A 461,373-nucleotide genomic window follows, 5' to 3' on the forward strand; every position below is an offset into this window, starting at 1 on the left:
GATATGTCGACGGGAATTACCGGTGATATTATTTATGTTGATAAGGGAGTTCATTTAATTTAATGTTCGATGTGATTATTAAAACACTTGATTTGGAAAAGGTTGAAATACCAGAGCTTCATTTTAATTTAAATCAACAATCATTTGCTAAAAAATATCAAAATGCGGGTTTAGATCGGAAAAAGCAGTTATGGGCAAGTAGGTATTTGTTAGCAGAGATATTAAATACTTCATTTCAGGCCGTCATAACGGATGGCTTTTTGGGTTATGATCAGTTTCATCGACCGTACATTAGTGAACAAAGCCATTATTCTTTTAATATAAGTCATACTGAAAATACAGTTGTAGTGGTCGTTGGAATGGATGAAGTAGGGGTTGATATTGAGTCGTGGGATCGTGAGATTAATTTAAATAATCCGCGCAAAGTATTTTCACCTGCCGAATTAAATTACGCTAATGATGATAGTAGAATTATTTTAAAACTGTGGACGGTTAAAGAGGCCGTTTTAAAGGCTGCTGGGGTCGGGCTAAGAGTTTCGCCTAATCAGGTTTTGGTAGATTTACAAGCGCACAGTGCTCTATTTCAAGATCAGTGTTTTAATTTGATTGATTTTCAAATTGGAAACCAAATTTGCGGGACAATCGCGCAAAAATTAGGAGATTAAAATGGGTGAAAGAAGTAAGGGAACACAATTATTAATGCAGTCAGCTCTAATGCTGACTATTATTATTGTTCTAGGATTTATTCCACCAATTAGTTTAGGGTTTATTCCAGTTCCGGTAGTTCTGCAGAATTTAGGGATCATGTTGGCCGGAGTTTTGTTGCCATTTAGTTACTCACTACTTACAGTTGGTGGATTTTTGGCATTGGGATTAGTTGGTGTACCAGTACTTGCAGGGATGCGGGGTGGTTTTCCGATTTTTATGGGGCCAACTGGTGGATTCTTAGTAGGATATCTTGCTGCCGCTATCATTTTGCCCTTGGTGTTTAAAAATCAACAGAAGTCCTTGATAATAAATATTATTAAAATGTTTCTAGCGGGCATAATTCCAATGTATGCTTTTGGAATTATCGGTATGGCGCTTAATATGCATATCACATTAATCCACGCGTTCGAGTTAAACATGGTATTTTTACCGGTTGATTTGTGTAAGTCATTGCTCGCAGTTCTAGTGTATGAACGGATTAGGATTGGAAGTTTTGTTAAATCAATATAGATGATGAAAGTAATGGTTATATCATGGTTTATGTTGGTATTGAACTTTTGTATATATTTAAAACAAGGTGTGTGGTAAGGCAGGTATCCAAATGGATGCCTGCTTTTTGATTTGAATTTTTTTAAAATGTTATGGGTGCGCAAAAAATATAAATGATTTAGACACTTAGGTAAAAATGAACTATCATGAAATCGGTTGCAAAAGAATGGTGACGGTACTCATACCTTGATTAGCTGCTGCTTTGGCTGGCGTTGATGATATTGTAAATGTTTCAGCATTAAAATATTTGGATATCTTTCATAAATAAAAATAGAGATACAAAAAATAAAATTGGTGTTTTGGGGTGCAGGTGTTGGAGCCGTGGTTTTGGAATATCGTATAACTAATTAAATTAATTTTTAAGATTGAAGAAGATAGTATCGTCACGGAGGGGAAACTTGAAACTATCAATCATTGTTACAGCTTTCAACGAAGAAAAATATATCAATCGTTGTTTAGAATCTTTATTAACTCAAAAAACTAATTACGAATACGAGGTGATCGTTGTTAATGATGGTAGTACTGATGGCACACAGAAAATTATTAATAAGTATACGGAGTTGGATGGTAATAAATTTAGAGCATTTTATAAATCAAATAGTGGTCAGAGACCATCTAGAAACTATGGTATCAAAAAGTCGATTGGAGATTATATATCGTTTGCAGATGCAGATGATTGGGTAGATTCTTCGTTTGTGGAATATATGTGTAAATCAGCTGACGAATATAATTCTGATGTGGTAACTTGCGATGTTCATAAAATTTTTGTATCAAAAAAATACAGAAAATGATGTTACAAGTGTTAAAAATGCAAGTGGTCTAATTGATATAGCCTTCTATATAAGGGACGGACAAAATAATTCATATTCTTGGAATAAGATATTTAAAAGAGATATTTGGGAACACTTTTCCTTTAAAAAAATGGTGTACGAAGACCTAGATATAATCATTCCAATTTTAAGTTCTTGTAAAATTCTTAGTTATGTACCACATCCTTTGTATATATATTATAAACATGATGGGACAACAACTTATTCGTACACCAATCCAAGATTATTTGATATTTTTAAAGCATATACCGATATATTAAATGACACTTCAATTCAGTACATAAAAGAAGCAGAATATTGTGTCGCGAAAAGGATGCTAATTAATTTTGATACGCCTGGATTTGTTTATTATTTGAAATATTTTATCGAATATTCACAAAAATTCCACTCAAAATTTAAAGACAATAAATATATAAAAGAGGATCCTTATACAAGAGGTATTCTGTATTTGGCGAAGGTACCTATTTAGATGGAACAGTGTTTGTAAACAAAAAGAATTATGAAAACATAAATCAATTTCGCTTTTCAGAAAAATTAAAAATTGTGAATGACACCTTGAATTATGATGATGTTCAACCGGGAGGTATTATTTTCAATAGTAATATTGATCTGCAATCACCGTTTGGATATTTAGGTGCACTTGGAAACTTTATTTTAACTGATAAGACAAAGCGTGTATTGGCAATTGGTTTTATGGAGAATAATCCGATAGTTCAGAGAATATTTATCCAAAAGAAGAAGGTTAGTATAGAAGAACTTTTGATTTCTTTTGCAACTGAAGTAATTATCGGTGCAAATGCAGCTTTTGATGTGCGTTTGATCGACATATCAAATGTAAAAGGCAAAAAAATAGCTGCAGTAAAAAGAAAATAAAAGTACGATGCTAAAGTTAGACCGATCATCTTTAATTGCTAAAGCTTAATTAATACTTTGAAAAATATAGAATAAATTATAAAGTTCTGATTACTTAGTAGTCGGAACTTTTTTGCTTTTAATACGCTATAAAAAGTGTGAATTATATGTTAATCTAATATTAAGTTTTTCTAAACGATGAGCTAAATAATAGACTATGGAGGAAGTTATGTATTGTCCAGAATGTGGAACCAAGAATGACATCAATGCCAAATTTTGTAAAAAGTGTGGACATAAATTAGCTGTTGAAAAGAAGAAAAATGATACTAGTCAATCAAACGCTAAACAAAGTCTTGATGGTAATAAAAATATTTCTAATATAAAAACCCAACCGGTGATAAGTGAAAAACGGTCTAAAAAGAAAAATCACGGTTGGCTTTGGATAATACTAATCCTTCTGGTAGTGCTGATTGCTGGTGTTGTAGGTTGGATATACATATTCGATAGCCCTACTTCATCATCTTCTAGCTCTGATAAGACAACTTACCATAGTAGTAAAACAAGCAAGGCACAGGACGGGACTAGTAGTGTTTCTGCATCTCCGTATAAGGATTTTTCGTCTAGTAGTGCTAAAGGACTGATTGCTAGTTCGTTTGACGGTGTTAGTGGAAAGAACTCTTTCTATATTGGACCTACAGATACAAAAATTTCACCCTATAGTCAAAACAATGCTCCCCAACGAGCGGCTAGTGACATTAAAATTTATGTTATGGCGACGGTTTTCAGCCAAATGAAGCAGAATAAATTTGATATGAATGATACATACACTTTAAAAGACTCTGATAAAGTTGGCGGAACCGGGAAAGTTCAAAACATGGGTGATGGTACTAAACTTTCAATGCAAGAATTGATGGATTATATGATGCAGGACAGTGATAACACTGCAGCTAATATTATTATCAGAAAATTGGGTGGACTCAATGTTGTAAATGATGAAATCACGCATTTAGGGTTTAAAGATACTAAATTAGAGAGATATTTAATGGATACAGATGCTCTTAAAGAGGGTAAAGATAATATGACTTCGGTTAATGATTTAGGGACAATTTTAACCGATATTTATAATAAGAAACTCATATCCAGTAGTTATGATGAACAAATGTTGCAAATATTGAATCAGGATGAGGACCATTCTAAACTTCTAGAAGAGATCCCAGGATCTGTTTCAACATATAATAAAACTGGGGATTATCCCGATTATGGGGTTCAAAATGATGCTGCGATTTTAAGTGAAAATGGTCGTTCTTACGTTGTGGTTGCCATGTTGGAGAATGGTAGTAAAGATGATCAGACCAGCGCATTGAATGATTTAGGGAAGCAAGTTTACGAAAAATATTTGGAGGATTAGAATATGAAATTCTGTACTAACTGTGGAGCAAAATTAGAAGCGGGTGCAAAGTTCTGTACAAGTTGCGGACAACCAGTTGAGCAAGTAGCAACTGAGAATGCTAATACGGTTGAGGAAAAAGTTGAACCCGCAAAGGTTGAAGTTTTAATGCCTAGCAAAGATAAAGTTAGTAAAAGTGATGAAGCAAATGAGCCTGATAACAAAAAGAAGGCAACAAATAACTCACAAATTGTAATTGATAAGGATAGTTTAAATGAAGGTGTTGCTAAGACTAAGAATTACGCTCAAAGTTATTGGAATTGGGTTCGCCAGTCACTAAAAACACCGTTTGACTCTGACGAGGAAGCTCATAATTACTACGGAATAACAACTTTTGCAATCATGTCATTCTTATTGTCAGCAATGGTGGTTATTCCATTTCATACGATTATCGAAAAAGTAAATAGTGAGGCAAGTACCAAAATTGTTGATCCGTTTGGTTTTGGTGGATTTATCAAGTATGCAATTCTATTTTTTGTGATTTATGCAGTGTATGTTGGAGTTTCATATGCTTGTTTACAGTATTTCAGTGTTAATGACAAAGTTAATTTTTTTGAGTTTGTTAATCGTTTTGCACACCGTTTTAACTATACAGCTTTCGCACTGGTTGTGATGATACTAATAGAGCTACTAACAATTGGTTCATTTATAGATGGCCATCCAAGTAAATTTATAATGTATGTAACGGGGATACTGATCGCAGCTTCCAGTGCAGGTTTCAGCATCGCCTTTTTCTCAATGTTTTTTGATCAAAAACTTAAACTTAAAATTGACCGAATTTTTATCGCACTATTAGCCTTTGTAATATTGTCAATTATCCTACTAGTTATTATGAATGAATTCATAATTCCAAATATTGAAAATACAATTATTACAATTGCGGGATCCGCACTGGGAAATATTGAGTCTGTTGTGCAGAATCTATTTTCAAATATTTAACTGACTGGAGTGAAAAATATGGATGCGCAGAAAGAGCCAATTTTTTGTCCGAATTGTGGTACAAAGTTAAATAAGAAAGAGGGATTTTGCCCAAATTGTGGCTTCAATTTGACGGAGTACTTTGAAAAACAAACTAATAAAACAAATGAAAAAGTTGCCGTCCCTCAAAATGATCAGATCATGACAGCGACTCATAAGAAAAGAGTCCCTAAGTGGATAAAAATATTAATTGGAATAATAATTGTGTTGATGGCTGGCGGATACTGGTTTGGAAATAATTACTACGGAAAAAGTCAGCAACTTAATAGAATGATTTCTTCAATTAAGCATGATAAGAATGTTGGCAGTTATTTTTATTCCAACGATCCTAGCTTAAAAATAACTAATAATAAGATGGAACCGTTTGTTAACATGATGAAAAATAAAGAACGGCTTTCTAATTTTGAGAATGGGCTGAGGACAAGTGGTAGCGCGGAAAATGGCTTTACTTTGAAACAACATGGTAAATTTTGGTTGCTATTTCCTAAGTATCAAGTTTTAGTAACTTCTGTGTACGCCAATATATCAACTAATCACGCTGGAGTTGATATGTTTGTCAATGATTCTAAAGTTTTTACTTCGACTAGTTCAAAACAAAGTAAAAAAATTGGTCCACTCGTTCCGGGCACCTACGATTTAAAAGCAGCTGGGACGGTAGGAAGTCATAAAATAACTAATGAAAATAGCCATGATATTGTATATTCTGATCAAAGCTATGATTTATCGTTAAAAACGGTATCTTTTAATGTAGTCGGGTATCCTGAGTCGGATATTTATATTAATGGCAAGAAGGCTGGACATATGGGAACGTCTGGAAAGTACAAATTTGATGAATATCCTTGGTCCGATGGTATGAAGGTTCAGCTTCGTTATTCATTGAAAGGAAGCACGATTACATCCAAAGAGACTCCCATTTCAGAAGACGAAGACGGTGAAGATGTTACAACAGAGTTTCCGGATATGATTACAAAAGACGATGCAGACCAAGAAATTAGTAACATATTCAGCGATGTTGACTCGATTTCTTCATCCGGTGATAAAAGTGATGATTTGTCAGATTATTTTGTGAATGGTGATTCCAATGATGACTATGATCAGCTTACAGAAATGGCAAAGGGATATTACAAAGATGATGATATTAATTCTGTCAGCTATGATACGAAAGTTATTAACGTAAAGCCTAGTGGTCATGATAAGTCGGATGTTACTTATCAAGTTAAATATACTTTTGATAATTCTGATGACGACAGCGATGATGCGGGTGAACATATTCAGGTGTTTGAATATGTTGCAACCTTCAATAAGGTGGCTGCAGAAGATGATTCTGATAATTCAGGGTTTAAGATTTCTTCAATTACGCCTGGAGTTAAAGTTAGTGATCGACATGAAGATTAGAATTTTAAATTAATTTAAATAGTTGTGAGATTTGGCGAAAAAGTCAAGTCTCATTTTTATGTATGTGTATGGTTCTGGCAGTGTCTTAGCGGTATACTAAAAAGTGCGAAATAACTAAATAAGGGGTAAAAAAATGTCTAATATTGATGAATTACTTTCAGAATTTCCGGTTATAAAAGAAATGCAGGATTACCAACCAATTTTTTGGAAGAATCCGGATTATCAAACCGTTGAAAATTTACCAGTTGGAATCGAACATGTTTTTGATGCTGAGGCACGTTTTCAGCGATTTGCACCCTATTTTGAAGTTGCTTTTCCAGAAACACTTCCTATGCATGGTATTTTAGAATCACCATTGATTGAATTAAAGAGTATGAAGGAAGTATTGAATGCACAATTTGAGCATCAGATAGAAGGAGATCTATATTTAAAAGCCGATAACTATCTTCCAATTTCTGGTTCAATCAAGTCTCGCGGTGGAATTTATGAAGTACTAAAATTTGCTGAAAAAGTTGCAATCGAACATGGTGGTTTAGTCTACGGTGACAACTATGCTGTTTTAAATGAAGAAAAATATCATAAATTATTCTCTGGTTATGGAATTGCAGTTGGTTCAACCGGTAATTTAGGATTATCAATTGGGATTGTTGCTAGTAAATTAGGATTTAATACAACTGTACATATGTCAGCTGACGCGGCTCAATGGAAGAAAGATATGTTGCGTAGTAAAGGGGTAAATGTTGTTGAGTATAATGATAATTTTACACACGCGATTACTGAAGGTCGTAAACAGGCTGAACAGGAACCAACAACATATTTTATTGATGATGAAGGTTCATATGACCTGTTCCTTGGGTATGCGGTTGCAGCCTTGCGTCTGCAAACACAATTGAAAGCACAAAAAATTAAGGTTGATGAAAAACACCCACTCTTTGTCTATCTTCCAGCTGGTGTTGGTGGAAGCCCAAGTGGTGTGGCGTTTGGGTTAAAAATGGTTCTTGGCAAGAATGTACATCCAGTCTTTGCTGAGCCAACCCATATTCCATCAGTTGTGTTAGGTATGATGACGGGATTGAATGATAAGATTTCGGTTTACGATGCGGGTATCGACGGGATTACTAAAGCAGATGGATTGGCTGTTGGTCGTCCTTCAAGAATTGCTGGTAAAATCATGAAAACTTTGCTGTACGGAATTCAAACATTTGAAGACCAAGATATGATGAAAAATGTTGTTCAATTACATGATAGTGAACGAATTGATTTGGAACCATCCGCGGCTTCTGGATTTACTATTCTTGATAGTGTGCTAGGGCAGTTGAAAGAGGACGGTTACCCACTTACTAATGCTAGTCATATTGTTTGGGCAACTGGTGGTAGCATGGTGCCTGAAGAGGATATGGAGAGTTATTTGGCAGACGGGCGAAATATATGATCTGAATAATAAAAGGAGGATTACACCTAAATTTTTTGGTGTAAGCCTCCTTTTTCACTGTTTTTGTGTAACAAAGCATTCTATAAAAGCTAACCGGGTTGTTTCACTCTCTTTTTTTCTATACTTCAAATTTTTCAAACAGAGTATCTACCGTGGCGGCAGCCTTTTCATCTCCGCGTAGGTCGTCTGTAATTTGTCCATCGTGCAACACTAATAATCGGTTACCATATTTGATCGCATCTTCCAAGTGATGAGTAATCATTAATGCTGTTAAATTATCTTCAGTAATTCGTTCTTCAGTAGCAGCCATTAATTCACGACTAGTTTTTGGATCCAATGCTGCGGTATGTTCGTCAAGCAATACAATGTCTGGTCTTTTGATAGTTGCCATTAGAAAACTCAGGGCTTGTCGTTGCCCACCTGATAAATTGCCTGTTGGTGTTTTTAGTCGCTGATCTAAATTGTTTGGCATACTTGATGTTAGTTTTTTAAATAAATCCATTTGGCTGTTGAGGTTACGAAGATGTAACCCTCTTGTTTTACCCCTTTTTTGGGCTAGTAATAGGTTTTCAGCAACTGTCATACGTGGTGCCGTTCCGAGCTTAGGATCTTGGAAAACGCGACTAATGTACTTAGTGCGTTTTTCTTCAGAGAGATGAGCGATATTTTTACCATTTAAAAGAACTAAGCCCTCGTCGGCGGTAAGGTTACCGGCAATCACATTGAATAAGGTTGATTTTCCGGCCCCGTTTGATCCCAATAATGTTATGAAGTCTCCAGCATAGATTTTTAGATTAATATCATTTAAGATACGCATTTCTTCAGACGTGTGTTTATTTACAATTGTTGAAACGTGTTGGAGTTCAAGAATTGGCTGTTCACTCATATTATTAGTCCTTCCTTTCTGGAGTTTTTAGTCCGTGTTCAAGCGTCCGTTTAAAATGGAAACGGCTACGGAATGTTGGCAACATTAAACAAAGAGCTAGGACAATGGATGAAATTAGGTTTAGATCGTTTGTACCAAATCCGGCTTTTAAAACAAGCAATAGAACAAAACGATAAATGATACTTCCACAAACAACAGCAATTAAGCGTTGATTCATCGTTAATTCTCCGAATACAACTTCACCGATAATAATTGATGCAAGACCGATAACAATGATTCCGATGCCCATATTAACGTCTGAGTAACCATTGCTTTGGGCGATTAGAGCACCAGCTATAGCAATCAGTCCATTTGAAATCATCAATCCCATGTTTTTCATTAAGTCAGTACTGATACCGAGAGATTTTGCCATTTTTTCATTATCTCCGGTTGCGATAAATGCCTGTCCTAAATCGGTTTGTAAAAATAAAGCAAGAAGCGCGATAACTATAGCAATAATAATAAATCCTAAGAAAACACTGTCAAAATATTGTGGTAGTGACTCCAAAAAATGGTTTGTAAATAAAGATTGTTTCCCTAATAAGGAAATATTTGAGGTACCCATGATTCGTAAATTTACAGAATAACAAGCGGTCATAACTAAAATTCCTGCTAGTAAGATAGGAATTCGACCCTTGGTGTAAAGTAGTCCGGTTATTAGACCGGCAACCATGCCGATTAAGAAGGCAAGCAGTGTTGCAAGAAACGGATTCATACCATGTGTGACAGCCGTAACGCTGACAGCGGCGCCAAGCGGAAATGTGCCTTCTACAGTCATATCAGGAAAATCAAGAATTCGGAAAGTTAAAAATAGACCGATACCAAGTAATCCCCAAAGTAAACCTTGTCCAATTGCAGATGTAATTAAATTCATTTGATTAACTCTCCTTTCGATTGTGCCTGTTGAATTAAGCTGTCAGGAATATGAACACCCATTTTTTTAGCTTGTGGCAGGTTGATGGTTAGATCACCATAACGGATAAATTCAACGGGAGTTTTGGAAATCTTTTGACCCTTGAGCAATTTACCTGCCATTTTTCCAGTCATAACACCAAGTTTGTACTGATTAACACTGTAAGTGGCAACTCCCCCATCTTTTACCATTGAATCAACAGCAGGGAAAACGGGAACTTTTGCAGCATCGGAGTTTTTAATTAGAGTCGACATTGCTCCAGCAATAGTATTATCAGTTGGCACATAAACAGCATCTACCGAAGACATCATTGTTTGTGAGACTTGATTTAGATCGTTTGAATTTGAGATTGAGTACACTTTTAACTTAATGTGCCGTTCTTCACAAAGTTGTTTGAATTTTTTATACTGAGTGACCGCAGAATTGTCGCTGGAGGTATAAATAATACCGAGCGTTTTCATATTAGGCATTAGCCGTTGGATAAGATCTAATTGTTCTCCAAGGGGGGCTTGGTCAGACACACCAGTAATATTTTTTTCAGGCTTTTTTAAATTTTTAACGAGACCGGCACCTTGCGGGTCAGTCACAGCGCCCATAACAAGTGGAGTTTTGTTCATAACGTCGGCTAATGAAATTGCAGAGGGTGTCGTAATACCAATTGCTAGATCGGCATTTTCATTGGCAAACTTTTCACTCATTGTCTTTAAATTACTTTGATTACCTTGGGCATTTTGATAATCAATATTTATATTTTTACCGTTATGAAAACCTTCATCCTTCAGCCCCGTATATATACCGGACTGAATTTGCGCGAGAGCGGGTTGGTTCATGAGCTGAAGTAGTCCTACGGTAGGTTTCTTACTGGTAACTGGTCCATTAGTGCTTTCGTGAAAAAATGCAAAACCTAAAAAAATAAACATTGCAGCGATGAATCCTAACATTCTTTTCATTAGTATCTCCTCCTGAGTGCGCACGGTAGTTGCCATATTTAAAATAAAAAGGACAACCCCCGTGGGATTGTCCTTAATAAACTAAAAACAAAGCCCGCATAGACTATTTAATCCATGCGGGCTTTGTCATCACAAATGAGCCGGCACAGATACGATCTGTTAAGTCAGATTGTATCTTGCCTAAACAATTACAACCTGATTACCGGCTTTGCCAACGAATATTCAGTTGTGTTTGATAATTACTCATGTGATTTCCAACTTTCAACTTATTAATTAATATTGAGTATAAACAATTGGCAAACGAGTTGTCAATGCTTTTTATTGATAATGTTAGTAATGTCCGTATTGATAGTGAACCAAAAGTCCATTTAAAATCCAATAAATGGCTATCCCGGCACTAACAACGAATGCTAATAATGGAACAAAAAAACTAATAATGCAGCAGAAAACCGCTAGAATAATGTTATAACGAGTTTTTCCTTGAATGGCAGAATAAGTTGCCTGAGTTTTTTCGTTAAAATTTTCGATATGCCGTACATGATTAGATAGTGCACGAATCATCAACATATTACATAAAGAATTTAGGCTAAATAAAAATTCTGGAAGTGGGTACGTGATATAATGTCCTACCCAGGCGGTTGAAAGTGGCGCAAATGATAAGAAGAGCAAGAAAAAAGCGTTAATCCATAACAAAGGAGTATCGGGAGAGTGTAAATTTAGCATAATACGATGGTGACTGATCCATACCGAGAAAATTAAAATAAATGAAATTACATAAACTAGGGCATTTTGACCGATTCCAGCAAGTGATTGCCAAGTTGGTTTGGCAGGGACTTTGATATCTAATACCATTATGGTAATGATGACGGCAATAACACCATCGGTAAATGCTTCAAAACGGGTTTTGGACATAGGTTAATATTAACTCGTAGTATTGGTGTTTTGATGACTATTTTTATTATAAGATAACGTTAAAATAAATAGAAGTGGGCAGGAGGACATAAGAATGGAACTTTTATTTAAAATTGCTAAAATAGAAAATTTGCCACAAATTGTAGAAATTTATAACCAATCTATCCCAGGACGGTTGGCAACGGCTGATTTAAAATCTGTAACTGTCGAAGATCGTAGGGAATGGTTTTTGGAACACCGAAACAATCGACCAATTTGGATCATTATGGACAAAAATCGAGTTATTGGCTGGATTAGTCTGAGTGATTTTTACGGGCGTGAAGCATACCGATCAACAGCAGAAGTAAGCATTTATCTGGCGGATACAGCTCATGGTAAGGGAGTTGGTACGAAGGCGTTAAAATTTACTGAGGAGAAGGCACCCCATTTAGGGATAAATCGGTTGGTTGCTTTTATTTTTGCACATAATGAAGCCAGCAAACATATTTTCAGCAAGGCTGGTTTTGAATTGTGGGGTGAGATGCCAGAAGTAGCCAATATGGATGGTCAATTACGTTCTCTAGACATTTTTGGCAAAAAAATAGTTAACTTACGCAAATAAAAATGGTAGGTTTGGTACAATGGTGAATAGTACAAATTAATTTAAAGTGTAAGGGTTTGAAAATCAGTTATGGTGAATAACATCAAAAAGGGATGGCTCTCTTTTTCTGAAATCATAAGTCGTTATTTCTCACCCGCTAGCATCGCTGTGTTAGTGGGCTTTTTTGTGGTCAGTTATATATTGTTTTACGGACAAGGACACGGATATGCGGATAATGGAGATTTCGCGCGTTTGATAAATCAAAATGGGTTATATCAATTACACCCACAAAGGGCATATACTGAATATTTTCAAAATCAATTTGGAATTAAACAATATTATGTTGATGGGATTATGCCGATTTTTAGTACAAGTAATTGGTTCATTCAAACGGCACTAGTTCTGAATCGCTTGTTTTATAGCAAAATTATTTTTGATATTCGTTTTTTGGGACTAGTGTATTTAGTATTTTATCTTGGTGCCATTTATATGTTTGTGCGAGCTATTAGTGGAGGAGAGCGAAAGGTCAGGCATTATATTTTGGGATTGGTAACGGTACTGATCGCTTGCGACTCTGCAATCACCATGTATTTTAATTCTTTTTATACCTATCCAGCAACGTTTATATTACTCTTATATGCGATTGCATTAATTCTTTTAGTACCGTCATTAAACGATATATTGCAATTAGTGCATATTTTCTAGTATCAATTTTATTAGTATTGAATAATTATGCAAACGCACCGTTAGCAATTGTATTATTCATTGGCGGTATTGGTTTTTATTTTTTGCCACATGTCCAATATAAAGGGCTTTATTTGGGAGTCGGATTGTTATTAATTGCAGTGGCTGGCATTGCTACGACTAAATTGATTTCACCTGCAGAACATAATGTTAATAAGTATCAGTCCCTTTCAAAGGGAGTATTAGCAGATGATAGTAATGTCAATCACAAGTTGATTTCGGGGGAAATTAGTCAACAATTTACCCTGATGAAAGATGAAGATTATTATCCTGTTGATTACACGACGCTACGACCGGATTCTAAGTGGGTAAAAAATAATTTATTAGATAAATATGATATTTTCTGGCTAACCTCCTACTACGGGCATTCACTTTCACAGTTTGGAGCATTATTGGATGATGCCGCAAAAAACATAATGGTTGTTCAAAATAGATCAGTGGGTAATTATCCAAAAGAATCGCATAAACCGGTCGGACAAGTTCGTTATTTTACCGCTACCAGCCAACTTACACAGACATTTTACCCCAAAACATATGCTTTTAATTTTATGCTGTTAATTGCTTTGGTGATTATTTATTCTGTGGGAATGTTCCGTGATTTCAGATCTAATCGGTTTAATTCTACATTGAAATACTTTTTGATGATGGGGTTAATGATAGGGGTGTGCGTTTTTCCGATAACATCCATAATGACTTTTGGCAAAACTAATTTGGCTCAGCACATGCTACCAGTTTCGTTTATTCTGGACATGGTTTTAATGATTTTCTTGGCCGATAACGTTAACCATACTTTGTGGGGAGGCGGTAAAGAAGATGAGGATTAAAACTGGATTGATTACTATACTAGTTTTTTTGGCATGTGTTGGGCTGACAATGGTGCAAACGGTCCATGCTTCAACCCAAAAGGTGCTAGTGGTATATGATTCACAAAACGTTTCTCAAGATGGAAACCGAAGACTTGATACATTACAGCGATTGATGGCAAGCTACCATTTTAAAGTAACAACTATTAAACTGAATAGTTATAAACAAGGTGAAATAAAAAAAGAAGATTATCAGGGTGTGATTTCACTGATTAACTGGCCCGAAGCCCATATAAATAATCAACAGTACGACCATGACTTGCAGTTGTATTCAGGAATAAAACTCCATATCGGACAAAACATATCTGATAGTGAGCAAACTGGATTAAAAGTGAAATTAAAGCAACTGTATCATCAACAGCTAACTATTAGTGGAAAATCAGGAACGAGCCAGCTGCTACCGTTCACTGACTCTATGCAGGTGGTGCCACAATCAGATTCCAAGCACGGACAAAGTTTTGGTACCCTGATTTCTCAGGGGGATAACAGCAAAAGATACGCTTACGGTTGGGTTGAAGAAAAATCAGGGTACCTTCCCTTTATTGCAAATGATGGACTGAGCATGTTGCTGGCAGCACAAACAATTGGAAATTTGTTTGATTGTGCAAAACAACAGCACCCTCTTTTAACGATAACTGACGTGACTCCATACAGTGATTTAAACCAACTTAGCCATTTAACTTCGCAATTATTTGGGATGGGAATTCCATTTGCGGTGAGTGTTAGATCAGTTGCAGATAATACGAATTTAAAAGCTTTTGATCGTTTTACAGCGGTTTTACGAAAAATTGAAAATCAGAATGGTGTAGTGTTTTTGCAAACACCAGAAACGATTGATCCCAGTACTAGTAGCGGAAATGAGTTAAAGCAGTTAATGCAGGACTATTTTATTAGTTTAGGCCGGAAGCAGGTTTTACCCGTTGGGATTAGCGCCACCAATGAATGGAATCAAAATGAGATGTTGCGAACTAATGGATTGGAGCAAGCAAATCGTGTTTTATTATTACCAAATTCGAGTAAGTTCCAAGATGACGGTAATAAACTAACGGCGGGAATTGCGGATACTAATTATTTTGCGATGTCTCTTAAAAACTTTCAAACGGTTCATAAATTAACTGATGAAAGTTGGACAATACCAACATCAGTTACAGTTAAAACACCAAGTGGTACTCAACAGACTAAAGATACACTTGATAGGATTGATAGACTAAAGATTGATTTCCTTGATCCTGCATCTTCAGATCAATCAATGGAAATATCAGCGGGAGCGCTTCGTATTAATTATTTGCACGGTAACTATACTTTGAATGGAGAGCCCGTCACGATTTCACAGCAAAACGAATTTAGTGTTGCACCTAATAAGACAAAGACGACGGTATCAGCGGTCAATCGATTCTTTAAATTCCAATCCAACATAATGTTAATTTTCTTTGGCTTTGTATTAATTATTTTAGTTGTTTTTATTGTTTTGGGTCGCAGGATTTATCGTGGCATGTTTACGCGTAGACAAGGAGGTAAGCACCATTAATTTATTAGATTTTTCACTGTTAATAGCGATTATTTCAATCTGGCTTATTTTAATCGTCAATTTAATTTTGACGATTGCTGGTTATGCGTACTACCTTAAATGGACAAGAACGCCAACTCCAAAGTTACCAGAGAAACCACCTTTTGTTTCAATTATGGTGCCTGCTCATAATGAGGGAATCGTGATTGTTAAAACTGTTCAAGCATTATTGAATTTTGATTATCCCAGTGACCGTTATGAGGTGATTGTCATTAATGACAATTCCGACGATGATTCAGCTGAACTTTTAGCAAATTTACAGCAATTATATGATGGTCGAAATTTGAAAGTAATTAATACTGACAAGACAAATGGCGGCAAGGGTAAATCAAATGCACTTAATATTGGATTAAAACAAGCAGTTGGAAGCATTATCTCGATTTATGATGCAGATAATACTCCTGAATCTGGAGCACTTCGAATATTAGTAGCAGAATTACTACAGGACGACAAAGCGGGAGCCGTAATTGGTAAGTTTAGAACTCGCAATAAAAATGCATCAATTCTTACTAGGTTTATTAATGTCGAAACTTTGTCGTTTCAATGGATGGCACAGGCAGGTCGTCAGCAATTATTTGGTCTTTGCACAATTCCGGGAACTAACTATGTTATTCGCCGTTCCGTGTTGGAAGAGGTTGGAGGTTGGGATGTAAAGGCCCTGGCCGAAGATACGGAAATCAGCTTTCAACTATATCGAAGTGGATACCATATAAAGTTTCAACCAAGAGCGGTTACATGGGAACAAGAACCACAAACGATTGATGTCTGGTTTCGGCAAAGAACCCGCTGGGTGAAAGGTAACATCTACGTTATCTTAAAGAATACTAAACTGTTATTTGACCGAAAGGCGCGGAAGATTCGCTTTGATTTATTATATTTTATGGCAGTTTACTTTTTATTAATGACATCACTAATTTTATCGGATTCTGTTTTTGTATTTTCAGTTTCAGGTGTTGTTCATTCAAATTTACAGGGGTTCAGTAATTCGGTTTGGATATTTGCGGTGCTCTTGTTTGTGTTAAGTACGTTTGTGACGGTTACAACTGAAAAAGGTGAAATGACGTTCACAAACGTGTTAGTAATTATTTTTATGTACTTAGTTTATAGTCAACTGTGGCTGGCGGTCGCAGTTTACGGAATGGTGGGGTATATTCGTGAACAAGTCTTTCATCAACAAGCAAAATGGTATAAAACAAAACGCTATAAATAAATTAATAATTGGAATTATTACATTCTTAGGAATTTTATTGTTTTTAAATATTCCAATGGCAAAGGCTGATTCAACCTATACACAACCCTTACAGAATCAGACAACGACTTTGTCTGGAAATGCTGTTCAGTCGAACATGTATTTTATTAAAACCGATTATTGGGATGTTAAAAAGGTTTCACTTAATTTAGATTTTCAAATATCCCAGTTAAGCAATGATAAACAATCGAATATAACTATTTCGATTAATGGACAAAAATTTTATTCGTTTAAACCTAAAAATGAATCTGGTATGCAAACTAAAAAAATTGATATTCCAACCAAATTGGTAGAATCGACCAATAATTTGCAAATCACGGGTCAAATCGTCACTTCGGATGGAAATAAGCAGTCTGCTACACCAACACCGGCGGATTGGTTAACGATTTATAACGGCGCCAACGTTAACTTTGAGTATTCGCTTGAGAACTCTAATAATAGTATTAAATCCTTTTATGATCATTTTACGGGACCAGATACAATTGTGAATCATGATACGGTAATCGCTACCCCTAAAACACCTACCAATTCAGAGTTGTCAGCAAGCACCTACGTTTTATCAGGCCAATCACGAATTATTACTAATGAAAATGAAGAAATTCCGGTAACTCAACTAGATAGTGATGATTATAATCATGCTACATATCGTTTAATTGTTGCTAAATATCAAGATTTGCCATCTGATATTAAAAAAGAGGTTTCCGAAAAACAAGTCGATAATCAAGCCGTGATTCAGAGAATAGGACACAAACATTATGATGAACTAATAGTAACTGCTAAAACAGATGAACTATTAAAAAAAGCGGCACAGTTTGCGGCTAATCAAGAATTAATGCAAGAAACGGATTCTGATACTAAAGAGATAACGACCGAAACGGATACTGATACATCCGTATTACAGTATCAAGGCCATAAGCAGTTATCTCAGACAGATACTAAGTTGGTGGGCGAACACCATCAAGAGCAGGCATATTTTATTAATTTACCCGTTGGACGTACTAACGCTGATGGTTCAACGATTAATTTACACTTTAAATATGCAAAGAACTTAAACTTTAAGAAATCGTTGGTGACGGTATATGTCAATGATCAACCGATTGGGAGCCAAAAGTTATCAGCAGCTAATGCTGATAACGATAGCATGACGGTCAGTTTGCCAAAGGGGCAGAGTTTGAGTAATAACTTTACTATACGCGTGGCATTTGATTTGGAAATGGATGGTGCGGATGTCAATAATAGTCAAACCCCATGGGCAGTTATTGATTCTGACTCTGAAGCAAATATCAAGTCACGTCAACTAGAAGACATATTATTTAAAAATTATCCAAGTACGTTCGTTCAAAATGGGACTTTTAATAATATTGCCGTTATTCGGCCTAAATCAATGACTGAAGATGATTTTGCCACAATGACCAATATTTTTAATTTGATTGGAAATTACGCACAAAGTAATGTTGGAAAGATTAAGTTTTATAGTAAGAAACCGGCTGCTGATGTTTTGAAGAACAGTAGTGTGATTGTTTTTGGAACCCCATCAGAAAATAACATGGTAAAAGATTTAAACTCAAAATTGTATTTTAAATTTGACTCTAAATTCGATCATTTTGTTTCAAATGAGAAACTTAGTATTGAATCACAGTACGGACATAACGTTGGGACAGCGCAGTTATTACGATCACCGTATAATGAGCAACGTGGCTTGTTAGTAGTGACAGCCGCGCAACCTGCAGATGCATATCTTGCATCAACACAAATTAATTTTCAAAAAAATATTCAACAATATCAAAATGTTGATGCCATTTTAGTGGATCAAGATAATAATCACTACAGTTATCGGTTCAAGAAAAATGCCGGACCAGACCAAGAAAGTACAGTTAAACAATCCATTAGTAAAAACTCTAAATTATTGATTTTTGTTGGATTAGCCCTATTTATCCTGATAGTCTTGGGCACGGTGGTCTTTATGTTGCTGAAGAAGAATAATCTCCTCAAGTATGGGAGGGTAAAAAATGAGTCAAGATAGTCGAAATAATTTATATTCAGATATTTATCTTTTAATATTTATAGCATTGATGTGTTTTACGGGAATTCTGATGAGTGTGACAGGTCATTTGTACATTAATATTATCTACATGGGATTAACCATATTATCGATATTGATCACATATTTCTATGGAATTTTTGCAGGATTGATTGAAAATCTATTTTTTGTTTTTGTACAAATAATCGTAATGATCTACCTAAATGGTGCCATGTCACACCGAGTTCCTTTGGAATTATCTTTTTGGTTAGTTATGCCAACTCTTTTATCCGTTGTGATTTATTTTATGACAACTAAACAGCGTGAATTACAAACAACTAATAATGAACTACGGAACGCATTGATTGAGCAAGGTGCGTTTGACACTGAAACAAAATTACGAACAATGGTTGCTTACGTTGAGGATGCACAAGTTTTTATTGAAACAAATCGGCGTTTTAATCTACCGGTGACAACTATTATTATTCGAATCCGATATTACAATGAATTAAAGCGCATGATGAGTCAGTCTCAAATGAAAGAGTTACTGAAGGTGACTTCTGATATTATCACCAATACAACCCGAGATAACGATATTACTTATTACTTAGATGATGCATTACCAACATGGGGAAGTTTATTATACGCGGATGACGTAGGAGCAAAAATCGCTGCTGAACGGATTAAAAAAAGTTTTGCGATGGGTATTAACACAGTTCCGACCTTGAAATCTTTAAAAATATCACTTGTTGTTGGGGTCTCATCATGGGATGCGGAAACAATGAAAACACCGTATGATTTAATCGATGGTGCGGTTAAAGAGACGGAATATGATGTACCAGAATCATAGGAGGTCTTTATGAAGAAAAACAAAATAACCACATATATAGTGCTAGTACTGTTATCGGTTGGAATAGCAGGATGCAAGAAGTCGGCGGTGCTCCCTAAACAGCCGGTACCGACGATTGAATCGGGTGCTAAAGTGCTGCAAAATTCAACGATCAACGTTGGCAGTCAGTTTAAAACCCAACGCCAAAATTTGGTGAAATTTATTCAAAATAATTTGTTAAAAAAACAAGGTATTTATACGAATTATCGACGAACCAAATATCAAGCAAGCCATGCAACTGGTCATGAGATGTTAAGTGAGTCTTCCGGCATGTGGCTTGAATACTTGGCACGAAGCGGTAAAAAGAAAGAATTTTCACAATTTTATCAACAGACAAAAAAAACATTTGATTTGGGAGATCAATTTAGCTATCGATATAATCCGCAGACTAAGCGGAAATACCCGGTTAATGCTACTTTGGATGATTTAAGAATTATAAAAGCACTAGTTGTTTTTGACACAATAAACCATACAGAAAAATATCAAAAAGAGGCTTCAGAAAGATTTGCTAAGCTTAGTGTAAATTGTATTAAAAATGGTCAATTAGTTGATTTTTATGATCAGAGGTCAAAACAGGGATCGACACAAGGATCATTAGCATATTTTGATTTACAAACCCTAAAATATTTTGAAGATCAAACGAAGCAGGGCAAAAAAGAATATCAAAAACAATTGCGAGTAATACAGGATGGTTATCAAGGAGATGTTTTTCCTTTGTATGCGGCTAGTTACAATTGGAAAACGGAACAATACTCCACAGCAGACCTAAACACTTCAGAGGCATTGGAAACCTTGGTGCACTTAGCACAAGTTGGAAAATTAAAGGAAGCTAGTCGACAGTGGTTGATTCAGCAAATAGAACATAAAACATTGTATAACGCATATTCAATTAATGGGACCGTGCAAGACAATGGGCAATCTCCTGCTAATTATGCATTAGCTGCGATGGTGTTTGCGGCGAGTGATGATAACGTAAATTATAAGCGGGCCATGCAGTTAGTTTGGAATGGACAGCTTCAAAACGGAAAATATGAAGGCGGAATAGGAGAAAGTAAGTTACAAGACTTTTATTCATATAATAATCTGGTAGCCCTACAGGCGGCAACCTGTGGTAATTACTAAAAATAAAATGACACTGGTTTAATCTGTATTTAAGAAATCATAGTTGGTTTCTTGAACGGGTAAAATCAGTGTTTTTTGAATAAACTAAATAAAAACTTGAGAATTAAATACTTCAAATTTTTTGACAACGTTTTGATGGCGAATGTTTTCGCGCACGAGGAGAGTTACCCCCGAACCCATACTGGCATTTTGGAGGAAAGTTAGTGCTAATGTATGCAAAATACAGTTGTAGGTAATATTTTGGCGATCGGTTACTTCAAACCGCACTAGAATAGGGGATGAGTTAATAAGTTTAATCTCCGACGTGATGATGCCACTAATTCTTTTCATAACAAAACCTCCAATTAAGTAAATATATTATACAAACGTATGTTCGTAAATGTCAAATACAAATTGAATTAAATTTTATAAAAAGAATCCGCTGATTAGTTACTATCCTGGTTAAATGAGTGAAAGTAGAAGCTTAGATCGGGATATACATAAATTGTGTATGAAAAGTTAAAAAGTATATCATTTTTACGAAAATTTGATTGCTGTAGGGCTAAAACAGAAGCTCTTTCTGTCATATCTAAGAGACTTGCTTCCTCTTCCGAAAGGGTTTCTAAACTTAAATATTGGTTACTACTATTAACGCGAATATTGTACTCATCATCAATGAAATCAAGTAGAGAGTCATGAGCGGCTTCGACGGGAATGTAAGGAATTTCATCTTTTTCATAATATGCATATTCCAAGCAATACTCCTTACCTTCTAAATATCGTAAACGTATAATTCGATGTAATTCATCTCCAACTTGAGCACCAAACTGCTCTGCAAGGGCGTCATCCGCGACTATTCGATCGAAGGTAATCACTTTCGAAGTTAACTTGTTACGGTGCTCTTTACTGGAAATTCCCATTGTAAGATTAACGACTCGTTTGCTAGACCTATCAATATTATTGATGTAGTAGCCACTTCCTTGGACTCGACGTGCTAATCCTCTTTGACATACAATATCTAAAGACTTGCGAATAGTATTGCGACTCACATTATAGCGGCTCATTAATTTTTGCTCAGTTGGAAGTTTCTCTTTAAAAAGTTGATGTTGAATTGAGCGAATCAGATCATCAGCGATCTCGTGATACATAAAAATCACCCCTAAAAATAAAAAATAATGAAAGGTACTTGTAAAATTTGTACCTACGATTTATAATTCAATTGTAACGTAAGCGGTTACATAGTCAACCGCAAAACAAAATTAAATTATAGGAGTGTTCAATTATGGCTGAAAAAACAATTATGTTAGTATGTGCAGCAGGTATGTCAACGAGTTTATTGGTTTCAAAGATGCAAAAGGCAGCAGAAGCAGAAGGCGTAGATGCAGATATCTTTGCAACAGCAGCCTCAGATGCTGATAATAAGTTGTCAGAAAAGAAACCAGATATTCTAATGCTTGGACCTCAAGTTCGTTATCTTGAAAGTAACTTTAAGAGCAAATTAAGTATTCCAGTTGAAGTTATTAACATGCAAGATTACGGAATGATGAACGGCGAAAAAGTTCTTGCTGAAGCTTTGACCTCAATGGGTGCAAAATAGTCTATTTATATAAAATTGGCAGCGCTATCAATTTTGACAACGCTAGCCATGTACATAACTTATAAAACAAAGGATAGGTAATTGGAGAATGGCTGAAGAAGAACAAAACATGGAAGCAATTATGGGATTAATTATCAATGGAGGTAATGCTAAAAGTTCAGCGTTTGAAGCAATTAACGCTGCAAAAGAAGGCGATTTTACCAAAGCTGATGAGAAATTAAAAGAATCTGATGGCTTTTTGACAGAAGCACATAATGCGCAAACTGGCATGTTGACCGATGAAGCAAATGGCGATCACGCTAAAGTTACTTTGCTTACAGTTCATTCACAAGACCACATTATGAATGCCATAACATTCCGTGATCTAGCTGGTGAAATTGTTGATCTATACAAGAGGTTAGATAATAAATAAAACGTTAAATAAGACAGAGAGCTTGTAACGTTATGCATATATTGAGGGGAGTCTGTGATGAAACAATTGTTTTGTCTCAGACTCTTCACAACTTAAAGAGTAAATTTAGGAGTGAAGATATGACTGAACAATACAAAATGCCCGAAGGATTTCTTTGGGGTGGAGCAGTAGCAGCACACCAGTTGGAAGGCGGCTGGCAGGAAGGCGGTAAAGGAGTTAGCATTGCTGATGTAATGACATCTGGTGATAAAGACCACCCACGCCGTGTAACTGATGGAGTAAAGCAAGGAGAAGTATACCCTAACCATTGGGGAATTGACTTCTATCACCGTTATCCTGGTGATGTTGAACTGTTTGCGGAACTTGGCTTTAAATGTTTCAGAACTTCAATTGCATGGACACGAATTTTTCCAAATGGCGATGAGGATGAACCAAACGAAGCCGGCTTAAAATTCTATGATGACTTGTTTGATGATTTGTTGAAGCATGATATTCAACCAGTTATTACTCTGTCACACTTTGAAATGCCATATCATTTAGTAACTGAGTATGGTGGCTGGACAAACAAAAAGTTGATTGGCTTCTTTACTAAGTTTGCCGAAACAGTGTTTAAGCGATACAAAGGTAAAGTTAAATACTGGATGACCTTCAATGAAATTAATAACCAAACAACATGGGATAGCCCACATCATTTGCTACAGGATTCGGCTATTAAGGTCGAAGAAGGTACCCCAGGAATGGAAGAAATGATGTACCAAGCAGCCCATAACGAAGTAGTCGCGAGTGCCAAGGTGGTTCAACTGGGACATCAAATTGATCCTGAATATCAAATTGGTGCAATGATTGCAATGTGTCCTATTTATCCTTTAACAGCTAATCCAAAGGATATTATGATGGCAGAACGCGCTATGCAAACTCGGTACTGGTTTGGAGATGTTCAGGCAAATGGTGAATACCCAAGTTGGTTACCAAAGTATTGGGAACGCAATAATATTCATGTCGATGTAACTGATGAAGATCGTAAAACTTTGATGGATGGACGAGTTGATTACGTTGGATTTAGTTACTATATGTCTTTTACAACTAAGGCAACTGATGATAACCCGGATTATGTTTATACAGAGTCGAAGGATTTAGTTGATAATCCATATGTTGAGAAATCAGACTGGGGCTGGCAGATTGATCCAGTTGGATTACGTTACTCTATGAACTGGATGAATGATCGTTGGCATAAGCCATTATTTATTGTTGAAAATGGCTTTGGCGCTTACGATAAAAAAGAGAATGACGGTAGCGTTCATGATGATTACCGTGTTAAATATTTCCATGATCACATTTTAGAAATGGAAAAAGCTGTTGCCCTCGATGGAGTTGACTTAATCGGATACACACCTTGGGGATGCATTGATTTAGTTTCAGCAAGTACTGGGGAAATGGCCAAGCGCTACGGTTTTATCTATGTCGATGAAGATGATTTAGGACATGGAAGTTTGGAACGATCAAAGAAAGATTCATTTGCGTGGTATCAAAATGTTATTAAAACAAACGGTGCAGAACTATAGCATACTAATAATATAATTAATTCATGGGGAAGGAACGCGGTTGATGTTTGATTACGAAAAAGTACAAACCTTAAATCAACTTGAACTTTGTGTGTATAAATACATTATTGCGCATATTAATGAAGTTCAGGGCATGACAATTCGTGAACTTTCAAACGAAAGTCACGTTTCATCAACTACGATTTTACGTTTTTTGAAAAAAATGGGGTTTGATGGTTTTTCAGATTTTAAATATGCGTTGCGACATAACCATGAAGAACGTGAAACCACGGTTATTGATCAAGATCTAGAACCAATTAATTTATTTTTAGATCAGGCTATTCAGGAACCATATGTTGCAATGCTTGAGCAGGCGGCACGTAAGTTAGCTTCAGCTGATATATGTTTGCTTTTTGGACTTGGAACTAGTGGAAGTTTAGCGCAGTATGGTGCAAGAATGCTTGCTAATTATGGAATATATACGTTAACCATCAATGATCCTTTCCAACCAAAGCCGATTGCTAAGCGTGATTATTCCGATACTTTGATAATATTTTTATCAGTATCAGGAGAAACATCCCAGGTTTTGGATCAGGCTCGTTTTTATCAAGAAAGTAATGCACAAACAATGGTTATCACGTCTGATGTTTCTTCCACATTGGCTCAACTAGCGGATACGACAATAACATATGATATTCCTGAGGTTAAAACTGATGATCTAAATTTAACATCTCAGGTTCCAGTTGTTTATATTTTGGAACGAATTGGGAAGATGACCCATGATTTATTGATAGAAAAAAATAGTGATTAATAATTAGCTGGACTAGTTTAGAAACTCCTTTGAGTTTGTAGACTAGTTTTTTTATTGTTTGATGATTTATATTTTATTGTTTCAAATATGAATATAATAAGAAAATAAAGTGAATATACTTAGATCTTATAAAACATAAATTAGACTTATTTGAAACTAACTTCCTGATCCTTTGTTATACGGTGGTTTTAGCAGTATAAGTTAACGGTGTTTACTAAAAGTAAGTATAATCATATTGTTATGGATACTATTCGTTACTATGATAGAATTAAGCTGTAATTTTGGAGGGGTAACTTTTATAACTGAAGGAGATGAAACCATGAGTAATAAGTACCTGGTAATAATCTATCGAATTATAATTGTTGCTTTTATAGGAACGCAGGTTGTGCAAGTTGATGCGTTCAATTCTGTGACACGTGCCGATGATACAGTTACAGAATTTGAACTGGTTGATGATGAACAACTTAAAATTTCTGCGAAGGCTCGTGTTGATATGGAAAAGAAACAGATCATATGGGATGTTGACGCAGAAAAGAAAACGGATGAAGATCAGCTGGGATTGGAATTTGATGATTCAGACGCAAATTTAAAGAAAATGTCCGGATTGAAAATTAATGGCATTTCAAAGGAAATTGCGGCTAATAATCAATATATCTTAGACTCAGAATCAGAGCGTAAACTGGATATGACTTTTGTAACGTATTTGAACGATGAAAATGCAGAAAAAGCGACGTTAAAATTGAAACCGCTTTTAATGGATAAAAGTCGTAAAATTAATCAGCAAAAGGAATATGATATGACGGTGATGATTCCTAAAGCAGCTGATACAACAAATAATACTACTAACAAACAATCTTCAAGTAGTAGTAGGGAGCACAAGACTTCATCTAGTAGTTCGGCAGCTAAGTCGTCATCTTCGCTTGAAGATGACGATGCGGACGCCGATTCGGATAAACAGCAATCTTCAAAGGAAGAGTCCAAGAAAAACGATTCTGAGGAAGATGCGGATAAAGACTCAGAGAAAGATTCAGACAAAAAAGACGATGAAGATTTAGAAAAAGCTGGTCCTACTACTTATACGGTACCACGGATTGGCGGAACTAAATCAATCAGTGCATTGGCTGGAAACATTGGAAGTTGGACTGACCCAACTAAAGATGGGTATACAACTGATGATTCTGGAAAATATCCTACAAAATATTGGAATGAAGTAGATACTGATGATAGTAGTAAAGCTGATAAAGACGCTAATTATCGAAACTACATTGGAAATACAAAGGTTGAGGAAAATAATGAAGTTGAAGGGGCAACTCCATTTAATTACTTAGGATATGGTATGAATGGTGATCAAGGTAATGAAAAGGCATTTTGGTTAAAGAAGTATCTTGAACCAACAGATAAGGAAGATACTTATAAAGTTAATCTAAATGTGCGTGGTAATGATTACGCTCCGTTGCCTAAAATTGAGGTTGTATTAGTACTTGATGTATCTACAAGTATGAATACAACTAAAATTAGACAATTAAAAGATGCTGCTAATAAATTTATTGATACTGTTTGGAAAGACCAAGATGCACGTGAGGCAGTTAAAATTGGACTTGTGAAGTATGGAACAACTGCATCGTCAATGGGGTCTTTGACATCCTATTCAAGTGGTAATTTAGAGACTTTAAGAGAGTCAATAAGCTCACTATCTTACGCTGGCGGGCAATATACTTTTACTCAAGATGGAATGCGAAAGGCTTATACCATGTTAGGGGAAGGTGACAACGATGCTCAAAAAAACATGATTGTGATGAGTGACGGTGAGCCAACTCGTAGTCTTAAAACAACAGAAACTGTTCCAAATGGTGGCGCAATCCAATCATATGGACATAATGTAGAAGAATTTAAACCTGCAAATAACAATACTCAGCGGCGTGGTGTTGCATGGGGAGATCAACCAACATTTAATACGTCTGGAAATAACACTGTTAGCGATACCAATTTAACACCATATACAACAAATGATGATTCTAAATATAAAGTATCAACGAATTCATTTTCAACAGTTTCCCAGGCTATTCAAATGCAGACTGATACAAACATGTATAGTGTAATGTTTGATACGAATGCAGCTGAAGCAGAATATACGATGCGCAATATAGCTAGTGGAGATAACTTTTATAAGGCCGCAGATGCAACTGCTATGAACGAAGCATTTGCCAATATCGCTCGTGGATTAGTTCGAACAGTTTCAAACGCCACAATTACCGATCCAATGGGAAAAGGTATAACTGCTGTGGAAGGTTCGGGTAGTGTAAAGGTTATTTCGCATAGCGGTCAAACTGAAAGTGAAATTAAGGAACCAATCAACGCAAGTGTTAACAACAACCATGTTAGTGTTAGTGGAATTACCCTTGGAAAAGGTGAAGAAGTTCAGATTTCCTATGAGATCAAAATTAACGATGATGCTCCAAATGGTGAGTTTATTCAAGCTAACGGAGAAACCACGTTAGATCCTGCTGGAGATAATAAACAATCTGCTAACTTTGGAATTCCATCTGTTCGAATTGGGAAAACTAGTCCTAAAGATGCAGAAATTCCGCTTTGGAAAATTGATGAAGATAATGACTTAATTCATAATACTGCTAAGTTTGAAATCTTCAAGAGTGATGAAAATGGTAACCCAGGTTCTTCAATTGCCACAGTTACAACCAAAGATGGTAAATTGAAATTTACAGATCTTGATGAAGGTTACTATCTCATTAAAGAAGCAGATCCACCAGAAGGATTTGAAAAAGTTGATAAAGAAATTCTGGTGAAGACGGAATGGGACGGCAGAAAAGGCGAATGGACAATTACCAATGTAACTGATAAAGAGACAGTTACAGATACTGACCCAATTAAAGTTAAAAATACACTGAAAGATTTTGAATTGAGCTTTACCAAAGTTGATAAAAAAGAAGAGGATCTCGAGGGTGCTAAATTTGAATTGAAGAATTCAGATGATAAACAACCAGTTGACTTAACGGTTAATGGTGCAACGTTCTCGGCTAAAGAACTTAAACCGGGCAAATACACTTTATCCGAAACTAAAAAGCCAAACGAAGACCTTCATACGATTGCACCAATCAATATCGAAATTAATAAAGACGGTGAAATTACAGTTGAATACTCTGATACAAGTGAAGGAGCATTTAATCCGGTTATTAATTATAACCAAGAAGACCAGAAAATTAGTTTTGATATCATGAATACTGAAAAAGAAAAAGTTGATGTATCAGGTGAAAAAATTTGGAAAGACAACAATAACCAAAGTGATGAACGGCCTGAATCAATTGAAGTTCAATTACAAAGAAGAGCTTCAGACTCAGAAGATTGGGAAAATGTTGAAAATGAACGTAAAGAAACGTCTGAAAAAGAAAACTGGGAATACTACTTTGTAGGGCTTCCGCAATATACCGATGAAACCCACAAAACAGAATGGATGTATCGAGTTGTTGAAGTAGATACACCAGAAGGATATGACGCTAGTGAGGGTGAAAAGGAATACGACATTGTTAATACGATTAAAGATTACAACTATGAAGTTAATAAAGTCGATTCCAATGGTAATGCATTAGAAGGTGCAGAATTTATTTTAGTTGATAATGACGATAATGAAGTTAAATTAAGTGACGACAGCACAAACGTTAAGTTTATCTGGAATAACTTAGCACCTGGCAAGTACACCCTTGAGGAAACAAAATCACCAGACCAACATCATGGTAAGAATAATAAGTATGAAGTAGTTGTTCATAATGATGGAACCATTAATACAACTCCAATAACTAAAGATGCTGAAGTTAAGGAAGCAAAAGATGGTTCAGCACAAATTATTAATGATGTGAATGACTTTAAATTGAACTTTGCTAAAGTTGATGAAGATGGGGAAACACCATTAAGTGGTGCTAAATTTACAATTCGCGATGTTGATGGAGATTACACTGAAGACCTTGAAGGATTTGGAGAGGTTGGAAGTGAATTTGAAGCTACGAATTTGGAAGCGGGTAAAACCTATGAGTTAACTGAAACGAAAGCACCATCCGGACATTCAGTGTTACGTGACCCAATTCGAATCCAAATTGGAGCTGATGGTAAAGTTACGGTGAAAGATGCTGAAAATGTTACGGTAACTGATAAAGATAAAACCTCAACGATTAACTTTAATGTAAAGAATAAAAACGTTGATACGATTGATTTTGAAGGTTCTAAAAAGTGGGTTGATGACAGTGATAAATATGGTGATCGCCCTGATAAGCTAACAATCCAATTGCAACAAAGAGTTGTTGGAAGTGAGACTTGGAATGATTATAGAACACAAGAAATTGACGTTGAAAATGAAGACTTAGATGAAAATGTTTGGAATTTCAAGTTTACTGGAGTACCTACTGAAAATACAGAAGGTCAAAAATATGAATATCGAGTAAAAGAAACAAGTATTCCAGATAATTACGATGAAATTCTACTTGATAACTCAACAATCGAAAATCGTCACATCCATTTCGATTATGAAGTTAACAAGGTGGATGTAAATGGTGAAGCATTAAAAGGTGCCGAATTCGAGTTAACTGATAGCAGCGGTAAAATGGTTGAGCTTGATTCATCTAGCACAGGTTCTAAGTTTATCTGGAAAGGTCTCAAGGTTGGCACATATACCTTAGAAGAAACTAAGTCACCAGACCAACATCATGGTGTGAATAGTAAATTCAAAGTAACGGTTAACAAGGATGGTTCTGTTAATACCGAAGCGATTACCAAGAATGTTGATTTTAAAGAAAATACAGAAAACGCGGTTAATGTCGTCAATAACGTTAACGACTTTGAATTAAACTTCACGAAGAAGGATGAGAACGGCAAAGAAACCCTTAAAGGAGCAGAATTTGAACTAAAAGATTCAGAAGGTAATGCAGTTGAGCTGAAAGAATCAGATGGAAACTTCCAGGCCACAGGATTGAAAGCCGATTCATCATACGTGTTAACAGAAACTAAAGCACCAGACGGTTACAGCCTGTTACGCGACCCAGTAGATATTAAGGTTGATGCAAATGGTAAAGTAACGGTTGATAAGGCTGAGAATGTAAAGATTACTGATAATAAAGACGTTACTAACATTAGTTTTGATGTATACAACCAGTTAGTTGAAAACATCACGTTTAAGGGAACTAAGCAATGGGACGATGATAATAATAAGTATGGAGAACGTCCTGAGGACCTAGAGGTTCAATTACAACGTCGACTTTCAGATGACGCTGATTGGGAAAACTACAAGACACAAGACATTGATGCTGAAAATGTAGATTTAGATGAACATATCTGGGAATTTGAATTTACAGATCTACCAAAAGAAAATAATGCCGGACAAACTTATCAATACCGTGTCATTGAAAATGATGTTCCAAATAATTACGCGGAAACGTTAGTTGATAATCACACGATTATAAATAAACATGTCCAACATCACTTTGACTACGAAGTTAACAAAGTAGACGCTAAAGGTGAATCATTAGCCGGTGCCGAATTTAAGTTAACGGATAGTGAGGGTAAAACAATCGAAAAGGATGGTTCAAGTACAGATTCTAAGTTTGTCTGGAAAGAACTTGATGTCGGTGAATATACTTTAGAAGAAACTAAAGCACCAGACCGACATCATGGTGTGAATAGTAAATTCAAAGTAACTGTTAACGAAGATGGTTCTGTTAATACCGAAGCGATTACCAAGAATGTTGATTTTAAGGAAAACACAGAAAACTCGGTTAACATCGTTAACGACGTTAACGACTTTGAATTAAACTTCACGAAGAAGGATGAGAATGGCAAAGAAACTCTTAAAGGAGCGGAATTTGAACTAAAAGATTCAGAAGGTAATGCAGTTGAGCTGAAAGAATCAGATGGAAACTTCCAGGCTTCAGGATTGAAAGCCGATTCATCATACGTGTTAACAGAAACTAAAGCACCAGACGGTTACAGCCTGTTACGTGACCCAGTCAATATTAAAGTTGATGCAAAGGGTAAAGTAACGGTTGATAAGGCCGAAAATGTAAAGATTACTGATAATAACGACGTTACTAACATTAGTTTTGATGTATACAATCAGTTAGCTAAAAACATCAAGTTAAATAAATTTGACGCTAACGGTAAAGAAACAACAGATGCTTCATTCCAGTTGAAACATGCTGAATCTGGAAAAGTTGTAGATTCTAAAGAAAAATTTGTTTGGGATAATGTGGTTGCTGGCGATTATATCCTGTTAGAAACAAGCACTGGCGATGGTATGACGGTAAACCACAAACCATATCAAGTGACCGTAGACAATGATGGAAAAGTTACCATTAAAAACGGTGATGATGCAATCAAGGTTAATGGTGATAACGAAATTGATTATCGAAATTGGTTAAGCGCTGTTTCTAAAAAAGCTCAACAGAGCCATGCTCAGATCGGTGATACAATTTCCTGGGATATCCAAACAACATTACCAAGTTCATTTGCAAGTTTTAAAGAATTTAATATAAGTGACCAATTAAATTCTAATCTTAGACATGCCGGATCAGATGTTAGCCTGACAATTCAGAAGGCTGATGGAAGTACAAGTGAAGTTAAGCTAGATAATAGCGATTACCAACTTTTGGAAGACAAAAACAAGGTAACAGTTAACTTACTCAGCGCGGATTTCACTGGTGGAAAGGATGTATTGGTCAATGCAATCAAGAGTGCTGGATTTAAAGGCACTGTAACAGTTAATTGGGAAATCAAGACTAAAGTAGTTGCTCTTGATGGAGATAAACCTTTGAGGAATGAAGCTAAGATCGACTGGACCGATGGCGGAGGGCATCCTGATCCAACAGTAAGTGACGATGATGAAGTTAAGCCAGTTAAAAATCCTTCTATTCCAACAACTGGTAGTCCTTGGATGATGATCATTACACTGCTGGGTGGCGCGTTAGTGCTACTTGGAATTTGGTTACTAAAGAAGAGGGGTAGACTCTAATGAAAGGCTATAAGATCTTGATTAGCATGATGATTGCGATCGGAATACTGTTAATGTCGAGCACGATGATATTTAGATATATTAAGGACCGACAAATGGATGATTTAATCAGGCAAGCTGAACAGGGTCATTATAGTCGGAGAAGCCGTGACACACGTAAAAAGGATGAACAAGAAAAAGATAAATCCAAGAATTCTACTTCTGATATAGCTGTTCAAAGTAATGCGTCACAATCAAAAATCATTGACGATATTTTTACAACAGACGTTGAATCGGATGACGACGCTACTAATAAAAAAACAGAGCACTCAGAAAGAAAGGAAACGGCTGAAAACCTTGAGACAACTCCGTTAGATTTTATATCTAAAGCCAAATCGCCATTAAATAGTTCTAATCACAATTTGGCAGGTAAAATTATGATTCCGAAGATAAACATTAATTTGCCACTGTTTGATGACACAAGCGCTAATAGCTTAAGCAATGGTGCAGGAATTCTCCCCGATACAAGTGCCCCAGGTGATGGGATCGGAACATTATCTATCATTGCAGGTCATCGCGGATACTATGGAGCATTCATGTTTCAAAAAATTAATCAGTTGGAATCTGGTGATCGCTTTACGATTAACTATCGTGGTGGAACATACAACTACCGTGTTAATGGGCAAAGGATTGTTAAACCGACTGATCCAAACATCGGGGAAATTAAACCAGATAAAGAAGTTGTTACTCTTCTAACATGTCATCCATTGAACAGTAGTAAATATCGTCTCCTTGTATCAGGAGAAAGAGTTTAGAAAAAGGCTTGTAAATCCGCGTAAAATGGATTTACAAGCCTTTTTTAGTTGCTTCAAAAATTAAATTCAAAAATGAAAATATTTTAAATTAATTGTTGGTATTTAAACATGTAACAGATCTCGTTTAACCAATTCTTCAGCAATCTGAACTGCGTTCCAGGCGGCCCCTTTTAATAGATTATCTGAGACAACCCACAGATTGTAACTACCAGGATTTTCAGTATCCTCTCGAATTCTACCAACGAAGGTATCACGTTTACCAACCGCGTTTATTGGTTGCGGATAGAGCTGTTTTCTAGGGTTATCTTCTAAAACAACTCCTTCGGCGGATTCCAGTACAGATTGAACATTAGAAACAGAAGGATTTTTTTCTAATTCAATATAAATGGATTCACCATGACCAACTGGAACAGGAACTCGTACGCAGGTTGCAGTGACTTTTAAATCTGAATTATCCATATCATGGCGCAAGATTTTTTTCGTTTCATGAATCATTTTCCATTCCTCATGGGTATAGCCGTCGTCTTCAAAAACGTCAATTTGAGGGAGCAAGTTAAAGGCTAAGGGATAATGCCTTTTTTCGCCGCTAACTGGTAAGATGCTTGCTGTTTCTTTTTCGCCATTTAAGTGCTGTTGAGCTTCATTCAAAAGCTCATTCCATGCCATTTGTCCGGCACCAGAAGCAGCTTGGTATGTTGATACGATAACTTGTTTTAACCCAAAGGTCCGATCGAGAGGGGCGAGTGCTACAAGCATTTGAATTGTACTGCAATTTGGATTGGCTATAATTCCATGATGCCAGCTAAGATCTTCGGGATTTACCTCTGGAACAACTAGAGGTACGTTGGGATCCATTCTGAAATAGCTAGTATTATCAACACAAACCGCACCAGATTCGACAGCAGCCGGTAATAACTCTTTGGAAACGGAACCACCAGCAGATGATAGGACGAGATCTATGCCATGGAAGGAATCTTTAGTTGCTTCTTCGATTGTGACGGGATTATCGTGAAAAATTAGCTGCTTTCCTGCTGAACGAGCAGATGCTAGCAGCTTTAAATTGGCTACCTCAATATTCGATTGTTCCAGTTGTTCTAGCATACGAGTGCCCACGGCTCCGGTGGTACCTAGAATTGCAACATTAATTGCTTTCATTATTTTTCCTCCAGTTATTAAGATAAGTGTGCATGCGGCTAACAGCTTCTTTTAGGTGATCCATTGAAGCAGCGTAAGAGAGACGTACGTATCCTTCCCCTCCTGGTCCAAAAACCACTCCCGGTACCAGAGCAAGTTTCCCGTTTTGTGCTAAATCAACAGCAAATGTTCGTGAATTTTGTGGAAAGCCATCCGGAATTTTAGCAAAAAGGTAAAAAGCTCCTTGTGGACTGGCCAGGCTAAATCCCATCTTTTTAAATTCCGTGACAATATAATCACGACGCTTTGAATAAATTTGTTTCATTCTAATGATATCAGCATCTCCGTGTTCAATTGCTTCAGTGGCCGCAACCATAATTGTTGTAGGAACAGTCGTAACTGCAAATCCATGTAATTTTAAAATGTTAGTAACAACTTGCTTAGGGGCTGCTAGGTAACCAACGCGATAACCAGTCATTGCGTAAGATTTCGAAACACCATTAATTAGAATAGTTTGATCAGGTATAAATTCTGTAATTGAAGCATGTTCGGCACCAAAGTTTAATTCACAATATATTTCGTCAACTAAGACAAAGACGCTGTATTTTTTCAAAACTTTTGCAAGTGCTGCAAGTTGTTGCCTAGAGTAAGTTACGCCTGTTGGGTTAGTAGGATAGTTAAGCACCACCATTTTCGTATTAGGATTATGCTGAAGAGCGTCTTCTAACACATCTGGTGTTAATACAAAGTCGGTATTTGAAGTGTCAACCTCGATGGGTACTGCGTCGTTGACAATGGCTACTGCCGAATATAAAGGAAATGCAGGAGTAGGAATAATAACACCATCACCAGATTCTAAGAGAGATGTCATACTGCTATAAATTGCTTCAGTCGCTCCAACTGTAACGATAATTTCAGAGTTAGGATTATATTTTATCTTATTCACTTTTTTAAGATAATTACTTATGGCGGTTCGAAGTTCAATATTGCCAGCGGCTGCAGCATAATGTGACTGATTTTGTTGGACTGCAGAGATTAGAGCATCTTTGATATGGTCGGGTGTATCCAGGTCTGGTTCTCCAAGTGTCAATTTTAGGATTCCTGGAATTGAGGAGACCTCTTGATCAAATTGGCGAATGGCAGAACGTCCGATTTGTGATAAAGATTTTCGAGTTTTACTATGTAATGATTTTTTTAATTCAGGCATTAATCCACGTCCTAATCTAGAATATTTTCAAGTCCGACTACTAATTCAGATAATTGAGTTACTTTTTTACATGCAAGTGCTACGCCGGACATGAATGATTTCCTATCAAAAGAGTCTTGGCGGATGGTTAACGCTTCACCCTCTCCACCAAATAAAACTTGTTCATGGGCAACGTATCCGGGCAATCGGACTGCATGTACAGGCACACCATCTACGATAAGACCACGAGCAAATTTGGCATTGGAATTCTCCATTGATTCTGTGGCTTTTTGTGAGCGAGCCTTGGAAATCTTTTTAGCGGTATTAATTGCTGTACCTGAGGGGGCGTCTTTTTTTCCTTGATGATGCATTTCAATGATTTCTGCATCTGGGAAGTACCTGGCAGCCTGTTGAGCGAATTGCATTAAAAGGACAGCAGATAAACCAAAGTTAGGTGCAATCAGTCCACCAAGCGATTGCTCTTTAGCTAGCACGTGTAGTTTATCAACCTGTGAATCTTGTAGTCCGGTAGTCCCAACAACCGGATGATAGCCATGTTTAATTGCAAATTTTACGTTTTCAAATACGGAACTTGGCACGCTGAAATCTATCCAAATATCAGCTTTAGGTAATTGAGTGGCCTCGTTAGCCACAATAATATTCTTTTCAAGTCCGAAGGTTGTTGGATCAGTGGAAGACAGATGGGGGGAATAGACACCGACTAATTCAAGATCAGGATTGTTTCGAACCATCTGGACTGTATACTGTCCCATTGCTCCCTTAAATCCCGAAACTACAACTGAGTATTTTATATTTTCTGACATGATAATCTCCTATAATTCACTTAAATTTGAGACGTTTAGTGCCGTTGATAATTTTGCTTCCTCATCTGCATTTAAGGGAAGAATTGGAAGGCGTGTGCCACCTACTTTAAATCCAGTTGCATTTAAGACTGCCTTGACTGGAGAAGGTGAGGGATACATAAATAAAGCTGACATCTTTGGGATTAGTTCGCGTTGTATTTTGGCAGCAACATCATGATTACCAGCATAAAAATTAGTAAGCATTTCACGCATTTTATTTCCGTAGATATGACTAGCGACCGAGATAGTTCCTGTTGCGCCAAGAGCTTGTGCACTAATAGTTTGGGCATCTTCTCCTGTATAAACCAAAAAATCGTCGGAAGTATTTTCAACTAGGTATGCAATGTCATTAAGATTTGTGCATTGTTTAATACCAATAATATTAGCATCCTTTGAAAGTTCAACAACCGTTTCATTTTCCATTACCACGCCGGTTCGTCCGGGAATATTATAGATGAGGATTGGCAAGGATGAAGCAGCAGCTACAGCCTTAAAATGAGCAATCATGCCTCGTTGGTTAGGCTTACTGTAATAGGGAACAACCACCAAAGCGGCATTAATCCCCTTTATTTTAGCTACTTCACTCGTGAATTTAATTGTCTCAGCTGTATTGTTTGAACCAGTTCCAGCAATAATGGGAACTCTGTCGTTGATAAATTCGCTGAATTTGGTGTACAGCGCTAATTTTTCATCATGGTTTAAAGTGGGAGTCTCTCCAGTTGTTCCTCCAATTAAAAAACCAGTGGAACCAGTATTTAGCAAGTGGTCCGATAAACGCTCTAAACTATTAAAATTAATTTTTCCTTGCTCATCAAATGGGGTTATGAGCGCCGTTATTAAGTCAGCGGTGTTAAACATTTTGAGTCATCCTTTCATTTAAAAATCCTGTAATTGCTTGAATACCTGTCCAAATGGCACTTTCGTTTGGATCAAATAAATCTGAATGGAGTGGGGCAAGAGAATCTACCCCCAACCAAAACATAGTGCCGGGGATCTTGCTTAGTAAGTACCCAAAGTCTTCACCAGTCATTGCGGGTTCTGTTTTAATAAATTGAACATTATTCGCATTCTGCATGTAACTAATGAAATTAGTTGTTAGTGTTGGATCGTTTTCAACTGGAAGATAACCACCCTGGTTTAGTTCGACATTAACGTCACAATCAAAAGAGAGCGATATTCCAATACATACTTCGCGAACTCTTTTTTGGATATGAAGAATCATCTTTTGGGTAAGACCACGAATAGTTCCTTCTATTCGAGCGGTTCCAGCAATAACGTTTCGGATGGTTCCGGCGGTTATTTTTCCTAGCGTGAGAACTCCACCTTCAATAGGGTCAACGTTACGTGAAACGATTGTTTGAAGTTGTGTAATTAGGTACGCCGCAGCGACGACCATGTCATTGGAGTTTTGTGGATATGCAGCGTGCCCACTTTTGCCGGTTAGAGTGATATTAACTTCAGTTGTTCCTGCGAATAGTGTTCCATTTCGACAACCAATTGCTCCAGAGGGAAGGTCAGGATTATCATGGAGACCGTAGAATTCATCAACATTCCATTCACCATTAAAAATTCCTAATTCATATGCAAATTTCCCACCATTGTCACTCTCTTCAGCTGGTTGGAAAAAGAATATTAAGTTATCAATTGGTTGATGATTTGCAAAATAGTCGAGAAGCCCCAAGGCAACGGTCATATGTAAATCATGTCCACAAGCATGCATCACACCTTCATGCTTTGAACGAAAGTCAGTATCGGTCTGTTCGGAAACTGGAAGGGCATCAATGTCTGCACGGTAGCCAATGTTACGTTTGGGATGACTTCCACCTATTTTCACCAAAAGTGCCGTTGGCAATTCACCAATTTCACGGATCGTTAAAAATTGTTGAGGCATTTTTTTGATTTTCTTTTCGAGTAGACGATGTGTTTCAAATTCATGAAGAGCTAATTCTGGAATTTGGTGGAATTCACGACGGATACTAATTAAATCTGATTCGTTTAACATGATTACTCCTTATGTTATAAGTTACGTAGTCCTTCTTCTAAAGCAGTTTTTTGGGATGTTTGTTCATCAACCATTTTAACCACACGAGCGGGCACTCCGGCAACAACTGAATGTGCAGGAACATCTTTAGTGACGATTGATCCAGCGGCAACGACGGCTCCTTCACCAACGTGAACCCCTTCAATAACTACAGCATTAGCACCAACTAAAACATTATCATCAATTTGTACTGGTGTAGCTGAAGCAGGCTCAACCACACCAGCTAGTACTGCGCCTGCACCAATGTGGCAATTTTTACCGACAAGTGCGCGTCCACCAAGAACAACTCCCATGTCAATCATGGTGTTGTCCCCAATCTCAGCACCAATGTTAATGATTGCTCCCATCATAATGACGGCGTTATCGCCAATTAAGACTTGGTTGCGAATGATTGCTCCGGGTTCGATGCGAGCGTTTATTTCCTTTAAATCAAGCAGGGGTACAGCTGAATTGCGGGCAGTATTTTCTATGTGATAGTGTTCAATTAATGGGTTTTTTAGGAATGCTTTCACGTCATTCCAATCACCAAATATTACACCAGAATGTTGTTCAATGAATGCCTCAATTGAAGATGGTATCTCTAATTGGTATAGCTTTGATCCGGACAAAAATGCTTTGACTGGAGTTTGCTTTTTAGAAGTTGCAATTTGATTGATAATTGATTCTGCATCGAGTTGGCTCATGAATATTCTCCTTTTTAACTGTAAATTTAATAATCCAAATCATTTTGAATTAAATCTCCGTAAGTTTCACGTTTAACCACTAGTTTAGAGTTTCCTTTTTCTGTAAAGACTACGGCTGGCCGCGGATTACGATTATAGTTGCTAGCCATTGAGTAACCATAAGCTCCTGTTGCAAGCATGACAACTACATCGCCTGAATGCGTTTGGGGTAAAGACAAATCATTAATAAGAATATCTCCTGACTCGCAGTATTTACCTGCCAAATGGACATGCTCTACGGGCTCCAGAGTAGGCGCTTTTGCTAATACTGCAGTGTAGTCTGCTTGATAAAGAGCAGGCCTAATGTTATCACCCATACCCCCATCAACAGCAAGATAAGAAGTTAAACCCGGGACGTCCTTGCGTGATCCAATTGAGTATAAACTATAGCCAGCTGGTCCTACAATTGCCCTACCAGGTTCAATCCAAACTTCAGGTAATGGGAGCTGTAAGTTATCTGTTTCGGTTTTAACAGTTTCTAGAATTGTTGCCAACATATCTTCAGGTTTTTGTGGATTATCTTCATTGGTATACCTAATTCCAAATCCACCTCCAATGTTTAAAATTGAAGCTTTAAATCCTAAATTGATTTGCCATTTTTTTAAAATGCTTAGCAACTTTTTAGTTTCAAAAATAAAACCGTTAACATCAAAGATTTGAGAACCAATGTGGGCATGGATACCACGCACGTTCATTCTGTCATTCCGAGTAGCGAGTTGGAGTGCTTTTTCAGCCTGACCGGATTCAAGATCGAAGCCAAATTTACTATCAGTTTGTCCAGTCTGAATATATTCATGTGTATGTGCTGAAATCCCAGGTGTAACTCGTAATAAAATATTAACACTAGCATTCTGTTCAGTTAGTACCTGATCCAATAGTTCAAGCTCGTGAAAGTTATCTACAACGATGGTGCCAACGCCGTATTTAATCGCTAAATTCAATTCATCAAGTGATTTATTATTGCCATGAAAGCTCAAATTAGCGGCAGGAAAATTTGCTGCAATAGCAGTCATTAGTTCACCAGCGGAGACGATATCAGCGTGAGCTCCAAGGGTTGCAATGACTTGGTAGATTGCTTTAACACTAAAAGCTTTTGAGGCGTAACTAACAACGCCTTTCACGTTTGCATCGGTAAAAGTTTGTTGGAATTTTTGAATTTGTTTTTTGACGTAAGAAATATCATAGGCAACTAGCGGAGTGCCAAAGTCTCGTGCTAAATTAATGCTATCGACACCGCCAATTGTTAGGTGTCCCATTTCATTTACGGGTAGGTTAGACATGGTATCAACTCTCAATCTAATTAAATTGTCATAAACTTATACTACGTAGAAAGATTCGTCAAGGAGCTAAGACTTAAAAATTGAACGAGTTTCAGGCGCTATAATAGAACAAAATAAATTTAAAAAAAGTTTTTTGCATTGAAGAAAAAGATGTGTATAATTATCTATAAATTAAAAAAGAGGTTGCGGAGATTAAAAGTAACTTAGACGAGAACGACGTATTTGATGACTCTAAGCGAAAGGATGATTCGCCGAAATGCTAGTGTAACGTCAATCATTAGTGTTGGGACTTGGAATAACATTTCAAGAACTGTCGCGATTTATTTTGCGGAGCGCTTTTCAATAACTGAATGAATAATGCCTTTTTTGGCATTCTTTGGGCGCTTATTGTTACCTCACTGGTGATAATGGGCGTTTTTTTATTGGTTTGATGGGAAAGCTGGCCTCATGAAGGAGTCTAGCGGTATGAAAGTTGTAAAGTTTGGTGGAAGTTCGTTAGCAGATGCGGAACACTATCAGGAGGTTATTGCTATTTTAAATGCTGATCATGAACGACGTATTGTTGTGGTGTCAGCTCCTGGTAAGCGTTCTGAAAAAGATACTAAAGTAACCGATTTGTTGATTAAATATGCAACAGGAACATTTATGGAGGCAAGAAAAGCCCTAAATAGTGTGATCGAACGATATCGAGCTATCGCTAATGATTTTGAGGTAGATGAAGAAGCTTTTCGGCCTATTAAACAATATTTAGTTGATTTGCCAGATTTTGAATATTCTTCACCGGAAGCCCAATTAGCTCGTTTTAAGGCTGCGGGAGAACGTCTGAATGCAGAACTACTAGCTGTAGTGCTTAGCAAGGTTGGGTTAACATCTAGGTTCATTGATCCAAGTGAGTTAGGAATTATTGTTGATGGTGATTACAATAATGCAGTGGTTAATAGGGGAACCTACCAAAATATTGCTAAGAAACGCGATCAGTTGCTAGAAACAAGGGATTTGTTAGTTGTTCCTGGATTCTATGGCTACAACAAGAATAATGAAGTAGCAACTTTTTCAAGGGGTGGTTCAGACATTACCGGTGCAATTTTAGCTAATGGATTTGCAGCAGAGTATTACGAGAATTTTACTGATGTAGATTCAATATATTCCGCGAATCCTAAGGTAATTAAAAATCCTCATCCAATTGATGAAATGACTTATCGTGAAATGCGGGAACTTTCGTACGCAGGCTTCTCAGTATTTCATGATGAAGCAATCATTCCGGCAATTGAGGGCCGTGTGCCCATCGTTGTGAAGAATACTAATCATCCAGAAGCGGTTGGAACGAGTATTGTTCCAGAGGATGAATTTAATGCTAAGGGCCCTGTGACAGGAGTTGCGAGTTCCAAGCGATTCGCAGCACTATATTTACATCGATATTTATTAAACCGTGAAGTTGGATTTACGCTAAAATTGCTTCAAATACTATATAAATACAATATTAGTTATGAACATATGCCTTCAGGAATTGATGATCTAACGGTGATATTTGATCGAAACCAAATTGATTATACAATTTTGCCAAGTTTATTAACTGATATTCATGATGAATTACAGACGGATCAACTTGAATGGATTGATGACTACGCAATTATTATGGTGGTCGGAGAAGGGATGCGGAATAAGGTTGGAACGGTTGACCGTATTGTTTCCGCACTTGCACAAAATAAAATTGGGGTTCAAATGATTAATCAGGGAGCATCCCGAATTTCAATAATGCTAGGCGTACGTCAATCACAGGTTGATGACGCAGTTCAATATATATATGAAGAATTCTTTAAAAAAGACGGGGTAGAAAGCAATGACTAAATTACTTCGAGTACACGGATCTGAAAATAGTTTTTTTCTATTAGATCAAACAAACTTACAGCAAAAAATGACACAAAATGAATTAATTGAGTTAACTAAGGACATTACTCATGGCACAAATGAACTACTCGGCGGAACAGATGGGGTATTAGTCGTTGATGACAGTACACATAGTGGAGTCTTAGGTAGTATGGAAGTAATTAACAGTGATGGAAGTATTGCTAGTATGTGTGGAAATGGGCTACGAACAGTAACACGTTATCTTGGAGAGAAATACGCACAAGATGAGTTTGTTATAGAAACACAACAATCTGACTTGCAAGTAGGTCGAGCCACTGATTTTGCACCTGACGTTCAAGGATTTCATGTTGAAATTTCGCCCGTTAATTTCGAATTATCCAGTTTGCCAATGAATTTAGAAGGAAAATCTGAATTATTTAATGAAGTGATAGAGGGACTGTCCAACACCCTAAAGTTTTCGGCAGTTTCAGTACCTAATCCCCATCTGATAAGTATTGAACATGATGAAAATAATTTTTCGAGAGAACTGTTAGGTCAAATTGGAGAATGTTTAAATGGTGATAACCCTTGGTTTAAAGATGGTGTTAATGTTAGTTTTGGGACTGTCTGGGGGCCACATGAAATATTTGTACAAACTTTTGAACGGGGTGTAGGGTTTACTAATGCTTGTGGTACAGGCATGTCGGCAGCTAGTTTGGTCTGGACAATGATGCAGGACGGGATGACGAATTTTGGTGAATTAAACACGGTTTATAATCCTGGTGGGATGGTACAAACACGAATTAATAGGCAGGGCGATGGATACACGATTGATTTAATCGGTAATGCAACTTTTACACACGAAATTGAAATTAGTGAGTTGGATTTAAGACAACACTCCTTTAATAGAAGTAAAATTTTTGAAACTGGTGAAGAAGACACATATAAGCAGTTTGTAGATGAACTATATATAAGACGTTAGTGAATTTTTGCAATGTGATGTGCTTTGGAACCTATATTAGTTTTTTTGAAAATCAGAGCGACTTGAAAACATTTATTATGAAGCAGTTAAGAGACTGCAAAATAATAAATGCTTTTTAATTTGAAAGAAATTTATGATAACTAAGCACATGTTAATTGTTTAAAGTTTAAAAATCAAAAAGTAGATAGTGAAAACAAAATCATTAGGAATAAATAACGATATCTTGATGATTTGATTCTTAGTCCACTAACTTAGGAGCTATTCATGAAACGTGATTTAGAGGCTTTTTTAGTGTTATCAATTCTTTTATGGCGCTTTGTTTTGAAAAAGTATCACACACTTACTTTAGATATACCAATTTTGATACTTTATTAGCTGAAGGACGCGTTACCATATAAGTCCATGGATTAGTAAGGAGGAAGAAACCGTGAAAAATGCATTAAAAAACAAATGGTTTCAGTTATCGATTGCCTTGTGGATTATCTTGTTTATTAAGATGTGGATTGACAGTGTTTAAGCAGTTAATTATGGGAGGAAGAGATGGAATTATTTATTACGGCAGTAATACCTGCTCACAATGAATCAGTAGGTATTTCCAAAGCAATAAAGTCGTTAAAAAAACAGGTTAATCAGGTTTTAGTGGCCTGTGATAATTGTACTGATGATACTTTTGAACAAGCAATCAAGGCAGGAGCTACTGCTTTTAAAACTGAGGACAATCAAAATAGGAAAGCTGGCGCACTAAATCAAGCACTTGAGCACTATATAAATTGGGACAAAGTTAATGAATGTGATTTTTATTTGTTCATTTGTGATGCCGATACAATTATCGTGGATGATTGGGTAGACAGAGCCAAAAAAGAAATTTACTTAGGATCCAGAGATGGATATGATGCGGTTGGATCGGTATTTTATGGTAATGCTAATAGAAAAAGTATGGTTGAATTTTGTCAACAAGTCGAATGGTATCGTTACACTAATCAAATTGAACGAACTAAGAAGGTGTTTGTACTGACAGGAACCGCTTCGCTTATTAGCGCAAAAATGTTGCTTAAAGTTAAGAAAAGCAGGGGACATTTTTATGATGAAAACTCGATAACGGAAGATTTTACACTGACGGTTGAATTAAAAGAAGAAGGAGCAAGATTGATTTCACCTGTTTCGTGTAAATGTACAACGGAAATTATGCCAAGTTGGAAGATGTTGTTTCTACAGAGGCGACGATGGTATTTAGGTGCACTGCATGAGGTGTTAAATCATAGGTGGTCCAAGAGCTTGTTACCTTACGTTTTTCAGCAGATGATGCTTATACTTTCTGTTTTTTCGTTTTTTGGATCTATTATCTTTTCCGCATTTTTAATGATTGAAAACAAATTTATATTTAATTGGTTCTGGATACTTATCGGAATTCTATTTGTTTTTGAAAGGGTAATCACAGTTGCTAACCAAGATAAAGAAACAAAACTTTTTGCCGCGTTACTGTTTCCAGAACTAATTTATAGTGCCTTTTTGCAGTTAGCGTTTATTGGGGCACTAATACAATATTTAACAGGTTCAAAAGGAACATGGGATCACGTATAAGAAGGAGGAAAGTAAAATGTATTTACAAATTCATAAATCAAGTGTGCTGGGAGGTGTTGGTGCATTAAGCATTGGTTGGTATGGACTTTATCATTTTTTACAAATAACAACATTATCCTTTGCATTTTTAGCGTTTTGTACGATAGTGCGTTGTTTTTATATTAAAAATCACAAAAATAAACATTGGAGTTAATTGATGAAAAAACTTAAAAATTTAGTCATAGTATGCCTACTGACACTTGTAACAGTGGCAGTTTCAGGAAAAAAAGTTAATGCCGATACAAATGATGATTTTGTGCAAGAGGTTTCCCTGACAAACGATAACGGCGTGAAAACTGATAAGTTTGACCTATATGATAGAGTACAAATTAATTGGCATTTTGTCTTTAAGAACCATGAAAAAGAAAATAAGTTGATAGAGCTAAAGATACCCTCTATATTGCAGCCTGTTAGAACCGAAATTTTAGATTTAAAAACTGAGAGTGGAAAAGCAATTGGTAAAATACACGTTGATGCAAACAGCCAGTTAATTCAAATAAAGTTGGATACTAATGTTGAAAAGGCAACAGAAGGAACCGTTAAAGTATGGACACAGTTTATACCAAGTAAAATTAAGATTAGTGGTATATACAAACTTGACTGGGGAAATAGCAAGCACAACAATGTTAATATTACGGGGGTAGACCAACGCCCCAATCCGAATGAAATGTTGAGTACATGGTATTGGTTTGATAAAAAAAGACCTGATATAATTCATTGGAGGAATCGAATTGACTTTTCGAAAAAATCTGCGGGGAATTTTACTTTTAAAGTTAATTTAGGTAAAGTTCAGCGAATAGTTAAACCATCATTGAATTTAGCAGAGGTTGAATATACAGACAAAAAAAGTCGTAAGTTTAAAATGATTGAACCAATGGTTAAACGTACTATTACTGATAAGAATAATAATGTAATAATAAATTTTGAGAGTAAAAAACCAGAAGTGTTTATATTAGATTATGAAACCCAGATGATTGCAGATAATAAAGGCTCATATAAGAGCGTAGAACAATTAGCAGTAAATAAAACACAAGTAGCTTCTAATACTAGGGTAGTGGAAAAGCATGTGAATAGTGGTGTTGGAAAGATTTGGTCATTAAAAGATAGCAGAGGACATATGAAAAAATGGATGTTAGTGACTTTGATATCTGGATTAGCGGTGCTGTTTATCGGATTTGGGTGGTTAATTTTCAGATCATAAGACTGGAGGAATCATGGACGCAATAAATCTATTGGATAGTGATTTTAAAAGGTATGTTTTAATTTTAAGGGAGTTATTTCAAAGCCAAAAAGGATGTAGTAATAAACAATTACTATCGGTTTTAAAGATTAATTCGGCACGCCACCTGCACGAAATATTATCTGAAATGAAAGAGACGAAGATCATTAGAGATAATGGTATTAAGTTATCATGGGATTCCGACAGAATCTTTCTGTCACTGGAGCAACAAGTAACGTTTGGTAAGCTTTTCGGGATTTTTTTGGAACAATCCGCACTTTTTAACATTTTGCATGAGGCACTAACCAAAAGTAGTTTTTCAGAAATGGAGATTTGCCTTCGTCTGAACATTAGCCATGCGTCGTATTATCGGTACATCAAACGATTGAATAAAATTTTAGAAGAATATGGGTTAGTAATTAAAAAGGGAGAACTGCGTGGGTATTTAATACAAAAATATGCCCTATATTATGGGCTATATTGGAGTACGCAGCAGGGGAAAATTTTTTCACAGCCGGATTTATTAATTGCTAAACATTGGAAACAAACAAAATTTTTATGTGAATTAATAAAACAGGAAAAATCTACAGATACCCTTATTAAGACTAGTTTTGCTTTAGAAATTCTTGGAAAAGTTGTGGCAACACACCATAAAGGTGAATCTATTGCAAAACATTCTATTAAAACCAAAAATCCTTATATTCTTGGTATTTTAGAAGAATTTCGAAAATTCGTAAAACAGCAAAAGCTACCTGAAGGAAGTGAATTAATTCTATTTATTTTCTTTATTTGTTATGTTGCGGACAATGATACTGAAATAGTTGAGGCTTGGGAACAAGATTGCAAGGCCAATAACTCAATTATTTACCAGGTGAGTATTAAAGTTTATCAAGCTGTTTTGCAATGTAAACCAAAGGAGCAATTTGATACAGATTTAAACCATTTAATTTTAATTCATACGTTGTTTTTCTTTAAAGAAGGGACCATTGACCCTATTGAAGGAAAAGCAATTGGTGCTAAAGATTATATTTGGATGGGATTGGACATTGATTCATTAATTAAAAGTAGATTGAGTTTGGTTTTAAACGATAATAAATTTAAGGAAGATTTTTTTTATGATAGTTTAGATCAAATTGTTCGTTACTATTCGTTATTGTTTTTTGCTAAGCTCCCAGTTGCAGCTGTTAAAATTCGAATTGGGGTGTACTCAGGGGATTCTACACTGCTAACTAACTATATTAAAACAATGATAACCAAAACATTTGGGGAACAAGTAATTGTCGAAAATTATGATTTTAGAACAAGTGGTGATGATTTTGACTTGATCATATCTGATGTTGTTAACTTCTGGCCGAAGGCTAATGCAATTCCTAAATATCAAATAGCAATGTTAGGATCCGAAAGAGATCAAATAAATATTCTTGAAGTAATCAATGATCTGCTTTTTGATAAATTAGTTAAAAATTAGGTTGAAAAAAAGCGTTGAAAGAATGACCTGTATCCCAGAAATTAATATTTTCAATTTCTGGGATACAGTCAAAAATCCACGCTTTTTATTTTGGCCTAATATAATATCAATTTGTCTCTTTAGAAGTAGTCTGCAAGTACAGGCTTTTGACCGATTGCAAAGCGATCAATTTGTTCTAAAGTGGCAGAATCAAAGCTATGGCTAATTTTCGCATGCTTTGCCAAAGAAGATAGTTTTCTATAGCCAAACAATGTTTTGGTTAATTCTTGGATGGTTAGCAACGTGTCATTATCTTTTTGAGTAGAAACTTTTTCAAATGAGACAACTCCTTCAACTGCACTTAAGCGCCACGTACCTTCATTTTCCTTGATGACATCATCTTCTACGCTAAATGTTACTGGTTTTACAATTTTAAGTTTTGAAATTGGATATTTACTTACAAAGTCCTTAAGGTTAACAATTCTTGCCATCATATATGGATGAATTGAAGCCGTTACGTCCCACGGATCCTCAACCATGTCTAAATGATTTTCAGGGTTGGCTGATTGATATTCAAATGTTTTAACTGAAGATCTGTGTTTAGCAACGAAATTCCATAGTGATTGTCTTGCTTCTGGAACAGAAGCGTATACTTCATGAACGATAAATTTATCGACCGTTCGTTCGTAGATAAGGTAACCAACAAGTCGTCCGTTATGCTGTGCAACAGCGATTTGACGTTGTGGGGCTTTTTTGGTTAGATATTCCCACCACCATTGTTCACGTACTAATCCGCCACGATGGTTTTCTGCGCTTTTTTGATACAGGGGAGCAATTGCTTCAATAAATTCGGAAAGTGGGCCTCTTTTGATTTCAAAGTTATCATTACCGATAACTTTTGGTAATTGATTGCTAGGAATTGTGTAGGTTATGTGGTCGAAGGTCTGTTCATAGCCAAAACGACGGTAATATCTGAAAGAAAATGGGGCTAAATAGGAAAGAGTTATTCCATCGTTATACATATCATGAAGTGCATCTTGAAGTAACAGTCCTGCTCCGCCTTTTCCAGAGGCCTCAGGTGCACTCATTACGTCACAAATTCCGTTCATTTTCATTACAACGCCGAAGAAATTGACGGTAAATGGGATACTTAAGAGTCCACTTTGAATTTTTGAATGGTCTTGAATGCCGTAAGGAATAGCATGTTCGAAGCGATCTGACCAGAAAGATTGACGTTGTTCGCTATCGAGCGCATTAAAAGCATATAAATAAAGTTGGTACATTTGTTCACGTTCGTTTGGACCTAATTTAAATTGAGTCATAATGGGGCTCCTTTACAAATTTAGTTGGTCTAATTATATCATTTTTGAAACCGCTATCACAAAAAATGATTTTACTACTAAGATAAATTTTGATAGACTGATAAATGTAAATCGTAATCATTACTATTTAGAGAATGGAGAATATTAATGCGCAAAATAGGTCTAGCTTTATTAATGTTGATTTCTGTTGCTATAATGGCTGGATGTACAAACCGGACTACTAGTAACAAGAAGGTCGAAGTAGTTAGTACTCTTAATTTTTATGGGGAAGTTGCTTCAAAAGTTGGTGGCAAATACGTTTCAGTACATAGTGTTATCAAAAATCCAGATGTAGATCCACATGATTTCGAACCCACTGCACAAACAGCAAAATTGGTATCTAAAGCGAATGTAATTGTTGAAAATGGTGTTGGGTATGATAGTTGGATTAATCGGTTAAGTTCTCAAGAAAAGCATGTTATGAAGATTAATATGGGAAATGAAGAACACAAAAAAGAGGGTGATAATCCTCATCTATGGTACCGTCCGGAAACAATGCAAAAATTGGCGCAAAAATTAGCGGATGATTTAAGCAAAAAGGACCCTAAACACAGTAAGTATTATCAACGAAATGCTCAAAAGTATTTGGATGAGATTAAGCCTTTGGATACAAAATACAAGAAATTAAAGGTTAAAAAACAAGAATTAGTTGATGTGACAGAGCCGGTATTTGATTATACCCTAGAAAGTCTTGGATATAAGGTCAACAATGTTAAGTTCGCGCTTGCTATTGAAAATGAAACTGATCCTACCCCAGCAGTAATTAGTAAGATGCAAAATGATATTCGCAAACATAAAATTGCATTTTTGGTAAATAACACGCAAACTAGCAGTTCTGTAATTAAAGGCTTGACCAATTTGGCTAAAGAACATAAGGTCCCAATTGTGAATGTTACAGAAACAATGCCATATGGTAAAAATTACCAAGAGTGGATGATGGATCAATTGGATCAGGTGGAAAAAATTCAGGAGGCAGGTAAATGACGGAGACTTTAGTTCAAGTACATGACATTTCGGTTAATTTTCCAGACAAAAAATTATTTCAAAATTTAAGTTTCGATATAGACCGACGGGAATTTTTGAGTGTGATCGGAAGTAATGGTGTAGGAAAAACAACATTGATTCGCGCTATGTTAGGACAAATCACCCCAACTAGTGGTGAAATCAAGTTTCGAGAAGGACTAAAAATCGGATATGTTCCGCAATTTAGAAATATTGATGCGGATTATCCATTGTCAATTCGTGATTTTGTTGCTTTAAATTTACAAGATGGAAATTTTCCATGGCTAAACAAGCAAGAACGAGCACAATTGGATCAAATCTTGGATGAAACAGATTTAAAGAGCATTCAAAACACTAGAATGGGTCGTGCTTCTGGTGGACAACTTCAAAAGGCCTACCTGGCACAAGCATTAGTTGATGATCCAGATTTGCTTGTGTTAGATGAATCAACGGCAAGCCTTGATAATGAGAGAAAGTACGAGCTTCTGAATTTGGTGCAACATTTTAACGAACAACATAATCTAACAGTCATATCAATTACCCATGATTATGCATTGTTAAAAAAATATTCAACACGATATTTAGAGCTTAGACCAGATGGATACCAGCTTGGTATGGTGGATGACATTAAAAGTAGGGAGGATTTTGCAAGTGTTTAGTTTTGAATTCATGCAAAATGCCTATATTGCCGGAACGTTTATTGCAATTGTTTGTGGGATTATGGGTGTGTACGTTGTTGGACGAAATATGTCGTTTCTATCACATATGTTATCTGAAATTGGGTTCTCGGGAGCCTCTTTTGGAATCTTTATGGGATGGCCGGCTTTGAATGGAATGTTATTATTTACCATTGTTAGTTCAGTTTTAATAGGACGAATGAGTGTACAGGCTTCAAGAAGAGAGGCAGCTATTTCGGCAATTTCTAGTCTGTTTTTGGGATTAGGTATTTTGTTTTTAGCAATTTCTAGTAAAAATGTCAGTTATGCAACTAATATTTTGTTTGGTAGTGTGATTGGAATTAGCCGTCAAGAAGTGTGGCAAGTTTTAGTACTTACAATAGTAGCTTTATTATTTATTTTCTTCATGTATCGATCTCTTAAGTTTGATTCATTTGACCATATTGGAGCATCGGTTAAGGGAATTCATACTAATTTGGTTTCAATTATTTTCTTAGTTGTTTTAGCTTTGAGTGTTAGTACAGCAGCCCAGGTTGTGGGATCACTTTTAATTTTTGTTCTACTAACATTACCAGCTTCTGCTGCCAAATTTGTATCAAAAACAGTCAGTGGGATGATGTTATTCGCTGTTATTGCAGCGTTGATTGGGGTCTGGCTTGGACTGTATCTTGGTTATGTGACAAATTGGCCGGTTAGTTTCTTCATTGCAACAATTGAGTGTGCTATTTATTTTGGGGCGTTGTTGTTTAATAAAAATAAATAGAGATGTAATAGTTTGATTTCCGTTCTCAATATTAGTTAGTGCCTAAAAATTAATCTTATTTATTGCGTGGAACGTGGTGCGCACAACTTTGAGCCTTGGAAATTCACCAAGCCTCAAAGCTTGACGTTATTGTAACTAGGAGGAACAAATTTTCAAAATCCGAAAATTTGCTATTCGGCTTAACCCGCCTCAGTCGCACTGACGCATAAATAAGATTATTTTTTTCATTTTTATTGGTTTGTATTGCAATTCATTGATATATTGAGAGCGATAATTCTGGAGAGGCAAAACAGATTGAATTGTATGAATATGGATCATATGTATTAAGCGGAGTGAACACTCCATTTTAGGCCTCTGGTTTGTTTTAGTAGAAATGGCGGTAGTGATTTTATGTTAAATTCGGTTTGTGTTTTGTCAAACTATTAAAAAATGCAGAAAAAGGGCTTTGAAATATGCGTCAATGGCTAAATTATCCTTATGGACGGAGTCCGTTAGGATAACGTCAAGCTGTAAGACTTTTTGGGTTTGGAAAAGGCTTAGAGTTGGCGAGCCATGTTCCACGCAATATTTCAAAGTCCTTTTTCAAGAACAAACAAAGCTAGAGGAATGGGTAAATAGTGCAACGCAAATCTGAAAGTTAAGATAGAAGGGTAAATTTAATTAATGCTCTAAGCCTACCCAGTCATTTCCACACTTCCGGTCATAACGTGCTCCAAAGACCAGCCTTCTGCGCTTAACTGCAAATCAAAAACGATGACCAAAGTGCGTTCATCATTTTTGATTCACTGTTAATGCTCTAAGCCTACCCAGTCATTTCCACACTTCCGGTCATAACGTGCTCCAAAGACCAGCCTTCTGCGCTTAACTGCAAATCAAAAACGATGACCAAAGTGCGTTCATCATTTTTGATTCACTGTTAATGCTCTAAGCCTACCCAGTCATTTCCACACTTCCGGTCATAACGTGCTCCAAAGACCAGCCTTCTGCGCTTAACTGCAAATCAAAAACGATGACCAAAGAGCGTTCATCATTTTTGATTCGCTGTTAATGCTCTAAGCCTACCCAGTCTTTTCCACACTTCCGGTCATAACGTGCTCCAAAGACCAGCCTTCTGTGCTTAACCGCAAATCAAAAACGATGACCAAAGAGCGTTCATCATTTTTGATTCACTGTTAATGCTCTAAGCCTACCCAGTCTTTTCCACACTTCCCTCATATATGCTATTATTACATTAATTATAAAAACGAGGTAAGTAAATTGAAATTTAAACGAAGCGAGCGTTTAATTGATATGACCAACTACTTAATGACCCATCCTCGCACCCTTATTTCTGCGGGATTTTTTATTAAGCGTTATGATTCTGCTAAATCCTCTATTAGTGAAGATTTAGGAATTATGAAAGCCACCCTTGAAACGCAAAAAATTGGTTCAATTGAAATAACCAATGGTCCCACTGGCGGAGTTCGGTTTATTCCTAGTATTGGTGCTGAAGAAGCGAAAACAGTTACTGAAGCTTTAATTAAAGAACTTTCTGAGCCAACTCGGCGCTTACCCGGGGGATACGTCTATATGTCGGACATACTGGGAGATCCCCAAATGATTCGTAATATTGGACGTATTTTGGCTAGCGAATATGTGCATTCTGCTGTGGATGTTGTGATGACAGTTGAAACAAAAGGAATTCCATTGGCACAAGCCGTTGCCGAGCAATTAAATGTACCATTTATCATTGTTCGACACGATGCTAAAATTACAGAAGGTTCCACCATTTCAGTTAATTATGTATCGAAATCGTCAGAACAGATAAAAAAAATGGAATTATCCAAGCGCAGTCTGCCTGTTCAATCTAAGGTACTGGTAGTGGATGATTTTCTAAAGGGTGGCGGAACAATTGCTGCTATGACAAACTTGATTCAAGAATTTGATGCTGAATTAATTGGAGTTTCGGTTTTTGCAGAGGGAAGTTATAATGGAACGCGCAGTATTTCTGAATATACATCAGTGTTAAAAGTTGATACATCAGCTGATGATACAATCAAGATAACTAGTGGGAATTATCAGAAACGAATTTTTAAAGGAGAGAAATAATGGAGAAGAAGTTCACGATTATTTTAGCAGCAGGTCAAGGAACTAGAATGAAGTCTAAGTTGTACAAAGTTTTACATAAAGTGAGTGGTAAAGCAATGGTTGACCATGTGTTGACACAAGTTGAAAAAACTCACATGGATAAAGTGGTTACCGTGATTGGACATGGTGCAGAACAGGTTCGCGAATTGCTTGGAGACCGAACAGAGTACGCTTTACAAAGTGAACAACTTGGAACAGGACATGCTGTTCTCCAAACTGAAAGTTTGTTAGGCGGTGAAGAAGGAATGACCATGGTAGTTAGTGGTGATACCCCGTTATTCCGTGCTGAAACTTTCGAAGAATTGTTTGAATACCACAAGCAAAAGGGTGCGGCAGTTACAATTTTGACAGCCAACGCAGATAACCCATTTTCATATGGACGGATTGTCCGTAATAATGTTGGCGTGGTTTCAAAAATTGTGGAACAAAAGGATGCTACACGAGAAGAAACTGAAATTACTGAAATTAATACTGGTGTCTACTGTTTTGATAATAAAAAATTATTTGCGGCTCTTCACCAAGTTAAGAACAATAATGCTCAGGGTGAATATTATCTTCCAGATGTTATTGGAATAATGAAAAATCAGGGCGAAATTGTGGCTGCGTATCAAATGGATGATTTTTCAGAGTCAATGGGAGTAAACGATCGTCTTGCTTTATCTAAAGCAACAAAGGTAATGCAAAAACGTATTAATGAAGAACACATGCTTAACGGTGTGACAATTATTGATCCAGAAAACACATATATCGATTATGGGATCAAAATTGGATCAGACACGGTTATTGAACCAGGTGTCCAGCTACAAGGTAATACAAAGATTGGTGAGGATTGTGTAATTGGGGCCCATTCTAAGATTGTTGATTCAACGATTGAAGATCGTGTAACTATCACTGCCTCAACAGTCGAATCTTCTATTATGCATTCGGATAGTAATGTAGGTCCAAATAGTCATTTGCGTCCTAAGAGTGAATTAGGAGAATTTGTTCATGTGGGTAATTTCTGTGAGGTTAAAAATGCTACATTGGGTGCCCGTACTAAAATGGGTCATTTGAGTTATGTTGGCGATGCTACTCTTGGAACAGATATTAATATTGGCTGTGGTGTCGTATTCGTCAATTACGACGGTGTTAGCAAATATCATAGTAACGTTGGCGACTATTCCTTTATTGGAAGTAACTCCAATGTAGTGGCTCCAATTGAACTGGCTGATCATAGTTACGTAGCGGCAGGATCTACAATCACGAAGGATGTAGAACAGTATGGAATGGGTATTGCACGTGCCCGCCAGGTTAATAAGCCTGACTATTTTAAAAAATTACCAGTTTACGAAGCTGCAATTGAAGCAGAAAAAAATCAAAAGAACTAAGTTAACTTGATTTCAGGTTGTAAAATGCATTATTATGTTATGTGGGATTAATTTAATAACTTTATGTCTAGTAACTTTCTGGAGGAAAAAATGTCTGAACATTATTCAGATCCAAAGCTGAAGATTTTTGCTTTGAATTCAAACAAGCCTTTGGCTGAAAAAATTGCCGAAGCAGTTGGTGTTGAACTTGGAAAGACGTCGGTTGATCGTTTTAGCGATGGCGAAATCCGCATTAACATTGAAGAAAGTATTCGTGGGGACGAAGTTTACATTATTCAGTCAACATCTGCCCCAGTTAACGATAACTTGATGGAATTGTTAATCATGGTTGATGCCTTACGTCGCGCCAGCGCAAGTACCATCAATATTGTTATTCCTTACTACGGTTATGCTCGTCAAGATCGTAAGGCTCGTTCACGCGAACCAATCACAGCTAAATTAGTTGCAAATATGATTGAACGTGCTGGTGCTACAAGAATTATTGCGTTAGACTTACACGCTGCTCAGATTCAAGGATTCTTCGATATTCCTTTGGATCATTTGATGGGTGCACCTTTGTTGGCTGACCATTTTATCGAACGTGGGTTATATAAAGATGCCGTAGTTGTTTCTCCAGATCATGGTGGTGTAACTCGTGCTCGTAAGTTAGCAGAGTTTCTAAAAGCCCCAATTGCAATTATTGATAAACGTCGTCCTCGTGCCAATGTTGCTGAAGTTATGAACATTATTGGTGAAGTTAAGGGTAAACGTTGTATCATGATTGATGATATGATCGATACGGCTGGCACAATTACTTTAGGAGCACAGGCGTTGATGGATGCCGGTGCTACAGAAGTATACGCAAGTTGTACTCACCCAGTTCTTTCTGGTCCGGCTATTGAACGAATTGCGAACTCTCCAATCAAGGAGTTAATTGTAACTGATTCAATTAGTCTTCCAGAAGAAAAGAAGATTGATAAGATTAAACAAATTTCAGTTGGCCCGCTTATTGGTGAAGCAATTCGCTTGATCCATGAAAACAAGCCGGTCAGTCCGTTGTTTAATAACCGTTTTAGCAAAGAAAAAGAATAAGATATAGTAGAAACGTCCTTAAAATTATAAGGGCGTTTTTTAATTTAATTAAAATGTGGATTTAAAATTTGTCGCTGGCAATAATCACTCGATTTATATTTTATGTGCATTTTAAAATACTTATTGAACTTGTAGTAATACCAAATAATAAAATTTTAGGTCAATTTAAACTTAATAAGACTATCAACTGCATTCAAAACTGCCTGTTCAGCAGTGAATTGTGGCGTGAAATTAAGTAATTCTTTTGACTTCTCACCGCTGACGTTGCGATTCATATACATTAATAATTTTCCTTCACGAGCTTGAGCGTTGCCAAAGAATGCACCTAGGTTAATAACTAGTTTCGATAGTGATTTATCAGTGATTTTATGACTGATTTCGGGACGTTGATTTGTAATTAAATTAGCAATTTCTTGGAATGAAATTTGGCCAGGTGCCGTTGCAATAAAGCGCTGATTGTATGCCTTAGAATTTTTAATGGCTAGAACATGCAGTCGAGCAACGTCTGAAACATCAATAACGTTTAATTCAATTGGCGGAATTCGTTTTGTTTTGCCTGAGATTATGTCTTGTAATAAATTAAAGCTGCCTGAAACATGATTATTAAATGATGATCCCAAAATTGCAACAGGGTTGATGGTGGTGAGCTTTATATGGATGTTAGGCTGTTCGATGTATTGCCATGCCGCTTTTTCTGCAAGTAACTTTGATTTTTCATAGATTGATAGACCAATAGCATGTTCATCAGTCCAATCTGACTCTTTTGTGACACTATTGGATCCGACAACTTTACTAAAGCCCACAGCGCCAAAGTTGGAGGTCATAATTACTTGTGGGACTTTGGCAAGATTTGCAAATTTTAGAATACGCTGAATACCATTTACGGCGGGTTTGAGTGCATCAGATTCGTTAGTGATTTTTCCAAAGAAAACTGGAGACGCAACACTCATCACGACGTCACATGAATTCATGGCTTCAAACCAATTATGATCATCCATAAGGTTGGCTTCGACGAATGAAAGATTTTTGAGATCAGGAGTATGTTGGTCAGTCAATGTTTTTAAAACTTCTGCTTGTTTGTCTAAATTTCGAAGGGTGGTAATCACCTGATATTTATTTTTTAAAAGTTGATCTATGATATGCAATCCAAGAAATCCTGAACCGCCTGTTACTAGAATACGTTCCACACTAAATCCTCCATTTTTAGATTGAATTTGATTGCTTTTTAAATTATTATGAATTCTAAACTATCAACCTAAGTTTATAGCAAATAATGATGGAGATAATTATGGCAAAAACGTATTCAGTAAAAAGAGTAGCAGAAATTTTTGGGTTATCTGTTTCGGCATTGCACTTTTATGATAAAAAAGGATTGTTGCCTTTTGTTTCTAAAAATGAGATGGGGTATCGTATTTTTACTGATTCTGATTTAAATTTTATTCATACAATCTGTTGTTTAAAGGATACTGGGATGAAAATTGACAATATAAGAAGTTATATTGAATTTTGTATGGAAGGGCCCACAACGATTAACAAGAGACGGCAGTTATTGGAAGAACACCGAAGGAAGATTGAGGAACAACAGCGAGTATTAGCGGAAAGAAAACAAGAGGTTGATGAGAAACTGTCAATTTACCGTTCAAAAGATGCAGCAGAGATCATTAACCATGAAATTAACTATGTGTCTGCAGAAAAAAGTAGTGTTAACTTAAAAAATCCGTTTGCAAAGTTGCAGAACGGACGGCAATAATTTAATTGAGAGAAATTAGTATTCGCCAGCACTAATTTTCTTTGAGTCGATAACGTTTGAATTTAAAAACCAATACTGGTGATAGTCACCCTTTAGTGCTGAAAATGAAACAGGTTCAGCACCATTTTTTTTGATCTGTTCGTTTAAATATTCCTTAACTATCCAAGGATCTTCCAAGGCTTGCTGTTCCAGAGACATAATCCTATTGAACTTATCAGTTGTAATATTTAAATCAGCAGCAACTTTTTCGCCTTTTAAGTTAGAACGTAGTAGGGCTTCATTTAGTTCCTTACGTGTGTTGCGTCTTTGTAAAGGATTTAGTGACATATTATTATCTTCTTTCTAAAATAGATGTTGGTATTAAAAAACCTTCCAAATTGTAAATCGGAAAAGACCGACTTGCAACTTGAAAGGTTATGAAAGTTAATATTATTCTTCGCTACCTAGGAATTTAGCAGTATAAGCGGCGATTGCTGAACCAACCAATGGTGCTAATAAGTAAACCCAGTAGTGCGATAATGCCTTGCCACCAACAAAGATAGCAGGTCCAAAACTACGAGCAGGGTTCAATGAACCACCAGTTAAGTTTAGCGCTACGATAATCATAAAGCCTAATGTTAAACCAATGATTAATCCTGCAAAGTTTGCATTACCATATTTGTTACTTGTAACTAGTAAAATAACAAATACAAATAGGAATGTAATCAATGTTTCAACGAAAAATGCGGCACCAGCTGAGATGATGGGAAAATCTGTTTGTCCCAAGTTGTTAGTTGGAGCATTCATTGAACTAAGCAAGAATTTGACAACCGCTGAGGCAAGAATTGCACCAATAAATTGCGAAACCACGTAATAAATTGCGTCACTAGCTGAAATTCGCTTGTTAATAAACATTCCGAGTGTAACAGCGGGATTAAAATGACCTCCCGAAATAGCACCAACTGAGTAAGCCATGATGGTTACTGCTAAACCAAATGCTAAACCAATAGCTAAAACGTCGCCTTTTGCAATGGTGACGGTTGCAGTACCAACGAAAACTAGTACAAATGTACCAATAATTTCTGAAATATACTTGCGCATAAAAAATTCTCCTTTTCCTTAAAATAAAGCTGTACGTAAAATTATATACTAAATTTAAATATTTTCATAATGTAACTCATTATTTCAATTCAATTTCTCTTATGCAAAATAGTAAGTTACGTTTATGTTACAATAGATGTATACAGATGAACGGGGGCAATTATTATGAGTAAAGTTGATATCACTTTAATTGATCAGGCTACCGCTAAGGTTATGCTGCAAGAATTTAAGAGTCAAAAGAAAGACAATGTTCCAGTTCTTAAAAACCCGGGACATTATATTTTGCCTGACTACAAAATTACCAGACAGCGAAAAGCATTCAAGATTCGGAAACACACGTACCTAACTCGCAAATTTCGTTCATACGTTGCCCTCGATTCCGATAATGGGCATACATTGTGGATTAGAAATTTTGGTAGTTTGACAGAAGCAATCTTTTGGCTTGAATCAGGTTTGAAGCTTGAAGATACTGATACAGATACACGTTTCTCATATGGTGAGTGGAAGCAGAAGCATCAAGAGGAAATTGAAGATTTAAAAAATCAATTGCGAATTGCTAAGGAAAAAAAGAATAATGCATTACGTCAAATCTTATAAATAGCGGTTTTAAATTTAGTATAATTTACATAATAAAGTTGTGACAAACAATGTTTTGTTGCAACTTTATTTTTATTTCAGTTAGGTTGAAATGAGCAAAACACACGCTATGGATTGATAATACCAAAGGAGTTAATTTTTGATGAATAAACCAGTCGGCTAATTTTACTTAGTTCTCTTTGGTATGTCATAATGTCAAAAAAGGGGGAATTGTAGTGTCTACTGAAAATAAATTACTCAGTTCAGTCGCTTATCTTAGTGTGTTCTTTCTACCAGTTATTATGCCAATTATTATTTTGGTGATTGCTAGTAAACCGGAATACAGCGAATCACGTTCTAATGCAATTCAGGCATTATGGTTACATATTGCTCCGTGGCTGATGGGAGTTGTTGCGGCGATCTTACTAATTGCTGGAGGCACGGGTGTAGCTTCGAATGGACATGTACCTGCTTGGCCGATCATACTCTTTGTCCTCGTTGGAATAATCGGAATAGCAGTTATTTTCTTGCTTTGCTACAATATTTATCGTGGAATTAAAGTGCTAGTTGACTGATATATCAAGGCCTATAGACTACGACAAGCTATTTTTAAAAAAATAGAGCTTTTATATTGCAAGCGCTTACGGATGGTGTTATTATAATCATGAGGAAAGGGATAAAGCTTCGATTCTACTAAGTTTTTTCTCAAATGTCCCAGTCCAGTGGTTGTGGGATTGTGAAGGGACATAATATTAGTTCTTCGTGAACCACTTCAATCATGAGCGTTTAAGTTAAAAGTTGTGATGTTTAAAGACATTGGTTTCTAAATTTTGTACGTGCGATTGATTTTGGTGAAAAGCTAATGAGGCAACCGTTTAAGAATTTTATGTAATGTTCAAGTCATTAATAGCATTGAGGAAAGTGATGTTAATCCAATGACAGTGTTAATTGTCTAGTTGCAAGACATTAAATTGCAGGATTTAAGTAAAGAAACACAAATTTAGTTCTGGGGGTTCTGTTATTTCAAAGAACAGATTATTTGGCTTCCAAGACCGTCTATATCACCGTTAGCCTGAAATTGTGCATTTACTCACCAAGGGTAGTTGATTGGTTGAACATGCAAAAGCAGACGTGAATACAGTTTTTCAATCAGGTAGGTTAGAAGCACGACGGCGTGAACAATTTAATAAGGTATTTGAAGGTGTAGCTAATTAAGAAACTTGTAAAAGAGATTACAGTTGGACCGAAGAATAACCTTTCCTCATAGAAGATCCTAGCACGGTTTAGAGTGTTAGGGTCTTTTTGTATGGTAAAATCTTCAAGTAGGATATCAAGAACAGAAGAGTTGTGATAACCTATATAGGGAGATTTTGAGTAGGAAAGGGATTTAAAATGAAGCTAAGTAGGCATATTATAATTACGCTGTTTACTTTTTTATTGGGATTTGGGGTAATCTCAGCTGTACATGCTAGTGAGCCAGCATACCAAATTGTAAAAACTGAAAAAATTAAGAATCAACAGTATCATGTAAAGGATACAAGTGGATTTGGATATGATAATAGTCATCGGGAAAAAATTATTAGTCTAAAGGATTATGATCACTCCACTTTACAGGCCTCACAGGTTCGAACTTATCAGTTTAAACAAGGGAAAAAGAATGTGCGAGTTACTTTTTATTACGTAACAGTTGGTGGTAAATCTGCCTGGGTTTGGAATGGGTACTTGGCGAGTGGTCGAGCATCCTTTGATATCAAAGCTCCTGATGCAATTGCAATGGACGATCAGAATGGTAAAGTCTTATACAGTAAAAACGGGAATACCAATGTACCGGTAGCGTCAATGATTAAAATCTTAACGGTTTATATGACTTTTCAAAAAATAGCCAATCATAAGGGAAGTTGGAATAATACAATCAAAGTGCCAGAAAATTTGGCAAAGATGTCTGTTGATCAGACTTGTGGAGGCTTTGAGTTAAAAGCTGGTAATAGTTATAAAATTAGTGATTTATACCAAGCAGCGATGATTGATTCATCAAATGCGGCAACGACTTTATTGGGAATATGGGTTTCTGGTAGTAACACTAACCACATTAAAGCAATGCGAAGTCTAGTTGCAAGCTGGGGAATTAAAGATTCATATTTAATCTCAGCGTCGGGATTAGATAATACTGATTTATCAAAATTTTCAACTGTATTTCCAGGGTCCGGAAGCCATGACCAAAACTTGGTTTCAGTTAATGGCATTGCAGTGATTGCGCGACATTTGATCAATGAATATCCTCAGGTTCTACAAGTTTCTTCAAAAAATTCTGCCAAGGTAGCAGGACAAACGATTGATAATGTAAATACGACTTTGCCAGGCAGACGATTTAATAATCCTTCATTACATATTGACGGTTTGAAAAATGGATATACTGATCGTGCCGGTTATTGTTTTGTTGGTACAGGGCATGTACCTGGTAAGCATCGATTGATTACTGTAGTTGTAAATGATGAAAGTATGAGCACTGATACTAATGCTCTGATGAAACATGTTTACTCGGAAAATATTATGAAGTAACTTTTGGCATAAGATGGTGTAAAGGGCGTGTGATATAACTGGTTTTACATTGCTAAAATGTTAGAATAACAGTATCGAAAATAATTTGGAGGAATTAAAAATGATTCAAGTACCTGGAGATATGACTGAAATGCGTGTCATGATTGAACAATTAAAAGATTTGGGTAAAGAAACTAATGAGGACGAGTTAATTGACCAAGCGGTTGAAGATAATGCACAGGCTATGCTTGATGAAGCGCTTGAAGGACACTACTACTCCGCTAAGCTGAAAGATAATTTGATTACAATCTATGATGTTTTGAACGAACCTGTTGGAACGATTAAACCAATGGAGACAGGCTTTAGTCAGGACTTTAGAGAGAATTCAGATGGACTATGGCTTTATATGGCAACCGAGTTAAAACGAATTTTAGGTGGAAGATAGGGGGATTTATGACAGTTCGATTAATTGCTAGCGATATTGACGGAACATTTTTAAACGATAAGCACACGTTCGATCATGATCGTTTCCAACAACAATTGAATCAAATCATGGATCGTGATATGAAGTTTGTGGTAGCAAGTGGCAATCAACTAGCTCATTGTCAGGAAGTTTTTAGCAAAATTCATGGTGATATTACGTTTGTAGCTGAAGATGGAGCAGTGATTGCCGAGCAAGGCAAGATACTGGATGAAAGTCCAATTCCTGCGAATATGTTAAATGATTTGCTAGACTACCTGATTGGAACTCCTGAGTATGGGGGAGCAACCTTAATTTTATCGGGGCGCGATCACGTTCTGACAAACTTAACAAAGGAAAGTCCAGAATGGGATTTGACCAACTATTTTTATCAAAACATTGTTCCTAACTCAGATTTTAAAAAGATTAATACTCCAATTTATAAAGTTGATATTCATTGGGCTGACATGCGTGATGTTAGGGATAAGGCAGATAAATTACGTAAAGATCTTGGAACTGAGCTGGGAAGTGTGATGAGTGGATTTAGTGGAATTGATATAACGATGCCACACGTTACTAAATCATATGGTTTACAACAATTACAACATATTTGGAGCGTTTCAATGGATGAAACCATGGCTTTTGGTGATAACCAAAATGATTCTGCAATGCTACAGCACGCTCGATTGGGTTACGCGATGAAAAATGCCGCCGAAGAGGCTCTGGAAGCAGCAGAATTTGTTACGCCACTTGATAACAATCAAAGCGGAGTGATGGATGTAATTGATCAGGTGTTGGATGGAAGATTAAAATAGAAAGAATAAAATGCCCCGTAATTGTTAGATTGTTTCATCTGACAATTACGGGGTTTTCTGAAAATAAACATTCTAAAAATTAAGCAATTTTAGAGCAACCACTGAGAAATGAGAGTAAAAGATAGCTTAATGCCGATACAGGCTGTTATTCAAAAAATAAATTTATTTAATGTTATTGCACTTGATTTTATCTTGGCCCTTTTTATACAATCTTCGTAATCAATTCCATCATAATAGGCACCATTATCAGTGAAAGAAGCGTGGTTTCTGTAACCATGATAGAAGCAAAGTCAGAATCCGCATTATATAGTTTAGCAACAACCGGAGCATTAGTCATAACGGGCATGCACGATTGTAGTATGAAGACTTCTTTCATGAGTAAAGGCATTGGTGCCCAGATTACTAGTAATGACATAATAATGGGTGCAAAGATAAAGCGGCCTGATAAGACACCGAGGCTGTCCTTGTTGATGCGCATGTTGCGTAAGCCAGCATCATAAACTGAAATACCAATAAATAGCATGGAAAGTGGAATCGTTAAACCGCCCAAGTAGTTGAAGCTTTGCATGAGAAATACTGGTAATTTTACGTTTAACATAATTAAAGCGATTCCGATCATAAATCCCAAAAGTGGAGCTGAGAACACCTTCTTAATGCCATCAACAAGGTTAATTTTTTGGGTATTATCTGGATTATCACGTTGAATGAAATAAACACCAATTGTCCAAAAAATGGTGGTATTAGCCATATAATATACCAAAACATAAGGTAAACTTTTTGTCCCGAAAATTGCAAGATTAATTGGTAATCCCACGAAAACTGTGTTGGAATTAAAAAACATAGACATAAAAAGACCGCGCCGACTTAGATCGATCCTTAATAATCGCATCACAACCCATGATAGACCCATTAGTATGAACATAGAAACTACGGGAAAAATAAGGTTGGGCAAAAGCGTGATTAATTGATGTTTATTGAAATCCTTCATGATCGAAACAATCATGTAGGGTGGGAGCGCAACTTGTGTTACTAGTTTGGCAACTAATTTTTTTGAATTTTCAGTAAACCAGTGCTGACTAGCAAGGTAATATCCGACTGCAACCATTAAAATGATAACGAGAACGCCTTGAATGCTTTGTAAAAAAATAATAAACACCTCTAAAGTTTAGATTTCAAATTCCATTGTACATTAAATTTAAATAATTAGATAAATGGACTTGTCAAAATGGTTTTGATTGGATTAAAATTGAATAGTATAAGGCGCGGGTAGTGTAACGGATAGCACATGAGATTTCGGTCCTCATGATGAGGGTTCGACTCCCCCCCTGCGCATAGGTATAGAAAGTGAAATAAGGCGTTAGCTTGTGAGGATTTGCTAGCACGTCAGTAAGGAAACTATGACGGTTTTGAAGTCATGGTTTCCTTTTTTTTTTAATTAACCGGAGGAAGTTGCTTGGTGTTGCTCATTTTAGAATAGAGAGAAAAACTAGTACGGCTCGCCAAGTAAGGAATGTTTTGTTACACAAAGCCGAGATACTCGTATGTTGACCATTTCTATGGGCTTGTTGCAGATTAATTCAAATTGTCATACTGAATAATGTACTGAAAATATTGAGAGTGTCAGCGTTAAGCTTAGAATGAGCCTTCAATATCTGAACTAATAAAATGAAGAATTGAAAAACACCATCTATAATTAAGCGTAACATTTAAAGTTAGGATGGTTTGCATTTTATGAAGAAGATCGATTATCAAAAACAGGGGGAGTGGATTCAGGGACATGGGATGTTGCAGTCACCAATATTGCTTGATCCAAGTAACTCTTCAAAAAGTTCACAAGAAATTATTGAATATACTTCTCCATTGATTGGCCAAAAACTAATTGATAAGAAGAATAACCTTGGTATTGAGTCGGATGGAACAATAAAGGCTAATGGTAGAATGTTTAGTTTAAATGAAGTTCATTTTCACCTTAATGCTGAACATCAATTGAAGTATGAATCGCGGCCTAGAGCGTTGGAGATGCATTTTGTATTTCAAGACATGCTTGAAGAAAAATTGGTGGTCGGTGTGACTTTTATAATTGGAAATACCAACGAAACAATCGAAAGATTATTAAGTGGAATGGATTCAGAATTTAAACTGGAGCGAAATGTTAATTTGAGCAGCTTGGTTCCGATGGATGGAAATTATTATTGGTACTCCGGTTCTCTAACGACACCCCCGTTAACTGAGGGCGTTGAGTGGATAGTATATGATCAGCCCTTAACAATTAGCAACGGACAACTGGAACATTATCGTCGATTCTATTTCGAAAAAAATGCTCGTTCAACACAACCAACGAATGGTCGTAAGATTTATTTGATATAAATAGCAGATGACTCGTAGTGATCACCTGGTCTTTTATGGTTAAAAAAAGAAAGGCGTCCGTTATGCATAATTGGAACAAAAGCCATGGAGTAAAGATGAAGAATAATTAATGGAAGCCAGATTAGAGCAGCAATAATGTATGATACCAAAATCCATCTTTTCAATTTACTCACCTCAATTTTTATATCCATTTTAACAGTGGTTGAGCTTAAAAATGGGTTGATAAAGTATGTGGTATATTAGAAAGTTGCTTAACGAGTATATCGTTTTCAATATTAAAGTTTTGTTGAATCCATTCATATATGATGTTATTAACTGCGTATGCGTAGAATTTTAAAGCTAATTGAAATTCAGATGAAATTTTTTCGCCGTTATCTTTTGTGAAAAAACTGGTTAATGTTTCTACGGATAGTTGGCAGTATATTTGTTTGAATATATATTCGTTTTGGGGACTTAGTAGGTCTTTAAAGAAAATTGGATATTTTTTGATAGTTGTTAGCAAGGTTAAGTTTGCATCAGCGATAGAGTTATTATTGAGCTTATCTAAATATGGGGTAAATAAAATAAATCTAAGGGTTTCTTCAATTAAGGTCTCTTTGCTATCAAAATAGTAATAAAAAGTTTCTCTTTTAAGGTTTGATCTTTGCATCAGTTCTGAAATGGTTATTTTCTGAACTGTTTTTTGTGAGGTTATGTCTAAGAATGTGGTGATGATTTTTTTGTAGCTATTTGAAATCAATGTAAAAGCTCCTTCTAACAAATCGATTAAATTGTATGTTTTCATTTTATTTTGGACGGGTTATGATACGACAATGATAAATTACAAAAAGTAAGTAAAGATATTTTATCATCATATTTTTTATTTATCATTTGTAAGGGTTTGAAAAGGAGAAAAAATGGAAACAAGAGAAGCAATTTATAAAAGACAATCCATTCGTCATTTTAAGGATCAAGCAATTCAACAAACAGTATTGGAAGAGATTGTAAAGGATGCACAACGAGCACCTTCGTGGGCAAATTCGCAACCAGGGCATGTCTATGTTGCAATTGGTTCAACACTTAAGGAGATAAAAAAGCGTCATTTAGAGAAGAGTCAGCAAGGAGCTTCAGGAAATTCTGATTTAGAAACAACACATCGAAATACTTGGTCCGTTGAAGCTCAGACGAATATGGAAAATTGGAGTCGGTTTGTTTCACAACGTTTACAAGAAGAACATAGTCCAGTCTTTGCATTTCAAGATGCCCAATTTAATCTATTTAATTCTGCAGCAATCGCTTATTTAACTCTACCTCAGAACGCAAATGGATGGTCATTATATGATTTGGGAGCATTTGGACAAACTTTGATGTTGAGTGCAATTGACCGTGGCATACAGTCAATGCCAGCGTATGAATTAGTGAAGTATCCAAAGGATCTGCGTGAGACAATGGGAATACCTAGTTCCGAGATGATTGTAATGGGAATTGGATTGGGATTTCCGGATGGCAGTGGAATTAATCAGATTTATACAAAGCGCAATGAAATAGATAAAATTTTAACAATAAAAAAATAGAGGATTTTGCAGTGCTTAAGTCTTTGAATTTCTAAAATTGCTGTATAATGGTTCTTAATATATATTAGGAGCTGTTGATATGACTTTAGAAAATTTTAACGTGGCGGTGCCTACCGCTTTTAATGAAAATAATGAGGAATTAGATACAAAGGCGACTTTGCAACACATTAATAATTTAGCACAACAAGGAGTCAAGTCAGTGGTAGTTAGTGGCTCAACAGGTGAACAACACAGTATGTCAACTGATGAAAGGCTTGAGTTAATTAACGCTTTAGAAAATAATAACGAATTGCCTAATGGGTTAGAAATAATTTTTGGGATTGCAAGCACTCGTTTGGCTAACGCCGTTAAATTGGCGCGTGGTGTTGCAAATTCTAAGCGAATTAAAGCCGTCTTGTTAGGATTTCCACCATATATTTTACCGACTCAAGAGGAAGCTATTCAGTATGTTAAAACTGTGCTGGGCGAATTAGGCGACAAACAAGTTATTTTATATAATAATCCACATCGTACCGGCTTTGATTTAAAAGTCGAAAGCATTGTTGAATTGGCTAAAGAACCACAAATTGTTGGTTTGAAAGAATCTGGTAATCCAGAAAAAGTTATTACTTTAAAGGAACAATTACCCGCGGACTTTAGTTTCATGATTGGTGGAGATGCCAACTTATTTGCTAAGAAGTCATTAGGGTTTAACAGTTTATCATCGATTTTAGGGAACTTAGATCCAGAACTTATGGAAACTTATTTCAATGAATTGGAAGCTGAACCAACCGACGAGGATCAAGCACGCGAATTACAACAAAGATTTAATCGTGTGGCAACGGCAGTTTCGGTTTCAAAGCTTAAGAACCTGTTATCAGAAGACATTAGTCTTAATATGGGTGTGGGAAGAGCACCACTTGGAATGTAGAACTTCACTAATTAAAACGGGTCATGCAGATGTTTTATCTGTGTGACCCGTTTTTTGACGAAAATAGAATTTAATAGATGAAACTAACTGTCTTGTTACACTCTCTATCTAAAATGAGTTACACAAGGCAACTTCCTGCGGATAACCAGAAACCTCTGCTCGACGAACAAGTTCGTCAATCCGACGTTTCCTGTTATTCCTCAAAAGTTAATCACCTTGTTACACTCTCTATCTTAATTGCAATTCATAAGCTCGTCGAAGACCGTTTTTTCCTGGAGAAACAGATATTATGCCACGATATTCAAAGCCTTGTTTAGCGATCAGATGTTGCATCCGTTTGTTCAGTTGGTGAGTGTCAATGCGAATATCACGAAACCCATTTGAAAATGCTAAAGATATTAAATTGCTCATAAAAAAGTCACTTAAATGTTGTCCGCGAAAATCACTTGAGAGCGCAATTCGATGAATAGTAGCATACGGCACATTGGCTGCCCAGTTTCCATCGATTTTAGTGTAATGGGGGTCATTTTCTTGTAATAATGTTGCCGTACCAGCAATTTTGTCATTAAAAATTAGAAGATAACAATTTCCATTCTTAATATCTTGTTTAAAAGTATCTTGGCTGGGCTGCCCATCTTGCCATTGAGGGCTTCCATCCTGTTTTAAAAGAAGCTTTGCTGTATCAATAATTTTCATTATGACTGACAGATCGGTTAGTTGGGCCTTGCAAATATAAATTGTTGCCATTGTAAACATCATCCTTAAATTAAATAGATTTGCTGTGCCAGTTGTTCAGGTAATTGGATAAATACCTGCCGAGTGCGGCGGGCTCTTCTTCAAATCCGTTATGAATCCAAGCGATCGCAACGCTAACCATGCCACTGGATAAGAATTCATTCCAATATCTAAAATTATAAGAAGCTTCGTCATCTATGATTTTTTGGGCTGACAACTTTTGTGTAACTTTTTCTGAAATTTCAACAAGTAAATATTCATGATTAGTATTGATTAGAACAGACCAGGCATTGCTGTGATGCTTAATCATTTTAAAAAATTCAGTGAATAGGGTAACTGAATTGACTTGTTCATATTTTAAAGAAGCTCGCATGTATTGGGTTGCTTGGATGGTTAGGTTATGAAAAATAACATCCTCTAGTGAATAAAAGTTTTTATAATAGAAAGTTCTTGAAACGCCAGCATCTGTGCATAATTTACTGATGGAAATATCATCAATTGCAACGGTGGTCATCTCCTGAATTAATGCGTTAAAAAGTTTTTGTAGGGATCTTTTAGAGCGTAGATTATCTTCCATGTTAACAAAACTCCTGTTTTTGTAATCGAAGGATTCTCTTTGATTATAGCGCAAGTTAGAATACTGGTCATGCATAAGAGATAGGAGGAGACAGAAGGTTATGAATACTAAAGCAAAATTAACAATTGCTGCAATGGCAATTAGTATCTTCCTTTGTATGTTGGATACAACGGTAATGAATATTGCATTACCCGCAATCCAAAGCGGGTTAAACATTAGTTTGGAAAATTTATCTTGGGCGATTAACGTATATACAATAGTTTTTGCCGTGTTTACAATTCCTTTGGGAAGAATTGCTGATATTTTTGGAAGAAATAAAGTTTACGTGTTGGGATTAGTTCTATTTGGACTTGGATCACTATTTTCGGGTTTCTCAAACTCGGCCGAATTATTAGTTGCAGGTAGAGGAATTCAAAGTTTGGGTGCTGCAGTAATTTTTCCAACAAGCATGACAATTGGAATTTCGATGACCAATATGGCAAATCGTAGGAATGTTATTGCTGCGCTTGGAATTACTCAAGGATTATCGTCGGCGTTAGGACCTACAATTGGCGGAATTGTGACGCAGTACATGGGATGGCGTTGGATCTTTTTCGTAAATGTTCCATTGATCTTAATTGACTTGGTTCTTTGCTTAGCACTATTACAATTTAAAAATGAGAACCGCTCTAATTCAAAAATTGATTGGCTTGGGATGTTGCTGTCAATGGGGGCTCTTCTTTCAATTACCTTAGCGTTAGTTAAGGGAAATGATTGGGGTTGGACAAGTAGTTCTACGATTGGTCTGATTATTGCGTTCGTATTTTTCTTCGTGTTATTTATTTTAGCGGAGCGCAAAGTTAAAGATCCTATGGTTCGCTTGGACTTATTCAAAAATCGTCAGTTTGATGGCGCAGCACTGGGAATTGTAATGACGGGAGTATTACTAGTTGCAATCATGGTTATCATGCCGTCATTCTTTACCAAGGTTCTGGACAAGTCTGAGTTAATGGCTGCGTTGATGATTACTCCAACGTCCGTAATGATTTTCATTTGGGCGCCGATCGCAGGTTCAGTTTTGGAAAAGATTGGGCCAAGATTATTAATCTTTATTGGGATGTTATTAATGGCATGTGGATATAGTTCATTTCTTTGGATTGATCCAACCCAGTATATGCAAATTTTGATTGCACTATTGTTCGTCGGTGCAGGATTTGGAATGATTGCTGGCCCAGTCATGATACTGGGTGCTGCTGATTTTACAGGAGAAATGTTGACCGCATCACAGAGCGTTATGGGGGTTTTACGACAAATCGGTACTGTTCTTGCGGTGGCAATCTTTGTATCAGCGTTATCAGCCAATATTAGTTCAGCTAAGAGTACAGCTTTAAATGATGCAGATTACTATATTCAAAAGATGGATGTTAGCCAGCAAGTTAAAGATTCAATGCGTAAAAAAACACATGAACAGTTTAAGAATAGTGGTGACGCAGATAGCGTTCAAACTAAACAATCAAGTAGCTTTGTTTCAAAAAAACAACGCCAGCAAATTATTGAAGAAACATATCAAAAAGTCATGAGTAAAGAGCCAAAAAACTTGCCAATACAAGTAAAACAGGTGATTTACACAAGGGTTACCGTTCAGGTTGATAAGAAAATCAAAGACACAAATTCAAAAGTCACGAATGTTGTTAGCAAAATTAAAAGTAATACTAAGAATTTAATTGTTGAGGCGTTTATCAGGCCATATAAGATTACGTTTCCTTTTACAGTTCTGGCAATGTTAATTGCTTTGTTATTTGAGGAAAAAAGATCATATTTGAAAGTTAAACAACAACAGTTGAAACAAGATATAAAATAATATGTGAAGTAAAATCCCGATATAAGTTGCAAGTTTTCTAGACAGGTATATATGACTTAATAAAAAATAACGGCTCCCATATCAATTGAGTTTGCATTAAATGCGTGCCACTCGATATGGGAGCCGTTATTTTTATTTAGCTGAATTTAATGTTGCACTGCGACGCCAACGCACGATTGCAATAACATCTGCAATTGCTAATAGAACTGCTGAAATTAAAAATGCAATTCTCATACCATCAATGAATAAACCGCTTTGATGATAAGGGTAGCTGGAGATAGTACGGTGTGAAATAGCGCTCATTACTAAGAATAAAGAAGATGTGGACAAACTTACACCTAAAATCATACCTAAGTTTCGTGCTAAAGCATTAACACTACCGGCGATTCCCAAGCGGCTAAAGGGGACAGCAGACATGACGACCGCATTATTTGGTGATTGGAATAGTCCGGTTCCGATCCCTGCTAATATTGTACCGATGATAAAGAACCAGATGGGAGTTTGTAAGTTATAGAACATAATTAAGATTTGTGAAATAAGTAAGGTACTCAAGCCTAAAACTGTAATACGAGGGCCACCAAATTTGTCAGATAGAACACCACCAAGTGGTCCGAAAATAACCATGGTTAATGGAACAATTGACATCAATAATCCAGAATAACCGGATGAATAGCCACGCGCATTAACTAGGTAGTAGGGAATTAAAACGTTGAAGAAAAAACCATTAATGAACACGAATAGGGCTGCTAAAAGGCCTAAGCTATAGTCTGCAATTTTAAAAATAGACAAATCTAGTAGAGGGTTTTTAGTGTGAGTTTCAACGTAGATAAACATTGCAATTGCAAATAAAGAAATAACAAATGTAGAGATAACCACGGGGCTAGTGTAACCAACAACAGGGCCTTGAAGTAATGAATAGAAGAAGGTTGCAATAAAAATCATAAACAATAGGGTTCCGATCCAGTCAAGGTTATCACTTTTCTGTGTTGTTTCAGATTTGGGGAGTGCAATAGCGCCGGCAATGATTGCAATAATTCCAATTGGAACGTTAATCCAAAAGATATAGTTCCATGGCAGGTAATTGAGAATTAATCCTCCGATAGCGGGACCAGCAACTGACCCAAGGGCAACAAAGGTTCCAATAACTCCCATAGCACGCCCACGCTGCTCCATTGGGAAGGTGCTGGTTGTGATTCCAAAGCTATTAGACATGGTCATTGCAGCCCCAATAGCTTGAATAACACGTGCACCAAGGAGAAATGCAAGTCCGAGGTTAACCCCGGCTAAAAATGAGCCAAGAAGGAAAACAGCTGTTCCAATTCGGAATATGACAGTTTTTCCAACTGTGTCCCCCAGTCTGCCAAAAAACATAAGCAAAGAACTGATGGTCATCAAATAGATTGAAACAACCCATTCAATTTGACTGATTGATACATGGAGTGATCTTGACATGACTGGCATGGCGATGTTGACGATTGATCCGTCTAGTGTAGACATAAATGTGAACATGCCAAGCGCAATTAAAATCAAAATTCGTTTTTTTGAATTATTTTCATTCATAAATTAAAATCCCTTCTTCAAAAACAAGTAGTAATAATAAATATTCCACTTTCTGCAGTATATTTCAACTAATCTTTCTGATCTAGGAAGTATGTGAGTATTAATTTACACTTTGTACGATGCCAGCAGCACGGAGAAACATCATGGTAACAATTGGTCCGACAAAGGTAAAACCACGTCTTTTAAGATCTTTTACAATGTTTTGAATGAATGATTGGTTATTTGCAAGTTGATCTTCAAGTGCGCCATCAACTAATTTAGGTTGGTTATCGGTAAAGCTCCATAGGTACTTGGAAAATGACCCAAATTCTGATTGAACTTTGAGGACAGCCCGAGCATCAATAATAACAGCTTTTATTTTACGATTATTGTGAATCATATCAGGGTTGTTCATAGGAATAGAAAGATCTTCAGGATTTAGTGCTGCAACTTTTTTAATATCAAAGTTAAAGAAAACTTGGCGAAATACAGGTAATTTGCTAGCCGAAGCCTTCCAACTGAGACCTGCTTGAAAAATGCCAACAGTTAATAACTCAAATAATTCTGTATCGTTATGGGTTGGATGCCCAAAACGCTTGTGATATTCTTGCACGCCATCTGATTCGACCATGTGACTTCTCCTTTTGTTATAAATAAAAAATCAACCACTACATGGGTTGATTAAATAGTTACTGGATTATTTACTAATGATTTAGCGTATAAATTCTTTAATGCGCCTCAAATCATCATCTGTAGGTGTATACGAATTGTTTTTAATGCGATGAATCTTCTCTACTGATAAATGTGTGCCAAATGCCACATCAGCATCTGTCAAATCATTTTCGCGTTGATATTTAATGATTTCTTCTGCCAAATTTGTTACATCATCCATAAACTTAACCCTCCGTTTACTTGTTACTTAGAATCCTACCATAAGTGAGAGGGTGCAACAAGCCGTTTAGTTCCTAAGCATTAACGGAAAATGGTAATTATGAAGTTTTAGGTCTTGGTTACCATTTGGAGTTAAGCGAAAGAAAACTGGATCGTTAAGCTTGTCTCAACTACAAACAGAAGATTAACACAACTAAATGCTAATCTCCATTGAAAATGGTATTGCGTACAATAGTATACCCAACTTTTCTAATAGCTTCTAAGTTGCGACCGCCGGAATATGAAATTGATGATTGTAAGTCTTCTTTCATTTCACTAAGTGTGTCAAGGATACTATTTTTTGCTGGGACCCAAAGCTTTTTGCCCTCGACGTTTTTATGAATACCTTTTTGATACTCTGAGGCGCTCCCAAAGTATTCTTTAAATGTTTTTCCGTCCTCAACTTTAGTCTTACCAGGAGATTCAATGTGGCCGGCCATTAAAGATCCAATCATTACCATACTGGCACCAAAGCGGATTGATTTAGCTATATCACCATTTGTTCGGATTCCACCATCGGCAATGATGGGTTTACGAGCCGCAGAAGCGCATGCCTTAATAGCAGAAAGTTGCCAGCCACCAGTACCAAATCCTGTTTTAACCTTGGTGATGCAGGCTCTACCGGGACCGATTCCAACTTTGGTAGCATCTGCACCGGCTTCTTCGAGGTCAATTACGGCTTGCGGAGTGCCAACGTTACCAGCAATCACGAAACTTGCTGGAAGGTGCTTTTTTAGATATTTAATCATATTAATAACGGATAGAGAATGACCATGCGCTATATCGATGGTGATGTAATCAGGAGTGAGGCGTTTTTCTACGAGAGAATCAATAAAGCGATATTCATCAGCTTTAACGCCAACGCTAATAGAACTAAATAGTTCGGCCTTTTTCATCTCTTTGATGAAATCGATTCGACTTTCAGGATTAAATCTGTGCATAACATAAAAATAACCATTCTTTGCTAATAATGTTGCAATTTTTTCATTGATAACAGTTTGCATGTTTGCTGGAATTACTGGAATTTTAAAAGTCCTATTTCCGAACTTTACTGTTGTATCACATTCAGATCGGCTATTGACGACACACATTTCAGGGATGAGCTGAATATCTTCATAATCGAATGATTCCATGACATTAAATCTCCTTAGTTTTAAAAATAACATTAAACAACCATTTAATAATATACGAAATATATAATTAAATCAACCTTAAATAGTTCGTATATAATCAAAAATAAACAAAAAAAGTAACTATCACTACGTCATACGTAGGATAATTACTTTTGAAATTATGCGAATTATTTTTTAGCCTCGGCTATTAATTTATCCATGGCTTTAGCTTGAAATTCTGCCCCATATTTAGCAGCGGCCTCTTTAGAAGTTTGCTGAATAAGAGCTTGCTTTGATTTTGGACTTAATTGTGGGTCCTTCATCATGGCCTTCATAACAGTTTCCTTAACTGTTGCTTCAACCTTAGGCTTAACGTAAGCTTCGCCCTCGCTCTTCATCTTTCCTTGGTTGGCCTTTACAAGTTTTTGTAGCTTAGCAGCTTGTGTAGTTGAAAAATTTTGCCAATCCTTTGGTATATAAAAGATATTGTGACGTTTAATTAATTTGTGATTATTATCAGCGATTCCAAACCAGAATTTGTAGGCACCGTTCTTGTAAACCCAACGAGTTGTTTTTGTAACTAACTTTGCATCTTCGTTGTTAGAATCTTTTACTACATTACTGGTTTTATCAACTGGAGTATGACCAGGTTTCTTTTGATCTTCGGTTTTTTTATAAATGTAAACTTGTTCAGTTCCCTTTGTGCCAATGTTTTGATATAAAAGCATTGGCATCTGCTTAGAAGGAGATGGTGAGTATATTTTACTAGAAGTTTCTTCCGTAACTTTTTTCATACCAAAATGCTCACGATCATTTAATACCATTGCAGTCATACTTCCAATAATAATAATTGCAAATAGAAATGATGTAATGATACGTGGCAAGGATTTTGAAATTAATGCCATGGAAATAAATAGACAGAGTACTGCCAATATTAGAAGGTAAATAATCATTATTTTTCGCCTCCCTTTGTTGATACAACTTGTGCTTGGCTACCAGCTTTATTGCTGATGAAGAATGAAATTACTAAACCAATTACACAGAATAGGATGGCAACCCAGAATGTTGCGTGATATCCAGAAATAGTAGCATTAAGTGCTTGATCCTTGTACGCAAGTGGCGTTTCTTTAAGGATATGTTTTGCAGGCATATCGGTTTTAGTTACATTAGTTAAAATACTGATTAAAATAGCAGTACCAACAGAACTAGCAACTTGACGAAGGGTATTATTAACGGCAGTTCCGTGACCCATCATGTTAAATGGAAGAGCGTTCATACCAGCAGTTGTAACAGGCATCATGGTCATAGCAATACCTGCCATCCGTGTGGCGTAAAGTACAATCAAATAAATCATTGGCGTTGTACGGGTAATAAATGCAAACGGAATTGTTCCAGCAGTTAATAGGAACATACCAGTAATAGCTAAGCGGCGAGCACCAATACGGTCAAACAGACGACCAGTAATTGGACTTAAAATACCCATCATAAGAGCACCAGGTAAAAGGGTTAATCCAGAATGAAAAGCCGATTCACCACGTACAATTTGAATATATAATGGCATAACCATTTCAACACCAACCATTGCCATCATCGAAAATGAACTAAGAAGTGCCGATACAGAAAACTCAGGATTCTTAAGAACACGTAACTCAAGGAATGGCTTATCGATTGTAAGCTGACGCCAACCGAATAGAACAATGAAAATGACACCAGCGATTAAGGTTGAAATAACAATTGCGCTTCCCCAACCCTTATCCCCAACTTCTGAGAATCCGTATAGTAAACTACCAAAACCGACTGTAGATAGAATTGCTGAAAGCCAGTCCAGCTTAGTTTTTGATGTGTCAAGAACATCGCGCATGAAAAATGCACCAGCGAGAAGAACTAATATAACGATTGGAATAATCATTCCAAATAATGTACGCCATTGGTAATTATCAATAACCCATCCAGAAAGAGTAGGTCCAATAGCGGGTGCTACACCGATAACTAATCCGGCCATACCCATGGCAGCCCCACGAGCATTAGCAGGGAAGATTGATAACATCAAGGTTTGTAAAAGTGGCATTGAGATACCAACACCAATTGCTTGAATCAAACGTCCAGTCAGTAAGAAACTAAAATTAGGTGCGGTGTAACACATAATAGTACCAATTAAAAACACCGACATGGCCGACAAATAAAGACGTTTTGATGGAACCCGTCCGGTTAGCCAAGCACTAATTGGAATCATAATTCCGTTAACCATCAAAAATCCAGTGGTTAACCACTGTACAGTCGAGGTACTAATATCAAACGCCTTCATTAAAGTTGGAAAAGCAGTACTTAAAATAGTTTGATTCAGCACCGTACAGAAGGTACCAATAAGCAAAACGGCAACCAAGAGTCCACGTCGGTATGGTTTGCCATGCGCATCAATTGCTTGATTCATAAATTTACATCTTCTTTCATAAAAAATAAGTCTAGAATAATATAGCCCCTTAATTAATCTTTGTCAACTTATTTGACAAACGTGTCAAAAAATATACAATGGTTGTTGTAATTGTTTACAAGGGTATTTGATTTAAATAAAATATAGGTGATAATTATGGATATGGAAAGTGCAACAGAACGTTTTAAAAGGGTCAAATTTCTTTTAAACCAAGAAGCTCTCCTATTAAGTATTGGGGATGTTGCAAAAGCAATTGGCTCAACAACACGTCAACTTAGGTATTGGAAAAAGAAAGGATACATTAATGGTATTCAATCTGGAACTGGTCAACGTAAATTTAATTATCCTGAAGTAATTAGAGCGGGTGTTATTCAGGGGCTAATTGAAGATGGATATACCTTATCAGGGGCGGTAAAACGCTCTAAAGAAAATGATTTTGTGTTTAAAGAATTAAGGGAATTACTGTCAGAGCGCTTTAATAATGTATATGAAAGAGACGACGGAGTCGAATTTGATTTGGGGGAAATTGAGGATTGTGAGCCTAATCAACATTTATTCGTTGTTTTAAGAAATAATGGAAAAAACGGATTCCGAATTGGTTCACACGATTAAAATTAATTGACTAGAAGCTAGTAAGTATTATAGAATCAGAATGTAATTAAATAGCAGGTTCATCTTCAAGGGGCAGGGTGTAATTCCCGACCGGTGGTACAGTCCATGACCCGTCGTTTTGGCGGTTGATTCGGTGTAATTCCGAAACCGATAGTTAAAGTCTAGATAAAGGAAGATTGAATTTATTTGCGTATTTAGTCTTTTTCAATTTTTTTGATAAAAACTAAAGCCATTGCCCCTTTTTTTGAGCAATGGCTTTTTTGCGTAAATAGACCAAGAAGGTGCTCCTACAATTAGGAGGAATTTTTGATGGGCGTTTCTAGTATTAAACGATTAGTAGCAGTTGCTATGTTAGCTGCAATTTCGTTTGTTTTGCTATTTATAGGTTTTCCGGTTTTACCTGGTTTTAGTTTTTTAAAGGTGGATTTTGCTAACTTACCAATTCTAATTGGTGCCGTGGCATTTGGACCAGTATGGGGTGCAGTTACGGCTGTTTTAGGTGGATTATTAGATGTTATGCTTAAAGATGGTGGTCCTGTGGGGATGCTGGGTGTAGCAGCTAATTTATTAGCTACGTTATCATATGTACTACCGATTTATTATTGGACCAAAAATAGTGCCAAGGAATCTGGAAAGATACGTGTGCGAAAGCTCATGATTGGGATTGGTGTTGGAACAATTCTGATGACGGCTATTATGTCATTAGCTAATCTGTTCGTGTTGCTGCCTATTTATATGAAGTTAGCAAGTTTTCAAGTTAGCGTTTCAACTCTTAACATGGTTGTTTATGGGGTAATACCTTTCAACTTAATTAAAGGAATATTAGTCGGCTTGGTAATTGCTATTTTGTTTTACCGATTACTACCAATTGTTAAACGAGGTTAATAAGAGGTTCAAAAACGGGATGTCCCTAAAATGGTTTGTATTACAACAAATCTTTTTAGGAATATCCCGTTTTTTTTGCAAGTACAATCTTACTTTTTAATATGTATTTTTACTTGCTAATGGGTATAATATTATGCTAAGGAGGGCATATATGGAAAAACAAACTATTTTAGCTGAAAAGCAAATCATTAAAACTAAACGTCTTCTACTTCGTCCAGTTCGACTTGATGACGCTAAAGATATGTACGAATATACATCGAATCCAGATGTGGTTAGATACACAACGATGACCACAGCCACTTCCGTTAAACAAACGTATGACGGGATTGCCGAATTTTTTATTGCTAATCCAGTTGGAAAATGGGGTATTGAGAGTCTTGCCGAGGAGCGTCTGATTGGCACTATTGATTTGCGATTAGACAGCAACAATAATGCAGCTGAAATTGGATACGCATTAAATGAAAAGTTTTGGGGTAACGGTTTTATGCCCGAGGCAGCAAGTGTAGTATTAAAACTTGGTTTTGAGGAGCTTAAACTACATCGAATCTATGCTGTTCACGATATTGATAATCCAAATTCTGGACGAGTTATGAAGAAGATTGGAATGCAAAAAGAAGGGGTTTTGAGAGAAGCTGCGTATATAAAAAATAGATACATAAACCATTGCGTTCATTCAATTTTAAGTACGGAATATTTTGGAAAAAATGTTTAAGAATTAAACAAAAATAAAATATTGTTCTTTTTTACTGGACAATTGCAGTATAGTATTCCCCATACGCAATAAATTGTTACGTTTCCTTTACAAATCCCACGATTAATGGGAATATACAATAGGTATTATTTTAAATTTAAGGGGGGAGTTGTGATGCAAAACTTTTTTAGTTCTGTTTGGCAACACGGTTCTGTTAGATTTATCACAAAAACTGTATTCTACTTCGCTGTTATGCTGGTTTTAATATACTTATACGGATATAGCGGTATGACCGGTGGAACGTTTATTTACAATGAATTCTAAATAGGGGGATTTAGTTATTTATGAAAGTTTCAGACGTAATAAAAAAGATTGACCAAATTGCTGTTGAATCGCCAGAAAAGATTGCTTATGACTATTTGGGGGAAACCAATACATATGGTGAATTGAAGACAATGTCTGATGGATTAGCTTCTGAAATTTCAGGAATGAATCTATCAGATGCACCTATCATGGTGTATGGTGCCCAGACCTTTGAAATGATTGCTACATTCTTGGGAATTGTCAAGAGTGGTCGTGCTTATATTCCAGTTGATCAACATTCACCAGCTGAACGTTTGACAATGATTAATGAAATTGCACATCCAGCCGCTTGTGTGGCAGTTGAGGATTTACCAATTTCGTTGGGTGAGGAATTGCCAGTGATCGAAAATTCACAGCTTACTAATGCATTTAAGAATGGTAATACGGTAAACGAAGATAATTTTGTTAGTGGTGATGATGATTTTTACATTATTTTCACATCCGGAACGACTGGACTCCCTAAAGGTGTTGAGATCAGCCATGATAATCTTTTAAGCTTTGTTAATTGGGAAGTATCTGATTTTTCACTTCCTGAAAACCCAGTTACACTTTCCCAACCACCATATTCATTTGATTTATCAGTTATGGATCTTTATCCAACGCTTGTCATGGGTGGGACACTCAAAGCAGTTCCTAAGCAAGTTACTGATAATTTCAAACAACTATTTGAAGTGTTACCAACTCTTAACCTGAATGTCTGGGTTTCAACTCCGTCATTTATGGATATTTGTTTGTTACAGCCAACTTTTGATGCTGAACACATGCCTTCACTAACATCGTTCTTATTCTGTGGAGAAGAGTTGACACATAGTACGGCAGCAACACTAAAAAAACGTTTTCCTAATGCTAAAATTTTTAACACTTATGGACCAACTGAAGCAACAGTTGCGGTTACAAGTATTGAAATCACAGATCAAGTTCTCGAAAAATATGATCGATTACCAATTGGACATGCTAAAAGCGATACACTTGTTTACGTCATTGATGATGGTGGTTCGCCAGTTGAGGCAGGAACTGAGGGCGAATTAATTATTTCTGGTCCTAGTGTTTCTAAGGGTTATCTTAATAATCCTGAAAAGACTGCCAATGCATTCTTTGATCATGATGGCCATGCAGCCTACCATACTGGTGATTTAGTGGTAATGGATGAAGACGAGATGGTATTCTACCGTGGCAGAACTGATTTTCAAATTAAGTTGCACGGATATCGAATTGAGCTTGAAGAAGTTAATCATCATTTAAGTAACGCTAAGTTGATCAAGCAAGGTGTTGCGGTTCCTAAATATGATAAGGATCATAAGGTTTCACAATTAATTGCTTACGTGGTTCCAGAAGAAAACGACTTTGAATCTCAGATCAAGTTAACTGTTGCGATTAAAGAGGGACTCAAAGAAGATATGATGGAATACATGATTCCAAATCGTTTCATTTTTGTTGACAGTTTACCGCAAACTGCAAACGGAAAGATTGATATTAAAACCGTTATTAGTGAGGCTAATAAGTAATGTTGTCAATGACACCTTACGAAGACCCAACTTACTTCTTAATGTTGGCAGTTGCCTTCATTCCAATTGTTGTTTTGATGTTAATGGGGAAAAGAGCTCACTGGTATGAATTACTGGTATCGTTCTTCTTCTTATTACTAACATTTGGGGGACCTAAGTGGGGACAAGGAGTTGCCTTAATTGGTTATCTTCTTTTTGAAGTGGTTCTCACTTCTATTTATAATAAATATCGTAAGCAACATAATGACACTTGGGTGTTTGTTATTGAGGTGTTACTTGCGATCGTACCACTAGTTGTGGTAAAAGTTACACCATTGCTGGCGGGAGGAGCCGATTCAATTATTGGCTTCCTTGGAATTAGTTATTTAACATTTAAATCGGTTCAAACGGTTATGGAGATGCGTGATGGGACCCTTAAAGATTATAGTCCCTGGTTCTTCTTACAGTTCTTAGCATTCTTTCCAACCATTTCGTCTGGTCCAATCGATCGTTATAGACGTTACAGAAAAGATTATGATACGGTTCCCGATCGGGATAAGTATCTAGGAATGCTTGAAAAAGCTGTACATTACATTTTTCTTGGCTTTGTTTACAAGTTCATGCTGTCATACTTCTTTGGTACGTTCTTACTACCAAGAATTGAGCGAATGGCATTGGTACACGGTGGATTCTCTTGGCCTTTAGTTGGTGTGATGTATGTATATAGTATGTACTTGTTCTTTGATTTTGCTGGTTACAGTTTATTCGCGGTTGCAACTAGTTATTTTATGGGGATTGAGACGCCGATGAACTTTAATCGTCCGTTTAGATCTCGTAATATCAAGGAATTCTGGAATCGTTGGCACATGACCTTATCGTTCTGGTTCCGTGATTTCGTTTATATGCGAATGGTGTTCTTTTTCATGAAGCACAAAACGTTTAAGAATCCCAAGACGGCTGCCAATGTTACTTATATTTTGGACATGGGGCTAATGGGATTCTGGCATGGCCTAACATGGTACTATATTTTATATGGATTCATTCATGGTTTTGCTTTAGTTATTAATGATTGGTGGCTCTCGGTTAAGAAAAAACATCCCGGTCGTTTACCAAGCAATAAATTCACTGAATACTTTGCGGTATTCATCACATTTAATTTTGTTTGTTTCACTTTTCTGATTTTCTCAGGATTTTTAGATACTTTGTTATTTCATAGATAAGATAATTTAGGGGGAATATTATTATGGATACAAAAGAAACAGTATTAAGCATTTTGGCAGATTTAACAGGTAACGATGTAAGCGGTGATTTAGACAGCAATTTATTTGATTCAGGACTTCTTGATTCAATGGGAACAGTTCAATTATTATTGCAATTACAAGCACAATTAGGAATTGAAGTACCAGTTTCAGAATTTGAAAGAACTGAATGGGATACACCAAATAAAATTATCGCTAAAGTTGAGAGTATGCAGTAGTCGTGGCAAAACGACTTTGGATGATTTTTGGGCCAATCGTGGTTGCTGCACTTGTCTTAGCAGCGCTCCTATTTTCCCCATTCAAAATAGATGGTATTAGCTCGAAAACCGAGAGACAGGCGGCAACATCGCTATCACCAAATGTGTTTAAGGGTCAAGAAATTAAGCAGCGCTCACTTAGTAGTGGCTATTATGTTCCTTTCTTTGGTTCTTCCGAATTATCACGTTTTGATCTAGCACATCCGTCTGTTTTAGCAGAAAAATATAACAGGAATTACAGACCTTTTCTATTAGGAGCACCTGGTACGCAGTCTCTTACTCAGTATTTCCAAATGCAATCAATTAGTTCTGATATGAAAAATCGAAAAGCAGTTTTTGTGATTTCTCCTCAGTGGTTTGTTAAACAAGGAACTAATCCTAAATATTTCCAATTCTATTTTTCTGCGATGCAAGCAACTAGTTTTATTTATCAAAATCATAAATCAACACCAGCTTCGCGTTATGCGGCAAAGCGTTTGGTAGCACTTGAGGGTCCAACTTTAAATGCGCGTTTGAAAGATGCACTTATTAAGATGGGTCAAGGAAAGCCAATTTCTAGTGAAGATAAAACATACTTTGAGTATTATTCTCGCTTATTGAGACATGAGGATCAGTTATTCTCTGGTATTAGATTGGGTAACAATGTCGGTACTATTGATAAGCAAGAAGCTAAATTACCAAATAATGATAATTCCAAGGAAGTTCAAGAGGCTGTCAATAAAGAGGCTAAGGCAGAAACGACTAATAATCCATTTAAGATTAAAAACAGTTTCTACAGCAAGCGTTTAAAGAATAATATTGGACGTAAGATAAAGCCTGGCTTTGAAAAGAATTATGATTATACTGAATCACCAGAATTTGCAGATTTTCAATTGGTATTAGATCAGTTTAACAGGCAGAACACTAATGTTATGTTTATTATTCCGCCTATTAACGAACGTTGGGCTAAATATGCTGGCTTATCAATGAACATGATAAGAGAATTTGATAAAAAGATTAATTATCAATTGAAGGAACAGGGCTTTACAAATGTGGTTGATTTAACGAAGGATGGTTCAAAACCATACTTTATGGAAGATACGATTCACATTGGTTGGAACGGTTGGTTAGCTGTTGATAAGAAAGTTAAACCATTCCTTGAAAAGAAGCAGAAGGAGCCTAAGTACCATATTGAAGATCGATTCTTGTCTAAGGATTGGCAATATTTAAATCCGAACGATATTAGTTCATTCAAAAAGTAATAAAAAAACAGAGAGTAAAACAAGCTGATTAGCTTGTGAGGATTACTTTGTTTCACAAAGTCACTCATAATGTCGGCCATTCCTATGGGCGAAGAGCGCCTCGTAACTAGCAAAGACAAAAGACGAACGATGAATGGGCTATTCATCGTTCGTCTTTTTGTATTTAAGCGGAATGATTTGACTTATTTCTCGCATTTTTGCTATTTAGTTTGAAAAATAAATTCAGCTTTTAATTATGTCACGCTTCGATTTTTTAGTTAAAATGATAAAAATTAGAAAATTACTTGATGTTTTGGTACCTAAATAATATAATAATCAATGTTAATTAGGTACCTAATATAAATGAGGTGATTACGATGATGGAACTAACAGATTTTGAATCGGGGGAAAAACATACAAACGGTGAAGATCCTTTTTTATTACAAAATGAAGTATTGAAGCTAGTTGAAAAACTTTTTAAAAAAGTAGACTATTATAAATTTAGTGATTTATATCTAAATGATTTCTTCGATGTTGATCCTGAAATGACAATCGATGGCGAAAATTTTGAAGGGGTTCAAACAGTTACAAGTAGGTTGGCACGGGAATTTGAAGAGTATTCTGAAAGCGATTATGAATATTCAAATATACAAGTTCATTGTGATCCTGATTTAGTTGTTAATTTTTCAATGAATTTTAATGGTAATCATCAAACAATGATGGACAGCAACATAACTGCAATTAAAAGCTCAGGAACAATTTCGGGACAAATTTCTGTTGAAGAAAAGCTTAAAATTATGACATTAGAAATCGAAAAACGTTAAACCTTTTGTAAGGAGTTGTGTCGATGTATAATTAGTAAAATTATACTCGGAGGTTATTGCAATGTTAACGGTATTTGATGCGATTCGGATTTTACGAGTGAATCATCGCGGAATTAATAGTCAACAGATTGTTGTGACTGATTTAGGCGGGAAGCCCAATGCAATTTTAACAGCACTTAATCAGGATGTGTTGGAAAAGATTAATATTTTTATGTCGATTGAGTACGATACAACAATCGACGATGTATTGTTCATGCTTTCAGCTAACACGCCATTACCGGAGGATGTTTTATCAGAATATGAAAAGATTTTGACTGAAAATGTTATTGAAGTTAATTTCGCTACTCGTAAGAACCTAATTGAAATTGTAGTTGGAAATTAGCTTTTTTCTGTACAATGTCTTCATTGATATGACACAATGATACATAGGTAAATACAATGGAGGTAGCATGGGAAGAAAAATAATTCGGTGGGGTTTTGAATTAATTATAATTATGATTGCCCTTGAGATCCTTGCAGTGAGTATTAATATGTTTTATGCACCGCATAATGTTGCGGCAGGGGGAGCCACTGGTATTTCAATTTTGCTATACGATGCATTTAAGTGGAATCGTGCAATCGTTGTTTTGAGTATTAATATTGTAATGTTAATACTTTCTTGGATAACGTTAGGTAGGACGACAACGGCGCGCATTACAATTGGTAGTTTTTTATTACCATTTTTCTTGGCCGTGACGCCTAATATTAGTCTGGTTAGTGATCGGACACTAGCAGTTATTGTTGGTGGTGCCTTATATGCAATTGGAATAGCAATTCTGTATCAGATTGACGCATCCAGTGGAGGGACTACTGTTCCCCCGTTAATTTTAAAAAAATATTTCAACGTCAAGCCGGCATTGAGTTTATTGGTAATTGATACGATGGTTTGTGTGTTGAATATTTGGAGCTCTGGAATTGAAGCCTTTATTCTGGCTTTATTTTCATCAGTGATAACCTTACTGATCATGAATTATGTTGAAACTGGAATGGACCGTAAGAAGACGGTTTACATAATAAGTAACCAGTTGGATCGAATTCAGCAGGAAGTTCTTAAGGATAACGAACAAAGTTTTACAAGTATTGAGGTTCGCGGTGGCTTTTCCGGTAATAATCGAGAGATGTTAATGGTTGTAGTCGAAAATTCTGAATATCAGCGTTTAATTAATCGAATCCATGTGATCGATCATGATGCTTTTATTTTGGCGAACAACGTTGCAGAGGTCCATGGTGGTGGGTTTTAAAACAAATAATGAATTAATCAAACCCATGAATAAATAACAAAATCCAGGGTAGGATATGGTCTCATTTAACCAAATCCTACCCTGGATTTTTGCGCGGATTGAGGAGTATAACTTCAATGTTTTAAGCTTAACAATTACTTCCAATTTAGATTTGACTTAATTAATTCAAATTGGCTATCAATTTTTTGCTCGGTAATACCGCCCGTTAGCGCTAGGACGCTAAGACCTTCAATTAAAAACATAATTTGCTCTGAAATAACGTCTAAATGGTCACTCTGCAGGGCGTTACTAGACACACCATACTGTAATATTAAAAGAATGGTTTGCTGAATTACGTTAAATTGTTCCTGTTGAAATTGACGATCGGATGTTTCTTTGTGGGTGAAATAATATTCATAAACAGCGCGTAGTAAACTACTGTCGACACGATTTAATAAACGATCCTTTTGACCATCAAAATATTTATTTAAAAGTTTACTAAAAGAAATATTGGACTCAATGTCAGTCCTAATATTATCTAATGAATGATCATTGCGCTGTTTGAGAACAGCAATGAAGATTTCGTCAACCGATTTAAAGTATAAATAAATACCACCACGACTAATATTGGCTTTCTCAATAATGTCTCTCATGGTGACATCTAAAAAGCCTTTTTCTTGAAAGATGATTTTAGCGCTATCTAAAATCACTTTTTCTTTTATTTGTTTTCTCTGTTCATTTGTTATTTTTGACATAAATACCTCTAAAAAAATAATGACATTGGTGTCATTTTGTAGTATAGTACATTTAATGACATAAGTGTCATCAAATGGAGGGAAGAACATGGATTCAAAAGAACGTACTCAAAGATTAGTTACAAGGGCCATTTTTATTGCTATTATTGCATTACAAACCATGGTTCCAGCACTAGGTTATATTCCGTTAGGATTTGTATCTTTAACGATTATTCATATCACAGTTATTGTAGCAGCAATTATGATGGGACCTGTTGACGGTATGCTAATTGGTTTTGTTTGGGGGGCGCTTACTGTTGTTCGCGCGTTTATGACACCAACCAGTCCGCTGGATACCATCATTTTTACTAACCCAATTGTGTCCGTAATACCTCGTGTACTTGTTGGACTAGTTGCTGGTTTAGTATTCCGGACATTGTATCGCAAGTTTGAAAACTTAACGGTCGCAAGTATTGTAGCAGCAATATTCGGAACTTTAACAAATACTTTTTTGGTTGTTACCCTCATGGGTACATTATACACATCTACGCTCACAAAAAGTTACAATGTTTCAAGCGCAGGCTTAGTAAAAGTATTAATGGGAATAATCGGATCAAATGGAGTTGTTGAAGTGGGAGCTGCAGTTGTTATCACGCCCTTGATTATCCAAGCTTTGTCGAAAACAAGAAAAGAATTCTCAAATATGTATACTAAGTAAAGCGTAGGAATGGACCGTTTAGTTTTGAGGGATAATGAAGGACGATACTTGATGTTTTTTCAAGGCTCCGTCCTTGGTTATTCGCAGAAAATTGGCTTTCACTCATTCTATTTTGTCAGCCCAATAATGCTTAAAAAGAGTAGAACAAGCTCAGCTTGTTCTACTCTTTTTAAATACATATTTTAAATAGCTTGGTTAAGTAAAGCTGCTACTTGTGATCCGATTTTATCCGCCATACGTAATCGAATGTCATTCACACCTGGAATTGGCGAGCCGTTGGTTAACCAATGACGCTGTTCGGTTGACAGTCCCCAAACAAAAAAATTCTTTACAGGCAAGCCGTTAGTACTAATTAGTTCAGCTGTATCAGCTGTTGTATCAATGGCTCCAGTTTGGAAGGTGGTACCGTTTGATAGCTCTAATTGGTAGATTCGACCTAAACCGCTCTTGATAAGGTTTTGGATCAAAGAATTTGTAGTACGTCTTGCATCGGGTGCGGGTAAGCGGCCTTCAATTAAAGCAGTTGCGTGGTAAACTTTATCGTTCAGTAGTCCAGACTTAATAGCAAACTGATTTTCCTCAGTGAAAACTTCCATATCTGGTCCGACCAGAGTTAAAACAGACGCTTTTATTAAAGCAAGAACTTGTTCAATCCTAAAAATAGGAGGCCCAACTGATAAGAAACTATTGGCATTATTGAATTCACGAAGGAAAATATTTAGAAAGTCATCATTACTAATTAAATTATATGAAACTACTTTTCTAATGTTCGTGCGAAGTTCTCGCAGTTTTTCAAATGCACTAGAGATTGGATCCGTTTTATTGCCACGTTTGGCGTTCTCAATGTCTTGTTTGAGGTAGGTCTTTACGAATTCTGTAAATGAATTACTATCCTTAATATTATTAGGAAGTGGATTAACAAGTTTGTCCCAACTAAATCGGTTCTGACTAATATCATACTTATCTAAAACTGAAGCAAACTTTTCGTTGCTTGCGAGCAAGTCTTTTTTAAAATCATCAAGTTTTACTCGTGGATAGTCATTTTTAACCAAATGAACGTAATAAGAGTATGACATTTCCAGCTGAATTAGGTGCATAAATTGTTTTCCAGAAATTTGACTATCAGAATCAATTAATTGAGTTATGAATTGATCACTAAGAAAATGACGGGGAGATGTTTCACCGACTATTTTTTGGTCAAGCGCTCGAGCGTGATAAGGTAATCCACGCCTAGAACTTGCATAGATTGTGGGTTCGTCTCCCGAACGGTGATAAATCATGTCGCCATTATCATCACGATCAAAAACACCACCACGGCGTTCGGTTAGATCAGAAAGATAATCCACGAAACTTAATCCAAGTCCTCTGATGATAACAGAATCGTTTGGTGCGATATCATCAATATCAACTTCATTAATATAAGCCGCTGGAACATAAGTTAGGTCATGCTCTTTTGCAAATTCGGAGAGTTGTTCTTCTTCTTGACTGAGATAATCAGTTCCTTCACCAAGTGCTGCGGAAACTGCCGAAACTTCATAGGCGGAAGAATCCGAGATAACCACGAAAAGATCATCGTCTTTTCTATGAACGTTTGAAACTTGCTCTAAATGTTTTTGAATGTGAATGTTTGCAGGCAAGTGGGCGATTAACTGGTCATAGTACCACCATTGGTATACGCCAAAAAGCGCTCGTGACGAATACGAAAGCTGATCTAACTCAGAGACTTCTTGAAGAAGCCCTGATTCGCGAGCAAAATCATGTTGTTCAATGTATGCGGCAGCTGATTGTTTTGCCCATTGGTATAAGGTGGGTCCCTCAACAATTGGTCCGTCTATTTCAACGGAAGAGTCATTATAGAGAGTGATTTTACTGGCAAGTGAATTCATCTTGTATTCTAGATTCTGACTAGGTGTCCACACCCGACCAGCGATGTTGTAAGGGTCAAAGATGTGAACAGTTAAATCAGTTTGTGCGGCACTGACGTTTGACTACGAAATAATTCGTTCCAAAGCCATTAGGTTTCTGGGGCCAGCACCAATTAAAGCGATTTCCATAATACGATTTCCAGTCCTTTATTTTTCTACACATTATCATATCATATATAATGGACTAGATAGGTATTAAATAGTCAGAAAAGGGAGAGGCAAACTTTTATGAGTAAGTATCAGGTAGTAATGTTTGATTTGGATAATACATTGTTGAAAACGGAGCAAGCTTCAATTGCAGCTTTAACACAGGCGTTAAATGAAGATGGCGTAAAGGTAAAGGCTAGCGCGATTCGCAAATTGATGGGGATTCCTGGATTAGAAATGGCAAAAAGGTTAGGTTCGTTTGAACCAACAAAAACGATCAACCGGTTTAACCAGTTGATCGGTAAAAAAGTAGATTTGATTGAAACATATGATGGTATAAAACAGATGATTACTGCCTTGGGAGATTCCTCGTTGGAGTTTGGAATCGTTACTTCGAAATTAAAAGAGGTTTACGATGCAGAAATGCCACATTTTCCTGAAATTAATGCCATTAAAAAAGTGGTTTACTCGGATGATACCAAGGAACATAAACCTAATCCTGAACCAATTGAATTCGCCCTAGAAAACAAGTTTGATCATATCAGTGTTAATAACGCATTGTACGTTGGTGATTCTTTATTTGATATGCAGGCGGCACATGCAGCACACGTAGATTTTGCAAATGCACACTGGGGTGCTCTGCCCAATGACGATTTTTCAGACGCGGAGTATATCTTGAACCATCCAAGTGAATTGTTAAAAATAGTTAATGACTAATTAGCTTCTACTAACCAGTCATTAGGTAATAATTGGTGAAAACTTTTAGTAATAGGAAGCCATAGTTTATTATTGATAATATCAACAAGCGATTTCCAAAATAGTGGATCAGTCGCTTGTTCTTGTGTGGGATAAACGAACACGTATGTATCCTTGCTGGTTTTAGCCATGATTTTGTGTTCGGACTTTCCGATTAATTGAACTTCGAGATAGTCACTTGATTTATCATTAATAATCATAAGTAAAGTTCCTTTCTTTTAGCATAAGTTAAGCATAGTAAAAAAGTTTGAATAGGTATTGGACATTTTCTTAAACTTGACTAAAGAAGTAAAAAAAGAATCTAGGGTTCTAAGGTACAAGCTACGATTTAAAGTGTAAAATGACAATAAATTACGAATTTGGGCGGTAATCTTCATGCAAAAAAGGTTGATAACCATTAGCAAGAATATTTTGATTCTATTGGGAACTTTTGTGGTTTATCAGGTTGCAATGCTCCCGCAAATTATAGCTGAATATGTTGCTAATATTGAAATTGTAAAAGTTATTTTGGCGGTAATGTATATTGCTGCAGCGGGTGCTACGATACTCTTGCTATGGCAAATATACCAATATCTACTCCAACGTAATCGTTCACAAGCTGGAATCGAACCTTTTACCAAGAAAACGCTTTATTTTATGGTTTTGATTTTAGCACTTTGGGCGCTATTTATGTTCTGCAGTGCTTGGTATTCTAAATGGATTGGTGGAGGGCAAACTCCTGAAAATCAACAGATTATTAATGATCTGATTCGTAAATTACCAGTATGGACATTTTTTGATGTAGTAATTTTTGGACCAATTTCTGAGGAATTAATTTTCAGAGGCATATTTTTTGAATTATTTTTTAAAAGCGAGAAAAATTGGGTTCAAGCTTTAGGAATTCTGGTAAACGGAATTTTATTTGGAAGTTTGCATGATACAGGATCGGCCTTTCCTATCTACGCAATAATGGGTTGTTTACTTGCATTTACGTACGTAAAAACAAAGGACATTCGTTGTAGCATGTTTGTTCATATATTGAATAATTTTATTTCGTATATTTAAAATGAAGGCGGGTGGATAAATGAATAGTGTTTTAACAAAGGGAAATCCAATACGTGGAATAATTATTTTTAGCATTCCATTGTTATTAGGAAATATATTTCAGCAAATTTATACGATTTCAGATACATTAATTGTTGGACGGGTAGTCGGTGTATCGGCGTTGGCATCGGTTGGAGCAACTAATGGGCTAACTTTTTTAATTATTGGGTTTGCACAAGGAATGACAACAGGATTATCAATCATTACAGCACAGCATTATGGGGCTGGTGATGGTCGCGGGGTGAAGAAGAGTTTTGCAAGTAGTATCTGGATTTGTATATTTACGACTATCATATTAACAACATTAAGTGTCATATTTGCACGACCGTTGTTAATACTGATGCAAACACCAAAACCACTATTAGACGGTGCTTCAACATTTTTAACCATCATATGTGGAGGATTGGGAGCGACAATGTTCTTCAATTTATTTTCTAATATGCTACGAGCCTTAGGAAATAGTAGAGCACCGCTTTTCTTTTTAATCATCGCATGTATAATTAACGTAGTTTTAGATATTATTTTAATTGTCTTCTTGCATATGGGAATTGCTGGTGCTGGTATCGCTACGGTGTCAGCTCAGTTAGTTTCTGTTTTCCTATGTTGGTTTTATATTCGTAAAAATGTTCCATTTTTAACCGTGGAAAAAAATGAGATGAACATTGACTGGAATGGGATTCGAAAACAAATCAATATTGGATTACCGATGGGATTCCAAGCATCAATCATCGCAATTGGTTCAATTATTTTACAAGTTTCCTTAAACGAATTAGGGCCACAAGCAATTGCAGCGTATACCGCCGCCGGAAAAGTGGATCAGTTGGCTGTTCAGCCCATGATGTCACTAGGGATAACAATGGCAACTTTTACAGCACAAAACTATGGCGCTGGATATTTTAAAAGAATTTTAGTTGGAATTAGGCAATGTTTAGTAACCTCAATTGGATATAGTGTGGTAGTTGGTGGATTAATAATTTTAAATAGCCATTTTTTAGTTAATTTATTTATTGGGAATTCTGAACAGCATATCACTGATTTAGCGCACCAATATTTTGTGATTGTTAGTTCTAGTTATTTTTTACTAGCTATCTTATTTGTGATTAGGTATACATTACAGGGACTCGGTAAGAGTTTTGCTCCAACCATGGCTGGAATTGCCGAACTAATTTCACGGGTGATTGTTGGTATTGCGGTTGTACCAGTTTTTGGCTTTTTTGGGGCATGTTTTGCGAACCCCCTAGCATGGATTGGGTCAAACTTGGTATTGGGATGGTCGTACATTCAAACGGTACGTTCTATTCGTAAGCGCATTTAATGCTAAGTAATTTAGAATAACATATAATGACTGGAATAAGAGGAATTTTAATGTTCGATTTGATAATAGAAATGTGTTGCATGAGGCACCTCCTTCCGTCTAGCTAAGTAAGCCATCGTGACCAAAAGCGTCATAATGGTTCACTCTGCTGCCAGTTTCCATGAGTCGGTTTTTGACCATGGAAATGGACAACGTATGAGTATAAAAAGTTTTGTGAAACAAAACTCACATTACTAGACGAGCTAGTATACTCAGGAGTTAATCGCCTCATTACACACTCTTATTTGGAGGGTATACCATGATTTTTAAATATGATCCGACTTTAAAAAAAGTTATTGAAACAGGAATTACAGTTCAAATTAACTCGGAAAATAAAATAGAAAAGTTGGCTAATATAGAAACTGGAATCAAATACGTGTCTGATAAGGAAGTTAACGGTGACTACTATAGTTTTATGTCCTTTGATGATGGTCGCGGAATTGTTTTTTACAGTGATGGCGATTTATTTGACGGTTTTACTGTTTTTGAAACTCCACTCGATGATTTTTATTTTGAAGTCAATATGAATAAGGATATGTTAGATCTCGATGATGGTGTTGGAAATGAGACGGATTTTCCGGATTTACTGACAGGAAACGAAATTGGTGACCTAGTAAGAGATTATTCAATTAAAGATGATGAAGCGTTGAAGAAGTGTCCGGCTTATTTAGAAATTAGTAAATATGTTGGAAAGTATTTGGGATACGGTGAGGAAGAAGAACAACAAATTAATTTAGAATTTACAAAGTTTGTGATGGCAATTTATATTGATCAAAATCATGTAACAAACTAGTAAAATACGAATGGTTGCCTTTTACCAAGTTAGTAGTATAATTTCTAATGTTTTAAAGATCATTGGAAATATTTGGAGGGTATCATGATTTTTAAGTATGATTGTTTAAGTGGGGTTTGCTCATCCGGAAAAGCAATTCAAATTAATGAAGATAGTTCAATTAAAAAAATTGACGGATTAGTTGGCGTTGACTACGTTACCAAGAAGGACCATCGCCATGATTATTATGTGTTTGTTCAAGTTGACGATGAGAACGGAGTAGTTATCAACACGGATAACCATACCGATATGGGTTATTTCATGTTTCACACGCCACTTAGTGAATTTTACTTTGAAGTAAATACCAAGGCAAGTTTGCTTGATTATTATGATGGCCCCGGCGAGGAAATCGACTTTCCTGACATTATGGAGAAGGAAGATATTCCATCGTTATATGAGAAATACCATGAGGCAACGGATGATGAGTTAATGAAAACAAACGCGTATCGTGATCTGGATATCTATGTAAGTAAGTATTTGCGTCTAAGTGAACAAACTGAAAAGAAGATTAATTTAACCATTATTCGCTTAGCATTTGTGGCTTATCGGGATTCACAATTGGTAAAAGCATAAATATAAGTCATAACAGTTTACTTTTTGTAAGTAAGCTGTTATTTTATTAGTTACTATATAACTCAGACAATTGTAAAAGACTAATAAGGAGAAAATATGGCAAAAAAATCAAAAATTGCAAAAGCAAATAAAATTCAAGCAACTGTTGATCGTTACGCTGAAGTACGTACAGAGTTGAAAGCAGCTCGAGATTATACAGCATTGAGTCGTTTACCACGAAATGCATCGCCAACAAGAATTCATCGTCGTGATGGATTTGACGGACGACCTCGTGGATATATGCGAAAGTTCAATATGTCACGATTAACTTTTAGAAAATTAGCTTTGGCTGGACAAATTCCTGGCGTAAAAAAAGCAAGCTGGTAGGTGATATTATGGAAAAAACAGATTTAAGTACAGCACGTCGTATGTTAAAAAGTACTAATATCAAAACAAAGAAACGTGGTCTGAGAGTGATTAAGGCCGTGAAAAAGCAAACTGTTCGCGTTAAATAACGTGAGTTCTAATTTTGTTAATGTGGATTTGTAAAGAGATATAAGACGGAAGACAATAAGTATTATTAATTTGTAAAAATTAAATCCTGAATGATGGTGTTTTAATCATCTTCGGGATTTTTTTATTAACCAAGAAATCTTTTCCCTTGACTTTTATTTAGGTGCCTATATAATAAATAAATATAAGGTACCTAAATAATACATGTGTTAATTTTAAATCAAACAAAAAGAGGATAATAATTATGGATGAAAGTAAAGATACAAGATTGTTTTTTAACTTGGTTGGAATAATGAAAATGGCACGGCGAACACCAATGAGTGGGTTTGATCCTATGCATCATCACGAGGGTGGACCACATGGCTATGGTAAGCAACGTGTATTGAAAGTTTTGCATGATAAAGATAATATTACTCAATCAGAAATCGCTGAAATCTTAGACGTAAGACCTTCATCAGTTTCTGAAATGCTAGGTAAACTTGAGAAGAACGACTTGATTGTTCGCAAACAGGATGAGAATGACAAGAGAATTACACGTGTTCAATTGACGGACAGGGGTCGCAAATTCTTTGAAGAGCAACACGCACATTTTAATAGTCAAAATAGTCCTTTTGGCGAGTTGTTCGATGTTTTGGATGAAGATGAAAAGGATCAATTATTAAGTTTAACCGATAAAGTGATTGGCAGTCTCAAGGACAAGGGTGAAGACCAATTTAACGGTATGGGTGATCCGAGAAATATTATGAATCGTCATCATCGTCATGGAGATGATCGCCGCGGATTTGGGTTTAAGTGGTAAAAGATGATATAGAATTAGGTTTAACTAAATATAGGCTTTAATTACGATATATTGCGTAAAATCCGTGTCAAAAGAAATCCGAATGATTATTCATTGTTCGGTTTTTTTTTGTTAAATGAGGTATATATTGCTTCATGGTATAATGTGGTAATTAAAAAATGAGGAGCGAGTAGAATGATAATGTTTCGGAAACTTGCTTTAAGTGTTTTTACAATCACGATAATGTTTTTATTAACTGCATGTGGAGGATTTACCAGTCAAAAAAGGACACCAAGGTCAAGCAGTAATGATCAGGTAGCAACGACGACTTCTGTGGTAAAAAAAGCGAAATCACTAATTAAAGAGGGACGACTGGATGATGCCCATCAAATTTTAAAAAATGAACAAAAAAAGGCAGCAAAAAATACAGAGGTAAATCAGTTATTAACCAGTGTTGATAAACTGACTATTGTGAGTGATGCTTTAAAAGATGGAAACAGTAGCACTGCAAAAGCCGAATTAACCAAAGCCCGTGCTAGTTCTAACAGTCAGGAAGTAGCAACAAGAATAGCTAGTTTTCAGCAACAAGCTAGTCAGTTAGAAAAAGCCAATACGTTATTTTCAACAATTCAAATTAACTTGAATCAAAAAAATATTGGTGCTGCACAAAATGCAAATGAAGAGTTACAAGCAATAAACGTTAATTTAGCAAAGGTTGTTGAGATAAAGCAACAAGCTGCAAAGCTTATGCAGGGGCAAGAAGAAGCTACTACTAGTAGTGATAATACTGCTAGTAGCGGCTCAAGTGGGATGAACAGTCAGCAAATGAGTTCCACACAGAATTTTTCAAATCAAGAAATGACAACGGTTCTGAATAATTTTAGGGCAGCGAGTGGCATTGCCTTTAATGCTGAAACTCAGTTCAATTTAACAAAAATTTCGGCAGAGGTCTATCAAATCGATGTGAAGAATATAGCAGCTAAGGATAGTAATAACCCTACTGGGACTTACAGATATAATATAAAATCAGGAATAGTACAAAAAATGAATCCGGAAACGGGTTCTTTCGGTGGTAAGTAAACATGAAAAATATGTGGAATAAAATAACATTTGGAATAGTAGTGATTGCCGTTTTAGTTGCCATTTTTGTAAAACCGGTTATTTTGGCGAGCAACATATTATTTATCTTCGGTATTATTTGTGTGTTGGCGGCGGTATGTGTGATTTTAGCTGATAGTAAGTTATTTATGGGCTTCTGGATTCGAAAACAGAAACGTAATTCGGATTGGATCGATTCCAAATTAGAACAGGAAGACAAAGATTTAAGAAAAATTGCTTCACGGAAGAACGAGCCAATCAGGTTTAAACCGGTGACGCGTTTTTTATTGGTAATAGGGGTGCTTACAATTGCGCTGAGTATCATTATTACCTTGGTTTAGACGAAATAAAAAGAGTTTTGAATGAATTGTGCGTATTTTTCGGCACAATATTTCAAGACTCTTTTTGATTAGATTAATTGATTGTTTTGAATATGATTTTTAAATTGCTCAGTTTGGGTAGAAAACAAAGTTTCGTTACTATCAGCAAGCATTTCTTTTGGAAAATAAAAGCGCTCGTCAGTGGACACTTTGCCAGAAATGGAACGTACAAGATCACTAACGGATGATAGTTCAATTAAACTACCATCATTTTGAATCAACTCTATCTGGGTTCTAGGCTTGGAAGAAGTTGGATCATAAGCATCATAAGGTAAATCATAACTACTATTAACAGCGGTGTAGTAATCAGTATCAAAACCGGAGTCAGCTACTATTTGACGAAGTTCATTTAATTCTTTTTCATGATTATTGCTAAATTGAATTGATTTTAAGGGGATTCGGTTTAAAAATCGTTTTGCCAAATCGCTAAGAATTGGATCATCATCATCTTCCCACTGTAAAAAATAAGTATTTAATACTCCGTCATCAAGTTTTAGATAATCATTCAAGGTAAAATTATTGTCAAAGAAAGGGAGAAGATAATGTGGTTGGAATGACCGTTGACCATTACCACTGCGTTCTGATTGATAAAGGGTGTTTGCTCGTTGTAATAACCTTGCAAGAATAACTTCCATCGACCTTGATACTGAGTGAAAGTAAACTTGTAAATACATTTGAAAGCGACTGACAATAAAGTCTTCAACGGCGTGAACTCCACTGACCTGAAATCCAATTCCACCCTTGTACGGACGCATTACTCGCAGAATTCTAGTGAGATCGAAGGTCCCGTAGTTAGTTCCAGTGTAGTAAGAATCACGAAGTAAGTAGTCCATACGATCAGCATCTAACTGACTTGATATTAATTGAACGACTTGTGGGTTAGGATAGTCGTGACTAATGACTGAAGCAACTTGGGATGGAAAATCAGGACTAATTTTACTTAATACCTGATTCACTTCGGTACTAGGATCAGTAATGATTTGGGTGGTAATCTCTTCGTGATTAGTATTGAAGATATGCTCAAATGTATGTGAGTAAGCACCGTGCCCAATATCGTGAAGCAATGCGGCGCAAAGCGTAACAAGCCGTTCACTGTTATCCCATAGCCCATCATTGGCCTCTTTGGATGGGTAATTACGTTCAAAGCTTGAAACTATCTGGCGTGCAACTTCATAACATCCAAGCGAATGAGAAAAGCGGGTGTGTTCAGCACCGTGAAACACAAAAGATGTTGTTCCAAGTTGATGAATACGGCGCAATCGTTGAAATTCCTTCGTATTAATTAGGTCTAAGATAACCTGATCTTGAACGTAAATATAATTATGGATTGGATCACGAAAAACTTTTTCCATTGGAAGTTGTTGATTTGAATTATGCATTAGCGTTCCTTCTTCTGGTAATTTATATATAGAGCGAGACATAAGTCGAGAAATGATGAGCTATTCATCGTTTGTTTCTTACGTATAAGCGGAATCATTTGACTTATTTCGCGCCTTTTAGCTATTTAATTTGGAAATTAAGCTTTAATTATAGTTATGCCTCAATCTCATTATATAGTATATATTGATTATACATTTTTTATTGGATATTGAAAAAAGCTCAAAATAGTAATTTCTGAAATTTGATTTATAATATAGGAAAATAGGAGTTTAGGGGTGAAATGATGGCAGAATTAAGAGACGGAGTACCAATTGAAATCCATCTTGAAACTTTTGTGGAACAAGAAGGCGAAGAGACGCACTTGGTTTTTGACGAACAAGGGCAACTTTTTAAAATGGGTAACTCGATTTATTTGAGATATCAGGAAAATAATCCTGAAACGGGTGAAAATATTCCGGTAACAATGAAGATTGATAACGGAGAAAGTATTCTTTTAACGCGTTCTGCAGAGGCTGAGATGCGATTGCGATTTGCTAACGGAAAAAGAATTGAAGCACGGTATAGAACACCATATGGCATTTTACCAATCCAAACGGTAACACCGATGTTAGACGTTCGCCTACGTGATCGTCCGTTTGCAGGTGTGGTTAATATTGATTATCAACTTTTTGCGGGTGAACAACATATTGGTAACTATAAAATACGATTGCAATTTACCGCTTAAATGTAGTATTATTGCATGTAGACTGTTGAAAGGACGTGCGCCAGTTGAAACTAGAAATTTTTGAAGGTCAAAAAAAAGACGAATTATCTTTAATTGAAGTAGCACATGCTATCTTAGCTAATAATGGCGAACCAATGGCGTTCGTTGATTTAGCGAATGCTGTTCAAAATTATTTGAGTAAGTCTGATGAAGATTTTAGAAATCATTTATCACAGTTTTATACTGATTTAAATGTTGATGGTAGTTTCATTTCACTCGGTGAGAACACTTGGGGACTTAGAACTTGGTATCCATTTGATTCGATTGATGAAGCTGTTAATCATAGTGATGAAGACGAAGATGAAGACCGTCCAAGGCCTAAAAAACGTAAACGCGTTAACGCCTTTTTGGCGGATGCTTCAAATGATGACGATGTAATTGATTATGATGCTGACGATCCAGAAGACGAAGATGACACGCCACTTGACCAGCAAGATGATGATAACGATGACGACTACGAAAGCGTCCATGATGATAGTGAAACATTACCAGATGGTATTGAAGGTCAATTATCTGAAATGGGTGATGACGACGATGACGATGATGAATAATATCAACCGTTAAAAGTATTTTTGAAATGTTGACTGATTTTATTGGTTGACTTATGCGTGAGTTGCCTGTAATATGTTTTTTGGGCGCTGGTGATGTAAGCCAGCCATCAGAACGGACATACCCCCTATTCTTAGGAATAGGGGGTATTTTTTGTTTTTAATATGTCGCCGATTTTAATTAAAAGGAGAAGCTAGATAATGACCAAGTATATTTTTGTTACCGGTGGAGTTGTGTCATCACTTGGAAAGGGAATTGTTGCTGCCTCATTGGGTAGATTACTTAAGAATCGTAACCTTAAAGTTACAATTCAAAAGTTTGATCCATATATCAATGTTGACCCAGGAACAATGAGTCCATACCAACATGGAGAAGTATTTGTAACAGATGATGGAACAGAGACGGATTTGGATTTAGGCCATTACGAGCGATTTATTGATATTAATTTAAATAAATACTCTAATGTGACGACTGGAAAGATTTATTCCGAAGTTTTACGTAAGGAACGACACGGAGATTATCTGGGGGCCACTGTTCAAGTTATCCCACATATCACTGATGCGATTAAGGAAAAAATCATGCGCGCTGGTAAAGTAACCGATTCAGATATTGTTATTACTGAAATTGGTGGAACGGTTGGTGATATTGAATCATTGCCTTTCCTTGAAGCGATTCGCCAAATGAAGAGTGAAGTTGGGCCTGAAAACGTGGTCTATATTCACACAACTCTGGTTCCATATTTAAAGGCTGCCAGAGAAATGAAGACAAAACCGACTCAACATAGTGTTAAAGAGTTACGCGGATTAGGTATCCAACCTAACATTTTAGTTCTACGGACAGAAGAACCTATTACTGATTCTATGCGCGAAAAAATCGCATCATTCTGTGATGTTGAACCAGAGGCAGTTATTGAATCTCGTGATGTTGCAAGTTTGTATGAGATTCCATTAAACTTACAGAAACAAAAGATGGACGATATAGTGTTAAGAAAGCTTGGAGTAGAGGCACCTGCTGCAAACATGGATAAATGGCATGAATTAGTGGACCACGTTCAAAACAAGTTAGATCATACTATTAATATTGCGTTGGTTGGTAAGTATGTTGCATTACAAGATGCATACATTTCTGTTAATGAGGCTTTGAAGCATGCTGGTTATGCAGTTAACGCTAATGTGAAGATCACTAATTTTGATTCAGAAAAGATTAATCCTGACAATGTTGCTGAGGTTTTGAAAGGTCAAGATGGTATTATTGTGCCTGGCGGATTTGGTGATCGTGGTATTGAGGGTATGATTACTGCAATTGAATATGCTCGTACCAAAAACGTTCCGTTCCTTGGTGTATGTTTAGGAATGCAAATGGCTAGTGTTGAATTTGCTCGCAATGTTCTTGGATACAAAGATGCTAATTCAACAGAAATGAATCCAGAAACACCACATAATGTTATTGATTTAATGGCAGACCAAGAGGGTGTTAAGGACATGGGAGGAACACAGCGTTTGGGCTTGTACCCATGTAAGTTAAAGCCAGGAACAGTTGCTGCCAAGGCGTACAATAATCAAGAAATGATTCAAGAACGCCATCGTCACCGCTTTGAATTTAACAATCAATATCGTGAAGAAATGGAAGAAAAAGGTTTAGTATTTGCTGGTACATCTCCAGACAATCGTTTGGTAGAGGTTATTGAAATACCTGACAAAAAATTCTTTGTAGCTGCTCAATATCATCCAGAATTTTTGTCGAGACCACAACGGCCAGAAGGATTGTTTAAAGCATTTGTAGCTGCTGCTAACCTCTAGAATTGTTTAAATAATGACTACTACAAATTTTGTGGTAGTTTTTTATTTAGATGTTACAGAGGATACATTTTTTTCAAAGTCTTAAGTGCATGGATACAGAATTCTTTATGAAAAATTTGTGGAATAGTTGTTTTTTACTACAAAATTATTTATGATTGATGTTGACTGTAAATATAAATTTAAATACTTAAAGTGAAATTTAGGTCCAAAGTAATTTTGTGAGGAAAAATTCATGAGAAAAATGATTATCGAGGGTGGACAACGACTCTCGGGCGAGGTAACCATTGGTGGTGCAAAGAATAGCACAGTTGCACTAATTCCTGCTGCAATTTTGGCTGATACGCCGGTTCGATTTGATTCCGTGCCGGATATTTTAGATGTGCATAACTTAATGGTTATTCTTGAGTCAATGAATGTACATTCTACATTCGAAGATGGGGTTATGGTTATTGATCCAACCGAAATTGTTGAAAATCCACTACCAAGCCGCGCAATTAAAAGTTTAAGAGCCTCGTATTATTTTATGGGTTCCCTTTTAGGAAAATTCAATCGTTCGACGGTGACATTTCCTGGTGGCGATAATATTGGACCGCGGCCGATTGATCAACATATTAAAGGCTTCAAAGCATTAGGTGCTTCTGTTAGCGAAAACGAAGATACAGTTTACATTACGGCTGATAAGCGTGGACTCCATGGAGCTCACATCTTTTTGGATGTCGTTTCGGTTGGAGCAACAATTAATGTGATTTTAGCGGCAGTTAAAGCACGTGGATTAACTACCATTGAAAACGCAGCTCGTGAGCCTGAAATTATAGACCTAGCAATGTTTTTGAATAGTATGGGGGCCAAGGTGCGAGGCGCCGGTACAGATGTTATCCGAGTTGAAGGGGTTGAAAAACTCGTTTCAACAACCACCCATACCATTATTCCTGATCGGATTGAAGCAGGAACCTATTTGTCGTTGGCTGCTGCGGTTGGTAATGGGATTACGGTTAAAAATATAATTCCTGAACATTTGGAGTCGTTTACGTCCAAGTTAGTTGAAGCGGGAATTAATATAAAGATGGACGAAGACCAAGTTTATGTTCCTGCTATTTCCAGCATCAGTGCTATTGAGATAAATACGAGTCCTTTTCCGGGATTTGCAACTGATCTACAGCAACCGTTAACAGCATCTTTATTGCGTGCTTCGGGGATGAGTGTTGTTAATGATACGATTTACCCAGAACGAGTTAAACATGTAACGGAATTAAAGAAGATGGGCGCCAAGATTCGAAGCGAAAATGGCGTGATTTATGTGGAACACACTGACCACCTTCAAGGTACTGAGGTAGAAGCTGGTGAAATCAGGGCTGGAGCATGTTTAATGATTGCTGCTTTTATGGCTGAGGGAACAACAACGATCACACGGGCAGACAATATTATGCGTGGTTATGATAGCTTGATTAAAAAGCTTACTAAGTTAGGCGCTAAAGTACAGATTATTGAAGAACCTGAACTTTAGTTATTGCGAGGAGGAATTTCATGAATGATTTTCTAACAATGAATGACTTGCAAAGCATGACGTTAAAAGAGATTTACGAGTTAGCTCGCGAATATAAAATTTCTTACTACAGCCAGATGAACAAGAAAGAATTGTCACTGGCTGTTTTGCGTGCTCAGGCTAAAAAACAATCATTTGTTGAAATGGAAGGCGTTTTAGACGTCATTGAAAATGAAGGATTTGGATTTTTACGTCCTATTAACTACGGCCCTTCACAAGAAGATATATATATATCAGCTTCACAAATAACCCGATTTGGGCTTCGAAATGGAGATTTAGTAGCTGGAGAGGCACGACATCCTAAGCCAAAGGAACGATATTATGGATTGATGCGTGTTACCAGTGTGAACGGTAAAAATCCCGAAGAAGCCAAGACACGTCCCCATTTTCCAGCGTTAACTCCGATTTACCCCAACAAACAAATTAAATTAGAAACAACGACGGATAATCTCTCAACAAGAATGGTTGATTTGTTTGCACCAATGGGATTTGGACAACGTAGCTTGATTGTAGCGCCACCTAAGGCAGGGAAGACAACCCTTTTGAAGGCAATTGCTAATGGTATTACAACAAACTATCCAGATGTAAAGTTAATTGTTCTATTAATTGATGAGCGACCTGAAGAAGTTACAGACTTGGAGCGCTCAATTGATGGTGAGGTCGTATCATCAACTTTTGATCAAGAACCTAAAAACCATATTAGAGTTTCCGAATTGGTACTAGATCGTGCTTTAAGGTTAGTAGAAGATCGACAGGACGTTGTGATTTTGTTAGACTCGATTACTCGTTTGACGCGAGCATATAATCTGGTGATTCCGCCAAGTGGCCGAACTTTGTCTGGTGGGATTGATCCGGCCGCCTTTTATCGACCAAAGAGATTCTTTGGGTCTGCTCGAAACATTGAGGAAGGTGGGTCACTGACAATTTTAGGAACAGCATTGGTCGATACTGGAAGCCGAATGGATGATGTGATTTATGAAGAGTTTAAGGGAACAGGTAATTCTGAATTAACCCTTTCTCGAGAAATGGCCGATCGCCGCATTTTCCCAGCCTTGGATGTACGACAATCGAGTACTAGAAAAGAAGAACTATTGTTGGCACCAGCAATACTTAAGCAGCTTTGGGAGATTCGCAACTCGATGCGTGGAGACTCACTCAGTTATTCAGAACAGTTGATTAAATTGCTGTCAAATACGGATAATAACAAGGCTTTTGTAGAAGAATTAAAGAAAACTAAATTAGGAAGAAAGCAGCGAACAACTAAATAGTCCTTGTGGCAAGTTATCTATTATGATAAACTTGGGTTCGTTGATTTATAAATAACTATGATTCAGCATATGATTCATGGCAAAGGAGCGATAATTATGAAGCAAGGAATTCATCCAGAGTATCATCAAGTTGTATTTCAAGATTCAACAACTGGTTACAAGTTTTTGTCAGGTTCAACTAAAGGTTCAGCTGAAACAATCACTTGGGAAGACGGCAACGAATATCCATTGATTCGTGTTGAAATTTCTTCTGATTCACATCCTTTCTATACAGGACGTCAGAAGTTCCAACAAGCCGACGGTACAGTTGCTCGATTCAACAAGAAGTACGGTTTGGACCAATAATAACCACCAAAGACCTCGCCATGGCGAGGTCTTTTTTTATTTTTAAAATAAAAAAGCATTTTCTACTAAAGTTGGTATTTTAAAATACCAACTAAAGAAAATGCTTTTAGTTTTTAATTGAGGAACGATTCCATTGAAACAATAAGAAGTTAAACAATACTAATATAGATGTTGCAATGAAAACAGCGTTGTAATTAAAAATACTTGAGACTACTGAGCCAATCAATGGTCCGACCATATTACCAATAGCCTGGAAGGATTGATTCCAACTGAAGACTCGTCCTGTCACCTCAGCTGGAGAACGTTTTGCAAGAATGCTTTGCACAGCTGGTAACATTGCACCGTCAGAGATTCCGATTAGAAATCTGAAAAATCCTAAGAAGAACACGGACGTAACGAACGCCATCGGGATATACATAACCATGGCAAAAATAAAGGCATAGGAAAGGATACGTTCGGTCCCAATGTGGTCCCCAAGTTCACCTAAACGAGGAGCGGCAAATAAGTTGGCGATTCCTGGAATAGCAGCGACGATACCGGCAGCAATCGTAACACCGGGACCACCATGCATTAACTCACTAACGTACAAGCTTATAATGGGTGCAATTGAATTATTGGAAGCTTGAATAATCATTGTGGTGATAAACATGCCAAAAACTATACGAGGATTATCTAACTTACCAATAACTTCCTGTGTTGAAAGTGGTTTGGAGTGTTCTATGGGTTTATAATGTTCTTCAACAAAAAACCAACTGAGGAAGAATACTATTAGTAATAGCACACCGGTAATAATAAATGTTAACCGGTAAGAGAATAATTGTGCTAAGATACCACCAACTAGCGGACCAACCAATGATCCGGAAACATAACCAGTTGATAACGTTCCAAGTGCTTGACCACTGTGTTCCTTTGGTGTTTCAGTTGCAATTAAGGCGTTGGAATTACTGATATATCCAGAAAATACTCCTTGAATGAGACGTAGTACAATGAGTTGAAAGACATTTTGTACAAATCCCATGGCTCCCATAACGATTGACATGCCAAGCGCGGCACGTAAAATCATAATTTTACGTCCCCGTCGGTCGGCAAGTTTACCCCAGAATGGAGATGCAATGGCTGTGACGAAGTAAGTTGCCGAAAAGGTAATGCCACTATAAAGTGCTAGTTGAGATTTGGAATAATTTCCTAAAGTACTAACATACAATGACAGGAATGGCATTATCTCGCTGAATGCTATTCCAGCTATAAAAGTTCCAAACCAGAGGACGAAAAGATTTTGTTCCCATGGCGAACGCCGTCGGGTGAATTGATATTTCAACCTATTAAACATAATCGGCCTTCTTTCAAAAAAGATATACTATAATACAATAGCACAATTTAAAAAAATGATAAGCTGGGGGAGCATATTGATGAAAGCAAAAGTAAAAAAATGGTCATATCGAGTCATAATCAGCTTACTAGTATTGGTTAGTTTGGCATTGATTTTTAATCGACAAATCAAAAATTGGCTAATTTCTTCCTATAACCCGGTTGTAACGGAAAAAACAATTGCAACAAGCAAAAATAAAAATGCTTCCTTTGATTTTTCAAAGGTTAAGTCATTGGATTGGGAAACTGTTGCAAAAGCGCGCGCAAAATCAAACCAAATTAATGTGATCGGTGAAGTTGCGTATCCGGACGTGAAAATGAATTTACCAATTGCAGCTGGTGTTGATAATACTACTTTAGCATTGGCGGCAGGAACCTTAAAAGCTAATCAAAAAATGGGTGAGGGGAATTATGCAATTGCTGGTCACCACATGGTAAATAATAATATTCTATTTAGTCCGTTGTATTGGGAAGCACGCGTTGGTCAAAAAGTGTATTTGACGGATTTAAAGAATGTATATGAATACACTGTGAATGAGCGAAAGTTTATACCAGCAACGGATGTCAGTGTAATTAATGATGTTCCAAATAAAAAAATGTTGACGATGATAACTTGTGATGCAACAGGTGCTAAAAGACTTATGATTAGAGCTAAATATGATAAAAAGATGAGTAATAATAAAGCGCCACATAATGTGCAAAAGATGCTTGCATCAAAGTTTAATCGTTAAAGTATAAGAATTGCTGAATAGATGGTAATAATTTCACTATTTTGCACTTTATTTTGTTAAGATGGACTTAGAATACTTGAAGGAGTGAATAATATGTCAGCAATGTGGATCATAATTATTGTTTTAGCAATAATCATTATTGCCGGAATTGTGCTTTATAACAATTTGGTGAAGGCACGCACGTATACACAAGAATCATGGAGTCAGATTGATGTACAACTGAAGCGACGGAATGATTTGATCCCTAACTTGGTTTCTACTGTGAAAGGCTATGCCACTCATGAAAAGGAAACCTTTGAAAAAGTTGTTGAATTAAGAAATCAATTAGTTGATCAGGAATCTAATCCAAATCCCACTAGTGTAGATCGTGAACAAACTATGCAATTGTCTAATCAATTGAGTGGACAATTAAAATCGGTTTTCGCTTTGGCAGAAAACTATCCAGATTTAAAGGCTAATACAGAATTTACAAAATTGATGGAAGAGCTAACTAATACTGAGAATAAGATTGCTTATTCACGTCAACTTTATAATTCAAGTGTTGCTAGTTACAATATCAAGTTACAAACATTTCCAAGTAATTTAGTAGCAGGAATGACTGGATTTAAATCAGTAAATTACTTACAGGTACCCGAGGAAGAAACGGAAGTACCTAAAGTATCATTTGATGACCAAAAATAATAAGGAGTTAGGTGTTTAAAGGATGCTCTATCAGCAAATTGCACAAAATAAGCGACGTACTATTTATGTGATGATTGGCTTTGCAATCCTACTTTTATTTATAGGTGGAGCCGTTGGATACGTGTTCTATAATAGTGCGATATCTGGAATCGTGATGGCAGCTGTTGTAACAGCTGTTTATATGGGAATTATGATTGCACAATCTACGGGTGTTGTTATGGGGATGAACCATGCTCGCGAGATATCTGAACAAGATAATCCAGAGCTGTGGCATATCGTCGAAGATATGGCACTAGTTGCTAAAGTTCCAATGCCTAGAGTATTCATTATTGACGACCCTAGTCCTAATGCTTTTGCAACCGGAAATGATCCCAAACATGCAGCAGTAGCAGTTACTACTGGGATTATGCAACGGTTAAATCGTGAAGAAATGGAAGGTGTTATAGGACATGAAGTTTCACATATCAGGAACTATGATATTCGCCTTTCAACGATTGCTTTAGCGTTATCATCGGCTATTGCGATGCTAGTAAACATCGGAATGCGCAGTTTTTGGTGGGGTGGAGGTAGACGGCGTAATAATAATGATAACGAGGGAAATCTCGGGATTATTTTAATGATCATTTCCGTTGTTTTAGTTATATTGGGACCGATTGCGGCTTCGATTGCCCAAATGGCATTATCAAGAAATCGGGAATATTTGGCTGATGCATCGAGTGTTGAGCTTACTAGAAACCCTCAAGGATTGATTAGTGCTCTTGAAAAAATTTCAGACAGTGCACCAATGAAAGAAGCAGATCCTAGCAGTGCGGCATTATATATATCGGATCCTTTTAAACACAAGCGCTCAATGGCACATCTCTTTGATACCCATCCGCCAATTGAAGACCGGGTTGCTAGATTGGAAAAAATGTAAGTATTTCTAAGTAAAAGGTAGTACAATGAAATCTGTATTATTAGAGTAGAGTGAGAGAGAGTAGAAAGTCATGCGTGATGATTACATTTACGTACATTTTGAATCGTTGGTTAATTTAATTTATTCTAGGGGAATTAGCGCTGGCGATTTTATGAATGGGGTCTTACAGAGGCCATCCAATATTTTATTGATTAACGGACAAACCAATGATGATTTGCCGATAGATAGTCACACGCTCTTTAATGAACTTAGTGGACAGGATGAGATTGCTGAATATATGTTAACTGGCGCTAAGCAACTACGATGGATTGATTTTTCTCAGAAAGAGAGTATTGGTGATTTAACGGATTCAGATATTGCAGATTTACTTTTCATGGGGCATATGGGAACGCATTTGAGTACACCATTTTCTTATAAGCTACAGAATGATTTTGTTTATTTGAGTTTGGGTGAAAATCAGGTCAAAACTTATTATCGTCGTTTGAAGAACTTTTACTCGGTTCTTAACCTCTCGATCCTAAGACATGCAGAAACAATGCAAAATGAACATCGTATGATGTTTCGTCGGGTGGTTCATTTTGATGAGATTCCGCAAACAATGATACGTGAATTGATCCCGGTTTTAAGTGAAGGCATTATTTTTGCTTTCGACCAAGCCTTTGAGCAAGATCGACAATATCGCATTCCAATTTTAATGGTGAGTGATAGCAATTTGGCACCAACGCTGCGAAGTAGAGAGTCTCTTTATAATAAGGCAGCTCAAATTGCTGTCCTAAAATATAATTTCAAAAGTAGACACTGGCATATGGTTATTTCGGACCCTAAAGCCTTTGACAGTGATAACTTGTATTAAGACCTGTTGAGGGTCTTTTTTCTATTACTTTGTCATAATAAAATGGAATATTGGACTATGGTATAATTATAAGTGCGTTATTCGAAAAGGAGTACTTAAATTATGAAAATGCAACTGAGTGAAATTGCGAAAGCAGTTGGTATCACAGAGGTTCCCGAAGAATGGCAAACACTCACTATTACAAGTGTTCAGTTCGACAGTCGCAAGTTAGAACCGGGTGCGCTTTTTGTGCCATTAAATGGTGATCGTGACGGACATGATTTTATTGAAAATGCCGTAAAGGCTGCAGCAACTGCTACTTTTTGGCAGTCAGAACATGCAAATCAACCGAGTGAAATTCCGGCCTTGTTAGTTGATAATCCTTTAAAAGCTTTACAAGATTTAGCAAAATACTATTTAGAACGTTTTAATCCTAAAGTGGTTGCGATTACTGGTAGTAACGGTAAAACTACTACTAAAGATATGACAGCAGCTATTCTAGGATCAAAATATAATGTTGTAAAAACTAAGGCTAATTTCAATAATGAAATTGGTGTCCCACTTACAATTCTGGGTATGACTTCTAATACCGAAGTTTTAGTAATTGAATTGGGAATGGACCGACCAGGACAGCTAGATTTATTAAGTCACATGGTACAACCTGATACAGCGGTAATTACAATGATTGGGGAAGCTCATATTGAATTCTTCCATACTCGGAGTGCAATTGCCGATGCAAAAATGGAAATTACACATGGACTCAAGGATGATGGTCTATTTATTTACAATGGTGATGAACCACTTTTAATTGAGAGAGCCAAAACAGTTTCTGAACGCCAATCAACTTTTGGGCTTAACGATGCTGATCAGGTGTTTGCAACTGATATCGTAGTAGAACCAACTAAAACTACATTTAAAGTTAATACAGACCCAACAATTGATTTTTCAATTCCTTTGATGGGCGAGTATAACGTGTCAAACGCCCTAGCTGCTATTTCAGTTGGGCTAAATTATCACATGAAAGAATCAGAAATCGCCACTGCTTTGGAGAACTTTGATTTAACTAAAAATCGAACTGAATGGCTTAAAGGCAAAAATGGTGAAAGGATTCTTAGTGACGTATATAACTCTAACCCAACTGCCGTTCGTGCAGTTTTGGCATCTACAACTAGGGTCCCTACAGAAGGTAAAAGAATTGCTGTACTAGGGGACATGCTGGAATTAGGTGTTGATTCAGATGCCATGCATGCTGATCTTGCAGACAGTCTTAGTCCAGAACAATTTCAAGAAGTATATCTTGTTGGTCCACGAATGAAGTCTTTAGAAGAAAACCTAAAGGGAAAGTATTCGAAGAAAAATATTCATTATTATAATAGTGATCAATTAGATGAGTTGAGTTCACAACTAAATGCTATTCTCACTGAAAATGATGTTGTTATATTAAAAGCTAGTCACGGAATTCATTTGGAAAATGTTGTGGATGCAATTAAAGAATAAAATATTTATTTTTCAAGCGTAATTAGTTTGATAATAAAGGGTTTTGCCGCTGAAATGCTTGTGGTGATTCCCTTTTTGTTTGCTTATGTTCCCTGGATAGGTGTATGATAGTACAGTTAATGTTTAGAAGTGTTTTGCAGTGGCATTTGCCAGGAGGACGGATTTTCTCTGATACTGTGAGCACATTTTTTAGGAGGAAATATTTTTGAAGTTTACCGAATTAGGTTTAGACGATGACGTCTTAAAAGCAGTTATCGATAATGGTTACGAGGAACCAACACCAATCCAAGCAGAAACGATCCCGGATGTTTTAGCTGGAAAGGATATTATTGGACAAGCACAAACTGGTACAGGAAAAACGGCTGCGTTTGGTTTGCCAATATTACAACATGTTGATCTTAATAATCCTAATATTCAAGCGATTATTGTATCGCCAACGCGTGAATTAGCTGCGCAAACACAAGCTGAAATTTTTAAATTAGGTAAGTATAAAAAAGCTAAAGTACAAGTGGTTTATGGTGGTGCAGATATTCGTCGCCAAATCAATAGTTTAAAGAGTCATCCACAGATTGTAGTTGGTACACCAGGTCGTTTGCTTGATCATATCGGACGTAAGACAATTCGTTTGGATCATGTGAATACACTGGTTTTGGACGAAGCTGATGATATGTTAGATATGGGATTCTTACCCGACATTGAACAAATTATTGAAAAAACACCAAATGATCGTCAAACATTGCTGTTTTCTGCAACAATGCCACAAGCGATCAAAAAGATTGGTGTCAAGTTTATGCATGACCCTAAACAAGTTACTGTAAAATCAAAAGAATTGACAGCTGACTTAGTTGATCAGTATTATGTTCGTTCGAAGGAATTTGAAAAATTTGATATTTTAACACGTGTTCTTGATGTACAGGCGCCTAAGTTAGCAGTTATTTTTGGACGTACTAAAAGGCGTGTTGATGAGGTTTCTAAGGGCTTAGTTGCTCGCGGCTATAATGCAGCGGGCATTCATGGCGATTTGACTCAGCAACGTCGTATGAGTATTTTACATCAATTTAGAAATGGTGATCTTGATATCTTGGTTGCTACTGATGTTGCGGCTCGTGGATTGGATATTACTGGTGTAACTCATGTTTATAACTATGATATTACACAGGATCCAGAGAGTTATGTTCATCGAATTGGTCGTACCGGACGTGCCGGCGCCCATGGTACATCTGTTACCTTTGTTACTAACTGGGAAATGGACTATCTCCGTGATATTGAACGTCTAACGAAGAAACGTTTGCTACCATTGAAGCCACCTACTGAACAAGACGCCTTTGCGGGTCGTGCAGCAGCAGCTGAAGATAACATAAAAGATCTCGTTAAACATACTGATGTTACCAAATATTCCGAACAAGCAGATCATTTGTTAGAAGAATATGATGCTAAAACATTGGCTGCAGCGCTCTTGAAGAAAGAGACTAAGGCTGATTCAAGTGAAGTTAACGTTAAGATTTCATCAGAACGACCACTTCCCCGTAAGAAGGGTAATGGGGGATCTCATAGCGGTAACGGTGGCGGTGGTCATCGTGGCGGCAACGGTTCCCGTGGTGGACGTGGCAAGTGGAATGGTAATCGTCGTGACCGTGAACAACGCGGTAATGGCGGCGGACGACGTGACTGGAAAGACTCCAAGAAACGTAATAACAATAGTAATGGGAAGTCTTCTAACCGCGGTGGTTCTAACCGTAAATTCATCATCAAAGAAAAATAAATTTGTAGCCGAATAAATTTAGGATTAGTTATCAGAACTTGTGATAAGTTGCCTTCATTTGTTCGGCTTTTATTTTAGAAAGTTTTTGAGATTTTGGTACAATAATAATATTGGGAGTGGGGTGAGTGCATGATTTTTGGAATTGGGGTTGATATAACTGAAATTGAACGGGTTGGAAATATTCAGAAAAGACTTGGATTTGCGCAGAAGGTATTGACACCTAGCGAATTAGAAGTTTGGAAGGATATGAAGGAACGACGTGCAATTGAATTTTTGGCTGGACGATTTTCAGCGAAAGAATCTTATAGTAAGGCCTTTGGAACTGGATTAGGTCGGCAACTAGGATTCAAGGATATTGAAATTTTAGATAATAAGGTTGGGAAACCTATAATCACAAAACATCCATTTGAAGGTAGCGCACATGTTTCACTTTCACATACTAAACAGGTGGTAATGACTGAGGTTATTTTAGAGGAGATTGATTAATATGGTAGAAGGAATTCACCGTTCAACACGGATAATTGTAGATGGGGCAGCAATTAGACATAATATTTCAGAAGAAATTAGTAGATTGGACAATAAAAGTGAATTATTTGCAGTGATTAAAGCGAACGGTTATGGGCACGGAATTCGAGCAGTTGCAAAATTAGCAAAGCAGGCTGGAGCAACTGGTTTTTGTGTTGCGCTCTTAGACGAAGCACTTGATCTTAGAGAGGCGGGTTTTGTGGAGCCTATCTTGGTATTAGGTATTACACCAGTTGAACATGCGAGATTAGCTGCCGAAAAGGGAATTTCATTAACGGTAGGTAATCTTGAGTGGCTACAGGAAGCCGCTCAAAATTACTTAGAAGATATACAACTAAAAATTCATCTTGGCTTAGATACTGGAATGGGACGAATTGGGTTTCAGACACCATCGGAGCTAACAGTGGCAGACAAATTTGTAAATGAACATCAGGAACAATTTGATTTTGAAGGTGTTTTCACCCATTTTGCAACTGCTGATGAAAAGGATGAAACCTATTTTAAACTCCAAGTAGGACGTTTTAAAGAATTTATGAACGCTTTAAAAAAGCGACCTAAGTATGTTCATGTTTCAAACACAGCTACAAGTCTTTGGCATGCAGCATGCAATGGTAATATGATCCGTTTTGGAGTTGGAATTTATGGTATGAACCCTTCTGGTCGTGAGATTACCCCTCCATACGAATTACAACCTGCTATGAGCTTAGTATCGGATCTTAGCTTTGTAAAAAAGATCACTGCTGGTAGATCAATTAGTTATGGAGCAACATATACTGCTAAGAATGACGAATGGATTGGGACTATACCTATAGGATACGCAGATGGCTATGAACGCAGATTAACTGGGTTTCACGTTTTAGTTGATGGGAATGAATGTGAAATTGTGGGACGAATTTGTATGGATCAGATGATGGTTCGGTTGCCAAAGGAGTTTCCAGTTGGAACTACCGTAGTATTGGCAGGCAGGTCTGGTAACCAAATTATTACGATGACGGATATTGCTGACTATGCTAACACTATTAATTATGAAATAACGTGTGGATTTACAGAACGAATTCCACGTGAATACAAGAACATGGAAGTGACTAAGTAATAACAACGTGTTAAAATACTCTTTAGAATCGATAATAGGAGAAGGCACTCATGAATACACGCGATGAATTAAGACAGACGTACTGTGAATTTTTTGCGATTGATCCGAACAAAGTACGCGATGATCAAGTTGAAGCATTTTTTGAAAAACATAGCTCAACTAATTTTGGTGCACTTCAAAATGGCTACATCGAAATGGCACAATTAAATCGTCAAATCACTAACGATTTTTCGTCATGTGAGGCGGAGTGTGAAGCCCATTTATTAGAACGATTTTAAAAGAAGATACTGAGGTGGCATTGTGGACGAAAGCCTAATTAAAAGAGGCGATTTGTTTTATGCAGACTTGTCACCAGTCGTAGGATCTGAACAGGGTGGGATGCGCCCTGTTTTAATAATCCAAAATAATATTGGAAACCGTTATAGCCCAACTGTTATTGTTGCTGCAATTACAGCAAGAATAACTAAGCCCAAGATGCCAACCCATGTGGCAATTTCTGCGGGTGAGGATGGGATTGAAAGGGATTCGGTTATTTTGATGGAACAGATTCGTACTATTGATAAGCAACGTCTGCATGACCGTATTGGCCATTTAAACGATCGTCATATGCTTATGGTTAATGAGGCACTACGTGTGAGCGTGGGCCTTATGACCGATAATACATAAGAAAAGAAGATCTCTGTGAGGAGGTCTTTTTTTGTGGTTACGAATTGCTTAGTATTCTTTATTTTAGTTAGTGCTCAAAAATTAATCTTATTTATTGCGTTCTTTTGATGTTAAAGATGACCGTGTCTAGCTCTCAGTTCAGCTACTTTTAATTTAGCAAAAATGGCAGCATGTTAAGAAAGGCTGTGTTTTGTCAAACTATATAAAAATGCAGAAAAAGGGCTAGAGTTGGCGAACTATGTTCCACGCAATATTTCAAAGCCCTTTTTCAGGAGCTAACAAAAATAGAGGGGCAAACTCGTACCCAAGTATGCTATGATAAATCCCGTGGTTCGCAATTATCCCACGTAAAAAAACTAAGGAGGAATAGTTTGATGGGTAGTAAAAGTAATCGCGTATGGATTGTTAACGCAATGGTTGCAGCAATTTATATTGTTTTATCATTATTAGTAAACACATTTGGTTTGGCATCAGGAAATATACAATTTAGGCTTTCAGAGTCCTTAAATCATTTGGTGGTATTTAACCGAAAATACTTTTGGGGAGTCGTTGGTGGGGTATTCTTATTTAACTTGTTTGGTCCCACTTCTTTAAATCACTTATTGGATGTTGTTTTTGGAACTGGGCAGACCGTAATTGCATTGTTAATAACCATTTATGTCGCACCACGGTTAAAAAATATCTGGGCTAAAATGGGATTGAACGTCATTGTGTTTACTGTTTCGATGGTGCTAATCGCGCTCGAATTACACTGGACACTTCAAATTCCGTTTTGGGCAACGTATCTTTCAACAGCAATTTCTGAGTTTGTTATAATGATAATTTCTGCTCCAATTATGTATGGATTAGACAAAGTGCTTGATTTTAACAATCGAATCTAGGCTAGCTTAAGCAAGAAACAAAAAAGAATCGTTGTAGTATGAAAGCTCATACTACAACGATTCTTTTTTAGATTACTAGTTAATTGCTTTTAAGTCTTCAACTTCTGGAACGCGGAATTCTTTGCGCTCTAGATTATCGATAATTTGTTCTAGTTTCTTTTGACCAACTTCAGCTGGAAGAGTAAACATGGTCCGATGGACTAGCTCGCCCTCCTGAGCATCTAGGGTGATGACACTGGCAATTGAAGTATATTTAGTGATGATTTTTGCCATAGCGGCAAGGTCACCGCGTTCGCCACTTGAAACAACGGTTAGAACGTAACTACCCACATTAACATTCCAAGATTGAGAAAGGACATCCAGTAGACGAGCATGCGTCAAAATGCCGTAAAAATGATTATTATCATCCAACACAGTGATGTAAGGAAGATCCTTAATTGAGAAGAAGACATTGAAAAACGCTGCATTAACATTGATATATTTAGTGGCATTTTTTAACAATGAAGTAACTGGATCCTGCATTGAACCACCACGGGACTTATGACGGTAAATATGCATCTTATAAATATTACCTCTGAAGAGGGTGCCAGTTTCATCTAAGACAGGCACACACCGAAAACCAGAATCTTCTAAAATTGTTAGTGCTTGTTCAAGTGTTGCATCTTCACGAACTGTGGTTAAGCGTTCCTTAGGTTTTACAAGTGATTTTAATAGCATATGATGACCTCCTAAGTGATTTTAATTAAAGATTTATTAGTGAACAACAACTGGGGTTCCAGTTGGCACATCAGCGTAGAGCTTAGGCATAACAGACGGTGGAGTGTTTACGCAACCATGGGAGCCATGTGTCTTGAACCAATCGCCTCCAAAAGTTGGTTGCCAAGGAGCATCATGAAGACCAACTCCAGTATAATCAATTGGCATCCAATACTTAACTGGTGAAGCGTATGAAGTGCCATTATCGTTCTTACCTTTAAGGACAGCATTTTGCTGTTTCTTCCAGACGAACCAAACACCGGTTGGAGTTGTTTGGTTAGGCGGTAGACCAGTTACAACTGAGGTTGATAGTTCTAGCTTACCATTGTGGTAGAACCACATATGTTGAGCGGCTTTATCAACTTCGACGTAAGTATTCCCAACCTCACCAGGCTTTAATCCCTGACCTGATCCAGAAATGGTAGCCTGCATATCAAAGCTTTTACCAGCTAAAATTTTGTTTTCAAGTGTTGTTTTATCAACGTCAGTGGAAATTTCCCAGCCAAAGTTTCCGTCTTTAACGGTAATAGTTCCTTGCTTAGTACTCTTAAAGTTGAAAGATTTTTTATAAGTTGAGTACTTATCGTTTAGGCCATTAAGATAGTTACTAACCTTCGTATCGTCCAGAGATAGACTACGAACGCCATAAACATTAGTGTCTACTTTGAGCCAGCTAACAATCTCGGCACTTGGAATCGTTACTTTAGTACCGTTAATATCATATACAGCATCTTCAGCCTGGATCTTTTTATATTGATCAGTAATCTGATTAGCCTTGGTTTCAGTAGGAGTCTGGTATGAATCTTTCAGATCCATGGAACTTTTTCCAGATGCAACTGTCGCTTTTAGGTTTTTCTTAAATCCGTGAGCATCAATGTAATTACCTTGTGAGCCACCGGATAATTTAACTGCCCCAGTACTGGTTAAGGTGATTTTAGATGCCTTAGAAGCTGTTCGATCTGAGTTAAGTTCCTTGAGCTCTTTTTTAGAGAAGGAATCAAACTTTTGGGTATCGGAGTCCTTAATAGTTAAGTCGCCATCTGAAACTTTATCTGCATGGGCAACGTTTACCATCTGAAGTGGCCAAGTTAATCCGTTCTGCTTCTGAAGGGAGTTAGACACAAAAGCCTTGGCGTTCACTGAAAGACCAGTGTCGGCAACTTTAATGTTTGATATTTTTTTTGCTCCGTCTTTTAGTGTGATAGTCTGTGATTTAACACTCTGTTCAACTAATTTGGTAGCAGTTGCCTGATCTTTGCCACCTACATCAACACCGGCGATTACTGTGTTTGGTATGAATTTTTGTGAATTTGAATAATGGTAAACACCAATTCCATATATAGCTGCTATAGCAATGATTCCTGAGGTGATTCCCCAAAGAACTCGATGGTGGTTACGATGTAAGTTTGTACGCCCCATGTTAATCCTCCAATAAATCATCTTTACTAAAGATACTGTAATAATGGGAAATAATCAAGATATTTGAAAGATAATTACCATGTCTTAAGATGATAAACTACAGTTCTAAATTAATCAGTGTAACTTAACAAATTTTTGCTTTGATAAGCTAGATGTTTTGGCGGGAAAATAATATTGACCATTACAAATAAATTATTTTATACAAAAAAGAGCTGGGAACTATCCCAGCTCTAAAAAGTAATTTAATGTTAAAAATTATTTTTCAAGATTTGCTAAACCGTCTGTTAAAACTTGCTTAAGAGTTGCAGCAGAATCAGTCATCTTTTTCATCTCATCGTCACTCAATGGTGATTCGATAACACGAGCTAAACCTTGACCATTGATAACAGCGGGTGTACCAATGTAAATATCATTCAAACCGTATTGACCATCCATGTATGCGCCAACAGGAAGAACAGCGTTTTCGTCACGTAAGATAGCACGTGAAATACGCATAAGAGCAGTACCAACACCGTAGAATGTAGCACCCTTCTTGTTGATAATGTCGTAAGCTTTGTTACGAACGCCATCTTCAATTTGTGTTAATTCATCAGCAGAAACGTTTTCTTCTTTAGCAATATCAAGCAATGGACGAGTACCAATTGATGCTGTTGAGTAAGCAGCAAATTCGCTATCACCATGTTCACCAAGGATGTAAGCGTCAACTGATTCAGGGCTAACGTTGAACTTCTTACCAAGAGCAACACGTAAACGAGCTGTATCAAGAGAAATTCCTGAGCCAATAACCTTTTCCTTAGGGAAGCCAGAGAACTTCCATGTAGCGTAAGTAAGGATATCAACTGGGTTAGCAGCAACAAGGAAGATTCCGTCAAAACCAGAATCAACAACTGGCTTAACGATAGTTGATAAAATCTTCAAGTTCTTGTTTACAAGATCAAGACGAGTTTCACCAGGCTTTTGTGGTGCGCCAGCTGTAATAACAACTAGATCAGCATCAGCACAATCTGAATATTCACCAGAGTAAATGTTCTTTGGTGCAGTAAATGGAGTAGCATCTTCAAGATCAAGTGCGTCCCCTTGAGTACGTTCTTTAACAACGTCGACGATAACGAATTCTTCAGCAAGTCCTTGTTGTGCCATAGCAAAGGCGTAACTAGAACCAACAGCACCGTCACCGACTAAAACAACTTTTTGATGGTTTTGAAGCTTAGACAAAATATCAATTCCCTTCATAAATAGATTAAAATTTTACAACATGAACAGTATAACATTTCCAAAACCAAAAATTGAACACTTTAAGCGATTTATTCTGCTATTTTTAGTTTTTTTTACATAAAATTCAGCTTTAGAAGAAAACTAAGGCGGCTAAGGCTTGAATAATTTTCCTCAAAAAAGTAATTTTTTTGTTTTGTAAACGGTTACATTTACTCTTTAAAATGTTATCATTCATTTGGAAAGGTGTTACATATTTGATTATGGATTTTAATTAACGGAGGCTAAAAAATGATTAAACTGCAAAGTTCTACTACTCCAAAGGCTTGGGAAGGTTTTAAGAGTGGTCATTGGCAAGAAGAAATTAATATTCGTGATTTTATTCAGCAAAATTTCACACAGTATAATGGAAATGAAGAATTTTTGGAGGGCCCAACCGCTGCTACTAAAACCTTAAATGACAAGGTTTTAGACTTGAAGAAAAAAGAGCGTGAAGCTGGTGGAGTTCTGGATGCTGATACAAAGGTTGTATCAACAATCACTTCACATGGTCCCGGATACATTGAGAAGGATCTAGAAAAGATCGTTGGATTACAAACTGATAAACCATTGAAACGTGCATTCATGCCATTTGGCGGAATTAGAATGGCAGATGGTGCTTTGAAATCATACGGATTTACACCGGATGAAGAGAATGACAAAATTTTTACCGAATACAGAAAGACTCATAATCAAGGGGTATTTGACGTATATACGCCAGATATGCGTAAAGCACGCCATTATAAGATAGTAACTGGTTTACCAGATGCATATGCCCGTGGACGAATTATTCCTGACCTTCCACGTGTTGCAGTATACGGAATTGACCGACTGATGGAGGAAAAAGCAAATGACTTTGCTAACATTGGTGATGGTGAATTAACTGATGATGTGATTCGTTTACGTGAAGAGGTACAAGATCAATACCGTGCTCTAGGCGATATGAAGAAAATGGCTGAAAGTTATGGATATGATATTAGTAAACCTGCTGAAACCGCACAAGAGGCCGTTCAATGGATTTACTTTGCATATTTAGCAGCCATTAAAACCCAAAACGGTGCTGCAATGTCTGTTGGTCGAATTGACACCGTAATGGACATTTTCATTCAGCGTGATTTGGATCGTGGCGTTATAGATGAAAAGCAAGCCCAAGAAATTATTGATCAGTTTGTTATGAAATTACGTATGGTACGTTTTATTCGTACCGAAGAGTATAACTCACTATTTTCAGGTGACCCAATCTGGGCAACATTATCAATGTGTGGACTTGGATTAGACGGGCGTCACCACGTTACAAAGACGGCATTTCGTATCCTCAAAACTTTGGATAATATGGGCGCGGCTCCAGAACCAAATATTACAATTCTTTGGTCGGAGAACCTTCCAGAAGATTTCCAACGTTATGCTACAGAGGTATCAATTAATAGTTCAACAATCCAATACGAGAATGATGATTTAATGCGTGTTGAATGGGGAACTGATTATTATGGGATTGCATGCTGTGTTTCAGCACAACCGGTTGCCGATGGTGTTCAATACTTTGGTGCTCGTGCAAACCTTGCTAAGACAGTGTTGTACGCAATTAATGGTGGTAAAGATGAAATTGCAAACGTGCAAGTTGGACCTGAATATGAACCAATTACTTCTGAATATATTGACTACGATGAATTTATGAAGAAGTTTGATCGTATGATGGACTGGCTTGCTGATGTTTATGTAAATTCACTCAATGCTATCCATTATATGCATGATAAATACTATTATGAAGCAGCCGAATTGGCATTGAAGGATACAGATTTAAATCGTACGTTTGCAACTGGTATTTCAGGATTATCACATGCTGCAGATTCAATTTCAGCAATTAAGTATGGTCACGTAAAAGTAATTCGTGACGAGAATGGTATCGCAGTTGATTTTAAAGCAGATAATGATTACCCACGTTATGGTAACAATGATGATCGCGTTGATGATATTGCTAAGTGGCTAATTAAAGAGTTGTACACCAAGATGAATACACATCATCTATATCGTGGTTCTAAACTATCAACATCTGTTTTGACAATCACTTCTAATGTTGTTTATGGTAAAAATACGGGAACAACTCCAAACGGTCGCCAAAAGGGTGAACCATTCTCACCAGGTGCTAACCCAGCATATGGAGCTGAGAAGAACGGTGCGTTAGCTTCATTGTTATCAACAGCTAAATTACCATACCGCTACGCAACTGATGGAATTTCTAATACGTTTGGTGTAACACCAAATACTTTGGGTCACGATCAAGAAGCACGTAAAGATACCTTAGTAAATATGGTTAATGGATATATGAATAATGATGGTATGCACTTGAATATCAATGTTTTCAACAAAGATACTTTGATCGATGCACAAAAGCACCCAGAAGAATATCCAACGCTAACGGTGCGTGTTTCTGGTTACTGTGTATACTTCGCCGATTTGACTAAGGAACAACAGAACGATGTTATTTCACGAACTTTCTTCGATCAGATGTAATAACTAAATCAAATTGAGAGGGGAAAGTCATGGAAGAAAAAGCAGGGATAAAAGATCAAAGTGAAACCAAGGAACCTTTGATAGGCTATGTCCACTCAATTGAGACATTTGGATCGGTTGATGGTCCAGGCATTCGATACGTTGTGTTTCTACAGGGATGTCACATGCGCTGTCAATATTGCCATAATCCTGATACATGGAAATTAAACGTTGGCGATAAAATGACAACCGATCAGATTTTGGATGATGCTGAAAAGTACCGCGCTTTCTGGGGCAAAACCGGTGGGATTACAGTTAGTGGTGGAGAGGCACTTGTTCAAGTTGACTTTGTTTTAGAATTATTTGAAAAAGCGAAGGAAAGAAATATCAGCACGTGTCTTGATACAGCTGGGCAACCATTTACCAGAGAGCAACCATTTTTTGATAAATTTGAGCGGTTAATGCAAGTTACTGATATTTCTCTAGTTGATATTAAGCATATTAATTCAAAAGAGCATAAAAAATTAACGCAGTATGGTAACGAAAATATTTTGGATATGATTCAATATATGGCGGCACACCATAATGATATTTGGATTCGCCATGTACTAGTTCCACAAAGAACGGATTATGATAATTATCTGGCAGAATTAGGTGATTATATTGCTAAAATTCCTAACGATATTGTTCAAAAAGTTGAAGTATTACCATATCATACGCTGGGTGTGAAGAAGTATCATGAAATGAAGATTAAATACCGTCTGGAGGGAATTGAAACTCCAACTCCAGATAGGGTGGCAAATGCTGAAAAATTGTTGCATACCAACGACTATACTGGATACAGAAATTGGATGCCGATGCCAAAATTGTAGAGAGCGGAGCAAGCCGTTTAGCTTCTGAGGATTAACAGGAAAAGGGAATTATGACGAACTTGGTCATGGTTCCCTTTTCAGGTTAACCGGAGGAAGCTGGCTTGTGTAGCTCGTTTCTGCTATAAAACTCTCATGAAACTGAGTGTCAAATGGAAATACTTTCTAAAAATCACCCTTAAAACTAAAGTTCATAATAACTTGTGAAGTCCTTCTAAAAAATTGTTTTTTAGGAGGATTTTTATTTTGCATGAGAGGTCAATATTTAACTTCTGATAGAAATTTTTATTAAAAATAAGGCCTAGAATAGAAGCACTATAAACTGCCTCAACGAATATTGAAAAATCAACCAAAGCACTATTAAATCAACGATTATTTTTGAAAACCGTATTGAATATAAGTGGTATCAAAGTATAATAAAGTTGGTAATGAAAACGTTTTACTGGCAGAGGAGAAGGATATGGAACGTATATCAATCGGAAAGATTAATTGTTTTAGATTTTGGGACAGTTTGAGCGTTTTACGTGCAGGAATTCTTGGTGCAAATGATGGTATCATTTCAGTATCAGGAATCGTTTTGGGTGCTGTGGGTGCTGACCTGAATAGTTCGACGCTCTTTTTTAGTGGAATTGCGGGAATGATTGCGGGAGCGTGCTCAATGGCTGGGGGAGAATATATTTCAGTTAGTGCACAAAGGGATGTGCAACGTAACAAAATTGAACTACAACAAAAATATAAGGAAATTGATAGAAAAGAGTCCGATACGCTCATTAGAAGTATCGATGTCCTTAATCCTTTTCATGCTTCGATTTCATCGTTCTTTTCGTTTATACTAGGTTCATTAATCCCATTAACGGCGATTAGTTTGTCAACGAGCCGGTGGAGAGTAATCAATACGGTGATCGCGATGATTGTGGCATTAACCTTAAATGCGGTTGTTAGTTCAGCGCATTCAGAAATATCAACAAGACGAACAATAGCCCGAAATATTGCAGTAGGAATTATAACAATTGTGTTAACGTATGCGATTGGAAGTTTGTTCGGGGTGTCGGCAGCGGGATAAAAAAAGAGAGTGAAGCAAGCTGGTCAGTTTTTGAGGATTAACAGAAGTAGATACATTGGCGGTTTAGGCCAAGGTAGCTACTTGGGTTAACCGGAAAAAATTAGCTTGAGTAACTCGTTTCAGAAAAAAGAGAGAGTGGATGGAGGCGGTTAGCTCCTGAGTATTAGCATGTTCCACCATTATGACGCTTTTGGTCATGATGGGGGAATGGGCTAAACGGAGGGAGTTGCCTCAAGTAACTCGTTTCAGAAAAAGAGAGAGTGGATAGAGGCGGTTAGCTCCTGAGTATTAGCATGTTCCACCATTATGACGCTTTTGGTCATGATGGGGGAATGGGCTAAACGGAAGGAGTTGCCTCAAGTAACTCGTTTTAAATCAAAAAAATAGTAAAACCGTCTAAAAGAGAGGTAAACAATGGCAACTTTAGAAATAAAAAACTTACACGTACGAATTAACGATCCTGAGAATAAGGACACAAGAGAAATTCTTAAGGGCGTTGACTTAGTTATTAAAACGGGTGAAACTCACGCAATTATGGGGCCTAATGGAACTGGAAAATCAACACTTTCGGAAACTATAATGGGTAATCCTCGTTATGAGATAACACAGGGTGATATTTTGATTGACGGACAAAGTTTACTTGAATTACCTGTTGATGAACGAGCACGAGCTGGACTATTTTTAGCGATGCAATATCCGGTAGAAATTAAAGGTATAACCAATATGGAATTCATGCGGGCTGCTATCAATGCCAGAAGGGATGATGACGATCAGATGTCAGTTAGGGATTTCCTTAAAGAGCTAGACAGAAACCTAGATATTTTGAATATGTCGGAATCAATGGCCCGTCGTTATTTGAACGAAGGCTTTTCTGGTGGCGAAAAAAAGCGAAATGAAATTTTGCAGTTGATGATGATTAAACCCAAGTTTGCCATTCTTGATGAAATTGATTCTGGCCTTGATATTGATGCGCTTCAAGTTGTGGCTAAAGGTGTTAACGCAATGGCATCACCTGATTTTGGTACATTGATGATTACCCATTACCAACGTCTGTTAAATTACATAAAGCCAGATTTTGTACATGTCATGATGGACGGCAGAATTGTTAAGACGGGTGACGCAAAATTAGCCCTTAAATTAGAAGATGAAGGCTATGCAGGCTTACGTGACGAATTGGGAATTGAAGCAAAACTGGTAGATGATGATTTATCGGAGGCGAACCCTGATGGCATTTAAAAACGAGCCAGTGTGGTTTAAGGATTTACAAGAAACCGTTCAACAGGAAATTCAAAATTTAAAAATGCCTAATTTAGATCGTTTTGACTATCATCGGTGGAATTTAGATCAAATTGATGAAATGGCAGATGCCGAATCGTCCCCAATACCAAAGGATCTATCTAAACAACAACTTGTAAGCTTTGGCGATGCTGTTCACATTAAACTAAGTCAGGAAATGATCGATGCTGGATTAGTCGTCGAGGACTTTAAAACAGCTTTTGAAAATCATTCTGATTTGCTACAGAGATATTTTATGACGAAAGCTGTACGACTAACCGAAGATAAACTAACCGCACTAAATTTGGTGCGCCTGAACCTCGGCGTTTTCGTGTATGTCCCAGCAAACGTTCAAATTACAGAGCCCCTCCAGATGTTGATGATTCAAAATAGTTTAGCCAAATCCAATTATTTTGGACATGTTTTGATTGTAACGGAGCGAAATAGTTCACTCAAAGTATTACAACAGCTTGAGACGAGGGGAGATATTGCCAATCGTTTTCATTTAATTACTGAAGTTGTTGCATTAGAAAATAGTCAAGTTGAGTTTACTGGATTGGACTTATTAGCCGAAAAAACAACGTCGTATATTAATCGAAGAGGATACTTGGATGATGCTGCACGAATCGACTGGTCAATTGGTGTCTTTAACGATGGAAATACGATTGCGGATTTTGATTCGGATTTAAAAGGTAGCGGATCCGATTCTGAGGTGAAAGTTGTAGCACTGTCTGGTGGAAAGCAACGCCAATGCATTGATACGAGGGTCACAAACTATGCGCCGTATTCAACTGGGAACATTACTCAACGTGGTGTTATCTTAGGCAGTTCTGAGCTAATTTTTAATGGTATCGGCAAGATCATTAAGGGCGCACATGGTGCCAGAGCTAACCAAGAAAATAGGGTTTTGATGTTGTCGGATAAGGCACATGGTGATGCTAACCCAATTCTTCTAATTGATGAAAATGATGTTTTGGCTGGACATGCAGCAAGTGTTGGTCGGGTTGATGAACATCAGATGTATTATCTAATGAGTCGCGGTATACCTAAAAAAGTAGCGCAGCGTTTAGTGATTCGTGGTTTTCTTGGTGATGTTTTGAGTAAGTTACCTTCGGAAAAGTTAAGAAATCAAATGATTGATGTAATCGAGGAGAAGTTAAAAAATGAATTGGAAAATTAATGAAGTTCGCAAAGATTTTCCGATTTTAGATCAGCAAGTTAACGGCGAACGATTGGCATATTTGGATAATGCGGCCACTATGCAGCAATCAAGACCAGTGACGGATGCTGTTTTACATTACTATCAGACCACTCATTCAAATGTTCATCGTGGAGTGTATACGTTGTCGAATCAGGCAACGGATATGTATGAGCAGGCTCGTGAAAAAGTAGCTCATTTTATTAACACGGAAAGTAGTGAGCAAATTGTGTTCACACGATCAACAACCGAGAGCTTGAACCTTGTTGCCCAGGGATTTGGAGACGCAGTCGTTAATCCTGGTGATGAGATTGTGATTTCGGTAGCAGAGCACCATAGTAACTTGATTCCATGGCAACAGCTTGCTAGTAGAAGATCTGCACATTTAAAATACATCGAATTGAACGAAGACGGTTCTTTTGATATGGATAGTGCAACTCGTGTAATTACGAAAAAAACGAAGATTGTTGCGGTAGCCCACGTAGGAAATGTTATTGGTATTCAAAATCCGATAAACAAACTTGAACAGTTAGCTCATAAAGTTAACGCTTATTTAGTAGTTGATGGTGCACAGGCGGTGAGTCATATGGCTGTTGATGTGCAAGAGTTGAATGCTGATTTTTATGCATTTTCGGGTCATAAACTAGGCGCACCAACCGGAATTGGAGTATTATTTGGGAAATCTAATTTACTTGCTAAAATGAATCCAGTCCAATTTGGTGGTGAAATGATCAGTAAAGTCACGAGAGATGTTGCAACATGGAAAAAAACACCATTAAAGTTTGAAGCTGGCACACCAAATATTAGTGGTGCAATTGGATTAGGCGTGGCGATCGACTATGTTCAGAAGATGGGATTAAAATCAATTCAAGATTATGAAGAAAAGTTAATGCAACGCATGTTGACAGGAATTGAAGGGATTTCAGGGGTTACAATTTATGGCCCCCACAATACCAAGAAGAGATTGGGTGTACTGTCTTTCAATATTGATGGTGTCCATCCTCACGATGTGGCAACTGGACTAGATTTATTGGGAATCGAAGTACGAGCTGGCCATCATTGTGCACAACCGTTGATGCAGGATTTAGGAGTGGCAGCCACTGCACGAGCAAGCATTGCTTTTTATAATAATATGGCGGACGTTGACCAATTAATCGACGGGGTTAAACAAGTAAAGGAGTTCTTTTTGCATGAGTCTTGATCAAATGAATGATTTATACCGGGAAGTCGTATTAGACCATGCACAGCATCCTCACCATTATGGCCAAATTGGCAAAGACAGTGTTCATTTTCAAATGGAAAATCCAACCTGCGGAGACGTGATTGATGTATCAGCAATTATTAAAGATGGAAATGTTGATGAGATTGGATTTACTGGAACTGGGTGTACGATTTCGCAGGCGTCAGCAAGTATGATGACAACAGTGTTGACGAATAAATCAGTAAGCGAAGCACGTGATCTTATTTTGAGTTTTTCAGACTTGATCACTGGGAAAGAAATTAACGATAAAAAAGAGGACCAACTTGGAGATGCCAGTTTGTTAGCCAGTGTGGCAGAATTTCCGGCAAGAATAAAATGTGCTACCTTAGCCTGGCATGCATTGGACGAGTTATTGCAGAAAGAGGGAACTTCCAAATGAGCGATGTAGAATCAATTGTGCGCGATACAGAAGATTACGATTATGGCTTTCATGATGATGTTACACCTGTCTTCTCGACGGGACACGGATTGAGTGAAGAAGTTGTTAGGAAAATTTCGGCTGAAAAACATGAACCGCAATGGATGTTAGATTATCGTTTGCAATCTTATGAAGCGTATAAAAAGATGCCAATGCCCAATTTTGGCCCTGATTTAAGTGGTTTGGATTTAAAGAATATGCTGTACTATCAAAAAGCGACGGATAAGAAATATCGTGATTGGGATGACGTTCCGGAAAAGATTAAAACAACCTTTGATCGTTTAGGAGTCCCAGAAGCTGAGCGAAAGTATCTGGCAGGTTCGTCCGCACAGTATGAATCCGAGGTGGTCTACCATAATATGCGTGAAACGTTTGAAAAAATGGGCATAATTTTTACGGATACCGATACGGCTTTGCAAGAGTATCCGGAGTTATTTAAGAAGTGGTTTGGAAAGCTAGTAAAGCCCACTAATAATAAGTTTGCTGCTCTTAACAGTGCTGTTTGGTCGGGAGGAACTTTTATTTATGTGCCAAAGGGTGTCCGTGCCAAGACTCCAATTCAATCTTATTTTAGAATTAACGCTGAAAATACGGGACAGTTTGAACGAACGCTGATTATTGTCGACGAGGGAGCCAGTGTGGATTACGTTGAGGGATGTACGGCTCCAAAGTATGATTCGGATAGCTTACATGCTGCCGTTGTTGAAGTGAATGTCCAAAAAGATGCATATTGCCGTTATACAACAATTCAAAACTGGTCAAATAATGTGTATAGTTTGGAAACAAAGCGGGCAGCCGCAGCCGAAAATGCAACGATGGAATGGGTCGATGGTAATATGGGATCGAAAATCACGATGAAATACCCCTCCGTGTATTTAAATGGTGAGGGTGCGCGTGGAACGATGCTGTCAATTGCCGTCGCAGGACACAACGTTGATCAAGATACAGGGGCACAGATGATTCATAATGCGCCAAATACATCTTCTTCAATTGTCTCGAAGTCGATTGCAAAAGATGGTGGAGCTGTCGATTATCGGGGAAAGGTTCGTTTTGGAAGAAAGGCGGACGGGTCGTTGGCACATGTCGAGTGTGACACGATTATTATGGACGATAAATCTTCAAGTGATACAATTCCCTATAATGAAATTTATAATGGTAATGTTGCAATGGAGCATGAGGCCAAGGTATCTAAGATTTCTGAGGAACAACTCTACTATTTGATGAGTCGTGGTATTTCTGAAAAAAAGGCAACGGAAATGATTGTAATGGGATTTGTGGAGCCCTTTACCAAGGAATTACCGATGGAGTACGCGGTTGAATTGAATCGTTTGATTAGTTTTGAAATGGAAGGATCGATTGGATAATGGCGGAAGCAACTTTTAAAGAACAGGCATATGAAGCATTAAGCCACGTGATTGACCCAGAGCTGGATGTGGATTTGGTTAGTATGGGCCTGATTTACGATGCTAAGTTGACTGACGAAGGGGTGGCAGAAATCACAATGACATTAACAATTGTGGGATGCCCTTTAACGGAATGGTTGGCGGATGCGATCCAAAAAGAAATCCAGAAAATAAAAGGGATAAAAGAAATCGAGATTGAAATCGTGTGGGAACCAGCCTGGTCAGAAGAAATGATGACAAGGGAAGCAAGGGTGCAATTGGGAATATATTAGAGAGAGCGAAGCAAGCCGTTTAGCTTCTGAGGAATAACTGGAAACGTCGGATTGACGAACTTGTTCGTCGAGCAGAGGTTTCAGGTTATCCGCAGGAAGCTGGTACTAGCTCGTCAAGAAATGAAGCTTTGTTGCACAAAGCAGGATACTCATACGCGGACCATTCCAATGGGCGAACTACGCCTCATTGGAACTGGTCTGTGTAAGCTCATTTTAACTATAAAAATTGCATAGCTCTATATCGAATACAACAAAAAGAAGGTAAAAAATTGTTTTTCAAAACATCTGATCGCATCAAAATAGCTTATGATGACCAAGGAACCGGGCAACCAATTATCCTCCTAGCAGGAATCGGAAGCAGTCGTCACGTTTGGGATTTTCAAGTTAATTATCTAGTAGAACAAGGCTATCGGGTTATTAATATTGATGCACGAAACCAAGGAGAATCACAACATACTTCAAAAGGACTTAGAATCACGCGTCATGCAATTGATGTTTACGAGTTATTACAAGAACTAAAAGTTGAAAAACCAATCATGATTGGAAATTCTATGGGCGCCGCTACTTTTTGGGCGTATATATCATTGTATGGGGATAAAAATATCAAGGCTTTAATTGATGTTGATCAAAGTCCTAAAATGATTAACGATTCAACATGGTCTTTTGGATTTAAACAATTAAACTGGGAGAACTTTCCCGATGACCTATTACAACCTTTTGGAAGGGCAACGCATAAAAGAATAGATGACCAGCTACGAACAGTTATTAAAACTGTGGGTAGTGATCATCCATATGATGCGGAAATTAATTATCCGTTTTTACGCGACCATGCTTTTCAAGATTGGCGCGATATTATTCGTCAGCTACGGATTCCCTTTTTAGTGGTAGCTGGAAGTAATTCGCCATTCTTTAATCCAGAATTTGCAAAGGTTACTGCTCAAATGGCACCCGCTGGGGAATACACCATGGTTGAAGATTGTGGACACATCGTGATGGCCGAACAATCTGTTTTATTTAATCAAACGGTGCAAGATTTTATTCAAAAAATTAATTAAGATTCTTTATTTGCTGATAAAATGCGGTGTGCTATGCTTTCATCTAACACGATGTCAGTTAACATGTTTCCACGGAGTGCGCCTAAGGCTGCGTCTGTTTTAAAGCGACTTTTTAAAACTCCGAAACGACGGGGTGTTTTAAGAATATCTGATAAAGGAACACCAAACGTAGTGTCTTCGGTTGGAATCAGAAAGTTTCCCTTGATATCATATGGGCGACCAAATAGCATGCCGGCGACTTCACTAGGTTTTACACCAGGAAAGATTTGTTCTCTTGAATTTTTCCATGCCTCAATTGAATTAACAGAGGCTAGGGTTCCTAATCCACAAAAAATTAAATCCATGTTTGTAGCAGCGTGAAGAGCGGCAGAAAGTGCAGGCTCTTTTTTTAATCCCTCACGAACGGATTTATTGACGACATAAAGAGGAGCGGGAATTGTTAAATAGTTAGCTCCCAGTTTGTTAGCCGCATGTTCAACCATACGAGTTGAGCCAGCTAGCGAATTGTACTTCATGTTTTCTCCCATATACTGGGTAAAAGTTATGTCAGGTTTGGCATCGGTGTGAAAATGGTCAATCAGATTAAACATAGTACCACCCCAAGAGATGCCAACAATTTTAGAGTGAATAACTAAAGCTTGAATCTGTTGAGCAGCGTAGGTAATGATGTTAGATCCGTCATTGGTGGGATTATCCTGATTTTTTAAAATATAAACGTGGTCAATGTTAAACAATTCTGAAAATTGAGCTTCTAATTGAAAGTTACGAGAAACAGGTGAGTTGATCTGAATTGTGACAATTCCTTCTTCAAGAGCCTGTTCCAAATACTTACTAATAAGATAGCGACTCACACCATATTTTTCGGTCAGTTCGCCAATTGTTATTTTTGATAAATAGTAATCTTGAGCAATCTGGGCGAGTTGCTCGGCGTTTGTTAAGTTATCCATAGGCTTCCTCCGCGATGTTGATTCTATCCTAATTATATCACTGGATACGATGGGGAATAATAGTGTGAAACTAAATTGATGAATGTTAACCGTATTAAAAATAAACCGTTTAAACCTTTTAAATTATTAATTATTATTGATACATAATTTATTTATAATATTCTTTTGCGTTTCTTAGTGCTAAGATTAAAACATGACAAAAAATAATAATACCAAAATAAAAACCTTAATATTAAGTTTTATGCTGTCAATATTATTTACCGGAGGAATGTTTGCTCATGCAGATGAGCTGAATAAATCTGCCAGCAGTCCTGGTGCATTTCTTGAGGAAATTAAGATTCTCGTCTAAATATCCATAATCGACCAACTTCTAAACTTGATGTACTACGTAACAATGTCAAAAATATTGTTTGTTTCAACCTCTGATTCTGGAATTGCTTTAATATCTATGAGTTATTCAAAAATCGAAAAAAGTAGCACATTTGGTTATAAAAAAGTAAGTAAGGGAATTAAACAGCTAAATCGAATAATTAGACGTAGTTATAAAAGTATATTTGTCTAAGTTATAGAAGAGTTTACAGTCCTGTATAGACGAGCTGTACGACAAGCCTTACATCGAATTGGAAGGTTCTTTAGACATTGGTTTTAAAAATAGATGAGGTTATAAATGAAAAGAAGATTAATTTGGACAGTACTAGTTATGGTAACAATACTCATCGGACTAGGAATCGGAGTATGGCGGAATTTGGATAATAACGCGTATTATTATGCGACACATATGCCATATCGGAAAGATTATTATCCGGTGTTTAGGGTAGTCGCTGTAAAACCGTTACCACAGAGTGTGAATAAGGTTTATCCCAGTAATATTAATTATGCAATTAAAAATGACAACGTTGATGGACTGAATGGTGCAATTAACATTGATAATGTATATAAAAAGGGTGATTATTGGTCTGTTGACAGTGATAGCTTGTACTATAGTTTGAAATTTGATTCAACTTCGTTAAAGGGCATGACCGCTGAATTTACGTCCAAAATGAGATTATATGATCGTGAGGGAAATGGTATGAAATATGATCGGTCAAAAATGGATAACAAACTAAAGGACATCACACAAAGAATCAAGAAGGCTGTAAAAAAGCCTAAAGTTAATCTCCAATTTTTATACAACTGGATTTATATGTAATCAAACTGGTTAAAATATGAGAGAAGTTAAATGATAAGAAAAATAATATGGTTTTTAATATTCTTTGGAATGATATTTTTAGGAATCGGAACAGGAATATGGCGAAACTTAAATAATAGTGCCTACTACTATGCAACACACATGCCATATCGAAAAGATTACTATCCGGTGGCAAGAGTAATTAGCTTTGAGCCATTACCTAAAGCAGTTAACAAAATATATTTTAGTAACCTCAATGAGGCGGTTAAAGAGGATAGGTCGATAGCAAAGAGCGGTGCCATTATAAATGAAAATATGTATGAAAAAGGTGATACATGGATTGTTGATAACGGAGGTATCACTTATGATAGAGGGGATTCAGCTGGTATGATGGTGTACCTTTCCTCGAAAATGAAGCTATACGATCGTGAAGGAATGGATATGAAATATGACCGATAGGTTAAAAGACATTACACAAAGAATCAAGAAAGCCGTGAAAAAGCCCAGAGTTAACCTCCAGTTTATATACAATTGGATTTTTATGTAAAAAACGGTACTTCCTTTAAAACTAGGATTAATGCCAGGATTGATGTGATTTAATCCTGACATTAATCTTAGTTTTTTTGTACCACATAATCTAGTTTATGGGCAGATTTATTTTTATATTTTTAAAAAAACATACAAAAATTTGCAAAATTTTAAAAAGAGAGTACTATTTAGTTGACAACGTTTACAGTAACTATGGGAGGAATGTCTATGGATCAGGATAATGAAGTTTTTGAACTGCATAAAAAGCATACTGGGGTCTTAAGTATTGAACCAGAAATGCAAGTTAGTAATAAAAAGGAATTAGGCGAAGCTTATACACCTGGAGTTGCGGGAATTGCCAAAGATATTGAAGCGCATGCGGAGTTAAAAGATGAATTAACTCTAAGCGGGAAGCTTGTCGCGGTAGTAACGGATGGTTCAGCAGTTTTGGGTCTTGGAAATATTGGACCAGCTGGTGGACTCCCAATTGTTGAGGGAAAGTCACTTCTATATAAGGAATTATCAGGGGTAGATGCCCTTCCAATGGCAGTTGATCAAGTTGAAACAGATGAATTTGTGAGAACCATTAAAAATATTTCAACATCATTTGCAGGGATTCATTTGGAAGATATTGCCGCACCAAGATGCTTTGAAATCGAAGACAAATTGAGTGCCAGTCTTGATATTCCGGTGTATCACGATGACCAAGAAGGAACGGCAATTGTCGTTTTGGCGGGACTACTCAATGCAGCAAAAGTTGTTGGTAAAGATGTTAAAGATTTAAAAATTGTTATGAATGGATTGGGCGCATCAGGAGTGGCAACGGCAAAATTACTTTATGATTTTGGAATTCATAATTTAACCTTAGTCGATATTCATGGCGTTATTCGAAGCGATTCAAGTGAATATAATTCATATCAAAAAGAATTAGCACAAAAAATAGGGTTGAATGTCAAAGGACAAAGCCTTGATGATGTGATTGACGGTCAGGATGTCTTCGTTGGACTTTCAGACGCCAACGTTTTGTCTGGCGAACAGGTTAAGAGAATGGCAGACGATCCAATTATTTTTGCCCTAGCTAACCCCCTCCCAGAAATTGATCCAAAGGTGGCAGCAGATGCTGGTGCAAAAGTGATTGCAACAGGTTCAAGCCAATATCCAAACCAGGTTAATAATATTTTGGCATTTCCGGGATTGTTCAGAGGACTACTTAAGAGTGGTATTAAGAAGGTTGATTTTAGTTTAGAAATAATCGTTGCAAATGCTTTGGCAGGAATGATTACAAAACCAACAGCAGAAAAGATTATTCCAGGAGTTTTTGATTCAGGGGTCGCAGATACAGTTACCAGTGCAATTATTAATAGTACAAAATAAAATATTTTAAGCTTCACCTAGGAGGAATTATCATGAGTGTATTTCTTACATCAATTCAAAGTGTCCTAGCAATTGTAATTATGATCGGAGTCGGCTATTTTGGTCAGGCTAAGGGCTGGTTCGATAAAAAAGTATCTAGTGCTTTATCAAAACTGATTATGCAAATCGCTTTACCCGCTTCAATTTTTGGTGCCATGTTAAAATTCTTTAATCCAAGCAAGTTGGCGACACTTTCGCAAGGACTTATTTACTCAATTCTTTCAATTTTGATTGGCTATGTAGTGGCTTGGCTTTACGTACGAGTAACAAAGGTTCCACGTGGTCGCCGTGGACTAATGATGACGGCTATCAACGGAGCAAATACGGTGTTTATTGGAATGCCCTTAAATATTGCTTTGTTTGGACAAATTTCAGTTCCTTATTTATTGGTTTACTACATTGTTAACACGGTTATTATTTGGACTCTCGGTGTATGGGTAATTGCTAATGATGATCCAACAACGACAGACGGTTCCAAGGCGACATTTGACTGGCATCATTTGATTCCAACTCCACTTTGGGGATTTATCATAGCATTGCCATTCATCTACTTTGCACCATTAAAAGATATTTTGAACCATGCTACTTTTGCAACAACTGCTTTAACGGATATTGGTGCATTAGTTACACCATTATCGCTGATTTATATCGGAATCATGCTTAGGTCATTTGGTATCTTAAACATGAAATTTGATAGTAGTGTGATTGCAACCTTGGTTGGACGTTTCGTTGTTTCACCAATTTTAATGGCATTATTGATTATGATCGGTATGAAATCAGGATTGCAAATCAACAGTATTTTCCATCAAACTTTGATAATTCAGGCGGCAACACCATCACTTGCAGTGCTTCCAATTTTAGCTGAAACTTATCATGGGGATGTTAAATTTGCGACAAACATTGTTGTATCAACTTCTGTGTTATTCATTATTGTTGTTCCAATTATTATGGTTCTCCAAAATCTCTAATTTAGAAGGGCGGTGTGCCTTATTAATAACGAAATTGTGACACTTAATTTGAAAAATTCAATTGTAAAAAGAAGGTGGGAATCCTTTCTAACATCTACAGGAGAATTTAATTTTAGTGATAAAGAAGTCACAGTAATCGATGAAACAATCGGTATTTATGATGGTAATAAATTAGTTGCAACAGGATCGATTGCTGGCAATGTTTTGAAGTATATTGCGGTTTGCAATAAGTATACGACGCAAGGAGCCTACTTTAATTTAATCGTTTCGGAATTAATTGCCCGCCTATTTCAGAAAAAGATCACGCATTATTTTGTGTTTACAAAAGAACAATATTCAGCAAGTTTCCAACATGTTGGTTTTAAAGAATTAGCAAGTTCTGAGATGGGTGCCATTCTGGAAGGTGGTGATAGGAATATTGAGGAGTATGTTTCAAGTATTACTCGAATTCCAAATCAGGACCAGAAAAAAGTGGCGGCAATTGTAATGAATGCCAATCCTTTCACCAATGGACATCAGCAATTGGTAAAAGTGGCTTCGGAAGCTAACGATTTGGTGTATGTATTTGTTGTCAGTAATGATGTTTCGCTATTCACTAGCACGGAGCGTTTTGAACTGGTGAAACGAGGAACAGATCAGTTTGAAAATGTTGTAGTGGTTCCCGGCAAGGAATATATGGTGAGTTATGCAACATTTCCAGCATATTTTATCCCTACACCAGATACAGCAATAAAATATCAAACAACACTTGATGCTCGAATTTTTAAAAATCAGATTGCACCTAAGTTAAATATCCAAAAAAGGTATCTTGGTACAGAACCACTTTCACATACAACGGGAATATATAACGACACGTTAAAACGAGAGCTCCCGCCTGAGATACAGGTTGATGAAATTGATCGTTTTAAAGATAGCGACGGAACAATTATTACAGCTACGCAGGTCAGAAAAGCAATTGCTAAAAATGAAATCACTAGTATCAGGGGATTCGTTCCAGAAACAACGTATCAGTTTATTGAAAACAACTTAGAGGAGCTACAATCAAAGATTGCGAAAGGAATGAGAATTAATGGAAATTAAACAAACCGCAATTGCGGGAACACTGGAATCGTCAGATATTCAAATCATGTTAAGCAAGGGAACAGCGGGAATCACGATTGAGTTAGAGTCTGCTGTTGAGAAACAATTTGGAGACGAAATACGTAAGGTAATTACTTCTGTCTTAGAATCGTTTGGGGTTGAAAATGTGAATGTAAAAGCAGTTGATAAGGGTGCCTTGGATTGTGTTATTAAAGCGCGTACCATAGCTGCTACTCAACGCGCACTTGATACGGTTGAAGAACCTGCATGGGAGGTGCTATAAATGGCAAATGACACGGAACGTTTAAGAAGAACGATGATGTTTGTTCCAGGAAATAATCCAGCAATGCTTAAAGATGCTGGCATTTATGGTGCTGACTCGATTATGTTCGATTTGGAAGATGCCGTTTCAATTACTGAAAAAGATGCGGCACGTGACCTAGTTTATGAAGCTTTACAGACGGTTGATTACGGTAACGCAGAGTTAGTTGTTCGAATTAACGGATTGGACACTCCATTTTATCAAAATGACATTAAGGCAATGGTAAAAGCGAAAATTGATGTAATCAGACTTCCAAAGACTGAATCTGCGGAAATGATCCAACAACTTGAAGCGTTGGTAGCTGATGCTGAAAGAGAGTTTAACGTTGAACCTGGTTCAATTAAATTGATGGCAGCGATCGAAAGTGCCAAAGGTGTAATTAACGCGGTTGAAATTGCTGCGGCCTCTTCAAGAATGATTGGAATCGCTCTTTCTGCTGAAGATTATACAACTGACATGAAAACGCATCGTTATCCTGACGGCGCAGAGCTTGAATTTGCTCGAAACATGGTTCTGCATGCGGCACGTGCGGCAGGAATTGCAGCCTTTGATACGGTATTTACTAACATGGACGATACGGATGGCTTCTATCGTGAGACTGAACACATCCATCAGTTAGGATTTGATGGTAAATCGTTGGTTAATCCCCGTCAAATCGAAATGGTTAACAAAGTCTATCAACCAACTGAAGACGAAGTTGAAAATGCACTTAATGTTATTGCAGCAATCGAAGAGGCCAAAGTTAAGGGATCAGGCGTAATTTCAATGAATGGTCAAATGGTTGATCGCCCGGTTGTTTTGAGAGCACAACGTGTGATGATGTTGGCAAAAGCCACAAATTTGGTGAATGAGGATGGTGAATACATTGAAAAATAATGTAAATCGAGAATTACCAGAAGACTTGATGAGTGATCTGCATTATCAACCATATGAAAACACAGAGATTGGTAATCCAGATATTCAACGTGTTGCACCAAAAGTCCGAGTATCTACTGGTGATGACAAATTAGTTAGTTCAATTGAAAACGTTGTTAAAGAAAACGTTAAAGATGGCATGACGATCTCTTTCCACCATCATTTTCGAGACGGAGATTTTGTATTTAACCAAGTTATGCGAGTAATTATTGATAGCGGATTGAAGGATCTAACATTAGCTCCTTCGTCTTTAACTGACATTATGAATGATATGGTGATTGAAGCTATCAAAGCAGGAACGATTACGAATATCACAAGTTCTGGTATGCGTGGCAAGTTAGGGGACTTTGTTTCACATGGTGGATTAAAGAATCCCGTTATTTTCCGATCACATGGCGGAAGAGCACGTGCTATTGAGGATGGGGCAATCAAGATTGATGTAGCATTTTTAGGTGTACCCAACGCTGATAAACTTGGAAATGCAAACGGAATGTTGGGAGATGCAGTATTCGGTTCGTTAGGATATGCGTTAATGGACGCACAATATGCCGATAAAGTTGTTTTACTTACGGACAATATTGTTGATTACCCAAATACGCCTGCTTCAATCAAACAAACACAGGTTGATTATGTGGTTAAAGTTGATAAAGTTGGTGATCCAGACAAGATTGGTTCTGGTGCAACTCGCTTCACTAAGGACCCTAAAGAATTGAAGATTGCTCAAACGGTTAACGATATTATTGTTAACTCTCCCTACTTCAAGGATGGATTTTCATTCCAAACTGGTTCCGGTGGTGCTGCTCTAGCGGTTACCCGTTATCTACGTCAAGCAATGATCGATAACAAAATTAAGGCCTCTTTCGCACTTGGTGGAATCACAAAGCCAACGACAGATTTACTTGAAGAGGGATTAGTCTCTAAAATAATGGATGTTCAAGATTTTGATAAGGGCGCGGCTGATTCAATGCATACTAATAAGAATCAGCAAGAAATTGACGCTTCCTGGTATGCAGATCCTTATAATAAAGGCGCAATGGTTGATCAATTAGACGTTGTTATTTTATCAGCGTTAGAAATTGATACCAACTTTAACGTGAATGTTATGTCTGGATCAGACGGCGTTATCCGTGGTGCGATAGGTGGACACCAAGATGCTGCAACTGCTAAATTAACTATTATTAGTGCACCATTGGTACGTGGACGTTTAGCAACTGTTGTTCCAGAAGTGACGAGTGTTGTTACACCGGGCGACTCGGTAGATGTTTTGGTAACAGAAGTAGGAATTGCAATTAATCCTAAGCGAACAGATTTGATTAAGGAATTTGCAAAATTACCAGGTGTTCCGGTTTATTCAATCGAAGAACTTCAAGCCAAAGCTGAAAAGATGGTTGGGACTCCAAAACCAATTGAATACGGTGATCGTACGGTCGCACTTGTTGAATACCGAGATGGTACGATTATTGACGCAATTAAAGAAGTGAAAGATTAATAACTGAGGAGTTTTCAATTGACACAATCAATATTTGAAACTGGGTATGAACAGGATATAGCGGCTGTTTTGAATAATAGGGATCAACGTAGTTCACTACAAAAAGAGTTAATGGATAAATTTGTAGGGCAGACGGTCATTGCAACCAAATTGAATATTCCAGGTCCAATTAAAAATAACGATAAAATTCATCAATTATTCGAATGGGGCAACAAGCAATTTCTCCAAATGTTAGAATCAAATGATGGTTTTAAAACACTGGATGAAATTGATTGGGACTTGCCAACTGGTCCTGAAAGCTTTCGGGTAACTAGTATGTCGGCCCTACAAATAAAAAAGATCGCAATTGATTTTGAAGATAGTTCTCAAATTGGGCGCCTATTTGACATTGATGTATTGAATTCAGAAGTTGATGAAGGTCGTCCCATATCTCGAACAGAACTGGAAATGCCTGTTCGTAACTGTTTGATATGCGATCGTCCGGCTAAGGAATGTGCACGATCACGACGACATTCAGTCAGTGACTTACAAGAAAAAATCAGCTCAATTTATGCGAAACAATTTAATTGAACCGAAAGGAACAAACAATGCGGATAGAAGAAAACAGTCAGCATCAGTCATTTCAAGATTTAAAAAAATTAGTGGTGCAAAATGCGGTTAAGTCGATGTTGTACGAAGTGACCGTTACTCCTAAACCTGGATTGGTTGATCCTCAAAGTTCAGGCCCGCACCCAGATATGGATGCGTTTAACTTTATTGACAGCGCATTGAGTTTAGAATTCTATTTTAATTCCTCATTTATTGCCGGATGGCGCTTTGAAGAAGATGACTATCAAACATTGTTTAATCAGATACGCGAATTAGGAATTGCGGCCGAAAAAACAATGTTTAGTGCCACCAATGGTATTAATACTCACAAAGGGGCAGTTTTTTCTTTAGGTGTGGTTGTTGCGGCATCGGCAGTTAATCTTTCTGGAGAGACTTTTGATACAAGAAAAGCACTTGAATGTGTCAAGTTGATGCTTCAGGGACTAGTAGAAAAAGATTTCAAAGGTGTGAGGTCTAAAGAATTATCAGAGTTAACTGCTGGTGAAAGACAATATTTACTCTATGGTGAAACCGGAATTCGTGGGGAAGCCGAGCAAGGATACCCAACGGTGATTGAACATGCACTTCCCTTTTTAATGCAGAGCAAAGGCACTACTGATCAGCGTTTACTGGATACTCTAATGACAATCGTTGCATCTTCAAACGATAGTAATCTAATTAAAAGGGCGGGAAACAACAAAATTGTCGAGTGGGCACACCAACAGGCACAGGAATTTTTAGATTTAGGTGGTAGTTTAACTAGATCTGGGATGGCAAAACTTCTTGAGTTGAATCAGACTTTTTATGACAGAAATTTGAGCTTGGGTGGTTCAGCGGATTTACTGATTGTGACAATCTTTTTTGGATTGATGCAAGGAACTCTATAATTGTTAAACTTTTACTGAATACAAAGAATAAAAACGAATTTCAAAGAAAAGACGTAAAATCTTTCTCTGAAATTCGTTTTTATTTTGCCAAAAAATCATTTTTTTTTGCTTATTTGCATATTGTTCGAGTATTTATTTTTATATTGGTATGCTGAAAATCGTAGGTAAAACAGAAGAAATGATGTTTAAAAAATTCATCAAAAAGTTTTGATTTGCTATATAAAAAGATGGTTGATGAAAGTATAATTATCAGTAAGAAGTAAGCGCTTACAAAAGTGCTGATGAACGTTCTTCCTTTCGTCGATATAAAGGAGGTTAAAGCAATGAAAATTGAGCAAAAAAGATTTGAAAAACAAGCATATTTATTTAACGTTGGTGAGTATTTTAAAAGCTACGAATTTTTAGGGTGTCACTCTGTTAATGATCAGATAAACATGTTTAGTTTTACAGTTTGGGCACCGAATGCAAAACAGGTACAAGTGATTAGTTCTGCGAAAGATTGGAAACAGCCGATCTCAATGCGAAAAATAGGACAAACTGGCATTTGGACAGTCGAAACAAAAGATGTTCACTCGGGAGATTTGTATAAGTTTCAAATTACTGATCAACAAGGGAATGTATTTCAAAAAATTGATCCTTATGGATTTCAGTTCGAAAAAAAGCCAGGGAATGCTGCAATTGTTGCGGATAACAAACAAAGAAAATGGCATGATCAGAAGTGGCTGAAAGCACGCAGTGAAAAGCAGGTTTTGAACGAGCCTTTAAACATTTACGAGTTACACGCTGGGTCGTGGCGACGACATAAGGATGATAGTTATTACACTTATGCAGAGTTAGCAGATGAATTGATACCATACGTAAAAAAACATGGGTATACCCATATAGAACTTTTGCCAATTATGGAGCATTTATTGGATGCGTCCTGGGGTTATCAACAAATGGGATACTTTGCACCAACCAGCCGTTTTGGAAATTTGAATCAGTTTTTGGAGTTTATTGATCGATGCCATCAAGTAAATATTGGAGTGATTGTTGATTGGGTTCCAGGTCACTTTATAAAAAATTACGATTCGTTGTATCAGTTTGATGGAACACCCACTTTTGAGTATTCAGAGCGTGAACGTGCGGAAAATAAGCGGTGGGGTTCATGGAACTTCGATCTTGGAAAGAACCAGGTGCAGAGCTTTTTGATTTCAAGTGCAATGTATTGGATTGATTATTGCCACTTAGATGGTTTACGCGTGGACGCCGTTTCTAATATGTTGTATTTGGACTATGACGAAGGTAAAGAAGGAATAACGAATCACCTTGGTGATAATCGTAATTTGGAAGGAATTTCATTTTTACAAAAGCTCAATACGGTTATCTTTGCGGAACATCCCGATATATTGATGATCGCGGAAGAGTCATCTGCGTTTCCAAAAGTTACGGCACCAGTCTCTAGTGGTGGATTAGGTTTTAACTTGAAGTGGAATATGGGGTGGATGAACGATACTCTGAAATTCTTTGAGATGGATCCACTGTTTAGAAAGGATAATTTTAAATTATTAACCTTTGCCTTCATGTACATGTATGACGAACAATTTGTGTTGCCATTTTCGCATGATGAGGTAGTTCATGGTAAAAAGTCATTAATGCACAAAATGCCTGGTGATCGATACAACCAGTTTGCTAATTTAAGGACAATGCTGGCATATCAAGCTTGCTTTCCAGGTAAAAAGTTAAACTTTATGGGAAGCGAATGGGGACAATTTCTTGAATGGCGAGACTGGAGTCAGCTAGAGTGGGTGGATTTAAAAGATGATATGAATCTTAAAACGCAGTCCTATACGACAAAACTAAACGAACTGTATAGAGAAAATGAATCACTGTGGCAACAGGATTTTTCACCAAATGGGATGAACTTCACCAATACGGATGACGCTGAAAGTTCAACAATGACATTCATACGGCAAAGCGAGAAATCAACTGACTTTATAGTTTGTGCGTTTAACTTTGTGCCCATTGAACGACAAAAGTATCGTATTGGCGTGCCTTATTCGGGAGAATATGAATTGCTATTAAACACTGAAGACATTAATTACGGGGGGACTTGGACGAAACTTGAAAAGGAATTTCACACTAAAAGAATTCCGTTTACTGGACAATCGTATAGTTTTACGGTCACGTTACCCGCAATGGGAGCTTTACTAATCAGACCCATTAATTTGAAGGAGGATATTAATAATGAACGATGAAATGCTAGGAATTATTTTAGCTGGTGGACAGGGAACGCGTTTGGGGAAACTAACTAAATCTACCGCAAAGCCTGCTGTACCTTTTGGCGGACGATACCGTATCATTGATTTCACCTTGAGTAACTGCGCAAATTCAGGCGTTAATACAGTTGGTGTTATCACTCAGTATCAGCCTTTGGAACTAAATGCCCATATTGGAAGTGGAGCCAGCTGGGGTTTAGATGAGAAAAATAGTGGGGTAACAGTATTGCAGCCATATGCTTCAAGTGAAGGCGAAAAATGGTTTGAAGGAACGGCCCACGCAATATACCAAAATATTAAATATATTGATAGTCAGAATCCAAAGTATCTACTTGTTCTTTCAGGAGACCATATCTATAAAATGGATTATTCAAGTATGTTGGAGTACCACAAGGCAAAAAAGGCATCTCTTACAGTTGGAGTTTTACCAGTGTCAATGGAAGAAGCAAAACGGTTTGGAATGATGAATACCGATGAAACTGATCGAATTATTGAATTTGAGGAGAAGCCAGAACATCCAAAGAGCAATAAAGCTTCAATGGGAATTTATATTTTTAACTGGGATACCCTTCGTGAATACTTGGTTAATAGTTTCTCGACGGATAACAAATTAGAAGACTTTGGGAAAAATGTTATCCCGGCCTATCTTGCTAAAAATGAATCAGCCTATGCTTACTCATTTAGTGGGTATTGGCGAGATGTTGGAACGATTCATAGTTTGTGGCAAGCAAATATGGAATTTTTATCACCAAATAATAGCCTTAATATCAGTGACAAAAATTGGCGGATTTATTCCAAAACAGAAGCGTTACCACCAATGTTTTTAACTGATACAAGTAATGTTAATGATTCAATGGTCGTTGATAGTTGTTACGTTGCAGGCGAGGTTAATCATTCTATACTCTCACAACGGGTTTCCGTGGGTGTTGGAAGTAAGATCAAGGATAGTATGGTAATGCCTGGTGCGGTAATTGGCAAAAATGTCACTATTGAAAAGGCGATTATTGGTGAGAATGCTATGGTCGGTGACGGAGCTCAAATTATTGGTGAGGGCGACGATATTGCTGTTGTTGGATATAACGAAGCTGTAGGAGGAAAAGAGTCATGAAACAAGGAAGCATGTGCGCAGTCATTAACCTAGTAGAAGATTGGGAAAATTTAAAACCATTAACGAACAATAGGCCAGTAGGAACGCTTCCTTTTGCGGGACGTTATCGGTTGATTGATTTTCCTCTGTCAGCAATTAGCAATGCAGGGATCAGAAATGTGATGATTGAGGAACCAAGTTCGGGACGTTCCGTTCAAGACCATATTAGAAGCGGAAAAGATTGGGATATGGATACAATTCGAGGAGGAATATTTACATTCCCATATAATGATCTAGATCGGGTTTCGGACCAACGTAAAGAAGAGATAAAGTACCACTACTATGATAATGAAATCTTATATTTAAGAAAAACAAATGCTGAGTATGCGGTTGTCGTGGGTTCTCATAATGTTAGTGATATTGATTTGCAAGCATTGTTACGTTATCACCAGTCACGTGGAACATTCTTAACAGTAGCTTATAAAAAAATGTCTATCACAGATTTAGACCCAAATAATACGGTACTGCAATTAACTTCCAAGGGAAATGCTAGTGCAGTTGTTCAAGTCGTTGAGGATAACTCGAAGCAAAAAGAACAAACCGCTGCCAAGAATTTAGATATCTACCTGATGTCGACAATGGATTTAATTGATATTTTACATGATGCAAACCGAAAGGGAGATATAAGTGGAATTGATCAGTTATTAAAGCAAGCCGTTATGCAGCATGGAGCAAGTGCATTTGAGTACACAGGGTTCTACGCTAACATTCATGATATTAAAAGTTACTATGATGCAAGTATGAACATTCTTGATGAAGAAAACTTTCGGGCTCTTTTGTACACGCAGCGGCCAATTTATACTAAGGTTAAAAATGAGGTTCCGACCTTCTTTACGAAAGAATCTAAGGTTACAGGTAGTCTATGTGGGACTGGTGGATATGTTGAAGGGACGATTGAGCATTCAGTTGTTTTCCGAAATGTGTTAATTAATCGAAATGCAACGATTAAGAATTCTGTCATCATGCAAGGCGTTAGAATTGGGGTTGGAACAACGGTTGAAAATGCTGTGATTGATAAAAATGTAGTAATTGGGCCAAATATGAAAATTAAAGGGACTCCAGAAAAACCAGTGGTAATTCAAAAAGATGAACATCTTTTTCACCAAAGGGAGGTCGCAAACAAATGATGAAACAAAAAGTATTGTTTGCAGCAGCAGAAGCGGCGCCGTTTTATAAAACTGGTGGACTAGGGGATGTGGCGTATGCATTACCAAAATACCTTGCACAGAGTGGTGTAGATGTCCGAGTAGTTGTACCTTACTATACAAAACTATTTCCGAAACAATATAAAACAGGGTTAGAAGATGTAATCAGTTTTCAAATTGATATTCCGTACAGAGGACTTGTATATTGCGGAATTAAGAAGTATAAGCTCAATGATGTTAACTATTATTTCATTGATAATGAGGAGTTTTTTGGGCGTGATAATCTATATGGATACTGGGATGATGGTGAGCGTTTTGCCTTTTTTCAACTAGCAATTTGTCGGATGATGGAAGTAATTAATTTTATTCCAGATGTTGTGCACATTAATGACTGGCATACAGCATTTGTGCCGGTTCTTTTGCGTGATAAGTTTCATTGGATTGAAAAATATAAGGGCATCAAAACGTTACTAACAATTCATAACTTACAATTTCAAGGGATTTTTGATCCCGTTATTTTGGATACTTTGTTTGGAATGGGATGGAATTCATACACAGATGATGGAGCTAAGTTTTACGATCAGATCAACTTTTTGAAAGGCGGAATTAATTTTGCGGATGCTGTGAATACGGTTTCACCAAGTTATGCCAGGGAAATTCAAACCCCTGAATTCGGGGAACAACTAGATGGTGTTCTGCGCAAAAATAGTTGGAAACTAAGCGGAATTATTAATGGAATAGATAGTGAGCTATATAATCCAGAAACAGACATCCAGATTAAAGCTAACTATAATGCTGCTGACTTGTCTGGAAAAGCAATTGATAAAAGTGAACTTCAAGCAGAGTTAGGATTACCGGTTGAGAATGTCCCGTTGTATGGTGTAGTTTCACGCTTGACGACTCAAAAAGGAATGGATTTATTTCTTGATACCTTGGACGATTTTTTGAGTAGACACAAGGCTCAAGTGGTTGTGTTAGGGACTGGTGATCCTGAGTTGGAACGACGATTCGAATACTATCAGAATAAGTACCCTAATCAGTTAGTGGCACAGATGAAATTTGATATTGGACTAGCACAGCGAATATATGCTGGAAGTGATGTGTTTGTGATGCCATCAGCCTTTGAACCTTCTGGTTTGTCACAAATGATGGCGATGAGATATGGGACACTACCATTAGTTCACGCCGTTGGTGGCTTACGGGATACGGTTATTCCATATAACGAACTTGATAAAACTGGAACAGGATTTACGTTTGATGATTACAGATCAAATGTATTAGGGGAGATATTATCATACTCATTTAGAACATATGATGAACGTCAAACTGACTGGAAAGCATTGCAACAACAGGCGATGGAACGTGATTTTGATTGGTCTAATTCGGCACAGGACTATCTGAACCTATATGATAACTTAGCGGAATAAAGTCACTTAGCACTTTTGACATTCACCAGAAAAATAAGATGTACCCAATTGTTTTAGGATGAGTGTTAAAGAACTTAAGTAAGACAATCAATTGTGACAAGGAAAGGTTGGCGTTATGGCTATAAACTTAACCAAAAATCAATTTAAAGAAGATTTTTTGAATGAAATTCATGCGGCGTATGCTACGGATTTGGATGGGACCTCTGCATTTGATCAATTTACGGTATTAGGCAGATTGATTAATCACTATAACGGAAGGAATTATGCTAAAACCACAAAAAAATATTTTGAAGAAGATCAAAAGGAAGTTTATTACTTTTCGATCGAGTTTTTGCCGGGGCGCATGTTGAAATCAAACTTGCTTAATTTAGGAATTTTAAACGTGGTACGAGAGGGAATCACGGATTTAGGATTAGACTTCGGGGGAATTGTTGAATCTGAACCAGATCCTGGGCTTGGAAATGGCGGACTAGGTAGACTTGCAGCTTGCTTTATGGATTCGATGGCCAGTATCGGAATGGCAGGAAACGGGAATGGAATTAGATATCGTTACGGATTATTCAAACAGGTTTTTATTAATGGGTATCAGGTAGAGCTTGAAGATGATTGGTTAAAAAACGGAAATGTTTGGGAAATAAGACGTGAAAACAAAGCCTGTCTAGTACGATTTGGTGGCAATGTTTGGATGCGACCGACGACAAATAATCGACTTGAGGCGGTTTATGAAAATACAGAGGACGTTTTAGCGGTACCGTATGACACAGGAATGATCGGATACCAAAATGATGTTACTAATACATTAAGGTTATGGTCCGCTGAAGTTCCTCCGGCTGGTAATGAGAAATACTATACTCATGAACAACGTGACCGAATTTCACAAATTACACAGGTTTTATATCCCGATGATTCTAGTATGGAGGGTAGGATTCTAAGGTTACGTCAAGAGTATTTCTTCTCTTCAGCCGGTATCCAAAGCATCATTCGTTTTTATCGTAAGAATCACAAGACAATGGATGAATTGCCTAAACAGGTTGCAGTTCATATTAACGATACGCATCCTACACTTGTTATTCCTGAAATGATGCGCATATTAATGGACGAATGTGAACTCGGATGGGATCAAGCATGGAAGCTGACTACGGAATGTATGAGCTATACTAATCATACAATTTTGCAGGAAGCGCTAGAAAAGTGGCAAATTGAAATATTTAAAGAACTCTTGCCACGTATTTATCAGATTGTGGAAGAAATTGACCGCCGTTACCGTGAGGAAATGCTTCCTAAATATGGAGAAGACATTGTAAATCAAACGGCACCACTTGGCGATGGTCAGGTTAGAATGGCCTATTTGGCAGTAATTGGAAGCCATAGTGTAAATGGAGTGGCTCCCTTGCATACGGAACTATTAGAAAAAGATGTTTTAAAAGAATTGTTTTACATCTATCCAACTCGATTTAATAATAAAACAAACGGAATTACTGACCGCCGCTGGGTACAAATTTCAAATGAACCACTTTCAAATCTTATTGATAGTGCAATTGGCAAGGAGTGGAGAAACAATCCTAAGCAAATGGAGTTATTAGGCCAGTATAGTGATGATGATGACTTTCTTGAAAAGTTTGCTAACGCTAAAAAGAATAATAAGATCGCTTTCGCTAAGTTTGTAAAAGAAACAATGGACATCGAGATTGATCCAGAAGCAATTTTTGATGTTCAAATCAAACGATTGCATGCTTATAAACGACAGCTATTGCATGTGTTAGAAATCATTAGGGAATATTTGCAGATCAAAGATAATCCTCAAGCGCCTTTTACAAAACGGGTGCATATTTTTGGGGCAAAGGCTGCACCAAGTTACTTTTATGCCAAGGAAATTATTAAAATTATAAACGCACTTGCAGAACTAGTTAATAATGATCCAGAAATAAATGACAAATTAAAAGTAGTGTTTGTTCCCAATTACGGTGTATCAATCGCTGAAAAGATTATTCCGGCTGCGGATGTGAGTGAACAAACATCAACTGCTTCAAAAGAAGCATCGGGTACAAGCAACATGAAGTTGATGAGTAATGGTGTTTTGCTACTTGGAACGATGGATGGCGCCAATATTGATATAGTAAATGCGGCTGGTAAAAGTAATGCTTATACTTTTGGATTAACAGTTGCTCAAGTATATAACTACTATGAGAATCACAGTTACCGTTCTGTAGATTTTTATGAACAAAACGATGAATTGAAGCGGGTATTAAATACACTAATTGATGGAACAATTCCAGGAATTAAATCAGAAGGGCAAGATGTATACGACGCTTTAATCCGCTATAACGATGAGTATTTTGTTTTAGCGGATTATGCGGATTATGTAGAAAAGCAAAAGCAGATTAGCAATGATTTTTTGAATAAAAAAGCTTGGAATAAGCGGGCACTTGCTAATGTGACGGCTTCTGGTGAGTTTTCTTCTGATTATACAATTGAAAGGTACGGAGATGATATTTGGAACGTACCTCATACAAAAGAATTAGATTAAGTTGTGACAGGTGGAATTTAATATGAACCCAGTAATTGAATATGATTCATTCCAAACTAAGAACAAAAAACCGTTTGGAGCAGTTTTGCATGGGACAGAGATTCAATTTGCAATCTCAATTCATAATTTGGATGTGGTTCAGATTAGTTTGCAGGTTGACCAAGATGGACACTGGGACACTGAAAAGTCAGTTCAAATGACGCCAAGCGGCGATGACCAAAATCGCTTTGTAGGTGCCTTTCGTCCGAATATTTCAGGGCTTTATTTCTATTACTTTAAGATTCAAACAGATACCGCAACCTTATATTATGGGTGTGTAAATGGTGGCTTTGGTGGACCGGGTACTGTGTATCAAAATAGAGCGCAGGTTCAAATGTATCAGATAACTTGTCTGGCTGAAGTTGAAACGATTCCTGAGTGGTATCAAAATGCCGTCTTTTATCATATTTTTGTGGATCGCTTTAGTAACGGTAACCCTGATGATCAAGTCAATCAACCAAAGGCAAACAGTTTTATTTATGGGCGAAAAACGGACTTACCTGTCTACATTCGTAATAGTCAAAATGACATATTACGGTGGGATTTTTATGGTGGTAATTTAAAAGGTATTGAGCAAAAGCTCCCATATTTGGCCGATTTAGGGGTCACAGCTTTATATTTAAGTCCAATTTTTGAAGCGCGAAGCAATCATCGCTATGATACGGGTGATTACTTTAAAATTGATGGAATATTAGGGACGTTAGCTGATTTTGATCACTTGCTAAGTAAAATTCACCAAATGGGAATGCATGTAGTTCTTGATGGAGTTTTTAATCACGTTGGAGCAGATTCTAAATACTTTAATTTATGGAAATCATATGAAAACGACGGAGCGGTTCAGTCGGTAAACAGTCCTTATTATAGCTGGTTTGATTTCCTGAAATATCCAACAGATTATAAAAGCTGGTGGGGAATTAAAGATTTACCGACTATTAATAAAGACGAAGTATCCTACCAAAATTATATTTATGGTAATGATGATTCAGTTTTAAATTACTGGACTAGTCGTGGCGTAGATGGCTGGCGTTTGGATGTTGCAGATGAATTGCCTGACAGTTTTATTGGTGGAATTAGAAAAGCAGTTTCACAATATCCCGAAAGGGTGGTTATAGGTGAAGTCTGGGAAGATGCGTCGCATAAAGTTGCATACAATCAACGTAGACATTATTTAGAGGGTGGCATGCTTCAAGCAACAATGAACTATCCGCTTCGAGAATTAATCATTAATACGTTGAATAGAAAGATAAAGCCACGTGGTTGGTGGCGTCGATTAGGAACATTGCAGGAGAATTATCCCCAAACTGCTTTTAATAATGCGCTCAATAATATTGGAACGCATGATACAGAACGTATACTAACGGCGGTTGGAAATGACAAAACGTTGTTACTGAATGCAATGTGGTTATTGTTTAGCTTGCCGGGGACACCATGTTTGTATTATGCAGATGAAACAGGAATGTTGGGGGGAACAGATCCAGAAAATAGGGCATTTTATCCATGGGGACATGAGGATCAGGAAATATTATCTGAGGTGAAAAAAGCGATTATTTGGAGAAAGCATCACAATTGGATTAACAAAGCTCAATTTACACCGTTTTACATTGAGGATACGGTGATTGGATTGCGATACCAGTCAGAAGATAATCAGTTATCTGTTTTGCTGAATGTAACGGAAAGCGATCAAGACGTAGAGCTGGCGGATGTGATTGGCATTGATGGGAGTACGATTATTAGAGATGGTAAGAGTGTGATCAGTTTTAAAAAAAGACAAATGCTGATGTTTTAAGTGGGAGTAAGACTGCTTACGGCGGAAATGCGTTTCACAAGTCAGTCCTCTGCGCGCAACCTGTAACAAGAACCATGACCTACCCGTCATAATTCTTGCCAGTTCCTATGAGGCGTACTTCGCCCATAGGAATGGACAACGTACAAGTATTAAACTTTGTGGAACAAGGCATACCTTGCTGGACGAGCTAGTGCCAGTTCCTGCTCAAGAACAACCCGAATTGTTATACGCTCTAGCCGATCCTATTTTTATAGTAGAAACGCGTTCCACAAGTCAGTTCTCTGCGCACAACCTGTAACAAGAACCATGACCTAACCCGTCATAATTCTTGCCACTAGTTGCTGCTCAAGAACAACCCGACTTGTTACACGCTCTATTGATAATGTGCTAAAATGAATAGAAATAAACGTACAGTATTGTGGGATTTGGACTTGCAAGTTCATTTCCCACCTTTTGGTTATCAGAAAACTGGTGAATAATTATGGGTGTCCATAAGTTCACTGGTCTTTTCTGCGTTATACAACTATTGTGCAGGGAGAAAAGGTGTAAACAATGAAGATGATTGTTGGTTTAGGAAATATTGGACCAAAGTACGATCAAACTAGGCATAATACTGGTTTTATGGTCATAGATCAAATGGCTAAGGAATATCAGGTTACAAACTTTAAGAATCAAAGTGAAGCACTGGTTGGTGATTTTAGGTTTAACGGAGAAAAAATTCTGTTAGTAAAGCCAACAACTTACATGAACGAATCGGGGCGTGCTGTTCGTCCTTTGATGGATTATTATGATATTCCGATTGAGGACGTGATAGTTGCGTATGATGATATGGATCTACCGCTTGGAAAGATTCGGTTACGACAAAAAGGATCAGCAGGTGGACATAACGGGATAAAGAGTCTAATTGCACATTTAGGTACAGCTGAATTTAATCGTATTAAGGTTGGTATCGAACATCCCAAGCAGCAATCAGTTGTTGATTATGTTTTAGGTCGGTTCATGCCAGATCAACGAATTGAATTTGATTTGGGAGTCGACAAAGCAGTTAAGGCATTAAATGGCTGGCTTGAGAATCAGAGTTTTAGTAAATTAATGAGTGAATTTAATTAGGAAGATAGAATGAATATTCAAGAAATTTTTGCTAGTGATAACGGCGTTTTAAATGTTTTAGAGCAGGCAGATGACGGAAAGCGCCAGTTGGTAACAGGTCTGTTGGAGCCGGCCAAACTATTACTATTTCAAACATTATTGGGACAGGTCAACAAGCCCATACTTATCGTTATGGATAGTTTGGCAAGCGCAGAACGGCTTGGCGACGAGTTACAGCGCCTGATTGACCCCGAGAATGTACACATATTTCCGGTTGAAGAAATAATTGCGGCAGAGGTAGCTACAAGCTCTCCAGAATATAGGGGGATGAGAGTAGCTGCTTTAAACGCGCTTTCTCAAAGGAAACCAGGTATTTATATTACATCCGTTTCTGGGGTTAGGCGTCATTTACCACTTGTAGCTGATTTTAAAAATGCAACATTAAGCTTTGAAGTTGGAACGGAATTGGATTTTGATGATCTACCAATTAGATTGTCTTCAATGGGGTATGCAAGAACAGAAATGGTTGAAAAACCCGGTGATTTTGCTGTTCGAGGCTCAATTATCGATGTATACCCGTTAAGCCAAGAGAATCCTGTTCGTGTTGATTTTTTTGATACTGAAGTTGATTCCATTCGTGAGTTTGATGTGACTAATCAGCGTAGTCTTGAAAATATTGAAAGTGTTGAACTTTTACCAGCTACAGATTTAGTTGTGTCGGATGATGAACTGCAGAGTGCTGCAGAACGTTTACAGGGTAAGTTAGAACAACGGAGTAAGACACTTGGTTCTGAAGAACGAAATAAGCTCCAAAATAACTTGGCAGAAGTTATTGAACGCTGGAAACAAGGCAAGATAGTTTCTGAGGACATCATGTTCGAGGGATACTTACTACAAAAGCCAGCATCACTGCTTGATTATTTGGATAATGGTGTACTAGTTATTGATGATTATACAAGGGTATTGGACTCTGAAAAAGATCTTGAAACAAATGAGCTTAGTTGGGTAACAGATCAATTAGCTGAATATCGAATAGTTGGTAATGATAGTTATGGGTTCAACATTCGTGACATGGTAAAATTGCGCAAACAGTCTCAAATTTTCCTTTCAATGTTTCAAAAGGGAATGGGAAGAATTAAATTCGATAGTTTAACAGATATAACAATTCGACCAGTTCAAGAATTTTTTGGACAAATGCCTGTGTTGAAGGGTGAGGTGGAACGTTGGTTACATCAAAAAAGCACAGTGGTTATTTATGCTAACTCCAAACAACGACAGGAAAGTATTGGTAATACACTAAAGGATTTCGAGATTGCCAGTGTTTCAACCAGACCAGATAAGATAAAAAGTAATGCCGTCAATATTGTTGGAGAACCATTTGAACAGGGATTTGAATTTCCAAATGCCGGTGTTGTAGTTTTAACCGAACGTGAGTTGTTTGCAAAGGTTCCTAAAAAGAGGCCCCGTAGGCAGACAATTGAAAATACCGAGCGTCTTAAGAATTACAATGAATTAAAGCCCGGTGATTTTGTGGTTCATGTTAATCATGGAATTGGAAAATTTATTGGAATGACGACGATGGAAGTCGATGGAGTCCATCAGGATTATATTACGATTCATTATAAGGGAAGCGGACAACTTTTTATACCGGTTACCCAGCTAAACATGGTTCAAAAGTATGTTGCTGCCGAAGGGAAAAGTCCTAAATTAAATAAATTAGGTGGTAGTGATTGGGCAAAAACTAAGCGTAGTGTTGCTTCCAAAATTGAGGATATTGCGGATGAACTAGTTGAGTTATATGCAAAAAGAGAATCAGAAAAAGGTTTTGCTTTTAACCCAGATGACGACTATCAGCGTCAGTTTGAAAATGATTTCCCTTATTCTGAGACACCAGACCAATTACGTTCAATTGAGGAAATTAAGCGGGACATGGAAAGTAGCAGGCCAATGGATCGTTTATTAGTTGGTGACGTAGGGTATGGTAAAACAGAAGTAGCTTTGCGTGCTGCGTTTAAAGCAGTTGAGAGTGGAAAACAGGTTGCAATTCTTGTGCCAACAACTATATTGGCACAACAACATTTTGATACTATGTCGGATCGTTTTAGCGGATACCCAATTGCAATTGGAATGTTATCACGCTTTCAGACAACTAAGCAGGTTAAGGAAACTATTGAAGGCTTGAAGGATGGTTCGATTGACGTGGTTGTTGGAACGCACCGTTTGCTGTCAAAAGATGTTGGATTTAAAGATTTGGGCTTGTTAGTAATTGATGAAGAACAGCGATTTGGAGTTAAACATAAGGAACGTATTAAAGAGTTGCGGTCACAGGTTGATGTTTTAACGTTGACAGCGACACCGATTCCCCGAACTTTGAATATGTCAATGATGGGTGTGCGTGATTTGTCAGTTATTGAGACGCCACCAACAAATCGTTATCCAATCCAAACATATGTATTAGAAGAAAATAGTGGGACATTGCGAGATGGAATTAACCGCGAATTGCGACGAGGCGGACAAGTTTACTATTTGCACAATCGTGTTCATGATATTGAAAAAGTGGTTGCTGAAATTCAAGCATTAGTTCCGGAAGCAAATGTGGGCTACATTCACGGACAAATGACTGAAAAACAGCTTGAAGATATTTTGTTTGAGTTTATTCAAGGTGAGTTTGATGTATTAGTAACAACAACTATCATCGAAACAGGAATTGATATTCCAAATGCTAACACTTTGTTTGTTGAAAATGCTGATCATATGGGGTTATCACAGCTCTACCAAATTAGAGGCCGTATTGGTCGCAGTTCACGGGTGGCGTATGCTTACTTCACATATCAACAAAACAAGGTATTGACTGAACTAGGTGAAAAAAGATTAGAGGCCATAAAAGATTTTACTGAACTTGGATCTGGTTTTAAAATTGCAATGCGGGATCTTTCAATCCGTGGAGCAGGCAATCTATTAGGTAAACAACAGCATGGATTCATTGATTCTGTTGGATATGATATGTATACACAGATGCTATCAGATGCCATTAAAACTAAGCAAGGTAAAAAAGTAACAGTCAAAACGGATGCAGAAATTGCGTTGGGATTGGATGCATTTTTACCAAGTGATTATATTGAAGATCAGCAGCAAAAGATTGAATTCTATAAGCGTTTGAGACAGGTTGAAAATGAAGATCAGATAATGGAGATACAAGATGATTTAATAGATCGCTTTGGTGAGTATTCGGTTGAAGTTGAAAACTTAATTCATGTTACTGAACTTAAATTGAAGGCGGATGAAGCTCAAATTGAAAAAATTGAGAAACGTGATAACTTTCTGTTTATTAGTTTAAAAACAGCTAAACGGCCTGATTTAACTGGTGAAAATATTTTTGAGGCACTTTCAGTTACTAAACTTCGAGCAACAGTTGCTGAGGAAAATGGTAAAATGCAGATTAAATTGGTTATCCAACCAAAGATGACCGAAAAACAGTGGATGGTGCAACTAAGTGAATTTGTTTCAGAGTTGAGCCAGGAACGTGTGGAGGATTCAAGTGAACAATCCTAGTACTAAGTCGGTAATGCGCGGTGCGATGGTACTATCTTTGGCATCACTAATTGCCAAAATCTTAAGTGCCATCTATCGTATTCCACTTCAAAACTTAGTCGGAAATACTGGATTTTACGTTTATCAGCAAGTTTATCCGATATATGGAATTGGAATGACTTTTGCTTTGTCTGGGTTTCCGATTTTTATTTCAAAAATAATTGCTGAACAACCATCTGAAAAGGAACGGTGGCGGATTAATTTTTATTCGTTTCTAATCCTAGTAATAATTTCTATAGCCTTTTTCTTAGCAATTTTTTGCAGTTCACATTTGATAGCGGTTTGGATGGGAGATAGTCAGTTAACGCCACTGTTAAAAGCAGTTTCGTTTATGTTCCTATTTATGCCATTATTAGCAGCGGGACGAGGATATTATCAGGGAATATATGATGTTGTACCGACTGCCTTATCACAGGTAGTTGAACAATTTGTAAGAGTTGCAGTTATCATAGCTGTTGCGGTACTGGCTACCAAGCTCAGTTGGAATGTTTATTTTATGGGAAAGTGGGCAATGGCTAGTTCCAGCATTGCAGCTGTGTTTTCATCACTTTTTTTCTTGCAATTTGGGCGCAAACTTTTGGCAAAAATACCAACTGAAATTGATTTTAAAAAGCTTGGACATTTATTCAAAAGATTTGTGATAGAGGGCGGATTGGTTTGCCTAATGGCTTCTATGATTATTTTGCTTCAACTAGTAGATTCTTTCACTGTGAAAAACGGATTGGTTAGTAGTGGTGTATCCAATGAAGCTGCCAAAGGACTTAAAGGCGTTTTTGATCGCGCTCAACCGTTGGTCCAACTTGGCGTTGTGATTGCCACATCGTTTGGAGCGGCATTATTGCCGTCACTAACTAGGGCTGTGCAAAAAAGAAATCAAGTTGAGTTCTACAGGTCTGCCGTTTCCCTAATTAGGGTCAGTACTATAATTTCAGTAGCAGCAAGCCTGGGGATGATTGCCATTATGCCCGAGATTAATGTATTACTGTTTGGGGACACAAGTGGGAGTTCTTCTCTGGCAATTTATAATTTAAGTATAATATTCTCGGCATTAATATTTGTGTATAACAGTGTTTTGCAAAGTATTAATCGCTTAAGAGCAACTTTTTTTGCTGTATTAGCCGGATTGTTAGTGAAAATAGCGTTAAACAGCTGGTTTGTACAGCGAATGGGGATAAATGGGGCAAGTATTGTAACGGTGCTTAGCCTTATGACGGTTGCAATTGCCATGGGAGTGCTTGTTCCAAGACAAATCAATCAGAGGGTATATGTCAAAGACGGGTTTATATTTAAGCTGATTTTTGGAGCTGGAATTATGACTATCGTGGTTGGAAGTTTTGCAACTGTTTTGACAAAAATCCTGCCACTTACGAATCGAGCAGTAACGATGTTAAATGTTATAATTTCAATTGTTATTGGCGTAACTATTTTTGCAGTTTATGTTTTTAAAGCCCATTTGTTGTCCGTGCGAGAATGGCTAGTATTACCATATGGAAAACAGGCGCTTAAATTTATTCAAAGGATAGGAAAATAATGAGATTAGATAAATTTTTAAAAGTATCGAGAATTATTAAACGTAGAACTTTAGCCAAAGAAGTGGCAGATCAAGGCCGCATTTTGATTAATGATAAAGTGGCTAAATCCTCTTCTAATCTAATGAATGGAGATACAGTTGAAATTCGATTTGGAAATAAAACCCTAGTCATCAAGGTTGAACAATTGCTTGATACAACCAAAAAAGAAGATGCCGAAAGAATGTATTCGATTGTAGAAGAAAAATATGTTCATGATTTCAGAGAATAATTGTCAAATTTAAGGAATATTAAGAGAAATGCCGTAGACTTTTAAAATGCGCCTTGCTATAATTTAAGCTAGATAGATGAAGAGCAAAGGAAGTTTTGCAAGTGGCGAGTAATGCGAAAAGTGGTTTGGTTAAAAGAGAACGAACAGGACACCGCGCAACGGGTGCTGTAAATCCATACGTCCGCGCTAGAAAACAGCGCTTTTATGCGATTTTAGGTACCTTTATTGTGTTTGCTAGTATTTTTACTTTTCAAATTGTCCATACAAAAGTCACTTTGGCAGAAGTTAATCAACAGGCCGTAGCTCAAAAAGCAAGCTTAGTTAAAGCGACTGATGACCAAGCCTTGTTGAAGGATAAAGTTAAACAGATGAACAATAAAGATTATTTGCAACAGGTGGTGCGCGATAAGTATCTTTTCACTAAGAAGGGTGAGACAGTGTATAATTTGCCTGCCGACGCAGATAAATAAATGAAAGAGCGGGATATAAGGCAGAATCAGTTGGCTTGTCTCCTGCTTTTTATTTACAGTAAAAAATGATTGGTTACCAAGACGGAATGTGATATTGAGTCGGATTTATTATCGACTAACCCCCTCTCAAAATGGTATAATCAGCACGTTATAGATTTTCAAGAATTCATTGGGAGGAAATTAGTTTTTTATGGCAATTGACGTTGGGACGAAGGTAACTGGAAAAGTATCTGGAATCACAAATTTTGGTGCGTTTATTGATCTTGGTGATCATCAATCCGGGTTGGTACACATTAGCGAAGTTTCTAATAAATTTATTAAAGATGTACATGATGTATTAACGGTTGGCGATGAAGTTGAAGCTAAGGTTATTTCGGTTGATAAGGGGAAGATAGCACTTTCCATTAAGGCAACGTTGCCAAAAGAACAACAAGCACGGCCTCAAATGCGTTCAAGGGTACATAGTGGTGGGATGCGTACTCCTAAAAAAGTTGCAAATAATAAACCCGTTGAAAAGGATTTTGATTCACTGCTTTCCAGCTTCATGAAGGATAGTGAATCGCGTCTTTCAAGTTTGAAGCGAAATACAGACGGAAAAAGAGGCGGTCGTGGCGGCCGTCGAGGTTAAATCAAAAAAATTACAAATTTAAATGTTAAAGAGAGCGAGATATAAGTTGAAAAGTGATGAGCATTGAAGGCGAGAAACGGAGGATGATGTTTGATTCATCGTTTGTGATAAACCTTTGAAGCAGAATCATTTGGCTTATTTCTCGCATTTTTATTGGTTGGGATGAAATTTGAATTTCAGTTTCGTTCCAATCGTTTTTGGTTATTTAGGTGAATTTAATTTATGGATGAAATAGTTAAAGCGGTAAAAAAACAATTTGGTTTTAATCCCAGAGATACGGTAATTCTCGCAATCTCAGGTGGGGTGGATTCCATGGTTTTGTTAAATGTATTTTTAGAATTAGCAAAACAGACCCATATGACAATCGTAATCGCACATGTGAACCATCAGTTGAGAGAACAAAGTACCCTAGAAGAACAGTTTTTAAAGGAATGGGCAGCAAAACACCATGTTCAAATTGAAATTGCACATTGGCAAGTGGGACTAACCATTAAAACAAGCGTTGAGGAAGCTGCTAGAAATTTTAGGTATAATTTCTTTGCGGATGTTATGAAAAAATATCAGGCGGGATACGTAGCCACCGCCCATAATTTAAATGATCAGGCAGAGACATTTTTAATGAAGCTTGTTCGCGGTGGAATTGTTGGGGAGTTAGGTGCAATCCAGGCAAAGCATAACTTTGGATCGGGTGAGATTATTCGACCAATGCTGGAATTTCCCAAAAAATATATTAAAAAAGTTGCAGTGGCAGAAAATATTGAATGGTACGAGGATGAGACTAATGGGTCGGATGATTATTTAAGAAATAGGATACGGCATAGAATAATCCCCCAGTTGGAAACAGAAAATGCTCAAGTTTTATCTCACATAATGGACTATAGCCAACAAATTCAAGAACAGAGTGAATTTTTAGTGCAGTACGCTGACATTGAATTAACGAAGCTAGCTAGGGATAGTAAGTATGATTTTTCAAAATTCATACTATTGGATAGAGTAACTAAAAAATTAGTATTAAGACAGATGATTACTAGAGAAAATTCCAACATGGAGTTGGGAAATGGCAAATTAACCAGCCTTTTACACAGTTTAGAACACAGCCAAGCAAATGCATTCTTTGATTTGGGACAAAACTTTCAGCTGGTTAGGGAATATGATGTTTTTTTTGTGTTGAAAATATCACGTAAAAGGAGTAAACAAGCCAGTTCACGTGTGTTAAGATTAGAGAACACATACAGTGTAAATGGTGGTAGACTAACCCTTCGGATTGGTAAGGTTGATGAATCAATCCATGACACCTTTGTGTTTAGTGCTAATCAGCTGGTGTTTCCACTAAGGATTAAGCCAATTGATATAGATATAAAACTTGGTTTAAAAAATGGTGGTCACAAGACTGTGCGACGCGAACTAATTGATCAAAAGATTCCGGGAAGTAAACGCTCACAGCTTGTAATGGTTGTGGATAAAAACGACCAATTGATTTGGATTCCTGGTCTCAAGAAGTCTTGGTTAAGCCAACCATTCGAGTCGAACCGAACCATTTACACAATGATATTTAGTAATGGAGGAAGCTTTTGATGGACAACGATATAGCAAAAACGCTGTACAGCCAAAATGACATACATGAAGCATGTGTGAGGCTAGGAGAACAACTGACAACGGATTATGCTGACAAGCAGCCACTAGTTATTAGTGTACTTTCTGGAGCAGTTTTTTTTACAACAGATGTTGTACGTGAGATGGATGTTTATGCAGATATGGATTTTATTGATGTATCTAGTTATAACGGTGGTTTAGAATCATCAGGTAACATTGATTTGGTAACAGATTTGTCCACAGATGTAAAAGGACGAGATATTTTAATTATTGAAGATATTGTTGATACTGGAAGAACCTTGAAATACATAATTGAATTATTGTATAAACGTAACGCCAAGAGCGTGAAAGTTTGCGCTTTAATGGATAAACCGACTGGACGTAAGATCGAGGTTAAAGCTGATTACGTTGGATTTGTTGTGCCAGATGAATTTGTCGTCGGGTATGGATTGGATTACAAAGGACTTTACCGAAACTTGCCATACGTAGGTGTTTTAAAGCCTGAAATTTATGAATAAAAATTATTAGTCAAAATTGGTCAAATGTGATATTATAACTTCATCAATCAAGATTTAAGTTATTTTGTCTTAGATTGTTTAAGGAGGAACTACATGAACAGGAATGGAAATGGACTTTTTCGAAATAGCCTTTTCTACATTGTGGTTTTTTTGAGCGTAATGGGAATCATCGCCACGGTCGTTGGCAAGGGTGGTAGTAACCAAACCTCCGCGATTTCGTCGAGTGATTTTGTTTCTCAACTTAAAAAAGACAACGTAAAGAGTTTCGAAATTCAGCCTGCTAATGGTATTTATAAGGTAACTGGTAAGTACCGTTCAGCACAAAAAGATAATACCTCTTCGGGATTATTCCCGGGAACTGTATCATCAACGAAAGTAACTGGTTTTACAACATCAGTTCTTCAAAATGACACGATAGTTGCCCAGATTAACAAGGCAGCTTCCTCTGAGGGTGTCAAGATGACAACCAAACAAGAAGAGTCCAGTGGATTTTGGGTTCAGTTGTTAGTGACTGGTTTACCGTTACTGATTTTCATTTTCTTCTTCTACATGATGATGGGACAAGCAGGTCAAGGCGGTGGTAATAACCGTGTGATGAACTTTGGTAAATCTAAAGTTAAACCTGCAGATAAAGCTGCGAATAAAGTTCGTTTCTCAGATGTTGCTGGGGAGGAAGAAGAGAAACAAGAACTTGTTGAAGTTGTTGAGTTCTTGAAAGATCCACGTAAGTTTGTTCAATTAGGAGCGCGAATACCGGCGGGTGTCCTTTTAGAGGGACCTCCAGGGACTGGTAAAACTTTACTAGCCAAGGCTGTTGCTGGTGAAGCTGGAGTACCGTTCTATTCAATTTCTGGTTCAGACTTCGTTGAGATGTTTGTTGGTGTTGGTGCTAGTCGTGTTCGTGATTTGTTTGAACAGGCTAAGAAGAATTCGCCATCGATTATTTTCATCGATGAAATTGACGCTGTTGGTCGTCAACGTGGTAATGGTGTTGGCGGTGGACATGATGAACGTGAACAGACATTGAACCAGTTGCTGGTTGAAATGGATGGTTTTACTGGTAATGAAGGTGTCATTGTTATGGCAGCTACTAACCGTTCAGATGTGCTTGATCCTGCTTTGCTACGTCCAGGCCGTTTTGATCGTAAGATCTTAGTCGGTCGTCCAGACGTTCGAGGGCGTGAAGCAATTTTGAAGGTACATGCTAAGAACAAACCGATTGATTCAAGTGTTGATTTGGCTGAAATTGCCAAACAAACTCCTGGTTTTGTTGGTGCTGACTTGGAAAACTTGTTGAATGAAGCTGCACTTTTAGCAGCTCGTAGAAATAAGAAGAGCATTGATGCTGCTGATTTAGATGAAGCTGAAGATCGCGTAATTGCTGGTCCAGCTAAGAAGAATGCAGTTGTTAGCAAGCAGGAACGGCAGACCGTGGCATTCCATGAAGCAGGTCATACGATTGTGGGACTTGTGTTAAATGATGCTCGTGTGGTCCATAAGGTTACAATTGTTCCACGTGGTCGTGCTGGTGGCTATGCTATCATGCTTCCTAGGGAAGATCAGATGTTGATGTCTAAGAAAGACGCTATGGAGCAGATTGCCGGTTTAATGGGTGGTCGTGCTGCTGAAGAGATCATCTTCAATCAACAGTCTTCCGGAGCTTCAAATGACTTTGAACAAGCAACTCAAATTGCACGTTCGATGGTTACTCAATATGGTATGAGTGACAAGATTGGTCAAGTTGAACTTGCTGCACCAGGGCAATCATATTATGGTGAAAACGGACCTGCGTACTCTGAAAAGACTGCATCGGTAGTTGATGAAGAGATTCGCCGTTTCACTTCTGAAGGTTATGAAGAAGCTAAACGAATCATTAATGAACACCGTGAGCAGCATAAGATTATTGCAGAAGCGTTATTGAAATATGAAACACTTGACGAAAAACAGATTCTCAGTTTATTTAAGACTGGTAAGATGCCAGAAACAGCTGCTAACTCTGAATTTCCAAGTGAAAAAGCTGCTACTTTTGAAGAATCTAAGCGTGAATTAGAACGTAAGGAATCTGAACGTCATCAGGAAGCGGAAAAAGAAATCAAAACACCAAATGATGCAAATGAGACAACTGTCTTCCATCCACAACATAAGGATGACGATAAAGAATAGCTAGGTGGGCGATTGTCCATTAAGTTGTTATAATGGAACAACCTGAGAATGATTTTATTCTCAGGTTGTTTTGTGTTACTAATGATGAGGATCATTATAAATAGTGATGCACATGTAATTTGAGTAATGGAATGTTTGATAATAAGTACTATCATAATTTGGAAATTAACGAGCTTAACTAAGTTATATATTAAAAGAAGAGGAATTTTAAACGGATGAAAGATTATTTGGTAAAAAGTGTTATTAATGATGGTATGTTTCGAGCATATGCTTTAACAAGCACCAATTTGGTACGGGAGGCACAGAAAAGGCATGATACTTGGAGTGCGGCAACTGCGGCTTTGGGGCGCTCTTTAACTGCAACTATTATGTTGGCTTCTTCTGTCTTAAAGGGAACTGAAAAGATGACTGTTAAGATTAATGGTGGTGGCCCAGTTGGGACGATTGTTGTCGATGGTAATGCCAACGGAACGGTTAAGGGTTATTTGCAGAATCCGCATGTTTCATTGCCACTAAAAGACGATCACCATATTGATGTTGGACAGGCAGTGGGTAACGAAGGTATCATGGCGGTTACAAAAGAAATGGAATATGGAGATCCTTTCACTGGACAGGTTGGATTAGCCTCTGGTGAAATCGGTGATGACTTCACTTATTACCTTGCACAATCAGAACAGATTCCTTCGTCTGTTGGGGTTTCGGTTTTTGTTAATCCAGATGAATCAGTGGATGTTGCTGGTGGATTTTTGATCCAAGTAATGCCGGATGCAACTGATGAGGCAATTGACATATTACAAAAGAATTTGGAAGAATTACCATTAGTTTCGGAAATGTTGCGAGAAGGTCTAAGTCCTGAACAGATGCTTGAACGCATTTTTAAAAATGATGACATAAAAATCTTAGATCGAATGGACGCTAAGTTTGCGTGCGATTGTAGCAAAGAAAGATTTACAAAAGCGCTAATTAGCCTTCCAAAAGATGATGTGCAAGACATGATCAATGAGGATCATGGTGCTGAAGCACAGTGCAGTTTTTGTGGAAATAAGTATCAATTTTCAGAAGAAGATTTAGAAGAGATTATAAAGCAACACTAGTCCGTGGTTGAATTAAGTGCTTTGTGATATGATAATCTGCGTGTATTAATGAATGAGGTGAAAGCATGGAGTGGCAAATTGGTGATGTAACAATTCCTAATCAGATCGTTGTAGCACCTATGGCAGGGGTGACTAATTCTGCTTTTAGGATGATCTGTAAACGTTTCGGAGCAGGCTTAGTTGTCTGTGAAATGATTTCTGATCGTGGAATTATTTACGGAAATAAAAAAACTTTGAGCATGATGAACGTTGATGCTCACGAACATCCAATGAGTATTCAAATTTTTGGTGGCACTAAAGAAACTTTGGTTGAAGCTGCCAAATTTGTGGACCAAAACACCGCCGCTGATATTATAGATATCAACATGGGATGTCCAGTAAATAAAGTGGTAAATACTGAAGCAGGTGCTCGCTGGTTATTGGATCCAAATAAGGTTTACGAAATGGTTTCGTACGTTACGGATGCGGTTAAAAAGCCTGTTACGGTGAAGATGAGAACTGGTTGGGATTCTGATCATATTTTTGCTGTTGAGAATGCGCTAGCTGCCGAACGTGCTGGAGCAGCAGCACTCGCGATGCATGGCCGTACTCGAAAACAAATGTATACAGGACATGCTGATTGGAATATTTTAAAAGATGTTGCTGGTCAGTTGCATATTCCATTTATGGGAAATGGCGATGTAAAAACTCCAGAGGATGCCAAACGGATGCTAGATGAAGTGGGCGCAGATTCTGTGATGATGGGCCGTGCTGTTTTGGGGAATCCTTGGGAGTTAGCCAGGGTCAAAGCCTACCTTGAAACAGGTGAGTTGATCGCAGAACCAACACCTTCTGAAAAGATTAAGATTGCAAAAGAACATTTGCACGGCTTAGTAGAACTTAAGGGTGATAATATTGGTCCACGTGAATTTAGAACCCAGGCAGCATATTACTTAAAAGGGATTCCACGTTCGGCAAGAACAAAGGTTGCTCTTAATAGTGCAGATACAGAACAAGAAATGATTGAAATTTTTAATCAATTTGAAGATAAAATTATGAGTAGGGTTTAAGAAAGATAGGAGGACTAACTAGTGGCGCAAAAGAAGCAAGCAGATGTAATGAACGATCAATTAAGGGTTCGTCGTGAAAAAATGGACGAGTTAAGAGAAAAGGGAATTGATCCCTTTGGACATCGTTTTGAGCGTACTTATTTAGCTGGAGATTTACACAAAGAATTTGGCGATCTAGGTAAGGAAGCCTTAGAAGAAAAAAACATTGTAGCGACGATCGCTGGTCGTATGATGTCGAAACGTCGCAAGGGTAAAGTTGCCTTTGCGGATATTAAGGATCGTTCTGGTAAAATTCAACTTTATGTCCGTAAAGATGAGGTTGGAGAAGACCAATACGAAATCTTTAAACGTTCGGATATCGGTGACTTTTTTGGTATTACCGGCGAAGTCATGAAGACGGATATGGGAGAGCTGACAATCAAAGTAACTGAGCTAACTTTCCTAACTAAAGCACTTCGCCCATTGCCCGAAAAGTTTCATGGCCTACAAAATGTTGAACAAATTTATCGTCAAAGATATTTAGATTTAATTTCAAATGACGATAGTATGGATCGCTTTAAAAAACGCTCTAAGATTGTTTCTGCTGTACGTCGTTATTTGGATGGCGATGGATTTACTGAAGTGGAAACGCCGGTGCTTCATACCCAAGCTGGTGGTGCCAACGCACGTCCATTTATTACACATCATAATGCTTTGGATATCGATTTATACCTAAGAATTGCACTTGAATTACATCTTAAGAGATTGATTGTAGGTGGAATGGAACGAGTATATGAAATTGGTCGTGTATTTCGTAATGAGGGTATCGATACGCGCCATAATCCTGAGTTTACAATGTTAGAATCTTATGCAGCATACTATGATTTTCACGATGTAATGGATGAAACTGAAGGCATTTTCAAGGCAGCAGTTAAGGCTGTTTCAGATGATGGTAAGATTACATATCAAGGAACTGAGCTTGATTTAGGCCAAGAATTTGGGCGGATGCATATGGTTGACGCCATTAAGAAGTTTACTGGAATTGATTTTTGGGCACCAATGTCAATTGAAGATGCTAAAAAGTTGGCAGACGATAACGGTATTCACTACGAAACATGGTGGACAGTTGGTCATATTATTAATGAATTCTTTGAAGAAAAGGTGCAGGATCAATTGGAACAGCCAGTGTTTATTTATGGACATCCAGTCGAAATTTCTCCATTAGCTAAGAAAAATGCTGATGATCCTAGATTTACGGATCGTTTTGAGTTATACATCTTGGGTAATGAATACGGGAATGCCTTTACAGAATTAAATGATCCAATAGATCAACGCGCTCGTTTTGAAGCACAAGTAGCTGAAAGAAAAGCGGGAAATGACGAGGCGGAAGGTATTGACGAAGATTACGTTGAAGCTCTCGAATATGGCATGCCGCCAACAGGTGGGTTAGGAATTGGAATTGACCGATTGGTAATGCTATTGACGGATGCACCATCGATTCGCGATGTCCTATTGTTCCCTACTATGCGTCCAATTGATTAGGACTGCTTAAATTAATAATTAAATCCCCATAAATATTAGATTGAATCTAGTATTTATGGGGATTTTTTTAGTTAAAAATATAGTTTTGGGGCAATAAATAAAAATTCATTAAAAAAAATCAATTATTTTTGTGACAAATCACTTTTTTTCTGGTAAAGTATTATTTACCGTCGTTAATGAAAGACAAACATAAATCCTATGAATGAAATCATTACGTAACTAAGTTTTGAAATTAATTTAAAAAAAGGGTTGACGAATTAGTTTTTTAGATGGTATTATATAAAAGTTGTTTCGCGAGGTAATCCCTTATGAGACAACACAGTAGACCTTTGAAAACTGAACAAAATTTTGACAATCAAATGGTGTAGGGATTGAGTAACGAAAGTTATTCGATAAAACATTATGCGAACGAAGTCAATTCGCAAAACAAACAATTAATGAGCTTATATAGACTCATCATATAATATGAGAGTTTGATCTTGGCTCAGGATGAACGCTGGCGGCGTGCCTAATACATGCAAGTCGAACGCATTTCCGTTAAAAGAATCAGAAGTGCTTGCACGGAAGATGATTTTAACAATGAAATGAGTGGCGAACGGGTGAGTAACACGTGGGTAACCTGCCCAGAAGAGGGGGATAACACTTGGAAACAGGTGCTAATACCGCATAATAAAGAAAATCGCATGGTTTTCCTTTAAAAGATGGTTTCGGCTATCACTTCTGGATGGACCCGCGGCGTATTAGCTAGTTGGTAAGGTAAAGGCTTACCAAGGCAGTGATACGTAGCCGACCTGAGAGGGTAATCGGCCACATTGGGACTGAGACACGGCCCAGACTCCTACGGGAGGCAGCAGTAGGGAATCTTCCACAATGGACGAAAGTCTGATGGAGCAACGCCGCGTGAGTGAAGAAGGGTTTCGGCTCGTAAAACTCTGTTGTTAAAGAAGAACGTGGGTGAGAGTAACTGTTCACCCAGTGACGGTATTTAACCAGAAAGCCACGGCTAACTACGTGCCAGCAGCCGCGGTAATACGTAGGTGGCAAGCGTTATCCGGATTTATTGGGCGTAAAGCGAGCGCAGGCGGTCTTTTAAGTCTAATGTGAAAGCCTTCGGCTCAACCGAAGAAGTGCATTGGAAACTGGGAGACTTGAGTGCAGAAGAGGACAGTGGAACTCCATGTGTAGCGGTGAAATGCGTAGATATATGGAAGAACACCAGTGGCGAAGGCGGCTGTCTGGTCTGTAACTGACGCTGAGGCTCGAAAGCATGGGTAGCGAACAGGATTAGATACCCTGGTAGTCCATGCCGTAAACGATGAATACTAAGTGTTGGAGGGTTTCCGCCCTTCAGTGCTGCAGCTAACGCATTAAGTATTCCGCCTGGGGAGTACGACCGCAAGGTTGAAACTCAAAAGAATTGACGGGGGCCCGCACAAGCGGTGGAGCATGTGGTTTAATTCGAAGCTACGCGAAGAACCTTACCAGGTCTTGACATCTTCTGACATTCTAAGAGATTAGAAGTTCCCTTCGGGGACAGAATGACAGGTGGTGCATGGTTGTCGTCAGCTCGTGTCGTGAGATGTTGGGTTAAGTCCCGCAACGAGCGCAACCCTTATTACTAGTTGCCAGCATTAAGTTGGGCACTCTAGTGAGACTGCCGGTGACAAACCGGAGGAAGGTGGGGACGACGTCAAATCATCATGCCCCTTATGACCTGGGCTACACACGTGCTACAATGGATGGTACAACGAGTCGCGAAACCGCGAGGTTTAGCTAATCTCTTAAAGCCATTCTCAGTTCGGACTGTAGGCTGCAACTCGCCTACACGAAGTCGGAATCGCTAGTAATCGCGGATCAGCATGCCGCGGTGAATACGTTCCCGGGCCTTGTACACACCGCCCGTCACACCATGAGAGTTTGTAACACCCAAAGCCGGTGGGGTAACCTTTTAGGAGCTAGCCGTCTAAGGTGGGACAGATGATTAGGGTGAAGTCGTAACAAGGTAGCCGTAGGAGAACCTGCGGCTGGATCACCTCCTTTCTAAGGAATAATACGGAAACTACACCATGTCAAAGTTTTGTTTAGTTTTGAAAGGTCTACTCTCTGAACATGCGTATCGGGCTTATAGCTCAGCTGGTTAGAGCGCACGCCTGATAAGCGTGAGGTCGATGGTTCGAGTCCATTTAGGCCCATGATGGGGAATTAGCTCAGCTGGGAGAGCGCCTGCCTTGCACGCAGGAGGTCAGCGGTTCGATCCCGCTATTCTCCATTGGACAACGTTAGTTGTTCTGATAATTTGTTCTTTGAAAACTGAATAATATCTAAATTTTCTAATATTAATTATGTAAATAATTAAACCGAGAAAACCACCGCGTAATTTAAAGAGTTATATTAACAAGATTAGTTCAATTAATCGCTAGAATTAAACTCATAAACCACTTTGCCGTCGGCAAAGTATAGGTTAAGTTAGGAAGGGCGCATGGTGAATGCCTTGGTACTAGGAGCCGATGAAGGACGGGTCTAACACCGATATGCCTCGGGGAGCTGTACGTAAGCTTTGATCCGGGGATTTCGGAATGGGGCAACCCAGCAAGCTTTACCGCTTGTTATCCACATCTGAATACATAGGATGTGTGAAGGTAGACGTGGGGAACTGAAACATCTCAGTACCCGCAGGAAGAGAAAGAAAAATCGATTCCCTGAGTAGCGGCGAGCGAAACGGGAAAAGCCCAAACCAGAAAGCTTGCTTTCTGGGGTTGTAGGACTGAACATTTGAGTTACCAAAGAGTTTGATAGTTGAGGAGTCTGGGAAGGCTCGCCAAAGAGGGTGATAGCCCCGTAAACTAAATCAAGCTCCCTCAGTTCAGGATCCTGAGTACGGCGGAGCACGTGAAATTCCGTCGGAATCCGGGAGGACCATCTCCCAAGGCTAAATACTCCCTAGTGACCGATAGTGAACCAGTACCGTGAGGGAAAGGTGAAAAGCACCCCGGAAGGGGAGTGAAACAGTTCTTGAAACCATGTGCCTACAATAAGTCAGAGCCCGTTAATGGGTGATGGCGTGCCTTTTGTAGAATGAACCGGCGAGTTACGTTCGTATGCCAGGTTAAGTTGAAGAGACGGAGCCACAGCGAAAGCGAGTCTGAAGAGGGCGAATAAGTATGCGGATGTAGACCCGAAACCAAGTGACCTACCCATGTCCAGGTTGAAGGTGCGGTAAAACGCACTGGAGGACCGAACTCGTGTACGTTGAAAAGTGCTGAGATGAGGTGTGGGTAGCGGTGAAATTCCAAACGAACTTGGAGATAGCTGGTTCTCTCCGAAATAGCTTTAGGGCTAGCCTCGGAATTAGGATCATGGAGGTAGAGCCACTGTTTGGACTAGGGGCCCGTCACGGGTTACCGAATTCAGATAAACTCCGAATGCCATTGATTTATGTCCGGGAGTCAGACGGTGAGAGATAAGTTCCATCGTCGAAAGGGGAACAGCCCAGACCGCCAGTTAAGGTCCCTAAATATATGTTAAGTGGAAAAGGATGTGGAGTTGCATAGACAACTAGGATGTTGGCTCAGAAGCAGCCACCATTTAAAGAGTGCGTAATAGCTCACTAGTCGAGTGATTCTGCGCCGAAAATGTACCGGGGCTTAAACATATTACCGAGACTGCGGATGTCACCAATAGGTGACGTGATAGGAGAGCGTTCTAAGGGCAATGAAGGCAGACCGTGAGGACTGTTGGAGCGCTTAGAAGTGAGAATGCCGGTATGAGTAGCGAAAGATAGGTGAGAATCCTATCCACCGAATGACTAAGGTTTCCTGGGGAAGGCTCGTCCACCCAGGGTTAGTCGGGACCTAAGTCGAGGCCGAGAGGCGTAGACGATGGATAACAGGTTGATATTCCTGTACTAGTTAAACTTGTTTGAACAATGGAGGGACGCAGTAGGCTATGGAAAGCATCCAGTTGGAAACGGATGTCCAAGCAGCAAGTCTGAAGAAGAGTCAAATGCTTTTTTTCTTAAGGACAAGCTGTGATGGGGAGCGAAATTATAGTAGCGAAGTTCCAGACGTCACACTGCCGAGAAAAGCTTCTAGTTAGAGTTTAATTACCCGTACCGCAAACCGACACAGGTAGTCGAGGAGAGTATCCTAAGGTGAGCGAGAGAACTCTCGTTAAGGAACTCGGCAAAATGACCCCGTAACTTCGGGAGAAGGGGTGCTGACCGCAAGGTCAGCCGCAGTGAAGAGGCCCAAACGACTGTTTATCAAAAACACAGGTTTCTGCAAAATCGTAAGATGACGTATAGGGGCTGACGCCTGCCCGGTGCTGGAAGGTTAAGGGAATGAGTTAGCGTAAGCGAAGCTTTGAACTGAAGCCCCAGTAAACGGCGGCCGTAACTATAACGGTCCTAAGGTAGCGAAATTCCTTGTCGGGTAAGTTCCGACCCGCACGAAAGGCGTAACGATTTGGGCACTGTCTCAACGAGAGACTCGGTGAAATTATAATACCCGTGAAGATGCGGGTTACCCGCGACAGGACGGAAAGACCCCATGGAGCTTTACTGTAACTTGATATTGAGTGTTTGTACAGCTTGTACAGGATAGGTAGGAGCCGTTGAAGTCGGAACGCTAGTTTCGATGGAGGCATTGGTGGGATACTACCCTCGTTGTATGAACCCTCTAACCCGCGCCACTAATCGTGGCGGGAGACAGTGTCTGGTAGGCAGTTTGACTGGGGCGGTCGCCTCCTAAAGAGTAACGGAGGCGCCCAAAGGTTCCCTCAGAATGGTTGGAAATCATTCGTAGAGTGTAAAGGCAGAAGGGAGCTTGACTGCGAGACAGACAGGTCGAGCAGGGACGAAAGTCGGGCTTAGTGATCCGGTGGTACCGTATGGAAGGGCCATCGCTCAACGGATAAAAGCTACCCTGGGGATAACAGGCTTATCTCCCCCAAGAGTTCACATCGACGGGGAGGTTTGGCACCTCGATGTCGGCTCATCGCATCCTGGGGCTGTAGTCGGTCCCAAGGGTTGGGCTGTTCGCCCATTAAAGCGGTACGCGAGCTGGGTTCAGAACGTCGTGAGACAGTTCGGTCCCTATCCGTCGCGGGCGTAGGAAATTTGAGAGGAGCTGTCCTTAGTACGAGAGGACCGGGATGGACATACCGCTGGTGTACCAGTTGTTCTGCCAAGAGCATCGCTGGGTAGCTACGTATGGATGAGATAAACGCTGAAAGCATCTAAGTGTGAAACTCGCCTCAAGATGAGATTTCCCATTGCCTTCGGGCAAGTAAGACCCCTGAAAGATGATCAGGTAGATAGGTTAGGAGTGGAAGTGCAGCGATGCATGAAGCGGACTAATACTAATCGGTCGAGGACTTAACCAAGTAAGTGGTGGTTTTCGAAGGAAAATTTAAGATATTATTCAGTTTTGAGAGAACAAAGATTTTCTCAAGCGATAACGTAAGTTAGCGTTGAGTGTGGTGACGATGGCAAGAAGGATACACCTGTACCCATGTCGAACACAGAAGTTAAGCTTCTTAGCGCCGAGAGTAGTTGGAGGATCGCCTCCTGCGAGGGTAGGACGTTGCCATGCATTTTATTCCGGCATAGCTCAGTTGGTAGAGCACCTGACTGTTAATCAGGTTGTCGACGGTTCGAGCCCGCCTGCCGGAGTTGATGAATGTTAACTCTGGTTGGAGTTAGCATTTTTTTTATGCCAGCTTAGCTCAGTTGGTAGAGCAACGGTATCGTAAGCCGTGGGTCGGGTGTTCGAGTCGCCTAGCTGGCATAGCAATGAAACTTCCTTATTAGGAAGTTTTTTTTATTGGATAAACCTTATTTTATTGATGGATCAAATTATTTAAACACTAATACTCAGTAGATAAAATTCAGTTTGAAACTCTGTTAAGTCATTTTGAATTGACTATGGAACAGAACATTTTAAAGTATACCAAATGGGACAATTACAGTGACACTCTGTTCAAACATTTTGCTACATTTTGTTGATGGAAGTAACACAATACGAGCCACGTTACTTTGGATGGACAAGTAGGAGAAATTTATAACTCTAACAGTTATAGCACTTTGATTGGGACAGTGAGGTTTATGGTTTGCAGAATCTAACAAAGGGGATCTTTAGTAAAAAATGGGTGACCAACAGAATTTACATTAAATTACACTGTTCAATAGAGGGCAATTAGATGTCTCTTACATTACTCATTATGTGGATAATTCTGTTCCAGAAAATGACGTTTTCAATGTTAGAGCGTCTAATCCAACTAGAAACGATGATGACAGCTCATAAGTGATCTATTAACTAGAATGTGTCAGGATAGATAGTATGTAGTGTTATTTATGTTGCCTCGTAATAAATCATTAGGTGGAAATATTGTTATCACGAGGTCAGTTTACGTTAAAGCTACCCAAAAAGTTTAATTGAAAATTACGCAATGCATGTCGGGATGCGAAGCCAACCATTATTGATTTCGGCGCGCTCAAGATCGTGAAGGCTATGCAGAAAGTAAAATGGCCACAGAATGGTGATTCTAAAGATGACACAAGTGTACGTGGAATGTTATTAATTTAATTGTTAAGGAGAGCCAGAATTTAATTTTTGGCTCTTTTTGTGGTTAAAAACCGACATTAGGTTATATTAATGATTGCCTTTATTAAGACTGGACATTTATGAGATTGTATTAACAGTAATAAAGGTAAAAATGTGATTTTCTTAAATAATCGAATTTAATGTATCATAAAACTCAGATTTCTCTATGCATTTTTTAATGTTTAGAGTATAATTAAATGTGTTGTTTTTTAAGAAGATACAAGGAGGATGAGTTGTGAATACTCAAGACAATAAAGATACAGCTTTCTTTGGACAGCCACGTGGGTTGTCAACGCTATTCTTTACTGAAATGTGGGAACGTTTCAGTTATTACGGAATGCGTGCTATTTTACTATTTTACATGTACTATGCCGTGTCGCAAGGTGGGCTTGGATTTGGTAAGGAAACGGCCTTATCAATCATGTCCATATACGGATCAATGGTTTACTTAACTAGTGTTATTGGTGGATTTATTAGTGACAGATTGTTAGGTAGTCGTCAAACCGTATTCATTGGCGGTGTTTTGATTATGTTTGGTCACATCGCGTTAGCCTTACCATTTGGTAAGACGGCTCTCTTTGTATCAATTTTATTGATCGTATTAGGAACAGGATTATTAAAACCTAATGTATCTGAAATGGTTGGTTCATTATATGGTGAACAAGATAATCGGCGTGATGCAGGTTTTAGTATTTTCGTTTTTGGTATTAATTTGGGTGCTTTGGTTGCTCCTCCAATCGTTTCGTGGTTTGGAGCTAATATCAGTTTTCATGCTGGATTCTCACTCGCTGCAATTGGAATGTTTTTTGGTTTGGTGCAATATTATTTTGGTGGGCGAAAATATTTAAGCAAGGATTCATTATACCCAGTTGATCCAATTCAACCGAACGAAGTTAAAAAGTTTAGTTTACGGATTATTCTTGGAATCATTGTTGCTGCACTTGTACTTCTAGTAATGCAGCTAACCGGTGTACTTAATATTGCTAACTTTATTTTGATATTAAGTATTATTGCAATTGCTACACCAATTATTTACTTCATTATTATGTTTTCAAGTCGTAAAGTTAATTCAACTGAACGATCACGTTTATGGGCTTACGTACTATTATTCATTGCTGCTACAATTTTTTGGGCAATTGAGGAACAAGGATCTGCTGTTTTGGCACTGTTTGCCGCTAATCGAACTCAGTTAACATATGGTTGGCTACATATTAACCCAGCCAATTTCCAAATGCTTAATCCTTTGTTCATTATGTTATACACACCTATTTTTGCAATTATGTGGACTAAGATGGGATCTAAGCAACCTTCCTCAGCACATAAGTTTACGTATGGTTTAATCTTTACAGGTGTTTCCTATCTCTTTATCGCACTTCCCGGTATTTTGTTTGGAACAGCTGGCAAAGTTAATCCACTTTGGTTGGTAGGTAGTTGGGCGATTGTTGAAATTGGTGAACTTTTAATTTCACCAATTGGTTTATCTGTAACTACTAAACTGGCGCCAAGGGCTTTTGCTTCCCAGATGATGAGTATGTGGTTTTTAGCAGATGCTGCTGGTCAAGCTATTAACGCGCAGATAGTTCGCTTCTATCCAGGGCATGAGGTTGCATATTTCATGTGGATTGGAATCGTTACAATTATTTTTGCGATTATCCTGTTCTTACTATCACCATGGATTAGTAAGAAGATGGAAGGTATTAATTAAAATTAATTGAATTTTAGTGATGAACTGGGCTATGCTTAGTTCATCTTTTTTATGGAGAAATAGTATGAAAATTGCGATTACTAGTGATAATCATTTTGATGTTAACAAGCTTGATCCTTCTCAAATGATGTTGGAACAAGCAGGGTATCTAAAAGAGCAACATATTGATATTTATTTAATTATTGGGGATCTTTTTAATGACTTCACAAAAACGCTTAACTATGTTCATGATTTACAAAATCTGTTAAATAAGACTACGACTGTGTATTTTATTGCTGGAAATCACGATATGTTAAACGGAGTTTCTTATGAAGAGCTTGAAAATTTGAAAGATAGTGCGTATTTGCATAATCGGTTTATAGACGTTCCTGGGACGGATTGGCGGATTGTTGGGAACAATGGGTGGTACGATTATTCATTGGCCTCAAACATGCCGGAAAAGACTGCTGATGACTTTTTAAAATGGAAGAGATCATTCTGGATTGATGCTAAAATAAAACAACCCATGAACGACATCGAGAGAATGGATATCGTATTACAGCAAACAAAGGAACAATTTGAAAAAGCCAAGGATAAAAAAGTCGTTTATATAACACACTTTGTACCTAACGAGCACTTTATTAGGTTTACAGATGATAATCGTTTTTGGAATATGGCAAATGGGGTTATGGGAAGCAAAAGACTTGGAAATTTGATTGCAGAGTATCAAACGGAATATGTAGGATTTGGCCATATGCATCGGCACTTTAAGGACTTTAAGTCAGATGGAACATTATTTTTTAATACGGCTGTAGGGTATCATCTTAAGCGAATTAATGAGTGGACTTTTGGTGATTTCATAACTGAATGGAAGAGTCGTTTAAAAATTTTGGATTTAAAATGAACTTTTTTGTGTAAAAGTGTTGCATTTATTTGTAAAATTCGGTATTATATTTAAGTCGGATAGATATGCGACATCTTATGGAAGGGTAGCGAAGTCTGGCTAAACGCGGCGGACTGTAAATCCGCTCCTTCGGGTTCGGTGGTTCGAATCCACTCCCTTCCACCATATTGGGCTATAGCCAAGCGGTAAGGCAACAGGTTTTGATCCTGTCATGCGCTGGTTCGATCCCAGCTAGCCCAACTCAATAATTCAAGCACGTTTGCTGATGTTCAAGAACACGGTAATTGTGCTTTTTTTGTATATTTAAAATTCCCAAGATGTTCTAAAAGGATTAAGTATGGTGCAACTACATTAAATGGTCCCCAGTTTTGACTTCGTGCTAATCATTAGCAATGCAATGAATAGGATTAAATGCCTTGTTAGAAAACACCTCCCAAACGATGAATACGGCATTGTTTGGGAGGTGTTTTCTAATTCCTATGAGACGTTTTGTTCATAGCGATAAAAGCGTTATATAAGGTTTTACATAAAACGATTTAAGTTGGTTTAATTACATTTTATGGTCCATGGGCAATAGATGGTATTCAATAGGATGGTCAGGGTCAAATATTTCGATTTGAGCCATCATACCAGTGTCTTCATGTTCAAGAATGTGACAGTGATACATAAAGACGCCCAGCTTAGTAAAGCGAACCTTGATACGAACTGTTTCATTTGGATTAACGCCAATTGTATCCTTCCAACCGTGTTCGTTAGCATAAATAGCTTTACCATTACGGTCGATTAATTGAAACTGACAACCATGAATATGGAATGGATGAATCATTCCGTTTTCCATATCATTGGTGTTACTGACTTCCCATATTTGGGTTTGGTTAACTTGTTGCCGAGTGTCAATGCGTTGCATATCAAATAGTTTTCCGTCTAAGCGGACCTGATCATCCATGCCGGACATAACCGTCTTAAATACTGGAGTTTGATCATCAGTATCTAAGTGGTCAAGTATGGCTAACGGCGATGGAAGTTTGATATCTTGAGGTTTAAATGATCTAATTCGGAATTTTAGTAATGTATGGTCATCTGTTAATAAGGTTACTGTTTGACCAGCTTTATAATTTGAAAAGTTAACTAAAATATCGGCCCTTTCAGCACAAGTTAACATTATGCGATCAAGTTCAACAGCGTCTGGAAGGAGGCCTCCGTCGCTACCAATTTGGGTAAATGGATGCTGATCTTCAAAATGTAGCCGCCATTCTCGACGATTTGATCCATTTAAGAATCTTAAACGAATAATGGGTGTAGAGACGTCAATGTATGGATTAGTTGTTCCGTTTACTAGTGCATATTTACCAAGTGTTCCATCTACATCATAATCAGCAGTGTAAGATAGTTGGTTGTTATGGAAACTACGGTCCTGTAGAACAACTGGGAAATCATTAACTCCCCATTCACTGGGAAGGGATAAACTTTTTTCATGCTCATCTGAAATAATGACTGGTGCAGCTAGCCCGTTCCATACTTGTCTCGCAGTATTTGGGCATGGATGTGGATGTAACCAGATGTTCGCAGCTGGCTGATCAACGGTAAACGTAATTTTACGCTCACCATGTGGCATAACTGGAGCATGAGGTCCTCCATCTTCATAAGGTCCGACAATATTTAAACCGTGCCAGTGAAAGGTTGTAACTTCAGGTAACTCATTTTTAAGAGTAACGTGGTAAGTTTTACCAGTTTCAAAAGGAATCGCTGGTCCCAACAGACTGCCGTTATATCCCCAAGTTTTAGTCTTATCTCCCGGTAAAATTTGTGTTTCACCAGCCTGTGCGGTTACGGTATAGTATATATCGTTGTTTTCAATTTTATCAGGCTTTAGAATTGGCGGAACGGCTAATGGATGATCTTCTCCAGGGGCCTTTTCCAAGTTAATATATCCACCGTCATGATAATCATACGCATTTTCGTCATAAAAATATTTTGAAATCATTTTTACCCTCCCGATCACTAAGATCTAAGTTGATCAATTAAACAAATTACAGACTCAGTAAGCATCCCCGCTGCCATCACGTACATAGCTAACATTGATTGGTTAGTAGCAACTAGATAAAACAAAAATATGTAAACGATAACAAACAGAACAGAAATTAATTTTGATTTTCGCATAAATTTCCTCCTTACAATATAATTAGAACAGTTCTAAACTAACTCCAAACTCTAAAAAAGTAAAGCAAAGTAAACGATTTTTTCATAATTAGATGTTAATAATATTTACAAATCTCATATAAAGAAGCAATTATATTAAGACATTGGCAAATTATTATTGATAATCTTAGAGAGATTTTAACATAGTAGCTAAATAAATTGGCGTAGTATCTATTAATTGGAATTAGGTTCTTAAATGTCTCTTGTACCCATTAATTTGTTTTAACTCTAATTTGATTCAATTTTACTATATTTCAAAAGGCCACTAACCGAGAATTTTAACTTGGTTAGTGGCCTTTTTGAACGGAATTAAAGCAATTTAATTACTTATCATATCGTTTTATTTCGTAGTTTTGAGTATAAACTGAATCATTTTGGATCAATGCCATCTGGTCATAAATAATGTGTTCCTGCAGCGCTTCTGCCGTATCCATTCCAATTTTTCCATCGCGAATGGTATTCTGTAGGAATTCAAATTCGGCATGAAAAGCTTCTAGAAATAATTGGTAGAATATTTTAGGGTTAGGAGTGGATTGATACATCCGACGGTGGCGTTCCCGGTAAAAGGATCGTACGTCATGTAATTCCAGGCTTACAGATTGTCCATGGAACTTTTCCTTTAATGCGCTCATTACGGCATCAAAGCCAACTTTTTCAATTGACATAATATCTTCATCGTGTGATTCAAATTGGTTAACCCAGTAGAATTGTTCCGCAAGAAGCGGCGATGTTAGAAACATTTCTTGTACAGAATTGATGTCACGATATAACTTGCCGATATTAAATCCAAACCTAAAACGCAATAGTAGATTAGTTAACGGGCCACCAGTAACGGTCTTGAAACTTAACGCTAAAAATTCTAAGTAATATTTATGCTCATCTTGGGTTATCTTTTTTTCTGAAAGCAATTCATTAACGGCATTGATTTCTGCCTTGTATGCAAATCTGTAAATTTGGTGTCGTTCGCGTCGGTTTACAAATTTATGCGCGTGTAGTTGCTGACTTAAAGCATCAACCACAATATCAGACTCAACTTGATGCTCTTTTTCTTTTCGAACGGTATTCATCGCAACCATGATCATTTCACGAACCCACTTGTCAACTGGTTTGATTAGATCCTTATTTTTTTTAGGCCGTGTTGGTTTAGGCACTGTAACTGCAGCAATAGTTAAACTTACAATAATAACAACGGAAATAATAAATATCATGGAGTTTCTATTCACTACAGAATTTTCGTTAATTGATTTCGGAAGAAGGAACGCAAGAGCCAACGAAATTGTCCCACTAGCGCCACTTAAAGCCATAATCCAGCTGTCTTTCCATCGACTTGCGCTAGGAATGTGCATCCACACAAGATACCGGGTCCATAATAAGCGAATGACAAATTTTACGGTGTAAATAGACAAAGCAATCATAACTAGAAGAAAGAGAAGATTGTGACCAGTATTTAAAATACCAATAATAATTGTTGGCAAAGATATTCCAAGTAGAATAAATATCACACCAGTAAGTGCTTGTTCGATGATTTCCCAAGCATTAGAGCGGACAAGCTGCATACGACTAGAGGTTAATTGGAGATTATCATTTTCAGATCCTTGAATTAAGCCAGCAGCCACAACGGCTAAAATTCCAGAAAATCCAAAACCATCAGCAACAAAGTATGCGATAAAGGGAACGATCATTTCAATTGAGACCATTACGAGTGGACTATCATCTCCAAGCGAAATCAACAATGAACGTATAGCATGAATAATTACTCCAATGATGACTCCAAATAATAATCCACCGCCAAACTCAATTAAAAATGCAACCAAGGCGGCACCGATTGAAAATGTTCCGCTTAGATACATTGCAACGGCAATGTTTAATGTAACAAACCCGGTTGCGTCATTAAATAGGGACTCATTTTGTAAAATAATGTACGGAATTTGAAGATTTTTATTTGGAAATGAGAACGCACTAACAGATGTTGCATCGGTTGGGGTTACGATGGCAGACAGTGCAATCACTAGTGCGAGCGGAATAATGCTAAAAATTGAATGGACAACTATTCCGACGCCGATAACTGTGAAAATCACTAACATAATTGACAAAGAAAAGATGTTGATTGCACCTCTTCCAATCCAATAGCGAGAAGCAGACTGAGCGTCATTATACAGGAATGGAGCAACTATTAAGAACAGAAATAAGGTTGGATCAAAAGTGAAATGTTGATAAAGTGGCAACATTGAAAAAAGCATTCCGACAACAATGAACACGATTGGAAGTGGAATAGCTTTAATATGATTTTGAATCATAATTGAGGCCACGACCCCAACTAAAAGTATTATTGGAAAAAAAGTTTCAACCATGATAACTCCCCACAGATGTTAGTAATATAGACTACTTTAGATTCTAATTGTAAAAAGAAGATTTTACCACTAAAAGTGATTTATTTACGTATTTGCATAAATAAATTATTGTTCTTGGATCAAAAAAAATTATACTTGCTTTTAATTTAGAATGATTTTAAACTGTATCTGTGGTCGGAGAATTTTTATTCATTGGAATTATCTAGTTAGAAGAATTATACTAACGTTGAAATCGGTTTCAATGAATCGGAATCGATCGCTTAAAAACACAGGGAGGTTATTAGGTATGGCAAACTCAAAGACAAAAGTAGTAGTGGTTGGTGCATCACATGGTGGGCATCAATCTGTATTGGAGTTATTAAATAAGTATGACAACTTAGATATTACGCTTTTTGAAGCAGGTGATTTCGTTTCATTTATGTCATGTGGAATGGAATTATATCTTGAAAATAGCGTTACCGACGTTAACGATGTTCGCAACTTTAGACCAGAGTTATTTACAGAACAAGGTGTTAAAGTTTTAAATAATCATCAAGTCAATCGAATTAATGCTGATCGTAAAACTATTACAGTTCTTGATACAAAAACAAATCAAGAACGTGAATACGAATATGATAAGTTGATTTTAAGTTCGGGAGTTACGCCAAATAGTTTGCCAATTCCAGGAACTGATTTGGAAAATGTGTTCTTAATGCGTGGTTACGATTGGGCAACGAAGATTAAATCAAAACTTGAAGATCCAACAATTAAGAATGTCACTGTGATTGGTGCGGGATACATTGGAATTGAAGCTGTTGAAGCAAGTGTTAAGGCGGGAAAGAACGTAACCTTACTTGAAGTAATTGATCGACCACTTGGAACATATCTAGATTCTGAAATGACAAATATTTTGCAAGCACATTTGGAAGAACAAGGTGTTAAAGTGGTAATGAACGCTAATATTGAAGGCTTGGAAGGAAAACATAGTGTAGCCTCAGTTCGTACTGCAGACTTTGAATACCCAAGTGACCTTGTAATCCAGGCAGCAGGAATTAAGCCAAATACTGATTGGCTGAAGGGAACTATTGACCTAGATAATCGAGGATGGATCAATAATAATGAGTATTTACAAACGAATCTACCAGATGTTTACGCTATTGGGGATGCTACTTTGGTATATTCAATTGCAGCTGAAAAAAAGGTTCCGATTGCTTTGGCTACTGTAGTTCGTCGTGAAGCACGATACGTAGTTGAACATTTATTTGAAAAGGTTCCTTCTGTACCTTTTAAGGGTGTTGTAGGATCCTCAGCTTTAAGTGTGTTTGACTATCACTTTGCAGCAACGGGGCTGAATAGTTTTACAGCTGCTAGATCAGGTGTTGAGACTAAGGCTGATTTTTATCAAGATACTTTGAGACCTGCTTACGTACCTGAATCAAATAATCCAAAAGTATACGTTCAATTATTGTTTGACCCAGCTACACATCGAATCTTAGGTGGTGCTGTACTATCGAAGTACGATATAACGGCACAAGGTAATGTGTTAGCGTTGGCGGTTCAACAGCGCTTGACACTCGAAGATTTAGCGGACGCGGACTTTTTCTTCCAACCAGGATTTGATCGACAATGGAGTCTATTAAATTTAGCGGCACAACACGCGCTAAAGGGACCAAAGTTTTAAAAAACAGAGAGTGAAACAACCCGGGTAGCTTATGAGGATTGCAATGGGGTGCTCTACAAGAAATGCTTATTCTGACAACTTTTCTATTAATCATTTGTTTAAAACCAATTTCTTTATTTTTAATATTGTAATTAATATTTTACCAAGAACTGTATTGCCTAGTAGACGACGAATACAAATTACAGGAATTCTTTTCCATTGTTACCTGTTTTCTTTCACCATGGCCGATTAGATTCTTCTATTTTTCAAAATATGGATTCGGACGTAATCAAGATAAATTGTTGATGAAAAGTTCAAAAAATAAGAGGTTACAAGATGAATGATAAACTAAGTCTAGTTTTAGAAATAACAAATATTCATCCGCAAAAAGTTATTCATTTTAGTGATAATTTTGCAGAAGATGCGTTTGGCATACAATTGGGCGACTCTGAATGGTACTTTGTAAAAATATTTAATTCTGGCAAGAATTATAGAAGGGAACGAATTGTGACTGAGAGCTTTGAAGAAGCTGGACCTGTATTATACGCAGGCAAGCTTCATGCGGATCGGTATTTCATGATTAGACCATTAATTGTAGGAACCCCATTACAAAGTAGTGGAATTGATGAAAAGACATCATACGAATTAGGTTATATGCTAGGTAAATTTCATACTATCTCAATGCCGAAAAATAAGATTGTTGAACAAAGTGTTGATTCGATATTTTATAGATGGTTTGAAAATTCACAACAGTTTTTTACACAAGCAATTAATGACCGACTTATTCAAAAATTTGATGCAAGTTTTACTAAGTATAAGAACGATTCGTTGGCAATCACACACATGGATTTTCGCATTGGCAATGTGATAAAAAATATAAACGGATTACACCTGATTGATTTTGGTTCTGCGAAATATACCGATAATTTTTTTGACTTTGTCAAAATTCGAAAAGAGCTGAAAACTCTATCACTTAAGAATTGGGTCGCGTTTAGTCATGGGTATAACAAGGTAATAGACATTGATTTAATAAATCCAGAGGTACAGAAAAAAATAGATTTTTTTCAGTTTGCTCATGGAATTGGTGGGCTATCATTTTCTAGCAGAAACGTTGAGGAAAACTCACAATTTATTAAACAGAATAAGAAAACGGTATTGGCATTTTTAGACGAGAGTTAAATGTGTCAAAACTAATGGTTTTTATAGTGAATGCGAAGTATTGGAAGACACCGTAGTAAAAAGAGTTGCGTTTCCTTTAAATTTTGAAAAAAGAGGTTATCGAATATTACACGGTTTTATATCAAATTAGTCTCCGCGAGGCACCAATTTATGATCTTAAGGCAGACAAAGACGAATGAGTTAGTTTATATCGATTAAGATAAGATAGGTTGCAACTCTGTTTTAGCATTTTAAATTGAATTTATTAAAGCCCCTCAAGATTGGACACAAGCCAATCTTGAGGGGCTTTAACGATTTATAATCATTTTTTGTTCCGGTTTGTAAAATTTGTTAGAAATTTAAAAGGCCCTTATATATAGGTGTCACCACTAATTTCTCGGGTAACACTAATGTAGATAGAGAAATTGAAGATTATTTTCCTGAGAAGTTTTTAAATGACATAAAAAATGATGGAACTAGACGTTTTATAAAAGCAAAGAATTCTACTGCTAATGCTAAATAAATGGGTAAAAATGATTTTTCGTTATTTATTGGTACTTTGACTAAGGCTAATCTTGATCATTTCCAAGGATTTAATTCACTTTTTGAAGTATTTAACAGCATTAAAGACGAATACTTGGGACGAATTGTAAGTATTTTTCCCACATTAGATGAATGAATTGTTGAAATTAAATGCAAATGAATGTATTATAGATTAACATGCATTTGCATGCAACGGAGGAAAAGAATGACAAAGAAAAAAAGAACAGTTATTGCAACAATTTTATTATTAACAGCATTTACGGCGTTATTAAATCAAACCGTAATGATTACCGCTTTACCAGTTATGGCTCGAACGTTGCATATATCGTTGAATTTAGCACAGTGGTTAACTGCTGGATATGTCCTGATGATTGGATTGACTACACCTCTTTCAGCAAATTTAGCTGAAAAATTTTCGAGTAGACAACTTTTTTTAGGGATTGTTAGTTTATTTATCGTTGGAACAATCATCGGACCCCTAACTAATTCATTCTATATAATTTTGCTTGGAAGATTATTACAGGCGATGGCAGGGGGCGTACTAATTACTTTTGTAATGGTAAGTATGCTCGCCATTTACCCACCACAAAAGCGTGGGACAGTTATGGGATTCGTTTCATTGGTTATTTCAGCTGGGCCCGCAATTGGCCCAAGTTTATCAGGACTTGTAATTAACTATTTGTCTTGGAAATATTTATTCTATTTGGTATTAGTTATTATGATTTGTTCATTACTTGCTGGATTTTTATGGTTACCAAATTATTCGGAGAAACAGGATGTTAAGATTGATTTTAAATCTGTAATTAGTTCGATTGTCGGAATGGGACTAGTATTCAGCAGTATTACAGTTTTTGAACAGAATTTTAATGTTGCACTTGCAATGTTAGTTATAGGATTAGCTATTACTGCATACTTTTTACGGCGTCAAACAGTGTTGGATAAACCACTTTTAAATATAAGGCTATTCAAGCGCCCAAGTTTTCTTTTGATGATTATTGCAACGATGCTTGTTTTTGCCATATTAATGGGAACCGAAGCTTTAATTCCAATTTTTATTGAAAATGTGATCCATCAGTCTAGTTTGCTTGCTGGATTAGCGATGCTTCCTGGCGCAGTTGCGAATGCCATAATGGCGCCACTTGTCGGCCGATATTATGATGGTCACGGGCCTAAGTTACCTATTTTAAGTGGCTTGATTTTATTAATACTATCGTCAATCCCATTTCAAACGATGAATGAACAAACAAGTGTTATGTGGATTATTACAATTTATATTGTGAGAATGCTTGGAATTTCAATGATTATGTCGGTTACTACGACTGAATCCTTAAAAGGGTTGGCAACATCTCAAATTGGATATGGAACTGCTTGGAATAATACTTTGCGTCAAATTAGTGGGTCAGCCTCGAATACAATTTTGATTGTTATAGCATCCCTTCCAGCTAGTTTAATGGTTGGATTTCATGTTGCAATGTCGATTATATTTGGTGCAACATTTTTGTTATTATTAGTCTGTAGTTTGTATTTGTTTAAATTTTATACAACAGAAGGTTAATAAAATGGATCTTAGTAAGATAGAAAAATGGATTTCAATATACAATCGTGCAGTTCGAGAGTGGATAAATATTCAATTAAAGGATGTACCTGAATTGAATGATAGCAACTATTATTATGTTTTACTGGTATTTGAAAATCCAGGTGTTTCACAAAAAGACCTTATTAAAGGTATTTATCGGGAACAAAGCATTGTAACCAAGGCAATTAAATTTTTAATTGAACATGGTTGGTTGCGACGTGAAAAAAATGCTCAAGATCGACGTAAATCTAAAATATTTGTGACAGAAAAGGGACGGAGTAATTATCAATTTTTGAAAGGAATTGCTAGTGGTGCCAGTGAGTTTGCAACTCAAGGACTAAGTGAGAATGAAGCTATGCAGCTACAGCTCCTAATTAAAAAAGCAACAAAACCAATTCTTTAATGTATAAGTGAGATAGTGATTTTAATTTGTACAGTAAAAATTAAAAAATTCTTTCTAATTCTGATTGTTAATCGTCACCAAGTATACTAAAATGATTATGGGGAATTAATTAATTTTAATACAGGAGAGTAGACATGAATAGAAACCGAATTTTAGGTTTTGCTTTAATGAGTGGGATTTTGTTAACACCGCTAGCTTTGAATACTACAAACGCATTGGCTGATAGTTTTTATGGTAGTCAATCTAATGCAGAGCGTGCGGACATAACTAATTGGGTTGCTAATACGCCACAACAAATCAGTAACAATATTGCTGCACAACATATTGATGTTAATAGCTCAAACGAGAATCGGTATGTGATCCAGTGGGGTGACACATTATCTGGTATTTCTGCGGCAACTGGTATTTCAGTTCAAAAACTCGCGTACGATAACAACATAAAAAATATTGATTTAATATATGCTGGGGATGTTTTGCTTTTGAATCGTAACGGAACTGTGCCAACTGACTATAGCTATTATGGGGATGGTACTTATGTTGCGATGACGAAAGTTGAAATTAACTTATTCGTTGATAATTCTGAAACAGTTAACATTAATAATTCGCCCGTTGTTAATATAGATAACAGTAAAAATACATTTAAGCCGGCTGAAAATGCTGGGAAAGAAAACGTAACAACTTCGGGTGAAGCTACTGATAGTTCATCCAATAGTTCAATTGAAAGTTCAACTACCAAGGATAATGAGTCTAAGAGCCACAAAGACAAAGACAAGAAGTCGGATGATACTGAAGAAATGTCCATGTCCGATTTTAAAGATGAAGTTGAAAATGATATTAATAACCATCTGAATTCTGGAAGCATTTCATTTGAGGACAGCGATTCGAGTGATTCAAGTGACTCTACTAGTGATGATACTAAGACTGAAAAAGTTTACAGTAGCGATCAGTCCGTTAAAACAGACAGTAAGAAGTTAACGAGTGATAACGCTGATGCTGTAGCTAAAGAAATTGCTGAAAAGCTTGATTCTGACGGAAAGACTTCTGATTTATCTGATGCAGACAGTGCAGTTTTAAGTTTGTCTGCTGATGGGGACAAGTTCCAATTTAATATTACCTCCACTACTACCAAAGATGAAGATTCTTCAAGTAGTGATAGTGATTCTTCAGACAGCTCGGATAGCAGTGACAAGTCTTCAAAGGATACCGATTCTAATGATGATAATGATTCAGATTCAAATACGGAGTCGGATAAATCTAGTGACGAACAAAAAGACGATACGGATTCAAGTTCAGAGAAATCTAAGGATACTGAAGAACAGGATCATCATGATGCTGATCAATCATCTTCAAACGATCAAGCAGCTACCAATAGTAATTCAGATGATAGTGACAAATAGTTTGAAGGAGAATTAGAAGATGAAGAAAAAGATTTGGATTGTACTTGGGATTATCGTGGCATTGTTATTAGTTATTGGTGGTATGTATTTTCATATGAGTAATGCGGTTGCAAAAGACGTTCAGGGGAACACGTATCGTTATCAGAGTGTTTCAGGCGATAAGGCCTTATATGTAACTTTTGAACGCGAAGGAAATAAAGTAGTAGTAAATCCAAACAAAAACACGGCATTAAGTGCTGCAAAGAGTCAGTCAGCATTTAATACTGAATATAGTAGTCAAGAAAAGGATGGAACATGGAATTATAAGGCCCAAGGAAATAAGCTGACCCTAGCCAAAAAGGTTGGAAATCAAGTTTCACAGTGGCAATATAATGACATTTTATCTATTAAGAGTAAGTTTGTATCCTTTAATTTTACCTATCAGATTGCTAAAGCTGGTCAAGGGGTTGTAAAGAACAGAACGGTATTTGATAAGGTTAACTAGCAATGCCTTTCGGCTTATTACTATTTCCTATAAAAAGAACGCTTAAACGATGACTTAGCCATTGTTTAAGCGTTTTTTGTGATAGTTATCAATTCAAATTACTAAATCCCGTTAATAAGTTTCCGGCGTATTTCCTCGATCGAAACACTTGAAATCTCTGTACAGTCGCTGAGTATAATTATTGCAGCGAAAAGCCCAATAAAAAGCGGCAGAAGTAAACCAAACAACATAACACAATTAACTGAATGATAAGTTATAAATACTAGGTAATGATTTATCTTTCAGTGGCCCACTTTTCGCATGAGTATCAATGACATATTAACAAAAAAATCAGTAGTCACTTCGTACAATAATATTGCTTTTTATCCAATAACAATTTAAAATTTGTTTTACTTAACGGTTAAATGAGGTTTTTCGTGTAATATAGGTGATTTAGAAAAGCAATTATGGCTAAGATGGCACTTTATAAAGTGTGATTTAATGTGACTATAGTCATCAAAAATAAATTTGAATTTTTTTGAATAACGTATATTATTAGTCAGGTTAAGGTTGTTTTTAAATCAATATTTAAGAGGAAAAGACTATGAGTTTATCTAAAAGTATTCATAAAAAAAGTTTTTTCGGAATGCTGATTACATTGGGAATTGTGTATGGTGATATTGGCACATCTCCATTGTATGTTATGAATGCGATTGTTTCTGATGCGGGTAAATTTGGCAATGCCAAGCCGGAATACATCATTGGATCAATTTCTTTGATTTTCTGGACGTTAATGTTAATTACTACGATTAAGTATGTAATTATTGCAATGAAAGCAGACAATAACCACGAGGGTGGTATTTTTGCATTATACGCACTGGTTAGAAAGCGTGGTAAGTGGTTAGTTGTACCGGCTTTAATTGGTGGGGCGGCTCTTTTGGCTGATGGAACGCTAACTCCGGCCGTTACCGTTACTTCGGCTATTGAAGGCTTAAAGGGTAGAACAATTGGTATGATTAACATTTCAAACTCACAAATGATGGTGTTAATTAGTGTGTCTATAATTTTATTTGTTCTATTTTTGACACAAAGGTTCGGAACGGCAGCGATTGGCCGTTCATTTGGTCCCATTATGCTTTTATGGTTTGTCTTTCTTGGCGTAGCTGGTGTTATAAATATTGGCCCTCACTGGGATATTTTACGTGCAATTTCTCCACTATATGCGATTGAGATTTTATTTAGCCCGGTCAATAAAGCCGGAATATTTATTTTAGGAAGTATTTTCCTTGCTACCACTGGTGCAGAAGCATTGTATTCTGATATGGGTCACGTTGGAAAGGCCAATATTTATTGGACATGGCCATTTGTTTTTGCAATGTTGATGTTGAATTATTTTGGACAAGGGGTTTGGATGTTAAACAATTATAATAATCCAGCATTTACACATATGAGTGATATTAATCCCTTCTATGAAATGGTTCCACAAAATTTTCAACTATTCGCAATCATTATTGCGACATTAGCAGCGGTCATTGCCTCTCAAGCACTAATCACTGGATCCTTTACCTTAGTAAATGAGGCAATCATCCTCAAGTTCTTACCTCGTTTGAAAATTACACATCCGAGCAAAATTCGAGGCCAAATTTATATTGGCGGAGTTAACTGGATTTTGTTCGTACTAACCATGGGTATTGTTTGGTTCTTCCAAACATCTCAGCATATGGAAGCTGCATACGGTTTGGCGATTACGATCACAATGCTAATGACAACCATGTTATTGTACGAATTTATGCGCCAGAAATTTTCCTTTGGTGCTGGCTTGGCCGTGTTACTCGGCTTTGGAACTCTTGAATCTGTATTCTTGATTGCTAGTTTGACAAAGTTTATTCATGGGGGTTATTTAACATTATTATTAACGTTACTCATTTTGTCAGTAATGTATGTCTGGTATTTCGGAAACAAGAGGCGTGAATCGTATGTTCGTGACAGTGAGTATGTATCATTGACAGACTACGTTGAACAGTTGCAAAGTTTGAGTCATAATCAACATTTTCCAATATATGCAACTAATCTTGTATATTTGGCAAAAGTACTTCCAAATGATAAGTATCGTGTAAAACGTAATGTAGTCTCTTCGATTCTTGATCAACAGCCCAAACGTGCAAAAGTATATTGGTTTGTAACGATTAATGAGACTAATGAACCATTTGATAGTTACTACACAGTTGATTTAATGGGAACCGAAAATGTTGTTAGTGTGCAGTTGTACCTTGGATTTAAGAAAAATCAAAATGTGAATAGCTATTTACGACAAATTATTCAAGATTTGATTAGTGAGAATGTTATAGAGACACAAAAGACTTGCTATGGCACGAATCTGAACCGAACAGTTGGTGATTTTAAGTACGTTATTATAAGCCAACAATTAGTTGATCTGGGGTCTAATCCAGAAGTTAAAAGATGGGATCAACTTCTAATTGGAGGTAGGGTATTATTGCAAAATATAACAACTTCACCAGCTATTTGGTACGGCTTAGAGTACAGTACGGTAGCAGAAGAAACTGACCCGCTATTCACATATCGAAAGTATGACATTATGTTTAAACAAAGACGCATTATCAATTGGAAACATAAGATTAAAAAGTAATTGTGGAATAAAGTTAATTAAGAGATAGCTTTTACCTAAAAATTAATAAATACGAAATAGAGTATGAAACGACTAAATAAATAGTCTAATTCATACTCTATTTTTGAATTCTAGATAGTGACTTTAAAAAGATGATTTATATCTCAAATATGCTAATTAATTATTCTTTAATAGTGGTTTACGGTTAGAAATTGCCGTCTACTCAGTTTACCAAAATATCGTCGATCAAATTTTGGCGAGTGCGTAAATTGAGCTCTGAATATTACAATAACGGGGATTACCACCAAACATTCGTCCCATATTTGATGTTTAAGTATGCTTTTCCTATTATGGCGTTTTATGGGTGATTTATAATATAGCTTTAATTACAACGATAAACGTTAGCGCTTTTTGTTAAAAATTAAATACCAAAAGAAGCTTGGTATTCAAGTGTTCCAGAAATATTATCTAAATTGTGTGGCTGGAGCTCTTTCATCATGAAAAATTTATTATCAACATCAAACGGTGCGTTTATATCAAAAGTACTGGCTGGAGCATACCCAAATCGACCGTAATAAGCAGGATCGCCTAGAATGCTAATTGCTAAAAGTCCAAATTTGGTGGCGCGCTGTTCTAATTCGTGTAGTAAAAGTGTACCGACACCTTGTTTTTGGAAGTTAGGTAAAACAGCAAGTGGAGCTAGAACTCCTATTTTTTGAGAAATCGTGGCAGAAGAATTCTTGATTTTAGCTGTAGAAAGCATGGCATGACCTATAACTTGCGTCTTATCTGAAACAGCGATGATATCGAAGTCAGGTATATAAAGTTTTTCATTACGCAACTTTGTGATTAAAAGATGTTCAGTACCATCGGAATGATCTGCTTTTGCAAAGGCCTTTTTTTCAATCTGAACTGTTGTACTGTATTGGTCTGGTGAAATTGATTTAATTGTGAATGACATAAAAACTCCTTTTTGTTTATTGTAACAAGAATATTGACTTAGTAGTTAATTGAATATATGATAAGTGTATCATATATCATATAAGAAAGAAGACTTAGCATGAATTTTGGTTTACTTACAGCAACATTTATAGGGGTTAACCTTGATTTCTTTATTATCTTATTATTCTTGCTAAAAGAATTTAAGTTATCACGCGTCATGATCGGGTATTTGGCTGGTGTAGTTTTATTGATGAGTTTGAGCTTTGGAATTGGGAAAACGCTGGAATTGTTTGCGCCTGAGTGGATTTTGGGTGTATTAGGTTTTATTCCAATTTACATGGGGTTACGAGATGATGATGACGATACAAAAATCCATGATTCGGAATCGCAAATTTGGAATGTATTTATAACATATTTGGCAGTATGTGCTGGATGTAATCTTTCGATTTTTCTACCGGTACTGATTGGGGAAACATTTACTAACTTCGTTTTAACATTAGTTTATATTGGGGCTTTGACGATATTGGCCGTTTTACTAATTAAATGGCTTGGAAGTAATAAGTACGTTGCTGGGTTCATGGACCATTACGGCGAAGTTTTAATGAAAATTTGCTATATTGGAGTAGGTATATACGTGCTATTTGATAGCGGATTTATTATGCACATCATTCATCTATTTTAAGGACTGGTAGTAATGCAAAAGAAGATTAGTGAACAAGAAATGGAAGAAACTGTTCGGATTTACAAACTGTTAGGGAATCCGTTGAGAATTAAAATTTTATATTTTTTGGAAAATAACCAGGCAGATGTATCAACAATTGTTAGTGAACTGGGTGTTGATCAATCGGCTGTATCACACCAGTTAGCGTTGTTAAAGAAGCATCAGTTAGTAGATAGTATAAAAAAAGGAAAACATGTTTATTATGAGCTAGATGACCCGCATATTCTTAGAATAGTGGATGATACGTTGGCACACGTAGCGCATGTTATTTTAGGAAGACCCCACCCTTATTAATAAAAGAGAGAGAGGAAAAAGGCGGTTAACCACCGAGTATTAGCAGGGTTCAACATTATGACGGGTTAGGTCATGAAGTTGAAGCAAGCTAAACGGAGGAGGTTGTCTTTTGTAACTCATTTCAGAAAGAGAGAGAGGAAAAAGGCGGTTAACCACCGAGTATTAGCAGGGTTCAACATTATGACGGGTTAGGTCATGAAGTTGAAGCAAGCTAAACGGAGGGGGTTGTCTTTTGCAACTCATTTCAGAAAAAGAGAGAGGAAAAAGGCGGTTAACCACCGAGTCAATCTTATTAATTGAAGTAAAACTAATTCCAACGTACAATCCAGTCAGCATACTAAAGAGTGGGATGATATGATGAATTTGAAACGGGAAAATATTGAAAGCAATATTTACAATCTTATTTTAAATCCGCACACACGAGAATGGGAGCGCGAACAGTTAAAAACTGTCCAAAATGGTATTAGTAGTGGGATGAATTTTAATGTTGAGATTGATAAACTAGAGGCTATCCTACGACCTTTGGCTGTGCGGAATAACTTAACACCTGATGTAACCGATTTTTATAATCAGATTACGGGAAAGCAATCGGAAACATCGGTTTTTGATTTAAGTCGACATTATGCTAAAGACGAACCTTATCAAGAACGGGCAATTTTTGCAGGAGGCTGTTTTTGGTGTATGGTGGAGCCCTTTGAAAAAAGAGCAGGGATTGTTGCAGTTTTCTCAGGATATACCGGTGGGCATGTAGACAATCCGTCCTATGAACAGGTAACAGGTCAATATACAGGTCATGTAGAAGCGGTTGAGATTATTTTTGATAAACGCGTTGTGTCATATCAGGATTTAGTGACTTTATATTGGCAACTTACAGATCCGACCGACGAAAGTGGGCAGTTTGCGGATCGAGGAGATAGTTATCGACCAGTTATTTTTGTTAAGGACCAAGAACAGCGTGAGATCGCAGAGAAATCAAAACAGGAGTTGGAAAATGCTGGGATGTATACCAAGCCGATCGTAACACGGATTGAACCAACTGCTAAATTTTGGCCAGCAGAAAATTTTCATCAAGAATTCTATAAGAAGAACCCAAAACGATACCAGCATTTAGAAAGAGAGCGAACTCAGTTTTTACGTTATCTTCGTTTTAAGGGATGGTTTAAAATGAACCTAAGAAGGTTTAAGGTTATTAAGTAAGATGTAATTTATAAAACGAATACGGGTGACGACATGAATGCTTTACGAATTGTGGTTTATAGTGCGCTATGGGCTTTAAATATTGGATTGTTGCTATTAATTAATGCATCCCATTTCAATTTTGAATTGATTTTATTTGCCTTAACCATTCCGATTGCAACGCTCTTTTTTATTCTTATCACAAGGCGAGGCAACCCTAGTAATGATTTAACAACGTCCTTTTGGTCATTTAACATCAATGAATTTAATTTCTGGGAGAAAGCGTTAATCGTTGTTGCGATTGTTTCGTATCTTGTTCCTTTAAAAATTGCTCTTTGGATCACGGCGCTCGTTGCAATGATTTTAATTGGTGATCGATTGAAGCGTAAAAGAATCGGAATCACTGGTAGTAACATGTTTAGGCTGCTATGGCAGTTGTTAATATTTAACCTGTTTTTTATGATGATTTTTTTAGGTGTTAAATAAAATACAATGTTAATTACATTTGAAAATTCCCTTGACATTAAATAAATATGAGCTATACTCTCATTAATATCTAATTTAATCGTGTTGATGAGAAGAGTAACTATTCAAGGTAAACGCAGAGAACTTCTAGTTGGTGAAAGGAAGCATTACGGAGAATGGTGAAGATGAGCTCGGAGCGTGTAACCGGTGCAAGCTAGGTTACCGTAAGCAGACGTTACACTGCAACAGTTTATATAGACTGATTGAGGAAGCGTGTGATGATTAGCTTCGAGTACAAGGTGGTACCGCATAAGTGCCCTTGCCGTAATGGTGAGGGGTTGCGGCCACCTTTTTTATTTGCACAAATAAATTACTGGAGGAGAGTTTTATGACAACAACTATTATTGGATTTCCACGAATTGGTGAAAAGCGAGAATTAAAATTTGCAACTGAAAAATATTGGAAACATGAAATTACACAGTCTGAATTATTACAAACAGCACGCGATATACGTTTGAAACATTGGAAGTTGCAACAACAGGCTGAAATTGATCTGATTCCAGTTGGCGATTTTTCTTTTTTTGACGGATTCCTTGATACTTTTTTTGCCTTGAACATTGTGCCGAAGCGTTTTCGTCAATTAGAGTTATCAACGCTCGACGAGTATTTTGCGTTGGGACGTGGTTTTCAGGATGAAAAACGTTCAGTTAAAGCATTACCAATGAAGAAGTGGTTCAATACAAATTATCACTATTTAGTTCCTGATTGGGACGATCACACTGATGTTAAATTGGTTGGAACTAAGTTGTTTGATGAAATAAAAGAAGCAAAAGTAGCGGGTGTTAATAACCCTAAAGCAGTGATTATAGGGCCATACACCCTTCTGAAATTAAGTAGATTTTCAGGAAGCAAAAAGGCTCCCGATTTTTTAGAAGACGTTGTGAACGCGTATGCTGAAATTTTGAACAAAGTCTCAGAGTTGGAAGTGGGGTGGATTCAAATTGACGAACCAGCACTTTGTTTTGATGTAAATGTGGAAGATAGACAGTTGTTCAATCAATTGTACACGAGTTTACTATCACAAAAAGGACAACTTAAGGTGCTATTGCAAACTTACTTTGGTGACATTCGAGACGTTTATGAAGATACTCAAAAATTAGACTTTGATGGTATTGGCTTGGATTTAGTAGCCACTTCACACAACGTTGAACTTATTCAAGAAAACGGATTTGATGATCAAAAAGTATTATTTGCTGGAATTATTAACGGAAGAAACATTTGGCGCAATAGTTATCAATCGTCAGTTAAAACGTTAAAATCTTTAGGTGTTAAGAATGTTATTTTGAGTAGTTCAAGCTCTTTATTACATGTACCATTTACAGCTGCTTCAGAAACACAATTGCCACCAGATGTGCAGCAACATTTAGCATTTGCCGTAGAAAAGTTAGATGAATTACATGACCTGAACTTAATTCTCGAAGGAAATGGGCAAGAAGTATTAAATAAAAATACTGCTTTATTTAAGAACATTAGACATCCAGAAAGCGAGAAAGTGAGAACGAGAGTGGCAAGTTTAACTGCAAGTGATTATGTGAGGGAACCTGGACGAAACGAAAGAGAGAAGATCCAAAAAGCAGAGTTCAACTTACCGGTGTTGCCAACAACGACAATCGGATCGTTTCCACAAACTAGGGATGTTCGACAAAACCGGGCAAAGTTCCGACGAAACGAAATTTCACGTGAAGAATACGATCAGTTTAATAAGGACAAAATTAAAAGAATTGTGGAATTCCAAGAAGATATTGGGCTGGACGTGTTAGTGCACGGTGAATACGAACGAAACGACATGGTTGAGTACTTTGGCGAAAAACTTGATGGATTTGTATTCACTAAAAACGGTTGGGTACAATCATACGGAACGCGAGGAGTTAAACCACCAATCATCTGGGGTGATGTAAGTCGCAATGCACCGATTACTGTCGACGCTTCTGTTTATGCACAAAGCTTAACAGATAAGGTTATGAAGGGAATGTTGACGGGACCTGTGACAATTTTTAATTGGTCATTTCCTCGTGAAGACATTCAACCTAAAGAATCAGTTACGCAGATTGCACTTGCTATCCAGGATGAGGTTTTGGATCTAGAGGAACATGGTATTAAAATTATTCAAATTGATGAGGCGGCTTTACGTGAAAAACTACCATTGCGTAAAACGGATTGGTTCAAAGAATACTTAGATTGGGCTATTCCAGCGTTTAGATTAGTTCACAGTTCTGTTCAACCAACCACTCAGATTCATACTCATATGTGTTACAGCGAATTTGGCGATATTATTCAGGCAATTGACGATATGGATGCGGATGTGATCTCATTTGAAGCATCTCGGGCTGATTTAGTGTTGATAGATCAATTGGTTCAAGCGCATTTTGAAACTGAAGTAGGGCCTGGTGTTTATGATATTCATTCTCCTCGTGTGCCCTCTGTGGAAGAAATTCAAAAAATAATTGAAGGCTTTTTAACAAAATTACCGATTAAAAGTTTATGGGTAAACCCAGATTGTGGGTTAAAAACTCGTGGTGAAAAAGAAACGTTTGATAGTCTTAAGAATTTGGTTGAAGCTACTAAAAGGGTAAGGAGCAGTCTTCATGAAACTAGTGGAAGTATTTAAACATAAAACAGTATTTTCAATTGAAGTTTTCCCACCTAAAACAGAAAAAGGTTCATTGAAGTTGCATCAAGCATTATCGGAATTAAAAGGAATTGAGCCTGATTTTATTTCAGTTACGTTGGGAGCAGGTGGATCAACAAACCGTGGTGGAACAGTTGGAGTTGCTAGTGAAATTCAAAACCACTTTGATGTACCGGCTGTAGCGCATGTTCCGGGACTTTATCGAACTAAGGCTGACGTTGATGAATTGCTTGACGAACTAGAAGGCCAAGGAATTACGAACATTTTAGCTTTGAGAGGGGATCAGATTGAAGGATTAAAACCAGTAGGTGATTTTAAATACGCTTCAGATTTAGTTGCTTATATTAATCAACGTGGTGGATTTGAAATCGCTGGTGCTTGTTATCCGGAAACCCATCAAGAGGCTGCCAATTCTGTTAATGATATTCGTAATTTGAAGGTTAAAGTTGATGCTGGAGTAGATCACTTAATTACACAAGCGTTCTTTGATAATCAGTGTTTTTACGAATTTCGTGAGAAAACAGATTTAGCTGGAATTAATGTACCAATTGAAGCTGGTATTATGCCATGTTTGAATAAAAAGCAGGTTTTAAATATGGCCAAAATGGCTGGAATTCCGGTGTCTCAAAAACATTTGGCAATGATGGAACATTATGATGGTAACGTGGAAGCAACAAGGGACGCAGGAATTGCTTATGCAATTGATCAAATTGTAGATTTAGTTGCACAGGGTGTCGATGGAATTCACCTTTATACGATGAATAATGGTGACACAGCCCAGAGGATTTGGAAGGCAACGCGCTCATTGTTTGCGGCATCGGTGCGTTAAAAACAGAGAGCGAAACAAGGCGGTTAACCACCGAGTATTAGCAGAGTCCAGCATTATGACGGGTTAGGTCATGATGATGGGCTGGGCTAAACGGAGGAGGTTGTCTTGAGTAGCTCATTTCAGACAGAGAGTGAAACAACCCGGGGAGCTTATGAGGATTAGCAGAGAACAGCGCTTTGACGGGTTAGGTCAAGGCGCTGTTCTTGGCTAACCGGAAGAAGCTGGGTTGAGTAACTCATTTCAGATAGAAAGTGAAACAACCCGAATAGCTTATGAGAATTACTAGCTCGTGAAGCAAGGTAGGTTTTGTTGCACCAAACCAGATACTCGTACGCTGTCCATTCCTACGGGCGAAGAGCGCCGCATAGGAACTGGCGCTAGCTCGTCTAGTATGGTTGGTTTTGTTGCACCAAACCAAGATACTCATAACGCTGTCCATTCCTATGGGCGAAGAGCGCCGCGTAGGAACTGGCACTAGCTCGTAAAGTAAGGTAAGTTTTGTTGCACTCATACGCTGTCCATTCCTATGGGCGAAGAGCGCCGCATAGGAACTGGCGCTAGCTCGTGAAGTAAGGTAGGTTTTGTTGCACAAAACCAGATACTCATACGCTGTCCATTCCTACGGGCGAAGAGCGCCGCGTAGGAACTGGCAACAGAGAATGGCGCTTTGACGTTTTTATTGTGTTAAATTCAGAAATTTATTTTATCTAAAAAAAATAAAAAATAAGCACCAATCAAAAATCGAAAAAGATTTTGATTGGTGCTTATTTTTGTTCCAAGGACCCAGAGGTTAACTCTTCAAATATATAGTTATTATTTAGTTTGTTGTGCCCTTAACTCTTGATTCTTTACGTCCAGCATTAAAGCGAAGCCAAACAATAATGAAAGCAATTAGGGATACAAAGGTTGCTGCAAGAAATACGTTGGAAAATGCGTGGACAAAATGGGCGCCGAGTGATGGAGATACGCGTGTTACGCCAGGTAACTGGGCAAATAACATAGCAGATCCCATACTGATTCCGATTGTCATTCCAAGCGTTCTTGCGAAAGAATTAAACGAGCCAGCAATTCCAGATAGACTAGCATCAACGGTTCCCATGGTAATCGCATTATTTGGTGATAGGAATAGTGCCATCCCAATTCCGTTTATAACGATTGGGATAATAATCAATGTAAGGTTCATCGTGACAGGGTACATCATGTAGCCGATTTGCGAAATAACTAGGACAATTAAACCTGCCATAGTTAAAACATTTCGATTAACACGATCTGCAAAGTATCCGGAAATTGGAGAAGCCATTAGCATAATAACAGATTGTAGCATCATAAGCATGCCACTTTCAAAAGCAGTCATGCGTCCAAAGCTCTGAAGATAAAATGGTAGTAGGATATTTGAAACGGCATTGACAGCCATTACTAAAAATAGTGCACTTACCGATACCATAAAAGCAGAATTACGAAGGACGGATGGTGAAATCCATGGATTCTTGGCATGGTCATCTTGTATGAAAGAATAAACAGTGATAATAATGCCCACAACTAAAAATGCTGTACCAAGTGCGAAGTTGCGATTAGTACTCGTAAAAAATGGACTGCTTAAGAAGAAAATAATGATACCTAATGTAAATAAATTTTGACCCTTCCAGTTTGCACCGCGTAGTTTAGAGCGTACTTCATTCCATGTTTCTTTGGGGATCGGAAGTGCTCGACAACCGAATAATAAAATAATTAAACCAACTGGAACATTGATTAGAAAAATCCAACGCCATGATGCAATTGATAGAATTAATCCGCCAATTGCAGGACCTGAGATAGAACCGACTGAAACAAATACGGAAATTAGGGATAATGCTTCAGCACGCGAATGATCATCAAATGTTTCAGAGACAATTCCCATTGAATTTGCCATAATCATTGCACTACCAATTGATTGCACGATTCTTCCAACGATTAATACCCAGAAAGATAGTGCAACCCCGTTAATGGCGGAACCAATAATAAAAAGTAACCCACCGTTAATAAAAATATATTCTTTCGAAAGTAAATCCCCTAAATGGCCAAATAGTACAAGCAAAATTGTGGTTCCAATTAGTCCTGATTGCACGATCCAAGTTGAGAGGCCACTTGAAATGCCAAGTTGGGACGAAATTTGAGGAAGTCCCAAGTTAACACTGGAGCCAGCAAGGCTTGTTAGAAAAGAAAACATTCCTAATACAATAATGGTTCGTGTTTTGTTGCCAGGTTTTGAATTAGTCATATTAAAGCCCTCCAAAGTACGTCATTCTGTATACCGTTAGTATACTCCATAAACAATAGTTTATAATTGATTATCTTTATATTTTTTATTTGGGTTAAACCGTATTAAAATACTTTGGAATTTGTAAGAATTAGACTAAAATAATATACACAAGTTTAAAGAATAATGAGGTGGATTGAATGAAAATTGGTTTTGTTGGCGTTGGAAATATGGCACAAGCAATTATCAAGGGGATGGTGGAAAATGGCTACAATGGATCAGACATTTTAGTTCATAGTGCCCATAAATCAAACTACGAGTCCTTTGCAAAAGAACTCGACTTAGTTCCAGTTGATAATAATTTAGATCTTGTTGATCAATCGGACATTGTTGTACTTGCCGTTAAGCCTAACATTGCACTAATAGTTTTAGATGAGATTAAGGACAAGATGGACCAAACAAAATTGTTAGTGTCGCTTGTCTCAGGATTAAGCGTCAATGATATGAAAATGGTACTTGGGCAAGATCAACCGGTTTTAAGGACTATGCCAAATGTTAACGTTGAAATTGGAGCGGGAATGACTGCAGTTGTTTCAGATCAAAACTTAGACACAGCACCATATGCAGCTGGGGTGGAAATCTTTGAAAAAATTGGTAGTTCAATTGAAATTAGCGAGGATGATTTTCCGGCATTTTCAGCTCTTGCAGGAAGTTCTCCAGCTTATGTATACCTATTTATTGATGCATTGTCTCGTGCAGGGGTTAAATATGGCTTCACAAAGGAAACTGCGACAAAAATTGCTGCACAGGTGGTTGCAGGTAGTGCCAAGATGGTTCAAGAATCTGAGGATATTCCCTATGGTTTGATTGATAAGGTTTCGTCCCCTGGTGGAACGACAGTTGCAGGTTTATTGGCGATGGAAGAAGCCGGACTTTCAACTGCAGTTGTAAAGGGAATTGATGCAACAATTGCAAAAGAGTTAAGGGAATAGATTTCTTGATTTTTGGTCTATACCGATATACAATAAAGATAGATTTTAAATTTTAGGAGGAAATATTCATGAGCACAGTTTTACGACATGCAACGATTTACACTGGTTTGGAAAAAATCGAAGATGGTTATATTCGATTTGGTAAAACAATTGAAGCAGTTGGACCAATGAGTGAATACAAAGCTCAACCAGAAGACGACATTCATTTTGTTGGAGAACAAATCATTGTACCCGGATTTATTGATGTACATACACACGGTGGATACGGATTTGATGCAATGGATGGTGATGCCGACCAAATCAATGAAATGGTAAACGACGTTGTTTTAAATGAAGGTGTTACAAGTATTTTCTGTACAACAATGACACAATCAAATGAGAATATCGAAAAAGCAATGCGTGGTGTTGCTGCTGCCGCTGAACGTAACCCAGTGATCCAAGGTGTTCATTTGGAGGGACCTTTTATTTCAACTAAATACAAAGGGGCTCAACCTGAAGAATACATTAAGGATCCTAATGTGGATCTATTAGCGCGTTGGAATGAGTTATCAGGGAACCGAGTTCGATTAATTACGATTGCTCCAGAACATGAAGGCGCAGACGAGTTTGAAGCTTACTGTTTGGCCCATAATATTGTTCCATCTGTGGGACACAGTGATGCTACTCGTGCTCAATTATTGAACAGTAAGGTTACACATACAACTCATTTATATAATGCACAGCGTGAATTTAAGCACCGCGAACCAGGTGTTACGGGACATGCAATGCTTGAAGATAACATTTACGCTGAATTAATTGTGGATGGTTTCCACATTGTTCCAGATATGTTGAAGTTAGCATACGAAATCAAGGGACCAGAACGCATTGATTTGGTTACTGACTCAATGCGTGCTAAGGGTGTTGCCGAAGGAACTAGTGAATTAGGCGGTCAGACTGTGTACGTTAAGGATAAGCAGGCTCGTCTTGAAGATGGTACGTTGGCAGGCTCTGTGTTAGCCTTTGACGATGCTTTCCGTAATGCAATGCGTTTCTTTGGTTGTGGTATAGAAGAGGTTGTTCAAATGAGTTCTGTAAACCAGGCTCGTGAATTTGGCTTGGAACAAAAAGGTACATTAGAAGTTGGCAAAGATGCTGATATTAATGTTTTCGATGCTAATTTAAAGAAATTAGATACTTACAGTTATGGCCGTAAGTTTGTTAATGAATCTAAGTAGATAGTAGTAATTAAGGAGAAGTACAACATGGGCTCACCAGTATATATTCAAATTCATAATGATATAAAGAAGGCCATTGAAGCTGGTAAATGGAAGGTAGGGGATCGTATTCCTGCTGAACGTGATTTGTCTGAAAACTTCAATGTAAGTAGGATGACATTGCGTCAAGCTATTTCAACCCTTGTTGATGAAGGAATTCTGGAACGTAAAGTTGGGTCTGGAACATATGTTGCGAGTCAGAAGGTTCAAGAAAAGGTTTCTGGCGTTACTAGTTTTACAGATTTGACCGAGGCACAGGGAAAGCACCCTTCAAGTAAGACAATTACTTATCATGCGGGAACACCTTCATTGAGTGAAATGGAAAAGTTGAATTTGGATGATGGCGAGTTAGTTGTTCGAATGGAGCGAATTAGGTATGCTGATGAAGTACCAATCTGTTACGAAACAGCAACTTTACCGGAAAAACTAGTTCGTAATTTCAGTGAAGATGAGGTAACACGTTCTCTCTATAAAACACTTGAAGATAAAGCTGGATTAGTGATTGGTCGAGCAGAACAAACAGTTTCTGCAATGTTAGCTTCAGAACGTGTTTCAGAATACTTGAATATCAAACGCGGTGATGCAATTTTGCGTTTACACCAAGTATCTTATTCACAAGAGGGGAAACCTTTTGAATACGTTCGAACTCAGTATGTTGGTGATCGTTTTGAATTTTACCTTAACAGGTAATTAAATAGTTAATAAGAATAAATCAGTCTAATTGTTGTGTGAGTGTAGAGTTCACGCATGATTGGATTGATTTTTTTATCTAAATTGCTCTTTCGTCTATATAGAGCTAAAAAACAAAATTAGGCAATCCTAAAAATATGTACAATTTTCTAAATATTTGTTAGTAGTTTAGACGATTAAGTGTTAATATCATTGAGGTGACAGAAAACAACCGATTTTTAAGAGGAGGTTAGTGCCAATGAAGAATGAACGATTAAGTGAACCGCTTTCTTTTAAGAGAATACTGCTTACAATTGATGCTGATGATCCTAATTCATCAATTAATGCGTTTAGATATGCTGTGACCTTGGCCAAGGATTATGAGATTGAGTTGCGAATCGTATCAGTTTTAGAGGATGATGATGTCAATATCTTTGATGCAATGACTCCTGGCAAAGTTGATCGAAAAGAAGACGATGTTAACCGTACTGTTGAAGATTATGTAAAGGTAGCTAGAAAAGCCGGAGCAGATAATGTACGAGGGATGAGTGTTGGCATGGGTGATGTTGATGATGTCATCCTCGATCAAGTAATTCCGAAGTATAAACCAGATTTGATAGTGTGTGGTTCTGATACTGCTGACGCAAGTCATCGAGTGCCGGGAGCAGTGGGATTAAGAATCGCCAAACGGGCAAATGTTTCCGTAATCGTAGTTCGATAATGTACTTTTATTAAAGAATATAGAAAAGAGGGACTAGTTTGGCAAGAGAAAAAGAACGAATTAGAGAGAAACGCAGGGAAGAAAAAGGACATAAGATACGACGTCGAATGGTTGCTGAAACCGATGGACAAAATAAGAGTTTAGATGAGATTAATGGTAGTATCGATGTTCCCCAAAATGCAGGCCCGTTAAAAACGTTTCTTGCGTACTTGGGACCAGGAGTTCTGGTTTCAGTCGGTTATATGGATCCAGGTAACTGGATTACTTCAATTTCTGGTGGAGCACAGTTTAAGTACAAATTAATCTTTGTTATCCTACTTTCAAGTTTGATAGCAATGCTGTTACAAGCTATGGCAGCGCGCTTAGGAATCGTTACTGGGCGTGATTTAGCACAATTAACACGGGAAAAAACTTCAAAAACTGGTGGAATCATTCTATTTATAATTACTGAACTAGCTATTATGGCGACAGATGTTGCTGAAATTATTGGTTCAGGTATTGCTTTAGAGTTATTATTCGGGTTTCCACTAATCGTTGGTATTATTATTACCGCGTTTGATGTTTTACTCCTATTGTTATTGATGCGATTGGGCTTTCGAAAAATTGAAGCAATCGTTGCGACACTGGTTGCAGTTATCCTGTTTGTATTCTTATATGAAGTGGTTTTATCAAAGCCAGATATGCCGCAGGTATTTGCAGGATTTGTGCCACATCAAGATTTGGTAACCAATAAATCAATGTTATACCTTGGCTTAGGTATTGTAGGTGCGACAGTTATGCCACATAATTTATACCTAGGATCATCGATTTCACAAACGAGAAAGTTTGATCGAAATGATGAGAAGAGTGTACGAAGTGCGTTAAGGTACACCGTTGTAGATTCAAACCTGCAGTTAACCGTTGCTTTCGTTGTTAACTGTCTGTTATTAATTTTAGGAGCGGCCTTGTTCTTTGGAACCAACTCAGAACTTGGACGTTTCGTTGATTTGTACAATGCACTTAGTAATTCTAAGATTGTTGGTGCGATTGCAAGTCCAATTCTAAGTATGCTATTTGCGATTGCTTTGCTTGCATCAGGTCAAAGTTCAACAATTACGGGAACTTTATCTGGACAAATTATTATGGAAGGTTTCATTCGTTTGAGAATGCCATTGTGGGCACAAAGGCTATTAACACGATTAATCTCGATTACCCCAGTTTTAGCATTTGCGATCTACTATCATGGAAACGAAGAAAAGATTGAAGGAATGCTAACGTTTTCGCAGGTGTTCTTGAGTGTTGCTCTTCCATTTGCGATGGTACCGCTAATTATTTTCACGAGTAGTAAAAAAATAATGGGACCTTTTGCCAATAAAACGTGGGTTAAAGTTTGTGCATGGATTTCAGCAATTGTGTTAATTATTTTAAATATTTGGTTGATTGCACAAACGCTGTAATGCTAAATGAACTAAATGGATATTTGTATTAAGAAGCTTAATTTAAAATTAAGCTTCTTTTTTTGATTTAGTTGAAGCTAATCTGTGACGTTGGGGATTCTTAAATTTGATTTTAAGCTAAAACAAAATACGAGAACGACTTGATTTTAACGTTTTAAGAGTGAACCGTTTCTCCTAGTAACAATGCGCAATAATGAGACCTGCATTGAGAAAGTAGGAGGGATTGTTTTGAGTATGAAAATGAAATATTTAGTAATACCAGCTGTTGGGTTAGGAATCGGCATCTTTTCACAAGCTACTGTGTATGCAGATCCTGTAGATACTGTGAATAGTGAAAAAGTGTGCAGGCAATGCCGTTTTGGATGCCATAATTTGCAAGAAGAGTGTTATGGAATGATCAATTTTCGATGGGAGACTCTACAAGTTAACACAAACGTTGAGGATTCCTAGGCGTTTAAATGGTGGATAATTTGTAACGTTTAGGAAATTGATTTATTCATTTGAGACATTTGTAAATTTTAAAATAAAAAGAGTGAGAAACTGTAAAAGTGTTTAAGAAAGTGAGATGTGTGGGATGGAGTTTCGACATTTCTTAATTGTGATCATTTTGTTTATCGTATTGGTATGTATTAATTTAGTTAGCGAATAATTTGGGATGTGGCTATAATACCAATTTGTGGGGGGATTATGGAACTTAATAATTATTTTTATAAGTTAGTCGATTTATTATTGGATGCTGGAGAATGGCTGTACAAGTATATGAGTAGCCATCAATGGTTAAAGAGCATTGTTTTAAGTTCTTTATTGTTACTAACACTATTGATGACTTACGGGGGCGTAATTTCACTAATGAAGGGTGATATTATTAGTGAATTTGGTATCAGAAATAGTATGATATTATATTGGATTATTGTCGGTATTGATCGTTTGGTGCAGGTGCTGCATAAAATTTAAAAGTAATTGCCATAGCTGAGTTTTAACGTGATTTGTGCAAAGAACAATCTTGATATACCATTGGTAGGGGACAGCAGTGTTGATGGACTGTGTACCTTTAATTGGTATATTTTTGATGATGGAGACGATATTAGATGGTTAGTATTGATATAATTCCTTTTTTATTGATCAACTTGGTAGAGTTATCTAGCATTGTTCTTTTTGGTGGCTGTTTTGATAAAAAAATTTTCATGTTACAAAATATTATTCCATTGTTACTTGTAGCTGCCACATTATCTGGTGCTAATTTATTCTTATGGGATGATGTTTGCGTTGTTGGATTTATTGGATTTGCGGTGAGCTATCTAACTTTTAAGACGAGCAAACTTAAAACTTTAAATTTAGTGAAAGTACTTTCCAATGCTTCGTTTAAAGCTAATTGGATTTACTATTCAAATATATTTGTATTCGGCTTCATATTAATGAACATTATTGATAACTTAATTATTATGTTAGTGGAACGAATTATGTATTTAACCCATAATTATTCCAATGAACAATCGGCAATGATTATCGTGACCGTTTTAGCTGTGTCACTTCCCATGATAATGTCGCTATTTGGACAGGGAATTAAGCAAATTAATATTCATTTTCCTAATCTAGGCCATCAAGATTTCCAACGAATTTTATGGGTACTATCCTTGATTGTATTTGGAACGTTGCTGTTTTTAGTAAGTTTTCTAAAAAGCGAACAAAGGTTTGGAACAGAGATTGGTGTATATGTAGCAATAGCCTTAATTATGTTAATAGTTGTGGGAGTTAGCATGTTTTTCTATGCTAAGAGTGCCATAAACAATTTGGAGACTGAGTATCAGGTTGAACAACAAGCGACCCTTGAACATTATGTAAAGCACTTAGAAAAGAGTTATCTAAAGATACGAAGGTTTAAACATGATTATCAAAATATTTTACTGACTTTAAATAGCTTTATTGAAGAAAAAGATTTAGTTGGATTACAACAATACTATTCGGAATTAATGGAAGCATCAAACCAGGCATTGGCAGTTGAAAAGGGTCAATTTAATAATTTGGAATTAATTCAAAATAAACCAATTAAGAGTTTGCTTTATATTAAGTTGTCAGAAGCGCAAGAGGACGGCATTGATGTCGCCTTGGAAGTTGATCATCCTGTTTATTTTGGTAAGTATGATTTTGAGTTATCACGGATGATAGGTATTTTAATGGATAATGCTATTGAAGAGGCTCAGCGGCACAAAAAGGCGCAGATAATAGTTGGTATTATTAGTAGTACCGAGGCTAACCAAGTCATTATTCGTAATCCTATTAATTCAAATTTTCGATTAACAAAATTAACAGAAAAGGGCTTTTCGACCAAAGGTAGTGGACGAGGAAATGGTCTTGCAACAGTTCGAAGCATTGCAAAAAAGCATGATGACTATACGATTTCGTTTGCAATTAATAATAGTGATTTAGAAACGACATTGGCAATACAAAATCAATAATGACGGGAGAACAACTTGGTACCAATATTTATTTGTGAGGATAATCCAGAGTTACTTGCCACATATTCAAACATAATTAAAAATCATATTATGATTAATGATTTTGATATGGCGGTTGTAAGTGAATCAACTGATTCAGCTAAGGTTACGGAGTACCTAAGAAATAATGAGGTTGTTAATGGTGTTTATTTCTTAGATATTCAACTAGATCAGAGTGTTAAAAATGGACTTGAGAGTGCCGTGATTATTCGGGAGTTAGACCCGATGGCTAAAATAATCTTTATTTCAACCCATTCTGAGATGGCAATTTTAACCTTCGAAAGAAAAGTAGAACCGTTGGACTTTATTATGAAAGATATAGGTGTCAATAAAGTCAAAACACGCATAGAAGAAGATATCAGGGTTTGCTATACCAGATATTTAAAAACGCTTAATAAGACTGATGTTAGATTTAAATACCGCATTGGGTCTACTGAACGTTCCATTAATATTAAAGATGTGTATTATATTGAATCATCAAGTAGGGCGCATAAGGTTGTATTGCATGCCAAAAAACGCATAGAAGAATATTATGACAATATTGCTGATATTGAGCAGCAATATTCAACCTTATTCAGATGCCATCGAAGTTTTTTGATAAACGTGGACAATGTTAGTTCATACGATACAAAATTAAAAAAAATTCGGTTTGTTGATGGCGAAACCTGTCCAATTGCGGCTCGTAAGGTTAGAAAATTTTGTAAAGTCATCCAAAATTAGTTGAGTAATAAACAATGCTGTCACAACATTTGCTTAATTTTGTAATGATTGTGACTAAATGGTTAAAAATAATGCATAAAAAACGAAAAAATGCTTTCGCTTTTTTATGCATTATTTTGGTTGGTGCCACATCATTAGCCACATAAATTGAGGTATTACTAGTTGCCGTTTTAACCGTTTAGGGTCAGTTATTAATCTGTATAACCATTCTAAATGGTGGTTTTGCCAAAATAGCGGTGCTCGCTTAACAGTACCTGAAAAGACATCAAAGCTACCACCAATCCCCATCCACAGTCCGTCGTTAATATGGCGGTACTCTGCAATGAATTGTTCTTGCTTTGGAAAGCCAGTTGCGACGAATACCATATCAGGTTTTTGTCGCTGAATTGCTTTTAAGATTGGTTTGGGATTACTGAAGTAACCGTCATGATAACCGACCAAATTAATGTTGGGATATTCACTTTTGATCTTTGTAGCAACTTTAGTAATAACTTCGGGCTTGCTACCGACAATATACACGCGACTGCCCTGATCGTTTCCCCACCGTAAAAGTTCTAGAAAAGTTTCATATCCGGTAATTCGTTCGGGTATAGGAGAAGATAATTTACGTGTAGCACGCACAATCCCGATTCCATCAGGAGTAATATAATCTGCTTGTTGCAAGATCGTATGGTACTTGGGATTGCGACGGGCGTACATCACAATTTCAGGGTTGGCTGTGACAACAAAACGGTTTTTGTGCGCACTAATGTCGGTTTCTAGTTGCTTCCAAAAAGAGGTTGCACTTGTATTAATAAATGACACGTTTAGGATGTTAATGGTCTTGAATGTCATGATTTGCTCCTTTAAAACATGAAGAGTGATATTATTAATGATAAAATATAATTAGTTACTACTAATTAAACATTAAAAACTTAAGGAGCACAATCATCATGGTGAAAAACTACGCCGATGACAGTTTAACGTTACACACAGATGCATATCAAATTAATATGATTCAAACCTATTGGGAAAAGGGGATTCACAATAAAAATGCTGTTTTTGAAGTATTCTTTCGTAAAATGCCTTTTGATAACGGATATGCCGTTTTTGCCGGGTTAGAACGAGTTATTGATTATATTAAAAATTTAAAATTTACTAAAAGTGATATTGAGTATTTGCGAGAGCAGGGTTATCCAGACGACTTTCTTGACTATCTTAGTGATTTTAGGTTTAAAGGAACTATTCGTTCCTTTGCAGAAGGTGACTTGGTGTTTAATAACGAACCATTAATGCAAATTGAAGGACCTTTGGCGGATTGTCAAATTGTTGAAACTGCTATTTTAAATGTTATTAATTATCAAACTTTAATCGCAACTAAGGCGGCTCGTATCAAGTCCGTTGTTGGTTCGGATAAATTGCTAGAGTTTGGAACTCGTCGCGCGCAAGAAGTTGATGCAGCTCTTTGGGGAACACGAGCTGCTTATATTGGCGGATTTGATGCTACAAGTAATGTTCGCGCCGGTAAAAAGTTTGGTATTCCAATTAGTGGTACACATGCCCACTCACTTGTGCAGTACTATATGAACGACTATGAAGCATTTAAGGCATATGCCACAACGCATCATGATTGTGTATTTTTAGTTGATACTTTTGACACTCTAAAAAGTGGTGTACCCAATGCGATCAAGGTTGCAAAAGAAATGGGGAACAAGATTAATTTCTTGGGAGTCAGAATTGATAGTGGTGACATGGCATATCTATCGAAGCGTGTGCGTGAGCAACTAGATGAAGCGGGATTTCCTAATGCTAAAATTTACGCGTCCAATGATTTAGATGAAAAAACCATCCAAAACCTTAAAATGCAAGGTGCCAAGATTGAAGTTTGGGGTGTTGGAACTAAGCTTATCACTGCCTATGACCAGCCAGCTTTGGGAGCCGTATACAAGATGGTTTCTATCGAACGTGACGGCAAAATGGTTGATACTATTAAGTTGTCTAATAATGCGGAGAAGGTTTCAACTCCTGGCAAAAAACAAGTCTGGCGAATTACACGCAAGTCGGATGGTAAGTCAGAGGGAGATTATGTTGCTCTTTGGAGTGAAGATCCGCGTGAAGAAGATTCTTTGTACATGTTCCATCCAAATTATACCTATATCAATAAAACAGTAACTGATTTTGAAGCTCGTCCGTTGTTAAAAACCATTTTTGAAAAGGGTAAGCTTGTTTATAATCAGCCCAAGCTGGATGAGATTAAAGAATACGCTAAGAACGGTTTAGATTCACTGTGGGATGAGTATAAACGTGATTTGAACCCACAGGATTATCCAGTGGATTTATCGCAAGAATGCTATGATCATAAAATGCAAATCATTCAAAATGTGCGTAAATATGTGAGTGAATTAAAATTTAACTAAGTGAGGCCTGAAAGAATGCGTGAATTACAAAAAGAAATTATCGCAGCTTTAAAAGTTCAACCTGAAATTGATCCTAAGGTCGAGATTCGTAGAAGTGTTGATTTTTTAAAGAGCTATCTCAAGAATCATTCTTTTTTGCATAGTTTGGTTCTAGGTATTTCTGGTGGACAAGATTCAACATTGGCTGGGGCGTTGTCAGAAATGGCGGTTAAAGAATTACGTGAGGAAACTGGTGACGACCATTATCAATTTATTGCTGTCCGGTTGCCATATGGTATTCAAGCAGATGAATCTGATGCAATGAAGGCTATCGATTTTATGAAGGCTGATCAGGTCTATCGAGTTGACATTAAACCGGCTGCCGATGCTATGACCGAGGCACTTCAAGGCAATGATATTGAAATTTCTGATTTTAACAAGGGCAATATTAAAGCTAGAGAACGAATGATTGCACAATATGGTGTGGCAGGCAATAATGCCGGCGTTGTTATTGGAACAGATCATGCGGCAGAGGCGGTTACAGGTTTTTATACAAAATTTGGCGACGGTGGCGCTGATATTACGCCACTTTGGAGGCTTGACAAGAGGCAGGGTAAGGCCTTGTTAGCTGAGCTGGGCGCTCCAGTTGAGCTATATGAGAAAGTTCCAACAGCCGATTTGGAAGATGATCGTCCAGCACTTCCAGATGAAGTTGCATTAGGCGTAACGTATGATGATATTGATAATTACCTTGAAGGAAAAGATATTGATGTAAAGTCGGCTGAAAAAATTGAAGCATGGTACACAAAGACAGCGCATAAAAGATCTCTCCCATATACAGTATTTGATACTAATATCTAGCTTAAATAATGTGCTTGCTTTCTTTTTTACTTATGGTTATAATAAGAACATACATGAGGGAGTAACTTGCAGCTCAGCTGTGATAATATCGTCAGCAAGAATAAATCTGGTATTATCTTAATTTAGTGAGACTCATGTGCACGTGGTAATTGACCTCGTGCACATGAGTCTTTTTTTATTTTTAGGGCTAAGCGCTAAGTTACAACCGAAAACTTATGGAGGATCTTATATTGAAGCAATCTTTTTGGCAACAACCGACTAAGCAAGTAATGGATGAGCTTAAGACGACAAACCAGGGATTATCAACGAACGAGGCAGAAAACCGTGTTAAGCAATACGGTAAGAATGTTTTGGAGACCAAAGGGAATACCTCGATGCTCCAAAAATTCATTGCACAGTTTAAGGACCTAATGATCATTGTATTGTTAGTTGCAGCTGTAATTTCAATTTTTGTTGGTGAAGGTGTTGATGCCATCATTATTTTATTGGTTGTTGTTTTGAATGCAGTATTTGGCGTGTTTCAGGAATCAAAGGCTGAGGAAGCGATAGATGCACTTCAGGAACTGTCGGCTCCCCATGCAAATGTGAAAAGAGATGGCAAAGTTCAAACTATTAAAAGTGAAGACTTGGTGCCTGGAGACGTTGTTCTTTTGGAAGCAGGAGATATCGTACCTGCTGATTTACGTTTAATTGAGTCTGCATCAATAAAGATGGAAGAAGCAGCCTTGACTGGTGAATCGGTGCCCGTTAATAAGTCTGTTGATGTAATTCCAGAAGATAACCCGCCGCTTGGTGATCGTAAAAATATGGCCTTTATGAATAGTAACGTGACGTTCGGGCGTGGCGAAGGTATTGTAACTGGTACCGGTATGAAAACTGAAGTGGGACGAATTGCTGATTTGATCAACAACGCAGAGGAAACGACGACCCCTTTACAAGCAAATTTAGCAAAACTAAGTAAAACACTAACTTATTTAATTTTAGCAATTGCTGTAATTGTTTTTGTGGTTGGTTTGGCAAGAGGGCAAGAAACCCTAATTAACATGTTCTTAACTGCTATTTCGTTGGCCGTTGCAGCTATTCCAGAAGGATTACCGGCGATTGTTACGATTACATTAGCACTTGGAACACAAAGGATGGCGAAGAGAAATGCAATAATCCGCAAATTGCCAGCTGTTGAAACACTTGGAAGTACAGAAATTATTGCGTCGGATAAGACTGGTACCCTAACCCAAAATAAGATGACAGTTGAAAAGGTGTTCATCGATAATCAATTAAATGATGCGGGTCAGGTTAAGCCTGATGAACTAGCGGAGGATCATCGGTTATTTGATCTAATGATTCTAAATAATGATACTAAAAAAATTGATGGAGACTTAGTTGGAGATCCAACTGAAACGGCTTTAATAGCGTTTAATGATAATCATGATTATAGCTCTGATAATGTTATTAATCGTTTAAAGCGAGTTGCAGAAGTTCCGTTTGATTCAGAACGAAAGTTAATGTCCACGGTTAATGAATTAGGTGATGGGAAATACCTATTAACAGTTAAGGGTGCGCCAGACGAACTACTAAAACGAACAACCAAATTCGATGTTAATGGCCAAATATCGCCTATGACAGATGCAGAAATTGACTTAATTCAGGATACTAACCACCATTTGGCTACGCAGGCGATTCGAGTTCTTGGATTTGCGTACCAAATCTTGAATGAGGTTCCAAACGAACTTGAAAGTGACAAGGTTGAAAAAGATCTAGTATTTGCTGGTTTGATTGGAATGATTGATCCTGAGCGTCCAGAAGTTGCTCAAGCTGTTAAAGAGGCTCAGGAAGCCGGAATTCGTTCCTTAATGATTACGGGTGATCACCGAGATACAGCTGCTGCAATTGCTAAACGTTTGGGAATGATTACTGATGAACAAATTGATACTGCTGTAATTACTGGAGCAGAATTGGATCAGATGGACGAAACAGAATTTGCAAAAAAGGTTGATCAATTCTCAGTTTATGCTCGAGTGGCACCAGAACATAAAGTACGAATTGTGAATGCATGGCAGAAGAAGGGGAAAATTGTTGCTATGACAGGTGATGGAGTCAATGATGCTCCCTCTTTAAAACAGGCTGATATTGGCGTTGCTATGGGGATTACAGGTACTGAGGTTTCTAAGAGTGCTAGTGATATGATTCTGGCAGATGATAACTTTTCAACAATTGTTATCGCAGTTGAAGAGGGAAGAAAAGTTTTTGCTAATATCCAGAAGGCAATTCAGTATTTATTGTCAGCTAACCTAGGTGAAGTTCTAACATTATTTGTGATGACAATGATGGGATGGGCGATCCTGGCTCCAGTTCATATTTTGTGGATAAACCTTGTTACAGATACGTTCCCAGCAATTGCGTTAGGATTAGAGCCTGCAGAAAACAATGTAATGAAACAAAAGCCACGTGGAAAAGCAGCAAGCTTTCTTTCTGGTGGTGTAGCTGGAAATATTATTTATCAAGGGCTACTTGAAGGCTTTATTACCTTGTTTGTTTACACAATGGCACTTACATTTCCGGCACATGCTGGTTCGGAATTAATTCATGCAGATGCGCTAACTATGGCGTTTGCAACATTAGGCTTAATTCAGTTGTTCCATGCATTTAACTCTAAGTCAATTCGTGGTTCGATCTTCTCAGCAACTACTTGGAAAAATAAATTCTTTAACTGGTCAATTCTAGCTTCTTTCTTATTATTAAGTGCTACAATTTTTGTGCCAGGATTGAACGGTATATTCCATGTTTCATTCCTGAACTTGTTACAATGGTTAATTGTTATTGGTTCATCATTGATGATGATTGTAATTGTTGAAATTGTGAAATTCGTCCAACGGCGAATGGGCGTTTAATTAATAATAGAGAGTGAAACAACCCGGGAGCTTGTGAGGATTAACAGGGAAAGGAAATTATGACGGGTTAGGTCATGGTTTTCTTTCCAGGTTAACCGGAAGGAGCTGGGTTGAGTAACTCATTTCAAATAGAGAGTGAAACAACCCGGGAGCTTGTGAGGATTAACAGGGAAAGGAAATTATGACGGGTTAGGTCATGGTTTTCTTTCCAGGTTAACCGGAAGGAGCTGGATTGAGTAACTCATTTCAAATAGAGAGTGAAACAACCTGGAAGCTTGTGAGGATTGTTAGCTCGTCTAGTGAGGTTGGTTTTGTTTCACAAAACCAGATACTCGTACACCGTCCATTCCTATGGGCAAAGTTCGCCTCATAGGAACTGGCAAATAAAAAGGCCAAACGATAGCAGTTTATCGTTTGGCCTTTTTATTAAGAGGAATCATAGCTTTGTTTTGCACATTTCTATTATTTAGCTTGAAAATTAAATTTAGATTTTAGGAGTTATGTTCCAATTCTTTCACTTTACCTTATAATAATATAGATCATACTACTTAGATAAATAATTTCGAACTAATTTTTTTCTCCATTCCTCGACTAACACTAATGGGGCCGGTATACAGATCAAGAATAGCCATTCTTGCCAACCGAGTGATGCGGTATTAAAGACGCCCTGTAAAAATGGAATATATATCAGCATGGCCAACAAGCAAATTTCAAATAGAATTCCGAGCATGACTCGATGGTTACTGAAAATACCAATTTTAAATAGGGAAGTTATCTGTGTTCGACAATTTAAAGCAGCTCCGATCTGGCAAAATACAATTGCTGCTAATGTCATTGTTGTTGCTTCACGATAGTCTAGACCAGAGGCTGCTAATGCTTTAGCTGGCCAGCCGGTATTTAAATGGTTAACAAAGAAATACGCTCCGGATGAAATAATTGAGGCTACCAGGCCATACCAAGCAAATGCCTTCCAAATAATTGATCGATTTAGCAGGTGAGCCTTTCTTTTACGTGGTGGTTGGTCCATAATACCAGGCTCACTTCTTTCTGCTCCTAAGCCGAGCGCTGGTAACATATCAGTTCCTAAATCAACAGTTAAGATTTGCATTACTGTTAACGGTAGTGGTATTAATCCTTGTGAAAATAGAAATAGTACAGATGGTGCAGCTTCTGAAACATTGCTATTTAAAATGTAAAGTAAAAATTTTTGAATGTTACTGTAAACTGTACGTCCTTCTTCAATTGCGGCTACAATTGAAGCAAAATTATCATCAGTTAAAATCATATCAGCTGCATCCTTGGCAACGTCGGTTCCAGTTACACCCATTGCAATTCCAATATCAGCCTTCTTTAGAGCCGGCGCATCGTTAACACCATCTCCGGTTGATGCTACTACATGACCAAGACTTTGTAATGTTGTTACGACTCGATATTTTTGCTCTGGAGCGACTCTGGCAAATATAATTTCTCCCTTTAGTGCTCCAATCAATTGTTCATCGGTCATGTCTGAAAGTTCGTCTCCTGTAATAACACGGGCATCATTGCTTGTTACACCGATTTTAACAGCAATACTTTTAGCAGTAACAGCTCCATCACCAGTTACCATAATAACTTTAATATTAGCGTTATGACATTTTTGAATAGCTTCGTAAATTTCAGGTCGCGGTGGGTCGGCCATGACGGTTGTTCCTACAAATATTAAATGTTGTTCAGTATCGTCAAGTGTCCAATCTTTGACGTTAGCGGGCATTGATGAAGTTTTAGTATTGATGGTTCGATAGGCAATTCCAAGTGATCGAAGCCCTTGTTTCGAATATTGTTCATCGGCATCCAGAGCGTTTTGTCTATCCTCGTTAGTGATCGATCGAACTTGTCCGTTATCTAAGATTGAATCACTAATTTTTAAAATACCATCTAGTGATCCTTTTACATAAATATTACGATGATTTTCATCAATTTGATGGACAGTTGTCATTCGTTTACGATCGGAGTCAAATGGGAATTCTTTTAAACGAGGTACTTTTTTAATTTCGGCGTCAACGTTTATTCCAGCCTTTTCTGCAAGGACAATAAGCGCTGCTTCAGTTGGTGTTCCGATTATCTTAGTATTTTTACTGTCTTTTTGAGAAGCCTCAATTTTAGTATTATTATTTAGAACGGTGATTTCCAGAAGTTGTTGTAGGTCGGAGTCATTCTTGTAATCAAATTTCTGCTGATTTAATTCGATTTTTCCGTTGTTTACATAGCCTTCACCGGTTACTGTATATTCTTTTCCGGGCAGCCACAAATGATTCACAGTCATTTGATTTTGAGTTAATGTTCCCGTTTTGTCAGAACAAATAACGGTAGTTTCTCCTAAAGTCTCAACACTGTTAAGCTCTTTAACTAAAGCATGTTTTTTAGCCATTCTTGTAACACCTTGTGCAAGTGATAATGTAACCGTTGGTAACAACCCTTCGGGAATAAACGCAACAATCATTCCTAATGCAAAAATAAATGATTTTGCCACTGGATAGTGTACAAAGAATATCGCAGCAATGAAAAATGCAATTCCAATTGTAATTGCAATCCATGATAGTTCATGGGTTAAGCGATTTAATTCCTTTTGAAGAGGACTGGTGGTTGTTTTTTGAGCTTGTGTTAATTTAGCGATCTTTCCAAACTCGGTTTTCATACCGGTGGCAACAGCAAGCGCGGTTGCCGTTCCGCTACCAGCGATTGTACCTGCAAAAACCATATTTGCTTCGGCGAAACGTCCCTCTCCATGTTGATATTCAGATTTTTTAGACACTTGAACAGATTCACCAGTTAGGGATGACTCATCTACTTGAAATGAAGTTGCTGTTAAAATACGGGCATCGGCCGAAATACTATTGCCAGCCTGGATGGTAAAAATATCGCCTGGAACAAGATTTTCAGAATTGATTTGCTCTGTTTCACCATTTCGAATAACTTGGGTGTAGGTAGGTAACATTTTCAAAAGTGAATCAGTAGCCTTTTGGGCTGCATGTTCTTGCCAGAAGCTAAACACACCATTAATGATATTGACGGCCCATATTGCAATTCCGAGTTCTATCATTTGAGCAAAAATAGCTATAAAACCACTTACCCAAAGTAGAATAGCCATGAGACTTGTGAAGTTTTTAAGAAAGATTATCCATTGTGGACGTCGCTTTCCTTTTTGAATGGTGTTCTTTCCGATTTTTTCAAGCAACAGATTGGCCTGTTCACTCGATAAACCTTTCTCAGAAGTGTCAAATTTTTGATATAGTTGTGTTACTGACATTTTGGCTATTAGTGATGTGTTATCTTTTTCGTTAGTTGACATAGTAATCATCTCTTCACTTTTAATTTATACACCTATTATATTCTTTTTGTAAGCCCTTTTAAATTTTATAAAGATAACATGGTTCTTATTTTATAAAGTGAATCCTATTGATCGTTATTTGAAAAATTTATTAATGGATCAAGTTAAAAAATAAGCGACCATAACAAACCTATGGGTTTGCTATGGTCGCTTAAGCTTATTTAAATTATAAAAATAATAATCTTAATATTTATTAATAAAACGAAATTGATCAACCGCAAATAGGCTTACTGGTATTATTAGGAAAATCAGTTTTGATACTAAATTTTATTCTAATGATAAAAGTCAAACCTACCTTTTGACATTACTTCTTTGGTGCCTCCCAATTCAAACAAAGAGCGATCCATGATACCCTTCTTAACTACTGAAGCAGGATAACCTCTGACTGGAGTTTTTCCTACTAAACCAAATGCTTGTGTGTTTCCGATGGAAGCAACTGAACCTAGTGATTTAAATTTAAAGGGACTAGTGGGCTTGTTATTTAATTGATTTTCGATATTTTCAGCAGCCTGAGTTCCCATCGCAATTGCTATTTGGGCAGTTGTAGGGTAGGGACGCTTACTTTCTTCATCCATCACAGCAGAAACATCACCCAGAATATATACGTTGGCAAAATCGGGATCAGTTAAATCAGCCTTTACCATGACACGACCACGACGTTGTGAGAAACCTGAATCATTCATCACATGACTTCCGCGAACACCAGTGGTCCAAATGATGGTGTTGGCTTTTAATTCAGATGTTGTTCCAGTCTCGGCATCATCTTCATAAACTACGGTATTAGGTTTAATTGCCTTGATTGGTTTTCCAGTTAGGAAATTAATACCCCAGCTCTTTAATTTATCAATGCCCCAACCAGCTAGTTTCTCATCAAACATGGGCAGTAGACGAGTAACTGCTTCGACGCAGTAGAGTTGGATTTCTTTAGGATCAACGCCCGCTGTTTTAGCCAATTTTGGAGTTGCTTCATGAAGAGCACCTAAAAGCTCGATTCCAGTAAAGCCAGCCCCACATACGACAATTTTTAAATCATCAGGGTTTTTGCTTTCGCGATAGTCTTCCATGCGAGCTAAAATATGTTTCTGAACGCTTTCTGCGGAGTCAATGTTGACCATCTCAAGAGCGTTTTCTTCTACTCCGTCAATTCCAAAGGATTCTGATTCGAAGCCCAAACTAACGACTAAATAATCATAAGATAGTTTTTTACCATCTTTAAGGGATACGTTTTTATCATCGCGATTAATATTGACCACTTCTCCTTGAATAAAGGTGGTTTTATCAGGTTTGATGACATCCGAAATATTATATAAAATACGTTCCTTTGGTTGATTTCCTGTAGCAAGTTCGTGTAAATCAGTTGCCTCGTAGTGATAGTTGTTCTGATCAACCAAGGTAATATGAAAATCAGTATGACTCTGTTGCAAAATCTTTAGGGTACGTAGTCCTGCGTATCCTGCTCCTAAAATTAAAACTTCTGTCATATAGAACATCTCCTTAAACTATTATTACTCCTAAAATAAAACTAATGATTTGGAAAAAAGATCCAATCCCTAAGATACGAACCGAGCAAACGAAAGTTTCACGTTTGATTTGTTTACGAGAAAATAATTGCAACTGTCGGTACACGAGCGGAATGGAAAGTAATCCTAATATTAATAATATCGGAGCCAGGTGGAAAAAGATTGCCAAGATCATTGCAACGTAAGCAAGTATGTTATTCCATTTGAATAACTGTAATGCCTTTTTGACACCTAAATAATGCACCAATGTAAAGCGTTTTTCAATTGTGTCTTCCTCAAAATCGCAAATATTATTGGCAAGCATAACGTTTGCAATCCAAAGGGTACTAGGAAGTGAGATTAGAAATACCGAAAGTATTGAGAAAACAGTCCATGAAAAAGCGTTAACAACATTGATATATGTACATATTAATGTAATCATAAAACCCATCGTAAAACCAGCAAAAAGCTCTCCAAATGGTGATGCAGAAATTGGCCTAGGACCAGTTGAATAAGCAATACCAACTATAAAACAGATTATGCCTAGTAATAGCAAAGTCAATCCAACTTTAAAAACAAGGTAAATTCCTAGTAGAGCTGCGGTTCCACTTGATAGAATAATATAAGCTAAAATCCACTTAGTTGAGAGGCGCTCACGACCAATAATGTTGGTTTTTTGCTTATAGTCGTGTTCAGAATGAGCTCGAAAATAATCATTATAATTATCTAATGCATCAACCGCTGTATTGAAGAGAAACATTGCAATGAAAAAAATTATGGAATTTAACATATCCATAGTACGATAATTAAAAATGCTGTATAAAATACCAATACAAAATGGAAAGACACTTGCAGCTTTTGCTTTAAACTCAATAAGCTCTAAAAAATTACGAATAGTCATATGAATACCACCCTTTATGCTTATAATTGTAGCATCTTATAGTCCCATTGATGAAGTAATTAAGGTAAAATGAATGTGATAGAGTTAGAAAGGGAAAAATTATGAATAGATTATCTTTGTATGGCTTAAATATGCAAAAACGGTTAAATAAAGTCAAAGATATTGTTGATCAACAATTAGTATTAAACAACGAAAAAGTGGCAGACGCATTACGAGAATTGGCTGATTCCGGTGGTAAAATGGTACGTCCGGCATTATTCTTGTTTTTTGCGGATTTTGGAGACAATAAAGATGAGGATAAACTACTTAAAATTGCGGCATCTTTAGAAATTTTACATATGGCAACGTTGGTTCACGATGACGTGATTGATGATTCACCGTTGAGGCGGAGTGTTATTACGGTTCAATCTAGGTATGGTAAAGATGTTGCGGTTTATGCTGGCGATTTTTTATTTACACGTTTTTTTCAGTTGCTCATTGAAACAATGAATGGCACTGAGTATATGGAAGTTAATGCTAATGCGATGCAAAACGTTCTTACGGGTGAATTAGATCAGATGCATAATCGATTTAATTTAAATGAAACGGTCGAAGAGTATTTAAAAGAAACAGAAGGCAAAACGGCCGAATTATTTGTTTTAGCTGCTGTTCAGGGCGCCTATTTTGGTAATGCTGATGAAAAAATACGTAAGGTTGCTCAAAAGCTTGGAAAGAAAATAGGGATTGTTTTTCAAATTTATGATGATATCTTAGATTATACGTCATCAAAAGAAGAACTTCGTAAGCCAGTTATGGAAGACCTTAGTGAGGGTGTATACACATTACCATTGCTAATTGTGTTGAAAGACCATCGGCAAAAGCTAACGGATATATTGGAAGTCAAGCGTGCACTAACGGTTGAACAAGCCAAACAGGTTACAAAAATGGTTAATGAATTTGGTGGCGTCGCTCGAGCTAAGGAGTTGGCTAAGGAATATTCTGATGAGTCGTTAGATCTGTTGGAACAACTTCCAAAAGGAACGGCATCAAGGGAATTAAAACGGTTGGTGCAAGGGTTGGTTGATCGTAAGTTTTAATATCATTAAAAAACTGGGGCATGATTTCTGAATGAAATTAAATAAGCAGCAATCAAAATTGATGGAATTTTGATTGCTGCTTATTTTTTGAGAGTTTGATGGGGATGTTTCGCTCTTTATCTGAAATGAGCTACACAAGACAACCTCCTCCGTTTAGCCCAGTGCACCATCATGACCTAATCCGTCATGATGGCACACTCTGCTAATACTCGGTGGTTAACCGTTTTGTTTCGCTCTCTATCTGAAATGAGCTACACAAGGCAACCTCCTCCGTTTAGCCCAGTTGCACCATCATGACCTAACCCGTCATAATGGCGCACTCTGCTAATACTCGGTGGTTAACCGCCTTGTTTCGCTCTCTATCTGAAATGAGCTACTCAAGACAACCCCCTCCGTTTAGCCCAGCCCATCATCATGACCTAACCCGTCATAATGCTGGACTCTGCTAATACTCGGTGGTTAACCGTCTTGTTTCGCTCTCTATTTTAATTTAGCCCATCAATTTTCATTAACTGTTGATAATATTTATTATCCCTTGCCAGGAACGCTGGGGATCCATTCATAGCAATTTTTCCGTCCTCTATGAAAATTACTTTATCTGTTATTGAAACCCCTTGAAGATGATGTGTAATCCAAATAACTGTTTTATTATTTAATTGATTGAAAAAAGTGTTTAATAGTTCTTGCTCCGTAATTGGATCTAATCCCACAGTTGGTTCATCTAAAAGCACTATTGGAACATCTTGAAGTAGTATTCTCGCTAATGCAATACGATGTCGTTCGCCGCCAGAAAAACGCAACCCTGCCTCGTCCACCATAGTATTTAGTTGTTGTGGTAATTTTTGGATTGTTTCTTTTAACTGAACCCGATCCAAAACATTCCAAACCTCATCTTCGGAAGCATTTTCGTTTCCAATGCGAATATTATTTAAGAGGGTGGTGTTAAAAAGATAAGGCGTTTGATGAATAACTCCGATATAATCACTAATACTATCTCCTAATTGGTCAGTTGAATAACCGCCGAGCGAGATGGAACCAGTGTTTGGAGATAAATCTCCGCGCAAAAGATGAGCTAGTGTACTTTTTCCAGACCCACTTTTACCAAGGATGGCCAGTTTCTCTCCCGGATAAATGTTGAAACTAATATCGTTTAAAACTTTTTTCGTTCCATCAGGGTAGGCGAAGTCAACATCTTTAACACTAAGCATTAGTTCTTTTATGGAAGGTACTGGTTGTATTGCTTTTACCTTTTCAACGTCGGATAAGTTATTGAAACGAACTATGGAATCTTTATAGATATTGGTTTCTTCGGCAGCATCAGGTAATGGAGCGAAGGCATCAATTAATGGAAATATTGTTAGGACAAATGCTGCAATCCAATTTGCTGCACCGCCGTGGTTGCCTGGAAAAGTAAAGGCTGACCAAATCAACAGCGCAACGGTTATAGCACCAAAAGAAAGTTGGACAAAAAGCTCAGATTTTCGATTATAATTTTGAATTTGTTGATCAATCTGATGTAATTCAAGTTCGGATTGCTCATAGTGATCAACAAAATCAGTACCTCGCTGGCTGAAAATCCAGTCAGAAACACCCAAAACATTGTCAGTTAGATTCTGATACAAGTTATTGCGCATTCGCTTCTTTTGTTCTTGTCGAGCCCCATTAGCTAGTACAGAAAAGAGTGGTAGAACAAAAACAACCACGCCTAGCATTAATAACATTGCTAATCCAAATAGTGGTGAAAATAAACCTAAACAAATGATAATAAACACGTATAATGTCCAAGCGATGATAGTTGGGAATATAGTTCTTAAATAGAGATTCTGAATATGATCAATGTCTTCTGCAAGGAGTCCTAAAATGTCTCCTGTTTTAAAACGTTGTTTGAAGAAGATAGCATCACTTTCTAGTGACTTATACAACTTTAAACGGAGCTGAGAAGTCATCCGTAGAACCCAATTGTGACTGGTGAGGCGCTCTATATAGCGGAATACCGGTCGCCCAATCCCGAATGCACGTGTAAGCACGATTGGAACATAAATTAATAGAATGTTTTCTGGAATTGAAGCAGCTCGACTAATTAGATAACCTGAGTTAAACATCAAGGCTCCCCCGCAAAAGAAGGTCAAAAATCCCAATAGAATAGCTAATATTAGCAGACTACGGTATTTCTTAAAGAAGGGGCGAACCCACGTATCCCCTTTAAAAGCGTTAAATAACCCGATTTTATTCAACATTGGAAGTTCCTCCCTTCAAACCGTTCACTAAACGGGTAAAGGCACCATTAGAATGAGCTAAAGTGTCATAGGTACCATGTTCAACAAGTTTGCCATGGTCTAGTACCAGAATATAATCCATATTTTTCATCCAATGTAGACGGTGAGTAGCGAAAAATACTAGATGATTATCCATAATAGGAAGCATACGTTCTTTTAATTCAATTTCTGTTTCAATATCTAAGTGGGCAGTTGGTTCGTCGAACAAAAGAATATGACGTTTAGGATTTAAAAATGCGCGAGCAAGTGCCACTCGTTGAGCTTGCCCGCCACTAATTGAGCGGGCAGCTTCGCCAAGTTGAGTATCCAGGCCTTCAGGAAGTTCAGCAAGAAGTTCATTGAGGCCAACAGTTTCAATGGCTTTCAGAATTTCTTTATCAGAAGAATTGGGATTATAAAATGCAATATTTTCACGCAAACTTAGTTGAAAAATATAAGGATTTTGCGGAATATAAATTAATTGTTGCTGCCAGTCTTTTTGGTTAAAGGATGGTAGAGCAACATCATTAACTTTAATACTGCCGGATAACGGTTCTAAAAAACCGTTTAGTAGGTTGATCAGAGTTGATTTTCCTGATCCACTCATGCCAATTATGCCAATTTTTTGAAATCCTGTTGCCGAAAAGTTTAATTTAGACAATGTAGGTTGATCATCATAATTAAAACTTAGATTCTGGACCTCTAACTTAGAAGTGTTATCCCATTCAGGAATGGTAATTGCAGGATGGGCAACTTCAGGTGTTGATAGTACATTCTTAATTGCTTCAAAGGCATTTTTCCCATCTAAAGTTGCGTGATAGTCACTTGAAAAATCTCTGATTGGAAGAAAATATTCGGGTGAGAGGATCAAGACCGTTAAGGCTGGAAATAGGGTGATGCCATGATCAATCAAACGTAATCCTAACAATACAGCAACGATTGCAATTGAAATTGTGGTGAAAAAATCAAGAGCAAAAGTGGACAGAATAGCAATCCGAAGCGTGTTCATAGTAGCCTTTCGAAAACGTTCACTAGAAGAAAAGATGCTATTTTCATACTTTTTAGTTAAACCAAAATATTTTAATGTATCAATACCACGCAAAGAATCAATAAAATGATTTGAAAGAATTTGAAAAGTTTTATACTGTTTGTCAGCTTTGCTTTGGGCTGCATATCCCAAAATAATCATAAAAATTATTATAAGGGGAAAAACGAGAGTTAAAACAATACCGGATTCAATATCAAGGAAATAAACAGCAATTAAGATAATAATTGGTATTACAGACATGTTGAAAGTTTTAGTAAATATAAGGTTAATATAGTTTTCAACTTGACTGATACCGTCCAAAGCCATGGTAGTAGTATTACCTGTACCAGTGGTTTGGACTATTTGTGGGCCAAGACGAAAGACCTTTTGAAGTAATTGTTCACGTAAATCTCGTGCTTGTTCATATGAATACTTATCCAGAATGCGATCACGGAAATAGTTTATTAGATGGCGAGCACAATAGGCTAGAGTGAAGAGAACCAACTTACTAATTTGATTAGATAAATTTTTTCCGTCCCAAAGGCTAGTTATTACGGCGGAGAGTGTCCATGCTTGTCCAATAATAAACAATGCTTGCAAGGCAGCGAAGCCCGCAAGCATTATCTGTATTCGTTTAATTCCAGGTAGTTTCATGATTTGCTTATCAATCATGCGTTTGTTAATCCTCCACGGTATTTAAACGGGTTAATTTCATACGTTTTCTAAATACGTAATAAGTCCATGCAGTGTATGCCAATACAAATGGAAGAATTGTAAGAGCAACGATACTCATTATTTTAAGTGTGTACGGACTTGATGAAGAGTTACGAATTAATAAATCATATTTTGAGTTGGTTGAACTAATTAGAACTCTAGGAAATAATCCGGTGAATAATAGTACTACAACTGAAACAAGTGATAGTCCACTAGATAAAAAGGCAACCAGATCGCCACCACGAAAGACAGCGATATTTGCGATAACGGTTAAAGCAATGATAACCGCTAATATTACAGGAGTTGCCATTGGATGAACATTAAAGAAATCAGTTGTAAAGTACATTAAGATTGCAAATACGACTAATCCAACATAGAGAACCCAATATAGCAATTCTGCATAGTTACGAGCACGTTCGCGGAGTGGCCCCATGGTCTTTAATGCAATGTAGTTTAAACCATGTAAGTAACATAATAGGGCTACGGCAACACCACCCACAATTGAGAACAAATTAAAGTAGTCAGTGAAGTGTGCCATCATATCGCCGTGCGCGTCAATCGGCATACCCTGCACCATACTTATGAACATTACACCAAAGAAGAATGGAACAATAAAGCTTCCGATACTAAGTGTCCAATTCCAGATATGTTTTTGCTCAAATGGAACACGGTTTCTGAATTCAAAAGAAACACCACGAATGATTAAACCAATCAAAATAACAAAAAGAATTAAATAGTAACCACTAAAGAGTGAGGCGTACCAAAATGGAAATGATGCGAACATTGCACCACCTGCTGTGAGTAGCCAAACCTCATTACCATCCCAAACTGGTCCGATTGTCTCAACAACTAAATCTTTTTCTTCATCATTGTGAGCTAATGTCTGAACTGACATTCCAACTCCAAAATCAAATCCTTCAAGGAAAAAGAAGCCCGAGAATAAAACTCCAATCAATATAAACCATAAAAGTTGTAAGAAAGTCATTAGTTAAACGCCTCCTTATCAAAGGGATCAATGTTTGATTTATCGTCTTTCTTTGCGAGTTCTATCTCATAGTCGGGTCCTTTTTTGAGGGTTCGGATAACGAGATAGACCATGGTACCTCCAAGTGCTGTAAATAATAAGAAGTAGATGGTATTAGAAATTAAAAGAGAAGCAACCGAAACGTTGGGTGAGACACTTTGCATCATTGTGAATAAGCCATAAACGGTCCATGGAAAACGGCCAAGTTCGGTAATCAACCATCCACAAGTATTAGCGATAAACGGCGTAAAGGTTGTTAAGGCAACAATCCACAGCATCCATTTCTGCTTATATAGTGTTTCCTTTCGTTTTCTTGTAAAGAATAGTCCTAATATTGATACTAATAAGATTAGCATTCCAAATGCTGCCATAATACGAAAACTATAGAACAAAGTATTTACCGATGGGTAATAGTTTTTGTGACCGTACTTAACAGTTAACTCTTTATTGATAGTGTTCATACCTTTAACAGCACCAGAAGGCTTATCGTATGAAAGAATACTTAGCATATAAGGAACTCCGATACCAAAAACACGTTTATGCTGTGCTTCATTTGCCCAAGCAACAACGGTCCAAGCGGCTGGGTCACCAGTATTTTTATAGATACCTTCCGTTGCGGCAAACTTCATTGGTTGTTCAGTAACAAGGTTTTTCATTTGCAAATCCCCAGCAGTTAGAACAGCTAATGAACCAAAAAGGGCAACAATAAATCCTAAACGCATTGATTTTTTATAAAAATCACCATTGTTGATGTTCTTTTTCAAAAGTTGAAAGGCAGCTAGCCCAGCGATTCCGACTCCACCAAGTGTAATAGCTCCGGCAATAACATGGGAAAATTCGTACCAAACTTGGGGATTAGTTAGAAGAGCGCTGAAGCTGGTCATAACAGCGTGTCCACCTTTAATTTCATACCCAACAGGATGTTGCATGAAGCTATTAGCAGCTAAAATCCAGAAAGCGGAGACCATGGACGCGATTGCAACTAACCAGATAAACAACGCATGAAATCCCGGCTTGACGCGGTCCCAAGTAAATATCCAAAGGCCTAAGAATGTGGATTCCATAAAAAACGCTAACAAAGCCTCAACAGCTAATGGCGCACCAAAGATGTCACCAACAAAACGGGAATAGTCTGACCAGTTCATACCAAATTGAAATTCTTGAATAATACCAGTAACAACACCAACGGCAAAACTGAGTAAGACAATATTTCCCCAAAACTTAGTCATTTTGAGGTATTGTTCGTTTTTAGTGCGAACATACATTGTTTCCATGATAGCAACCATGAGAGCGGTTCCAATAGAAAATGGAACAAAGAAAAAATGGAATATGGTTGTCATTGCGAACTGAAAACGAGCTAGTGTAACGATACTCATAACAATTCATCCCCTTTAATTAAATTTTTCTAACGATAATGTATACATGTAAAATATACCGCAATTACCGCATATTTAAAAGCATGAGAATATGATTCAAATGATTTTTACCTTGTGTATTACTATTGAAAGAAAAAAGTAATGGTTTAAATCCGATATTGTGATTTGGAAGTTAAGATGGATATAATAAAGGGACTGATCTTTTAAGTATAAGGGGAAAAACATTGGAAGAAAACGTACTTAATATAGTAGAAAAAGAATTAAATCAATATCGACCGATTCAAATAAATGCAACACTTGATATGCTTGAAGACGGTAATACGGTTCCGTTTATTGCACGATATAGAAAAGAACGAACTCATAGTTTGGACGAAGTTCAGATACGAGAGATTCAAGCGACGTACCATCAAGTTGAAACACTTGAGAAACGTAAAGCAGATGTTATTAAGAACATTGAGGAGCAAGGAAAGTTAACTTCTGAACTCAGAAGATCAATCACAAAAGCAACTGCATTGCAGACGGTTGAAGACTTGTATTTACCATATAAACAAAAACGTCGCACTAAGGCAACTATTGCAAAAGAGGCTGGGCTTGAACCGTTTGCTTCATGGTTATTAACATTTCCAACTAATGAAATTAATAAAAAAGCCGAGCAATTTTTAAATTCTGATCAAGACATTAATACAGTTGACGATGTTTTGGCAGGCGTTCATGAGATCTTGGCGGAAGCCTTTGGAGATAATGCTGACTTTCGTGATTGGATAAGAACTTATACTAAGAAAAATGGACTTTTAACATCTGTTCTTAAGTCAAAAGGCGAAGAACATGATGAAAATGAAGTGTACAAACTTTATTATGATTTTTCAGAACAATTTAATAAAGTTGTATCACACCAAATGCTAGCAATTAATCGTGGTGAAAAAGAAAAAGTTCTTAGAGCCAAGATTGACGTTAATGAAGATGGGATTGAACGCTTTTTGCGGTTTAGAATTATTGGAGATAAGACTGGAGAAGCTCTTCCAATTATTGAAGATGCATATCGAGATGCTTATAAGCGTTTTATCGGACCGGCAATTGAGCGTGAATTAAGGGCGGAATTAACCGAAAGTGCAAGTCAACAAGCAATTAAGGTGTTTGGAGATAACCTATATCATTTGTTGATGCAAGCACCCTTAAAGGGAAAGGTAGTTCTCGGATTTGATCCTGCATATCGTACAGGATGTAAATTAGCTGTGATGGATGAAAACGGGAAATTTTTGGATAAATTGGTAATTTATCCACATAAACCAGCATCGGCATCAAAAAGGGCTGAGGCAGGAAAACTCTTCAAAGATTTTCTGAATAAGTATCAGGTTGAAATGATTGCAATTGGAAATGGGACAGCCAGTCGTGAGTCGGAAGAGTTTGTTGCGCAGAAATTAAAAGAAATTGATCGAAAGATTTACTATGTCATTGTGAATGAGGCTGGGGCATCCGTTTATTCGGCAAGCCCAGAAGCACGTAAAGCATTTCCTGAATTACAGGTTGAAGAACGAAGTGCCATCAGTATCGGGCGTCGTTTGCAAGATCCACTAGCAGAGTTAATAAAAATTGATCCACAAGCAGTTGGCGTAGGTCAATATCAGCATGATTTGCCACAAAAAGAGTTGACCGAACAGCTTGATGGAGTTGTGGAAACTGCGGTTAATCAAGTTGGGGTTAATCTTAATACAGCTAGCCCAGAATTATTAACACATATTTCTGGTTTAACTAAAACAACGGCTCAAAACATTGTTAATTTTCGTGATGAAAACGGACGTTATGATGCGCGTAATCAGCTTAAAAAGGTACCACGTTTAGGACCGAAGGCTTTTGAACAAGCGGTCGGATTCTTGCGAATTGTTGATGGCAAAGATGTGCTAGACAATACTGATGTTCATCCAGAAAGCTATAAAGCTGCTAAACAGTTATTGAAAGACTTAGGAATTGGAATGGATTCTTTGGGGCAGGATGAAACTATTCAGAAGCTTAAGAATGCAAATATTCAGCAGTTATCCAACCAACTTAAGATAGGGAGTGAAACCCTGACCGACATCATAGAAGCTTTACAAAAACCAGGTCGTGATTTACGTGATGCTATGCCGGCACCGTTACTTAGAGCGGATGTTTTGACTATGGAAGACCTTAAACCTGGAATGGAGCTACAAGGTACGGTTCGTAACGTGATTGATTTTGGCGCTTTTGTTGATATTGGGGTCAAGCAAGACGGCTTGGTACACATTTCCAAGCTAACCAAACAGTTTGTTAAGAAACCAAGCGATATTGTGTCAGTGGGCGACATCGTCACAGTATGGGTGGAAAGCGTTGATTTAAATCGACATCGTATTCAGTTAACAATGATACAGGATGAGAATAAAAAATAATGACAGATCAAGAGTTACAAGTGTTGACCGAGGAGATAGCTCACAGTAGTTTTCACCATGAATTTAAACATCAAATCTTCTTTAATAGAAGATTAAAAACCACTGGCGGACGGTATCATTTAAAAGATCACCATATTGATATTAATCCGCTAATGTTGGAACAACATGATATGGAAACCTTAATTGGGGTTATAAAACATGAATTAGTACATTACTTTTTACATTTAAGTGGCGAGAAGCCTGCTCATAATAATCCACATTTTAAACAATTATTGGTGCAAACAGGTGGCTTACGATACGCGCCGGATTCTAAAAAGCGTCGCAAGAACCAACTTAAGCTCACATATCAATGTCAAAAATGTGGACAGATATATATACGTCACCGGCATATTAATACCGAGAAGTACAGGTGCGGAAAGTGCCACGGCAGGCTTACTCTAATTGAAGAAGAACGAAGTGCATAATGTTTTTTAATAAAAAGCTTGCTAGATGGGGCTGTTTTTGCTAATATTATCTGGTAAGCTTTTGCGGCCATGGCGGAATTGGCAGACGCGCAGGATTAAGGATCCTGTCCGGATTTACCCGGGTGGAGGTTCGAACCCTCTTGGCCGCATATTTAAAAGGACTTGGAAAATTTTCCAAGTCCTTTTTTGTTGCACATAATTAATATGGTATCTTTTTGTTAGAATATCGCTGAATTGTCTTGTGAACCTCTTCTTGTAGCAATTTTTCTTGAACATTCTTTAACGCCTGGGGATTACGAGCCTGCTTAGGATTAGTTATTGAATAGGCTTTTATTTTTGCCATCATATTAATTTTAAGTTGCTTTTGGTTCTTTTTTAAATCCTGGCCAGCTTTAGAAAGCTGTGTAGTAGATAAAGCAGTCCAGTTTTTTGGAAGGCTAAATGTAACCGTAGTATTTTTAATTTGATGTTCATTCTGAATTCCAGCGAAGAGAAATTGTGCGAATACGCTTTTATAGTGATAATAGGAAACTTTTTTTATTTTTCTTGCCGTCATTGTTTTAGAACGAATTAATCTAACACTTAATCCATCTGAATAGGTCATGGATTTTTTATTAGAATTACTATTTGTTTTATATACATATATTTGGTGCATGTTCCTTTTCTTACCAACATTACGATATGCTAATACCTTATTATCTCCAGGAAAAGTAGCAATTGAATCAATCTTTGTAGAAGTTGAACTAGTGTTAATTTCGGTTCCCCAATGTGCATTGACGTTTGCAATAAGTATAACTTGAGAAAGTAGAAGCAACATTCCTAAAATGGAGCCAATTAAGATTTTATGTGTGATTTTGGAATTAACTGTTATAAAGATTATCCCTGCAATGCAAAGTAAACTTATGAATATTAACATTATTTCGCTACCTCCACTTTTTTTGAAATGTTATGGGATAAGAACCAGGCCGGAATGGCAGCAATTAATGTAATCACTATCGACCAGATAAAGGCAGTATGATAAGCAGTGGTTAAATGTGCAACCGTTGGAACGACGCCGTTAATGTTGTTTTGAATGACAGTAGCTAATATCGCAGAACCAAATGCTCCACCAACATTTTGAAACATTCTCGAAGCACTTGTTGCATCCGCAATTAATTTTTTAGGAATACCAACGTACGAATCTGCCATAACAGGAATTGTAAGCCCACCCTGTGCCATTCCTCTGACAAACAAAGCAATTAATAGATACCAAATATTAGTGTTTTTATCGAAATAAACAAATGGAATAGTGCTAGCAACTGCAACGAGGATTGATACTAGGACAACCCATCGAGCACCGATGCTATCAGTTAGCTTTCCAACGGTTGTCCGGGTAACCAACATCCCCAAACCTTGTGCAATCAAGTAAGTTCCAGACCAAATGACACTTAAGCCTCGAACGTTTTGTAAATATAACGGAAGTAAGAACATTGCTCCGTTTACGGCGACTCCAGACATTAAAAGAATTACGGAAGCTCCGGAGAAGTTGGAGACTTGAAACATTTTAAGGCTTACCAATGCCTTATCCGGATTCTTACTTGCAAATATAACGTACGCAATCATTAAATCTAAACCAATGAAAATGGGAATTAGGACATCTAGGTTTGAGATGGTGTTATTACTGCTAAAATTAACAATTCCGATTAATAGCCCACTGAACATACCACTTAGCGAAATGAACCCAAACCAATCAAATTTTTTATCCGTTTTTTGAGGTTCAAACTTTGGCATCATGAATTGAAGTAGAACTAAGGCAATGATAACGATCGGTATGTTGATGTAAAAAATCCAATGCCAATCTAACTTGTCAATGATGAATCCTCCACCCACAGTTGGTCCCAATATTGGAATTAAAACCATTGGAAGACCAATGGTTGCTGCTATTTTTCCGAGTCCTTCACCATTAGCTGCCCGAATTATAAGTGTGGTTAGGAGTGGGATTATTACTCCAGAGCCAGCCCCTTGAATTAATCGTCCTAACATTAGAATTGGAATATTGGTTGCAACTCCAGAAACGATAGATCCAGCTAAGAATAACAATAAACCAGAGATATAAAGTTTCTTTCCGCTGAATTTGTCAACCGCCCATCCGGTAAATAATATGACAATTCCAAGCATCAAGACGTATCCAGTAGTAACCCACTGGGTAGCACTTACCGTGGCGTTTAAATCATTCATAATAGTGCTGATTGCAATATTTGTCATTGTTGTATCAAGCATTGGTGCAACAGCTCCGACAATTAATATCATTGCAATTTTAGCTAAATTGTTTTTTTCTTTCATTTTAATTACCTCACTTTTTAAGACACCGTGGTTTCTATTTCAAAGGCTTTTGTTATAATGTATTTGTACAAAATAATCTAAAATAAGATACCACCGTATCTTCAATTTAGAATCATATAACTTATGTAAAAAAATAGCAAGGGTAAATTGAAAATGGAAAAGAAAACTACTCGTAGACGAGGAAAAGAATTAGAACACGACATATTGGAAGCTGCTTGGAAAGAGTTTCAGGATAAGGGATACGGAAAGACCTCAATGGAAGGAATTGCAAAGAGGGCAAAAACAACTAAAACGGTTTTATATCGTAGATGGCCTAAAAAAGCTATCATTTTCTTAATGGCATTTAGGAAATTTGGTCCCCAAATTAGACAGTCAGATGCTGATACTGGGAATTTGCGTGATGATCTGATTGAGCTTTTAGAACCAACAATTCAATTTTTAGAAATTGTTGGTAAAGAAGCAGCCCAAGGATTGGTGGTAGACCAGTTAGGAAGCCATGTTTTTGATCTTTTTAAACAAATATCATCAGAAGAAAATGAAACTGTTGAGAGGATAATGAAAGTTTTGACCCGGGCTGATAAACGTGGTGAGGTGAATATTAGTAAAATAAGCAAACGTGCAGTTCGTTTACCGGTAATGCTAGTTGTGGATGCTCTATTAACAGACGGTTTTATAACAAAAAAAGATTTGCTAGAAATTGTGGATAACGTACTGGTTCCCACGTATAAATATAGTTTGAATAAATAAAGACGCGCTAAATTATTGATTTTTTACTAACTAAAATACAAAACAAACCGATTTTAAGATGTTTTATCAATAATATTTATTGATCGAGGTACTACAATTAAACTCTATACTAGAGGGTCAAAGTTATAGATAAACACGGTTTTTGAATTGAGATAAGTGGCACGGATTAATAGAAATATACAAAAAACAATCTGATTATGAAATTGAAGATGGTTATTTTTTTGTGGCGTCGAGGCATCAAAAGGTCTTCTAACTAGTCAACTTTAACAAAATAAAAAGTGGTGAATCATAATTTCTTTGAATTATGATTCACCACTTTTAATCAATTCCAATGATGTGAGGATAAGATCATGTAGCAACGCCACTTTCAATTAGGTAATAGTCAACAGGGCCGTGAGTCGAAAACGTTAACTTTAATGAGTAGCTCATTTCTTTAATAGTTGGAATGAAAGATTTTGAATAATATTGAATCTTTAATCGTTTTATTGGTTGAATTTGTGACTGCTAGATTTTTATTTACAGACTTTCTCTGTTTATATATAGGTGCTTATAATGAATTGTCTGAATGAAACATCATTTTTTTAAGGATAGCGATAATTAAAATTGCAATCAGTACCATAACTACCCCAAATAATGGGGTTAAAGTAACCGAAAGCGAAGAAGTAACCTGGCCGCCAACGAATGATCCCAAGGTTATTCCGACATTAAAGGCAGAGATATTGAGTGCTGAAGCGAGGCCAATGTCATCGGGAGTGTAACGTTCGGCAAGTTGAACAATATATAATTGGAGACCTGGTACATTCATAAAGGCAAACAGTCCCATTAATAATACTAATAGCAATCCTGAAATGCTCTCATGAATGAAGACAAACAGTAGGAGTAGGGCAACAGTCAGACCTACAAACATTGCGATTAAGGCATTAAGTGGTTCACTATTAGCAAATCGTCCTCCAAGGGTATTTCCAATTGCTACCATTACTCCGTAAATAATCAAAATTATAACAACGGCACCTGAGCTAAAGTGCATGTACGATTCTAGTATTGGTGTTAAATAAGTATATGCAGTAAACGTCCCTCCGTATCCCAATGCTGTAATAATAAGCATTAACAGAATCGGTTTGTTAGATAATACACGACTAAATCCGTGTAAGTCTGGACGCTTTTTGGGATGAGGTAAGTTATTTGGAATTAGAAAATAGTTGGAAACTAAACCGATTAAACCAATAATAGCAATAAAAATAAACGACCAGTGCCATGTGAAGTGTTGTCCAATAAAGGTACCAAGAGGAACACCAGTTACGGTGGCAACAGTCAGCCCTGTAAACATAATTGCAATTGCACTAGCGCGTTTGTCTGGAGCCACAACATCGGCAGCTATAATGGAAGAAATTGACATAAATATTCCGTGTGCAAGTGAAGCAACAACTCTACCTGCAAGCAACATGCCAAAACTTGATGCGGTAGCGGCGATTAGATTACCTATTATAAAAATGGTCATAATGACTAACATTAAGCGGCGACGGTCCCAATTTGCTGTTAGAACGGTTAAGATTGGTGCACCAAAAGTGATACCAAGTGCATAAATTGAAACGGTTAACCCAGCTGAACTAAGTGAAATACCAAAGCTTTTTACGATCAATGGCATTAATCCGACACTGATAAATTCGGTAGAGCCAATTGCAAAAGCACTAATTGCAAGGGCGGCTAAAGTTAAACCTGGTGAAATTTTACTTGATTTCATATTATCTCTCCTTTAATTTGTTTTTTGTGACAATGATATGTATTATACTGGTACGTAATAAATAGACAACTACGTACTTTTTAGTGCTATAGGTACAAAAAAGTAATAATTTGATATAAGGGTGATTTAAATGGATGCAAATGAAGGGAAAACTTATAATATAGGGGTGGAGGCAACGATGGAAGTGATTGGTGGAAAGTGGAAACCAATTATTTTATGTCATATACGGCATCAAGCAATGCGAACTGGCGAGCTAAAACGTGTGATTCCAAACATAACGCAAAAGATGCTTACGCAGCAGTTGAGGGAGCTTGAACATGATGGGATTATCAACCGTAAGGTTTATAGTCAGATTCCTCCTAAAGTGGAATATTCTTTGTCTGAATATGGTCATTCTTTAAGCACAGTGTTGAATTTAATGTGCAAATGGGGAGAAAACTACGTTGATCGACAGGTAGAAAGTGGATGCGATGTACAGCTTTTGAATAGAGATGACGTGGTACAAAATTAATAGAAATGTATAGGAATAAGAGTAAGACATAAATCGAAAAATGACGAGCATTAATAGCTTGCTAACATCAAATGTTTTGTTATACAGAACTTTAATACTCATAATGCTGTCCATTCCTATGGGCGAAGAAAAAGGGCCAAATGATGATGGGCTATTCGTCGTTTGGTCCTTGTATTTAAGTGGAATCATTCGACTTGTTTTCTTACGCCTCCGCTATTTAGTTCAAAAATTAAATTTAGATTTTGTTATACTTCAGATCCGTTTTGGGGGCTGAAGCAAGTGCGCCATTGACGTGATGTTCATGGTTAATGCGCATTATACATAAAAGCAATTGGTTGTTGCGGGTCTTATATTGAGATTTGTTGGAATACTGTGGCCAGTTTGACAGTAAAAATTGAAAAGTATATTCTGAATTTCAGGCGATTATATGATTTTACAGCGTTGCTTCCGAACACGGCTGTCTAAAAACAACTAAGGAGATTTTTACATTATGAAAAATAGTACAAACTTGCCTCAAAATATTTCCAATACACTTTTTTCGAAATTATTCACGAGCATAAAGAAATTACCCTATGCCGTTGGACAGGCATTTAGTTTTAAGCGGAATGTTAGTGAAATAAAAACGTTGCGAAAAACTACTAAAGTTATAATGCTTATTATGCTAATTGCAACTTTTGCAACATTTATTTTGGGACACGATTTTAGTTTTGCCGGTTGGATCGGTCTCGTTACCAGTACAGCAGTGGTTTTAAATCTAATACTTGTTGATCAAGGGAGATTGACCAATTATAGTTGGGGAGCTCTTGGGTGTGCCGTTTGGCTTATCATAGCTTTAAATAATCGACTCATTGGAGATATTGCTTCCCAAACATTTTATTTAGTTATGCAGTTTGTTGGGATTTCAGTTTGGAACAATAAAATAGAACAACAGACAGATAAGCAGGAATTAGTATCACGGAGTTTCAGCTGGTTAGAAGGATTATTCTGGCTTGTAGTCACAATTACAATTTATTTAATTGTTTTATTCTTTAGTAAGCAACTTAATGGAACTCAAGTTTATTTGGATGCTACCCTGTTACCTTTAGGAATTGTGGGAATGGTATTGATGACATATGGTTATCGATCTCAGTGGGTGGCATGGATTGCATTGGATGGTATTAATGTGGTTATTTGGTTTAACCAATTACAAATATCAAGTCCGGCTTCAACCTCAATGTTTATCTTACAAATCATTATGTTAATAAATGCTATGTATGGTGCCTATCTTTGGTTCTTTGGCCAAAAGGAGGCAAAAAAATAAAGCTTTATTTCTATATGTCATAGCCGTAACATATAATCCGTGGGTAAACACCTATATATCATATAATCGCCAATGTCTTTCTAAATTATTAATAAAAGATATGTAACCCGTTATAGATGGTGGATCTTAATTAACCATTGTAATGGGTTTTTATATTGCGTTGGAAAAATAAAAAAACTAGTCAAAAGTAAATGACTAGTTTTTAATGAGAAAATATTAAGTACGTAGAAAAAATTTGATATTACAAATCTTCTAAGAATTGTTTGGAGTTATCATCAGTCTTTGCTGCAGCGACCTTTGATAGTTCATCAAGTTGAGTTTGAATGCTCTTGCGAATATCCTCCAAGGAACTCTTCTGAAAGAAAGGAGCAATGACTTCATGTGTTTTCCCATTAGCATCGTATGAAAGTGCACTTTGAAATGCGGAAATTCCAATCAAAATGCCAATAATAGCGAGAATAATTCCGAGGATCATTCCGTTTCCCATCATTTCAAAAATTCCCCAAGCAAGTAATATTATTCCAATCAATAATGGAATAAAGCTGATTTTTGAATGGACCTTTGGGTTAGAAATTGTGTTAATGGAAACGTTTTGACTGGTACGACCAGATGGAATAAATCCTAATAGTAGATTTGGCGTTCGGACATTCAAAGCAGTTGTATCAACATCGACACGTGCCTTGATCCAGAAAAAGATAAAGCTAACTGAAAAGTTAAACATGTTAATCCTCCTATAAATATGTAATTGCTAAAATATAGTATACATTATACTCGCTTTAAAAATAGACTGAAAAGTTTGTTGTAACTAATACACAATAGTAAATAAAACCTTAAAAAGCGGATCAGAAGTTCAAAAATACTAAATTTTGCTTAAAAAATACACAAAACTAATACACAATACTGTATTAAGTGAGTTAGTGTATTTATGAAAAGCCTTACAAAAAGCACTTATAGCGATTAGTGTATTTTGGCACGGTATTTGCTTATATATAAGTGGGTGGTCAAATTGACTGTGTGTCAGTTGATACCGCAACAAGATGAAAAGGTTACGGATTGGTTTTGACATTATTCGATATTTTAATTCAACCGTAGCAAGACAAAATAGGAGGTATGAAAATGGTAGGGATTATCATTGCTAGTCATGGCGAGTTTGCTAATGGTATCTTGCAATCCGGATCAATGATCTTCGGACAACAAGAAAATGTAAAAGCTGTTACATTGATGCCAAGTGAAGGACCTGACGACATTCACGCAAAATTGGAAGAGGCAGTTGCTTCTTTCGATAACCAAGACCAAGTATTATTCTTGGTCGATCTCTGGGGTGGAACTCCATTCAATCAAGTTAATAACTTGTTTGAAGAACACAAGGACAAGTGGGCGATCGTTGCTGGCTTGAACTTACCAATGCTAATTGAGGCATACGCATCACGCTTATCAATGGAGAGTGCACAAGAAATTGCTGCTCATATCATTGAAACAGCTAAAGATGGTGTCAAAATTCGTCCAGAAGAATTAGCACCAAAGGAAGCTCCTAAAGCTGCCGCTGCTTCTACTGCCAATGCTGGACAACCAGGAAGCCTTGAATATGGATTAGCACGTATTGATTCACGTTTATTGCATGGACAAGTTGCAACAGCTTGGTCAAAATCTGTTAATCCAACTCGGATTATTGTTGTATCCGATGCTGTTGCAAAGGACGAACTTCGTTCAAACTTGATCAAACAGGCTGCTCCTGCTGGGGTCAAGGCACACGTTGTTCCGATTGAGCAAATGATTAAAATAGCTAAGGATGACAAACACTTCGGTGGACAAAAAGCACTTTTGCTTTTTGAAACACCAGAAGATGCTTTACGGGCTGTTGAAGGCGGAGTTCCTTTGAAGGAAATCAATGTTGGTTCGATGGCTCATTCAACAGGAAAAGTTCAACCTAATCAGGTTTTAGCTTTTGATCAAAAGGATATTGACACATTTAAGAAGTTAGAATCAGATGGTGTTAGCTTTGATGTTCGTAAGGTTCCTTCAGATGGTAGGGGTAACCTTGATGATATCCTTAAAAAAGCTCAAAACATGTTAAATGAACAAAAATAATTAATTAAAATATGGAGGAAAAATTACCATGAACTTAAATGCTATTCAGATAATCTTAGTTATTATTGTAGCGTTCTTAGCTGGTATGGAAGGTATTCTTGATGAATTTCAATTCCATCAACCGGTTGTCGCTTGTACCTTGATTGGTTTGGTAACTGGTCAACTAATTCCCTGTCTTATGTTAGGTGGCTCACTTCAAATGATTGCTCTTGGTTGGGCAAACGTTGGAGCTGCCGTTGCTCCTGATGCCGCCTTGGCATCTATTGCTTCTGCAATTATTTTGGTACTTGGTGGACAAGGAAAGGCAGGCATTAGTTCAGCTATCGCTCTTGCTATCCCTCTTGCCGTTGCCGGATTACTTCTAACAATTATTGCACGTACTATTGCTACAGCTATTGTTCATTTAATGGATGCTGCAGCAGCAGAAGGTAGTTTTGGTAAGGTTGATATGTGGCATGTTATTGCTATCTGCATGCAAGGTGTTCGTATTGCTATTCCCGCAGCATTAATTCTTGCAATTGGTGCTGGCCCCGTTAAAGGATTACTTGCTCAAATGCCAACTTGGTTGACAGGCGGCTTATCCGTTGGTGGTGGTATGGTAGTTGCCGTAGGTTACGCAATGGTTATTAACATGATCGCAACACGTGAAGTTTGGCCATTCTTTGCAATTGGTTTTGTACTAGCTACAATCCAACAACTTACACTTCTTGGTCTTGGTGCTATTGGTTTATCATTGGCTCTTATTTACCTATCACTTTCAAAACAAGGTGGTAGCGGTAGCAATGGTGGTAATGGTAACAGTGGATCTGGTACTGGTGACCAGGTCGGCGATATAATCGATAACTATTAAGGGAGGAGAAAAATAATGGCTGATAATAAAATAGAGTTAACTAAAAAAGATCGTCTCCATGTTTGGTGGCGTTCAACATTCATTCAAGGTTCATGGAACTACGAACGTATGCAAAATGGTGGTTGGGCATATACAATGATCCCAGCTCTTAAAAAACTATATACAACTAAAGAAGACCGTGCTGCTGCTTTAAAGCGTCATTTGGAATTCTTTAATACTCATCCTTACTTGGCTTCACCAATTATTGGTGTTACCTTAGCCCTTGAAGAAGATCGTGCCAATGGTGCTCCAATTGATGACGTTGCAATTCAAGGTGTTAAAGTTGGTATGATGGGTCCTTTGGCTGGTATTGGTGATCCAGTATTCTGGTTTACTGTAAGGCCAATTCTTGGAGCAATTGCTGCTTCATTAGCTATTAGTGGTAATATTCTTGGACCTTTGATTTATTTCTTTGGTTGGAACTTAATTCGTATGGCATTTACTTGGTATACTCAAGAATTTGGTTATCGTGCAGGTTCACGTATCTCTGAGGATATGTCAGGTGGTCTATTGCAAGATGTTACCAAAGGTGCTTCAATCCTTGGTATGTTTATCTTGGGTTCCTTGATTAATCGTTGGGTTGTTGTGAAGTTTCTTCCAGTTGTCTCAACTGTTAAGCTTCAAAAGGGAGCATATATTGATTGGAATAATCTTCATGGAATGAAGGGTGTTCAAACAGCATTGACACAACAGGCTGCTGGTTTGTCACTAACAAGCAATAAGGTTACTACATTACAAAATAACCTTGATGCCTTGATCCCTGGATTAGCAGGCTTGGGTATTACTCTTATCTGTATGTGGTTATTAAAGAAGGGTGTTTCACCAATCGTCCAAATCCTTGGTTTGTTCGTAATCGGTGTTGTACTTCATGTTATTGGTTTAATGTAATATTAAATTGATTTTAAAACTCTCGTGATGGTTTAACGTTACGAGAGTTTGTTTTATAATTAACGTAAATTAAGAATGGAGTTATTTTAATGGTTCAATCAATTAATACGAAATCCGATCTAGTAGTTAAAGGCACTTCTCATCTTGGACTTACAGATTATGGGCAAATAATGGTTGGAGATAAAGGATTTGAATTTTTTGCTGATAAAAATTTGAAAAACTTTATTCAGATTCCTTGGGAAGAGCTAGATACTGTAATTGTATCTGTTATGTTCAATGGCCGTTGGATTCCTAGATTTGCACTTCGAACAAAAAGAAATGGCACATATTCCTTCTCTGCACGAGATCCTAAGGCTGTTTTACGAGCAATTAGGATCTATATTGGACCTGAGAAAATAGTTAAATCTTTGACATTTTTCCAGGTGCTTGGACGGGGAATAAAAAATTTGTTTCGGTTTGGTAGAAAAAACAAAAAGATTTAGTAAATAAAATAATGCAAAGCATTTGATTAGGGTATACACCTAATTAGATGCTTTTTATTTAATTCGAACGTACCCAAGGGTATTACTAATCCATACATATACTCTCGAAATGGAATGGTTAAAAGCATGGCCCAATTGTAATTAGCTTTAATTGGTAAACACCATAGAGTTTATGCAAGAAAAGTTGCAGCAGTTCTGACACACTAAAACACTTGCACTGTGCTAAACTGTATTGTATCAATTAGTGTATTAATACAGTTAGGACGAAGAAATGACAAGACAAGAGCGTATATATCAATATATGGTTGAGAATACCATGGCAGTACAAAGTGTGGACGCAATGGGCAATGATGGGCTAACAACGGCTGCGGTGGCTAGTTCATTACAGATTGCTCGACCAAACGTTAGTAAGGAGCTTAACGATCTAGTTCGTCAAGGCAAGTTGTTAAAGTCTGCGGGGCGTCCAGTTCAATATTGTGTGGCGTTGGTTGATATGTTATCTGACACACTCGACGAAACTAGGAATACACAAGAACATGAATCAGGGTTTGCTCAAACAAATAAACATACAGATGAAGAAATAAAAAATGAACCACAACAGACAACGATTCTTCAGTATTCAGATGATTTGCTAACCCACATGATTGGTGGCAATTCCAGCATGCATAATCAAATCGAGCAAGCAAAGGCCGCCATGCTGTATCCTCCACGAGGATTGAACACTTTAATTATCGGTCCAACCGGTTCTGGTAAAACGTTTTTTGCTAATGCAATGTTTGAATATACCAAAAGTCAGAAGTTAATGCCTGGAGCAAAGGGATTAATAACTTTTAACTGCGCAGACTATGCTCATAATCCAGAGTTATTGATGTCGCATCTTTTTGGTTATACAAAAGGCTCATTTACCGGAGCTAACGATGACCAAGAGGGTCTCATTCAAGAGGCAGATGGTGGCATGCTTTTCCTTGATGAAGTTCATCGACTTCCACCAGAGGGTCAGGAAATGATTTTCTACTTTATGGATCATGGAACATATAGTCGATTGGGGGAAACAGCTAAAACACATCATGCAAATGTGCGTTTGGTATGTGCTACAACGGAAGACCCCGAAAGTTCATTATTGCAAACCTTTGTACGACGAATTCCAATAACAATTCAACTTCCTTCGTTTAACAAACGTAGTCCACAAGAACGAATTGAATTACTTCGTTCACTATTAACAATCGAAGCTAATCGGACCAATAAGCAAATCACTTTAACTGAAGATGTTGTTCAAGCACTACTGGGTAGTGTAACTTACGGGAATGTTGGACAATTAAAATCAAACGTTCAGTTAGTTTGTGCACAGGGATTTTTGAACAATATTGATAATGAAGATGAGATTGTTATTACGTCTGACAAGTTACCAAGCAATATTAAAGATGGATTATTACATCTTGCATCGGATCGACGAGAGCTTGGCGAGATTTCAAAGTTGCTACAACCCTATATGACAATTAAACCTGATTCCAAACGTTCACTTCCCGTTAATCACAATGATAGTTATGAACTCCCGTATAATTTATATGAAATTATCGGCGATAAAGCTACCATGTTGAGGGAGGAAGGTTTAGATCAGGAACACATTAATAATTTCATAACAACGGATATTAATTTACATTTAAAATCTTTCTATAAAGAAGATGCTATTACACAGTCCACTGAAAATAAATTAGCAGAGATTGTGGACTCAGACATTATCGAGTTTTCAAAGGAAATTCAACCTCAAATCGAAAGTAAGCTGAATTACCAGTTCCGAGATAACTTTATTTATGCAATGAGTTTACACATTAGTTCGTTTATCAAGCGAATTCAATCTGGGAAGCCAATGCGTTTAATGGGCAATGATTTAGTTGCAATGGTTAAGGATTATCCGGACGAATTAGAAGTAGCGAATACCATTAAGGAACAATTGGAAGAACGGTATAATATGCCAATTCCTGAATCTGAGAGCTATTATCTTGCAATATTGATAATTTCACTCAAGATGGCGCCTTCGAAGGGAAATGTGGGAATAGTTGTTGCAGCACATGGTAGTAGTACCGCTAGTTCAATGGTTCAAGTAGTTTCACAATTATTATCAGATAATTCAGTAGAGTCCTATGATATGCCGTTGGACGTTGATCCGCAGGTTGCTTACCGCGGAATTGTTGAAAAAGTACGCGATGCTAACCAAGGTAACGGTGTGTTGTTATTAGTGGACATGGGATCGTTAAGTACTTTTGCTCCTAAGATTACTGAGGAAACTCAAATCCCGGTTCAAGTAATTGACATGGTTACCACGGCAATGGTTTTGGAAGCGACGCGAAAGGCCTCATTTATTGAAAGTGATCTGAACGGAATTTACTCTGAGTTACGTGAGTTTCATGGTTATTCAAGGGTTGCTAGTTCAAAAAAAGAAATTGAAGATGATGACGCGGATGTTAAACGTCTTTTGCCAAATAAACCGAAGGCCGTTATTGCTATTTGTTCAACCGGTGAAGGGACTGCCCAGCGGATTAAGAACTTATTGGATCAATTGTTAGTTCAAAATTTAATTGAAGATGTCAAGATCATTCCAATTTCAATTGTTAATATGAAGGAAAGAATTACTGAGATTAATAAACAGTACACGGTTATAGCAGCAACTGGTGTTATGGATCCGGAGATTGGGGTTCCGTTCATGGCATTACAATCCTTACTTCAAGGAGGCGGCGAGCAGTTTGTGCGTCAACTGGTTGAACGAAGTGAAGTGGCTTGGGTAACAAACATTGGTAATACAGAAGTTTCTAAAGAAGTATGTCGCAAGTATTTGTCTGATTATTTTATGTTTATTAACCCAGATAAATTCACTTCAATTTTGTGGAATTATGTGGGTTATCTTGAAGAACAACGACATGTTAAGTTCAATGATCCATTTAAGATTAGTTTGATCATGCATTTAGGTGGTGCAGTTGAACGGGCGTTGACTAATACTGCAATTCCAGCGACAGAAGATGAGATTCGTGAAATTCAAGGGCAGGAATGGCTTAAGTTAGTTCAAAATGCTAACCATGAATACCTTGATAAAGTGCAAATAACACTAACTAGTAGTGAGGAGTTTTATATTTATAAATTGCTTGAAACTTGGCAAGAAAAAAATGATACAATGACTTCAGATACTTTAGTTCAGTAATTTGATATATGACATTTAATCTCAAATTAAAAAAGGAGTTTCAATTTTATGATTGCTTATGTTGTTGCTAGTCACGGTGATTTTTCTGAAGGTATTAAGAACTCAGCTTTTATGATTTTCGGAAAGCAGGAGAAAGTTGAGTCGGTTATTTTTGAACGGGGAGACAGTCCTGATGAGTTGGCCAATAAATACCAAAAGGCATTAGATCAATTTGATGCTGATGACCAAGTGGTTTTTTTAGTTGATTTATATGGTGGAACTCCATTCAACATCGCTAGTCGAATTGTTGCAGACAATATTGATCGGATGTCATTAGTGACCGGACTAAACCTTTCAATGTTAGTAGAAGCTTTTACAGTTCGTGATCAAGATATTAAGCAGGTTGTACCTCACCTAGAAGCAACAGCCAAGGCAGGGGTTCGACATCTTGAATTACAAAATGGTAGTGAGGATTAAAACATGACAATGGATATTCGTTTGGCGCGTGTTGATAGTCGTCTTTTACACGGGCAAGTTGCAACTTCATGGGCAAAAACTATTATTCCAGATCGTATTTTGGTAGTGTCTGATGCTGCTGCAGATAATGATTTACGTAAAACATTAATTACGCAAGCGGCACCTCCAGGGGTTGGGACAAATGTTATTACGGTTGATCGTATGTTAGATATTTATGATGATCCTCAGTTTGATGGTCTTAAGATACTACTTTTAACAGAAACAGTGCAAGATATGCTGAAGCTGGTTAATGGTGGCGTACAACTTAAAGGATTAGGTATTGATATTGGGAGCTTAGCATTTTCTGATGGAATGACGTTGATTACTGATGCAATCGCGGTTGGACCAAGTGAGGCAAAGTCTATTCGTGATCTCCATAATTTAGGACTAGAGGTTTTTGCACAGAAAATTCCGAATGATGGCAAGAAAGATGTACTTCCAATGCTAGAGAAGGCGGGATTCTAGATAGTTTAAGAAGGAAATAGTAGCAAAGACTGTGAATTGGTCTTTGCTTTTTTTGTAAGGATTTGGTGATACATTATGAAGATATAAACATAAAAAAACTAATTATGACTAGCAAATTTATGATTTTTAGTAAAAATGTAATTATAATTACAAAACTTTTGAAAACGAATAAAACTGGAAGTACAATTACATTTTCTTCGAAACACTTCATATATTTGAGAAGTTATATATGGGAAACTCTAAAGATACTGAATTTGAAAAATGATAAGTGAGTGCCGGCGATTTTGAAGGAATTAAGATTGAATACATTTTGGGTTAATGTCAGGAGGAACATGGGATGAATGAAAAGAAAGTTACACTATGGGACAGCATGAGGGCAATGTCCACGGATATTACGATACCTGACAAAGAACGAATTCTATATTTGAATGCACAGGCCAGTTTAGATAATGGCGAATTGGATGAAAGAATTGCTAAAAGTCTGAAAAGGAACTTGAGTCGCATAGCTATGGAAGCAAAATTATCTGCATCAGGGGTACAATTCTTGTCACAACTCTCAGATCTGTATATGGGATACGGACGTAGAGATAATCTTAGTTTATAAAATACATTCTAAAACTGCAAAATCGTCGAGATAACAACGATTTTGCAGTTTTTTAATATTGTTAATTAATCTGCATTAGCATTAACTGAATAATTATATTGCGTTTCGTTTAACTTTTATGGGGGATAAAGGATATGAAGATGAAAAAATAATGGCAGTCTGTTGTGTTATTAGTAGTTTTAGGTGCGCTGATAGCAGAACGAGAGATGTTAATGAGTGAAATGTTTGCTGAGATATTTAACCCTAAGTTGTTTAATGGTATATTTTATGTAACTAAATACGTGTGGGGGTAGTTACGATGGACGAAAAATATGACCAATTATTTGATTTAATCGATAAAGCTTTTAAAAATGAAAAGATTATTGAAGACGAAAAGATGAAGGCAGTTCTCTTTAACGTAGCTAAATTAGTTCAAGATCATGAGGATTACGAAAGAATTGCAGCAGATTTAACACGAATTATTTCAAAATCTTATATTAAAAATCATGAAATCGAGCCAGAGTTGGTCAATATTTTTAATTTTGTCAAAGATGACGTAGATGAAACTAAGATTGATAGTAAGAAATATCGTGATCGTGCGTTGGCGGTGGGGCTAATTATGACTGGTATTACTTTTCATTAATGAGGATATGACAAGGCAAAAAAGGATGTATCAAGGTTAAGACGATCTATTGATAAAGCAGGACTAACGTTGAAAACTCACTTTTAAGAGTAGGTGCGATTTAATGAAATTGAGGAGAAAGATGATATGTTAGAAAGATTGACAGGTATTGTATTTTTATTACTAGGTGCTTGGGAGTTTTATACAATTTATAAATCGTTTTTAACTTTAAAGGGGAAAGGTGGTAAAAGTGCATCAAATTTTATACCGCTAGCATTATTAGGATCTGGTTTTTTTGGAGTCGCCCTATTTGTTGTGGGAATTTTATTAATGTTTAAGCAATTTTAGCGGGGATTTTGTTTTATTATACTTAAATTCTTTGTAAAAAAATGCAAAATCGTTTTGAAAGCGGCTGATTTTATGAAAGAAAAATATTTAATGATTTTTTCTGGAATCATTTTGGTAATTAGTGTGTTAAGTACATTTATTTTCCCAAATTGGATACCAAAGTTGGTTGGAACTATTGTAGTTGTATCAACGGTCATATACATATCATCTTGGCTAAAGCATAAGCAAAAAGTCAATAAATAAAAATTGACAACGGGTTATCCTAATTAGGATTTAGCTTCTTTTAGGAAAGACAGTTTTAGCAGAATGTTTTTATTCAGAAGATACTTGGTAAGTGTTAATTATTTTTACAGGTGTTTTCTCATATATTTCAATTAAGACTAGAGATATAAAATTTATAATTCGAGAGTATTTGGTTAACGGTTGGAAAAAAGAAAAACCTGAAGATTTAGGATTGAATGATAACCATTTTTCAGTAATTTACAAGAGATAAGTAAAGTACCCCTTGAGTGTTAGACGGAATAATATAACACTCAGGGGGTACTTTAAATTTTTTAGTTCCTGTTAATTATAAAGCGCAACTTATTTAGTATTTATATTGTGAATCATAATGAAATTACTCAAACAATGATTGGCTTATAGATTTTATTTATTCTCTCTTAAACGAACGTATTGATGCGATTAAATTAAAAATAATTGTAATTGTAGCCAATGCGTAAAAAATTTCAACAATAATATTATCTGTGTGATTTTCTGTTATATACATCATTAATAAAATTGATATCAAACTAATTTTTGTCAAATGCTTTTTTTTATTTTTCATGTATTAATCTCCTAAGTAGATATTAGGCTAGTTTGTTATAAAAAAAGTACAGCATATGCTCCTAATAAAACGGCCCCAGCCTGAACACTTTTTCCGGTATAATATCCGGCGGTATATGCCCTGCTTTTTCTTTTGCCACCATCAATATCAACTAATTCTTTAGATGACAAACTTGCAAATTGATTATTCATGATTAATGTATTTTCCATAATTTAAATTCCCCCTATAATTTGAATAACTAAATACGATGATATCTAATTTTAAATTAGAATGAATCAAGAAATCCTTGAGCAAATTGAACACACGGAGTCCACCAATGGCTTTTCTTTTTGGATTTTCCTCCAATTACTGATTTTAAATCTTCTTCAGCAATTTCTTGATAAACTAAATCAATCGTTTTAAAGGTCAATGTAAGTCATCTCCTTTCAAAAAAGTAAATTAAACTTAAATAAATTAAATTTAATAAAGTAAATTGTAAACCGACCTTTGGTACTCTGCACAAAAACTGCAAAATTGTCATTATTTCGACGATTTTGCAGTTTTTATCTTTTTTAAACATAAACCATGTAAAATTTAACATTATAACTGTTAGCCATGGAGGCTTTAATCATGAAAGGAGAAAAAATGACTATTCACTACGTACAACAACTAGACGAAGCCGACTGTGGTGCTGCTGTTCTAGCCATGATCTTCAAAAACTACAAATCAAATATTTCGATTGCTTCCATTAGAGACGTTGCACAAACTGACAAAGATGGAACGACCGCTTTAGGACTGGTTAAAGCTGCGGAACATTTAGATTTTGAAACTCAAGCCGTCCAAGCTGATATGAGTTTGTTCAAGATGAAGAAATCCGAAGTACCATTACCATTTATTGCGCATGTGGATAAAGATAACGGCATGTTACATTATGTGGTGGTCTTTGAAATACATAAAAATTATCTATTAGTAGCTGATCCAGATCCAGTAGATAAAATTAAGAAGATGTCGTACGCTGATTTCGAGAAGATTTGGACGGGTGTTACGATTTTTATGGCACCTGCTCCGGAATATAAGCCCACTAAGGATAATAAAGATAGTTTGTGGTCACTGGCAGGTTTAATTTTTAAACAAAAAAGCTTAGTCACTACGATTATTTTAGCGGCAACCCTCTCAACATTAATTTCGATTGGTGGCTCGTTCTTTTTGCAACAATTAATTGATACATATATTCCAGATGGCATGGTGGGAACGCTAAGCATTGTTGCATTAGGACTGCTAGTTGCATACGTTTTTCATGGTATCTTTGGCTATGTGGAGGGTTATCTTTCGACAGTATTAGGGCAGCGACTTTCAATCGATTTACTGCTAAGCTACATTAAGCATCTTTTTGAAGTGCCCATGTCATTTTTTGGGACACGAAAAACAGGGGAGATAACTTCTCGTTTTGAAGACGCCAGTAACATTATTGATACCCTCGCCAGTACGGCCATTTCGACTTTTTTAAATGTAGGAACGATCCTATTAGTGGGAATTACACTAGCCATTATCAGCGTTAAACTGTTCTTGATTTCATGTTTAGCACTACCGTTATATCTAATCATTGTGTGGTCTTTTGTGAAATTATTCGATCGTCTGAATAATGAGCGGATGGAAAGTGGGGCTGTACTTAGTTCTTCAATTATCGAAGATTTGAATGGAATGGAAACAATCAAGTCACTTAATGTTGAAAAACAACGATATCGAAAAATTGATCATGAATTTGTAGATATGTTACATAAAAATTATTCATACGGAATTACCACGATTGTGCAAGAAAACTTAAAAGACGTGACCCAACTGGTAATGGATGTGGCATTCTGTATTTCGGCGCTTTGCTTGTAATGCATAACAATATCACAATGGGGCAATTGATTGCTTTCAATGCATTGTTGGGATATTTCACGCAGCCAGTGGAAGCGATTGTTAATCTACAAAACAGTATTCAAACGGCTAAAATAGCGAATATGCGTTTAAATCAGATTTTCATGGTACCTAGTGAACAACATGAAGAACGCGAAGTGAGATCTTTAAAAGTTACTCAACAAAACGGTGATTTTAACTTAAAAGATGTCTCCTTTGAATATAAATATGGGCAAGAAGTCATACATAATATTAACTTAAAGATTCCGTTTGGAACTTCATTAGCAATTGTTGGTTTTAGTGGCTCTGGTAAAACCACTTTAGTAAAACTGTTAGTGAATTTTTACAACCCGACAAGTGGTGAAATTGCGCTTGGAACTACTAAACTAGCTAGTATTGATGTAACTGTTATTCGGGATAATGTGAATTATTTACCACAAAAACCCTATATTTTTTCCGCTTCGGTTGCCGAAAACATTGCCTTGGGATTGAAGGGTGCTTTTTCCATGGATAAAATTGTGTGGGCGGCTAAAATGGCGGAAGTAGACGCGGATATTAAACATTTACCAGACGGATATAATACCAAAATATCGCAAGATAGTGGCTTGTCAGGTGGACAGCAACAACGGATTGCGATTGCACGGGCATTACTAACGGATGCACCGATTATGATTTTTGATGAATCAACGAGTAGTTTAGATGTTTTAACTGAGAAAAAGGTGGTTGAGAATATCTTAAATATGCCGAATAAAACGTTGATTTTCATTGCCCATCGGTTAAACATTGCTAAAAAAGTTGATAACATCCTAGTAATGGAACACGGCGAAATTGTTGAGAGCGGTTCACATGAACAATTGTTGGCACAACACGGCGAATATTATCAATTATTGGAGGAGTAATGATGAGTAGACAGGAAAACTTTGAAAGCTCGGAATTTTATCATCGTAGATACAGCAATCCCGCTACCATGATTATTTTACCAATTGTGATCGTATTATTGTGTGGATTGCTATTCGCGTTGTTTGCCAAAAAGGAAATTACAGCCCAGGGAGTGGGAACCGTTGAGCCCGCCACCATAATCGCTGATATTCAGGCACCAACGGGAACTAAAATTATCGCCAATAAACTGCAAGAAGGTAAAAAAGTCCATCAAGGTGAAGTGATTGTGAAACAGGATGATTTTGAGGGATCGGTTAATTTACAGGCTCTTAAACAAAAACAGGCCGATTTACAAACCCAGTTGGATACCATTCAAAGCTTACAACAGGGAGTTTCAACCAATAGTAATACGATTCCGCAACAAGATTTTTACGGATATCACTGGTTATTAGCTAACTATTTGAATAAAGTGCAAGAGCTAAACGGACAGTTAAAACCGAATGCCAGTAGTCAGAAGGTTACGTCAATAAATGAACAGTTAACTGACTTACAAACAGATCAGCTGGAACAAGTCGCAAAGTTACAAGATAGTACCGCGCAGTCGATACAGGATATTGATGCGAGTATCGAAGTGGCAGAACATAAACATCAGGAAAGTGTAATTAAGGCACCAGCTTCTGGGGTACTGCATTTAAATCAAAATGTGCAAAGTGAAAAATACATTGCCGGTGGCACCACCGTGGCTAGTGTTGTTCCCCCGATTAACGAACATACTAAGTTGGAACTAGATGCCTGGGTGGATGTTAACCAGATTGCTGGTGTTACTTCAGGGCAACCGGTTAAATTTAATATTCAGGGCAACCAGTATATTAACTCTAGTATTAAAGGAAGAATAAAGAGCATTGCAAGTTCACCAGAACAACGTGGCAAAGACATGTTATACGAAGTTAAGGTGAAGTTAAACCCTACTAAGAAAGTAAAGCGCGAACTACGATATGGAATGAGTGGTAAGATGGCGATTGTGGTGGGGAGGAATACTTACTTTAATATTTGGAAGCAACGAATATTGGAGGGAAGATAAACGATGATTAAGCATTTATGCTGATTTCATAGGGTGCGAATGGAAATTCGTTAACCCTATTTTTAAATTCTTAAACAAAGATTATAATAATGTTAATAATATGGATGGTAGAAGTAGGGTGACTATTATGTTGGAAGTGGTTTGGTGTGAAGATGATCCGCAACAGCGTCTACAATATGAAAAAATCGTGAAAAATTATTTGTTAATGAAGGATGTATCTATTAATTTTCGAGGTACATATAGTAATCCAAATGAACTTCGTTCAGCTATCGCAGGTTTAAAGATTAAGTATCCATTGTTTTTTTTAGACATTGAATACAGTGGCTTTGAGGAAGATGGTTTGGACTTGGGACAAAGCTTACGAAAACAATTTCCATTTGCTGAAATTGTCTTTGTTACAACCCATAACGAATTATTGCTTGCAACAATGGAACGAAGTGTGGAACCACTCGGATTTGTTATCAAGGACGATGGATTGGATGTAATTCAGAAAAAAGTTGGGGAGCTACTGACTCGGGGATATGAGAAATATACCAACGTTCTTGAAAGTGGGGACGAATTATTTCGGTACAAACGCGGGAATAGTAATAAAGTAATTCCATTATCAGACGTTTTCTACTTAGAAACTATTAGTGGGGAGCATAAAAATATTTTGTACACCAAAAGTGGAATGACAACATTCGCTGAATCGATTTCACAAGTGGAAAAGGATAATCCAGATCTGTATAGGTGCAGTAATAGCTTTTTAGTTAATATGAAAAATGCAATTTTAATTGATACAGTCTTAAGATTACTAAAATTTGAAAATGGTGAAAGTGTCAACATTTCTGTTAGAAATTTAAAAAGCGCAAGGATTCTCTTTGGAGAGACTCATAAGGAAAGAACACATGAATAGTCAAATTCTTTTTACAACTTTTTTGCCCGATATGATTTTGGGTGTCTCATTTATCTTAATAACCTTTTTACTAATGGAAGATGCTGATGATGAATTGAGTGTTAACAAGTATTTATTAGCAATTTTTTCAGTTGTTGGTGGAATACTCTATTTTGCTACGGATTTTATGTTGAATATGGGAGACTGGTTTTTACTAGTTATTGTTTTGATTTCAATACTATATTTAGTAGTAATTAAGCGAAGTCGTTTCATAATGTTGTTTATTGGAGTCGCTTTTTTTACTTTTTTACTCGTTATATCCTTATCAGCACTGATTGGAATGGTGTGGTATCAAGCATATATACAATTTAGATTAAGTGATAATGCCTATGGAATAATGTTGTATCTAACCACTATAGTCGCTGTACTATTAGTATACTTTGGAATACAAAAATTCGTCAAAAAGAATCTAAAGGGATTTAATCAGGTAATCGATAATTTTAATGAGGGATATTTTGCATTTTTTATAGTGATTTTGGTTGGAACATTCCTTTTTATTTATTATTCGTTTAGAGATAAAACAGGGCCCATTTTCTTAGTAATAGTGCCAACTGTAACATTGTTAATGTTAGTTGGTGTGTTACTTTCCATTTTTGTTTTAGTTAAAGCCAATAGGCGAATGCTAGCAGAACAGGAATTGGGCAAAAATCGAGAATCGATTCGGGCATTTGATGAAGAACTTGAAAAACAGATTGTAAGTACCAGAAAGTTTAGGCATGATTTTAAAAATATTATGTTGAGTTTGGACGGTTATGTTCACGAAAAAGATTGGAGTGGTCTTCAAAAATACGTTGATGATGTTAATAAGAGTAGTGAAAGTTTTATCAACGTAAATGAAGAAGTTAGTGCTTTAAATTATATAAAAAACGTTGGAATTAAAAATCTTATTTTGCAGAAATACATATATGCAAAGCAAAATAAGATTAAGTTCAGTATTGAAATCAAAGAAGAACTACCATTACTTGATAAATATGGTATAGATTTAATTAGAATACTTGGTATTTTAATTGATAATGCAATTGAAGAAGCTGAACTATCAGAACAACGAAAAGTTATACTAGCGTATATTTCATTTAATGATCACAATGAATTGATTATTGCAAATAGTATTCAAAATGTTGAAAACATTTCTATCTCCAATTTGATAAAAGACGGTTTCACAACCAAAGGAAATGGACATGGAAACGGACTGAATACGGTTTCCGTGCTAGTTGATAAAAGTGAACTTTTGGATTTTGAAATACAAATTATAAATCAAATGTTTTATGCAAATATTATTCTAGAAAAGTGATTATCTTCTGCGTTTTCTTGGGCGATAGAATGAAATACTACCCAGTAAGAATGAAAATCGTGACTTCCCACCATTGACCTTACTTAGTTCTTTTTCATTAAGTTTTTTAAACTTATTTTTCATAGTTATACTCCTCCTTGTCATATTCTTTATTCGGTACTAATGATAATTCGAATTGAGTATAAAGTGTTGTTTTCTGCAAAATCGTTGATTATTTGACGATTTTGCATTTTTTATGTTAAACATTCACTATTGTGATATGATTCCTACATTAATTTTAGGGGAGCAAGATGAATGAAAAAATCGCTGTTGACTAGTGCTAATGAAAGAAAACAGTTAAATATCATTATTGAAAAACTTGAAGCAGCTATTCTAAGCTTGGATGACACAACACACGCTGATTTGATTAATGAACTGGAAAAAGATTATTATGAACTAAAAAGTGGTGGAAGTCGCTTTGAATTAGGAATGTTGCAAAAGGAATTAATTATCGATCAACTTAATTCACATTTTTCGTTACCAGAAGAGTTTAACGATCTAATTAATATGTTAAATAACTACAAGCAAGAGGATACTAGTTACAAAAAATATGGATTGAGTGGAATTATTGGCTCATTATTAGGAATGGGTAGGTAGGTAAATTGAATTCTTCTTTTTTTAAGACACATCAGAAACTGATGTATTGGTTGTTGATAGTACAGTTGTTAACGTTTGAGCTTATCGTTGCTGGTACGACAACATATGAATTATTAAAGGGTACTACTATAAGATTTGAAAATATTATTGGACTAATTGTGGCATCGGTCCTAGTAGCGATGATTATATTAGTACGTCATTATGAGAATAAGTGGTTACGATCTAGTAATAAACTAGTAAAGTTTTTCATGGAAATTTACTATATTGTAATGACCCTTGTTCTCATGTTTTCAATATTACCGACGGAAAATATATTTGTTATGGGCGCCCTGCACAAATGGTTACATTTGAATGTAACTGCAGTTTTTGTCTTACTGTTTATTTACGGAATTTTTATGTATATCCCAACCATTGCTGTAATTACAAAGAACATAAAATGGGTTGTTAGTAGAGTATTAATGATGGCATTAGTTCTATTTCAGTTGGTGGGAATGTATAGTTTTTACAGTAGTATGGACATGGGAAATAAGACACTTTCAATGCTGGAAAATACAGGAATAGTCGGAGCCGTTGCATTTGCTGTGATGATTAGTGTTTTAATGATTGAATGGGGATTTCGATTACCTAAATTTAGCTTTAGTAAAAATTCTAGTTGGTCAACCAACTTATTTTTACTTCTGTTTGCGGCTTGGTACGTTATTTATAATGCTTTTGCATATAGTGAAAAACTTAGTACAACTTTGTTTAAATATGACTTTAGTGTTAAGAGTCCAACTTGGCACATGGCGTTTCAAGGCTTAGAGGCGGGAATAGCCGAAGAGTGGCTTTGGCGGTTTGCTGTAGGATTATTACTACTATTCGCGTTTAAAAATAGTAAACATTCTTTCTTGAGAAGATACTTTATTGAATGGAGCGTCGGAATTGGCGGACTTCTGTTTGGTCTTTGGCATTTCGATAATATGTTTGCAGGACAAAACGTTTTGGGAACTGTTGATCAAATGTTAAGTGCCGCTGCTGCTGGCTGGTTGTTCATGGTCATATACTTCTATACAAATAATTTACTATCAACAATTGTGTTTCATTTTCTAATTGATGCTCTGTCTTTCATCGCTTCTGGTACAACATTTATGGATAAACCGAACCTTTTTGAATGGGAAACAACGGTTATTCAAATTATCGTTTTTGGGTTAATCACTGTATTTATGTTGACGGGCAAACGGCGAAAAGTAATCAAAGAAAATGTTTCAGGAATGCTAGAACGAAGTTAAAGAGCTTGGTAATTTAGCTCTTTTTTTGTCGATATATAGTAAAGATTAAGGAAAGTTTGTGAAAAAAACAAATTCAACCCCTTAATTGTATTTACTGGTAAAATATATAGGACTAAAAAAATGGAGAACAGCTATGAATTTAAAGATAACGGCAACGGCGCACTATGTTCCGGATCGTATTGTGAATAATGATGAATTAGCCCAGATTATGGATACTAATGATGAGTGGATTCAGAGCCACACTGGGATACAAACTCGCCACTACGCAATGAATGAGGAAAATACTTCAGATCTTGCAACCCAAGTTGGACAACAGCTTCTTAAACGAAGCGGTTTAGAACCTGATGATATTGATTTAATAATTTTATCAACAATCACACCTGATTCGCTAACACCAGCTACAGCAGCAATTGTGCAGGATAAGCTTGGGATAAAAAATGCCTTTGCTTTTGATATTTCAACGGCATGTGCAGGCTTTATTTTTGGGATGAGCACAGCAGAAAAATTTATGCGTTCAGGTAGGTACCAACACGCTATGGTGATAAGTGCCGAAGTAAATTCTAAAATGATGGATTTTAAAGATCGCACTTCAGCAGTCTTTTTCGGCGATGGGGCTGGAGGTACCATTATTTCAGTTGATAACACTGCAGATAATGATTTTTATATTGATGAAGAGCTGGCAACTTTGGCAGAAAAAAATCAAGTGATTCACAGTGGACGGATACCGGCTATGCAGGAGGTAAGTGCCAATAGTTATCCAACGTTAGACGCTTTTCATCAAGATGGGCGGGATGTATTTCAGTTTGCAACGGAAGTCGTTCCATTACAAATGGAGATGGTATTAGAACGTAACCAACTAGTAGAGAAGATCGACTATGTGATTTGCCATCAGGCTAATTTACGTATTATTGAAAAAATTGCAAAAACACTTAATTTACCAATGAGTAAGTTTATTACTAATGTTCAAACGTATGGAAACACTTCATCTGCAGGCATTGCAATGGCACTTGATCAACTACAGCAAAATCATCCTGAAGTTAAAACGATTTTAATGTGTGGATTTGGTGGGGGATTAAGTTACGGTAGTATGTTAATAAGATTGTAGGAGAACAGCATGGATATTGAAGATGTTTTCAAAGTTATTGATCGGCTAAAAGAATATCCGTATGATGACATTGATATTGAAACAAAAGAGTTGAAGCTACACCTCAAAAAGCACTCCACGAACGAAAGAAGACAACCAAAACTAAAAGAAACCGAAGTGAATACAACGGTCAATAGCCCAATGGTAGGAATTATTCATTTAAATGACGAAATAAGAGTTGGGACACAGGTTGAAGAGGGTATACCAATAGCTCAAATAGAAAGCATGAAACTTTTCAATGATATAAAGGCACCGATAAAAGGTAAAATCATTGAGATTTTGGTGTCTAATGACGAAGGTGTAGAATTTGAACAACCAATATTGACAATTAGTGGGGATTAATATGTTTCAAAAAGTTTTAATTGCAAATCGTGGAGAAGTAGCAAGAAGAATAATAAGGGCATGTCGGCAACTATCTATTCAGACGGTCGCCGTTTTTTCAACTGCTGATCGTGATGCCTTATTTGTTAAAGAGGCAGATGAAGCGGTTCAAATCGGTCCAGTACCAGTGGCAGAATCGTATCTTAATCGGGAGGCTATTTTAATGGCCGGAGTAATTAAAGATTGTGATGCTGTTCATCCAGGGTATGGTTTTTTATCAGAGGATGCTCTTTTCGCGGAAATGGTTGAGGAAAGTGGAATGACTTGGATAGGCCCTCAACCTGCAATGATTGAAAGATTTGCTGACAAAAATAAATCCCGACAGTGGGCAATCGGTCGTAATGTTCCTGTGATTCCCGGCACGTCAGTAATTACTAGCTTAAATGAACTTCATGATGAAGTTAAAAAGATTGGATTTCCGGTGCTAATTAAGTCAAGTCTTGGTGGTGGAGGAAAGGGAATTAGGAAAGCTCAGAATCAATATGAATTAGAGCAGGAGTTCAATACTGTCCAACAGGAGGCCACAGCTTCATTTGGAGAATCTCCGATCTATTTAGAAAAAGAATTGGCTAATCCACAGCATATTGAAGTACAAGTGATTGGAAATAATGCAGGAATACAAATTCTTGGAGATCGAAATTGTAGTATACAGATACATAGGCAAAAGGTAGTTGAAGAGAGCCCTGCACTATTGCCTGCAAAACAGCGAAGAGAATTATATAGACTGGTTCATCTTTTATTAGATAACAGTGGATACCAAAATTTGGCAACGGTTGAATTTTTGTATAGCCAGAAACAATTTTATTTTCTGGAGATGAACACAAGATTGCAAGTTGAGCATGGTGTAACAGAATTAACCACACAAGTTGATATTGTTCAAGATCAGATTAAAATAGCCTCAGGAGAAGCAATTGAATTTTGTTTAAATGAAGTTCAGAATCACGCGATTGAAGTTAGAATTAATGCTTTAACACCGGGGAACCTAGAGATTTTATGTTTTCCGACGGGTGTCAGAATCGATACTGGTGTTCAAGAAGGGGATCGGCTTTTATCATTTTACGATCCTTTAATCGCCAAAATGCTGGTGACAGGGGAAACGCGGGAGGATGCTGTTTTTAATTTAGAACGTGCCTTGAGTAAAGTTGAAATTAGAGGAGTTGCCACTAATATCGACCAAATTCAGCAACTTTTAAATTCAAAGGTATTCCAAAGTGGTTCATATGATATTCATACATTTCAGGAGATAATAGAGGAGGAACAGAAATGAGTGAACAGTTAGCACAGAAATGGTCTAAATGCCCAAATTGTGGAAAACATGTTCATGTTAAGCAATGGGGCACTTTTCGCCGTTGCCCTTTCTGTCGCATGCCACAAAGGTTGTTGGTTAGTGAACGCTTGGATATTACTTTTGATAAGGGTAGTTTTGAAGCATTGAACTTTGAATTAAATCCAGTAAATAAGTTGGATTTCCCACATTATACCGAAAAGATAAGAAGAGCACAGGATAAAACAGGAATAAAAGATGCAATTGTCGGTGGAAAAGCTCAAATTAAGGGAATTGATGTTGCAGTTGGTATCATGGATAATCAGTTTATGGTAGGGACTTTAAATACAGAAGTAGGAAGAGCAATTCGTAGCATTATGGAATACGCACATGATCAACATTTACCGCTCATTTTATTTACTGCTTCTGGTGGGGCACGAATGCAAGAGGGAATTTTTTCATTGCTTCAGATGAATACCATCTTGCACACTCAGAAGTTATTAAGAGATGCGGGTAATTTAACAATTAATGTTTTGACAGATCCTACAATGGGAGGTGTATCCGCTAGCTTTGCGTTTGGGAGTGATTATGTTTTTGCCGAGGACCATGCACAAATCGGTTTTTCTGGGAAACGAGTAATTGAACAAGCTACCGGAGAACAGTTACCCGATAAATTTCAAACTGCTGAGTTTTTGTTACAACATGGACAACTTGATGATGTGGTTCAAAGAGAGCAATTGCGTGATGTCTTATATCGTATGTTAATTTTGCATGGGTATGGTGATAATTTTGAAAAATGATTTAGCAACTAAGATTAAGTTAGTGCGTTCATCTGACCGAGTGACTGCACAAAGACTGATTAAAAGTATGTTTAATGATGTAATTGAGTTACACGGTGACCATATTAACGGAGACGATCACGCATTATTTTCTGGAATTGGACGCTTGGGCAAAATACCAGTAACGTTGTTTGCTGTTGATCGTGGACAGACGGTTACTGAGCGACAGGATAAAAATGGTGGAGCAGTTCGAGCAAGTGGATATCGAAAAGCTATCCATGGTTTAAAGTTAGCTGAACGATTTAATCGACCGGTTATTAGTTTTCTGAATATGCCCGGTGCAGACGCCAGCGTTGATTCGGAAAATGAAGGGCAAAGTAAAATGATTGCTGACATGATTGCGGCAATGGGAGCTGCTACCGTTCCTAATTTAGTGATTATTGTTGGGGAAGGACATAGTGGGGGTGCACTTGCTTTTGCTAATGCTAATCGAATAATTATGCTGGAGAATGCATTATTTTCTGTAGCGGCTCCGGAAGCAATGGCAGCAATTTTAAGAAATAATGATTTAAAAGAGGTTGTGCCAATGACCGCGTCAAAGCTATTAGATATTAAACTGGTAGATCAAGTTATTAATGAAGACCAGAATTTAGTGAAGAATTTGCGAGTTGCTATTGTGGAGTGGCTTGATGATTTTAGTTCGGTAAGCGAGGCAAAACTAGTTGATCAACGATACCAAAAGTTTATTGATGTATTGAATTTCTGGAATGAAATGTAACGTCTGGTGCTATACTATTTTTAGAGAGATTTGAGATAAGGGGACAAAAACATGGTGAAATTAGTTTTGATCCGACATGGTGAAAGTACAGCTAATAAGAATAATGAGTATACCGGTTGGACGGATGTCCCTCTTACAAAAAGTGGCATTAAACAGGCACATGTGGCGGGTAAGTTACTTGCAGATGCGAATATTGATTTTACTATGGTGCACACTTCAATGCTGAAAAGAGCAATTGTAACTGCTAATATTATTTTAGATGAAACTCGCCAGAACTGGTTACCAATTCAAAAGTCATGGCGATTAAATGAACGACACTATGGCGCGCTTCGTGGATTAAATAAATCAGATACGAGAAAAGTTTATGGCGCCGAGCAAGTTGCATTATGGCGGCGAAGCTTTTCTGCAGTTCCTCCGTTATTGGATCATGCAGAATATGATAGACGGTACGCTATAAACGGAATTATGCAAGAGCCCTTAGGGGAAAGCCTGAAAATGGCTTACAATCGTTTAATACCATATTGGATCGATCAGGTTGCACCACGACTGTTAGATAATCAAAATCAACTAATTGTGGCGCATGGAAGTACATTGCGGGCGTTGATTAAATACTTGGAAAACATTTCAGATGATGGAATTGACGGTGTTGAGGTTGAAAATGGTCAACCAATTGTGTATCAATTTGATAGTCAGCTAAAAATCCTTACTAAGGAAATATGGGGTAGTTGATTTAGTGATTATTGAACGAAACATTTTCAATTAAAACTAAATTTTATGTTAAAAAGGGGATTACGACAAAGTTGTATTTTGTCGTAATCCCCTTTTTAAAGTGCTCATAATAAGTAATTACTTTTATACTGAACAAAGTGCTAAAATTAAGCTAAGTATAGGTATAAGGGGAGTGAAAGTAATGCCAATAATTGCATTCGTACATGTAATAACAGCAATTTTACTAGCAACGTTGACTTCAATTGGATTGATGGCAACTAATAATGGAACAATAACAGCATCTAAAATGACTAATCGAATTTTATATCTAGTGTTAATTTATACTGGATTCGTAATGTTGATGCATACTTTTCAAACATCTCCAGTCTTAGTGATTTTAAAAGGATTGGCTGGCCTTGGTGTGATTGGATTGATTGAAGTGGCGTTTGCACGTAAGCAGCAGAATAGTGAACAAGCTCATACAATATTAGTGTGGTTAGTGGTTATTTTTGCTGTTACTGCAGTTCTTGGTATGGTTATTTCTAAGTTCTTTCTTTAGTTCTTTTTTACATCCATACGTATATTATGAAAAAATATAATGATACGCCAGAATGAATAAAAATTAAGAAAAGGCAGTTTGAAATATGCGTAAATAGTCAAATTACTAAAGCAAACGGATAATACAAGCCGCGAGGCCCGTGAAGAGGGACTCACAGCTAGCGGGCTTGTTCTACGCAATATTCAAGCTGCCTTTTAGACGCAAATAAACGTAAAGAAATTTAGTATCAATGCTGTCCTTTACTAATGAGTTAACTGACTTGCCTAACAATTGTAGGGCACTTCAACCCGTCATGGTCTCCTTTTTGTTAATCCTCACAAGCAAAGCGGCTTGTTTCACTCTCTATTTGAAATGAGTTGTGCAAGCCAGCTTCTTCCGGTTAACCTAAAAAGGAGACCATGACCAAACCCGTCATAATCTCCTTTTTCTGTTAATCCTCACAAGCAAAACGGCTTATTTCACTCTCTAATCTTTGTAAGCTAAAGCTCCCATTGGATCCCAAGGCTTTAATTGAACAGGCTCGCCAGATTGTGCTTCACGTTGTGCCTCTGTTAGATATTGTTTTTCGACAACAACTTGGTAAACATATTCGTCCATCCAAGCATCTGACATTACCATATATCCTTTTTGTCCAATCTTGTCTCCCCAACTATTTTCAACTTTCCATTTAGTTGGTTTGTCATCAACGAGGTCAACACCGGTAATAACCATGGCATGTGTCATAAGACTTTCTTTGTAGTCAAGACGTTCTGCCTTCGACATTGCAATATCAATATCAAAAAGTTCATCTTCTGCAAAGATATCAAGATCAAGAATACCCTTTTCACGAGGTTCAGAATGTTGACCGACGTCACTACCAAACCAAACTGATTTACCAGCCTTAAGTTGGTTAATGGCAGCCCTTTTAACGTCGTGCATTGATAAGTTAAGATGCTTAACTTGGCGTCCGCCAACAACATTACCAAGCATTTCAATTGAGTAAGTTTGGTCGAATGGCTTGTCAGTTGTTGGTGCATTGATAAGAGATACATATTCTTTTAGATCCCAGCCAACATACTTTTTAAAAAACTCTTTTGGAGTGATACCAGCTTCACGATGATAATTTTTATCATCATCCCTAAATTCCCAGTCAAATTCAACTGGTGGTTCTCCAAAACTGTAGGATGCCATACGGTAAACTTCACTTAACATCTTTTCTTTGCGAGCTTGAACTTCTGGTTCACTAGTTCCGGCGTTTACAAGTTCGCGCAATGTAACAGCATCTTTGCGTAGCTTTTCGTTTAATAATGTGTCGAATTCACGTGATTTAGAGCTGCTATATGTTTCTGGATAAACTGATTGAGGGACAATACCATACTTTTCGATCAATGCACAGAGCATATCCCATTGGCCACCGTCGCCCTGGGGTTCATTTAATAACCAAGCTACTTTACGATCATCAGTATCCAAAGCGGCAGTTTGAATAATATTTTCGTAGAACCAATTTGATTTTTCAAATTTATCCCAGAAAAAAGTGTAGTTTTGAGATAGTTCAAAGTCACCTTTAACACGAAAATGATCTTTCATGTCATGACGCATTGTGTTTAATGCGGCAAACATCCAACAACGACCACTTTGTTTTTGATTAGATACATCGCCAGTTTGTAAGTCAATTGAGAAGACTGGAGTACTTTGAATATCAGCTCTAAGATCTTGTGAAGAAGCTAAAATACCGTTTTTAGTAACAGTTCGTTCTAAAACTTTTGACTCTTTTCGTTCGCTATATTCCGTTTTGAAACGATTGATTAAATCTGATGAAATTCCTTTATTACTCAAATCATCAACTCCATTCTTAAATTTTAAGCATAATTGCATTGTACTATGATTAGAAAAATTAGTAAAATATGAGAATAGCTAAGGACGGGCTTGTAATACTTCAGGGCCATTTGAACGACCAACAATTACTGTATTTACCATATCTAGGAAGAGACCCTGCTCAACTACTCCAACCTGTTGAATAAGGTAATCAGCAAGCTCATGTGGATTGTCAATTTTACCGGTATGCAGGTCAATAACGTAATTCTTAGAATCTGTCAGAACGTTGTTGCCGTCTTTGGTCATGCGGAACTCGGGGTGGAGACCCTTTGCCTCTAATTTTTTAAACAATTGTCCACTGCCGTAAGGAATAACTTCAAGTGGTAGGGGGAACTTGCCAAGCGAGTCAACCATCTTTGATTCATCAACAATCCACATTACTTTACTTGAATTAATAGCAACAATTTTTTCAAAAAGATGAGCAGCGCCTCCACCTTTGATACCTTGGAAGTCAGAACTGATTTCATCGGCACCATCAATTGTTAGGTCAATGTGATCAACTTCATCAACACCTTTGACTGTAATCCCTAAAGAACGAGCCTGTTTTGCAGTTCGATCTGAAGTAGGAACTCCGGTGATTTTGATTCCTTCATTCTTAACACGTTCACCAAGAGCATCAACCATGAACTTGACGGTTGAACCGGTTCCTAGACCGACGACCATGCCATCATCAATAAATTTAACGGCTTCTTTTCCCACTAATTCTTTTAGTTCATCTTGAGTCATTATTGTTGCTCCTTTTCATTTTGCATATCACGAATTTTACTTTCAGTTAAATCGTGTTGGATATTGAGACTATTATATTCTGGATATTTAGCGAAAAAACGTTTGGCATAAGGGCACAGTGGGTAAATCTGCTGCTGTTGTTCTTTGACATAGTTAATAAATGCAAGCATTAATTTTTCCGCAACGCCTTGGCCTCGTAATTCAGGTGCGACAAAAACGCGCTCGCATACGAGTGCATTATATTCAGGAAGAGCAAAGTAGCTAACTTCACCAGCTAAGCGATTTTGTGCGTCATTAAAGTAAATGCGTTTACCATCATTCATAAAGTCCAAATTTTTCACCTCGCAATTTTTTTGTACATCTTATTTTCCGTCAAAATGAATCCTAAATCAATTCTCCAAATCGATTTACAAACAACACTTTCAATCGGATAATAGAAAGTAAAGAATTATGGGAGGAAAGACTAGATGAGTAGAGGTTTTGAAGTTATTACTAAATACCAAAATAAAGGAATTAATTTACCGGAACGGCAAACTAAAAATGCTGCAGGGTATGATTTTGAAGCTGCTGAAGATTTTACACTTCCGAGTATTTGGAAATTGAACTTTATAAAAATCTTATGGAATCTGTGGCATAAAAAAGATAATGACACAGTTACAATTGAGAATGCACAAAAAGAGTTAAAACCACTGTTAATTCCAACTGGTGTAAAAGCATTTATGGGTGAAAATGAGTATTTACTTTTAGCGAATAGGTCTAGTAACCCGTTAAAAAGAAGAATGATATTACCAAATGGTGTTGGAATAATTGATGCTGATTACTATAATAATTCCTCTAATGAAGGAGCAATTTTCTTTCAAATGCTCAACTTTGGGGTTACCGATATTCATATAAGTAAGGGTGAACGGATCGGACAGGGAATTTTCATGCCTTTTCTTACTGTAGATAACGAAAAAGTTATTGAAAAGACGCGTGATGGCGGTTTTGGATCAACAAAGAAATAAGAAAAATAAAAGAATGGTAGGTATTGGTTAACATTGGTCAAAAAAGTGATATGATGGGTTAATCAATTTTTATGGGGGAATTACGTTGGCAAAGACAAAAACGCAGTTTATGTGTCAAGAATGTGGATACGTATCGCCACGATACTTGGGTAAATGCCCTAATTGTGGACGTTGGAATACTTTTGTGGAAGAACGAATTTCAGAGCCTAAAGAAGAACGCAAAAGTCGAGTCAGCTTTGAGGGTAAGAAAAGTAAACCACAATTAATCAAACAAGTTAGCATGGCTGAAGAACCCCGAGTTAAAACTGCAATGGAAGAATTTAATCGAGTACTTGGTGGTGGAGTGGTTGCTGGTTCGTTGGTTTTGATTGGTGGCGATCCTGGAATTGGTAAGTCAACTTTATTACTGCAAATGTCGGGGCAACTAGCAGCAACTGGACGAGATGTGTTATATGTTTCTGGTGAAGAAAGTGCCACGCAGATTAAGATGCGAGCAGATCGACTAAAAGTGCAGAGCGAAAACTTTTATTTATATCCAGAAACAGACATGAAAAATATTCGTGATTCAATTGAAAAGCTACATCCTGGATTTGTTGTGATTGATTCGGTTCAAACGATGCAAGAACCAGATATTGAATCTGCAGTTGGTAGTGTGTCACAGATTCGTGAAATTACGGCAGAGCTTCTTCAAATTTCTAAAACCAATAATATAACAATCTTTATTGTTGGACATGTAACGAAGGGCGGAGCAATTGCGGGTCCCAAGATTTTGGAACATATGGTTGACACCGTTTTATACTTTGAAGGTGATTTACACCACACATATCGAATTTTACGTGCGGTTAAGAATCGTTTTGGATCAACCAATGAGCTCGGTATTTTTGAGATGCGAGAGGAAGGCCTACGGGAGGTATCTAATCCGTCCGAAATTTTTCTGGAAGAGCGTCTAACTGATGCGAATGGCTCTGCAATTGTTGTTTCAATGGAGGGAACGCGTCCAATTCTGGTTGAAATTCAGGCCTTGATTACGCCAACTATCTATGGAAATGCCCAAAGAACTGCAAGTGGATTAGATCGAAACCGTGTATCTTTAATTATGGCAGTTTTAGAGAAGAGGGCTAACCTCACATTACAAAATCAAGATGCCTATTTAAAAGCGGCAGGTGGAGTGAAACTAGATGAACCAGCAATTGATCTAGCAATTGCGATTAGTATTGTGTCTAGCTTTAGAAACCAAGGAACAGAAGCAACGGATAGTTTTATTGGCGAGATCGGTTTGACTGGTGAGATTAGACGTGTGAACCGGATCGAGCAACGTGTTAACGAAGCTAAAAAGTTGGGCTTTAAGCGAATCTTTATTCCCAAGAATAATCTACAAGGGTGGTCAGCACCTAAAGGAATTGAGGTAGTTGGAGTTGCAACGATAACTGAAGCAATTCATAAGGCTTTTAATTAAGGGAGGTGAAAACAAATGAAAAAACGTATTATTAGAGCGGTATTCGCTCTTGCTGGTGGTGCTTTGGGATTGATTTATTTTCCGATGGTTTGGGAAATATTTGGGTTGCAAAACCAAATGTTAGCGAACAATGTTGTTACAGATTTTATTTTAGGTGCACTTATTCTTTGGCTATTGTCATTATTCTTATCTGGATACGTTGAGCGACTAGTAAACCGCACAGAAAAGGTTCTTTCTGAAACCCCACCGCTAAATCTTTTAACAGGAAGCTTAGGCACTGTTGTTGGCCTGTTGATTGCAATTTTAATATCAACATTATTTTACCGATCAAATATCTTTTTGATCAACTCAGTAATTCCACTTATTTTGATGCTCTTTCTGGGATATATGGGATTTAGGATTGGTACAACTAGGCTAGGGGAATGGCGCAAACTTTTTCAGATTAGAAAAAAAGATCAGAATAATCAAGTGTTGGAACGACGAGCAGATGACAATTTCCATCACTACAAAATTTTAGATACTAATATTTTGATTGATGGACGTATTTATGACCTGATTAAAACGGGATTTTTGGAGGGGACTTTGTTAGTTCCTAACTTTGTATTATATGAACTTCAATATATTGCTGATTCTGCTGATAGTATTAAACGAGTCAGGGGTCGTAGAGGATTGGATTTTCTTAACAAACTTCAAACTGAAAAAATCATGCCAATTGAGATGTTTGAGGGGGACTATGAAGAAATTGAGGAAGTTGATAGCAAATTAATTCAACTTGCTAAGGATAAAGATGCGGTTATTGTAACTAACGATTACAATTTGAATAAAGTTAGCCAGTTTCAAAATGTTCAGGTTCTAAATATTAATGAGTTGGCTAATGCGCTTAAAGCAAGGGTTATTCCCGGCGAACGAATGAAAGTACATGTTGTGAAGAATGGAACGGAACGACAACAAGGGGTAGCTTACCTCGATGATGGAACGATGGTGGTTGTTGAGGATGGTAAGTTCTATATTAGCCAAACGATCGAGGTTGTTGTGACAAGTGCACTTCAAACTGACGCTGGAAGAATGATTTTCGCTAAACCGATCCATTCAACAAGAGAGCTTGAAGAGGGTAAACAAGATGATTAATCCTTTATTTATGGGATTAACACATGTAGAATAAAATATGTTGTTTGATAAATTTTGAAGAGGTGTTAATTTTGGCAAAGCAAGAAATTCGCGTTCGTTATGCTCCAAGTCCAACTGGACATTTACACATTGGTAATGCTCGAACCGCTCTATTTAATTATTTATTCGCACGTCATTATAAGGGAAAGTTCATCTTAAGAATTGAAGATACGGACCAAAGTCGTAATATCGCTGACGGTGAACGAAGTCAGTTAGATAACTTGAAATGGCTAGGTATGGATTGGGATGAAGGACCTGATAAACCTGGTGAATACGGACCATATCGTCAATCAGAACGTAAGGATATTTATCAGCCACTTATTGACCAACTAGTTGCTGAAGGTAAGGCATATGAATCATATATGACAGAGGATGAACTTAGTGCTCAGCGTGATGAACAACGGGCAAATGGTGAGATGCCTCATTACGTGGATGAGTATGCTGGTTTATCGGCTGAACAAAAGGAACAAAAGATAGCCGACGCGAAAGCTGCAGGAATCACACCTGTTATTCGTTTTAAAGTACCCGTTAATCGAGAATACGCTTGGGATGATATTGTTAAGGGAAATATTTCCTTCGGTTCTGAAACCATTGGTGGAGATTTTGTTATTCAAAAGCGTGATGGAATGCCTACTTATAATTTTGCTGTAGTAGTTGATGATCACATGATGAAGATTAGCCATGTTTTCCGTGGTGATGATCATGTTGCCAATACTCCAAAACAGTTGATGATTTATGAAGCTTTTGGATGGGATGCTCCACAGTTCGGACATATGAGTTTAATTATTAACAGTGAAACTGGTAAAAAGTTAAGCAAACGTGACGAAACGGTTCTTCAATTCATCGAACAGTATCGTGATTTAGGTTACCTGCCAGAAGCAATGCTAAACTTTATCATTCTTTTGGGCTGGTCCCCAGTTGGAGAAAGCGAGATTTTCTCATTACGTGAATTTGTGAAGATGTATGACGAAAAACGTTTGAGCAAATCACCAGCCGCTTTTGATGGTAAAAAGCTTGAATGGATTAATAACCAATATGTTAAGAATGCTGATGAAGATCGTATTATGCACTCGTCATTAGAACAATTAATCAAGGCCGGAAAGGTCGAAGAGGCACCCAGCGCACTTAAGCTTGAATGGACACGTAAGCTGATTAATTTATTCAAACGTCAGATGAGTTACACTGGACAAATTGTTGAGTTTACTGACTTATTCTTCAACGGACCTGAAAAAATTGATGAGGAATCTAGGCAAGAATTAGCGGCTGATAATGCGTTACCAGCATTGAAAGCATTAGAAGTTCAATTTGAAAATATTAAGCTATTTGATACAGTTAATATTTTGGCCGCAATCAAGGCCGTTCAAAAGGAAACTGGCATTAAAGGACGTGCTCTTTGGATGCCGATCCGAATTGCAATCACGCATGAAATGCATGGCCCAGAATTACCAGAAAGTTTAGAATTGTTAGGTTATGATTTATCAATGAAACACTTAAAAGAAATGATTAATGATTTAGAAAATGCATAATTTTAATAGTTCGACTGTTGAATGAAGGTTAGCTATCTTGATAGATATGCAACACCGTAGAACATCTGGCAATATGACAACTTAAATTAAAAAAACACAACGAGGCTAGGCTTTTGTTGTGTTTTTTTATACTAAATTTGGTCTGAATCATAATAAAAAGCAATCTAATCTTAGATTGCTTTTTTGATTCAGCTATATAGAATGAGCTACTAAGGAAATTCCGATTATCATAAATAATAAAGCTATTAGAAACGAAACTGAAAATGCTGAAAGAATTGGCGAAATAAGAAGCATAACGCCTAGAATAATTCCGCATACTGCTAAAATAATATCAAGCCAATAGTAGTTCCGCGTACTAAAATCTTTGATTATACGTGTGAACCAAAGGGCAGTAAAAGAATCTACTAGGAACATGATAGCAAATGAAATGGATACGAAAAGCATTCCAAATTGAATGTTAAACAGCATCAAGATTCCAACTACAATATCTAAAATACTATTAAAAGTAAACCAGCCAGACACTTCAAGCAGTGGTCTGATCGTAAATAATTTATAACAGCCAATTAAAATAGAAATAATTGCTGCAATAATAACGACAGTACTAAATGTTGGCAGAGGGTTACGCAAGCAGATAATTGAAACTATCACACTTAACAATCCCAATAGTAGTGCAGGGAGATCAAAACTATTAACTTTTTTCTCCATATACAAACGTCCCTTCTTTATTTTTTAGAAACACTTTTTCCCTGGCAATCAGGGCAAATCCCCTCAACCTCGATGTGATTCCCCGTAACTTGGATTCCGGTTTTTTCAACGGCAATTCGATCGATTTTAGCTAAATCAGCGGCATATTCAGGATAATCAACGTCAATGATTTTTCCACAATTAGTGCATATTACATGGAAATGAGGATGCCCATAGTAATCATAGTGAACGCTGTCATCAGTATTGGCTAATTCGATGACCAAACCTTGTTCTACAAACATTTTTAACGTATTGTAAACAGTTGCTAAACTTAGTGAGGCATCATTTTTAGTTAAGTCTGAATAAATAGTTTCAACGGTTGGATGATTCCTTTTTTCAATTAGGTACTGCAAAACATCTCTTCGCTGAGGTGTTATTCGTATATGAGAATCACGCAGCCGTTGAATTGCATCTTCAAGAATTTTGTTAGCCATGTAATTAACCCTCCTAATCAACTTAAATTCATTCTAATTTGTGTACATTATAACATTATTTTAAATTGTTTACTTTACTTGAAAGTTTGTGTAAATAAATGTAGGAATGACCTTTACAACAATTGTTCAAATTAATAAAATTAAATTAACGTCAAGGGAGAGAAAGTATGTATAATAGCCGAATTACTATTAAGGAATTAATTAATTCAGAATATCGAAATGTGCTTGTGTTTTTGTGTGGTATGCTGGTTATGGTTGCAGGGATGTTTTCAACGGTGGACATTGTCCCTGAGTTACTTAAATCACAAGATCTGGGAGTCACTTTGCTGCAATTAATCAATACATTGCCACTGGTTATCTTAGCAGTCATGTTTCCTCTAGGGCGTATTTGGGTGCAGTTGCAATCTGTTAAAAAGACGTTTCAGTTTACGTTACTTGGCTTCTTTGCCGGCTCGTTAATAATATCGGTTTCCTCAGAATTTGATTTGATTTTGCTTGGAAGGGTTGTACAGTCGGTTAGTTGCGGTATGTTATTTCCCATGATTTTTTCAATTATCAGCGCGTTAAGCAAATCAACGAATGTAACTACTAGTAGGAAAAAACGTGGGATAATTGTTGATAGAGCAATACTTTTGGCTACTATTATCAGTATTGGTTCTTTATTATTAGGTAACTGGCAGTATCAGGAATGGTTTTTTGCAGGTGTTTCTCTCATAACATGGGGCTTTTCTTACAAAGTTAAATTCAATATTCAAGCAACTAAGTATAAAGTTGATTGGCATGAAGTTGCACTCTCAGTTGGGGCACCGATTCTGTTGGTGTGGGTCACAAGTCTTGGAATAGGGGCTCTACCGGACTGGGTAAATCCTTTATTTGGTGGGTTTAGTTTAATTCTATTAGTGGGTTATATCGTTTACGATTTAACGTCTTATCAACCACTTTCCGGTTTAAGGCAGTTGATTCATTGCCAGTATATAACACATGTGTTCACTACAATTATTGGTTATGGTTCATTTTTATTGTTACTCAGTATTGGAGATTTGTACCTGGTTCAAGGATTACATTATTCAACATTTTTCACTGCACTGGCACTTTTACCAGCAATAGATGCATTTATATTGATGAAACGGTCGGATCTAGTAATTATAAGACGTTTGACAGTAGCCAGTCTAACAAAAACCGGTATGACTATCCTGATGATTGGTTGGCTACTGTTGTCCGTTTTTTCCAGCTACTTAAATTTAATCGGATTTATTTTTGTTTCTGTAATAATTGAGGTGGGACATGGGTTGATTGCACGACATGCCTTGAACTATGCGGTTTTTTCACTTCCTAAAGAGAGTAGATATGCCGGAACTTTATTTTTTCAGCAAATGAATTTATATGTTCCGGCTATAATATTAGAGATATTTACAGTGATTTTACAAAATAACACAGAATTGAGTATGACAGGTTCATCATTGCCAGGTGTATTATCTTCTCTTTCAGGATATCGTGCAGTTTTTCTTTCCTATTTATTAATTGTAATATTGGGATGGTTTATAACGATTTTTGATGATTTTAAAATACAAATTAATTTAAAAAATATATTTAAATAGTGGAGAGTTACGAATGGATGTCCAGAAGATTTGGCATAAAGTTGGAACTTTTTCGCGAGCTTTGTTGCAGCGGTTTAATGATTCGGAAGTAGTAAATAACTCAATTGTTTTGGCGTATTATTTGCTACTATCGATTTTTCCAGCACTTATATTTTTAGGTAGTTTATTACCAATTTTGCAAGTCCATATTGCAACTGTTTTAGAGTACATTGAGACGGCAGTTCCGGACACTATCTATACTATGACAGCTCCAATTGTGAAAGACTTTTTAAGTCGAGGTAACGGTGAGCTTCTGTCATTTGGTGCGATTTTAATGCTTTATTCGGCAAGTCAGGCAGTTGCTGCTTTTCAACGTACTGTGAATCGCGCATACGGTGTCGCCAAACATCAGAATCCAATAACTAATCGAGTAGTTTCTTTTGTTTTAACGGTGATTTTTATTGTGATCATGGCAACTTTCGTATTTCTGTTTAGTTTTGGGCAAACACTGTTACGGTATTTAACGCCAATCTTTAACTTACCAAATGATTGGTTTTTATTACTCGGACAAATTAAATGGCCGGTTACGATTCTTGGAATTTTTATTAGTTTAACATTGCTATATTATCTAGTACCAAATGCAAAAATAAAATTTAAATATGTTATACCTGGCGCGGTTGTGGCCACTATCGGATCAATTTTAATCTCACAATTTTTTTCCTATTATTTGCGTTATTTTGCACATTCAGTTACAAGTTATAAAACATTAGGAACTTTTATCGCAATTATGTTTTGGCTTAATTTTTCATCGATGATTGTAATGCTTGGTGGGGTTGTAAATGCGACTTGGCAGGAGTTAAAACTTGGTGACATTGAAGAAACATCTGGTAGTTTGAAAAAAGTTGCTGGAAAATATAAAGTGAGGATTAGAAAAACCACACGAAATACCAGAAAAAAAACTTGGAAACATCGACGGGTAAGATAGGGTTACTTTGATTTAGAGAAATCCAAGTTTTTTCTTGATTATTGGGAAATGGTTCTATAAAAAAACGAAGAACGAATGATTTTAGATAATCACGAGTTCTTCGTTTTTAATATTGTGAAATAATGTTTATGTTTAATATATAAAATAATAATCTAATATTTTTTGTATATTAAACATGGTGGCGAAACTAAAAACCAAGTTTAGCTTTGATGCTATCCAAATCACTTTTGATTTGGTTTAAAACATTATTAGTATTGGTACTATCAAACGTTTGTTTTGCTTCATCAGCAGACTGTGCCTGGCTGATCTTATTGATTGATTCTGATAAAGCTGCAACTGCCTTGGAGGTCTGTTTAGCCTGAGTGCTTTGCCGAAGTTGGTTCAGCTCATTTTGTAAACTTTGATTTTTCTGTTGTAATTCATTCATCTGCTGTTCGAACTGTAGCCGATTGTTACTTTGCTGATAAGCTGTTACAGCTTGTTTTAGATCAGAAAGTTGATTAGTCAATTCCTTATTTGCCCTAGCTAACTCACTGATTTGATTACTATTTGATGTGCTTGCAGAATTTAAGGAAGAGTTTTCCGAGCTAAGAGAAGAGGCCGTGTCATTTGCCATATTGGTTTGATGGATCTGATTAGTGAATGCCCAGATTACACCGCCAATGACCAAAAGAGCAATGACGACCACCCACCAGTGAGATTTTTTCTTGGTAGCTCTAGGCTGCTCTTGAGCTGTACCTAAGTTGTCCTGCGACTGTAAACGACTATTGGTTAGATTGGTAATCTGTGCAGTAATCCAAGTATTGCTTTGGTTACCGTGGCTATCTTGAACCCTAATATTAATCCGATATTGTCCTTGTGAATCGTAGTTAACCTGTGAATCGTCAACGACCAGTTGCCTTGATATATCATTACCTTGAAAGTCAAAAGCTGTTATCCCAGCTAGCTGAATAATGTTGGGTTGATGGTACCCAAGCTGTAGCTGAATATCATAGTTAACAACCCTGATTTGCGGTGCCATCTGATTGTCCATAGTAGTCTCCCTTTTAGTTCGATTATATCAAGTTTGTCGTTTTTTTAGTGAAATGGGAACTCGAATAATTTAATTTAAAAATTACTTACAGATATCTTGGTCACGCATCGCAAAATTAAACCAGATGGCAACTACAACTAAAGCTAAACCAGTTGCAACTAAAATCCATTTGATAGCTATTACATCGGCTAAAGGACCAAAGAATAACATTGCTATCGGATATATTCCGGTTGATACGATTTGTAATACGGAAAAGACACGACCCATCCACTCATTCGGAATTTTTTCTTGAATGAAAATGTTAGTTGTTCCTTGAATCAGTGGCATGCATATACCAGAAGCAAACATAAATACAAGATAAAGCACAAATGGTTTAATCATACCCATGATAGTAAAGCTGAGTCCTGACCCAATAAAGGCTAAACTAATCCATTTAATTTTGTTAGGTATATTTTTGTGCGCAGTAATATAAATGCCACCTAGTGCTGCACCTATTGTCCAAAATAGTTCATTAAACGTTAGTAACCATACACCTGATCCAAAAGTTCTCTTAACAAATAAAGTGGAAAGCTGTGATGATGGTGCGATCAGTGTAAATGCGAGAGCGGTAAACAACATAAAATTTCTTAGACCTGGATTTCTAAAAATATAACCTAATCCATGGCTAATTGAAGAGATTGAAGATTCCTTTTGAGTTGTTTGAACAGGAGTTGTTACGTTCTTGATCAAAACAAGTAATGTTATTCCTCCAAACGCTGTGATTAGATCTACGACAAAAACAAACATGATACCAAGATGTCCTAGGATGTAACCACTAAGTAATGGCGATATTAATAACAAAATCGAACTTGCAGTTTGATTAACACCGTTAACCCTGGTAAGTTCGTTGCGTGGAATGAGCTGGGGTAATAAAGCATTTCCAACAGGGGTTGAAACACCTGTTCCTAACGAACGAATAGCCGCGATGGCAAGTAGTAACCATAAGCTATGTCCTGTAAAAAAATAGACTAAAGCGAGCAAAATTGTAAATACAGAAACAAAGGTACTGGACATAATTAACAAAGAGCGCCGGTTAAAGCGGTCTGACCAGGTCCCAGCCCAAAGTGAAATTAAAATTTGAGGAAGACTAGTTGCAAGCGTAGCAAGCATCATCCATGTACCCGATGATGATTTAAGAGCGATATACCATAAGATGGCAAAATAAACCGCCGAAGAACCGAATAAAAAGAAGTTCTGGGCGGTTATAAAATAGGTTACATTTGATTTCCATGCTACTGGTGTTGATGAATTTTTCAAGTTAATCAATCCTTACGATAAACGACTTTAATAGCTTCAGAAACAACCGGATCATCTTCTGAAAAATGATGGTCGTAGTTCGCCATCAAATCGTTAAATTTTGTACGTGTACGAGCACGCCAATCTTCTAGAGATAAATCTCCTTCACCTTCATTATACGCGTGCTCAGCTGAAATTCGTAAAAAAGGAATTAATTCAGATACAACTGTTTCAGCAACGGCAACGGGCTTCATATCGCCATTAAGTAATACAAAGTAATCCCCAACTTGTGGGACGGCCTCTTGTTCAGCAGAATAGTATGCAAGGGGTTTTGTAGTAGAACGTTTTTTTTCACTTAGAATTAAATTAGCCAATTTGGTAACTTGCGCGGGATTGGTCTGTTCACCAAACCAGCGTGTTTGGAAAGTTTTACCTTCAATGTTATTTTCTTTAACAAAATCATCCCATAGTTGTTCTGATGGAGTTGCCATAATTATCATTCCCCTTTGTTTTATTTTGAATAAGTGTAGCACTGTGAAATCGTTTACGCAAAAAGTTGTTTTGGAATTTTAATTTAGTTGCGCTATGATTGATGTTAAAAAATAATAGAGAGTTGATTAGACATGCGACCAAAATTTTGGGGCGACTTTATTGTAGCAATTGCGACATCTATTGCTTTAATAATAGGATACCTAACGAATTATTTTCAGAAGACTAGCGGATACAGTGAGATCGAGAAGATCTTAATTATTGTACTAGTAATCGGTGTTATTTATAATATTCGACGAGATATGGATCGTGCGAATAAGTGGGAAGCAATGTCGGCGATGCTTTTAGGACTAGTATTTATTGTGGCAGTCATAGTGATCGCGTTTGTATAATATGTTAAACAACACAGTAATTTTATATGAAAAGGTGAAGTAATGTAGTTGCTTCAATTAGAGGTAATCAATAAACTGCTTACTCTTGTTTTTTTAGTTTGAATATTTTTTCGCATAACTACTCTAAATAGATTTTCCTTAAGTCTGTCAAATCACTTTTGGATAGAGCTAGTCCCTCGGTAAAATAATGATCCCAATCACCAAATCGTTTTAAGACGGCATTATTTGCGTTGTCTAGATTTGTTGCTTCAACGGTAAAAACGCTGTTCATTTGATTTATTAATGAATCAATGCGCTTGTTGGTGAGTTGATTACGAACATCGTCTTGATCACGACTACCATAAATAACGTTTGTTAGTAGATAATCTTGTCGGATGGTTTCATAAGGAACTTGTAAAGCTGAAAGCACCATCATTGCGGCAACTCCCGTTCGATCCTTTCCAGCTGCACAGTGAAAAAGAAGGGAATGATGTTCAGAGTTGTTAGCCAGCATGTCATCAAACATGGCTCGAAATGCTAACCGAGAATGGTCACCTAAAACCATCATAATATAGGGATCATAAAAATTTCCTTCCATTGATAGCTTTAATGATAGATTAGCAGGAATATCAGATTTTTCATTTGGACGAATAGGGTAAACAGGATATGAACGATAGGTGACATCATTAAAAACTCGATCGGCACTCCATTTAACCTCTGCCGGCGAACGTAAATCAATATCAAAACGCAGACCATATTCGTGAAGATTCCATAATGCTTGATCATTAAGTCTACTAAGTTCACCAGAACGCAATAATTTATGCCATTTGATAGTTTGATTATTTAGATTCTTATATCCCCCCAGTTCTCTGAAGTTAATGGCACCAGGTACTTTTAAGATTCTTTCTTCTTTCACGTGAATTTTCGCCTACCTTAGATCAAAATATTTTTCTAGGAATGTTGCAATACCATCGTTAATATTTGAATCAGTAACAAAGTTTACGTCTTCTTTAAGCTTCTCAGGGCTATTTTCCATGGCAACGCCAACTCCAACAGCCTTTAACATCTCTAAATCATTCATGTCATTTCCAAAAGCAATAGTACGTTCGACCGGAATATTATACTGGTTACTAATTGCGCGAACTGCTGTTGCTTTTGAAATGCGACGAGGAATTAATTCGATATTTTCACTTGATGATGACGAGATGTTTAATAGGTCACTATTAAGGAGTTCTTTTCGTGCTTGAGATAACATTTCAGGATTATCGCGTTCAATGGTAATCCCGTTAATAATTTGTTCACTGGCTTCATGCAATTTTTCCAACGTGTTAACTGACTGGAAATCACGATTACCAGTTTTATCAGACATAACACGAGCACGAACTAATCTACTCAAGAGCCAAGGCTGTTCTTTTGTGTAGTACACTTTATCCGTTGAAAAGAAGTTCGTTGAAAGCCCAAGATTTCGAGTGATTGTGAAGATCTCTTTTAATGCAGGCCAGCCTAGGTGTTCTTTATGAATATGGTTACCCTTCTGATAAACAGAGCCGTTGGAGGCAATTATCTTAACATCATCATTAATCTTTTGTTGAACTAGTTTGGCTAATGAGAGCATTCGACCAGTAGCGATATAGAAAATGACGCCCTGTGATTGAAGATCTTGAATGACTTTTTTGGTTCGAATAGAAACGTTTTGATGATTATCAATTAAAGTACCATCAATATCCATAAATACTAAATACGGCTCCATATTTAATTACCTCTGTTTCTAAATTTTAATTCAAATTTTAAAGCAATAAAAACTTTTATAATTACACTTCAAGCTTGATACACCGAACATTATACACCATCCTGTGAGCGTTTTCTTTGAATGAGGTGTTGCTATCATTTTTACATAAATGAGCGTAATATTTAGTGTGAAATAATGAGGGGTGATGACCGTATGGAAAACGAAATTTACATTATTTATATATCAATTGCAGGCAACACACGATCATTTGTACAGGATTTGATCGACTATTCAGAAAAAGAACATGGCAAAGATAGTCATCGTCCACTAGTTGTTGCTAAGGAAATTAGTGACCAGAGCGATTTCATGAATGAGACGGCTCCATATTTTGCCTTCGTGCCAACCTATTTGGATGGTGGAAATGGAATTGACAATGGTGTTAAAGAATTAATGACCAATGTTTTGGGTGAATATATTGCCTATAATAATAATCGAAAACAATGTCTAGGTGTGGTTGGAAGTGGTAACCGTAACTTTAATGAGCAGTATTGCCTAACCGCACGACGTTATGCGCGTGATTATGGATTTGAAATGATTGACGATTACGAGTTAAGAGGCAACTCCGTTGATTGTAAACGGATTTATGATAATATGGCCAATCGAATCAGTAAATTAGTGAAGGGATAGTTGATATGGAAAAAGCAAGAATTTTACCAATTAAAAATGGAACTAATTTTAGAGAATTGGGTGGCTACAAAAATACCGAAGGTCGTGTTATTAAGTGGCATAAAGTTGTTAGATCTGGAAAATTAGGTGATTTATCGGATGAAGAATTGGAGTTTCTTAAACAGTATGGGGTAAAATACGATATTGATTTTCGCTCACCTGAGGAACGGGCTGACTCTCCTGATCGTGTACCTGAGGGTGTGAAGTATGAATTTGACCCTGTTTTTAAAATTGATGAGACCCAGAGTACTAAACAAAATGAGTTATTAAAATATAAAATGCAGCAGGATGCTCAAACTGGAATGCGTGAGATGCAAAAGGTTTATCGAGATGTAGTTCATCAGCAACAATCGCAGAAAGCTTATCGTCAGTTTTTTGACTATTTATTGGATAACTCAGATGAGGACAGTACGTTACTTTTTCACTGTACTGCCGGTAAAGATCGAACGGGAATGGGTGCAGTCTTCCTGATGAATGCGTTGGATATTGATGAAGACACAATTAAGGCAGATTATTTGCTAACAAATCGTGCATCTAAAAATCGTATCGATGAAGTAATTCAAAACTTACAATTAAAAAACGCTCCTGCACCATTTATTCAGAGCATGCGCGCTCTTCAATCAGTTCATATTTCATACTATAATGTAGCGACCAATGAGATGAAAAACATGTCAGGAAGTGTTCTAGGGTACATGCGTGACCACCTTAAAATTTCAAATCAAGAGATCAAAGATTTACAACGGATATATTTAGAAAAATAGTAAAAAAGTAAGGAGCTTGCAATGAAAAAAGACGTCAAACTAGGACTTACGATCGTTGCCCCCATTATGCTTGCAACTTCTGGAGTGGCAGCCTTGAGTTCACGATTGTATGATTATGCTTTCAGAAGAATCGATTATGTGCCCGATGCTTCGGAAGATAAGCAGAAATACGCTGACGAATATTTTGCATATGTTGATTGGTTTAAGAAAGTTCCATCAGAGTTGTGGGCCCTTCACCCGGATGATCCGGAAAATTTTGTTTCGGCAACTTATATTCCAGCTCGGAATCTTTCTTCCAAAACAGTGATAATTGCACATGGGTACAAGGGAAGTGGTGAAACCATGTGTAACTTCGCTAAGATGTTCTATGATTGGGGATTTAATGTACTGTGCCCAGATGACCGAGCTCACGGAAAAAGTTCAGGCGATTATATTAATTTCGGCTGGTTAGACCGCTTGGACTATGTTGAGTGGGCTAAAGAGGTGGTCCGAAAAACGGGTGAAAATGCTGAAATAGTGATGTTTGGTGTAAGTATGGGGGGCGCTACTATTCAAATGGTAAGTGGAGAAGCTTTGCCACCACAGGTAAAGGTTTTGATTTCCGATTGTGGTTATTCTTCATTAGATGAAGAACTCTCTTTCTTATTAAAACAGCAGTTTCATATCCCAAAGTTTCCAATGACCCAAATTATTAGTCAAATTAATAAGCATCGACTAGGATTTTCGATTTCAGAGGTTTCATCTGTGAAGCAACTCAAAAAAAATTTGCGTCCAATTTTTTTCATTCATGGTGAAAAAGATAAATTTGTTCCTACGTGGATGTTAAACCAATCATTTGAGGCTACTGATGCACCCAAAGATCGCTGGGTTGTTCCCAATGCGGTGCATGCAGAAAGTTTTTGGATAAACCCGAAAGAGTATAAAAGTAAAATTCGTTCATTCGTATGTAATTATATGGACATGTAAGTTTGATAGAATCTACGAATTATGTTAACAATTTCTTCACATCTATTAGTTATTATATATTACAAGGTTAAGGAAAACCCTATCCTTAACAAAAAACTTTTATTCTGATTACTCCTCCAAAGTGCAGAATTTAGTTTTCAACAACCTACTCCCCTAAGACAGCTGTTACCCGCAGCTGTCTTTTTTTGTTTTTTAAATCATTTCCCCAATCCTTGGTCCTTGCGTCCTCTGCAGATGTTCATGTGTTTTCCTGTGGGATGACGGAATACGATAGTGTGTAAGGGAGATGGTGCACTAAAAAAACACCAATGACGATTTGCTCATCGTTTGGTGTTTTTCAGAAAACCATTGGTATTAGTATTTTTATACTGATTATAAAAGTAAAAATTAATCGTCAAACTCTTCTTCGGGCTCAACCACTGGTAAAACTGAATCTATTTCTTCAGGCTTTAACTTGTGAACTTTGAACCAATCAATATGAGCATTTTCGTTATCAAGAACTTCAAAGTCATAGTTTTCAATCCGAACATGTTCTCCGACCTTGACGTTTGGACGATTATCAATCACATAACCACCAAGGGTAACAACATCCTCTTCTTCAAATCCAGGAACATCAATACCAAAATAGCGTTCAAAGTCATAAACAGTTGTTTTTCCGCTTACTTGGTAGTAACCATTTACTTGTTTATGGATATAATCTCCAGATACATCATCTACTTCATCGTTAATGGTACCAAACACTTCTTCATAAATATCTTTGTCGGTAATAATACCGCTTGTTCCACCGTATTCATCAACGACAACTGAAATCGGTGTTTGCTTTTGAAGCATTTTACCTAAAACATCCTGTAAGGGAAGGGTTTCAGGAATAGTGATAATATTTCTTAGCAGTTTGCTGACCGGAATGGTTGCGTCTACCTGGCTTTGACGAATAATATCGTAGTTGTAAATATAACCAAGAATTTTGTCTTTATCATTATTGGCAACAACGGGAAAGCGACTAAAACGACTTTGAAGATACTGCTTTAGGGCATCATCCACGGTGGAATCTATGTCTAGAACAATTAGTTGCGTACGATCAATCATGATATCACGGGCAACTTTGTCGTTAAAATCAAAAGCACGTTGCATATACACATAATCGTTTTGATCCAATTCACCAACTGAAACAGCATTTTTTGAAAGGCTCAAAATCTCAGCTTGTGAAAAGACCTCGGAATTCTCATCAGCAGGTTTCATACCTAATAACCTGACAATCCCGTTAGCTGATACATTTAAGAACCAAACGAATGGATAAAAGATAGTGTGAAAATAATGCAACGGAGTAACAACCCACATTAAAACCTTTAAGGGAATATCAATACTGATATTTTTAGGAACAATTTCTGTAATAACAACTTCCAAATACGTTAAAACAAGAACACCAACGATGGCGCCAATGATATGGAGGGAAGCTGAATTAACTAGGTGAGTAGCACCAAATCCTTGAACAATAAGATATTCAACGAGTGATTCACCAATCCAACCTAAAATAATTCCACAAATCGAGGTACCAACCTGTGTAGTCGATAAATATTCATTTAAACGTGTAACCATGTACATGGCCCGTTCATACTTCTTACGTAAACGAGCACTAGCTGCTCCCTTGGCAGCTTCTTCAAGAGCACTGAGTCGAGACTGCACAAGTGCAAATTCAGCTGCAACGAAGAAGTAGGCAAAGACGAAAGTAACCAATATCACAATCAGGTTTGTAATTATCTGACCGCTATCCAAAAATAATTCCCCATTTCTAACTTCTTTAGTATCTCTACATTATACAACGACCTATTAAAAAATAATATTGAAATTCTGTCGAATCAGGTAATTTTGCAGAGTATAATTCATATTAAAGTATCTAGTGCTAAGGAGTGAGATTTGGGATGGATAAAATTGTTCGAAAATCAGCTGAAGTTTCAAATATTGAACTATTTTATGATCTAATTTTTGCGTATGCAATTAGTAAGATTACCGCGACTTTACATGTGGTACAAAACGAGCGTATTCCGCTGTTAAATATTGGCGAATTTTTAATGATGATGTTGGTGTTTTGGTCGATTTGGACATATCAAACAGTTTTTGCTAATCGTTTTTTGTCAATAACTTTGTTAATTGGGTGGTTATGATCATTGATATGTTTTTGGTGATTATCTTATCACAATCATTAAATACTAATTTTCAAGCAACGCATCCGACCTTTGCTGGTAGCACATCATTAATAATGCTTAGTGTTGGAATACAATACATGTGGAGAATGTCACATACAAGTGCGCCTAATCAAAAGAGGCTAGCTAAACGGTTGGGGATCCTTATTTTGGTGACTAGTTGCTTAGGCTTCATTACAATAATTCCTTTTGCTGGCTATCAAATTAGATTTGAACTCTACTTTATTTCATGGGTAATCGCCGCTATAGGGCCAATTTTTATGAAAAAAACTCTGGAAAATTTTCCAACTAAATTTGAACATTTAACGGAACGATATTCCCTGTTTACTCTACTTTTATTTGGTGAGTCAGTAATTGCAGTAGCCACTTCTATTCATGTTCATGAGTTACATTGGGCATCGCTTTTTTTCTTTATTTTGATTGTTTTATTATTTAGTTTTTACATATTAACTTACGATCTTGGGTTAAATCGTAAGCTAGAAAACACGGCTGGGATTGGGTTAATAACGGTTCATTATATGATATTTATCGGGCTAGCTTTTATTGCAGCACCGACTGAGTTGTATATTGGAAACGAATTATCGAGCAGTTGTTATCTAACAATTACATTTGTGGGATTAGTTTGTTTTTTTGTAGGAATAATTGGAATGCTATTTTATTACCATAAGGGGAATTTTAATGTAAGGTTAACGGTTATTAAGGCAACGATTTTTGCTCTTTTGTGGTCTTTAGTTAGTTGTTTTGTGGTTATTAATGTCCTGATAGAAATGATTTGGACAGTGGTGTTGTTGACGGTGTGGTTATTTTTATGGTGGAAAAATGTTCTAGGGTCATCAACATATGAATAACAATAATTCACAAAAAGTGTTATTCTTGTTCTGTGTAAATGCTTACATTTTTGAAAAATGACTAGGAGGACACTATGAAGAAGATTAACATAGGTGGGATGGAAGTCTCAGATGTTGCATTAGGTATTATGCGAATGGATGCTTTAACAAAAGAGGAAGCGGCCAAAGCAATTCAAGCAGCCGTTGATTCCGGTATTAATTACATTGACTCAGCTGATATCTATGCGGCAGGTCAATCAAGTATTCGTTTTAACGAAGGATTAAAATTAACTGATATTAAACGTGAAGATTTGTTTATCCAAACAAAGGGTGGAATTGTAAATCCAAATAAGGGAGATATCCCTTATGGTAATCGTTATAACTTTGGAAAAGATCACATTATTTCAGCCGTAGATGGTGAATTACAACGACTGGGAGTAGATTACTTGGATTCCTTTTTGCTTCATCGTCCAGATCCACTGATGGAACCGGAAGAAATTGCTGAAGCATTCGATGAACTTCAAACAGCTGGTAAAGTACGTCACTTTGGTGTTTCCAACTTCAACCCAATGCAAGTTGAATTATTACAAAGTTATTTGTCGCAACGCCTTGAGATTAACCAACTTCAATTTGGAATTATGCATTCTGGAATGATTGATTTCGGAATGCATACAAATATGCATGATGCTCGTAGCATTGACCATGACGGACAGTTTTTAGAATATGCTCGTCTTAACGGTATTACGATTCAAGCATGGTCACCATATCAGTACGGAATGTTTGCAGGTGTGTTTATTGATAATCCTAAGTTTCCTGAGTTAAATCGTAAAATGCAAGAAGTTGCCGATATCTATGGGGTGACTAAAAACGCGATTGCTACTGCTTGGATTTTAAGGCATCCGGCTCAGTTCCAGGTCCTTTTAGGAACGATGAACCCACAGCATATTAAAGAATCAGCTGCTGGAAGTGATGTAAAAATAACAGGTCAAGAATGGTATGACATCTACTATGCGGCTGGAAATGATATGCCATAAAAACAGAGAGTGGAGCAACCCGAATAGCTTGTGAGGAATAACAGAGAACGACGCTTTGACGGTTTAGGTCAAGGCGCCGTTCTTGGTTATCCGCAGAAAGCTGGGTTGAGTAACTCATTTCAAACAGAGAGTGGAGCAACCTGAATAGCTTGTGAGGAATAACAGAGAACGACGCTTTGACGGTTTAGGTCAAGGCGCCGTTCTTGGTTATCCGCAGAAAGCTGGGTTGAGTAACTCATTTCAAAACAGAGAGCGGAGCAATCCGGATGCTATTTTAAAATAAACCTCATTTTTACTGCATTAAATAACGCGAAAAACACGAGACATATTTAAATCCGAATAAAAAAGCGATAAGCATTCATTAGTTTGCTTGTCGTTTTTTCGTGTACTACTCGAATTATGCTTGATTATGGGGTTTAATGCTGATTAAGATGAAACATAAAATTGCTGCAATGCTAAACATTATTAGAGAAGTTGCTATAACACTATTCATGCCTTGGTAGTAGGCATGGAAAACAGCAGTTTTTACTTGACCAAACAATCCTGGAATTTGGTGAAGTTGTTTTGCCTGGGGACTATTAATTATGGCATTTCCTGAGAATGGTCCTGCCGCAAATAATCCCTTCTGCAACCCAGTTTTAGCAGTTTCTGGTAAATTATGAATATGCGATAGGCCGCTCGTCACTTTAGAATTGAAAGTGTTTGTTAGCATAATTCCTAAGATAACAACACCAAAACTAGTTCCGCCTTGTCGGAATACATTTACAACCCCAGAAGCCATTCCAATATGACGAGATTCAACTGATTCTATAGCTGTACTTGAAATAGGCGGGTTAATAAGAGCATTTCCAAGCCCAAAGAGTATAAAAGAAAGGATTAAAACGGTCCAAGTAGAACTATATCCAAGATTGAGTAGGGCAGATAACATACCTCCGCCCATTAACAAAAGAGCTCCGGTAATTAAATAGCGAGGACGAATTCGATTTGTGAGGGATCCAGTAATTGGTCCGAGTACTAACGAGAATGAACTAATTAACATTTGGCGAAAACCAGTTTGAAGTGCCGTATATCCCATATAATTTTGCATTAAAACGGTTAAGTAAGTGTAAAATGCGTACATTCCGCCGCCCAAAACGAATGCGGCAATACATGTACCGATAAATGATGTACTGCTAAAAATAGATAAATCAATCATTGGACTTATTAACTTATGTTCAATCCAAATAAAGAACACAAGTAGCAAGACGCCGGCTAATAACAGAGAAGCAACGTGCCAGTTGGTCCAGTCGTAGTTAGCATGGTTTTCTTTCTGAATTAATCCGAAAATGAAGCAAAAAACCATCAAAGTTGAAACAACCATTCCAATCCAGTCGATTTTAACATGTTCTGTGTGGTTACTTTTTATGATAAAAAGTATGGACATGATTATAGCGATAATGCCAATCGGAACGTTTACTAGAAAAATTGCTCTCCAACTAAAATATTGCACTAGCAAACCACCAACTAAGGGTCCGGATGCGGTTGAAAGACCCGCAATACTACTCCAGATACCGAGTGCTAATCCGCGTTCACGTCCTTGGAACATTGTGGCAACGATACTCATGGACAAACTCATCATACCTGAACCACCGATACCTTGAATGCCTCGGAAAAGAATTAAAAGACTATCATTTGGTGCCATACTACCGGCAAGTGATCCGACAGTAAATAATGATAAGCAAAGAATAAACATTAGCTTTCTTCCAAAAATATCTCCAAGCTTGGAAATTAATAAAAGACTAATTGCATACATTAAAGTATAAGCGTTAACAATCCACTGTAATTGATCAAATGTATCATTGAAACTTTTTTGAATTGTTGGAAGAGCAACATTGACAACAGTAACGTCCAGTAGAGCCATGAAAATTGCTATACAAACAGCGGCTAATGCCCACCATCGTTTTGCATTATTTTGTGCGTTTTGCATCGTTAGATACCTCGTTTATTATTTTGTTTGCCCAATCCAATCCAGCGCGCGATTGAGCTATTCTTAATCCTGTCACTCTCTGTGTATCTTTTTTGTCACTTTCTGACATAAAATTATAATTATGCATTTCTTTTGCGACTTGTTGATTGTGTTCAATAGTATTCTTCTGAAATTCAGCATATTCGTTAAGAATTTGAATCTGCTGTTCTGTCGTTAAAAATCGAAGAGAACCAAACTTAAATTCATAAGTGAAATCAAGATTACCATTTATTGGAACAGGTTCCATCATTAACTCGAAGAAACGCTCTCGCCCCTTTGCTGTGATATGAGCAACCTTACGACTTCTAGGATTGTTGTCTTCTTTTATAAGTTCAATTAGACCGTTTTTTTCTAATTTGCCGAGTTGCGGATAAAGGGAACCGTAACTAACTTTTCTTTTGTGACCAACACGATTCTCCAAAATGTATTTTAGACGATAGCCATCAATATCATGATCAAAAATTTCACTTAAAATAAATAATTCGTACATCAAATATCACGTCCTTATATAGCAATGTGATATATAATATATCGCTTTGATATATAAGTCAATTTGGTTTAACCTAAAATGGATTTTTACGTGGAGAATAAAGTATGGTATAGTTGTAAAAACGCCATGTTACATTTTGTGACATGCAAAAGGATGTGTACATATATGCTAAAAAATAAAAAGTGGCTTTTATTAGTATTGTTGTCTTTTGTGGCTTTAGCAACCGGAATTAGTAGCTATGGATCGTCGAATAAAATAAAGGCAGATGAAAAGACATATCAAATTGGTACAGATGTGACTTATCCACCGTTTGAATTTGCTAATAATCAGAATAAATATGTTGGAATTGATATTGATTTAATGAAAGAGATTGCCAACGAAGAAGGATTTAAAGTGAACATTAAACCAATTGGATTTAATGCGGCTGTTCAATCTTTGGAATCTGGTCAAATCGATGGAATGATTGCTGGTACAACAATCACACCAGCAAGAAAGCAAAAAATGGATTTTTCGGATCCTTATTTTAAAACTGGGGTTGTCATGGCTGTTTCACCTAAAAGTGGTATTAAAGATTTAAAAGATCTTAAAGGCAAAAGAGTAGCGATTAAAACTGGAACGGCTGCTGCAGCTTACGCACAAAAGCTGCAGTCTAAGTATGGTTTTAAAACTGTAACTTTCGATGATTCGGATAATATGTATAGTGATGTTGTGAATAAGAATTCGGTGGCGTGTTTTGAAGATGCTCCAGTAATGCAGTATGCCATTAGAACGGGTGTTAAATTGAGCATTGCAACTAAACCTGCACAAGGTGGAGCTTATGGATTTGCGGTCAAAAAAGGGCAAAACCAGGAATTGCTAAAAAAATTCAATGAGGGTTTAAAGAAGTTAAAAGCAAATGGACAATATAACAAAATTGTTTCAAAGTACTTAGGAAAAAAAGCAATCAAGCAGCAAAAAGAGCAAAAGGATGATAACTCTATTTTTGGTTTGTTAAAACAAAATTGGGGCGCGCTAATGGGTGGGCTCCAACAAACGCTACTTCTAACAGTTGTAGCAATTTTATGTGCGACAATTTTTGGTGTTCTACTAGGTTTACTTGGAGTTATGCCTAATAAACTTGCAAATGGAGTTTCGACGATAATTATTTATATTTTTAGAGGATTACCATTGCTAGTACTTGCGCTTTTTATTTATTCAGGAGTCCCTAATTTGACAGGAGAAAAAATTCCAGCCTTTATTGCAGGTATTATAACATTGACTTTGAATGAAGGCGCCTATACTGCTGCCTTTGTAAAGGGAGGAATAAAAGCAGTTGATAGCGGTCAAATGGAGGCAGCTAAGAGTCTTGGACTTCCATATTGGAAGTCAATGAGACGAGTGATTTTACCTCAAGGCTTGCGAATTATGATTCCATCATTTATTAACCAGTTTATTATTACGCTAAAAGATACTTCAATTCTATCGATTATTGGTATCCTAGAACTTACACAGACAGGGAAAATCATCATTGCAAGGAATTTTGAAGGATTCAAGATATGGGCAATTGTGGCTTTAATGTACTTGATTATTATTACATTGCTAACGTGGCTATCAAACTGGTTTGAAAAGAGGATGAACGCATGAGTGCAAAAATCGAAGTAAAACAATTAAAAAAATCATACGGCAGTAACCAAGTTTTAAAGGGAATTGATTTAACAGTTCAGGATAACGAAGTAGTTGTCATGATTGGCCCGTCTGGTTCCGGTAAAAGTACCTTTTTGCGCACCTTAAATAAATTAGAAGAGCCGACGTCGGGATCGATTGTAGTGGATGGACATGATCTGGTAGATCCTAAAACAGATATTAATCATGTTCGTGAAAAAATAGGTATGGTGTTTCAACATTTTAATCTATTTAATAATTTAACAGTTGGAGAAAACGTTATGTTAGCACCAACTGAGTTGAATAAGATGAACAAAGAAGAAGCTGAATTCACTGCTAAGGAATTACTAAAAGAAGTTGGATTAGAAGATAAGTTTGATGCTAAGCCAGCTTCTTTATCTGGTGGTCAAAAGCAGCGTGTTGCGATTGCGCGAACGTTGGCAATGAAACCAGATATGATTTTATTTGATGAACCAACTTCGGCACTTGATCCTGAAATGGTAGGGGATGTACTTGCTGTTATGAAGGCCCTCGCTAAAGAAGGAATGACCATGATAGTCGTTACTCACGAAATGGGTTTTGCCAAAGAGGTAGCAGATCGTGTAGTATTTATGGCTGATGGTTATATTATGGAAGAGGGGACTCCTGAACAGATATTTGGTAATCCACAAAATAGTAGGACTCAGGAGTTCTTAGATAAAGTATTGAATATATAACTGTTAGTTAGGAGCATTGGAATGAATAATCAAGCAGTATCGAAACACGTAGGAAAAGGGATTTTCTGGGCGATTTTTGCTTCGACCCTGTGGGGAATTTCCGGAACGGTGTTACAAGTAATTTCGCAGGGACAAAAGATTCCTGCCGAATGGTTTTTATCGGTGCGCACATTAGGTGCAGGCCTTATATTAATAATAATTAGTTTTGCACGTTATGGGATGAAAATATTTGATGTTTTCAAGTCTTGGAGGCTAGTAGGTTGGTTAGTTGCGTATGCTGTGCTAGGACTAATGGCTAATTTATATACTTTTTACATGAGTATTCAAACTGGTAACGCAGCGGCATCAACTATATTACAGTATCTTAGTCCATTGTTTATTGTGTTGGGAAGCTTATTATTTCAACACGAACGGCCTTTACGTAGCGATATGATTGCATTTGGAATAGCTTTATTGGGAGTATTCTTGGCAATTACTAAGGGGAACTTGAATACTTTGGCGATTCCAACTAACTCATTGATTTGGGGGATTTTGTCAGGTGTAACTGCTGCCTTTTATATTGTATTGCCTAAGCCAGTTACTAAGGAACATTCACCAATGATTGTATTAGGCTGGGCGTTAATTATTGCTAGTGTTTTATTTAACTTGAAACGCCCTGTCTGGGTTGATGTTCCGCCAATTCATACTAGTACAGTCCTGTCGATTGGAACTGTTATTTTGATAGGAACGATTTTAGCGTTCCTTTCATTGCTTCATAGTTTAAATTTTGCGCCGTCTTCAGTTGTCAGTATTTTAGACGCTGTGCAGCCGGTGGTAACATTTATTTTGAGTTTAGTCTTTTTAGGATTAGAATTTAATTGGGTGGAGTTATTAGGCTCAGTATTAGTTATTATTGCTATTATTATTCTGCAAAAATATCGACCTGATATCTAAGACATTATCCCTAGAAAGAGATGACTGCGATGGAAAACGAAATTTTTCAACTTTTAATAAAAGCTGACGAGTTAGCAACTGAAAGAGACATTGAAGGATATCGTGATTTATTTATAAGTAATGGTGAAATTTTATTTAATAATCGTATAATTGCAGGTAAAGATAATATTGCTGACTTTGTTGCGCAAACGTGGGATAAAGAACCTGTTGGAAGTGTTCATCTATTATTTAATCCACTTGTACTTAGTGATGAAGGGGACAGCGCGTTAATTACGACGCGTTTACTAATCCTAGATCCGTCGGACAATCAAATTTGGAATAGCACTAAAATTACGCATACCTTAGTTAAACGCAACAGTAAATGGCAGTATAAGAAACGCAAAGTTGAGTAGTGTTTATTAAATTTTAATGGTAGTTGTTAAGTAAAGAAAAAGAGTTGCAACAAAATGTTGCAACTCTTTTTCTATTTAATGATCGCGAGGAATCCTATAGAGACTGCTCAGGTTGGAATCGAACCAACACACTCTCGATTAACAGTCGAGCGCAGTACCATTGTGCCACTGAGCAATAAGTTAAAACTTTATGATAATTATATTACCAATTTTTAATTTATAATGCAACCCTTATTTTAAAATTTGTCAAAGAAATTTAGATGCGATAAAGTAAATATGTAAACGTTTTCTAAAAGTAAAGGATGGTGCTCGCTTTGAAAGAACCAGAATGGTGGAAAAAAAGTGTGGTTTATCAGATTTATCCCAAGAGTTTTCAGGATTCAAATGGAGACGGAATTGGTGATATTAATGGAATAATTGGACACTTAGATTATCTTGAAAAATTAGGGGTAGATGTTATTTGGCTCAATCCGATGTATGTGTCACCACAGATTGATAATGGGTATGATATTGCAAATTATCGAGCAATTGATCCGATTTTTGGAACGATGGAGGATTTTGATCGTTTGTTACAGGCTGCACATCAGCACCATCTTAAAATAATATTGGATTTAGTAGTAAATCACACTTCAGATCAGCATCCCTGGTTTAAAGCTGCAGAGGACAAGAATGATCCACATCATGACTACTATATTTGGAAAGATGGTAAAAAAGGAAAGACTCCGAATAACTGGGGAAGTTATTTTGGTGGATCAGCATGGACTTATAATGAAAATCTTGCACAATATTACTTACATCTTTTTGCAAAGCAGCAGCCAGATCTTAACTGGAAAAATCCTAGAGTACGAGAAGAAGTTTATGATTTGATGAAGTTTTGGCTTGATAAGGGAATTGATGGTTTCCGTATGGATGTTATTAATTTAATTTCGAAGCGTAGCTACAAGGATGGTCCCCAAAATGGTGATGAAAAATATGGTAGTTCCCAACCAGAAACGGCAAACGGACCCCGAATTCATGAGTTCTTACATGAAATGAATCAAGAAGTATTGTCAAAATATGACATTATGACAGTTGGTGAGATGCCACATACTAACCCTGAAGAAGCAGTTAGGTATACTCAACCAGCTAGTGAAGAGTTAAACATGATTTTTCAATTTGAACACATGGGACTTGATACAGAAAACTACGGAAAGTTCACTCCTAAACGTTTTAAATTAGACGATTTGAAGCGTGTTTTAAGTAGGTGGCAAACAGAATTATCTGCTAAGGGAGGATGGAACTCACTTTATTGGAGTAATCATGATCAGCCACGACCGACTACTCGTTTTGGTAATGATAAGCAATATCGAATCGAATCCGCAAAAATGTTGGGAACGTTGCTACATATGATGCAAGGAACTCCGTATGTTTTTGAAGGCGAGGAAATTGGTATGACCAATGCTAGATTTAATTCGATCGATGAATATCAAGATCTTGAAACTTTAAACGGATATCGGGAGTTGATTGAAGTTCAGAAGCAAACACCTGAACAGGCACTAGCTGGGATATATGCTAAGTCACGAGATAATGCGCGGACCCCAATGCCGTGGAACGGGGAGGACAAAGGTGGATTTACGACAGGAACACCATGGCTAAAGTTAAATCCGAATTTTAAAGAAATCAATGTTCACGATACTCTGAAAGATCCAAACTCAGTTTTCTACTATTATCAACAGTTGATTGAGATGCGACATAATCTGGCAGTCATTACGGATGGTATATATGAACTAAATGATGACAATCCTGAAATGTTTAATTTTATACGTGAAAATAAACGACAAAAACTGATTGTTCAGTGTAGTTTTGCAAACCATGAAATTAGTTATAGATCGTCTCAATTGCGGGCTAACGATAAATTAATACTTAGTAACTACGAAACCAATAAAGAAAATATTTTTAACCCCTATGAAGCACGAGTATACGTTCAAAATAAAGTTAAAAATGTGATAATCATTTAGTGTAAGCCTTTACATTTTAAGCGAAATGATTCATGGTATATATAAGTCAAAAGACAAGGGAGATTACAAGTATGATTAAACCTGAAAAATAACCGATTAGAAGTTGAGATTGACCAAATGGGAGCACAGTTAACCCACGTGGTAGGAGTTGAAAGCCAGTATGATTATATTTGGAATGGTGAAGCTTGGAAACGTCATGCACCGATTCTTTTTCCATCAATTGGGAAGTCGAACAATGATCAGTATGAGTTAAACGGACAGACATATTCAATGCCACAGCACGGTTTCGCACGTGATTTTGCTTGGGAAAAAGTGAATCAATCAGAAAATGCCGTTCTACTTGAATTAAAAGCTAATGATAAGACAAAAGAAATGTTTCCGTTTGATTTTATGCTACAAGTTGAGTACAAACTAGAAGAAAATAAATTGTTAACAGGATATCGTGTTATTAATAATGATTCAAAGGCAATGCCATATGCACTTGGTTCACATCCAGGATTTAATGTGCCAATTGATGATGATGGTGTGTTTGAAGATTATTCATTAACCTTTGGACCAAATCAAAAAGAAGTTGTTAAATTAGGTGTTAATCCTGCACCATTTAGAGATGGAACTAAGGCGCCATACGATCGAGTTAAAGATAGCATATTACCGCTTGATCATGAAATGTTTGATGATGGTTTGATAATTTTAGATGCAAAAAAGATTGAGAATGTAACGTTACGCTCAGAGCAGACTGCACATGAAATTAAACTAGATATTAAACAATTCCCTTATGTGACATTGTGGGCAATGGAACATGAAACAGAACCATTTTTGTGCATTGAACCATTTGCAGGATTACCTGATGAGGCAAGTGATACTCCAACTGATTGGAAGAACAAAAAGGGTAACAATTTATTGGAACCAGGCGAAACGCACACATTTGAGTATGGAATTGAATTCAAATAGAGAGCGTAACAAGGCGGTTAACCACCGAGTATTAGCAAGGTACGGCGTTATGACGGGTTAGGTCATGATGGTGGATTTGGCTAAACGGAGGAGGTTGCCTTGTGTAGCTCATTTCAAATAGAGAGTAAAACAAGGCGGTTAACCACCGAGTATTAGCAGGGTGCAAACCGTTATGACGGGTTTAGCCCTTAGCTCTGCAGAACAAAAAGACGCAGAATATAAGTCAAATCGACTTATATTTTGCGTCTTTTTAACATTAAAATCTACATTAAGTCTCACCAAACAACATTAATTTGTTGATTCTGATATTTGGGACTTTCAATCTCGTCCATCAGTGCTACCGCGTAATCAGCGTAACTTATTTCACTTTTACCAGCTTTGTCTACCTGTAATTGGTCAGTTCCAACTTGATAATGATTAAGAAGTGGACCATCTGGAATGAAATTGGCCGATGGACTAACGTAGAGCCAGCTAATATCAGATGACTCTTTCAAGAATTCTAAGCTAGCCGCCATATTTGACGAGGTAGGGAAGGCTACAGGTGGAAATGTAGGAGTTTGATATAACTGCGTATGACGGTCTTCGTCAATATACAAACTTCCTGCACCGCCAACTACCACTAAACGAACTTGTGTCGTGGATACTATTTCAACCAGATGTCGAACAGATTTTTGGTGAAGGATTTCTTGTTGACGAGGGGCGTTAAAAGCATCAATAAGGACATCGAAAGTAGAAACATCATTAGTGGTTAAATCGAACAAATCTTTTTGGATAAAGGGGATTTTGAGCTTTAGTCGATTTGGATGTCGGATAATAGCAGTGACTTGATGTCCTCGTTGCTGTGCCTCTCTAGCAATTAAATATCCGGCTTTTCCGGTTGCTCCAATAACAGCTATTTTCATAATATTCATACCTCCAATAAATTTTTAATCAAATGGAACTAAGTGATTAACTGGACCGAATTTATGTCCTACTTCAATTTGATTTGCAATTGCTGCAGTCACAAATTTCTTTCCAACTCGAATTGCGTCTGAAATCGAACTACCTTTAGCAACTTCCGCAGTAATACATGCAGATAAAACATCACCAGTTCCATTGACACGGTTGGTATTGACAAAAGGTTCACTAAGCCAAAAACTACTACCATCCTCTAGTAAGATAAAGTCACGAACTTCACTTTGCGTGGGGTCTTGGTGACGACCTTTTAACATAACATTTTTGGAACCCATATTTTGAAGTGCATGAGCCGCTTTTATAGTATCGTTGTCATTTTTAATATCTACTCCAATTAATTTTACGGCTTCAAAGTAGTTAGGAGTAATTAATGTTGCTAGAGGTATTAGTTTTTGCTTAAGGGTCTCAAATGCCTCCTCTTCCAGTAACATTGCACCATGCTTGGTAATAATAACGGGGTCCAAAATTAATGGACCAAAATCATTTTTTTGAAGATTATCAACGACGGTTTCAATCATTGGAGTATCAGCTAACATGCCAGTTTTTGTGGCGCGTATTTTGAAATCATCAGAGATAGATTGAAATTCCTGTGTAACGAAATCCAAGGGAAATGGATGACTAGCTTGAATACCGTATGAATTACCGGCAACCGCCGCGGTTAAAATGGAAATACCATAAACGTTTCGGCGCTGAAAGGTGTTCATGTCGGCTTGCATACCAGCACTTCCGTCAGAGTCGGAGCCAGCAATTGTAAGTGCTTGAGGGAAATCATTTACCATAATAAACACATCCTTATTAGAATAATTATTTCAAGAATAACACAGAAGTTAGAAATGGGACGGTATTTAACTTTTCAAAATTAAATACTTTGACACACATAGTAGTGTGTGATAAATTTGTTTTGTTAGGGAGGTTATTATGACCGAAAAGATAACTAAAGATTTAATAAGAGGTAATACTGACATGCTGGTTTTACACTTTTTGGAGCAAGAGGATAGCTATGGGTATGCAATTGCTAAAAAAGTTAAAGAACGCAGTGAAAACGAATATACGATTAATGAAGCAACTTTATACACTGTTTTTAGACGTTTAGAAAAAAATGGTGAAATCGTAAGTTACTGGGGAGATGAGACCCAGGGCTCCAGAAGAAAATACTACCAAATTACGGAAGACGGTAAATCAGATTTATACCAAAGTAAGAAAAATTGGGAATTTGCTAAAAAGATAATCGACCATCTATTGGAGGATGAAAAATGACAAAAATTGAAACTGAAATTCGTACAAGGTTGGATCAATTATTTATAAAAGCTAAGCCATCAACCCAGTTAACAGAACTAAAAGAGGAACTGATTGCAGATTTAGTTGAATTTACTAGAGATAATGTCAATGAAGGTATGAATGAGGATGAAGCAATTGATGCGGCCTTTAAACAAATGGGATCAGTAGATGAACTAATTCATGAGATTAACGAGGAAGAAGATAATAAAGATGAATCAGGGGATTCCCAAGCTGAAACAAGCAGTAGATTCAAACTTGGTGAGCTTGAAGTTAATGATTCACAGGTTAAGCTTGGAAACCATATAATAATTGATGATGATCGTGTTGATATGGGAAAATTTTTACAAGTTAACGGCGATCATGTTAATTTATTTAACGGATTTATTGACGTTGATAGTGATCATGTCCACATTGCAGGTATTGATGCGGTTGACAGTTTTTCTGGAAATCTTGATTTGGTAAATACTGTGGAATTTAATCTAAAAAATATTTCGGATTTAGACATTGCATACCGTTCAGCGAGCATAATTGTTACAAATGGTGATTCTGATAAGCTAGTTGTTAAAGAATATATGAGCCGTTTTAATGATCAGTACAAATTAAAGTCGGCGCAATATGATAATCGTCTTGAAATTCGCGAGGGAATTCGACCGAGATTGCATTGGATTAAGGTACGAATAGAGGTTCAACTACCAAAGGACTATGATGGGAGCCTTAATCTTGAATCCCGTGATGGAAAATTGGTAGCTAAGAACTTGCATAATGAAAAGATGAAGTTAAATTTGAATGATTATAGTGGAAGTATGCAATTGGATTCCGTGGCTTCTAACGCACTTACGGTGTATGTTCATTCAGGCAGTTTAACAGGTGATACAATTTTTGCCAATACTATTAAAATGAATGCGCATAGTGGCTCAATGCGGTTAAATTATATAAGTGGAAAAGTAGCAATCATGGCCCAAAGCGGTTCAGTTAAGATAGATCACTTTGCTGGTACAGGTGCATTTGATGTTAATAGCGGATCACTACGGTTAGTTGCGGATCAGTTAATTGGGAGCAATCTTATTAATGCTAAAAGTGGTAGCGTGCACGTCGAGTTGGCAAAAGGTGTTAATGCTAAATACCAATTAATTGCTAACAGTTCAACTGCTAAGATAACTGGTGCTGCCCATATTGAGAATCAAACCAATTCTTATTTGGAAGGAACAGTAGGAACGGATCCAACTGCAGAGTTGAAGATTAAGGCACATTCTGGTCGAATTAATGTTAATGTTCAGTAAGCGAAAAAATTGTTAAAATACTCTTTCTTTTTTATAATGTGTTTGTTATAACTAATTAACGGAGGGGATAATATGGCAAAAGAAGTATTGGTAACAACAACTGAAAATATTCCAGGCAAGAATTATGAAATTATAGGTGAAGTTTTTGGCTTAACCACACAGTCAAAAAATGTTGTCAGAAATATTGGTGCAGGGCTTAAAAATATTGTTGGTGGGGAAGTTAAGGCCTATTCTGAACTACTGAGTGAGGCCCGCGATATTGCTATTTCACGTTTGAAAGATAATGCGGCAGCAATGGATGCTGATGCTGTCGTGATGATGCGTTTTGATTCTGATTCAATTAGCCAAGATATGGAAACCGTTGCAGCTTATGGCACAGCTGTCAAATTTATATAAAAATTTAAGAAAAAACAGCTAAAACAAATTATATTAATGTATTTTGTACATTGATTTTAATTCGTTTTAGCTGTTTTTAATTATCTATGTCTCTGTCTTGTTTCTCTTTTGTCGTATGCGGTTGTTGCAGGCATGGCCTCTGGGAACAAGTGGGTTGCTTTTTGCCAAACGAAACCACGTTGAGCCCATAGAGAAATTCCAATGTAAATGAGCAAGGTAACATTACTCCCCTTCCAAATTCGATCTAGGATAAGGTGGAATACAATGCCAACGATCCAAAGAGTGACGGTTAGCCAATTTCCTTGTCGCATGACTAGTCCGCGATTATCAACCCATAGATGATAAGATAATACTCGTAAAAATCCAAAAAGGATGGCACCAATAACCATTCCTACAAGGAAGATCCAAAAATTAGTTGGAAGGTTTAAAAATTTAGATTGAATTGCCATGAGGGTTTCATAGGCGCCAATCCCTATTAAGATAATATAAGTCCGCATACGAAACTTAATAACTTTTATTTGAAGTTGTCGCCTTATGATTATAATCAGAATGAATAAAGTTACTAAAAGATTTGTATAATCGATATTTTGCCAGTTCATAGGTTTATCCTCACATAAGTAGAATTTTAAATTACAAACTAAAGTTTAATGCAATAAATTTTAGAATAATAGTGAGGAATATAACTAAATTTACGAAAAATACGAAAGGATGGTATAGAGCGTATTTAAAAACGTCCATTAATTTTAGCCATAAGGTGCTCTTTTTTGTCGCCCGTACATGGTTCACAATTTTAATTGCGCTGAAGACTTTGTTCCTGATTAGAAAAGGCTTCAATGGCAACTATGATACTTAAACCAACGGCCAATAGATAAAGAGCAAAAGATATTGGGAGAAAAATGGATGTAATAATTATGATTAAACCAAGTAGCTTAAAAAGGTTCTCTATGGCATTCCATCTAAAATGAGAATTTTTATTTAATGAAATTGGTAAAAATATCATAGATAGCACCATCGTAATGGTTGATATGGCTAATGCTGTTTGAATAAGATGTGAAGGTTCAAACAGGATTAAGTGAATAAAAAGAATCTCAAGAATTGAGTTTAGGGTTATTACCACAAAAGATTGGCGATATAGATACATCCATCCGTAACCCTTTTTTATAAGTATATGATCAAAATTAATATAAAATAGTAGATATATAAGAAGGGTTATGAATGCTGAGGTAAAGAACAAAGACAACATACTAACGGTTTTATGGACATCTGACATAGAATCAATCAATTCGGCTAATGATTCTCCCATGACAATTATCATCAACTGTGAATACCTTTCAGATAAAGCAGGTGATATTTCAAATTCAATTCCGCGCTTTTGAAATTCAAGTTGAGCGGCCTTACGTGCAAAATATCCCGCTGAATAATTTGAAATTATTGAAATAATTATTAAGGCAAATTGAATTTTGCTATTTGGAATTATTGCTGCAACAAGTTGAATCACTAAAGAAATCCAATACTGACGATTATGGTCATGAGCGTACTGATGGTGATCAGGATCAAAATGCCCTGAGCCCCACCAAAGATAGGTAATCATTAGTTGATTTAATGCAAATGCAAGAATGAATGAAGTATAATGGCCATGGAAAAATTCAGGAATATAAAGTGCAGAAAAAGAAATAGCTGCCATCTGTAAAACCGATAAAGTGGTAGTTCTGAGGCTAGTGTCGCCATGGCTATCAAAATAAAAGTTAAAATCGCTCCAAGTCCAGTAAATTAAGAGAAAAAGGATTAAAAATTTACCATAATTTTCAAAATTATGACCCTCCATTAATCCAACAGTTAGTTGGTGGAAAATAACAACATAAATTAAGTCGGAGAAGACTTCTAGCCATGAAATTTTTCGCTTATATCTACTAGCAGAAATAACTTGAGGTGACTGCCACCATTGACGTAACATGTTTTTACTCCTCCTTGAATTACTATACCAAGTTATTTTAGCATAAAGGAAATGGCAAAGTTAAAAATAGGGTGGTTCGTTGAGTTCTAAAAAGCTTCACAATTGTTAGAGAGTTTCTAACAGTTGTGAAGCTTTTTAGATCCCATTTAATGGTTCAGAGATGAAGTTTATATTCTTATTTAATAACTCTGAATCGATCTTCATCAGTCATGAAGTCTTTTCCATCTGCTGGAGCTTCAATTGATCCAAATGGCATTTGTGATTTTAGAGTCCAATTTGCTGGTACATCGAAGTGGTCTTGGACAAATTTATCGACGATTGGATTGTAATGTTGTAATGAAGCGCCAACTCCTGCAGAAGCAAGTGCTGTCCAAACATTTGCATTAGCAATACCTAATGCATGTTCACCGAACATATCAATATTGTCACTAAAAATTGGGAAATCATTTTTAAGTTTGTCGATTATTTTTTCATCTGTAAAGAATAGAACTGTGCCTACACCAGATTTAAAAGATCCTTCTACTTTATTTTTTGTATTTTCAAAAGCTGTTTCATTTGGAACTTCGCCGTGTAAGATATCGAGAGTTCCTTCCCAAAACTCATCATGTGCCTTATCAAAAAGAATGATTGCACGAACAGACTGACTGTTAAAAGCAGAAGGTGATTGACGAATAGCTTCTTCAATGATGTCAACAAGTTCATCTTGCGTTAGTGAAACGTTTTTTCCTAAGTTATAAATTGATCTACGATTTGTAATCTCATTAATGTAGTTATTATTCATTTTAAATGTTCTCCTATGAATGCTTATTTTTTGTAAGTAAAGTAAGTTTACACAAGTTTTGAAAAATTAGCAACTTTCAATTTTGCCTTGCATTTAAGAACATACGTTCGTATAATGTGAAGCAAGAGGTGAGTTATATGCTTGAATATAATTATTCGAATGAACCGCATGGATTGGTTTTTATGATTGATTCGAAGTCCTTTTATGCCAGTGTGGAAAGTGTGGACCGTGGATTGAATCCATTAAAATCGGTTTTAGTAGTTATGTCATTGGCAGATAATACAAATGGTGGGCTGGTGTTGGCGGCATCACCTGAAGCAAAAAAGCAATACGGAGTTAGCAATGTTATGCGAACTAGAGATGTGCCTCGCACAGATAAGATCATAGTTGCTGAGCCTAGAATGAATTATTACATAGAAAAAAATGTTGCAATTAATAATATTTTTAAAGAATACAGCGCAGAAGAAGACGTTCATCCTTACTCAATTGATGAATCATTGCTTGATATGGAAAAATCATGGCGTTTATTTGGTAATACTCCAATTGAGGTGGCACAACGTATTCAAAAGGAGGTACGGGATCAACTAGGCATTTATTTGACAGTTGGGATTGGTGATAACCCCGCAATGGCTAAACTAGCCTTGGATCTTGGTGCTAAGAAGAGTCCACAACTACTGTCACGTTGGCATTATGAAGATATTCCACAGAAGCTCTGGCCAATTACAGACCTTTCATCTGTCTGGAGTATTGGAAAACGAACTGAGAAACACCTTAAACGAATGGGAATTAATTCGATGTATGACTTAGCTCATACTAATCCGTATGCGATTCGTGAGGAGTTGGGTGTAATTGGTTCACAGCTTTTTGCATTAAGCTGGGGAATAGATCGATCAGTTATTCGTCAACACTTCACGCCTAGATCTAAGAGCTATGGCAATTCGCAAGTGTTGCCTCGAGATTATAGAACCGACGCTGAACTAAGAGTAGTTATTAGAGAACTTACCGAACAAGTGGCAGCACGTATTCGGAAACATAAACAGTTAACCAAATGTATTTCACTTTCGGTTGGTTTTTCATATCATGAGCATGATTTGGGACATCATGGATTCTCTAAACAAATGAAGATTGATGCAACTAATCAAACTACGAGACTAGTTTTGTATACTGAACAATTATTTGAAAATAATTGGAACGGAGAAGAAGTGAGAAATATTGCGGTCTATTGTACTCATTTACAAGATGATAATGCGGAACAATTGGATTTATTTCAGCAAATGGAAATTAGTATTAAACAGCGCAAGCTGGATGCAACGATGGATCAATTGCGAAAGCGCTTTGGTATAAAAAAGCTAGTTAAACTTTCGAGTCTAACGGAAGGAGGAACTGCGATACAGCGTGCTGGGTTAGTTGGGGGGCATCGTGGAGGAAATGCTTATGAATAATCAGGACTATCAGTTTGATCCGAAAATTGTAGAACGTTTTCTAACTGACTACCAAGATCGTGGCATGGTCAAATGGCAAGGATTTTACCTAAGTGACCATACTCAGCGGATTGAACGAGATGCCAAAGTTGAGAGAAAAAGAGCTGAACGCATAAAAAAACCACCAATGGAGAGGGGCGAAGTTCTTGAATTTATTCAAGAAGCCTTTCAAAAGGGACTACGGGTAGCAATTCAAATGAATTGGTCTGATCGTAATCAACATATTCCAGATTTAATTGTGGGATTAATTGAAGGACAATATCAAGGTAGAATCGTTGTTAATGGAAAGTTAATTATGATCGAGGATATTTATTTTATCAAAAACGGAAGCGAAGTATAATTATGGTATGAAGTATTATTGGGGGAGATAGTCATGAAACGAGTAGGAATGATTTTGTTATTGGTTATTGTGCTAATCGTGGCTTTTTTAGGATTTAAAAAATATAATACTACTGACTCAATTCTAAAAAAAGTACAAAGTGACGCCGGGAATAACGACACTGTAACTATTTTTGTTGGAGGGTACGGATCTTCACCTAATGCATTTAATGATATGGTAAATGCGTTTCATAACAACGGTTTAACAACGGAAAAAATTAGGGTGAATATCACAAATAATGGAAAGATTGATGTTGATACTAAACAAAAACAGTTAAAGAATGAAACAATTCAAGTGGCATTTAAACGAAATAAAGATCCTCTATATCAGGAAAAATTATTTCCAAAAGTGATGAAAAAATTACATCTAGAATACAATGTTAATAAAGTTAACTTAGTGGGGCACTCAATGGGTGGATTAATTGAACTTGCATACCTAACTGGGAATCATAGAAATGAGTATCCTAAAGTAATAAAATTTGCGACAATTGCTACGCCATACAAACGATTTTTCAAAACGAACAATAATATCAGTCGTTCAGTGGATCAGATTGAATCTAATCTTAAAAATGTACCGTCCAATTTACAAGTTTTGAATATGGGCGGGCATATTAATGGCAAGGATAGTGATGGAGTGGTACCAGTTGCCGGTATTAAAGAATTTGGTCCAATGATCAAACCGCATGTTGCGAGTTATAAAGAACGGATATTTGAAGGAACAGAGGGTCAAGTACAACATTCAAATTTAAGGCATAATTCTAAGGTGATTGATACACTTGCTGAATTTTTATGGAAATAAATTGAATGGTTTAAAATTGATATAAATCAAAAACACAAGCTAGGTGATTGTCCCTGCAATAAAATCTACTGTAGGATAGTCACTAACTTGTGTTTTTGTTTTTTAATGGATATGTTTCAAATATAATTATCCACGACTTGGGATTTTTATTTCCGTTTTTTCGATAGTGATTGGCTCGGTAGCCTTCATTAGTTCGTTGAGATAGAAACCTGGCTTTAAACCGGTTGGCTCACTTAATGCATATACAGTCAAAGTGTAGTTGTGAGTTTCAGGTGGCGTTGGACCAGTATATCGTTCGTTAACGTTAATGTCGTGTTCGTTTACATAGCGGGAAATGTTGCTGTTTTTACCCTGAACAACACCTTTGTTTTTCTGACTAAAGTCTTCTGGAATTAGATCGGTTGGGGCAATGTCAGTGGCAATCCAATGAATCCATGGAAAGCCAGCCACAGGAACAGCATCATAATCAACGAGTGAAAGTGCAATGGCTTTGGTATTTGCTGGTAGATCTGTAATATGAATTGGAAATGAACGAATTGGTCGTGAGTTCAGCTTAAACTCTTCGTTAGCATGCTTACCATAACGATCTGGCAGAAATCCGTTTTCAAAATTAACTGTAATTTTCATGGTTATATACCACCTTTCAGACTATGATTATACCGCAGAATATTGAAATGAAGTGTTATGATAATTGTAAATTAATTTTAGTGTGGTGAAAAATATGAAAATTTGGCAAGTAGTAGCACTTGTGGTTCTAGGGGTAATCACTTTAGGATTGGCAACTTTGACAGTTGAACTCTTATTTAAAGGAGTATTTTCAGATCACTTGTGGGTTGGGATTGTAGGCATGATTACTTTTGGATATGCAACATATTCTGTGTATAAAGCCGCTAAAAATAAGGGATAAACTAGTCCTTTTTCTGGAACGCCCAATTAATATAGGTTATAATTCATGCACATTATAAATTATAAAGATGTTCGTTTCGGATTCAAAAGAAGCTTTTGAGAGAATCAAGGATGCGGTAACTTGTGTAGGTTAGATGGTATCGAATAATTTTTAGAAGATCATCAGATGAATATCTTAATTGGGCCAATGATTTATTTGATGGTGATAATTTACTTAATCAAGTAAGGAAGTTCTTTGGTAACAGCGATGTAGAGGAGTGACGAAAGCTTTCGTTTTTGGTTGCTTTTTTTTATAATCGTCATTGACCGACTAGTCATTGACTGGTAAGTCAATGAGGCTTATGATGTACATAAATACAAGGAGGGATTGACATGGCAAGTGATGTGGTGGTACTTAGCGTAAAACATATCCAAAAGAAGTTTGGCAATTTTGAAGCACTGAAAGATGTTACTTTTGATGTGCATAAAGGTGAGGTTTTTGGATTTATCGGACCCAATGGCGCTGGGAAGACGACAACAATTAGGACAATTTTGGGGATAATTAAGACATCGAACGGGTCTGCTACTATATTTGGTGATGACGTTTGGAAAAAGCGGGTATCTATTCACAAAAGGTTGGCATACGTTCCAGGTGATGTATATTTGTGGCCGAATTTAACTGGTGGCGAGATTATTGATTTATTCCTTAAAATGAATGGTGATAAACATACTTCGAGAACGGATAACTTAATTAAAAAATTTGAACTAGATGTTACGAAAAAAGCTCGAACATATTCAAAGGGTAATAGGCAAAAGGTTGCATTAATTGCGGCATTTTCAGCTGATGCAGATTTCTATATTTTTGATGAACCAACATCAGGACTTGATCCCTTGAATGAGGAAATGTTTCAACAAGAAGTGTTGCAACTAAAACAACGGGGAAAAAGTATTTTATTATCTAGCCATATTCTTTCAGAAGTCGAAAAAATGTGTGATCGAATAGGAATTATTCGCGAAGGTCAAATTATTGAAACTGGAACCCTTGATGAAATGCGTCATTTAACGCGAACTCAAATTACAGTCGAAACGTCTAATGATCCAAGTAACATCAAAGATTTAACGGGAGTTCATGATTTTATAATTGACGAAAACGATAAGAACCGAGCGATTTTTGCCGTAGATTCTGAATCAATGGAAAAAGTTATGAAAGCACTTGTGGACAACGGAATTATCACATTGCAAAGTACTCCGCCAACTTTGGAAGACCTCTTTTTACGCTATTATAAACAGGATACAGACCCAAATGAGGTAAGTGATCATGAAAAATAATTTTCAAAAAACTTGGTTTTTAACAAAATTTCATTTGCGTAAAGATTGGTTAGCGTTAACAATTTGGATTATATCGTTGGCAGCTTTAATGGGTGCCGTTGCTTTAAAATTTGAAGCAATTTATGGAACCAAAGCACAGATAGCAACAATAAAAAGCACCTTGAATACACCAGCCATGCAAGCACTACTGGGCACATTCAAGGGATCCATTAAAACAACGAGTGATGTCTTTGCCAACGAAATGCTACTTTTTATGGCAATTGCAATGGCAGCAATGAACATTTATTTTGCGGTACGAGGGTCACGTGGTGAAGAAGATGATGGATTAACTGAACTAATTGCATCACATGCCGTAGGAAAAATGGCTGATTTTTCTTCCGTTGTTTTAGAACTCCTCACAGCTAATATAATTCTAACTGTTTTGTACGGATTTGGAATCCAATTTAGTACGATGCCAGGAGTTGATGGGCAAGGATCTTGGTTAATTGCAATTGCTTTGGGAATGGTTGGAATGTTGTTTGGAAGTATTGCCTTACTAATGTCACAGTTGGCCGATAATAGTAGAGGAGCTACCGCTTACAGTTACGGAGTCTTTGGAATTATGTACATTGCAAGAATGTATACAGATATAAGGCATCCGAGTCAAACTTGGTGGGTGCCATTAGGTTGGATTGAAAAAATAAGTGCGTTTCAAAGTAACGATTGGTGGCCAGTTACTTGTCTTTTAGCCTTAGTATTTGTTGTTTTATTGGTGGCGTTACAGGTTAACCAAAATAGGGATATTGGATCTGGTGTGATTCCCACGAGACCAGGAAGAAAACAAGCAACGTGGGCATTGCGAGGACCAAGCAGTCTAGTATTTATATTACAGAAAAATAGTATTTTAATTTGGACATTTGGATTGTTTGTACTCGGGGCAACATATGGTTCTATTTTTAATTCAGTAGGAGATATCTTAAAAACTAATCCGACTATACAACAAGTTTTGGGACCTGATGCCATTAAAGAAGCTAATCATCAAGTTATTCTTAATTTTATTTCAGTTTTATCGTCTGTGATGGTTGCAATCGCCTCTATACCCGCCATTCAAAATATCAACAGAGTGATGGGTGATAATAATAAGGGATATCTTGAAACAGTGTACGCAAAATCAATTTCAAGAATTCATATTTTAAGTAGTTATCTTGTGACATCAATAATTAGTGGCCTATTAGCTCTATTTGCTTCATTTTTAGGAATGTACGTCGCGGGAAATGCTAGCATGCATTCTGGGAAAATTGCAATTGAGACTTATGTGCATGTGTTCACAGCAAGTGCACCCATACTATTAATAACAATTGGAATTGCGGTTCTTATTAACGGAATTTGTCCAAAATTATCGGTGCTAACATGGATATATTTAGCATACGGATTTTTTGCTGTTTACATGGGTGGGCTCATGAAACTTCCAAGTTGGGCAAAGAAAGTTACTGCTTTTGGTTGGTTGAATAAGGTTCCAATGCACAGCGTGAATCAATCATACGTAATAACTATGTTGCTTATTGCGGTGGTTCTTATTATCATTGGTTATATTGGATATTCGCAACGTGACTTAGATTAGGATGGATGTGAAAGCATGGCTAACATAGAGGTTCCAAAGGACCCCCAAAAGGTGCAGAGAATTTTGGTATCTGCTTTGCATCTGTTTGCACAAAATAAATATCGTAAAACAAAGGTTGAGGATATTGCCAGTATGGCCCGCGTTTCAAAGGGAATTGTTTTTCGTTATTTTGATAATAAATTTGGGTTATATCTTGCAACAATTGAATATGCCAATCAAAATATTTTGGATACTGTAGATTACTCGGTTTGGCAGGACTCAGTTGATTTAACAGAGCTAATCGTTAGAGCAACTGAATATAAATTAAAATTACAGATTAAGTTTCCAGATGAGTTTCAACTATTAACCGATGTTTTTGCCAATGTAGAGGATTTTTCGCCGGAGATGGAAGAAAAAGTGCGAAAAAAATATCAAGCTTCAACGGCAATGACACAAAAATTAGTTGAACCAGTATTTGAAAGATTAGTTTTACGTGATGATGTTTCACAAGAGGAAGTCTATAACATGTTGAATGGTATTATGCTTCAAATCGGAGAAGAAACCAAAATATTTATGAAGAACCATCCAGACGGAGATTTAAAGGGAATGACTGGAATCATTGAGCATGCAAAGGGCTATATGAAAATTTTTGAAAGAGGTATCAAGAAAGACAACTAAATACTGATAGTCGGATTTTTAAAATATATTTAACACGATTCGATATTAATATTGAGTTGTAAAGCGTAGTTCATAGGTATGGTAACGATCTTCAAATGATGATGTTTTCTCATTTAAAGATCGTTTTTAAATGGTAGCACTCGTCTTATTTCTTGCATTTTTACTATTTTAGAGTACAAATTAAATTTAGATTCTATTTCCATTTTAAACATTTTTTTTAGCAAATTTTTATAAGAATTTACAATGTAGAAGGAACACTAAATGGATGAAAAATGAGATAATGAATATATCTAATTAACGGAGGTCTGGGCAATGAAACTAATTTCATGGAATGTAAATGGTTTACGAGCAGCGGTTACACATGGCTTTGAAGACACTTTTAAGGACTTAGACGCGGACTTCTTCTGTGTGCAAGAGACTAAATTGCAAAAAGGACAAATTGAAATTGACTTTCCAGGCTATTATCAATATTGGAACTATGCAGAGCGTAAGGGATATTCGGGGACAGCAATTTTTACTAAACATAAACCACTTAACGTTACTTATGGTATTGGGATTGAAGAGTATGACACCGAAGGACGGATTATAACTTTAGAGTATGCCAATTACTATGTGATTACGTGTTATACACCAAATTCTCAGCCCAAACTAAAGCGATTGGAATATCGAATGTCATGGGAAGATGCATTTAAAAATTACGTGGATCAACTTAAAAAAGATAAACCAGTCATTTTTTGCGGAGATTTAAATGTAGCCCATAATGAAATTGATTTAAAAAATCCAAAAACAAATCATAAAAATGCTGGATTTAGTGACCAAGAACGAGCAAAATTTACGGAACTTTTACAAAGTGGATTTACCGATACTTTTAGGCATTTTTATCCGGACTTAACCGGGATCTACTCATGGTGGAGCTATCGATTTAATGCAAGAAAAAATAACGCTGGTTGGCGAATAGACTATTTTGTAACTTCAAATGATCTTGATGATAAGTTAAAAGACGCAAAAATTCATACGGAAATATTCGGTTCAGATCACTGCCCGGTTGAGCTGGATATTGATTTATAAGTACAGGAGCGAACGAAATATGGCAATTCCAAAAGAAATTGATCAGTTGACAGAAAATGAGGCAAATGACCTTGCAGTTCAGCTACGGTCAACCTTGGATAAATGGAGTGACCAATACTACACCAAGGATGCACCAGACGTTGAAGATTATGTATATGATGAAAAATACAATGATTTATTAGAGTTAGAGCAAGCTTTTCCAAGCATTATAACACCGGATTCGATTACACAGCGTGTTGGTGGTAAGGTTTTAGAAGGATTTTCAAAGGTTACTCATGAGGAACCGATGCTTTCAATGGGAGACGTTTTTTCGCGAGAAGAACTGACAGAGTTTGACAATCGAATTCAAAAAAATATTGGACATGCTGTTGATTATAACGTCGAACTTAAAATTGATGGGCTTGCTATCTCACTAATTTATGAGAATGGTGAATTGGTTCAAGGGTCAACCAGAGGGGATGGAAATATTGGTGAGGACATCACTAAAAATTTACGGACAATTACTTCAATTCCACGAACCCTGACTAGACCAGTTTCATTGGAAGTACGCGGAGAGTGTTATATGCCTAAGGAAGCGTTTGCTAAGTTGAATGTCAAACAACTGGAGGCAGGCAAAGAAGTATTTGCTAATCCGCGAAATGCCGCGGCTGGAAGCTTACGTCAGTTGGATACGTCAATTACAAAAAGTCGTAAGTTAGATACTTTTATTTACACTCTGATGGCAGTGGAAAACTTTAATCCAACAACGCAACATGAAGCAATCCAGACGATGGAAGAGCTTGGATTCCACACTAATCCGACGCAACAGATTTGTCATAACCTTGATGAAGTTTGGGAATATATTGCAAAGTATCAAAAAGTGCGAGACGAGTTACCATATGGCATTGATGGGATTGTTCTAAAGGTGAATGATCTAAGTTTACAAGCGAAACTGGGACACACTATTAAGGTTCCTAGATGGGAAATTGCGTATAAGTTTCCACCTGAAGAGGAAGCAACTGTCGTTAGAGACATTGAATGGACAGTTGGGAGAACTGGTGTTGTTACACCAACTGCTGTGATGGATCCAGTACAGCTTGCAGGTACTACGGTTAGTCGTGCAACGCTTAATAACGTTGACCAAATGCGTGCCAAGGATGTTCGAATTGGAGACACGGTTTTGCTGCACAAGGCAGGCGATATTATTCCAGAGATAACTAAGGTGGTTATCGAAAAGCGACCTGAAAACATTGCAGAATTAAGCGTTCCAGAAACTTGTCCATCTTGTGGACAAAAGTTAGTTCATTTGAACGGTGAGGTTGCATTAAGGTGTATTAACCCCGATTGCCCCGCTCAAATAGTTGCGCGATTGGAACATTTTGGTTCTCGTAATGCTATGAATATCATGGGATTGGGCCCTAAACAAATTCAACAACTTTTTGCTAAGCAATTTATCCAGCATTTTGATGATTTATATAAATTAACTCCAAATGAATTGGAACAATTAGATGGATTCAAGGAAAAACGAGTTAATAATTTATTGGATGCAATTAATAATAGTCGCAAAAATTCATTAGAACGTTTGGTAAACGGTCTTGGAATTCAGGGTGTTGGTACCAAGATGGCAAGAACCTTAGCAGAAGAATTCAAAACCATGGATAATCTAATGTCTGCCAGTGTTGAGGAGTTTGATGCAGTAGATACAGTAGGTGAAATATTAGCGCGCAATTTGGTAACATTCTTTAATAGTGCGGGTGCCAAAGAAATGATCGAAGAATTAAAGGCTGTTGGTGTTAATATGACCTTTTTAGGCCAAGCAACTGTTCCAGATGAGAATAATTTTTTCAATGGCAAGCGAGTTGTTATCACTGGTACTTTAGAGCACTTCAAACGAAATGATTTAAAAGAACAACTAACTAATTTGGGAGCAAATGTAACAGGATCGGTTTCAAAAAAAACCAACCTACTAATTGCCGGTAGCGAGGCAGGTAGCAAGTTGGAAAGGGCTAATGAACTTGGTATACAAGTTATGAATGAAGAGGAACTGTTAGAGCAATTGTAAAATGCTTTGCATGGATGATGGATTTAAGGCAAATTATTTATTTTTTTTAAAATTACTTGATGAATGGAAAACTAACCATTTACTAAAGAAGTAGTTTGAGATAATAATAAAGACGTTATCAATAATTTTTACAATAACATCATTCCAATGTAACAGACTGATACCAATCCAAACGATAATAATATCAAATATTAAAGTAATAGCTCTGACGGAGAAGAAACGAAAAGCCTCTGAAAGTAATTCGCCAATCGTTTCAGTTTTTGAATTAAATACCCAGAGTTTATTTGAAATATATGCGACCGAAACAGAAGCGACCCAGGCAATAACGTTCGATACTTGGATTGGCATGTTGGCATATCGAATTAACACAATGAAGACAACGATGTTAACAAGGGTTGTGATTCCGCCCCAAAAAAGATAGGAAATCATAGATTTATATTTATTGAAAAGTTTTAAAAGCATGGGGAACTCCTTAATTTGATGACATACTATAATAGTTAAACATTAAAACTAATTTGTGGCAAACAGTAAAATGTTTCAAGAGTTATAGTAAAATAAATGACAGTGTTTTTCCATGTCAATATTGTGAATTAATTTAAAATTAAACGATACAATAGGAATAATGAAAATTATGGGGTGTAAAATTGAAAAAATTATCTGTGGTTGTGCCAGTTTACAACGAAGAAGAGACAGTTAATATTTTCTATAACGAATTTCAAAAAGTTACGGAAAAAATAAACTATGAAACAGAACTATGGTTCATCGATGATGGATCAAAAGATAATACCTTGGAAGAGATTAGGCGGTTGAACAATAAAGACAATACAGTTCATTATGTCAGCTTCTCACGTAACTTTGGGAAAGAGGCGGGGTTACTTGCGGGGCTAGAACGTGCCAAAGGTGATCTAGTTGCTGTGATGGACGTAGATTTGCAAGATCCACCTGAACTATTACCTAAAATGATTCGGTTAGTTGAAGAGGACGGATATGACGCGGTTGCAACGCGAAGAAAAGATCGTGAAGGTGAAAGCAAAATCCGATCGTTCTTTGCTAGGATGTTTTATAGACTAATTAATAAAATGACTAACTTAAACTTAGTTGATGGTGCTCGTGATTTTAGAGTGATGACCCGACAAATGGTGAAAAGTATTTTAAAAATGCCAGAACGTCAGCGGTTCAGTAAAGGGTTGTTTAACTGGGTTGGCTTTAATACATATTATTTATCATTTGAAAATCGCGAACGAGTTGCCGGATCAACTTCGTGGTCTTTTGGGGGACTGCTTAAATATGCGATTGAAGGTTTTGTGGATTTTTCTACAACACCCCTAACTTTTGTAACGGGATTGGGTGCCACATCGTTTGGTCTATCAATACTTGGTGCAATAATTGTTTTGGTTAGGGCGATTGTAGCACCACATGCATCGGCATTTGGTTGGTCCTCGATGGCTGTCATTATTCTGTTTTTTAGTGGACTTCAGTTATTAAGTTTAGGAATTGTTGGGAGATACATTGCCGAAATTTACCTCGAAGTTAAATCACGTCCTGTTTATTTGGTAAAAGAAGAAAAGTAACAAATTTTTGAAAACAGAGGACTTAAAATTAAAAATATTAGATGCTTTATGAAAATTAGTTTAGTCCGTTGACGATTGAACACGCAAAGATTATACTGTACTGCATTGTGATAACAAGTAAAGAGAAATTATTTTAAGGAGTTAGCATCCAATGAATACTATGTTCAAAACAATTGGTGAACAATTCGCTAATTTTAAAATTATCCGTAGAATGGCTAGATACGATGACCGAGCAACATATCAAAGCCATTATCTAGGGTTGGCTTGGGAATTTTTGAATCCCTTAATTCAAATTGGTATCTACTATTTAGTTTTTGGAGTTGCGTTAAGACGTGGCGATCCAATGCCAGGCATACCATATCTTCCCTGGATGGTTACAGGAATTGCACCTTGGTTATATATGAATAAAACGACCTTAGATGCCTCTAAAAGTGTTTATCAACAGGTTGGTTTAGTTTCAAAGATGAAGTTTCCAGTTAGTGTTCTTCCATCAATTAAAATTGCTGGAAATCTATATAGTTTCTGGACAATGATGGCATTTGCAGTATTTTTGATGTTCACTAATCGAATTTGGCCATCAATTTCTTGGCTACAATTTATTTATTATTTCCTTTGTATGATGGTGTTTATGTATGCACTTGGTATTTTTAACTCAACCGTAAGTATTCTAATTCGTGATTGGCATATTACGTTACAGTCAATTTTAAGAATGCTCTTCTACATGAGTGGGGTACTGTTTAATTTTGTTGGTTCTAACTTTCCACCAGTGTTGGTACGTATACTGGAGGTTAATCCATTTTATTACATTATCAACGGTATGCGTGAATCGTTACTTTCGCGTGGATGGATATGGCAGCAACCGAATATTAATTTAACCATTACTTTCTGGTTATTTGTATTTATCTTCATGGCAGTTGGAACATATCTACACAACAAATTCCGTTCTAATTTTGTGGACTTAATCTAAAGGAGAACAGTGATGGATACTAGTTATAAAATTAAGGTCGAGAATGTAACTAAAGAATATGATTTATACAAGACAAAAAATGATCGATTAAAAAATTTCTTTAATATTGGAAAAGTTGAAGTTCCACACTTCTGGTCGTTAAAGGGTGTCAGTTTAAAGATTAACGCGGGTGAAACAGTAGGAATCATTGGTGTTAATGGCTCTGGAAAATCAACGATTTCTAATATTATTTCCGGTATTATTCCACAAACGACCGGGACAGTTGATGTTAAAGGAGACACTTCAATTATCGCTATTGGTGCGGGATTTAAGCGTAATTTAACTGGAATGGAAAATATTCGTTTGAAAGGATTAATGCAGGGGCTTAGTCTTAGCGAAATTGATGATGTTAAAGATCAAATTATTGATTTTGCTGATATTGGCGACTTTATTAATCAACCGGTAAAGGATTATTCAACAGGTATGCGATCTAGGTTGGGATTTGCAATTGCGGTTCATATTAACCCAGATATCATGATTATTGATGAGGCCTTATCTGTTGGAGATGATACTTTCTACCAAAAGTGTGTGGATAAGATTATGGATTTCAAAAAACAAGGAAAGACGATTTTATTTGTTAGTCATTCCCTCAAACAAGTTGAAATGATTTGTGATCGCGTTGCATGGATGCACTTTGGTGATCTCCGTGAAATTGGTGATGCTAAGGAAGTTATTAATCATTATCGTAAGTTTTCTGCTGATTTTAAGAAGAAAACTGCTAAAGAACGCAAAGAATATCAACAGGACAAGAAGAAAGCGCAGTTAGAGTTTGATATTAATGCTTATGAACAGTCCTTGGTTGATAATAAAGTTGAAGAAGACCATATGGATCGACGTGAAGCGGAAAAAATGGTTAGTCGGACACTTTATCATCAGATCTTACCAGAGAAGATGACTTTAACTACTAAAATTTCAGTATGGGTTGCTGTACTACTGTTTGCATTTTTTGCGATGGTCAATATTTCTGGGCATTCTATTACTAAGTCAATTGAGAATCCAAGTGCATTACTTCACCCGGTGACACATCAAGTGCATGAGAAGGGTATGGCACAGTCATTCAAATAGATTTTTAAACTTTCAAGAGCTCCAACCACATGTTTTTGTGGTTGGAGTTTTTTCTATACATTGACCTTTAATTAGGCCAAAAAACAGTTTATTAAGGAAACATAACGCAGATATCGCCACTAATATAATCGTGTTAAAATGAATTAATTGCGTTTTTCTGAATTTAGAAAAACAGAAGGTTATTTATGGCTTCAATACAGGGGGATTAATAGATGAAAATCAGTAAAAATACACGAGCATTTGGTGTTTTGTTTATTGTTGCTCTCGTGGTGGTATCACCTATTTTTTTTAATAAAATAGGAATTATGGGGGTTGATAGCTACTTTCACTACAATCGAATTTATGAAGCAGCTATGCAAATTAAAAACCATAATTTTAGTTTCTTAAACCTATACTCGTTTCAAGAGGCAGGAAGGGTTGTTAATCAAGTTTACAGTCCATTAATTACATATTTATTTGGGGGACTATTGTTATTATGTGGAAACTGGTTCCGGTTCCAAGTAGTTTCAATCGTTCTAGTTACTCTGTTATCAGGTGAGACATCTTATTTTGCAGCTAAACGGTTAAATCTTAACTTTAAGACTTCAGTTTCAATTGCTGTAGTTTATATGACATCACTTTCAATCTATAGCTTTATATACAGTGCTAACTGGCGCGCTATTGCCATGGCGTTTGTTCCATTACTTGTAGGACCTATTATAGATTTCTATAAGGGAGATTGGTCCCTAAAATCTATGTCAGTCTTAGGTGTTGCGGTGGCATTAATCGCTCAAGCACAAATCTTGGCAGCTGCTTTGGCAATACCAATTTTAGTTCCTTTTTTTGTGATGGGATTACTGAAATCACAGCACAAGTTAAGAAGCTTGGAGTTCACTTTGATTGGTATTGCTATTGCTCTAGTCTTAAGTCTTAACTTCATTATGCCGTATTTAGAACTCGTAAGGGGGAATCATTTGCTTCCGCCTGTGGCTACTCCTTTAGAGAGTGGAGTAACTAATTTGGTAATTCCTTTTACCGGGAAATCAATTCCACTGAGTGATACAATCTTGAGCTTTGTTTTTTACCTTGATTTTGCTGGCTTAATCTTTTTTTGGAAAAGGGTCTCTGGCTTGACTAAAGTTATTAGTATAGTGGCGATCGTGTATATCATTTTAGGAACAAGTATAATTCCGTGGCAAGCTCTTAATGTGGATTTCCCTGCTTTAGGGAATTTTTTACAAATTCCGCGTAGATTTACAATAACTGGGATTTCCTTCCTGATGCTTGGAACTGGATTAATCGTTAAGGATCTAGTTGGTAAAGATGAATTATCCAGTATGGCTGATGTAAGTAACTTTGTATTTACCATGTTTGCTGTTGCTTCGGTAGTTTCATTAACAGTAACTGTAACTGACTGGGTTAAGACAGCTAATAATCCAAGCGTTGGGCTGGCTGCAGGTTTGTCGACAAATCATAATTATATATATCCAAGAACATATCATGGGAAAAAGATTACTAAAATTGCTGAGCTTCAACCAACTTTTCATACCAAAAATTATGGTGCTCTAATTCATGCTGTAGACCGTATTACGCCTGACTATACACCGATTAAACATTACTCATCGAGTACGAACTATTACGCGATTTATAAGAAGAGAGTAGTGTTACCTAAAAATAAATTTGAACATTCGGTAAAAGCTGGAGGAACTATTCAGTTGAAATGGGAAGAGCAACATAGACAGAAGATTAATGTGCCGGTCGTTGCTTATAAAAATTCTCAGGTAAGATTGAATGGACAAATCCTCAATAAGGAAGATTATAAAACCTCCTCAATTGGCACAATTAAAATTCACGGGAAAAAAGGTATTAATAAAGTGGATGTGAGCTATCAACCATCTACAGGAATCAAAGTGGGAATTGCGGTAGCTACATTTAGTTGGCTATGCACGATTCTTGGTTTTGGAGTGGTTATATTGAGAAAACATAGGTAATTTTTTTGAAGAAAATAATGAAAACGTGCGAATTTATTTAAAGAAGCATGTTTTCCATTACATAGATTTATAATCTAGTATCAACGGATGCTGTATTTGATTCGGCTAATCAGTAAGGGAGTAACTAATGATATTTAAAAATAAAATACATCCAATCTGGGTATTATTTTTAGTTGCGATTTTAATTGTATTACCAATTTACTTTAATAATACGGGAATGGCTTTTGGTGATACATACTTTCACTATAATCGTATCTATGAGGCCGCACAGCAGATTAGACATAATAACTTTAGTTTTATTAACTTGTATTCTTTTCAGCAGTCAGGAAGAGTAGTTAATCAGGTTTATAGTCCACTTTTAACATATTTTTTTGGTGGGATTTTATTACTTGTAGGTAACTGGTTTAGATTTCAAGTGATTTCAATTATCGTAGTATGCCTTTTAGCAGGAATTTTTACATACTATGGAGCTCGACGATTAGAATTAACAGCAAAGACATCATTAATAGTTGCCATTATGTATATGTCTTCATTCTCAATCTTTAATTTTATCTATAGTACAAGTTGGCGTGGCGTGGCTGCAATGTTCATTCCACTTCTGGTAGGACCAATTTTAGACCTCTATCGGGGTGATTGGACTTGGAAATCAATGTTCTTCCTAAGCATTGCTATAAGTTTAATTACACAGGCACAAATTTTGGCAGTTACACTGATTTTACCTATTTTGGTTCCTTTTTTTGTGATTGGATTGATTAAATCGACTCATAAATGGCGAGGGGTGGGATTCTTAAGTGCAGCGGTTGTGATGGCGGTGGTTTTAAACCTAAACGTAGTGTTACCGTATGTAGAACTTATTAAGGGGAATACAATCTTACCACCAGCAAACTTCCCATTAATGGAAGGTGTCACTAATATTTTGGTTCCCTTTTATGATGCCGCCCCCCTCAGCAACGTTGTGATAAGCATACTTTTCTTTATGAGTTTTGCGGGTTTGATCTTGTTTTGGAGCCGATTAGGGAATTTCTCAAAATTAGTATCGATTATAGGTATGGTATACATGGTTTTAGGAACCAGTTTAATACCATGGAGCGCTGTTGAAACAAGCGTCCCAGCGTTAGGTAATTTTTTACAGTTGCCACGGAGATTTATCATTGTTGGGCTACTTTTTTTGGTTTTAGGAGCGGTCTTAATTTTAAGAGATTTGGTAGAAAGCAGTATGCACAAAGTTTCTTTTACAATAGTCGATTTTATGCTAACTGTTTTCACAATTGCTTCTGTTACCTCACTTATGGTTACAATTAACGACTGGAATTCGCAAAGTAGAAGTAATAGTGCGGGTTTGGCAAGCGGATTAGCAACGGAGAAAGTAAACGTGTTCGCGCATAAACTTGATGGTAAAAAAATCAGTAAAATTATTGAACTACAACCAGCTTTTCATAGTGCAAATACTGGAAAATTAATTCATGCAGTTGACCGAGTAACACCTGATTACACTCCGATTCAGAAATATTCAAATAAGATTGATTACTATCAACTGTATGTTAATTATGTTATTAAGCCTAAAAATAAATTTAAGCATACAGTTAAAAAAGACGGGGTCATGGAGTTAACCTGGAATGACTCAAAAGCTAAAACCCAAGACGTACCTGTTGTAGCATATAAAAATACTCAAATTAAATTTAATGGCAAAGTTTTAAAGCATAATCATCTTAAACAGACGGCAATTGGTTCTTTACTACTTAAAAGCCAAAAGGGCTTAAATAGACTACAAATATCATACGTTCCTAATAAATTAACGTTAGTAGGTACCGCAGTGGCTTTATTTGGTTGGATAATTGCTGGAATAGTTTCCATTTTTTACTTAATACGGAAGAGGTATAATAAATTTGGATGAACAATAAAAAAAACAATTGCTGTAGAGTGCGAGAATAGGCCAAGCATTTTCGCTTAAAAGTGAAGTGTGCTCAAAGGAATGAACGACGTATCAAGATCTAATTTTTGAAATAGTTAATACGCTTACCACTTCTTAACTTATATCTTGTTTCCACAATAAAGAAGGATTTAAATGACGAAGACGATACTATTAGTTGAAGATGAGAAAGCATTAGCTGATTCTTTGAGGGAAGAATTTCAATTTGAAGACTATCAAGTGTTAACCACATTTGATGGTATATCTGCGGTAGATTGTTTCAAAAATAATCAAGCTCAAATTGACTTGATTATTTTAGATTGGATGCTACCTGAGCTTGACGGACTTGGTGTACTCAGAAGAATAAGGCGAGAAAGCGACGTACCAATTATCATGTTAACTGCGAGAGACTATGTGGGTGATAAAGTAGCTGGGTTAACTGGTGGTGCGGATGATTATATTACTAAACCGTTTGATATCGAAGAACTGTTAGCCAGAATGGACGTGGTTTTGAGGAGATCACGTAAATTTCAGGATTCTGAGCGGAATGATTTATTAGTTTTAGACAATTTGAGGGTTGATGTGAAAAATCAGCAGGTAACTAGAAATGAAAAAGATATTCAACTAACACAACGTGAATTTCATTTACTCACGGAGTTATTAAAACAATCTGGTAAAATCCTTTCTAGGGACGAATTATTGGATGCGGTTTGGGGAATTGACTTTACTGGACAACCTAATGTTGTTGATGTTTACATTCGTTATCTAAGAAATAAAATAGATCGTATTCCTGGAGAAAATGCGTTGATTCACACCGTTCGAGGTAGAGGCTATAAAATTTCAAAGTGAGAAATAATGTTAAAATTTAAACGAAGTAATCAAACGGATAGCACGACAATCATAATGAGGAGCATGATTGTTTTAGTCGTGGTTATTACGTTGTTATCGGGTGTGCTAACAGTTGTCGCAATCGGGCACGAGTTACTAGAAACTAGTAATATTAATTCGAACAGAATTATTAATAGCTTAAAAAAAACGGTTATTGATGGTGACAATGATTGGCAAAATTGGCGAAAAAATAGCACATTGGATACGTCTTCAACCTACGTACATGTGTACAATTTTCGAAAGGATGCGCATACTAAAAACTATTTTTCGCCGAATACATACAAATTATTAGCTTCAAAGCCGAAAAAAATCCCACTAGTAAAAGGTGTGATTTATTCAAAGAAATTCGGACTTTTATACTATAGTTCCGGACATGCTAAGGGAATTGATTATGAATTATGGGTCGATTTAGAAAGTCAGCTTAACCTTTTAGAACGAATAATTTTAGTGACGTTCATTGTTCTTATCTTGATTTTGTTGATCAGTCCCATGTATATTAGGATAATTGTCAAAAGGTTAATGGCTCCGCTGATTGGGTTAACTGATAAAATACAGGATATTTCTCAGGATCAGAGCGAACATGCAGTAAGATTAGAGGTTCCGGGAAAACCCACGGAAGTGACAAACTTAACAAAGAGTTTTAATGAACTATTAGAGCAACTAGATTTAAAATCACAAAAAGAAAAGACTTTTATGTTAAATGCTGCACACGAATTAAGGACTCCCATTGCAACCATTAGGAGTCATGCACAGTTGATAAGGCGTAGGGGAGAAGGACATCCTGAAATTATTAGTAAATCCATTAATTATATTGACGAAGAAACCTACCAAATGCAATTTTTAGTCGACCAACTTTTGCTTTACGCTCGTGCTGAAAATCAGGCTATTCAGATAAAAAAATATAATTTATCCAAATCAGTTGAAGAATTTGTGAGTAAGTTTAATAAGGAAATTTCTCAGACGATTTTTCTCGAGTTGGACAATCATGTTTTTGTATCCGCAGATGAAGGCAATGTAAATCAAATTTTAAAAAATTTACTTTCAAATGCAAGTAAATATTCGGCCGATAATTCGAATATCTTAGTTACTATAAAAAAAGAAGGCTCACATGTGGTTTTGGAAGTCCAAGACCATGGAAGTGGGATTGAAAAAAAGGATCAGGATCATATTTTTGAAAGGTTTTATAGAGGTGGAAAAGTACGTGGTAATATTCCTGGTACCGGTTTAGGGCTTGCAATTTCTGAAAAATTGGCGGAGTTAAACCGTATCACATTGAATGTAAAACAGAGTGGAACAAATGGAACTACATTCGTAATTATTTTTAATGAGATTAGTTAAATGCTTTATTAATTACGATAAATAACCACTAAGCCAGTTTTTAGCGAAAATCAGGCATGAGTAACTGAATTTTATACCAGTCGCTTGTTACCTGATTTTTTATATGGATAATTTAATTATTATAAAATCTCATTTAACGTTTATTTATCACTACTTTTTTTACTTTCAAAATAACAGTAAAATCAAAATGATAAAATATAAATGAGGAAAAAGTATGGAAAAATCATATAAGTTGAATTATAAGAATACTCTATGGATAATCATAACTATAATCTCAATTGGACTCTTTATAGGAATGATGTTGGCAGTGATGCAAGATAGAAATAATATTAATTCTTATGATCTTGTTGCCTTTAGAATTTTTAAAGGATTCATTACATCTACTAATACATCTTTTTTCTCAGTGGTTTCTTTTTTTGGAAGTCCGGAAATTACGTTTTCTTTAGTAATTATTGTTTGTGTACTACTTTGGTTCGAAAATAAAAAATGGTTAGCGTTTAAAATATTTTTGTTGCAATTTTCAGGGGATATGTTGGTTTATATGATAAAGAATATCGTTAGGCGTCCCAGACCAGGAGGACAAATTATTATCGATACTGGTTTTAGTTTCCCAAGTGGCCATATGTTTAGCACCAGCTTGCTGGGGTTAGCTATAGTGATTTTATTATTGCCAGTAATGAAATCTAATAAGAAAAAATTTCTGAGTTATATTTTAATATTCATATGGATGGCGTTAGTTGGAATATCAAGAGTTTATTTAAAGGATCATTATTTTTCTGATGTACTTGCGAGCTTGTTTTTATCAATCGGATATATAGGAATATTTGATTTTATGTTTAATTGTATAAGAAATAAGTTTAAAATAAATGTTTTCGGGGGAATTTAAAAATGGAGAAATTAACCGTAGTTGTTCCTGCATTCAATGAGGAAGAAGTACTACACGACAGTATAAAAAGATTAAATGATATAGAAGCAGAACTAATTAATGATTTATCAATCGACTACCTGTCAGATATTTTAATTGTTGACGATGGTTCTACGGATAAGACATGGCACATCATTGAAGAGGAACATCGTAATAATCCGCGGATTAAGGGAATTAAGTTTAGTCGTAATTTTGGACATCAAAATGCTTTATTGGCTGGCATGCGACAAGCTATTGAAACGGCTGATATTGTGGTAACAATCGATGCAGATTTACAAGATGACCCTAATGCCATTAAGAAAATGGTTGAATTACATCAAAAAGGTAACCAAATCGTATATGGTGTCCGTAACAATCGAGATACTGATACATGGTTTAAACGAAATTCAGCACAGCTTTTCTATAAACTACTGAATATGATTGGTGTACAACTAATTATAAATCATGCGGATTTTAGATTAATGGCAAAGCCGGCTGTTGAAGCCTTGTTAGAGTATAAAGAACGTAATCTATTTTTACGTGGCGTTATACCTATGTTGGGATTTGAGTCAGAACGGGTATACTACAAACGAACAGCACGTACAGCTGGGACATCTAAATATCCCTTAAAGAAGATGTTGTCATTTGCTTGGGAAGGGATTACATCGCTCACAATAGCGCCTGTCCGTTTGATATTGTATCTAGGTGCTTTGGTTAGCCTTTTTGGAATAGGAATGTTTATCTACACTGTAGTCGAAAAACTATCAGGTTCCACTGTTCACGGCTGGTCGTCACTAATGATTTCAATTTGGATATTAGGCGGATTCCAGATGATGAGTTTAGGAATCGTTGGTGAATACATAGGAAAAGTAACCACTGAGGTTAAACGTAGACCACGATATACGGTTGAAAAGGTTTTAAGGTGATAACGGATGAGGCCGACAGCTAAAATAGAAAATATCTTTCCGGCGATATTGATTCTTTTTATGATAATTGGAATCGTTAGCAATTTAGGTACTGATGGTAAATTTTTGGTAAGTACCTCAATCTTGGCATTAGCGGTGATACTATTAATTACTGGCATTAAATTAAAACCAGTTTTGGAAAATATATCGAAGCCAAATTTAAAAAAAATTATCATAGTAGGATTGATAATTATTTTTGTCGTGCAAATCTTAGTGTTGAAATTTTTACCTGCAACAGTGTTTCATGATCCGTTTAGGGTCTTATCACAAGCCGAAACATTAAGTATAGGTAATCATAGTTGGAGTAACTCAACTTATTTCTGGCGCTATCCTAATAATGTTTCGATTGCGTTTCTACTTTCTAAATGGATTGAACTTACTAACTTGTTCAACATCTCGACTAATTTATCAGTTAATATGCTTTCAATAATTTTCTTGGATACTTTTATATTGTTAACTATAAGATTTGTCGAGAGAATTAGTAAAAGTAGTTTTGGACCAATAGTCCTTCTAAGTTTTTTTGTAGTTAGTCCGTTTGCTTATACATACTATTTGCAAGTGTTTTATTCTGATTTGCCTAGTATGTTGGCGCTTCTAATAACTTTCGTGATTTTATATGGGTGGAAGAATTATTCGACACAACTTAAGGTTGTTCAAGGAATATTGTTAACAATTATCATAGCCGTTGGACAATTGTTAAAGCCAACTTTGATTTTTGTCCTAATAGCAATTTTATTGGTTGTGATATTACGTGGAATAAGTAAAAATTTACGTGAGTCCATAAAAAAAATAGCAGTTCCGCTGGTGTTGATTACTTTGGGGATTGGAATAGCTTTTCCAGCTTCTAAGTTAATTGAGCAACAGATAAATTTTCATCAAAATTCAAAATATCAATTGCCTATGGAACACTGGGTGTGGATGAGTTACAGTCCTCAAGGTAATGGCGAATATGTCGGAAATGATGTAGAAACAATGATGAAAATGAACTCCATCGAACAAAGGAAAACCTATCTAAAAACGGCTTTACCAAAGCGAATCGAACGGTTAGGTGTGGCGAAAGTTATTCAGCGATGGGTTACAAAGGCGGGTATTTTTTTGAATGTTAGTGGCATCCAAATAGCTTACACGGGTGGATATATCAATGCTTCTCATGGTTATCAAGTAATTGCACCGATACTTAGTTTGGTTGGGAAAGTTATAATGCAGTCGGGCTTTATCTTATTATATTTAATTGTCATAGTTAAAAGCCTTCGAATAATAAAAATGAAGGAAAAACTGAATATAAAAGCAGAAATAGCCTTGATTCTTGCACTTGGATATTTAGCTTTTCATACACTGGTATGGGAATCAGAAAACAGGTATGGGCAAGTAATAATTCCAATGTTGATATTGATTGCTTCACTAAGGTTGCCCCCCCTGATGGAGGTTGCCCAAGTTAAAAGTGTAAAAAATAAATGGTTAAATATTGGATTAATCAGTAGTGTAGTAGTTTTTGCTGGAACGATTGGAACCTTTTTAGCTACCAAAAGTGGGGAAAGCACCACACTAATTGTTGCGGCGCAAAGAAGTCAGCTGTCCTCACAGTATGGAGCCAAAAAAACCATAATTAGTGCACATAGTAGCGTTAATCAGAAAGTAAATCTTAATTATAATAGCAGTCGCTTTTCTGTTTTAACACCTTATAAGGCTAAGTTTAAATTGTATTTAGTGAATCTTGATACAAATAAAAAGATAAAGTTAAAAAATGGAAGTGAGTTTGCCTATTATGAGGGGGCATTGCAACGGGGACATTATCAGATAATTGTTGAGAATCCCAGTTCTAAGGACCAATCAATGTCAATAACTGTGATGCAAGATTATAAATTGGCACCTTATGGAATCAAAATAGGTAATACTGAATATAAGCATTCGTCACTAGTTTATACAGCAACTAGGATAAATTAATTAATATTTATTTAAAACGCCGAAGGATGAAACTCATCTTCAGCGTTTTTATTTTCTAGCTAGAGGGTAGTGTACGAGAATCTTGACTTTTATATACAAAACCAGCTTAACTTGACGAGCTAGCAGCCCTCATAAGCAAAGCGGCTTGTTTCACTCTCTATCTGAAATGAGTTGCGCAAGCCAGCTTCTTCCGGTTAACCTAAAAAGGAGACCATGACCAAACCCGTCATAATCTCCCTTTTCTGTTAATCCTCACAAGCAAAACGGCTTGTTTCACTCTCTATTTTATTTCATCCTTTTTCGTTGTGTTCGTTTATCGCTTGTTTGTTTTTCAAGGCGATCTACTTTTGCATTTAAATCATCGATTTTGCGAATCAATGTACTCATATCAGCTTCTTGGATATCACTGGTTGCTGAAGTGAAGAATCCAGTTATTGTACTTGTTAATAAACCAATAAAGCCAATACCACCAAACATTAAGAACGCTGCAATTATCTTTCCAATAGGGGTTTTAGGCGATATATCACCATAACCAACGGTAGTGGCGGTAGTAATTGCCCACCAGAGTGCTGAGGATAGGGGAATTCGTTCAACAATTGAATACATTAAAGCACTGAAAGCCAAGATTACAATACTGACCGTGAACAAATTTAAGAATCCGGTATCATAAATGAAACGATGTACCTCGCTTGAAAATCTTCCATCGAGCCCCAAACGCCATAGTAAATGATGGGAGCGAATAATTCTAATAACTCTGGCAATTCGGAAGATAGCAAATATAGGATGAAGAGGTACTAAACCAAGTAAATCAAACGAATTTTGAACAAGAAAATTGATTTTATTTTTTGCGAATCCAAATCGTAAGGCATAATCAAGCGCAAAAATAGCTAGAATGCTATCTAAAAATTTGATTACACGCGGATCGGATAGCGATATAGTTTTTGTTAAAAAGCCAGTCAGCACCGTAAAAATTGAAATTAAAGCGAGAATTGCAAATGAAAAGTCATATATATTTATAAGAAGCCTTTTTTTTGAAGTCATATTATCTTCCTAACTCTATAGTTATTCTTATTTTAACCTTTTTTTAAAACGTGTAAATACTGTGAATTAGTCTTTGAATTAGTTTAACATCTGATATTTTTGGTATGATTAGTTCATTAGTTAATTGGAGGTTAGGACATGAAAAAGATTTTAGCTTTGCATACTGGTGGAACGATTTCAATGTCAGCAAGCAATGGATCGGTTAGTACGAACGAAGAAAATCCTCTTTTGGATAGTCAGTTTATTAGCGATAATATTGAACTTGTTAATGAGGTGATTTTAAATAAACCATCTGAACACATTACTCCAGATGACATGTTAATATTAAAAAAGAGGGTTCAAGAGGCAGAACAAAACCGAGAATGTGATGGAATCGTTATCACTCATGGAACGGACACTCTTGAAGAGACGGCCTACTTTTTGGATTTGACGGTTCCAAATACAATTCCAATCGTTGTAACGGGAGCTATGAGGTCTTCAAACGAATTGGGCTCTGATGGTGTTTATAACTTTCAAAGTGCCATTTTAACAGCCGCTTCTGATGAGGCCTCTGACAAAGGTGTTCTGGTGGTCATGAATGATGAGATTCATACAGCACGCTATGTGACCAAAACACATACAACCAATGTAAATACTTTCAGAACACCAACTTTTGGACCGATTGGAATTGTATATAAGCGTGATATTAGATTCTTTCAAGCATTGATTAAGCAACAGTCATGTGACATCCATTCTCTTGAGAAGGGTGTGCTTTTAATTAAGGCTTATGCGGGGCTTCCTGGCGAAATATTTGAGGCAATTAACCGTCCTAGCACAAAAGGTGTGGTAGTTGAGGGACTTGGGGCTGGAAATCTGCCAACCGAAGTCGTACAACCAATTCAAGATTTACTTGACAATGGAATTCCAGTTATTATGGTTTCGAGATGTTATAACGGTGTGGCGGAGCCTATTTATGACTACCCAGGTGGCGGAATTGACCTTGAACGGATGGGTGTGATTTTCTGCCAAGGGTTGAATGGACCAAAAGCACGATTAAAACTTCAGATTGGTGTTAGTGCGCATATGGATCAAGAAGGATTAGCAAGATACATGCGAGATGCAGTTTCATAGAAAAAAACAAGTGTATAATTAACCCAATCAGATTTGAAAGGTGGAATAGTTTATGGCAACTTCTTTAAAAGACGATTTTTACGAGGCGGTTAACGGTGATTGGATTGCTCAGGCGACCATTCCAAGTGACCATTCATCAACTGGAGGTTTTATGGATTTGGTTGACGGGGTTGATGAAAAGTTAATGAATGATTTTAAGCAAATGCAGTCCGGGAAGCTTAAAGTGGAAACGCCAGAATTGATGGAGTTCTTAAAGTTCTTTCGTTTAGCAGCGGATTTTAAACAGCGTGATGCTGATGGGGTGGCACCACTATTACCCTTCTTGAAAAGGATTGAATCGCTTAACAATTGGACAGATTTGAATGAGCAAATCATTGAGTTAAGTCTTGATGGCTTTGATGTTCCATTAGACTTAGGAGTTGAACCCGATTTGAAGGGCGATGGGGCTAACAAAAAGAATGTTTTGTGGGCAGGTGGTCTGAGTTTGATTCTTCCTGATAAAACGTATTATGAAGATACTAATCCAGCTGGTAAGCAGTTAATGGATGTGTTTACTCAAATGATGATTGCCTTATTTGAAAAATTGGGCAAAACAACTGATGAAGCAACTTTGATTGTGGAAGCAGCAAAACGCTTTGATGCTAGTTTTGCACCTTATCGTAAGAATTCTGAAGAGCTAAGCGACGTTGCTAAGTTGTATAATCCTCAATCATTTGAAAGTTTTACAAGCGCGATTGGCCAATTGGACGCTAAAAAAATGATTACGGGGCTATTAGGAACTACACCAGATCAAGTTATTGTGACAGAACCACGCTTTTTTGAAAACTATAACCAGTTTGTTAATGCTGAAAACTTTGAAGATATTAAGGCTTGGATGATGGTCAATGTTGTTCGTTCACTTTCGCCATATCTAAGTGAAGAGATGCGCCAACTTGGTGGAACATATGGAAGAGCATTATCGGGACAAAAAGAAGCCATGAAACAAGAAAAAAGTGCTTTTTATCTTTCGAGGAGTACCTTTAATCAAGTTGTGGGTCAATATTATGGTAATAAGTACTTTGGTGAAGAGGCTAAGCAAGATGTTCATGATATGGTGGTTGCCATGATTAATGTATATGAAAAACGCTTGCAACAAAATGATTGGCTAGGACAAGCTACTAAAGAAAAGGCAATAACCAAACTAAAATCACTGAAGATTTTGGTTGGTTATCCAGATGAATTAAAAGAAGTATACAAGAAGTTAAAGACAAAGACTGCCGATGAGGGAAGTTCACTAGTAGAAAACGTCCAAAACTTTTCTAAGATTTTCTTGGAAGATAATTTATCAAAATTTGGAAAAGAAGTCGATCGCAGTGAGTGGCACATGAGTGCAGATACCGTAAATGCATATTATTCTCCTGAAGGTAATCTTATTTGTTTCCCAGCGGCTATTTTGCAGGCACCATTTTACAGCTTGAAACAATCTGCTAGTCAAAATTATGGAGGAATAGGGGCTGTAATTGCTCATGAGATTTCACATGCATTTGATCCAAATGGTGCATTGTTTGACGAATATGGTAATTTAGATAATTGGTGGACTGATGATGATCTAAGTCATTTCCATGAATTATCACAGGCTATGGTGGATGAGTTTGACGGATTAGAATTTGCAGGTGGAAAAGTAAATGGAAAGCTAGTTGTAACTGAAAATGTTGCAGATGACGGTGGCATGAGTGCAGCTTTGGAAGCTACTAAACAGACGGCAAATCCAGACTTAAAAGCTTTCTTCGTTAACTGGGCCACAATTTGGAGAACAAAGGCAACCAAAGAACGCGAACAGCTATTATTGTCAATTGATGTTCATGCACCGGCTAAATTACGTGCAAATGTGCAAGTTAAAAACTTTGATGAATTTTATGAAGCTTTTAATGTTCATAAAGATGATGGTATGTATTTGGAACCAGCTAAGCGAGTTCAGATTTGGTAAAGAGGCAGAATAATTGGATTTGATTTCCGAATTTGTACCAATAGTTTGGGAACTGAATTTATCATGTTATTACTATTGAAAACAAATGAAAACAAAAAAATCCTGATAGGTCATTACTTAAGACGCTATCAGGATTTTTTTAGATTATTTAGTTATATAAATGTAAAGACGAGTAGTAGAGAGGCCAATGTTAAATTTGACGCCATTTGAAGTGATTGTTTTCATTGTGGTTTGACCACTTTTGGCCTTTTTACTATATGACTTAAACTGATTCATAACGTCCTTAGGATTAGCGCCTACTTCCTTGGCTGCAATACCAAATGCTGTCCCAAATCCCTTGGCTTGACTAGGGTGCTTCATAGCTTTAGTAGTCGCTATAACGGTTAGTCCCATCATATCACCATTCTGATAATTACCACGAATTTGGTATTCCTTTTGATTGACCCATTCAGTTACACCTGTTTTGGGTGAGTCAGGGATTAACTGATCTTTTTTGTCATTTTTAATTTTATCCATATCAGATTGTAACTGGGCACTTTGTTTCTTTAAATCTGATGCTTGTTGTTGCATTGCCTTCATTTTTTGCATGGCTTGCACACGTTCTGCAGCAGGCATGGCCGCCAATTCCGCTTGTGCTTTTTTGGGATCAGCAGGTGCTTGCTTTTTTAACTCAGCACCTTCTTTTTGTAGCTTTTGAGCTAGTTGCTGATCCGATTTTGACATGTTCATACCAACAATTGCCTGATTAAATGAATCTTTAAATTTTGAAAAATCTGCCAAACGTTTTTCTTTTTCCACAGTTACGGTTTTGCTAATTGTTGAACCGTCATTTTTTGCAGTGACCTTAACTTTTTGTTCTTTAGTAGTTGATGGAATCTCAATTGTATATGCGCCACCAACATTTTTGGTGCTTTGAGTAGCAGCATTATCAATTGAATAAGAAACTTTCGCTTTGGAGGCAACTCGTCCCTTAATGATGGCAACCATCCCATCTGCCTTTTTTGTAGAAGCGCCAACAGTTAAGTTGTCACGGCTACAACCAGCCAATGCAAGTGCAACTGCACCAAGTGATAATAGAAGTCCAATTTTTTTATTCATTATTTCCAACCCTCATTATAAAATATGACACACTGTCATTAGATTCAATTAGTATACACCTTTTTTAATTAAAAGTATTATTGAGCTCATTCTAGTAAAACACGAACTTTAATTAAGCAAAAAAACTTTTAGTTCGTTATTTACAAATTAATGGTCATGCAATATAATTGATGTTGAATTTAAAACAATAAACACGAACAAACGAGGAGAAAACTAGTGAACTCAATTGCAAAATATTTTAAGTTTTCCGAATTAAAAACAAATTACCGAACAGAAATAATTGCAGGATTAACAACTTATATTTCAATGGTTTATATTATGTTTGTTAATCCAAACGTTTTAGGAGCGTCTGGAATGGATAAGGGAGCTGTTTTTACGGCAACCGGATTAGCGAGTGCATTTGGATGTATGTTAATGGGGATTTTAGCCAACTATCCGATTGCATCGGCACCAGCGCTGGGCATTAACGCATTCTTTGCTTATTCAGTATCAATTGGTATGAAGGTTCCTTGGCAAACAGCTTTAGCAGGTGTGTTTGTTGCCTCACTTATTTTTATTTTGATTACAGCACTCAAGTTGAGGGAACGAATTATCAATGCAATTCCATCTGATTTGAAATACGCAATTTCGGCAGGAATTGGTTTGTTTATTGCATTTTTAGGACTACACGATGGTGGGATTATTGTTCCTAATAAGGATACTTTAGTTGGTCTAGGATCGTTTAGCGTTGGTTCAACTTGGTTAACAGTTTTTGGTTTGATCATTACAGTTGTTTTGATGTTACGCAATGTACCTGGAGCAATTTTTGTCGGTATGGTAGGAACAACAATCTTGGGACTTATTACAGGTCTGATTCATATGCCATCCTCGGTTGTCTCTGAAATTCCAAGTATTAAACCAACTTTTTTAACGGCATTAACACATGTTAAGGACATTAATACGCTTCAATTATGGGTGGTAGTTCTGACATTCTTGTTAGTAACGTTCTTTGATACAGCTGGAACACTTGTTGCTTTGGCTACACAGGCAGGTTTTATGCAGAATAATAAAATGCCTCGTGTCGGAAGGGCCTTGGCTTCAGATTCAACAGCAATGTTGTTTGGCTCATTAGTAGGGACTTCTCCAGTTGGCGCATTCGTAGAGTCATCCGCAGGAATTGCTGTTGGTGGCCGGAGTGGGTTCACAGCGGTTACAACGGGAATTTTCTTTATTCTTGGATTGTTTTTCTCTCCACTATTGGTTGTTGTAACTACACAAGTAACAGCGCCAGCCTTGATCATTGTTGGTGTATTGATGGCCCAATCAACTCGACAAATTGCCTGGGATAAGTTTGAAATTGCAGTTCCTGCATTTTTAATAATGATTGGAATGCCATTAACATATAGTATTTCGGACGGAATTGCTTTAGGTTTCATTATGTATCCAATTGCAATGATTGCTGCAAAACGGGGAAAAGAAGTCCATCCATTAATGTACGCATTATTCTTCGTGTTTATTGGATTTATGGCAATTCTAAATAAATAATAATTAATTTAAATCAGTTTTAGCAAAGCCCAGTTTGTGGTTAGCTAGAACTTTTTTATTTGGCGGTGTAATTCGTAAATAATAATCAGTTATAATGGAACAAAAAGAGAATGAGGAATGATATGGCAAATAAGTTTTACGCGGTCCGCAAGGGTAAGAAAACTGGAATTTTTTCAACATGGGATGAAACGCAAAAACAAGTAGCAGGTTTTTCGGGTGCTGAATTTAAGAGCTTTAAAACAAAATCAGAGGCACAAAGTTGGTTAGAAGGAACAGTATTCAAAAATGATGCGAGAAAGTCAGAAAGCTCAAATTTGATGCAAACGGTTTTGTATACGGATGGCGGATCAAGAAACACGGGAAATATTAAAGGTGGCCATGTACGATCTGAAGATTTTGCGGCATGGGCATATCTTCTTGAGGGACATGGGAAAAAGTTTTCAGAATCGGATGGGGAACAAGGTGCAACCAACAATCGCATGGAGATAATGGCCTTGATTAAAGGGCTAGAAGCAATACAAACGCATTTTAGTGAAGATGAACCTGTTTTGGTTGTCTCTGATTCTAAGTATGTTCTTGATGCCATCAATCAAAATTGGTTACGAGGATGGGCGCGTAATGCATGGAAAAAAAGTGATGGAAACACAGTTGCAAATAAGGAACTATGGCAAAAGGTTTGGAAACAGCTACAGAACTTTAAACATTTAGAATTTAAATGGACAAAAGGACATGCATCGAATGAAGGTAATGTTTTTGTAGACGAATTGTTGAATAAAACAATGGATCAGATGGTGGACAATACAAAGGCGCAAAGCAATAGTGAAAAGACAAGAAAAATAGATAAAGAAATCCCACCAGCCAAGAGCAATATTGATAAATCAGTTAACGACTTATCAAAAAGTTTTAGACAAATGGGATTATTTAAACACTAGTCATCTTCAATTTGAAAATGAAGGTATTGAGTGTCACTTTTTTTTACAATGCTAAATCCGGCCTTCTCAAGTAAATGGACGGATATCTTATTTTTAGGTAAGGTAAGAGCTTGAAGCTTTTTTAAATGAAGTTCATCAAAAACGAATAACACCATGCGGGTCAAAACTTCTTGCATAACGCCCTTATTTTGATGCTGGGGTAAGATTTCAAAGCGAATTATGGCAGAATCATGGTCGAAATCCCAGATGGCTACCATACCTAAGAACTCCCCAGTGTGTTTATCAGAGATTCCCCAAATAAGGGCCTGATTGTTCATTACCAAACGCATCATATTATTGACATAACCAGTTGTATCAACAATGGTTTCATCAATATCACGATCACTGTCTGCAGCAATACGGCGATTATGGCGAAGCTCAAAAACGTCACGAACTTTACTCATGGTTAGCCAGTCTAAAACGAACTTGTTTGTATATATTGGATGATAATGTTCAAAATTTTGCATAAATTGCACCTCGTTTGATCAATATTTATACAATACAATAAATTACTAAACTATCAAAATAATATTGTTTGGAATTTGATGAGTATTGGTTTATTATAAGATAAAATTAAAGATTTGAAAGGGTGAGTGATATGGACATTAAGTTTGATGAAACGGCGATTAACAGGGTTAAACCACATTTAGGTAATAATAAGCGATTGCTTTTAACTTTTGAAGACGGTGTTGGTGCTTATTCACAACATGCTATGATTCATATGCAAGTACAATTTTCAATTAACATTATTTCTAATGATATGGCAATTGATGAATATGACACAACACTCACCTCTAATTTAGGGGACGTCTTGATTAAGGGATACTCTAAAGAAGACTTAGATGATGGTTTGGTTATTTCTTACAATGATAAATTGAACACTTTAACACTTACCGGAAACGGCGGAGTAATAGATAGTAATCTTGGATTTATTGATTTTACGGATCCTAATGGGGTTAAGGAGAATCCTGCCCGCTAATTTTTAATGCTACCTTCGCCTGTTTGCCAATGTCATTAACACTGACGATTAAAGGGACGGAGGTTTTTTTATTGGAAAATCAAATTACACAAAAGAAATTTAGCTGGTCACTCTTTCTTAGTCCATTTGTGTCACGATTGGGTGATGAGCTATTTATTTTCGGATTGAATTGGTTCATTGTACAGGCTACTGGGCAAGCAGCATTGCTGGGAATAGTGCAAGGAATTGGTGGGGTTATATTAGTTTTTGGGGATTTAATTGCTGGCCCAATTGTGGATCGGTATAATCGTAAAAAAATAATGCTAACTTCTGATTTGGTCAGTTTTATTGCTTGCCTTATTGCTGCAGCAACTGTTGACGTAAAAGAACCCATTTTTTATCAATTAGTATTATTAACTGTTGTGATGGATATTGGCTTGGCATTTAATTTTCCAGCAGCTAAGGCAGTCGTTCCAGAAGTTATTGTTCCAACTGCATTGGCCAGATTTAATTCAATGGCTAACTCGGGAACAATGCTCGCCCAAGTTTTAGCACCATTAGTCGGTGGTTTTCTGTTGACGATTAGTTGGATTGACTTTAGAACATTTTTATTGTTTAACGCTTTCTCCTTCTTATTATCGTTTGTAATTACTTATGCTTTAAAATACCAACAAAAAACAAAGTTGGTAGAAAGCTTGCCGATTTTACGAAGTTTACGTGACGGATTAGCGTATATAAAGAAGGTCCCAGATTTATTTCGCTTAATTGTGTTTGAAGGCTTTTTCGCAGCCTTTGTAGCTGGGTTTTCGCTATTACTCCCATATGAAATTGATCGTTATTATCATGGAGATGAGAAACTTTATAGTTATGTTTTGACGGCTTTCGCGATTGGCGGGTTAATGGGGGCTCTTGGTTCTTCACTGAGTAAACGGGAACCACATATTCGACAAAACTATTTTGATGCGGGGATACTTGCTGCTGGAAGTTTGCTGGCAGCTTTGTTTCAGTCATATCCTGTTTTATTGGCCGCAGCTTTCGTGATTGGTTTGTTTATGTCCCTTTACGGAATTCGATTAATGACGATTGTACAGCAGATCGTGTCAACGGACATGTTAGGACGCGTTTTTTCAATTTGGTTTTTGATCTTTGATAGCGTAATGCCACTAAGCTCGTTTGTATTCGGATTTGTAGCAGATGCTTTACATCATGCAACTTTTTATGTACTATCACTTTTGATTGCTGTAGGACTTGTTTTGGTAATTTGTATGAAGAAACGATAGGCTTTTCTCCATACTTTTGGACGAATAGTAATGATAATAATACAAGCGTAAGTTTTAATCATACTAAAAAACCCTGAATAATGATGCTCTTCATTGTTCAGGGTTATCTATATATAGTTTACGATTAGTCAATAATTGGTATTGCTCGAAATTAGCAAATGTTATTTCCAATTGCTTTCATTTCTTTACGTTTTTCTTCGGTGCTTAAGTTTTCATCAGGGTGATAGTTAGTAACTGTTACGGCACCATCAAGGATACCACCGTTATCGCTTAGTTTAAGGATACCCATCTTATAATCAAGTGCCAGACCTTCACCTAAAAATGTTAATTCTTCTTTTCCGGTTGTTAGGTTAACATTTTGATCATTATCAATTGCAGTGCTGTAATCATCATCAGCCACTGGAGAAATAACGATTTGGTATTTATTGCCAACCGCACAGGATCCACCTAGTTTTGAAAATTTACTGGATCCGTCATCAAGTGCTAGAAAAATGTGCTGACCGTCAATGCCCTTAGATTTTAGATATTCAAATGCGTTTGGTTTAATATTTAGTTTCATAATAAATCCCTCCCTCAATGTTCTTAATTTTACTCTGTTTTTTCTATAAAACTAATATTTTGCTTGGATTTTTAAATTGGTATAGTTTTAAGCCGAAAATTGAATTATGATATATTATTTTTAATCAAAAGTATGCAAGGAGAGTCTGATGGATTTTAAAACAATTGATCATGTTGCTATTATTGGATCTAATTACGATGTAATGAAGGAATTTTACGTTTTAAAGCTCGGAATGGAAGTAATTAAGGAAACTGTTAGAGCAAAAAAGAATGATATAAAAATTGATTTAAGATTTGGAGAATTAACCTTCGAATTATTTATTAAGAATGATGCTCCAGAAAGAATTACGCACCCGGAAGCTAAGGGACTGCGCCATGTTTCATTTCACACTGATAATATTGAAAATGATATCGCTGAATTAAAAGAAAAGGGAGTAAGAGTTGAGGCAGTCCGGAGAGATGAATTAAATAACCGTAAAATGACATTTTTCTTTGATCCAGAAGGATTGCCATGGGAATTACATGAGTAAGCAACATAATTTTATATACAAACAAGCCCCGAATGACAGATAAAACATTGTTATTCAGGGCTTGTTTTTTGCTTGCTTTAAAGGGATTAATTTTTAAATTTTTTTAGATACCTTATAGGTGGTTACACCTGATTTAGTACTATCGTGAGCATCTTGCGCATAAAAAATGGCATATTCTTTACCACTCTTGTCATCCGTTACCACAACGAGTTCCCGATCTTTAGCAGAATCTTTGTGTTTGAAAATTTGTCCTTTTTTAATGGCTTCATTGTAATCATGAAAATTACCTAATGAGTCACCAGGATTAAAGAAAATAGTTTCGCTCATGAACAACATCTCCCTACTAACTTGGATAAGCTAAATATATCTAATAATTCATGAAAACGCAATCATAGTGCCCGTAGAATGTTAAAGATTTGTTCTCCAATTAATTGCATGCCATTATAAATTGCAATTCGATCGCTGGATGCAGAAGATAGGAATGCTAAGTCAATCTGATGATGATTAAAGATGTAGCGTGCAACATCGTGATCAACTTGGATACCTTCCCCGGTGTAATTCATGATAACAATTGGTAGTTGTGAATATTCAAAGTAGCCACTGATTTTTGATTTATTTTGTTGGGAACGCAATAAGTAATTAATGAAAGATCGGGAAGTAGAATGTGAATCTAAAATATCTGACATCAAATTAGAAGCATCTTGGCCAGAAATTAAATTATCATGGGTGCGATCAATATTGATTTCCTCTTTAAAAAAGCGTTCAAATGAGGTGTCTTGGTACTTACTGTTTCGTAGCCACTGATTAATTGTGCCTGGCCCGACACTGCTAATTAAGAGATTGGCTGCCGAATCATCTTCAACTGTTAAAATTAAAGTTATCAAATCACTTATTTTCCAATTTGAAATGGAGAGATGTGACAAGACACCCTTACCATTTACAATGCTTTGGGGCGCTGTTCCGATGAGTTGATCTAAGTTTAATCGTGTGTGATCGATTTCCTCAAAGAAATATTCAAGGATTAGTAATTTAGACAATCCGACCGCCGGATGCCTAAAATCTGGATTAAAGTTAATGAATTCCTTTCCGTCCAGTTTAACTTGTAAGGTCAGATTGCCTGGTAGGTCATGCAAAAGCTTAAAAATAATATTACGACTGTTTAAAAGTTGATTATTCATGGTTACTCCTTTAAATAGATGCTCAATAATCTTATTATACATGCAAATTAATATCGACAGGTAAATGTAATTTTATCGGGCGCTTTTGCGCTTATCGGGTCGTTTTTGGTCCACGCGGGACATTTTTTGAAAAAAGTTTTATTTTTTTTATTTTGAAAAGAATTAGCATGAAAACTTGAGGATAAAGGAATTTTACAGAAAGCGGTTTCATAAAACTGCTGAAATTGCAATCTATTTGTTTTTGAAAGCCTTTACTTTGAAAAAGCAGTTGATATAATTACCTCGTAAAATAAAATAAGATTTACCCCAAAGAGGAGGATTATTATGGCTGTAGCAGAAAAGAAAGCAAAGAAAACACAATCAGTAGAAAACTACTATTGATGAGATGGTTTCACGCTCGCACGTAGCACTCGATAAGTTGGAAAGTTTTACTCAAGAACAAGTCGATAAGATTTGTGAAGCGGTTGCTTTGGCAGGACTGGAAAATCACATGAAGTTAGCCAAAATGGCTGTTGAAGAAACGGGCCGTGGTGTGGTTGAAGACAAAGCTATTAAAAATATATACGCTAGTGAATATATTTGGAACAGTATCCGTAATGATAAAACTGTTGGAATTATTAATGATGATGATGAGAAACAAATCATTGAAATTGCAGAGCCTCTTGGGGTAATTGCAGGAGTAACACCAGTAACAAACCCAACATCAACAGTTGTTTTCAAAACATTACTTGCCTTGAAAACGCGAAACACAATTATTTTTGGATTCCATCCACAAGCACAAAAGTCTTGTGTTGAAACAGGAAAGATTTTAGAAAAAGCTGCAGTTGAGGCTGGTGCACCTGAAAATTCAATTCAATGGATTGAAGAACCAAGCATTGAAGCAACTAACGCTCTAATGAATAACGATGGTGTGGCTTCAGTTTTAGCTACAGGTGGTCCTGGCATGGTTAAAGCGGCATATTCAACTGGAAAACCAGCACTTGGTGTTGGCCCTGGTAATGGTCCGGCATATATTGAAAAATCTGCAAACATTAAGCGTTCAGTTAATGATATTGTTCTTTCAAAAACATTTGATAACGGTATGGTTTGTGCATCTGAAAATAGTGCAGTTGTGGATGCTGAAATTTACAATGAAGTTAAAAAAGAATTTCAAGCGCTCGGATGTTATTTTGTAAAGAAGAGTGAAATTGACGCACTCTCAGAAACTGTTATGGATCCAGAACGTCATACGGTTCGCGGCCCAATTGCTGGTAAGAGTGCTTTCACTATTGCTAAGATGGCTGGTATTGATGTTCCAGAAGATACTAAAGTTTTGATTGCTGAGATCAATGGTGTTGGCGTTGACTATCCATTATCAGGTGAGAAACTTTCACCAGTTCTTTCAATGTACAAGGTAAAGGGACATGATGAAGCATTTGAACGGTGTGAAGAGTTATTGAATTATGGTGGACTTGGTCATACTGCAGCATTACACACAACCGATGACAATTTAATTACTGAGTTTGGACTTCGTATGAAGGCATGTCGTATTTTGGTTAATACACCATCAGCCATTGGTGGTATTGGTAATATCTATAACAATATGGTTCCATCATTAACATTAGGAACAGGATCATATGGTAAAAACTCAATTTCACATAACGTAACAGATTTTGATTTACTAAATATTAAAACAATAGCTAAGCGTCGCAATAATATGCAGTGGGTGAAGCTCCCCCCAAAAGTATACTTCGAGCGAAACTCGATTCGTTATTTGGAGACAATGGAAGGTATTAAGAAAGCATTTATCGTTTGTGACCCTGGAATGATGAAGTTAGGTTTTACCGACCGCGTTGTTGCCGAATTAAACAAACGTGTTGACGCTCCTGAAATTGAAATTTTCTCTGATGTTGAACCTAACCCTTCAACTAATACAGTTTATCGTGGTGTTGATCAAATGCGCTCGTTTGAACCAGATACAATTATTGCGCTTGGTGGTGGTTCAGCGATGGATGCTGCTAAGGGCATGTGGTTATTCTATGAACATCCAGAGGCATCATTCATGGCCGCAAAACAGAAGTATTTAGATATTCGTAAACGTACCTATAAAGTACCAACCCCAAGTAAGGCTAAGTATATCGGTATTCCAACAACATCAGGTACTGGATCAGAAGTTACACCATTTGCTGTTATTACGGATTCGGAAACCCATGTTAAATATCCAATTGCTGATTATGCCTTAACACCAGATGTTGCAATCGTGGATTCTCAATTTATCGAAACTGTACCACCACGCACAACAGCGCTAACAGGACTAGATGTGATCTGTCATGCAACTGAATCATTTGTATCTGTGATGGCAACGGATTACACAAAGGGATGGTCACTACAAGCCCTTAAATTAGCATTTAAATATTTGAAGCCTGCGTATGATGGTGACTTGGTAGCTCGTCAAAAAATGCACGATGCTTCAACAATTGCTGGTATGGCCTTTGCTAATGCGTTCTTAGGAATTAATCATTCAATCGCTCACAAGCTTGGTGGTGAGTTCGACTTACCACATGGTTTGTGTATTGCAATGACATATCCACATGTTATTCGCTACAACGCTAAGACACCTCGTAAGTTGGCTATGTGGCCACTGTATGAACACTTTACGGCTGATGAAGATTATGCTGAAATTGCTCGCTACCTTGGGTTAAAGGGTCGAACAACGGAAGAACTAGTTGAAAGCCTCTCACAGGCCTATATCGATTTGGCACACAGCATGGATGTAAACTTGAGCTTGAAAGGTAATGGCGTTACTAAAGAACATTTTGATAAATCTGCGCAAAAATTAGCCGAGTTATCATATGAAGATCAATGCACACCGGCTAACCCTAAAGAGCCACTTATTTCTGAGTTGAAAGAAATTATCGACAAGGAATATGAAGGCATTGATGTTGAATAGCAATAAGTAATTAAAATCTGGTTTTGGAGGGACTATTTCCCTCTAAACCAGTTTTTTGTTTGTCCCTTAACTATTTTTAAAATGAGAATTAGTTTAATTTTAATAAAACTCGATTATTAAAAACTGTATTCATATAAATTACTTATATTATTCATAATTTATCCCTGAATATTAATCTAATCTTCACAGTGTCACAGTATAATTATCCATATTAAGTACAAATGTAATATTTTACGAGAAAGGAAATGTGATCTATGACAAAGAAGCCCTTAATTTCAGTGATTTTACCCGTTTATAATGCTAAAAAAACGCTGAAAAAATGTATTGAAAGCATCCTTGGACAAAAATATTCGAATTTTGAACTAATTATTGTTGATGATGGTTCGACGGACGTTTCGGATGTTATTTGTGACGGATATAGGTTTCATCCTAAGGTTCGGGTTTTTCATAGAAGAAGACAGGGAGAAGCATCTGCAAGAAATTTTGGGCTGACAAAGGCTAATGGCGATTATATTTCTATTTTAGATAACCATGATTGGATAGCCCCCGAAATGCTATCTGAAATGCAGTCTGCAATAAGAGATACTGGGTCGCAAATTGCAGTTGTTGGAAGATATTTAACTGGGGATCATGAATCGATCTTGATGGATCAATTTACAGATAATAAAGCTATATTAGATAACAAAATGGCTTTGCGTGAGTTGCTATTGGAAAGGAGATTAGATTCATTAGTGGGGGATAAGTTATTTGCTTCCAAACTATTTAATGAATTTAGATTTCCTACAGGACGTTCACACATTGATATTGGATCGACGTATAAACTGTTAGCAAGAGCAAATCGGATTACTCACATTGGGGATCCACTGTATTATCGCAAACGTGAAGAGTCAGATTTAAATTCACCAATGGGTCAAAGAAATTTAGATTTACTACTCTTTTCACAAGATATAGTGGGCTTTATCAAGAAGAATTTTCCCTACTTAGAGAGTGAAGCGCGATATTTGTATTATCACAATCTAAAAAACTATAGAGCTCAGTTGTCACAATACGGTGCTGAAGATTCTTATACAAACTTTTGGATTAAAACTTATTTTAAACGTTCTTTTTTATCGGCAATGTTAAACAGATATTTTTCCCTTAGTGAGAAAGCTACGATGGTTCTTGCACGTGTAGGAGCGTATAGGTTAGCAAGGCCTAGTGTGGACTATTATTCAGTTAATTCGCGAAAATAAATGTGAGTAAATGATGTTTTAGCTTGCAATTTGGTTTAGACCATTCTATAATTGGACTATACCAAAACATAAAGGAGATTTCGTCATGAAAGTTATCGTTGTTAAAAGTGATGTAGAAGGCGGAAAAGAAGGATACAACGTTTTCGCAGAAGAAAAGAAAAATGGTGCAAAGACATTTGGTTTGGCAACTGGTAGTACACCAGTTACAACTTACAAAGAAATCGTTGCAAGTGATTTAGACTTTACAGATTCAGTATCTGTAAACTTGGACGAATATGTTGGAATGTCAGCCGATAACGAACAAAGTTATAACTATTTCATGAAGTCACACTTGTTTGATTACAAGCCATTCAAGACTTCATATTTACCAAACGGTTTGGCTGAAGATTCTGATGCAGAAGTTAAACGTTACGACAAAGTAATCGATGACAATCCAATTGATTTACAGATTCTTGGAATTGGTCGTAATGGGCACATTGGTTTTAACGAACCAGGTACACCACGCGATATTACTACTCACAAAGTTCCTTTGACTCAATCAACAATCGACGCTAACGCACGTTTCTTCGAACATGAAGAAGATGTTCCAAAGTTCGCTTATTCAATGGGTCTTGCTTCAATTATGAAGAGTAAGCACATTTTGCTCGAAGCATTTGGAGAAGACAAAGCAGATGCTGTTAAGGGCATGATTGAAGGACCTGATACTGTTGACTTACCAGCAAGTATTTTACAAAATCATCCGAACGTAACAGTTATCATTGATGAAGCTGCTGCAAGTAAGCTTGAAGGTAAATACTAAAATTAATTAATTAATTAATTAATTGATTAATTAAGACAGAATTCTGAGCAATTGCTTGGAATTCTTTTTTTGTGGAATTAAGTTTCGAAGGTGTGTTACTTCAGTTTACTCTGAGTCTTTGTACTGATTAACCACCTGCATTTGAAAAATAACCTCTTATACAAAAAATATTTACTTAGTTTGTTTCTTGTGGAAAACTATTATCTGAAAGGAACGTAGATATGAAATTTCGAATTGTTACTGATGATCAACTTGATGAAACTGAAATAATAATCAAATCTGCAAATCCAGATGACGTGGAAGTTCGACGATTGAAGCAAATTATACAAAAGGCAATCAATGAACCGTTACAGTTAATAGTATTTCAAAATGATATTCAAATTTTTTTAAATGCTGACGAAGTATTGTTTTTTGAAACAGATGGCCGACAGGTCCAAGCCCACACTGAAAATGCCGTTTACCAAAGTGGCAACAGATTGTACGAGTTAGAAGAAATATTAACATCCAATTTTATTAGGGTGTCAAAGTCGGCAATTTTAAATGTTGATCGAATTTATTCAGTTGATCATTCTGTTTCAAGTAATTTGGTGCATTTTGGAAATTCAAATAAGCAGGTCTACGTCTCTCGTAGATATTACAAAAAATTAAAGGAAGTTTTGGAAGAAAAGAGGTAAGTGTAGTGCATAGAAGAAGCAGTAGGTGGTTTTGGGGATTGTTTTTTGTGATTGGTGCAGTATTACTTGGTGCAAGTAAAATGGGACTAATCGATTATCATTTTGGTATCTGGCAAGTTGTTGCTACTGTTTTTTTTGGCGGTATTTTTTTAAGAAGTTTATTATGGTTGGCTTTTCCGGGTATCTTTTTCTCCGCCGCCTTTTTAGCAATGATCTATGCCAAGCCATTGGGAATAGGGATACTCGTTCCGTGGACAGTATTAGGCATTGCATTACTATTGACCATTGGATTTTCGATAATATTTGGACCATTTCGTTGGAAAAGGTACGGTAACGACTGGTCGCGGCATGGTCACGGATATCAACATAATTGGCATTATCAGCATTCAGGCAGTGATACGGACGAAGTTGTTAATATCGAAAATAAATTCGGTACAAATATTCGTTATGTACGCTCAACAAATTTAAAACAAATCAATATTCAAAACACGATGGGCGAGACAAAGGTATATTTAGACCAAGTTAAAGTAAATGATTCAAATGAAGTTTTAATTAATGTTGACGTATCATTGGGTGGTATTGAATTGTATATTCCGAGTGATTGGAAAGTTGATGATGAAACTAACCTAGTCATGGGTACAATTGAAAAAGATGGTCCTCATGGTGGTGATAGTGTAGTAAAAGCCATTGTGCAGGGGCAGGTTAAAATGGGTGGAATAAAAGTGGTTTATGGATAAAATAAGAAGAAGGTTATTCCTATACCCTTGAGGTTGTGAAGCGGTGTTTAATTTAGTTATTTTCATTTGATGTGAAATGAGAACAGTGTTATAACAAAGCCGTGGGGCGGACTAAAATATATAGAACCACGCAACTAATCATTGCGATAACCCATTTTTTTGGAGGCATTATTATGGCAAATGTATTAAAATTAGAACTTCTCGATAAGGCGGTTAACGAGGTTTTTGATTGGAGTGATGATTCAACACCATTACGTGACGCAATGTGGAACCATACGATGGATGCTAACGGGCGTGATACATTAAAAACGACTGCTGAGGCAAAAAAATGGGAAGGAATGTCCGCTGATGAGTTAAAAACAACTGCTGAAGCGATGCTAAAAAGTTAGTTCAATAAATTTGTGCTTAGTGTATAACCTTGATTAATTTCATTCTGAAATTGGTCCGGGTTATTTATTTTGTTCTGAAATTAAATTTAAGACTTAGTTATAGGCCAAACTTATTAAAATTTTTTGATGAGTAATGAAACAGTATGAATTTAATTTTAGATATTGTCACTTACCTAGTGACAAAGAGTGTTTTAGTTTTTATTGAAAACGCTTACTTCAAGATGTACGATTACTCATGTTGAAAGGGAAAGGAGATTTAGATATGCAAAATACTATTTCCGCTGACAAAAAAGTTGAAGCAAAACCGAAAAAGTCAGTCAAAGCACGTATGCAGAAATTTGGTAGTTTTTTAAGTGGTATGGTAATGCCTAATATTGGGGCGTTTATTGCTTGGGGACTTATTACTGCCATTTTTATTCCAGGAGGATGGTTTCCAAATGCTGGCTTAGCAAAGCTTGTTACACCAATGGTTACTTATTTACTTCCACTCATGATTGGATACACCGGTGGTGAAATTGTCGATGGACATCGTGGAGGCGTAGTAGGTGCCATCGCAACAATGGGTGTCATTGTTGGTACCACTATTCCAATGTTTATCGGTGCTATGGTAATGGGGCCACTTGGAGGATATTTAATTAAAAAGTGGGATGATGCAGTTCAACCACATATCCACCAAGGATTTGAAATGTTGGTTAACAACTTTGCCGCAGGAATCTTAGGAATGATTTTAGCAATTTTAGGATTCTTCATTATGGGTCCAGTTGTTTCTGTGGCCAGTGAAGCAATGGGACATGCTGTTAATGCAATCATTGCAGTTCACTTGTTACCATTAGCCAATGTATTTATTGAGCCAGCCAAAGTTCTGTTTTTAAATAACGCAATTAATCAAGGTATTTTAACTCCATTGGGAATTCAGGCTGCAGCTCATGCTGGGAAGTCAATTCTGTTCTTGCTTGAACCAGATCCAGGTCCAGGCCTTGGGTTACTCTTGGCATTTTCTTTCTTTGGAAAGGGTACCGCAAAGGCATCAGCACCAAGTGCAATCATTATTCAGTTCTTTGGTGGTATTCATGAAATTTACTTCCCATATGTATTGATGAAACCTTCACTATTTCTTGCAGTAATTGCAGGTGGGGTAACGGGTACAACAACGTTTTCAATTTTGGGAGCCGGTTTAAAAGCAACACCATCGCCAGGTTCAATTATTTCGATTTTGCTAATGTCACCCAAATCAATTACTAACTATATAGCATTGCTACTGGGTGTAACTTTAGCGGCTGCTGCTTCATTCATTGTTGCGTCAATTATTCTTCGTCGTGATAAAACACCAGATATTGAAACAGATGATCTGGAAGCAGCAACTGCGCAGATGAAACAAATGAAGAATGGTGATGTTTCTGAAGCAACGCAGGAGAACATCGATAATGCTCGTAACGTGGTCGCTAATTATGACAATGTTAACAAGATCATTTTTGCTTGTGATGCTGGAATGGGATCATCAGCAATGGGTGCTTCATTATTAAGAGATAAGGTAAAAAAAGCTGGAATTGACATGTCAGTTACTAATACAGCTATTAATAATTTAAAAGATGAACCAGGTTTATTAGTTGTTACACAAGATGAGCTTGCAGAACGTGCTGCACAAAAGGCTCCGAATGCAATGAGAATTTCCGTAGATAACTTTTTGAGCAGTCCTAAGTATGACAGTATCGTACTTAACTTAAAAGCACGTGATCAAATGGATCCAGAGCCTGTTAAAGCGCAAGAGACTTCAGAGCAAAAGAAAGATCAAGTTAAGAAGGTTCAGATGGATTTGGCGGGCGTTAAAGAAATTACATTCCTGCGCGATGATGATAAGGTCGGAACAGCTACAATGGCAACGTCTTTGATGAAAGATCGTGTGAAAAAGGCCGGTTTAAATTTAGATGTTAAAAGTCTAGGAATTGATAAGGTTGAGGATTCTGCAGACAATCTTGTTATTGTAACTCCGGAAGCTGCAAAGAATTTGAAGATTCGATATACGAATATTAAAGTGTTTGCAACCAAGGATCTATTGAATTCTCCAGATTATACTGGTATGTTGAATACGTTGAAATAACGGCAATGTAACCGATTTAATGTGGAGGAATCAAGATGAAATTTACTGATCGAGAATTAAATCTTTTAAACTTATTGATAATGAATCCAACTGGTTTGAAAATGAATGAGTTGGAAAGAGAGCTCGGCATCAGTAAACGAACAATCTTCCGTGTTTTTTCAGATATTGAACCTGAATTAGCAAGTTATACAGTAAAAATAAATAATTCAGATCAAAAGTATTTGTTGATGGGGAATGGAAAAAGTCTTGACACACTTGGAACAGAAGTACGACTTGAGAAAAGTACTATCCAAGATTTTACAATTCAACAACGTCAAAATGCGATTGCTGTGCAGCTTTTATTAGCTAACGAGCCAATCAAAATGCAAAGTTTTGCCTTAGATTTTCATACTAGCAATGCGACAATTAGTAAAGATATCAACGCATTAGAAAATGTTTTTTCTGATTATAATGTGAATTTAAATCGATTGAAGTCTAAAGGAATAAGCGTTGAAGGAAAAGAATTTGATGTACGAAACTTAGCAGTCTCAATTGTGGATTCAGAAGTGAATACGTACGAATTCTTCAAGGTGTTAGCTTCTGAAAATTCTTTAGCAGAAAGTCAATCAGTTACAAAGTTTTTTATCAGAATCTTGGGTAGTGCGGTTATTCGAAAAAGCTACAAAAGTATTAGGGCGTATCAGAAAACATATTTTAAAAACTTATCAGATAATTCCTTGCAAAGACTAGTAATAATTCTGGCTGTTATGCTAAGAAGACTTGAAGAAAAACAATTAATTCAGGAATTGCCACCATTTAACCACGAAAGTGTTCTTAAAGATCAGCGAAAAACATTGGATATATTTTTAAAATTTGATAGTTCGATTAAACAAGAGATTTCGGGGTTAGAAGTAAATTATTTTACGCTACAAATGCAGTCGATTGACAATGATTACGAGAATGATGCTGATTTTGAAAAGTATGATTTGAAACTCTCACTTAAAGTAAAACAATTAATTAAAATGGTAAGTGAAAAATTCAATTGGCGTTTTTTAGAGGATGAAGAGCTTTATCAAGATTTGATGTTGATTATGAATAACTCCTCTGTAACAGAAACACGTGAGGTTCAAAAAAATATTGAAGAAAGCATCGAAGTACAAAATTTGAGGAGTACGGTTCGCGATTCCATTCAAGACAGTATGAATGTTACAAAGCTATCAGGTTGGCAAATGGAAGCGATTACAAACACTTTTATTACAGCATTTTCAATTGGAGTACTAACCAGGTCTTTATCAGTTTTGGTTGTTTGTCCAAATGGGATTGTAACTGCTCAGATTATAAGGAATCAATTGCTTCAAAAGATTCCCGAAGTTGGGAAGATCAAGGTTGCTAGAACTTCTAGTTTGGAAAAGATGGATTTCGATCAATACGACTTAATATTATCAACAATTGATCTACCGGGATTTCCGATTGAATATCGAAAGGTAAGTCCATTGTTACTGAACGAGGACATCGAATCGTTGGAGCGGTTTATCCGAACACAGTTAGTACATCGTAAAAATGACGTGAAACATGAATTAGAGAGAAACGAAAATGTATCATTTGAACAGTTTGCTAGTGATGTTGTTCGGAGTAGAAATTTACTTAACGCGGTTCGTATTGTCGAGGTGAACAACATTGGCAAATCAATAGCTGAGATATTGATGATGATTGTTGGTGGACTTAGCAAAGAGATTGTAAGTGATACAAATGAAGTTGTTGGTAAATTATTACATCGTTTAGCGCAAAGCCCGGTTGGAATTCCTAATTCTGAATTGGGATTGATTCATACGACAAGCAAGTATGTTGAAAATAATTTTTGCTCAATTTATCAGCTACAAGATCCAATTGAATTTCAAGCTATTGGTGGAGAAAAAATTAATTTAAAGCGAATTGTTCTATTGCTTGGAAAGTTTGAAATGACGGGTCTGGAGAATCAAATCATTTCTAGTATAAGTACGACGGTTATTGAAAGTGATTCTAATATAAAGACGTTTGAACAAGGAAATCAAACGGAAATACGACAAACGATTGGAAGTAAATTTGTACAAATATTAAAAAGTGAAGGCTAGGTGATACCATGCAGGCTTTAGAAGAAAATATGATTTTGCTGGATCAACATGTTGCGACCAAGGAAGAGGCAATTCGCTTAGCTGGTCAGTTATTAGTTGATGGAGGCTGTGCTGAACCTGAATATATTGAGTCAATGCAGGCAAGGAATCGTGATGTTTCAGTATATATGGGAAACTTCATTGCAATCCCACATGGAACAGATGACGGAAAGAGATTTATCAAGAAAACGGGTATTTCAATCGTTCAAGTACCGATGGGAGTTGATTTCAGCGGTGATGATGAACAGGATGAAAAATTGGTTACAGTTGTTTTTGGAATTGCTGGATTAAATGGTGAACATTTGGATATTTTGTCTAAGATTGCGATTTTCTGTAGTGACATTAATAACGTTGTTAAATTAGCGGACGCACAGACAAAAGATGAAATTATTAGCTTATTGAAGAACGTGGATTAAAAATTTTGGAAGGGAAGTAACTAAGATGAATGATGTACACTTTGGAGCTGGAAATATTGGAAGAGGTTTTATCGGAGAAACTTTAGCAAAAAACGGATTTTCAATAACTTTTGTTGATGTAAATGCTGAAATTATTGACGCAATTAATGAACGGGGAACATATCAAGTTGAGCTTGCAGCAGAGGGCCATGAGCAAATTAAAGTTGATGGGGTACAGGGAATTAATAATTCTACGGATCCTGATAAAGTTGTAAAAGCCATTGCTGAAACTGACTTAATAACAACGGCAATTGGTCCAAAGGTTCTAACGTTCATTGCTCCATTAATTGCTGATGGCATTAAGGCGCGCCAGCAAAATGGTAATACAACCAAACTAGATGTAATTGCTTGTGAAAATATGATTGGAGGCTCACAATTCTTAAAAGAAGAGGTATACAAACATCTTAGTGATGATGACAAGGCGTTTGCTGATGAAAATATTGGTTTTCCTAACGCTGCCGTTGATCGTATTGTTCCCCTACAGAAACATGATGATCCATTATTTGTATCTGTAGAACCTTTTAAGGAATGGGTTGTTGACCAATCACAGATGAAAAATCCCACAATTAAACTAGATGGCGTCGAGTACGCTGAGTCTCTTGATCCATTCATTGAACGTAAATTATTCTCAGTTAATACTGGACATGCAACTGTTGCATACACTGGTAAGTACTTTGGTTATGAAACAATTGGAGATGCTATTAAAGACGATAAAGTTCTTACACAGTTGAAGGGTGCTTTAGCAGAAACCGGCGATTTACTTATTCATAAGTGGAACTTTGATCCCGAAACGCACAAGGCTTATCAAGAAAAAATAATTGCAAGATTCCAAAACCCATATATTTCTGACGATATTGCTCGTGTTGCTAGGACACCAATTCGTAAACTTGGTTATGATGAGCGTTTCATTCGTCCAATTCGTGAATTGAAGGAAAGAAAACTTGATTATAAGGTACTTTTGGATACAGTTGGAATGGTTTTGCATTTTGATGAACCCAAAGATGAGGAGAGTCAGAAGTTGCAAGAAATGTTGAAAAATCAAACTGTTGAAGCTGTTGTAAGAGATGTAACAAAGCTGAACGATGCGGAATTAGTAGACGCAATTGTGAAATCATACAAATCCAAGTAATAGGTTCAGGAATAGAGAGTAAAACAACCCGATTAGCTTGTGAGGATTGCTAGCTCGTTAAGTAAGGAATGCTTTGTTGCACAAAGCCAAGATACTCGTATGCTGTCCATTCCTATGGGCGAAAAGCGGCCTCATAGGAACTGGCACTAGCTCGTCAAGTAAGGAAAGTTTTGTTGCACAAAACCAAGATACTCATACGTTGTCCATTCCTATGGGTGAAGAGCACCACATAGGAACTGGCACTAGCTCGTCAAGTAAGGAATGCTTTGTTGCACAAAGCTAAGATACTCGTACGTTGTCCATTCCTATGGGCGAAAGGCGCCTCATAGGAACTGGCAGGAAAAAGAGACGAATGATGGATGTTCATCGTTCGTCTCTTGTATTTAGAAGGAATTATTTGGCTTATTTTCCGCTTTTTGCACAAATAGTTTTGTGAAAATGAATAGAAATGTTTGACATGTAATGAGCATTTTTTTAAGCTATTGGAAGGGCTATCATTTAGATAGTACAAATTTAGAGGTGGATAAAATGGAAAAAACGATCGCAATAAATGCGGGAAGCTCAACTTTAAAGTTTAAACTTTTTGAAATGCCTGAAGAAACGACCATATCTTCAGGCCAGGTTGACCGAATTGGAATTGAAGGCTCTAACTTTGTTATAAAAACTCCTGACGGAAAAAAGGTTGAGATTGATAAACCAATCAAAGATCACGAAGAAGCTGTAAATTTACTATTAGAACAATTATTAAAACTGAAAATAATTAAAAGCTATGATGAAATTACGGGTGTTGGTCATCGAGTTGTTGCGGGAGGTGAAATTTTTACTGATGCAACATTGATAGATGATAAAGTATTACAACAAATTGAAGCCCTGAAAGAGTACGCGCCTCTACACAATGGTGCAAATGCTGTTGGAATTAAAGCATTTAAAAAAGTACTTCCTAACATTACAAGTGTTGCAGTTTTTGATACATCGTTTCATCAAACGTTACCAGAAAAGAACTATCTTTATAGTATTCCGTATGAATATTACACCGACTATGGTGCACGTAAATACGGTGCACATGGAACGAGCCACCAATATGTTTCGAAGCGCGCTGCTAAGCTAATGGGAAGACCGCTTGAAGAGCTGGATTTAATTACTATGCACTTAGGGGCCGGTGCCTCCATCACAGCAGTTAAAGGTGGTAAATCATTTGACACTTCAATGGGTTTTACCCCACTAGCCGGTATTACTATGGCAACTCGTTCAGGTGACATAGATGCATCTCTTGTATCATTTTTGGAAAGAAAATTAGAGCTAAGCCCTGATGAAATGTCAACGATTCTAAATAATAAGTCAGGCTTACTAGGAATTTCTGGTGTTTCGCCAGATTTGCGGGATATTGAAGATGAAAAAGATAATGGAAATCATCGTGCCGAATTAGCTGTTGATATTTTTGTTAATAATATTGTTAAGTATATTGGATCATACGCTGCTGAGATGGGGAACGTTGATGGAATTGTTTTCACGGCCGGAATTGGTGAAAATAGTTGGAAGATGAGAAAACGAATCGGCGCTGCTTTAAAATTATTTAATGTTAAAATTGATTTAGATGTGAATCAAAATGGTAAGGGCGAGCGTTTCATTAATGCTGAGGATTCAGGTATTAAAGTAATGGTAATTCCAACTAATGAAGAATTAGCAATTGCTCAACAAGTGGAACGCTTCAAAAAATAGAGGAGAATTAATTATGGATTTGTTTGAAAGCCTAAAAACTAAAATTATAAATCAAGGTAAAAAAGTAGTGTTCCCAGAAGGAAATGATAAAAGGATTCAGGGCGCAGCAATCCGGCTTTTGCAAGATAAGCTGGTTCTACCAGTTCTTCTAGGAAGCAAAGATGAAATAAGACAGACCGCTCAACAAAATGGATTCAACCTAGACGGAATCGTAATAATTGATCCTAACGATTATGAGAAGAGTAAACTTGAAGAAATGACAAACGCTCTTGTGGAACGAAGAAATGGAAAGAATAGTCGTGAAGACGTTATTAAAATGCTGCAAGATGTTAATTACTTTGGGACAATGCTAGTTTACATGCATGAAGCTGATGCGATGGTTTCAGGAGCAGCACACGCGACAGGTGATACGGTGCGCCCGGCATTACAAATTATTAAAACAAAACCAGGAATGAAGAGAATCAGCGGTTCATTTATAATGCAACGGGATGATGAGCGATACATTTTTGGCGATTCTGCAATTAACATTGATCCTGATGCGGATACATTGGCTGAGATTGCAATTCAAAGTGCAGAGACAGCACGTTTGTTTGACATTGATCCTAAGATCGCAATGTTAAGTTTTTCAACAAAAGGTTCAGCAGCGGGTGCGATGGTAACGAAAGTTCAAGAAGCAACTAAGATTGCTCAGGAACGAGAACCTGAAACGCCAATTGATGGTGAGCTTCAGTTTGATGCAGCATTTGTAGAAAGTGTTGGGGAAAGTAAAGCGCCAGGGTCAAAAGTTGCGGGCCATGCCAATGTATTCATTTTTCCAGAGTTACAATCAGGAAATATTGGATATAAAATTGCACAGCGCTTAGGTGGATTTGAAGCAATTGGGCCTATTTTACAAGGATTAAATGCTCCGGTTTCAGATTTATCGCGTGGAGCCAACGAAGAAGATGTGTATAAGGTGGCAATTATTACTGCTGCTCAGAGTTTAGCATAGATATAATGAAGTTCTGAATGAGGGGAAGTTTCCGAATTCAGAACTTTTTTATTATCCAAATTGGAAAATTGCGTTCAAAATTCACTCTCCAAATAAATTAGTAGGAGTGCAAAAATTTGGATAAAATTTTGATTGGATATGCGCGAGTATCAACTTTAGATAGGCAGGAGTTGGAGCTTGAGGCACAGATTAGAAAACTAAAAAGATTCGGTTGTAAAAAAATCTATAGCGAAAAGGAAAGTGGCTCCAAAGATCAAAGAAAAGAGTTTCAAAAGGCCGTCAGATATGCAAAACGAATGGCACTTATAAAAAATAAATCAGTTTTCTTGATTGTTTTAAAATTGGACAGATTAAGTAGAAGCACAAGAACTCTTTTAAATGTTGTTGAAGATCTTGAAGAATCGAGCATTCATCTGCACAGTATGAGCGAACAAAGTTGGGTATGGAACAGGCAAGGTTGAATGGAAAGGTAATTGGAAGACCAAGAATTTCAAACAAAACTAAGCAGATGGTAATTAATTTTGCTCAAACAACAAAATTATCAAGCAGAAAAATTGCGTTGAAATGTGGAATATCAAAAACTAGCGTATTAAATATCATTCAAAAGGAAAATGTTATACGAAGATAAGACTTTGAAATAATAAATTATTTGAGTTAGACTTATTTTGTTGTGATTATATGGACGCAAATGGAACCATTTGTGGTCAAAGCGAAGAGAATTCCTCAAAGAGTGTAAAATGGATAAACTACCAGTTTAATTTTTAATTATTTTGAGTGAATCGAATGGACACAAATGGTTCCATTAATGTCCGACCATTAGAAAATAAGCATTTCAGACGAAAGGAACCGGTCTAATGAGCGGAAGAGATTTAACAAACCAGACATTTGGGAGACTAACAGCATTAGAAAAAGTTGGTCGTCAAAAGAATGGGAATGCACTGTGGAAATGTGTGTGTTCATGTGGGAATAAAGCTACTGTGGATAGTTATAGGTTAACTCACGGAGTTACCAAAAGTTGTGGATGTTTGCGTCGAGAGAAGAGCTGCAATGGATTATTATCGAACGAAGCAACTAAAGCAAGGATGGGGGATCCCACGCCCTTAAAAAAATGGAAGCACACTAAAGAATCACTGAAGGCGGGAGCAAGAAACCGTTCGGGCTTTGTTGGCGTTTCATATGATAATCAAGCGGAAAACTGGGTTGCTCGTATGATGGTAAATGGAAAGTATATTTTAAATGAACATTTTGATAGTAAAGATGAAGCAATTTTAAAACGAAAAACAGTTGAAAAAGTGTATAAAAAATAAAAAACTTAGTTAAAGATTTCATAGGAATTTGAAGTAATAATCCACTATGACTTACAATCTGAACTAAGTTTTTTTGATTACATTAAGATTTTCCAAATAGAAATCGTGCCATAATTTTATCAATGTCAGGATTTTCGTGCAGCATCGAATGGAATGATAGAAGAGGATTCCAACGACGATACAATAGATACTTGTATCGACCAACAAATGGTTTTAAATTGTCGCCCTGTGATTTAACTTCCTTAACAGATTCGAGACCATCAGACCCGATATTACCGATTTCCCCTGCGATGTTTAGAACATCAAGGTCATTAGGCAATAGTTTTAATTGTTCTGTAGTGGCATCGAAATCGCCTCCGATGGTTACAACTTTATTTGGTCGTGGCAGACCATGTAGGTTGTGGGCATAAATCATATAGTAAAAGGCGATATCGCCTCCTGATGAATGGCCCACAAAGTTAACGTTACGGATTTTATACTTATTATAAAGTAAACGCATAATGGAAATTAGTTGGTGGCCTTCAGTTTTTGGATATTGGTTGTCAGCGAATAAAACCTGGATCAGTGGATTATTGTTGCCAAATTTGCCTGTTTTTTCAATCTGTAAACTGCCATCTTTTTTTACGTGAATAATTAGAACCTTTTTACCGATTTTGTGCCGATTGAGCGCATTGATCATGTGGCCAGTTGATAGTTCATTTCCTCCTAAACCGGGTAAATATAAGGTTGCTGTTCGATTGTGTACTAGCGTAAGATGATCCAACTCACGTTCCCTAAAGTGTTGGATCGTGAAATATCCGATGAATATCACAGCTATTGAAATGAGTACCTTAAAAATTATTTTTAATAGTTTTTTCATAGTGGCATCTTTCTGATTGTGTTGTAGGATTAATAATTTTTTTGCTTGGTGGATTCATTATATTTCAGTTTATTAAATATTCCAAAAAAGATATTTTGCTTTAAAGCTTAAACTCCTCTAAAATTAAACTCAACAGGATTTGATGGAGGATACGTTAATGATACGACTTTATAATACGATGACGCGTCAAAAAGAAGACTTTAAACCGCTGGTTAATAATCAAGTTAGTATGTATGTTTGTGGTCCTACTGTTTATAACTACATTCATATCGGTAACGCTCGAAGTATAATTGCATTTGATACGATTCGTCGCTATTTTGAATATAGTGGTTATGACGTAAAATTTGTTTCAAACTTCACGGACGTTGATGACAAGATGATTAATACAGCTAAAAAAGAAAACATTACGGTACCAGAATTAGCAAATCGATTCATTAATGCATTTAGGGAAGATACAAGAGCGGTTAATGTTGAACCAGCAACCATTAACCCACGTGCAACCGAACATATTCCTGAAATAATAAAGTTTATTGAGACTTTGATTGCAAATGGTTACGCGTATGAAGTTGATGGTGATGTGTATTATCGAGCTCGTAAGTTTAAAAATTATGGGCAATTATCACATCAAAATATTGATGAACTTGAACAAGGCGCGAGTCAACACATTGATGATGAAGAGACGGAACGTAAAGAAGATCCAATTGATTTTGCTCTCTGGAAAGCGCAAAAGTCTGATGAAATTTCATGGGAGTCACCATGGGGAGCCGGTCGTCCTGGTTGGCACATTGAATGTTCAGTAATGTCAACTAAATATTTGGGCAATACTTTCGATATCCATGGTGGTGGCGAAGATTTACAGTTTCCACATCATGAAAATGAAATTGCACAAAGTATAGCCGCAACGGGAGAACAGTTTGCACGTTATTGGATGCATAATGGTTTTGTTACGGTTGGCGACGAAAATGAAAAGATGAGTAAATCGCTCGGAAATTTTGTAACAGTTCACGATTTAGTAAAAAAAGTAAACCCAGACGTATTGAGATTCTTTATGGCGACAACTCAGTATCGAAAGCCTATTCAGTACACACAGAGTAATCTCGATGAGGCTCAGAATAATTTAGATAAGATCCAGAATGCTTTTGTAAATATTAGTTACCGTTTGAAAGATGCAAACGGTAAAGAAGATTATGAAGTAGCCAAAAGTGCTGGAAATCTTGTAACTGATTTTAAGGCTGCAATGGATGATGATTTCAACACACAAAACGGAATCACGGTAGTTTATGAATTCGTAAAATTAATTAATGTGTTAAGTGAAGCAGATCAAGTTAATGGTGATCAATTAAAAGAACTCATAAAACAGTTTGTATCCATGGTTGCAGTTTTTGGTATTGACTTAAAGAATAATGAGATTGATGATGCTGATATTGAAAAGCTGATTCAGAGGCGAAACCAAGCTCGAGCTGATCGTGATTTTGCTACAAGTGATCAACTAAGGGATGAATTACAAGAATTAGGAATTGTACTGGAAGATACAGCAAAGGGAACAAGGTGGAAACGAAATAATGACTGAAGAAGTTAATTATCAAGCTTTAAACGGTATTGCATTAGCATATTTGGGAGATTCGGTTTACGAGGTATATATACGGCGCCATCTGATTGAAAAAGGGTTAACAAAACCAACGAGGCTACATCATACGGCTACACGATACGTTTCAGCCAAGGCGCAGGCTGCTTTGATTTCGGCCATGCAAGAAGAAAATTTTTTGACGGATACAGAGATAGATGCATTTAAAAAGGGACGTAACGCCAAAAGTCATACGAGTGCCAAAAACACTTCAGTTCTCATTTATCGTATTTCTACTGGGTTTGAAGCACTTGTTGGGTATTTATCTTTAACAAACCAAAATGAACGATTAGACGAATTTGCACAGTGGTGCATTGACCATGTAGAAGAAGGGAATTTACGCATTGAATAATGAACAACCAAACCAAGATTTTGTAATTGGACATCATGCGGCTATGGCAAGCTTAAACAGTGAACACTCAATTAACAAAGTGTTTATTCAAGAGGGCCTAAACTCTGAACCAATTAGCCGAGTTATTAAAAAAGCAAACCAACAAAAAATAGTGGTTCAAAGAGTTACAAAGAAAAAGTTGGATTTACTTTCCGATAACCAAAATCACCAGGGTGTCGTTTTGGCGGTGGCAGCTTTTAAATATGCTTCGATGGAAGATGTATTTAAGTTGGCGAAAGAGCGAGAAGAGGAGCCCTTTATTTTAATTTTAGACAACATTGAAGATCCCCATAATCTTGGGTCTATTTTGAGAACAGCGGATGCAGCGGGTGTTCACGGAATCGTTATTCCTAAACGAAGAGCTGTGGGGCTAACTAGCACGGTTGCAAAAACTTCAACTGGAGCAATTGAACGTGTTCCGGTGGTTCAAGTCAGTAATCTCACATCTGCTATTGAAGACTTGAAGAAACGAGGACTTTGGATATTTGGAACGGATATGAACGGAACTGATTACCGCAGATGGGATGCTAAAGGCGCCGTGGGATTAGTTATTGGTAACGAAGGTAAAGGGATTTCAAGATTAGTTAAGGAAAATGTTGATGAAATGTTAACGATTCCTATGGTTGGAGAGGTTCAATCACTAAATGCTGGTGTTGCCGCAGGTCTTTTGATGTATCAAGGATTTAATTCAAGACATCAACTTTAAAAAAATTTCAAAAAGGTCGAAATTTCACCTCTAATTTACGAGAAAACTTGCTATATTAATACAGTGGGAGTAGTGAGTTGGAAGTGTGAAAAAAAGAAAGTTAAGTCGGAATGAGCAAGAACTGCTTAGACTTGCAAAACAAGGCGACCAGGAAGCATTTAATGAACTGTTTAACAAATATCTTCCAGTTGTAAAGGGACTAATGACTAAGTATACGATTCGTGGGTTTGATTTCGATGATTGGTTACAAGAGGGACGGTTAGTCTTCTTTAAAACTATTTGTAATTTTGATATCGACAGAGGCTTCAGCCTGGGTGTCTTTTTTAAGAATAATTTTACTAATCGAATTTGCAGCCTTTTACGTTTTGAAATGGCGTATAAGCGTAAGGCTGGGTTTGAAGCACAGTGCCTTGAACTGGTAACAAATGACCAAGGAGAGTTAACGATTAATCCACGGGTTGATCATTCTGATCCACATGGAGAATTATTGGTTAAAGAAGCATACAGTGAATACGAAACATTGCTCTCAGAGTTTGAATACGCAGTTTCACACCAGATGTTTAAGGGATATTCTGTCAAAACGATTGCGTGCAATATGAAATGCACAGAAAAACGAGTTCAGAATGCCATTATGCGTTGTAAAAGGAAATTAATTCAACGTATATATGATGATGGGACTCAATAGTTCACTCGTTGACTTGATGATGAGTTTCTGATAGACTGTTCGGTGCAATGAGGAGGTTCGCTATGGCTCAGAAAAAAGTTGCGTTAGCTTGCACGGTTTGTGGTTCTCGTAACTATACCGTGGCCGCTAACCCTAATCGTACGGAACGTTTGGAAGTAATGAAATATTGTAAACATTGTAACAGACATACTTTGCATCAGGAAAACAGGTAGGAGGAATTAGCATGTTTCGTTTTTTTAGAAGTGTTGGAACAGAAATGAAAAATGTAGATTGGCCTAATGGAAGACAACTGCGTCGAGACTCGACAACAGTAATTGGAACGTCGCTGTTTTTCATTGTCTTTCTTGCAATTGTGGACTGGTTAGTACAATTGTTCTTGAAACTATTTGTTTAATGGAATAATTCGAATAAATTTGATACAATGAACTTAGAGGAAACTTCGTGTTACGCGAGGTTTTTTATTTTGACTTAAAGGGGTATACAAATGGAAACTGCTGAAAAGAATTGGTATGTGCTACATACATACTCAGGTTACGAAAATAAAGTAAAAAATAACTTAGATTCACGTTCAATTTCAATGGGGATGCAAGACTTTATTTTTCGAGTAGTTGTTCCTGAAGAAGAGGAACGTGAAACAAAAAATGGTAAAGAAAAAATTGTAAAAAAGAATGAGTTTCCTGGATATGTATTGGTAGAAATGGTAATGACTGATGATTCTTGGTATGTTGTTCGTAATACACCGGGAGTTACAGGATTTATCGGATCACATGGTTCTGGTAGTAAACCAACACCACTTTTACCAGATGAAGTTGATACAGTTCTCCGTCGTTTAGGTATGACATCTGAACATGTTGACATTGACGTTGAAGTTGGCGAATTTGTCACTATTACAGACGGTGCTTTTAATGGTTTGACAGGGAAAATCACTGAAATTGATGATAAGAATATGAAAGTTAAGGTTGATATTGACATGTTTGGGCGTGAGACTAGCACAGAGTTAGATCTCAGCCAAATTGCTAAAATCGACTAATTGTTAAATTGTCTATTGAAGCAATAATTTAAGTATGCTAATCTATAAAGGTATGCTTTGCATATTCAATGTGGGAGAAGAAATTTAAAACTTCATCGTGACCACACACGGACTTATTTTAAGGAGGTATGTCTCGTGGCTAAAAAAGTAGCAAACGTTGTTAAATTACAGATTCCTGCTGGAAAAGCAACTCCAGCTCCACCAGTTGGACCAGCTCTTGGACAAGCAGGTATTAATATTATGGGATTCACAAAGGACTTCAATGCTCGTACGGCTGATCAAGCTGGCTTATTGATTCCTGTTGTGATCACAGTGTACGAAGATCGTTCATTCGACTTCGTCACAAAGACACCACCTGCTTCTGTTCTATTGAAGAAAGCTGCCGGTGTTGAACATGGTTCAGGCGAACCCAATACTAACAAGGTTGCCACAGTTACAAAGGCCCAGGTTAAGGAAATCGCTGAATCAAAAATGCAAGATCTAAACGCTGCAGACGTTGAAGCTGCTATGCGCATGATCGAAGGTACTGCTCGTAGTATGGGATTCGTTGTCGAAGGCTAAACTACAAACAGACGGATACTCTACTAAAGTAGATGTATCAAGTGGGAGGACAATCCGCTATAACCACATTTGCTAGGAGGAAAACACAGATGGCTAAAAAAGGTAAAAAATATCAAGAAGCTGCTAAACAGGTCGATGTTACAAAAGCATACGCACCTAAAGAAGCTCTTGAATTAGTTAAAAACATTGATTTTGCTAAGTTTGATGCAACAGTTGAAACTGTTTATAACTTGAACGTTGATACAAAACAAGCTGACCAACAATTACGTGGTGCTGTTGTTTTGCCAAACGGTACAGGTAAGACACAAACTGTTATTGTATTTGCTAAAGGTGAAAAGGCTAAAGAAGCCCAAGATGCTGGTGCAGACGTTGTCGGAGACGATGATTTAGTGCAACGTATTCAAGATGGCTGGTTAGACTTTGATGTTGCAATCGCAACACCTGACATGATGGGACAAGTTGGACGTTTGGGTCGTGTATTAGGTCCTAAGAACTTAATGCCCAATCCTAAGACTGGTACTGTTACGATGGATGTTGCTAAAGCAGTTGAAGAATCAAAGGGTGGTAAGGTAACTTACCGTACTGACCGTGACGGAAATGTTCATGTTCCAATCGGTAAGGTATCGTTTGATGCTGACAAGCTTCTTGGCAACTTAAATACAATTAACGATACAATTACTCGTTTGCGTCCTGCTTCTGTTAAGGGTGCATTTATAAAGAATGTATCAGTTGCATCAACATTTGGTCCTGGTGTTAAGATTGACTTCGCTCAATTCTAAACAACTTGACGTTTAATTTGTTTTTGTGATATATTAATATCCGTGAATTATAACTGAATAATTTACCTAAGACTCAGGTGATCCCGTGCGGATCTTAATAGTATGCCTGCCGAGGAACGTATAATTTTATCCGTAACTCTTAGTCTGGGTCACGGATATTTTTAGTTCTAACATTAATTCAGGAGGTGAAACGTATAATGAGTAAAGAAGCTATCGCTAAGAAAGCTGAAATCGTTGATGGTGTTGCTGATCAATTTACAAACTCAATGGCTGCAATTGTTGTTGATGCTCGTGGATTAACAGTTGCTGAGGTTACCGAATTACGTAAGCAATTACGTGAAGAAGGTGTCAAGATGCAAGTGATCAAGAATAAGATTCTATCACGTGCTGCTGAAAAAGCAGGTTTTGAAGGAATGGACGAAGTATTCTCTGGCCCTTCAGCTGTTGCCTTCTCTGATGAAGACCCAGTTGCACCTGCTAAAGTTTTGAAGAAGTTCGCTGACGACAATGACAACCTTACAATTAAGGGTGGTATTATCGAAGGCGCTGTTGCGGATATTGACAAGATTAATACCTTTGCTACAATGCCAAGTCGTGATGACTTGCTTGCAATGCTTGCAAATGAATTTATGTCACCAGTTCGTGATGTTGCTTATGCCCTTAAAGCTGTTGCTGATAAGAAGGCAGAAGAAGAAGTCGCATAATATAATTTATACTTAAAAAAACATTTTTCGGAGGAAAATAAAATGGCATTAGATAAAGACCAATTCATTGAAGACCTTAAAGGTGCTTCAATCTCAGATTTAAATGATCTTGTAAAGGCAATCGAAGACGAATTCGGCGTTTCAGCTGCTGCTCCAGTTGCTGCTGCAGGTGCTGCAGGTGCTGCAGGCGCTGCAGAAAAGACATCATTCACTGTTGAACTTACTAGCGCAGGCGCTGCTAAGATCAAGGTTATCAAAGCAGTTCGTGAAATTACAGGTGCTGGCTTGAAGGATGCTAAAGACATGGTTGATAGCGCACCTTCAGTTATCAAAGATGACGTTGCTGAAGACGAAGCTAACGACTTGAAGGCTAAGCTTGAAGAAGCTGGCGCATCAGTTGAAGTTAAGTAATTTAATTTCGAATTTATAAGAAGAACCATTGCCTTAATTGGCGATGGTTTTTTTAGTGGAATCAGTTTTTATGTAGCCAAATAATGGAATGTTATAACCTCTTGACGTATAATTTCTCTAAAGTTTTTTATTACTTGGGAAGTAGCAACAAAATTTAGGGGAAACGGGTTGGTTTGAGTGAAAAAAATTATTACTTTTGTTTTTTTATTTTTTTTAGTAGCCGGTGGTATTTACTTGGGAAGCAAATATTTGGGTGATAAGAATGAATATAGTTCAATGGTTGCGAAGAAGAATAATGTTCCACGATGGACTTCGGATTCGAAAGCTCTAATTTCAGAAAAACAATTCAATACCATATTTCTTTCAGCCAATAAAAAAAGTGCTGGAAATAATGGAATTGGAATTAGTGAATTTCCAAATATAAGCTCAACAGTTATTCCTGGACTTAGAGGTGGTTGGTCAATTAATAAAAAAACTAAAAAGTCCGCCTTTGGCACGGATTGGGTTCCACAAGGAATTACACAAACACCAAATTACATATTTATTAGTGAATATGATGGGAACCATAAACTTAATTCACTGATACAGGTGGTTAATATTAAAACCGGCCAATATGTTAAAACATTAATTTTAAATTCGGCATCTCATGTTGGTGGTTTGGCTTACGATCCGGTAAGAAAGATACTTTGGTGGTCTGACGATCTTCATGGTTATGGTGGCTTAGCTTATACGTCAATTTCGACGGTGGATAATTATAATGCTCAAATGCTGAAAAGACCGATTAAGTCGAATTACAAAATATTACCATGGGTGTCTAAAACATCCGGAATTGTATATTATAAAAATCAATTAGTGGTTGTAATATACGGACAAAAGCGTAGTTCTAGGTCAGTGATAGCAATGCCCCTTAACAAAAAAACTGGTATGCTTAAGGATTTTGTAAGCGTGGTTAAACATAACGAACTTAATTTAAAATCAGAAAAGGAGCTTGTCAAAAGCTTAATAAAATCTGGTTTAGTTCAGTCAATGACAAAAGGATGGCCACGAATGCAAGGATTATCAATTAATGACAAAGGATTCTCCTTGTTCTCTCAGTCAAACGGATTAGCAAATTCAAAAATATGGTTTGAAGAGCCTAATGATAAAACTGGAACTGCATTTGCTTTTAATCCTCCCAAGGAAAAGGTTGTGCAAGTTACTACGCCACCATCAATTGAGCAAACGTCATTAAGTACAAAAAATCAGTCACTACTTGTTTTATTTGAGAGTGGTGCACGAGAATATAGAGAAGCCGGAAATTTCTTATATCGACAACCAATTATGGACAGAGTCGTACGGTTACAGCTTTCTAAGAACTAAATAGAAACGGAACTGCTATAAATGGTGGTTGACAATTTTAAGTGATACATGTATTGTAATTAACAACAAACAGAGGAGCTTTAAATCAATCCCGTGAGATTGGTAAGCTAGCAGAACATAACACCAAGCGTGGAGTGTACGGTTAGCCGCACCCAGCTTGGTGTTTTTTTGTGCCCTCTGCAAATACTCTGTATAGGATGTGAGGCTTTGGGAGATATAATTATCGCTTTAGACTTTAGCGAAAAACAGAAAATGCAAAATTTTCTAAATAATTTTCAAGTAGGAAAAAAGCCGGTTGTAAAGATTGGAATGGAACTGTTTTATCAGTATGGGCCCGCACTTATTAAAGAGGTTCAAAGGCAAGGATTTAAAATATTCTTAGACTTAAAGCTAAATGACATACCTAATACGGTAGAACGTGGAATGTTTCAAATTGCCAAACTTGGAGTTCAATATACAACAGTTCATGCCCTTGGTGGAACTGAAATGATGCAAGCAGCAATTAGGGGAGCACAGAAAGGTGCGACCTCAGCAAACGTCAATCGCCCTTTAGTTTTGGCGGTTACAGAATTAACTTCAATTTCCGAAAAAGTGATGCATGACGAGCAAAATATTGATATATCAATGCGTGAACAGGTCGAAAGTCTTATAAACTTATCCTATAAAGCGGGAACCGATGGGGTAATATGTTCTGCTCTTGATTTAAAAGAATTAGATGGTAATTTTAAGAACTTTAAATTCATAACTCCCGGAATTCGACCGCTTGGTTTCGAAAAATCCGACCAAAAGAGAGTCGTTACACCAACGGAAGCAAGACAATTTGGAAGTACTGACATTGTTGTTGGAAGACCAATTACACGTTCAAATAATCCACTTAAGACATATCAGCAAATTTTTAAAGAATGGAGCAAATAAATGAATAATCTAGAATTAAAAATTTTAAAACAATTACTTGAAATTAAGGCTATCACAATTAATCCCCAAAATCCTTTTACATATGCTAGTGGTATTCATTCACCTATTTATACAGATTTACGACAGACAATTAGTTACCCAGAATTAAGGCACGACATTGCTCAAGGATTATCAGAAGTAATTAAAGAATTTTTTCCTGAAGCAACAGTGATTGGTGGAGTTGCAACAGCCGGTATTCCTCATGCAGCTTGGGTTGCTGAATTAATGGAGTTGCCCATGATTTATGTGCGGTCCAAACCAAAAGATCATGGAGCGGGCAGACAAATTGAAGGGCGTGTTTCTCAAGATGATAGTGTAGTTTTGATTGATGATTTAATCTCAACCGGAGGCAGCGTACTAAAGGCAGCAGAGGCCGTTAATAGCTCTGGAGCAAAAGTGATTGGAGTTACATCAATTTTTAGCTACGGATTGGTAGACGCTAAACTTAACTTTAAAGAAGAAGGGGTTACTTTAAAATCGTTATTAGATTTTAAAAATTTAGTAGAGCTAATTAAAAGGCTAGATTTGTTAAGTTTAAAAGAAGTTGACTTGGTTGAAAAATGGCACAGTGATCCATGGAATTGGAAATAGTAGGAGGAAACTATGATCACAAAAATAAAGAATAGTCAGCAAGATTTAACAAGTATTGAGGGATTTAATGAAGAACAAATTTTACATAAAATCAATCTGGCGGAGGAATACAAAAAGGGTCGCCAAATAGAATTAAAAAGACCGGTTTATGCTGCGAATCTTTTCTTTGAGAATAGCACTCGTACAAAAGTTAGTTTCGAGATGGCCGAGACAAGATTAGGAATACAAATTATGGGGTTTGAAACAGAACGCAGCTCTATAAAAAAAGGTGAAACGTTAAATGATACGGTATTAACGTTGCAATCAATTGGTGTTGATTTTACAGTAATTCGACATTCACAAAATGAATACTATAAAGAAATTACTGAAGGAAATCGACAAATAAGTATCATTAACGCAGGTGATGGTAGTGGACAGCATCCGTCACAATCTTTGCTAGATATGATGACAATTTATGAAGAATTTGGCGAATTTTCGGGTTTGAAAATTTTGATTATGGGAGATTTAAGACATTCCAGGGTAGCGCATTCTAATGCTCAAATCTTGAAAAAGTTAGGAGCAACGTTGTATTTTAGCGGACCGTCCGAATGGTATGACAGCAAATTTGACCAATATGGAAAGTACGTTGCAATAGATGATGTTATATCAGTTGTTGATGTAGTTATGCTTTTACGAATTCAGACGGAGAGAATGGAAAGTGAAGAGACAGGATTTAATGTGAGTCAGTACCATAAAAAGTTTGGTCTCACAAAGAGCAGAGCAAAAAGAATGGGCGAAAACGCTATAATAATGCATCCTGCACCCGTTAACCGCGGTGTTGAGATTGCAAGTGAACTTGTTGAAAGTGATGCCTCAAGGATTTTTAAACAAATGAGTAACGGTGTTTTTATGAGAATGGCAATTATTGAAGATGTTTTGGCTGCAAAAGGTTTGATTGGGGTAGTGAAATAATGACAAGAATTCTTATTAAGAATGGTACGGTAGTCACTTTTAAATCAGTAAAACAGGCAAATGTTTTGATAAATGAAAATACAATTGAAAAAATTGCCCCCAATATTGAGGAAAACTTTGATCAAGTGATTGACGCAACAGGCAAATTGATTTTTCCAGGTTTAGTAGATGTTCATGTACACTTTAGGGATCCAGGATTTACACAAAAAGAGACAGTTCAAACAGGAAGCTTAGCAGCAGCTCATGGTGGATACACAACGGTTTGTACGATGCCAAATGTAAAACCAGTACCCAATACGCCTAAGTTATTGAAAAAAATGATTGATGCAAATATGGAAAAATCAGTTGTTAAAATTAGACAAATTGCTCCGATTTCGGTTGATCGAATTAAAGAAAATTTAAATGATTTAGAGGGTCTTAAAAAGGTAGGCGCAATCGGATTCAGTAACGATGGTAGTGGAGTTCAAAGTACAAAACTGATGTTAAAAGCCATGGAACAGGTTGTAAAACTAAAGGTTCCGATTGCAGCTCACTTAGAAGATGAAAGCTTGATGGGATCAGGTGTCATTAATGACGGGCAAGCAGCTAGACGATTAGGGTTAGCGGGAATAACTGAGCTAGCAGAAACAACTCAATTAGCACGAGATTTAGAGTTGGCAAGAGCAACGGGAGTTCATTATCATGTATGCCACATTTCGACTAAACGAAGCGTACAGTTGGTTCGACAAGCAAAAGCTGATGGAGTCCACGTAACGGCAGAAGTTACTCCCCACCACTTGTTGTTGGATGATTCGATGATCAAAACAGATGACCCTGCTTTTAAAATGAATCCACCATTAAGAAGCTATGAAGACCGACAAGCACTTTTAGTTGGTTTGATTGATGGAACAATTGATGCGATTGCAACGGACCACGCACCTCACACTGTGGAGGATAAAGAGGGGTCATTTGAGACCGCTTCCTTTGGAATAAGTGGTCTGGAAACTGCGTTGCCTTTAATTTATAGCAGTTTTGTAAAAACAGGAATTCTCAGTTTATCACAGCTAGTACAGATAATGAGTTACAATCCAGCGCAAATATTTAAATTAGATGGAGCGGGACAACTGCAAGAAGGCAATGCAGCAGACATAATCATTTTTGATCCTAACAAAAAGTGGAAGATTTCGAATGAATTTTTTGAATCAAAGGGACATAATTCACCATTTATTGGGCGAAAAGTATTTGGCAAAGTGCAGTGCACAATTGTTAACGGAAAGATTGTTTTTGGGGAGGAGTCGAAATGAAAAGGTATCTTTTACTAGAAGATGGTGTTGTTTTTGAAGGTCAAGCAATTGGGGCTAATCAAACTACGACGGGCGAACTTGTTTTCAATACTGGGATGTCAGGGTATCAGGAATCACTAACGGACCCCTCTTATAGCGGGCAGATCCTAATGTTTACATATCCCACGATTGGTAACTACGGCATTAATAGTAATGATCTTGAATCCGCTAAGATTAGAACGCGCGGAATCATTGTTAATGAACTTACTAGGGAAACTGCTAATCGAAAAATGCGTATGACATTGGAAGAATATTTGGCGCAGCAAAACATTCCCGGAATAAAGGGAATTGATACACGAGCCGTTACCAAACATATTAGAGAGGCAGGTGTTATGCGAGCTGCAATTTTAGATGAAATTAAATCAAATAGTTTGAGTACACTTCAAAGCTCGCCAGTGGGACATAATCAAGTTACTAATATTGCTACTAAGAATGCATATCCCAATCCGGCAGATGGTAAAAGAGTGGTTGTAATTGATTTTGGGTTAAAGTTTTCAATTTTACGAGAATTGGGTAAGAGAAACTGCGATGTTATTGTTATGCCCCCTGATTCTACGGCAGATGAAATAATAAAATGTAATCCAGATGGGGTTCTATTGAGCAATGGACCCGGAGATCCTAGCGATATTGATGACAATGTTTTGTCGATGATTCGTACTATTCAAATTAAGTACCCACTATTCGGAATTTGTTTGGGGCATCAACTGTTTGCAATGGCAAATGGTGCAACTGCTAAAAAAATGAAATTTGGGCATCGTGGATTTAATCACCCTGTTAAAAATTTAGAGAGTGGAAGAATTGACTTCACCTCCCAAAATCATGGTTATGCTGTAGATAAGCATTCATTAAAGGAAACTGAATTATTGGTAACGCATGAAGAAATAAATGATCACACAATTGAAGGTCTTAAACACAAAAAATTCAATGCATTTTCTGTCCAGTTTCACCCAGATGCGGCCCCTGGACCACATGATGCAAATGATTTATTTGATCAATTTATAGAAATGATTGAGCAACATAATTAAGGAGGACTAGGCAGATGACACAGCGAACAGATATTTCGAAGATATTGGTAATCGGATCCGGTCCAATAATTATAGGGCAGGCAGCGGAATTTGATTATTCAGGTACTCAAGCATGTTTGGCTTTGAAGGAATTAGGTTACGAAGTTGTTTTAGTTAATTCTAATCCGGCTACAATTATGACGGATAAAGAAATAGCTGATCAAGTATACATAGAGCCATTGACTCTGTCATTTGTTTCCAAAATCCTTCGAAAGGAACAACCTGATGCCTTGTTACCAACACTTGGTGGTCAACAAGGCCTAAATATGGCTATGGAATTATCTGAATCAGGAATTCTGGACGAATTAGATATTAAATTGCTTGGGACCAGCTTAGATGCTATTGACCAGGCTGAGGATCGTGAAAGATTTAAACAATTAATGTTAAGCATTGGAGAACCAGTACCTGAATCCGGAATTGCTAACAACGTTTCAGAAGCGGTTGATTTTGCAAGAAAAACAGGTTTTCCAGTTATAGTACGTCCCGCATTTACGATGGGTGGAACCGGTGGGGGAATTGCAAACAACGAAAGTGAATTAGAATTAATAGCAAGAAATGGGCTTTCTCTTTCTCCAGTAACACAAGTGTTAATTGAACAAAGCATTGCAGGAATGAAAGAAATTGAATTTGAAGTAATGCGCGATAGTGAAGATCATGCATTAGTTGTATGTAACATGGAAAATTTTGATCCGGTGGGAATTCATACTGGAGATTCAATCGTATTTGCGCCAGTTCAGACATTAACTGATGTGGAAATTCAAACTTTGCGAGATTCGTCTTTAAAAATAATTCGCGCATTAAAAATAGAGGGTGGTTGTAATGTCCAGTTGGCATTAGATCCTGCATCGGGCAGATATTATGTGATTGAGGTTAATCCCCGAGTTAGTCGGTCTAGTGCGTTAGCATCAAAAGCAACAGGATATCCAATTGCCAAAGTAGCAGCAAAAATTGCAGTAGGACAAACTTTAGATGAAATAATCAATCCGGTTACAAAAACAACATATGCACAATTTGAACCAGCGTTAGATTATGTGGTTTGTAAAATTCCAAGGTGGCCATTTGATAAATTTACCAATGCCGATAATAAGCTTGGAACACAAATGAAGGCAACCGGAGAAGTAATGGCAGTCGGGCAAAACCTTGAAGAGGCTCTTCAAAAGGCGGTTCGATCGTTAGAAATAAATACTAGTTACCTTGGCGATTTTTCTGTATCGATTGATGGGAAATTCGAAGATAACTTGATAAATGCAACAGATCAACGTCTTTTCTACCTTTATAGTGCAATTAAACAAGGCTATTCAATTGAAAGATTAAATGAGTTAACCCACATCCACGAATTATTTTTGGATAAATTATTACATATTTGGGAAATTGAACAAGAAATAAAAAGTGATTTAGATTTAGAATCTATATTAAAAACGGCCAAGAGGTACGGATTTTCCGACTACACTATAGCTACACTACGTGGAGTGAGTGAAAATAGAATTCGAAATCTTAGAAAAGAAAAAGGAATTATTCCGGTCTATAAAATGATTGATACTTGTGCAGGAGAGTTTAGCTCAAGTACTCCTTATTTTTATAGTACGTACGCCTTTGAAAATGAAAGTCAAAAATCAAAACGCAAATCGGTAATCGTTTTGGGATCTGGACCAATTAGAATTGGACAGGGAGTCGAATTCGATTATACTACCGTTCATAGTATCGAAGCATTACAATCTTTGGGGTATGAAGCAATAGTTATAAATAACAATCCCGAGACAGTTTCAACTGACTTCTCCGTGTCTGATAAGTTATATTTTGAGCCTTTAACAGTAGAAGATGTTTTAAATGTGGTTGATATTGAGAAGCCAGAGGGTGTTATTGTCCAATTTGGAGGTCAAACGGCGATTAATTTGGCCGAACCGTTATCAAATTTGGGTGTAAATATTTTGGGAACAAAAATAGAGGATGTTAATCGAGCGGAAGATCGAGACGAGTTTAACCAGTTAATTAAACGTCATGAAATTGCTCAGCCTAAAGGTGCCACTGCAACAGACGTTACCGGGGCATTAGAAATTGCTGAAAAAATTGGGTTTCCGGTTTTGATTCGACCTAGTTACGTGTTAGGTGGGCGTGCAATGGAAATTGTACATGACACACAACATTTACGAGACTATATGCGAAGAGCAGTTCGAGTATCACATGATCATCCGGTTTTGATTGATCAGTACTTAGTAGGAACAGAGTGTGAAGCTGATGTTATTAGCGATGGATCTCAGGTTCTGATCCCTGGGATACTGGAGCATATAGAGCGTTCAGGAGTTCATTCTGGAGATTCAATGGCCGTTTACCCTGCCCAATCGCTATCACAAAAAGTTGAAGCCAAAATCGTAGCAATTGCTACAAATTTAGCTAAGTCACTAAATTGTGTTGGTCTGATGAATGTTCAATTTATAATTAATAAAGATGAGGTATACGTTATCGAGGTAAACCCACGAGCTAGTCGTACGGTTCCGTTTTTAAGTAAGGTAACTAATATTCCCATGGCTCGAATCGCAACGGGAGTTATTATGGGACAAAGTATTGAGCAACAAGGATATCAATCCGGACTTGCACCTGAACAGGGAATGGTACATGTAAAGGCACCGGTTTTTTCCTTCACAAAATTGAATAAGGTTGACAGCTTACTTGGACCAGAAATGAAATCAACAGGTGAGGTTATGGGAAGTGATACCTCCTTGCCAAAGGCCTTATATAAAGCCTTTGAAGCAACTAAAACACATGTTGAAGATCACGGAACCGTTTTTGTTACGGTACGTGACGAAGACAAAAAAGAATCTGTTGGTTTGATTAAAAGATTTTCTGAATTAGGTTATCAAATTAAAGCGACTTATGGAACTGCAACAGTTTTAAACGATGCAGGGCTTAAAGTTCAGTCAGTTGAAAAATTACAAAGTGATGATCAAATCATCAATGAAATTAAAAAGAAACGAATTCAAATTGTCATTAACACAATATCTGATTCTGTGGCAAGCAAGGATGACGGAATAGTAATTCGTAATACGGCATTAACTTATGGTGTACCGCTATTTACAGCATTGGATACGGTAGATGCGATTTTGCAAGTATTAGAATCACAGTCATTTGTTGCACAGGCTTTGTAATTGGAGGATAAATTGAATGAAAAACCTAGAAGTTAATATTGCAGGAGTTAATTTAAAAAATCCCTTTATGCCTGCAAGTGGTACAGCAGCTTACGGACAATCATTAGCAAAACAGATTAATTTGGACGACTTAGGGGCCTTAGTCATCAAATCTACAACATTAAATAAAAAGACGGGGCATCCAGAGCCTACTACTGTCCAAACAAGTGCTGGATGGCTAAATGCTGTTGGTCTAAAGAATCCAGGCATCGAAGAGGTTGAAAAAGAGCAGTTACCATGGTTAGCTGAAAATTATCCAAATTTACCTGTTATTGGAAGTGTTGCAGGAGATACAACTGAAGAATATATCGAAGTTGCAAAAAGAATGGATAATATTGCTAATATTTCAATTTTAGAAATTAATATATCATGTCCTAACGTTGCAAATGGTGGTATTGAGTTTGGTGTTGAACCATCAGTTGTTGAAGAGCTTACGCGAAGAATAAAAGATGTAACAACGAAACCTGTTTTTATGAAATTAGGACCAGGAGTTACTAGTATTGTTGAAATTGCAGCAGCTGCAGAACGAGGGGGATGCGATGGATTGACTATGATTAATACTATTATGGGTATGGAAATAGATTTAAATACTCGTAAACCACATTTATCAAACGGAACCGGCGGATTGTCAGGACGAGCAATTCATCCAATCGCGGTTCGCATGATTTATCAAGTCAGACAGCAAACAAAATTACCAATTATTGGAGTGGGCGGTATTTTTACTGCTGAAGATGCTCTTGAGTTAATGTTAGCAGGTGCTAATGCTGTACAGGTAGGATCAGCTCGTTATGGGAATCCAAGGGTCATTGAGGAGTTAATTGAAACTTTTCCGTCTAAGATGAAAGAGTATCATTTAGGTGACATTAATGATATAAAACAATATTGGAATTAATATAAATAGGAGGAATAAACATGCAAATTTTATATTTTTCACTGACAGGTACAACAAAAAAAGCGGCGAACAAAATTAGTGATTTAACGGGTGCGACATTAACAGAAATTGAAGTCAAACGAGTTTATCCCAAAGATGATTTAAGTAAGATGAAAGATGTAGCATTGGAAGAACAAAAAGACAAAATTTCACCAGAGATAGTAAGTAATATTGATGTGAAAAAGGATGATCTTATTTTTATAGGATGTCCAGTTTGGAATCAACAATTACCAATGGTGATTTCGGAAATTTTTGATAAAGTTAACTTTGAAGGTAAAAAAATTATTGGTTTCTTTACAAGTGGATCAACTAAATATACAGAAATAGAGTCGGATTTTAAAAGAGTTGTTAAGTCTGGCCAGATCCTAGACGGGTTTATGGCAAATGATAACGAGGAAATTCTGAATCACTTAAAAAAGCTTGAGTTAATAAAATAGTATGCGGAAATACTTTAAAAATCAAAAAGAATGCAAAAATAATTGCGTTCTTTTTTTTATTTTCTTAGAATGTAGTATATAGCGTTTTTTCGGGGAGAGTAATATGAAAAAAATTTGGGGAAAAATTATTAGTTTTTTTGAAAAACATCTGACAATAATAAAGTTATTGTTCGTGTTTTCTGTATTAACATTTGTTTTACGTGAGATTACTAAAATTGCACATGACGTTAGTGGACAGCAAGTTGCAGATGCATTTGCAAGTCAGACGCCAATTAAATTAATTACGATGTTTGTGCTTGGTTTTGTGGCTGTGCTACCAATGCTTAACTACGATGCGGTTGTTGTTAAGTTATTAGGAGAGAAATATAGTCCATCATACATATTTAGAAGCGGGTGGATAGTAAATACATTTACTAATATTGCTGGCTTCGGAGGAGTGCTTGGAGCCTCTTTACGGGTTAATTTTTATGGTAAAAAGGATGCTAAGAAAATTGTAGCTGCTATTTCAAAAGTAGCGCTATTTCTAGTATCAGGATTGTCAATGCTATCAATTATTTCACTTGTGCTGATTTATTTTTTGGGAATTGGAACAGAATTTCAGAATTATTGGATCTGGCTGTTTGGTGGTGCTCTATATTTCGTTGCCGTGTGGCTCTTTACCCGTGTTAATAATTCATCATTTTTTGATGATTTAACGTGGAAAATTGAAGGTCGTTTGATTCTTGGTTCAACTTTTGAGTGGTTGGGATGCGTTGCACTTTTTATATTAATTGGTTTCTTAATGAATCTACCAATTCACAATTTTCTATCGATTGTTCCCTTATTCGTTGTAGCATCAATTGTTGGTGAGGTATCACTAGTACCTGGGGGACTTGGTACATTTGATGTTTTCATGATTTTAGGACTTTCTCAGTTGGGTGTGAATCAGGGAGATGCAGTAGTCTGGATTCTTTTTTACCGTCTTTTCTATTATATTTTTCCATTTATGTTAGGTGTCGGATTCTTTGCACATGACCTTGGACATAGAATCAATGTCGTTATGAATCGACTTCCATCACAAGCATTGCATCGATTTGCTCAAATATTTACGACAGGGTTTTTGTATTTCGCAGGTATAATGAGTTTATTACTATCAACAGTTCCCAATGCGGTATGGGAAAATCGGGTCTTTGTAAAGTTATACCCGTACACCTTTATCTTTGTCCATCAACAAACTAATATTATTGTGGCATTTATGTTAATCGGTTTTGCTTCAGGAATTGCCGTTCGAAATAAGCGTGCATATTGGCCGACCGTTATTCTACTCGGGGTGGCTATTGTTAATACACTGGTCCAATTTTTCTCAATAAAATTGGCCGTTTTTATGTTGGTTGTTCTTTTCTTCTTAGTAATGACACGAAAAGATTTGGATCGTGAGCGGATGACGTTATCATGGGGGATCATTAGTTTAAATAGCGCTATTTTCATTGCGACGTTCGTTTTATATGCTGTAATTGGATATATTAATCAACCGCATCATTTGCGTAAAATTCCTGACCCTCTCCTTTTCCCATCTGAACGACTCTGGTTTGCGGGTTTCATTGGTTTATTGGTTGCAGCGTTAGTCTTATATGTCATATTTAGATATTTATCTGGTGGTAATACTAAGTTCAGTAGTTTAGGGTTTGAACCTGATCGTATTCAAAGCTTGATAGAACGATTTGGTGGTAATAAAACTAGTCATTTGGTTTATTTGAGAGATAAGCAGACATATTTTTATCAAGTAGATGGTCAAGATGAGGTATTATTTGCTTATCGAAAAAACGCGAATCGTTTAGTTATTATGGGTGAGCCAATTGGTAATTTTGAAAAATTTGAAGATGCAATCAGTCAATTACGAGATGATGCTGATCGCGAAGGATATTCACTGGTTTTCTATGAGATTGGTGAAAAACTTACAATGTTGCTCCACGAAATTGGATTTGATTTCATTAAAACTGGAGAAGAAGGTCGTGTTGAATTAAGTAGCTTTACTACGGTTGGTACAAAGCGAAAAGGTGAGCGAGCAACTCTAAACAAAATGGATCGTGAAGGATTCCAATTTGAAATAATACAACCACCGTTTTCGGGGCAAGATTTTTCGGAGTTAAAGGCGGTTTCAGAAGAGTGGCTCAATGGACATGTTGAAAAAGGTTTTTCGTTAGGATTTTTTGATGAATATTACCTTAATCAAGCACCTATTGCAGTGATTCGCGATAAAGAAAACCACATTGTAGCGTTCGCAAATATAATGCCTGAGGACGGAAAACGATCTACTTCGATTGATTTAATGAGGTACTCTAAGGAAGCACCCTCTGGCGTTATGGATGCACTTTTTATTAGATTATTCGAAAATGGGCGTGAACAAGGATTCAAATATTTTGACATGGGCATGGCGCCACTATCAAATGTTGGAATTTCTAAATATAGTTTTTTATATGAACGAGCTGCACATTTTATCTATGAATATGGGTATCGTTTTTACGGATTTCAAGGTTTACGTTCATATAAAGAAAAATATGTAACAAAGTGGGATTCGATGTATATTGCTTACCAACGACAAAGTTCATTAGTGTTTACCATGTTGCAAATTTTACAAATCGTAGGAAAAAAGAATGCAATTGTTGCAAGCTGATTTAAGTGAATGGTAGGTTTAAATTTAAAAAGGACTTAAATGATGATTATGACGTCATTTAAGGCCTTTTTTAGGTAACATTATATGCTTGATTAACTTCAAAATGGATTCTTTTATTCTGAGTCTTGATCAAGACGATCATTATATATTTTTGTGGAAAAGAAGTTATTTATTTTTAAGAATTTTTAATTCGCTTATCTGTGAGCATGAATGAAGGTGCTATGATAATAACTGCTATAATTGCCGACCACATAAATCCATTTTGGTAGGCACTATTTAAATCTGTTACTGAGTTAATATGATGCGTTGTAATAAAACTTGCCACAACAGTAGCTAGAAACGCGGAGCCAAATCCTGAACCAACCTGTTGAAATAGACTGGAACTCAAGGAAGCGGACGCCGTATCTATTTTTGCAATACCAATAAAAGCATCTGCTTGTGTAGCTGTTTTGACTGCCGCACCACCAATTCCACGAGCAAACATGGTTAAAGCAATTAACCAGTAGTTAGTATTATCATCAAAAAATACAAATGGAATTGTTCCAAAGACTGTAATGAAAATTCCAGTTATGGAAACCCAACGAGGGCCAATGCTGTCGATTAGTCTACCAATTAAACCACGTGATATTAACATACCAATGCTTTGGGGAATTAATGAGACGGCCGCCATAATTGCACTTTCGCCTCGAATGTCTTGAAAAAAAAGTGGTAAAAGAATCATGGGACCAGTTGTGATGAATCCGGCAAGTAGGGTTCCAATCATTGAACCAGAAAAGTTAGTGGATTTAAAAAGATGGAGTGGTAATATAACTTTATCATGTCGAATGATAGCGTGTAGAATGTAGCAACCAATTAGTAGTGTGCCTAGACAAATATAGCCAATTGTTGTGAGATTAGTAAAGTTGCCGTGATCACTGGCTTTAACAACACCATAGACAATGGTACTAGATATTAGTGCTAATAAGAAGATACCAATCCAATCAAGCTTGTTACTGCGATCTTTAGGAGTAATACTTGGAATTTTTTGAATTAATAGAATAGATGATACGACGACAATTGGAATGTTGATAAAGAAGATATAGCGCCATGAAGTATATTGTACGAGTAAGCCACCGATAATTGGTCCAACCATTGGACCCAGAGTCATTGGAATACCAACGATTGACATGATACGACCAATTCTTGAAGATCCCACGGAATCAACTAGAAGGGTTATGAAAAGTGGCATGATAATACCAGATGATAGTCCTTGCAGAATTCGAAAAGTAATTAAACTTTCTATATTCCAAGATAGAGCAGAAAATAATGAGGTAACTCCAAAGGCAATTTCGGCCCAAAAATAAACTTTTTTACCTGAAAAGTGGTTTACTAACCATCCAGAAATAGGAACAGCAGTACCCATTGCTAAGACAAAGCCTGTTATTGTCCATTGAACAACAGAAAGTGGTGAGTTAAAGTAATTGCTTAATTGGTTAATTGCAATATTTACCATTGTAGAGTCAAGCATTGGAGCTGTACTTCCAAATACTAAGATCCAAGCAATAATAATAAGATTGCGGGGGATTTTATCTAATTTTTGTGATGATTTTTTCATTTTATAACTCCTTGTTTATATTTTATATACACATTGTATTTAAAGCGCAAAATAAAGATTATACTCATAATCAATATATGTCAACAATGAATTTAAAATAGTTTCAGTATGTACTTAGTACGATGTTATAATATTGTTAAAATTGTCAAGCTTAGAAATGGGGAGTGAAATTGACAAGTAAAAAGAGAAATAGAAGATCCAATGAGGATATTCAAAAAGCAATTTTTGATGCAACTTTAGAAATAATGAATGAAGAGGGATTTGAGAAAGTAACGTTTGCTAAAGTTGCAAAGCGTTCTGGAACGAATCGTCCAGTACTCTACCGGAGATGGGAGACGCCTTTTGAACTCATTTACGATGCCGAACAATATGCAACAGATGATGTAGATTCTTTTGATGACATTGATTTTTCTGGGAAAACCATGCGAGAAAATTTAATTGCAATTTTAACTCATTTTGATGATTCACCGGAGTTTATGAAAGCATATTTAGTTGAACTTGGTCGTGGAACTGATTCTATTAATAAATTGTCAAAAGAGCTCCAAAAGCAAAATTTATTTATAATGGAACGGTTGTTAAGTCAGGCCCAATTAGATGGAGAGATAAAGCACACAGTTACAGATTATGTTAAACTACTACCTTTTAATCTTATCTTGTATCAAGCAATGATTGATAAAAGCAAGATAACAAAGCAGCTGGTGATTGAAATTGTAGACCAGGTGATTGTTCCAGCAATAATGGCTCAACAGGCATAGAATTAGAGGGGAAAGAAAGCATTATGCTAATATAAATGTACTAAAAAATACAGGATGGTTTAATGTGGAAAAAAATTTTGAAAAGTTTTTAAAACTTCGCACTGTACTTTCTGAACTTCCAACCGTTAGACAACCAATTTCCGAAACTTTTGATGAGAAGCGAGTGGAGCGAGAAGAAAAGAAACTCGACAAAATGACTAAAACCAGGGAGTTCTTGAAAAGGCCCAACGAATTTAAACGCTATTATCATGAGCTGACAGAATTAATTGTTCGAATTCAAGTTACAATGTTCAATCGAGATATTAAAGATTGGACTCCTGAATCACTTGCAGATGCTATGACAGAAGTGATACCGCTACTGGATATTGCTAAGAAATGGGATGTTCTCGATCAACTCGATGATGTTATGGCGGATATTATTTACTTTATAACTGGTCAACACCTAGTTAAACACGGGGAGAGAGAATTTACGGATGATTATTTTAAAATCATGAGCGAGCGGCGCATGTCGATTAATTACGATTTTGGCAGTGAAAATTTTTTAAAACATCAATTTAAGTCGGATCCAATCCAGCTAAGTCAGGATGACTCCGATTTATTATTTGTGGGTGGGATCAATTCTGAATTACTGGATAACTTAGAAGAATTTTTGAGTGAACAAAGTAAAACTGATAACAGCCTACAAATGCAGATTACTTATGCACTCTTAACTGAACGACCCAGGAATTTAATGGATGCTTTTTTCGCTACAGATTATGAAGATATTGAGGAAACAACTATTATTTATCAAAGTTTATTTGAACGCTACGTCGGTATTATGAATGTCGAAACTTTTATTGATATGTCTAAAGTGATTCATAAATTAGCGAAATTTTTAAATAGACAAGGCTGGGTGGATGATACAAAATATCAAGAACTTTTAAAACAGGGAAATCAACTTTTATTTTATATGTCGAAACTTAGTGAAAAATTTACGTCTAATAGTTTAGATAGGATTGAAACCAAAGTCTTTAATGGTCCGAATTATACAATTAATGCGTCGAATGCACGAAAGTATCTTAGTAAACCGGGTATAACCCTCATAAATACAAAGTTGCATCCAAATGAGAAATTTAAGCTGAAAAATGTGTTAGATGATCATCAATTGGATTTAGAAATAGCGCAGTTTCGAAAAAACATGGATTCCTTTCTGACTATAAGGATATCTGATCCAAATTTAATTTTTGACAAGGAACTTTTTTGCGAAGTGATTTTAAACATTCATAAACAAATGGTTCGTAAGTATAATCGTCGACTAAGCAAATGGACGACTAGAAGTTTAACGGATTGTTTGCGTCAGATTTATGCTGAAATAAATATTCTCGATGAAAAGCCACTTTTTTTGCGCTTTTTTGATATTTATTTGCAGTACCTAAATGAAATTGGAAAAATTAAGGATTATGGCACACTGCATCGAGCGTTAATGAATAGTAGAACTGATTACTTTGTTAATACAATAAGGCGGTTAAGTAGTAAAAAAACTTAAATTTTTATAGGACGATGTCACTATACAAAGATGTGATTTCTGTACATCGTTTTTTCCGTGGCAAAACTATTAGAACGGACTCCAGTGGTGATGTTTTATTCATCGTAGGGCCCGTTTTTTACTGTTTAGAGTAAGTAAAGTTTATTTTTGAGTACTATTCCAAGTTCATTAGTTCATTTTTAGGCGGGGGGTTGATTGGGGCAGCTTAAATGTTATTTAAATTAACGAAAAATCACGTTTAAGCAATATAAATGGTTGTTTACGCAAATTTGAAAACATCTTCGGAAAAAGTGAGAAACTACATAAGTGTCGAAAGAGAGAGGAATGAAAAACTTGAAAATAAAGCATTTTTTAATTGTCATAATTCTATTTATCATATTAGTATGTATAAATTTGTTTAGTGAGTAGTATTGGCTATTAGTAGGAGGATAAGTAATGAGATTCCGTAATTTCTTTTATAAAGGGGTTAATGCTTTATTGAACATAGTTGATGGAATTTTTAAGTACGTAAGAACCCATAGTTGGTTACGAAGTGTTTTGCTGAGTTCAATTCTCTTAGTAGTTTTACTTATAATTTATGGTAGGATTGTTATGATTATTAGAGGTAATGCTGTGATTAGCAAGACTGGCATCAAAAATAGTTTAATTTTATATATAATTACAGTGACTTTAGATCGACTGCTTCAAAAGTTTAAAGAACATCATAGAGACTGAAAGATATCTTGATACAGAAAGTTGCTTATAGATTCAATGCTATTTATCTGCTTTATCAAATGCAATTTTTAGCTTCTTTAAAAAATAATGAGTAAAAAAGTAGGAGTGAGATTATCTTTTAAGATTCATAGAACACAGGAATTCATGCCCCCATTGTCAGCTGACATTTGTTAAGTAGCTGTTTCAGCATATAAGAACTTTTCTATATAAACCACTTTCTAGCAAACATTATTTGATTGGCCTTCCTAACATGGCAAACTTTCCCAATTTCCCGAGACAATTGTTTGATGATTTTTATAATACAAAACGGGTGTCTTTTTTACAGCCAGTTTTATCACTACCAGAAGCAGGGCAAAGCATAAGGACGAGCATTGCTACTTTTTACCGCCGCGTTTTGTGGCGGCTGGACAACGTGCTGCACGCCTATTCCAATAAGTTCTACGTACACATCCTTAAATTGAAAATGTTTTTACAAATTAATTATATAAAAAAGGAACTGAAAAAAATTTCAGTTCCAAATTGCGTAGCGTATTTATAATACTTTAAATATCATAGTCACTATCATTCATTGACTCCACGTTTCCAAGTCGATAGCCGTTTCCAACTTGAGAGAAGAAGTCATGATTAGATGTTCCAGTAGAAATACCATTCATAACAATTGGATTAACATCTGCTTCAGTATCAGGGAACATTGGATCCTGACCCAAGTTCATCAAGGCCTTGTTAGCATTATAACGAGAAAAGGTTAGAACTTCATCACTCCAGCCAACTTGATCGTAGACTTTATGCACGTACTGTTCCTCATTATCATATAGATCGTATAGGAAGTTGAACATCCAATCTTTAATGTCTTGCTGTTCGTTATCTGACAATTCTTTCATAGCTAATTGGAATTTATACCCAATATAAGTTCCATGAACAGATTCATCTCTTAAAATCAATTTAATAATTTCGGCGACATTATTAAGTTTATTATGTCCAAGATAATAAAGTGGTGTAAAGAAACCAGAATAAAATAGGAAAGTCTCCAAGAAAACACTTGAAACCTTTTTCTTTAACGGATGTTCGTCATCGTGATATAAGGTGTAAATCCGCTTAGTCTTAGTTTGTAAAAACTCTTCTGAATCACTCCAGTCAAAGATTTCATCAATTTCAGTTGGTGTATTCAGCGTTTCAAAGATTGAGGAGTAACTTTTGGCATGGACTGATTCCATGAATTGGATATTGTTTAATACAGCATTTTCATGGGGAGTACGAATATCCTTGCGCAAGGCAGCCATTCCGTCTTGAGATTGCAGGGTATCTAATAAAGTTAAACCACCGAAGACATGCCCAACAACCCAGCGATGATCTTCATCAAGTTCGCGCCAATCAGAAAGGTCATTAGAAATAGGAATACGGGTATCCAACCAGAATTGTTCAGTTAATTTTTCCCAAGTAGCTTTGTCAATTTGATCTGAAATTTGGTTCCAGTTAATCGCTTTATAATTATCCATCATTATCTCCTAATATTAGATTGAGCAACTTTCACATTGATTTACGCCAACTTCACCATCGTTGTCAGTAAAGGTCCGAATATAGTAAATAGATTTAAGCCCTTTACGATGAGCATAGTTACGCAGAATGTTAAGGTCGCGAGTTGTCATTTTTTCGGTTCTACCATCTTTCCATTCATAAGTTCCAGCCGGAATTGTTGAACGCATAAATAATGTCATACTCATACCCTGGTCCACATGTTGTTGTGCTGCACCGTAAATATCGATCACTTTTCGCATATCAATATCATAAGCAGATTGATAATACTTTAAAGTATCATTTGATAAATATGGGGCTGGATAATAGATTTTACCAATTTTCTTTTCTTGACGTTCTTCAACACGGTTAACAATTGGTTGAAGGCTGGCAGTTGAATCATTGATGTATGAGATGGATCCAGTTGGAGCTACTGCCATACGATTTTGATGATAAAGTCCAAATTGCATAATATCAGCTTTTAATTGTTTCCAATCATCGATTGTGGGAATCATTATCCCGTTATAAAGTTTTTTCACGGTATCACTGGTTGGACCCCATTCTTTGGTAATATACTTATCAAAGTAGGTTCCGTCAGCATATTTGCTCTTATCAAAATTATAAAATGATTGATGACGTTCCTGAGCAATTTTATTGGAGGCTTTTAGGGTCCAATAGTTTAGAAGCATAAAGTAGACGCTAGTGAACTCAATTGAAGCATCTTCCCCATAATATAGATGATTTTTAGCAAGATAACCGTGCAGTCCCATCGCACCTAAACCGATTGTGTGAGCTAGTTTATTTCCATTTTGAATAGAAGGAACAACGTCAATGTTAGAAGTGTCAGTGACGTATGTCAGTGCACGAACCATACTATCGACAGATTTTCCAAAATCAGGGGATGCCATCATATTAACAATGTTTGTAGAACCTAAGTTACAACTAATATCAGTCCCTAAAGAAGAATACTCTTGTTTATCATCAATTACTGATGGAGTCTGAACTTGCATGATTTCAGAACAAAGGTTACTCATAACAATTTTTCCATAAATTGGATTTTCACGGTTAGCAGTGTCAACATTCACAATGTATGGGTATCCTGATTCTTGTTGTAATTTGGATAATTCGTTTTCAAGATTACGTGCTTTAATTTTGGTTTTTGTGATGTTGGGGTTATTAACCATATTGTCGTATTCTTCAGTTATATTAATGTAAGAGAAAGGCTTCCCATACTCTTTTTCAACACTATATGGGCTGAACAAATACATGTCAGCATCAGCTTTGATTAAATCGTAAAACTTATCAGGAACAGTTACACCAAGAGAGAGGGTTTTAACGCGAATTTTTTCATCCGCATTTTCTTTTTTCGCTGATAGAAATTGGATAATGTCAGGGTGAAATACACTCAAGTATACAACTCCAGCTCCTTGACGTTGGCCTAACTGATTAGCATATGAAAAGCTGTCTTCCAATAATTTCATAACTGGAACGACACCACTTGCAGCACCTTCAATTCCCTTGATAGGAGCGCCGGCTTCCCGAAGATTGCTAAGATTGATTCCTACTCCGCCACCTAATTTTGAAAGTTGTAACGCTGAATTAATGGTTCGGCCAATTGAATTCATGTCATCTTGTGCTTGGATTAAAAAACAAGAGACCAGTTCACCCCGATGTTTTCGTCCAGCATTTAAAAAGCTAGGGGTTGCAGGTTGATAGCGTTGATGGATGATTTCATCAGCAATATTTATAGCCAAGTCTTCATCACCATCAGCGAAATAAAGGGCATTCATCGCAACTCGATCAATAAAATTTTCTAAATAAGTTTGATTATCATTTGTGCGTAGAGCGTATTGAGCGTAGAATTTGTAAGCCGCCATAAATGACTTAAAGTGAAAATTTTGACTTTTTAAAAAATCATACAATTTCTCAATAAAGGTTAGGCTGTATTCCTTGAGGATTTTTTCATCAATGTAATCTTCACGAGTTAGATAATCAAAGCGATCCTGAATGGAATTAAAAGTCATGGTATTTGGACGAATATTCTCAGTAATAAAAGCTTCTAGTGCCTCGTGATCTTTGTTTAGTGGAATTTGATTATTCACTGGAATATTAATTTCGTTGTTCAAATCATAATAGGTGACATCTTTTAAGTCTTTGAGTGCCATTGTTTTCATCCTTTCAGTTGAGTTCTAAAAATAAAAAAGAACACTCCGTTAAGTTTAATCAAACGAAGCGTTCACTGGGTCAGGAAGTGTAAGAATACCTGAATTACATAGCAAGTGCTTTTAATTCGTTTGGTCTAAATCCTGCAATTGCTTTGTCTTCAGATACTTGAACTACTGGAACAGATTGAAAACCTTGTGCCTTAAGTTGATCAATGTATTCAGGATTAGTATTGATATTTCTTTCAACGAATGGAATTTCGTGTTCCGAAAGAAAACGCTTTGTCATCTTACATTGCATACAGTTGTTTTTAGTATAAATAGTTACTTCGCTCATAAAAAAGACCTCTCTTCAAAAATGTTTATGGATTAAGTATACCGCTTTAAAGATTAAAAACAACAAAAAAAGCACAATATATAGTGGCTTAAAATGAAACTCTGCTATATATTGTGCTGTGACGCTGTTTTTAAATTATTAAATTTTAGAATTGCAGTTTTATTCTGTAATTACTTTACTGTATTATACTAGTAGAATTTGGAGGTTAATTCAATGACAGATTATTACTTTACAGAGAACCCAAACGCTGAACATGCAGAAGAAACATGGACTTTTGAGCTTAAAAAAAATTTTTTTACGTTCACAACAGATAAAGTGCTCCATAATTGTTAGACAAGAAATCTAATAGTTATGGAGCACTTTTTCTATGGTCAAATATAGTTCAGAATTAAAAGCAGAAGTCGTTAGTGAATATCTTCAAGGTGACATTAGTATCAGTCTTCTTTCAAAGAAACGTAACTTGCCTCGAATACAAGTAGGTAGATGGATACAAAACTTTCGTTTGAGCGGCGCAGACGCTCTTAAACGAAGAAGAGTTAAACGAAGTTTCTCAGTTGAGTTTAAAGTTGATGTGATAAACTACTATCAAACTCATGATGAAACTTTAGCCGAAGTATCCGCAAAATTTGATGTTAATTCTTGTCAAATCAGTCTTTGGAGGACAGCCTTCAATCAGTATGGTATAGAAGCCTTGAAGCCTCATCCGAAAGGCAGAAAAACCAAAGTGAAACATAATCAGAAGAAATTACGTAAGTTAGTAAACAAGAACGAAATCGATCAACTTCGTGAAGAATTGACGAAAAAGAATCAAGAATTATATGATGCAAAATTGGAGAACGAAATCTTAAAAAAATCAATGACCCTGTTCGGAACCTCAAAGGACGAAAGAAAACACAAATAGTTGATCAGATCAGGGTCGAACAAGAGTCTCTTCCGAAATCTAACCGGTATAAAGTCGGCGATATTCTTAAGACCATTGGACTTAAGAAAGCGACTTATCATGATGAACGTAAACGTATCAAAAATTATGTAGATAAGTATGAAGATGTAAAAGTAGAGATACTAAAAATTGCCGAAAGCGGAAGATATCGCGGACGTCTAACCTACGGTTATCGTCGCGTTCAAGAAGAGCTCATTAAATTAGATATCCATCTATCAGACGCCGTAGTGCGTCGTTTGATGGATGAATTAAATGTTCAAGTAAGCCTTTATAACCGCCACAGAAATGGTAGATATTCATCTTATAAAGGTACAGTTGGAAAAGTGGCCCGTAACGTTCTACATCAGCATTTTAATGAAACCGTACCTTTCAAAGTATTACATACCGATGTTACACAAGTACGCTTGGCCGATACTAAGTGGGCTTACGTTTCAGCTATTACTGACGAAGCAAGCAAGGAAGTTTTAGCATTTCAAGTAAGTAATGGTCCTAACAGTAAACTAATTATGGATACACTCGATGAACTCACAGAAAATATTCCGGAAGGAATAAAACCAATAATTCATTCAGATCAAGGTTGGCATTATCAATTGAATTACTATACCGATAAACTCTCCGAAAAAAAATTTATACAAAGCATGTCTCGTAAGGGAAACTGTCTTGATAATGCGCCAATTGAAAGCTTCTTTCATCTTCTTAAAACAGAATGTCTTAATGGATTTCCACAGTGTAAAGATATTGGAGAATTCAAGGAAATCACAAAGAATTACGTCGATTGGTTTAACAATCGACGGATATCACAGAAAACAAAAGGCATGACTCCCTGCGAATACAGGGAACATGCCTTAGCAGTTTAAAAATATTCAATTTTGTCTAACTTTTGTGTTGCACTTTACAGATAGTGGTGTTTTCTCTAAAAAAACGGTCGATTATGGTACCAGAGTGTTACTTAATGCGATTGAATTCAAATTAGTAAATGAAAAAGTGCTAGATATGGGGTGCGGTTATGGTCCAATTGGTATTTCAATTGCGAAGAGCAATCCTAATTTTGAAGTTACAATGACGGATGTTAATTCACGAGCCTTAGGTCTTGCTAAGCGGAATGCTATTGCGAACGGCGTTGAAAAACAAACTAAAATATTTGAGTCTAGTGTTTTTGAAGGAATTAAAGATCATGATTTTACATCGATAGTTACAAACCCGCCTGTGCGAGCTGGTAAAAAGGTAGTTGATGAGATGTTAACAGAAAGTTACTCCCACCTAATTCAAGGTGGGCAACTTGTGATAGTTTTACAGAAGAAGCAGGGGGCACCTTCTGCTAAGAAACTAATGATGGGAATTTTTGGTAATGCTGAAGTTATTAAGAAAGATAAAGGATATTACATAATAAGAAGTGTGAAATGACTGAATTAAATGAGCAAGAAATTAGAAATTATATGCTAGAGGCCTTGGAAGAAGCAAATAATGCGAGACTAATTGATGAAGTACCAATTGGGGCTGTTGTTGTAAAAAACGGTGAAATCATTGGGAGAGGGCATAATCTTAGGGAACATGGACAGGATGCAACTATGCATGCTGAAGTATTAGCGATTATAGAGGCTTGTGAATATTTGCATAGCTGGCGTTTATGGGATTGTCAATTGTTTGTGACGATTGAGCCATGTTTAATGTGTAGTGGGACAATTATTAATGCTCAAATTCCATCGGTTTATTTTGGCGCACGCGATCCCAAGGCTGGAGCGGTTAGAAGTTTATATCATGTTTTAGAAGATGATCGTTTAAATCATCAGGTAACAGTTGAAGAAGGAATATTAGCAGAAAAGTCTGCCAATCTTATGAAACAATTTTTTAAAGAAATTCGAGAAAAACGAAAAAAAAATAAGTAAAATAGTAGCATTTTTTTTGAATTTCAAGTATCATAGTTATTGCCGTAAGGCCTTAAGGCAAGGTCGAATTTACGAATCGTGTCAGATCCGGAAGGAAGCAGCACTAAGTTTACTTCGGTTTGTGCCTTAAGTTATTGAGATAATGAATTCTGAGACTTAATATCTCAGAAATAAAGATGAGGCCATGGATGCAAAACATTTTGTTTTGGTCCAGGCCTCTTTTAATTAATGAATTGAAAGGAAATGCAGATGAGTTATCAAGCGTTATACCGAGTGTGGCGTCCTCAGAACTTTGGTGACATGGTTGGACAAGAGGTTGTAACTAGAACATTAAAGAATGCCCTTATAACCAAACAGATTAGTCATGCATACCTTTTCACCGGGCCGAGAGGAACTGGTAAAACTTCGGCTGCTAAGATTTTTGCAAAAGCAGTAAATTGTCACTTTCTAAAAGATGGTGAACCTTGTAATGAGTGTATTACCTGTCGTGCCATTAATAATGGTAGTTTGAATGATGTTATTGAGATTGACGCTGCATCAAACAATGGTGTAGAAGAGATTCGCGATATTCGTGACAAGGCTAAGTATGCACCCACGGAAGCAGACTACAAGGTTTACATTATTGATGAAGTGCATATGCTTTCAACAGGAGCATTTAACGCCTTATTGAAAACACTAGAAGAACCACCTGCTAATGTTATCTTCGTGCTCGCGACAACCGAACCTCAGAAAATCCCGTTGACTATCATTTCGAGAACGCAACGTTTTGATTTTCGAAGAATTTCAGCTCAGGAAAGTTACGATCGAATGGTCTACATCTTAGATCAAAAAAAGGTTGATTACGATCCAAGTGCTTTGAGAGTAGTGGCTAGGGCTGCAGAAGGTGGAATGAGGGATGCCTTGAGTATTCTTGATCAGGTACTTTCATTCGGGGATAATGAAGTTACTTTAGAAAACGCCTTATTGGTAACTGGTAGCGTTAACGAAGAACTTTTAAATCAATACTTAACACAAATTTTTAGTAAGCAGACTTCTCTAGCGTTAGAAACACTTCATAAGATTCTTGCTGAAGGTAAAGACGGGCAACGTTTTGGTGAAGATTTAATTGTTGAACTGCGTAATTTGCTATTATATCAACAAGATCCAGCCCTAGTGGAAGAGCAAAATCTTGGAGAACTTTCAGAGCAGTTTATTGAATCCGCTAAACAGGTTACAAGTGAAGAATTATATGGCATGATTGATACATTAAACATGATTACTCAGCAGATGCGATTTACTACTCATCCGGATGTTTACCTAGAAGTATTGACGATTAAACTATGCAATCGCTCAAGCGGAAATAGCGAAAGCACTGATTCTGTTAGCACAGTTCAGTCATCTGAAGTTGAAGAATTAAAGAAGCAGGTTCAAAATTTACAGCAACAAATTAAACAGGTTAAAATTGGAACGGAAAGTCAGCCGCATACCAAACAAACGTTGAGGCCTCAAAATAGTGTCCCTAAGAAAAGTAAAAAAACTACAAGGACACCTGCTAATTTGACTAAGATTTATCCAATATTAGAGGCGGCTACCAAGGATAATTTAAATGAAATGCAAAATTTGTGGCGCGATTTAATGAATATGTTAAGTGTGACTCAGAGGGCATTAATGCATGTTTCTAAACCTGTGGCAGCAAGCAAAGAAGGTGTGGTAGTTGCCTTTGATTATGATTTTCTTTTCGAAAAGGCAGTTGATAATGATAGTTTAAGAAGCGAGATGGAAGCTAATCTTGCGAAGCTAACTGGTTCCGAGTTTAAAATAGCATATGTTACAGTTGAAGAGTGGCCTGAGGTTAGAGCAGGTTTTCTTAAAAATCACTCAGTTGGAAGCCAGAAGGAGCAAGTTGATGGGCCTGAAACTGGTGTTGAACAGCCTGTTGAAAAAAACAGTGAAATTATAGATAAAGCGGTCGAACTCTTTGGCTCTGAAAATATTGAAATAAAAAATGATTAAGGATGGTAGAATTATGCGTGGTGGAATGGGCAATATGCAAAATATGATGCGTCAAATGCAAAAAATGCAAAAGCAGGTGACGGCAGAACAAGATCGTTTGGATGAAACAGAATTTACTGGCGTAGCACCTGATGAATTGGTTAAGGTTACGTTTACTGGTAACCATCTGATGAAGGATATTGATATTAAACCAGAAGCTATTGATGAAGATGATCCTGATATGATGCAAGACCTCATTGTGGCTGCTGTTAATGATGCAATGGCCAAAATAAAAAAAGAAACCGATCAGTCAATGGGGAAGTATACCAAGGGCATGTCAGGAATGTAAAAACTGTTAATCTGTGGATAGATAAGTTCTGTTTGGAATTAGCTTAAAACGATTCTTTGAAGTATTCGTTATAAAGCAATTTTCTTTTACAGAACTTTTTATTTAGTATGATTTATTAAAAGTTAGTTGAGGCGGAATAGATGCAATATCCAGAACCAATTGCAAAATTAATTGATAGCTTTATGAAATTGCCAGGGATTGGTTATAAGACGGCAACTCGGTTAGCATTCTTTACTTTAGATATGCAGGGTGACGATGTGACTGAGTTTGCTAAATCATTGATAAATGTTCAAAGAAATCTACATTTCTGTAGTATTTGTGGCAATATTACGGAGGAAGATCCCTGTGAAATTTGTTCAGATCCTTCGCGCGATCAAAATACTGTTTTAGTTGTTGAAGATTCTAAAGACGTAATGTCAATGGAACAAATGAAGGAATATCACGGATTATACCATGTTCTACACGGTGTCCTATCTCCGATGGAAGGAAAGGGACCTGAAGATATTAATATCACAAGTTTATTAAAACGGCTTCAGGATAATGAAGCAATTAAAGAAGTGATTATTGCAACTAATGCAACTCCTGAGGGTGAAGCAACCGCGATGTATTTAGCACGATTGGTTAAACCGTCGGGAATTAAGGTTACAAGATTAGCACATGGGTTATCTGTTGGAAGTGACATTGAATATGCGGATCAAATGACTTTATATAAAGCTGTAGAGGGAAGAACTGAAATGTAGGTAAAATATCTTAATAAAAGTTAATAAAAACACTAATCAGTTTTGCCTTTAAGATAACTGGATTTGTTAGCAACTTTTATGATATTTTGATTTTTTAGTGCGTGGACAGGCTATAAAATCTAAAGTAGAATTAAAGCGTATTTGAATTTAAATTGGAGTGACAATAGTACATGAACGGACAATTTATTTCTTTTGAAGGACCAGATGGAGCAGGGAAAACAACGGTTTTAAAAGAAATGGTAGCTTATTTTGAAAAGGAAATAAGCGGGGAATTAGTAGTTACACGGGAACCAGGTGGTAACCCTATATCAGAAGCGATCAGAAAATTAATTCTGGATCCTCAAAATACTATGATGGATCGTCGAACGGAAGCGTTGTTATATGCAGCGGCACGAAGACAGCACTTAGTTGAGAAAGTAATTCCGGCTCTTCAACGTAATGCGGTTGTTTTTTGCGATCGTTATGTCGATAGTTCAGTGGCATATCAAGGCGCTGGTAGAGAAATTGGAACGGATGATGTCTACAAAATGAACTTGTTTGCAACAGAAGGAATCTTACCAAATTTGACAATTTACCTTGATGTGCCGTCTGAGGTTGGTCTGAAGCGAATTATGAATCATCGTAAAAATGAAATTAATCGATTAGACCTTGAAAAACTAGATTTTCATAAGCGGGTGCGTGAAGCGTATCTTGCTTTAGCAAGACAATATCCTGATAGAATTAAAGTTATCAATGCAAATCAAGAGGAAAAAGTGGTTCAGCATGATGTACGCATTTTACTAGAAGAGCAACTTCATTCAAGATTGAGAGGATAAATAGATATGGCAACTAAATTAATAATTGCAATTGTACAAGATAAGGATTCAAATCGTTTAAGTGATATATTTGTTGATAATAATATTCGTGCTACTAAGTTATCCACAACAGGTGGCTTTTTACAATCAGGTAATACTACCTTTATGATTGGAATTGAAGAAGAGCGAGTTGATGATGCTTTAGCCCTGATCAAGGATGCAAGTCATGCTCGAGACGAATTCATGACACCTCCGGTTAATATGGATGTTAGTATGGAGGGGACAACTGCTTTTCCTGTTAAGGTTCAGGTTGGGGGAGCAACAGTGTTTGTGTTGCCTGTTGATAAATTCACACATTTTTAGAAAGTAGAAGAAGATATTTTGAAGGCAGAAGAACTCCAACCGATTATTGTTGATCGATTTCAGCGGATTATTGAAAAAAAGCAGTTGGCGCATGCCTACCTATTAACTGGGAATACAGGTGTTGGTAAACAGGAGGTCGCAGAATGGATTGCAATGCGTCTTTTTTGCAACAATTTGCAAAACGGACGTCCCTGTGGAAAATGCTTTGAGTGCCAGCGAATTCTAAATAAAGAGCATCCAGATGTTGTTGAGGTTGCACCTGATGGTCAAACGATTAAAGTTGATCAAGTTCGATTCTTGAAGTCTGAATTTTCTAAGAGTGGTGTTGAGGGAACTCAAAAGGTTTTCATCATTTTGGATGCAAATAAAATGACAACAAGTGCATCTAATAGCCTTTTGAAGTTTATAGAGGAACCAACTGGAAACGTTTTTGCCTTTTTACTAACTGAGAATCGTAATTTAATGCTACCAACAATTATTTCGAGAACTGAAGTAATTGAATTAAATCCGCTTTCAAACGAGACAATAAAAGTGGAATTTGCAAAATTAGGTGCATCTGATGCGGTTGTTAATGTTTTGTCTGAACTGACAAATAGTAATGATGAGGCAAAGATCTTAATCGAAGATGAATGGATTGAAAACGCTGTTACAAGAGTATATCGGTGGTTTACTTTGGTAACTAGAGGTGATATGGAGGCCTTCGTTGAGGTCCAAACCAGATTAGTCATGCTTGGAATGGATAGGTTCCACCAAGATACAATACTAAGCCTAATGATATTATATGGGCGTGATTTAATGCGAATAAAGGCGGGAGAGCAAGAAAGTGTTTTTAGACAGTATCAGTCTGAAATTGAAGAAATAGCAAAAGGGCAAACATTGGCAACCTGTTTGCAGGCAATGGATATATTGTTGCTGATGCCTAATAAATTACAAAGTAATATAGGTTTTCAAACAATATTGGAAACGGCTACGATAAACCTGTGCCAGGCCTTTAAATAAAGGAGGAAGTAATTTGGATAAGCAAAAATTATTTGAAAAAATCAGTCAATTAACATCAGCAACCGAAGAACATTTATCCGAATTGCGAAGTCTACAGGAAGAAATGGTTGAGGTCCTGGAAGAAAATGCCGAATTAGAGATCGAAAACCAAAATTTGCGAGAAGAACTGGGTAAGAGAATTTCTAAAAAAACATTGAAAAAGCACGGAAGTACTGAACATGGATTATCAAAATCAAGAAAGAATTTAGAAAAACTGTACTCGGGCGGATATCATGTTTGTAACGAGTGGTTTGGAAAACGTCGTCCTGAAAATGAAGAGTGTGCCTTTTGTGTCACCATCATTTATGGGGATCGCTAGGAGAGAGTATGTTATCACAGAAAAGTTTTCAGGAGCATCAAGATGGTACGCTGTATTTGGTTCCAACACCAATTGGTAATTTAGCTGATATGACGTTTCGGTCGGTTGAGGTTCTAAAGGAAGTTGAGTTAATTCTTGCAGAGGATACTAGAAATACACAAAAACTTCTTAACCACTTTGAAATTAAAACTAAACAATTGAGTTTCCATGAATTTAGTTCTGAAAAAAGAATACCTGAAGTAATTGAAAAGCTTAAAAATGGCATCAACATTGCGCAAGTTTCTGACGCAGGAATGCCCTCAATTAGTGATCCAGGACATGATTTGGTGATGGCAGCGATTGATGTTGATATACCGGTTGTTCCATTACCAGGAGCTAGTGCAGGTATTACAGCTTTGATAGCTTCTGGAATTGATCCACAACCATTTGAATTTTATGGTTTTCTCCCAAGAAAAACAAAAGAACAAAAAGAAGTTTTAAAAAAAATATCTGATGTGAATCACACCCTAATTTTTTATGAAGCACCACATCGTTTAGCAAAAACAATTCAGAATTTTAAAGAAACTTTTGATGATGATCGAAAAATTACACTTGCTCGCGAACTCACGAAACGCTATGAAGAATTTGTAAGAGGAACTATTGGTGAAGTGTTTGAATGGACCCAAAACAATGAGATTCGGGGAGAATTTGTAATTATCCTTGAAAAAAGTGGGGAGGATCTGATTGAAAGGAATGCTGATCTAGAATTACCAATTAGAGATCATGTTCAAAAAATTATTGATGAAGAGGATATAAAACCCAATCAAGCGATAAAAAAGGTTGCAAAGCTACGTGGCATGGTAAAGCAAGATGTTTACAATATTTTTCATGAACTAGGTTAAGGAGATTAGGTATTACAAATGGCAGGGAAAAATTTTTCAGAAAAACATCGTATTTTATATTATGAGGGAGATCAGAATGCACATGTAACTCTTCCCATGTTAGTAAATATGATGGTTTTAGCTTCTGAGGATCAAAGCGAATTATTGGGCGTTGGTCCTAAGAAGATGAGTACAACGGGATTAGGTTGGGTTGTTACTCAATATCAAATAAAAATAAAAAAAATGCCTAAGATTAATGAAGAAGTGACCATTTCGACCGAAGCCATTAATCATAATGCGTACTTTTGTCAGCGTGATTTTTGGATTAGTGATAAAGAAGGCAATGAATTAGTTCACGCAACTTCGATTTTTGTAATGATGGATCTCCAAAAACGTAAAATGCAAAAATTGATCCCAGAGATCTTGGAACCATACGAATCTGAAGAAGTTAAACAAATTATTCGTTTACCAAAGATTATTGAGCCTGAGGATGGGGAAAAATTATCCCATCAATATTCGGTCCGTTATTTAGATATTGATCAAAATCGACATGTGAATAATTCCAGATACTTTGAATGGATGATCAATACGCTGGATGATGAGGTATTGACTAATAATTTTCCAAGTGAAGTTAATGTTCGTTATCATGTGGAAGTTCAACCGGGAGCAATGATTAACAGTAAAGCAATCAGGTCTGGATCTCAGGGAGATTTTAGAACTAATCATAAGATTTTTGTGGACGATACTCTTTGTACAGAGGCAAATATTGAGTGGCAATCATATTTAGAGTAAAATACGGTAAAGAGTTATTTCATTGAATAATAAGCAAAATAATTGGAGGTAATTATGAGTATTCTAGTGATCGGTGGAGCTGGTTATATTGGCTCTCATATGGTGAAACGACTGGTAGAAAATGACGAAGAAGTGGTTGTTGCTGATGATTTATCAAGAGGACATCGAGCAGCTATCAATGATAAAGCCAAGTTTTATAAGGGTGACATAAGAGATAGATCATTTTTGGACGGGCTTTTTGAAAAAGAAGCAATTGATACAGTTGTCCACTTCGCTGCTTATTCGATTGTCCCGGAATCAATGGAAAAACCCCTGAAGTATTTTGACAATAATGTTGGTGGCATGATTACTTTGCTTGAAGCAATGCGTGATCATGATGTAAAACGGATTATTTTTTCATCAACTGCTGCAACTTATGGTGTCCCAGAAAAGTCTCCAATTTCAGAAGTTGACGCTACTAAACCGATTAATCCCTACGGTGAAAGTAAGTTAATGATGGAAAAGATCATTCATTGGGCGGATGAAGCGTACGGAATTAAATTTGTTGCCTTGCGATACTTTAATGTTGCCGGAGCTGATCCAGATGGCTCAATTGGGGAAGATCATGGACCAGAGACACATTTAGTACCAATTATTTTACAAGTAGCCCTTGGTACGCGCGAGAAGTTGCAAATTTATGGAAATGATTATAATACGCCTGATGGAACCAATGTACGAGACTATGTTCATGTTCTTGATTTGGCAGATGCTCATATTCTTGCAATTAAGTATCTAAAAGATGGAAATAGCAGTGATGTTTTTAATCTTGGTTCATCGTCTGGTTTTTCTGTTCAAGAAATGTTAGAAGCGGCTCGTGAAGCAACCAACAAAGAAATTCCTGCAGTTGTTGCACCAAGACGTGCAGGTGATCCGGATTCATTAATTGCTGATAGTTCAAAGGCTCGTTCAGTGTTAGGGTGGAATCCTAAGTATGATGATGTTAAAGAAATTATCAAAACAGCTTGGAATTGGACTCAAAAGCATCCTAAAGGCTACGCTGATCGAAAATAATTCAAATTAAAGAGCGAGACATAAGTCGAAAAATGACAAGCATTAGGAATAAGGGCCAAATGATGATGTGATATCATCGTTTGGCCCTTATGTTTAAGCGGAATCTGTTGACTTATTTCTCGCATTTTTACTATTTAGTTCGGAAATTAAATTTAGATCGCAGTCATATTTCATTCCCTTTTTAAAAATATTTAAAAAAATTAATGTACTTTATTCAATCAATATTGTTTAAATCTAAATAGTATGAAGCAATGGATTTTATGGTAATATGAAGTGATGAATTGGAGAGTGAACAATGAAGATTTTAGCATTTGATACCTCAAACCAAGCTTTATCGGTTGCCTTACTTGAGGATCAGAACTTATTGAGTATGCAGACAACAAATATTAAGCGAAACCACAGCGTACAGTTAATGCCGGTTATTGACCATGTGCTAAAAAGCGCTAGTGTCGATATTCAAAGTATCGGTCGAATTGTGGTGGCAGAAGGCCCTGGATCCTATACTGGGCTGAGAATTGCGGTAACGACTGCTAAAACGTTAGCAGAAACGATCGATGCAGAGTTGGTTGGTATTTCGAGCCTTGAAATGTTAGTTTTGAATGCGCCTGTTGATGGCATTGTGGTTCCATTCTTTGACGCACGACAAAAAAATGTTTTCGCGGGTGTCTATGAAAAGAGCGGGGAGAAGCTTAAAACTATTCAAGCAGATCAGCATATCGCAATGAAAGATCTCCTACATTTTCTAAATGGTTTAGGTAAATCAGTTTACTTTATTTCGACTGATTTTGATAAATTCCAATTGGAGATTGAAGACACTTTAAAAGTAATTGCGGAACATTCTAACCGCTTAAACAATTTGCCGAATGCCTTTGCTTTAGGACTATTAGGATTTCAAAAGCAAGAATTAGAAAATGTATTTAGTTTTATTCCCAACTACCTTAGAAAAACTGAGGCAGAGAGAACATGGGAGACAAGTCATCCACAGGAGCTGAAAAAAGAATCGTATGTTAAACGAATGGATTAAGTGGGTTAAATCAAATTTCTTCAATCGAACTGGAAGGTTACGGGAAGAAGCTTTTGAAATCAAACGTCACAATGTGAATATTGAAAAGGAACCATATTTTGTAGCACAAGCAATGTTTACCGATATCCCAGAAATTTTAGAAGTTGAACGGACGGTTTATGATGGCCAAACACCGTGGGATCGTGCAGCGTTTGCAAATGAGTTACGACGCAAGTTTGACCGTCTGTATTTAGTTGTTAGAAAAAATGATCAACTAATTGCTTTTATTGGATCGTCATTTGATGATCGGACTAAGCGTGCCCACATAACCAATGTTGCAGTAGAACCTTCTTTTCAGCACCGCGGAATTGGTGCCTTTTTAATTGAAGCGATAATTAAAAAAGCACATCATGCACAATACAAAACAGTCACATTAGAGGTACGAAAAAGTAATTTAAACGCACAAGCCCTCTATTTAAAAATTGGATTCGAAAAAACCGGAATTAAAGAGCGTTATTATTTTGGCGATCATGAGGACGCGATTGATATGTCCTTAAACTTACAAAAATGGCGAGGAGGATACGATGGTGATAGGTAGATATATATTAGCTATTGAGTCTAGTTGTGATGAAACAAGTGTAGCAGTAGTACAGGATGGATCGGTTATTTTATCTAATATTATCGCCACGCAGATCAGCAGCCACCAGAGATTTGGTGGAGTTGTGCCGGAAGTGGCTAGTCGTCACCATATTGAGCAAATCACAATATGTATTAGTGCAGCTTTGCAGAAAGCAGAGATCAAAAAAGAAGATCTTGATGCTGTAGCCGTCACTTATGGTCCAGGATTGGTTGGAGCTTTGCTAGTCGGGGTGACAGCGGCTAAAGCATTTGCATATGCGAATAACTTACCGTTAATTCCAGTTAATCATATGGCTGGTCATATTTATGCAGCACGTTTTGTGAAGCCAATTGTTTTTCCATCTTTAGCACTGTTAGTTTCGGGTGGTCATACTGAGTTAGTATATATGCCACGTGAGAATGAGTTTCAAATTATTGGAGAAACACGCGACGACGCTGCAGGTGAAGCCTACGATAAGATCGGTAGGGTAATGGGCCTGAAGTATCCGGCTGGGAAAGAAATTGATCAAATGGCGCATCATGGCCAGGATACATTTCATTTTCCAAGAGCCATGCAGAATGAAGAAAACTTTGATTTTAGTTTTAGCGGTTTGAAGAGTGCTTTTATTAATACGGTTCATAATGCGGAACAAGTAAACAAAACGCTGAATCATAACGATTTAGCTGCAAGTTTCCAACAAAGTGTTATCGATGTTATTGTTAAAAAAACTTTACGGGCTTGTGAGGAATTCGACATTCGACAATTGATTTTAGCTGGGGGGGTTGCAGCAAATCAAGGATTACGCGAACGACTTAGTAGTGACATCCGCAACTCTTTTCCAACATTGGATCTTGTACTGGCTCCAATTGAACTTTGCGGAGATAACGGAGCAATGGTAGGAGCTGCAGGCTATGTAGCTTATCAGTACGGTGTGGTTAGTGACGACTTGACATTAAATGCAGAGCCGAGCCTAGAGTTTGAATGGGCGGAGCATGCTGAAAAATAGGAGAAAATTATGACAGATAAACTTCATCAAATTCATCAAGCAGTTCAGACAGCAATTGATAATGGTGTTATTTTTGGGGCGTCGTATAGTTTGATTTCTCAAGAAGAGATCGAGATGCGTTTTGAAGGTGTTCAAGGTGATGATGAGTTAAATATTGCGTTGGATCCTTCAATGATCTACGATTTGGGCAGTTTGACACAGAGTGTAGCCACTACTACTCGTATTTTTCAGTTACTTGCCATTCGAGAGATTGGTTTTCGGGATCCGGTTGTTAAATACTTACCAGGCTTCTCCCATGCAGAAATTAATATCTGGCATTTGTTATCGCAACAAAGCGGTTTACCAGTACAAATTCCAAGTGCATCAAATATGACAGGACTTGAATTTGTAAATGTTTTATATGATATTGATCTCGATTTCAAACCAGGAGATCATGTCCAACATTCGCCGCTCAATATGATTCTACTGGGGTTGATTATTCGATCAACTGACGGTTCAATTGATCGAAGTGTTCAAGACCATATTTTATATCCCTTAGCTATGACTAACACTGGTTATAATTTAAATCGACCAAAAATTCGCTTTGTGCCAACTCGAAAAGACGCCAAAAGAGGGCAAATTCAAGGTCAAGTTGAAGACTACCAAGGATTAATTCTGAATGGTGAAAGTGGTTATTCCGGCTTGTTTTCAACATTGAACGATTTAACCGTCTTTGTTGAAATGATGTTGCAACGCGGTAATTATCAAGGTAAGGAAATATTGGATCCTCAGATTTTTACCCTTTTACAGAAGTTTGATGAGGATGGACAGTCACTTGGCTGGCGGAGATCACGCTCAAATAAGGGACTGTTCTACATGCAAAGTCCGACCGGGGTGATTGCTTTTGATATTGCAAAACGCCAAGGCTTGGTTTGTATGACAAGTTTTATCGAGGATGAAGAAGATCGTAAAAAGTTACTGAATGAAATTTTAAAAGTAGTTGAATAAAAAAAACGCCTTAGGCTTATTTCTGAAACCATTTTAGTATGGCTCGGAATTAAGTTTAAGGCGTTTTTATTTTAAATTGTGAAATGGAAAACTTTATAATATCTGTTATTTCATAAATATTGCACTAATGGCAATTAAAGAATTCATTAGCATATGGGTAATCATCGATGTTTGAATACGCCCTGTTCGATTATACAGCCAACAAAAGAGCAATCCGATCGAAGCATAAAGTATTATGTGGCCGTCTGAATGCATGAATGCAAAAGCCAGGCTTGATATCAATGCGGTTATAACTAAACCAAGGTTAGTATTATTCCACCCTAGAAGATTACTTAGATTACCAAACAAAACCTTTCTAAAGACTAATTCTTCCATGATTGGAGCGCCAATTGTGATTGCAAATATAAAGAATGAGTTGGTTTTAGCAAGTGTCAATAATGTTTGAGTATTCTGAGAAGTAGTGCTAGCTCCAGAAGCAATAGTAAGAAGATTGATTATAAATTGAAGAAGTAGAATTAAGCCAAGTCCGATTACACCCCAAAAAATAGCATTAATGAACGGCTTACGTCCATATTCTATTGAATTTAATTCGGTAGTTTGAAGAGCAATCGTGGACAGTAGAACCGCGCCTAGTAAATAATCCAGAGTTTGGATGGGAATATAATATTTTCCAAGATTGAAAAAAGAAATTAAAATTGAGGGAAGAAAAAAGATAAAGAAATACGTAATTAAAATTAGAAGCGAGCTTTTTGAAAGTTTCATATTACATTAATCTCCTTTATTATGCATGTCAGTATAACATAGTAGAGGCTTACCGTGATAGTTTGGTTAATAATGGTCAAAAATACTTGCATTCTGTTCTAATAATGATTATAGTGGTCATTGTAGTTAGCACTTGAGGTGTTTGAGTGCTAAAAATAAAAACTTAGTACTGGAGGGATTGACGTGTTAAAACCTTTAGGTGATCGCGTTGTTTTAGAAGTAAAAGAAGAAGAGGAACAAACTGTTGGTGGAATTGTTTTAGCAAGTAATGCTAAAGAGAAATCGCAAACTGGTAAAGTAGTTGCTGTTGGTGACGGTTTGGTTCTTGATAATGGTGAAAAACTACCAATGAGCGTTAAAACAGGTGATACGGTTATTTACGACAAATATTCAGGAACAGAAGTAACATTTGAAAATAATAAGTACTTAGTAGTACACGAAAAAGATTTAATTGCCGTAATCGACTAATTACTATTGGGGAGGAATTTTTTAAGATGGCTAAAGAGATTAAATTTTCAGAAGATGCTCGTACAAAAATGTTAAAAGGTGTCGATCAACTTGCTGACACAGTTAAATCAACAATCGGTCCAAAGGGTCGTAACGTGGTTCTCGAACAATCATATGGTTCACCAACAATTACTAATGATGGTGTAACAATTGCAAAGGCAATCGAGTTAGAAGACCATTTCGAAAATATGGGAGCTAAGTTGGTTTCTGAGGTTGCATCAAAGACAAATGACATTGCTGGTGACGGAACAACAACTGCAACGGTTTTGACCCAAGCAATTGTTAATGAAGGTATGAAGAATGTTACCGCAGGTGCAAATCCTGTTGGTATTCGTCGTGGAATTGAAAAAGCAACAAGTAAAGCGGTTGAAGCATTACACAAAATGTCACACGAAGTTAAGACAAAGGATGACATTGCACAGATCGCTTCAATTTCATCAGCTAATCCAGAAGTCGGTAAGTTAATTGCAGATGCTATGGAAAAGGTTGGCAATGATGGTGTTATTACGATTGAAGAATCGCGTGGTGTTGACACAAGTTTAGACGTTGTTGAAGGTATGCAATTTGATCGTGGATACATGTCACAATACATGGTAACTGATAATGATAAGATGGAAGCTGACCTTGACAATCCTTATATCTTAATTACAGATAAAAAGATTAGTAACATTCAAGATATTTTACCTTTGCTTCAGTCGGTTGTTGAGCAAAGTCGTTCACTATTAATTATTGCGGATGATATTACTGGTGAAGCACTACCAACTTTGGTATTGAATAAGATGCGTGGAACATTCAATGTAGTTGCCGTTAAAGCTCCTGGTTTTGGAGATCGTCGCAAAGATCAGCTTGAGGATATTGCTATCTTAACTGGTGGTACTGTAATTACGGATGATCTTGGCTTGAATTTGAAGGATGCAACAATTGAACAACTTGGACAAGCTAATAAAGTTACAGTAACTAAGGATGATACAACAGTTGTTGAAGGCGCTGGAAGTAAGGAACAAATTGCTGAGCGTGTTACAACGTTGAAGCAACAAATTGCTGAAACGACATCAGACTTTGATAAGGAAAAGTTGCAAGAACGTTTGGCTAAACTCGCAGGTGGCGTTGCTGTGGTTCGTGTTGGTGCTGCAACTGAAACAGAGCTTAAAGAAAAGAAGTATCGTATTGAAGATGCATTAAATGCTACTCGTGCAGCAGTAGATGAAGGATTCGTTTCTGGTGGTGGTACTGCTTTAATTAATGTCATTCCCGCACTAGATGATATTGATGCTACTGGCGATGAGCTTACTGGTGTTAATATTGTACGTCGTGCGCTCGAAGAACCTGTTCGCCAAATTGCTGAAAATGCTGGTGAAGAAGGATCAGTTATTGTTACACGTTTGAAGAGTGAAAAGCCAGGAGTAGGTTACAATGCCGCAAACGATCAGTGGGTAGACATGATCGAAGCTGGAATTGTTGACCCAACGAAGGTAACCCGATCAGCATTACAAAATGCAGCAAGTGTATCAGCACTCCTATTGACAACAGAAGCCGTTGTTGCTGATTTACCAGGTAAAGATGATGCACCAGCCGCTCCGGCCAACCCCGGAATGGGCATGATGTAAGGATAAATAGATTTTAAATTATTAAGGACTGCGAATGGAATTTGCCATTTGTAGTCCTTTTTGTATATTGAAATATATCTTAAGTGCACAAGTTAAACAGATTTGAGTTATTATGCATGTAGGAAGATTTTTATAAGAAGAATGAAATAGAATTATTGTGATTATGAAAAGTAAGACCAAATGGGCTAGTCTGGAATGATTTAGAAAGTACTAGCTAATCATCACTAATTAGAGTAAAATTTCTATTGCATTATTATCTTAGAACGGAGATCAAGGAATGTTTTCGTATTTGAAACGAATTTTAATTGGTAAACCCCTGAAAACTTTAGAGGAGGGGGGACAAGCTTTAACTAAATTTAGGGCTTTAGCGCTTTTGTCGTCCGATGCACTTTCATCCGTTGCTTATGGTACTGAAGAGATACTATCAGTTTTGGTTGTATTGTCTGCTGCGGCAACATGGTATTCATTGCCAATTGCTGCTATTGTTTTGGCCCTGTTATTTGCAATTGGGGTTTCATACCGACAAATCATTAATGCTTACCCATCTGGTGGAGGAGCGTATGCTGTTGCCAGTACTAATTGGGGAACTTCGGCGGGTTTGGTTGCTGGGGGATCGTTACTGGTTGACTATATGTTAACAGTTGCTGTTAGTGTTACCTCAGGAACGGAAGCAATTACTTCGGCAATTCCATCATTAATTAACTATCAAGTTCCAATTGCCATTTTGATTGTACTTGGCATTATGGCACTTAATCTACGCGGCTTGCGCGAGTCGGCAAGCTTCTTAACTATTCCCGTGTACTTCTTTATCATTATGATCACAGGGATGGTTGCATTCGGCTTTTTTAATATTATTACAGGTCGAGCTGTATACCACGCTGCAACTGCTGTCGGAACAGCGGTACCTGGAATGACATTTGTCCTGTTTATGCGGGCGTTATCATCTGGTTCGTCTTCACTGACTGGTGTTGAGGCAATCAGTAATGCCGTACCTAACTTTAGGAAACCTAAACGACGTAATGCTGCAATGACACTTACGATCATGGCACTTATCCTTGGAGTCTTTTTTGCGGGTATTACCGTCTTAGCATATTATGGCGGGATTGTCCCGAGCGCTAAGCAAACTGTTTTATCACAAATTGGTGTATCGGTTTTTGGTCACGGAATTTTATACTACATGCTTCAGCTTTCAACGGCTTTGATTTTAGCGGTTGCTGCTAATACTGGATTTTCGGCTTTTCCAATGTTGGCCTATAATCTGGCAAAGGATAAATTTATGCCACACGCATATATGGATCGCGGAGACCGCTTGGGTTATTCTAATGGTATTATCTCGCTTGCTGCTGGTGCGATCGTGCTAATTCTAATTTTTCATGGTAAGACTAGCTTGTTGATCCCACTTTACGCAATCGGAGTTTTTGTACCATTTACTCTTTCCCAATCAGGTATGATTGTTCATTGGATGAGAGAACGTGGTAGAGGATGGCTGCTTAAATCGTCAGCAAATTTCCTTGGAGCCTTTTTATCTTTTGTTTTAGTATTATGTTTATTGTTCCTTCACTTTGGTAATGTATGGCCTTACTTTATCGTGATGCCTGTTATCCTTAGAATGTTTTATAAGATTCGTCAGCACTATAATGCTGTTGCGGATCAGCTTAGACTTGTTGAAAAGGGAAAAGTTAAATTACATGAATACGATGGCTCAACGGTCATAGTGCTTGTCAGCAACGTTACTCAAGTAACCTCCGGAGCAATTAATTATGCACGTTCCATTGGTGATTACGTTATTGCTATGCATGTTTCATTTGACTCTGATCCAGAAAAAGAACATAAAACGGCTATTGAGTTTAAAGCAGAATATCCTGATGTACGTTTTGTGGATATCCATTCATCATATCGATCAATCACAAATCCAACAATTCGTTTTTGTGACGTAATTGCAAAACGTGCGGCGGAACGAAACTATACAACAACGGTCTTAGTACCACAATTTGTACCAAGAAGGCCATGGCAGAATATCTTGCATAATCAAACTGCTTTAAGGTTAAGAGCTTCCTTAAACTCTCGGGAAAATATTATTGTTTCAACGTATAATTATCATTTGAAATAAGACTAAAGTTAGATGAGTCTATATTTAATAGGCCCGTAGTTTTTCAGTTTTTGCATTGACCCCAATTGGTGAGGATTTATTCATCTTTTGGGGTCTTTTGTTGCCTTGAGATTTAATGTGACTTGTTCGTCATATTTCATTATTTGGATTAGAAATAAAATTCTAAACGTCAACTTTGGTTCTGGCTTTTCATTTAATTGTGCTAATATTAAATTATTTAAGTAAGCAAAGAACATTTTGAAAACTACAAGCTACATTAAATTTGTTTATTTTGCTTTAAACATGATATTGAATTGAAAAATCATGAATTTTTTCTGTATAATGAAAGTAGTACTTTTAGAAGAGGATGAATATGCGATTTGAAATTATTGTTAGCTTGTTTGCAACAATGATCATTTCTGCTGTTTTAACTCCGTTTGTGAGGCGTTTTGCTTTTTTAATTGGTGCAGTTGATGAACCATCAGCTCGACGAGTTAATAAAGTTCCTATGCCCACAATGGGGGGACTTGCAATTTTTATTGCCTACAATTTTACAATGTTTGTGTTGATGCGGAATCAGATTCCCACTGCGCCAGACAAGTTGTTTCAATTCTGGGGAATGTTTGCGGGACAGTGTATTATTATTATTACAGGAATGATCGATGATGTAGTTGAATTAAAGCCCTATCAAAAAATGATTGGTATTCTGCTGGCGGCGGTTGAGGTTTATTTCCTAGGTGGCGTACGGATGACCACAATTACCCTTCCATTCCTTGGAATTTTAAATCTTGGTTGGATTGGATTTCCAGTTACAATTTTGTGGATTGCAGCAATCACTAATGCAATTAATTTATTAGATGGATTAGATGGGCTAGCAACCGGAGTGTCAATTATTGCTTTATTTACAACAGGATTTACGGGTTTGTTTTTCCTGCCCTCTACTAATATTTTAGTAGTGGTGATGATATTTACTTTGGTGGCAGCAGAGATTGGTTTTCTGCCATACAATTTTTTCCCTGCGCGAATCTACCTGGGAGATACAGGCGCTTTATTCATTGGTTTTATGATTTCTGTTTTTTCATTATCAGGATTAAAAAATGCGACATTTATTTCTGTAATTATTCCGTTAATGATTCTCGGTGTTCCAATAACGGATACGGTTTATGCAATGTTAAGACGTCGCTTGAATAACCAGTCAATTTCACACGCCGATAAACGTCATTTGCACCATCGATTAATGCAAATGGGACTTACTCATCGGCAGACGGTTTTAGTTATTTACGGAATTTCTCTTATTTTTTCATTTATTGCACTACTTTATCCATTATCAACGATTTGGGGATCTGTTTTTTTAACGATCGGAATCTTAATTGGAATTGAAATTTTTGTTGAAGCAATTGGGTTGGTTGGGGAAAATCGAACTCCAGTTTTGAACTGGATTAGAAGGATTGTTAGTTCAAATACTTCTCAAGAGGCGAGCCAAGATTTTGAAAGAGAACATCCGCAAAAAGCGCCAACTAAAAACAAACAAGAGGAACCACTTAGTCGAGTTGTTAAAAATAGAAGGCAAAAAAAATAGAGAGTGAAGCAACCCGGTTAGGTTGTGAGGATTAGCAGGAAATAAGAATTATGACGGGCTTGGTCATAGTTCTTATTTTTGGCTAACCGCAGGAAGCTGGGTTGAGCAACTCGTTTTAAAAAAAATAGAGAGTGAAGCAACCCGGTTAGGTTGTGAGGATTAGCAGGAAATAAGAATTATGACGGGCTTGGTCATAGTTTTTATTTTTGGCTAACCGCAGGAAGCTGGGTTGAGTAACTCATTTCAAAAAAATAGAGAGTGAAGCAACCCAGTTAGGTTGTGAGGATTAACAGGAAATAAGAATTATGACGGACTTGGTCATAGTTTTTATTTTTGGCTAACCACAGGAAGCTGGGTTGAGTAACTCATTTCAAATAAGGATTGTAGCAAAACATTATTTGCTACAATCCTTATTTTTATGCATCAGTTGAGGTTAAATTTGAATTGGAATAATTTGTTCCGGACCATTTTTAAAAGAAACATTACCGTTTAGTAGACCAGTTAATTGTTCTTTAAAATTTAAAATATTATCCTTCAATATAGGAACTGAAAGAGTAACCTGAGTAGAATATTGTGAATTAAGTGTGGTTAGATTCTGTTGTTGCAAGAAATAATTTAGGGTATCAATGTTTTTATAATCAATCGTAACTAGCATGATTTGTTGAAGCACTAATCTAGCAAGACTAGCATCAGAAACGGCGAGAGAAACGCTAGATCCATAAGCTCGGATTAGACCACCGGCACCCAGTTTGATACCACCAAAGTATCTAGTAACGATTGCAAGCACGTTGGTGAGCTCTTCCTTTTTTAAAACTTCTAGCATTGGAACACCTGCTGTGCCAGATGGTTCGCCGTCGTCTGATGCACGTTGTATGTTAGAGTCGTTACCTAAAATATATGCGTAACAATTGTGATTTGCTTTTGATTCTTTCTTTGTGATTTCTTCAAGAAGCTTTTTTGCTGCAGTTTCTGTTTCAACTGGAATTAAGCGACAAATAAATCGCGATTTCTTAATGGTTTGTTCAATTTGAACATTTTTTATAACTGTAATTGAATTTTTGCTCATTTAAAAAGTTTCTCCTAGATTTAAACGTATTTAATTATATGGACGAATTTGAAAAAAAGCAATTTTATGGCAGGTTAGTACCAATTTTATGTGGAGATGTTCAGCGATACAATGTTCAATATTTGCAACCATTTAAGGGTAACAACCCAAACGTGATATGCGAAAGATGTGGTACATGGCTAAATCGACGAGTTGCAATACTACCTAATCAACAGTTCTACTGTCGTAATTGTATTAATTTAGGAAGAATATCAACTCTAGTGAAGTTAGGAACCTTACCTGAACCTAATTTATTTAAAATAGGGGTTGACTACCTGACCTGGGACGGAAAATTAACGTTGGATCAAAGAAGATGTGCCGATGACGTTGTTGAGGCGATCAAGAGCAATGAAACTTTACTATTATGGGCGGTTACGGGTGCTGGGAAGACTGAAATGTTGTTTGAAGGTATTGATTTGGCTCTCAAACAAGGATTGCGTGTATGCGTTGCTTCCCCAAGGTTAGATGTTTGTAATGAATTGTATCCTAGGTTTCAAGAAGTCTTTCCGGCAAGCAGAATTTGTCTATTACATGGTGAATCGGAAATGACATATGAATATGCGCAGTTTACAATTTGCAGCACCCACCAGTTATTGCGGTTTCGTAATGCGTTTGATGTATTGATTGTGGATGAGGTTGATGCGTTTCCATATGCTGGTAATCCACAATTGATTTACGCGACAAAAAATGCAAAAAAAGATGACGGAACGTTAATTTATTTAACGGCAACACCAGGAAAAAGTCTATTAAAGCAAAGTAAAGTTGGGGCTATTCGTACCAGTTATTTATTAAAAAGATATCATGGAAATCCTCTGCCAGTCCCAATATGGAAAATTCAGTACGGATGGAGGAAGTTGGTTAAGCGAAGAAAATTAAGTAGATACTTGCGGTTATTTTTAAATAAACAGTTACCAGAAAAACATCAATTCTTGATTTTTGTTCCTAAAATAACTGATTTAGAACTTGTTAAGGATTGTATTGAAAAAAATATTAATGAAATAAAGATCGATACTGTTTGTTCTAATGATCCCAAACGAACAAGAAAGGTTCAAAAAATGCGCAATGGGGAAGTTGATGGACTAATAACCACCACAATTTTGGAACGAGGTGTAACTTTTCCAGAAATTGATGTAATGGTTTTAGGAGCAGATGATCCGATTTTTTCAATGGCAGCCTTGGTTCAAATTGCTGGTAGGGTCGGAAGAAGTTCGCGGCGCCCAAGTGGCAGAGTTTGGTTTGAATGCAACCAGTTGACTAGAGGTATTCTTAAAGCAATCAATACGATTAAATATATGAATAAAAAAGGATTTACTGAATAGATGGACTGCTTTTTATGTAATAAAAATACCTCACAAGAGTTGGACTTAGAATTTATTTTAAGCTGGCAAGGAATTCAGTCTGAACTTGTTTGCGTAGATTGCAAAAATTTGTTTGCACGGTTGGAAGATGGACAGATTTGTAAGGGATGTGGGCGTAGTTCTCAGAAAATTCAGTGTGCTGATTGTTCTAGGTGGGATGATGACTTTAGAAACATAGCAATGTATGAGTATAATGACGCAATGAAGGACTACTTTAACAGATATAAGTTTTTGGGTGACTATTACTTAGCCAATGTTTTTAATCGTGAATTTAGTAGCTTTATTAGCAAAAATATCAAAGCGGGGGAGAAGTTAGTAACGATTCCTGTGGATGATTTAACAATGAAAACGCGAGGATTTAACCAAGTGGATGGAATAATTGGATTAGATACGTTAAACGTCTTGAACTCTATACGCCAAAGTGGTCAACTACATCAATTTCAATTATCCAGGCAGGAACGTTTAGAGCAAGATAACCATTTTACTATTGATGATCCTAAACAAATTTTAGGTCAAGAAGTGGTTATTTTAGATGATATTTATACTACTGGTAAAACAGTTAGGGATGCTGCACGAGTATTGAAGAATAGCGGTTGTAAAAGTGTGAGATCTATTACATTGTGTCGATAAGAAGAGGAAATTTATATAATATTTTTAAGGGACATTCATTGTTAAAAACAGCGCTTTCATTTATAATGTGATTATACAGAAGTGAACTAATTACTTTTATTTCTGTTATGCTAATCTGACGGTTAGCAAGTTGGAAGGGAGAGAAGTTCTATGCTTGAATTTAATGTACGTGGTGAAAACATTGAGGTTACTGAAGCTATTCGTGATTATGTGGAAAAAAGAATCGGGAAAATCAATAAGTATTTTGATGATGGTTCTACTCCCAAGGCTCACGTAAACCTAAAGGTATATCAAGATAAGACTGCAAAGGTAGAAGTAACAATTCCAATGTCAGCCCTTGTCTTGCGGGCAGAAGAAACTTCGCCAGATTTATACGCAAGTGTCGATTTAGTAACAGACAAATTAGAGCGGCAAATTAGAAAGTATAAGACAAAAATTAATCGCAAATCGCGTGAAAAAGGATTTAAGGGTGTGGAAGTTCCAGATGAAGCATCTACGAATGATGAAGAATTTGATGATGAAAAAGTAAGTGAATTTGATATTGTAAGAACTAAACAGATTTCACTGAAACCAATGGACAGTGAAGAGGCTATCCTTCAAATGGATATGTTAGGACATAACTTCTTTATTTATGAGGACGCTGAAAGTGGAGCTGTTGACATTGTTTACCGTCGACGAGATGGTCGTTACGGCTTGATCGAATCAGGAGAGGAATAAACTTTTGAAGCTTTGCAGACTGTTTTTGCTTAAAAATATTCTGTGAGGCTTTTTATTTTGTTCAAAAGTAGCAGATTTTATTCGAATACATTAAAAAATGATTACAACGTTATCGTTATTTAAGTATCCGTGTTTAATTGTGTATTAAAGAATGATAGAATTAAACAGAATATCTATATACAAGTACAAGAGTGAAAGGAAATTGTTAGAATGCCAAATCCTTTAAGACGTTGGGTCGAAAGTGACTCACGTGAATTGAAACGTTTAGGTCAAAAAGCAGACCAAATTGATGCATTAAAAGATGAGATGGAGAATCTCACTGATGAAGAATTACAGGCAAAAACTCCAGAATTAAAAGAGCGACTAAAAAATGGCGAAACACTAGATGATATATTGGTAGAAGCCTTTGCCGTTGCCCGTGAGGGAGCAAAGCGCGTCTTGGGATTATTTCCATTTCGAGTTCAGTTAATGGGTGGAATAGTACTTCATGGTGGTAATATTGCTGAAATGAAGACTGGTGAAGGGAAAACCTTAACAGCTACTTTACCGGTTTATTTGAATGCTCTTGCAGGCAAGGCCCTGCTCTTGATTACTGTTAACGAATATTTGGCGGAACGTGATTCGACTGAAATGGGTGAGCTATATAACTGGTTAGGACTGACAGTTGGTTTGAATATCACAGAAAAGTCTCCAGATGAAAAGCGGGAAGCCTATGCTGCTGATATCACATACTCGACTAATAGTGAGATTGGGTTTGATTACCTGAGGGATAACATGGTTGTATACAAGGAAGACATGGTACAACGTCCTCTTAATTTTGCTTTAGTTGATGAGGTGGACTCGGTATTAATTGATGAAGCGCGAACTCCATTAATTATTTCAGGGCAATCCGAAGCTGGAACACATATGTATGAACAGGCGGATCAGTTTGTAAAAACTTTAAGTCAAAATGACTACAAGATTGATTGGGAATCAAAATCGATCACTCTGACCGAAGATGGTATTAGACGTGCTGAAAAATATTTCCATCAAAAGAATTTATATGATGTAGAAAATGCGTCATTGAATCATCATTTGGACCAAGCGCTTCGTGCCAACTATATTATGCAATCGGATAAAGATTATGTTGTGCAAGAAGGTGAAGTTTTAATTGTTGACCAATTCACTGGACGTGTAATGGAGGGACGTCGTTTTTCAGATGGGCTTCATCAAGCGATTGAAGCTAAGGAACATGTTGAGATCCAAGAAGAAAATAAGACTATGGCTAATATCACATACCAAAATCTTTTCCGAATGTATCATAAATTGGCTGGTATGACTGGTACCGCCAAAACGGAACAAGAAGAATTTCGTGAAATTTATAACATGGAAGTTATAACTATTCCAACTAATCGTCCAATTCAGCGTGATGATCGTCCGGATGTTCTATATCCAACTCTTGAAAGCAAGTTTGCAGCTGTTGTGAAAGAAATTAAAGAACTACATTCCAAAGGGCAACCAATGCTAATTGGTACTGTAGCCGTTGAGACTTCTGAATATTTATCACGTTTATTAGACCGTGAGAATATTCCACACGTTGTTTTGAATGCTAAGAATCACGCACGCGAGGCCGAAATCGTTATGAATGCTGGGCAACGTGGTGCGGTTACAATTGCTACAAACATGGCTGGACGTGGTACTGATATTAAGTTGGGACCTGGCGTAAAAGAAGTTGGGGGCTTAGCAGTTATTGGTACTGAACGACATGAATCACGTCGTATTGATAATCAGCTTCGTGGCCGTGCAGGACGACAAGGTGACCCTGGTATGTCACAATTTTACTTGTCGCTTGAAGATGACCTGATGATTCGTTTTGGTTCGGAAAGAATTAAGAATTTATTGAGTCGAATGCGAGTGGATGATGAAGACGCGGTAATCCGTAGTCGCATGATTACTCGTCAAGTTGAATCGGCTCAAAAACGAGTTGAAGGTAACAATTATGATTCTCGAAAAAATGTTCTTCAATATGACGATGTAATGCGTGCTCAACGTGAAGTTATGTATGCAGAACGACAAAGAGTCATCATGGAAGATAAGGATTTAAAAAATGTTATTATGCCAATGGCTTATCGAACTATTGATCGGGTAGTTGACGCACAAACACAAACTTCAAAGAAAAAATTTGATCTAGAGACCATAGTAGAGTTTGCACGAAACGTTCTTGTTCGTGAAGATGATATTATTAAATCCGATTTAGCAGGAATGAATGCCGATCAAATTAAGAAGTATTTGTATGGGTTAGCTGACAAAGTCTATAAGGAAAAAGAAGAACAACTATATGAGCCTGAACAAATTTTGGAATTTGAAAAGGTTGTCATTTTGAGGGTTGTTGACCAACATTGGACTGATCATATTGATACAATGGACCAATTACGACAATCAGTTGGTCTTCGTGGTTATGGGCAATTAAATCCTTTGGTTGAGTATCAGCAAGAAGGATACCGGATGTTTAACGAAATGATTAGTGATATTGAATATGAAGCAACACGATTATTTATGAAATCTGAGATTCGTCAAAATCTAGAGAGATAAATTGAATGCGGAGGGGTTAAACGAGATCTAATAATTTCGTTTGCCCCTTTTGTTTCAATTTAAATTATCAACATACAGTAGGAGTTTAGAATGGAATTAAGTGAAGCGCGCCATGAAATAGAAAATATGCGAAAAGAAGTCCAAGACTTTAGGGGGTCTCTTTGACTTAGATGGCTTGAGCGAAAGTATTTCGGTTAACGAATCTAAGATGGCAGAGAGTGACTTTTGGAATGACTCAGTAGAAGCTCAGGCGTTAATTGATCAAAATAATATTTTAAAAGAAAAATATGACAATTTTGAGCGATTGCAGAAACATGTTGAAAATTTAGAAGTAACCCTTGAATTGTTGGAATCTGAACCTGATGCTGAAATGCAGGCGGATTTGGAGGCCGAGATTGAAGAAACTAATAAATTATTAAGAGATTATCGTTTGGGTTTGTTATTGAATGGCCCTTATGACGCTAATAATGCAATCTTAGAGATTCATCCTGGAGCTGGTGGGACAGAGTCACAAGATTGGGGTTCAATGTTGTTTAGAATGTACACGAGATGGGCAGAACAGCATAAATTTAAAGTACAAGTTGAAGATTATCAACCTGGAGATGTTGCAGGAATAAACAGTGTAACGATTAGAATTATTGGACATAATGTCTATGGTTATTTGCGTTCTGAAAAAGGAGTTCACCGGCTTGTAAGATTGTCACCTTTTGACTCTGCTGGACGTCGTCACACTTCATTTGCATCGGTTGATGTTATGCCTGAACTAGATGAATCGGTAGAAGTAAACATCAACCCAGATGATTTACGAGTTGACGTTTATCGTTCTAGTGGGGCTGGCGGGCAACATATAAACAAAACGTCTTCAGCAGTTCGGATTACACATTTGCCAACTGGGATTGTAGCTGCAAGCCAAGCGGAACGATCACAACTACAAAATCGAGCCACTGCAATGAGCATGTTGAAAGCTAAATTATTTGAGTTAGAAGAGGAAAAAAAGGCACAGGAAAAGGCTGCTTTAGAAGGAATTCAACTTGATATTGGGTGGGGGTCTCAAATCCGATCTTACGTTTTTCATCCGTATTCAATGGTAAAAGACCATCGAACCAATTTTGAAACAGCTAATGTTCAAGGTGTTATGGATGGTGACTTAGATGGATTTATTAATGCATATCTCCAGTGGAAGTTACAGCAGGAAAATCCCCAATAGGAAGTGAAATCATGGCTAGAAAAATTTTAGTGGTTGATGATGAGCCTTCAATTGTCACGTTAATTCAGTACAATTTGGAGCAAGAATTGTATGAAGTTGAGGCGGTTGGAGATGGAATTGAAGCAGTTAAAAGGGCTCAAAACAATAATTTTGATTTTATTATTATGGACTTAATGCTTCCTGGACAAGATGGTTTCGAAGCAACCAAGGCAATTAGAAAGTTTAATCCGGATGTTCCAATTTTGATGTTGACTGCCAAAACTGGAGAAATTGATAAAGTCATGGGTCTTGAGCTTGGAGCGGATGATTATCTAACAAAACCGTTTAGTCCGCAGGAGTTGCTATCAAGAATGAAAGCGATCTGGCGAAGAACAGACCGCTATAGTAAAAGTAATGTGAAAAATAGTGGTGCTAGTAATGATGCCGGAGTAGAAATTAATTTAAAACGGAAAATAGTAACAAAGAATAGCAAGCCAATTGAACTAACTCCAAATGAATTTAAACTGCTGGAATACTTATATGAAAATTCTGGACAGGTTCTTTCACGTGAACAGATTTTAAATTCAGTATGGGGATACGAGTTTGGTGGGCAAACAAGAATCGTTGATTTACATGTAAGTCATTTACGTGATAAGTTGGAAGATGATCCTAAGCATCCCAACATCATTCGAACGGTAAGAGGTTTTGGCTATGAATTTTCTCAAAGATAAAGTTACAATACGAACTCTTCAATTTACCATCTTAAGCTTGATTGGCAATTCATTTATGGCATTTTTGGTTTACAAATTAATGGTTAAGGAACATCCCAATTTTACGAGTGTTAATTTAACGTTATTAGCAATTGTGATTGCATTAATTACAGTAATTGAATCAATTGTTTTTTGGAGTAATCAACGAAATATTTTTGAAAGACAAAAACTGTTTAGAGAAAGCCTTAAAAAAATCTTGAAAGACGATAAGGCTAAACGGATTGTATTGGATAAGGATGATCCTTTTTATGACTTAGCCAATGCTATTAATTTAATTAATTCGCACAATCGACACCAAGTCCACGAAATTGTTAATCAAAAGAATGAATTGCGAGCGATTATGGATAATCTCCCAGTTGGGATACTTGTGATCAATCGGCATCGTGAATTACAAATTTCCAATCACTACGCGCGAAAACAGTTTAATATAACGGATTTAAATGTACCTCATCCATATAGTATGGACTTACAAAACTCTGAGGTATCAAAGCTGATTGAACAAAGTTTTGAAAGTCACCAGACTTCTTTTGGACACATTCAATTTGATGATCAGCATACCTATGAAGTTTCAGTTGTTTATAGCCCTAAGGCACATCATCGCTTTGAAATTGTCGTTCTTTTGTATGATATTTCTGAGGAGATGCGGGCAAAACAAGTCGAGGAAGATTTTATTAACAATGCTTCTCATGAACTTAGGACGCCGATTACTTCGATTGGAGGATTTGCAGAAACATTATTGAACGGGGCCAAGGATGATCCTGAAACATTAGATCAATTTCTGACGATTATTAAAGACGAAAGTGGTAAGTTAACGCAATTAACTGAAGATATACTGACTATGTCGCGAATTCCGAAGAACGAAAAAAAATGGGAAGAAGTCCCATTAGTTGAGACGATTAATCAAAACATACAAATCTTAGCCAAACAGATTGAACAGCGTCATTTGCAGATTAACATGAATATTAAGAATGACCAGGAAGTTAATGTGATAAAAAAGGATTTTTACCAAATAGTTAAAAATCTATTATCAAATGCAATTAGTTATAACATTGATGGCGGACAAATTATCTTTGACTATGCTGAAGATACAAAGGGGTGGAGTTTGACTGTTCGTGATACCGGTGAAGGGATCCCCAATGATCAGATTAACCGTATTTTTGAACGCTTTTATCGAGTTGATGGAGTTAGAAGTACAGAGCCTATTGGTGGTACTGGACTAGGCTTAGCGATTGTAAAAGAAGCTGTTGAAGATATGAACGGAAAAATTAGCGTAAAATCAATTTTAAATACGGGTACTGAAATCACAATTCGATTTAAGAAGTAAAACATTCAAAGATTTTATGTACTTTTAGTTTACGCGAAGTAAAAAGTTTGAATAAATTTAGGATGTCCTACCAGTTGAAAATGAGTGCGAAAACTCTAATTCAGTTGGTAGGCTTTTTATTTTGGGATAACAGAGTTATAAGTGGTGGAATTTTACAAATAATTAAAATCAATACAAAACCTATACAATTCTCAAATAAAACCGATACATTGATCCTTTAATATATGTCTTGCAATACAAGATATTAGACATGTGGAGGAAAAGAGAATGCATAAAAGATTGGCATTATTGTTTAGTTTGTTGGGAATGGTTTTTATTGTTGCGGCATGTGGAAATAATTCGGCTTCAAAAAGCGGGAGTAAGAACGTAACGATTGTTGGGTCTACTGCGCTTCAGCCACTAGTTGAAAAAGCATCGAATGAGTATAAAACACAGAATTCTAAGTTAAATATTACTGTGCAAGGTGGGGGATCTGGAACTGGACTAAGCCAAGTACAACAAGGCTCAGTTGATGTGGGAGATTCTGATATTTTTGCAGGACAGCAAGATGGAATCAAAGCAAGCAAGATTGTTGATCATAAGGTTGCGGTTGTTGGAATTGCACCAGTAATTAATAAAGATGTTAAGATTACGAATATTTCAAAAGACGATTTAATGAAAATTTTCACCGGAAAAATTACTAATTGGAAGAGTGTGGGTGGACCCGATAAAAAGATTGTGGTTATCAATCGCGCACAGGGGAGTGGAGTTCGAAAAACGTTTGAACAATCTATTCTAGGTGGAAAAGAAGCAATGACATCGCAGGAAAAAGATTCAAATGGTACGGTTCAAAAAATCGTCAGTTCAACTCCTGGAGCAATTAGTTATCTAGCATTTTCTTATGTAAATAAGGATTTGAAAGCATTAAAAATTGATGGTGTAGAGCCAAATGATAGTAATGTGACAACTAACAAATGGAAGATTTGGTCATATGAGCACATGTACACTCAAAAGAAACCAAGTAAGGCAACAATGGACTTTATCAAGTACATGGATTCTAAAGCTGTTCAAAATAAATTAGTAAAACAACTTGGTTATATTTCAATTCATGATATGAAAGTAGAATTAACAAGTGATCTGAAGATAAAACCAATTGAAGGGAGATAGTAGCGAATGGAGCCAATCAAACAGGAACTAACAAAGAAGTCTCGGGCTGCTAAACAGGACCAAAGAGGGCAGCTCATTGCGGGACTAAGTATAGTTCTAATTATGCTCGTGGTGTTATCAATCCTTTACATGATAACCTCACGTGGATTGGCAACTTTCACTCAAGATCATATAAGTGTGGTGGATTTTTTCACTAAGACGGTTTGGAACCCGGGATCGCTCGGTAAGAACGGTCAACCACTGGTTGGGGCATTACCAATGATTATAGGATCATTCATGGTAACAGTCTTAGCGGCCTTACTTGCAACGCCATTTGCGGTTGCAACGGCCGTTTTTATGAGTGAAATTGCTAATAAAAGAGGACAAAAAATATTGCAACCGGTGATTGAACTATTAGTTGGAATTCCATCAGTAGTTTATGGCTTTATTGGTTTAGTTGTTGTAGTGCCAATCACCCGGCACTTTTTCGGGGGAACCGGGTTTGGAATTCTATCAGGAACGTTCGTACTTTTTGTTATGATCCTGCCAACCATTACTTCAATGTACATTGATAGTTTAAAAGCAGTTCCTCGATTTTATCGAGAGGCTTCATTGGCACTCGGTGCGACAAGGTGGCAAACCCTGTATAAAGTTATTGTACGTTCTTCAATTTCAGGGTTATTGACAGCTATTATTTTTGGAATGGCTAGAGCTTTTGGTGAAGCGCTCGCTGTACAAATGGTAATCGGAAATGCGGCCTTGATGCCAGATGGGTTACTAACACCTGCGGCAACACTTACTAGTGTGCTAACGACTGGGATTGGAAATACAGTTATGGGAACACTTCCAAATAATGCGCTCTGGACGCTTGCGTTAATTCTATTATTTATGTCATTGTTCTTTAACTTAATTACACGATACATCGGGAGAAAGGGGGAACTGAAATGAACGCAAAAACAGCTGATAAGATTGCAACTGGTGTGATTTACTGTTTAGTTGGCATTGTTGTTTTAATTTTAGTTTTTCTGATCGGTTTTATTCTCTGGACGGGACTTCCATACGTATCGTGGGACTTTCTAACTGGATCAGCCAATGCCATGGGTGGTAGTGGTGGAATCGGTGATCAACTATTTAATTCGTTTTACTTATTGTTATTAACGTTACTGATTTCATTTCCAATTGCGTTGGGTGCTGCCATTTACTTATCAGAATACGCTAAGCAGAACTGGTTTACAGATTTAATCAGAATTACAATTGAAGTTTTAAGTTCGCTTCCATCGGTTGTTGTGGGGCTTTTCGGTTTTCTACTGTTTGTAATTCAATTTAAGCTAGGATTTTCGATTATTTCTGGGGCGATTGCCTTAACATTTTTTAATCTACCGATTCTGACAAGGAATATTGAAAATTCATTACAAGATGTTCCTAATTTACAACGTGAAGCTGGAATGTCTTTGGGGCTTTCAAAGTGGCGAACTGTAATAAAAGTTGTTTTGCCTGTTGCACTTCCTGGAATCTTGACTGGGATCATTTTGAGTGCTGGTCGTGTTTTTGGCGAAGCAGCCGCTTTAATTTATACCGCCGGACAGAGTTCGCCAAGCATCAATTACGGGGATTGGAACCCACTAAATCCAACTAGCCCACTTAATATCTTTAGGCCAGCGGAAACTTTGGCTGTTCATATTTGGAAGATTAATTCGGAAGGCGTTATGCCAAACGCAAATCAAATTTCAGCAGGGACATCTGCCGTACTGATTATTGCCATACTATTATTTAACTTCCTAGCACGTTGGCTAGGTGGAAGATTATATCGTCGTATTACGGCTAGCAAATAAGGGGTGATGTTTTTTGAAAAATTATGATCTAGCACAAAATTCAATTAAAACGTTCGATGAAAAAACAGAAATAGCACTTTCAACCAAAAATTTGCAAGTTTACTACGGTGATAATCATGCTATGCACGATGCTTCATTGTCCTTTCCACGTTATTCGATTTCAGCACTAATCGGTGCGTCTGGTTCTGGGAAATCCACTTATTTACGGAGCCTAAATCGGATGAACGACGGAGTTGCAAGAGTTGATGGAGAGATTATGTATCGTGATTTGGATATTAATTCAAATGCGGTTGATGTCTATCAGGTTAGAAGAAGAATAGGGATGGTATTTCAACGGCCTAACCCGTTTGCCAAATCAATTTACGATAATATTGCTCTTCCCTTACGTGAAATGGGAATTAAAAATAAAACAGAGATTGATGATATTGTTGAAAAAAGCTTAAAACAGGCTGCTTTGTGGGATGAAGTGAAGGACAATTTGAAAAAAAGTGCTTTGGCCTTATCAGGCGGACAACAGCAGCGTCTATGTATCGCACGAGCCATCGCAATGAGTCCCGATATTTTACTATTAGATGAGCCAGCTAGTGCTTTAGATCCTATTTCTACGTCTCGGATTGAGATGACATTACAGGAGTTAAAGAAAAACTTCACCATAATAATTGTAACGCATAGTATGGAGCAGGCCTCGCGGGCAAGCGATTATACTGCTTTCTTCCATATGGGACATATTATTGAATTTAACGAAACACAAAAAGTTTTTACGAAACCAAACATGAAAATTACTGAAGATTATATTTCAGGAAACTTTGGATAAGAAAAGGAGGGTGAAGAATGACACCACTTTTAACAAGTGAAAATGTGCGCCTTTACTATGGTGAAAATGAGGCTTTACATGGAGTTGATTTGGATTTCGATAAAAATCAAATCACGGCTCTTATTGGACCATCAGGTAGTGGTAAATCAACCTATTTAAGAAGTCTTAATCGAATGAATGATCTTATTCCAGACGTGACAATTACAGGAACAATTAAGCTTGATGGTGATGATATCTATGCGCCAAGGGTTGATGTTGTGGAGCTCCGAAAGAAGGTTGGAATGGTCTTTCAGCAACCCAACCCATTTCCTTTCTCGGTTTACGAAAATGTTATTTATGGTTTGAAACTTGCCGGTGAAAAAGATAGGCAACTGCTTGATCAGCGCGTTGAGGAGAGTTTAAAAAGCGCGGCAGTCTGGGAAGAGACCAAAGATCATTTGCATGATAGTGCATTATCATTTTCTGGTGGGCAACAGCAAAGAATATGTATTGCACGCGTTTTAGCAGTTAAACCGGAGATTATTTTAATGGACGAACCTACAAGTGCGCTTGATCCAATTTCTAGTTCAAAAATCGAAGATACGATTTTAGCATTGAAAAAAGTCTATACAGTAGCAATTGTCACTCACAGTATGCATCAGGCATCAAGAATTTCCGATAAAACTGCATTTTTTTTAGACGGAAAATTAGTTGAACAGGGACCAACTGAAAAGATTTTCCTAAATCCTGACCGACAAGAAACTAGTGATTATTTAAACGGAAAATTTGGATAAAAACTTTAAGGAGGAATAATATGCGCGGAATATTTGATGAGGAGTTAAAGAGACTTTTGAACAAGTTTACTGAGATGGGAATTAATGTTAGTGAACAAATTTACAGGGCAACCAAATCTTTTGTGGATCATGACCGTGAGCTTGCACAACAAGTTATTGATGCGGATGATGAGATTAATGAACAAGAGATAAAGCTGGAAGACCAAGCACTTAATTTAATTGCGCTTAAGCAGCCGGTTGCTTCCGATTTTAGAAAGGTAATCGTTGTATTAAAAGCAAGTTCTGATTTGGAACGAATAGGTGATCATGCTGTTGGAATTGCGAAAGAAACTATTCGTATTAAAGGAAAACAACGGGATCAAAAGATTGAAGATGAGATTGCTGATATGACTAATACTGTTCGGAGTATGCTAGATATCACTATTGATGCATACGTCAAAGGCGATAGTGCGCTGGCAGAACAAGTGATTGAAGCAAATAAGAAGATTGATCAACGTTATAATCAAATCCGAAAAGATAGTTTGGCGAATATGAAGTCAGATCCAAATGCAATAACTGGTGGAACCGGATACTTATGGGTGGCAAGTTATTTGGAGCGGATTGGTGATCACATCACGAATGTTGTGGAGTGGATTCTTTATAATAAAACAGGAAAGATTACCGAATTAAGTTCGGACATAGTAGAGTAAAATATTGTAATTAATAGTGATATATGCACAATTATTAAGTAAAAACAGAGCGGGATATAAGTCAGAAAGTGATGAGCATTTTAGCGGAATCACTTTGATATAGTTTTCTTTAAGTTAAGCAGATGAATTATTGGTTTTTATCTGTCAATCTAGAGTGAACTATAGCAGTTGACTTATTTCCCGTATTTTTGTTATTTGGGTTAGAGCTGATAGTTAGATTTTAGGGATGTCTTAATTATTTTATTTTCAAAGATAATTAAAAGGATTTTCGACGGTATTAAGTAAAAGACGAATTTTGCCTAATAAAAAACGTAATTTTTAATTATATTGATTATCAGATTTGCCAATATATCTACAATAGAAGTAAAATATTACTAACCAAAAGATTGGATGTGATACTTTGAATTCAAATGAAAAAAGAAAGCTTTTAAAATCAAACGATCGTATTTTTACCGGAGTTGCCGGTGGCTTTGCTGAGTATTTAAACTTAGATAAGACTTTAATGAGGTTGATCTTTGCAGCTTTGATTCTGATTAGTCATGGATTGGGTTTGATCGTTTATATAATTTTGGCATTTGCAATGTCTGATAAATCAAATTACCAAAAGGGATTTTTCAGCTCGATGCGTGATGGAATGCGTGGTCAAGCACAGAATGATTCGAAAAAGAGAAAAGAGATTAAAAATGTCGAGGAAAAAGATGTTTCCGATGATAAATAAGGAGAGGTAAGATGCGTTTTTGGCAGAGAGTTATTATAGATGCAATTTTGTTTATTGCTTTAACAGGTTTTTTTCAACAATCAGGAGCTTTTCGAGTATCAAGCATTTGGATTGCGCTTGCAGCCAGTTTAGTGTTGGCAATATTGAACGCTAGCATCAAGCCAATTCTGCAAATAATATCGTTACCAATCACCATTTTAACGTTAGGGCTGTTCAGTATAATTATTAATGCACTGATGCTCTCATTGACCTCATTGCTAGTAGGGTCAACTGTCTTCTACTTTGCTAGCTTTGGGACGACAATGCTTGTGGCAATTGTCCTTTCAGTTTGTAACGCAATTATTTCTAACTACTTCAATCGTGGCGTATAGGATAGGGAGGGTCAATTATGGCCGATAGTGTTTCAGTTTCAGAATTAGTCAAAAAAATTCGATTGGATGTTTATTCAGGTAAGGAGTTTTTGAAAGAAAGAAACGTAACCGTTAGTGATATTTCACGTCCAGGGTTGGAGTTAACTAATTATTTCAAATTCTACCCGCATGAACGAGTACAGCTGTTTGGTCAGACTGAGATTTCTTATGCCAAGGATATGATGTCGACTGATGACCGACGTGATATTTTTAATCGCATGGCAATGTCTGATACGCCTGCGTTTGTTATTTCACGGGGGTTACCGATCCCAGCAGAACTAATGGAAGCTTCCAAAAATAATCAGGTGCCAATACTGGGGTCGAACTTGCCAACTTCACGTTTACTAAGTAACATGACTAATTATTTAGAAAGTCACTTAGCGGAGCGAGAATCTGTGCACGGTGAATTAATGGAAATTTATGGTTTAGGTGTTCTAATTACCGGAGATTCTGGAATTGGTAAGAGCGAAACTGCACTTGATTTGATTAAGCGTGGACATCGTTTAATTGCAGATGATCGTGTTGATGTATACCAACAAGACGAGCAAACCCTTGTTGGGGAGGCTCCCAAAATTCTACAGCACCTTTTAGAGATTAGAGGGGTTGGTATCATTGATGTTATGAATTTATTTGGTGCGGGTGCCGTCCGTGGCCATACAGATATAAACTTAATTGTGCACTTACAAAACTGGGACAAGGAAACTCAGTTTGATCGTTTAGGTAATGGTGAAACTTTTAGAAAGTTTTTTGATGTTGAGATTCCTAAGATAACCGTACCGGTCCGAGTTGGTAGAAATTTAGGTGATATCATTGAAGCTGCAGCCATGAACTTCCGGGCACGTAATATGGGTTATGATGCGACTAAGGTTTTTGATGATAATTTAAATGAATTGATTCGTGACAATTCAAAAAAATGAGGTTGAGATAGTTGAATTTTATATTAGGTGCATTAAATCCAATCGCCTTCCATTTTGGAGGGCTTCAAGTACGATGGTATGGTGTGATAATTGCTTCGGCAGTTATTTTAGCAACATTGTTAGCAGTGCGGGAAGCAAAAAAAAGAAACATTAATCCTGATGATGTTTACGATATGATTTTATGGGCATTACCAGTTGCAATCATTTCAGCAAGAGCTTACTATGTCGCTTTTGAATGGAAATACTATAGTCAAAATCCTGGACAGATTATTCAGATTTGGGACGGAGGAATTGCAATTTATGGCTCGTTAATTGGAGCTGCAATTGTGGTTATTATCTTCTGTCGGTCACGTTGGATTCCAACTTGGTTAATGTTAGATGTAGCGGCTCCGGTTTTAATAATGGCTCAAGGAATTGGACGCTGGGGTAATTTCATGAATCAAGAAGCATTTGGTCGTGTTACAAATTTGGCGTTTTTGCAATCACTACATTTACCAGAATTTATTATTCATCAGATGTACATTCAAGGTGCTTATCGGCAGCCAACTTTCCTATATGAATCGGTTTGGGATATAAGTGGATTTATTATCTTAATCCTCTTGCGGCACATACCAAAGCTCTTTAAACAGGGTGAAGTTTTCCTACTATATGTTATCTGGTATTCGTTTGGACGTTTCTTCATCGAAGGAATGCGTACTGATAGTTTAATGTTGTTGGGTATAAGAGTCTCACAATGGTTATCAGTAATTTTATTTGTTGCGGCTATTATTATATGGGTTACAAGGAGAAGGAGTGGGAACGTTCCCTACTACCTTGACGGGAATCGTTTTAATAGCTCTACGCTTGAGTAAATTCATAAAGTATATAATAATAGATGTGTAATAAAAGTCTAAAAGGAGAACAAGATGACTCAAAAAATTGCAGTATTAGGTGCCGGATCATGGGGGAGTGTTTTAGCTAATTTGCTTGTAAAAAACGGAAATGATGTCGTTAACTGGACAAACATGGAAGAACAAGCAAAAGAATTAAATGAAAACCATACAAATCGTGCGTACATGCCTGATCTTACATATGATGACCGTTTGATTGCAACCACTGATTTGAAAATGGCCGCTCAGGATGCGGATGCCATTTTATTCGTCGTTCCAACTCAGGTAATGCGTTTGGTTGCGCAACAATTGGTGGATGTTTTGAAGAATTCTAAACAAAAGCCAATCATTATTCACGCAAGTAAAGGTCTTGAGTTAAATACCCACAAGCGTTTGTCACAAGTTCTTTCGGAAGAAATCCCAGCTGAATATCGTTCTTCAATGGTTGTTCTGTCTGGCCCAAGCCATGCAGAAGATGTTGCAAAGGATGATTTAACGCTTGTTACAGCCGCAAGTTCAAATATCAATGCTGCCCGAAAGGTTCAGTCATTGTTTATGAGCGAACATTTTAGGGTTTATACAAACGACGATATCGTTGGTGTTGAAATGGGTGCGGCGTTGAAAAATGTTATTGCGATTGGGGCAGGCGCACTTCATGGCCTTGGCTACGGAGACGATGCTAAGGCGGCTTTAATTACTCGTGGATTGGCTGAAATTTCACGATTGGGCGTGGCGTTTGGCGCTAAACCTCTAACATTTATGGGGTTATCCGGGGTAGGTGATTTAATCGTCACTGCCACAAGTGAACATTCTAGAAACTGGCGTGCGGGCAACGAGTTAGGACAAGGTATGTCACTAAAGGAAGTAACCAATACCATGGGAATGGTAATCGAAGGTGTGCCTTCAACTAAGGCTGCTTATGAGTTGGCTAAACAAAAGAAAATCGAAATGCCAATTACCGATGCAATTTATGATGTTCTCTATAATGACAAAAATATTAAAACAGTTATTAATGGCTTAATGGAACGAGAAGGAAAAGCCGAATAGTTTAAAATAAGAAAAGCGAGGTTTTTGATTATGGCAAAAATAAAGAAAGCAATTATTCCTGCAGCTGGTTTGGGTACAAGGTTCTTACCTGCAACTAAGGCATCTCCAAAGGAAATGCTACCTATCGTGGATAAACCAACCATTCAGTATATTGTTGAAGAAGCAAAAAAATCAGGTATTGAAGATATTTTAGTCGTCACAGGTAAAGGAAAGCGTGCGATTGAAGACCATTTTGATTCTGTTCCTGAACTTGAAGATAATTTAAGAAGCAAAGGTAAAGATAAAATGTTGAAATTGGTTGAAGAGACAACTGATATCAATCTATATTTTATTCGCCAAAGTCATCCCCGTGGACTTGGCGATGCCGTTTTAACTGCGAAAGCTTTCGTTGGTGACGAGCCTTTCGTTGTAATGCTTGGTGATGACTTGATGGAAGACAAAATTCCGCTGACCAAGCAACTGATTAATTCATACGAAGTAACTGGCGCTTCAACTCTTGCTGTTATGCCAGTACCACACAAGGAAGTTTCAAAATATGGTGTGATCGATCCTCAAGAAAAATTAAATGATAATTTATATAATGTTGCACGTTTTGTTGAGAAGCCGGCCGTTGAGGAAGCTCCAAGCGATTTAGCAATCATTGGACGATATGTTCTAACGCCTGAAATTTTTGATATTCTTGAACAACAGAAACCTGGCGAAGGTAATGAAATTCAGTTAACAGACGCGATTGATACTTTGAATAAGAGGCAACGGGTATTTGCTCATGTATTTAATGGTGATCGTTACGATGTTGGTAATAAATTTGGTTTCTTAAAGACTAATATCGAATTTGGGTTAAAGCACCCAGAGACTAAGGATGAATTAAAGGAATATATTATTCAACTTGGAAAAGATTTAGATAAAAAGAAGTAGAGTATATCCATCTCAATACAACTAAAGGTAGAATTTAGGCTAGTGAAGTTATTGTATAAATCACATCACGACTTAATTCTACTTTTTTGTTTGGATGGGCACTTAAATCTGGGTTTAATTCAGTTTTATTTTTGAGTTTAATCAATAGACAAGTTACATTAAGTAAGCGTATATTAGTATCATTATCGAATTGGAGGGGTCACCATGGCAAAAGAATATGACATTATTATAATTGGTGCTGGTCCTGCAGGAATGACAGCAGCACTGTATGCTTCTCGAGCTAACATGTCAGTTTTAATGTTGGATCGTGGAATTTACGGCGGACAAATGAATAATACTGCCTCAATTGAGAACTATCCAGGGTTTAAATCGATTTTGGGCCCAGATCTTGCTAAAGAAATGTATGATAGTTCCACTCAGTTTGGAGCAGAATATAGTTACGGCAGTGTAGAATCTGTTGTTAATGATGGTGACACTAAGACAATCACAACTGATATGGGTGATGAATTTATTACAAAAGTCCTAATCATCGGTACAGGTTCTGAATATAAAAAGCTAGGAGTTCCTGGTGAAGAAGACTTTAGTGGACGTGGCGTTTCATACTGTGCAGTTTGTGATGGTGCCTTCTTTAAAGGAATGCATTTAGTAGTAATTGGCGGTGGTGATTCAGCAATTGAAGAAGGAATTTATCTTACTCAATTAGCCTCGAAGGTTACTGTTATTCATCGACGTGATCAACTACGTGCACAAAAAATAACTCAACAACGTGCTTTTGACAACGATAAAATGGAATTCGTTTGGAACAGTAATGTGACTGAGATTGTTGGCGATGACAAGGTTGAAGGAGTTAAAGTTAACAATAACAAAACTGGCGAAGATAGTTTTATTGACGCATCTGGTGTATTTATTTACGTGGGTGTTCAACCAATGACTGCGCCGTTTAAGGGTCTTGGTATCTTAGATGAAGACGGATGGATTCCAACAGATGAATTAATGCACACTAAAGTTCCTGGCATATTTGCAGTCGGTGACGTTCGTAAGAAGAATCTTCGTCAAATTGCGACTGCGGTCGGCGAAGGTGGCACAGCAGCACAACAAGCTTTTGATTATATTCAAGAAATTAATAGTAAGCAAAACGTTTAAAAACATAACTTTATTAAGTTCAACGCTTGAAAGAGCGCACTTAATAAAGTTTTTTTGTTATCATACAATAGTGTTATGAGAACGTTTTTTTGAAGAATTATGGTACTATTTATTTGAAAAATAAATATTTTTGGGGTGTAAGTATGGCTAGTAATACTGGAAAAATGGGATTTTGGTCTGTCTTCTTTTTAGGTGTAAATGGCATTATTGGATCTGGGATTTTTTTGCTACCGGGAAATATGTATAAATTAACAGGTAATAACAGTATTTGGTTAGTTGCACTTGCGGGACTTTCTGCTTTGACAATTGCGCTCTGTTTTGCGGATATGGCGAGTCGTTTTACTGGTAACGGGGCTGCTTGGCTATATACCTACAATGCATTTGGCCGTTTTCCAGGATTTGAAATTGGTTTCTTCTCTTGGATACAAGGTGTAATAACGATTGCAGCAGAGGTTGCCGCATTTTTAAGTGTGCTGAGAGAAGTTGTTCCAGCTGCTAATAGCGTGATGGTCTACAACATAATTGGAACGTTACTTATAGTGGGACTAGCCGTATTAAACTTATTAGGTCCTAAGTTTTCTGATTGGTCGGATAATGTAGCGACTGTGATGAAGATGCTAGTTTTAGCGGTTTTTATAATTATTGGTATTTGGAGTATAAAGAGTATTAACTTTTCGAAAAGTGGTGTGTATCCGATTGGCAATTATAATAATGCTTTTAATATAATTTTCTATATGTTTTCTGGATTTTCCTTTTTGCCAATTGCAGCAAGTGATATGAAAAATTCCGAAAAGAATTTACCACGAGCTTTAATATCAGTGATTATCACGGTAACTGCAATCTACGCTCTTACACAATTTGTAGCAATCGGTGTTTTGGGAACAAAAATCATGAGTAGTAATACACCTTTGGCGTTGGCACTCGCCGTTGCTTTAGGCCCTGTGGGTAAATTATTGATTGTTGGCGGTATGTTAATATCAATTTTGGGTGTAGCTATCTCTGTTTCGTTTAGTACTCCCTTTGTTGCATCTTCGCTAGCAAATGAACACCAATTATTACCGAGTATTCTTGGAATAAAAACGAAGGAGGGTACGCCTTGGGTTGCAATCGCTATAACTTCGGGTCTAAGCATCTTATTGTTACTAAGCGGTAGCTATTTATTTTTGGTATCCAGTGTTGTAGTTGTTTCATTAATTCAGTACATTGCTACGTCACTTGCAACGATCAAAATTCAGCGTGTTGACAAATCCGACAAAGACGGATGGCGTTTGCCAGGAGGAATGACGATTCCAATTATAGCAATTTTACTATGTTTATATATTTTTTCTGGAATAACTTTTAAAGTTGTTATTTTTGGTATTGTTAGTGCTTTATTGGGGATTATACTTTATGCTCTCGATGATCATAAAGCTAAATAAATTGAACTAATCCGAATTTATTATTAAGTGCCTTAATTATAAAATTTAAAACTTCTCGCCCGTTCTTCAGTAGTGTATACTTAGGTCATAATAAGGTTTGGAGGCGCTTAAATTGAGTTGGAAAGACACAATGGAACTATGGCAGAATTACGATGAGTTGGATCCCAAGTTGAAGGGTGAGTTAGCTGAATTATCTCAAGATCCTGAAGCTGCGGAAGAAGCTTTTTACGCTCCAATGGAATTTGGAACGGCCGGGATGCGTGGGGTTATGGGACCAGGTATTAACAGAATGAATATTTACACGGTTCGTCAGGCCACGGAAGGCTTAGCTCAGTTTATGGATACTCTACCTCAAGCTGAACAACAACAAGGGGTTGCAATTAGTTTCGATTCCCGATATCACTCAAAAGAGTTTGCTCTTGAAGCCGCTGGTGTACTTGGTGAACACGGAATTCCAAGTTTTGTGTTTGATGATATTCGTCCAACACCAGAGTTATCTTATGCTGTTAGAGAGTTAGGGACTTATGCGGGGGTCATGATTACCGCTAGTCATAATCCTAAACAATATAATGGATACAAAATTTACGGTCCAGATGGTGGTCAGATGCCACCAGAAGAATCGGATCGCATTACAGGCTACATTCGAAAAGTAACAGATATTTTTGCTGTTAAATCAATGACACAAGAAAAATTACGGGCAAGGGGATTGATGTCCTTAATTGGCGAAGATGTTGACTTGAAATATTTGTCAGAAATCAAAAAGGTTTCATTGAATCATGAATTAATTAAAAAATTCGGTGCTAACATGAAGTTGATTTATTCACCACTTCACGGAACTGGTAAAGTAATCGGAAGTCGTGCATTGCAGAATGCGGGCTTCACAGATTACACAATGGTTCCGGAACAGGCGATTTCTGATCCAGAGTTTGCTACAGTTCCTTTTCCAAACCCAGAATTTGCCCAGGCTTTTGACTTAGCAATTGAACTAGGTAAGAAGCAAGACGCAGATTTGTTGATTGCAACCGATCCTGACGCTGATCGATTGGGGGCAGCAGTTCGTTTGCCTAATGGGGAGTATAAACTCCTGACAGGAAACCAGATTGCCGCTTTAATGTTAGATTATGTGTTAACTGCGCATGAACAAGCTGGTGATTTACCAAAGAATGCAGTTGCGGTTAAATCAATTGTATCAAGCGAATTTGCAACACGAATTGCTGAAGGACACCATGCTAAGATGATTGATGTCCTGACTGGATTTAAGTTTATCGCTGATCAAATTAAGAACTTTGAAGAAACTGGTGAACATACCTTTATGTTTGGTTTTGAGGAAAGCTATGGTTATCTTGTTCGTCCGTTTGTTAGGGATAAAGATGCTATTCAAGGTATCGTTTTACTTGCTGAAATAGCTGCATATTATCAAAGCAAAGGTCAAACCTTATACGATGGATTACAAAGCCTATTTGCAACTTATGGCTATCATGAAGAAAAAACAATTTCCAAAGATTTTCCGGGAGTTGATGGTAAAGAAAAAATGGATGCAATTATGAACCAATTCCGTTCAGAACATCCAACTGCGTTTGCTGGATATCAGGTTGTTAATTCACAAGATTTTGAAACTAGTGTTCAAGTTAATAAAGAGGGCAAAGAAAGCAAAATTGATTTGCCACAATCCAATGTGCTTAAATACACGTTAGATGATGGGACTTGGATTGCAATTCGTCCTTCAGGAACGGAGCCTAAGATTAAATTCTATGTGGGTACTGTTGGAGAAAGTGAAGAAGATGCCCTTAAAAAGGTTGATTTGTTTGAAGACAGCATTGATAAATTAGTAAAATAAATTAAAATATTTGATGTTAAAGCGGTAGTAAACTTGCGGGAAAATGCCCATCCAAGTTTGCTATCGCTTTCTCTTTTTTAAGCAACCTTTGAAGATGGCGAAAGTATGTTCGGTGTGATAGAATGTGTATAGATTTTTGATAGTGGCCAATTTAGATAGAAGTTAAGTGATGGGATTAACGTTAAGCGACGAATGATTATGAAATAAAAATCATTCGTCGTTCCCTTCTAGAGCAGATTATTAACTTTTTGATTAAGTGTAATTTAGACTGAAGAGAACTTAAATTTATTCTGGCTAAAAAAGTGGGGGGTATCGTATTAATGATTGAACGTGAGGATGATCGAAAGTTTCAATTAGTTTCAAAGTATAAGCCTACCGGGGATCAGCCCAAAGCAATAGAGGAACTAGTTAATGGACTTAATAAGGGTGAAAAGGAACAAATTTTGCTTGGCGCGACGGGAACGGGTAAGACTTTTACGATTTCTAATGTTATCCAACAGGTTAATCGACCAACCTTGGTGCTTTCACATAATAAAACATTGGCGGGGCAGTTGTACGGAGAATTTAAACAGTTTTTTCCCAACAATGCCGTTGAATATTTTGTTAGTTATTATGATTACTATCAACCGGAAGCATACGTTCCGTCCAGTGATACTTATATTGAGAAGGATTCATCAATTAATGATGAGATTGATGAATTACGTCACTCGGCAACTAGTTCTTTACTTGAGAGAAATGACGTTATTGTTGTGGCTTCTGTCTCAAGTATCTTTGGGTTGGGTGATCCACGAGAATATCGGGACCATGCTGTATCAATTCGAGTAGGCCAGGAGATTGGTAGGGATCAATTGCTTCGTCAGTTAGTTGATATTCAGTATGATCGTAATGATATTGATTTTCAACGTGGACGTTTTCGAGTGCACGGAGACGTTGTTGAGATTTTTCCAGCTGCAAGTGAAGCACATTCGATTCGTGTTGAGTTTTTTGGTGATGAGATTGATAGAATGCGGGAAGTTGATGCATTAACTGGTGAAATCATTGGGGATCGCGATCATATTACGGTTTTCCCCGCAACCCATTTCATGACTAATGAAGAGCGAATGGAAACAGCTATTAAGGGTATTGAAGATGAACTAAAAGTTAGATTAGATGAACTTGAAAAAGATGGGAAACTATTGGAGGCCCAAAGGTTAAAACAACGCACAACCTATGATTTAGAAATGTTACGTGAGATGGGGTATACCAGTGGCATCGAAAATTATTCACGCCATATGGACGGACGGAAACCGGGTGAACCACCATACACTCTATTAGACTTCTTCCCCGATGATTTTCTAGTCGTTGTGGATGAGTCACATGTTACGATGCCCCAGATTCGTGGAATGTACAATGGCGACAGAGCACGAAAACAACAGCTTGTTGATTATGGATTCAGGCTACCAAGCGCGCTGGATAATCGACCATTACGATTAGAAGAATTTGAGAAACATGTTAACCAGATTATATATATGTCGGCCACTCCAGGCGATTATGAGCAAGAACGTACGGATGATGTGGTTCAGCAAATTATTCGCCCAACTGGATTGTTGGATCCGATAATTGAAGTTCGACCGATTATGGGCCAAATGGATGACCTGCTAGGAGAAATAAACCAGCGTGCCGAGAAAAATGAACGTGTTTTTGTGACAACTTTAACAAAAAAGATGGCAGAAGATTTAACCGATTATCTGAAGGAAATGGGTGTAAAAGTTGCCTACTTACACAGTGATATTAAGACACTTGAAAGAACTAGAATTATTAGGGATCTCCGAACTGGGAAATACGATGTGTTAGTTGGAATTAATCTTCTACGTGAAGGAATTGATGTTCCAGAAGTTTCACTTGTGGCCATTTTAGACGCTGACAAGGAAGGATTTCTGCGTAATACTCGTTCTATGATTCAGGTTGCGGGAAGATCTGCCCGTAATGAAAATGGACATGTAATAATGTACGCTGATCGGGTTACTCGTTCAATGCAGGAAACAATTGATGAGACTGCACGTCGTCGGAGTATTCAGGAAGCATATAATGAAGAACACGGTATAACTCCGCATACAATTCAAAAATCGATTGGCGAACTAATCTCATCGACGAAGTCTGATGAAAATAAGGGTAAAAAGGACGACTTTTTGGATGTAGACTTCGCTGATATGAACAGGGAAGATCAGAGTAATATGATTGAGAACCTGGAAGACCAAATGCGAGCAGCTGCCAAGAAATTAGATTTTGAAAAAGCTGCTAATTTAAGAGATACCGTGTTGGAACTAAAGTCACAAATCGGGTAGGAGAATTAGGTTGGCAAACGATAAAATAGTTATTCATGGGGCAAGATCTCATAATTTAAAAGATATTGATGTAACAATTCCAAGGAATAAGATGGTTGTCGTAACTGGATTATCTGGGTCGGGTAAGAGCTCACTAGCTTTTGATACACTGTATGCTGAAGGACAACGACGATATGTAGAAAGTTTATCAGCATATGCACGTCAGTTTTTAGGACAAATGGATAAACCAGATGTGGATTCAATCGATGGACTTAGTCCTGCCATTTCAATTGATCAAAAAACAACTTCCAAGAATCCTCGTTCAACAGTGGGGACGGTTACGGAAATTAATGATTATCTTCGTCTCTTATGGGCGAGAGTTGGACATCCAATTTGTCCTAACGACGGCACGGAGATTACGAGTCAAACTGTTGAACAAATGGTTGATCGTGTATTAGCACTGGAAGAACGTACTCGCATCCAAATTATGTCACCAATTATTCGTGGAAAAAAGGGACAACACAAAAAAGTTTTTGAAAAGGTTAAGCGGGAAGGCTTTGTTAGAGTACAAGTTGACGGGGAAACATATGATGTTGACGAAGTTCCTGATCTAAATAAGAATCAAGCGCATACTATCGATGTAGTAGTTGACCGTGTTGTGGTAAAGGATGGAATACGTTCCCGGCTATTTGACTCTTTTGAAGCTGCCTTACGATTAAGCGACGGTTATGCGACGGCAGATATTTTAGATGGTGAACCGATTCTTTTTTCTGAACATTATTCTTGCCCTATTTGTGGTTTTACGGTTGGTGAGTTAGAGCCAAGATTGTTCTCATTTAATGCACCATTTGGGGCATGCCCAGATTGTGATGGGTTGGGTGTGAAGTTAGAAGTAGATACAGATTTAGTTGTACCAGACCCAAGCTTAACGTTACGCAAAGGAGCAATTGCACCTTGGAATCCTATTAGTTCACAATATTATCCATCTATGCTTGAACAAGCAGCTGAGAGTTTTGGAATTGATATGGATGTTCCCTTTGAGAATTTAAAAAAGTCAGAACAAGATATTGTTTTGTATGGTTCACAGGGTAAAAAATTTCATTTTCATTATGAAAATGATTTTGGCGGTGTGCGTGATGTCGATGCGGAGTTTGAAGGGGTTGTGAGTAACGTTAACAGGCGTTATGCTGAGACCAATAGCGACTTTACAAGGGACCAAATGCGACTATACATGCGTGAATTGACTTGTCAAACTTGTCATGGGTATCGTTTAAATCGTCAAGCACTTTCCGTAAAAATTGCTGGAAAGCATATTGGTGAGGTTTCTGAATTACCTGTTGATGAGAGCATTTTATTTTTTAAGGGTGTTGAATTATCAGATCAAGAATCACAAATTGCAGCTCCTGTACTGAAAGAAATCAATGATCGTTTAACGTTTTTAGGTAATGTTGGATTAGATTACTTAACGTTGAGCAGGTCAGCACGTACACTATCTGGTGGTGAGGCTCAACGAATTCGTTTAGCAACGCAGATTGGTTCGAATTTGTCTGGTGTACTTTATATTTTAGATGAACCTTCAATTGGGTTACATCAGCGTGATAATGATCGTCTAATTAGTTCCCTCAAAAAAATGCGTGATTTGGGGAATACATTAGTAATTGTTGAGCATGATGAAGATACCATGTTGGCATCTGATTATTTAATTGATATTGGGCCTGGTGCTGGTGAAAATGGGGGTCAAGTAATGGCTGCGGGAACTCCAAAGCAGGTTATGCGGTCAACAAAATCATTAACGGGACAGTATTTAGCTGGCAAGAAGTTTATACCGTTTAGTCCTGATAGGCGGAGTGGCAATGGTAAAAAAATAAGATTGACTGGTGCTAGTGAAAATAACTTAAAGAACGTAAGTGTTGATTTCCCACTGGGCGAATTCATTGCAGTTACTGGAGTGTCTGGGTCAGGTAAGTCTACTTTAGTAAATATGGTATTAAAAAGGGCTTTAGCTCAAAAACTTAACAATAATTCTGAAAAACCTGGCAAGTTTAAAAAAATTACTGGTGTTGAAAATATTGAGAAAGTTATCAATATTGATCAAACTCCGATTGGTAGAACGCCTCGAAGCAATCCTGCGACATATACCAGTGTTTTTGACGATATAAGAGGTCTTTTTGCACAAACGAATGAGGCAAAATTAAGGGGATACACTAAGGGTCGCTTTAGTTTCAACGTAAAAGGTGGACGATGTGAGGCCTGTAAAGGTGATGGAATCCTTAAGATCGAGATGAACTTTTTACCAGATGTTTACGTGCCTTGCGAAGTCTGTCATGGGCAGCGCTATAACTCTGAGACCCTCGAGGTTAAGTATAAGGGGAAGAACATTGCTGAAGTACTGAATATGACAGTTGAAGAAGCAGCCAAGTATTTTGAAGCAATTCCGAAGATCGCCCGTAAGTTACAAACTATTATTGATGTCGGTTTAGGATACGTTCATTTGGGACAATCGGCTACAACTTTATCTGGTGGGGAAGCTCAACGAATGAAGTTAGCTGCCGAGTTGCATAAGAAAGCCAATGGACGCAATTTCTATATTCTTGATGAACCGACTACTGGACTGCATACCGATGATATTAAACGCTTATTGGATGTACTACAACGATTGGTTGATAATGGAAATACCGTATTAGTAATTGAACATAACCTGGACGTGATTAAAACGGCAGACCATTTAATCGATCTCGGACCTGAGGGAGGAGCTGGTGGCGGTGAAATTATTGCGACCGGGACTCCTGAAGATATCGCTAAGGCTTCCAACAGTTACACGGGACAGTATCTTAAACCAATTTTGGAGAGAGATTTAAACCGTATGAAAAAAATTAAATAAAATAATTATTGAAATGAACGCTTATAGATTATATTAAAAATCTTGGGGGTTCATTTTATTTTAAATGGTTTTAAAATTTTGAAAAGAAAAAAGAAACACCCGGGTGTGATATAATATGGAAAGGATTTACGAGGGGGAAATGAAATGGCAAAAAATTTACAGTTGGTAATCGTGACTGGAATGAGTGGTGCTGGAAAAACAGTAACCATGCAGAGCTTTGAAGATCTTGGATACTTTGTAGTTGATAACATGCCGCCAGCCTTACTACCGAAGTTTTTTGAATTGATAACCGAGGCTGGAAATATTGAAAAAGTGGCCCTAGTTGTAGATTTAAGGTCCCGTACGTTTTATGACCAACTCCTTTCAATGCTTACTGGCGATCGTCGTTTCGGGCAGGATGTCGATACAGAAATCCTATTCCTTGATGCTTCTGATGAAGAATTGATTGCTCGTTATAAAGAAACAAGGCGTGCTCATCCGTTGGCAATGGACGGACGAATCGCAGACGGTGTTCGAAAAGAACGTGAATTATTAGCGCCTCTAAAAACCGATTCACAATTTATTATTGATACGACAAAGATGACACCACGCGAATTACGTGAAAAAATTTTTGCTCATTTCTCAGATAATAAAACTGCTAAGTTTCATGTAGAAATTTTATCTTTCGGTTATAAGTATGGGCTTCCAATTGATGCTGATATTGTAATGGACGTAAGATTTTTGCCAAATCCTTACTATATTCCTGAGTTAAGAAATCATACTGGAATGGATAAAGATGTTTATGATTACGTAATGAATCAGCCAGCAACTGCCAAGTTTTATGAACATTTTATTGCATTACTCAAAGAGACACTTCCTGGATACGAAAAAGAAGGGAAATCTAATTTAACGATTGCAATTGGTTGTACAGGTGGACAACATCGTTCGGTAGCAATTGCCGAAAGGCTAGGCAGTGATTTGAAGGATATATATCCTACTCATGTTCAACACAGGGATGCGTTGAAGCGAAAGGAAACGGTAAACCGCTCATGATAATGGGGAAGAGGCCGAAAATAGTTGTAATTGGTGGAGGTACTGGGTTGCCAGTCGTCCTTAATGGATTACACAAGAAAAATGCTGACATAACAGCCATCGTGACCGTTGCAGATGACGGGGGTTCGTCTGGAATCATTCGAGATTATGTGAACGTTGTTCCGCCAGGGGATATTCGAAACGTAATGGTTGCATTGTCAGATTCTTCGAGTACCTTTAAAGATATTTTTCAATATCGGTTTAATAGTAATGACAGTTTTCTATCAGGTCATGCGATTGGAAATCTTATCATTGCTGCGCTATCAGAAATGAAGGGTGGCATTGGTGCTGCTATTCAAGAATTGTCAGAAATGATGGAAGTTAAGGGAAATGTTTTTCCTGCAAGCGATGAGCCACTTGTATTGCATGCCGAGTTCACAGATGGGACGCAACTTGCTGGTGAAGCGGAAATCACAGCTGCACATAAGACAATTCAGCGTATTTGGGTTGAAACCAATCCGTGGAGTGAAGTAAAGAAACCTAAAGCCATCAAAGGTGCTGTTCAAGCAATTTTAGAGGCCGATCAAATTATTTTAGGACCAGGTAGTTTATATACTAGTATTTTACCTAATTTGATGATTGACGATATTGGTCAAGCTGTTTTGAAAACTAATGCTGAGATTGTATATATCTGTAATATTATGACTCAAAAAGGTGAAACAATTGGATTTTCAGATGCTGATCATGTTCGCACCTTGAATAGACATTTGGGGAAAAATTTTGTTGATACTGTCCTTGTTAATACGAAAATTGTACCAGAAGATTATATGGATTTTCATCGTTATGACGAAGTTTCTAAACAAGTCACACATGATTTTAATGGCTTGCGCAAAATGGGATGTCGAGTTATTTCCGAGGACTTTTTGTTGTTAAGAGATGGTGGGGCCTTCCATAATGGAACACAAGTAGTAGAAGAATTGATGAATATTTGTAGTAATCCAAAGCGAAAATAAAAGGGAGGTGAGCGATTTGTCATATGCTAGTGAAGTAAAAAAGGAATTAACTGGTCTAGAAGTTCATAAGGGGAATGCTAAGGCTGAGCTAATGGCGTTAATCCGCATGAATGGATCGATTGGGATTTCAAATCGAGATTTAATTTTGAATATCCAAACAGAAAATCCTGCTATTGCACGACGAATTTATTCACTTTTAAAAGAATTCTATCAAATTGATGCTGAGTTAAGCGTGCGCCGCAAGATGAAGTTGAAAAAGAATAACGTTTACGTTGTTCGGTTGCGTAGCGGGGTTAAAGAATTATTAAAAGATCTTGATATTTTAGAAGATGATTTTCAAATTAATGAGATGGTTCCAGATGGAGTACTCACTTCTGAAGCAGAAATACGTTCCTATTTGCGAGGCGCTTTTTTAGCTGGGGGTTCTGTTAATAATCCTGAAACAAGTCGTTATCACCTTGAAATTTATTCACTTTACGAATCACATAATGATATGATCGCAAAATGGATAAATAAGCATGACTTGAATGCTAGAACTACTGAACGAAGAAGTGGTTATATAACTTATTTGAAGGAAGCAGAGCATATTGCCGATTTTTTACAATTAATTGGCGCAACAACGGCTATGCTCAAATTTGAAGATATGCGAATCATGCGCGATATGAGAAATTCAGTTAATCGTTTAGTTAATTGTGAAACTGCCAACTTAAATAAAGTAGCCAACGCTTCAATGAAGCAGATCGACAATATTGAATTTATTGATGATCAGGTTGGATTAGGTGAATTACCACCTAAATTGCGTGAAGTTGCTGAGGCTAGATTAGCGCATAAAGAGGTTAGTTTAAAAGAACTTGGCGAGTTAGTTCCAGGAGGGCCTATTTCAAAGTCTGGTATTAATCATAGATTGCGAAAAATAAATCAACTCGCGGAACAATTACGAGCATAACTAAAAAATATGTAGAAGAAAATGAGTCTTAAATGATGAGGATTAGCTATCATTTGAGACTCATTTTAATTTTATAATACTTAATGTTTTCTTGCGTATTGTTGAGAATCAGACTGGACATAAAAAAACACGGCAGAAGTCTGTCGTGTTTTAGAGAAACTCTATTTACTGATTTCAGAATTATTTTCCATAATACCATCAATCAAACCATAATCAACTGCATCTTGTGCAGTAAGATAATTATCGCGCTCAGTATCACGGTTAACAGTTTCAAAAGGTTGACCAGAATTTTCAGCTAAAATATGATTCAACTCTTTACGAGTTTTCAAAATCTGTTCGGCTGCAATTTCAATTTCCGTCTGTTGACCTTGTGCACCGCCAGAAGGCTGATGGATCATTACTTCTGAATGAGGAAGTGCAAAACGTTTCCCCTTAGTACCAGAAGAAGCAAGCACACTAGCCATAGAAGCTGCCATACCCATAACGATGGTTTGTACATCTGACTTGATAAAGCGCATTGTATCATAAATTGCAAGACCAGAAGTTACAACACCACCAGGTGAGTTAATGTAAAGGTAAATATCTTTTTCAGAATCTTGTGCGTCCAAGAATAATAGTTGGGCAATGATTGAGTTTGCTAAATCGTCATCAATCGCACCTGATAACATGATGATACGATCTTTTAGTAAGCGTGAATAAATGTCATAAGCACGTTCGCCACGTGATGATTGTTCAATAACTGTTGGGACCAAGTTCATAACTTAGTTGCCTCCTTTTTTAAACGAAAAATTATCTGTTAGATAACTAACATGATGATAGTGTAAAACAAAGGTCAAAAAAGGTCAAATGTTTTTGCTTATTTTTTGAAACAAAGTAGAAACATAGGTAGAATTATAACTAAGCAATGTAGTTGTAATTGTAAAAATAATTAATGCTATAATGGCAGCGGATACAATTGGCAAAAGCTTGAGAAAGTAAAAAGGCATTCCAAAAATTGAAATACCCCTTAAATAAAAATGTTTAGATTTTATGTAATATGCGCCATGTGGGAGTCGAACCCACAGCTCGAGAACCGGAATCTCACGTGCTATCCATTACACTAACGGCGCAAGTACAATAGAAATTTTACATTAGAGTAGTTTAAATAACAAGTGGTAATGGTGATTAAAATGGCAATGAAACAAGGAATTTCACAAAAACAACAACAAAAGCAGATTCAACGACTTGCAATGACTCAAACATTGCAGCAATCAATCCAAATGTTGCAATACAATGTAGAGGAGTTACAAGAATTCTTACAGCAAAAAGAATTAGAAAATCCGCTTATCAGTGTTGAGGTGAGTGATCAAACTAATGAATTTAGAAGTTCGTCGGTATTAAATAGTGAGGCTCATGATGCGTTAATCGAGCAGGCTGCAGGTTCTTCAACACAGTCCTTATTTGACTATTTACTCGATCAAGTTCATCTAACTATGAGAAATACACCACTGCGCCGGTTAGTCCAGTTCTTATTGGACTATGTTGATGAGAATGGTTATCTTCAAATTTCAAATGAGGACGTTATTGAAAAGACTGGTGCCTCACTTGTTTCGGTTAATGATGCCGTAACTTTATTACAGCAACTAGATCCACCTGGTGTTGGAGCTAGAGATTTAAGGGAATCATTGATGTTACAAACTGAAAATGATGAAGGATCACCAAGGATGGCCTATTTGGTTTTAGAAGAGAACTTTGATGAACTGGTTAATCGCGAATGGGATAAAATTGCAAAGAGCTACGATATGTTACTGACGGATGTCCAAGAAGTTTTTGATTATGTTAGAACATTAACACCCAAACCTGGAGCTGCATTTAGTTCACATGAATCTGCTTATGTTATACCTGATTTAATTTTGTTTGAAGATGAGGATGGTTCTTTGCGCTTGCAAACAACAAAGGCGGCACATCCAAAAGTAGAGTTTCAAAGTGCATACTTCAGTCAATTGGAGTCGGAGAATAACCAAGAAGTTGTGGAATATATTAGCGAAAAAAAAAGCGAATATGAATGGATTGCAAAAAGTCTGAATCAACGTGAGGAAACAATTTTACGTGTGGGGAAAATAATTACCAGTGTACAACTAGATTATTTTAAAACTAAGTCGAAGGAGTTAAAGCCACTTTTATTAAGAGACGTTGCAAATAAGTTACATTTACACGAGTCTACAATTTCTCGCGCAGTTAACGGTAAGTACATAGCTACGCCGATTGGGACTTTTGAACTCAAAAAATTCTTTAGTAATGCTGTAAGCAATGAAAATAACGAGCTCTCCTCTGATGCTGTAAAACAGAGAATCGCTCGTTTGATAGAAGAAGAGGATAAAGCTAAACCAATTTCTGATGCAAAAATCGGGAAAATTCTTGAAGAGAATAACATCAAAATCTCAAGAAGAACAGTGGCTAAATACCGTGAAAGTCTTGATATTCCATCGTCCTCGAAAAGGAAAAGATTTGAGTGAGTGCAACGTTTGCAAAATAAATACGGACTTGTTATAATCATCTTTGTAAGTGAGGTATGCAACAAAAGTTAATGCTTGAGTTTGTATGCCATTTATTTTCAAGTTGTTGGGTCGTTTTATGGCACACGTGGGCAATTGGCGTCCCAGTCAGGAGAGCTGGATCATGAGTAATCAACTAGAGCTACTTGAGTCGATTGTTCCGGAGATGGTTGACGGTTTTCTACGTCGGTATGACATTTTACGGGCGATTGCCCCTTTGGAGCCAGTTGGACGTCGTGTTTTGGCGGATCGGGTCCATTTAAGTGAACGAGTGCTACGAACCGAAACTGATACGCTGCGATCACAAGGATTAATTATTAGCTCACAAACTGGCATGTCATTGACCGAAGATGGTCGAAAAGTTGAAGAAGGACTAGAAGGTCTTGCTAATCAACTTTGGGGCCTAAAAAGTCGGGAAGACCAGTTGGCTTCTAAGCTGGGCATTGAACAATGTATAATTGTGCGAGGTAATAGTGACCGGCAGTGGGGTGTTACACAACAACTTGGATTTTCTCTGAATGAGGCGCTTGCAAAATGTTGCCGGAAGGGTAATAATACTATAGTGGTTATGGGTGGTTCAACAATGGCTGCTGTAGCCGCAGGTTTAACAACTGCTTTATCACGTGGACGTGGATTATTATTTGTCCCGGGACGTGGTGGAATGGGTGAATCAGTAAGACGACAGGCTAATTCAGTGGCTGCTACGATGGCTTCACAAACTGGTGGCCAGAGTCGTTCACTGTATATTCCAGAGCAGTTGAGTGAAGATACATATCATCCTTTGTTGAATGAGCCAAGTGTTAAAGCAGTAATGGATTTAATTGCTCGTGCGCAGGTGGCCATTCATGGTATTGGACGGGCGGATGATATGGCACGACGTCGTGAGATAGACGAAAAAACGCAAAGCTTGTTGCACGAAGCACATGCGATTGGCGAGGCTTTCGGATGTTTTTATGATAAAGATGGTAAGGTGGTTTACCGAGTGCCACGCCTTGGATTACAGCTTGAGGATGCCAAACATTTCAATCATGTAGTTGCAATTGCCAGTGGCTCAGATAAGGCTGAGGCAATTGACGCCTACATGAAGATTGCACCTAAACAAACGGTATTAATTACTGATGAGGGTGCTGCAAACTTGATTTTAAAAAAGTAGAGTCTTGTGATTTTACTTTTTAAAATAAATTATTTTTTAGATTCCTAAAGGAGGAAATCTTAGTTATGACTGTAAAGATTGGTATTAATGGTTTTGGACGCATCGGTCGTTTAGCTTTCCGTCGTATTTTTGAATTAGGCGCAAAGTCAAACGAAATCGAAGTTGTTGCTATCAACGATTTGACAAGCCCAGCATTGTTGGCACACTTGCTCAAATATGATTCAACACATGGTACTTTCCCTGCTGAGGTTAGTGCAACTGACGATTCAATCGTTGTTGACGGTAAGAAATACCGTGTTTATGCTGAACCAAAGGCACAAGATATTCCTTGGGTTAAGAATGACGGTGTTGACTTTGTACTTGAATGTACAGGTTTCTACACATCAAAAGAAAAATCACAAGCTCATTTGGACGCTGGCGCAAAACGCGTATTGATCTCAGCTCCTGCTGGTAGTGATCTTAAGACTGTTGTTTACAACGTAAACGATGATGTTTTAACTTCAGATGATCGTATCGTTTCTGCTGGTTCATGTACAACAAACTGTTTAGCACCAATGGCTTACTTCTTGAACAAAGAATTTGGTGTTAAGATTGCTACTATGACAACTGTTCATGCTTACACAAGTACTCAAATGTTACTTGATGGACCTGTTCGTGGTGGTAACTTCCGTGCTGCTCGTGCTGCTGCTGCTAATACAATTCCTCATACAACTGGTGCTGCTAAGGCTATCGGTCTTGTAATTCCTGAATTAAATGGTAAGCTTCAAGGACATGCACAACGTGTTGCTGTTGTTGATGGTTCATTGACAGAACTTGTTTCTATCTTGGACAAGAAAGTTACAGCTGACGAAGTAAACGAAGCTATCAAGAAGCATACTGAAGGTAACGAATCATTCGGTTGGAACGAAGACGAAATCGTATCAAGTGATATTATTGGTACAACTTATGGTTCAATCTTTGACCCAACACAAACAGAAGTTACTACAGCTGGCGACCAACAATTAGTTAAAACTGTTGCTTGGTACGACAACGAATACGGCTTTACTAGCCAAATGGTACGTACTTTATTGAAATTTGCTACTCTTTAAGATTAATTCTTAAATACTTGTAGATTTCAAACCGTCTAACGGTTTAAAAGACGGAGGGAGGTCGACTTCCTCCGTCTTTTTTAGTAAAAATGACTATATAATATAGGAGGCTATCAACGTGGCTAAGTTAACTGTTTCTGATTTAGATGTTAATGATAAAAAAGTTCTTATGCGTGTGGACTTTAATGTCCCTGTAAAAGATGGTGTAATTGGCGATGACAACCGTATTGTGGCTGCTCTTCCAACTATCAAATACATCATTGAAAATAATGGAAAGGCAATCTTGTTCTCTCATCTTGGTCGTATCAAGACTGAAGAAGACAAAAAAGCTTTGACACTTCGTCCTGTTGCACAACGTCTTTCTGACTTACTTGACAAGCCAGTTACGTTTGTACCAGTAACTCGTGGACAACAACTTGAAGATGCAGTTTCAAAAATGAAAGACGGCGACGTACTTTTATTTGAAAACACTCGTTTTGAAGATCTTGATGGTAAGAAGGAAAGTGGAAACGATCCTGAATTAGGTCAATATTGGGCATCTCTTGGCGATATGTTCGTTAATGATGCATTTGGTACTGCTCACCGTGCTCATGCTTCAAATGTCGGCGTTGCTGAAGCAATGAAGGCTGCTGGCAAACCAGTTGCTGCTGGTTACTTGATGGAAAAAGAAATCAAGTTTTTGGGTGAAGCTGTTGATGATCCAAAGCATCCATTTGTTGCAATTCTTGGTGGAGCAAAAGTTTCTGACAAGATTGGTGTAATCGATCACTTACTTGATAAAGCTGATAAAGTTATTATTGGTGGTGGTATGACATATACTTTCTACGCTGCTAAGGGAATGACAATCGGTAACTCACTTGTTGAAAAAGATAAGATCGACGTTGCTAAAGAAATCCTTGCAAAGGGTGGCGATAAAATCGTTCTCCCTGTTGACAGTGTAATTGCTGAAAAATTTGATAACGATGTTCCTAACAAAGTTGTTGAAGGCGATATTCCTGATGGTTACATGGCTCTTGACATTGGACCTAAATCAATTGCTGAATTCGAAGATGTTTTGAAGGATGCTAAGACTGTTGTATGGAATGGACCAATGGGTGTATTTGAAATGAGTAACTATGCTAAGGGAACTCTTGAAATTGGTAAGTTCCTTGGTACATTATCAGATGCTACAACAATTGTTGGTGGTGGTGATTCAACTGCTGCTGTTAAGCAATTGGGCGTTGGCGATCAGTTGACACATATTTCAACTGGTGGTGGTGCATCACTTGAATACCTTGAAGGTAAAGAATTACCTGGTATTGCTGCTATTTCAAACAAATAATTAAACCAATACCCAAGGCTGGCTTTTAGTCAGCCTTGTCGTATTACATAAGCATTTTATTAAGGAAAGGATGTTATTATTTTGCGTACTCCAATTATTGCTGGAAACTGGAAAATGAACAAAAACCCTGAAGAAACACAGGCTTTCTTAGAAGCTATCAAGGGTAAGTTACCGGATGCTAACGTCGTTGAATCTGTAATTGCAGCCCCTGCAATTGATTTAAACGCTTTGGTTTGGTTCTCTAAAGACGAAAACTTAAAGACTGCTGCTGAAAACAGTTACTTTGAAGATGAAGGTGCTTTTACTGGTGAAACTAGTCCTAAAGCTCTTTCAGAAATGGGTGTTGATTACGTTGTGATTGGACATTCAGAACGTCGTCAATATTTCCATGAAACTGACGAAGATATTAACAAGAAGGCTAAGGCTATTTTTCGTAACAACATGACTCCAATCGTGTGCTGTGGCGAAACTTTGGAACAACGTGAAGCTGGCGAAACAAATGATTTTGTCGCTGGTCAAATCACGAATGCTTTAAAGGATCTTTCTGCAGACCAAGTTGCTTCACTTGTAATTGCCTACGAACCAATTTGGGCAATCGGTACTGGTAAAACAGCTACAAGTGACCAAGCACAAGAAGTATGTCACGTAGTTCGTGAAACAGTTGCAAAACTTTACAACGACGAAGTTGCTGGTAAGGTTCGTATTCAATATGGTGGTAGTGTTAAGCCTGCTAACATTGTTGAATTAATGGGCAAGGAAGACATTGATGGTGGACTTGTTGGTGGTGCATCACTTGATCCAGAATCATTCCTTCAATTAGTTAACTATAAGGGTTAATTTAATAGCTCGTTTGTAATATAATATAACTGCGTAAGCAGATTAATAGTTAAGGAGAATTTAAAATGTCACTTATTACAGATATTTATGGACGTCAAGTCCTTGATTCACGTGGTAACCCAACTGTTGAAGTTGAAGTATATACTGAAGACGGTGGTTTTGGTCGTGGAATTGTTCCTTCAGGTGCTTCAACAGGTGAACATGAAGCTGTTGAACTTCGTGATGGCGACAAATCAAAATTCGGTGGAAAAGGTGTAGAAAAGGCTGTTGCTAATGTTAATGGCCCTATTGCTAAAGAAATCGTTGGTTTTGAAGTAACTGACCAAGTTGCTATTGATAAAGCTATGATTAAGTTAGATGGTACAGAAAACAAAGGTAAATTGGGTGCAAACGCAATCCTTGGTGTTTCACTTGCTGTTGCACGTGCTGCTGCTGATGAGTTACAAGTACCTCTTTACAACTACCTTGGTGGTTTTAACGCTCATGTTCTTCCAACACCAATGATGAATGTTATCAATGGTGGAGCACATTCAACTAACAAAGTTGATTTCCAAGAATTCATGATCATGCCTGTAGGTGCTGATTCTGTTACTGAAGCTATCCGTATGGGTTCAGAAACTTTCCATGCGCTTCAAGCATTGCTTTCAGCTGATGGTAAGGCAACTTCTGTTGGTGATGAAGGTGGATTTGCTCCTGACTTCGCTAACAATGAGGAACCTCTTCAATATCTTATCAAAGCTATTGAAAAAGCAGGTTACAAACCAGGTAAAGACGTTGCTATTGCAGTTGACGTTGCTGCTTCAGAACTTTGGGATGATGAAAACAAGAAGTACAAGTTGCGTTGGTCAACTGGTGAAGAGTTTGATACTCCTAGCTTCGTTAAATACCTTGAAGGTTTAGCTGACAAGTACCCAATCATTTCTATCGAAGATCCAATTGATGAAAATAATTGGGACGACTGGGTATCAATCACAAATGAACTTGGTAAGAAAGTTCAACTTGTTGGTGACGATTTCTTCGTTACAAACACGGACTACCTTGCTAAGGGAATTAAGATGGGTGCTGCTAACTCAATCCTTATCAAAGTTAACCAAATTGGTACTTTAACAGAAACTGTTGAAGCTATTGAAATGGCTAAAGAAGCTGGTTACACAGCTATCGTATCTCACCGCTCAGGTGAAACAGAAGATACAACAATTGCTGACTTGGTTGTTGCTACAAACGCTGGCCAAATCAAGACTGGTTCTATGAGTCGTACAGACCGTATTGCTAAGTACAACCAATTAATGCGTATTGAAGATCAACTTGGCGAAGTTGCAGAATACAAGGGTATTCACTCATTCTACAATCTTAGCGAAGATGCTCGTAACAGTGTAATTAACAAATAATTATTATTTGTAATTTGAAAGTCGAATCTTATTGATTCGACTTTTTTTGTTGATTTAAATTGACACAAACTATTTAACGTATTAATATATATTTGTAAACGAAAGCGTTAAATAGAGGGTGATATAATGCATGATGTTGATACAGGAATTTTTAATACACAAAATCCAGTTATTTTTTCAATTACAAAAGTTAATTATCAAAGATATATGACACGCGCTCAGATTAAGGTTAACGATATGTCATTTCCTGAAAATGATGTTCGTCCTAAGTTGCTTATTGAAGGAGCAATAAAATTGGGAAGAATGGTTCAACGTGGTGGAATGAATAACGGACAAGTTAACTTTAATGCAGATAATTTTACATTAGCAGATGATGCGGGTGAAGGATTAGCCGAGTATAAATATACTGATGTTGATTGGATTCAAGTTGGAGCTGTAATTTCAGAGGAGTTGAGTGGTTATCCTTTTGGATATTTATGGATGTTAATTACAGTTAAAGCAGGTGACGGGGAATTTCACATATTGAATTCTGATTTTAAAGTGTTGGATCAGTTGTTGCCACTTTGGAAAGATAAGCAAATAGTAGTTGAAGATCCACTAAGTGTAGTTCAAGAATGGCAGAATTATAACGAAAACGTTGATACTTTTAAAAAGTATTTTACAAATAAATATGAAAATCTACGTAAAAATACAAATTATCCAGTTGTAATTAAAGGAGAAAACCCAGTTTGGGGAGAAGACTAATCTTTACTGAATCATAGTGGCATTTATAGCCAAAATATGGTAAATTATAAAGTATGTAATACTACCGCACGAAGGAGATTATCCTATGTATTCAACGTTGATGACAGCTTTATTAATTCTTTCAGTAATTATTATCATTGCTGTTTTGATGCAACCTTCAAAGAATGAGAGTTCTCTAGCTTCACTTTCAGGTGGTGCTAGCGAATTGTTTAGTCAACAAAAAGCCCGTGGCTTTGAGGCTTTTATGCAAAAAGTTACAGCTATTTTGCTTGTGTTGTTCTTTGTAGTTGCAATCGCTATGGTATATGTATCAGCACATTAGAGAGAATATTCTGAAAAAGCGGGGCAAATTGACTTTGTCTCGCTTTATTTTATATAAATGGAGTAAACAATGGAAAGTAATAAACTACAAGCATCGATTTTAAACTTTTTACAAAAGTTTCCAAAGCGTTCGTTTACGGCTGAAGAAATTTTTAAGGGATTAGAATTGGAAGGTGCTAGCGTTTTTAATTTATTAGTAAAAGAACTAGCAAAAATGGAGCGTTCTGAGAAAGTCGCTATCACTAGGGAGGACAAGTTTAAGTTGGCAACGCCAAAGAATCAGTTGCTAGTTGAAGGAGTCTTTCATGGTAATGATCGTGGATTTGGCTTTGTATCGGTTGAAGATGATGATATTGACGATATCTACATCAATGAGGATCATACCGCTTACGCCTTAAATAACGATATCGTTGAAGCTAAGATCATTCGTCCATCAAAGAAGGGTGACGATCGTGGACCTGAAGGAATTGTCAAAAAAATTGTCGAGCGTAACTTTACGCAGGCAGTAGGTACTTTTGAATATGCACCTGAACCAGATAAAAACGTTTTGGGGCATATTGCGATTCGCGACAAAAAACTTTCAAGTTATCAGTTTGACGTCTTAGATGGTGGAATTCATCCTGAAAATGGAGCTGTAATAACTGTTAGTGTTACCCAATATCCTAAACCTAATTCACCTAAATTAATTGCGGGTATTGCAGTGGAAACAATCGGGTATAAAGACGATCCTGGGGTCGATATTTTACAGATTATTTACCAACACGATGTTCCAGTTGATTTTCCCGAAGATGTTTTGGAAGAAATCAAAGATATTCCGGATTATGTTACGGAAGATGAAAAAGTTGGCCGCGTTGATTTAACTGATGAAGTTTTGGTTACAATTGATGGTGATGATTCCAAAGATTTTGATGACGCTGTTGCGGTTACAAAACTTGATAATGGTAATTATCGTTTATTAGTTAGCATTGCGGACGTTTCACATTATGTTAAAGAGGGATCGCCACTGGATAAAGAAGCCTATCGTCGTAGTACGAGTGTATATCTGACTGATCGGGTTGTTCCAATGTTACCACGCAAGTTATCAAATGGAATTTGTTCTTTAAATCCTGATGTCGAACGTCTTTCAATGACCAGTGAAATGGAAATAAATCCAGAAGGTAAAACTGTTAAACACCGAATTTACCCGAGCGTTATGCGGTCACATGCTCGCTTAACATATAATAATGTGAATAAAATCTTAGAGTCGGACGACGAAAAGACACGTGAACGTTATGCAGATCTAGTTCCAATGTTAGAATTGATGGCAGAACTTCATAAGATTCTTTTAAAGAAGCGTAAACATCGTGGGGCTATTGAGTTTGATGATAATGAGGCTCAAATCATCGTTGACGAAACTGGTCATCCAACTGATATTAAGATTAGAGTACGTGGAACTTCCGAACGAATGATTGAATCATTTATGTTGGAAGCAAATGAAACAGTTGCGGAACATTATTATTCTGAGCATGTTCCTTTCTTATATCGTGTGCATGAAACTCCAGATGGAGAAAGAATGTTGTCATTTTTTGAATTTTTGACAAATTTTGGTCATGTTGTAAAGGGAAGCCCTAAGGATTTAAAGCCCAAAATGCTGCAAGGAGTTTTGAAGCAGGTTGCTGGTACACCGGAAGAAGCAATGATTTCGGTAATGATGTTACGAAGTATGAAACAAGCCAAGTATGATGCACAATCGCTAGGACATTTTGGATTAGCTGCTAAGTATTATACTCATTTCACTTCGCCGATTCGACGTTATCCTGATTTATTTGTTCATCGGTTGATTCGCCATTATCGTGATGATGGAATATCAGAGGAATCTCAAAGTAAGTATATTGCGGTACTGCCTGAAATTGCTGAACATACCTCTAAACTAGAAAGACGAGCTGTTGATACTGAACGTGATGTTGACGCCATGAAGAAGGCTGAATTTATGGGTGATCATGTTGGCGAACAATTCCATGCGGTTGTTAGCTCTGTAATGAAGTTTGGTTTATTCGTTGAACTGGAAAACACAGTTGAAGGGCTAATCCATATTAGTACCATGAAAGATGACTATTATGAATACGTTGAAAGTCAATTGGCACTGGTGGGGCGTAATACTCGAAGAACGTTCCAGATTGGGCAAGAGATTGATATTCAATTAATGCGGGTTGATAAAGATCAAGCAGAGGTAGACTTTGAGTTACTTCACCCTGAAAATACTCCAACCAGTGATATTCAATTACCACCACGTCAACAACGACCACGTAATGGTGGTAACAGAGGGAATCATAGTAATGGGAATCGTAATTTTAATAAAAACAATGGTTCCAAAAATGGTAATCATAAACCATTTTATAAAGATAAGAATTTAAAGAATAGACAACAAAGTGGGAATTCTAAAGCAACACACTAATCTATTTTTGGAGGTGACTTATGGCCAAAAAGATTAAAGCCAAAGACGACTCTCTGGCACAAAATAAAAAGGCGCGTCATGATTATGCTATTTCAGATACGGTTGAAGCGGGTATTGCATTAACTGGAACTGAGATTAAGTCGGTTAGGGAGCGTAGAATTACGCTACGTGACGGATTTGTTCAAGTTAGAAATGACGAAGCATATTTGATGAATGTTAACATTAGCGAATATGCTGAGGGTAATCAGTTTAATCATGATCCATTGCGAAATCGAAAGCTACTTTTGCATAAAAAGCAGATATTAGCGTTAGAAGAACAAACTAAGAATAAGGGAATTACAATTGTCCCCTTGAAGGTTTATTTAAAAAAAGGTTTTGCAAAGGTTTTGATTGGAGTAGCCAAAGGTAAGCGTGAATACGATAAACGACAGGATATCAAGAAACGCGATCAACAAAGAGAAATTGAGCGGACTCTGAGAAGACGGGCTAAATAATGTGAAAAATAAAAAAGATCCAGAGCATATAATCAGCTCTGGATCTTTTTTATTAGTGAAATACCATATTAAGCATTAATACACCTACAAGTCCACAGAATGCGATGATCGTTTCAAGAACTGTCCAGGTTAGTAATGTTTGCTTAATAGATAGGTTGAAGTATTCTTTAAACATCCAAAAGCCTGCATCATTTACATGAGAAGCTGCAACACTTCCAGAACCAATTGCAATAACCATTAAGGCAGGATCGACTCCGGTTTGAGTCATTAGTGGAGCAACTAACCCTGCTGCAGTTAACGCGGCCACTGTGGCCGAGCCAAGGGATACACGTAGTAGTACAGCTACTAACCATCCGAGTAGGAGGGGGGAAATACTACTTCCAACAAACATTTTAGCAACGGCAGCACCCACACCACCATCGATTAATATTTGTTTAAAAGCACCACCACCACCAATGATTAGCAAAAGCATAGCGATGGAACGGACAGCTTCTTCAATTGTTTCAGTAATTTGTGCATTATTTTTATGCTGATGAGCGCCCATTGCCCAAAGTGCAAACAATAGTGAAATTAGCATTGCGATACCAGGCGAACCAATCAATTGAACAATTTGGTCAACTATATCTGGATGTTTTGGAGTAACCCCCTTGTTGATAACCAGTTCATAAACTGTGGTGATTGTCATAAGGATTACTGGAAACAGGGATGTTAAAACGCTTAGTCCAAAGCTTGGTGCTTCCGAAATATTAAATCGGCGTTGTTTACCAACTTTAGATAAATCAGGTTTGCCTGTGAACGCATCTGGAACAAATTTTTGAGCAACTTTTGAGAAGAGGGGACCAGCTATATAAACCGTTGGAATCGCAATAATTATTCCAAAAAGTAATACATGCCCAACATTAGCACCTAATGTAGTTGCAATTGCAGTTGGTGCTGGATGTGGTGGCAGAAAGCCATGTGTTACCGAGAGGGCAGCACCCATTGGAATACCTAAATAAAGAATTGGAACCTGAGCTTCGATTGCGATAGCGAATACAATTGGAATCAGAAGTACGATTCCAACCTCAAAAAACAATGCAAGACCAATAATGAACGAAGCAATCACAATTGCGATTTGCAGTCTTTTGCGTCCGAAAAAGTCAATTAAGGTAGTTGAAATCGTATAAGCGCCACCGGCATCAGCAACTAAACGACCTAGAATCGCACCAAAACCGAAAACAAGAGCTAATTCTCCGAGCTGTCCGCCAATACCATTTTGAATACTGGTAGCAATCTTTTCTAAGGGCATGCCCAGCCCTATTCCTACTAGTACAGCTGTAAGGATTAGTGCAATATAAGTATTAAATTTGAATTTTATTATTAATAGTAATAGGAAAATAATCCCAATTGTAAGAACGATAAATGGCATTTTAATCCATCTCCTGACTTAGATTCCGTTGGTAATGAGCCAAATCATGGTAGATGGGCTCAAGTTGCTTCCCTACAAGTTCGTATATTTTATTAACCTGTACATATTGTTTATGATTTTCGCTGATAGGTGCATATTCTTTTGTATTACCGATCATGTCATGAACTTTATCAATGCTGTTTATTTCACCATGAGCCTTTAATCCCAGTACAGCAGCAGCAAGACAGGAGCTTTCAAAGCTTTCTGGAATGGTAATCGGAATACCAATTACGTCAGTTAAAATTTGGCGCCAGAGGGTAGAGCGGGCAAAGCCTCCAGTGGCCCTAATCTCGTTTACTTTAGTTGCTGATTCAGTGAGTTTTAATACCTGATTTAGGTTAAGGACGATGCCTTCTAATACCGCGCGGGCAATGTCGGCTCGGGTGTGGGAAGTTGTTAGGCCAATCATTGAACCACGAGCGTCTGTGTTCCAAAGAGGCGCACGTTCACCACTAAAATAAGGATGAAAAATAATTCCATGGGAACCAATTGGAACGTTAGCTGCATCTTTAGTGATACGATCATATGGATCTCGTTTGTTTTGGATTTCTTCGTTGCTTTCATTATCATAAATATAATCACGAACCCAGCGGAACACTTGTCCGCCATTATTAACGGGTCCACCGATGATCCAATGATCTTTTGCAACGTAGTAACAGAATAAACGCCCTTCTGGATCAAGATATGGTTTGTTAGACATAACGCGAACAGCACCAGAGGTTCCGATTGTGATTGCTGCAACTCCTGTTCTATCGGCTCCTACCCCTAAGTTTGAAAGGGCCCCATCACTTGCTCCCATTGTTACAGCAGCATTTTGGTTTAAATTGATCTTTTTGGCTGCTTCAGATGTTAAGTGATCAATGGTGTAATCAGTATCAACTAATTCAGGAAGCTGATCACGGGTGGCCTTTGTCAGGCTGAGAGCCTGATCGTCCCAATCGAATGTATGCAGGTTGAAGTATCCGGTTGCATTTGCAATTGAATATTCCATTTTCATTTCGCCAGTTAAACGGTAAATAATATACTCTTTAATACCAATAATCCAACGAGATTTAACTAACAAATCTGCATTTTCTTCTGATAGCCAAATCAGTTTGGAAAGGGGACTCATCGGATGAATTGGTGTGCCAGTTGCTTCGTAAATTTTTTGACCAAGTTCAGAATTTTTTAGTTTAGTCGCATACTTAACAGCACGATTATCTGCCCATGTAATCACTCGAGTTAATGGTATGTTATTTTCATCTAATAACAACAAGCTGTGCATGGCAGACGAGAAGGAGATTCCAATAATTTGATCCTTATCAACCTCTTCTCCTACAGATTTAATGGTCTTTACAACGGCATTCCAAATTTCCTCAGGATTTTCCTCGGCCATATCTGGTTTGTCATGGTAAAGGGGATATTCAACGTTCGAATATGCAACAACTTTTCCATCAGTACTGTACAATATTGACTTTGTACTAGTTGTGCCTAAATCGGTTCCAATTATATATTTCATAATTTTTACTCCTTATCAGTTGCATGTCCGCCAAAACCATTCCGGAGAGCCGAAACAACTTTTCCAGAAAATGTATCGTTTTCAAGTGATCGGTAACGCATTAAGAGTGCCATGGCAATTACAGGAGTGGCAATCTCCTGATTAAGAGCCTCATCCAAGGTCCAACGACCTTCACCAGAAGAATGCATGGTTCCCTTAATGTTATCAAGGTTTCCGTCTTCTTTAAAAGCATCTTCTGCAAGCTCCATTAGCCAGCTGCGGATAACAGAGCCGTTATTCCACACGCGAGCAACAGCTTCGTTATCGTATTCAAAGGGACTATGTTCCAAAACATCGAACCCTTCTCCAATGGAGGCCATCATGCCGTATTCCACACCGTTATGTACCATTTTTAGATAATGACCACTACCGGCTTTTCCTGTGTATAAGTATCCATTTTTGGCAGCAATTGCCTTGAAAAGAGGTTCGATGATCTTAAATGCTTCTGCATCTCCACCTATCATAAAGTTTCCGTCGTTACGTGCGCCACTCATTCCACCTGAAGTACCGACATCAAAGAAATGAATTCCTTTTTCAGTAAATAGTTCATTATGTTTGATACTATCTTTGTAAAAGGAATTTCCGCCATCAATTATAATATCGTTTTTGGAAAGTTTTTCAGATAATTCGGTTAAAACGCTATCAGTTGGTTTGCCTGATGGTACCATTGCCCAAACAATCTTTTGCTCATCAAGTTGTGATAAAAGGTTGTCCATGTTTGAGGCTGTCATAATGTCTAGATTTTGCGCCTCTTTTAGATTTTTAGAATCCAAATCAAATCCAATAGGCTGATGTTTATTTTCTTTCATGTTTAAAGCCAGATTCATACCCATTTTTCCTAAACCAATTACTCCAACTTTCATATTTAAAATCCCCTTATATCAATTTTGTATCCGCTATCATTATATTAAAATTATTTTCATAATTCAAGAAAATTTGCTAAAATAAGTTTAAGAAATAAAAGAGGTAAAAAATAATGGCCGAAAATGTAAATGTTTCTTCACTAATCAATGCGTATTACTCCCGTTTGAATTTAAAAGAACAGAGTGTGGCAGATCATATTAGACAGGATCCAATTAAGGTAGTTGAGGGCACAATTTCAGATTTAGCAAAGGAAACTGAAGTTTCGCCTGCAACCATTACACGGCTAATCCATCATCTTGATTTTGACAGCTATAGGGATTTCAGAAGTGAGCTAACAAGATTGGTTAACCAAAAGGCTGGTTCTACGATTGATTTTCCTGAGACATTTGAATCAAGTATGCAAGCAGTCGCACGACGAACCTTTGATGAGGCTAGTATTGCATTTGAGCAAACCGTTAATTTATTAAACGAAGAAACGCTTACCGAAATTGTTAATAAGATATCAAATGCTGGTCAAATCGGATTTTATGGTTTGGGTGGTTCTTCTGTAGTAGCTCTTAGTGCGTACCATAAGTTTTTGCGGACGGGAATTCCTTGTCAACATAACATTGATTTTGATATTCAATTAATGCAAGCTTCACAGATGAAGAAGGGTGACGTGGCGATTATTATTTCTCATACTGGACGTAATACGCAGACGGAATTGATTGAAGATGTGCTAGTGGAGCAGGGCGTGACTATTATTGCAATTTCAAGTTTTGCTAATTCACCGATTGCGCAAAAGGCACGTTATAAATTGATTTCTGTCTCTGAGGAAACAAAAATGCGAATTGAAGGAATTACCTCAGAGCTAGTACAAATTGGACTAATTCAATCTTTGTTTTTGATGGTGATGATCCAGGATAATACGGGCATTGAGGGAGTTAGAAGGGTAATCAAACGGACCAGAACAAAGAAATAATTTGGGTAAGAAAAAGTATAAGTGTTATAACCTTTTTAACTTGGGTGCTAAAAAGGATTACGAAAAACTATACCCCAGAAGTTAGTATTTTACTTTAACTTCTGGGGTATACATTAAACTTCCATATTTTTTTAATTATCATTTTGCCACCGCGCAATTAACGGTAGTATCCAGCCTAGGGCGAGCATGATTGCCGGAGTAATGATGTTAAGAATTAGTTCATGCCAGTAGGTTCCACTACCAAACGGTACATCCTGTGGAAAGACACCAAAAGTAGCCGCAATAAATGTAACAGCGAAACACCAGAATCCAACCCAATAAGCAACTTTGTCATTTTTAATGAAGACGTAGGCTGAATTAAATTCACTGGATCTTTTACGGATTTGCATGAAAGCAAAGAAAATCCAGCACGTTACATATGGTGAAACAATTCCGTTTAGGTTAAGTAGCCAGTTGAATATTTCGTTCATGTTTGGTAAGAAAACGCCTAACAATAAAATTCCGGCACTTAAAGCTGAGGTTAATATATAACCGTTGATTGGAATTCCATTTTTATTTATTTTCAGTAGCTGTTTTGGCATAAAATGGGGGCTTGTGTCAGAAACAAGCATTCGCGTCATTGCGTCAAGTAGTAGTGCTAAGAGTGCAAACATGTATAAAAGCTGGGTGATTGTAAAAGCAAAAAGCATGGAATGCCCTAACCCAAGTTGTTGTCCAACAATGTCGAACGCATAATACGAGCCGTTCATTTTTAGATCAACTGGTAAATGATTATGATTGAAGAAGACACCAAGTGAAAACGATCCAAAAATAGTCAAAAAGCCAGCCATTGCGGTCAGTAGAATGATTGATTTAGGAAAGTCACGGCGAGGATTTTTCATCCGAGTTACGTAGGGTGCAACAATCTCTGATCCACTAGTTGCGTATATTAAAAGTCCTAAAGTAGATAAAAAATGTAAATTAAACTTAGGGACAAACATACCAACGTTTAAAGGCGCAGAGGCAATCTTGGCGCCTCCAACTAGGTCAACTGCAGTAAGGATAACAAATAAAACCGTCATTAAAAACATTGCTCCACCGCCGACAATGCTTAGAATTTGAAGTGAATGTCGAAGTCGGGACTGCAATAAGATAAAAACAATAAATACTAGGAACGTAAGAAGGGCAAACATCTGATTTGACATATTTCGTTCCATAGAATTATCACCGTTGATTAGCCATCCAATAGCGACAACAACTGAATTGGCAGTATCAACGACATAGGGGATCGAAGCCACCCAATAGGTCCAAGCGGTGAAAAAGCCAAGAGTTTCGCCGCTAGTTTCACGAATCCAAGTAGTTAAACCGCCACCCTCACTACTAAATGTAGATCCTAGCTGACCGACCATTAAGCCATATGGAATAATATACAAAGAAAACAGGATTATCCAGGACGTGATAACTCCTAAACCTTGATTCTTAAAATTATAAATTATGTCATCAAACCCAATTACATTTACAAATGCCATTAGGGCCAAGACTGGCCAGCTGATATACTGTAAGCTTGTCATTTTTTTCATAATTTTTAGTCCAATCTATTTAAAATTGTGCCAAAAAGTATTATACAGGAATTTAAGTTGAAGAAACAGAGAGTGGAACAAATCGGTAGCTTGTGAGGATGCTTTGTTTAACACAAAGCCAAGATACTCGGACGCTGTCCATTCCTATGGGCGAGGAACGCCGCATAGGAAGTGGCACTAGCTCATCAAATAAGGGTGCTTTGTTTCACAAAGCTTTAATATTCGTACGTTGTCCATTCCTATGGGCGAAGAGCGCCGCATAGGAAGTGGCACTAGCTCATCAAGTAAGGGTGCTTTGTTTCACAAAGCTTTAATATTCGTACGTTGTCCATTCCTATGGGCGAGAAACGCCTCATAGGAAGTGGCAACATAAAAACGGAGCTTTGACGTTTTTGGCCAAGGCTCCGTTCTTAGTTAACCGGAAGAAGTTGATTTGTGGAATTCACTTCAGATTATCCCTATTAATTATAGATGCTAGTAAGTTAAATATTTTTTTGGAGATGCCGGTATTGATGAGTACCAATAGATTGATCTTGCCAATATCTGAAACCATTTCTTTGGTACAGCTTTTCGGCCTGTGGATTCTCGAAATCAACTAATAACCCAAGTTTAGAAACACCACGTTTGTGAGCATAACCATTAAGCGATTGTAATAATTGGGAACCGATTCCCTGATGTTGAGCGTTAGGAGAAACTACGAGTGAATTCAAATACCATTCATCTGCAGACGCTTCAGGCTCATCGAAAACAGTTTGTGGAGCTAAACCAACCTCACTGAAGTGTTGATTAAATTCTTGAAAAAGAATCGCTTCCTCAGTACCGCGATAGCCAAGCGCAGTGCCTAAAATTTGATCGTCCTTTTTTGCTACAATGATGTCGGCAGCATTACCTAAGTAAAGCGAAGAGTTGAAAGTGGCTTCGAATAATTCTAAAACTTTAGAACGATCGTTTTGCAGCAGGATCGGAAGTTCCATATCATCCAGAATGATACTAATTAGCTGGACAACCTCGGGGATATCATTTTTTGTAGCACGAATTATTTGCAAGTCTAATTCTCCTTTGAAATATTGTTATATGAGGTAGTTCCTTGTTCTAAATTCCATGATCGAACAATTCGTGGCTCTTGGACGGGAGGACGTCGCTGAACCCAGCGATCTAGAATTGCTGCCAAACAGATGTAGACAGGAATATAGTGGTCATCGAAAACGTTTAGTTCGATGTAGGGACTACTATTGATTTGAACACGGTTGACTTCAAGTTTGTGCTTAAATCCTTGGCGAACATTGAAATGACAAGTTACAGTATCACCCATAATAATCCATCTTAGATTTTTAACGAACAAAAATCCCTTTATGAAGCCAACTGGGGTTGTGACGGTTCCAATTTCGTTGCCATTTTGAAAAATTTTGAAGGTTGGCGTATTTCCGTCGGTGATTTGTTTGAGCTCAGCTAATAGCGTTCCACCGACATCATAAACGGATAGAGCATCATTTTTAATGCCCCATTTGCCAACTAACATGTATTTTGAGTTATGTTTAGCATCGCGGATTATCGTTGCACCTTTATTTTCAAGGCCCTGACTTTTTAAATAATATCTTTGCATATTGGTAAACCTCTGAAAACTACTGTTTGTTTTGTGCAAGCTGTTCCAAAATTGCCTTTGCAACTCCATTTTCGTTATTTGTGACCGTCAGATGGTTTGTGATTTGTTTGATTTCTGGTGTTGCATTACCCATTGCATAACTAATACCAGCAATTTTAAGCATTGATGCATCGTTAAGATTATCGCCGATGGCCATAACTTGGGACATTGGAATGTTTAATTCGTCAGCATAGTGCTGAAGCGCAATTCCTTTTTGAGCACGAGGACTGTTGATTTCAATGTTGTTTTCAAATGATGAAGAAATTGTAATATCAATCTCAGACTCAATTGCTTCTTTAATTGGTTGAAGTTCTTTTTGACCACCATTTGCAAAAGCAACGATTTTTAAAATCTTTAAACGGTTGTCATCTAAAACTTCTTGGTAATCGTCAACGTAGCGAATGTTGACCAATTCAACTCGTGCAGAGGCCATTGCAACGGCTAATTTATATGGAGTTTCTGGATTAAGGTGTTCTAAAAGCTGTGATAATGTTTCAATTCGTCGAGTACGACTATTAGAAATAACACCTTCATTTGTAGTGATTTCGAAATATAGTCCGGCTCGATTCAGTTTATGCATCATTAAGCGGGTACTAGTACGGGTGATTGGAACCATATCCAATGGTTTACCATCAACATCAAAAATAGCAGCACCATTTAAGGTGATCATTGGAACTTCAATACCATAAGTTTCCACAAGCGGATGAGCTTCTTTATATTCACGACCAGTTGCAACTACAAAATGAACGCCGGCATTTTGGGCTTGTTTAATGGCAGCAGCATTTTCTGGTGAAATTTGCATCTGTTCATTTAAGAGTGTTCCATCCATATCTGAAGCTATAATTGAAATCATAATTGACACATCCCTATTTAGATTTATACATGTCTAATTCTAACATGAATATAGCCCTTTTTTTAGTAAATCGGTTAGAATAGGAATAGCAACTAAAATGGAAGTGATGATTTGAAGAAAATTATTAATAATGACTGGCAAGAAATTTTAGAGCCAGAGTTTGAAAAAGAATATTACAAGCGACTCCATCTTTTTTTAAAACAAGAATATGCGAAGCAAAATATTCACCCTGGAATGTATCAAATTTTTCAGGCTTTTGATTGGACACCATATAATAAAGTAAAAGTTGTTATCTTAGGTCAGGATCCGTACCATGGACCAAATCAAGCACATGGATTAAGCTTTTCAGTTCAACCAGGTGTTGCGGTTCCTCCTTCACTGCAAAACATTTATAAAGAATTGCAAGATGATCTAGGATTTGTTCCTGTGAAGCATGGTTATTTAAAAAAATGGGCTGATCAGGGAGTGTTACTTCTGAATTCTGTTTTGACAGTCCGAGACGGACAAGCTTTTTCACACCAAGGACATGGATGGGAAACATTGACTGATCGCGTAATTGAGTTATTATCTGAACGTGATCAACCGGTGGTGTTTATTTTGTGGGGAAAGGCGGCACGCAATAAAATCAAGTTAATAGATCAAAGTCGTAACGTCATAATTCAGTCGGCTCATCCGAGCCCACTATCAGCTTATAGAGGCTTTTTTGGTTCTAAGCCTTTTTCAAAGACAAATGCAGCACTGGTTGCGATGGGAGAGAAACCAATTGACTGGCAACTGCCAGATAATCCAAATGAGGAGTAACTAAATGGAAATAGTTCAATTAAAAAATGAAGATGAAACACTGCAATTTGGTGAAAAACTGGGTAAAAAGCTCGAGGCAGATGATGTTTTAATCCTAAACGGAGATTTAGGAGCTGGCAAAACGACTTTAACAAAGGGAATTGCCAAGGGATTAGGAATTAAACGTTATGTTAAAAGTCCAACATACACAATTATTCATGAGTATCATGATGGTAGGTTGCCACTATATCATATGGATGCATATCGTTTAGAGGACGGTGGCGCAGATGATTTAGGCTTAGATGATTATTTTATGGGCGGCGGAGTAACTGTTATCGAGTGGCCACAGTTTGTTGAAGACTTTTTGCCTGATGAATATATGATTATTAATATCGATCGCAGTAGTGATAATCGTCAACGCTTTGTGACAATGGAAAGCCACGGGGAACATTTTGCTCAGATAATTAAAGAAATGGGTAATTGGAATTTTGAGTGATGAAGTAGGACTTAGAGAAGCATCTTTTGGGGATGGGGAACAGATTTTTACGTTGTTTTCCGAGTTAAACTTAGAATCGGACAGCTTACAAATGGACGATCTTAGTGATAGGTCAATTTCTAAAATTAATAAACAACTCGCGTTTATTCAATCAAGTTCAACTAACTTGATTTTAGTTGCGACACTTGGGGATGAATTGATTGGAGTTATCACAATTATTCAAAGTAATAGTGTCGAAGAAAGGACTGCTGAATTAGGTGTGGGTGTTTTGAAAGAATACTGGCACCAGGGAATTGGCAGCATGTTGGTTGACGAAGCACTGTATTGGGCACAAAATTTTAGCGACTTGAATTCTATCTGGTTAGACGTTTTTGCTGATAATCAGTACGCATACCGTATTTATCAATCGATGGGATTCACGCTAACAAAAAAAGCCGTCCAGAATGGACGACGAGTGATTCATATGGAGCTTGAGTTTAACTAATATTGCGAACAAATGGTTGAATTGATTCTGGTCCGAATTCTTCAGTTTCCTTAAGAAGAATATTTGCGCATGCCTTGCTATCATCAAGAGCGTTATGGTGATGATCAAGCTCAATTCCTAGGCTGCTGCAAAGAGTATTCAGCTTGTGGTTGGGGAGGAATGGATAAAATTGCTTAGAAGTTTTTAGAGTATCAATTGATAGATATGGTAGACGACCAATTTGGTAACGTTCCAGAGTTTTCTTAAGAACGCTATTATCAAAGGAAGCATTGTGAGCCACAACAATCTGATCTGGTGTGAAAAATTCACTGATGTATGGCCAAAGTTCTGGAAAAGTGGGAGCGTCTACAACATCTTCTTCATGAATGCCATGAACCTGTATATTACGCCAGTTGAATTCAACTTCGGGATTGATGAGGGAATAGAGTTCATCTGTTATCTGATTGTTTTGAATAATGGTAAGCGCGATTGAGCAAGCACTATCACGGTTTGGTGCAGCGGTTTCGAAATCCATTGCTATAAAATTCATTTGTTATCCTCTATTATTAGTGTAGTAAATATATTCATTTTATCCAATAAGAAAAGAACAGTAAAGGAGTATGAACTGTGAAAAAAATTGGAGTAATTGGACTTGGGACAATCGCACAAAAAGCATATCTCCCAGTTTTTGCAGATTTACGAGAAAATTATGATTGGGTACTAACAACTCGTGACGGAGAAAAGTTGAGTAGCTTGGCTCTTAAATATGGATTTAAGAAGGGCTTTCAATCTATTGGTGAGCTTCTTAAATCAGGGATTGATGCGATATTCATTCATACGCCAACAGCGACACATTACGATATTATAAAAAAATGTTTGAATGCAGGAATTGATGTTTATGTTGATAAACCAATCTCAGAAAATTTAGACGAGGTTACAGAAATGTATAATTTAGCTGAATCAAAGGGGCTGTTATTAACTTGTGGGTTCAATCGTAGATTTATCCCATTTAATAAACAAATTAGGCTAGACACTAATCGGCGTGTTGAGGTTGTTAAGAACAGGATCGGGGAACAACAGGACGTTAATTATGCTATTTTTGATCTCCTATTACACTGTGTTGATACAGCAATTTTTGAAATGGGTACTTCAAAAGCAATTTATGAGTCAGGATTAATTCAGGCAAAAGATCAAAAACTAGTCTCGGCCGAAGTAGTAATGAGAGACGGTTTTAAAGTTGGACGAGCTGTGATTGATATGCAGGCCGGGGCTAACCGCGAAACGGTTCAAGTTGTTAATGAAAAGGGCATTATGCAAGTTAAAGATTGTCGACAATTAGATATTATAGCTGACGCAAGTGACCAAACTTTTATGGCGCCAGATTGGGAAAGTAATTTGATTACAAGAGGGTTTCAACCATTAATTTTAGATTTTTTGAAGGCATTGGATACTCGTAATAATCCAGTTCCACCTGAGACAGCAATCTTAAGTCATAAGATTTGCACGGATTTAATAAGCCGTGCGAAAGTGCTAAAATAACTAAATGTTTAATTCGAAAAAGGGGAAAAGAAATGAGAACTTCCATTGATGAGGCATTTCCAGAAATGCGTATTTTAAGTGATGAACCATTGTCAAAATATACCAATACTAAAACGGGTGGACCGGCCGATGTACTCGTTTTCCCTGAATCGGTCACTGAAACTAAACGATTAGTATTATGGGCCAAAGAAACTCAAACTCCTTTAACGGTGATTGGAAATGCAAGTAATTTAATTGTTAGAGATGGTGGAATTCGAGGGTTAACCCTGATTTTAACCAAACTAAATCATGTAACCGTTGATAATAATGAAGTGTTGGCAGAAGCTGGAGCAGCCTTGATTCAAACTACGGAAGTTGCATACGAAAATGGTTTGACAGGAATTGAATTTGCTGCAGGAATTCCTGGTTCAATTGGGGGTGCTGTGTTCATGAATGCTGGCGCCTATGGTGGCGAAATTAGCGAAGTGGTTTCAGAAGCTGAAGTTCTTACCAGAGATGGTGAAATCAAGCGACTTACTAATCGTGAACTTGATTTCGGATATCGTCATAGTAGTGTGCAGGATTATGACGATATTGTTCTTTCAGCAACGTTCAAGTTGCGAAGTGGTGATAAAACAAAGATTCGTAGTCGGATGGACGAGTTGAACTTCTTGCGGGCGTCAAAACAGCCATTAGAGTATCCTTCCTGTGGTAGTGTTTTTAAACGTCCGACTGGATATTTTACTGGCAAATTAATTCATGAAGCAGGATTGCAGGGCTTCACAATTGGTGGCGCGCAAGTTTCAAAAAAACATGCTGGGTTCATTATTAACGTTGGCGGTGCGACAGCAACTGACTATCTCGACGTTATTCACTATGTTCAAGAAAAAGTTAACGAACAATTTGGTGTACCTTTGGAAACTGAAGTACGAATTATTGGTGAAGAAAAATAGTTTACGAGAGAACTAGTTTTTAGCTGATCAAAGCTAAATAAAAATAAAATCCTATTTGATGGTATGAGTATATTTTCTAAACCTCAGTGATGCTGGTTTCAATAATTATTCAGGCTATAAAATGGATTTTTTTTGTTAGGGAAATACTTACTAATTTAAATGAATTTATTTATTAAGAATTCATTTGATTTTATTGAAATGGTATAATTCTTGTGAAACGCAAATTTGAAGGAGGGACGTATTTATGGACATTGATTGGTCCCAACTATTAACGTGGAGTAATCTGATTAACTTGGTAGACATTGTAGTTGTTTGGTTTGTTATCTATGAGTTAATTATGTTGTTGAGGGGTACTAAAGCAGTTCAATTATTTAGGGGTATCATGGTTATTATCGTGATAATGCTAATTAGTTGGTACTTGGGACTTGGAACTGTATTTTGGATCATGAATCAGGTGATTAACTGGGGTGTAATTGCTATGGTTGTAATCTTTCAACCTGAAATTCGACGTGGCCTGGAGCATCTTGGACGTGGCTCAATCTTTGCAAGAAATCGTTCGCAAAATGAAGCGGAAGAGAAGATGATCGAAGCATTGGATAAGGCAATTCAATATATGGCCAAGCGGCGAATTGGAGCACTAATCTCAATTCAAATGGAGACCGGATTAGAAG

426 protein-coding genes, 10 tRNA genes, 3 rRNA genes, 1 other RNA gene, 2 pseudogenes, 3 riboswitches and 1 other annotated feature (2 of these 446 only partly in view) are annotated in these 461,373 nt (G+C 36.9%); of the genes and pseudogenes, 341 read left to right on the plus strand and 101 right to left on the minus strand.

Going from position 1 to position 461,373, the window contains the following annotated elements:
- The 9 genes from fabI to PECL_RS00585 form a co-directional block, all read left to right on the plus strand.
- A protein-coding gene (gene fabI / locus PECL_RS00545; RefSeq protein ID WP_014214641.1) for an enoyl-ACP reductase FabI crosses the window boundary here: on the plus strand, window positions 1-63 show its 3' end. Its footprint begins 696 nt before the window's first position; the window shows 63 of its 759 coding nt (coding positions 697-759); the start codon falls outside the window, past its left edge; its stop codon occupies window positions 61-63.
- A complete protein-coding gene (locus tag PECL_RS09665; RefSeq protein ID WP_014214642.1) occupies window positions 63-665 on the plus strand; it encodes a 4'-phosphopantetheinyl transferase family protein in 603 nt (200 codons plus the stop codon). Before fabI ends, PECL_RS09665 begins: the two co-directional genes overlap by 1 nt.
- 1 nt (window position 666) lies before the next feature.
- The gene (locus PECL_RS00555) at window positions 667-1,218 is read left to right on the plus strand and encodes a biotin transporter BioY (RefSeq protein WP_014214643.1); all 552 of its coding nucleotides are present in this window, start codon (window positions 667-669) and stop codon (window positions 1,216-1,218) included.
- Between the two features lie 437 nt (window positions 1,219-1,655).
- A complete protein-coding gene (locus PECL_RS09670) occupies window positions 1,656-2,048 on the plus strand; it encodes a glycosyltransferase family 2 protein (protein ID WP_050899546.1) in 393 nt (130 codons plus the stop codon).
- A gap of 516 nt (window positions 2,049-2,564) precedes the next feature.
- Window positions 2,565-2,960, plus strand: coding sequence for a hypothetical protein (locus PECL_RS00565; RefSeq protein WP_014214644.1), 396 nt, complete (start codon window positions 2,565-2,567; stop codon window positions 2,958-2,960).
- 208 nt (window positions 2,961-3,168) lie between these two features.
- Complete coding sequence (locus tag PECL_RS00570) at window positions 3,169-4,347, plus strand: serine hydrolase (protein WP_041534529.1); 1,179 nt, start codon at window positions 3,169-3,171, stop codon at window positions 4,345-4,347.
- A 3-nt stretch (window positions 4,348-4,350) separates the two neighbouring features.
- Window positions 4,351-5,325: a zinc ribbon domain-containing protein gene (locus PECL_RS00575; RefSeq protein ID WP_014214646.1), complete on the plus strand. Its 975-nt coding sequence runs from the start codon at window positions 4,351-4,353 to the stop codon at window positions 5,323-5,325.
- An 18-nt stretch (window positions 5,326-5,343) separates the two neighbouring features.
- Complete coding sequence (locus tag PECL_RS00580; protein ID WP_050899548.1) at window positions 5,344-6,759, plus strand: zinc ribbon domain-containing protein; 1,416 nt, start codon at window positions 5,344-5,346, stop codon at window positions 6,757-6,759.
- A gap of 133 nt (window positions 6,760-6,892) precedes the next feature.
- The gene (locus tag PECL_RS00585) at window positions 6,893-8,191 is read left to right on the plus strand and encodes a D-serine ammonia-lyase (protein ID WP_014214648.1); all 1,299 of its coding nucleotides are present in this window, start codon (window positions 6,893-6,895) and stop codon (window positions 8,189-8,191) included.
- A 118-nt stretch (window positions 8,192-8,309) separates the two neighbouring features.
- Here PECL_RS00585 and PECL_RS00590 read toward each other — a convergent pair whose 3' ends face one another.
- The 4 genes from PECL_RS00590 to PECL_RS09680 form a co-directional block, all read right to left on the minus strand.
- Window positions 8,310-9,077 (minus strand): ABC transporter ATP-binding protein, encoded by a 768-nt coding sequence (locus PECL_RS00590; protein ID WP_014214649.1) that lies wholly within the window; start codon window positions 9,075-9,077, stop codon window positions 8,310-8,312.
- 4 nt (window positions 9,078-9,081) lie between these two features.
- On the minus strand, window positions 9,082-9,990 hold the full coding sequence (locus PECL_RS00595; RefSeq protein ID WP_014214650.1) for an ABC transporter permease: 909 nt from the start codon (window positions 9,988-9,990) through the stop codon (window positions 9,082-9,084).
- On the minus strand, window positions 9,987-10,979 hold the full coding sequence (gene trpX, locus PECL_RS00600; RefSeq protein WP_014214651.1) for a tryptophan ABC transporter substrate-binding protein: 993 nt from the start codon (window positions 10,977-10,979) through the stop codon (window positions 9,987-9,989). Before trpX ends, PECL_RS00595 begins: the two co-directional genes overlap by 4 nt.
- A gap of 330 nt (window positions 10,980-11,309) precedes the next feature.
- Window positions 11,310-11,891 (minus strand): TMEM175 family protein, encoded by a 582-nt coding sequence (locus PECL_RS09680; protein ID WP_014214652.1) that lies wholly within the window; start codon window positions 11,889-11,891, stop codon window positions 11,310-11,312.
- A gap of 94 nt (window positions 11,892-11,985) precedes the next feature.
- On the opposite strand from PECL_RS09680, the gene PECL_RS00610 reads away from it, so the two are divergent.
- The 8 genes from PECL_RS00610 to PECL_RS00645 all read left to right on the plus strand — a co-directional run bounded on the left by PECL_RS00610 (window position 11,986) and on the right by PECL_RS00645 (window position 20,925).
- The gene (locus tag PECL_RS00610) at window positions 11,986-12,492 is read left to right on the plus strand and encodes a GNAT family N-acetyltransferase (RefSeq protein WP_014214653.1); all 507 of its coding nucleotides are present in this window, start codon (window positions 11,986-11,988) and stop codon (window positions 12,490-12,492) included.
- Window positions 12,493-12,561: 69 nt separating this feature from the next.
- The gene (gene wsfD, locus PECL_RS00615) at window positions 12,562-13,176 is read left to right on the plus strand and encodes a glycan biosynthesis hexose transferase WsfD (RefSeq protein WP_056971090.1); all 615 of its coding nucleotides are present in this window, start codon (window positions 12,562-12,564) and stop codon (window positions 13,174-13,176) included.
- Window positions 13,177-13,193: 17 nt separating this feature from the next.
- Window positions 13,194-14,039, plus strand: a complete 846-nt coding sequence (gene wsfD, locus PECL_RS00620; protein WP_156681825.1) for a glycan biosynthesis hexose transferase WsfD — start codon at window positions 13,194-13,196, stop codon at window positions 14,037-14,039.
- Window positions 14,029-15,606: a hypothetical protein gene (locus tag PECL_RS00625; protein ID WP_014214654.1), complete on the plus strand. Its 1,578-nt coding sequence runs from the start codon at window positions 14,029-14,031 to the stop codon at window positions 15,604-15,606. The genes wsfD (PECL_RS00620) and PECL_RS00625 overlap by 11 nt, the downstream gene beginning before the upstream one ends.
- The gene (locus PECL_RS00630; RefSeq protein ID WP_041534686.1) at window positions 15,602-16,855 is read left to right on the plus strand and encodes a glycosyltransferase family 2 protein; all 1,254 of its coding nucleotides are present in this window, start codon (window positions 15,602-15,604) and stop codon (window positions 16,853-16,855) included. The genes PECL_RS00625 and PECL_RS00630 overlap by 5 nt, the downstream gene beginning before the upstream one ends.
- Window positions 16,800-18,917, plus strand: a complete 2,118-nt coding sequence (locus PECL_RS00635; protein ID WP_324608735.1) for a cellulose biosynthesis cyclic di-GMP-binding regulatory protein BcsB — start codon at window positions 16,800-16,802, stop codon at window positions 18,915-18,917. Before PECL_RS00630 ends, PECL_RS00635 begins: the two co-directional genes overlap by 56 nt.
- Window positions 18,904-19,764: a GGDEF domain-containing protein gene (locus PECL_RS00640; protein WP_014214657.1), complete on the plus strand. Its 861-nt coding sequence runs from the start codon at window positions 18,904-18,906 to the stop codon at window positions 19,762-19,764. The genes PECL_RS00635 and PECL_RS00640 overlap by 14 nt, the downstream gene beginning before the upstream one ends.
- Window positions 19,765-19,773: 9 nt before the next feature.
- Window positions 19,774-20,925 (plus strand): hypothetical protein, encoded by a 1,152-nt coding sequence (locus PECL_RS00645; protein ID WP_014214658.1) that lies wholly within the window; start codon window positions 19,774-19,776, stop codon window positions 20,923-20,925.
- 84 nt (window positions 20,926-21,009) lie between these two features.
- On the opposite strand, the gene PECL_RS00650 is transcribed toward PECL_RS00645, so the two are convergent.
- Together PECL_RS00650 and PECL_RS00655 are read right to left on the minus strand one after the other, a co-directional pair.
- Window positions 21,010-21,255, minus strand: a complete 246-nt coding sequence (locus tag PECL_RS00650; RefSeq protein ID WP_014214659.1) for a hypothetical protein — start codon at window positions 21,253-21,255, stop codon at window positions 21,010-21,012.
- Window positions 21,256-21,350: 95 nt separating this feature from the next.
- Window positions 21,351-22,052: a GntR family transcriptional regulator gene (locus PECL_RS00655; protein ID WP_014214660.1), complete on the minus strand. Its 702-nt coding sequence runs from the start codon at window positions 22,050-22,052 to the stop codon at window positions 21,351-21,353.
- Window positions 22,053-22,186: 134 nt separating this feature from the next.
- On the opposite strand from PECL_RS00655, the gene PECL_RS00660 reads away from it, so the two are divergent.
- The 6 genes from PECL_RS00660 (at window position 22,187) to PECL_RS09685 (ending at window position 33,068) form a co-directional block, all read left to right on the plus strand.
- Entirely contained in the window at window positions 22,187-22,501 is a 315-nt protein-coding gene (locus PECL_RS00660; RefSeq protein WP_014214661.1) for a PTS sugar transporter subunit IIB, read from the plus strand.
- Between the two features lie 88 nt (window positions 22,502-22,589).
- A complete protein-coding gene (locus PECL_RS00665; RefSeq protein ID WP_014214662.1) occupies window positions 22,590-22,913 on the plus strand; it encodes a PTS lactose/cellobiose transporter subunit IIA in 324 nt (107 codons plus the stop codon).
- 119 nt (window positions 22,914-23,032) lie between these two features.
- On the plus strand, window positions 23,033-24,475 hold the full coding sequence (locus tag PECL_RS00670) for a 6-phospho-beta-glucosidase (RefSeq protein ID WP_014214663.1): 1,443 nt from the start codon (window positions 23,033-23,035) through the stop codon (window positions 24,473-24,475).
- 43 nt (window positions 24,476-24,518) lie between these two features.
- Window positions 24,519-25,265: a MurR/RpiR family transcriptional regulator gene (locus tag PECL_RS00675; protein WP_014214664.1), complete on the plus strand. Its 747-nt coding sequence runs from the start codon at window positions 24,519-24,521 to the stop codon at window positions 25,263-25,265.
- Between the two features lie 319 nt (window positions 25,266-25,584).
- Window positions 25,585-32,274 carry a SpaA isopeptide-forming pilin-related protein gene (locus PECL_RS00680; protein WP_014214665.1) on the plus strand — a complete coding sequence of 2,230 codons (6,690 nt, stop codon included), beginning with the start codon at window positions 25,585-25,587 and terminating at the stop codon, window positions 32,272-32,274.
- Window positions 32,274-33,068: a class C sortase gene (locus PECL_RS09685; protein ID WP_050899549.1), complete on the plus strand. Its 795-nt coding sequence runs from the start codon at window positions 32,274-32,276 to the stop codon at window positions 33,066-33,068. The genes PECL_RS00680 and PECL_RS09685 overlap by 1 nt, the downstream gene beginning before the upstream one ends.
- A 102-nt stretch (window positions 33,069-33,170) precedes the next feature.
- Here PECL_RS09685 and PECL_RS00690 read toward each other — a convergent pair whose 3' ends face one another.
- The 7 genes from PECL_RS00690 to lysA are packed head-to-tail and all read right to left on the minus strand — an operon-like array spanning window position 33,171 to window position 40,294.
- Window positions 33,171-34,223, minus strand: a complete 1,053-nt coding sequence (locus tag PECL_RS00690) for an aspartate-semialdehyde dehydrogenase (RefSeq protein WP_014214667.1) — start codon at window positions 34,221-34,223, stop codon at window positions 33,171-33,173.
- Window positions 34,210-35,409, minus strand: a complete 1,200-nt coding sequence (locus PECL_RS00695) for an aminotransferase class I/II-fold pyridoxal phosphate-dependent enzyme (protein ID WP_014214668.1) — start codon at window positions 35,407-35,409, stop codon at window positions 34,210-34,212. The genes PECL_RS00690 and PECL_RS00695 overlap by 14 nt, the downstream gene beginning before the upstream one ends.
- Before the next feature lie 11 nt (window positions 35,410-35,420).
- Complete coding sequence (gene dapB / locus PECL_RS00700) at window positions 35,421-36,212, minus strand: 4-hydroxy-tetrahydrodipicolinate reductase (RefSeq protein ID WP_014214669.1); 792 nt, start codon at window positions 36,210-36,212, stop codon at window positions 35,421-35,423.
- A 9-nt stretch (window positions 36,213-36,221) separates the two neighbouring features.
- The gene (gene dapA / locus PECL_RS00705) at window positions 36,222-37,109 is read right to left on the minus strand and encodes a 4-hydroxy-tetrahydrodipicolinate synthase (RefSeq protein WP_014214670.1); all 888 of its coding nucleotides are present in this window, start codon (window positions 37,107-37,109) and stop codon (window positions 36,222-36,224) included.
- A complete protein-coding gene (locus tag PECL_RS00710; protein WP_014214671.1) occupies window positions 37,102-38,253 on the minus strand; it encodes an N-acetyldiaminopimelate deacetylase in 1,152 nt (383 codons plus the stop codon). The genes dapA and PECL_RS00710 overlap by 8 nt, the downstream gene beginning before the upstream one ends.
- Before the next feature lie 14 nt (window positions 38,254-38,267).
- On the minus strand, window positions 38,268-38,975 hold the full coding sequence (dapD, locus tag PECL_RS00715) for a 2,3,4,5-tetrahydropyridine-2,6-dicarboxylate N-acetyltransferase (RefSeq protein WP_014214672.1): 708 nt from the start codon (window positions 38,973-38,975) through the stop codon (window positions 38,268-38,270).
- Between the two features lie 26 nt (window positions 38,976-39,001).
- The gene (gene lysA / locus PECL_RS00720) at window positions 39,002-40,294 is read right to left on the minus strand and encodes a diaminopimelate decarboxylase (RefSeq protein WP_014214673.1); all 1,293 of its coding nucleotides are present in this window, start codon (window positions 40,292-40,294) and stop codon (window positions 39,002-39,004) included.
- A 169-nt stretch (window positions 40,295-40,463) separates the two neighbouring features.
- A riboswitch (Lysine riboswitch) is annotated at window positions 40,464-40,640 on the plus strand.
- Between the two features lie 119 nt (window positions 40,641-40,759).
- Between lysA and PECL_RS00725 the strand changes: the two genes are divergently transcribed.
- From PECL_RS00725 to PECL_RS00745, 6 genes are all read left to right on the plus strand, one after another.
- Window positions 40,760-42,142 carry an aspartate kinase gene (locus PECL_RS00725; protein ID WP_041534532.1) on the plus strand — a complete coding sequence of 461 codons (1,383 nt, stop codon included), beginning with the start codon at window positions 40,760-40,762 and terminating at the stop codon, window positions 42,140-42,142.
- On the plus strand, window positions 42,135-43,124 hold the full coding sequence (gene dapF, locus PECL_RS00730; RefSeq protein ID WP_014214676.1) for a diaminopimelate epimerase: 990 nt from the start codon (window positions 42,135-42,137) through the stop codon (window positions 43,122-43,124). Before PECL_RS00725 ends, dapF begins: the two co-directional genes overlap by 8 nt.
- 540 nt (window positions 43,125-43,664) lie before the next feature.
- The gene (locus PECL_RS00735; RefSeq protein ID WP_014214677.1) at window positions 43,665-44,705 is read left to right on the plus strand and encodes a glycosyltransferase family 2 protein; all 1,041 of its coding nucleotides are present in this window, start codon (window positions 43,665-43,667) and stop codon (window positions 44,703-44,705) included.
- A 16-nt stretch (window positions 44,706-44,721) separates the two neighbouring features.
- Complete coding sequence (locus tag PECL_RS10115; RefSeq protein ID WP_014214678.1) at window positions 44,722-44,898, plus strand: hypothetical protein; 177 nt, start codon at window positions 44,722-44,724, stop codon at window positions 44,896-44,898.
- Between the two features lie 3 nt (window positions 44,899-44,901).
- On the plus strand, window positions 44,902-45,945 hold the full coding sequence (locus PECL_RS00740; RefSeq protein WP_014214679.1) for a collagen binding domain-containing protein: 1,044 nt from the start codon (window positions 44,902-44,904) through the stop codon (window positions 45,943-45,945).
- Between the two features lie 13 nt (window positions 45,946-45,958).
- Window positions 45,959-47,431 (plus strand): helix-turn-helix domain-containing protein, encoded by a 1,473-nt coding sequence (locus PECL_RS00745; RefSeq protein WP_014214680.1) that lies wholly within the window; start codon window positions 45,959-45,961, stop codon window positions 47,429-47,431.
- A 119-nt stretch (window positions 47,432-47,550) separates the two neighbouring features.
- On the opposite strand, the gene PECL_RS00750 is transcribed toward PECL_RS00745, so the two are convergent.
- The gene (locus tag PECL_RS00750; RefSeq protein ID WP_014214681.1) at window positions 47,551-48,732 is read right to left on the minus strand and encodes a GNAT family N-acetyltransferase; all 1,182 of its coding nucleotides are present in this window, start codon (window positions 48,730-48,732) and stop codon (window positions 47,551-47,553) included.
- A gap of 147 nt (window positions 48,733-48,879) precedes the next feature.
- On the opposite strand from PECL_RS00750, the gene PECL_RS00755 reads away from it, so the two are divergent.
- The 6 genes from PECL_RS00755 (at window position 48,880) to PECL_RS00780 (ending at window position 55,778) form a co-directional block, all read left to right on the plus strand.
- Window positions 48,880-49,755 (plus strand): metal ABC transporter solute-binding protein, Zn/Mn family, encoded by an 876-nt coding sequence (locus tag PECL_RS00755; RefSeq protein WP_041534533.1) that lies wholly within the window; start codon window positions 48,880-48,882, stop codon window positions 49,753-49,755.
- On the plus strand, window positions 49,752-50,432 hold the full coding sequence (locus tag PECL_RS00760) for a metal ABC transporter ATP-binding protein (RefSeq protein ID WP_014214683.1): 681 nt from the start codon (window positions 49,752-49,754) through the stop codon (window positions 50,430-50,432). Before PECL_RS00755 ends, PECL_RS00760 begins: the two co-directional genes overlap by 4 nt.
- A complete protein-coding gene (locus PECL_RS00765) occupies window positions 50,425-51,213 on the plus strand; it encodes a metal ABC transporter permease (protein WP_014214684.1) in 789 nt (262 codons plus the stop codon). The genes PECL_RS00760 and PECL_RS00765 overlap by 8 nt, the downstream gene beginning before the upstream one ends.
- Before the next feature lie 1,257 nt (window positions 51,214-52,470).
- Window positions 52,471-53,301, plus strand: a complete 831-nt coding sequence (gene purR / locus PECL_RS00770; protein ID WP_014214685.1) for a pur operon repressor — start codon at window positions 52,471-52,473, stop codon at window positions 53,299-53,301.
- On the plus strand, window positions 53,301-54,707 hold the full coding sequence (gene glmU / locus PECL_RS00775; RefSeq protein WP_014214686.1) for a bifunctional UDP-N-acetylglucosamine diphosphorylase/glucosamine-1-phosphate N-acetyltransferase GlmU: 1,407 nt from the start codon (window positions 53,301-53,303) through the stop codon (window positions 54,705-54,707). Before purR ends, glmU begins: the two co-directional genes overlap by 1 nt.
- A 90-nt stretch (window positions 54,708-54,797) precedes the next feature.
- Entirely contained in the window at window positions 54,798-55,778 is a 981-nt protein-coding gene (locus tag PECL_RS00780; protein ID WP_014214687.1) for a ribose-phosphate diphosphokinase, read from the plus strand.
- A gap of 155 nt (window positions 55,779-55,933) precedes the next feature.
- On the opposite strand, the gene PECL_RS00785 is transcribed toward PECL_RS00780, so the two are convergent.
- Window positions 55,934-56,965 carry an NAD-dependent epimerase/dehydratase family protein gene (locus PECL_RS00785; protein WP_014214688.1) on the minus strand — a complete coding sequence of 344 codons (1,032 nt, stop codon included), beginning with the start codon at window positions 56,963-56,965 and terminating at the stop codon, window positions 55,934-55,936.
- Between the two features lie 101 nt (window positions 56,966-57,066).
- Here PECL_RS00785 and PECL_RS00790 point away from each other — a divergent pair, with 101 nt between their 5' ends.
- Window positions 57,067-57,528 (plus strand): MerR family transcriptional regulator, encoded by a 462-nt coding sequence (locus PECL_RS00790; RefSeq protein WP_041534534.1) that lies wholly within the window; start codon window positions 57,067-57,069, stop codon window positions 57,526-57,528.
- 15 nt (window positions 57,529-57,543) lie between these two features.
- Here PECL_RS00790 and PECL_RS00795 read toward each other — a convergent pair whose 3' ends face one another.
- Together PECL_RS00795 and PECL_RS00800 are read right to left on the minus strand one after the other, a co-directional pair.
- A complete protein-coding gene (locus PECL_RS00795) occupies window positions 57,544-57,855 on the minus strand; it encodes a DUF2316 family protein (protein ID WP_014214690.1) in 312 nt (103 codons plus the stop codon).
- A gap of 102 nt (window positions 57,856-57,957) precedes the next feature.
- Window positions 57,958-58,608: an MIP/aquaporin family protein gene (locus tag PECL_RS00800; protein WP_014214691.1), complete on the minus strand. Its 651-nt coding sequence runs from the start codon at window positions 58,606-58,608 to the stop codon at window positions 57,958-57,960.
- A 165-nt stretch (window positions 58,609-58,773) separates the two neighbouring features.
- On the opposite strand from PECL_RS00800, the gene PECL_RS00805 reads away from it, so the two are divergent.
- The 5 genes from PECL_RS00805 (at window position 58,774) to PECL_RS00825 (ending at window position 62,997) form a co-directional block, all read left to right on the plus strand.
- Window positions 58,774-59,205, plus strand: a complete 432-nt coding sequence (locus PECL_RS00805; RefSeq protein WP_014214692.1) for a hypothetical protein — start codon at window positions 58,774-58,776, stop codon at window positions 59,203-59,205.
- A gap of 215 nt (window positions 59,206-59,420) precedes the next feature.
- On the plus strand, window positions 59,421-59,759 hold the full coding sequence (locus tag PECL_RS00810) for a DUF4870 domain-containing protein (RefSeq protein WP_014214693.1): 339 nt from the start codon (window positions 59,421-59,423) through the stop codon (window positions 59,757-59,759).
- Between the two features lie 817 nt (window positions 59,760-60,576).
- Window positions 60,577-61,743: a D-alanyl-D-alanine carboxypeptidase family protein gene (locus tag PECL_RS00815; protein ID WP_014214694.1), complete on the plus strand. Its 1,167-nt coding sequence runs from the start codon at window positions 60,577-60,579 to the stop codon at window positions 61,741-61,743.
- Between the two features lie 100 nt (window positions 61,744-61,843).
- Window positions 61,844-62,167: a hypothetical protein gene (locus PECL_RS00820; RefSeq protein WP_014214695.1), complete on the plus strand. Its 324-nt coding sequence runs from the start codon at window positions 61,844-61,846 to the stop codon at window positions 62,165-62,167.
- Window positions 62,168-62,175: 8 nt separating this feature from the next.
- Window positions 62,176-62,997, plus strand: coding sequence for a Cof-type HAD-IIB family hydrolase (locus PECL_RS00825; protein ID WP_014214696.1), 822 nt, complete (start codon window positions 62,176-62,178; stop codon window positions 62,995-62,997).
- A gap of 202 nt (window positions 62,998-63,199) precedes the next feature.
- Here the strand turns inward: PECL_RS00825 and PECL_RS00830 are convergent, their stop codons facing one another.
- Window positions 63,200-64,144, minus strand: a complete 945-nt coding sequence (locus PECL_RS00830) for an AEC family transporter (protein ID WP_041534688.1) — start codon at window positions 64,142-64,144, stop codon at window positions 63,200-63,202.
- Between the two features lie 113 nt (window positions 64,145-64,257).
- On the opposite strand from PECL_RS00830, the gene PECL_RS00835 reads away from it, so the two are divergent.
- A tRNA-Arg gene (locus PECL_RS00835) sits at window positions 64,258-64,329 on the plus strand.
- 399 nt (window positions 64,330-64,728) lie between these two features.
- Window positions 64,729-65,364, plus strand: a complete 636-nt coding sequence (locus PECL_RS00840) for a carbonic anhydrase family protein (RefSeq protein WP_014214698.1) — start codon at window positions 64,729-64,731, stop codon at window positions 65,362-65,364.
- Between the two features lie 208 nt (window positions 65,365-65,572).
- Here PECL_RS00840 and PECL_RS00845 read toward each other — a convergent pair whose 3' ends face one another.
- Complete coding sequence (locus PECL_RS00845) at window positions 65,573-66,103, minus strand: TetR/AcrR family transcriptional regulator (protein WP_014214699.1); 531 nt, start codon at window positions 66,101-66,103, stop codon at window positions 65,573-65,575.
- Window positions 66,104-66,260: 157 nt separating this feature from the next.
- Between PECL_RS00845 and PECL_RS00850 the strand changes: the two genes are divergently transcribed.
- Together PECL_RS00850 and PECL_RS00855 are read left to right on the plus strand one after the other, a co-directional pair.
- Window positions 66,261-66,917 (plus strand): nitroreductase, encoded by a 657-nt coding sequence (locus PECL_RS00850; protein WP_014214700.1) that lies wholly within the window; start codon window positions 66,261-66,263, stop codon window positions 66,915-66,917.
- 79 nt (window positions 66,918-66,996) lie between these two features.
- A complete protein-coding gene (locus tag PECL_RS00855; RefSeq protein WP_014214701.1) occupies window positions 66,997-67,827 on the plus strand; it encodes a dihydrodipicolinate synthase family protein in 831 nt (276 codons plus the stop codon).
- A 228-nt stretch (window positions 67,828-68,055) separates the two neighbouring features.
- Here the strand turns inward: PECL_RS00855 and PECL_RS00860 are convergent, their stop codons facing one another.
- Window positions 68,056-68,574, minus strand: a complete 519-nt coding sequence (locus tag PECL_RS00860) for a GNAT family N-acetyltransferase (protein ID WP_041534535.1) — start codon at window positions 68,572-68,574, stop codon at window positions 68,056-68,058.
- Between the two features lie 19 nt (window positions 68,575-68,593).
- Window positions 68,594-69,139, minus strand: a complete 546-nt coding sequence (locus PECL_RS00865) for a TetR/AcrR family transcriptional regulator C-terminal domain-containing protein (protein ID WP_014214703.1) — start codon at window positions 69,137-69,139, stop codon at window positions 68,594-68,596.
- Between the two features lie 100 nt (window positions 69,140-69,239).
- On the opposite strand from PECL_RS00865, the gene PECL_RS00870 reads away from it, so the two are divergent.
- Window positions 69,240-70,979 (plus strand): MFS transporter, encoded by a 1,740-nt coding sequence (locus PECL_RS00870; RefSeq protein ID WP_014214704.1) that lies wholly within the window; start codon window positions 69,240-69,242, stop codon window positions 70,977-70,979.
- A gap of 132 nt (window positions 70,980-71,111) precedes the next feature.
- Here the strand turns inward: PECL_RS00870 and PECL_RS00875 are convergent, their stop codons facing one another.
- The 6 genes from PECL_RS00875 to PECL_RS00900 form a co-directional block, all read right to left on the minus strand.
- Window positions 71,112-72,539 (minus strand): MFS transporter, encoded by a 1,428-nt coding sequence (locus PECL_RS00875; protein ID WP_014214705.1) that lies wholly within the window; start codon window positions 72,537-72,539, stop codon window positions 71,112-71,114.
- A 100-nt stretch (window positions 72,540-72,639) separates the two neighbouring features.
- On the minus strand, window positions 72,640-73,149 hold the full coding sequence (locus tag PECL_RS00880) for a DNA-3-methyladenine glycosylase I (RefSeq protein WP_014214706.1): 510 nt from the start codon (window positions 73,147-73,149) through the stop codon (window positions 72,640-72,642).
- An 81-nt stretch (window positions 73,150-73,230) separates the two neighbouring features.
- Window positions 73,231-73,410: an LBP_cg2779 family protein gene (locus PECL_RS00885; protein ID WP_014214707.1), complete on the minus strand. Its 180-nt coding sequence runs from the start codon at window positions 73,408-73,410 to the stop codon at window positions 73,231-73,233.
- Between the two features lie 199 nt (window positions 73,411-73,609).
- Entirely contained in the window at window positions 73,610-74,581 is a 972-nt protein-coding gene (locus PECL_RS00890) for a GMP reductase (RefSeq protein WP_014214708.1), read from the minus strand.
- Between the two features lie 167 nt (window positions 74,582-74,748).
- Complete coding sequence (locus PECL_RS00895) at window positions 74,749-75,513, minus strand: DUF4811 domain-containing protein (RefSeq protein ID WP_014214709.1); 765 nt, start codon at window positions 75,511-75,513, stop codon at window positions 74,749-74,751.
- Window positions 75,513-76,991, minus strand: a complete 1,479-nt coding sequence (locus PECL_RS00900) for an MDR family MFS transporter (RefSeq protein ID WP_014214710.1) — start codon at window positions 76,989-76,991, stop codon at window positions 75,513-75,515. The genes PECL_RS00895 and PECL_RS00900 overlap by 1 nt, the downstream gene beginning before the upstream one ends.
- A gap of 156 nt (window positions 76,992-77,147) precedes the next feature.
- On the opposite strand from PECL_RS00900, the gene PECL_RS00905 reads away from it, so the two are divergent.
- From PECL_RS00905 to PECL_RS00955, 11 genes are all read left to right on the plus strand, one after another.
- A complete protein-coding gene (locus PECL_RS00905) occupies window positions 77,148-77,603 on the plus strand; it encodes a MerR family transcriptional regulator (RefSeq protein ID WP_014214711.1) in 456 nt (151 codons plus the stop codon).
- Between the two features lie 57 nt (window positions 77,604-77,660).
- Window positions 77,661-77,784: riboswitch (FMN riboswitch) on the plus strand.
- Between the two features lie 128 nt (window positions 77,785-77,912).
- Window positions 77,913-78,488: an ECF transporter S component gene (locus PECL_RS00910; protein WP_014214712.1), complete on the plus strand. Its 576-nt coding sequence runs from the start codon at window positions 77,913-77,915 to the stop codon at window positions 78,486-78,488.
- A 151-nt stretch (window positions 78,489-78,639) separates the two neighbouring features.
- A complete protein-coding gene (locus PECL_RS00915) occupies window positions 78,640-79,200 on the plus strand; it encodes a GNAT family N-acetyltransferase (RefSeq protein WP_014214713.1) in 561 nt (186 codons plus the stop codon).
- A 153-nt stretch (window positions 79,201-79,353) separates the two neighbouring features.
- A complete protein-coding gene (locus tag PECL_RS00920; protein ID WP_041534536.1) occupies window positions 79,354-79,503 on the plus strand; it encodes a teichoic acid D-Ala incorporation-associated protein DltX in 150 nt (49 codons plus the stop codon).
- A gap of 20 nt (window positions 79,504-79,523) precedes the next feature.
- Window positions 79,524-81,047, plus strand: coding sequence for a D-alanine--poly(phosphoribitol) ligase subunit DltA (dltA, locus tag PECL_RS00925; protein ID WP_014214714.1), 1,524 nt, complete (start codon window positions 79,524-79,526; stop codon window positions 81,045-81,047).
- On the plus strand, window positions 81,047-82,246 hold the full coding sequence (gene dltB / locus PECL_RS00930; protein ID WP_014214715.1) for a D-alanyl-lipoteichoic acid biosynthesis protein DltB: 1,200 nt from the start codon (window positions 81,047-81,049) through the stop codon (window positions 82,244-82,246). The genes dltA and dltB overlap by 1 nt, the downstream gene beginning before the upstream one ends.
- A 23-nt stretch (window positions 82,247-82,269) precedes the next feature.
- The gene (gene dltC, locus PECL_RS00935; protein WP_014214716.1) at window positions 82,270-82,503 is read left to right on the plus strand and encodes a D-alanine--poly(phosphoribitol) ligase subunit DltC; all 234 of its coding nucleotides are present in this window, start codon (window positions 82,270-82,272) and stop codon (window positions 82,501-82,503) included.
- Between the two features lie 2 nt (window positions 82,504-82,505).
- Complete coding sequence (dltD, locus tag PECL_RS00940; RefSeq protein WP_014214717.1) at window positions 82,506-83,783, plus strand: D-alanyl-lipoteichoic acid biosynthesis protein DltD; 1,278 nt, start codon at window positions 82,506-82,508, stop codon at window positions 83,781-83,783.
- Window positions 83,784-84,139: 356 nt separating this feature from the next.
- Window positions 84,140-84,586, plus strand: a complete 447-nt coding sequence (locus tag PECL_RS00945) for a hypothetical protein (RefSeq protein WP_041534537.1) — start codon at window positions 84,140-84,142, stop codon at window positions 84,584-84,586.
- Between the two features lie 61 nt (window positions 84,587-84,647).
- On the plus strand, window positions 84,648-84,968 hold the full coding sequence (locus tag PECL_RS00950) for a hypothetical protein (protein WP_014214719.1): 321 nt from the start codon (window positions 84,648-84,650) through the stop codon (window positions 84,966-84,968).
- Window positions 84,969-85,035: 67 nt separating this feature from the next.
- Window positions 85,036-85,866: a YitT family protein gene (locus tag PECL_RS00955; RefSeq protein ID WP_014214720.1), complete on the plus strand. Its 831-nt coding sequence runs from the start codon at window positions 85,036-85,038 to the stop codon at window positions 85,864-85,866.
- A 134-nt stretch (window positions 85,867-86,000) separates the two neighbouring features.
- Here PECL_RS00955 and PECL_RS00960 read toward each other — a convergent pair whose 3' ends face one another.
- Window positions 86,001-86,600, minus strand: coding sequence for a TetR/AcrR family transcriptional regulator (locus PECL_RS00960; RefSeq protein ID WP_014214721.1), 600 nt, complete (start codon window positions 86,598-86,600; stop codon window positions 86,001-86,003).
- Window positions 86,601-86,688: 88 nt separating this feature from the next.
- Between PECL_RS00960 and PECL_RS00965 the strand changes: the two genes are divergently transcribed.
- Window positions 86,689-87,297, plus strand: coding sequence for an ECF transporter S component (locus tag PECL_RS00965; protein ID WP_014214722.1), 609 nt, complete (start codon window positions 86,689-86,691; stop codon window positions 87,295-87,297).
- 182 nt (window positions 87,298-87,479) lie between these two features.
- On the opposite strand, the pseudogene PECL_RS00970 reads toward PECL_RS00965, so the two are convergent.
- Window positions 87,480-89,258, minus strand: a pseudogene (locus tag PECL_RS00970) (FAD/NAD(P)-binding protein); the annotation flags it as partial.
- A gap of 192 nt (window positions 89,259-89,450) precedes the next feature.
- Between PECL_RS00970 and PECL_RS00975 the strand changes: the two are divergent.
- Window positions 89,451-90,086: an HAD family hydrolase gene (locus PECL_RS00975; protein ID WP_014214724.1), complete on the plus strand. Its 636-nt coding sequence runs from the start codon at window positions 89,451-89,453 to the stop codon at window positions 90,084-90,086.
- Here the strand turns inward: PECL_RS00975 and PECL_RS00980 are convergent.
- Window positions 90,083-90,325: a hypothetical protein gene (locus PECL_RS00980; protein WP_014214725.1), complete on the minus strand. Its 243-nt coding sequence runs from the start codon at window positions 90,323-90,325 to the stop codon at window positions 90,083-90,085. The two genes, PECL_RS00975 and PECL_RS00980, sit on opposite strands and share 4 nt — an antisense overlap.
- A 175-nt stretch (window positions 90,326-90,500) precedes the next feature.
- Here PECL_RS00980 and PECL_RS00985 point away from each other — a divergent pair, with 175 nt between their 5' ends.
- The 9 genes from PECL_RS00985 to PECL_RS01020 all read left to right on the plus strand — a co-directional run bounded on the left by PECL_RS00985 (window position 90,501) and on the right by PECL_RS01020 (window position 96,676).
- Window positions 90,501-91,169, plus strand: a complete 669-nt coding sequence (locus PECL_RS00985) for a CPBP family intramembrane glutamic endopeptidase (protein WP_014214726.1) — start codon at window positions 90,501-90,503, stop codon at window positions 91,167-91,169.
- Between the two features lie 19 nt (window positions 91,170-91,188).
- Complete coding sequence (locus PECL_RS00990; RefSeq protein ID WP_014214727.1) at window positions 91,189-92,523, plus strand: MATE family efflux transporter; 1,335 nt, start codon at window positions 91,189-91,191, stop codon at window positions 92,521-92,523.
- A gap of 298 nt (window positions 92,524-92,821) precedes the next feature.
- A complete protein-coding gene (locus PECL_RS00995; RefSeq protein WP_014214728.1) occupies window positions 92,822-93,355 on the plus strand; it encodes a hypothetical protein in 534 nt (177 codons plus the stop codon).
- Between the two features lie 84 nt (window positions 93,356-93,439).
- Complete coding sequence (locus tag PECL_RS01000) at window positions 93,440-93,967, plus strand: hypothetical protein (RefSeq protein WP_014214729.1); 528 nt, start codon at window positions 93,440-93,442, stop codon at window positions 93,965-93,967.
- A 96-nt stretch (window positions 93,968-94,063) separates the two neighbouring features.
- Window positions 94,064-94,333 (plus strand): 30S ribosomal protein S14, encoded by a 270-nt coding sequence (gene rpsN, locus PECL_RS01005; protein WP_014214730.1) that lies wholly within the window; start codon window positions 94,064-94,066, stop codon window positions 94,331-94,333.
- Between the two features lie 8 nt (window positions 94,334-94,341).
- Complete coding sequence (locus PECL_RS10120; RefSeq protein WP_014214731.1) at window positions 94,342-94,461, plus strand: putative metal homeostasis protein; 120 nt, start codon at window positions 94,342-94,344, stop codon at window positions 94,459-94,461.
- Between the two features lie 242 nt (window positions 94,462-94,703).
- The gene (locus PECL_RS09690) at window positions 94,704-95,258 is read left to right on the plus strand and encodes a MarR family winged helix-turn-helix transcriptional regulator (RefSeq protein WP_014214732.1); all 555 of its coding nucleotides are present in this window, start codon (window positions 94,704-94,706) and stop codon (window positions 95,256-95,258) included.
- A 174-nt stretch (window positions 95,259-95,432) separates the two neighbouring features.
- Complete coding sequence (locus PECL_RS01015; protein ID WP_041534538.1) at window positions 95,433-96,317, plus strand: hypothetical protein; 885 nt, start codon at window positions 95,433-95,435, stop codon at window positions 96,315-96,317.
- 2 nt (window positions 96,318-96,319) lie between these two features.
- A complete protein-coding gene (locus tag PECL_RS01020; RefSeq protein WP_014214734.1) occupies window positions 96,320-96,676 on the plus strand; it encodes a DUF3899 domain-containing protein in 357 nt (118 codons plus the stop codon).
- 68 nt (window positions 96,677-96,744) lie between these two features.
- On the opposite strand, the gene PECL_RS01025 is transcribed toward PECL_RS01020, so the two are convergent.
- Window positions 96,745-98,094 (minus strand): HD domain-containing protein, encoded by a 1,350-nt coding sequence (locus tag PECL_RS01025; protein ID WP_014214735.1) that lies wholly within the window; start codon window positions 98,092-98,094, stop codon window positions 96,745-96,747.
- Window positions 98,095-98,378: 284 nt separating this feature from the next.
- Here PECL_RS01025 and PECL_RS01030 point away from each other — a divergent pair, with 284 nt between their 5' ends.
- The 6 genes from PECL_RS01030 (at window position 98,379) to PECL_RS01055 (ending at window position 104,362) form a co-directional block, all read left to right on the plus strand.
- Window positions 98,379-98,819, plus strand: coding sequence for a YwiB family protein (locus tag PECL_RS01030; protein WP_041534539.1), 441 nt, complete (start codon window positions 98,379-98,381; stop codon window positions 98,817-98,819).
- 44 nt (window positions 98,820-98,863) lie between these two features.
- Window positions 98,864-99,409 carry a DNA-directed RNA polymerase subunit delta gene (rpoE, locus tag PECL_RS01035; RefSeq protein WP_041534540.1) on the plus strand — a complete coding sequence of 182 codons (546 nt, stop codon included), beginning with the start codon at window positions 98,864-98,866 and terminating at the stop codon, window positions 99,407-99,409.
- Between the two features lie 198 nt (window positions 99,410-99,607).
- Window positions 99,608-101,206, plus strand: a complete 1,599-nt coding sequence (locus PECL_RS01040) for a CTP synthase (RefSeq protein ID WP_014214738.1) — start codon at window positions 99,608-99,610, stop codon at window positions 101,204-101,206.
- Between the two features lie 232 nt (window positions 101,207-101,438).
- Complete coding sequence (locus tag PECL_RS01045) at window positions 101,439-102,710, plus strand: UDP-N-acetylglucosamine 1-carboxyvinyltransferase (RefSeq protein WP_041534541.1); 1,272 nt, start codon at window positions 101,439-101,441, stop codon at window positions 102,708-102,710.
- Between the two features lie 20 nt (window positions 102,711-102,730).
- On the plus strand, window positions 102,731-104,017 hold the full coding sequence (rho, locus tag PECL_RS01050) for a transcription termination factor Rho (protein WP_014214740.1): 1,287 nt from the start codon (window positions 102,731-102,733) through the stop codon (window positions 104,015-104,017).
- A 96-nt stretch (window positions 104,018-104,113) separates the two neighbouring features.
- Window positions 104,114-104,362, plus strand: coding sequence for a type B 50S ribosomal protein L31 (locus PECL_RS01055; protein WP_014214741.1), 249 nt, complete (start codon window positions 104,114-104,116; stop codon window positions 104,360-104,362).
- Between the two features lie 106 nt (window positions 104,363-104,468).
- Here PECL_RS01055 and PECL_RS01060 read toward each other — a convergent pair whose 3' ends face one another.
- On the minus strand, window positions 104,469-105,692 hold the full coding sequence (locus PECL_RS01060) for a multidrug efflux MFS transporter (RefSeq protein ID WP_014214742.1): 1,224 nt from the start codon (window positions 105,690-105,692) through the stop codon (window positions 104,469-104,471).
- Window positions 105,693-105,771: 79 nt separating this feature from the next.
- Here PECL_RS01060 and PECL_RS01065 point away from each other — a divergent pair, with 79 nt between their 5' ends.
- The 11 genes from PECL_RS01065 (at window position 105,772) to PECL_RS01115 (ending at window position 115,314) form a co-directional block, all read left to right on the plus strand.
- Window positions 105,772-106,461 carry a class A sortase gene (locus tag PECL_RS01065; protein ID WP_014214743.1) on the plus strand — a complete coding sequence of 230 codons (690 nt, stop codon included), beginning with the start codon at window positions 105,772-105,774 and terminating at the stop codon, window positions 106,459-106,461.
- 93 nt (window positions 106,462-106,554) lie between these two features.
- On the plus strand, window positions 106,555-107,142 hold the full coding sequence (locus PECL_RS01070; RefSeq protein WP_014214744.1) for a LemA family protein: 588 nt from the start codon (window positions 106,555-106,557) through the stop codon (window positions 107,140-107,142).
- Between the two features lie 22 nt (window positions 107,143-107,164).
- On the plus strand, window positions 107,165-108,058 hold the full coding sequence (gene htpX / locus PECL_RS01075) for a zinc metalloprotease HtpX (protein WP_014214745.1): 894 nt from the start codon (window positions 107,165-107,167) through the stop codon (window positions 108,056-108,058).
- Window positions 108,059-108,128: 70 nt separating this feature from the next.
- On the plus strand, window positions 108,129-108,911 hold the full coding sequence (locus tag PECL_RS01080; protein ID WP_014214746.1) for a hypothetical protein: 783 nt from the start codon (window positions 108,129-108,131) through the stop codon (window positions 108,909-108,911).
- A 102-nt stretch (window positions 108,912-109,013) separates the two neighbouring features.
- The gene (locus tag PECL_RS01085) at window positions 109,014-110,387 is read left to right on the plus strand and encodes a UDP-N-acetylmuramoyl-tripeptide--D-alanyl-D-alanine ligase (RefSeq protein ID WP_014214747.1); all 1,374 of its coding nucleotides are present in this window, start codon (window positions 109,014-109,016) and stop codon (window positions 110,385-110,387) included.
- A 205-nt stretch (window positions 110,388-110,592) separates the two neighbouring features.
- Window positions 110,593-112,149 carry a DEAD/DEAH box helicase gene (locus tag PECL_RS01090; protein ID WP_014214748.1) on the plus strand — a complete coding sequence of 519 codons (1,557 nt, stop codon included), beginning with the start codon at window positions 110,593-110,595 and terminating at the stop codon, window positions 112,147-112,149.
- A 129-nt stretch (window positions 112,150-112,278) separates the two neighbouring features.
- A complete protein-coding gene (acpS, locus tag PECL_RS01095; RefSeq protein ID WP_014214749.1) occupies window positions 112,279-112,635 on the plus strand; it encodes a holo-ACP synthase in 357 nt (118 codons plus the stop codon).
- Between the two features lies 1 nt (window position 112,636).
- Window positions 112,637-113,767: an alanine racemase gene (alr, locus tag PECL_RS01100; RefSeq protein WP_014214750.1), complete on the plus strand. Its 1,131-nt coding sequence runs from the start codon at window positions 112,637-112,639 to the stop codon at window positions 113,765-113,767.
- Between the two features lie 50 nt (window positions 113,768-113,817).
- Window positions 113,818-114,045, plus strand: a complete 228-nt coding sequence (locus PECL_RS01105) for a hypothetical protein (protein WP_014214751.1) — start codon at window positions 113,818-113,820, stop codon at window positions 114,043-114,045.
- Between the two features lie 22 nt (window positions 114,046-114,067).
- Window positions 114,068-114,433: a type II toxin-antitoxin system PemK/MazF family toxin gene (locus PECL_RS01110; protein ID WP_014214752.1), complete on the plus strand. Its 366-nt coding sequence runs from the start codon at window positions 114,068-114,070 to the stop codon at window positions 114,431-114,433.
- Between the two features lie 321 nt (window positions 114,434-114,754).
- Window positions 114,755-114,799: riboswitch (PreQ1 riboswitch) on the plus strand.
- Between the two features lie 8 nt (window positions 114,800-114,807).
- Window positions 114,808-115,314: a QueT transporter family protein gene (locus tag PECL_RS01115; RefSeq protein WP_014214753.1), complete on the plus strand. Its 507-nt coding sequence runs from the start codon at window positions 114,808-114,810 to the stop codon at window positions 115,312-115,314.
- A gap of 75 nt (window positions 115,315-115,389) precedes the next feature.
- Here PECL_RS01115 and cbpA read toward each other — a convergent pair whose 3' ends face one another.
- From cbpA to PECL_RS01130, 3 genes are all read right to left on the minus strand, one after another.
- On the minus strand, window positions 115,390-116,031 hold the full coding sequence (cbpA, locus tag PECL_RS01120) for a cyclic di-AMP binding protein CbpA (protein WP_014214754.1): 642 nt from the start codon (window positions 116,029-116,031) through the stop codon (window positions 115,390-115,392).
- A gap of 36 nt (window positions 116,032-116,067) precedes the next feature.
- Window positions 116,068-117,489 carry a L,D-transpeptidase family protein gene (locus PECL_RS01125; RefSeq protein ID WP_014214755.1) on the minus strand — a complete coding sequence of 474 codons (1,422 nt, stop codon included), beginning with the start codon at window positions 117,487-117,489 and terminating at the stop codon, window positions 116,068-116,070.
- Between the two features lie 255 nt (window positions 117,490-117,744).
- Window positions 117,745-118,704, minus strand: coding sequence for an L-lactate dehydrogenase (locus PECL_RS01130; RefSeq protein WP_041534542.1), 960 nt, complete (start codon window positions 118,702-118,704; stop codon window positions 117,745-117,747).
- Between the two features lie 288 nt (window positions 118,705-118,992).
- On the opposite strand from PECL_RS01130, the gene pflB reads away from it, so the two are divergent.
- From pflB to PECL_RS01180, 10 genes are all read left to right on the plus strand, one after another.
- Window positions 118,993-121,251 carry a formate C-acetyltransferase gene (pflB, locus tag PECL_RS01135; protein ID WP_014214757.1) on the plus strand — a complete coding sequence of 753 codons (2,259 nt, stop codon included), beginning with the start codon at window positions 118,993-118,995 and terminating at the stop codon, window positions 121,249-121,251.
- 29 nt (window positions 121,252-121,280) lie between these two features.
- Window positions 121,281-122,102: a pyruvate formate-lyase-activating protein gene (gene pflA / locus PECL_RS01140; RefSeq protein ID WP_014214758.1), complete on the plus strand. Its 822-nt coding sequence runs from the start codon at window positions 121,281-121,283 to the stop codon at window positions 122,100-122,102.
- Window positions 122,103-122,559: 457 nt separating this feature from the next.
- Entirely contained in the window at window positions 122,560-123,162 is a 603-nt protein-coding gene (locus tag PECL_RS01145) for a VIT1/CCC1 transporter family protein (RefSeq protein WP_041534543.1), read from the plus strand.
- A gap of 414 nt (window positions 123,163-123,576) precedes the next feature.
- The gene (gene sufC, locus PECL_RS01150) at window positions 123,577-124,398 is read left to right on the plus strand and encodes a Fe-S cluster assembly ATPase SufC (RefSeq protein WP_014214760.1); all 822 of its coding nucleotides are present in this window, start codon (window positions 123,577-123,579) and stop codon (window positions 124,396-124,398) included.
- On the plus strand, window positions 124,388-125,617 hold the full coding sequence (gene sufD / locus PECL_RS01155) for a Fe-S cluster assembly protein SufD (protein WP_014214761.1): 1,230 nt from the start codon (window positions 124,388-124,390) through the stop codon (window positions 125,615-125,617). Before sufC ends, sufD begins: the two co-directional genes overlap by 11 nt.
- Window positions 125,601-126,836 (plus strand): cysteine desulfurase, encoded by a 1,236-nt coding sequence (locus tag PECL_RS01160; RefSeq protein ID WP_014214762.1) that lies wholly within the window; start codon window positions 125,601-125,603, stop codon window positions 126,834-126,836. The genes sufD and PECL_RS01160 overlap by 17 nt, the downstream gene beginning before the upstream one ends.
- Complete coding sequence (gene sufU, locus PECL_RS01165; RefSeq protein WP_014214763.1) at window positions 126,826-127,275, plus strand: Fe-S cluster assembly sulfur transfer protein SufU; 450 nt, start codon at window positions 126,826-126,828, stop codon at window positions 127,273-127,275. Before PECL_RS01160 ends, sufU begins: the two co-directional genes overlap by 11 nt.
- Window positions 127,272-128,678 (plus strand): Fe-S cluster assembly protein SufB, encoded by a 1,407-nt coding sequence (sufB, locus tag PECL_RS01170; protein WP_014214764.1) that lies wholly within the window; start codon window positions 127,272-127,274, stop codon window positions 128,676-128,678. Before sufU ends, sufB begins: the two co-directional genes overlap by 4 nt.
- Entirely contained in the window at window positions 128,678-128,989 is a 312-nt protein-coding gene (locus PECL_RS01175) for a metal-sulfur cluster assembly factor (protein WP_014214765.1), read from the plus strand. Before sufB ends, PECL_RS01175 begins: the two co-directional genes overlap by 1 nt.
- A 269-nt stretch (window positions 128,990-129,258) precedes the next feature.
- The gene (locus PECL_RS01180) at window positions 129,259-130,044 is read left to right on the plus strand and encodes an alpha/beta fold hydrolase (protein WP_014214766.1); all 786 of its coding nucleotides are present in this window, start codon (window positions 129,259-129,261) and stop codon (window positions 130,042-130,044) included.
- On the opposite strand, the gene PECL_RS01185 is transcribed toward PECL_RS01180, so the two are convergent.
- Window positions 130,041-130,991 (minus strand): sugar-binding transcriptional regulator, encoded by a 951-nt coding sequence (locus PECL_RS01185; protein ID WP_014214767.1) that lies wholly within the window; start codon window positions 130,989-130,991, stop codon window positions 130,041-130,043. The genes PECL_RS01180 and PECL_RS01185 overlap by 4 nt on opposite strands.
- A 667-nt stretch (window positions 130,992-131,658) precedes the next feature.
- Between PECL_RS01185 and PECL_RS01190 the strand changes: the two genes are divergently transcribed.
- From PECL_RS01190 to PECL_RS01380, 39 genes are all read left to right on the plus strand, one after another.
- Window positions 131,659-132,180: a hypothetical protein gene (locus PECL_RS01190; protein WP_014214770.1), complete on the plus strand. Its 522-nt coding sequence runs from the start codon at window positions 131,659-131,661 to the stop codon at window positions 132,178-132,180.
- A gap of 30 nt (window positions 132,181-132,210) precedes the next feature.
- Window positions 132,211-132,618 carry a hypothetical protein gene (locus PECL_RS01195; RefSeq protein ID WP_014214771.1) on the plus strand — a complete coding sequence of 136 codons (408 nt, stop codon included), beginning with the start codon at window positions 132,211-132,213 and terminating at the stop codon, window positions 132,616-132,618.
- A gap of 297 nt (window positions 132,619-132,915) precedes the next feature.
- Complete coding sequence (locus PECL_RS01200) at window positions 132,916-134,061, plus strand: NAD(P)-dependent malic enzyme (RefSeq protein ID WP_407946493.1); 1,146 nt, start codon at window positions 132,916-132,918, stop codon at window positions 134,059-134,061.
- 32 nt (window positions 134,062-134,093) lie between these two features.
- On the plus strand, window positions 134,094-135,068 hold the full coding sequence (locus PECL_RS01205; protein ID WP_014214773.1) for an AEC family transporter: 975 nt from the start codon (window positions 134,094-134,096) through the stop codon (window positions 135,066-135,068).
- Between the two features lie 12 nt (window positions 135,069-135,080).
- Window positions 135,081-136,148, plus strand: a complete 1,068-nt coding sequence (citC, locus tag PECL_RS01210; protein ID WP_014214774.1) for a [citrate (pro-3S)-lyase] ligase — start codon at window positions 135,081-135,083, stop codon at window positions 136,146-136,148.
- Window positions 136,138-136,431, plus strand: a complete 294-nt coding sequence (gene citD, locus PECL_RS01215; protein WP_014214775.1) for a citrate lyase acyl carrier protein — start codon at window positions 136,138-136,140, stop codon at window positions 136,429-136,431. Before citC ends, citD begins: the two co-directional genes overlap by 11 nt.
- Window positions 136,432-137,346, plus strand: coding sequence for a citrate (pro-3S)-lyase subunit beta (gene citE, locus PECL_RS01220; protein WP_014214776.1), 915 nt, complete (start codon window positions 136,432-136,434; stop codon window positions 137,344-137,346).
- The gene (gene citF / locus PECL_RS01225) at window positions 137,336-138,874 is read left to right on the plus strand and encodes a citrate lyase subunit alpha (protein WP_014214777.1); all 1,539 of its coding nucleotides are present in this window, start codon (window positions 137,336-137,338) and stop codon (window positions 138,872-138,874) included. The genes citE and citF overlap by 11 nt, the downstream gene beginning before the upstream one ends.
- A gap of 18 nt (window positions 138,875-138,892) precedes the next feature.
- On the plus strand, window positions 138,893-139,444 hold the full coding sequence (gene citX / locus PECL_RS01230) for a citrate lyase holo-[acyl-carrier protein] synthase (protein WP_014214778.1): 552 nt from the start codon (window positions 138,893-138,895) through the stop codon (window positions 139,442-139,444).
- 17 nt (window positions 139,445-139,461) lie between these two features.
- The gene (gene citG / locus PECL_RS01235; RefSeq protein ID WP_050899551.1) at window positions 139,462-140,349 is read left to right on the plus strand and encodes a triphosphoribosyl-dephospho-CoA synthase CitG; all 888 of its coding nucleotides are present in this window, start codon (window positions 139,462-139,464) and stop codon (window positions 140,347-140,349) included.
- A gap of 323 nt (window positions 140,350-140,672) precedes the next feature.
- Window positions 140,673-142,586: a 1,4-alpha-glucan branching protein GlgB gene (gene glgB / locus PECL_RS01240; RefSeq protein WP_014214780.1), complete on the plus strand. Its 1,914-nt coding sequence runs from the start codon at window positions 140,673-140,675 to the stop codon at window positions 142,584-142,586.
- Window positions 142,576-143,715 carry a glucose-1-phosphate adenylyltransferase gene (locus PECL_RS01245; RefSeq protein WP_014214781.1) on the plus strand — a complete coding sequence of 380 codons (1,140 nt, stop codon included), beginning with the start codon at window positions 142,576-142,578 and terminating at the stop codon, window positions 143,713-143,715. Before glgB ends, PECL_RS01245 begins: the two co-directional genes overlap by 11 nt.
- Window positions 143,712-144,881 carry a glucose-1-phosphate adenylyltransferase subunit GlgD gene (gene glgD / locus PECL_RS01250; RefSeq protein WP_014214782.1) on the plus strand — a complete coding sequence of 390 codons (1,170 nt, stop codon included), beginning with the start codon at window positions 143,712-143,714 and terminating at the stop codon, window positions 144,879-144,881. Before PECL_RS01245 ends, glgD begins: the two co-directional genes overlap by 4 nt.
- The gene (glgA, locus tag PECL_RS01255; RefSeq protein WP_014214783.1) at window positions 144,878-146,326 is read left to right on the plus strand and encodes a glycogen synthase GlgA; all 1,449 of its coding nucleotides are present in this window, start codon (window positions 144,878-144,880) and stop codon (window positions 146,324-146,326) included. Before glgD ends, glgA begins: the two co-directional genes overlap by 4 nt.
- Before the next feature lie 115 nt (window positions 146,327-146,441).
- On the plus strand, window positions 146,442-148,853 hold the full coding sequence (locus tag PECL_RS01260; protein WP_014214784.1) for a glycogen/starch/alpha-glucan phosphorylase: 2,412 nt from the start codon (window positions 146,442-146,444) through the stop codon (window positions 148,851-148,853).
- 22 nt (window positions 148,854-148,875) lie between these two features.
- Entirely contained in the window at window positions 148,876-150,678 is a 1,803-nt protein-coding gene (locus PECL_RS01265; RefSeq protein WP_014214785.1) for a glycoside hydrolase family 13 protein, read from the plus strand.
- A 552-nt stretch (window positions 150,679-151,230) separates the two neighbouring features.
- A complete protein-coding gene (pth, locus tag PECL_RS01270; RefSeq protein ID WP_014214786.1) occupies window positions 151,231-151,788 on the plus strand; it encodes an aminoacyl-tRNA hydrolase in 558 nt (185 codons plus the stop codon).
- Window positions 151,789-151,797: 9 nt separating this feature from the next.
- Entirely contained in the window at window positions 151,798-155,319 is a 3,522-nt protein-coding gene (mfd, locus tag PECL_RS01275) for a transcription-repair coupling factor (protein ID WP_014214787.1), read from the plus strand.
- Window positions 155,306-156,889 carry a putative polysaccharide biosynthesis protein gene (locus PECL_RS01280; RefSeq protein ID WP_014214788.1) on the plus strand — a complete coding sequence of 528 codons (1,584 nt, stop codon included), beginning with the start codon at window positions 155,306-155,308 and terminating at the stop codon, window positions 156,887-156,889. Before mfd ends, PECL_RS01280 begins: the two co-directional genes overlap by 14 nt.
- Entirely contained in the window at window positions 156,889-157,158 is a 270-nt protein-coding gene (locus PECL_RS01285; RefSeq protein WP_014214789.1) for an RNA-binding S4 domain-containing protein, read from the plus strand. The genes PECL_RS01280 and PECL_RS01285 overlap by 1 nt, the downstream gene beginning before the upstream one ends.
- Before the next feature lie 101 nt (window positions 157,159-157,259).
- The gene (locus tag PECL_RS01290) at window positions 157,260-157,628 is read left to right on the plus strand and encodes an FtsB family cell division protein (protein WP_014214790.1); all 369 of its coding nucleotides are present in this window, start codon (window positions 157,260-157,262) and stop codon (window positions 157,626-157,628) included.
- 190 nt (window positions 157,629-157,818) lie between these two features.
- A complete protein-coding gene (locus PECL_RS01295) occupies window positions 157,819-158,256 on the plus strand; it encodes a S1 domain-containing RNA-binding protein (protein WP_014214791.1) in 438 nt (145 codons plus the stop codon).
- 222 nt (window positions 158,257-158,478) lie between these two features.
- Complete coding sequence (gene tilS / locus PECL_RS01300) at window positions 158,479-159,831, plus strand: tRNA lysidine(34) synthetase TilS (protein ID WP_014214792.1); 1,353 nt, start codon at window positions 158,479-158,481, stop codon at window positions 159,829-159,831.
- On the plus strand, window positions 159,831-160,367 hold the full coding sequence (gene hpt, locus PECL_RS01305) for a hypoxanthine phosphoribosyltransferase (protein ID WP_014214793.1): 537 nt from the start codon (window positions 159,831-159,833) through the stop codon (window positions 160,365-160,367). Before tilS ends, hpt begins: the two co-directional genes overlap by 1 nt.
- 93 nt (window positions 160,368-160,460) lie before the next feature.
- Entirely contained in the window at window positions 160,461-162,530 is a 2,070-nt protein-coding gene (gene ftsH, locus PECL_RS01310; protein ID WP_014214794.1) for an ATP-dependent zinc metalloprotease FtsH, read from the plus strand.
- 215 nt (window positions 162,531-162,745) lie between these two features.
- Window positions 162,746-163,624, plus strand: a complete 879-nt coding sequence (gene hslO / locus PECL_RS01315; RefSeq protein WP_014214795.1) for an Hsp33 family molecular chaperone HslO — start codon at window positions 162,746-162,748, stop codon at window positions 163,622-163,624.
- 65 nt (window positions 163,625-163,689) lie between these two features.
- Window positions 163,690-164,673, plus strand: coding sequence for a tRNA dihydrouridine synthase DusB (dusB, locus tag PECL_RS01320; RefSeq protein ID WP_014214796.1), 984 nt, complete (start codon window positions 163,690-163,692; stop codon window positions 164,671-164,673).
- 48 nt (window positions 164,674-164,721) lie between these two features.
- The gene (gene lysS / locus PECL_RS01325; protein WP_041534699.1) at window positions 164,722-166,194 is read left to right on the plus strand and encodes a lysine--tRNA ligase; all 1,473 of its coding nucleotides are present in this window, start codon (window positions 164,722-164,724) and stop codon (window positions 166,192-166,194) included.
- Between the two features lie 461 nt (window positions 166,195-166,655).
- A 16S ribosomal RNA gene (locus PECL_RS01330) occupies window positions 166,656-168,234 on the plus strand.
- Window positions 168,235-168,312: 78 nt separating this feature from the next.
- Window positions 168,313-168,386, plus strand: a tRNA-Ile gene (locus PECL_RS01335).
- A 4-nt stretch (window positions 168,387-168,390) separates the two neighbouring features.
- Window positions 168,391-168,463 (plus strand) — tRNA-Ala (locus tag PECL_RS01340).
- Window positions 168,464-168,653: 190 nt separating this feature from the next.
- A 23S ribosomal RNA gene (locus PECL_RS01345) occupies window positions 168,654-171,576 on the plus strand.
- A gap of 92 nt (window positions 171,577-171,668) precedes the next feature.
- Window positions 171,669-171,785, plus strand: a 5S ribosomal RNA gene (gene rrf / locus PECL_RS01350).
- Together the 16S, 23S and 5S rRNA genes with 4 tRNA genes alongside form the textbook arrangement of a ribosomal RNA operon.
- A gap of 7 nt (window positions 171,786-171,792) precedes the next feature.
- Window positions 171,793-171,865, plus strand: a tRNA-Asn gene (locus tag PECL_RS01355).
- Window positions 171,866-171,907: 42 nt separating this feature from the next.
- Window positions 171,908-171,980, plus strand: a tRNA-Thr gene (locus PECL_RS01360).
- Between the two features lie 1,051 nt (window positions 171,981-173,031).
- Window positions 173,032-174,501 (plus strand): peptide MFS transporter, encoded by a 1,470-nt coding sequence (locus tag PECL_RS01365; protein ID WP_014214798.1) that lies wholly within the window; start codon window positions 173,032-173,034, stop codon window positions 174,499-174,501.
- A gap of 64 nt (window positions 174,502-174,565) precedes the next feature.
- The gene (locus PECL_RS01370) at window positions 174,566-175,384 is read left to right on the plus strand and encodes a metallophosphoesterase (protein WP_014214799.1); all 819 of its coding nucleotides are present in this window, start codon (window positions 174,566-174,568) and stop codon (window positions 175,382-175,384) included.
- A gap of 79 nt (window positions 175,385-175,463) precedes the next feature.
- Window positions 175,464-175,549, plus strand: a tRNA-Tyr gene (locus tag PECL_RS01375).
- A gap of 3 nt (window positions 175,550-175,552) precedes the next feature.
- Window positions 175,553-175,624 (plus strand) — tRNA-Gln (locus PECL_RS01380).
- A gap of 310 nt (window positions 175,625-175,934) precedes the next feature.
- On the opposite strand, the gene PECL_RS01385 is transcribed toward PECL_RS01380, so the two are convergent.
- The 3 genes from PECL_RS01385 to PECL_RS01390 all read right to left on the minus strand — a co-directional run bounded on the left by PECL_RS01385 (window position 175,935) and on the right by PECL_RS01390 (window position 179,934).
- A complete protein-coding gene (locus PECL_RS01385; RefSeq protein ID WP_014214800.1) occupies window positions 175,935-177,368 on the minus strand; it encodes a multicopper oxidase family protein in 1,434 nt (477 codons plus the stop codon).
- A 17-nt stretch (window positions 177,369-177,385) separates the two neighbouring features.
- On the minus strand, window positions 177,386-177,544 hold the full coding sequence (locus tag PECL_RS10205) for a hypothetical protein (RefSeq protein ID WP_014214801.1): 159 nt from the start codon (window positions 177,542-177,544) through the stop codon (window positions 177,386-177,388).
- A 362-nt stretch (window positions 177,545-177,906) separates the two neighbouring features.
- Window positions 177,907-179,934 (minus strand): cation:proton antiporter, encoded by a 2,028-nt coding sequence (locus PECL_RS01390; protein ID WP_014214802.1) that lies wholly within the window; start codon window positions 179,932-179,934, stop codon window positions 177,907-177,909.
- A 286-nt stretch (window positions 179,935-180,220) separates the two neighbouring features.
- On the opposite strand from PECL_RS01390, the gene PECL_RS01395 reads away from it, so the two are divergent.
- The 7 genes from PECL_RS01395 (at window position 180,221) to PECL_RS01425 (ending at window position 189,760) form a co-directional block, all read left to right on the plus strand.
- Window positions 180,221-181,594: an FAD-dependent oxidoreductase gene (locus PECL_RS01395; protein ID WP_014214803.1), complete on the plus strand. Its 1,374-nt coding sequence runs from the start codon at window positions 180,221-180,223 to the stop codon at window positions 181,592-181,594.
- Window positions 181,595-181,909: 315 nt separating this feature from the next.
- A complete protein-coding gene (locus tag PECL_RS01400; RefSeq protein ID WP_014214804.1) occupies window positions 181,910-182,752 on the plus strand; it encodes a phosphotransferase in 843 nt (280 codons plus the stop codon).
- Window positions 182,753-183,479: 727 nt separating this feature from the next.
- Window positions 183,480-184,829 carry a DHA2 family efflux MFS transporter permease subunit gene (locus PECL_RS01405; RefSeq protein ID WP_158308527.1) on the plus strand — a complete coding sequence of 450 codons (1,350 nt, stop codon included), beginning with the start codon at window positions 183,480-183,482 and terminating at the stop codon, window positions 184,827-184,829.
- A gap of 4 nt (window positions 184,830-184,833) precedes the next feature.
- Entirely contained in the window at window positions 184,834-185,253 is a 420-nt protein-coding gene (locus PECL_RS01410) for a MarR family winged helix-turn-helix transcriptional regulator (RefSeq protein ID WP_014214807.1), read from the plus strand.
- Between the two features lie 134 nt (window positions 185,254-185,387).
- Window positions 185,388-186,650 (plus strand): LysM peptidoglycan-binding domain-containing protein, encoded by a 1,263-nt coding sequence (locus PECL_RS01415; protein WP_014214808.1) that lies wholly within the window; start codon window positions 185,388-185,390, stop codon window positions 186,648-186,650.
- 19 nt (window positions 186,651-186,669) lie between these two features.
- Window positions 186,670-187,134: a hypothetical protein gene (locus PECL_RS01420; RefSeq protein ID WP_014214809.1), complete on the plus strand. Its 465-nt coding sequence runs from the start codon at window positions 186,670-186,672 to the stop codon at window positions 187,132-187,134.
- A gap of 583 nt (window positions 187,135-187,717) precedes the next feature.
- Window positions 187,718-189,760, plus strand: a complete 2,043-nt coding sequence (locus PECL_RS01425) for a KUP/HAK/KT family potassium transporter (RefSeq protein WP_014214810.1) — start codon at window positions 187,718-187,720, stop codon at window positions 189,758-189,760.
- Window positions 189,761-190,160: 400 nt separating this feature from the next.
- Here PECL_RS01425 and PECL_RS01430 read toward each other — a convergent pair whose 3' ends face one another.
- Window positions 190,161-190,700 carry a GNAT family N-acetyltransferase gene (locus PECL_RS01430; protein WP_014214811.1) on the minus strand — a complete coding sequence of 180 codons (540 nt, stop codon included), beginning with the start codon at window positions 190,698-190,700 and terminating at the stop codon, window positions 190,161-190,163.
- Window positions 190,701-190,799: 99 nt separating this feature from the next.
- Between PECL_RS01430 and PECL_RS01435 the strand changes: the two genes are divergently transcribed.
- The 6 genes from PECL_RS01435 to metF all read left to right on the plus strand — a co-directional run bounded on the left by PECL_RS01435 (window position 190,800) and on the right by metF (window position 196,855).
- Window positions 190,800-191,363 (plus strand): cadmium resistance transporter, encoded by a 564-nt coding sequence (locus PECL_RS01435; RefSeq protein WP_014214812.1) that lies wholly within the window; start codon window positions 190,800-190,802, stop codon window positions 191,361-191,363.
- A 12-nt stretch (window positions 191,364-191,375) separates the two neighbouring features.
- Entirely contained in the window at window positions 191,376-191,696 is a 321-nt protein-coding gene (locus tag PECL_RS01440) for an ArsR/SmtB family transcription factor (protein WP_014214813.1), read from the plus strand.
- Window positions 191,697-192,053: 357 nt separating this feature from the next.
- The gene (msrA, locus tag PECL_RS01445; protein ID WP_014214814.1) at window positions 192,054-192,893 is read left to right on the plus strand and encodes a peptide-methionine (S)-S-oxide reductase MsrA; all 840 of its coding nucleotides are present in this window, start codon (window positions 192,054-192,056) and stop codon (window positions 192,891-192,893) included.
- A gap of 33 nt (window positions 192,894-192,926) precedes the next feature.
- On the plus strand, window positions 192,927-193,358 hold the full coding sequence (locus PECL_RS01450) for a hypothetical protein (RefSeq protein ID WP_014214815.1): 432 nt from the start codon (window positions 192,927-192,929) through the stop codon (window positions 193,356-193,358).
- Between the two features lie 367 nt (window positions 193,359-193,725).
- Window positions 193,726-196,005 carry a 5-methyltetrahydropteroyltriglutamate--homocysteine S-methyltransferase gene (gene metE, locus PECL_RS01455; RefSeq protein ID WP_014214816.1) on the plus strand — a complete coding sequence of 760 codons (2,280 nt, stop codon included), beginning with the start codon at window positions 193,726-193,728 and terminating at the stop codon, window positions 196,003-196,005.
- Entirely contained in the window at window positions 195,983-196,855 is an 873-nt protein-coding gene (gene metF / locus PECL_RS01460; RefSeq protein ID WP_014214817.1) for a methylenetetrahydrofolate reductase [NAD(P)H], read from the plus strand. The genes metE and metF overlap by 23 nt, the downstream gene beginning before the upstream one ends.
- Window positions 196,856-197,672: 817 nt before the next feature.
- Here the strand turns inward: metF and PECL_RS01465 are convergent.
- Window positions 197,673-199,112: an MFS transporter gene (locus PECL_RS01465; RefSeq protein ID WP_014214818.1), complete on the minus strand. Its 1,440-nt coding sequence runs from the start codon at window positions 199,110-199,112 to the stop codon at window positions 197,673-197,675.
- A gap of 179 nt (window positions 199,113-199,291) precedes the next feature.
- Between PECL_RS01465 and proC the strand changes: the two genes are divergently transcribed.
- From proC to PECL_RS01510, 8 genes are all read left to right on the plus strand, one after another.
- Window positions 199,292-200,083, plus strand: coding sequence for a pyrroline-5-carboxylate reductase (gene proC / locus PECL_RS01470; RefSeq protein WP_014214819.1), 792 nt, complete (start codon window positions 199,292-199,294; stop codon window positions 200,081-200,083).
- Between the two features lie 68 nt (window positions 200,084-200,151).
- Window positions 200,152-201,297, plus strand: coding sequence for an N-acetylglucosamine-6-phosphate deacetylase (nagA, locus tag PECL_RS01475; RefSeq protein WP_014214820.1), 1,146 nt, complete (start codon window positions 200,152-200,154; stop codon window positions 201,295-201,297).
- Between the two features lie 27 nt (window positions 201,298-201,324).
- A complete protein-coding gene (locus PECL_RS01480; protein ID WP_014214821.1) occupies window positions 201,325-202,026 on the plus strand; it encodes a GntR family transcriptional regulator in 702 nt (233 codons plus the stop codon).
- A gap of 238 nt (window positions 202,027-202,264) precedes the next feature.
- A complete protein-coding gene (locus tag PECL_RS01485) occupies window positions 202,265-202,726 on the plus strand; it encodes a universal stress protein (RefSeq protein WP_014214822.1) in 462 nt (153 codons plus the stop codon).
- A gap of 107 nt (window positions 202,727-202,833) precedes the next feature.
- Window positions 202,834-204,162, plus strand: a complete 1,329-nt coding sequence (locus PECL_RS01490) for an Nramp family divalent metal transporter (RefSeq protein WP_050899606.1) — start codon at window positions 202,834-202,836, stop codon at window positions 204,160-204,162.
- A 687-nt stretch (window positions 204,163-204,849) separates the two neighbouring features.
- Complete coding sequence (locus PECL_RS01500; protein WP_014214824.1) at window positions 204,850-205,116, plus strand: hypothetical protein; 267 nt, start codon at window positions 204,850-204,852, stop codon at window positions 205,114-205,116.
- Window positions 205,117-205,250: 134 nt separating this feature from the next.
- Window positions 205,251-206,618 (plus strand): sensor histidine kinase, encoded by a 1,368-nt coding sequence (locus PECL_RS09695; protein WP_050899552.1) that lies wholly within the window; start codon window positions 205,251-205,253, stop codon window positions 206,616-206,618.
- Window positions 206,619-206,633: 15 nt separating this feature from the next.
- Complete coding sequence (locus PECL_RS01510; RefSeq protein ID WP_014214826.1) at window positions 206,634-207,377, plus strand: LytR/AlgR family response regulator transcription factor; 744 nt, start codon at window positions 206,634-206,636, stop codon at window positions 207,375-207,377.
- Between the two features lie 111 nt (window positions 207,378-207,488).
- Here PECL_RS01510 and PECL_RS01515 read toward each other — a convergent pair whose 3' ends face one another.
- Window positions 207,489-208,211, minus strand: a complete 723-nt coding sequence (locus PECL_RS01515; protein ID WP_014214827.1) for a WecB/TagA/CpsF family glycosyltransferase — start codon at window positions 208,209-208,211, stop codon at window positions 207,489-207,491.
- A gap of 98 nt (window positions 208,212-208,309) precedes the next feature.
- On the opposite strand from PECL_RS01515, the gene PECL_RS01520 reads away from it, so the two are divergent.
- From PECL_RS01520 to PECL_RS01530, 3 genes are all read left to right on the plus strand, one after another.
- Complete coding sequence (locus PECL_RS01520) at window positions 208,310-209,773, plus strand: nicotinate phosphoribosyltransferase (RefSeq protein WP_014214828.1); 1,464 nt, start codon at window positions 208,310-208,312, stop codon at window positions 209,771-209,773.
- 15 nt (window positions 209,774-209,788) lie between these two features.
- Window positions 209,789-210,613, plus strand: a complete 825-nt coding sequence (gene nadE / locus PECL_RS01525; RefSeq protein ID WP_014214829.1) for an ammonia-dependent NAD(+) synthetase — start codon at window positions 209,789-209,791, stop codon at window positions 210,611-210,613.
- Window positions 210,614-210,828: 215 nt separating this feature from the next.
- Window positions 210,829-213,501, plus strand: coding sequence for a calcium-translocating P-type ATPase, PMCA-type (locus PECL_RS01530; protein WP_014214830.1), 2,673 nt, complete (start codon window positions 210,829-210,831; stop codon window positions 213,499-213,501).
- Window positions 213,502-214,045: 544 nt separating this feature from the next.
- Here PECL_RS01530 and PECL_RS01535 read toward each other — a convergent pair.
- The 3 genes from PECL_RS01535 to PECL_RS01545 form a co-directional block, all read right to left on the minus strand.
- The gene (locus PECL_RS01535) at window positions 214,046-216,838 is read right to left on the minus strand and encodes a cation-translocating P-type ATPase (RefSeq protein ID WP_014214831.1); all 2,793 of its coding nucleotides are present in this window, start codon (window positions 216,836-216,838) and stop codon (window positions 214,046-214,048) included.
- Between the two features lie 302 nt (window positions 216,839-217,140).
- Window positions 217,141-218,349, minus strand: coding sequence for an NAD(P)/FAD-dependent oxidoreductase (locus PECL_RS01540; protein WP_014214832.1), 1,209 nt, complete (start codon window positions 218,347-218,349; stop codon window positions 217,141-217,143).
- 13 nt (window positions 218,350-218,362) lie between these two features.
- Window positions 218,363-219,268, minus strand: a complete 906-nt coding sequence (locus tag PECL_RS01545) for a 1,4-dihydroxy-2-naphthoate polyprenyltransferase (RefSeq protein WP_014214833.1) — start codon at window positions 219,266-219,268, stop codon at window positions 218,363-218,365.
- 101 nt (window positions 219,269-219,369) lie between these two features.
- Between PECL_RS01545 and PECL_RS01550 the strand changes: the two genes are divergently transcribed.
- Window positions 219,370-220,344 carry a polyprenyl synthetase family protein gene (locus PECL_RS01550; protein ID WP_014214834.1) on the plus strand — a complete coding sequence of 325 codons (975 nt, stop codon included), beginning with the start codon at window positions 219,370-219,372 and terminating at the stop codon, window positions 220,342-220,344.
- A gap of 485 nt (window positions 220,345-220,829) precedes the next feature.
- On the opposite strand, the gene cydC is transcribed toward PECL_RS01550, so the two are convergent.
- Genes cydC through PECL_RS01570 form a run of 4 tightly spaced genes read right to left on the minus strand, consistent with a single transcriptional unit; the run spans window position 220,830 to window position 226,740 of the window.
- A complete protein-coding gene (cydC, locus tag PECL_RS01555; protein ID WP_041534703.1) occupies window positions 220,830-222,578 on the minus strand; it encodes a thiol reductant ABC exporter subunit CydC in 1,749 nt (582 codons plus the stop codon).
- The gene (cydD, locus tag PECL_RS01560; protein WP_014214836.1) at window positions 222,571-224,298 is read right to left on the minus strand and encodes a thiol reductant ABC exporter subunit CydD; all 1,728 of its coding nucleotides are present in this window, start codon (window positions 224,296-224,298) and stop codon (window positions 222,571-222,573) included. The genes cydC and cydD overlap by 8 nt, the downstream gene beginning before the upstream one ends.
- A gap of 7 nt (window positions 224,299-224,305) precedes the next feature.
- Complete coding sequence (cydB, locus tag PECL_RS01565) at window positions 224,306-225,325, minus strand: cytochrome d ubiquinol oxidase subunit II (protein ID WP_014214837.1); 1,020 nt, start codon at window positions 225,323-225,325, stop codon at window positions 224,306-224,308.
- On the minus strand, window positions 225,325-226,740 hold the full coding sequence (locus tag PECL_RS01570) for a cytochrome ubiquinol oxidase subunit I (RefSeq protein ID WP_014214838.1): 1,416 nt from the start codon (window positions 226,738-226,740) through the stop codon (window positions 225,325-225,327). The genes cydB and PECL_RS01570 overlap by 1 nt, the downstream gene beginning before the upstream one ends.
- Before the next feature lie 224 nt (window positions 226,741-226,964).
- Between PECL_RS01570 and PECL_RS01575 the strand changes: the two genes are divergently transcribed.
- From PECL_RS01575 to PECL_RS01585, 3 genes are all read left to right on the plus strand, one after another.
- Window positions 226,965-229,142 (plus strand): Tex family protein, encoded by a 2,178-nt coding sequence (locus PECL_RS01575; protein WP_014214839.1) that lies wholly within the window; start codon window positions 226,965-226,967, stop codon window positions 229,140-229,142.
- Window positions 229,142-229,606, plus strand: a complete 465-nt coding sequence (locus PECL_RS01580; RefSeq protein WP_014214840.1) for a SprT family protein — start codon at window positions 229,142-229,144, stop codon at window positions 229,604-229,606. The genes PECL_RS01575 and PECL_RS01580 overlap by 1 nt, the downstream gene beginning before the upstream one ends.
- 63 nt (window positions 229,607-229,669) lie before the next feature.
- A tRNA-Leu gene (locus tag PECL_RS01585) sits at window positions 229,670-229,755 on the plus strand.
- 50 nt (window positions 229,756-229,805) lie between these two features.
- Here the strand turns inward: PECL_RS01585 and PECL_RS01590 are convergent.
- Both PECL_RS01590 and PECL_RS01595 read right to left on the minus strand, forming a co-directional pair.
- Complete coding sequence (locus PECL_RS01590) at window positions 229,806-230,522, minus strand: DUF4811 domain-containing protein (RefSeq protein WP_014214841.1); 717 nt, start codon at window positions 230,520-230,522, stop codon at window positions 229,806-229,808.
- The gene (locus PECL_RS01595; protein WP_411431285.1) at window positions 230,522-231,895 is read right to left on the minus strand and encodes an MDR family MFS transporter; all 1,374 of its coding nucleotides are present in this window, start codon (window positions 231,893-231,895) and stop codon (window positions 230,522-230,524) included. Before PECL_RS01595 ends, PECL_RS01590 begins: the two co-directional genes overlap by 1 nt.
- Window positions 231,896-232,081: 186 nt before the next feature.
- Here PECL_RS01595 and PECL_RS01600 point away from each other — a divergent pair, with 186 nt between their 5' ends.
- A complete protein-coding gene (locus tag PECL_RS01600) occupies window positions 232,082-232,675 on the plus strand; it encodes a TetR/AcrR family transcriptional regulator (RefSeq protein ID WP_014214843.1) in 594 nt (197 codons plus the stop codon).
- Between the two features lie 547 nt (window positions 232,676-233,222).
- On the opposite strand, the gene PECL_RS01605 is transcribed toward PECL_RS01600, so the two are convergent.
- Window positions 233,223-234,416: an MFS transporter gene (locus PECL_RS01605; protein ID WP_014214844.1), complete on the minus strand. Its 1,194-nt coding sequence runs from the start codon at window positions 234,414-234,416 to the stop codon at window positions 233,223-233,225.
- Window positions 234,417-234,546: 130 nt separating this feature from the next.
- Between PECL_RS01605 and PECL_RS01610 the strand changes: the two genes are divergently transcribed.
- The gene (locus PECL_RS01610) at window positions 234,547-234,927 is read left to right on the plus strand and encodes a winged helix-turn-helix transcriptional regulator (RefSeq protein WP_014214845.1); all 381 of its coding nucleotides are present in this window, start codon (window positions 234,547-234,549) and stop codon (window positions 234,925-234,927) included.
- 490 nt (window positions 234,928-235,417) lie between these two features.
- Window positions 235,418-236,227, plus strand: a complete 810-nt coding sequence (gene pnuC, locus PECL_RS01615) for a nicotinamide riboside transporter PnuC (RefSeq protein ID WP_014214847.1) — start codon at window positions 235,418-235,420, stop codon at window positions 236,225-236,227.
- A 241-nt stretch (window positions 236,228-236,468) separates the two neighbouring features.
- Here the strand turns inward: pnuC and PECL_RS01620 are convergent, their stop codons facing one another.
- Window positions 236,469-236,948 carry a hypothetical protein gene (locus PECL_RS01620; RefSeq protein ID WP_014214848.1) on the minus strand — a complete coding sequence of 160 codons (480 nt, stop codon included), beginning with the start codon at window positions 236,946-236,948 and terminating at the stop codon, window positions 236,469-236,471.
- A gap of 395 nt (window positions 236,949-237,343) precedes the next feature.
- On the opposite strand from PECL_RS01620, the gene PECL_RS01625 reads away from it, so the two are divergent.
- The 10 genes from PECL_RS01625 to PECL_RS01670 all read left to right on the plus strand — a co-directional run bounded on the left by PECL_RS01625 (window position 237,344) and on the right by PECL_RS01670 (window position 246,280).
- Window positions 237,344-238,315, plus strand: a complete 972-nt coding sequence (locus PECL_RS01625) for a mannose/fructose/sorbose PTS transporter subunit IIA (RefSeq protein WP_041534546.1) — start codon at window positions 237,344-237,346, stop codon at window positions 238,313-238,315.
- Window positions 238,316-238,343: 28 nt separating this feature from the next.
- Window positions 238,344-239,165 carry a PTS mannose/fructose/sorbose transporter subunit IIC gene (locus tag PECL_RS01630; RefSeq protein ID WP_014214850.1) on the plus strand — a complete coding sequence of 274 codons (822 nt, stop codon included), beginning with the start codon at window positions 238,344-238,346 and terminating at the stop codon, window positions 239,163-239,165.
- Window positions 239,166-239,180: 15 nt separating this feature from the next.
- The gene (locus PECL_RS01635; protein ID WP_014214851.1) at window positions 239,181-240,092 is read left to right on the plus strand and encodes a PTS system mannose/fructose/sorbose family transporter subunit IID; all 912 of its coding nucleotides are present in this window, start codon (window positions 239,181-239,183) and stop codon (window positions 240,090-240,092) included.
- Between the two features lie 89 nt (window positions 240,093-240,181).
- On the plus strand, window positions 240,182-240,574 hold the full coding sequence (locus PECL_RS01640; RefSeq protein ID WP_014214852.1) for a DUF956 family protein: 393 nt from the start codon (window positions 240,182-240,184) through the stop codon (window positions 240,572-240,574).
- Between the two features lie 271 nt (window positions 240,575-240,845).
- Window positions 240,846-243,767: a sigma-54-dependent transcriptional regulator gene (locus PECL_RS01645; RefSeq protein ID WP_014214853.1), complete on the plus strand. Its 2,922-nt coding sequence runs from the start codon at window positions 240,846-240,848 to the stop codon at window positions 243,765-243,767.
- A gap of 48 nt (window positions 243,768-243,815) precedes the next feature.
- A complete protein-coding gene (locus tag PECL_RS01650; protein WP_014214854.1) occupies window positions 243,816-244,223 on the plus strand; it encodes a PTS sugar transporter subunit IIA in 408 nt (135 codons plus the stop codon).
- A gap of 3 nt (window positions 244,224-244,226) precedes the next feature.
- Window positions 244,227-244,727, plus strand: a complete 501-nt coding sequence (locus PECL_RS01655; protein WP_014214855.1) for a PTS system mannose/fructose/N-acetylgalactosamine-transporter subunit IIB — start codon at window positions 244,227-244,229, stop codon at window positions 244,725-244,727.
- 337 nt (window positions 244,728-245,064) lie between these two features.
- Window positions 245,065-245,331: a hypothetical protein gene (locus tag PECL_RS01660; protein ID WP_014214856.1), complete on the plus strand. Its 267-nt coding sequence runs from the start codon at window positions 245,065-245,067 to the stop codon at window positions 245,329-245,331.
- 298 nt (window positions 245,332-245,629) lie between these two features.
- A complete protein-coding gene (locus PECL_RS01665) occupies window positions 245,630-245,953 on the plus strand; it encodes a bacteriocin immunity protein (RefSeq protein ID WP_014214858.1) in 324 nt (107 codons plus the stop codon).
- A gap of 126 nt (window positions 245,954-246,079) precedes the next feature.
- Window positions 246,080-246,280, plus strand: a complete 201-nt coding sequence (locus tag PECL_RS01670; protein ID WP_014214859.1) for a hypothetical protein — start codon at window positions 246,080-246,082, stop codon at window positions 246,278-246,280.
- Window positions 246,281-246,929: 649 nt separating this feature from the next.
- Here PECL_RS01670 and PECL_RS10125 read toward each other — a convergent pair.
- Genes PECL_RS10125 through PECL_RS10130 form a run of 3 tightly spaced genes read right to left on the minus strand, consistent with a single transcriptional unit; the run spans window position 246,930 to window position 247,512 of the window.
- Window positions 246,930-247,103, minus strand: coding sequence for a hypothetical protein (locus PECL_RS10125; RefSeq protein WP_156681820.1), 174 nt, complete (start codon window positions 247,101-247,103; stop codon window positions 246,930-246,932).
- Between the two features lie 35 nt (window positions 247,104-247,138).
- The gene (locus PECL_RS10210; RefSeq protein WP_014214863.1) at window positions 247,139-247,312 is read right to left on the minus strand and encodes a hypothetical protein; all 174 of its coding nucleotides are present in this window, start codon (window positions 247,310-247,312) and stop codon (window positions 247,139-247,141) included.
- A gap of 56 nt (window positions 247,313-247,368) precedes the next feature.
- Window positions 247,369-247,512, minus strand: coding sequence for a hypothetical protein (locus PECL_RS10130; RefSeq protein ID WP_014214864.1), 144 nt, complete (start codon window positions 247,510-247,512; stop codon window positions 247,369-247,371).
- 215 nt (window positions 247,513-247,727) lie between these two features.
- Between PECL_RS10130 and PECL_RS01680 the strand changes: the two are divergent.
- The 4 genes and pseudogenes from PECL_RS01680 to PECL_RS01695 all read left to right on the plus strand — a co-directional run bounded on the left by PECL_RS01680 (window position 247,728) and on the right by PECL_RS01695 (window position 253,169).
- A pseudogene (locus PECL_RS01680) lies at window positions 247,728-249,883 on the plus strand (peptide cleavage/export ABC transporter).
- A gap of 2 nt (window positions 249,884-249,885) precedes the next feature.
- Window positions 249,886-250,944, plus strand: coding sequence for an HlyD family efflux transporter periplasmic adaptor subunit (locus tag PECL_RS01685; RefSeq protein WP_041534548.1), 1,059 nt, complete (start codon window positions 249,886-249,888; stop codon window positions 250,942-250,944).
- Between the two features lie 127 nt (window positions 250,945-251,071).
- Window positions 251,072-251,839, plus strand: coding sequence for a LytR/AlgR family response regulator transcription factor (locus tag PECL_RS01690; protein WP_014214866.1), 768 nt, complete (start codon window positions 251,072-251,074; stop codon window positions 251,837-251,839).
- Entirely contained in the window at window positions 251,832-253,169 is a 1,338-nt protein-coding gene (locus PECL_RS01695) for a sensor histidine kinase (RefSeq protein WP_041534549.1), read from the plus strand. Before PECL_RS01690 ends, PECL_RS01695 begins: the two co-directional genes overlap by 8 nt.
- Here the strand turns inward: PECL_RS01695 and PECL_RS09805 are convergent, their stop codons facing one another.
- Window positions 253,170-253,292, minus strand: coding sequence for a bacteriocin (locus tag PECL_RS09805; RefSeq protein ID WP_014214868.1), 123 nt, complete (start codon window positions 253,290-253,292; stop codon window positions 253,170-253,172).
- Window positions 253,293-253,463: 171 nt separating this feature from the next.
- On the opposite strand from PECL_RS09805, the gene PECL_RS01700 reads away from it, so the two are divergent.
- The 9 genes from PECL_RS01700 to PECL_RS01740 all read left to right on the plus strand — a co-directional run bounded on the left by PECL_RS01700 (window position 253,464) and on the right by PECL_RS01740 (window position 260,686).
- The gene (locus tag PECL_RS01700; protein ID WP_014214869.1) at window positions 253,464-253,805 is read left to right on the plus strand and encodes a hypothetical protein; all 342 of its coding nucleotides are present in this window, start codon (window positions 253,464-253,466) and stop codon (window positions 253,803-253,805) included.
- A gap of 5 nt (window positions 253,806-253,810) precedes the next feature.
- Window positions 253,811-255,073: a CPBP family intramembrane glutamic endopeptidase gene (locus tag PECL_RS01705; protein ID WP_041534550.1), complete on the plus strand. Its 1,263-nt coding sequence runs from the start codon at window positions 253,811-253,813 to the stop codon at window positions 255,071-255,073.
- A 133-nt stretch (window positions 255,074-255,206) separates the two neighbouring features.
- Entirely contained in the window at window positions 255,207-256,178 is a 972-nt protein-coding gene (locus tag PECL_RS01710; protein WP_014214871.1) for a beta-ketoacyl-ACP synthase III, read from the plus strand.
- Between the two features lie 9 nt (window positions 256,179-256,187).
- The gene (locus PECL_RS10270) at window positions 256,188-256,559 is read left to right on the plus strand and encodes an acetyl-CoA carboxylase biotin carboxyl carrier protein (RefSeq protein WP_014214872.1); all 372 of its coding nucleotides are present in this window, start codon (window positions 256,188-256,190) and stop codon (window positions 256,557-256,559) included.
- Window position 256,560: 1 nt separating this feature from the next.
- Complete coding sequence (locus PECL_RS01720; protein ID WP_014214873.1) at window positions 256,561-257,865, plus strand: acetyl-CoA carboxylase biotin carboxylase subunit; 1,305 nt, start codon at window positions 256,561-256,563, stop codon at window positions 257,863-257,865.
- The gene (locus PECL_RS01725) at window positions 257,862-258,662 is read left to right on the plus strand and encodes an acetyl-CoA carboxylase carboxyltransferase subunit beta (protein ID WP_014214874.1); all 801 of its coding nucleotides are present in this window, start codon (window positions 257,862-257,864) and stop codon (window positions 258,660-258,662) included. Before PECL_RS01720 ends, PECL_RS01725 begins: the two co-directional genes overlap by 4 nt.
- The gene (gene accA, locus PECL_RS01730) at window positions 258,643-259,419 is read left to right on the plus strand and encodes a carboxyltransferase subunit alpha (protein ID WP_231952018.1); all 777 of its coding nucleotides are present in this window, start codon (window positions 258,643-258,645) and stop codon (window positions 259,417-259,419) included. Before PECL_RS01725 ends, accA begins: the two co-directional genes overlap by 20 nt.
- Before the next feature lie 51 nt (window positions 259,420-259,470).
- Complete coding sequence (locus PECL_RS01735; RefSeq protein WP_014214876.1) at window positions 259,471-260,148, plus strand: 2,3-bisphosphoglycerate-dependent phosphoglycerate mutase; 678 nt, start codon at window positions 259,471-259,473, stop codon at window positions 260,146-260,148.
- A 181-nt stretch (window positions 260,149-260,329) separates the two neighbouring features.
- Window positions 260,330-260,686 (plus strand): YisL family protein, encoded by a 357-nt coding sequence (locus tag PECL_RS01740; RefSeq protein WP_014214877.1) that lies wholly within the window; start codon window positions 260,330-260,332, stop codon window positions 260,684-260,686.
- 465 nt (window positions 260,687-261,151) lie between these two features.
- Here PECL_RS01740 and PECL_RS01745 read toward each other — a convergent pair whose 3' ends face one another.
- From PECL_RS01745 to PECL_RS01755, 3 genes are read right to left on the minus strand one after another with little or no spacing between them, the layout of a single operon-like run.
- Window positions 261,152-262,540 carry a C1 family peptidase gene (locus PECL_RS01745; protein ID WP_014214878.1) on the minus strand — a complete coding sequence of 463 codons (1,389 nt, stop codon included), beginning with the start codon at window positions 262,538-262,540 and terminating at the stop codon, window positions 261,152-261,154.
- Window positions 262,541-262,579: 39 nt separating this feature from the next.
- Window positions 262,580-263,266, minus strand: a complete 687-nt coding sequence (gene rpiA, locus PECL_RS01750) for a ribose-5-phosphate isomerase RpiA (RefSeq protein ID WP_014214879.1) — start codon at window positions 263,264-263,266, stop codon at window positions 262,580-262,582.
- Window positions 263,266-263,589, minus strand: a complete 324-nt coding sequence (locus PECL_RS01755; protein ID WP_014214880.1) for a GNAT family N-acetyltransferase — start codon at window positions 263,587-263,589, stop codon at window positions 263,266-263,268. Before PECL_RS01755 ends, rpiA begins: the two co-directional genes overlap by 1 nt.
- A gap of 144 nt (window positions 263,590-263,733) precedes the next feature.
- On the opposite strand from PECL_RS01755, the gene PECL_RS01760 reads away from it, so the two are divergent.
- The 4 genes from PECL_RS01760 (at window position 263,734) to gltX (ending at window position 268,419) form a co-directional block, all read left to right on the plus strand.
- The gene (locus PECL_RS01760; RefSeq protein ID WP_014214881.1) at window positions 263,734-264,270 is read left to right on the plus strand and encodes a dCTP deaminase/dUTPase family protein; all 537 of its coding nucleotides are present in this window, start codon (window positions 263,734-263,736) and stop codon (window positions 264,268-264,270) included.
- A gap of 85 nt (window positions 264,271-264,355) precedes the next feature.
- Window positions 264,356-265,726: a DNA repair protein RadA gene (gene radA / locus PECL_RS01765; RefSeq protein WP_014214882.1), complete on the plus strand. Its 1,371-nt coding sequence runs from the start codon at window positions 264,356-264,358 to the stop codon at window positions 265,724-265,726.
- 15 nt (window positions 265,727-265,741) lie between these two features.
- Window positions 265,742-266,854: a PIN/TRAM domain-containing protein gene (locus PECL_RS01770; protein ID WP_014214883.1), complete on the plus strand. Its 1,113-nt coding sequence runs from the start codon at window positions 265,742-265,744 to the stop codon at window positions 266,852-266,854.
- Between the two features lie 71 nt (window positions 266,855-266,925).
- The gene (gene gltX, locus PECL_RS01775; RefSeq protein ID WP_014214884.1) at window positions 266,926-268,419 is read left to right on the plus strand and encodes a glutamate--tRNA ligase; all 1,494 of its coding nucleotides are present in this window, start codon (window positions 266,926-266,928) and stop codon (window positions 268,417-268,419) included.
- Window positions 268,420-268,611: 192 nt separating this feature from the next.
- Here the strand turns inward: gltX and PECL_RS01780 are convergent, their stop codons facing one another.
- Window positions 268,612-269,124 (minus strand): DUF308 domain-containing protein, encoded by a 513-nt coding sequence (locus tag PECL_RS01780; RefSeq protein ID WP_014214885.1) that lies wholly within the window; start codon window positions 269,122-269,124, stop codon window positions 268,612-268,614.
- 17 nt (window positions 269,125-269,141) lie between these two features.
- Complete coding sequence (locus tag PECL_RS01785; protein WP_014214886.1) at window positions 269,142-269,597, minus strand: Fur family transcriptional regulator; 456 nt, start codon at window positions 269,595-269,597, stop codon at window positions 269,142-269,144.
- A 167-nt stretch (window positions 269,598-269,764) separates the two neighbouring features.
- Between PECL_RS01785 and PECL_RS01790 the strand changes: the two genes are divergently transcribed.
- Both PECL_RS01790 and PECL_RS01795 read left to right on the plus strand, forming a co-directional pair.
- Entirely contained in the window at window positions 269,765-271,195 is a 1,431-nt protein-coding gene (locus PECL_RS01790; protein ID WP_014214887.1) for an MFS transporter, read from the plus strand.
- Window positions 271,196-271,208: 13 nt separating this feature from the next.
- The gene (locus tag PECL_RS01795; RefSeq protein WP_014214888.1) at window positions 271,209-272,159 is read left to right on the plus strand and encodes a YihY/virulence factor BrkB family protein; all 951 of its coding nucleotides are present in this window, start codon (window positions 271,209-271,211) and stop codon (window positions 272,157-272,159) included.
- A 187-nt stretch (window positions 272,160-272,346) separates the two neighbouring features.
- Here the strand turns inward: PECL_RS01795 and PECL_RS01800 are convergent, their stop codons facing one another.
- The 3 genes from PECL_RS01800 to PECL_RS01810 all read right to left on the minus strand — a co-directional run bounded on the left by PECL_RS01800 (window position 272,347) and on the right by PECL_RS01810 (window position 274,958).
- Window positions 272,347-273,192, minus strand: coding sequence for a hypothetical protein (locus PECL_RS01800; protein WP_014214889.1), 846 nt, complete (start codon window positions 273,190-273,192; stop codon window positions 272,347-272,349).
- 81 nt (window positions 273,193-273,273) lie between these two features.
- Window positions 273,274-274,497 (minus strand): MFS transporter, encoded by a 1,224-nt coding sequence (locus tag PECL_RS01805; protein ID WP_014214890.1) that lies wholly within the window; start codon window positions 274,495-274,497, stop codon window positions 273,274-273,276.
- Window positions 274,494-274,958 carry an ASCH domain-containing protein gene (locus tag PECL_RS01810; RefSeq protein ID WP_014214891.1) on the minus strand — a complete coding sequence of 155 codons (465 nt, stop codon included), beginning with the start codon at window positions 274,956-274,958 and terminating at the stop codon, window positions 274,494-274,496. Before PECL_RS01810 ends, PECL_RS01805 begins: the two co-directional genes overlap by 4 nt.
- A 132-nt stretch (window positions 274,959-275,090) precedes the next feature.
- Here PECL_RS01810 and PECL_RS01815 point away from each other — a divergent pair, with 132 nt between their 5' ends.
- Window positions 275,091-275,348 carry a hypothetical protein gene (locus tag PECL_RS01815; RefSeq protein ID WP_014214892.1) on the plus strand — a complete coding sequence of 86 codons (258 nt, stop codon included), beginning with the start codon at window positions 275,091-275,093 and terminating at the stop codon, window positions 275,346-275,348.
- A gap of 118 nt (window positions 275,349-275,466) precedes the next feature.
- Here PECL_RS01815 and PECL_RS01820 read toward each other — a convergent pair whose 3' ends face one another.
- Both PECL_RS01820 and PECL_RS01825 read right to left on the minus strand, forming a co-directional pair.
- A complete protein-coding gene (locus tag PECL_RS01820) occupies window positions 275,467-276,243 on the minus strand; it encodes a tyrosine-protein phosphatase (RefSeq protein WP_014214893.1) in 777 nt (258 codons plus the stop codon).
- 12 nt (window positions 276,244-276,255) lie between these two features.
- The gene (locus PECL_RS01825) at window positions 276,256-277,077 is read right to left on the minus strand and encodes an HAD family hydrolase (protein ID WP_014214894.1); all 822 of its coding nucleotides are present in this window, start codon (window positions 277,075-277,077) and stop codon (window positions 276,256-276,258) included.
- 192 nt (window positions 277,078-277,269) lie between these two features.
- Here PECL_RS01825 and nrdI point away from each other — a divergent pair, with 192 nt between their 5' ends.
- From nrdI to PECL_RS01840, 3 genes are read left to right on the plus strand one after another with little or no spacing between them, the layout of a single operon-like run.
- Window positions 277,270-277,743 carry a class Ib ribonucleoside-diphosphate reductase assembly flavoprotein NrdI gene (gene nrdI, locus PECL_RS01830; protein ID WP_014214895.1) on the plus strand — a complete coding sequence of 158 codons (474 nt, stop codon included), beginning with the start codon at window positions 277,270-277,272 and terminating at the stop codon, window positions 277,741-277,743.
- A gap of 5 nt (window positions 277,744-277,748) precedes the next feature.
- A complete protein-coding gene (locus PECL_RS01835) occupies window positions 277,749-278,543 on the plus strand; it encodes a tyrosine-protein phosphatase (protein ID WP_014214896.1) in 795 nt (264 codons plus the stop codon).
- A gap of 21 nt (window positions 278,544-278,564) precedes the next feature.
- Window positions 278,565-279,509 carry an alpha/beta hydrolase gene (locus tag PECL_RS01840; RefSeq protein WP_014214897.1) on the plus strand — a complete coding sequence of 315 codons (945 nt, stop codon included), beginning with the start codon at window positions 278,565-278,567 and terminating at the stop codon, window positions 279,507-279,509.
- Between the two features lie 387 nt (window positions 279,510-279,896).
- Here PECL_RS01840 and PECL_RS01845 read toward each other — a convergent pair whose 3' ends face one another.
- Window positions 279,897-281,282 (minus strand): hemolysin family protein, encoded by a 1,386-nt coding sequence (locus PECL_RS01845; RefSeq protein ID WP_014214898.1) that lies wholly within the window; start codon window positions 281,280-281,282, stop codon window positions 279,897-279,899.
- Window positions 281,283-281,428: 146 nt separating this feature from the next.
- On the opposite strand from PECL_RS01845, the gene PECL_RS10340 reads away from it, so the two are divergent.
- The 3 genes from PECL_RS10340 to PECL_RS01860 all read left to right on the plus strand — a co-directional run bounded on the left by PECL_RS10340 (window position 281,429) and on the right by PECL_RS01860 (window position 283,571).
- Window positions 281,429-281,671 carry a low temperature requirement protein A gene (locus tag PECL_RS10340; protein WP_041534554.1) on the plus strand — a complete coding sequence of 81 codons (243 nt, stop codon included), beginning with the start codon at window positions 281,429-281,431 and terminating at the stop codon, window positions 281,669-281,671.
- A gap of 8 nt (window positions 281,672-281,679) precedes the next feature.
- Window positions 281,680-282,558, plus strand: coding sequence for a low temperature requirement protein A (locus tag PECL_RS01855; protein ID WP_158308528.1), 879 nt, complete (start codon window positions 281,680-281,682; stop codon window positions 282,556-282,558).
- A gap of 74 nt (window positions 282,559-282,632) precedes the next feature.
- Entirely contained in the window at window positions 282,633-283,571 is a 939-nt protein-coding gene (locus PECL_RS01860; protein WP_014214899.1) for an aldo/keto reductase, read from the plus strand.
- A 397-nt stretch (window positions 283,572-283,968) separates the two neighbouring features.
- On the opposite strand, the gene PECL_RS01865 is transcribed toward PECL_RS01860, so the two are convergent.
- Both PECL_RS01865 and PECL_RS01870 read right to left on the minus strand, forming a co-directional pair.
- Window positions 283,969-285,537, minus strand: coding sequence for an MFS transporter (locus tag PECL_RS01865; RefSeq protein ID WP_014214902.1), 1,569 nt, complete (start codon window positions 285,535-285,537; stop codon window positions 283,969-283,971).
- Window positions 285,518-286,066, minus strand: a complete 549-nt coding sequence (locus PECL_RS01870) for a PadR family transcriptional regulator (protein ID WP_014214903.1) — start codon at window positions 286,064-286,066, stop codon at window positions 285,518-285,520. Before PECL_RS01870 ends, PECL_RS01865 begins: the two co-directional genes overlap by 20 nt.
- A gap of 165 nt (window positions 286,067-286,231) precedes the next feature.
- Between PECL_RS01870 and PECL_RS01875 the strand changes: the two genes are divergently transcribed.
- The 4 genes from PECL_RS01875 to PECL_RS01890 are packed head-to-tail and all read left to right on the plus strand — an operon-like array spanning window position 286,232 to window position 289,748.
- Complete coding sequence (locus PECL_RS01875; RefSeq protein WP_014214904.1) at window positions 286,232-287,689, plus strand: amino acid ABC transporter substrate-binding protein/permease; 1,458 nt, start codon at window positions 286,232-286,234, stop codon at window positions 287,687-287,689.
- Window positions 287,686-288,423 (plus strand): amino acid ABC transporter ATP-binding protein, encoded by a 738-nt coding sequence (locus tag PECL_RS01880; protein WP_014214905.1) that lies wholly within the window; start codon window positions 287,686-287,688, stop codon window positions 288,421-288,423. Before PECL_RS01875 ends, PECL_RS01880 begins: the two co-directional genes overlap by 4 nt.
- Window positions 288,424-288,444: 21 nt before the next feature.
- Window positions 288,445-289,356 (plus strand): DMT family transporter, encoded by a 912-nt coding sequence (locus PECL_RS01885; protein WP_014214906.1) that lies wholly within the window; start codon window positions 288,445-288,447, stop codon window positions 289,354-289,356.
- 29 nt (window positions 289,357-289,385) lie between these two features.
- Window positions 289,386-289,748, plus strand: a complete 363-nt coding sequence (locus tag PECL_RS01890) for a nuclear transport factor 2 family protein (RefSeq protein WP_041534556.1) — start codon at window positions 289,386-289,388, stop codon at window positions 289,746-289,748.
- A 103-nt stretch (window positions 289,749-289,851) separates the two neighbouring features.
- Here the strand turns inward: PECL_RS01890 and PECL_RS01895 are convergent.
- A tRNA-Asn gene (locus PECL_RS01895) sits at window positions 289,852-289,923 on the minus strand.
- A 139-nt stretch (window positions 289,924-290,062) separates the two neighbouring features.
- Between PECL_RS01895 and PECL_RS01900 the strand changes: the two genes are divergently transcribed.
- Window positions 290,063-291,745 (plus strand): alpha-glucosidase, encoded by a 1,683-nt coding sequence (locus PECL_RS01900; protein ID WP_324608736.1) that lies wholly within the window; start codon window positions 290,063-290,065, stop codon window positions 291,743-291,745.
- An 81-nt stretch (window positions 291,746-291,826) separates the two neighbouring features.
- Window positions 291,827-292,696, plus strand: coding sequence for an aldose 1-epimerase family protein (locus PECL_RS01905; protein WP_041534557.1), 870 nt, complete (start codon window positions 291,827-291,829; stop codon window positions 292,694-292,696).
- A 275-nt stretch (window positions 292,697-292,971) separates the two neighbouring features.
- On the opposite strand, the gene PECL_RS01910 is transcribed toward PECL_RS01905, so the two are convergent.
- Window positions 292,972-293,598, minus strand: coding sequence for an NAD(P)-dependent oxidoreductase (locus PECL_RS01910; RefSeq protein ID WP_014214910.1), 627 nt, complete (start codon window positions 293,596-293,598; stop codon window positions 292,972-292,974).
- Window positions 293,599-293,622: 24 nt separating this feature from the next.
- Window positions 293,623-294,429, minus strand: a complete 807-nt coding sequence (gene thiD / locus PECL_RS01915; RefSeq protein ID WP_014214911.1) for a bifunctional hydroxymethylpyrimidine kinase/phosphomethylpyrimidine kinase — start codon at window positions 294,427-294,429, stop codon at window positions 293,623-293,625.
- Between the two features lie 139 nt (window positions 294,430-294,568).
- Between thiD and PECL_RS01920 the strand changes: the two genes are divergently transcribed.
- The 3 genes from PECL_RS01920 to PECL_RS01930 all read left to right on the plus strand — a co-directional run bounded on the left by PECL_RS01920 (window position 294,569) and on the right by PECL_RS01930 (window position 296,604).
- Complete coding sequence (locus tag PECL_RS01920; RefSeq protein ID WP_014214912.1) at window positions 294,569-294,907, plus strand: PadR family transcriptional regulator; 339 nt, start codon at window positions 294,569-294,571, stop codon at window positions 294,905-294,907.
- Window positions 294,904-296,208, plus strand: a complete 1,305-nt coding sequence (locus PECL_RS01925) for a DUF4097 family beta strand repeat-containing protein (protein WP_014214913.1) — start codon at window positions 294,904-294,906, stop codon at window positions 296,206-296,208. The genes PECL_RS01920 and PECL_RS01925 overlap by 4 nt, the downstream gene beginning before the upstream one ends.
- A 72-nt stretch (window positions 296,209-296,280) precedes the next feature.
- Window positions 296,281-296,604, plus strand: coding sequence for a heavy metal-binding domain-containing protein (locus PECL_RS01930; protein WP_014214914.1), 324 nt, complete (start codon window positions 296,281-296,283; stop codon window positions 296,602-296,604).
- An 80-nt stretch (window positions 296,605-296,684) separates the two neighbouring features.
- Here the strand turns inward: PECL_RS01930 and PECL_RS01935 are convergent, their stop codons facing one another.
- The 3 genes from PECL_RS01935 to PECL_RS01945 all read right to left on the minus strand — a co-directional run bounded on the left by PECL_RS01935 (window position 296,685) and on the right by PECL_RS01945 (window position 299,339).
- Entirely contained in the window at window positions 296,685-297,203 is a 519-nt protein-coding gene (locus tag PECL_RS01935) for a hypothetical protein (protein ID WP_014214915.1), read from the minus strand.
- Between the two features lie 191 nt (window positions 297,204-297,394).
- Window positions 297,395-298,558, minus strand: coding sequence for a low temperature requirement protein A (locus PECL_RS01940; RefSeq protein ID WP_014214916.1), 1,164 nt, complete (start codon window positions 298,556-298,558; stop codon window positions 297,395-297,397).
- A gap of 175 nt (window positions 298,559-298,733) precedes the next feature.
- The gene (locus PECL_RS01945) at window positions 298,734-299,339 is read right to left on the minus strand and encodes a nitroreductase family protein (RefSeq protein WP_014214917.1); all 606 of its coding nucleotides are present in this window, start codon (window positions 299,337-299,339) and stop codon (window positions 298,734-298,736) included.
- Window positions 299,340-299,476: 137 nt separating this feature from the next.
- On the opposite strand from PECL_RS01945, the gene PECL_RS01950 reads away from it, so the two are divergent.
- The 3 genes from PECL_RS01950 to PECL_RS01960 are packed head-to-tail and all read left to right on the plus strand — an operon-like array spanning window position 299,477 to window position 301,997.
- Window positions 299,477-300,781, plus strand: a complete 1,305-nt coding sequence (locus tag PECL_RS01950; RefSeq protein ID WP_014214918.1) for a Y-family DNA polymerase — start codon at window positions 299,477-299,479, stop codon at window positions 300,779-300,781.
- A complete protein-coding gene (locus tag PECL_RS01955) occupies window positions 300,774-301,160 on the plus strand; it encodes a hypothetical protein (RefSeq protein ID WP_014214919.1) in 387 nt (128 codons plus the stop codon). Before PECL_RS01950 ends, PECL_RS01955 begins: the two co-directional genes overlap by 8 nt.
- 33 nt (window positions 301,161-301,193) lie before the next feature.
- Window positions 301,194-301,997, plus strand: a complete 804-nt coding sequence (locus PECL_RS01960; RefSeq protein ID WP_014214920.1) for an alpha/beta hydrolase — start codon at window positions 301,194-301,196, stop codon at window positions 301,995-301,997.
- Between the two features lie 126 nt (window positions 301,998-302,123).
- On the opposite strand, the gene PECL_RS01965 is transcribed toward PECL_RS01960, so the two are convergent.
- Window positions 302,124-302,624 carry a YbhB/YbcL family Raf kinase inhibitor-like protein gene (locus PECL_RS01965; RefSeq protein ID WP_014214921.1) on the minus strand — a complete coding sequence of 167 codons (501 nt, stop codon included), beginning with the start codon at window positions 302,622-302,624 and terminating at the stop codon, window positions 302,124-302,126.
- A 94-nt stretch (window positions 302,625-302,718) separates the two neighbouring features.
- Here PECL_RS01965 and PECL_RS01970 point away from each other — a divergent pair, with 94 nt between their 5' ends.
- The 6 genes from PECL_RS01970 to ligA all read left to right on the plus strand — a co-directional run bounded on the left by PECL_RS01970 (window position 302,719) and on the right by ligA (window position 309,577).
- A complete protein-coding gene (locus PECL_RS01970) occupies window positions 302,719-302,904 on the plus strand; it encodes a hypothetical protein (protein WP_014214922.1) in 186 nt (61 codons plus the stop codon).
- A 371-nt stretch (window positions 302,905-303,275) separates the two neighbouring features.
- Entirely contained in the window at window positions 303,276-304,211 is a 936-nt protein-coding gene (locus PECL_RS01975) for an ABC transporter ATP-binding protein (protein WP_014214923.1), read from the plus strand.
- Window positions 304,201-305,811, plus strand: coding sequence for an ABC transporter permease (locus PECL_RS01980; protein ID WP_014214924.1), 1,611 nt, complete (start codon window positions 304,201-304,203; stop codon window positions 305,809-305,811). Before PECL_RS01975 ends, PECL_RS01980 begins: the two co-directional genes overlap by 11 nt.
- 15 nt (window positions 305,812-305,826) lie before the next feature.
- Window positions 305,827-306,468 carry a TetR/AcrR family transcriptional regulator gene (locus tag PECL_RS01985; protein WP_014214925.1) on the plus strand — a complete coding sequence of 214 codons (642 nt, stop codon included), beginning with the start codon at window positions 305,827-305,829 and terminating at the stop codon, window positions 306,466-306,468.
- A 312-nt stretch (window positions 306,469-306,780) separates the two neighbouring features.
- Window positions 306,781-307,536, plus strand: coding sequence for an exodeoxyribonuclease III (locus PECL_RS01990; RefSeq protein WP_014214926.1), 756 nt, complete (start codon window positions 306,781-306,783; stop codon window positions 307,534-307,536).
- Window positions 307,537-307,555: 19 nt separating this feature from the next.
- Window positions 307,556-309,577, plus strand: coding sequence for an NAD-dependent DNA ligase LigA (ligA, locus tag PECL_RS01995; protein WP_014214927.1), 2,022 nt, complete (start codon window positions 307,556-307,558; stop codon window positions 309,575-309,577).
- Between the two features lie 33 nt (window positions 309,578-309,610).
- On the opposite strand, the gene PECL_RS02000 is transcribed toward ligA, so the two are convergent.
- Window positions 309,611-310,039: a GtrA family protein gene (locus PECL_RS02000; protein WP_014214928.1), complete on the minus strand. Its 429-nt coding sequence runs from the start codon at window positions 310,037-310,039 to the stop codon at window positions 309,611-309,613.
- A gap of 182 nt (window positions 310,040-310,221) precedes the next feature.
- Here PECL_RS02000 and PECL_RS02005 point away from each other — a divergent pair, with 182 nt between their 5' ends.
- The 10 genes from PECL_RS02005 to PECL_RS02050 all read left to right on the plus strand — a co-directional run bounded on the left by PECL_RS02005 (window position 310,222) and on the right by PECL_RS02050 (window position 323,137).
- Window positions 310,222-311,148: a glycosyltransferase family 2 protein gene (locus tag PECL_RS02005; RefSeq protein WP_014214929.1), complete on the plus strand. Its 927-nt coding sequence runs from the start codon at window positions 310,222-310,224 to the stop codon at window positions 311,146-311,148.
- 151 nt (window positions 311,149-311,299) lie between these two features.
- Window positions 311,300-312,115, plus strand: coding sequence for an ABC transporter permease (locus PECL_RS02010; RefSeq protein ID WP_014214930.1), 816 nt, complete (start codon window positions 311,300-311,302; stop codon window positions 312,113-312,115).
- A 12-nt stretch (window positions 312,116-312,127) separates the two neighbouring features.
- A complete protein-coding gene (locus tag PECL_RS02015; protein WP_014214931.1) occupies window positions 312,128-313,219 on the plus strand; it encodes an ABC transporter ATP-binding protein in 1,092 nt (363 codons plus the stop codon).
- Window positions 313,220-313,431: 212 nt separating this feature from the next.
- Window positions 313,432-315,189, plus strand: a complete 1,758-nt coding sequence (locus PECL_RS02020; RefSeq protein ID WP_014214932.1) for a hypothetical protein — start codon at window positions 313,432-313,434, stop codon at window positions 315,187-315,189.
- 127 nt (window positions 315,190-315,316) lie between these two features.
- Window positions 315,317-317,083 carry a hypothetical protein gene (locus PECL_RS02025; RefSeq protein WP_014214933.1) on the plus strand — a complete coding sequence of 589 codons (1,767 nt, stop codon included), beginning with the start codon at window positions 315,317-315,319 and terminating at the stop codon, window positions 317,081-317,083.
- A 171-nt stretch (window positions 317,084-317,254) separates the two neighbouring features.
- Complete coding sequence (locus PECL_RS02030) at window positions 317,255-317,947, plus strand: response regulator transcription factor (RefSeq protein ID WP_014214934.1); 693 nt, start codon at window positions 317,255-317,257, stop codon at window positions 317,945-317,947.
- Window positions 317,948-317,953: 6 nt separating this feature from the next.
- Window positions 317,954-319,324: a sensor histidine kinase gene (locus tag PECL_RS02035; protein WP_041534558.1), complete on the plus strand. Its 1,371-nt coding sequence runs from the start codon at window positions 317,954-317,956 to the stop codon at window positions 319,322-319,324.
- A gap of 214 nt (window positions 319,325-319,538) precedes the next feature.
- Window positions 319,539-320,210, plus strand: a complete 672-nt coding sequence (locus tag PECL_RS02040) for a phosphatase PAP2 family protein (RefSeq protein ID WP_014214936.1) — start codon at window positions 319,539-319,541, stop codon at window positions 320,208-320,210.
- A 2-nt stretch (window positions 320,211-320,212) separates the two neighbouring features.
- Complete coding sequence (locus tag PECL_RS02045; protein ID WP_014214937.1) at window positions 320,213-321,154, plus strand: glycosyltransferase family 2 protein; 942 nt, start codon at window positions 320,213-320,215, stop codon at window positions 321,152-321,154.
- Between the two features lie 6 nt (window positions 321,155-321,160).
- Window positions 321,161-323,137: a glycosyltransferase family protein gene (locus PECL_RS02050; protein WP_014214938.1), complete on the plus strand. Its 1,977-nt coding sequence runs from the start codon at window positions 321,161-321,163 to the stop codon at window positions 323,135-323,137.
- A 285-nt stretch (window positions 323,138-323,422) separates the two neighbouring features.
- Here PECL_RS02050 and PECL_RS02055 read toward each other — a convergent pair whose 3' ends face one another.
- Window positions 323,423-324,178 carry a potassium channel family protein gene (locus PECL_RS02055; RefSeq protein ID WP_014214939.1) on the minus strand — a complete coding sequence of 252 codons (756 nt, stop codon included), beginning with the start codon at window positions 324,176-324,178 and terminating at the stop codon, window positions 323,423-323,425.
- Between the two features lie 138 nt (window positions 324,179-324,316).
- Between PECL_RS02055 and PECL_RS02060 the strand changes: the two genes are divergently transcribed.
- The gene (locus PECL_RS02060; protein WP_014214940.1) at window positions 324,317-325,288 is read left to right on the plus strand and encodes an asparaginase; all 972 of its coding nucleotides are present in this window, start codon (window positions 324,317-324,319) and stop codon (window positions 325,286-325,288) included.
- A 52-nt stretch (window positions 325,289-325,340) separates the two neighbouring features.
- Window positions 325,341-327,254: a M13 family metallopeptidase gene (locus PECL_RS02065; RefSeq protein WP_014214941.1), complete on the plus strand. Its 1,914-nt coding sequence runs from the start codon at window positions 325,341-325,343 to the stop codon at window positions 327,252-327,254.
- Between the two features lie 144 nt (window positions 327,255-327,398).
- Here PECL_RS02065 and PECL_RS02070 read toward each other — a convergent pair whose 3' ends face one another.
- On the minus strand, window positions 327,399-328,352 hold the full coding sequence (locus PECL_RS02070; RefSeq protein WP_014214942.1) for a lipoprotein: 954 nt from the start codon (window positions 328,350-328,352) through the stop codon (window positions 327,399-327,401).
- Window positions 328,353-328,568: 216 nt separating this feature from the next.
- Here PECL_RS02070 and PECL_RS02075 point away from each other — a divergent pair, with 216 nt between their 5' ends.
- Complete coding sequence (locus PECL_RS02075; RefSeq protein ID WP_014214943.1) at window positions 328,569-329,876, plus strand: NCS2 family permease; 1,308 nt, start codon at window positions 328,569-328,571, stop codon at window positions 329,874-329,876.
- A 122-nt stretch (window positions 329,877-329,998) separates the two neighbouring features.
- Window positions 329,999-330,808: a ribonuclease H family protein gene (locus PECL_RS02080; RefSeq protein ID WP_014214944.1), complete on the plus strand. Its 810-nt coding sequence runs from the start codon at window positions 329,999-330,001 to the stop codon at window positions 330,806-330,808.
- On the opposite strand, the gene PECL_RS02085 is transcribed toward PECL_RS02080, so the two are convergent.
- Window positions 330,805-331,314, minus strand: coding sequence for a GNAT family N-acetyltransferase (locus PECL_RS02085; RefSeq protein WP_014214945.1), 510 nt, complete (start codon window positions 331,312-331,314; stop codon window positions 330,805-330,807). The two genes, PECL_RS02080 and PECL_RS02085, sit on opposite strands and share 4 nt — an antisense overlap.
- 131 nt (window positions 331,315-331,445) lie before the next feature.
- Between PECL_RS02085 and PECL_RS02090 the strand changes: the two genes are divergently transcribed.
- Window positions 331,446-331,826 carry an iron-sulfur cluster biosynthesis family protein gene (locus PECL_RS02090; RefSeq protein WP_014214946.1) on the plus strand — a complete coding sequence of 127 codons (381 nt, stop codon included), beginning with the start codon at window positions 331,446-331,448 and terminating at the stop codon, window positions 331,824-331,826.
- Window positions 331,827-331,897: 71 nt separating this feature from the next.
- Window positions 331,898-333,085 (plus strand): MFS transporter, encoded by a 1,188-nt coding sequence (locus PECL_RS02095; RefSeq protein ID WP_231951997.1) that lies wholly within the window; start codon window positions 331,898-331,900, stop codon window positions 333,083-333,085.
- Window positions 333,086-333,236: 151 nt separating this feature from the next.
- Here the strand turns inward: PECL_RS02095 and PECL_RS02100 are convergent, their stop codons facing one another.
- Window positions 333,237-333,644, minus strand: a complete 408-nt coding sequence (locus PECL_RS02100; RefSeq protein ID WP_014214948.1) for an iron-sulfur cluster biosynthesis family protein — start codon at window positions 333,642-333,644, stop codon at window positions 333,237-333,239.
- 148 nt (window positions 333,645-333,792) lie between these two features.
- Here PECL_RS02100 and gloA2 point away from each other — a divergent pair, with 148 nt between their 5' ends.
- The gene (gloA2, locus tag PECL_RS02105) at window positions 333,793-334,173 is read left to right on the plus strand and encodes an SMU1112c/YaeR family gloxylase I-like metalloprotein (RefSeq protein WP_014214949.1); all 381 of its coding nucleotides are present in this window, start codon (window positions 333,793-333,795) and stop codon (window positions 334,171-334,173) included.
- 93 nt (window positions 334,174-334,266) lie between these two features.
- On the opposite strand, the gene PECL_RS02110 is transcribed toward gloA2, so the two are convergent.
- Window positions 334,267-334,500 carry a hypothetical protein gene (locus PECL_RS02110; protein WP_014214950.1) on the minus strand — a complete coding sequence of 78 codons (234 nt, stop codon included), beginning with the start codon at window positions 334,498-334,500 and terminating at the stop codon, window positions 334,267-334,269.
- Window positions 334,501-334,562: 62 nt separating this feature from the next.
- The gene (locus PECL_RS02115; protein ID WP_041534559.1) at window positions 334,563-335,351 is read right to left on the minus strand and encodes a serine hydrolase; all 789 of its coding nucleotides are present in this window, start codon (window positions 335,349-335,351) and stop codon (window positions 334,563-334,565) included.
- 385 nt (window positions 335,352-335,736) lie between these two features.
- On the opposite strand from PECL_RS02115, the gene adhE reads away from it, so the two are divergent.
- The 14 genes from adhE (at window position 335,737) to PECL_RS02185 (ending at window position 351,939) form a co-directional block, all read left to right on the plus strand.
- Complete coding sequence (adhE, locus tag PECL_RS02120; protein ID WP_014214952.1) at window positions 335,737-338,280, plus strand: bifunctional acetaldehyde-CoA/alcohol dehydrogenase; 2,544 nt, start codon at window positions 335,737-335,739, stop codon at window positions 338,278-338,280.
- A gap of 254 nt (window positions 338,281-338,534) precedes the next feature.
- On the plus strand, window positions 338,535-339,512 hold the full coding sequence (locus tag PECL_RS02125) for a glycosyltransferase family 2 protein (protein WP_014214953.1): 978 nt from the start codon (window positions 338,535-338,537) through the stop codon (window positions 339,510-339,512).
- An 85-nt stretch (window positions 339,513-339,597) separates the two neighbouring features.
- Entirely contained in the window at window positions 339,598-340,311 is a 714-nt protein-coding gene (locus tag PECL_RS02130; RefSeq protein WP_014214954.1) for a glucosamine-6-phosphate deaminase, read from the plus strand.
- Window positions 340,312-340,532: 221 nt separating this feature from the next.
- A complete protein-coding gene (locus PECL_RS02135; RefSeq protein WP_014214955.1) occupies window positions 340,533-340,985 on the plus strand; it encodes a LytTR family DNA-binding domain-containing protein in 453 nt (150 codons plus the stop codon).
- 5 nt (window positions 340,986-340,990) lie between these two features.
- Window positions 340,991-341,722 carry a LiaF transmembrane domain-containing protein gene (locus PECL_RS02140; protein WP_041534560.1) on the plus strand — a complete coding sequence of 244 codons (732 nt, stop codon included), beginning with the start codon at window positions 340,991-340,993 and terminating at the stop codon, window positions 341,720-341,722.
- 173 nt (window positions 341,723-341,895) lie between these two features.
- The gene (locus PECL_RS02145; RefSeq protein WP_014214957.1) at window positions 341,896-342,111 is read left to right on the plus strand and encodes a P8 family protein; all 216 of its coding nucleotides are present in this window, start codon (window positions 341,896-341,898) and stop codon (window positions 342,109-342,111) included.
- 262 nt (window positions 342,112-342,373) lie between these two features.
- Window positions 342,374-344,209 (plus strand): PTS mannitol transporter subunit IICBA, encoded by a 1,836-nt coding sequence (locus PECL_RS02150; RefSeq protein ID WP_041534561.1) that lies wholly within the window; start codon window positions 342,374-342,376, stop codon window positions 344,207-344,209.
- A gap of 35 nt (window positions 344,210-344,244) precedes the next feature.
- Window positions 344,245-346,299, plus strand: coding sequence for a BglG family transcription antiterminator (locus PECL_RS02155; protein WP_014214959.1), 2,055 nt, complete (start codon window positions 344,245-344,247; stop codon window positions 346,297-346,299).
- Window positions 346,300-346,307: 8 nt separating this feature from the next.
- The gene (locus PECL_RS02160) at window positions 346,308-346,754 is read left to right on the plus strand and encodes a PTS sugar transporter subunit IIA (RefSeq protein WP_014214960.1); all 447 of its coding nucleotides are present in this window, start codon (window positions 346,308-346,310) and stop codon (window positions 346,752-346,754) included.
- A gap of 25 nt (window positions 346,755-346,779) precedes the next feature.
- A complete protein-coding gene (locus PECL_RS02165) occupies window positions 346,780-347,922 on the plus strand; it encodes a mannitol-1-phosphate 5-dehydrogenase (RefSeq protein ID WP_014214961.1) in 1,143 nt (380 codons plus the stop codon).
- Between the two features lie 528 nt (window positions 347,923-348,450).
- Window positions 348,451-349,641: an acetate/propionate family kinase gene (locus tag PECL_RS02170; protein ID WP_014214962.1), complete on the plus strand. Its 1,191-nt coding sequence runs from the start codon at window positions 348,451-348,453 to the stop codon at window positions 349,639-349,641.
- Window positions 349,642-349,654: 13 nt separating this feature from the next.
- Window positions 349,655-350,632: a phosphate acetyltransferase gene (gene pta, locus PECL_RS02175; protein ID WP_014214963.1), complete on the plus strand. Its 978-nt coding sequence runs from the start codon at window positions 349,655-349,657 to the stop codon at window positions 350,630-350,632.
- Window positions 350,633-350,748: 116 nt separating this feature from the next.
- Window positions 350,749-351,093, plus strand: a complete 345-nt coding sequence (locus PECL_RS02180; RefSeq protein WP_050899555.1) for a recombinase family protein — start codon at window positions 350,749-350,751, stop codon at window positions 351,091-351,093.
- 393 nt (window positions 351,094-351,486) lie between these two features.
- Entirely contained in the window at window positions 351,487-351,939 is a 453-nt protein-coding gene (locus PECL_RS02185; RefSeq protein ID WP_014214964.1) for a hypothetical protein, read from the plus strand.
- An 82-nt stretch (window positions 351,940-352,021) separates the two neighbouring features.
- On the opposite strand, the gene PECL_RS02190 is transcribed toward PECL_RS02185, so the two are convergent.
- Window positions 352,022-352,798 (minus strand): alpha/beta hydrolase, encoded by a 777-nt coding sequence (locus tag PECL_RS02190; protein ID WP_014214965.1) that lies wholly within the window; start codon window positions 352,796-352,798, stop codon window positions 352,022-352,024.
- Between the two features lie 157 nt (window positions 352,799-352,955).
- On the opposite strand from PECL_RS02190, the gene cysS reads away from it, so the two are divergent.
- The 21 genes from cysS (at window position 352,956) to mprF (ending at window position 373,133) form a co-directional block, all read left to right on the plus strand.
- Entirely contained in the window at window positions 352,956-354,368 is a 1,413-nt protein-coding gene (gene cysS / locus PECL_RS02195; protein WP_014214966.1) for a cysteine--tRNA ligase, read from the plus strand.
- A complete protein-coding gene (locus PECL_RS02200; RefSeq protein ID WP_014214967.1) occupies window positions 354,361-354,774 on the plus strand; it encodes a Mini-ribonuclease 3 in 414 nt (137 codons plus the stop codon). Before cysS ends, PECL_RS02200 begins: the two co-directional genes overlap by 8 nt.
- Window positions 354,767-355,519 carry a 23S rRNA (guanosine(2251)-2'-O)-methyltransferase RlmB gene (gene rlmB / locus PECL_RS02205; RefSeq protein ID WP_014214968.1) on the plus strand — a complete coding sequence of 251 codons (753 nt, stop codon included), beginning with the start codon at window positions 354,767-354,769 and terminating at the stop codon, window positions 355,517-355,519. The genes PECL_RS02200 and rlmB overlap by 8 nt, the downstream gene beginning before the upstream one ends.
- A gap of 85 nt (window positions 355,520-355,604) precedes the next feature.
- Window positions 355,605-356,204 carry a sigma-70 family RNA polymerase sigma factor gene (locus PECL_RS02210; protein ID WP_014214969.1) on the plus strand — a complete coding sequence of 200 codons (600 nt, stop codon included), beginning with the start codon at window positions 355,605-355,607 and terminating at the stop codon, window positions 356,202-356,204.
- Between the two features lie 62 nt (window positions 356,205-356,266).
- Window positions 356,267-356,416, plus strand: a complete 150-nt coding sequence (gene rpmG, locus PECL_RS02215; protein WP_041534562.1) for a 50S ribosomal protein L33 — start codon at window positions 356,267-356,269, stop codon at window positions 356,414-356,416.
- A gap of 11 nt (window positions 356,417-356,427) precedes the next feature.
- On the plus strand, window positions 356,428-356,598 hold the full coding sequence (secE, locus tag PECL_RS02220; RefSeq protein ID WP_014214970.1) for a preprotein translocase subunit SecE: 171 nt from the start codon (window positions 356,428-356,430) through the stop codon (window positions 356,596-356,598).
- Window positions 356,599-356,688: 90 nt separating this feature from the next.
- Entirely contained in the window at window positions 356,689-357,234 is a 546-nt protein-coding gene (gene nusG, locus PECL_RS02225; protein ID WP_014214971.1) for a transcription termination/antitermination protein NusG, read from the plus strand.
- Between the two features lie 135 nt (window positions 357,235-357,369).
- Window positions 357,370-357,795 carry a 50S ribosomal protein L11 gene (gene rplK, locus PECL_RS02230; protein WP_014214972.1) on the plus strand — a complete coding sequence of 142 codons (426 nt, stop codon included), beginning with the start codon at window positions 357,370-357,372 and terminating at the stop codon, window positions 357,793-357,795.
- A gap of 89 nt (window positions 357,796-357,884) precedes the next feature.
- Complete coding sequence (rplA, locus tag PECL_RS02235) at window positions 357,885-358,574, plus strand: 50S ribosomal protein L1 (protein WP_014214973.1); 690 nt, start codon at window positions 357,885-357,887, stop codon at window positions 358,572-358,574.
- 47 nt (window positions 358,575-358,621) lie between these two features.
- Window positions 358,622-358,745, plus strand: a sequence feature (ribosomal protein L10 leader region).
- Between the two features lie 26 nt (window positions 358,746-358,771).
- Window positions 358,772-359,278, plus strand: a complete 507-nt coding sequence (gene rplJ / locus PECL_RS02240; RefSeq protein WP_014214974.1) for a 50S ribosomal protein L10 — start codon at window positions 358,772-358,774, stop codon at window positions 359,276-359,278.
- Window positions 359,279-359,320: 42 nt separating this feature from the next.
- The gene (rplL, locus tag PECL_RS02245) at window positions 359,321-359,689 is read left to right on the plus strand and encodes a 50S ribosomal protein L7/L12 (RefSeq protein WP_014214975.1); all 369 of its coding nucleotides are present in this window, start codon (window positions 359,321-359,323) and stop codon (window positions 359,687-359,689) included.
- Between the two features lie 234 nt (window positions 359,690-359,923).
- A complete protein-coding gene (locus tag PECL_RS02250) occupies window positions 359,924-361,048 on the plus strand; it encodes a YncE family protein (protein WP_148265536.1) in 1,125 nt (374 codons plus the stop codon).
- Between the two features lie 207 nt (window positions 361,049-361,255).
- Complete coding sequence (gene pyrF, locus PECL_RS02255; RefSeq protein WP_014214977.1) at window positions 361,256-361,963, plus strand: orotidine-5'-phosphate decarboxylase; 708 nt, start codon at window positions 361,256-361,258, stop codon at window positions 361,961-361,963.
- On the plus strand, window positions 361,964-362,593 hold the full coding sequence (gene pyrE, locus PECL_RS02260; protein WP_014214978.1) for an orotate phosphoribosyltransferase: 630 nt from the start codon (window positions 361,964-361,966) through the stop codon (window positions 362,591-362,593).
- Between the two features lie 12 nt (window positions 362,594-362,605).
- Complete coding sequence (locus tag PECL_RS02265) at window positions 362,606-363,544, plus strand: aspartate carbamoyltransferase catalytic subunit (RefSeq protein WP_014214979.1); 939 nt, start codon at window positions 362,606-362,608, stop codon at window positions 363,542-363,544.
- Window positions 363,544-364,827: a dihydroorotase gene (locus PECL_RS02270; protein WP_014214980.1), complete on the plus strand. Its 1,284-nt coding sequence runs from the start codon at window positions 363,544-363,546 to the stop codon at window positions 364,825-364,827. Before PECL_RS02265 ends, PECL_RS02270 begins: the two co-directional genes overlap by 1 nt.
- Window positions 364,824-365,891: a carbamoyl phosphate synthase small subunit gene (locus PECL_RS02275; RefSeq protein ID WP_014214981.1), complete on the plus strand. Its 1,068-nt coding sequence runs from the start codon at window positions 364,824-364,826 to the stop codon at window positions 365,889-365,891. Before PECL_RS02270 ends, PECL_RS02275 begins: the two co-directional genes overlap by 4 nt.
- A 14-nt stretch (window positions 365,892-365,905) precedes the next feature.
- Complete coding sequence (gene carB / locus PECL_RS02280) at window positions 365,906-369,073, plus strand: carbamoyl-phosphate synthase large subunit (RefSeq protein ID WP_014214982.1); 3,168 nt, start codon at window positions 365,906-365,908, stop codon at window positions 369,071-369,073.
- Between the two features lie 16 nt (window positions 369,074-369,089).
- Window positions 369,090-370,004, plus strand: a complete 915-nt coding sequence (locus tag PECL_RS02285; protein WP_014214983.1) for a dihydroorotate dehydrogenase — start codon at window positions 369,090-369,092, stop codon at window positions 370,002-370,004.
- A 20-nt stretch (window positions 370,005-370,024) separates the two neighbouring features.
- Window positions 370,025-370,480: a flavodoxin gene (locus tag PECL_RS09700; protein WP_014214984.1), complete on the plus strand. Its 456-nt coding sequence runs from the start codon at window positions 370,025-370,027 to the stop codon at window positions 370,478-370,480.
- 103 nt (window positions 370,481-370,583) lie between these two features.
- Window positions 370,584-373,133, plus strand: coding sequence for a bifunctional lysylphosphatidylglycerol flippase/synthetase MprF (gene mprF / locus PECL_RS02295; RefSeq protein WP_014214985.1), 2,550 nt, complete (start codon window positions 370,584-370,586; stop codon window positions 373,131-373,133).
- A gap of 175 nt (window positions 373,134-373,308) precedes the next feature.
- Here the strand turns inward: mprF and PECL_RS02300 are convergent, their stop codons facing one another.
- The gene (locus PECL_RS02300; protein WP_014214986.1) at window positions 373,309-374,727 is read right to left on the minus strand and encodes a DHA2 family efflux MFS transporter permease subunit; all 1,419 of its coding nucleotides are present in this window, start codon (window positions 374,725-374,727) and stop codon (window positions 373,309-373,311) included.
- Window positions 374,728-374,891: 164 nt separating this feature from the next.
- Here PECL_RS02300 and PECL_RS02305 point away from each other — a divergent pair, with 164 nt between their 5' ends.
- From PECL_RS02305 to PECL_RS02315, 3 genes are all read left to right on the plus strand, one after another.
- Window positions 374,892-375,482: a TetR/AcrR family transcriptional regulator gene (locus PECL_RS02305; RefSeq protein ID WP_407946496.1), complete on the plus strand. Its 591-nt coding sequence runs from the start codon at window positions 374,892-374,894 to the stop codon at window positions 375,480-375,482.
- 64 nt (window positions 375,483-375,546) lie between these two features.
- Window positions 375,547-377,007 (plus strand): hypothetical protein, encoded by a 1,461-nt coding sequence (locus tag PECL_RS02310; RefSeq protein WP_014214988.1) that lies wholly within the window; start codon window positions 375,547-375,549, stop codon window positions 377,005-377,007.
- A 435-nt stretch (window positions 377,008-377,442) separates the two neighbouring features.
- Window positions 377,443-377,721 (plus strand): hypothetical protein, encoded by a 279-nt coding sequence (locus PECL_RS02315; protein WP_041534564.1) that lies wholly within the window; start codon window positions 377,443-377,445, stop codon window positions 377,719-377,721.
- A 542-nt stretch (window positions 377,722-378,263) separates the two neighbouring features.
- Here PECL_RS02315 and nrdF read toward each other — a convergent pair.
- The 3 genes from nrdF to nrdH form a co-directional block, all read right to left on the minus strand.
- Window positions 378,264-379,217: a class 1b ribonucleoside-diphosphate reductase subunit beta gene (gene nrdF / locus PECL_RS02320; protein ID WP_041534565.1), complete on the minus strand. Its 954-nt coding sequence runs from the start codon at window positions 379,215-379,217 to the stop codon at window positions 378,264-378,266.
- A gap of 15 nt (window positions 379,218-379,232) precedes the next feature.
- Window positions 379,233-381,398 (minus strand): class 1b ribonucleoside-diphosphate reductase subunit alpha, encoded by a 2,166-nt coding sequence (gene nrdE, locus PECL_RS02325; protein ID WP_014214990.1) that lies wholly within the window; start codon window positions 381,396-381,398, stop codon window positions 379,233-379,235.
- 103 nt (window positions 381,399-381,501) lie between these two features.
- Entirely contained in the window at window positions 381,502-381,732 is a 231-nt protein-coding gene (gene nrdH, locus PECL_RS02330) for a glutaredoxin-like protein NrdH (protein WP_014214991.1), read from the minus strand.
- Window positions 381,733-382,099: 367 nt separating this feature from the next.
- Here nrdH and PECL_RS02335 point away from each other — a divergent pair, with 367 nt between their 5' ends.
- From PECL_RS02335 to PECL_RS02420, 19 genes are all read left to right on the plus strand, one after another.
- Window positions 382,100-382,633 (plus strand): helix-turn-helix domain-containing protein, encoded by a 534-nt coding sequence (locus tag PECL_RS02335; protein WP_003680910.1) that lies wholly within the window; start codon window positions 382,100-382,102, stop codon window positions 382,631-382,633.
- Window positions 382,630-383,529, plus strand: coding sequence for an IS3 family transposase (locus PECL_RS02340; RefSeq protein ID WP_231952019.1), 900 nt, complete (start codon window positions 382,630-382,632; stop codon window positions 383,527-383,529). The genes PECL_RS02335 and PECL_RS02340 overlap by 4 nt, the downstream gene beginning before the upstream one ends.
- Before the next feature lie 25 nt (window positions 383,530-383,554).
- Window positions 383,555-384,076: a class I SAM-dependent methyltransferase gene (locus tag PECL_RS02345; RefSeq protein ID WP_014214993.1), complete on the plus strand. Its 522-nt coding sequence runs from the start codon at window positions 383,555-383,557 to the stop codon at window positions 384,074-384,076.
- Window positions 384,073-384,558, plus strand: a complete 486-nt coding sequence (locus tag PECL_RS02350; RefSeq protein ID WP_014214994.1) for a nucleoside deaminase — start codon at window positions 384,073-384,075, stop codon at window positions 384,556-384,558. Before PECL_RS02345 ends, PECL_RS02350 begins: the two co-directional genes overlap by 4 nt.
- Window positions 384,559-384,607: 49 nt before the next feature.
- An RNA gene (gene ffs, locus PECL_RS09815) (signal recognition particle sRNA small type) lies at window positions 384,608-384,694 on the plus strand.
- A 113-nt stretch (window positions 384,695-384,807) separates the two neighbouring features.
- Window positions 384,808-386,550: a DNA polymerase III subunit gamma/tau gene (gene dnaX / locus PECL_RS02355; protein ID WP_014214995.1), complete on the plus strand. Its 1,743-nt coding sequence runs from the start codon at window positions 384,808-384,810 to the stop codon at window positions 386,548-386,550.
- A gap of 13 nt (window positions 386,551-386,563) precedes the next feature.
- Window positions 386,564-386,878 carry a YbaB/EbfC family nucleoid-associated protein gene (locus tag PECL_RS02360; RefSeq protein ID WP_041534566.1) on the plus strand — a complete coding sequence of 105 codons (315 nt, stop codon included), beginning with the start codon at window positions 386,564-386,566 and terminating at the stop codon, window positions 386,876-386,878.
- A gap of 140 nt (window positions 386,879-387,018) precedes the next feature.
- The gene (recR, locus tag PECL_RS02365; RefSeq protein WP_014214997.1) at window positions 387,019-387,618 is read left to right on the plus strand and encodes a recombination mediator RecR; all 600 of its coding nucleotides are present in this window, start codon (window positions 387,019-387,021) and stop codon (window positions 387,616-387,618) included.
- 170 nt (window positions 387,619-387,788) lie between these two features.
- The gene (gene tmk, locus PECL_RS02370) at window positions 387,789-388,433 is read left to right on the plus strand and encodes a dTMP kinase (RefSeq protein ID WP_014214998.1); all 645 of its coding nucleotides are present in this window, start codon (window positions 387,789-387,791) and stop codon (window positions 388,431-388,433) included.
- Between the two features lie 6 nt (window positions 388,434-388,439).
- Window positions 388,440-388,775, plus strand: a complete 336-nt coding sequence (locus PECL_RS02375; protein ID WP_014214999.1) for a cyclic-di-AMP receptor — start codon at window positions 388,440-388,442, stop codon at window positions 388,773-388,775.
- A gap of 18 nt (window positions 388,776-388,793) precedes the next feature.
- Window positions 388,794-389,774, plus strand: a complete 981-nt coding sequence (gene holB / locus PECL_RS02380) for a DNA polymerase III subunit delta' (protein ID WP_014215000.1) — start codon at window positions 388,794-388,796, stop codon at window positions 389,772-389,774.
- 13 nt (window positions 389,775-389,787) lie between these two features.
- Window positions 389,788-390,132: a DNA replication initiation control protein YabA gene (locus PECL_RS02385; protein WP_014215001.1), complete on the plus strand. Its 345-nt coding sequence runs from the start codon at window positions 389,788-389,790 to the stop codon at window positions 390,130-390,132.
- A gap of 8 nt (window positions 390,133-390,140) precedes the next feature.
- Entirely contained in the window at window positions 390,141-391,013 is an 873-nt protein-coding gene (gene rsmI, locus PECL_RS02390; protein WP_014215002.1) for a 16S rRNA (cytidine(1402)-2'-O)-methyltransferase, read from the plus strand.
- Window positions 391,014-391,031: 18 nt separating this feature from the next.
- Window positions 391,032-391,784, plus strand: coding sequence for an acyl-[acyl-carrier-protein] thioesterase (locus PECL_RS02395; protein ID WP_014215003.1), 753 nt, complete (start codon window positions 391,032-391,034; stop codon window positions 391,782-391,784).
- Between the two features lie 54 nt (window positions 391,785-391,838).
- Entirely contained in the window at window positions 391,839-392,834 is a 996-nt protein-coding gene (galE, locus tag PECL_RS02400) for a UDP-glucose 4-epimerase GalE (RefSeq protein WP_014215004.1), read from the plus strand.
- A gap of 295 nt (window positions 392,835-393,129) precedes the next feature.
- Window positions 393,130-393,858 carry a tRNA (adenosine(37)-N6)-threonylcarbamoyltransferase complex dimerization subunit type 1 TsaB gene (gene tsaB / locus PECL_RS02405; RefSeq protein WP_014215005.1) on the plus strand — a complete coding sequence of 243 codons (729 nt, stop codon included), beginning with the start codon at window positions 393,130-393,132 and terminating at the stop codon, window positions 393,856-393,858.
- The gene (gene rimI, locus PECL_RS02410) at window positions 393,839-394,435 is read left to right on the plus strand and encodes a ribosomal protein S18-alanine N-acetyltransferase (protein WP_014215006.1); all 597 of its coding nucleotides are present in this window, start codon (window positions 393,839-393,841) and stop codon (window positions 394,433-394,435) included. The genes tsaB and rimI overlap by 20 nt, the downstream gene beginning before the upstream one ends.
- Window positions 394,422-395,462, plus strand: coding sequence for a tRNA (adenosine(37)-N6)-threonylcarbamoyltransferase complex transferase subunit TsaD (gene tsaD / locus PECL_RS02415; protein WP_014215007.1), 1,041 nt, complete (start codon window positions 394,422-394,424; stop codon window positions 395,460-395,462). The genes rimI and tsaD overlap by 14 nt, the downstream gene beginning before the upstream one ends.
- 9 nt (window positions 395,463-395,471) lie before the next feature.
- Window positions 395,472-396,449, plus strand: a complete 978-nt coding sequence (locus PECL_RS02420) for a serine hydrolase domain-containing protein (RefSeq protein WP_014215008.1) — start codon at window positions 395,472-395,474, stop codon at window positions 396,447-396,449.
- Between the two features lie 105 nt (window positions 396,450-396,554).
- On the opposite strand, the gene PECL_RS02425 is transcribed toward PECL_RS02420, so the two are convergent.
- Window positions 396,555-397,211 (minus strand): CPBP family intramembrane glutamic endopeptidase, encoded by a 657-nt coding sequence (locus PECL_RS02425; RefSeq protein ID WP_014215009.1) that lies wholly within the window; start codon window positions 397,209-397,211, stop codon window positions 396,555-396,557.
- A 183-nt stretch (window positions 397,212-397,394) separates the two neighbouring features.
- Between PECL_RS02425 and groES the strand changes: the two genes are divergently transcribed.
- The 4 genes from groES to PECL_RS02445 all read left to right on the plus strand — a co-directional run bounded on the left by groES (window position 397,395) and on the right by PECL_RS02445 (window position 402,993).
- Window positions 397,395-397,679, plus strand: coding sequence for a co-chaperone GroES (groES, locus tag PECL_RS02430; RefSeq protein WP_014215010.1), 285 nt, complete (start codon window positions 397,395-397,397; stop codon window positions 397,677-397,679).
- A gap of 26 nt (window positions 397,680-397,705) precedes the next feature.
- Window positions 397,706-399,325 carry a chaperonin GroEL gene (groL, locus tag PECL_RS02435; protein WP_014215011.1) on the plus strand — a complete coding sequence of 540 codons (1,620 nt, stop codon included), beginning with the start codon at window positions 397,706-397,708 and terminating at the stop codon, window positions 399,323-399,325.
- A gap of 277 nt (window positions 399,326-399,602) precedes the next feature.
- Window positions 399,603-401,435, plus strand: coding sequence for an APC family permease (locus PECL_RS02440; protein ID WP_014215012.1), 1,833 nt, complete (start codon window positions 399,603-399,605; stop codon window positions 401,433-401,435).
- Window positions 401,436-401,787: 352 nt separating this feature from the next.
- The gene (locus tag PECL_RS02445; RefSeq protein WP_014215013.1) at window positions 401,788-402,993 is read left to right on the plus strand and encodes a glycosyltransferase family 4 protein; all 1,206 of its coding nucleotides are present in this window, start codon (window positions 401,788-401,790) and stop codon (window positions 402,991-402,993) included.
- 433 nt (window positions 402,994-403,426) lie between these two features.
- On the opposite strand, the gene PECL_RS02450 is transcribed toward PECL_RS02445, so the two are convergent.
- A complete protein-coding gene (locus PECL_RS02450) occupies window positions 403,427-404,059 on the minus strand; it encodes a YigZ family protein (protein ID WP_014215014.1) in 633 nt (210 codons plus the stop codon).
- 38 nt (window positions 404,060-404,097) lie between these two features.
- Here PECL_RS02450 and PECL_RS02455 point away from each other — a divergent pair, with 38 nt between their 5' ends.
- The 27 genes from PECL_RS02455 to whiA all read left to right on the plus strand — a co-directional run bounded on the left by PECL_RS02455 (window position 404,098) and on the right by whiA (window position 435,315).
- Window positions 404,098-405,417, plus strand: coding sequence for a DEAD/DEAH box helicase (locus PECL_RS02455; protein WP_014215015.1), 1,320 nt, complete (start codon window positions 404,098-404,100; stop codon window positions 405,415-405,417).
- Window positions 405,418-406,086, plus strand: a complete 669-nt coding sequence (locus tag PECL_RS02460; RefSeq protein WP_041534567.1) for a ComF family protein — start codon at window positions 405,418-405,420, stop codon at window positions 406,084-406,086.
- 150 nt (window positions 406,087-406,236) lie between these two features.
- The gene (gene hpf / locus PECL_RS02465; RefSeq protein ID WP_014215017.1) at window positions 406,237-406,803 is read left to right on the plus strand and encodes a ribosome hibernation-promoting factor, HPF/YfiA family; all 567 of its coding nucleotides are present in this window, start codon (window positions 406,237-406,239) and stop codon (window positions 406,801-406,803) included.
- 210 nt (window positions 406,804-407,013) lie between these two features.
- Window positions 407,014-409,374 carry a preprotein translocase subunit SecA gene (gene secA, locus PECL_RS02470; protein WP_014215018.1) on the plus strand — a complete coding sequence of 787 codons (2,361 nt, stop codon included), beginning with the start codon at window positions 407,014-407,016 and terminating at the stop codon, window positions 409,372-409,374.
- Between the two features lie 90 nt (window positions 409,375-409,464).
- Window positions 409,465-410,581, plus strand: a protein-coding gene (gene prfB, locus PECL_RS02475) for a peptide chain release factor 2 (RefSeq protein WP_148265538.1) whose coding sequence is annotated in 2 segments (ribosomal slippage) — window positions 409,465-409,536 and window positions 409,538-410,581 — 1,116 coding nt in all. Because the reading frame shifts where the segments join, the coding sequence is not laid out codon by codon here.
- 11 nt (window positions 410,582-410,592) lie between these two features.
- The gene (locus PECL_RS02480; protein ID WP_014215020.1) at window positions 410,593-411,291 is read left to right on the plus strand and encodes a response regulator transcription factor; all 699 of its coding nucleotides are present in this window, start codon (window positions 410,593-410,595) and stop codon (window positions 411,289-411,291) included.
- The gene (locus PECL_RS02485; RefSeq protein WP_014215021.1) at window positions 411,272-412,654 is read left to right on the plus strand and encodes a sensor histidine kinase; all 1,383 of its coding nucleotides are present in this window, start codon (window positions 411,272-411,274) and stop codon (window positions 412,652-412,654) included. The genes PECL_RS02480 and PECL_RS02485 overlap by 20 nt, the downstream gene beginning before the upstream one ends.
- A gap of 267 nt (window positions 412,655-412,921) precedes the next feature.
- Entirely contained in the window at window positions 412,922-413,800 is an 879-nt protein-coding gene (locus PECL_RS02490) for a phosphate ABC transporter substrate-binding protein PstS family protein (RefSeq protein ID WP_014215022.1), read from the plus strand.
- 6 nt (window positions 413,801-413,806) lie between these two features.
- Window positions 413,807-414,727 (plus strand): phosphate ABC transporter permease subunit PstC, encoded by a 921-nt coding sequence (gene pstC, locus PECL_RS02495; RefSeq protein ID WP_014215023.1) that lies wholly within the window; start codon window positions 413,807-413,809, stop codon window positions 414,725-414,727.
- Window positions 414,724-415,611, plus strand: a complete 888-nt coding sequence (gene pstA, locus PECL_RS02500) for a phosphate ABC transporter permease PstA (RefSeq protein WP_014215024.1) — start codon at window positions 414,724-414,726, stop codon at window positions 415,609-415,611. The genes pstC and pstA overlap by 4 nt, the downstream gene beginning before the upstream one ends.
- Before the next feature lie 13 nt (window positions 415,612-415,624).
- Complete coding sequence (gene pstB, locus PECL_RS02505) at window positions 415,625-416,425, plus strand: phosphate ABC transporter ATP-binding protein PstB (RefSeq protein ID WP_014215025.1); 801 nt, start codon at window positions 415,625-415,627, stop codon at window positions 416,423-416,425.
- A 17-nt stretch (window positions 416,426-416,442) separates the two neighbouring features.
- Entirely contained in the window at window positions 416,443-417,198 is a 756-nt protein-coding gene (pstB, locus tag PECL_RS02510) for a phosphate ABC transporter ATP-binding protein PstB (RefSeq protein ID WP_014215026.1), read from the plus strand.
- A gap of 20 nt (window positions 417,199-417,218) precedes the next feature.
- A complete protein-coding gene (gene phoU / locus PECL_RS02515; RefSeq protein WP_014215027.1) occupies window positions 417,219-417,887 on the plus strand; it encodes a phosphate signaling complex protein PhoU in 669 nt (222 codons plus the stop codon).
- A 400-nt stretch (window positions 417,888-418,287) separates the two neighbouring features.
- On the plus strand, window positions 418,288-418,605 hold the full coding sequence (locus PECL_RS02520; RefSeq protein ID WP_014215028.1) for a PspC domain-containing protein: 318 nt from the start codon (window positions 418,288-418,290) through the stop codon (window positions 418,603-418,605).
- 11 nt (window positions 418,606-418,616) lie between these two features.
- Window positions 418,617-418,976: a phage holin family protein gene (locus tag PECL_RS02525; protein ID WP_041534569.1), complete on the plus strand. Its 360-nt coding sequence runs from the start codon at window positions 418,617-418,619 to the stop codon at window positions 418,974-418,976.
- Between the two features lie 17 nt (window positions 418,977-418,993).
- On the plus strand, window positions 418,994-419,932 hold the full coding sequence (gene hprK / locus PECL_RS02530; protein WP_014215030.1) for an HPr(Ser) kinase/phosphatase: 939 nt from the start codon (window positions 418,994-418,996) through the stop codon (window positions 419,930-419,932).
- An 11-nt stretch (window positions 419,933-419,943) separates the two neighbouring features.
- Window positions 419,944-420,783 (plus strand): prolipoprotein diacylglyceryl transferase, encoded by an 840-nt coding sequence (gene lgt / locus PECL_RS02535; protein ID WP_014215031.1) that lies wholly within the window; start codon window positions 419,944-419,946, stop codon window positions 420,781-420,783.
- A 54-nt stretch (window positions 420,784-420,837) separates the two neighbouring features.
- Complete coding sequence (locus PECL_RS02540; RefSeq protein WP_014215032.1) at window positions 420,838-421,848, plus strand: NAD(P)H-dependent glycerol-3-phosphate dehydrogenase; 1,011 nt, start codon at window positions 420,838-420,840, stop codon at window positions 421,846-421,848.
- 30 nt (window positions 421,849-421,878) lie between these two features.
- Window positions 421,879-422,763 (plus strand): UTP--glucose-1-phosphate uridylyltransferase GalU, encoded by an 885-nt coding sequence (gene galU / locus PECL_RS02545; protein WP_014215033.1) that lies wholly within the window; start codon window positions 421,879-421,881, stop codon window positions 422,761-422,763.
- Between the two features lie 204 nt (window positions 422,764-422,967).
- Window positions 422,968-423,906 (plus strand): thioredoxin-disulfide reductase, encoded by a 939-nt coding sequence (gene trxB, locus PECL_RS02550; protein WP_014215034.1) that lies wholly within the window; start codon window positions 422,968-422,970, stop codon window positions 423,904-423,906.
- Between the two features lie 143 nt (window positions 423,907-424,049).
- Window positions 424,050-425,324 (plus strand): APC family permease, encoded by a 1,275-nt coding sequence (locus tag PECL_RS02555; RefSeq protein ID WP_014215035.1) that lies wholly within the window; start codon window positions 424,050-424,052, stop codon window positions 425,322-425,324.
- 112 nt (window positions 425,325-425,436) lie between these two features.
- Window positions 425,437-427,161: a phospho-sugar mutase gene (locus PECL_RS02560; RefSeq protein WP_014215036.1), complete on the plus strand. Its 1,725-nt coding sequence runs from the start codon at window positions 425,437-425,439 to the stop codon at window positions 427,159-427,161.
- 320 nt (window positions 427,162-427,481) lie between these two features.
- The gene (uvrB, locus tag PECL_RS02565; protein ID WP_014215037.1) at window positions 427,482-429,485 is read left to right on the plus strand and encodes an excinuclease ABC subunit UvrB; all 2,004 of its coding nucleotides are present in this window, start codon (window positions 427,482-427,484) and stop codon (window positions 429,483-429,485) included.
- A gap of 10 nt (window positions 429,486-429,495) precedes the next feature.
- A complete protein-coding gene (gene uvrA / locus PECL_RS02570; RefSeq protein WP_014215038.1) occupies window positions 429,496-432,345 on the plus strand; it encodes an excinuclease ABC subunit UvrA in 2,850 nt (949 codons plus the stop codon).
- A gap of 144 nt (window positions 432,346-432,489) precedes the next feature.
- Window positions 432,490-433,377 (plus strand): RNase adapter RapZ, encoded by an 888-nt coding sequence (gene rapZ, locus PECL_RS02575; protein WP_014215039.1) that lies wholly within the window; start codon window positions 432,490-432,492, stop codon window positions 433,375-433,377.
- Window positions 433,374-434,369, plus strand: a complete 996-nt coding sequence (locus PECL_RS02580) for a gluconeogenesis factor YvcK family protein (protein WP_041534570.1) — start codon at window positions 433,374-433,376, stop codon at window positions 434,367-434,369. Before rapZ ends, PECL_RS02580 begins: the two co-directional genes overlap by 4 nt.
- A gap of 16 nt (window positions 434,370-434,385) precedes the next feature.
- Window positions 434,386-435,315, plus strand: coding sequence for a DNA-binding protein WhiA (whiA, locus tag PECL_RS02585; RefSeq protein WP_014215041.1), 930 nt, complete (start codon window positions 434,386-434,388; stop codon window positions 435,313-435,315).
- A gap of 161 nt (window positions 435,316-435,476) precedes the next feature.
- Here whiA and clpP read toward each other — a convergent pair whose 3' ends face one another.
- Together clpP and PECL_RS02600 are read right to left on the minus strand one after the other, a co-directional pair.
- The gene (clpP, locus tag PECL_RS02590) at window positions 435,477-436,073 is read right to left on the minus strand and encodes an ATP-dependent Clp endopeptidase proteolytic subunit ClpP (protein WP_014215042.1); all 597 of its coding nucleotides are present in this window, start codon (window positions 436,071-436,073) and stop codon (window positions 435,477-435,479) included.
- Window positions 436,074-436,352: 279 nt separating this feature from the next.
- Window positions 436,353-436,424: transfer RNA gene (locus tag PECL_RS02600), tRNA-Arg, on the minus strand.
- Window positions 436,425-436,484: 60 nt separating this feature from the next.
- Between PECL_RS02600 and rpoN the strand changes: the two genes are divergently transcribed.
- The 10 genes from rpoN to smpB all read left to right on the plus strand — a co-directional run bounded on the left by rpoN (window position 436,485) and on the right by smpB (window position 447,629).
- On the plus strand, window positions 436,485-437,810 hold the full coding sequence (rpoN, locus tag PECL_RS02605; protein ID WP_014215043.1) for an RNA polymerase factor sigma-54: 1,326 nt from the start codon (window positions 436,485-436,487) through the stop codon (window positions 437,808-437,810).
- Between the two features lie 163 nt (window positions 437,811-437,973).
- Window positions 437,974-439,002: a sugar-binding transcriptional regulator gene (locus PECL_RS02610; RefSeq protein ID WP_014215044.1), complete on the plus strand. Its 1,029-nt coding sequence runs from the start codon at window positions 437,974-437,976 to the stop codon at window positions 439,000-439,002.
- A 65-nt stretch (window positions 439,003-439,067) separates the two neighbouring features.
- Window positions 439,068-440,090 carry a type I glyceraldehyde-3-phosphate dehydrogenase gene (gene gap / locus PECL_RS02615; protein ID WP_014215045.1) on the plus strand — a complete coding sequence of 341 codons (1,023 nt, stop codon included), beginning with the start codon at window positions 439,068-439,070 and terminating at the stop codon, window positions 440,088-440,090.
- A 118-nt stretch (window positions 440,091-440,208) separates the two neighbouring features.
- Window positions 440,209-441,411, plus strand: a complete 1,203-nt coding sequence (locus PECL_RS02620; RefSeq protein ID WP_014215046.1) for a phosphoglycerate kinase — start codon at window positions 440,209-440,211, stop codon at window positions 441,409-441,411.
- 81 nt (window positions 441,412-441,492) lie between these two features.
- Window positions 441,493-442,248, plus strand: coding sequence for a triose-phosphate isomerase (gene tpiA, locus PECL_RS02625; RefSeq protein ID WP_014215047.1), 756 nt, complete (start codon window positions 441,493-441,495; stop codon window positions 442,246-442,248).
- Window positions 442,249-442,313: 65 nt separating this feature from the next.
- The gene (gene eno / locus PECL_RS02630) at window positions 442,314-443,636 is read left to right on the plus strand and encodes a phosphopyruvate hydratase (RefSeq protein ID WP_014215048.1); all 1,323 of its coding nucleotides are present in this window, start codon (window positions 442,314-442,316) and stop codon (window positions 443,634-443,636) included.
- A 126-nt stretch (window positions 443,637-443,762) separates the two neighbouring features.
- Entirely contained in the window at window positions 443,763-444,380 is a 618-nt protein-coding gene (locus PECL_RS02635; RefSeq protein ID WP_014215049.1) for a hypothetical protein, read from the plus strand.
- Between the two features lie 85 nt (window positions 444,381-444,465).
- A complete protein-coding gene (gene secG, locus PECL_RS02640; RefSeq protein ID WP_014215050.1) occupies window positions 444,466-444,702 on the plus strand; it encodes a preprotein translocase subunit SecG in 237 nt (78 codons plus the stop codon).
- A gap of 69 nt (window positions 444,703-444,771) precedes the next feature.
- Window positions 444,772-447,135 carry a ribonuclease R gene (rnr, locus tag PECL_RS02645; RefSeq protein WP_014215051.1) on the plus strand — a complete coding sequence of 788 codons (2,364 nt, stop codon included), beginning with the start codon at window positions 444,772-444,774 and terminating at the stop codon, window positions 447,133-447,135.
- Between the two features lie 20 nt (window positions 447,136-447,155).
- Entirely contained in the window at window positions 447,156-447,629 is a 474-nt protein-coding gene (gene smpB, locus PECL_RS02650; RefSeq protein WP_014215052.1) for an SsrA-binding protein SmpB, read from the plus strand.
- Window positions 447,630-447,681: 52 nt separating this feature from the next.
- Here the strand turns inward: smpB and PECL_RS02655 are convergent, their stop codons facing one another.
- The 3 genes from PECL_RS02655 to gnd are packed head-to-tail and all read right to left on the minus strand — an operon-like array spanning window position 447,682 to window position 451,476.
- Window positions 447,682-449,037 carry a gluconate:H+ symporter gene (locus PECL_RS02655; RefSeq protein ID WP_014215053.1) on the minus strand — a complete coding sequence of 452 codons (1,356 nt, stop codon included), beginning with the start codon at window positions 449,035-449,037 and terminating at the stop codon, window positions 447,682-447,684.
- Window position 449,038: 1 nt separating this feature from the next.
- On the minus strand, window positions 449,039-450,574 hold the full coding sequence (locus PECL_RS02660) for a gluconokinase (RefSeq protein ID WP_014215054.1): 1,536 nt from the start codon (window positions 450,572-450,574) through the stop codon (window positions 449,039-449,041).
- 5 nt (window positions 450,575-450,579) lie between these two features.
- Window positions 450,580-451,476 (minus strand): phosphogluconate dehydrogenase (NAD(+)-dependent, decarboxylating), encoded by an 897-nt coding sequence (gene gnd / locus PECL_RS02665; RefSeq protein ID WP_014215055.1) that lies wholly within the window; start codon window positions 451,474-451,476, stop codon window positions 450,580-450,582.
- 113 nt (window positions 451,477-451,589) lie between these two features.
- Here gnd and PECL_RS02670 point away from each other — a divergent pair, with 113 nt between their 5' ends.
- The gene (locus PECL_RS02670; protein WP_014215056.1) at window positions 451,590-452,438 is read left to right on the plus strand and encodes a MurR/RpiR family transcriptional regulator; all 849 of its coding nucleotides are present in this window, start codon (window positions 451,590-451,592) and stop codon (window positions 452,436-452,438) included.
- A 131-nt stretch (window positions 452,439-452,569) separates the two neighbouring features.
- Here PECL_RS02670 and PECL_RS02675 read toward each other — a convergent pair whose 3' ends face one another.
- The 4 genes from PECL_RS02675 to PECL_RS02690 form a co-directional block, all read right to left on the minus strand.
- The gene (locus tag PECL_RS02675; RefSeq protein ID WP_041534572.1) at window positions 452,570-453,997 is read right to left on the minus strand and encodes an APC family permease; all 1,428 of its coding nucleotides are present in this window, start codon (window positions 453,995-453,997) and stop codon (window positions 452,570-452,572) included.
- 482 nt (window positions 453,998-454,479) lie between these two features.
- Window positions 454,480-455,043: a GNAT family N-acetyltransferase gene (locus PECL_RS02680; RefSeq protein ID WP_014215058.1), complete on the minus strand. Its 564-nt coding sequence runs from the start codon at window positions 455,041-455,043 to the stop codon at window positions 454,480-454,482.
- Window positions 455,044-455,045: 2 nt separating this feature from the next.
- Window positions 455,046-455,600, minus strand: a complete 555-nt coding sequence (locus tag PECL_RS02685; protein ID WP_014215059.1) for an LURP-one-related/scramblase family protein — start codon at window positions 455,598-455,600, stop codon at window positions 455,046-455,048.
- A 19-nt stretch (window positions 455,601-455,619) separates the two neighbouring features.
- On the minus strand, window positions 455,620-456,492 hold the full coding sequence (locus PECL_RS02690; RefSeq protein ID WP_014215060.1) for a Cof-type HAD-IIB family hydrolase: 873 nt from the start codon (window positions 456,490-456,492) through the stop codon (window positions 455,620-455,622).
- Between the two features lie 111 nt (window positions 456,493-456,603).
- Between PECL_RS02690 and PECL_RS02695 the strand changes: the two genes are divergently transcribed.
- The 3 genes from PECL_RS02695 to PECL_RS02705 are packed head-to-tail and all read left to right on the plus strand — an operon-like array spanning window position 456,604 to window position 458,252.
- Complete coding sequence (locus tag PECL_RS02695; protein WP_014215061.1) at window positions 456,604-457,293, plus strand: uracil-DNA glycosylase; 690 nt, start codon at window positions 456,604-456,606, stop codon at window positions 457,291-457,293.
- Between the two features lie 4 nt (window positions 457,294-457,297).
- On the plus strand, window positions 457,298-457,768 hold the full coding sequence (gene tsaE, locus PECL_RS02700; protein ID WP_014215062.1) for a tRNA (adenosine(37)-N6)-threonylcarbamoyltransferase complex ATPase subunit type 1 TsaE: 471 nt from the start codon (window positions 457,298-457,300) through the stop codon (window positions 457,766-457,768).
- Window positions 457,761-458,252: a GNAT family N-acetyltransferase gene (locus PECL_RS02705; RefSeq protein WP_014215063.1), complete on the plus strand. Its 492-nt coding sequence runs from the start codon at window positions 457,761-457,763 to the stop codon at window positions 458,250-458,252. Before tsaE ends, PECL_RS02705 begins: the two co-directional genes overlap by 8 nt.
- On the opposite strand, the gene PECL_RS02710 is transcribed toward PECL_RS02705, so the two are convergent.
- Window positions 458,245-458,781: a 3'-5' exonuclease gene (locus tag PECL_RS02710; RefSeq protein ID WP_014215064.1), complete on the minus strand. Its 537-nt coding sequence runs from the start codon at window positions 458,779-458,781 to the stop codon at window positions 458,245-458,247. The genes PECL_RS02705 and PECL_RS02710 overlap by 8 nt on opposite strands.
- 77 nt (window positions 458,782-458,858) lie before the next feature.
- Between PECL_RS02710 and PECL_RS02715 the strand changes: the two genes are divergently transcribed.
- The 3 genes from PECL_RS02715 to cdaA form a co-directional block, all read left to right on the plus strand.
- A complete protein-coding gene (locus PECL_RS02715) occupies window positions 458,859-459,770 on the plus strand; it encodes a Gfo/Idh/MocA family protein (protein ID WP_014215065.1) in 912 nt (303 codons plus the stop codon).
- 32 nt (window positions 459,771-459,802) lie between these two features.
- Entirely contained in the window at window positions 459,803-460,702 is a 900-nt protein-coding gene (murB, locus tag PECL_RS02720; RefSeq protein WP_014215066.1) for a UDP-N-acetylmuramate dehydrogenase, read from the plus strand.
- Window positions 460,703-460,946: 244 nt separating this feature from the next.
- A protein-coding gene (gene cdaA, locus PECL_RS02725) for a diadenylate cyclase CdaA (RefSeq protein WP_014215067.1) crosses the window boundary here: on the plus strand, window positions 460,947-461,373 show its 5' portion. Its footprint extends 425 nt past the window's final position; only the first 427 of its 852 coding nucleotides appear in the window; it begins with the start codon at window positions 460,947-460,949; its stop codon lies beyond the right edge, outside the window.

Source organism: Pediococcus claussenii ATCC BAA-344 (genome assembly GCF_000237995.1).
Lineage (GTDB): Bacteria > Bacillota > Bacilli > Lactobacillales > Lactobacillaceae > Pediococcus > Pediococcus claussenii.

Bases quoted from the DNA above. Each gene is read 5' to 3' on its own strand.
- PECL_RS02135 (WP_014214955.1), top strand. From the start codon at position 340,533: ATGAAATTTCGAATTGTTACTGATGATCAACTTGATGAAACTGAAATA.
- PECL_RS00960 (WP_014214721.1), bottom strand. From the start codon at position 86,600: ATGTCAAAAATAACAAATGAACAGAGAAAACAAATAAAAGAAAAAGTG.
- PECL_RS01620 (WP_014214848.1), bottom strand. From the start codon at position 236,948: ATGTTTAACTTTTCAGTTAGCTTTATCTTTTTCTGGATCAAGGCACGT.
- PECL_RS02045 (WP_014214937.1), top strand. From the start codon at position 320,213: ATGGAGAAATTAACCGTAGTTGTTCCTGCATTCAATGAGGAAGAAGTA.
- PECL_RS09700 (WP_014214984.1), top strand. From the start codon at position 370,025: ATGCAAATTTTATATTTTTCACTGACAGGTACAACAAAAAAAGCGGCG.
- PECL_RS00645 (WP_014214658.1), top strand. From the start codon at position 19,774: ATGAAGAAAAACAAAATAACCACATATATAGTGCTAGTACTGTTATCG.
- rapZ (WP_014215039.1), top strand. From the start codon at position 432,490: ATGGCAAAAAATTTACAGTTGGTAATCGTGACTGGAATGAGTGGTGCT.
- glgA (WP_014214783.1), top strand. From the start codon at position 144,878: ATGATGAAACAAAAAGTATTGTTTGCAGCAGCAGAAGCGGCGCCGTTT.
- PECL_RS01950 (WP_014214918.1), top strand. From the start codon at position 299,477: ATGCTTGAATATAATTATTCGAATGAACCGCATGGATTGGTTTTTATG.
- PECL_RS01725 (WP_014214874.1), top strand. From the start codon at position 257,862: ATGAGTGAACAGTTAGCACAGAAATGGTCTAAATGCCCAAATTGTGGA.
- PECL_RS00585 (WP_014214648.1), top strand. From the start codon at position 6,893: ATGTCTAATATTGATGAATTACTTTCAGAATTTCCGGTTATAAAAGAA.
- rpiA (WP_014214879.1), bottom strand. From the start codon at position 263,266: ATGACTCAAGATGAACTAAAAGAATTAGTGGGAAAAGAAGCCGTTAAA.
- PECL_RS01965 (WP_014214921.1), bottom strand. From the start codon at position 302,624: ATGAAAATTACAGTTAATTTTGAAAACGGATTTCTGCCAGATCGTTAT.
- PECL_RS02150 (WP_041534561.1), top strand. From the start codon at position 342,374: ATGCAAAATACTATTTCCGCTGACAAAAAAGTTGAAGCAAAACCGAAA.
- PECL_RS00855 (WP_014214701.1), top strand. From the start codon at position 66,997: ATGACTTTAGAAAATTTTAACGTGGCGGTGCCTACCGCTTTTAATGAA.
- PECL_RS01185 (WP_014214767.1), bottom strand. From the start codon at position 130,991: ATGGATAACTTAACAAACGCCGAGCAACTCGCCCAGATTGCTCAAGAT.
- trxB (WP_014215034.1), top strand. From the start codon at position 422,968: ATGGCAAAAGAATATGACATTATTATAATTGGTGCTGGTCCTGCAGGA.
- rnr (WP_014215051.1), top strand. From the start codon at position 444,772: ATGGAAAGTAATAAACTACAAGCATCGATTTTAAACTTTTTACAAAAG.
- PECL_RS02285 (WP_014214983.1), top strand. From the start codon at position 369,090: ATGAAAAACCTAGAAGTTAATATTGCAGGAGTTAATTTAAAAAATCCC.
- PECL_RS00875 (WP_014214705.1), bottom strand. From the start codon at position 72,539: ATGAATGAAAATAATTCAAAAAAACGAATTTTGATTTTAATTGCGCTT.
- msrA (WP_014214814.1), top strand. From the start codon at position 192,054: ATGAATTTGAAACGGGAAAATATTGAAAGCAATATTTACAATCTTATT.
- dusB (WP_014214796.1), top strand. From the start codon at position 163,690: ATGGAGTGGCAAATTGGTGATGTAACAATTCCTAATCAGATCGTTGTA.
- PECL_RS02065 (WP_014214941.1), top strand. From the start codon at position 325,341: ATGGCAACTTCTTTAAAAGACGATTTTTACGAGGCGGTTAACGGTGAT.
- PECL_RS01025 (WP_014214735.1), bottom strand. From the start codon at position 98,094: ATGCATAATTCAAATCAACAACTTCCAATGGAAAAAGTTTTTCGTGAT.
- PECL_RS02100 (WP_014214948.1), bottom strand. From the start codon at position 333,644: ATGAAACTAAATATTAAACCAAACGCATTTGAATATCTAAAATCTAAG.
- galU (WP_014215033.1), top strand. From the start codon at position 421,879: ATGGCAAAAATAAAGAAAGCAATTATTCCTGCAGCTGGTTTGGGTACA.
- PECL_RS00945 (WP_041534537.1), top strand. From the start codon at position 84,140: ATGATGGAACTAACAGATTTTGAATCGGGGGAAAAACATACAAACGGT.
- PECL_RS09680 (WP_014214652.1), bottom strand. From the start codon at position 11,891: ATGTCCAAAACCCGTTTTGAAGCATTTACCGATGGTGTTATTGCCGTC.
- cydD (WP_014214836.1), bottom strand. From the start codon at position 224,298: ATGATTGATAAGCAAATCATGAAACTACCTGGAATTAAACGAATACAG.
- PECL_RS02455 (WP_014215015.1), top strand. From the start codon at position 404,098: ATGGACGAATTTGAAAAAAAGCAATTTTATGGCAGGTTAGTACCAATT.
- PECL_RS01450 (WP_014214815.1), top strand. From the start codon at position 192,927: ATGAATGCTTTACGAATTGTGGTTTATAGTGCGCTATGGGCTTTAAAT.
- PECL_RS10125 (WP_156681820.1), bottom strand. From the start codon at position 247,103: ATGAAAAATAAAAAAAAGCATTTGACAAAAATTAGTTTGATATCAATT.
- PECL_RS01815 (WP_014214892.1), top strand. From the start codon at position 275,091: ATGCGACCAAAATTTTGGGGCGACTTTATTGTAGCAATTGCGACATCT.
- wsfD (WP_056971090.1), top strand. From the start codon at position 12,562: ATGGTGAATAACATCAAAAAGGGATGGCTCTCTTTTTCTGAAATCATA.
- PECL_RS02115 (WP_041534559.1), bottom strand. From the start codon at position 335,351: ATGAATAATCAACTTTTAAACAGTCGTAATATTATTTTTAAGCTTTTG.
- PECL_RS02335 (WP_003680910.1), top strand. From the start codon at position 382,100: ATGGTCAAATATAGTTCAGAATTAAAAGCAGAAGTCGTTAGTGAATAT.
- PECL_RS00980 (WP_014214725.1), bottom strand. From the start codon at position 90,325: ATGATTATTAATGATAAATCAAGTGACTATCTCGAAGTTCAATTAATC.
- PECL_RS01865 (WP_014214902.1), bottom strand. From the start codon at position 285,537: ATGCAAAACGCACAAAATAATGCAAAACGATGGTGGGCATTAGCCGCT.
- PECL_RS01885 (WP_014214906.1), top strand. From the start codon at position 288,445: ATGAATAATCAAGCAGTATCGAAACACGTAGGAAAAGGGATTTTCTGG.
- PECL_RS02425 (WP_014215009.1), bottom strand. From the start codon at position 397,211: ATGAAACTTTCAAAAAGCTCGCTTCTAATTTTAATTACGTATTTCTTT.
- dltB (WP_014214715.1), top strand. From the start codon at position 81,047: ATGTTGTCAATGACACCTTACGAAGACCCAACTTACTTCTTAATGTTG.
- pnuC (WP_014214847.1), top strand. From the start codon at position 235,418: ATGAAAAATAGTACAAACTTGCCTCAAAATATTTCCAATACACTTTTT.
- PECL_RS01855 (WP_158308528.1), top strand. From the start codon at position 281,680: ATGTTTTTGGTGATTATCTTATCACAATCATTAAATACTAATTTTCAA.
- PECL_RS02450 (WP_014215014.1), bottom strand. From the start codon at position 404,059: ATGAGCAAAAATTCAATTACAGTTATAAAAAATGTTCAAATTGAACAA.
- nusG (WP_014214971.1), top strand. From the start codon at position 356,689: ATGGAAACTGCTGAAAAGAATTGGTATGTGCTACATACATACTCAGGT.
- PECL_RS01530 (WP_014214830.1), top strand. From the start codon at position 210,829: ATGGAGGATCTTATATTGAAGCAATCTTTTTGGCAACAACCGACTAAG.
- pstB (WP_014215026.1), top strand. From the start codon at position 416,443: ATGACACCACTTTTAACAAGTGAAAATGTGCGCCTTTACTATGGTGAA.
- PECL_RS01435 (WP_014214812.1), top strand. From the start codon at position 190,800: ATGAATTTTGGTTTACTTACAGCAACATTTATAGGGGTTAACCTTGAT.
- PECL_RS00710 (WP_014214671.1), bottom strand. From the start codon at position 38,253: ATGTTAAACGAATCAGATTTAATTAGTATCCGTCGTGAATTCCACCAA.
- carB (WP_014214982.1), top strand. From the start codon at position 365,906: ATGACACAGCGAACAGATATTTCGAAGATATTGGTAATCGGATCCGGT.
- PECL_RS02375 (WP_014214999.1), top strand. From the start codon at position 388,440: ATGGCAACTAAATTAATAATTGCAATTGTACAAGATAAGGATTCAAAT.
- PECL_RS01650 (WP_014214854.1), top strand. From the start codon at position 243,816: ATGATTGCTTATGTTGTTGCTAGTCACGGTGATTTTTCTGAAGGTATT.
- PECL_RS01840 (WP_014214897.1), top strand. From the start codon at position 278,565: ATGAAAAAAGACGTCAAACTAGGACTTACGATCGTTGCCCCCATTATG.
- citD (WP_014214775.1), top strand. From the start codon at position 136,138: ATGGAAATTAAACAAACCGCAATTGCGGGAACACTGGAATCGTCAGAT.
- PECL_RS01440 (WP_014214813.1), top strand. From the start codon at position 191,376: ATGCAAAAGAAGATTAGTGAACAAGAAATGGAAGAAACTGTTCGGATT.
- PECL_RS10115 (WP_014214678.1), top strand. From the start codon at position 44,722: ATGTATTTACAAATTCATAAATCAAGTGTGCTGGGAGGTGTTGGTGCA.
- PECL_RS01835 (WP_014214896.1), top strand. From the start codon at position 277,749: ATGGAAAAAGCAAGAATTTTACCAATTAAAAATGGAACTAATTTTAGA.
- PECL_RS01655 (WP_014214855.1), top strand. From the start codon at position 244,227: ATGACAATGGATATTCGTTTGGCGCGTGTTGATAGTCGTCTTTTACAC.
- nadE (WP_014214829.1), top strand. From the start codon at position 209,789: ATGCGTGAATTACAAAAAGAAATTATCGCAGCTTTAAAAGTTCAACCT.
- PECL_RS01685 (WP_041534548.1), top strand. From the start codon at position 249,886: ATGAGTAGACAGGAAAACTTTGAAAGCTCGGAATTTTATCATCGTAGA.
- PECL_RS01390 (WP_014214802.1), bottom strand. From the start codon at position 179,934: ATGGTTGAAACTTTTTTTCCAATAATACTTTTAGTTGGGGTCGTGGCC.
- PECL_RS01745 (WP_014214878.1), bottom strand. From the start codon at position 262,540: ATGCAATTATGCTTAAAATTTAAGAATGGAGTTGATGATTTGAGTAAT.
- sufU (WP_014214763.1), top strand. From the start codon at position 126,826: ATGAGTCTTGATCAAATGAATGATTTATACCGGGAAGTCGTATTAGAC.
- PECL_RS01735 (WP_014214876.1), top strand. From the start codon at position 259,471: ATGGTGAAATTAGTTTTGATCCGACATGGTGAAAGTACAGCTAATAAG.
- PECL_RS01785 (WP_014214886.1), bottom strand. From the start codon at position 269,597: ATGGCTAACAAAATTCTTGAAGATGCAATTCAACGGCTGCGTGATTCT.
- PECL_RS00895 (WP_014214709.1), bottom strand. From the start codon at position 75,513: ATGATTATTTACCTTCTAATATTGGCAGTACTCTGTCTATTTATTTCC.
- eno (WP_014215048.1), top strand. From the start codon at position 442,314: ATGTCACTTATTACAGATATTTATGGACGTCAAGTCCTTGATTCACGT.
- thiD (WP_014214911.1), bottom strand. From the start codon at position 294,429: ATGGTAAATGATTTCCCTCAAGCACTTACAATTGCTGGCTCCGACTCT.
- acpS (WP_014214749.1), top strand. From the start codon at position 112,279: ATGATTTTTGGAATTGGGGTTGATATAACTGAAATTGAACGGGTTGGA.
- pflB (WP_014214757.1), top strand. From the start codon at position 118,993: ATGATTAAACTGCAAAGTTCTACTACTCCAAAGGCTTGGGAAGGTTTT.
- hslO (WP_014214795.1), top strand. From the start codon at position 162,746: ATGAAAGATTATTTGGTAAAAAGTGTTATTAATGATGGTATGTTTCGA.
- PECL_RS01970 (WP_014214922.1), top strand. From the start codon at position 302,719: ATGAAAATTTGGCAAGTAGTAGCACTTGTGGTTCTAGGGGTAATCACT.
- smpB (WP_014215052.1), top strand. From the start codon at position 447,156: ATGGCCAAAAAGATTAAAGCCAAAGACGACTCTCTGGCACAAAATAAA.
- rplA (WP_014214973.1), top strand. From the start codon at position 357,885: ATGGCTAAAAAAGGTAAAAAATATCAAGAAGCTGCTAAACAGGTCGAT.
- PECL_RS00680 (WP_014214665.1), top strand. From the start codon at position 25,585: ATGAGTAATAAGTACCTGGTAATAATCTATCGAATTATAATTGTTGCT.
- hpf (WP_014215017.1), top strand. From the start codon at position 406,237: ATGCTTGAATTTAATGTACGTGGTGAAAACATTGAGGTTACTGAAGCT.
- PECL_RS01610 (WP_014214845.1), top strand. From the start codon at position 234,547: ATGGATGCAAATGAAGGGAAAACTTATAATATAGGGGTGGAGGCAACG.
- PECL_RS02555 (WP_014215035.1), top strand. From the start codon at position 424,050: ATGGCTAGTAATACTGGAAAAATGGGATTTTGGTCTGTCTTCTTTTTA.
- PECL_RS01485 (WP_014214822.1), top strand. From the start codon at position 202,265: ATGAAGAATGAACGATTAAGTGAACCGCTTTCTTTTAAGAGAATACTG.
- PECL_RS01605 (WP_014214844.1), bottom strand. From the start codon at position 234,416: ATGAAATCAAGTAAAATTTCACCAGGTTTAACTTTAGCCGCCCTTGCA.
- PECL_RS00760 (WP_014214683.1), top strand. From the start codon at position 49,752: ATGACGGAGACTTTAGTTCAAGTACATGACATTTCGGTTAATTTTCCA.
- PECL_RS02055 (WP_014214939.1), bottom strand. From the start codon at position 324,178: ATGACTTCAAAAAAAAGGCTTCTTATAAATATATATGACTTTTCATTT.
- murB (WP_014215066.1), top strand. From the start codon at position 459,803: ATGAGAACTTCCATTGATGAGGCATTTCCAGAAATGCGTATTTTAAGT.
- PECL_RS02025 (WP_014214933.1), top strand. From the start codon at position 315,317: ATGATATTTAAAAATAAAATACATCCAATCTGGGTATTATTTTTAGTT.
- PECL_RS02145 (WP_014214957.1), top strand. From the start codon at position 341,896: ATGGCAAATGTATTAAAATTAGAACTTCTCGATAAGGCGGTTAACGAG.
- PECL_RS02480 (WP_014215020.1), top strand. From the start codon at position 410,593: ATGGCTAGAAAAATTTTAGTGGTTGATGATGAGCCTTCAATTGTCACG.
- PECL_RS01695 (WP_041534549.1), top strand. From the start codon at position 251,832: ATGAATAGTCAAATTCTTTTTACAACTTTTTTGCCCGATATGATTTTG.
- PECL_RS01205 (WP_014214773.1), top strand. From the start codon at position 134,094: ATGAGTGTATTTCTTACATCAATTCAAAGTGTCCTAGCAATTGTAATT.
- PECL_RS01425 (WP_014214810.1), top strand. From the start codon at position 187,718: ATGAGTTTATCTAAAAGTATTCATAAAAAAAGTTTTTTCGGAATGCTG.
- PECL_RS10340 (WP_041534554.1), top strand. From the start codon at position 281,429: ATGGATAAAATTGTTCGAAAATCAGCTGAAGTTTCAAATATTGAACTA.
- PECL_RS00650 (WP_014214659.1), bottom strand. From the start codon at position 21,255: ATGAAAAGAATTAGTGGCATCATCACGTCGGAGATTAAACTTATTAAC.
- PECL_RS00590 (WP_014214649.1), bottom strand. From the start codon at position 9,077: ATGAGTGAACAGCCAATTCTTGAACTCCAACACGTTTCAACAATTGTA.
- PECL_RS01190 (WP_014214770.1), top strand. From the start codon at position 131,659: ATGAAAAGAAGATTAATTTGGACAGTACTAGTTATGGTAACAATACTC.
- PECL_RS01545 (WP_014214833.1), bottom strand. From the start codon at position 219,268: ATGACTATTCGTAATTTTTTAGAGCTTATTGAGTTTAAAGCAAAAGCT.
- PECL_RS01600 (WP_014214843.1), top strand. From the start codon at position 232,082: ATGGAAAAGAAAACTACTCGTAGACGAGGAAAAGAATTAGAACACGAC.
- cysS (WP_014214966.1), top strand. From the start codon at position 352,956: ATGATACGACTTTATAATACGATGACGCGTCAAAAAGAAGACTTTAAA.
- PECL_RS02685 (WP_014215059.1), bottom strand. From the start codon at position 455,600: ATGCAAAGATATTATTTAAAAAGTCAGGGCCTTGAAAATAAAGGTGCA.
- PECL_RS00865 (WP_014214703.1), bottom strand. From the start codon at position 69,139: ATGGAAGATAATCTACGCTCTAAAAGATCCCTACAAAAACTTTTTAAC.
- PECL_RS01760 (WP_014214881.1), top strand. From the start codon at position 263,734: ATGAGTAGAGGTTTTGAAGTTATTACTAAATACCAAAATAAAGGAATT.
- nrdH (WP_014214991.1), bottom strand. From the start codon at position 381,732: ATGAGCGAAGTAACTATTTATACTAAAAACAACTGTATGCAATGTAAG.
- PECL_RS10210 (WP_014214863.1), bottom strand. From the start codon at position 247,312: ATGGAAAATACATTAATCATGAATAATCAATTTGCAAGTTTGTCATCT.
- PECL_RS00820 (WP_014214695.1), top strand. From the start codon at position 61,844: ATGATTCAAGTACCTGGAGATATGACTGAAATGCGTGTCATGATTGAA.
- PECL_RS01625 (WP_041534546.1), top strand. From the start codon at position 237,344: ATGGTAGGGATTATCATTGCTAGTCATGGCGAGTTTGCTAATGGTATC.
- PECL_RS01935 (WP_014214915.1), bottom strand. From the start codon at position 297,203: ATGAACTGGCAAAATATCGATTATACAAATCTTTTAGTAACTTTATTC.
- PECL_RS00860 (WP_041534535.1), bottom strand. From the start codon at position 68,574: ATGGCAACAATTTATATTTGCAAGGCCCAACTAACCGATCTGTCAGTC.
- PECL_RS02525 (WP_041534569.1), top strand. From the start codon at position 418,617: ATGCGTTTTTGGCAGAGAGTTATTATAGATGCAATTTTGTTTATTGCT.
- lysS (WP_041534699.1), top strand. From the start codon at position 164,722: ATGAACGATCAATTAAGGGTTCGTCGTGAAAAAATGGACGAGTTAAGA.
- PECL_RS02360 (WP_041534566.1), top strand. From the start codon at position 386,564: ATGCGTGGTGGAATGGGCAATATGCAAAATATGATGCGTCAAATGCAA.
- tilS (WP_014214792.1), top strand. From the start codon at position 158,479: ATGGATGAAATAGTTAAAGCGGTAAAAAAACAATTTGGTTTTAATCCC.
- dapF (WP_014214676.1), top strand. From the start codon at position 42,135: ATGACTAAATTACTTCGAGTACACGGATCTGAAAATAGTTTTTTTCTA.
- PECL_RS00640 (WP_014214657.1), top strand. From the start codon at position 18,904: ATGAGTCAAGATAGTCGAAATAATTTATATTCAGATATTTATCTTTTA.
- PECL_RS02090 (WP_014214946.1), top strand. From the start codon at position 331,446: ATGGACATTAAGTTTGATGAAACGGCGATTAACAGGGTTAAACCACAT.
- PECL_RS01175 (WP_014214765.1), top strand. From the start codon at position 128,678: ATGGCGGAAGCAACTTTTAAAGAACAGGCATATGAAGCATTAAGCCAC.
- PECL_RS00725 (WP_041534532.1), top strand. From the start codon at position 40,760: ATGAAAGTTGTAAAGTTTGGTGGAAGTTCGTTAGCAGATGCGGAACAC.
- PECL_RS02610 (WP_014215044.1), top strand. From the start codon at position 437,974: ATGAGTAATCAACTAGAGCTACTTGAGTCGATTGTTCCGGAGATGGTT.
- PECL_RS01285 (WP_014214789.1), top strand. From the start codon at position 156,889: ATGAGATTAGATAAATTTTTAAAAGTATCGAGAATTATTAAACGTAGA.
- PECL_RS00905 (WP_014214711.1), top strand. From the start codon at position 77,148: ATGGATATGGAAAGTGCAACAGAACGTTTTAAAAGGGTCAAATTTCTT.
- ftsH (WP_014214794.1), top strand. From the start codon at position 160,461: ATGAACAGGAATGGAAATGGACTTTTTCGAAATAGCCTTTTCTACATT.
- PECL_RS01015 (WP_041534538.1), top strand. From the start codon at position 95,433: ATGATAATGTTTCGGAAACTTGCTTTAAGTGTTTTTACAATCACGATA.
- PECL_RS01795 (WP_014214888.1), top strand. From the start codon at position 271,209: ATGGATGTCCAGAAGATTTGGCATAAAGTTGGAACTTTTTCGCGAGCT.
- dapD (WP_014214672.1), bottom strand. From the start codon at position 38,975: ATGAGCCAACTCGATGCAGAATCAATTATCAATCAAATTGCAACTTCT.
- PECL_RS00990 (WP_014214727.1), top strand. From the start codon at position 91,189: ATGAATAGTGTTTTAACAAAGGGAAATCCAATACGTGGAATAATTATT.
- PECL_RS01710 (WP_014214871.1), top strand. From the start codon at position 255,207: ATGAATTTAAAGATAACGGCAACGGCGCACTATGTTCCGGATCGTATT.
- gnd (WP_014215055.1), bottom strand. From the start codon at position 451,476: ATGAAAGTTGGAGTAATTGGTTTAGGAAAAATGGGTATGAATCTGGCT.
- recR (WP_014214997.1), top strand. From the start codon at position 387,019: ATGCAATATCCAGAACCAATTGCAAAATTAATTGATAGCTTTATGAAA.
- PECL_RS01880 (WP_014214905.1), top strand. From the start codon at position 287,686: ATGAGTGCAAAAATCGAAGTAAAACAATTAAAAAAATCATACGGCAGT.
- PECL_RS01740 (WP_014214877.1), top strand. From the start codon at position 260,330: ATGCCAATAATTGCATTCGTACATGTAATAACAGCAATTTTACTAGCA.
- PECL_RS02270 (WP_014214980.1), top strand. From the start codon at position 363,544: ATGACAAGAATTCTTATTAAGAATGGTACGGTAGTCACTTTTAAATCA.
- tsaD (WP_014215007.1), top strand. From the start codon at position 394,422: ATGGTGATAGGTAGATATATATTAGCTATTGAGTCTAGTTGTGATGAA.
- cbpA (WP_014214754.1), bottom strand. From the start codon at position 116,031: ATGCTATTAAAATCACTTGTAAAACCTAAGGAACGCTTAACCACAGTT.
- PECL_RS01020 (WP_014214734.1), top strand. From the start codon at position 96,320: ATGAAAAATATGTGGAATAAAATAACATTTGGAATAGTAGTGATTGCC.
- PECL_RS02670 (WP_014215056.1), top strand. From the start codon at position 451,590: ATGGCCGAAAATGTAAATGTTTCTTCACTAATCAATGCGTATTACTCC.
- PECL_RS01635 (WP_014214851.1), top strand. From the start codon at position 239,181: ATGGCTGATAATAAAATAGAGTTAACTAAAAAAGATCGTCTCCATGTT.
- PECL_RS00740 (WP_014214679.1), top strand. From the start codon at position 44,902: ATGAAAAAACTTAAAAATTTAGTCATAGTATGCCTACTGACACTTGTA.
- ligA (WP_014214927.1), top strand. From the start codon at position 307,556: ATGGCAATTCCAAAAGAAATTGATCAGTTGACAGAAAATGAGGCAAAT.
- PECL_RS01420 (WP_014214809.1), top strand. From the start codon at position 186,670: ATGAAGAAAAAGATTTGGATTGTACTTGGGATTATCGTGGCATTGTTA.
- PECL_RS02130 (WP_014214954.1), top strand. From the start codon at position 339,598: ATGAAAGTTATCGTTGTTAAAAGTGATGTAGAAGGCGGAAAAGAAGGA.
- mfd (WP_014214787.1), top strand. From the start codon at position 151,798: ATGAATATTCAAGAAATTTTTGCTAGTGATAACGGCGTTTTAAATGTT.
- PECL_RS02635 (WP_014215049.1), top strand. From the start codon at position 443,763: ATGCATGATGTTGATACAGGAATTTTTAATACACAAAATCCAGTTATT.
- secA (WP_014215018.1), top strand. From the start codon at position 407,014: ATGCCAAATCCTTTAAGACGTTGGGTCGAAAGTGACTCACGTGAATTG.
- PECL_RS00950 (WP_014214719.1), top strand. From the start codon at position 84,648: ATGTTAACGGTATTTGATGCGATTCGGATTTTACGAGTGAATCATCGC.
- PECL_RS01595 (WP_411431285.1), bottom strand. From the start codon at position 231,895: ATGATATTAATTGTCGGAGCTGTTGCACCAATGCTTGATACAACAATG.
- PECL_RS02070 (WP_014214942.1), bottom strand. From the start codon at position 328,352: ATGAATAAAAAAATTGGACTTCTATTATCACTTGGTGCAGTTGCACTT.
- PECL_RS00985 (WP_014214726.1), top strand. From the start codon at position 90,501: ATGCAAAAAAGGTTGATAACCATTAGCAAGAATATTTTGATTCTATTG.
- PECL_RS02035 (WP_041534558.1), top strand. From the start codon at position 317,954: ATGTTAAAATTTAAACGAAGTAATCAAACGGATAGCACGACAATCATA.
- PECL_RS02655 (WP_014215053.1), bottom strand. From the start codon at position 449,037: ATGCCATTTATCGTTCTTACAATTGGGATTATTTTCCTATTACTATTA.
- PECL_RS01160 (WP_014214762.1), top strand. From the start codon at position 125,601: ATGAATTGGAAAATTAATGAAGTTCGCAAAGATTTTCCGATTTTAGAT.
- PECL_RS00805 (WP_014214692.1), top strand. From the start codon at position 58,774: ATGAGTAAAGTTGATATCACTTTAATTGATCAGGCTACCGCTAAGGTT.
- PECL_RS02710 (WP_014215064.1), bottom strand. From the start codon at position 458,781: ATGAATTTTATAGCAATGGATTTCGAAACCGCTGCACCAAACCGTGAT.
- PECL_RS01065 (WP_014214743.1), top strand. From the start codon at position 105,772: ATGAAAGCAAAAGTAAAAAAATGGTCATATCGAGTCATAATCAGCTTA.
- PECL_RS01370 (WP_014214799.1), top strand. From the start codon at position 174,566: ATGAAAATTGCGATTACTAGTGATAATCATTTTGATGTTAACAAGCTT.
- PECL_RS00850 (WP_014214700.1), top strand. From the start codon at position 66,261: ATGGAAACAAGAGAAGCAATTTATAAAAGACAATCCATTCGTCATTTT.
- htpX (WP_014214745.1), top strand. From the start codon at position 107,165: ATGCTCTATCAGCAAATTGCACAAAATAAGCGACGTACTATTTATGTG.
- PECL_RS02200 (WP_014214967.1), top strand. From the start codon at position 354,361: ATGACTGAAGAAGTTAATTATCAAGCTTTAAACGGTATTGCATTAGCA.
- PECL_RS01640 (WP_014214852.1), top strand. From the start codon at position 240,182: ATGGTTCAATCAATTAATACGAAATCCGATCTAGTAGTTAAAGGCACT.
- PECL_RS01645 (WP_014214853.1), top strand. From the start codon at position 240,846: ATGACAAGACAAGAGCGTATATATCAATATATGGTTGAGAATACCATG.
- pyrE (WP_014214978.1), top strand. From the start codon at position 361,964: ATGAATAATCTAGAATTAAAAATTTTAAAACAATTACTTGAAATTAAG.
- PECL_RS00570 (WP_041534529.1), top strand. From the start codon at position 3,169: ATGTATTGTCCAGAATGTGGAACCAAGAATGACATCAATGCCAAATTT.
- PECL_RS00670 (WP_014214663.1), top strand. From the start codon at position 23,033: ATGACTGAACAATACAAAATGCCCGAAGGATTTCTTTGGGGTGGAGCA.
- PECL_RS01085 (WP_014214747.1), top strand. From the start codon at position 109,014: ATGAAAATGCAACTGAGTGAAATTGCGAAAGCAGTTGGTATCACAGAG.
- PECL_RS00800 (WP_014214691.1), bottom strand. From the start codon at position 58,608: ATGCGCAAGTATATTTCAGAAATTATTGGTACATTTGTACTAGTTTTC.
- PECL_RS01955 (WP_014214919.1), top strand. From the start codon at position 300,774: ATGAATAATCAGGACTATCAGTTTGATCCGAAAATTGTAGAACGTTTT.
- PECL_RS01400 (WP_014214804.1), top strand. From the start codon at position 181,910: ATGAATGATAAACTAAGTCTAGTTTTAGAAATAACAAATATTCATCCG.
- PECL_RS02460 (WP_041534567.1), top strand. From the start codon at position 405,418: ATGGACTGCTTTTTATGTAATAAAAATACCTCACAAGAGTTGGACTTA.
- nrdE (WP_014214990.1), bottom strand. From the start codon at position 381,398: ATGGCACTCAAAGACTTAAAAGATGTCACCTATTATGATTTGAACAAC.
- PECL_RS01105 (WP_014214751.1), top strand. From the start codon at position 113,818: ATGAATACACGCGATGAATTAAGACAGACGTACTGTGAATTTTTTGCG.
- rplJ (WP_014214974.1), top strand. From the start codon at position 358,772: ATGAGTAAAGAAGCTATCGCTAAGAAAGCTGAAATCGTTGATGGTGTT.
- PECL_RS00625 (WP_014214654.1), top strand. From the start codon at position 14,029: ATGAGGATTAAAACTGGATTGATTACTATACTAGTTTTTTTGGCATGT.
- tsaE (WP_014215062.1), top strand. From the start codon at position 457,298: ATGGAAATAGTTCAATTAAAAAATGAAGATGAAACACTGCAATTTGGT.
- PECL_RS01790 (WP_014214887.1), top strand. From the start codon at position 269,765: ATGTATAATAGCCGAATTACTATTAAGGAATTAATTAATTCAGAATAT.
- rpmG (WP_041534562.1), top strand. From the start codon at position 356,267: ATGGCTCAGAAAAAAGTTGCGTTAGCTTGCACGGTTTGTGGTTCTCGT.
- PECL_RS02440 (WP_014215012.1), top strand. From the start codon at position 399,603: ATGTTTTCGTATTTGAAACGAATTTTAATTGGTAAACCCCTGAAAACT.
- PECL_RS01920 (WP_014214912.1), top strand. From the start codon at position 294,569: ATGACCGAAAAGATAACTAAAGATTTAATAAGAGGTAATACTGACATG.
- trpX (WP_014214651.1), bottom strand. From the start codon at position 10,979: ATGAAAAGAATGTTAGGATTCATCGCTGCAATGTTTATTTTTTTAGGT.
- PECL_RS02395 (WP_014215003.1), top strand. From the start codon at position 391,032: ATGGCAGGGAAAAATTTTTCAGAAAAACATCGTATTTTATATTATGAG.
- secG (WP_014215050.1), top strand. From the start codon at position 444,466: ATGTATTCAACGTTGATGACAGCTTTATTAATTCTTTCAGTAATTATT.
- PECL_RS00745 (WP_014214680.1), top strand. From the start codon at position 45,959: ATGGACGCAATAAATCTATTGGATAGTGATTTTAAAAGGTATGTTTTA.
- PECL_RS01660 (WP_014214856.1), top strand. From the start codon at position 245,065: ATGAATGAAAAGAAAGTTACACTATGGGACAGCATGAGGGCAATGTCC.
- PECL_RS01860 (WP_014214899.1), top strand. From the start codon at position 282,633: ATGAAGAAGATTAACATAGGTGGGATGGAAGTCTCAGATGTTGCATTA.
- PECL_RS00690 (WP_014214667.1), bottom strand. From the start codon at position 34,223: ATGAAAGCAATTAATGTTGCAATTCTAGGTACCACCGGAGCCGTGGGC.
- PECL_RS02300 (WP_014214986.1), bottom strand. From the start codon at position 374,727: ATGAAAAAATCATCACAAAAATTAGATAAAATCCCCCGCAATCTTATT.
- PECL_RS02485 (WP_014215021.1), top strand. From the start codon at position 411,272: ATGAATTTTCTCAAAGATAAAGTTACAATACGAACTCTTCAATTTACC.
- uvrB (WP_014215037.1), top strand. From the start codon at position 427,482: ATGATTGAACGTGAGGATGATCGAAAGTTTCAATTAGTTTCAAAGTAT.
- PECL_RS01430 (WP_014214811.1), bottom strand. From the start codon at position 190,700: ATGTCATTCACAATTAAATCAATTTCACCAGACCAATACAGTACAACA.
- alr (WP_014214750.1), top strand. From the start codon at position 112,637: ATGGTAGAAGGAATTCACCGTTCAACACGGATAATTGTAGATGGGGCA.
- PECL_RS01055 (WP_014214741.1), top strand. From the start codon at position 104,114: ATGAAGCAAGGAATTCATCCAGAGTATCATCAAGTTGTATTTCAAGAT.
- PECL_RS01520 (WP_014214828.1), top strand. From the start codon at position 208,310: ATGGTGAAAAACTACGCCGATGACAGTTTAACGTTACACACAGATGCA.
- pstC (WP_014215023.1), top strand. From the start codon at position 413,807: ATGGAGCCAATCAAACAGGAACTAACAAAGAAGTCTCGGGCTGCTAAA.
- PECL_RS01045 (WP_041534541.1), top strand. From the start codon at position 101,439: ATGAGAAAAATGATTATCGAGGGTGGACAACGACTCTCGGGCGAGGTA.
- dltA (WP_014214714.1), top strand. From the start codon at position 79,524: ATGAAAGTTTCAGACGTAATAAAAAAGATTGACCAAATTGCTGTTGAA.
- citG (WP_050899551.1), top strand. From the start codon at position 139,462: ATGCGGATAGAAGAAAACAGTCAGCATCAGTCATTTCAAGATTTAAAA.
- PECL_RS01665 (WP_014214858.1), top strand. From the start codon at position 245,630: ATGGACGAAAAATATGACCAATTATTTGATTTAATCGATAAAGCTTTT.
- PECL_RS00755 (WP_041534533.1), top strand. From the start codon at position 48,880: ATGCGCAAAATAGGTCTAGCTTTATTAATGTTGATTTCTGTTGCTATA.
- rho (WP_014214740.1), top strand. From the start codon at position 102,731: ATGAATGATTTTCTAACAATGAATGACTTGCAAAGCATGACGTTAAAA.
- PECL_RS02540 (WP_014215032.1), top strand. From the start codon at position 420,838: ATGACTCAAAAAATTGCAGTATTAGGTGCCGGATCATGGGGGAGTGTT.
- PECL_RS01200 (WP_407946493.1), top strand. From the start codon at position 132,916: ATGGATCAGGATAATGAAGTTTTTGAACTGCATAAAAAGCATACTGGG.
- PECL_RS00750 (WP_014214681.1), bottom strand. From the start codon at position 48,732: ATGACTCAATTTAAATTAGGTCCAAACGAACGTGAACAAATGTACCAA.
- PECL_RS02060 (WP_014214940.1), top strand. From the start codon at position 324,317: ATGAAAAAGATTTTAGCTTTGCATACTGGTGGAACGATTTCAATGTCA.
- PECL_RS02190 (WP_014214965.1), bottom strand. From the start codon at position 352,798: ATGAAAAAACTATTAAAAATAATTTTTAAGGTACTCATTTCAATAGCT.
- PECL_RS01580 (WP_014214840.1), top strand. From the start codon at position 229,142: ATGACAGATCAAGAGTTACAAGTGTTGACCGAGGAGATAGCTCACAGT.
- PECL_RS02010 (WP_014214930.1), top strand. From the start codon at position 311,300: ATGAATACTATGTTCAAAACAATTGGTGAACAATTCGCTAATTTTAAA.
- rpsN (WP_014214730.1), top strand. From the start codon at position 94,064: ATGGCAAAAAAATCAAAAATTGCAAAAGCAAATAAAATTCAAGCAACT.
- PECL_RS00975 (WP_014214724.1), top strand. From the start codon at position 89,451: ATGAGTAAGTATCAGGTAGTAATGTTTGATTTGGATAATACATTGTTG.
- PECL_RS01945 (WP_014214917.1), bottom strand. From the start codon at position 299,339: ATGAATAATAACTACATTAATGAGATTACAAATCGTAGATCAATTTAT.
- dapB (WP_014214669.1), bottom strand. From the start codon at position 36,212: ATGTCAGAAAATATAAAATACTCAGTTGTAGTTTCGGGATTTAAGGGA.
- PECL_RS01590 (WP_014214841.1), bottom strand. From the start codon at position 230,522: ATGTTAATATTCATAAGTTTACTTTGCATTGCAGGGATAATCTTTATA.
- PECL_RS01700 (WP_014214869.1), top strand. From the start codon at position 253,464: ATGAAAAAATCGCTGTTGACTAGTGCTAATGAAAGAAAACAGTTAAAT.
- hpt (WP_014214793.1), top strand. From the start codon at position 159,831: ATGGACAACGATATAGCAAAAACGCTGTACAGCCAAAATGACATACAT.
- PECL_RS01540 (WP_014214832.1), bottom strand. From the start codon at position 218,349: ATGACAGAAGTTTTAATTTTAGGAGCAGGATACGCAGGACTACGTACC.
- PECL_RS02050 (WP_014214938.1), top strand. From the start codon at position 321,161: ATGAGGCCGACAGCTAAAATAGAAAATATCTTTCCGGCGATATTGATT.
- PECL_RS01070 (WP_014214744.1), top strand. From the start codon at position 106,555: ATGTCAGCAATGTGGATCATAATTATTGTTTTAGCAATAATCATTATT.
- PECL_RS01125 (WP_014214755.1), bottom strand. From the start codon at position 117,489: ATGGGGCGTACAAACTTACATCGTAACCACCATCGAGTTCTTTGGGGA.
- PECL_RS01080 (WP_014214746.1), top strand. From the start codon at position 108,129: ATGCGTGATGATTACATTTACGTACATTTTGAATCGTTGGTTAATTTA.
- gap (WP_014215045.1), top strand. From the start codon at position 439,068: ATGACTGTAAAGATTGGTATTAATGGTTTTGGACGCATCGGTCGTTTA.
- PECL_RS01990 (WP_014214926.1), top strand. From the start codon at position 306,781: ATGAAACTAATTTCATGGAATGTAAATGGTTTACGAGCAGCGGTTACA.
- dnaX (WP_014214995.1), top strand. From the start codon at position 384,808: ATGAGTTATCAAGCGTTATACCGAGTGTGGCGTCCTCAGAACTTTGGT.
- PECL_RS02165 (WP_014214961.1), top strand. From the start codon at position 346,780: ATGAATGATGTACACTTTGGAGCTGGAAATATTGGAAGAGGTTTTATC.
- PECL_RS00825 (WP_014214696.1), top strand. From the start codon at position 62,176: ATGACAGTTCGATTAATTGCTAGCGATATTGACGGAACATTTTTAAAC.
- PECL_RS09665 (WP_014214642.1), top strand. From the start codon at position 63: ATGTTCGATGTGATTATTAAAACACTTGATTTGGAAAAGGTTGAAATA.
- PECL_RS01890 (WP_041534556.1), top strand. From the start codon at position 289,386: ATGGAAAACGAAATTTTTCAACTTTTAATAAAAGCTGACGAGTTAGCA.
- pflA (WP_014214758.1), top strand. From the start codon at position 121,281: ATGGAAGAAAAAGCAGGGATAAAAGATCAAAGTGAAACCAAGGAACCT.
- PECL_RS00780 (WP_014214687.1), top strand. From the start codon at position 54,798: ATGTCTGAACATTATTCAGATCCAAAGCTGAAGATTTTTGCTTTGAAT.
- PECL_RS01515 (WP_014214827.1), bottom strand. From the start codon at position 208,211: ATGACATTCAAGACCATTAACATCCTAAACGTGTCATTTATTAATACA.
- cydB (WP_014214837.1), bottom strand. From the start codon at position 225,325: ATGACTTTCTTACAACTTTTATGGTTTATATTGATTGGAGTTTTATTC.
- PECL_RS01755 (WP_014214880.1), bottom strand. From the start codon at position 263,589: ATGAATGATGGTAAACGCATTTACTTTAATGACGCACAAAATCGCTTA.
- PECL_RS02350 (WP_014214994.1), top strand. From the start codon at position 384,073: ATGACTGAATTAAATGAGCAAGAAATTAGAAATTATATGCTAGAGGCC.
- PECL_RS01940 (WP_014214916.1), bottom strand. From the start codon at position 298,558: ATGTTACGTCAATGGTGGCAGTCACCTCAAGTTATTTCTGCTAGTAGA.
- PECL_RS02445 (WP_014215013.1), top strand. From the start codon at position 401,788: ATGCGATTTGAAATTATTGTTAGCTTGTTTGCAACAATGATCATTTCT.
- PECL_RS01925 (WP_014214913.1), top strand. From the start codon at position 294,904: ATGACAAAAATTGAAACTGAAATTCGTACAAGGTTGGATCAATTATTT.
- PECL_RS00660 (WP_014214661.1), top strand. From the start codon at position 22,187: ATGGCTGAAAAAACAATTATGTTAGTATGTGCAGCAGGTATGTCAACG.
- PECL_RS01295 (WP_014214791.1), top strand. From the start codon at position 157,819: ATGGCAATTGACGTTGGGACGAAGGTAACTGGAAAAGTATCTGGAATC.
- PECL_RS01985 (WP_014214925.1), top strand. From the start codon at position 305,827: ATGGCTAACATAGAGGTTCCAAAGGACCCCCAAAAGGTGCAGAGAATT.
- galE (WP_014215004.1), top strand. From the start codon at position 391,839: ATGAGTATTCTAGTGATCGGTGGAGCTGGTTATATTGGCTCTCATATG.
- PECL_RS02315 (WP_041534564.1), top strand. From the start codon at position 377,443: ATGAGATTCCGTAATTTCTTTTATAAAGGGGTTAATGCTTTATTGAAC.
- PECL_RS02015 (WP_014214931.1), top strand. From the start codon at position 312,128: ATGGATACTAGTTATAAAATTAAGGTCGAGAATGTAACTAAAGAATAT.
- nrdF (WP_041534565.1), bottom strand. From the start codon at position 379,217: ATGGATAATTATAAAGCGATTAACTGGAACCAAATTTCAGATCAAATT.
- tmk (WP_014214998.1), top strand. From the start codon at position 387,789: ATGAACGGACAATTTATTTCTTTTGAAGGACCAGATGGAGCAGGGAAA.
- PECL_RS02690 (WP_014215060.1), bottom strand. From the start codon at position 456,492: ATGATTTCAATTATAGCTTCAGATATGGATGGAACACTCTTAAATGAA.
- PECL_RS00655 (WP_014214660.1), bottom strand. From the start codon at position 22,052: ATGTATCACGAGATCGCTGATGATCTGATTCGCTCAATTCAACATCAA.
- PECL_RS01490 (WP_050899606.1), top strand. From the start codon at position 202,834: ATGGTTGCTGAAACCGATGGACAAAATAAGAGTTTAGATGAGATTAAT.
- PECL_RS00665 (WP_014214662.1), top strand. From the start codon at position 22,590: ATGGCTGAAGAAGAACAAAACATGGAAGCAATTATGGGATTAATTATC.
- PECL_RS01030 (WP_041534539.1), top strand. From the start codon at position 98,379: ATGGCAGAATTAAGAGACGGAGTACCAATTGAAATCCATCTTGAAACT.
- sufB (WP_014214764.1), top strand. From the start codon at position 127,272: ATGAGCGATGTAGAATCAATTGTGCGCGATACAGAAGATTACGATTAT.
- gloA2 (WP_014214949.1), top strand. From the start codon at position 333,793: ATGGATTTTAAAACAATTGATCATGTTGCTATTATTGGATCTAATTAC.
- PECL_RS00840 (WP_014214698.1), top strand. From the start codon at position 64,729: ATGAAGAAGATCGATTATCAAAAACAGGGGGAGTGGATTCAGGGACAT.
- PECL_RS01810 (WP_014214891.1), bottom strand. From the start codon at position 274,958: ATGGCAACTCCATCAGAACAACTATGGGATGATTTTGTTAAAGAAAAT.
- sufC (WP_014214760.1), top strand. From the start codon at position 123,577: ATGGCAACTTTAGAAATAAAAAACTTACACGTACGAATTAACGATCCT.
- PECL_RS00790 (WP_041534534.1), top strand. From the start codon at position 57,067: ATGGCAAAAACGTATTCAGTAAAAAGAGTAGCAGAAATTTTTGGGTTA.
- PECL_RS02275 (WP_014214981.1), top strand. From the start codon at position 364,824: ATGAAAAGGTATCTTTTACTAGAAGATGGTGTTGTTTTTGAAGGTCAA.
- PECL_RS09690 (WP_014214732.1), top strand. From the start codon at position 94,704: ATGGATGAAAGTAAAGATACAAGATTGTTTTTTAACTTGGTTGGAATA.
- PECL_RS01720 (WP_014214873.1), top strand. From the start codon at position 256,561: ATGTTTCAAAAAGTTTTAATTGCAAATCGTGGAGAAGTAGCAAGAAGA.
- PECL_RS01770 (WP_014214883.1), top strand. From the start codon at position 265,742: ATGAAAAAACGTATTATTAGAGCGGTATTCGCTCTTGCTGGTGGTGCT.
- PECL_RS00795 (WP_014214690.1), bottom strand. From the start codon at position 57,855: ATGTCACTAAATCCTTTACAAAGACGCAACACACGTAAGGAACTAAAT.
- rimI (WP_014215006.1), top strand. From the start codon at position 393,839: ATGTTAAACGAATGGATTAAGTGGGTTAAATCAAATTTCTTCAATCGA.
- glmU (WP_014214686.1), top strand. From the start codon at position 53,301: ATGGAGAAGAAGTTCACGATTATTTTAGCAGCAGGTCAAGGAACTAGA.
- pstA (WP_014215024.1), top strand. From the start codon at position 414,724: ATGAACGCAAAAACAGCTGATAAGATTGCAACTGGTGTGATTTACTGT.
- PECL_RS00580 (WP_050899548.1), top strand. From the start codon at position 5,344: ATGGATGCGCAGAAAGAGCCAATTTTTTGTCCGAATTGTGGTACAAAG.
- PECL_RS02420 (WP_014215008.1), top strand. From the start codon at position 395,472: ATGACAGATAAACTTCATCAAATTCATCAAGCAGTTCAGACAGCAATT.
- PECL_RS00735 (WP_014214677.1), top strand. From the start codon at position 43,665: ATGGAATTATTTATTACGGCAGTAATACCTGCTCACAATGAATCAGTA.
- PECL_RS02020 (WP_014214932.1), top strand. From the start codon at position 313,432: ATGAAAATCAGTAAAAATACACGAGCATTTGGTGTTTTGTTTATTGTT.
- proC (WP_014214819.1), top strand. From the start codon at position 199,292: ATGAAAATTGGTTTTGTTGGCGTTGGAAATATGGCACAAGCAATTATC.
- PECL_RS01960 (WP_014214920.1), top strand. From the start codon at position 301,194: ATGAAACGAGTAGGAATGATTTTGTTATTGGTTATTGTGCTAATCGTG.
- PECL_RS01825 (WP_014214894.1), bottom strand. From the start codon at position 277,077: ATGGAGCCGTATTTAGTATTTATGGATATTGATGGTACTTTAATTGAT.
- pth (WP_014214786.1), top strand. From the start codon at position 151,231: ATGAAGATGATTGTTGGTTTAGGAAATATTGGACCAAAGTACGATCAA.
- PECL_RS02125 (WP_014214953.1), top strand. From the start codon at position 338,535: ATGACAAAGAAGCCCTTAATTTCAGTGATTTTACCCGTTTATAATGCT.
- PECL_RS00890 (WP_014214708.1), bottom strand. From the start codon at position 74,581: ATGGAATCATTCGATTATGAAGATATTCAGCTCATCCCTGAAATGTGT.
- groL (WP_014215011.1), top strand. From the start codon at position 397,706: ATGGCTAAAGAGATTAAATTTTCAGAAGATGCTCGTACAAAAATGTTA.
- PECL_RS01480 (WP_014214821.1), top strand. From the start codon at position 201,325: ATGGGCTCACCAGTATATATTCAAATTCATAATGATATAAAGAAGGCC.
- nrdI (WP_014214895.1), top strand. From the start codon at position 277,270: ATGGAAAACGAAATTTACATTATTTATATATCAATTGCAGGCAACACA.
- PECL_RS01195 (WP_014214771.1), top strand. From the start codon at position 132,211: ATGATAAGAAAAATAATATGGTTTTTAATATTCTTTGGAATGATATTT.
- citE (WP_014214776.1), top strand. From the start codon at position 136,432: ATGGCAAATGACACGGAACGTTTAAGAAGAACGATGATGTTTGTTCCA.
- PECL_RS02085 (WP_014214945.1), bottom strand. From the start codon at position 331,314: ATGCAAAATTTTGAACATTATCATCCAATATATACAAACAAGTTCGTT.
- adhE (WP_014214952.1), top strand. From the start codon at position 335,737: ATGGTTTCACGCTCGCACGTAGCACTCGATAAGTTGGAAAGTTTTACT.
- PECL_RS01690 (WP_014214866.1), top strand. From the start codon at position 251,072: ATGTTGGAAGTGGTTTGGTGTGAAGATGATCCGCAACAGCGTCTACAA.
- lysA (WP_014214673.1), bottom strand. From the start codon at position 40,294: ATGTCTAACCTACCCGTAAATGAAATGGGACACCTAACAATTGGCGGT.
- PECL_RS10270 (WP_014214872.1), top strand. From the start codon at position 256,188: ATGGATATTGAAGATGTTTTCAAAGTTATTGATCGGCTAAAAGAATAT.
- glgD (WP_014214782.1), top strand. From the start codon at position 143,712: ATGAAACAAGGAAGCATGTGCGCAGTCATTAACCTAGTAGAAGATTGG.
- PECL_RS00910 (WP_014214712.1), top strand. From the start codon at position 77,913: ATGGGCGTTTCTAGTATTAAACGATTAGTAGCAGTTGCTATGTTAGCT.
- nagA (WP_014214820.1), top strand. From the start codon at position 200,152: ATGAGCACAGTTTTACGACATGCAACGATTTACACTGGTTTGGAAAAA.
- PECL_RS01800 (WP_014214889.1), bottom strand. From the start codon at position 273,192: ATGGACAATCAGATGGCACCGCAAATCAGGGTTGTTAACTATGATATT.
- PECL_RS02675 (WP_041534572.1), bottom strand. From the start codon at position 453,997: ATGAAAAAAATGACAAGCTTACAGTATATCAGCTGGCCAGTCTTGGCC.
- PECL_RS02040 (WP_014214936.1), top strand. From the start codon at position 319,539: ATGGAAAAATCATATAAGTTGAATTATAAGAATACTCTATGGATAATC.
- PECL_RS01670 (WP_014214859.1), top strand. From the start codon at position 246,080: ATGTTAGAAAGATTGACAGGTATTGTATTTTTATTACTAGGTGCTTGG.
- PECL_RS10120 (WP_014214731.1), top strand. From the start codon at position 94,342: ATGGAAAAAACAGATTTAAGTACAGCACGTCGTATGTTAAAAAGTACT.
- PECL_RS02080 (WP_014214944.1), top strand. From the start codon at position 329,999: ATGGCAAATAAGTTTTACGCGGTCCGCAAGGGTAAGAAAACTGGAATT.
- PECL_RS02110 (WP_014214950.1), bottom strand. From the start codon at position 334,500: ATGAGCGAAACTATTTTCTTTAATCCTGGTGACTCATTAGGTAATTTT.
- PECL_RS00965 (WP_014214722.1), top strand. From the start codon at position 86,689: ATGGATTCAAAAGAACGTACTCAAAGATTAGTTACAAGGGCCATTTTT.
- PECL_RS09695 (WP_050899552.1), top strand. From the start codon at position 205,251: ATGGTTAGTATTGATATAATTCCTTTTTTATTGATCAACTTGGTAGAG.
- PECL_RS01410 (WP_014214807.1), top strand. From the start codon at position 184,834: ATGGATCTTAGTAAGATAGAAAAATGGATTTCAATATACAATCGTGCA.
- PECL_RS01060 (WP_014214742.1), bottom strand. From the start codon at position 105,692: ATGTTTAATAGGTTGAAATATCAATTCACCCGACGGCGTTCGCCATGG.
- PECL_RS01415 (WP_014214808.1), top strand. From the start codon at position 185,388: ATGAATAGAAACCGAATTTTAGGTTTTGCTTTAATGAGTGGGATTTTG.
- tsaB (WP_014215005.1), top strand. From the start codon at position 393,130: ATGAAGATTTTAGCATTTGATACCTCAAACCAAGCTTTATCGGTTGCC.
- pta (WP_014214963.1), top strand. From the start codon at position 349,655: ATGGATTTGTTTGAAAGCCTAAAAACTAAAATTATAAATCAAGGTAAA.
- PECL_RS00885 (WP_014214707.1), bottom strand. From the start codon at position 73,410: ATGGATGATGTAACAAATTTGGCAGAAGAAATCATTAAATATCAACGC.
- PECL_RS02160 (WP_014214960.1), top strand. From the start codon at position 346,308: ATGCAGGCTTTAGAAGAAAATATGATTTTGCTGGATCAACATGTTGCG.
- PECL_RS00555 (WP_014214643.1), top strand. From the start codon at position 667: ATGGGTGAAAGAAGTAAGGGAACACAATTATTAATGCAGTCAGCTCTA.
- PECL_RS01980 (WP_014214924.1), top strand. From the start codon at position 304,201: ATGAAAAATAATTTTCAAAAAACTTGGTTTTTAACAAAATTTCATTTG.
- sufD (WP_014214761.1), top strand. From the start codon at position 124,388: ATGGCATTTAAAAACGAGCCAGTGTGGTTTAAGGATTTACAAGAAACC.
- PECL_RS01260 (WP_014214784.1), top strand. From the start codon at position 146,442: ATGGCTATAAACTTAACCAAAAATCAATTTAAAGAAGATTTTTTGAAT.
- PECL_RS00575 (WP_014214646.1), top strand. From the start codon at position 4,351: ATGAAATTCTGTACTAACTGTGGAGCAAAATTAGAAGCGGGTGCAAAG.
- PECL_RS00880 (WP_014214706.1), bottom strand. From the start codon at position 73,149: ATGGTCGAATCAGATGGCGTGCAAGAATATCACAAGCGTTTTGGGCAT.
- PECL_RS10205 (WP_014214801.1), bottom strand. From the start codon at position 177,544: ATGCGAAAATCAAAATTAATTTCTGTTCTGTTTGTTATCGTTTACATA.
- PECL_RS01910 (WP_014214910.1), bottom strand. From the start codon at position 293,598: ATGAAAATAGCTGTTATTGGAGCAACCGGAAAAGCCGGATATTTAATT.
- PECL_RS02030 (WP_014214934.1), top strand. From the start codon at position 317,255: ATGACGAAGACGATACTATTAGTTGAAGATGAGAAAGCATTAGCTGAT.
- dltC (WP_014214716.1), top strand. From the start codon at position 82,270: ATGGATACAAAAGAAACAGTATTAAGCATTTTGGCAGATTTAACAGGT.
- rplL (WP_014214975.1), top strand. From the start codon at position 359,321: ATGGCATTAGATAAAGACCAATTCATTGAAGACCTTAAAGGTGCTTCA.
- PECL_RS01145 (WP_041534543.1), top strand. From the start codon at position 122,560: ATGGAACGTATATCAATCGGAAAGATTAATTGTTTTAGATTTTGGGAC.
- PECL_RS00955 (WP_014214720.1), top strand. From the start codon at position 85,036: ATGGGAAGAAAAATAATTCGGTGGGGTTTTGAATTAATTATAATTATG.
- PECL_RS01870 (WP_014214903.1), bottom strand. From the start codon at position 286,066: ATGTACGAATTATTTATTTTAAGTGAAATTTTTGATCATGATATTGAT.
- PECL_RS00815 (WP_014214694.1), top strand. From the start codon at position 60,577: ATGAAGCTAAGTAGGCATATTATAATTACGCTGTTTACTTTTTTATTG.
- PECL_RS01875 (WP_014214904.1), top strand. From the start codon at position 286,232: ATGCTAAAAAATAAAAAGTGGCTTTTATTAGTATTGTTGTCTTTTGTG.
- PECL_RS01395 (WP_014214803.1), top strand. From the start codon at position 180,221: ATGGCAAACTCAAAGACAAAAGTAGTAGTGGTTGGTGCATCACATGGT.
- glgB (WP_014214780.1), top strand. From the start codon at position 140,673: ATGAAAATTGAGCAAAAAAGATTTGAAAAACAAGCATATTTATTTAAC.
- PECL_RS02660 (WP_014215054.1), bottom strand. From the start codon at position 450,574: ATGAAATATATAATTGGAACCGATTTAGGCACAACTAGTACAAAGTCA.
- PECL_RS01975 (WP_014214923.1), top strand. From the start codon at position 303,276: ATGGCAAGTGATGTGGTGGTACTTAGCGTAAAACATATCCAAAAGAAG.
- PECL_RS01930 (WP_014214914.1), top strand. From the start codon at position 296,281: ATGGCAAAAGAAGTATTGGTAACAACAACTGAAAATATTCCAGGCAAG.
- PECL_RS09805 (WP_014214868.1), bottom strand. From the start codon at position 253,292: ATGAAAAATAAGTTTAAAAAACTTAATGAAAAAGAACTAAGTAAGGTC.
- PECL_RS02000 (WP_014214928.1), bottom strand. From the start codon at position 310,039: ATGCTTTTAAAACTTTTCAATAAATATAAATCTATGATTTCCTATCTT.
- PECL_RS00610 (WP_014214653.1), top strand. From the start codon at position 11,986: ATGGAACTTTTATTTAAAATTGCTAAAATAGAAAATTTGCCACAAATT.
- PECL_RS01040 (WP_014214738.1), top strand. From the start codon at position 99,608: ATGACCAAGTATATTTTTGTTACCGGTGGAGTTGTGTCATCACTTGGA.
- rpoN (WP_014215043.1), top strand. From the start codon at position 436,485: ATGGCAATGAAACAAGGAATTTCACAAAAACAACAACAAAAGCAGATT.
- hprK (WP_014215030.1), top strand. From the start codon at position 418,994: ATGGCCGATAGTGTTTCAGTTTCAGAATTAGTCAAAAAAATTCGATTG.
- PECL_RS01000 (WP_014214729.1), top strand. From the start codon at position 93,440: ATGATTTTTAAGTATGATTGTTTAAGTGGGGTTTGCTCATCCGGAAAA.
- metE (WP_014214816.1), top strand. From the start codon at position 193,726: ATGACAACAACTATTATTGGATTTCCACGAATTGGTGAAAAGCGAGAA.
- PECL_RS01630 (WP_014214850.1), top strand. From the start codon at position 238,344: ATGAACTTAAATGCTATTCAGATAATCTTAGTTATTATTGTAGCGTTC.
- PECL_RS01385 (WP_014214800.1), bottom strand. From the start codon at position 177,368: ATGATTTCAAAATATTTTTATGACGAAAATGCGTATGATTATCATGAC.
- PECL_RS09685 (WP_050899549.1), top strand. From the start codon at position 32,274: ATGAAAGGCTATAAGATCTTGATTAGCATGATGATTGCGATCGGAATA.
- PECL_RS00915 (WP_014214713.1), top strand. From the start codon at position 78,640: ATGGAAAAACAAACTATTTTAGCTGAAAAGCAAATCATTAAAACTAAA.
- PECL_RS01465 (WP_014214818.1), bottom strand. From the start codon at position 199,112: ATGACTAATTCAAAACCTGGCAACAAAACACGAACCATTATTGTATTA.
- PECL_RS02265 (WP_014214979.1), top strand. From the start codon at position 362,606: ATGATCACAAAAATAAAGAATAGTCAGCAAGATTTAACAAGTATTGAG.
- PECL_RS02490 (WP_014215022.1), top strand. From the start codon at position 412,922: ATGCATAAAAGATTGGCATTATTGTTTAGTTTGTTGGGAATGGTTTTT.
- PECL_RS00595 (WP_014214650.1), bottom strand. From the start codon at position 9,990: ATGAATTTAATTACATCTGCAATTGGACAAGGTTTACTTTGGGGATTA.
- PECL_RS02170 (WP_014214962.1), top strand. From the start codon at position 348,451: ATGGAAAAAACGATCGCAATAAATGCGGGAAGCTCAACTTTAAAGTTT.
- PECL_RS01245 (WP_014214781.1), top strand. From the start codon at position 142,576: ATGAACGATGAAATGCTAGGAATTATTTTAGCTGGTGGACAGGGAACG.
- PECL_RS00920 (WP_041534536.1), top strand. From the start codon at position 79,354: ATGCAAAACTTTTTTAGTTCTGTTTGGCAACACGGTTCTGTTAGATTT.
- clpP (WP_014215042.1), bottom strand. From the start codon at position 436,073: ATGAACTTGGTCCCAACAGTTATTGAACAATCATCACGTGGCGAACGT.
- rsmI (WP_014215002.1), top strand. From the start codon at position 390,141: ATGTTATCACAGAAAAGTTTTCAGGAGCATCAAGATGGTACGCTGTAT.
- PECL_RS01265 (WP_014214785.1), top strand. From the start codon at position 148,876: ATGAACCCAGTAATTGAATATGATTCATTCCAAACTAAGAACAAAAAA.
- PECL_RS00675 (WP_014214664.1), top strand. From the start codon at position 24,519: ATGTTTGATTACGAAAAAGTACAAACCTTAAATCAACTTGAACTTTGT.
- PECL_RS01535 (WP_014214831.1), bottom strand. From the start codon at position 216,838: ATGATTACTATGTCAACTAACGAAAAAGATAACACATCACTAATAGCC.
- PECL_RS02155 (WP_014214959.1), top strand. From the start codon at position 344,245: ATGAAATTTACTGATCGAGAATTAAATCTTTTAAACTTATTGATAATG.
- PECL_RS01405 (WP_158308527.1), top strand. From the start codon at position 183,480: ATGACAAAGAAAAAAAGAACAGTTATTGCAACAATTTTATTATTAACA.
- PECL_RS00695 (WP_014214668.1), bottom strand. From the start codon at position 35,409: ATGCCTGAATTAAAAAAATCATTACATAGTAAAACTCGAAAATCTTTA.
- secE (WP_014214970.1), top strand. From the start codon at position 356,428: ATGTTTCGTTTTTTTAGAAGTGTTGGAACAGAAATGAAAAATGTAGAT.
- dapA (WP_014214670.1), bottom strand. From the start codon at position 37,109: ATGTTTAACACCGCTGACTTAATAACGGCGCTCATAACCCCATTTGAT.
- PECL_RS01550 (WP_014214834.1), top strand. From the start codon at position 219,370: ATGAATAGATTATCTTTGTATGGCTTAAATATGCAAAAACGGTTAAAT.
- metF (WP_014214817.1), top strand. From the start codon at position 195,983: ATGAAACTAGTGGAAGTATTTAAACATAAAACAGTATTTTCAATTGAA.
- phoU (WP_014215027.1), top strand. From the start codon at position 417,219: ATGCGCGGAATATTTGATGAGGAGTTAAAGAGACTTTTGAACAAGTTT.
- mprF (WP_014214985.1), top strand. From the start codon at position 370,584: ATGAAAAAAATTTGGGGAAAAATTATTAGTTTTTTTGAAAAACATCTG.
- PECL_RS00900 (WP_014214710.1), bottom strand. From the start codon at position 76,991: ATGAATCAAGCAATTGATGCGCATGGCAAACCATACCGACGTGGACTC.
- PECL_RS00870 (WP_014214704.1), top strand. From the start codon at position 69,240: ATGAATACTAAAGCAAAATTAACAATTGCTGCAATGGCAATTAGTATC.
- PECL_RS01780 (WP_014214885.1), bottom strand. From the start codon at position 269,124: ATGGAGAAAAAAGTTAATAGTTTTGATCTCCCTGCACTACTATTGGGA.
- PECL_RS00995 (WP_014214728.1), top strand. From the start codon at position 92,822: ATGATTTTTAAATATGATCCGACTTTAAAAAAAGTTATTGAAACAGGA.
- PECL_RS02185 (WP_014214964.1), top strand. From the start codon at position 351,487: ATGAGCGGAAGAGATTTAACAAACCAGACATTTGGGAGACTAACAGCA.
- PECL_RS02580 (WP_041534570.1), top strand. From the start codon at position 433,374: ATGATAATGGGGAAGAGGCCGAAAATAGTTGTAATTGGTGGAGGTACT.
- PECL_RS01500 (WP_014214824.1), top strand. From the start codon at position 204,850: ATGGAACTTAATAATTATTTTTATAAGTTAGTCGATTTATTATTGGAT.
- PECL_RS01570 (WP_014214838.1), bottom strand. From the start codon at position 226,740: ATGAGTATCGTTACACTAGCTCGTTTTCAGTTCGCAATGACAACCATA.
- PECL_RS01115 (WP_014214753.1), top strand. From the start codon at position 114,808: ATGGGTAGTAAAAGTAATCGCGTATGGATTGTTAACGCAATGGTTGCA.